The 461373-nt window shown below is 44.9% G+C and carries 443 protein-coding genes, 22 tRNA genes, 3 rRNA genes, 1 other RNA gene, 4 pseudogenes, 6 riboswitches and 2 other annotated features (1 of these 481 running past the window's edge); of the genes and pseudogenes, 343 read left to right on the forward strand and 130 right to left on the reverse strand.

Annotation, left to right across the window (positions count from 1 at the left end; genetic code table 11):
* Positions 1-12: 12 nt before the first annotated feature.
* Positions 13-468: a DUF3237 domain-containing protein gene (locus H7F27_RS03740; protein WP_185848586.1), complete on the forward strand. Its 456-nt coding sequence runs from the start codon at positions 13-15 to the stop codon at positions 466-468.
* A gap of 22 nt (positions 469-490) precedes the next feature.
* Positions 491-976, forward strand: a complete 486-nt coding sequence (padC, locus tag H7F27_RS03745; RefSeq protein WP_003235304.1) for a phenolic acid decarboxylase — start codon at positions 491-493, stop codon at positions 974-976.
* 28 nt (positions 977-1004) lie between these two features.
* Here the strand turns inward: padC and H7F27_RS03750 are convergent.
* The 3 genes and pseudogenes from H7F27_RS03750 to slrR form a co-directional block, all read right to left on the reverse strand.
* Positions 1005-1191: pseudogene (locus H7F27_RS03750) on the reverse strand (hypothetical protein); the annotation flags it as partial.
* Between the two features lie 10 nt (positions 1192-1201).
* The gene (locus H7F27_RS03755; RefSeq protein WP_101859907.1) at positions 1202-2662 is read right to left on the reverse strand and encodes a para-nitrobenzyl esterase; all 1461 of its coding nucleotides are present in this window, start codon (positions 2660-2662) and stop codon (positions 1202-1204) included.
* 74 nt (positions 2663-2736) lie between these two features.
* Positions 2737-3195 carry an HTH-type transcriptional regulator SlrR gene (slrR, locus tag H7F27_RS03760; RefSeq protein ID WP_101859908.1) on the reverse strand — a complete coding sequence of 153 codons (459 nt, stop codon included), beginning with the start codon at positions 3193-3195 and terminating at the stop codon, positions 2737-2739.
* Between the two features lie 245 nt (positions 3196-3440).
* On the opposite strand from slrR, the gene H7F27_RS03765 reads away from it, so the two are divergent.
* From H7F27_RS03765 to H7F27_RS03835, 15 genes are all read left to right on the forward strand, one after another.
* Entirely contained in the window at positions 3441-4133 is a 693-nt protein-coding gene (locus H7F27_RS03765; protein WP_024122937.1) for a YveK family protein, read from the forward strand.
* A gap of 22 nt (positions 4134-4155) precedes the next feature.
* Entirely contained in the window at positions 4156-4839 is a 684-nt protein-coding gene (gene epsB, locus H7F27_RS03770) for a protein tyrosine kinase EpsB (RefSeq protein WP_024122936.1), read from the forward strand.
* Positions 4840-5073: 234 nt separating this feature from the next.
* Positions 5074-6894 (forward strand): polysaccharide biosynthesis protein, encoded by a 1821-nt coding sequence (locus tag H7F27_RS03775; protein ID WP_174754434.1) that lies wholly within the window; start codon positions 5074-5076, stop codon positions 6892-6894.
* Positions 6895-6905: 11 nt separating this feature from the next.
* Complete coding sequence (locus tag H7F27_RS03780; RefSeq protein WP_185848587.1) at positions 6906-8051, forward strand: glycosyltransferase family 4 protein; 1146 nt, start codon at positions 6906-6908, stop codon at positions 8049-8051.
* Entirely contained in the window at positions 8048-8884 is an 837-nt protein-coding gene (gene epsE / locus H7F27_RS03785) for a glycosyltransferase EpsE (protein WP_024122933.1), read from the forward strand. The genes H7F27_RS03780 and epsE overlap by 4 nt, the downstream gene beginning before the upstream one ends.
* Entirely contained in the window at positions 8877-10025 is a 1149-nt protein-coding gene (locus H7F27_RS03790; protein WP_185848588.1) for a glycosyltransferase family 1 protein, read from the forward strand. The genes epsE and H7F27_RS03790 overlap by 8 nt, the downstream gene beginning before the upstream one ends.
* 2 nt (positions 10026-10027) lie before the next feature.
* The gene (epsG, locus tag H7F27_RS03795) at positions 10028-11131 is read left to right on the forward strand and encodes a biofilm exopolysaccharide biosynthesis protein EpsG (RefSeq protein ID WP_024122931.1); all 1104 of its coding nucleotides are present in this window, start codon (positions 10028-10030) and stop codon (positions 11129-11131) included.
* A gap of 24 nt (positions 11132-11155) precedes the next feature.
* Complete coding sequence (locus tag H7F27_RS03800; protein WP_185848589.1) at positions 11156-12190, forward strand: glycosyltransferase family 2 protein; 1035 nt, start codon at positions 11156-11158, stop codon at positions 12188-12190.
* 4 nt (positions 12191-12194) lie between these two features.
* Complete coding sequence (locus H7F27_RS03805; protein WP_185848590.1) at positions 12195-13271, forward strand: polysaccharide pyruvyl transferase family protein; 1077 nt, start codon at positions 12195-12197, stop codon at positions 13269-13271.
* On the forward strand, positions 13268-14302 hold the full coding sequence (locus H7F27_RS03810) for a glycosyltransferase (protein ID WP_185848591.1): 1035 nt from the start codon (positions 13268-13270) through the stop codon (positions 14300-14302). The genes H7F27_RS03805 and H7F27_RS03810 overlap by 4 nt, the downstream gene beginning before the upstream one ends.
* Entirely contained in the window at positions 14299-15816 is a 1518-nt protein-coding gene (locus tag H7F27_RS03815) for an MATE family efflux transporter (RefSeq protein WP_185848592.1), read from the forward strand. The genes H7F27_RS03810 and H7F27_RS03815 overlap by 4 nt, the downstream gene beginning before the upstream one ends.
* A complete protein-coding gene (locus tag H7F27_RS03820) occupies positions 15813-16421 on the forward strand; it encodes a sugar transferase (protein WP_059353581.1) in 609 nt (202 codons plus the stop codon). The genes H7F27_RS03815 and H7F27_RS03820 overlap by 4 nt, the downstream gene beginning before the upstream one ends.
* The gene (locus H7F27_RS03825) at positions 16418-17056 is read left to right on the forward strand and encodes an acetyltransferase (RefSeq protein ID WP_185848593.1); all 639 of its coding nucleotides are present in this window, start codon (positions 16418-16420) and stop codon (positions 17054-17056) included. Before H7F27_RS03820 ends, H7F27_RS03825 begins: the two co-directional genes overlap by 4 nt.
* 16 nt (positions 17057-17072) lie before the next feature.
* On the forward strand, positions 17073-18239 hold the full coding sequence (locus H7F27_RS03830) for a DegT/DnrJ/EryC1/StrS family aminotransferase (protein ID WP_185848594.1): 1167 nt from the start codon (positions 17073-17075) through the stop codon (positions 18237-18239).
* Positions 18218-19186, forward strand: coding sequence for a polysaccharide pyruvyl transferase family protein (locus H7F27_RS03835; RefSeq protein ID WP_185848595.1), 969 nt, complete (start codon positions 18218-18220; stop codon positions 19184-19186). Before H7F27_RS03830 ends, H7F27_RS03835 begins: the two co-directional genes overlap by 22 nt.
* 9 nt (positions 19187-19195) lie before the next feature.
* On the opposite strand, the gene yvfG is transcribed toward H7F27_RS03835, so the two are convergent.
* Positions 19196-19414, reverse strand: coding sequence for a protein YvfG (gene yvfG, locus H7F27_RS03840; protein ID WP_185848596.1), 219 nt, complete (start codon positions 19412-19414; stop codon positions 19196-19198).
* 78 nt (positions 19415-19492) lie between these two features.
* Between yvfG and rpoN the strand changes: the two genes are divergently transcribed.
* Positions 19493-20803 (forward strand): RNA polymerase factor sigma-54, encoded by a 1311-nt coding sequence (gene rpoN, locus H7F27_RS03845; RefSeq protein ID WP_185848597.1) that lies wholly within the window; start codon positions 19493-19495, stop codon positions 20801-20803.
* A gap of 26 nt (positions 20804-20829) precedes the next feature.
* On the opposite strand, the gene lutP is transcribed toward rpoN, so the two are convergent.
* Positions 20830-22521: an L-lactate permease LutP gene (lutP, locus tag H7F27_RS03850; RefSeq protein WP_105990948.1), complete on the reverse strand. Its 1692-nt coding sequence runs from the start codon at positions 22519-22521 to the stop codon at positions 20830-20832.
* Between the two features lie 224 nt (positions 22522-22745).
* On the opposite strand from lutP, the gene lutR reads away from it, so the two are divergent.
* From lutR to H7F27_RS03885, 7 genes are all read left to right on the forward strand, one after another.
* The gene (lutR, locus tag H7F27_RS03855) at positions 22746-23468 is read left to right on the forward strand and encodes an L-lactate utilization/bacilysin biosynthesis transcriptional regulator LutR (protein WP_024122919.1); all 723 of its coding nucleotides are present in this window, start codon (positions 22746-22748) and stop codon (positions 23466-23468) included.
* A gap of 172 nt (positions 23469-23640) precedes the next feature.
* Positions 23641-24633, forward strand: coding sequence for a galactan degradation operon transcriptional regulator GanR (locus H7F27_RS03860; protein WP_185848598.1), 993 nt, complete (start codon positions 23641-23643; stop codon positions 24631-24633).
* Between the two features lie 150 nt (positions 24634-24783).
* Positions 24784-26049, forward strand: a complete 1266-nt coding sequence (locus H7F27_RS03865; RefSeq protein ID WP_185848599.1) for an arabinogalactan oligomer ABC transporter substrate-binding protein GanS — start codon at positions 24784-24786, stop codon at positions 26047-26049.
* A gap of 39 nt (positions 26050-26088) precedes the next feature.
* Positions 26089-27345: a galactooligosaccharide ABC transporter permease GanP gene (gene ganP, locus H7F27_RS03870; protein WP_185848600.1), complete on the forward strand. Its 1257-nt coding sequence runs from the start codon at positions 26089-26091 to the stop codon at positions 27343-27345.
* 3 nt (positions 27346-27348) lie between these two features.
* Positions 27349-28200, forward strand: coding sequence for a galactooligosaccharide ABC transporter permease GanQ (ganQ, locus tag H7F27_RS03875; RefSeq protein WP_185848601.1), 852 nt, complete (start codon positions 27349-27351; stop codon positions 28198-28200).
* Between the two features lie 18 nt (positions 28201-28218).
* Positions 28219-30282, forward strand: a complete 2064-nt coding sequence (locus H7F27_RS03880; RefSeq protein ID WP_185848923.1) for a beta-galactosidase GanA — start codon at positions 28219-28221, stop codon at positions 30280-30282.
* A 64-nt stretch (positions 30283-30346) separates the two neighbouring features.
* The gene (locus H7F27_RS03885) at positions 30347-31633 is read left to right on the forward strand and encodes an arabinogalactan endo-beta-1,4-galactanase (protein ID WP_185848602.1); all 1287 of its coding nucleotides are present in this window, start codon (positions 30347-30349) and stop codon (positions 31631-31633) included.
* Positions 31634-31682: 49 nt separating this feature from the next.
* Here the strand turns inward: H7F27_RS03885 and H7F27_RS03890 are convergent, their stop codons facing one another.
* Together H7F27_RS03890 and H7F27_RS03895 are read right to left on the reverse strand one after the other, a co-directional pair.
* The gene (locus tag H7F27_RS03890) at positions 31683-32882 is read right to left on the reverse strand and encodes a phosphoserine phosphatase RsbP (RefSeq protein ID WP_024122912.1); all 1200 of its coding nucleotides are present in this window, start codon (positions 32880-32882) and stop codon (positions 31683-31685) included.
* A 29-nt stretch (positions 32883-32911) separates the two neighbouring features.
* The gene (locus H7F27_RS03895) at positions 32912-33724 is read right to left on the reverse strand and encodes an alpha/beta fold hydrolase (protein WP_185848603.1); all 813 of its coding nucleotides are present in this window, start codon (positions 33722-33724) and stop codon (positions 32912-32914) included.
* A 307-nt stretch (positions 33725-34031) separates the two neighbouring features.
* Between H7F27_RS03895 and H7F27_RS03900 the strand changes: the two genes are divergently transcribed.
* The 9 genes from H7F27_RS03900 (at position 34032) to H7F27_RS03940 (ending at position 43643) form a co-directional block, all read left to right on the forward strand.
* The gene (locus H7F27_RS03900; protein WP_185848604.1) at positions 34032-34934 is read left to right on the forward strand and encodes an ABC transporter ATP-binding protein; all 903 of its coding nucleotides are present in this window, start codon (positions 34032-34034) and stop codon (positions 34932-34934) included.
* A 1-nt stretch (position 34935) separates the two neighbouring features.
* On the forward strand, positions 34936-35673 hold the full coding sequence (locus H7F27_RS03905; protein WP_185848605.1) for an ABC transporter permease: 738 nt from the start codon (positions 34936-34938) through the stop codon (positions 35671-35673).
* 3 nt (positions 35674-35676) lie between these two features.
* Positions 35677-36792: a sensor histidine kinase gene (locus tag H7F27_RS03910; RefSeq protein WP_142389202.1), complete on the forward strand. Its 1116-nt coding sequence runs from the start codon at positions 35677-35679 to the stop codon at positions 36790-36792.
* Positions 36793-36808: 16 nt separating this feature from the next.
* On the forward strand, positions 36809-37411 hold the full coding sequence (gene yvfU, locus H7F27_RS03915) for a two-component system response regulator YvfU (protein WP_024122907.1): 603 nt from the start codon (positions 36809-36811) through the stop codon (positions 37409-37411).
* A 436-nt stretch (positions 37412-37847) separates the two neighbouring features.
* On the forward strand, positions 37848-38564 hold the full coding sequence (gene lutA, locus H7F27_RS03920) for a lactate utilization iron-sulfur protein LutA (RefSeq protein WP_185848606.1): 717 nt from the start codon (positions 37848-37850) through the stop codon (positions 38562-38564).
* 27 nt (positions 38565-38591) lie between these two features.
* On the forward strand, positions 38592-40031 hold the full coding sequence (lutB, locus tag H7F27_RS03925) for a lactate utilization iron-sulfur protein LutB (RefSeq protein WP_095712986.1): 1440 nt from the start codon (positions 38592-38594) through the stop codon (positions 40029-40031).
* On the forward strand, positions 40031-40753 hold the full coding sequence (gene lutC, locus H7F27_RS03930; RefSeq protein ID WP_101859923.1) for a lactate utilization protein LutC: 723 nt from the start codon (positions 40031-40033) through the stop codon (positions 40751-40753). The genes lutB and lutC overlap by 1 nt, the downstream gene beginning before the upstream one ends.
* A gap of 106 nt (positions 40754-40859) precedes the next feature.
* Positions 40860-41894, forward strand: a complete 1035-nt coding sequence (locus H7F27_RS03935; RefSeq protein ID WP_101859924.1) for a glycosyl hydrolase family 18 protein — start codon at positions 40860-40862, stop codon at positions 41892-41894.
* 97 nt (positions 41895-41991) lie between these two features.
* Positions 41992-42230: a binding site (T-box leader), on the forward strand.
* A 69-nt stretch (positions 42231-42299) separates the two neighbouring features.
* Positions 42300-43643, forward strand: coding sequence for an amino acid permease (locus H7F27_RS03940; protein ID WP_101859925.1), 1344 nt, complete (start codon positions 42300-42302; stop codon positions 43641-43643).
* 42 nt (positions 43644-43685) lie between these two features.
* Here the strand turns inward: H7F27_RS03940 and H7F27_RS03945 are convergent, their stop codons facing one another.
* Positions 43686-44603, reverse strand: a complete 918-nt coding sequence (locus H7F27_RS03945) for a DMT family transporter (protein ID WP_103671302.1) — start codon at positions 44601-44603, stop codon at positions 43686-43688.
* A 98-nt stretch (positions 44604-44701) separates the two neighbouring features.
* Between H7F27_RS03945 and H7F27_RS03950 the strand changes: the two genes are divergently transcribed.
* Positions 44702-45583 carry a LysR family transcriptional regulator gene (locus H7F27_RS03950; RefSeq protein WP_103671303.1) on the forward strand — a complete coding sequence of 294 codons (882 nt, stop codon included), beginning with the start codon at positions 44702-44704 and terminating at the stop codon, positions 45581-45583.
* 63 nt (positions 45584-45646) lie between these two features.
* On the opposite strand, the gene H7F27_RS03955 is transcribed toward H7F27_RS03950, so the two are convergent.
* Positions 45647-46060: a hypothetical protein gene (locus H7F27_RS03955; protein WP_103671304.1), complete on the reverse strand. Its 414-nt coding sequence runs from the start codon at positions 46058-46060 to the stop codon at positions 45647-45649.
* A gap of 227 nt (positions 46061-46287) precedes the next feature.
* On the opposite strand from H7F27_RS03955, the gene H7F27_RS03960 reads away from it, so the two are divergent.
* Positions 46288-47298: an LLM class flavin-dependent oxidoreductase gene (locus tag H7F27_RS03960; protein WP_185848607.1), complete on the forward strand. Its 1011-nt coding sequence runs from the start codon at positions 46288-46290 to the stop codon at positions 47296-47298.
* Between the two features lie 46 nt (positions 47299-47344).
* On the opposite strand, the gene araR is transcribed toward H7F27_RS03960, so the two are convergent.
* Complete coding sequence (araR, locus tag H7F27_RS03965; RefSeq protein WP_024122897.1) at positions 47345-48433, reverse strand: arabinose utilization transcriptional regulator AraR; 1089 nt, start codon at positions 48431-48433, stop codon at positions 47345-47347.
* Positions 48434-48636: 203 nt separating this feature from the next.
* Here araR and araE point away from each other — a divergent pair, with 203 nt between their 5' ends.
* The 3 genes from araE (at position 48637) to gap (ending at position 52406) form a co-directional block, all read left to right on the forward strand.
* Entirely contained in the window at positions 48637-50031 is a 1395-nt protein-coding gene (gene araE / locus H7F27_RS03970; protein ID WP_024122896.1) for an arabinose-proton symporter AraE, read from the forward strand.
* 298 nt (positions 50032-50329) lie between these two features.
* Positions 50330-51352 (forward strand): gapA transcriptional regulator CggR, encoded by a 1023-nt coding sequence (cggR, locus tag H7F27_RS03975; protein ID WP_185848608.1) that lies wholly within the window; start codon positions 50330-50332, stop codon positions 51350-51352.
* Between the two features lie 46 nt (positions 51353-51398).
* Complete coding sequence (gene gap / locus H7F27_RS03980) at positions 51399-52406, forward strand: type I glyceraldehyde-3-phosphate dehydrogenase (RefSeq protein ID WP_010331916.1); 1008 nt, start codon at positions 51399-51401, stop codon at positions 52404-52406.
* A 112-nt stretch (positions 52407-52518) separates the two neighbouring features.
* Here gap and H7F27_RS03985 read toward each other — a convergent pair whose 3' ends face one another.
* Positions 52519-52671, reverse strand: a complete 153-nt coding sequence (locus H7F27_RS03985; RefSeq protein ID WP_024122894.1) for a hypothetical protein — start codon at positions 52669-52671, stop codon at positions 52519-52521.
* Between the two features lie 48 nt (positions 52672-52719).
* On the opposite strand from H7F27_RS03985, the gene H7F27_RS03990 reads away from it, so the two are divergent.
* From H7F27_RS03990 to H7F27_RS04055, 14 genes are all read left to right on the forward strand, one after another.
* Complete coding sequence (locus tag H7F27_RS03990; protein WP_095712992.1) at positions 52720-53904, forward strand: phosphoglycerate kinase; 1185 nt, start codon at positions 52720-52722, stop codon at positions 53902-53904.
* Positions 53905-53934: 30 nt separating this feature from the next.
* Positions 53935-54696: a triose-phosphate isomerase gene (gene tpiA / locus H7F27_RS03995; protein WP_010331914.1), complete on the forward strand. Its 762-nt coding sequence runs from the start codon at positions 53935-53937 to the stop codon at positions 54694-54696.
* Entirely contained in the window at positions 54689-56224 is a 1536-nt protein-coding gene (gene gpmI, locus H7F27_RS04000) for a 2,3-bisphosphoglycerate-independent phosphoglycerate mutase (protein WP_024122892.1), read from the forward strand. Before tpiA ends, gpmI begins: the two co-directional genes overlap by 8 nt.
* Positions 56225-56251: 27 nt before the next feature.
* The gene (eno, locus tag H7F27_RS04005) at positions 56252-57544 is read left to right on the forward strand and encodes a phosphopyruvate hydratase (protein ID WP_007409956.1); all 1293 of its coding nucleotides are present in this window, start codon (positions 56252-56254) and stop codon (positions 57542-57544) included.
* Positions 57545-57726: 182 nt separating this feature from the next.
* Entirely contained in the window at positions 57727-59004 is a 1278-nt protein-coding gene (locus tag H7F27_RS04010; protein ID WP_101859932.1) for a M20/M25/M40 family metallo-hydrolase, read from the forward strand.
* Positions 59005-59265: 261 nt separating this feature from the next.
* Entirely contained in the window at positions 59266-60600 is a 1335-nt protein-coding gene (locus tag H7F27_RS04015) for a nucleotide sugar dehydrogenase (protein WP_185848609.1), read from the forward strand.
* Between the two features lie 63 nt (positions 60601-60663).
* Entirely contained in the window at positions 60664-61779 is a 1116-nt protein-coding gene (locus H7F27_RS04020; protein ID WP_251191702.1) for a DegT/DnrJ/EryC1/StrS family aminotransferase, read from the forward strand.
* Entirely contained in the window at positions 61776-62705 is a 930-nt protein-coding gene (locus H7F27_RS04025; protein ID WP_095713000.1) for an NAD-dependent epimerase/dehydratase family protein, read from the forward strand. The genes H7F27_RS04020 and H7F27_RS04025 overlap by 4 nt, the downstream gene beginning before the upstream one ends.
* Positions 62671-63915, forward strand: coding sequence for an aminotransferase class V-fold PLP-dependent enzyme (locus H7F27_RS04030; RefSeq protein ID WP_095713001.1), 1245 nt, complete (start codon positions 62671-62673; stop codon positions 63913-63915). The genes H7F27_RS04025 and H7F27_RS04030 overlap by 35 nt, the downstream gene beginning before the upstream one ends.
* Before the next feature lie 16 nt (positions 63916-63931).
* Complete coding sequence (locus H7F27_RS04035) at positions 63932-64813, forward strand: GNAT family N-acetyltransferase (protein ID WP_185848610.1); 882 nt, start codon at positions 63932-63934, stop codon at positions 64811-64813.
* Entirely contained in the window at positions 64786-65544 is a 759-nt protein-coding gene (locus H7F27_RS04040) for a WbqC family protein (RefSeq protein WP_101859935.1), read from the forward strand. The genes H7F27_RS04035 and H7F27_RS04040 overlap by 28 nt, the downstream gene beginning before the upstream one ends.
* On the forward strand, positions 65507-66184 hold the full coding sequence (locus H7F27_RS04045) for a PIG-L deacetylase family protein (RefSeq protein ID WP_024122884.1): 678 nt from the start codon (positions 65507-65509) through the stop codon (positions 66182-66184). Before H7F27_RS04040 ends, H7F27_RS04045 begins: the two co-directional genes overlap by 38 nt.
* Before the next feature lie 3 nt (positions 66185-66187).
* Positions 66188-67105: a TIM barrel protein gene (locus H7F27_RS04050; protein WP_185848611.1), complete on the forward strand. Its 918-nt coding sequence runs from the start codon at positions 66188-66190 to the stop codon at positions 67103-67105.
* Positions 67083-68315: an MFS transporter gene (locus tag H7F27_RS04055; RefSeq protein ID WP_103671312.1), complete on the forward strand. Its 1233-nt coding sequence runs from the start codon at positions 67083-67085 to the stop codon at positions 68313-68315. The genes H7F27_RS04050 and H7F27_RS04055 overlap by 23 nt, the downstream gene beginning before the upstream one ends.
* A 45-nt stretch (positions 68316-68360) precedes the next feature.
* On the opposite strand, the gene H7F27_RS04060 is transcribed toward H7F27_RS04055, so the two are convergent.
* Complete coding sequence (locus H7F27_RS04060) at positions 68361-68828, reverse strand: GNAT family N-acetyltransferase (RefSeq protein WP_081638366.1); 468 nt, start codon at positions 68826-68828, stop codon at positions 68361-68363.
* A gap of 126 nt (positions 68829-68954) precedes the next feature.
* Here H7F27_RS04060 and H7F27_RS04065 point away from each other — a divergent pair, with 126 nt between their 5' ends.
* Entirely contained in the window at positions 68955-70772 is a 1818-nt protein-coding gene (locus H7F27_RS04065) for a zinc ribbon domain-containing protein (RefSeq protein WP_185848612.1), read from the forward strand.
* 39 nt (positions 70773-70811) lie between these two features.
* Here the strand turns inward: H7F27_RS04065 and H7F27_RS04070 are convergent, their stop codons facing one another.
* The 3 genes from H7F27_RS04070 to opcR form a co-directional block, all read right to left on the reverse strand.
* A complete protein-coding gene (locus H7F27_RS04070) occupies positions 70812-71513 on the reverse strand; it encodes a zinc ribbon domain-containing protein (RefSeq protein WP_185848613.1) in 702 nt (233 codons plus the stop codon).
* A gap of 161 nt (positions 71514-71674) precedes the next feature.
* Positions 71675-72289: a PH domain-containing protein gene (locus tag H7F27_RS04075; protein WP_024122878.1), complete on the reverse strand. Its 615-nt coding sequence runs from the start codon at positions 72287-72289 to the stop codon at positions 71675-71677.
* Positions 72290-72470: 181 nt separating this feature from the next.
* On the reverse strand, positions 72471-73028 hold the full coding sequence (gene opcR / locus H7F27_RS04080; RefSeq protein ID WP_103671315.1) for an opuC operon transcriptional regulator OpcR: 558 nt from the start codon (positions 73026-73028) through the stop codon (positions 72471-72473).
* 263 nt (positions 73029-73291) lie between these two features.
* On the opposite strand from opcR, the gene opuCA reads away from it, so the two are divergent.
* The 6 genes from opuCA to H7F27_RS04110 all read left to right on the forward strand — a co-directional run bounded on the left by opuCA (position 73292) and on the right by H7F27_RS04110 (position 77850).
* Positions 73292-74431, forward strand: a complete 1140-nt coding sequence (gene opuCA / locus H7F27_RS04085; protein ID WP_101859940.1) for an osmoprotectant ABC transporter ATP-binding protein OpuCA — start codon at positions 73292-73294, stop codon at positions 74429-74431.
* A gap of 21 nt (positions 74432-74452) precedes the next feature.
* Positions 74453-75106: a glycine betaine/carnitine/choline/choline sulfate ABC transporter permease OpuCB gene (gene opuCB / locus H7F27_RS04090; protein ID WP_024122875.1), complete on the forward strand. Its 654-nt coding sequence runs from the start codon at positions 74453-74455 to the stop codon at positions 75104-75106.
* 64 nt (positions 75107-75170) lie between these two features.
* Complete coding sequence (gene opuCC, locus H7F27_RS04095) at positions 75171-76037, forward strand: osmoprotectant ABC transporter substrate-binding lipoprotein OpuCC (RefSeq protein WP_185848924.1); 867 nt, start codon at positions 75171-75173, stop codon at positions 76035-76037.
* Positions 76038-76054: 17 nt separating this feature from the next.
* On the forward strand, positions 76055-76744 hold the full coding sequence (opuCD, locus tag H7F27_RS04100) for a glycine betaine/carnitine/choline/choline sulfate ABC transporter permease OpuCD (protein ID WP_024122873.1): 690 nt from the start codon (positions 76055-76057) through the stop codon (positions 76742-76744).
* A 219-nt stretch (positions 76745-76963) separates the two neighbouring features.
* The gene (gene sdpR / locus H7F27_RS04105) at positions 76964-77236 is read left to right on the forward strand and encodes a sporulation delaying system autorepressor SdpR (protein WP_024122872.1); all 273 of its coding nucleotides are present in this window, start codon (positions 76964-76966) and stop codon (positions 77234-77236) included.
* Positions 77233-77850 carry an SdpI family protein gene (locus H7F27_RS04110; protein ID WP_024122871.1) on the forward strand — a complete coding sequence of 206 codons (618 nt, stop codon included), beginning with the start codon at positions 77233-77235 and terminating at the stop codon, positions 77848-77850. Before sdpR ends, H7F27_RS04110 begins: the two co-directional genes overlap by 4 nt.
* 52 nt (positions 77851-77902) lie before the next feature.
* On the opposite strand, the gene sdpC is transcribed toward H7F27_RS04110, so the two are convergent.
* The 4 genes from sdpC to H7F27_RS04130 all read right to left on the reverse strand — a co-directional run bounded on the left by sdpC (position 77903) and on the right by H7F27_RS04130 (position 80755).
* Positions 77903-78517, reverse strand: coding sequence for a sporulation delaying protein SdpC (gene sdpC / locus H7F27_RS04115; RefSeq protein WP_024122870.1), 615 nt, complete (start codon positions 78515-78517; stop codon positions 77903-77905).
* A gap of 42 nt (positions 78518-78559) precedes the next feature.
* Positions 78560-79531: a sporulation-delaying protein SdpB gene (locus H7F27_RS04120; RefSeq protein ID WP_185848614.1), complete on the reverse strand. Its 972-nt coding sequence runs from the start codon at positions 79529-79531 to the stop codon at positions 78560-78562.
* Entirely contained in the window at positions 79528-80007 is a 480-nt protein-coding gene (sdpA, locus tag H7F27_RS04125; RefSeq protein ID WP_049809963.1) for a sporulation-delaying system protein SdpA, read from the reverse strand. The genes H7F27_RS04120 and sdpA overlap by 4 nt, the downstream gene beginning before the upstream one ends.
* 214 nt (positions 80008-80221) lie before the next feature.
* Positions 80222-80755, reverse strand: a complete 534-nt coding sequence (locus H7F27_RS04130) for a GbsR/MarR family transcriptional regulator (RefSeq protein ID WP_024122867.1) — start codon at positions 80753-80755, stop codon at positions 80222-80224.
* A gap of 284 nt (positions 80756-81039) precedes the next feature.
* Here H7F27_RS04130 and opuBA point away from each other — a divergent pair, with 284 nt between their 5' ends.
* The 4 genes from opuBA to opuBD are packed head-to-tail and all read left to right on the forward strand — an operon-like array spanning position 81040 to position 84481.
* Complete coding sequence (gene opuBA, locus H7F27_RS04135; protein WP_101864778.1) at positions 81040-82185, forward strand: choline ABC transporter ATP-binding protein OpuBA; 1146 nt, start codon at positions 81040-81042, stop codon at positions 82183-82185.
* Between the two features lie 14 nt (positions 82186-82199).
* Positions 82200-82853, forward strand: a complete 654-nt coding sequence (locus H7F27_RS04140; RefSeq protein WP_185848615.1) for an ABC transporter permease — start codon at positions 82200-82202, stop codon at positions 82851-82853.
* An 11-nt stretch (positions 82854-82864) separates the two neighbouring features.
* Positions 82865-83785: a choline ABC transporter substrate-binding lipoprotein OpuBC gene (gene opuBC / locus H7F27_RS04145; RefSeq protein ID WP_185848616.1), complete on the forward strand. Its 921-nt coding sequence runs from the start codon at positions 82865-82867 to the stop codon at positions 83783-83785.
* A 15-nt stretch (positions 83786-83800) separates the two neighbouring features.
* Positions 83801-84481, forward strand: coding sequence for a choline ABC transporter permease OpuBD (gene opuBD / locus H7F27_RS04150; protein ID WP_024122863.1), 681 nt, complete (start codon positions 83801-83803; stop codon positions 84479-84481).
* A 45-nt stretch (positions 84482-84526) separates the two neighbouring features.
* Here the strand turns inward: opuBD and H7F27_RS04155 are convergent, their stop codons facing one another.
* The 4 genes from H7F27_RS04155 to rghR form a co-directional block, all read right to left on the reverse strand.
* Positions 84527-86227, reverse strand: a complete 1701-nt coding sequence (locus H7F27_RS04155) for a HAMP domain-containing methyl-accepting chemotaxis protein (RefSeq protein WP_185848617.1) — start codon at positions 86225-86227, stop codon at positions 84527-84529.
* Positions 86228-86353: 126 nt separating this feature from the next.
* Positions 86354-86680, reverse strand: coding sequence for a catDE operon transcriptional regulator CatR (gene catR / locus H7F27_RS04160; RefSeq protein ID WP_010331897.1), 327 nt, complete (start codon positions 86678-86680; stop codon positions 86354-86356).
* 91 nt (positions 86681-86771) lie between these two features.
* The gene (locus H7F27_RS04165; RefSeq protein ID WP_024122861.1) at positions 86772-87191 is read right to left on the reverse strand and encodes a helix-turn-helix domain-containing protein; all 420 of its coding nucleotides are present in this window, start codon (positions 87189-87191) and stop codon (positions 86772-86774) included.
* A gap of 28 nt (positions 87192-87219) precedes the next feature.
* The gene (gene rghR, locus H7F27_RS04170) at positions 87220-87627 is read right to left on the reverse strand and encodes a transcriptional repressor RghR (RefSeq protein WP_024122860.1); all 408 of its coding nucleotides are present in this window, start codon (positions 87625-87627) and stop codon (positions 87220-87222) included.
* A gap of 151 nt (positions 87628-87778) precedes the next feature.
* Between rghR and H7F27_RS04175 the strand changes: the two genes are divergently transcribed.
* Positions 87779-88012 carry a helix-turn-helix domain-containing protein gene (locus H7F27_RS04175; protein ID WP_010331894.1) on the forward strand — a complete coding sequence of 78 codons (234 nt, stop codon included), beginning with the start codon at positions 87779-87781 and terminating at the stop codon, positions 88010-88012.
* A gap of 43 nt (positions 88013-88055) precedes the next feature.
* On the opposite strand, the gene H7F27_RS04180 is transcribed toward H7F27_RS04175, so the two are convergent.
* A complete protein-coding gene (locus H7F27_RS04180; RefSeq protein WP_095713013.1) occupies positions 88056-88820 on the reverse strand; it encodes an alpha/beta fold hydrolase in 765 nt (254 codons plus the stop codon).
* 152 nt (positions 88821-88972) lie between these two features.
* Here H7F27_RS04180 and secG point away from each other — a divergent pair, with 152 nt between their 5' ends.
* The 5 genes from secG to ssrA all read left to right on the forward strand — a co-directional run bounded on the left by secG (position 88973) and on the right by ssrA (position 93582).
* Entirely contained in the window at positions 88973-89203 is a 231-nt protein-coding gene (gene secG / locus H7F27_RS04185) for a preprotein translocase subunit SecG (RefSeq protein ID WP_003220028.1), read from the forward strand.
* 131 nt (positions 89204-89334) lie between these two features.
* Positions 89335-90075 (forward strand): alpha/beta hydrolase, encoded by a 741-nt coding sequence (locus H7F27_RS04190; RefSeq protein WP_141243761.1) that lies wholly within the window; start codon positions 89335-89337, stop codon positions 90073-90075.
* Positions 90076-90093: 18 nt separating this feature from the next.
* Complete coding sequence (rnr, locus tag H7F27_RS04195) at positions 90094-92430, forward strand: ribonuclease R (RefSeq protein WP_095713015.1); 2337 nt, start codon at positions 90094-90096, stop codon at positions 92428-92430.
* Positions 92431-92573: 143 nt separating this feature from the next.
* Positions 92574-93044 (forward strand): SsrA-binding protein, encoded by a 471-nt coding sequence (gene smpB, locus H7F27_RS04200; protein ID WP_010331890.1) that lies wholly within the window; start codon positions 92574-92576, stop codon positions 93042-93044.
* 175 nt (positions 93045-93219) lie between these two features.
* Positions 93220-93582, forward strand: a transfer-messenger RNA (tmRNA) gene (gene ssrA, locus H7F27_RS04205).
* Positions 93583-94395: 813 nt separating this feature from the next.
* Here the strand turns inward: ssrA and H7F27_RS20795 are convergent.
* Positions 94396-94596, reverse strand: coding sequence for a hypothetical protein (locus H7F27_RS20795; RefSeq protein ID WP_024122855.1), 201 nt, complete (start codon positions 94594-94596; stop codon positions 94396-94398).
* 459 nt (positions 94597-95055) lie between these two features.
* Between H7F27_RS20795 and H7F27_RS04210 the strand changes: the two genes are divergently transcribed.
* From H7F27_RS04210 to azoRB, 8 genes are all read left to right on the forward strand, one after another.
* Entirely contained in the window at positions 95056-95850 is a 795-nt protein-coding gene (locus H7F27_RS04210) for an SDR family NAD(P)-dependent oxidoreductase (protein ID WP_185848618.1), read from the forward strand.
* Between the two features lie 113 nt (positions 95851-95963).
* The gene (locus H7F27_RS04215) at positions 95964-96518 is read left to right on the forward strand and encodes a TetR/AcrR family transcriptional regulator (protein WP_044159119.1); all 555 of its coding nucleotides are present in this window, start codon (positions 95964-95966) and stop codon (positions 96516-96518) included.
* A gap of 15 nt (positions 96519-96533) precedes the next feature.
* On the forward strand, positions 96534-96887 hold the full coding sequence (locus tag H7F27_RS04220) for a DMT family transporter (RefSeq protein ID WP_185848619.1): 354 nt from the start codon (positions 96534-96536) through the stop codon (positions 96885-96887).
* A gap of 1 nt (position 96888) precedes the next feature.
* Positions 96889-97278: a YvaD family protein gene (locus tag H7F27_RS04225; RefSeq protein ID WP_185848620.1), complete on the forward strand. Its 390-nt coding sequence runs from the start codon at positions 96889-96891 to the stop codon at positions 97276-97278.
* Positions 97279-97372: 94 nt separating this feature from the next.
* Positions 97373-98320, forward strand: coding sequence for an EamA family transporter (locus H7F27_RS04230; RefSeq protein WP_185848621.1), 948 nt, complete (start codon positions 97373-97375; stop codon positions 98318-98320).
* 6 nt (positions 98321-98326) lie between these two features.
* A complete protein-coding gene (locus tag H7F27_RS04235; RefSeq protein ID WP_185848622.1) occupies positions 98327-98983 on the forward strand; it encodes a GntR family transcriptional regulator in 657 nt (218 codons plus the stop codon).
* Positions 98984-99118: 135 nt separating this feature from the next.
* Positions 99119-101017, forward strand: coding sequence for an FUSC family protein (locus H7F27_RS04240; protein ID WP_185848623.1), 1899 nt, complete (start codon positions 99119-99121; stop codon positions 101015-101017).
* Between the two features lie 161 nt (positions 101018-101178).
* On the forward strand, positions 101179-101805 hold the full coding sequence (gene azoRB / locus H7F27_RS04245; protein WP_024122847.1) for an FMN-dependent NADH-azoreductase AzoRB: 627 nt from the start codon (positions 101179-101181) through the stop codon (positions 101803-101805).
* A gap of 34 nt (positions 101806-101839) precedes the next feature.
* Here azoRB and H7F27_RS04250 read toward each other — a convergent pair whose 3' ends face one another.
* Positions 101840-102886: an oxidoreductase gene (locus H7F27_RS04250; RefSeq protein ID WP_185848624.1), complete on the reverse strand. Its 1047-nt coding sequence runs from the start codon at positions 102884-102886 to the stop codon at positions 101840-101842.
* Positions 102887-103043: 157 nt separating this feature from the next.
* Here H7F27_RS04250 and csoR point away from each other — a divergent pair, with 157 nt between their 5' ends.
* The 8 genes from csoR to H7F27_RS04290 all read left to right on the forward strand — a co-directional run bounded on the left by csoR (position 103044) and on the right by H7F27_RS04290 (position 111724).
* Positions 103044-103346, forward strand: coding sequence for a copper-sensing transcriptional repressor CsoR (gene csoR, locus H7F27_RS04255; protein WP_024122845.1), 303 nt, complete (start codon positions 103044-103046; stop codon positions 103344-103346).
* 75 nt (positions 103347-103421) lie between these two features.
* A complete protein-coding gene (gene copZ / locus H7F27_RS04260; protein ID WP_185848625.1) occupies positions 103422-103631 on the forward strand; it encodes a copper chaperone CopZ in 210 nt (69 codons plus the stop codon).
* Positions 103632-103714: 83 nt separating this feature from the next.
* Entirely contained in the window at positions 103715-106126 is a 2412-nt protein-coding gene (copA, locus tag H7F27_RS04265; protein ID WP_185848626.1) for a copper-exporting P-type ATPase CopA, read from the forward strand.
* 168 nt (positions 106127-106294) lie between these two features.
* On the forward strand, positions 106295-108406 hold the full coding sequence (locus H7F27_RS04270; protein WP_185848627.1) for a heavy metal translocating P-type ATPase: 2112 nt from the start codon (positions 106295-106297) through the stop codon (positions 108404-108406).
* A 118-nt stretch (positions 108407-108524) separates the two neighbouring features.
* Positions 108525-109193, forward strand: coding sequence for a disulfide bond formation protein BdbD (locus H7F27_RS04275; RefSeq protein WP_024122841.1), 669 nt, complete (start codon positions 108525-108527; stop codon positions 109191-109193).
* 4 nt (positions 109194-109197) lie between these two features.
* Positions 109198-109614 carry a disulfide oxidoreductase gene (locus tag H7F27_RS04280; protein WP_024122840.1) on the forward strand — a complete coding sequence of 139 codons (417 nt, stop codon included), beginning with the start codon at positions 109198-109200 and terminating at the stop codon, positions 109612-109614.
* Between the two features lie 114 nt (positions 109615-109728).
* Positions 109729-110879 (forward strand): IS3 family transposase gene (locus H7F27_RS04285; RefSeq protein ID WP_127695692.1). Its coding sequence is split into 2 segments (ribosomal slippage): positions 109729-110002 and positions 110002-110879, totalling 1152 coding nucleotides; the frame shifts between segments, so codons are not numbered across the junction.
* 233 nt (positions 110880-111112) lie between these two features.
* Entirely contained in the window at positions 111113-111724 is a 612-nt protein-coding gene (locus tag H7F27_RS04290) for a trimeric intracellular cation channel family protein (protein WP_024122838.1), read from the forward strand.
* 100 nt (positions 111725-111824) lie between these two features.
* Here H7F27_RS04290 and H7F27_RS04295 read toward each other — a convergent pair whose 3' ends face one another.
* A complete protein-coding gene (locus H7F27_RS04295) occupies positions 111825-112241 on the reverse strand; it encodes a hypothetical protein (protein ID WP_185848628.1) in 417 nt (138 codons plus the stop codon).
* Between the two features lie 598 nt (positions 112242-112839).
* Here H7F27_RS04295 and helD point away from each other — a divergent pair.
* The 4 genes from helD (at position 112840) to H7F27_RS04315 (ending at position 121160) form a co-directional block, all read left to right on the forward strand.
* The gene (helD, locus tag H7F27_RS04300) at positions 112840-115164 is read left to right on the forward strand and encodes an RNA polymerase recycling motor HelD (RefSeq protein WP_185848629.1); all 2325 of its coding nucleotides are present in this window, start codon (positions 112840-112842) and stop codon (positions 115162-115164) included.
* Between the two features lie 173 nt (positions 115165-115337).
* Positions 115338-117152, forward strand: a complete 1815-nt coding sequence (locus H7F27_RS04305) for an assimilatory sulfite reductase (NADPH) flavoprotein subunit (RefSeq protein WP_185848630.1) — start codon at positions 115338-115340, stop codon at positions 117150-117152.
* A gap of 25 nt (positions 117153-117177) precedes the next feature.
* Positions 117178-118896, forward strand: a complete 1719-nt coding sequence (gene cysI / locus H7F27_RS04310; RefSeq protein WP_024122835.1) for an assimilatory sulfite reductase (NADPH) hemoprotein subunit — start codon at positions 117178-117180, stop codon at positions 118894-118896.
* A 251-nt stretch (positions 118897-119147) separates the two neighbouring features.
* Positions 119148-121160 (forward strand): Na+/H+ antiporter, encoded by a 2013-nt coding sequence (locus H7F27_RS04315; protein ID WP_101859956.1) that lies wholly within the window; start codon positions 119148-119150, stop codon positions 121158-121160.
* A 67-nt stretch (positions 121161-121227) separates the two neighbouring features.
* On the opposite strand, the gene H7F27_RS04320 is transcribed toward H7F27_RS04315, so the two are convergent.
* Positions 121228-122378, reverse strand: a protein-coding gene (locus H7F27_RS04320; RefSeq protein WP_127695692.1) for an IS3 family transposase whose coding sequence is annotated in 2 segments (ribosomal slippage) — positions 121228-122105 and positions 122105-122378 — 1152 coding nt in all. Because the reading frame shifts where the segments join, the coding sequence is not laid out codon by codon here.
* 122 nt (positions 122379-122500) lie between these two features.
* Entirely contained in the window at positions 122501-122986 is a 486-nt protein-coding gene (gene yvgO, locus H7F27_RS04325; protein WP_024122833.1) for a stress response protein YvgO, read from the reverse strand.
* A gap of 243 nt (positions 122987-123229) precedes the next feature.
* Between yvgO and pgoN the strand changes: the two genes are divergently transcribed.
* On the forward strand, positions 123230-124060 hold the full coding sequence (gene pgoN / locus H7F27_RS04330) for a glyoxal/methylglyoxal reductase (RefSeq protein ID WP_095714057.1): 831 nt from the start codon (positions 123230-123232) through the stop codon (positions 124058-124060).
* A 33-nt stretch (positions 124061-124093) separates the two neighbouring features.
* On the opposite strand, the gene modB is transcribed toward pgoN, so the two are convergent.
* Positions 124094-124786 carry a molybdate ABC transporter permease subunit gene (gene modB, locus H7F27_RS04335; RefSeq protein ID WP_185848631.1) on the reverse strand — a complete coding sequence of 231 codons (693 nt, stop codon included), beginning with the start codon at positions 124784-124786 and terminating at the stop codon, positions 124094-124096.
* On the reverse strand, positions 124758-125540 hold the full coding sequence (gene modA / locus H7F27_RS04340; RefSeq protein ID WP_185848632.1) for a molybdate ABC transporter substrate-binding protein: 783 nt from the start codon (positions 125538-125540) through the stop codon (positions 124758-124760). Before modA ends, modB begins: the two co-directional genes overlap by 29 nt.
* A 110-nt stretch (positions 125541-125650) precedes the next feature.
* On the opposite strand from modA, the gene H7F27_RS04345 reads away from it, so the two are divergent.
* Entirely contained in the window at positions 125651-126577 is a 927-nt protein-coding gene (locus H7F27_RS04345) for a substrate-binding domain-containing protein (protein WP_059292701.1), read from the forward strand.
* A 26-nt stretch (positions 126578-126603) separates the two neighbouring features.
* Here the strand turns inward: H7F27_RS04345 and H7F27_RS04350 are convergent, their stop codons facing one another.
* Both H7F27_RS04350 and H7F27_RS04355 read right to left on the reverse strand, forming a co-directional pair.
* The gene (locus H7F27_RS04350) at positions 126604-128460 is read right to left on the reverse strand and encodes an LTA synthase family protein (protein WP_185848633.1); all 1857 of its coding nucleotides are present in this window, start codon (positions 128458-128460) and stop codon (positions 126604-126606) included.
* A gap of 103 nt (positions 128461-128563) precedes the next feature.
* Positions 128564-129046, reverse strand: coding sequence for a metal-dependent hydrolase (locus H7F27_RS04355; RefSeq protein ID WP_024122827.1), 483 nt, complete (start codon positions 129044-129046; stop codon positions 128564-128566).
* Positions 129047-129212: 166 nt separating this feature from the next.
* Between H7F27_RS04355 and sspJ the strand changes: the two genes are divergently transcribed.
* Together sspJ and H7F27_RS04365 are read left to right on the forward strand one after the other, a co-directional pair.
* Positions 129213-129353 (forward strand): small acid-soluble spore protein SspJ, encoded by a 141-nt coding sequence (gene sspJ, locus H7F27_RS04360; RefSeq protein ID WP_010331863.1) that lies wholly within the window; start codon positions 129213-129215, stop codon positions 129351-129353.
* A gap of 116 nt (positions 129354-129469) precedes the next feature.
* Positions 129470-129649, forward strand: a riboswitch (Lysine riboswitch).
* 104 nt (positions 129650-129753) lie between these two features.
* On the forward strand, positions 129754-131163 hold the full coding sequence (locus tag H7F27_RS04365) for an amino acid permease (RefSeq protein WP_103671332.1): 1410 nt from the start codon (positions 129754-129756) through the stop codon (positions 131161-131163).
* 363 nt (positions 131164-131526) lie between these two features.
* Here H7F27_RS04365 and H7F27_RS04370 read toward each other — a convergent pair whose 3' ends face one another.
* Positions 131527-132474 carry an iron-hydroxamate ABC transporter substrate-binding protein gene (locus H7F27_RS04370; RefSeq protein WP_185848634.1) on the reverse strand — a complete coding sequence of 316 codons (948 nt, stop codon included), beginning with the start codon at positions 132472-132474 and terminating at the stop codon, positions 131527-131529.
* A gap of 213 nt (positions 132475-132687) precedes the next feature.
* Here H7F27_RS04370 and H7F27_RS04375 point away from each other — a divergent pair, with 213 nt between their 5' ends.
* The 6 genes from H7F27_RS04375 (at position 132688) to H7F27_RS04400 (ending at position 138814) form a co-directional block, all read left to right on the forward strand.
* Positions 132688-133728, forward strand: coding sequence for a FecCD family ABC transporter permease (locus H7F27_RS04375; protein ID WP_369810958.1), 1041 nt, complete (start codon positions 132688-132690; stop codon positions 133726-133728).
* Entirely contained in the window at positions 133728-134732 is a 1005-nt protein-coding gene (locus tag H7F27_RS04380) for a FecCD family ABC transporter permease (protein WP_024122822.1), read from the forward strand. Before H7F27_RS04375 ends, H7F27_RS04380 begins: the two co-directional genes overlap by 1 nt.
* Before the next feature lie 14 nt (positions 134733-134746).
* Positions 134747-135556: an ABC transporter ATP-binding protein gene (locus H7F27_RS04385; RefSeq protein ID WP_024122821.1), complete on the forward strand. Its 810-nt coding sequence runs from the start codon at positions 134747-134749 to the stop codon at positions 135554-135556.
* Between the two features lie 172 nt (positions 135557-135728).
* On the forward strand, positions 135729-136922 hold the full coding sequence (locus tag H7F27_RS04390; protein WP_185848635.1) for an efflux RND transporter periplasmic adaptor subunit: 1194 nt from the start codon (positions 135729-135731) through the stop codon (positions 136920-136922).
* The gene (locus H7F27_RS04395) at positions 136906-137592 is read left to right on the forward strand and encodes an ABC transporter ATP-binding protein (RefSeq protein WP_024122819.1); all 687 of its coding nucleotides are present in this window, start codon (positions 136906-136908) and stop codon (positions 137590-137592) included. The genes H7F27_RS04390 and H7F27_RS04395 overlap by 17 nt, the downstream gene beginning before the upstream one ends.
* Positions 137585-138814 carry an ABC transporter permease gene (locus H7F27_RS04400; protein ID WP_185848636.1) on the forward strand — a complete coding sequence of 410 codons (1230 nt, stop codon included), beginning with the start codon at positions 137585-137587 and terminating at the stop codon, positions 138812-138814. The genes H7F27_RS04395 and H7F27_RS04400 overlap by 8 nt, the downstream gene beginning before the upstream one ends.
* Positions 138815-138847: 33 nt before the next feature.
* On the opposite strand, the gene H7F27_RS04405 is transcribed toward H7F27_RS04400, so the two are convergent.
* The 3 genes from H7F27_RS04405 to H7F27_RS04415 all read right to left on the reverse strand — a co-directional run bounded on the left by H7F27_RS04405 (position 138848) and on the right by H7F27_RS04415 (position 140746).
* Positions 138848-139249: a YrvL family regulatory protein gene (locus tag H7F27_RS04405; protein ID WP_105953877.1), complete on the reverse strand. Its 402-nt coding sequence runs from the start codon at positions 139247-139249 to the stop codon at positions 138848-138850.
* A 64-nt stretch (positions 139250-139313) separates the two neighbouring features.
* Entirely contained in the window at positions 139314-140471 is a 1158-nt protein-coding gene (gene oxdC, locus H7F27_RS04410; protein WP_024122816.1) for an oxalate decarboxylase, read from the reverse strand.
* Between the two features lie 119 nt (positions 140472-140590).
* Positions 140591-140746 carry a YvrJ family protein gene (locus tag H7F27_RS04415; RefSeq protein WP_103671337.1) on the reverse strand — a complete coding sequence of 52 codons (156 nt, stop codon included), beginning with the start codon at positions 140744-140746 and terminating at the stop codon, positions 140591-140593.
* Positions 140747-140951: 205 nt separating this feature from the next.
* Here H7F27_RS04415 and sigO point away from each other — a divergent pair, with 205 nt between their 5' ends.
* The 5 genes from sigO to H7F27_RS04440 all read left to right on the forward strand — a co-directional run bounded on the left by sigO (position 140952) and on the right by H7F27_RS04440 (position 145280).
* Complete coding sequence (gene sigO / locus H7F27_RS04420; RefSeq protein ID WP_081638364.1) at positions 140952-141482, forward strand: RNA polymerase sigma factor SigO; 531 nt, start codon at positions 140952-140954, stop codon at positions 141480-141482.
* A gap of 3 nt (positions 141483-141485) precedes the next feature.
* Positions 141486-141722: a sigma-O factor regulator RsoA gene (gene rsoA / locus H7F27_RS04425; protein WP_024122813.1), complete on the forward strand. Its 237-nt coding sequence runs from the start codon at positions 141486-141488 to the stop codon at positions 141720-141722.
* A gap of 151 nt (positions 141723-141873) precedes the next feature.
* Complete coding sequence (gene yvrH / locus H7F27_RS04430; RefSeq protein WP_024122812.1) at positions 141874-142593, forward strand: two-component system response regulator YvrH; 720 nt, start codon at positions 141874-141876, stop codon at positions 142591-142593.
* Positions 142590-144332 (forward strand): two-component system sensor histidine kinase YvrG, encoded by a 1743-nt coding sequence (locus H7F27_RS04435; protein ID WP_185848637.1) that lies wholly within the window; start codon positions 142590-142592, stop codon positions 144330-144332. The genes yvrH and H7F27_RS04435 overlap by 4 nt, the downstream gene beginning before the upstream one ends.
* A gap of 69 nt (positions 144333-144401) precedes the next feature.
* A complete protein-coding gene (locus H7F27_RS04440) occupies positions 144402-145280 on the forward strand; it encodes an SMP-30/gluconolactonase/LRE family protein (protein ID WP_185848638.1) in 879 nt (292 codons plus the stop codon).
* 35 nt (positions 145281-145315) lie between these two features.
* On the opposite strand, the gene H7F27_RS04445 is transcribed toward H7F27_RS04440, so the two are convergent.
* The gene (locus tag H7F27_RS04445) at positions 145316-146107 is read right to left on the reverse strand and encodes an SDR family NAD(P)-dependent oxidoreductase (RefSeq protein WP_024122809.1); all 792 of its coding nucleotides are present in this window, start codon (positions 146105-146107) and stop codon (positions 145316-145318) included.
* A gap of 154 nt (positions 146108-146261) precedes the next feature.
* A riboswitch (cobalamin riboswitch) is annotated at positions 146262-146401 on the forward strand.
* A gap of 101 nt (positions 146402-146502) precedes the next feature.
* Between H7F27_RS04445 and H7F27_RS04450 the strand changes: the two genes are divergently transcribed.
* The 11 genes from H7F27_RS04450 to liaR all read left to right on the forward strand — a co-directional run bounded on the left by H7F27_RS04450 (position 146503) and on the right by liaR (position 156541).
* Positions 146503-147456, forward strand: coding sequence for an ABC transporter substrate-binding protein (locus tag H7F27_RS04450; protein WP_185848639.1), 954 nt, complete (start codon positions 146503-146505; stop codon positions 147454-147456).
* Positions 147419-148480 carry a FecCD family ABC transporter permease gene (locus H7F27_RS04455; RefSeq protein ID WP_185848640.1) on the forward strand — a complete coding sequence of 354 codons (1062 nt, stop codon included), beginning with the start codon at positions 147419-147421 and terminating at the stop codon, positions 148478-148480. Before H7F27_RS04450 ends, H7F27_RS04455 begins: the two co-directional genes overlap by 38 nt.
* Positions 148477-149817 (forward strand): ABC transporter ATP-binding protein, encoded by a 1341-nt coding sequence (locus H7F27_RS04460; RefSeq protein WP_185848641.1) that lies wholly within the window; start codon positions 148477-148479, stop codon positions 149815-149817. The genes H7F27_RS04455 and H7F27_RS04460 overlap by 4 nt, the downstream gene beginning before the upstream one ends.
* A 22-nt stretch (positions 149818-149839) precedes the next feature.
* A complete protein-coding gene (locus H7F27_RS04465; RefSeq protein ID WP_185848642.1) occupies positions 149840-150421 on the forward strand; it encodes a cob(I)yrinic acid a,c-diamide adenosyltransferase in 582 nt (193 codons plus the stop codon).
* A 175-nt stretch (positions 150422-150596) separates the two neighbouring features.
* Positions 150597-151865, forward strand: a complete 1269-nt coding sequence (locus H7F27_RS04470; RefSeq protein WP_024122804.1) for an MFS transporter — start codon at positions 150597-150599, stop codon at positions 151863-151865.
* A 161-nt stretch (positions 151866-152026) separates the two neighbouring features.
* Positions 152027-152407, forward strand: a complete 381-nt coding sequence (liaI, locus tag H7F27_RS04475) for a cell envelope stress-induced membrane anchor protein LiaI (RefSeq protein ID WP_024122803.1) — start codon at positions 152027-152029, stop codon at positions 152405-152407.
* 26 nt (positions 152408-152433) lie between these two features.
* Positions 152434-153114, forward strand: coding sequence for a stress responsive protein LiaH (liaH, locus tag H7F27_RS04480; RefSeq protein WP_024122802.1), 681 nt, complete (start codon positions 152434-152436; stop codon positions 153112-153114).
* A 99-nt stretch (positions 153115-153213) separates the two neighbouring features.
* On the forward strand, positions 153214-154086 hold the full coding sequence (locus tag H7F27_RS04485; protein ID WP_185848643.1) for a LiaG family protein: 873 nt from the start codon (positions 153214-153216) through the stop codon (positions 154084-154086).
* A gap of 34 nt (positions 154087-154120) precedes the next feature.
* Positions 154121-154849 (forward strand): cell wall-active antibiotics response protein LiaF, encoded by a 729-nt coding sequence (gene liaF / locus H7F27_RS04490; RefSeq protein ID WP_024122800.1) that lies wholly within the window; start codon positions 154121-154123, stop codon positions 154847-154849.
* Positions 154846-155928, forward strand: a complete 1083-nt coding sequence (gene liaS, locus H7F27_RS04495; RefSeq protein WP_024122799.1) for a two-component system sensor histidine kinase LiaS — start codon at positions 154846-154848, stop codon at positions 155926-155928. The genes liaF and liaS overlap by 4 nt, the downstream gene beginning before the upstream one ends.
* Positions 155906-156541 carry a two-component system response regulator LiaR gene (gene liaR / locus H7F27_RS04500; protein WP_024122798.1) on the forward strand — a complete coding sequence of 212 codons (636 nt, stop codon included), beginning with the start codon at positions 155906-155908 and terminating at the stop codon, positions 156539-156541. Before liaS ends, liaR begins: the two co-directional genes overlap by 23 nt.
* A gap of 7 nt (positions 156542-156548) precedes the next feature.
* On the opposite strand, the gene H7F27_RS04505 is transcribed toward liaR, so the two are convergent.
* From H7F27_RS04505 to H7F27_RS04515, 3 genes are read right to left on the reverse strand one after another with little or no spacing between them, the layout of a single operon-like run.
* The gene (locus H7F27_RS04505) at positions 156549-157664 is read right to left on the reverse strand and encodes a spore germination receptor protein GerAC (RefSeq protein ID WP_101859970.1); all 1116 of its coding nucleotides are present in this window, start codon (positions 157662-157664) and stop codon (positions 156549-156551) included.
* Positions 157661-158758 (reverse strand): spore germination receptor protein GerAB, encoded by a 1098-nt coding sequence (locus H7F27_RS04510; RefSeq protein ID WP_101859971.1) that lies wholly within the window; start codon positions 158756-158758, stop codon positions 157661-157663. The genes H7F27_RS04505 and H7F27_RS04510 overlap by 4 nt, the downstream gene beginning before the upstream one ends.
* The gene (locus H7F27_RS04515; RefSeq protein ID WP_101859972.1) at positions 158727-160175 is read right to left on the reverse strand and encodes a spore germination receptor protein GerAA; all 1449 of its coding nucleotides are present in this window, start codon (positions 160173-160175) and stop codon (positions 158727-158729) included. The genes H7F27_RS04510 and H7F27_RS04515 overlap by 32 nt, the downstream gene beginning before the upstream one ends.
* Positions 160176-160291: 116 nt before the next feature.
* On the opposite strand from H7F27_RS04515, the gene H7F27_RS04520 reads away from it, so the two are divergent.
* Positions 160292-160477: a YvzF family protein gene (locus H7F27_RS04520; protein WP_010331829.1), complete on the forward strand. Its 186-nt coding sequence runs from the start codon at positions 160292-160294 to the stop codon at positions 160475-160477.
* Positions 160478-160543: 66 nt separating this feature from the next.
* Positions 160544-161932, forward strand: a complete 1389-nt coding sequence (gene fumC, locus H7F27_RS04525; RefSeq protein WP_010331827.1) for a class II fumarate hydratase — start codon at positions 160544-160546, stop codon at positions 161930-161932.
* 37 nt (positions 161933-161969) lie between these two features.
* On the opposite strand, the gene H7F27_RS04530 is transcribed toward fumC, so the two are convergent.
* Entirely contained in the window at positions 161970-162845 is an 876-nt protein-coding gene (locus H7F27_RS04530; RefSeq protein ID WP_103671341.1) for a TetR/AcrR family transcriptional regulator, read from the reverse strand.
* A 168-nt stretch (positions 162846-163013) separates the two neighbouring features.
* Between H7F27_RS04530 and spxO the strand changes: the two genes are divergently transcribed.
* Positions 163014-163178 (forward strand): anti-adapter protein SpxO, encoded by a 165-nt coding sequence (spxO, locus tag H7F27_RS04535; RefSeq protein ID WP_003221681.1) that lies wholly within the window; start codon positions 163014-163016, stop codon positions 163176-163178.
* A gap of 27 nt (positions 163179-163205) precedes the next feature.
* Here the strand turns inward: spxO and cssS are convergent, their stop codons facing one another.
* Both cssS and cssR read right to left on the reverse strand, forming a co-directional pair.
* A complete protein-coding gene (gene cssS / locus H7F27_RS04540) occupies positions 163206-164561 on the reverse strand; it encodes a two-component system sensor histidine kinase CssS (RefSeq protein WP_024122793.1) in 1356 nt (451 codons plus the stop codon).
* Positions 164558-165235: a two-component system response regulator CssR gene (cssR, locus tag H7F27_RS04545; RefSeq protein ID WP_185848644.1), complete on the reverse strand. Its 678-nt coding sequence runs from the start codon at positions 165233-165235 to the stop codon at positions 164558-164560. The genes cssS and cssR overlap by 4 nt, the downstream gene beginning before the upstream one ends.
* A 275-nt stretch (positions 165236-165510) precedes the next feature.
* On the opposite strand from cssR, the gene H7F27_RS04550 reads away from it, so the two are divergent.
* Positions 165511-166887: a S1C family serine protease gene (locus H7F27_RS04550; protein WP_185848645.1), complete on the forward strand. Its 1377-nt coding sequence runs from the start codon at positions 165511-165513 to the stop codon at positions 166885-166887.
* A 40-nt stretch (positions 166888-166927) separates the two neighbouring features.
* Here H7F27_RS04550 and mrgA read toward each other — a convergent pair whose 3' ends face one another.
* Both mrgA and H7F27_RS04560 read right to left on the reverse strand, forming a co-directional pair.
* A complete protein-coding gene (gene mrgA / locus H7F27_RS04555) occupies positions 166928-167389 on the reverse strand; it encodes a Dps family protein (RefSeq protein WP_024122790.1) in 462 nt (153 codons plus the stop codon).
* A gap of 77 nt (positions 167390-167466) precedes the next feature.
* A complete protein-coding gene (locus H7F27_RS04560; RefSeq protein WP_024122789.1) occupies positions 167467-168321 on the reverse strand; it encodes an oxidoreductase in 855 nt (284 codons plus the stop codon).
* 134 nt (positions 168322-168455) lie between these two features.
* Here H7F27_RS04560 and H7F27_RS04565 point away from each other — a divergent pair, with 134 nt between their 5' ends.
* The 4 genes and pseudogenes from H7F27_RS04565 to H7F27_RS04580 all read left to right on the forward strand — a co-directional run bounded on the left by H7F27_RS04565 (position 168456) and on the right by H7F27_RS04580 (position 172144).
* Complete coding sequence (locus H7F27_RS04565; RefSeq protein ID WP_185848646.1) at positions 168456-170240, forward strand: M3 family oligoendopeptidase; 1785 nt, start codon at positions 168456-168458, stop codon at positions 170238-170240.
* Positions 170241-170348: 108 nt separating this feature from the next.
* Positions 170349-170786, forward strand: a complete 438-nt coding sequence (locus H7F27_RS04570) for a YusW family protein (RefSeq protein WP_095714038.1) — start codon at positions 170349-170351, stop codon at positions 170784-170786.
* A gap of 214 nt (positions 170787-171000) precedes the next feature.
* Entirely contained in the window at positions 171001-171828 is an 828-nt protein-coding gene (locus H7F27_RS04575; protein ID WP_095714037.1) for an ABC transporter ATP-binding protein, read from the forward strand.
* A 27-nt stretch (positions 171829-171855) separates the two neighbouring features.
* Positions 171856-172144, forward strand: a pseudogene (locus tag H7F27_RS04580) (YusU family protein).
* Positions 172145-172189: 45 nt separating this feature from the next.
* Here the strand turns inward: H7F27_RS04580 and H7F27_RS04585 are convergent.
* Entirely contained in the window at positions 172190-173056 is an 867-nt protein-coding gene (locus tag H7F27_RS04585; RefSeq protein WP_185848647.1) for a LysR family transcriptional regulator, read from the reverse strand.
* A gap of 142 nt (positions 173057-173198) precedes the next feature.
* Here H7F27_RS04585 and H7F27_RS04590 point away from each other — a divergent pair, with 142 nt between their 5' ends.
* A complete protein-coding gene (locus tag H7F27_RS04590) occupies positions 173199-173939 on the forward strand; it encodes an SDR family NAD(P)-dependent oxidoreductase (protein ID WP_185848648.1) in 741 nt (246 codons plus the stop codon).
* 19 nt (positions 173940-173958) lie between these two features.
* Positions 173959-174342 carry a tautomerase family protein gene (locus tag H7F27_RS04595; protein WP_024122782.1) on the forward strand — a complete coding sequence of 128 codons (384 nt, stop codon included), beginning with the start codon at positions 173959-173961 and terminating at the stop codon, positions 174340-174342.
* 34 nt (positions 174343-174376) lie between these two features.
* Here H7F27_RS04595 and mdtP read toward each other — a convergent pair whose 3' ends face one another.
* The 4 genes from mdtP to H7F27_RS04615 form a co-directional block, all read right to left on the reverse strand.
* A complete protein-coding gene (gene mdtP, locus H7F27_RS04600) occupies positions 174377-175990 on the reverse strand; it encodes a multidrug efflux MFS transporter MdtP (protein ID WP_103671374.1) in 1614 nt (537 codons plus the stop codon).
* Between the two features lie 25 nt (positions 175991-176015).
* Positions 176016-176462, reverse strand: a complete 447-nt coding sequence (locus tag H7F27_RS04605) for a MarR family transcriptional regulator (protein ID WP_024122780.1) — start codon at positions 176460-176462, stop codon at positions 176016-176018.
* A 173-nt stretch (positions 176463-176635) separates the two neighbouring features.
* Entirely contained in the window at positions 176636-176968 is a 333-nt protein-coding gene (locus H7F27_RS04610; protein WP_024122779.1) for a spore coat protein, read from the reverse strand.
* 12 nt (positions 176969-176980) lie between these two features.
* The gene (locus tag H7F27_RS04615; RefSeq protein ID WP_010331808.1) at positions 176981-177226 is read right to left on the reverse strand and encodes a hypothetical protein; all 246 of its coding nucleotides are present in this window, start codon (positions 177224-177226) and stop codon (positions 176981-176983) included.
* A 99-nt stretch (positions 177227-177325) separates the two neighbouring features.
* Between H7F27_RS04615 and H7F27_RS04620 the strand changes: the two genes are divergently transcribed.
* Positions 177326-178234, forward strand: a complete 909-nt coding sequence (locus tag H7F27_RS04620; RefSeq protein ID WP_101859979.1) for a proline dehydrogenase family protein — start codon at positions 177326-177328, stop codon at positions 178232-178234.
* Between the two features lie 27 nt (positions 178235-178261).
* On the opposite strand, the gene H7F27_RS04625 is transcribed toward H7F27_RS04620, so the two are convergent.
* Positions 178262-178405, reverse strand: a complete 144-nt coding sequence (locus H7F27_RS04625) for a YuzL family protein (protein ID WP_185848649.1) — start codon at positions 178403-178405, stop codon at positions 178262-178264.
* 175 nt (positions 178406-178580) lie between these two features.
* Between H7F27_RS04625 and H7F27_RS04630 the strand changes: the two genes are divergently transcribed.
* The 19 genes from H7F27_RS04630 to sufB all read left to right on the forward strand — a co-directional run bounded on the left by H7F27_RS04630 (position 178581) and on the right by sufB (position 195375).
* On the forward strand, positions 178581-180950 hold the full coding sequence (locus H7F27_RS04630) for a 3-hydroxyacyl-CoA dehydrogenase/enoyl-CoA hydratase family protein (RefSeq protein ID WP_185848650.1): 2370 nt from the start codon (positions 178581-178583) through the stop codon (positions 180948-180950).
* A gap of 10 nt (positions 180951-180960) precedes the next feature.
* Positions 180961-182136: an acetyl-CoA C-acetyltransferase gene (locus tag H7F27_RS04635; RefSeq protein ID WP_103671345.1), complete on the forward strand. Its 1176-nt coding sequence runs from the start codon at positions 180961-180963 to the stop codon at positions 182134-182136.
* A gap of 14 nt (positions 182137-182150) precedes the next feature.
* A complete protein-coding gene (gene fadE, locus H7F27_RS04640) occupies positions 182151-183935 on the forward strand; it encodes an acyl-CoA dehydrogenase FadE (protein ID WP_103671346.1) in 1785 nt (594 codons plus the stop codon).
* Between the two features lie 111 nt (positions 183936-184046).
* On the forward strand, positions 184047-184403 hold the full coding sequence (locus H7F27_RS04645; RefSeq protein ID WP_024122775.1) for an arsenate reductase family protein: 357 nt from the start codon (positions 184047-184049) through the stop codon (positions 184401-184403).
* Positions 184404-184469: 66 nt separating this feature from the next.
* Positions 184470-184853: a glycine cleavage system protein GcvH gene (gene gcvH, locus H7F27_RS04650; protein ID WP_010331800.1), complete on the forward strand. Its 384-nt coding sequence runs from the start codon at positions 184470-184472 to the stop codon at positions 184851-184853.
* Between the two features lie 55 nt (positions 184854-184908).
* Entirely contained in the window at positions 184909-185145 is a 237-nt protein-coding gene (locus H7F27_RS04655) for a YusG family protein (protein ID WP_010331799.1), read from the forward strand.
* A 75-nt stretch (positions 185146-185220) separates the two neighbouring features.
* Entirely contained in the window at positions 185221-185574 is a 354-nt protein-coding gene (locus H7F27_RS04660) for a toprim domain-containing protein (RefSeq protein ID WP_024122774.1), read from the forward strand.
* Between the two features lie 11 nt (positions 185575-185585).
* Positions 185586-185906, forward strand: a complete 321-nt coding sequence (locus tag H7F27_RS04665; RefSeq protein WP_024122773.1) for a thioredoxin family protein — start codon at positions 185586-185588, stop codon at positions 185904-185906.
* A 107-nt stretch (positions 185907-186013) separates the two neighbouring features.
* A complete protein-coding gene (locus H7F27_RS04670) occupies positions 186014-186358 on the forward strand; it encodes an SCP2 sterol-binding domain-containing protein (protein WP_024122772.1) in 345 nt (114 codons plus the stop codon).
* Between the two features lie 114 nt (positions 186359-186472).
* Positions 186473-186579: riboswitch (SAM riboswitch) on the forward strand.
* Positions 186580-186684: 105 nt separating this feature from the next.
* Positions 186685-187710, forward strand: a complete 1026-nt coding sequence (metN, locus tag H7F27_RS04675; RefSeq protein WP_024122771.1) for a methionine ABC transporter ATP-binding protein MetN — start codon at positions 186685-186687, stop codon at positions 187708-187710.
* Positions 187703-188371 carry a methionine ABC transporter permease MetP gene (metP, locus tag H7F27_RS04680; RefSeq protein ID WP_010331792.1) on the forward strand — a complete coding sequence of 223 codons (669 nt, stop codon included), beginning with the start codon at positions 187703-187705 and terminating at the stop codon, positions 188369-188371. The genes metN and metP overlap by 8 nt, the downstream gene beginning before the upstream one ends.
* 13 nt (positions 188372-188384) lie before the next feature.
* Positions 188385-189206, forward strand: a complete 822-nt coding sequence (gene metQ, locus H7F27_RS04685; RefSeq protein WP_095714027.1) for a methionine ABC transporter substrate-binding lipoprotein MetQ — start codon at positions 188385-188387, stop codon at positions 189204-189206.
* Between the two features lie 82 nt (positions 189207-189288).
* A complete protein-coding gene (locus H7F27_RS04690; RefSeq protein WP_038954281.1) occupies positions 189289-189666 on the forward strand; it encodes a carboxymuconolactone decarboxylase family protein in 378 nt (125 codons plus the stop codon).
* A 192-nt stretch (positions 189667-189858) separates the two neighbouring features.
* Complete coding sequence (locus H7F27_RS04695) at positions 189859-190011, forward strand: YuzK family famiily protein (protein ID WP_010331789.1); 153 nt, start codon at positions 189859-189861, stop codon at positions 190009-190011.
* 176 nt (positions 190012-190187) lie between these two features.
* Positions 190188-190973 (forward strand): Fe-S cluster assembly ATPase SufC, encoded by a 786-nt coding sequence (sufC, locus tag H7F27_RS04700; protein ID WP_010331788.1) that lies wholly within the window; start codon positions 190188-190190, stop codon positions 190971-190973.
* Between the two features lie 17 nt (positions 190974-190990).
* On the forward strand, positions 190991-192304 hold the full coding sequence (gene sufD, locus H7F27_RS04705; protein WP_095714026.1) for a Fe-S cluster assembly protein SufD: 1314 nt from the start codon (positions 190991-190993) through the stop codon (positions 192302-192304).
* Entirely contained in the window at positions 192304-193524 is a 1221-nt protein-coding gene (sufS, locus tag H7F27_RS04710; RefSeq protein ID WP_024122766.1) for a cysteine desulfurase SufS, read from the forward strand. Before sufD ends, sufS begins: the two co-directional genes overlap by 1 nt.
* Positions 193514-193957 (forward strand): Fe-S cluster assembly sulfur transfer protein SufU, encoded by a 444-nt coding sequence (gene sufU, locus H7F27_RS04715; protein ID WP_003222809.1) that lies wholly within the window; start codon positions 193514-193516, stop codon positions 193955-193957. Before sufS ends, sufU begins: the two co-directional genes overlap by 11 nt.
* Before the next feature lie 20 nt (positions 193958-193977).
* Positions 193978-195375 carry a Fe-S cluster assembly protein SufB gene (gene sufB / locus H7F27_RS04720; RefSeq protein ID WP_003228608.1) on the forward strand — a complete coding sequence of 466 codons (1398 nt, stop codon included), beginning with the start codon at positions 193978-193980 and terminating at the stop codon, positions 195373-195375.
* A gap of 1292 nt (positions 195376-196667) precedes the next feature.
* Here sufB and H7F27_RS04725 read toward each other — a convergent pair.
* A complete protein-coding gene (locus tag H7F27_RS04725; RefSeq protein WP_024122765.1) occupies positions 196668-196940 on the reverse strand; it encodes a hypothetical protein in 273 nt (90 codons plus the stop codon).
* Positions 196940-197089 (reverse strand): hypothetical protein, encoded by a 150-nt coding sequence (locus tag H7F27_RS04730; RefSeq protein WP_003240873.1) that lies wholly within the window; start codon positions 197087-197089, stop codon positions 196940-196942. The genes H7F27_RS04725 and H7F27_RS04730 overlap by 1 nt, the downstream gene beginning before the upstream one ends.
* A gap of 158 nt (positions 197090-197247) precedes the next feature.
* On the opposite strand from H7F27_RS04730, the gene H7F27_RS04735 reads away from it, so the two are divergent.
* From H7F27_RS04735 to H7F27_RS04765, 7 genes are all read left to right on the forward strand, one after another.
* Positions 197248-198366, forward strand: a complete 1119-nt coding sequence (locus tag H7F27_RS04735; RefSeq protein WP_185848651.1) for an NAD(P)/FAD-dependent oxidoreductase — start codon at positions 197248-197250, stop codon at positions 198364-198366.
* Positions 198367-198468: 102 nt separating this feature from the next.
* The gene (locus H7F27_RS04740; protein ID WP_101859984.1) at positions 198469-198843 is read left to right on the forward strand and encodes a nucleotide excision repair endonuclease; all 375 of its coding nucleotides are present in this window, start codon (positions 198469-198471) and stop codon (positions 198841-198843) included.
* A 215-nt stretch (positions 198844-199058) separates the two neighbouring features.
* Positions 199059-200045: a fructosamine deglycase FrlB gene (frlB, locus tag H7F27_RS04745; protein WP_185848652.1), complete on the forward strand. Its 987-nt coding sequence runs from the start codon at positions 199059-199061 to the stop codon at positions 200043-200045.
* An 80-nt stretch (positions 200046-200125) separates the two neighbouring features.
* Entirely contained in the window at positions 200126-201394 is a 1269-nt protein-coding gene (locus H7F27_RS04750; protein ID WP_185848653.1) for an ABC transporter substrate-binding protein, read from the forward strand.
* Between the two features lie 57 nt (positions 201395-201451).
* Complete coding sequence (locus H7F27_RS04755) at positions 201452-202330, forward strand: carbohydrate ABC transporter permease (RefSeq protein WP_185848654.1); 879 nt, start codon at positions 201452-201454, stop codon at positions 202328-202330.
* A gap of 3 nt (positions 202331-202333) precedes the next feature.
* Positions 202334-203236, forward strand: coding sequence for a carbohydrate ABC transporter permease (locus H7F27_RS04760; protein ID WP_059334818.1), 903 nt, complete (start codon positions 202334-202336; stop codon positions 203234-203236).
* Between the two features lie 13 nt (positions 203237-203249).
* Complete coding sequence (locus H7F27_RS04765) at positions 203250-204104, forward strand: fructoselysine 6-kinase (RefSeq protein WP_185848655.1); 855 nt, start codon at positions 203250-203252, stop codon at positions 204102-204104.
* A gap of 24 nt (positions 204105-204128) precedes the next feature.
* On the opposite strand, the gene frlR is transcribed toward H7F27_RS04765, so the two are convergent.
* On the reverse strand, positions 204129-204857 hold the full coding sequence (gene frlR / locus H7F27_RS04770) for a transcriptional regulator FrlR (RefSeq protein ID WP_024122756.1): 729 nt from the start codon (positions 204855-204857) through the stop codon (positions 204129-204131).
* Between the two features lie 183 nt (positions 204858-205040).
* Here frlR and H7F27_RS04775 point away from each other — a divergent pair, with 183 nt between their 5' ends.
* Positions 205041-206144, forward strand: coding sequence for an ABC transporter ATP-binding protein (locus H7F27_RS04775; protein WP_185848656.1), 1104 nt, complete (start codon positions 205041-205043; stop codon positions 206142-206144).
* Between the two features lie 33 nt (positions 206145-206177).
* Here the strand turns inward: H7F27_RS04775 and H7F27_RS04780 are convergent, their stop codons facing one another.
* On the reverse strand, positions 206178-207044 hold the full coding sequence (locus tag H7F27_RS04780) for an endonuclease I family protein (RefSeq protein WP_185848657.1): 867 nt from the start codon (positions 207042-207044) through the stop codon (positions 206178-206180).
* Between the two features lie 456 nt (positions 207045-207500).
* Here H7F27_RS04780 and allC point away from each other — a divergent pair.
* From allC to pucE, 7 genes and pseudogenes are all read left to right on the forward strand, one after another.
* Positions 207501-208740, forward strand: a pseudogene (gene allC / locus H7F27_RS04785) (allantoate deiminase).
* A 16-nt stretch (positions 208741-208756) separates the two neighbouring features.
* The gene (locus H7F27_RS04790) at positions 208757-210007 is read left to right on the forward strand and encodes a pyridoxal-phosphate-dependent aminotransferase family protein (RefSeq protein ID WP_105991617.1); all 1251 of its coding nucleotides are present in this window, start codon (positions 208757-208759) and stop codon (positions 210005-210007) included.
* Positions 210008-210223: 216 nt separating this feature from the next.
* Positions 210224-211219 carry an XdhC family protein gene (locus H7F27_RS04795; RefSeq protein ID WP_185848658.1) on the forward strand — a complete coding sequence of 332 codons (996 nt, stop codon included), beginning with the start codon at positions 210224-210226 and terminating at the stop codon, positions 211217-211219.
* The gene (gene pucB / locus H7F27_RS04800; RefSeq protein WP_185848659.1) at positions 211216-211881 is read left to right on the forward strand and encodes a xanthine dehydrogenase accessory protein PucB; all 666 of its coding nucleotides are present in this window, start codon (positions 211216-211218) and stop codon (positions 211879-211881) included. The genes H7F27_RS04795 and pucB overlap by 4 nt, the downstream gene beginning before the upstream one ends.
* Complete coding sequence (pucC, locus tag H7F27_RS04805; RefSeq protein WP_185848660.1) at positions 211820-212653, forward strand: xanthine dehydrogenase subunit C; 834 nt, start codon at positions 211820-211822, stop codon at positions 212651-212653. Before pucB ends, pucC begins: the two co-directional genes overlap by 62 nt.
* A complete protein-coding gene (pucD, locus tag H7F27_RS04810) occupies positions 212654-214891 on the forward strand; it encodes a xanthine dehydrogenase subunit D (protein WP_185848661.1) in 2238 nt (745 codons plus the stop codon).
* Entirely contained in the window at positions 214882-215442 is a 561-nt protein-coding gene (gene pucE / locus H7F27_RS04815; RefSeq protein WP_185848662.1) for a xanthine dehydrogenase subunit E, read from the forward strand. Before pucD ends, pucE begins: the two co-directional genes overlap by 10 nt.
* Positions 215443-216018: 576 nt before the next feature.
* Here pucE and H7F27_RS04820 read toward each other — a convergent pair.
* The 6 genes from H7F27_RS04820 to pucR form a co-directional block, all read right to left on the reverse strand.
* On the reverse strand, positions 216019-216096 hold the full coding sequence (locus H7F27_RS04820; RefSeq protein WP_072175780.1) for a YjcZ family sporulation protein: 78 nt from the start codon (positions 216094-216096) through the stop codon (positions 216019-216021).
* A 282-nt stretch (positions 216097-216378) separates the two neighbouring features.
* Positions 216379-216732: a hydroxyisourate hydrolase gene (gene uraH / locus H7F27_RS04825; protein WP_106019509.1), complete on the reverse strand. Its 354-nt coding sequence runs from the start codon at positions 216730-216732 to the stop codon at positions 216379-216381.
* Positions 216732-218216 (reverse strand): factor-independent urate hydroxylase, encoded by a 1485-nt coding sequence (pucL, locus tag H7F27_RS04830; protein WP_185848663.1) that lies wholly within the window; start codon positions 218214-218216, stop codon positions 216732-216734. The genes uraH and pucL overlap by 1 nt, the downstream gene beginning before the upstream one ends.
* A 14-nt stretch (positions 218217-218230) precedes the next feature.
* Entirely contained in the window at positions 218231-219523 is a 1293-nt protein-coding gene (locus H7F27_RS04835; protein ID WP_185848664.1) for a nucleobase:cation symporter-2 family protein, read from the reverse strand.
* A 6-nt stretch (positions 219524-219529) separates the two neighbouring features.
* Entirely contained in the window at positions 219530-220825 is a 1296-nt protein-coding gene (locus tag H7F27_RS04840) for a nucleobase:cation symporter-2 family protein (protein ID WP_395958020.1), read from the reverse strand.
* Between the two features lie 200 nt (positions 220826-221025).
* A complete protein-coding gene (gene pucR / locus H7F27_RS04845; protein WP_101859998.1) occupies positions 221026-222621 on the reverse strand; it encodes a purine catabolism transcriptional regulator PucR in 1596 nt (531 codons plus the stop codon).
* Between the two features lie 180 nt (positions 222622-222801).
* Between pucR and H7F27_RS04850 the strand changes: the two genes are divergently transcribed.
* From H7F27_RS04850 to yunB, 7 genes are all read left to right on the forward strand, one after another.
* Complete coding sequence (locus H7F27_RS04850) at positions 222802-224145, forward strand: allantoinase (RefSeq protein ID WP_024122740.1); 1344 nt, start codon at positions 222802-222804, stop codon at positions 224143-224145.
* A 31-nt stretch (positions 224146-224176) separates the two neighbouring features.
* Positions 224177-224524, forward strand: coding sequence for a YunG family protein (locus H7F27_RS04855; RefSeq protein ID WP_185848925.1), 348 nt, complete (start codon positions 224177-224179; stop codon positions 224522-224524).
* Positions 224525-224561: 37 nt separating this feature from the next.
* The gene (locus H7F27_RS04860) at positions 224562-225410 is read left to right on the forward strand and encodes a DUF72 domain-containing protein (protein WP_024122738.1); all 849 of its coding nucleotides are present in this window, start codon (positions 224562-224564) and stop codon (positions 225408-225410) included.
* Between the two features lie 17 nt (positions 225411-225427).
* The gene (locus H7F27_RS04865; RefSeq protein WP_101860000.1) at positions 225428-226249 is read left to right on the forward strand and encodes a sulfite exporter TauE/SafE family protein; all 822 of its coding nucleotides are present in this window, start codon (positions 225428-225430) and stop codon (positions 226247-226249) included.
* Between the two features lie 20 nt (positions 226250-226269).
* Positions 226270-227658, forward strand: coding sequence for a bifunctional metallophosphatase/5'-nucleotidase (locus tag H7F27_RS04870; RefSeq protein ID WP_101860001.1), 1389 nt, complete (start codon positions 226270-226272; stop codon positions 227656-227658).
* A 64-nt stretch (positions 227659-227722) separates the two neighbouring features.
* Positions 227723-228028, forward strand: a complete 306-nt coding sequence (locus H7F27_RS04875; RefSeq protein WP_010331750.1) for a YunC family protein — start codon at positions 227723-227725, stop codon at positions 228026-228028.
* Positions 228029-228099: 71 nt separating this feature from the next.
* A complete protein-coding gene (gene yunB / locus H7F27_RS04880; RefSeq protein WP_059292623.1) occupies positions 228100-228867 on the forward strand; it encodes a sporulation protein YunB in 768 nt (255 codons plus the stop codon).
* A gap of 27 nt (positions 228868-228894) precedes the next feature.
* Here yunB and lytH read toward each other — a convergent pair whose 3' ends face one another.
* Positions 228895-229875 (reverse strand): L-Ala--D-Glu endopeptidase, encoded by a 981-nt coding sequence (lytH, locus tag H7F27_RS04885; RefSeq protein WP_024122734.1) that lies wholly within the window; start codon positions 229873-229875, stop codon positions 228895-228897.
* Positions 229876-230112: 237 nt separating this feature from the next.
* Here lytH and lipA point away from each other — a divergent pair, with 237 nt between their 5' ends.
* Complete coding sequence (gene lipA, locus H7F27_RS04890; protein WP_010331747.1) at positions 230113-231009, forward strand: lipoyl synthase; 897 nt, start codon at positions 230113-230115, stop codon at positions 231007-231009.
* 15 nt (positions 231010-231024) lie between these two features.
* Here lipA and H7F27_RS04895 read toward each other — a convergent pair whose 3' ends face one another.
* Positions 231025-231654 (reverse strand): YhcN/YlaJ family sporulation lipoprotein, encoded by a 630-nt coding sequence (locus H7F27_RS04895; protein WP_024122733.1) that lies wholly within the window; start codon positions 231652-231654, stop codon positions 231025-231027.
* Between the two features lie 112 nt (positions 231655-231766).
* Here H7F27_RS04895 and H7F27_RS04900 point away from each other — a divergent pair, with 112 nt between their 5' ends.
* The 3 genes from H7F27_RS04900 to nucF are packed head-to-tail and all read left to right on the forward strand — an operon-like array spanning position 231767 to position 233301.
* A complete protein-coding gene (locus H7F27_RS04900) occupies positions 231767-232042 on the forward strand; it encodes a YutD family protein (RefSeq protein ID WP_003228682.1) in 276 nt (91 codons plus the stop codon).
* A gap of 24 nt (positions 232043-232066) precedes the next feature.
* Positions 232067-232501, forward strand: a complete 435-nt coding sequence (locus tag H7F27_RS04905) for a DUF86 domain-containing protein (protein ID WP_024122732.1) — start codon at positions 232067-232069, stop codon at positions 232499-232501.
* Positions 232502-232530: 29 nt separating this feature from the next.
* Positions 232531-233301 carry a 5' nucleotidase NucF gene (gene nucF, locus H7F27_RS04910; protein ID WP_024122731.1) on the forward strand — a complete coding sequence of 257 codons (771 nt, stop codon included), beginning with the start codon at positions 232531-232533 and terminating at the stop codon, positions 233299-233301.
* 26 nt (positions 233302-233327) lie between these two features.
* Here the strand turns inward: nucF and H7F27_RS04915 are convergent, their stop codons facing one another.
* Complete coding sequence (locus H7F27_RS04915; protein WP_024122730.1) at positions 233328-233828, reverse strand: phosphatidylglycerophosphatase A family protein; 501 nt, start codon at positions 233826-233828, stop codon at positions 233328-233330.
* Between the two features lie 153 nt (positions 233829-233981).
* Between H7F27_RS04915 and yutH the strand changes: the two genes are divergently transcribed.
* The 5 genes from yutH to H7F27_RS04940 all read left to right on the forward strand — a co-directional run bounded on the left by yutH (position 233982) and on the right by H7F27_RS04940 (position 240570).
* Positions 233982-234995 (forward strand): spore coat-associated protein CotNH, encoded by a 1014-nt coding sequence (gene yutH, locus H7F27_RS04920; protein ID WP_185848926.1) that lies wholly within the window; start codon positions 233982-233984, stop codon positions 234993-234995.
* A gap of 204 nt (positions 234996-235199) precedes the next feature.
* Positions 235200-236501: a homoserine dehydrogenase gene (locus tag H7F27_RS04925; RefSeq protein WP_106019499.1), complete on the forward strand. Its 1302-nt coding sequence runs from the start codon at positions 235200-235202 to the stop codon at positions 236499-236501.
* Complete coding sequence (gene thrC / locus H7F27_RS04930) at positions 236501-237559, forward strand: threonine synthase (protein ID WP_024122727.1); 1059 nt, start codon at positions 236501-236503, stop codon at positions 237557-237559. The genes H7F27_RS04925 and thrC overlap by 1 nt, the downstream gene beginning before the upstream one ends.
* The gene (gene thrB, locus H7F27_RS04935; RefSeq protein WP_101860004.1) at positions 237556-238485 is read left to right on the forward strand and encodes a homoserine kinase; all 930 of its coding nucleotides are present in this window, start codon (positions 237556-237558) and stop codon (positions 238483-238485) included. The genes thrC and thrB overlap by 4 nt, the downstream gene beginning before the upstream one ends.
* A gap of 108 nt (positions 238486-238593) precedes the next feature.
* On the forward strand, positions 238594-240570 hold the full coding sequence (locus H7F27_RS04940; RefSeq protein ID WP_185848666.1) for a S9 family peptidase: 1977 nt from the start codon (positions 238594-238596) through the stop codon (positions 240568-240570).
* Between the two features lie 39 nt (positions 240571-240609).
* On the opposite strand, the gene H7F27_RS04945 is transcribed toward H7F27_RS04940, so the two are convergent.
* Entirely contained in the window at positions 240610-240945 is a 336-nt protein-coding gene (locus H7F27_RS04945; protein ID WP_174754433.1) for a NifU family protein, read from the reverse strand.
* Positions 240946-241046: 101 nt separating this feature from the next.
* Here H7F27_RS04945 and H7F27_RS04950 point away from each other — a divergent pair, with 101 nt between their 5' ends.
* Complete coding sequence (locus H7F27_RS04950; protein WP_024122724.1) at positions 241047-241373, forward strand: YuzD family protein; 327 nt, start codon at positions 241047-241049, stop codon at positions 241371-241373.
* 20 nt (positions 241374-241393) lie between these two features.
* On the opposite strand, the gene H7F27_RS04955 is transcribed toward H7F27_RS04950, so the two are convergent.
* Positions 241394-242461, reverse strand: coding sequence for an NAD(P)/FAD-dependent oxidoreductase (locus H7F27_RS04955; protein ID WP_024122723.1), 1068 nt, complete (start codon positions 242459-242461; stop codon positions 241394-241396).
* 263 nt (positions 242462-242724) lie between these two features.
* On the opposite strand from H7F27_RS04955, the gene H7F27_RS04960 reads away from it, so the two are divergent.
* The 4 genes from H7F27_RS04960 (at position 242725) to H7F27_RS04975 (ending at position 245730) form a co-directional block, all read left to right on the forward strand.
* Positions 242725-242961 (forward strand): YuzB family protein, encoded by a 237-nt coding sequence (locus tag H7F27_RS04960; protein WP_010331736.1) that lies wholly within the window; start codon positions 242725-242727, stop codon positions 242959-242961.
* A gap of 136 nt (positions 242962-243097) precedes the next feature.
* Complete coding sequence (locus H7F27_RS04965; RefSeq protein WP_185848667.1) at positions 243098-244312, forward strand: NupC/NupG family nucleoside CNT transporter; 1215 nt, start codon at positions 243098-243100, stop codon at positions 244310-244312.
* Between the two features lie 122 nt (positions 244313-244434).
* On the forward strand, positions 244435-245289 hold the full coding sequence (gene dapF, locus H7F27_RS04970) for a diaminopimelate epimerase (protein ID WP_095713996.1): 855 nt from the start codon (positions 244435-244437) through the stop codon (positions 245287-245289).
* Positions 245290-245367: 78 nt separating this feature from the next.
* Complete coding sequence (locus tag H7F27_RS04975; protein WP_095713995.1) at positions 245368-245730, forward strand: HesB/IscA family protein; 363 nt, start codon at positions 245368-245370, stop codon at positions 245728-245730.
* Between the two features lie 53 nt (positions 245731-245783).
* Here H7F27_RS04975 and guaC read toward each other — a convergent pair whose 3' ends face one another.
* Positions 245784-246764, reverse strand: coding sequence for a GMP reductase (gene guaC / locus H7F27_RS04980; protein WP_106019496.1), 981 nt, complete (start codon positions 246762-246764; stop codon positions 245784-245786).
* 279 nt (positions 246765-247043) lie between these two features.
* On the opposite strand from guaC, the gene H7F27_RS04985 reads away from it, so the two are divergent.
* Positions 247044-247184, forward strand: a complete 141-nt coding sequence (locus H7F27_RS04985; protein WP_044158982.1) for a hypothetical protein — start codon at positions 247044-247046, stop codon at positions 247182-247184.
* 40 nt (positions 247185-247224) lie between these two features.
* Here the strand turns inward: H7F27_RS04985 and yumC are convergent, their stop codons facing one another.
* Positions 247225-248223, reverse strand: coding sequence for a ferredoxin--NADP reductase 2 (gene yumC, locus H7F27_RS04990; protein ID WP_024122718.1), 999 nt, complete (start codon positions 248221-248223; stop codon positions 247225-247227).
* A gap of 330 nt (positions 248224-248553) precedes the next feature.
* On the opposite strand from yumC, the gene H7F27_RS04995 reads away from it, so the two are divergent.
* The 4 genes from H7F27_RS04995 (at position 248554) to H7F27_RS05010 (ending at position 251226) form a co-directional block, all read left to right on the forward strand.
* Positions 248554-249774 (forward strand): NAD(P)/FAD-dependent oxidoreductase, encoded by a 1221-nt coding sequence (locus H7F27_RS04995; protein ID WP_049809958.1) that lies wholly within the window; start codon positions 248554-248556, stop codon positions 249772-249774.
* Positions 249775-249948: 174 nt separating this feature from the next.
* Positions 249949-250092 carry a YuiA family protein gene (locus H7F27_RS05000; RefSeq protein WP_024122716.1) on the forward strand — a complete coding sequence of 48 codons (144 nt, stop codon included), beginning with the start codon at positions 249949-249951 and terminating at the stop codon, positions 250090-250092.
* Positions 250093-250142: 50 nt separating this feature from the next.
* Positions 250143-250463, forward strand: a complete 321-nt coding sequence (locus tag H7F27_RS05005; RefSeq protein WP_024122715.1) for a YuiB family protein — start codon at positions 250143-250145, stop codon at positions 250461-250463.
* A gap of 103 nt (positions 250464-250566) precedes the next feature.
* Entirely contained in the window at positions 250567-251226 is a 660-nt protein-coding gene (locus H7F27_RS05010) for a 3D domain-containing protein (RefSeq protein ID WP_185848927.1), read from the forward strand.
* A gap of 32 nt (positions 251227-251258) precedes the next feature.
* Here the strand turns inward: H7F27_RS05010 and H7F27_RS05015 are convergent, their stop codons facing one another.
* Positions 251259-251735, reverse strand: a complete 477-nt coding sequence (locus H7F27_RS05015) for a divergent PAP2 family protein (RefSeq protein WP_044158979.1) — start codon at positions 251733-251735, stop codon at positions 251259-251261.
* A 155-nt stretch (positions 251736-251890) separates the two neighbouring features.
* Here H7F27_RS05015 and H7F27_RS05020 point away from each other — a divergent pair, with 155 nt between their 5' ends.
* Positions 251891-253393: a leucyl aminopeptidase gene (locus tag H7F27_RS05020; RefSeq protein ID WP_095713992.1), complete on the forward strand. Its 1503-nt coding sequence runs from the start codon at positions 251891-251893 to the stop codon at positions 253391-253393.
* A 144-nt stretch (positions 253394-253537) separates the two neighbouring features.
* On the forward strand, positions 253538-254866 hold the full coding sequence (locus H7F27_RS05025) for a Na+/H+ antiporter family protein (protein WP_101860009.1): 1329 nt from the start codon (positions 253538-253540) through the stop codon (positions 254864-254866).
* Positions 254867-254937: 71 nt separating this feature from the next.
* Here H7F27_RS05025 and H7F27_RS05030 read toward each other — a convergent pair whose 3' ends face one another.
* On the reverse strand, positions 254938-255540 hold the full coding sequence (locus H7F27_RS05030; protein ID WP_024122710.1) for a biotin transporter BioY: 603 nt from the start codon (positions 255538-255540) through the stop codon (positions 254938-254940).
* A 100-nt stretch (positions 255541-255640) separates the two neighbouring features.
* On the opposite strand from H7F27_RS05030, the gene H7F27_RS05035 reads away from it, so the two are divergent.
* From H7F27_RS05035 to H7F27_RS05070, 8 genes are all read left to right on the forward strand, one after another.
* Entirely contained in the window at positions 255641-256237 is a 597-nt protein-coding gene (locus H7F27_RS05035) for a sulfite oxidase-like oxidoreductase (protein WP_095713990.1), read from the forward strand.
* Positions 256238-256449: 212 nt separating this feature from the next.
* The gene (gene besA / locus H7F27_RS05040; protein WP_185848668.1) at positions 256450-257319 is read left to right on the forward strand and encodes a ferri-bacillibactin esterase BesA; all 870 of its coding nucleotides are present in this window, start codon (positions 256450-256452) and stop codon (positions 257317-257319) included.
* Between the two features lie 187 nt (positions 257320-257506).
* Entirely contained in the window at positions 257507-258292 is a 786-nt protein-coding gene (locus H7F27_RS05045; RefSeq protein ID WP_185848669.1) for a 2,3-dihydro-2,3-dihydroxybenzoate dehydrogenase, read from the forward strand.
* 25 nt (positions 258293-258317) lie between these two features.
* On the forward strand, positions 258318-259514 hold the full coding sequence (gene dhbC / locus H7F27_RS05050) for an isochorismate synthase DhbC (protein ID WP_185848670.1): 1197 nt from the start codon (positions 258318-258320) through the stop codon (positions 259512-259514).
* Positions 259515-259542: 28 nt separating this feature from the next.
* The gene (locus tag H7F27_RS05055) at positions 259543-261162 is read left to right on the forward strand and encodes a (2,3-dihydroxybenzoyl)adenylate synthase (protein WP_101860012.1); all 1620 of its coding nucleotides are present in this window, start codon (positions 259543-259545) and stop codon (positions 261160-261162) included.
* 25 nt (positions 261163-261187) lie between these two features.
* Complete coding sequence (locus H7F27_RS05060) at positions 261188-262123, forward strand: isochorismatase (RefSeq protein WP_024122704.1); 936 nt, start codon at positions 261188-261190, stop codon at positions 262121-262123.
* An 18-nt stretch (positions 262124-262141) separates the two neighbouring features.
* Positions 262142-269281, forward strand: coding sequence for an amino acid adenylation domain-containing protein (locus H7F27_RS05065; protein WP_185848671.1), 7140 nt, complete (start codon positions 262142-262144; stop codon positions 269279-269281).
* 13 nt (positions 269282-269294) lie between these two features.
* Positions 269295-269504 (forward strand): MbtH family protein, encoded by a 210-nt coding sequence (locus H7F27_RS05070; protein ID WP_044158967.1) that lies wholly within the window; start codon positions 269295-269297, stop codon positions 269502-269504.
* Positions 269505-269556: 52 nt separating this feature from the next.
* Here H7F27_RS05070 and H7F27_RS05075 read toward each other — a convergent pair whose 3' ends face one another.
* The 3 genes from H7F27_RS05075 to H7F27_RS05085 all read right to left on the reverse strand — a co-directional run bounded on the left by H7F27_RS05075 (position 269557) and on the right by H7F27_RS05085 (position 272809).
* Positions 269557-270234 carry a YukJ family protein gene (locus H7F27_RS05075; protein WP_101860014.1) on the reverse strand — a complete coding sequence of 226 codons (678 nt, stop codon included), beginning with the start codon at positions 270232-270234 and terminating at the stop codon, positions 269557-269559.
* Positions 270235-270347: 113 nt separating this feature from the next.
* Complete coding sequence (gene ald / locus H7F27_RS05080) at positions 270348-271484, reverse strand: alanine dehydrogenase (protein ID WP_101860015.1); 1137 nt, start codon at positions 271482-271484, stop codon at positions 270348-270350.
* A 101-nt stretch (positions 271485-271585) separates the two neighbouring features.
* On the reverse strand, positions 271586-272809 hold the full coding sequence (locus tag H7F27_RS05085; RefSeq protein ID WP_185848928.1) for a sporulation transcriptional activator AdeR: 1224 nt from the start codon (positions 272807-272809) through the stop codon (positions 271586-271588).
* A gap of 506 nt (positions 272810-273315) precedes the next feature.
* On the opposite strand from H7F27_RS05085, the gene H7F27_RS05090 reads away from it, so the two are divergent.
* From H7F27_RS05090 to H7F27_RS05165, 16 genes and pseudogenes are all read left to right on the forward strand, one after another.
* Positions 273316-273609, forward strand: a complete 294-nt coding sequence (locus tag H7F27_RS05090) for a WXG100 family type VII secretion target (RefSeq protein ID WP_003220661.1) — start codon at positions 273316-273318, stop codon at positions 273607-273609.
* Positions 273610-273678: 69 nt separating this feature from the next.
* A complete protein-coding gene (yukD, locus tag H7F27_RS05095) occupies positions 273679-273918 on the forward strand; it encodes an ESX secretion system protein YukD (protein WP_010331710.1) in 240 nt (79 codons plus the stop codon).
* Between the two features lie 14 nt (positions 273919-273932).
* Positions 273933-275288 (forward strand): type VII secretion protein EssB, encoded by a 1356-nt coding sequence (essB, locus tag H7F27_RS05100; RefSeq protein WP_185848672.1) that lies wholly within the window; start codon positions 273933-273935, stop codon positions 275286-275288.
* A gap of 60 nt (positions 275289-275348) precedes the next feature.
* On the forward strand, positions 275349-279836 hold the full coding sequence (essC, locus tag H7F27_RS05105; protein ID WP_024122697.1) for a type VII secretion protein EssC: 4488 nt from the start codon (positions 275349-275351) through the stop codon (positions 279834-279836).
* On the forward strand, positions 279833-283039 hold the full coding sequence (esaA, locus tag H7F27_RS05110) for a type VII secretion protein EsaA (protein WP_024122696.1): 3207 nt from the start codon (positions 279833-279835) through the stop codon (positions 283037-283039). The genes essC and esaA overlap by 4 nt, the downstream gene beginning before the upstream one ends.
* 31 nt (positions 283040-283070) lie before the next feature.
* The gene (gene essA / locus H7F27_RS05115) at positions 283071-283523 is read left to right on the forward strand and encodes a type VII secretion protein EssA (protein WP_081638360.1); all 453 of its coding nucleotides are present in this window, start codon (positions 283071-283073) and stop codon (positions 283521-283523) included.
* A gap of 63 nt (positions 283524-283586) precedes the next feature.
* Positions 283587-284318 carry a (S)-benzoin forming benzil reductase gene (locus tag H7F27_RS05120; RefSeq protein ID WP_024122694.1) on the forward strand — a complete coding sequence of 244 codons (732 nt, stop codon included), beginning with the start codon at positions 283587-283589 and terminating at the stop codon, positions 284316-284318.
* Between the two features lie 197 nt (positions 284319-284515).
* Positions 284516-285046, forward strand: coding sequence for an HD domain-containing protein (locus tag H7F27_RS05125; protein WP_024122693.1), 531 nt, complete (start codon positions 284516-284518; stop codon positions 285044-285046).
* 185 nt (positions 285047-285231) lie between these two features.
* On the forward strand, positions 285232-285468 hold the full coding sequence (locus tag H7F27_RS05130; RefSeq protein ID WP_024122692.1) for a YuzF family protein: 237 nt from the start codon (positions 285232-285234) through the stop codon (positions 285466-285468).
* 436 nt (positions 285469-285904) lie between these two features.
* Positions 285905-287014: an AI-2E family transporter gene (locus H7F27_RS05135; protein ID WP_024122690.1), complete on the forward strand. Its 1110-nt coding sequence runs from the start codon at positions 285905-285907 to the stop codon at positions 287012-287014.
* A gap of 59 nt (positions 287015-287073) precedes the next feature.
* Positions 287074-287295, forward strand: a complete 222-nt coding sequence (locus H7F27_RS05140; RefSeq protein ID WP_044158952.1) for a spore germination protein — start codon at positions 287074-287076, stop codon at positions 287293-287295.
* Positions 287296-287368: 73 nt separating this feature from the next.
* The gene (locus H7F27_RS05145) at positions 287369-287617 is read left to right on the forward strand and encodes a YueH family protein (protein ID WP_024122689.1); all 249 of its coding nucleotides are present in this window, start codon (positions 287369-287371) and stop codon (positions 287615-287617) included.
* A gap of 109 nt (positions 287618-287726) precedes the next feature.
* Positions 287727-288086, forward strand: a complete 360-nt coding sequence (locus H7F27_RS05150) for a YueI family protein (protein WP_395958026.1) — start codon at positions 287727-287729, stop codon at positions 288084-288086.
* 96 nt (positions 288087-288182) lie between these two features.
* Positions 288183-288735: pseudogene (locus tag H7F27_RS05155) on the forward strand (cysteine hydrolase family protein).
* Positions 288736-288750: 15 nt separating this feature from the next.
* On the forward strand, positions 288751-290220 hold the full coding sequence (locus H7F27_RS05160; protein WP_024122686.1) for a nicotinate phosphoribosyltransferase: 1470 nt from the start codon (positions 288751-288753) through the stop codon (positions 290218-290220).
* 135 nt (positions 290221-290355) lie between these two features.
* The gene (locus tag H7F27_RS05165) at positions 290356-291585 is read left to right on the forward strand and encodes an EAL and HDOD domain-containing protein (protein ID WP_024122685.1); all 1230 of its coding nucleotides are present in this window, start codon (positions 290356-290358) and stop codon (positions 291583-291585) included.
* On the opposite strand, the gene H7F27_RS05170 is transcribed toward H7F27_RS05165, so the two are convergent.
* Entirely contained in the window at positions 291561-291929 is a 369-nt protein-coding gene (locus H7F27_RS05170; RefSeq protein ID WP_024122684.1) for a YuzC family spore coat inner layer protein, read from the reverse strand. The genes H7F27_RS05165 and H7F27_RS05170 overlap by 25 nt on opposite strands.
* A 460-nt stretch (positions 291930-292389) precedes the next feature.
* On the opposite strand from H7F27_RS05170, the gene degQ reads away from it, so the two are divergent.
* The 6 genes from degQ to H7F27_RS05200 all read left to right on the forward strand — a co-directional run bounded on the left by degQ (position 292390) and on the right by H7F27_RS05200 (position 297247).
* Positions 292390-292530 carry a degradation enzyme regulation protein DegQ gene (degQ, locus tag H7F27_RS05175; RefSeq protein ID WP_024122683.1) on the forward strand — a complete coding sequence of 47 codons (141 nt, stop codon included), beginning with the start codon at positions 292390-292392 and terminating at the stop codon, positions 292528-292530.
* A gap of 184 nt (positions 292531-292714) precedes the next feature.
* Positions 292715-293584, forward strand: coding sequence for a polyprenyl synthetase family protein (locus H7F27_RS05180; RefSeq protein ID WP_101864136.1), 870 nt, complete (start codon positions 292715-292717; stop codon positions 293582-293584).
* Complete coding sequence (comX, locus tag H7F27_RS05185; protein WP_059292642.1) at positions 293581-293802, forward strand: competence pheromone ComX; 222 nt, start codon at positions 293581-293583, stop codon at positions 293800-293802. The genes H7F27_RS05180 and comX overlap by 4 nt, the downstream gene beginning before the upstream one ends.
* Positions 293803-293817: 15 nt before the next feature.
* Positions 293818-296124: a histidine kinase gene (locus H7F27_RS05190; RefSeq protein ID WP_185848673.1), complete on the forward strand. Its 2307-nt coding sequence runs from the start codon at positions 293818-293820 to the stop codon at positions 296122-296124.
* Positions 296125-296204: 80 nt separating this feature from the next.
* The gene (comA, locus tag H7F27_RS05195; RefSeq protein ID WP_101864137.1) at positions 296205-296849 is read left to right on the forward strand and encodes a two-component system response regulator ComA; all 645 of its coding nucleotides are present in this window, start codon (positions 296205-296207) and stop codon (positions 296847-296849) included.
* A 17-nt stretch (positions 296850-296866) separates the two neighbouring features.
* Entirely contained in the window at positions 296867-297247 is a 381-nt protein-coding gene (locus H7F27_RS05200) for a hotdog fold thioesterase (RefSeq protein WP_024122679.1), read from the forward strand.
* 38 nt (positions 297248-297285) lie between these two features.
* Here H7F27_RS05200 and mnhG read toward each other — a convergent pair whose 3' ends face one another.
* The 7 genes from mnhG to H7F27_RS05235 are packed head-to-tail and all read right to left on the reverse strand — an operon-like array spanning position 297286 to position 303054.
* On the reverse strand, positions 297286-297660 hold the full coding sequence (gene mnhG, locus H7F27_RS05205) for a monovalent cation/H(+) antiporter subunit G (RefSeq protein WP_185848674.1): 375 nt from the start codon (positions 297658-297660) through the stop codon (positions 297286-297288).
* Entirely contained in the window at positions 297644-297928 is a 285-nt protein-coding gene (locus tag H7F27_RS05210) for a Na(+)/H(+) antiporter subunit F1 (protein ID WP_024122677.1), read from the reverse strand. The genes mnhG and H7F27_RS05210 overlap by 17 nt, the downstream gene beginning before the upstream one ends.
* A complete protein-coding gene (locus H7F27_RS05215; RefSeq protein ID WP_185848675.1) occupies positions 297928-298404 on the reverse strand; it encodes a Na+/H+ antiporter subunit E in 477 nt (158 codons plus the stop codon). The genes H7F27_RS05210 and H7F27_RS05215 overlap by 1 nt, the downstream gene beginning before the upstream one ends.
* A 5-nt stretch (positions 298405-298409) precedes the next feature.
* Positions 298410-299891: a Na+/H+ antiporter subunit D gene (locus tag H7F27_RS05220; RefSeq protein WP_103671366.1), complete on the reverse strand. Its 1482-nt coding sequence runs from the start codon at positions 299889-299891 to the stop codon at positions 298410-298412.
* Complete coding sequence (locus H7F27_RS05225; protein WP_095713974.1) at positions 299884-300225, reverse strand: Na(+)/H(+) antiporter subunit C; 342 nt, start codon at positions 300223-300225, stop codon at positions 299884-299886. Before H7F27_RS05225 ends, H7F27_RS05220 begins: the two co-directional genes overlap by 8 nt.
* Entirely contained in the window at positions 300225-300656 is a 432-nt protein-coding gene (locus tag H7F27_RS05230) for a Na(+)/H(+) antiporter subunit B (protein WP_024122673.1), read from the reverse strand. Before H7F27_RS05230 ends, H7F27_RS05225 begins: the two co-directional genes overlap by 1 nt.
* The gene (locus tag H7F27_RS05235) at positions 300649-303054 is read right to left on the reverse strand and encodes a Na+/H+ antiporter subunit A (protein ID WP_095713973.1); all 2406 of its coding nucleotides are present in this window, start codon (positions 303052-303054) and stop codon (positions 300649-300651) included. The genes H7F27_RS05230 and H7F27_RS05235 overlap by 8 nt, the downstream gene beginning before the upstream one ends.
* Positions 303055-303288: 234 nt before the next feature.
* Here H7F27_RS05235 and H7F27_RS05240 point away from each other — a divergent pair, with 234 nt between their 5' ends.
* On the forward strand, positions 303289-303504 hold the full coding sequence (locus H7F27_RS05240; protein WP_103671367.1) for a hypothetical protein: 216 nt from the start codon (positions 303289-303291) through the stop codon (positions 303502-303504).
* Positions 303505-303540: 36 nt separating this feature from the next.
* Here the strand turns inward: H7F27_RS05240 and maeN are convergent, their stop codons facing one another.
* The 7 genes from maeN to maeL form a co-directional block, all read right to left on the reverse strand.
* Positions 303541-304887, reverse strand: coding sequence for a sodium/malate symporter MaeN (gene maeN / locus H7F27_RS05245; protein ID WP_185848676.1), 1347 nt, complete (start codon positions 304885-304887; stop codon positions 303541-303543).
* A 153-nt stretch (positions 304888-305040) separates the two neighbouring features.
* Positions 305041-306000: a guanosine ABC transporter permease NupQ gene (gene nupQ, locus H7F27_RS05250; RefSeq protein WP_185848677.1), complete on the reverse strand. Its 960-nt coding sequence runs from the start codon at positions 305998-306000 to the stop codon at positions 305041-305043.
* Entirely contained in the window at positions 306001-307047 is a 1047-nt protein-coding gene (locus tag H7F27_RS05255; protein WP_185848678.1) for an ABC transporter permease, read from the reverse strand.
* Positions 307040-308572, reverse strand: a complete 1533-nt coding sequence (nupO, locus tag H7F27_RS05260) for a guanosine ABC transporter ATP-binding protein NupO (RefSeq protein ID WP_185848679.1) — start codon at positions 308570-308572, stop codon at positions 307040-307042. The genes H7F27_RS05255 and nupO overlap by 8 nt, the downstream gene beginning before the upstream one ends.
* 132 nt (positions 308573-308704) lie before the next feature.
* On the reverse strand, positions 308705-309784 hold the full coding sequence (gene nupN / locus H7F27_RS05265; protein WP_024122666.1) for a guanosine ABC transporter substrate-binding protein NupN: 1080 nt from the start codon (positions 309782-309784) through the stop codon (positions 308705-308707).
* A 471-nt stretch (positions 309785-310255) separates the two neighbouring features.
* Positions 310256-310963, reverse strand: a complete 708-nt coding sequence (gene maeM / locus H7F27_RS05270; protein ID WP_024122665.1) for a two-component system response regulator MaeM — start codon at positions 310961-310963, stop codon at positions 310256-310258.
* The gene (gene maeL, locus H7F27_RS05275; RefSeq protein WP_024122664.1) at positions 310956-312557 is read right to left on the reverse strand and encodes a two-component system sensor histidine kinase MaeL; all 1602 of its coding nucleotides are present in this window, start codon (positions 312555-312557) and stop codon (positions 310956-310958) included. The genes maeM and maeL overlap by 8 nt, the downstream gene beginning before the upstream one ends.
* A 177-nt stretch (positions 312558-312734) precedes the next feature.
* Here maeL and H7F27_RS05280 point away from each other — a divergent pair, with 177 nt between their 5' ends.
* On the forward strand, positions 312735-313292 hold the full coding sequence (locus H7F27_RS05280; RefSeq protein WP_095713969.1) for a YufK family protein: 558 nt from the start codon (positions 312735-312737) through the stop codon (positions 313290-313292).
* Between the two features lie 17 nt (positions 313293-313309).
* On the opposite strand, the gene H7F27_RS05285 is transcribed toward H7F27_RS05280, so the two are convergent.
* From H7F27_RS05285 to H7F27_RS05295, 3 genes are all read right to left on the reverse strand, one after another.
* Positions 313310-313723 carry a thiol-disulfide oxidoreductase DCC family protein gene (locus H7F27_RS05285; RefSeq protein ID WP_024122662.1) on the reverse strand — a complete coding sequence of 138 codons (414 nt, stop codon included), beginning with the start codon at positions 313721-313723 and terminating at the stop codon, positions 313310-313312.
* A 20-nt stretch (positions 313724-313743) separates the two neighbouring features.
* Positions 313744-315618, reverse strand: coding sequence for a transglycosylase domain-containing protein (locus H7F27_RS05290; protein WP_024122661.1), 1875 nt, complete (start codon positions 315616-315618; stop codon positions 313744-313746).
* Positions 315619-315710: 92 nt separating this feature from the next.
* On the reverse strand, positions 315711-316919 hold the full coding sequence (locus H7F27_RS05295; RefSeq protein ID WP_221899242.1) for a multidrug efflux MFS transporter: 1209 nt from the start codon (positions 316917-316919) through the stop codon (positions 315711-315713).
* Between H7F27_RS05295 and H7F27_RS20800 the strand changes: the two genes are divergently transcribed.
* Together H7F27_RS20800 and kapD are read left to right on the forward strand one after the other, a co-directional pair.
* Complete coding sequence (locus tag H7F27_RS20800; protein WP_044160312.1) at positions 316822-317025, forward strand: hypothetical protein; 204 nt, start codon at positions 316822-316824, stop codon at positions 317023-317025. The two genes, H7F27_RS05295 and H7F27_RS20800, sit on opposite strands and share 98 nt — an antisense overlap.
* A 119-nt stretch (positions 317026-317144) precedes the next feature.
* Positions 317145-317720: a 3'-5' exonuclease KapD gene (kapD, locus tag H7F27_RS05300; protein WP_233403574.1), complete on the forward strand. Its 576-nt coding sequence runs from the start codon at positions 317145-317147 to the stop codon at positions 317718-317720.
* Positions 317721-317746: 26 nt separating this feature from the next.
* Here kapD and H7F27_RS05305 read toward each other — a convergent pair whose 3' ends face one another.
* The 3 genes from H7F27_RS05305 to H7F27_RS05315 all read right to left on the reverse strand — a co-directional run bounded on the left by H7F27_RS05305 (position 317747) and on the right by H7F27_RS05315 (position 320754).
* Positions 317747-318133 carry a kinase-associated lipoprotein KapB gene (locus H7F27_RS05305; RefSeq protein ID WP_185848680.1) on the reverse strand — a complete coding sequence of 129 codons (387 nt, stop codon included), beginning with the start codon at positions 318131-318133 and terminating at the stop codon, positions 317747-317749.
* Between the two features lie 45 nt (positions 318134-318178).
* Positions 318179-319465, reverse strand: coding sequence for a sensor histidine kinase (locus H7F27_RS05310; protein ID WP_185848681.1), 1287 nt, complete (start codon positions 319463-319465; stop codon positions 318179-318181).
* A 125-nt stretch (positions 319466-319590) separates the two neighbouring features.
* Positions 319591-320754, reverse strand: a complete 1164-nt coding sequence (locus H7F27_RS05315; protein WP_185848682.1) for a MalY/PatB family protein — start codon at positions 320752-320754, stop codon at positions 319591-319593.
* A gap of 87 nt (positions 320755-320841) precedes the next feature.
* Between H7F27_RS05315 and H7F27_RS05320 the strand changes: the two genes are divergently transcribed.
* The gene (locus tag H7F27_RS05320; RefSeq protein ID WP_024122655.1) at positions 320842-321102 is read left to right on the forward strand and encodes a YugE family protein; all 261 of its coding nucleotides are present in this window, start codon (positions 320842-320844) and stop codon (positions 321100-321102) included.
* 26 nt (positions 321103-321128) lie between these two features.
* Here H7F27_RS05320 and H7F27_RS05325 read toward each other — a convergent pair whose 3' ends face one another.
* Positions 321129-321953: an alpha/beta fold hydrolase gene (locus H7F27_RS05325; protein WP_101860034.1), complete on the reverse strand. Its 825-nt coding sequence runs from the start codon at positions 321951-321953 to the stop codon at positions 321129-321131.
* 149 nt (positions 321954-322102) lie between these two features.
* Here H7F27_RS05325 and H7F27_RS05330 point away from each other — a divergent pair, with 149 nt between their 5' ends.
* The 3 genes from H7F27_RS05330 to yugI all read left to right on the forward strand — a co-directional run bounded on the left by H7F27_RS05330 (position 322103) and on the right by yugI (position 324359).
* Positions 322103-322603: an Lrp/AsnC family transcriptional regulator gene (locus H7F27_RS05330; protein ID WP_024122653.1), complete on the forward strand. Its 501-nt coding sequence runs from the start codon at positions 322103-322105 to the stop codon at positions 322601-322603.
* A complete protein-coding gene (locus H7F27_RS05335; protein WP_024122652.1) occupies positions 322604-323764 on the forward strand; it encodes an aminotransferase in 1161 nt (386 codons plus the stop codon). It begins immediately after the preceding gene.
* Positions 323765-323966: 202 nt separating this feature from the next.
* Positions 323967-324359 carry a S1 domain-containing post-transcriptional regulator GSP13 gene (gene yugI, locus H7F27_RS05340; protein ID WP_019259312.1) on the forward strand — a complete coding sequence of 131 codons (393 nt, stop codon included), beginning with the start codon at positions 323967-323969 and terminating at the stop codon, positions 324357-324359.
* Between the two features lie 46 nt (positions 324360-324405).
* On the opposite strand, the gene H7F27_RS05345 is transcribed toward yugI, so the two are convergent.
* The gene (locus tag H7F27_RS05345) at positions 324406-324642 is read right to left on the reverse strand and encodes a DUF378 domain-containing protein (RefSeq protein WP_003220771.1); all 237 of its coding nucleotides are present in this window, start codon (positions 324640-324642) and stop codon (positions 324406-324408) included.
* A 242-nt stretch (positions 324643-324884) separates the two neighbouring features.
* Between H7F27_RS05345 and H7F27_RS05350 the strand changes: the two genes are divergently transcribed.
* The 5 genes from H7F27_RS05350 to H7F27_RS05370 all read left to right on the forward strand — a co-directional run bounded on the left by H7F27_RS05350 (position 324885) and on the right by H7F27_RS05370 (position 329683).
* A complete protein-coding gene (locus H7F27_RS05350; RefSeq protein WP_101864148.1) occupies positions 324885-326048 on the forward strand; it encodes an iron-containing alcohol dehydrogenase in 1164 nt (387 codons plus the stop codon).
* A 102-nt stretch (positions 326049-326150) separates the two neighbouring features.
* The gene (locus H7F27_RS05355; protein WP_185848683.1) at positions 326151-327323 is read left to right on the forward strand and encodes an iron-containing alcohol dehydrogenase; all 1173 of its coding nucleotides are present in this window, start codon (positions 326151-326153) and stop codon (positions 327321-327323) included.
* Between the two features lie 111 nt (positions 327324-327434).
* Positions 327435-328787, forward strand: coding sequence for a glucose-6-phosphate isomerase (locus H7F27_RS05360; protein ID WP_024122649.1), 1353 nt, complete (start codon positions 327435-327437; stop codon positions 328785-328787).
* Positions 328788-328845: 58 nt separating this feature from the next.
* Positions 328846-329229 carry a hypothetical protein gene (locus H7F27_RS05365; protein WP_185848929.1) on the forward strand — a complete coding sequence of 128 codons (384 nt, stop codon included), beginning with the start codon at positions 328846-328848 and terminating at the stop codon, positions 329227-329229.
* 49 nt (positions 329230-329278) lie between these two features.
* The gene (locus H7F27_RS05370; RefSeq protein ID WP_024122647.1) at positions 329279-329683 is read left to right on the forward strand and encodes a YugN-like family protein; all 405 of its coding nucleotides are present in this window, start codon (positions 329279-329281) and stop codon (positions 329681-329683) included.
* Here H7F27_RS05370 and H7F27_RS05375 read toward each other — a convergent pair.
* Together H7F27_RS05375 and H7F27_RS05380 are read right to left on the reverse strand one after the other, a co-directional pair.
* Positions 329680-330666, reverse strand: coding sequence for a potassium channel family protein (locus H7F27_RS05375; RefSeq protein WP_024122646.1), 987 nt, complete (start codon positions 330664-330666; stop codon positions 329680-329682). The genes H7F27_RS05370 and H7F27_RS05375 overlap by 4 nt on opposite strands.
* Positions 330663-330917, reverse strand: coding sequence for a protein mistic (locus H7F27_RS05380; protein ID WP_185848684.1), 255 nt, complete (start codon positions 330915-330917; stop codon positions 330663-330665). Before H7F27_RS05380 ends, H7F27_RS05375 begins: the two co-directional genes overlap by 4 nt.
* Positions 330918-331049: 132 nt before the next feature.
* Between H7F27_RS05380 and H7F27_RS05385 the strand changes: the two genes are divergently transcribed.
* The 8 genes from H7F27_RS05385 to H7F27_RS05415 all read left to right on the forward strand — a co-directional run bounded on the left by H7F27_RS05385 (position 331050) and on the right by H7F27_RS05415 (position 337060).
* Entirely contained in the window at positions 331050-331313 is a 264-nt protein-coding gene (locus H7F27_RS05385; protein WP_059335356.1) for a YuzI family membrane protein, read from the forward strand.
* A 44-nt stretch (positions 331314-331357) separates the two neighbouring features.
* The gene (locus H7F27_RS05390) at positions 331358-332035 is read left to right on the forward strand and encodes a zinc metallopeptidase (protein WP_024122643.1); all 678 of its coding nucleotides are present in this window, start codon (positions 331358-331360) and stop codon (positions 332033-332035) included.
* A 43-nt stretch (positions 332036-332078) separates the two neighbouring features.
* On the forward strand, positions 332079-333368 hold the full coding sequence (locus H7F27_RS05395) for a hemolysin family protein (protein ID WP_024122642.1): 1290 nt from the start codon (positions 332079-332081) through the stop codon (positions 333366-333368).
* Between the two features lie 186 nt (positions 333369-333554).
* Positions 333555-335219 (forward strand): glycoside hydrolase family 13 protein, encoded by a 1665-nt coding sequence (locus H7F27_RS05400; RefSeq protein WP_185848685.1) that lies wholly within the window; start codon positions 333555-333557, stop codon positions 335217-335219.
* Positions 335210-335371: a hypothetical protein gene (locus H7F27_RS20720; RefSeq protein WP_180948914.1), complete on the forward strand. Its 162-nt coding sequence runs from the start codon at positions 335210-335212 to the stop codon at positions 335369-335371. Before H7F27_RS05400 ends, H7F27_RS20720 begins: the two co-directional genes overlap by 10 nt.
* The gene (locus H7F27_RS05405) at positions 335337-335735 is read left to right on the forward strand and encodes a secondary thiamine-phosphate synthase enzyme YjbQ (RefSeq protein ID WP_103672547.1); all 399 of its coding nucleotides are present in this window, start codon (positions 335337-335339) and stop codon (positions 335733-335735) included. Before H7F27_RS20720 ends, H7F27_RS05405 begins: the two co-directional genes overlap by 35 nt.
* Before the next feature lie 14 nt (positions 335736-335749).
* On the forward strand, positions 335750-336781 hold the full coding sequence (locus H7F27_RS05410; RefSeq protein WP_103672548.1) for a nitronate monooxygenase: 1032 nt from the start codon (positions 335750-335752) through the stop codon (positions 336779-336781).
* 24 nt (positions 336782-336805) lie between these two features.
* Positions 336806-337060 (forward strand): hypothetical protein, encoded by a 255-nt coding sequence (locus tag H7F27_RS05415; protein ID WP_024122638.1) that lies wholly within the window; start codon positions 336806-336808, stop codon positions 337058-337060.
* A 12-nt stretch (positions 337061-337072) separates the two neighbouring features.
* On the opposite strand, the gene H7F27_RS05420 is transcribed toward H7F27_RS05415, so the two are convergent.
* Positions 337073-337810, reverse strand: coding sequence for a protein-glutamine gamma-glutamyltransferase (locus H7F27_RS05420; RefSeq protein ID WP_024122637.1), 738 nt, complete (start codon positions 337808-337810; stop codon positions 337073-337075).
* 160 nt (positions 337811-337970) lie between these two features.
* Here H7F27_RS05420 and H7F27_RS05425 point away from each other — a divergent pair, with 160 nt between their 5' ends.
* The 9 genes from H7F27_RS05425 to rhaA all read left to right on the forward strand — a co-directional run bounded on the left by H7F27_RS05425 (position 337971) and on the right by rhaA (position 352465).
* On the forward strand, positions 337971-339959 hold the full coding sequence (locus tag H7F27_RS05425) for a HAMP domain-containing methyl-accepting chemotaxis protein (RefSeq protein WP_103672549.1): 1989 nt from the start codon (positions 337971-337973) through the stop codon (positions 339957-339959).
* A 174-nt stretch (positions 339960-340133) separates the two neighbouring features.
* Positions 340134-342122: a methyl-accepting chemotaxis protein gene (locus tag H7F27_RS05430; RefSeq protein WP_185848686.1), complete on the forward strand. Its 1989-nt coding sequence runs from the start codon at positions 340134-340136 to the stop codon at positions 342120-342122.
* A gap of 126 nt (positions 342123-342248) precedes the next feature.
* Positions 342249-344234 carry a HAMP domain-containing methyl-accepting chemotaxis protein gene (locus H7F27_RS05435; RefSeq protein ID WP_101860042.1) on the forward strand — a complete coding sequence of 662 codons (1986 nt, stop codon included), beginning with the start codon at positions 342249-342251 and terminating at the stop codon, positions 344232-344234.
* A 112-nt stretch (positions 344235-344346) separates the two neighbouring features.
* A complete protein-coding gene (tlpB, locus tag H7F27_RS05440) occupies positions 344347-346335 on the forward strand; it encodes a methyl-accepting chemotaxis protein (protein WP_101860043.1) in 1989 nt (662 codons plus the stop codon).
* Between the two features lie 143 nt (positions 346336-346478).
* On the forward strand, positions 346479-348548 hold the full coding sequence (locus tag H7F27_RS05445) for a bifunctional aldolase/short-chain dehydrogenase (RefSeq protein ID WP_101860044.1): 2070 nt from the start codon (positions 346479-346481) through the stop codon (positions 348546-348548).
* A gap of 57 nt (positions 348549-348605) precedes the next feature.
* Positions 348606-349391: a DeoR/GlpR family DNA-binding transcription regulator gene (locus H7F27_RS05450; protein ID WP_101860045.1), complete on the forward strand. Its 786-nt coding sequence runs from the start codon at positions 348606-348608 to the stop codon at positions 349389-349391.
* Positions 349388-350845, forward strand: a complete 1458-nt coding sequence (gene rhaB, locus H7F27_RS05455; RefSeq protein ID WP_101860046.1) for a rhamnulokinase — start codon at positions 349388-349390, stop codon at positions 350843-350845. Before H7F27_RS05450 ends, rhaB begins: the two co-directional genes overlap by 4 nt.
* 15 nt (positions 350846-350860) lie before the next feature.
* Positions 350861-351175 carry an L-rhamnose mutarotase gene (gene rhaM / locus H7F27_RS05460; protein ID WP_101860047.1) on the forward strand — a complete coding sequence of 105 codons (315 nt, stop codon included), beginning with the start codon at positions 350861-350863 and terminating at the stop codon, positions 351173-351175.
* A gap of 15 nt (positions 351176-351190) precedes the next feature.
* Positions 351191-352465, forward strand: coding sequence for an L-rhamnose isomerase (rhaA, locus tag H7F27_RS05465; protein WP_024122627.1), 1275 nt, complete (start codon positions 351191-351193; stop codon positions 352463-352465).
* A gap of 39 nt (positions 352466-352504) precedes the next feature.
* Here the strand turns inward: rhaA and H7F27_RS05470 are convergent, their stop codons facing one another.
* Complete coding sequence (locus H7F27_RS05470; protein ID WP_024122626.1) at positions 352505-353491, reverse strand: Gfo/Idh/MocA family protein; 987 nt, start codon at positions 353489-353491, stop codon at positions 352505-352507.
* 180 nt (positions 353492-353671) lie between these two features.
* On the opposite strand from H7F27_RS05470, the gene H7F27_RS05475 reads away from it, so the two are divergent.
* From H7F27_RS05475 to H7F27_RS05485, 3 genes are all read left to right on the forward strand, one after another.
* Positions 353672-354838 (forward strand): AI-2E family transporter, encoded by a 1167-nt coding sequence (locus H7F27_RS05475; protein WP_024122625.1) that lies wholly within the window; start codon positions 353672-353674, stop codon positions 354836-354838.
* Positions 354839-354929: 91 nt separating this feature from the next.
* A complete protein-coding gene (locus tag H7F27_RS05480; RefSeq protein WP_010331630.1) occupies positions 354930-355760 on the forward strand; it encodes an undecaprenyl-diphosphate phosphatase in 831 nt (276 codons plus the stop codon).
* Positions 355761-355866: 106 nt separating this feature from the next.
* A tRNA-Ala gene (locus H7F27_RS05485) sits at positions 355867-355939 on the forward strand.
* 204 nt (positions 355940-356143) lie between these two features.
* On the opposite strand, the gene H7F27_RS05490 is transcribed toward H7F27_RS05485, so the two are convergent.
* Positions 356144-356629: a cysteine dioxygenase gene (locus tag H7F27_RS05490; protein WP_103672556.1), complete on the reverse strand. Its 486-nt coding sequence runs from the start codon at positions 356627-356629 to the stop codon at positions 356144-356146.
* A 540-nt stretch (positions 356630-357169) separates the two neighbouring features.
* Here H7F27_RS05490 and H7F27_RS05495 point away from each other — a divergent pair.
* From H7F27_RS05495 to H7F27_RS05505, 3 genes are all read left to right on the forward strand, one after another.
* Positions 357170-358732, forward strand: a complete 1563-nt coding sequence (locus tag H7F27_RS05495) for an MFS transporter (protein WP_185848687.1) — start codon at positions 357170-357172, stop codon at positions 358730-358732.
* A 150-nt stretch (positions 358733-358882) separates the two neighbouring features.
* A complete protein-coding gene (locus H7F27_RS05500) occupies positions 358883-359731 on the forward strand; it encodes a glucosaminidase domain-containing protein (protein ID WP_095713949.1) in 849 nt (282 codons plus the stop codon).
* Positions 359732-359838: 107 nt separating this feature from the next.
* Positions 359839-360102, forward strand: coding sequence for a YiaA/YiaB family inner membrane protein (locus tag H7F27_RS05505; RefSeq protein WP_024122620.1), 264 nt, complete (start codon positions 359839-359841; stop codon positions 360100-360102).
* Positions 360103-360136: 34 nt separating this feature from the next.
* Here the strand turns inward: H7F27_RS05505 and H7F27_RS05510 are convergent, their stop codons facing one another.
* The 4 genes from H7F27_RS05510 to cudC all read right to left on the reverse strand — a co-directional run bounded on the left by H7F27_RS05510 (position 360137) and on the right by cudC (position 363824).
* Positions 360137-361474, reverse strand: coding sequence for a Ktr system potassium transporter KtrB (locus H7F27_RS05510; protein WP_185848688.1), 1338 nt, complete (start codon positions 361472-361474; stop codon positions 360137-360139).
* Between the two features lie 6 nt (positions 361475-361480).
* The gene (locus H7F27_RS05515; RefSeq protein WP_024122619.1) at positions 361481-362149 is read right to left on the reverse strand and encodes a potassium uptake protein KtrA; all 669 of its coding nucleotides are present in this window, start codon (positions 362147-362149) and stop codon (positions 361481-361483) included.
* 71 nt (positions 362150-362220) lie between these two features.
* Positions 362221-362370: riboswitch (cyclic di-AMP (ydaO/yuaA leader) on the reverse strand.
* Between the two features lie 158 nt (positions 362371-362528).
* A complete protein-coding gene (gene bslA / locus H7F27_RS05520) occupies positions 362529-363074 on the reverse strand; it encodes a biofilm surface layer hydrophobin BslA (RefSeq protein WP_103672559.1) in 546 nt (181 codons plus the stop codon).
* A 207-nt stretch (positions 363075-363281) separates the two neighbouring features.
* Complete coding sequence (gene cudC, locus H7F27_RS05525; protein ID WP_106019451.1) at positions 363282-363824, reverse strand: transcriptional regulator GbsR; 543 nt, start codon at positions 363822-363824, stop codon at positions 363282-363284.
* Positions 363825-364023: 199 nt separating this feature from the next.
* Between cudC and betB the strand changes: the two genes are divergently transcribed.
* The 3 genes from betB (at position 364024) to H7F27_RS05540 (ending at position 367389) form a co-directional block, all read left to right on the forward strand.
* Positions 364024-365496: a betaine-aldehyde dehydrogenase gene (betB, locus tag H7F27_RS05530; protein ID WP_095713946.1), complete on the forward strand. Its 1473-nt coding sequence runs from the start codon at positions 364024-364026 to the stop codon at positions 365494-365496.
* A gap of 16 nt (positions 365497-365512) precedes the next feature.
* Positions 365513-366721 carry a choline dehydrogenase gene (gene gbsB / locus H7F27_RS05535; RefSeq protein WP_095713945.1) on the forward strand — a complete coding sequence of 403 codons (1209 nt, stop codon included), beginning with the start codon at positions 365513-365515 and terminating at the stop codon, positions 366719-366721.
* 89 nt (positions 366722-366810) lie between these two features.
* Entirely contained in the window at positions 366811-367389 is a 579-nt protein-coding gene (locus tag H7F27_RS05540) for an MOSC domain-containing protein (RefSeq protein WP_103672561.1), read from the forward strand.
* A 5-nt stretch (positions 367390-367394) separates the two neighbouring features.
* Here H7F27_RS05540 and H7F27_RS05545 read toward each other — a convergent pair whose 3' ends face one another.
* On the reverse strand, positions 367395-367883 hold the full coding sequence (locus H7F27_RS05545) for a DinB family protein (RefSeq protein WP_101860055.1): 489 nt from the start codon (positions 367881-367883) through the stop codon (positions 367395-367397).
* 168 nt (positions 367884-368051) lie between these two features.
* On the opposite strand from H7F27_RS05545, the gene H7F27_RS05550 reads away from it, so the two are divergent.
* From H7F27_RS05550 to H7F27_RS05560, 3 genes are read left to right on the forward strand one after another with little or no spacing between them, the layout of a single operon-like run.
* Positions 368052-368576, forward strand: coding sequence for an NfeD family membrane protein (locus H7F27_RS05550; protein ID WP_101860056.1), 525 nt, complete (start codon positions 368052-368054; stop codon positions 368574-368576).
* An 18-nt stretch (positions 368577-368594) separates the two neighbouring features.
* A complete protein-coding gene (gene floT / locus H7F27_RS05555; protein WP_059292679.1) occupies positions 368595-370124 on the forward strand; it encodes a flotillin lipid rafts scaffold protein FloT in 1530 nt (509 codons plus the stop codon).
* A gap of 26 nt (positions 370125-370150) precedes the next feature.
* Positions 370151-370675, forward strand: coding sequence for a GNAT family N-acetyltransferase (locus H7F27_RS05560; protein ID WP_103672562.1), 525 nt, complete (start codon positions 370151-370153; stop codon positions 370673-370675).
* 40 nt (positions 370676-370715) lie between these two features.
* On the opposite strand, the gene thiT is transcribed toward H7F27_RS05560, so the two are convergent.
* The gene (gene thiT / locus H7F27_RS05565) at positions 370716-371294 is read right to left on the reverse strand and encodes an energy-coupled thiamine transporter ThiT (protein ID WP_024122611.1); all 579 of its coding nucleotides are present in this window, start codon (positions 371292-371294) and stop codon (positions 370716-370718) included.
* Positions 371295-371394: 100 nt separating this feature from the next.
* Positions 371395-371496: riboswitch (TPP riboswitch) on the reverse strand.
* 471 nt (positions 371497-371967) lie between these two features.
* On the opposite strand from thiT, the gene H7F27_RS05570 reads away from it, so the two are divergent.
* The 29 genes from H7F27_RS05570 to glgP all read left to right on the forward strand — a co-directional run bounded on the left by H7F27_RS05570 (position 371968) and on the right by glgP (position 386911).
* Positions 371968-373517 (forward strand): 16S ribosomal RNA (locus tag H7F27_RS05570).
* 169 nt (positions 373518-373686) lie between these two features.
* Positions 373687-376614, forward strand: a 23S ribosomal RNA gene (locus H7F27_RS05575).
* A 53-nt stretch (positions 376615-376667) separates the two neighbouring features.
* Positions 376668-376783: ribosomal RNA gene (gene rrf / locus H7F27_RS05580) — 5S ribosomal RNA — on the forward strand.
* The 16S, 23S and 5S rRNA genes sit together here with 21 tRNA genes alongside, the layout of an rRNA operon.
* Before the next feature lie 22 nt (positions 376784-376805).
* A tRNA-Val gene (locus tag H7F27_RS05585) sits at positions 376806-376881 on the forward strand.
* Between the two features lie 31 nt (positions 376882-376912).
* Positions 376913-376988 (forward strand) — tRNA-Thr (locus tag H7F27_RS05590).
* Positions 376989-377025: 37 nt separating this feature from the next.
* Positions 377026-377101: transfer RNA gene (locus H7F27_RS05595), tRNA-Lys, on the forward strand.
* A 10-nt stretch (positions 377102-377111) separates the two neighbouring features.
* Positions 377112-377198, forward strand: a tRNA-Leu gene (locus H7F27_RS05600).
* Between the two features lie 5 nt (positions 377199-377203).
* Positions 377204-377278: transfer RNA gene (locus H7F27_RS05605), tRNA-Gly, on the forward strand.
* 14 nt (positions 377279-377292) lie between these two features.
* Positions 377293-377378 (forward strand) — tRNA-Leu (locus H7F27_RS05610).
* Positions 377379-377387: 9 nt separating this feature from the next.
* Positions 377388-377464 (forward strand) — tRNA-Arg (locus H7F27_RS05615).
* A gap of 15 nt (positions 377465-377479) precedes the next feature.
* Positions 377480-377556 (forward strand) — tRNA-Pro (locus H7F27_RS05620).
* A 5-nt stretch (positions 377557-377561) separates the two neighbouring features.
* Positions 377562-377634 (forward strand) — tRNA-Ala (locus H7F27_RS05625).
* A 21-nt stretch (positions 377635-377655) separates the two neighbouring features.
* Positions 377656-377732: transfer RNA gene (locus H7F27_RS05630), tRNA-Met, on the forward strand.
* A gap of 2 nt (positions 377733-377734) precedes the next feature.
* Positions 377735-377811 (forward strand) — tRNA-Ile (locus H7F27_RS05635).
* A 6-nt stretch (positions 377812-377817) separates the two neighbouring features.
* Positions 377818-377910 (forward strand) — tRNA-Ser (locus tag H7F27_RS05640).
* Positions 377911-377933: 23 nt separating this feature from the next.
* A tRNA-Met gene (locus H7F27_RS05645) sits at positions 377934-378010 on the forward strand.
* A 54-nt stretch (positions 378011-378064) separates the two neighbouring features.
* A tRNA-Asp gene (locus H7F27_RS05650) sits at positions 378065-378141 on the forward strand.
* 12 nt (positions 378142-378153) lie between these two features.
* Positions 378154-378229 (forward strand) — tRNA-Phe (locus H7F27_RS05655).
* Positions 378230-378250: 21 nt separating this feature from the next.
* Positions 378251-378326: transfer RNA gene (locus H7F27_RS05660), tRNA-His, on the forward strand.
* Between the two features lie 7 nt (positions 378327-378333).
* Positions 378334-378407 (forward strand) — tRNA-Gly (locus tag H7F27_RS05665).
* A 15-nt stretch (positions 378408-378422) separates the two neighbouring features.
* Positions 378423-378499: transfer RNA gene (locus H7F27_RS05670), tRNA-Ile, on the forward strand.
* A 17-nt stretch (positions 378500-378516) separates the two neighbouring features.
* Positions 378517-378591, forward strand: a tRNA-Asn gene (locus tag H7F27_RS05675).
* Positions 378592-378594: 3 nt separating this feature from the next.
* Positions 378595-378685 (forward strand) — tRNA-Ser (locus tag H7F27_RS05680).
* Positions 378686-378689: 4 nt separating this feature from the next.
* Positions 378690-378761: transfer RNA gene (locus H7F27_RS05685), tRNA-Glu, on the forward strand.
* A gap of 237 nt (positions 378762-378998) precedes the next feature.
* Positions 378999-380879: a 1,4-alpha-glucan branching enzyme gene (glgB, locus tag H7F27_RS05690; protein WP_185848689.1), complete on the forward strand. Its 1881-nt coding sequence runs from the start codon at positions 378999-379001 to the stop codon at positions 380877-380879.
* On the forward strand, positions 380879-382021 hold the full coding sequence (locus tag H7F27_RS05695) for a glucose-1-phosphate adenylyltransferase (RefSeq protein ID WP_185848690.1): 1143 nt from the start codon (positions 380879-380881) through the stop codon (positions 382019-382021). Before glgB ends, H7F27_RS05695 begins: the two co-directional genes overlap by 1 nt.
* 24 nt (positions 382022-382045) lie before the next feature.
* The gene (gene glgD, locus H7F27_RS05700) at positions 382046-383077 is read left to right on the forward strand and encodes a glucose-1-phosphate adenylyltransferase subunit GlgD (RefSeq protein WP_105990148.1); all 1032 of its coding nucleotides are present in this window, start codon (positions 382046-382048) and stop codon (positions 383075-383077) included.
* Positions 383074-384528 carry a glycogen synthase GlgA gene (gene glgA, locus H7F27_RS05705; RefSeq protein ID WP_185848691.1) on the forward strand — a complete coding sequence of 485 codons (1455 nt, stop codon included), beginning with the start codon at positions 383074-383076 and terminating at the stop codon, positions 384526-384528. Before glgD ends, glgA begins: the two co-directional genes overlap by 4 nt.
* Positions 384515-386911 (forward strand): glycogen phosphorylase GlgP, encoded by a 2397-nt coding sequence (glgP, locus tag H7F27_RS05710; RefSeq protein WP_185848692.1) that lies wholly within the window; start codon positions 384515-384517, stop codon positions 386909-386911. Before glgA ends, glgP begins: the two co-directional genes overlap by 14 nt.
* A gap of 30 nt (positions 386912-386941) precedes the next feature.
* Here glgP and H7F27_RS05715 read toward each other — a convergent pair whose 3' ends face one another.
* Together H7F27_RS05715 and H7F27_RS05720 are read right to left on the reverse strand one after the other, a co-directional pair.
* Positions 386942-387409 carry a TspO/MBR family protein gene (locus H7F27_RS05715; RefSeq protein ID WP_106020319.1) on the reverse strand — a complete coding sequence of 156 codons (468 nt, stop codon included), beginning with the start codon at positions 387407-387409 and terminating at the stop codon, positions 386942-386944.
* A gap of 153 nt (positions 387410-387562) precedes the next feature.
* Positions 387563-388282, reverse strand: a complete 720-nt coding sequence (locus tag H7F27_RS05720; RefSeq protein ID WP_024122606.1) for a yteA family sporulation protein — start codon at positions 388280-388282, stop codon at positions 387563-387565.
* 291 nt (positions 388283-388573) lie between these two features.
* Between H7F27_RS05720 and H7F27_RS05725 the strand changes: the two genes are divergently transcribed.
* The 10 genes from H7F27_RS05725 (at position 388574) to H7F27_RS05770 (ending at position 400216) form a co-directional block, all read left to right on the forward strand.
* Positions 388574-389989, forward strand: coding sequence for an isochorismate synthase (locus H7F27_RS05725; RefSeq protein ID WP_185848693.1), 1416 nt, complete (start codon positions 388574-388576; stop codon positions 389987-389989).
* Positions 389986-391728: a 2-succinyl-5-enolpyruvyl-6-hydroxy-3-cyclohexene-1-carboxylic-acid synthase gene (menD, locus tag H7F27_RS05730; protein ID WP_185848694.1), complete on the forward strand. Its 1743-nt coding sequence runs from the start codon at positions 389986-389988 to the stop codon at positions 391726-391728. Before H7F27_RS05725 ends, menD begins: the two co-directional genes overlap by 4 nt.
* Positions 391716-392540, forward strand: coding sequence for a 2-succinyl-6-hydroxy-2,4-cyclohexadiene-1-carboxylate synthase (gene menH / locus H7F27_RS05735; protein ID WP_185848695.1), 825 nt, complete (start codon positions 391716-391718; stop codon positions 392538-392540). The genes menD and menH overlap by 13 nt, the downstream gene beginning before the upstream one ends.
* A gap of 34 nt (positions 392541-392574) precedes the next feature.
* Positions 392575-393393, forward strand: coding sequence for a 1,4-dihydroxy-2-naphthoyl-CoA synthase (menB, locus tag H7F27_RS05740; protein ID WP_010331603.1), 819 nt, complete (start codon positions 392575-392577; stop codon positions 393391-393393).
* 91 nt (positions 393394-393484) lie between these two features.
* A complete protein-coding gene (locus H7F27_RS05745; protein WP_024122602.1) occupies positions 393485-394945 on the forward strand; it encodes an o-succinylbenzoate--CoA ligase in 1461 nt (486 codons plus the stop codon).
* The gene (gene menC / locus H7F27_RS05750; RefSeq protein ID WP_024122601.1) at positions 394942-396057 is read left to right on the forward strand and encodes an o-succinylbenzoate synthase; all 1116 of its coding nucleotides are present in this window, start codon (positions 394942-394944) and stop codon (positions 396055-396057) included. Before H7F27_RS05745 ends, menC begins: the two co-directional genes overlap by 4 nt.
* A gap of 274 nt (positions 396058-396331) precedes the next feature.
* Positions 396332-397255, forward strand: a complete 924-nt coding sequence (locus H7F27_RS05755) for a metal ABC transporter solute-binding protein, Zn/Mn family (RefSeq protein WP_101863547.1) — start codon at positions 396332-396334, stop codon at positions 397253-397255.
* 18 nt (positions 397256-397273) lie between these two features.
* The gene (locus tag H7F27_RS05760; RefSeq protein WP_101863546.1) at positions 397274-398026 is read left to right on the forward strand and encodes a metal ABC transporter ATP-binding protein; all 753 of its coding nucleotides are present in this window, start codon (positions 397274-397276) and stop codon (positions 398024-398026) included.
* 5 nt (positions 398027-398031) lie between these two features.
* Positions 398032-399339 carry a metal ABC transporter permease gene (locus tag H7F27_RS05765; RefSeq protein ID WP_185848696.1) on the forward strand — a complete coding sequence of 436 codons (1308 nt, stop codon included), beginning with the start codon at positions 398032-398034 and terminating at the stop codon, positions 399337-399339.
* Positions 399329-400216, forward strand: coding sequence for a metal ABC transporter permease (locus tag H7F27_RS05770; RefSeq protein ID WP_101860077.1), 888 nt, complete (start codon positions 399329-399331; stop codon positions 400214-400216). The genes H7F27_RS05765 and H7F27_RS05770 overlap by 11 nt, the downstream gene beginning before the upstream one ends.
* Before the next feature lie 22 nt (positions 400217-400238).
* On the opposite strand, the gene H7F27_RS05775 is transcribed toward H7F27_RS05770, so the two are convergent.
* The 3 genes from H7F27_RS05775 to H7F27_RS05785 are packed head-to-tail and all read right to left on the reverse strand — an operon-like array spanning position 400239 to position 402868.
* On the reverse strand, positions 400239-400397 hold the full coding sequence (locus tag H7F27_RS05775) for a DUF1540 domain-containing protein (RefSeq protein ID WP_010331596.1): 159 nt from the start codon (positions 400395-400397) through the stop codon (positions 400239-400241).
* Positions 400398-400450: 53 nt separating this feature from the next.
* Positions 400451-401494 carry a cytochrome d ubiquinol oxidase subunit II gene (locus H7F27_RS05780; protein WP_024122596.1) on the reverse strand — a complete coding sequence of 348 codons (1044 nt, stop codon included), beginning with the start codon at positions 401492-401494 and terminating at the stop codon, positions 400451-400453.
* 42 nt (positions 401495-401536) lie between these two features.
* Complete coding sequence (locus H7F27_RS05785) at positions 401537-402868, reverse strand: cytochrome ubiquinol oxidase subunit I (protein WP_024122595.1); 1332 nt, start codon at positions 402866-402868, stop codon at positions 401537-401539.
* Between the two features lie 201 nt (positions 402869-403069).
* Here H7F27_RS05785 and H7F27_RS05790 point away from each other — a divergent pair, with 201 nt between their 5' ends.
* A complete protein-coding gene (locus tag H7F27_RS05790) occupies positions 403070-403318 on the forward strand; it encodes a type B 50S ribosomal protein L31 (RefSeq protein WP_010331593.1) in 249 nt (82 codons plus the stop codon).
* A 110-nt stretch (positions 403319-403428) separates the two neighbouring features.
* Positions 403429-403992: a beta-class carbonic anhydrase gene (locus tag H7F27_RS05795; protein WP_024122594.1), complete on the forward strand. Its 564-nt coding sequence runs from the start codon at positions 403429-403431 to the stop codon at positions 403990-403992.
* On the opposite strand, the gene yidD is transcribed toward H7F27_RS05795, so the two are convergent.
* On the reverse strand, positions 403989-404216 hold the full coding sequence (yidD, locus tag H7F27_RS05800) for a membrane protein insertion efficiency factor YidD (RefSeq protein ID WP_010331591.1): 228 nt from the start codon (positions 404214-404216) through the stop codon (positions 403989-403991). The two genes, H7F27_RS05795 and yidD, sit on opposite strands and share 4 nt — an antisense overlap.
* Before the next feature lie 127 nt (positions 404217-404343).
* Here yidD and H7F27_RS05805 point away from each other — a divergent pair, with 127 nt between their 5' ends.
* Both H7F27_RS05805 and H7F27_RS05810 read left to right on the forward strand, forming a co-directional pair.
* Complete coding sequence (locus H7F27_RS05805) at positions 404344-404817, forward strand: S-ribosylhomocysteine lyase (RefSeq protein WP_010331590.1); 474 nt, start codon at positions 404344-404346, stop codon at positions 404815-404817.
* A 121-nt stretch (positions 404818-404938) separates the two neighbouring features.
* Entirely contained in the window at positions 404939-405382 is a 444-nt protein-coding gene (locus H7F27_RS05810) for a FixH family protein (RefSeq protein ID WP_101860078.1), read from the forward strand.
* On the opposite strand, the gene ytzI is transcribed toward H7F27_RS05810, so the two are convergent.
* Entirely contained in the window at positions 405376-405525 is a 150-nt protein-coding gene (gene ytzI, locus H7F27_RS05815) for a YtzI protein (protein ID WP_044153683.1), read from the reverse strand. The genes H7F27_RS05810 and ytzI overlap by 7 nt on opposite strands.
* A gap of 124 nt (positions 405526-405649) precedes the next feature.
* On the opposite strand from ytzI, the gene H7F27_RS05820 reads away from it, so the two are divergent.
* The 3 genes from H7F27_RS05820 (at position 405650) to ytkD (ending at position 407339) form a co-directional block, all read left to right on the forward strand.
* Positions 405650-406087 carry a Dps family protein gene (locus H7F27_RS05820; RefSeq protein ID WP_010331587.1) on the forward strand — a complete coding sequence of 146 codons (438 nt, stop codon included), beginning with the start codon at positions 405650-405652 and terminating at the stop codon, positions 406085-406087.
* 158 nt (positions 406088-406245) lie between these two features.
* On the forward strand, positions 406246-406650 hold the full coding sequence (locus tag H7F27_RS05825; protein WP_024122591.1) for a phage holin family protein: 405 nt from the start codon (positions 406246-406248) through the stop codon (positions 406648-406650).
* Between the two features lie 212 nt (positions 406651-406862).
* Positions 406863-407339: an RNA deprotection pyrophosphohydrolase gene (gene ytkD / locus H7F27_RS05830; protein WP_024122590.1), complete on the forward strand. Its 477-nt coding sequence runs from the start codon at positions 406863-406865 to the stop codon at positions 407337-407339.
* 23 nt (positions 407340-407362) lie between these two features.
* Here ytkD and H7F27_RS05835 read toward each other — a convergent pair whose 3' ends face one another.
* From H7F27_RS05835 to H7F27_RS05845, 3 genes are read right to left on the reverse strand one after another with little or no spacing between them, the layout of a single operon-like run.
* The gene (locus H7F27_RS05835; RefSeq protein WP_024122589.1) at positions 407363-408175 is read right to left on the reverse strand and encodes an ABC transporter permease; all 813 of its coding nucleotides are present in this window, start codon (positions 408173-408175) and stop codon (positions 407363-407365) included.
* On the reverse strand, positions 408150-408932 hold the full coding sequence (locus H7F27_RS05840) for an ABC transporter ATP-binding protein (RefSeq protein WP_024122588.1): 783 nt from the start codon (positions 408930-408932) through the stop codon (positions 408150-408152). The genes H7F27_RS05835 and H7F27_RS05840 overlap by 26 nt, the downstream gene beginning before the upstream one ends.
* A 12-nt stretch (positions 408933-408944) precedes the next feature.
* The gene (locus H7F27_RS05845) at positions 408945-409949 is read right to left on the reverse strand and encodes an ABC transporter substrate-binding protein (RefSeq protein ID WP_101860079.1); all 1005 of its coding nucleotides are present in this window, start codon (positions 409947-409949) and stop codon (positions 408945-408947) included.
* A 149-nt stretch (positions 409950-410098) separates the two neighbouring features.
* Here H7F27_RS05845 and H7F27_RS05850 point away from each other — a divergent pair, with 149 nt between their 5' ends.
* Entirely contained in the window at positions 410099-410872 is a 774-nt protein-coding gene (locus H7F27_RS05850) for an alpha/beta hydrolase family protein (RefSeq protein WP_095714577.1), read from the forward strand.
* A 51-nt stretch (positions 410873-410923) separates the two neighbouring features.
* The gene (locus H7F27_RS05855; protein ID WP_024122585.1) at positions 410924-411166 is read left to right on the forward strand and encodes a DUF2584 domain-containing protein; all 243 of its coding nucleotides are present in this window, start codon (positions 410924-410926) and stop codon (positions 411164-411166) included.
* A gap of 39 nt (positions 411167-411205) precedes the next feature.
* On the opposite strand, the gene pckA is transcribed toward H7F27_RS05855, so the two are convergent.
* Positions 411206-412789 carry a phosphoenolpyruvate carboxykinase (ATP) gene (gene pckA, locus H7F27_RS05860; protein ID WP_095714576.1) on the reverse strand — a complete coding sequence of 528 codons (1584 nt, stop codon included), beginning with the start codon at positions 412787-412789 and terminating at the stop codon, positions 411206-411208.
* A gap of 197 nt (positions 412790-412986) precedes the next feature.
* A riboswitch (SAM riboswitch) is annotated at positions 412987-413126 on the forward strand.
* Positions 413127-413294: 168 nt separating this feature from the next.
* On the opposite strand from pckA, the gene metK reads away from it, so the two are divergent.
* From metK to alaP, 3 genes are all read left to right on the forward strand, one after another.
* Positions 413295-414497: a methionine adenosyltransferase gene (gene metK / locus H7F27_RS05865; protein WP_010331578.1), complete on the forward strand. Its 1203-nt coding sequence runs from the start codon at positions 413295-413297 to the stop codon at positions 414495-414497.
* A 149-nt stretch (positions 414498-414646) separates the two neighbouring features.
* Positions 414647-416545, forward strand: coding sequence for an asparagine synthase (glutamine-hydrolyzing) (gene asnB / locus H7F27_RS05870; protein WP_101860080.1), 1899 nt, complete (start codon positions 414647-414649; stop codon positions 416543-416545).
* 136 nt (positions 416546-416681) lie between these two features.
* On the forward strand, positions 416682-418073 hold the full coding sequence (gene alaP / locus H7F27_RS05875; RefSeq protein ID WP_024122582.1) for an alanine permease AlaP: 1392 nt from the start codon (positions 416682-416684) through the stop codon (positions 418071-418073).
* A 256-nt stretch (positions 418074-418329) separates the two neighbouring features.
* On the opposite strand, the gene H7F27_RS05880 is transcribed toward alaP, so the two are convergent.
* Complete coding sequence (locus tag H7F27_RS05880; protein ID WP_095714573.1) at positions 418330-418845, reverse strand: gamma carbonic anhydrase; 516 nt, start codon at positions 418843-418845, stop codon at positions 418330-418332.
* A 50-nt stretch (positions 418846-418895) separates the two neighbouring features.
* Between H7F27_RS05880 and H7F27_RS05885 the strand changes: the two genes are divergently transcribed.
* Together H7F27_RS05885 and tbcS are read left to right on the forward strand one after the other, a co-directional pair.
* Positions 418896-419675: an alpha/beta hydrolase gene (locus H7F27_RS05885; protein ID WP_101860081.1), complete on the forward strand. Its 780-nt coding sequence runs from the start codon at positions 418896-418898 to the stop codon at positions 419673-419675.
* Between the two features lie 17 nt (positions 419676-419692).
* Complete coding sequence (gene tbcS, locus H7F27_RS05890) at positions 419693-420796, forward strand: tetraprenyl-beta-curcumene synthase (RefSeq protein ID WP_044153705.1); 1104 nt, start codon at positions 419693-419695, stop codon at positions 420794-420796.
* Here tbcS and H7F27_RS05895 read toward each other — a convergent pair.
* Both H7F27_RS05895 and H7F27_RS05900 read right to left on the reverse strand, forming a co-directional pair.
* Positions 420786-421370, reverse strand: coding sequence for a tRNA 5-(aminomethyl)-2-thiouridylate-methyltransferase MnmM (locus H7F27_RS05895; protein ID WP_101860082.1), 585 nt, complete (start codon positions 421368-421370; stop codon positions 420786-420788). The two genes, tbcS and H7F27_RS05895, sit on opposite strands and share 11 nt — an antisense overlap.
* Positions 421367-422335: a tRNA modification radical SAM protein MnmL/YtqA gene (locus H7F27_RS05900; protein ID WP_044153711.1), complete on the reverse strand. Its 969-nt coding sequence runs from the start codon at positions 422333-422335 to the stop codon at positions 421367-421369. Before H7F27_RS05900 ends, H7F27_RS05895 begins: the two co-directional genes overlap by 4 nt.
* A 162-nt stretch (positions 422336-422497) precedes the next feature.
* Between H7F27_RS05900 and H7F27_RS05905 the strand changes: the two genes are divergently transcribed.
* The 12 genes from H7F27_RS05905 (at position 422498) to H7F27_RS05960 (ending at position 432941) form a co-directional block, all read left to right on the forward strand.
* Positions 422498-422770, forward strand: coding sequence for a YtzC family protein (locus H7F27_RS05905; RefSeq protein ID WP_010331570.1), 273 nt, complete (start codon positions 422498-422500; stop codon positions 422768-422770).
* 156 nt (positions 422771-422926) lie between these two features.
* The gene (locus tag H7F27_RS05910) at positions 422927-423064 is read left to right on the forward strand and encodes a hypothetical protein (RefSeq protein WP_063623039.1); all 138 of its coding nucleotides are present in this window, start codon (positions 422927-422929) and stop codon (positions 423062-423064) included.
* A gap of 33 nt (positions 423065-423097) precedes the next feature.
* Positions 423098-423490, forward strand: coding sequence for a GntR family transcriptional regulator YtrA (ytrA, locus tag H7F27_RS05915; RefSeq protein ID WP_024122575.1), 393 nt, complete (start codon positions 423098-423100; stop codon positions 423488-423490).
* Positions 423483-424361: an ABC transporter ATP-binding protein YtrB gene (gene ytrB / locus H7F27_RS05920; RefSeq protein WP_095714569.1), complete on the forward strand. Its 879-nt coding sequence runs from the start codon at positions 423483-423485 to the stop codon at positions 424359-424361. The genes ytrA and ytrB overlap by 8 nt, the downstream gene beginning before the upstream one ends.
* Positions 424355-425338, forward strand: a complete 984-nt coding sequence (ytrC, locus tag H7F27_RS05925) for an ABC transporter permease YtrC (RefSeq protein WP_101860083.1) — start codon at positions 424355-424357, stop codon at positions 425336-425338. Before ytrB ends, ytrC begins: the two co-directional genes overlap by 7 nt.
* A gap of 30 nt (positions 425339-425368) precedes the next feature.
* Positions 425369-426346, forward strand: coding sequence for an ABC transporter permease (locus H7F27_RS05930; RefSeq protein WP_101860084.1), 978 nt, complete (start codon positions 425369-425371; stop codon positions 426344-426346).
* Positions 426347-426360: 14 nt separating this feature from the next.
* On the forward strand, positions 426361-427056 hold the full coding sequence (ytrE, locus tag H7F27_RS05935) for an ABC transporter ATP-binding protein YtrE (RefSeq protein ID WP_095714566.1): 696 nt from the start codon (positions 426361-426363) through the stop codon (positions 427054-427056).
* Positions 427046-428356 (forward strand): ABC transporter permease YtrF, encoded by a 1311-nt coding sequence (gene ytrF, locus H7F27_RS05940; protein ID WP_185848697.1) that lies wholly within the window; start codon positions 427046-427048, stop codon positions 428354-428356. Before ytrE ends, ytrF begins: the two co-directional genes overlap by 11 nt.
* Positions 428357-428455: 99 nt before the next feature.
* Positions 428456-429151 (forward strand): two-component response regulator BceR, encoded by a 696-nt coding sequence (gene bceR, locus H7F27_RS05945; protein ID WP_095714597.1) that lies wholly within the window; start codon positions 428456-428458, stop codon positions 429149-429151.
* Positions 429144-430148 (forward strand): sensor histidine kinase, encoded by a 1005-nt coding sequence (locus tag H7F27_RS05950; protein ID WP_185848698.1) that lies wholly within the window; start codon positions 429144-429146, stop codon positions 430146-430148. Before bceR ends, H7F27_RS05950 begins: the two co-directional genes overlap by 8 nt.
* A gap of 101 nt (positions 430149-430249) precedes the next feature.
* A complete protein-coding gene (bceA, locus tag H7F27_RS05955) occupies positions 430250-431011 on the forward strand; it encodes a bacitracin ABC transporter ATP-binding protein BceA (RefSeq protein WP_185848699.1) in 762 nt (253 codons plus the stop codon).
* Positions 431001-432941 (forward strand): bacitracin ABC transporter permease BceB, encoded by a 1941-nt coding sequence (locus H7F27_RS05960; protein ID WP_095714562.1) that lies wholly within the window; start codon positions 431001-431003, stop codon positions 432939-432941. The genes bceA and H7F27_RS05960 overlap by 11 nt, the downstream gene beginning before the upstream one ends.
* Positions 432942-432977: 36 nt before the next feature.
* On the opposite strand, the gene H7F27_RS05965 is transcribed toward H7F27_RS05960, so the two are convergent.
* Positions 432978-433724 carry an LMBR1 domain-containing protein gene (locus tag H7F27_RS05965; protein WP_185848700.1) on the reverse strand — a complete coding sequence of 249 codons (747 nt, stop codon included), beginning with the start codon at positions 433722-433724 and terminating at the stop codon, positions 432978-432980.
* A gap of 189 nt (positions 433725-433913) precedes the next feature.
* Between H7F27_RS05965 and H7F27_RS05970 the strand changes: the two genes are divergently transcribed.
* Positions 433914-435107 carry an MDR family MFS transporter gene (locus tag H7F27_RS05970; protein ID WP_044153739.1) on the forward strand — a complete coding sequence of 398 codons (1194 nt, stop codon included), beginning with the start codon at positions 433914-433916 and terminating at the stop codon, positions 435105-435107.
* Between the two features lie 30 nt (positions 435108-435137).
* Here the strand turns inward: H7F27_RS05970 and H7F27_RS05975 are convergent, their stop codons facing one another.
* Positions 435138-435923 (reverse strand): YtvA family blue-light photoreceptor, encoded by a 786-nt coding sequence (locus tag H7F27_RS05975; RefSeq protein WP_095714559.1) that lies wholly within the window; start codon positions 435921-435923, stop codon positions 435138-435140.
* A gap of 402 nt (positions 435924-436325) precedes the next feature.
* On the opposite strand from H7F27_RS05975, the gene H7F27_RS05980 reads away from it, so the two are divergent.
* The 3 genes from H7F27_RS05980 to H7F27_RS05990 all read left to right on the forward strand — a co-directional run bounded on the left by H7F27_RS05980 (position 436326) and on the right by H7F27_RS05990 (position 439932).
* Positions 436326-436661: a DUF4257 domain-containing protein gene (locus H7F27_RS05980; RefSeq protein WP_003223352.1), complete on the forward strand. Its 336-nt coding sequence runs from the start codon at positions 436326-436328 to the stop codon at positions 436659-436661.
* A gap of 103 nt (positions 436662-436764) precedes the next feature.
* Positions 436765-436979, forward strand: a binding site (T-box leader).
* 110 nt (positions 436980-437089) lie between these two features.
* Positions 437090-439504, forward strand: a complete 2415-nt coding sequence (leuS, locus tag H7F27_RS05985) for a leucine--tRNA ligase (RefSeq protein WP_185848701.1) — start codon at positions 437090-437092, stop codon at positions 439502-439504.
* A 116-nt stretch (positions 439505-439620) separates the two neighbouring features.
* A complete protein-coding gene (locus H7F27_RS05990) occupies positions 439621-439932 on the forward strand; it encodes a rhodanese-like domain-containing protein (protein ID WP_024122561.1) in 312 nt (103 codons plus the stop codon).
* Positions 439933-439956: 24 nt separating this feature from the next.
* Here H7F27_RS05990 and melA read toward each other — a convergent pair whose 3' ends face one another.
* Genes melA through H7F27_RS06015 form a run of 5 tightly spaced genes read right to left on the reverse strand, consistent with a single transcriptional unit; the run spans position 439957 to position 445354 of the window.
* Entirely contained in the window at positions 439957-441255 is a 1299-nt protein-coding gene (gene melA, locus H7F27_RS05995) for an alpha-galactosidase MelA (protein WP_024122560.1), read from the reverse strand.
* Between the two features lie 21 nt (positions 441256-441276).
* Positions 441277-442107, reverse strand: a complete 831-nt coding sequence (locus H7F27_RS06000; protein ID WP_024122559.1) for a carbohydrate ABC transporter permease — start codon at positions 442105-442107, stop codon at positions 441277-441279.
* Entirely contained in the window at positions 442104-443015 is a 912-nt protein-coding gene (locus tag H7F27_RS06005; RefSeq protein WP_024122558.1) for a carbohydrate ABC transporter permease, read from the reverse strand. The genes H7F27_RS06000 and H7F27_RS06005 overlap by 4 nt, the downstream gene beginning before the upstream one ends.
* Positions 443008-444285, reverse strand: a complete 1278-nt coding sequence (locus tag H7F27_RS06010; RefSeq protein WP_185848702.1) for an ABC transporter substrate-binding protein — start codon at positions 444283-444285, stop codon at positions 443008-443010. Before H7F27_RS06010 ends, H7F27_RS06005 begins: the two co-directional genes overlap by 8 nt.
* A 10-nt stretch (positions 444286-444295) precedes the next feature.
* A complete protein-coding gene (locus tag H7F27_RS06015; RefSeq protein ID WP_185848703.1) occupies positions 444296-445354 on the reverse strand; it encodes a LacI family DNA-binding transcriptional regulator in 1059 nt (352 codons plus the stop codon).
* 246 nt (positions 445355-445600) lie between these two features.
* On the opposite strand from H7F27_RS06015, the gene H7F27_RS06020 reads away from it, so the two are divergent.
* The 10 genes from H7F27_RS06020 (at position 445601) to H7F27_RS06065 (ending at position 456456) form a co-directional block, all read left to right on the forward strand.
* Positions 445601-446500 (forward strand): dienelactone hydrolase family protein, encoded by a 900-nt coding sequence (locus H7F27_RS06020; protein ID WP_095714554.1) that lies wholly within the window; start codon positions 445601-445603, stop codon positions 446498-446500.
* Between the two features lie 268 nt (positions 446501-446768).
* On the forward strand, positions 446769-447563 hold the full coding sequence (bioW, locus tag H7F27_RS06025) for a 6-carboxyhexanoate--CoA ligase (protein WP_185848704.1): 795 nt from the start codon (positions 446769-446771) through the stop codon (positions 447561-447563).
* Positions 447535-448881, forward strand: coding sequence for an adenosylmethionine--8-amino-7-oxononanoate transaminase (bioA, locus tag H7F27_RS06030; RefSeq protein WP_185848705.1), 1347 nt, complete (start codon positions 447535-447537; stop codon positions 448879-448881). The genes bioW and bioA overlap by 29 nt, the downstream gene beginning before the upstream one ends.
* Complete coding sequence (gene bioF / locus H7F27_RS06035; protein WP_024122552.1) at positions 448871-450043, forward strand: 8-amino-7-oxononanoate synthase; 1173 nt, start codon at positions 448871-448873, stop codon at positions 450041-450043. Before bioA ends, bioF begins: the two co-directional genes overlap by 11 nt.
* Complete coding sequence (gene bioD, locus H7F27_RS06040) at positions 450040-450735, forward strand: dethiobiotin synthase (RefSeq protein WP_038954263.1); 696 nt, start codon at positions 450040-450042, stop codon at positions 450733-450735. The genes bioF and bioD overlap by 4 nt, the downstream gene beginning before the upstream one ends.
* 2 nt (positions 450736-450737) lie before the next feature.
* Positions 450738-451745, forward strand: a complete 1008-nt coding sequence (gene bioB / locus H7F27_RS06045) for a biotin synthase BioB (RefSeq protein WP_185848706.1) — start codon at positions 450738-450740, stop codon at positions 451743-451745.
* 89 nt (positions 451746-451834) lie between these two features.
* Positions 451835-453019: a biotin biosynthesis cytochrome P450 gene (locus H7F27_RS06050; RefSeq protein WP_185848707.1), complete on the forward strand. Its 1185-nt coding sequence runs from the start codon at positions 451835-451837 to the stop codon at positions 453017-453019.
* Between the two features lie 86 nt (positions 453020-453105).
* Complete coding sequence (locus H7F27_RS06055; RefSeq protein WP_101863524.1) at positions 453106-453876, forward strand: NAD-dependent epimerase/dehydratase family protein; 771 nt, start codon at positions 453106-453108, stop codon at positions 453874-453876.
* A gap of 205 nt (positions 453877-454081) precedes the next feature.
* Positions 454082-454942: a carbohydrate ABC transporter permease gene (locus H7F27_RS06060; protein WP_081638357.1), complete on the forward strand. Its 861-nt coding sequence runs from the start codon at positions 454082-454084 to the stop codon at positions 454940-454942.
* Between the two features lie 23 nt (positions 454943-454965).
* On the forward strand, positions 454966-456456 hold the full coding sequence (locus H7F27_RS06065) for an extracellular solute-binding protein (RefSeq protein WP_024122547.1): 1491 nt from the start codon (positions 454966-454968) through the stop codon (positions 456454-456456).
* A 39-nt stretch (positions 456457-456495) separates the two neighbouring features.
* Here the strand turns inward: H7F27_RS06065 and H7F27_RS06070 are convergent, their stop codons facing one another.
* Entirely contained in the window at positions 456496-458811 is a 2316-nt protein-coding gene (locus H7F27_RS06070) for a helix-turn-helix domain-containing protein (RefSeq protein ID WP_106020285.1), read from the reverse strand.
* Between the two features lie 207 nt (positions 458812-459018).
* Between H7F27_RS06070 and rmgP the strand changes: the two genes are divergently transcribed.
* The 3 genes in view from rmgP to H7F27_RS06085 are tightly spaced (at most 7 nt apart) and all read left to right on the forward strand, a layout consistent with a single transcriptional unit that may run on beyond the window.
* Complete coding sequence (gene rmgP / locus H7F27_RS06075) at positions 459019-459984, forward strand: polygalacturonan/rhamnogalacturonan ABC transporter permease (protein ID WP_024122546.1); 966 nt, start codon at positions 459019-459021, stop codon at positions 459982-459984.
* A 7-nt stretch (positions 459985-459991) separates the two neighbouring features.
* Entirely contained in the window at positions 459992-461113 is a 1122-nt protein-coding gene (locus tag H7F27_RS06080) for a glycoside hydrolase family 88/105 protein (protein WP_185848930.1), read from the forward strand.
* Positions 461110-461373: the 5' portion of a lipoprotein YteS gene (locus tag H7F27_RS06085; protein WP_095714544.1), read on the forward strand. It continues 240 nt past the right edge of the window; 264 of the gene's 504 nt are visible here — the first part of the coding sequence; its start codon is at positions 461110-461112; the stop codon falls past the right edge of the window. The genes H7F27_RS06080 and H7F27_RS06085 overlap by 4 nt, the downstream gene beginning before the upstream one ends.

Raw genomic sequence — 461373 nt, forward strand, 5'->3', positions numbered from 1 at the left:
CAGGTGGTGCTTATGAAGAAGCCAGTTTTAAAGAAATTCGTCTCTCTAGACATGAAGGTTGATCCTCCGATCACCATTGGTGAGACAGGCTTAGGGCTGAGACGTTGGATTCCGATTCGATCGGGAACAATAACCGGGGAAGTGGAAGGACGTATTTTGCCGGGCGGAGCTGATTTGCAAATCATTCGCGCTGACGGCAGAACAGATTTATCTGCCAGATATGTCATAGAAACAGCAGATCATGAACTGATTTACATTGAAAACAATGGAATACGGCAAGTCAGCGAGCCGTTCCGAACACAAGCAGCTGCCGGTGAAATGATTGACACCGAGCATGTTTATTTCCGCACGTTGCCGACTTTTGAGACAGGCAGTGAAACCTATCAATGGCTGCATGACCGCTTGTTTATCGGTTCCGCAGAAAGAACCCCTGATTACGTTCGATTAGATATTTATGAAGTAGAGTAAAAGACTAAGGAGAGTGTGAAATATGGAAAACTTTATCGGAAGCCACATGATTTATACTTATGAAAACGGTTGGGAATACGAGATTTATATTAAAAATGACCATACAATTGATTATAGAATTCATAGCGGAATGGTTGCCGGACGCTGGGTTCGGGATCAGGAAGTGAACATTGTCAAACTGACAGAGGGCGTATATAAAGTGTCTTGGACAGAGCCGACAGGCACAGATGTTTCGTTAAACTTTATGCCGAATGAAAAACGCATGCACGGCATTATTTTCTTCCCAAAATGGGTGCATGAACATCCTGAAATTACGGTCTGCTACCAAAATGACCACATTGACCTGATGAAAGAATCACGCGAAAAATATGAAACCTATCCAAAATACGTAGTGCCTGAATTTGCGGAAATTACATTTCTGAAAAATGAGGGAGCCGATAATGAGGAAGTCATTTCTAAAGCGCCTTATGAAGGAATGACAGACGATATTCGCGCAGGAAAACTGTAAAAAAACAAAAACCCGGTAAAGAGAATGACTTCTCTTTACCGGGTTCTTTTTGCTGAGTATGTGGGCACCATCACAATTCCTGGGAAAAACAGTATGATTCCAATCCAGCGAATGGGCTGGTAATAAGCTGTGTCTCGCAAAAAAACGACTGCTGATAAAATAAAGATACACGCTGCCACAACGATGACGGCACCCATACAGCTTGATTTCCCCATGTGATTCTCCTTATGAGTGTAATAGTTGTTTCCGCTTCTCACCATCAGGATCATGCTCAATAGAAAGTTCGGAATTCAAAATCAAGGTTTCTCGTTTGTCTTCAGTATAAGCCGGCCATTGTACATCCTCGCAGCTTGGATTTCCTGTTTTTGCGAAGGCAAGCCATGCTGATTGTATCGTGTGTGAGAGCTGTTTGACCTCATCCGTAATGTCTGCTTGTACCATTCGTTTCAGTCCGTTTAGATTGCCGAACACAAACGGCAGTTCCAGGGCGTGAAACGCTTTATTGTACGGCGGCTTGTCCGGATGCCAGTCGAATCGGTACATCCAGACAGGTGCGTAACGGGACTGGGCGGAGGCGCAGGCGACGGCCGGGCGCCAAAACAGCAAATCGGTCATGATATGAATTTGGCTTTCGAGAGAGCGCGGATACAGATCGGCCGCTTTCTTTGCCAGCGGCTGACCCAATAGATACTCAAGCGCTTCATCAATCGTTTCCTGAGAGTGAACTTCTGAATCCGGCGTGAAAAATAAATATCCTTCATCACGATTTGTTCCGACTAACAGCGGAATGCCGTCAGCGGCCCCTTCAGCAATGGCTTTCTCCGGCTCAGCAGGCAGTGTTTTCGGATCAAGTGCAGGCTGGAAGAACAGCTGAAAGATATTTTCATTTTCGGTTTTTCGCAGCTGGTCGGCGGCTTTAAGCAAATCTTCCGCAGACACAGTATGCAGCCTGTCCAATTGGTAACGGTCAATTCCAAGGATTCGTAAAAAAGAATGCGCGGTGCTTGCCGCTTTTTCTTCTGTCATGGTTCGGGAAGAGCCGCTTTCCAAGATTGCTTTCTGGAACAGGCCTTTTGCAGCAGGCATGGCAAGCAGTGCGGCAATGCTCATACCGCCTGCTGATTCTCCAAACACCGTTACATTTTCCGGATCGCCGCCAAACGCAGAGATATTGTCCTTGACCCATTTCAGAGCCGCGGTTTGGTCAAGCAGTCCAAGGTTGTCGGAATACGCTTCATCAATTGAAGACAAATGCAAAAAGCCGAATGGCCCCAGCCGATAGTTCAGTGTGACGACAATGACATCCCCCTGAGCCGCCAGGTTTGATCCGTCGTATAAAGGCTCACTGCCCGCGCCGAGATAAAATGTGCCGCCATGAATCCACACCATGACAGGACGATTTTTGCCCGGAGTGTCAGGTGCAAATACATTTACATACAGGCAATCCTCAGACTGGCGGGGGAGTTCAGGGTATGAATATGAAAGTAAATCAGGCGGCTGCGGGCAAACCGGGCCGTATGCAGTTGCGTCCAGTACGCCTTCCCAGGCCGCCGGCGGATCAGGTGCTTTAAAGCGCAATTGTCCGACGGGCGGCTTTGCGTAGGGGATGCCTTTCCATGTTTGGACACCGTTTTTTGAAATGCCTTTCACTGTGCCGTATTGCGTTTTGACCACTGATTCAGACATAGCGTTCTCTCCCTTTTTCCCCCATTATAAACAGATTTGTCCTGATGGTGCGAACCTCAGCCCTTATCTGATATTCATTTTCCCATCGTTTTTAAAAAGGATTTGACTTCCTGAACCGTCAGGCCGATTTCTCTCGCTTCCGCCATCAGCGCTTTCCACTCTTCTATATTCGATTCTGTCAGCTTTCGGTTTCGGTAGGAGGCGGTTTCAGGCTCCTCTTTCTTTAGCTTGTTCGTAAAAGTGAACAATTCTTCTTTTTCCATTCCGGCTTGAACAGCTTGTACAAGATGCACACGCCATTCTTCCTCTCCGCCGCTGATTTTTTGATACATCATCGTTTCAGCGTCGAATAATTCTGTTAATTCGACATCCAGGGTTGCTGATACTTTTTTCAAAAATTGAACGGACGGATTCGTATGAACGCCTCTTTCAATCTTGCTTAAATAGGATTTAGAAACGCCTGACTCGATAGCCAGCTGATTAATAGAATAGCCTTTTCTTTTGCGGTACAAACGGATAATTCTTCCAATCATAATATGAAATTCTCCTCTATTCCTGTCGTTATTTCGTTCATTATAAGGAATTATTCGTTCTTTATAAAATTTAAAATAATAAGGGAAGCGCAGTAAATAAGAGGAAAATCATGATATTGTTCTCTAAAGAGAACTTATTGGCTTATTTTGCAATTTTTAAATAATAAAGTTTTCTTTTATAATCCAATCATTAACAGAAAGGGGCTTGGGAAGCCAGCCGTGAGAAGGCTGAAGGCTATGAATATATGAATGAGAATATGAGTTTTAAAGAATTATACGCGATTGTCAGACATAGATTCGTGCTGATTCTGCTCATCACAATAGGCGTCACCTTTATTACAGGTTTTGTGCAATTTAAGGTTATTTCACCGACTTATCAGGCGTCGACTCAAGTGCTGATTCATGAATCAGACGGTGAAGAAAACTCGAATCTCAGTGACATCCAGCGAAATCTTCAGTACAGCAGCACGTTCCAATCCATTATAAAAAGCACGGCTTTGATGGAAGAGGTCAAGGCGGAATTGCATCTTTCTGAATCGGCTTCCTCGCTGAAAGGAAAAGTGATGACAAGCAGTGAAAATGAATCAGAAATTATCACCGTTGCCGTTCAGGATCACAACCCGGAGCGAGCGGCTAAGATTGCGAACACGTTAGTCAGCAAGTTTGAAAAAGAAGTAGATGAAAGAATGAATGTCCAAGGCGTACATATTCTATCAGAGGCGAAGGCTTCTGAAAGCTCGATGATCAAGCCGTCCCGAATGAGAAATATGGTCATGGCTTTTGGGGCGGCCGTGATGGGCGGCATTACACTGGCATTTTTTCTGCATTTTCTCGATGATACGTGCAAAAGCGCACGGCAGCTCAGCGAGAAAACCGGATTGCCCTGCTTAGGCTCCGTCCCTGATGTCAAAAAGAAACGGAATCGCAGGGTTGGATAAAACATTTCGAGGAGTGAAGTGAGTGGTCTTTAGAAAAAAGAAAGCAAGGCGAGGTTTGGCTCAAATATCCGTTTTACATCATAAATCAATTGTTGCGGAACAATATCGCACCATTCGGACAAACATTGAGTTTTCATCCGTACAGACCAACTTGCGGTCCATTCTCGTCACCTCCTCTGTGCCTGGTGAAGGAAAATCGTTCAGTGCAGCGAATCTTGCGGCAGTCTTTGCGCAGCAGCAGGAAAAGAAAGTGCTGCTGGTGGACGCCGATTTAAGAAAACCGACAATTAACCAGACGTTTCAGGTTGAAAATCTGACCGGGCTGACAAATGTGCTGGTCGGCAATGCTTCTCTAAATGAAACGGTGCAAAAGACCCCGATCGATAACTTATATGTGCTGACAAGCGGACCGACGCCGCCGAATCCGGCAGAACTGTTATCCTCGAAGGCAATGGGAGATTTGATATCAGATATCTATGACCAATTCAGTCTGGTGATCTTTGATTCTCCTCCGCTTTTAGCTGTCGCGGACGCTCAAATTTTAGCGAACCAGACAGATGGAAGCGTGCTCGTTGTCTTAAGCGGAAAAACAAAAACCGATACCGTCCTGAAAGCGAAGGACGCACTGGAGCAATCCAATGCAAAGCTTTTAGGCGCTCTCTTAAATAAAAAGAAAATGAAAAAATCTGAACACTATTCCTATTAATTTGTGCTTTTAGGTGATGTCTCCTTACCTGTATCAATGGAGGCACTCGGCTCCGCTGTGGGCAAGCTTGAACAGGCTGCCTTAGATGCTGGTCGTCGCTGGCGGGGCGTGAGGACGGGTTAAATGCCCACTTATTTGATATACATAGGAAATGTTATCGGTTTAGCTGCTGTCGTTTTTTAGATGACGAAAACCGCCGCAGCTAAACCGATAAAAGTATTAGGGGGGAAAAGGTTGAGTTACCGGAGAAGACTGTCAATGATTATCGCGCTGGATACTTATCTCGTTTTGAATTCAGTTATTGCAGGATATCAATTTTTAAAAGATTCTTATCAATTTTATGACTCCGGAGCATTATTGCTTACCGCTGTCAGCTTGCTCCTCAGCTATCATGTATGTGCTATCCTGTTCCGTCAGTATAAACAGGTCTGGACATACACCGGGCTCGGCGAACTGATCGCTCTGCTTAAGGTCATTACGATTTCAGCCGCTGTGACCGGCATCATTCAGTACGCTGTGTATCATACGATGTTTTTCCGGCTGTTAACGGCGTGCTGGGTGCTTCAGCTTCTGTTCATCGGGGGGACCCGCGTTTTATCGAGAATATTAAAAGAAAGCATCAGAAAAAAACGCAGCACGTCGGCCCGCGCACTGATTATCGGAGCGGGATCAGGCGGAACCCTGATGGTCAGGCAGCTGCTGCAGAAAGACGATCCCGACATTACACCTGTCGCTTTTATTGATGACGATCAAACGAAACATAAGCTGGAAATGATGGGGCTGCCCGTCATCGGCGGAAAAGAAAGTATCATGCCTGCGGTGCAAAAGCTCAAAATTAACTATATTATTATTGCGATTCCTTCTCTTCGTACCCATGAACTGCAGGTGCTATACAAAGAATGCGTGCGGACCGGGGTGAACATCAAAATCATGCCTCATTTTGATGAAATGCTGCTTGGAACGCGCACTGCCGGGCAAATCAGAGATGTAAAGGCTGAGGATTTACTCGGCAGAAAGCCGATAACCCTCGACACAAGCGAAATTTCAAACCGCATCAAAGAAAAAACAGTTCTCGTCACAGGAGCGGGCGGTTCAATCGGCTCGGAAATCTGCCGGCAAATCAGCGCGTTCCAGCCTAAGGAAATCGTTCTTCTCGGTCATGGGGAAAACAGCATTCATTCTATTTATTCTGAACTGAATGGACGATTCGGAAAACACATCGTGTTCCACACAGAAATTGCGGATGTGCAGGACCGCGACAAAATGTTTACCTTAATGAAAAAATACGAACCGCACGTCGTCTATCATGCGGCTGCCCATAAGCATGTGCCTTTAATGGAGCACAACCCCGAAGAGGCAGTCAAAAACAACATCATCGGAACAAAAAATGTGGCGGAAGCGGCAGATATGTGCGGGACAGAGACATTTGTGCTCATTTCATCTGATAAAGCGGTGAACCCGGCCAATGTAATGGGGGCAACAAAACGCTTTGCTGAAATGATTATTATGAATCTGGGGAAATTCAGCAGAACAAAATTCGTCGCTGTCCGCTTTGGCAATGTGCTCGGCAGCCGAGGCAGCGTCATTCCGGTTTTTAAGAAACAAATTGAAAAAGGCGGTCCCGTTACGGTGACACATCCGGCGATGACCCGCTATTTCATGACCATTCCCGAAGCGTCACGGCTTGTCATCCAAGCTGGAGCGCTGGCGAAAGGACGCCAAATTTTTGTTCTTGATATGGGCGAGCCCGTGAAGATTGTCGATCTCGCCAAAAATCTCATTCATTTATCGGGCTACACGACAGAGCAGATTCCGATTGAGTTCACAGGCATTCGCCCGGGTGAAAAAATGTATGAGGAGCTGCTGAACAAAAATGAAGTTCACGCCGAACAAGTTTTTCCGAAAATCCATATCGGCAAAGCGGTGGACGGCGACTGGCCATTGCTGATGCGCTTTATAGAAGATTTCAATCAGCTGCCGGAAGCCGAGCTCAGAGAGCGGCTGTTTGCGGCAATAGACACATCAAACGAAATGACGGCTGCCGGCGTTCGTTAGGGGGAGTGGAGATGACGAAAAAAATACTATTTTGTGCCACTGTCGATTATCACTTTAAAGCCTTTCATCTTCCTTACTTTAAATGGTTTAAACAATTGGGCTGGGAGGTTCATGTCGCTGCGAGCGGACAGACGCGGCTGCCGTATGTCGATGAGAAATTCTCCATTCCGATTCGAAGGTCACCCTTTCATCCTCAGAACCTTGCCGTTTACAGACAGCTGAAGAAAGTGATCGAAACCAACGAGTACGACATCGTTCATTGCCATACGCCGGTCGGCGGTGTTCTTGCCCGGCTTGCGTCACGGCATGCGAGACGAAACGGAACAAAGGTGCTCTACACCGCTCACGGATTTCATTTTTGCAGCGGAGCGCCGATGAAAAACTGGGTCCTTTATTATCCGGTTGAAAAATGGCTTTCTGCCTATACAGACTGCCTGATCACCATAAATGAAGAAGATTACACACGAGCGAAAGGGCTTCAAAGACCGGGCGGAATGACAGAAAAAATTCACGGCATCGGCGTTAATACAGACAGGTTCCGGCCAGTCAGCCTTGAAGAGCAGCATAGGTTGAGAGAAAAGCACGGCTTCCAAAAAGACGACTTTATATTGATCTATCCGGCTGAACTGAATCTCAACAAAAATCAGAAGCTGTTAATTGAAGCTGCCGCACTGCTGAAAGATAAGATTCCTGAGCTTCGTCTTGTTTTTGCCGGAGAAGGAGCGATGGAACAAACGTATCGGGCCTTAGCTGAAAAGCTTGGAGCTTCCCGCAATGTTTGCTTTTACGGCTTTTGCCGCGATATTCACGAGCTGATTCAGCTTGCGGATGTATCTGTCGCCTCCAGCATCAGAGAAGGCCTCGGCATGAATGTGCTTGAGGGCATGGCGGCGGAGAAGCCGGCGATTGCTACTGAGAACCGCGGACACCGGGAAATCATCCGGGACAGAAAAAACGGGTTTCTCATCAAAATTGGCGACAGCGCCGCTTTTGCCGATCGGATTGAACAGCTCTACCTTGAGCCGGAACTGCGGAGAACACTCGGGCAGGAAGGCCGCCAAACAGCCTTGCGCTTTTCGGAAGCGCGAACGGTAGAAGAAATGGCAGATATTTATTCCGTGTACATGGATATGGATAAAAAGGAGAAAAGCGTATGAATTCAGGACCGAAAGTTTCTGTCATTATGGGCATTTATAATTGTGAACGCACTTTGGCGGAAAGCATTGAATCCATTCTCAGCCAATCCTATAAAAATTGGGAGCTGATTATGTGCGATGATGCGTCAACAGACGGCACGCTCCGTATTGCGAAGCAGTATGCCGCTCATTACAGCGACCGCATCAAGCTGATTCACAATCAAACAAACAAGCGGCTGGCCGCTTCGTTAAATCACTGTCTTTCTTATGCGACAGGCGAGTATATCGCCCGTCAGGACGGAGATGATCTGTCCTTTCCGCGCCGTCTGGAGAAGCAGGTTGCCTTTTTAGAAAAGCATCGGCACTACCAGGTGGTCGGCACCGGCATGCTAGTGTTTGATGAATTTGGCGTAAGGGGCACACGGATGCTGCCTTCTGTTCCGGAGCCGGCCATCATGGCGAAAGGGACGCCGTTTTGTCATGGGACAATCATGATGAGAGCCAGCGCTTACCGTACGCTGAAAGGCTATCGTTCGGTGCGGCGGACAAGACGAATGGAGGATATCGATTTGTGGCTCCGCTTTTTTGGAGAGGGCTTCCGAGGCTATAACCTCCAAGAAGCGCTGTATAAAGTAAGGGAAGACAGCGACGCATTCAAGAGGCGGTCTTTTACCTATTCAATCGACAACGCTATTCTTGTGTACCAGGCATGCAGACGCCTGAAGCTTCCTTTTTCCGCTTACATCTATATCGCAAAACCGCTCATTCGCGCGTTTATGCCTCCTGCTGTGATGAATCGTTACCATAAAAAAAGAGTGATGAATCAGAAGGAAGGGCTTGTGAAGCATGAATAACAGCCAGCAGCGCGTGCTCCATGTTTTCAGCGGCATGAACAGGGGCGGCGCGGAAACCATGGTCATGAATTTATATCGGAAAATGGATAGAAGCAAGGTGCAATTTGATTTTTTAACCTATCGAAATGATCCGTGCGCTTATGATGAAGAAATTTTATCGCTAGGCGGGCGGCTTTTTTATGTCCCGAGTATCGGACAAAGCAATCCCCTCATATTTGTGAAGAATGTAAGAAACACAATAAAAGAAAACGGGCCGTTCAGCGCGGTTCATGCGCACACAGATTTTCAAACCGGCTTTATCGCGCTTGCGGCAAGGCTAGCCGGGGTGCAGGTCAGAGTATGCCATTCCCATAACACCTCGTGGAAGACCGGCTTCAATTGGAAGGACCGCCTGCAGCTGATGGTGTTCAGACGCCTCATTTTGGCTTATGCGACTGAATTGTGCGCTTGCGGAGAGGATGCGGGCCGGTTTTTGTTCGGGCGATCAAATATGGAGCGGAAGCGTGTTCATCTGCTGCCGAACGGAATCGACCTTGATTTGTTCTCTCCCGCCGGGCAGGCGGCCGATGACGAAAAAAAAGCACGCGGCATAGCGTCTGACCGTCTGATCATTGGTCATGTGGCCCGATTTCATGAAGTGAAAAATCACGCGTTTTTGCTGAAGCTTGCCGTTCACCTGAAAAAACGGGGAGTTCGTTTTCAGATGGTTCTCGCAGGAGACGGACCGCTGCGGGAGCAGATGGAGGAGGAAGCGCGGCGGCTGAATCTGCTTTCAGATGTCCTCTTTTTAGGAACTGAAGAACACATTCATGAGCTCATGCGTACCTTTGATGTATTTGTCATGCCGTCGCTGTACGAAGGCTTGCCTGTTGTGCTTGTGGAAGCGCAGGCTTCGGGTCTTCCGTGCATTATTTCCGACACGATCACAGAAAAAGTCGACACGGGGCTCGGACTTGTGAAAAGGGTGAGTCTCTCTAAGCCGATGGATATTTGGGCTGAAACAATTGTAAGAGCGGCCGCCGCAGGCAGGCCGAAGCGGGAGCTCGTGAAAGATACCCTTGCGAAACTTGGCTATGATGCGCGGCGAAATGTGGGTGCATTGATGAATTTATATCAGATTAGCACTGAAAAAGGACAATAAAAATGATTGTGTATGTCGTCAATATGGGAATTGTATATATTTGGTCTTGGTTTGCTAAAATGTGCGGCGGCCGGGATGAGTCACTTGCTACCGGCTATCGTCCGAACAAGCTTCTTATTTGGATTCCGCTTGCCTCACTTGTGCTTGTTTCGGGCCTGCGTTACAGGGTCGGTACAGATTTTCAGACGTATACGCTGCTGTATCAAATGGCAGGAGACTATCAAAATATTTGGCAGATATTCGGTTTCGGCACCGCGAAAACGGCAACAGATCCGGGCTTTACCGCACTGCTATGGCTGATGAATTTCATCACGAAGGACCCGCAAATCATGTATGTGACCGTTGCGGCCGTGACCTATATCTTTATTATCAAGACGCTGGCAGACTACGGAAGACCGTTTGAGCTGAGCGTCTTTTTATTTTTAGGAACCTTTCATTATTACGCATCCTTTAACGGAATCAGACAATACATGGTGGCAGCCGCTTTGTTTTGGGCGATTCGCTATATCATCAATGGAAACTGGAAGCGTTATTTTCTGATTGTGCTGGTCAGTTCGCTCTTTCACTCCTCGGCGCTGGTGATGATTCCGGTCTATTTTATTGTCAGAAGAAAAGCCTGGTCACCGGCAATATTCGGTCTCTCAGCCTTATTTCTCGGCATGACCTTTTTATATCAGAAATTTATTTCGGTATTTGTCGTTGTCCTTGAAAACAGCTCATACAGCCATTATGAAAAGTGGCTGATGACAAATACAAACGGAATGAATGTGGTCAAAATCGCTGTTTTGGTCCTGCCGCTGTTTTTGGCCTTTTGTTACAGGGAGCGCCTTCGAAAGCTGTGGCCGCAAATCGATATTGTCGTCAATTTGTGCCTTCTCGGATTTTTATTCGGGCTCTTGGCCACAAAGGACGTGATCTTTGCCAGGTTTAATATTTACTTCGGACTGTATCAAATGATCCTAGTCCCTTATTTTGTCAGGATATTTGATGAGAAATCGAATGCGTTGATCTATATCGCCATTGTGGTTTGTTATTTTTTATACAGTTATTTGCTTATGCCGGTTGATTCTTCCGTTCTGCCGTACAGAACGATTTTTTCCCGGTAATTTATGCAAGAGGAGCCGGTCATTATGGAAACACCTGCGGTTAGTCTGTTAGTCGCTGTTTATAATACAGAAACCTATATCAGAAACTGCCTTGAATCTTTAAAGAACCAGACATTAGACAATATTGAAATCATCATCGTCAATGACGGTTCGGCAGACGCCAGCCCGGACATCGCGGAGGAATATGCAGAAAAGGATAAACGATTCAGAGTCATTCACCAGGAAAACCAAGGGCTCGGTGCGGTCCGGAACAAAGGGATCGAGGCGGCCCGAGGCGAATTTGTGGCTTTTATTGATTCAGACGACTGGATCGAGCCTGATTATTGCTTGCAAATGGTTCAGGCAGCAGCGGAGGAAACCGATCTGGTCATTTGCAACTATGCCGCGGAGTTTGAGGATACTGAAAAAACCGTTGTCTCAGACATTGCGGAAACCTATCAGGATCAGCCGAAGGAGTCCTATATCAAGGCGTTATTCGAAGGGAAGGTCAGGGGATTTTCATGGAATAAACTGTACCGAAGAAGCATGATTGACGCACACTGGCTTTCGTTCCCGCTCAGAGGTGAGCTGGAGCATGTCGAGGATCAGTTTTTCAGCTTCAGGGCACATTTTTTCGCCCGCTCGGTTTCCTATGTAGAAGCGCCTCTCTACCATTACCGAATTCACCATTCCTCCATCGTGCAGGGTTATCAGAAAAAACTGTTTGAATCAGGACTGGCGCTGTATCAGGCAAACGCAGCGTTTTTACAGGAGAACAACAAGCTGGAGGAGTACCGTAAAGAGCTTGATTTCTTTATCGTTCTCCATGGGACCATCTGTCTCTTGAACGAATGGAAAACAAGCGGCAGCCGGCGTCTTTTGGAAAGGCTCAAAACGGTCGGCGTGATTTGCGCTGATCCGGTGTTTCAAGGCAGTCTGTCGAAAACGGGGACAGCGCCTTTTGACGCAAAACGGTCATGCCTGCTGCTGATGGCGAAATACAGAATGATACCGTTCGTTGCTATGGCGTCCGCCGCGTATCAGCGAGTGATCGAGTACAAAATGAAAATCAGAGGGTGAAGACATGTCGTTACATTCATTGAAAATCAACCTTGCAGAATGGCTGCTGCTAAAGGTCAAGTACCCGTCCCAATTTTGGCTGGGTGCGGCCGATCAGCCGGTAAAGGCTGCCGCACATAAGAAGAAAATCATACTGACCCTGCTGCCTTCCCATGACAATTTGGGGGATCATGCCATTGCTTATGCCAGCAAAGCGTTTCTTGAGCAGGAATACTCCGATTTTGATATCGTTGAGGTCGATATGAAGGACATATACAAATCAGCAAAAGCGCTGATCCGCTCCCGCCACCCGGAGGATATGGTCTTTATCATCGGCGGCGGAAACATGGGGGATTTATACCGGTATGAAGAGTGGACGCGCCGCTTTATCATTAAAACGTTTCATGATTATCAAATCGTCCAGCTACCGGCAACCGTTCATTTTTCTGATACGAAAAAGGGACGCAGAGAGCTGAAACGGGCGCAGAAAATTTATAACGCGCACCCCGGTTTATTGCTGATGGCCCGGGATGAAACTACGTATCAATTTATGAAGCGGCATTTTAAAGAAAAAAAGATCCTGAAGCAGCCCGATATGGTGCTGTATTTAGATAGAAGCAGCACCCCTGCGGATCGCGAAGGGGTTTATATGTGTTTGCGCGAGGATCAGGAAAGCGTGCTTCAGGAGGATCAGAGAAACCGCGTGAAGGCCGCTCTTTTTGATGAATTTGGTGATATCAAAGCTTTTACGACAACGATCGGTCGCCGGGTCAGCCGCGGCACACGGGAACAGGAGCTGGAAGCGCTTTGGTCTAAGCTGCAAAGTGCTGAAGCCGTTGTCACTGACAGGCTGCACGGCATGATTTTTTGTGCGCTGACAGGAACGCCGTGTGTAGTGATTCGGTCTTTTGATCACAAAGTCATGGAAGGCTACCAATGGCTGAAAGATATTCCAACCATGAAGCTGATTGAACAGCCGGAGCCGGAAATTGTGACAGCCGCAGTGAAAGAGCTGCTGACAAAAGAAACAAACCGTGCCGGCTTTCCGCGGGATATGTATTTTAAAGGGCTGCGGGATAAAATCAGCGGTGAAGCACAATGAGACCGCTCGTCAGCATTATTGTCCCGATGTATAACGTTGAACCATTCATTGAAGAATGCTTCAATTCACTGCTTGCCCAAACGCTTACTGATATAGAAATCATCCTTGTTAATGATGGAACACCCGATCGATCTGGTGAGATGGCAGCGGCATACGCGAAACGGGATGAAAGAGTTCAAGTCATTCATAAAAAAAATGGCGGCTTGAGTTCGGCTCGAAACGCGGGAATCAAAGCGGCGCGCGGCACGTATATCGGGTTTGTAGACGGAGACGATTATGTCTCTCCCGCCATGTTTCAAAGGCTTGCAGAAGAAGCGGAGCAGCACCGGCTCGATATCGCTGGCTGCGGATTTTATAAACAGTTTGAAGACAAACGGGTATACGTACCGCCGCAGCTCGAAACAGGCCGTATGCTGACAAAAGCGGATATAGCTGTACAGCTCCAACGTGCCCACGAAACGAGATTTATCTGGTATGTATGGCGATATGTGTATCGCCGTGAGCTTTTGGAAAGGGCGAACCTGCGGTTTGATGAAGACATCCGTTTTGCTGAAGATTCACCCTTTAATTTATCTGCTTTTTATGAAGCCGAGCGGGTAAAAATGCTGGATGAAGGCTTGTACATATACCGTGAAAATCCGAACAGCCTGACGGAACTCCCTTATAAGCCTGCGATGGATGAAAATATCCAAAAACAATATCAAGCCAAACTCGCATTTTACAATCAGTGCGGCTTATCGGCTGTGTGCAAAGAAGATTTGGATGTGTACATTTGCAAGCACCAGCTTCCGATGCTTCTGGCAAACGCCTGTGCCTCACCGCAGTCGCCGAAAGACATCAAAAAACAGATCAGACAGATTTTATCCTATGACATGGTGCGGCAGGCTGTCAGACACACACCGCTCCAGCATGAGAAATTAGGCAGAGGCGAGCGATTGGTCTTAGGGCTGTGCAAATGGCGGCTGATCTTTCTCATCAAACTGTTTTTTGAGACACGGGGAACCATGAAAGGCAGTGCAAAGCAGGCATGAAATTCACCATTAACTTCAGCGCCAATCTCACAGCTTTTCTTCTGTCCGTATTCCTGTCTGTCTGGATGACGCCTTTTATTGTCAAAACGCTCGGTGTCGAGGCTTTCGGCTTTGTGAATTTAACGCAAAATGTGATTAATTATTTTTCCATTATCACGGTGGCGCTCAGCTCCGTGGTTGTGCGTTTTTTTTCTGTCGCAGCCCACAGGGGAGAGCAGGAAAAAGCAAATGCGTATATCAGCAATTATTTGGCTGCATCTGTTTTGATTTCATTGCTGCTTCTGCTGCCTCTTGTGAGTGCGGCTTTTTTTATTGACCGCGTTATGAATGTCCCTCAGGATCTATTGGCTGATGTTCGGCTGTCGATTTTGATTGGGAGTCTGCTGTTTCTTTTAACATTTTTGATGGCGGGGTTTGGGGCGGCGCCGTTTTATGCCAACCGGCTGTATATCACCAGTTCGATTCAGGCGGTGCAAATGCTCATCCGCGTACTGTGTGTGCTGGCGCTGTTTGCCTGCTTTACGCCAAAAATCTGGCAGATTCAGCTTGCCGCTTTAGCCGGTGCCGTCATAGCGTCTATTCTGTCTTTCTGCTTTTTCAGAAAACTGATTCCATGGTTTTCATTTAGGCTGAAAGACTTGTCATTCCGCATAAGCAAGGAACTGTTTCAGGCAGGAACCTGGAACTCAGTCAATCAGATCGGCGTGCTGCTTTTTTTGCAGATCGACCTATTAACCGCCAACTTGGTGCTGGGTGCATCTGAAGCGGGAAAATACGCGGCGATTATCCAGTTTCCGCTGCTGCTGCGCAGTTTGGCAGGAACAGTTGCATCTCTATTTGCGCCTGTCATTACTTCTTATTATTCAAAAGGCGATATGGACGGCTTGGTCAAGTACGCCAATCAGGCAGTGAGACTGAACGGGCTTTTGCTTGCGCTTCCGGCTGCATTATTGGGAGGTTTGGCCGGGCCTTTTCTGACGATCTGGCTTGGACCGTCCTTTTCCTCTGTAGCGCCGCTTTTATATATTCACGCCGGATATTTGGCGGTCAGTCTTGCCTTTATGCCGCTGTTTTATATATGGACCGCCTTTAATCAACAAAAAACACCGGCGCTCGTCACCCTGCTGTTAGGCGCAGTGAATGTTGTGCTGGCGGTCACATTAAGCGGGCCAGCGCATCTAGGGCTTTACGGCATTACGCTGGCCGGGGCGATTTCGCTTGTGCTGAAAAATGTCATCTTTACGCCGCTATATGTATCACGCATTACCGGCTACAAAAAGCATGTGTTCTTTACAGGCATGTTCGGTCCGGTCTTTGCCGCTTTATTTGCCTGGGCGGTTTGTGAGGCCATTCAGTTATGTATCACCATTGAAAGCTGGACATCACTGATTGCCGCAGGTGCCGCTGTCAGCTGCTGCTACGCCGTTTTCGCTTTTATGTTTGTTTGTACGAAAGAGGAACGACAGCTGGTGCTAAGACGGTTTAGAAAAACGAAAGGAGCTGTAAATATTTGATCCTGAAACGTCTTTTTGATCTGACGGCCGCTATTCTTTTATTGTGCTGCACGGGTGTCATTATTCTATTCACTATCGCCGTTGTCAGGCTGAAAATAGGATCGCCTGTCTTTTTTAAACAAGTACGGCCCGGCCTGCATGGGAAGCCGTTCACCCTTTATAAATTCAGAACGATGACGGACGAACGGGACAGTGAGGGAAATCTGCTGCCGGATGCAGTCAGGCTTACGAAAACAGGCAGGCTGATCAGAAAGCTGAGCATTGATGAGCTGCCGCAGCTTCTGAACGTTTTGAAAGGAGACCTCAGCCTCGTCGGTCCCCGGCCGCTGCTGATGGACTATCTGCCGCTTTATACGAAACAGCAGGCACGGCGCCATGAGGTAAAACCCGGGATTACAGGCTGGGCACAGGTCAACGGCAGAAACGCGATTTCCTGGGAAAAGAAATTTGAACTGGATGTTTGGTACGTTGACAACCGTTCATTCTTGCTCGATTTGAAAATTTTATGTCTGACGGTACGCAAAGTTCTTGTGTCAGAAGGTATACAGCAAACCAATCATGTGACCGCAGAACGCTTCACAGGAAGCGGAGATGTGTCCTCATGAGAAACGTGGCCATTGTGGGAGACGGCGGTCACGGGAAGGTGATCAGAGAACTCATAAGCGCCCGTTCAGGCACGCGCTTAGCTGCGGTGCTGGACGATAAATTCAGCACATTTGATGCCGGGAAAGAGCTGTACACAGGCCCCTCGGCAGCAATTCCTGAATTGCGCAAGCTGATCCCTGACGTCATGTTTGTGATTGCAATTGGAAACAACAGCGTCAGAAAAAAGCTGGCGGAGCGGCTGGGGTTATACAAAGAAGATTTCATCACATTAATCCACCCGTCAGCCATCATCAGCAAATCGGCTGTCATCGGGGAAGGAACGGTTATTATGGCCGGTGCGATTATTCAGGCGGATGTTCAGATCGGCGCCCATTGTATCATCAATACGGGCGCGATTGCAGAGCACGACAATCAGATCGGCGATTTTGTACATCTCTCTCCGCGCGCCACGCTTTCTGGTGGTATTGCGGTTCAAGAAGGGGCTCATGTTGGCACCGGGGCCTCCGTCATTCCGCAGGTTACTATTGGCTCTTGGAGCATTGTCGGCGCAGGCTCCGCGGTGATCCGCTCTATCCCTGCCGGGGTAACGGCAGCCGGCACCCCGGCGCGCGTGATTTCCTCTATTCAAACCTAAAGCAAAGGATGGTTACATGCATAAAAAAATCTACTTATCCGCCCCTCATATGAGCGGCAGGGAGCAGCACTATATTTCAGAAGCCTTTCGCTCAAACTGGATTGCGCCGCTTGGGCCGCTTGTGAATACATTTGAAGAAAAATTGGCTGAACGAGTCGGCGCCAAAGGGGCGGCTGCGGTCAGCTCAGGCACCGCCGCGATTCATTTGGCGCTACGTTTGCTGGATGTAAAAGCGGGAGACACCGTGTTTTGTCCGTCCTTTACATTTGTGGCAACGGCAAACCCGATTTTATATGAAAAAGCGGTGCCTGTTTTTATAGATTCTGAGCCGGATACGTGGAATATGTCTCCGAAAGCACTTGAAAGAGCACTGGAGGAAGCAAAACGAAAGGGAAATCCGCCCAAAGCGGTCATTGCCGTCAACCTGTACGGACAAAGCGCGAAAATGGATGAGATTGTAAGCCTGTGCGGCTTATACGGAGTGCCGGTCATTGAGGATGCGGCTGAATCCCTCGGTTCGGTCTATAAAGGGAAGCAGAGCGGGACATTCGGCCGTTTCGGCGTTTATTCATTTAATGGAAACAAAATCATTACCACTTCAGGAGGCGGGATGCTTGTGTCAGACGATGAAGCCGCCATTGAAAAAGCAAGATTTCTTGCTTCACAGGCCCGCGATCCTGCAGTTCATTATCAGCACAGTGAAATCGGGCACAACTACAGATTGAGCAATATCCTTGCCGGAGTCGGCATTGCCCAGCTTGAGGTGCTGGATGAGCGGGTGGAGAAAAGACGGGAGATTTTTACGAGGTACGAAAAAGCGCTTGGCAGCATAGATGGCGTTTGCTTTATGCCGGAATACTCAGAAGGCGTGTCCAACCGCTGGCTTACTGCTCTTACGCTCGATAACGGACTGATTCCTTATGACGTGGTTCAGCATCTAGCTGAAGAACAGATCGAAGCGAGACCGCTTTGGAAGCCGCTGCATACCCAGCCTCTGTTTACATCATCTGCATTTTATTCCCATACAGATTCTGAAAGTGTGTGCGAGAACTTATTCAGGCGAGGGATCTGCCTCCCATCCGGAACAAATATGACCGAAGAAGATCAAGACCGAGTAATCGATGCGTTGTTACACTTATTCCAAACAACAGAGGTGAAGAGATGGACAGCAAGCATTCAATGATCAGCCTGAAGAAAAAACTGGCCGGGCTGCTCGAAATGATTCCGAAGCAATCCGAAATCATTTACGCCGACTATCCTCTATACGGAAATGTAGGGGATCTATTTATTATGAAAGGAACGGAAGCCTTTTTTGACGAAAATGACATTCGGGTCAGAAACCGCTGGAATCCAGACAATTTCCCAATCGGGCGTAAGCTTGATCCGAATCTGATCATCGTCTGTCAGGGAGGCGGCAACTTCGGGGATTTATATCCGTACTATCAAGGATTTAGAGAGAAAATCGTTCAAACCTATCCAAACCACAAAATCGTCATTCTGCCGCAATCCATCTATTTTCAACATGAAGACAACTTAAAACGGACGGCTGACATTTTCTCTGCCCATTCAAATCTGCATATCATCACAAGGGAAAAAGCCTCCTATGCAACGGCACAGGCGTACTTTCAAAACAATCATATCAAGCTATTGCCTGATATGGCCCACCAGCTGTTTCCCATCATTCCGACACAGCAGCCGACCGGCCAAAAGCTGAGATTTATCAGAACAGATCATGAAGCAAATGATGAGCTTCAAAGACATGCGCAAGCGGAAAGCTATGACTGGCGTACAGTGCTGTCAGCTTCAGACCGCCGGACAATCGCTTTTCTCCAAACGCTGAACGTCCTGAACAAAAAAGCGGGCAATCCTCTGCCCATCGCATTTATATGGAGAAAATACTCGGATTACATCGTCACCAAAGCCATTCGCTTTTTCAGCCGTTACCAATCGGTGGAAACGTCAAGACTGCACGGCCATATTTTGTCCTCTCTTCTTCAAAAAGAAAACACGGTCATTGATAATTCCTACGGTAAAAACGCCAATTACTATCATACTTGGATGGAGGGAGTGCCAAACACTCAAATCATTCGGGACGCCTCAAAGAAGGAAAACCTTCCTGCTCACATGTGAGCGGAAGGTTTATTTTGCTTCTCCGCGTTTTACTTTGTTGTAGGCTTCATCTAAATGCTGAATCCGCTTCAGGACAACGGCGTTTTTTGTCAGCTGATCCTGCACAAGTGTGGAAACGACAGAACGGTAGTAGCTGTTCATTGCGTGGATCTTATCCTCAGACGGGTTCATTTCAATATGCTGCTTTAAGTTTTCAATAAAATACGGTACAGAAAAAAGTTCAGACATTTCTTTGGCAGCTCCTTTTTCATAAATGTATACGGTGTCATCCCAATCATGTACAATGAAGAAAGGGGAGTGAGCAAGATGGATATGAAACTTCAGCAAGTACAAGTACTAAAGCCTCAACTGACACAGGAGCTCAGGCAGGCCATTACGCTGCTTGGCTATCATTCGGCGGAACTGGCCGAATACATTGATGAGCTCTCACTGGAAAACCCTCTTATTGAACGAAAGGAAACAGACACACCGCCACTATCTTACCATAAAACAAGCAAAAACAGGATCAGCAGGCAGGAGGCGGGCCTTCAATTAAGCAATCCGCAAAAAACTCTGCAGGATGTCCTCAAACAGCAGTCGCTGGATATGAATCTGTCAAACACTGAAAAAAAGATTTTTAATTATCTGATACATTCGCTTGATTCAAACGGATATCTGGAGGAAGATGTGGAGGAGGCAGCCCGGCGCCTGTCTGTTTCGGCAGAGGAAGCGGAAGCGGTTCTGAGAAAACTACAGTCGCTTGAACCAGCGGGAATCGGAGCAAGATCTCTTCAAGAGTGTATTCTGCTGCAATTACAGCGTCTCCCGAACAGAAATGAACAGGCAGAACTGCTTGTTTCAGAACACTTTGATGTATTTGCACAAAAAAACTGGAAAGCGCTTTCAAAAGAAACTGGAATCCCGCTTCACGCGATTCAGGATATTTCTGATAAAATTGCTGCGCTTCACCCAAGACCCGGCCTTCTGTTTGCCAGTCCGGAGCAGGATATGTATATTGAACCTGACATTTTCATCATCGTTAAAAACGGCCAGATCACAGCGGAACTGAACAGCCGCTCGTTCCCGGAGATTGAGCTGCATCCGCAGTACAGGCCGCTTCTATCGTCGGGCGCCTGTCAGGATACGGTTTCCTATTTATCTACGAAATATCAGGAGTGGCGCTGGCTGAGCCGCGCGCTGAGGCAGCGGAAGCAGACGATCACCAGAATTGTAAATGAGCTGACCGCACGTCAAAAAGATTTTTTCCTAAAAGGGCGGAGCGCTATGAAGCCGCTGACACTGAGAGAGGTGGCGGATTGTCTGGGCCTGCATGAATCAACCATCAGCCGGGCCATTAAAGGGAAAACGATACAAACGCCTTACGGATTGGTTGAGATGAAGATGTTCTTCTCAGGAAAAGCAGAGGCCTCTGGAGATGGCGATACATCCAACTATGCGGTCAAAACGCATCTTCAAGCATTGATTCAGCAAGAGGATAAAACAAAACCCCTCTCAGATCAAAAGCTTGCTGACCTGTTATATGAACAGCACCGCATCCAAATCTCCAGACGCACAGTGGCGAAATACCGCGATCAATTGAACATTCCGTCATCGGCAGCCAGAAAACGGTACAAATAAAATCCTCCCTGTAAGGGAGGATTTTTTTACGGAATCATCCAGCTGAAAAACTGGTGCTGCAAAAAGGTGATGATACAGACGAGCAGCAGCAAAAACAAGCTGTGCTTGATCGTAAAGCGGAAAAGATCCGACTCCTTCCCGGCGAGTCCGACTGCCGCACACGCGACCGCGATTGACTGCGGGGAAATCATTTTGCCGGTGACGCCGCCTGATGAATTGGCCGCGACCGATAGGACAGGGTCCATTCCGACCGATAAGGCCGTTACTTTCTGAAGGTTTCCAAACAGCAGGTTAGCCGACGTATCCGAGCCGGTAATAAAGACGCCGAGCCAGCCGAGAACCGGCGAAAAGAAGGTAAACATCGAGCCTGTCAGCGCCAGCGTCATGCCGAGCGTTGTGCTCATTCCCGAGGAGTTGGTGACATATGCAAAACCAACGACCGAGGCGATCGTTAAAATCGGAAACTTCAATTCCTGCAGTGTTTCGCTAAAAACAGCCCCCCATTCTTTCCACGAAATGGACGTGATGAATTTTGACAGCACTGCGGCAATTAAAATCGCGGTGCCTGCCGAACCAAGCAACTCAAGCTTATAAACCGCTTCAATCGGAGTGCCGTCAGCATTGACGATCTGATTGTTCAAAAAAGGCACCCCAGGAGCAAAAGTCAGCTTTTCTCCAATCACATTCAGCCATTTTAAGACAATGGCTGTGCCTTCGTAATGCCCTGTCAGCGCGGATTTGACCGAAGGAATGCCCCAAACAGAAATCATCACCGTCAGCAGCAGAAACGGCGACCAGGCCTTAAAAATCTGCCCGCCGGTGTAAGCCGGTGCATCAGGGTGCAGTTTTGCCGTTTCAATTGCGGCTGCCGATTCCCGCTCCCCCGCAAACCGGAATGTCTTCTTCGGCTTCCACCATTTCAAAAACACAGCTAGCGCAGCCATCGACACTAGCGCCGACAAAACATCCGGCAGCTCCGGTCCCAGAAAGTTGGAACTGAGATACTGAACAGCGGCAAAGGAAACACCGGAAACAAGAATCGCCGGCCATACCTCAAAGGCTTTCTTGAATCCGCTCATAATGATAATTAAATAAAGAGGAATAAATACAGATAAAAACGGCAGCTGCCGTCCGACCATTTGAGAAATCTCCATCGCCGGAATCCCTGTCGGCCCTTCTACAGCTGTAATCGGAATCCCAATCGCCCCGAAGGCTACTGGCGCCGTATTGGCAATCAAACAGATCCCCGCCGCATAAAGAGGGTTAAAACCGAGGCCGACAAGCAGTGCGGCTGAAATCGCGACCGGCGCCCCGAAGCCCGCCGCTCCTTCTAAAAAAGCCCCGAATGAGAAAGCGATCAGCAGCGCCTGAAGCCGGCGGTCATCGGTAATGGAGAGAACAGAGCTGCGAATAATATCAAACTGTCCCGTTTTTACAGTGATTTTATACAAAAAAACAGACGTCACAATGATCCAGCCGATTGGCAGAATGCCGTATACGGCTCCTTGTGTAGCGGACATCAGCGCTTTTTCCGCCGGCATCCCGTAAATCAATACAGCAATCAGCAGCGCGATTCCCAAGGTGGACAATCCCGCCGTATACCCCTTCATTCGTTTAATGGCGAGTGCCCAGAAAAAGAAAATAATCGGTACAAGTGCGGCAAGCGCAGATAAAAGCAAATTTCCCCCTATAGGCGTATATGCCTGTGTCCATTGCATCCCAAACCCCTCCTTCAAACATAACTGGCTATGTGTAAGCGGTTTCTAAAGATGATATGATCATCTGATGACTAGATAATAAGACCAGTTACCTAGCATTATATTTTGAAAAAAATCAAAGTACAAGACTTTTTGACGAAATTGTCTAAATCTTTTGGCGGCGCCCAAAAGGGAGTATAATAGATCGTAAACAGCCAGACCTACAAGTTGCGGGGTGAATTGCATTGAAATATAAACAGATTAAAACAAAGAAGATATATGAAGAAGTCGCGGATGCATTATTAGATATGATCAAAACCGGCCAACTGAAGCCGGGGGATAAACTTGACTCCGTTCAGGCGCTTTCCGAAAGCTTTCAAGTCAGCCGTTCAGCGGTGCGCGAAGCGCTTTCCGCATTAAAAGCGATGGGGCTTGTCGAAATGAAACAGGGAGAAGGCACCTACCTAAAGGAGTTTGAACCTGATCAAATTTCTCAGCCTCTGTCAGCCGCACTTTTAATGAAAAAAGAAGATGTCAAACAGCTGCTCGAGGTCAGAAAGCTGCTTGAAATCGGCGTGGCTTCATTAGCTGCCGAAAAACGGACAGAAGAGAATCTCCAAAGCATTCATGCGGCGTTAAAGGAAATGGGGGAGATTGAAGCAGACGGGGAGCTAGGCGAAAAAGCAGACTTCGCCTTTCATTTGGCACTCGCTGACGCTTCACAAAACGATCTGCTTAAACATCTGATGAATCACGTATCATCATTGCTGCTGGAAACGATGAGAGAAACGCGGAAAATCTGGCTGTTTTCCAAGAAGACCTCGGTACAGCGGCTTTATGAGGAGCATGAACGGATTTATAATGCCGTGGCTGCCCAAGACGGAGCACAGGCGGAAGAAGCGATGCTGGCACACTTGACGAATGTGGAAGATGTCCTTTCGGGATATTTTGAGGAAAACGTGCAATAACCGACTCATTTCCCGGGCAATTCTGCTGGTGCATACAAACAACCAAGACTGAGCTGTAATGGTTCAGTCTTATTTACATTGTGCGGCTGACACAGCTTGACATTTACGAAAAAGGAAGTAAAATATTTTACTAAAACGACCACTGGCATGTTTGAAAATGGAGGCAGATATAATGGCGACAATAAAAGATATCGCACAAGCCGCGGGATTTTCGATTTCAACCGTTTCCCGTGTTTTAAATAACGATGAGAGCCTTTCTGTACCGGACGAGACGCGTGAAAAGATATATGAAGCCGCGGAGAAACTTAATTATCGCAAGAAAACTGTAAGGCCTCTGGTGAAACACATTGCTTTTTTATATTGGCTGACAGATCAAGAGGAGCTGGAAGATGTCTATTTCAAAACAATGAGATTAGAAGTAGAGAAATTGGCGAAAACCTTCAATGTCGACATGACGACCTATAAAATAACGGACGGTATTGAATGCATTCCAGCTCATACAGAAGGTTTTATTGCCGTGGGCACCTTTTCTGATAAAGAATTAGCGTTTCTCAGAAATCTGACGGAGAACGGCGTTTTTATTGACTCTTCCCCTGATCCCGACCATTTTGATTCGGTAAGGCCGGACTTAGCGCAAATGACGAAGAGAACGGTAAACATCCTAGTTGAAAAAGGGCATAAGAATATCGGATTTATTGGCGGCACGTACAAAAATCCGAACACGAATCAAGATGAAATGGATATTCGTGAAAAAACGTTCCGATCCTATATGCAGGAAAAAGGGATGCTGGACGAGCGCTATATATTATGCCGCCGCGGCTTCTCCGTCGAAAATGGCTACCGCCTGATGACTAAAGCGATTGAAGCATTGGGTGATCAGCTTCCGACCGCCTTTTTTATCGCGGCAGACCCGATTGCGGTCGGCTGTCTGCAAGCCCTGAATGAAAAAGGAATCGCGATACCAAACAGAGTGAGCGTCGTGAGCATCAATAACATCAGCTTTGCCAAGTACGTCTCTCCGCCGCTGACGACCTTTCATATTGATATCAAGGAACTATGTAAAAACGCTGTGGAATTATTGCTTGAGCAAGTGCTGGAAAAGCGGAAAACGGTTAAAACGTTATATATGGGAGCTGAATTAATCGTCAGAAAGAGCATGAATTAAATCGTATTTCAAAATGGCTTAGTATTCTAAGTCATTTTTTGTTTGGTAAAAAAATTTACTTATAGGAGTAAATAGTTTGTTTACACATTTGCTCAGTCATGCTATATTATTTTTAAAGCGCTTTCATCTAATACGGAAGGGTGACAATTGATGAAAATGGTAAAAAAGTACGCCGGTGTCATGCTCTGCGCGGCTGTCAGTTTATCTTTAGCCGCCTGCGGACCGCAGGAAAGCAGCAGCGAAAAAACAAGTTCAAAGGGCTCGGAGCTTGTCGTGTGGGAGGATAAAGAAAAAAGCATCGGCATTAAAGACGCTGTTGCCGAATTTGAAAAAGAGCATGATGTGAAGGTCAAAGTTGTTGAAAAACCTTATGCCCAGCAGATTGAAGATTTGCGTATGGACGGCCCGGCCGGCACAGGGCCTGACGTGTTAACCATGCCCGGTGACCAGATCGGAACGGCTGTCACAGAGGGATTAATCAAAGAATTAAACGTTGAAAAGGATGTTCAATCGCTCTACACAGACGCATCCATTCAGTCTCAAAAGGTGGACCAGAAGCTTTATGGCCTGCCTAAAGCCGTCGAAACAACAGTGCTTTTTTATAACAAAGATCTCATCTCAGAGGACGAATTGCCGCAAACGCTGGAAGAGTGGTACGACTACTCTAAAAAAACAGCTGATGGCAGCAAGTTTGGATTTTTAGCCTTATTTGATCAAATTTATTACGCGCAAAGTGTCATGGGCGGGTACGGCGGATATATCTTTGGAAAGGATAAGGACGGAAACGATGATCCGTCTGATCTTGGAATCAATAATGAAGGCGCTGTCAAAGGTGCTAAGCTGATTCAGAAGTTTTATCAAGATGGCTTATTCCCGGCTGGCATTGTCGGAGAGCAGGGAATCAATGTACTCGAATCACTGTTTACAGAAGGAAAGGCTGCTGCGATTATTTCAGGCCCATGGAATGTAGAAGCCTTTTCGAAAGCGGGAATTGATTATGGCATCACCAAGCTTCCGAAGCTGGAAAACGGCAAAAACATGAGCTCTTTTATCGGCGTCAAAAGCTACAATGTCAGCGCATTTTCAAAACATGCAGAGCTGGCGCAAGAGTTAGCCGTTTTTCTGGCTAATGAAAAGAATTCTAAAAAACGATATGAACAAACGAAAGAAGTTCCGGCCATTCAATCATTAGCGAGTGACAAGGCGATCATGAAAAGCGAAGCGGCACGGGCGGTCACCGAACAATCCCGCTTCTCAGAGCAGACGCCGAATATACCGGAAATGAACGAAATATGGACCCCGGCTGATTCGGCATTACAAACGATTGCAACAGGAAAAGCGGACCCGAAAAAAGCCTTAGATCAGGCTGCCGAAACGGCCAAAGGGCAGATGAAGGCAAAGCATAGCGGAACATAAAGAGAAAAGTAGATTTGTATTGTAAGAGAGGTGAAGACGGTGCAGCATCGTAAAGTCGCTTTGTTATTGTCAATCATTCCGGGCCTTGGTCAATTCTACAACAAACAATGGATCAAAGGCCTCCTGTTTCTCCTCTTGGGCGCATCGTTTTTTGCGGTATTTGGAGATTTGCTGAATATGGGGCTTTGGGGAATCTTTACGCTGGGAACAGAGGTGCCGCGGGATAACTCGGTGTTTCTGCTGGCGGAAGGCATTATCGCTGTCATTGTGACATGCTTTGGACTTGCGGTATATTATGTGAATTTGCGAGACGCTTATCAAAGCGGAAAACGCCGTGATGAAAAGAGGCCCTTGAGCTCTCTCAAGGAACAATATCAAAATATCATCGCTCAGGGCTATCCATATGTCGTCAGCGGACCATCTCTGTTTATTTTAGTTTTCGCGGTGATCTTTCCCATCTTATTCAGCTTTGCCTTAGCTTTTACAAACTATGATTTATATCATTCTCCTCCTGCTAAATTAGTAGATTGGGTTGGTTTTCAAACCTTCACTGATATTTTTACTGTCGATATTTGGCGCTCGACCTTTTTTGATGTGCTGGCTTGGACGGTGGTGTGGACGCTTTGTGCTTCCACTCTGCAAGTCAGTCTGGGGATATGGCTGGCGATCATTGTGAATCAGAAAGACATCCGGTTTAAACGGTTTTTCCGGACTATTTTGATTTTGCCATGGGCTGTTCCAGGATTTGTCACAATTTTAATTTTTGCCGGTTTGTTTAACGATAGTTTCGGCGCAATGAATCAAGACATTTTGGCTTTCTTTGGCATTGATCCGCTTCCGTGGATGACAGATGCGAATTGGTCGAGGCTGGCGCTGATCCTCATGCAAGGCTGGCTTGGTTTTCCGTATATCTTCCTTGTTTCAACGGGTGTTTTGCAATCGATTCCTGAGGATCTTTATGAAGCGGCGACAATTGATGGTGCTTCCATCTTCTCAAAGCTGAGATACATCACGCTCCCGATGGTGTTCATTGCGATGGCTCCGATTATCATTACGCAGTTCACATTTAATTTTAATAACTTCAATATTATTTATCTTTTCAATGGAGGCGGTCCGGCTGTTTCCGGATCAACAGCCGGCGGAACAGATATTCTCGTATCGTGGATTTATAAATTGACGATGCAGTCCAGCCAATATTCCCTTGCGGCTGCTTTAACCATTTTATTGTCTGTGTTTGTGATTGCCATTGCATTGTGGCAATTCAGACAGACGAAGTCTTTTAAAGAGGAGGGCTGAGACATGCTGGCAGATATGAAGGTCAGAAAATTTATGCGGCTCCTTTTCTCTTACTTGTTTTTAGCCTGCATGGCGGCCATCATTGTGTATCCTCTCCTTTGGACGGCAGGCGCCAGCTTTAATCCCGGCAACAGTTTAATCAGTACATCCCTCATTCCGAAGAATCCGACGTTCGACCACTACAAAGAATTATTTGCGGGCAAAGAAAGCCTTCAATATGTGCAGTGGTATATCAACTCGATAAAAATCAGCCTGTTTACGATGGCTGGCTCACTGATCTGTGTGACGTTTACGGCCTATGCGTTTTCCCGCTTTCGGTTTAAAGGGAGGAAATACGCATTAACGCTCTTTTTATTGCTGCAAATGATTCCTCAGTTTTCTGCATTGATCGCCTTGTTTGTGCTGGCTCAAATGTTAGGGATGATCAACAGCCATTGGCTGCTGATCCTGCTTTATATCGGCGGCCTGATCCCGATGAATACGTACTTGATGAAAGGATATATGGATTCCATCCCGATTGATTTAGACGAAAGCGCAAAGATTGACGGGGCAAGCAGCACGAGGATCTTTTTGCAGATCATCCTGCCTTTATCAAAACCGTTGGCGGCAGTGGTTGCGATGAATGGCTTTACCGGCCCGCTCGGAGATTTTGTTTTGTCATCAACGATATTGAGAACACCTGATTCATATACATTGCCCGTAGGCTTATTCAATTTAGTTAATGATGTCATGGGAGCAAGCTATACGACATTTGCGGCGGGTGCCTTGCTCATCAGCATACCGGTTGCCGTCATCTTTATCATGCTGCAAAAGAATTTTGTGTCCGGATTAACCGCAGGCGGAACGAAAGGATAAGAGAATAAGGGGGAGAAAATCATGTCAAAGCTTGAAAAAAAGCACGTTACAAAAGCGAAATTTATGCTCCACGGAGGAGACTACAACCCTGATCAATGGCTGAATCGGCCGGATATTTTAGCCGACGATATAAAGCTGATGAAGCTTTCCCATACTAATACGTTTTCTGTTGGCATTTTTGCATGGAGTGCGCTTGAGCCGGAGGAAGGTGTATATCAATTTGAATGGCTTGATGATGTTTTTGACCGTATCCACAGTATCGGCGGCCGTGTCATTTTAGCAACGCCGAGCGGAGCGCGTCCTGCCTGGCTGTCGCAAACCTACCCTGAGGTGCTGCGGGTCAATGCCTCCAGAGTGAAACAGCTGCACGGAGGACGGCATAACCACTGCCTGACGTCCAAGGTCTATCGTGAAAAAACTCGGCACATCAACCGTTTATTAGCAGAAAGATACCGCGGACATCCGGCGCTTTTCATGTGGCATATTTCCAACGAATATGGAGGCGAATGCCACTGTGACCAATGTCAGCATGCTTTCAGAGAGTGGCTGAAAACGAAATATGACAATAGTCTCAAGGTATTGAATAACGCGTGGTGGACGCCGTTTTGGAGTCATACATTTAATGACTGGTCACAAATTGAAAGCCCTTCCCCGATTGGAGAAAATGGCTTGCACGGCCTGAACTTAGACTGGCGCCGGTTTGTCACGGATCAAACCATTTCCTTTTATGAAAATGAAATCGTACCGCTGAAAGAGCTGACGCCGGACATTCCGATAACAACGAATTTTATGGGTGATACACCAGATTTAATTCCTTATCAGGGTCTCGACTACAGCAAATTTGCAAAGCATGTGGATGTCATCAGCTGGGACGCTTATCCTGTGTGGCACAATGATTGGGAAAGCACAGCAGATTTGGCGATGAAGGTCGGCTTTATCAATGATCTGTACAGAAGCCTGAAGCAGCAGCCCTTTCTATTAATGGAGTGTACGCCTAGCGCTGTCAATTGGCATAACGTAAACAAAGCAAAACGCCCGGGCATGAACCTGCTTTCATCTATGCAAATGATTGCCCACGGATCAGACAGCGTCCTCTATTTCCAATTTCGAAAATCACGAGGATCATCGGAAAAACTGCATGGGGCGATTGTGGATCATGACAACAGCACAAAGAACCGCGTCTTTCAAGAAGTGGCAAAAGTCGGGGAGACATTGGAGCAGCTGTCTGAAGTCGTTGGAACGAAGAGACCGTCTGAAGCTGCTATTTTGTATGATTGGGAAAATAATTGGGCGCTTGAGGACGCTCAGGGATTTGCAAAAGCGACAAAGCGTTATCCGCAAACACTGCAGCAGCATTACCGCACATTCTGGGAACAGGATATCCCGGTCGACGTCATTACAAAAGAACAAGATTTTTCAGCGTATAAGCTGCTGATCGTCCCCATGCTGTATGTAATCAGTGAAGAAACCATTTCGCGATTAAAGAAGTTTACGGCTAACGGCGGAACCTTGGTGATGACCTATATCAGCGGAATCGTCAACGAGCATGACTTAACGTATACAGGCGGCTGGCACCCAGACTTGCAAACGATATTTGGAATTGAGCCGCTCGAAACAGATACGCTGTATCCGAAAGATCGAAATGCCGTCAGCTACCGCAATCAAACGTATGAAATGAAAGATTATGCAACGGTGATCGAATTGAAAGCCGCAACGGCAGAGGGTGTGTATCAGGATGACTTTTATGCGCATACCCCTGCGGTTACAAGCCATCGATATGAACAAGGAAAAGCGTATTTTATCGGCGCGCGTTTAGAGGATCAATTTCACCGGGATTTTTATCAAAGTTTGATAAAAGAACTGTCTTTGTCTCCGGTTTTTCCGGTTAAGCATGGTAAAGGCGTCTCCGTACAGGCGAGACAGGATCAGCACAATGACTATATCTTCATCATGAATTTTACGGAACAACAGCAGCTGGTTTCGTTTGATAAGCGTGTGAAGGATATCGTTACTGGTGAAATGCTTTCAGGAGACCTGATCTTGGAAAAATATGAAGTGAGAATTGTCGTGAACTCACATTGAGGTGTGCCTCCGCTCTATATGGGCGGGGTCTTTTTTGAAATCGCTTACGTGAGAGGGTGGAAATATGAAAAGCAGAATCATCGTGCTGTTAGCCGCTGTCATCGTCTGGAGCGGGATCGGAAGTTCGACGGGATATGCCGCCGCAGAGGGGGAGAAATATGTGTCAGAGCTTCAGGCAAATAACCTTTTTGTTAAAAAGGTAGCGGGCATGAACAAGGACTTTATCAAAGGAGTTGACGTGTCGAGCATTATTGCTTTAGAAAACAGCGGTGTAACCTTTTACAATGCAAGCGGAAAACGTCAGGACATCTTTACAACCTTAAAGCAAGCAGGCGTCAACTATGTCCGCGTCCGCATTTGGAATGATCCGTATAACGCTTATGGCAATGGTTATGGGGGAGGCAATAATGATGTTCAAAAAGCCATCCAAATCGGAAAAAGAGCAACCGCGAACGGGATGAAGCTGCTGGCAGACTTTCATTATTCCGATTTCTGGGCAGATCCTGCAAAACAGAAGGTGCCAAAGGCTTGGGCGAACTTAAGCTTCGAAGCTAAGAAAGCAAAGCTCTATGAATTTACAAAACAAAGTCTGCAAGCCATGGTCAAGGAAGGCATTGATATCGGTATGGTACAGGTCGGAAACGAAACAACAGGAGCATTTGCCGGGGAAACGGATTGGAAGAAGATGAGTCAATTATTCAATGAAGGAAGCCGGGCAGTCAGGGAAACAAATCGTGACATATTGGTCGCGCTGCATTTCACCAACCCAGAAACGTCGGGACGATATTCATATATTGCTGAAACCCTCAACAAAAACAAAGTCGATTATGATGTATTTGCCAGCTCATATTATCCATTCTGGCACGGTACGTTACACAATTTGTCCTCCGTGCTGAAAGCTGTTGCGGATACGTACGGCAAAAAAGTCATGGTGGCGGAAACGTCATACACCTATACGGCTGAAGACGGAGACGGACATGAAAACACAGCGCCTAAAAGCGGTCAGACGCTGCCATACCCGATTTCAGTGCAAGGCCAGGCAAATGCCGTAAGAGATGTGATGGACGCAGTGGCAAAGACAGGAACAGCCGGATTGGGCGTTTTTTATTGGGAGCCTGCGTGGATTCCGGTCGGCCCGAAGACGCAATTGGAGAAAAATAAAACGATATGGGAAACATATGGTTCCGGATGGGCCTCCAGCTATGCAGCCGAATACGATCCTGAAGACGCAGGTAAGTGGTATGGAGGAAGTGCAGTGGATAATCAAGCTTTGTTTGATTTCAACGGACATCCGCTGCCATCATTACAGGTATTCAAATACGCGGAAACAGGCCATATCCCGAAAAAATAATGAAAATCCATGAGGTGTAACAACGCATTGTTATCTCTCATGGATTCTTTTATTTTACATCTACTAAAATAAAACACTCATCATCGTTTTTGGGCTCAGCTTGAAGAGATGAGAGGATTTTGTTTTTCAGCTCAGCTATAGGCAAATCAGGATGATTCTTTATTAAACGGTGTAAATAACATGATGCCGTCGGGTCCATCACACCGTCTGTATACAGAAGCAGCCTTCCGCCGCGTGTATAGTGAAGGCTGCTTGACTGAAACACCGCTTCTTCAAACATCCCAATCGGCGGTGCGGTTGCGTCCAGCGTTGATTGGGTTCCCTCGGCATCCTGCCATAATGCGGGCGGATGGCCCGCGTTGACATAATCAATTCTTTGCCGGTCTGTATCAATGATGAGGCAAATAGCGGTACAGTAATGCCTTGCTTCCTCGTCGTTTTGAAACAAACTGTGAAGATGGTAGTCTAGTTCCTTCATGACTTTGTCGGGACTGATCCCTTGTGTCATTAATCGCTGGAATAAAGGATGGAGGGACATCGTAACTAATGCAGAAGAAATGCCGTGTCCCATCACATCAAGGAGGATCAAGCCGTAGCGGTGCTCATCGATTTGATAAAATCCATATAAGTCGCCTGATAAGTCACTGGATGCTTTATAATACGAATCAATCTGAATTTGATCATTCAAGATCGGCTCGGTCAATGAATTTTCTTGAATCTTTCTGGCGAGTTCAAGCTCTCTTTTTGTATTCGATCTGAATTGCTGATTTTGCTTATTGATCGCAAGAAGCTCTTCTTGTTTCACCTTCAGCGTCTGCAAAGCAATTTCCAGCTCCGCATTTGCTTTCTGTTTGGCGAGCAGTGCTTCCTCAGCTGCGTTTCTGGCAATCAGCAGCTCATTTTCATATTCGTTTCGCTTCCGCATCGGAATGACAACGCATTCTGTTACAGCGGCTTCCTGATCCGCTCTCCGAACTGCGTTTACAAGGACGGGGACTTCTTCCCCATTGTTTGTTTCCAGGGAGATGTACATTTCTTCAATGTGTTGTTCAAGCTGCAAAAGCGGAACAAAATAAAGCTGATAAAAAAGCTTTGCAGGAACGGTTAAAAGAGCATTGATATGCTGACCGATCACCTGTTCCGATTCGTAATCAAGAATCTTAAGCAAGGTGTGATTGACAGCTAAAATTGTACCCTCTTCAGATAAAGTAAGGAAACCGCATGGTGCATAATTCAATTGTTGATCCATTCAGAGGGTCACCTCTATCCCTTTCGTTCCTAAATCACGTATGCGTTCAAATAATCGCTGATCAGCTGTATTGTCTCTTCGGGATGGCTCATATGCGGGCAGTGCCCGTTGGCTTTCATCTGTATGAGTGTGCTGTAAGGGAGATGCTTTTGCATATACTCACCTACTAATGACGGTGCAATGACATCATTCGAACATTGCAGGATAAGCGAAGGCACGGTCACCTTTGGAAGATCTTTTCGATGATCTGAAAAAAACGCCGCCTTCGCGAATTGCCGTGCGATGATAGGATCAGTAGAACAAAAACGGCTTTCCAGCTCTTCCTTAATTTCTGGCCGATCCGGCTGATTCACTACGGTCGCCGCAAAAACGGTTGCCCAGCCTATGTAGTTTTTCTCCATCATCTCTATTAACCCAAGGAGCTGCTCTTCCTCAAAACCCCCGTAATACTCAGGCGGATCATTTAAATAGCAAGGAGAAGGCCCCACCATAATCAGTTGTGAAAAAAGCTCGGGACGTCGTAATGATGCAAGCGTGCCAATCACAGCCCCCACAGAATGCCCCACAAAAACGGCTTTTGACAGATCTAACGCTTCACAAACATCCAGAACATCCTGGGCATAGCCGTCAAGTGTGCGGTAACGAACCATATCATATGCGTGCAAATCAGAATTTCCCGCACCTACATAATCAAATAGAATCAGCTGGTATTCGTCTTCAAAGGCAGGAGCCACGGCATCCCACACGCTTTGATCACACCCGAATCCAGGTGCAAATACAATTGGTGTTGTGCCGTTCCCCCTCACCTTCACATGATTCCTAGTCAAAATAGCTTGATCCATAGTCGGCTCCTTTCAGCTAAAACGACATGAAGATTAATATGTATATCATACCACTTCAAGGCCTGAATTGCGGGCTTTCTATGAAAGTAAATAGGCGTCTTGCAGAAAGAGGACATGCGGCATGGAGAGCTGGATTGATTGGAAGATGTAGCGGAAGGATTGCCTAGGTGCCGGATATAATATAAAGCGGTAATATCATCTGAATGACACAAATGACATTTGTCATCTCAAATCATGACACCCCTTACTAAAATCATCTGATCCGGTATTTTACAATCAATGTAAGCAATCAGGAGGTGCTCATAAAATGAATGAGGTTGTGTCAGTAAGAAATGTCACAAAACATTTTCAGCAAAAAACAGCAGTGAAGAACATTCATTTCAGCATAGGAAAAGGAGAAATCGTGGCCATCCTTGGCCCGAATGGCGCAGGGAAGACAACAGCGATCTCTATGATGCTGGGATTGCTGAAGCCAAGTGAGGGTGAAATCAAATTATTTAACCGTCAGCCTGATGAAAAACAGGTGCGTGAAAAAATCGGTACCATGCTGCAGGAAGTAAGTGTCATGCCGGGATTAAAGGTCTGCGAAACCCTCGAGCTTATCCGCAGTTATTATCCCCATCCATTATCCATGAAAGAGCTTGTCTCGCTGACAGCACTCACAAAAGAAGATTTGAAAACACCGGCAGAGAAATTATCCGGCGGACAAAAACGCCGTCTGAGCTTTGCTTTGGCACTTGCCGGCAATCCGGAGTTACTTGTATTTGATGAACCGACTGTCGGAATGGACACGACATCAAGACACCAGTTTTGGAAGACAGTGAACAGCTTGGCGGATCAAGGAAAGACCATTATTTTTTCAACTCATTATTTACAGGAAGCAGATGATGCCGCGCAGCGCATTTTGTTTTTTGCTGAAGGACGGCTTGCCGCAGACGAAACGCCGAAGCAAATCAGAGCAAGGATTCAGAAGCAGTCTGTTTCCTTTAAGGTTTCATCGGATGAATCATTGGAAAAGCTTTATCGGCATCCGGAAGTAGAACGAGTGACTCAAAAGCATCAGCGAATCAGCATTCAAACGTCAAATACCGATAAAGTGTTAGCGCTCATCTTTCAAGAAAACATCAATGCACGTGATATTCGAATCGAACAAGGAACGCTCGATGAGGCATTTCGACAGCTTGCTGACGGGAACAGGGAGGCGATGTGAGATGAACATGCTGCGGAAACAGTGCATAGCTGAAATGAAAAGGGTGCTCAGGAATAAATACTTTGTGTTTTGGTCGCTCGTTATGCCGATTGCCTTTTACTATCTCTTTACAAACGTAGTGAATACCAATGTTTCTGACAAGGGCGCCTGGAATGCCCATTATTTAATGTCTATGACAACCTTCAGCGTAATGGGTTCTTCTATGATGACGCTTGGAATCCGTTTGGTACAAGAACGGGCACAAGGCTGGTCAGTTTTTATCCGCATCACGCCTCTGCCGGATCATATTTATTTGGCGGCTCAGATGATCGGGCAAAGTGTCATTCATCTTTTATCTATTACTGTCATTTTTCTTGCCGGCGCCATCATAAACGGCATTGACTTGTCACCGTTTGAATGGGTCATGAGCGGGCTTTGGATTTTAATTGGGGCATTTCCGTTTTTAGCGTTAGGGACATTAATCGGTCTCATGAGAAAAGTAGAAACGGCAGCCGGGGTCAGTAATGTGCTTTACATGCTGCTGGCGATAAGCGGGGGCATGTGGATGCCGATCGAGGTCATGCCGGACATATTGAAAAACATAGGTCAATGGCTCCCGTCTTATCATTTTGGGAGCGGAGCGTGGGCTCTTGTTCAAGGCGAGCTTCCAACCTGGAAAAATATTCTGATGTTAATCGCTTATTTAGTGATCTTCATGCTACTATTTAAGTATATAAGAAGAAAACAAGAAGCGGTGTAATACATGAAACTCATAAATTCCATATTTCCAAAGCATTTCGGTTTTTTCCCTTATATCTTTTTGGTGTATACCATTATGCCGTTTCTTTCTTTATTGAGAGAATCAGGCAGCAAACAAGTGCTGGGATATGGCATGCTGCTCCTATTTGTTGTGACATATCGTCAATTGTTCGTCAGTGCGGACAGACCTTCATTTACGTATTGGTTATGCGCGCAAATGGCCATTATTTTTATTTATAGTTTGTTTTATCATATCAGCTATATTTATTTAGGCTTTTTCCCGGCAAACTTTGTGGGCTATTACCGTGAGAAAACGAAGTTCAACCGTGCTTTCTTTGGGCTTGTCTTCATGCTGATATTTCCTTGCCTGTATCATTTTCTGGCGGATTCGACCTCGATCAGGGAGCTGTTTTCTGTTCTTCCGTTTCTGGTCATTATGCTGATTTCTCCCTTCGGAATTCGTTCCATGTTTCGAAGAATAGAGCTTGAAAAAAAGCTTGACCAAGCCAACGAACATATAAAGGAACTCACCAAAAGAGAGGAACGTGTTCGGATAGCCCGCGATCTTCATGATACACTCGGCCATACCCTCTCGCTCCTCACGTTAAAAAGCCAGCTGATTCAGCGGCTGGCGGCAGCAGATGCAGAACGGACCAAGCTTGAAGCGAAAGAAATGGAAACAAGCTCGCGTGCGGCACTCAAACAAGTTCGTGAGCTTGTAGCGGATATGAGAACGGTCACCATGACGGAGGAGCTAGCCAACATTCGGCACATTTTAAGAGCGGGTAATATTACTTTTCAATACGAAGGGACCGAAGATTTTACAGACATATCTCCCGTCACTCAAAATATTGTCAGTATGTGTATGCGGGAGGCAGTGACAAATATCATCAAGCACAGCAAAGCGACCCATTGTGCAGTCACCATTTCTCAATATGCTGACAAAATGACCGTTCTCATAAGGGATGACGGAACAGGAGCGGTGAAGGAGAAGATGTTTGGGAATGGATTGCGGGGAATGGAAGAGCGGCTGATGTTTATTGACGGAGAGATGACTCTTTCAGACCATAACGGAACGGTGTTGACACTGACGATTCCGCTCATTAGAAAAGCAGAATGATAGGAGGACGAAATAGATGATTCGTCTGTTTATTGCTGAGGATCAGCGAATGCTTTTAGGCGCTCTGGGATCCTTGCTTGACCTGGAAGAGGATATGAAGGTCATCGGACAAGCGTTAAATGGAGAAGAGGCGCTGAAAGCCATTCTCAGGCTGGAGCCGGATGTCTGCATCATGGACATTGAAATGCCGGTTCACAGCGGGCTGGAGGTTGCAGAGGAGCTAATGAAAAAAGGCTGTAAAAGCAAGGTCATTATTCTGACAACCTTTGCCCGCCCAGGATATTTTGAACGCGCCGTCAAAGCCGGCGTACACGGATATCTTTTGAAGGATGGGGAAATTGACGATCTGGCAGATGCCATACGAAAGTGTGTAAAGGGAAAACGGATGTTCAGCCCGGAATTAACCTTCAACATGATTCGTGATGAAAATCCGCTGACTGTAAGAGAACAAGAAATACTGCGGCTGGCTGCTTTAGGCAAGACAACAAAAGACATCACACTTGAACTCTATTTATCTCAAGGCACAGTCCGAAACTATATTTCAGAAATCATCCAAAAACTGAATGCGAAAAATCGGACAGAAGCGGCTAGTATTGCTGAGGAGAAAGGATGGATTTAATGAGGAACCTGGTTAATCATACATAACCAGGTTCCTTTTTATTTACATGGTTATTTTCGGTTATCTATTTGTCCGTCCGCAAAGCTGGTACTATACACCAGGGTTATGGGATATGTCAGGTTCAGCGTTCATCGGTGCTTTTTTGTTTGAAACCCTTTTGCGATAATGAGGGGAGGCGCGGGTTGGATCGTCCTTCTCAGTGCTCTTTCGTTCCTTTATCTCTTTGCGAAAACATATAAGAAATACGCAGGAACATTAAAAAGCAATATCAGCCCTTTTGAATGCTCTGTCCTATGTGCAAGCGTTTTTTTATTGCTGAAATCATTAGAAAATGCTTTCAATTTTGTGTCCAAATAGTGTACGATATTGGTAAAAGCTTTAACTTCAGGTCATCAGATGACCAGATCATATATTGGGGATGAGAGAGGGGTTCATCATGAAAGTCTCACTTTTTGTCACTTGTCTTGTTGATATGTTTCAAACAAACGTAGGAAAAGCAACGGTAGAGCTGCTTGAGCGGCTCGGATGTGAGGTTGATTTTCCGGAGGGGCAGATCTGCTGCGGGCAGCCGGCTTACAACAGCGGTTACGTAAATGACGCCAAAAAAGCAATGAAACGAATGATTGAAACGTTTCAGGAGTCAGATTATGTCGTCAGTCCATCCGGTTCCTGCACCACAATGTTCAGGGAGTATCCACACCTGTTTAAAAATGATCCGAAATGGGCGGATAAAGCGCAGAAGCTGGCGGATAAAACGTATGAATTAACAGATTTTATCGTCAACGTCCTTGGGGTAGAGGATGTCGGCGCGACCCTTCATAAAAAAGCGACCTTACATACGTCATGCCATATGACAAGGCTGCTCGGCGTATCTGAGGAGCCGATGAAACTGCTGAGCCATGTGAAGGGGCTTGAATTCACGTCACTTCCGGGGAAACACAACTGCTGCGGATTCGGAGGAACGTTCTCTGTTAAAATGGCGCAGATTTCTGAGCAGATGGTTGATGAGAAAGTCGCATGTGTGGAGGAAACGGGAGCAGAGGTGCTCATCGGCGCTGACTGCGGCTGTTTGATGAATATCGGGGGACGGCTCGGCCGAAAAGACAAGAATGTCAAAGTGATGCACATCGCCGAAGTGCTCAACAGCAGATAACACTGGATACAGAGGGGGAAAAGGATCATGGCGATGAAAATCGGTACTGACGCTTTTAAAGAGCGGGTATCACAGGGGATCGATAATGAATTTATGAGAGGCGCTGTTTCGGGTGCGCAGGAGCGTCTGCGGACGAGACGGCTGGAAGCAGCCGAAGAGCTGGGAAACTGGGAAGAATGGCGTTCGTTATCTGAGGAGATCAGACAGCATGTCCTTGAAAATCTTGATTTTTATTTGGAGCAGCTTGCATCCAATGTATCAAGCAGAGGGGGACACGTTTATTTTGCTGAGACAGCTGAAGAAGCTTCCTCTTATATCCGCAGCGTGATTCAAAAGAAAAACGGCAAAAAAATCGTAAAGTCTAAATCTATGGTGACAGAAGAAATCAATCTGAATGAAGTGCTGGAGAAGGAAGGCTGCGAAGTCGTCGAAACTGACCTCGGCGAATATATTTTGCAGATTGATGATCACGACCCGCCGTCACATATTGTGGCACCGGCTCTTCATAAAAATAAAGAGCAGATTCGCGATGTGTTTAAAGAAAGACTGGACTATAAACACACAGAAAAACCGGAAGAGCTCGTCATGCATGCGCGCGGCATCCTCCGGAAAAAATTTCTGGAAGCCGATATCGGCATTACCGGCTGCAACTTTGCCATTGCCGACACGGGTTCAGTCAGCCTTGTAACCAATGAAGGAAACGGGCGGCTTGTCACGACATTGCCGAAAACACAAATTACTGTTATGGGAATGGAGCGCATTGTCCCGTCATTTTCCGAATTTGAAGTGCTTGTCGGCATGCTGACAAGAAGTGCTGTCGGACAGCGGCTGACGAGTTATATCACGGCCTTAACCGGCCCCAAACTGGAAGACGAAATCGACGGCCCGGAGGAATTCCATCTTGTCATTGTTGACAATGGCCGGTCCAACATTCTCGGCACCGAATTTCAGTCTGTGCTGCAATGTATCCGCTGTGCTGCCTGTATCAATGTCTGCCCTGTGTACCGCCATGTCGGCGGACACTCATACGGCTCGATCTATTCGGGGCCGATCGGGGCCGTTTTATCGCCGCTACTCGGCGGTTATGACGATTATAAGGAGCTGCCGTACGCGTCTACACTGTGCGCGGCTTGTTCAGAAGCCTGCCCGGTCAAAATCCCGCTTCATGAGCTGCTTCTCAAGCATCGTCAGAACATCGTCGAAAAAGAAGGCAGAGCGCCGATCAGTGAAAAGCTTGCGATGAAAGCATTCGGTCTTGGGTCTTCCTCTTTGTCGCTTTATAAAATGGGCTCAAAATGGGCGCCGGCCGCCATGACGCCTTTTACAGAGGATGACAAAATTTCGAAAGGGCCCGGCCCGCTAAAAGGCTGGACGCAAATCCGCGACTTCCCGGCACCGCATAAATCAAGATTCAGAGACTGGTTTACAGACAGAGAAACAAGTGAACGCACGAAGGAGGAGCAGTGATGACGAAGGGAACCATTCAGAATCAAGAGAGCTTTTTAAACCGGATCGCGTCACGCCTTGGCCGAGACAGAAGAACGGGTGGCGTGGCCGTCCCTGAGTGGGCGCATCAGCCGCAATATAAAACATTTGAAGGGTATTCGGCCGATGACTTAGTCACGGTGCTCAAAAACCATTGTGTCAAAATCCATACTGAGCTGATTGAGACGGATTCAATCGGTTTGTACGATGCCTTGCGCGAACAAGTCAGCCGGTTTTCCGGAGGGCCTGTCATCATTCCGAAGGACCCCCGGTTTGAGGCTTACGGTTTAAATAGCCTGCTCACCAAAGACTGGCCTGGTGAAGGAACGCAAGTCTGGGAATGGGATGCTGACCAAGGTGAAGAAAATATCAAAAAAGCGGAGCAAGCCAATGTGGGGATTACATTCAGTGAAATCACACTGGCCGAGTCGGGTACGGTTGTCCTTTATTCTTCAAAAGACATCGGCCGCTCTGTCAGTCTTCTGCCGACAACCTATATTGCCATTGTGCCGAAATCAAGCATAGTGCCGAGAATGACACAAGCCAGTGATATCATCCGGCAAAATATGGCTGACGGCATCACGGTTCCCTCATGCATTAACTACATTACAGGACCGAGCAACTCCGCCGACATCGAAATGGATTTGGTGGTCGGTGTTCACGGTCCGGTTAAAGCGGCTTATATTCTCGTATCTGACCGCTGATCTGAAAAAGCCCGGCAACTTATGCCGGGCTTTCTGCTTGAAAAAACTTCATTTTCCAAAAATTTGGCCGATGAGAAGAATATGACGTCAAAAAGGAGGGAACGAAATGAAAAAGTGGCTGATCATAGCTGTTTCACTAGCGATTGCGATCGTTCTGTTTATGTATACAAAAACAGAAGCAAAGGCGGCCGGTATGACATTAGGCTATACAACTGGGGATACGGCATCATACAATTCTCTTACGAAGTACCATAAATATATCAGCTCCATTGCCACTGATACGTTTGCGTTTGATAAAAACGGACGTGTGATTGGCGATGTCCCGAGCAAGCAGCTTACATACGCGAAGAAAAATAAAATCAAAACGTGGGCCGTCATTTCCAATTATAATGACGCTATTTATGATTTTGACGGAAACTTAGCGAATCGGGTCATGACTGACAAAACAGCGAGAAAACGATTCACAGACCAGCTCATTTCTTTGGCAAAAAAGCACCACTATTACGGAGTCAATATTGATTTTGAGGCAGTTAATCCGAAAGACCGTTCTGCATACTCAAGCTTCATTCAATATGTCTCACAAGCTTTGAAAAAGAAACATATCAAAACAATGGTTTCCGTTCCGGCCAAAAGCGCCGATGATAAAAACGATGACTGGAGCTGGCCGTATGATTATGCGAAAATCGGGAAATATGCCGACTATGTGCAAGTCATGACTTACGACGAACACGGCATTTGGGGCGAACCGGGCTCAGTGGCAAGCACAGGCTGGATCAAGCGCTCGCTGCAGTTTTCTGTCAAAAAAATCAAAGCAAACAAAGTGATCATGGGGGTCCCTGCGTACGGCTATGATTGGGATCTGAAAGACGGAAGCAGCAGCTCAGCGAAGGAATGGAATGACATCAAGTCCCTCATTAAGAAGCAGAAAGCAAAGCCGGCATTCAATAAAAAAACAGGTTCTATGACGTTTTCTTACACTGACAAAAAGAAACATAAACATGTCGTTTGGTATGAAAATGAAAAAACAATCGAAACAAAAAGCCGTCTGGCGAAACAATATAAAATAGCCGGTGTCTCTGTCTATGCTTTAGGACACGAATCGGAATCCTTCTGGAGGGCCATTCAGAAAGGGACAAAATAACAATTTCTTTTTTCTCGCAAGTTATTGACAGAGAAAAGAGAAGCACGTATATTATGTTAATATATTCAGATCATAAAATTTAAGTTTTTCAGAAAACTAAAACACATAGATTGGGAGCAGTAAAAGAAAGGTATCAGAACAGAGAGCTGCGGGATGGTGCGACGCAGCCTGATTCTTCTTTGAACTCGCCCGGGAGTGGTAGGACGAAACGGAATAGATTGAATATTCCCCATGTTTTAACGGCTAACCTTCGTTACAGGGTCAAAAAGCTGGATTCTTCTAGGAAGGATCAACAAGAGTGGTACCGCGGTCAGCCGAAGGCTCGTCGTCTCTTTATCTATTCGTATAGATAAGAGACGGCGGGCTTTTTTTGTTTTTGAAGACGAGAAGGAGAGGAAAAAGAGGATGAAAAAGGACAATCAGACGTTAAAACGCACGATGACGTCCCGCCATATTATGATGATGGCGCTGGGCGGTGCAATCGGAGCAGGTTTATTTAAAGGAAGCAGTTCGGCAATCGATGTGGCAGGGCCATCGGTCATTATCGCATACCTGCTCGGCGGCATTATTTTGCTGTTTATAATGCAGGGGCTCGCAGAAATGGCTGTGCGCAACCGAAACGCGAGAACCTTCCGTGATCTTGTGCAGCAGGTGTTAGGAAATTACGCTGCATATTTCTTGGACTGGATCTACTGGAAAATGTGGGTGCTTAACATTGCGGCTGAGGCTGTTGTAGCTGCGATCTTTATTCAATATTGGCTGCCGGGCTGCCCGATCTGGGTGCTGGCATTAGCAATTTCTCTTGTTGTTACGATTGTGAACTTGCTTTCTGTAAAAATCTTCGCCGAAACTGAGTATTGGCTGGCTATGATCAAGATTACCGTTATTGTTATCTTTATTTTATTAGGATTGCTGCTCTTATTTGTATCATTCGGTGATCATACAGCTGCCGGGTTTTCGAATCTGACAGAGCACGGCGGATTTTTCCCGCACGGAGGCACCGGGCTGATCACAGCCATGCTTGTCGTCATCTATTCCTATGGCGGTACAGAAATTATCGGTGTGACGCTGGCTGAGACAAAAAATCCGGAACAGGTTGTCCCGAAAGCAGTCCGCAGCACATTAACACGGATTGTCGCATTCTACCTGCTTCCGTTTTTCATCATTGTCAGTCTGATCCCGTGGAATCAAGTGAATTCCGTTCCGGAAAGTCCTTTCGTGATGGTCTTTAAAATGGTTGGCATTCCGGGCGCGGATCATATCATGAACGCAGTCATCCTTTTGGCGATCATTTCTTCAATGAACTCAGGTTTATACGGATCATCACGCATTTTATATACACAGGCAACTGACGGAAGACTTCCGAAAATCTTTTCGAAGCTTTCATCGAAAAACGTCCCGATGTTTGCGATTCTGATGTGCACTTCTTCTCTATATATTGGCGTATTGATTTCTCTGTTCGCAGGAAGCCAAACGTTTAATTACTTAATGGGTTCATTGGGATATACCGTTTTATTCATTTGGCTGATCATCGGATTCGCCCATTTGAAATCGAGAAAAGAGCAAACTGAAACACCTGCTTATTATGTCAAATGGTTCCCGTACACGACATGGTTTGCGGTTCTGGCATTACTCGCCATTCTGATCGGGGTCATCATGACAACGTCAATTGTCATTACGCTCATCACTGCGGCGATCTACCTTTTGATTACAGTTGCATATTTGGTCAAAGGACGCAAGTATCAGTAAATAAGAAAAACCCTCTTGCCACATCCGGCAAGAGGGTTTTTTTTATTGTGCGGCCTTCTCCTTTACACCAATCGACGCGGTTTTCTGTGCTTTGGATTTCGAATTCACGAGGCAGATGCTCGTGACAATCAGCAGCAGACCCGCCAAGAGGCTTAAGGTGAGCGGTTCATGCAGGAAAATGGAGCTGGCCACGATTGATATGAGCGGGATCAAAAAAGTATATGATGCGACCTTGCTTGCTTCTCCTGAACCGACAAGGGTAAAAAAGACAAGCCAGCCGAGCGCGATGACGAATACAGAGATGAACAGCAGGCTCGTGATAAAAGGAGCTGTCCATTGGATCGCGGAAAAGCTTTCTGTCCCAAAGCCGGATATCAACAGAAACACGCTTCCGATCGTCAGCTGCAAGGCGACCATCCAAATGGAATCGACGCGGCTCCCTGTTTTTTTCATATATACCGTCCCGAACGCCCAGCTGATTGCGGAACCGAGAGCGAGCAGAACCCCAATGACAGAAATATGCCCGCCAAAGCCCGCGGCACTAATGACCGCTACACCCGCAAAACCGAGGATCAGCCCGATCACTTTCATCGCAAACATCGATTCGCCAAGCCACAGCCAAGAAAACACACCCATCAGCACCGGCTGAAAGAAGACGATAGCGGAAAACAAGCCGGCTGGAAGATAATTCAGCCCGATCGTTTGCAGACCATAGAATAACGTAATATTTAAAAGAGCAGAAACAAGATAAATCGGCCACGTCTCTTTAAAACGCAGTTTATGAATACGCGGAAATGCGACAATCACTAATAAAAGCCCGCCGATCAGCGTCCGGATGCCCGCAAACAATAAAGGCGGCGAATAGGCAAGCGCGGCTTTCGACAGCGGCCAATTGACCCCCCACATGATAACGAGAAAGGCGAGAAGGAGCGCTGTCCGCGTTTTTGATAGCTGCTTCACTTTTGATCACTCCTTGTAGAACATTTCCATCATATGATACGGTAGAACATAAGATAAATAAAATGAATCTTTTTTATGAGGAGCATAAGTAAATTGTTATGACCATTACACAATTAAGAGTTTTCGTCAAAGTAGCTGAAACGGGGAGTTTTACAAAAGCGGGACAGGCGCTGAACATGACACAGCCGGCTGTCAGCCATGCCATTTCCGCGATTGAAGCCGAGCTTGATGTGAAATTGATCATCCGTGACCGCAGAAACGGCCTGATGCTTACGGACACGGGAAAAAAGATCTTAGTCCATATCAGAGAAGTGTTAAAAGGAATAGAAAAAGTTGAGCAGGTCGCAGCGGCAGAAAAAGGGCTTGAGCTGGGAACAATTCATATTGGCACATTTCCTACCGCTTCCGCTTATTTTATGCCGAAGCTGATCAGCGAGTTTAAACAAAGGTATCCGAAATTGGAGCTTGTTTTGCATGAAGGAACCGTAGATGAAGTCAAGGAGTGGCTTCACACGCGGATGATCGATGCCGGCATTCTTCTGTATCCGGCAGACGAGATGGAGTACATTCGGCTGAAAAAAGACAAAATGGTCGTCGTGCTGCGTGATGATCACCCGCTGTGCAATCGCCCGGCCATCACGCTGAAAGATCTTGATTGTGAGCCGATGGTTGTCTGCGACGGCGGCTATGAATCACCTTTTATCGATAAGTTCAAGCAAGCTGGTTCAACGCTGCACACTGCTTTCACTGTCTATAACATTAACACCTCGATCAGCATGATCAAAGAAGGCTTGGGGCTGGCGATTTTATCAGAAATGTCCATGTCGGGAATGCCGCTGCCGGAGCATGTGGTGACGCGGGATCTCGATCCGCAGGTGTATCGGGATGTGCAGCTTGCCGTTCCTTCATTACATGAGGCTTCTTTGGCGGCTAAGCTTTTCATTGAGATGGCACAGGAACTGTTTATTGTGGGAAAATAAGAATGTTAATAAAGGAGCTCATTTTTTTTGAGCTCCTTTGCTAATAGATATATATCTTAATTATTATCGATTTATCTTAAAAGTATTGGTAGTATTTGTTGCTTTAGAACCCTGAAAGGTAGCTTTAACACGATAATAGCCTGTTTTACAACCTTTTAGAGAGAATGATTTAGTTACAGATACTTTAAAAGAAAAAGTTGTTTTCTTGCATGTAGTCCATTTACTACCGGACTTTCGTTGTAAGTACAGATTTCCTTTAAATGTATGACCACCTGGATACGGTGATCCAAGAGTAAAATCAACTGTTGTTGCTTTCTTAGTGTAGTAAGAGGCATCAGTAAATCCATTTACATTTAAGTTTTGTTGATTACCAGACCAGATCCAATCAGCAGCTAAGGCTTTATTAGTGTTACCACTTGAAATTAATGTTGCTAATAAGATTACGGTGAACCCCATCAATAAAAATTTTTTAAACATATAAACTTCCTTTCATTTTATTATATTACTTATATTAACATTAGTAACATTTGGTAGCAAGAATGATTAAGAATTTTGTAATTTCTATAGAGAATTGTTCGAATTTCATCGAATCAAATTCTTTTAATCCTAAACGCAGTTGTGTTATGGTGTGATAGAAGTCCTTTCGATAAAGACATAACAGCATGAGGCTGTTTACTTATATCACAACTGCAAAGGAGAACAATATGTCTAACAACCAACGCAAAGATACCTTGCTTTCTGTCTTGAATTTATCTCCTGTTGTTCAAGGAGGAACGATAGCAGAGTCATTCCGAAACAGCATGGACTTGGCGCGCCGTGCTGAGGAATGGGGCTATCATCGCTACTGGCTCGCTGAGCATCATAATATCGAAGGTGTCGCAAGCTCTGCCACATCGGTTCTGATTGGCCATATTGCCGGCGGTACAAAGAAAATCCGCGTCGGTTCCGGCGGTATTATGCTTCCGAACCACTCTTCACTTGTAATCGCTGAACAATTCGGCACACTGGAAACACTGTATCCCGGACGGATTGATCTGGGGCTCGGACGTGCACCGGGAACAGACCAATTGACTGCAAGGGCGCTCCGCAGAAACATCAGCAGCGGTGAAGATTTCCCAGAACAATTAGAGGAACTGCGCAATTACTTTAAACCGTCAGGAAACGTGCGCAATCAAGTCCGCGCCATTCCGGGAGAGGGCATAGATGTGCCGATTTGGCTGCTGGGCTCAAGCGATTTTAGTGCCCGTCTTGCAGGTGAGCTGGGCCTTCCGTTTGCATTCGCTGCTCATTTCTCACCGGCGAATACGGTTCCCGCTTTGGAGCTGTACCGCAATTCCTTTACACCATCAGAAGTGCTCGATGAACCGTATGCGATGGTCGGCGTAACGATTATCGCCGCAGATACAAACGAGAAAGCACAGCACCTGGCTACATCCCATTACCAGCGATTCCTTGATCTTGTCCGCGGTACGCCGAACCAGCTGAAGCCGCCAGTAGAAGACATGGATCAAATCTGGAGCCCATATGAAAAAGCAATGGTTCATCAACAGCTCAGTTCAACCATCGTCGGCGGTCCTGAAGAAGTGAAGGAAAAGCTTGAAGACTTTGTCAAAACAACTCAGGCCGATGAAATTATGGTCAACTCAGAAACCTTTGATCACGCTGACAGAATGCGTTCATTTGAAATCGTGGCTGACATTTGGAAAAACAGATAAAGGCCATAAAAAAGCAATGTAAAGGGGAAACCCATACATTGCTTTTTTATTCATTCAGCTTTCTTGCGGACTGGCGGATGATCAGCTCAGGCTCAAAAATGACATCTTCCTGCTTAGGCTTTTTATGCTCCAAACAGTCAATAACATATTTTGCAGCCGCTTTTCCCAGCACAGACTTCGGGTGCTTCACAGAGGTTAATTTCACCTCGGAGATTTGCGCGAAATGGGAATCATCATACCCAACGATGGACATATCCTCAGGCACCTTGATATCCATCTCCCGAAGCATATCAATCACCTTCAGTGCAATTTCATCATTATAGCAAAGAATAGCAGTCGGCATGTTTTTGCTGTTTTTCTCCAGTGTCTCTTTTACTTTCTCCAGCAGCTTTGATTCCTTTTCTTCCGTCGTAAACGTCACAATCATATCCGGAGAAGGAAATAACTCACGCTCGCGATGCGACTGTATAAATCCGTTCATCCGTTTGACACCCTGCGTGTCATCAGCTTTAAAAATACCCATCATGTGCGTATGGCCGAGAGAGAGCAGGTGCTCGGCCGCCATCATGCCGCCTTTCACATCATCCAGAGTAAAACTTGGTGCGGCAAGCTCGGCGTATGACGCATTAATCATCGCAAAAGGAATGCCGTTTTTTTCTAAATTGAGATAGTAGCCAATATTCGGCGTTTGCAGAGCGCTTTTTGTCGGTTCTACAATCAATCCGTCAATATGCTGTGACAGCAGGTTTTCTAATCCTCTGCGTTCATTATCCGGATTGTTGTTTGTGCTTGTCAGAAGCATAGAATATCCCTGCTCGCTTAAATAAGACTCGATTCCCCTAATGATGCTCGGAAAAATATAGTCTGATATGTAGGTCGTCAGAACGCCGATCGTTTTATTGGAATGCAGCGCTGATTTAGCAGAGCGTGAAGCGACAAAGGTGCCCCCGCCTTGCACGCTGTAAAGCAGGCCTTGCGATACGAGGTCTCCGATGGCTTTACGAATGGTATGCCGGCTGACGCCAAATTGCTGCATTAACTCGTTTTCGGTAGGGATCTTTTGATCGGGCAGAATTTTGCCTTGATTAATCCATGAACTGATTTCTTCTTTTACTTGAGCATATTTTGGTAACATATCCATTCCTCCAAAATGTATACGGACAAATTTCAGTATATCACAGTGATCTATACAAGAAAACATTGACAGAAAATGCAAACGGGATTATTCTATATTTGTACGTACTAATAAACAATAATTTTCGTTAAATTTTTAAATAAGTACGTACAATTGGAACGGAAAATGTAAACGCTTTACTCAACTTTCGGGAGGGCAGAGAAATGAAGAATACTCCAACTCAATTAGAACCAAATGCTCCTGTAACAAGAAGCCATTCAATGGGATTTGTGATTTTGATATCATGCGCGGCGGGGCTTGGCGGTTTATTGTACGGCTATGACACTGCAGTTATTTCCGGTGCTATTGGTTTTCTAAAGGATTTATACAGCCTGAGTCCGTTCATGGAGGGGCTGGTGATTTCAAGCATTATGATTGGAGGAGTTGCGGGAGTCGGGGTATCCGGGTTTTTAAGCGACAGGTTCGGACGCAGAAAAATCTTAATGACAGCGGCCCTGTTATTTGCGGTATCAGCAGTTGTTTCTGCTGTTTCACAAGACGTGTCGACCTTAATCATCGCGAGGATTATCGGAGGTTTAGGGATCGGAATGGGTTCGTCATTATCCGTGACTTATATTACGGAAGCGGCGCCGCCCGCCATACGCGGAAGTTTATCTTCCTTATATCAGCTCTTTACGATACTGGGTATTTCCGCAACGTACTTTATTAATCTCGCTGTCCAGCGTTCCGGAACATATGAATGGGGCGTGCAAACCGGATGGAGATGGATGCTCGCTTACGGAATGGTGCCATCCGTTATTTTTTTCCTAGTCCTGCTGGTCGTGCCGGAAAGTCCAAGATGGCTGGCGAAAGCAGGCAGAACAAAAGAAGCGTTATCGATTCTGACACGCATTAATGGAGAAACTGTCGCAAAAGAAGAATTGAAGAACATTGAAAACTCTTTAAAAATAGAACAAATGGGGTCACTATCACAGCTCTTCAAACCAGGTCTCAGAAAAGCGCTTATCATTGGAATCCTGCTGGCGCTCTTTAATCAAGTGATCGGCATGAACGCCATCACCTACTACGGACCGGAAATCTTTAAAATGATGGGATTCGGACAAAATGCCGGATTTGTGACAACCTGTATTGTCGGTGTCGTGGAAGTCATTTTTACCGTCATCGCAGTTTTATTGATTGATAAAGTCGGGCGCAAAAAACTGATGTCCATCGGTTCTGCTTTCATGGCTATTTTTATGATCTTAATCGGGACTTCGTTTTATTTTCAGTTAACAAGCGGATTTATGCTGATCTTCTTTATATTAGGGTTTGTCGCCGCGTTCTGTGTATCGGTCGGGCCGATCACATGGATTATGATTTCTGAAATTTTCCCGAACCATCTGCGGGCGAGAGCCGCAGGGATCGCCACCATCTTTTTATGGGGAGCAAACTGGGCGATCGGGCAGTTTGTGCCGATGATGATCAGCTCGTTCGGACTGGCCTACACGTTCTGGATCTTTGCCGTCATTAACATTCTCTGCTTCCTGTTTGTCGTCACAATCTGTCCGGAAACGAAGAATAAATCGCTCGAAGAGATTGAAAAGCTATGGATAAAATGAAAACGCTTTAAAATATGTAGCCCTTTCGATTGAGAGGGCTCTTTTATTTTGTGCGCACCATTAACGGTCTGCTGTATAAGATAGAGATATAAAGGAAAAAATAATGAATAAGAAACGCAGCTGCATGAAAACTGCGCGAATATTGTCGATGAATTGGCTCTTAACAGTTGAATAAACATTTCCACCCTGTTAAAATAATTAAAGAAAGCAGAAATAATTTTTTTTGGCTATGATGGGACGTTTTTTGTCATAGCGGGACGTTTGATGTCCAGCAAAAAAAGGAAGGAACGTTTGAGTCATGAACCAGTTAATACAAGCTCAAAAAAAATTATTGCCTGATCTTCTGCTCGTTATGCAAAAGAGGTTCGAAATCTTGCAGTATATCAGGCTGACAGAACCCATCGGCCGCAGAAGCCTCTCTGCCAGTCTCGGAATCAGCGAGCGTGTGCTGAGAAGCGAGGTTCAGTTTTTAAAGGAACAGAATCTGGTCGATATTAAAACAAACGGCATGACGCTGACAGAAGAGGGTTATGAACTGCTTTCCGTTTTAGAAGATACGATGAAAGATGTTTTAGGTTTGACGCTTTTGGAAAAGACATTAAAAGAACGTTTAAATCTAAAGGATGTCATTATTGTATCCGGAGACAGCGATCAATCCCCATGGGTCAAAAAAGAAATGGGAAGAGCGGCTGTCGCATGTATGAAAAAAAGATTTTCAGGCAAAAATATCGTCGCTGTGACCGGCGGTACGACAATTGAAGCTGTCGCCGAGATGATGACGCCGGATTCTAAAAACCGCGAGCTTTTGTTTGTGCCTGCAAGAGGCGGGTTAGGCGAAGACGTAAAAAACCAGGCGAACACCATATGCGCGCATATGGCGGAAAAGGCTTCAGGCACTTACCGGCTTTTGTTTGTTCCGGGTCAGCTGTCACAAGGCGCCTATTCATCTATTATTGAAGAACCTTCTGTCAAAGAGGTGCTGAACACGATTAAATCAGCGAGTATGCTGGTTCACGGAATCGGCGAAGCTAAAACTATGGCTGAGCGGAGAAACACACCTTTAGAAGACTTAAAGAAAATAGATGATAACAACGCGGTGACAGAAGCGTTCGGCTACTATTTTAACGCGGACGGCGAAGTGGTCCACAAAGTGCATTCTGTCGGAATGCAGCTGGATGACATAGACGCCATTCCCGATATCATAGCGGTAGCGGGCGGATCATCAAAAGCCGAGGCGATCGAGGCTTACTTTAAAAAGCCGCGCAACACGGTTCTCGTCACTGACGAAGGAGCCGCAAAGAAGTTATTAAGGGATGAATAATCCCTCAATATAAATATCTCTCACTTATTTAAAGGAGGAAACAATCATGGCAGTAAAAGTCGGTATTAACGGTTTTGGTCGTATTGGACGTAACGTATTCCGCGCAGCATTAAACAATCCTGAAGTTGAGGTAGTAGCGGTTAACGATTTAACAGATGCTAACATGCTCGCTCACCTTTTACAATATGATTCTGTACACGGAAAATTAGACGCTGAGGTTTCAGTTGACGGTAACAACCTTGTTGTTAACGGTAAAACAATTGAAGTTTCTGCAGAACGCGATCCTGCTAAACTTAGCTGGGGTAAACAAGGCGTTGAAATCGTAGTTGAATCTACTGGTTTCTTCACAAAACGCGCAGACGCTGCGAAGCACTTAGAAGCTGGCGCGAAAAAAGTAATCATCTCTGCTCCTGCTAACGAAGAAGATATCACAATCGTTATGGGTGTTAACGAAGATAAATACGATGCGGCTAACCACGACGTTATCTCTAACGCATCTTGCACAACAAACTGCCTTGCGCCGTTTGCAAAAGTACTTAACGACAAATTCGGCATCAAACGCGGTATGATGACAACAGTTCACTCTTACACAAACGATCAGCAAATTCTTGATCTTCCGCACAAAGACTACCGTCGTGCGCGTGCAGCAGCTGAAAACATCATCCCAACTTCAACTGGTGCTGCTAAAGCAGTTTCTCTAGTTCTTCCTGAACTAAAAGGCAAACTGAACGGCGGAGCAATGCGTGTTCCAACTCCAAACGTTTCTTTAGTTGACTTGGTAGCTGAACTGAACCAAGAAGTAACAGCTGAAGATGTAAATGCAGCTCTTAAAGAAGCAGCTGAAGGAGATCTTAAAGGAATCCTTGGCTACAGCGAAGAGCCATTAGTTTCTGGCGACTACAACGGAAACAAAAATTCTTCTACAATCGATGCTCTTTCTACAATGGTTATGGAAGGCAGCATGGTAAAAGTAATCTCTTGGTACGATAACGAAAGCGGCTACTCTAACCGCGTTGTTGACCTTGCAGCTTACATCGCTAAAAAAGGTCTTTAATTCATAGCTGAAAAAAGGACCTGACTTGGTTCTTTTGAATAGAAGCGCTATAATGAAAGCGGACAAGGGAAGGGGACGGACTCCCTTTCCCTTTTTCCATGAAGACCGGCTTTCAGAAAACGTTCTGTGAAAGAGAAGCATCTGCGTTTTGCAGCTTTCCGGCGCCTTCGCCTGCGGCCACTGCCCTGGCTTCAGACGATCTGCCCTGTGCCGAAAAGTATGCGATCTGCCCTCGCGGAGTAATCGCTTGATCAGACGGTTTCACGTTTTTCGTGCTGCATGCAAACCATTTTGAAGGAGGATCTCCTAAAGCATGAATAAGAAAACTCTCAAAGACATCGACGTAAAAGGCAAAGTTGTATTCTGCCGCGTTGACTTTAACGTTCCAATGAAAGACGGGGAAGTAACAGACGATACACGTATCCGTGCTGCACTTCCGACAATCAAACACCTTGCAGACCAAGGCGCGAAAGTCCTTCTTGCGAGCCACTTAGGCCGCCCGAAAGGCGAAGTCGTTGAGGAGCTTCGTTTAACTCCTGTTGCTGCACGCCTCGGCGAACTGCTTGGCAAAGAAGTGAAAAAAGCGGATGAAGCATACGGTGATGCTGTAAAATCACAAATTTCCGACATGAAGGACGGAGACGTTCTTGTATTGGAAAACGTACGTTTCTATCCTGGTGAAGAGAAAAATGATCCTGAGCTTGCAAAAGCATTTGCTGAGCTTGCAGATGTATATGTGAATGACGCATTCGGTGCTGCCCACCGTGCTCATGCATCTACAGCTGGAATTGCCGAGCATCTGCCAGCGGTTGCAGGTTTCTTAATGGAAAAAGAGCTTGACGTACTCGGAAAAGCAATTTCCAACCCTGATCGTCCGTTCACTGCCATTATCGGCGGAGCGAAAGTAAAAGATAAAATCGGCGTCATCGAAAGTCTTCTTGATAAAGTAGACAACCTGATCATCGGCGGCGGTCTTGCTTACACATTCGTTAAAGCGCTTGGTTATGAGGTTGGTAAATCTCTGCTTGAAGAAGATAAAATCGAGCTTGCGAAAACATTTATGGATCGCGCGAAAGAAAAAGGCGTTAACTTCTACATGCCTGAAGATGTACTCGTTGCAGATGATTTCTCTAACGATGCAAACGTAAAAATTGTGCCGATCTCTGAAATCCCTAGTGATTTAGAAGCGATTGACATTGGTACAAAAACACGCGAAACGTATGCTGATGTAATCAAAAACAGCAAACTTGTCGTGTGGAACGGACCGATGGGCGTATTCGAAATCGACTTGTTCGCTCAAGGAACAAAAGCGGTTGCGGAAGCATTGGCAGAGGCAAAAGATACATACTCTGTCATCGGCGGAGGAGACTCTGCAGCAGCGGTTGAAAAATTCGGCCTAGCTGACAAAATGAGCCACATCTCAACAGGAGGCGGCGCATCCCTTGAGTTCATGGAAGGCAAAGAGCTTCCAGGGGTAGCTGCACTGAACGATAAATAATTTTAAAACTGCTATAAGGAAGTGGAACAGATGAGAAAACCAATTATAGCCGGTAACTGGAAAATGAACAAAACACTCGGCGAGGCTGTCAGCTTCGTTGAAGAAGTGAAATCTTCCATTCCAGCAGCAGACAAAGCGGAAGCTGTTGTTTGCGCGCCAGCGCTTTTCCTAGAAAAGCTGACTTCTGCTGTTAAAGGCACTGACCTTAAAGTCGGCGCCCAAAACATGCACTTCGAAGAAAGCGGCGCGTTCACAGGCGAAATCAGCCCGGTTGCTCTGAAAGACCTTGGCGTTGACTACTGCGTCATCGGCCACTCTGAGCGCCGTGAAATGTTCGCTGAAACTGATGAAACAGTTAACAAAAAAGCACATGCTGCTTTCAAACACGGCATTGTGCCGATCATCTGTGTTGGAGAAACGCTTGAAGAGCGCGAAGCCGGCAAAACAAATGATCTTGTGGCTGACCAAGTGAAAAAAGGCCTTGCTGGTCTTTCTGAAGAACAAGTTGCAGCTTCTGTTATTGCTTATGAGCCAATCTGGGCAATCGGAACAGGCAAATCTTCTACATCTAAAGATGCGAACGACGTGTGTGCGCATATCCGTAAAACCGTCGCTGAAAGCTTCGGCCAAGAAGCGGCAGACAAGCTTCGCATTCAATATGGCGGAAGCGTAAAGCCTGCAAACATTAAAGAATATATGGCAGAATCCGATATTGACGGTGCTTTGGTCGGCGGCGCGAGCCTTGAGCCACAGTCATTCGTTCAATTATTGGAGGAAGGTCAATATGAGTAAAAAACCAGCTGCACTCATCATTCTTGATGGGTTCGGATTACGAAACGAAACAGTAGGGAACGCAGTCGCTTTGGCGAAAAAACCGAATTTTGACCGCTATTGGAATCAGTATCCTCATCAGACACTGACTGCTTCAGGCGAGGCTGTAGGTCTTCCTGACGGACAGATGGGGAACTCCGAAGTAGGCCACTTAAATATCGGTGCGGGCCGTATTGTGTACCAAAGCTTAACACGCGTAAATGTTGCCATTCGCGAGGGAGAGTTCGAACGCAATCAAACATTCCTTGACGCGATCAGCAACGCGAAAGAAAACGACAAAGCCCTGCATCTGTTCGGTCTATTATCAGACGGCGGCGTGCACAGCCATATCAATCATTTATTCGCGCTGTTAAAGCTTGCGAAAAAAGAAGGGCTGACAAAGGTATATATCCATGGCTTCCTTGACGGCCGTGATGTAGGTCCGCAAACAGCGAAAACGTACATCAACCAGCTGAACGAACAAATCGAGGAAATCGGTGTCGGAGAAATCGCCAGCATTTCCGGACGCTACTACTCAATGGACCGCGACAAACGATGGGACCGTGTAGAAAAAGCGTACCGTGCAATGGCATATGGCGAAGGCCCGACATACCGCAGCGCACTGGATGTTGTTGATGATTCATATGCGAATGGAATCCACGATGAATTCGTTATTCCATCTGTCATCACAAAAGAAAACGGTGAGCCTGTTGCGAAAATCGAAGACGGCGATTCTGTGATTTTCTATAATTTCAGACCGGACCGCGCCATCCAGATTTCCAACACGTTCACGAACAAAGACTTCCGCGATTTCGACCGCGGTGAGAATTATCCGAAAAACCTGCATTTCGTCTGCCTGACTCACTTCAGTGAAACAGTTGACGGCTATGTGGCGTTTAAACCGATAAATCTTGATAATACAGTCGGAGAAGTATTATCTCAGCAAGGATTAAAACAGCTTCGAATTGCAGAAACTGAAAAGTATCCGCACGTCACGTTCTTTATGAGTGGCGGCCGTGAAGCTGAATTCCCGGGTGAGGAGCGTATTCTTATCAACTCGCCGAAAGTCGCAACATACGACTTGAAGCCTGAAATGAGTGCGTATGAAGTGAAGGACGCGCTTGTCAAAGAAATCGAAGCTGACAAGCATGACGCGATTATCCTTAACTTCGCAAACCCAGACATGGTCGGCCACTCCGGAATGGTTGAACCTACAATTAAAGCGATTGAAGCAGTGGACGAATGCTTAGGCGAAGTCGTTGACGCGATTCTCGCTAAAGGCGGACACGCTATCATTACCGCTGATCACGGTAATGCTGATATTCTGATCACAGAATCAGGCGAACCGCACACTGCACATACGACAAATCCAGTCCCTGTAATTGTTACGAAAGAAGGCATCACGCTGCGTGAAGGCGGAATCCTAGGCGACCTTGCACCAACGTTATTAGACCTTCTCGGTGTTGAAAAACCGAAAGAAATGACTGGAACATCTTTAATTCAAAAATAAGCTGAAAATCAAAGGAGAGACAAACTCATGCCATACATTGTTGATGTTTATGCACGCGAAGTATTAGACTCCCGCGGCAACCCAACAGTTGAAGTTGAAGTATATACAGAAACAGGAGCATTCGGCCGCGCATTAGTGCCAAGCGGAGCTTCTACAGGTGAATACGAAGCAGTTGAGCTTCGTGACGGCGACAAAGACCGTTACCTTGGAAAAGGCGTGTTAACAGCTGTTAACAACGTAAACGAAATCATTTCTCCAGAGCTTCTTGGCTTTGATGTAACTGAACAAAATGCAATCGACCAGCTTTTAATCGAGCTTGACGGTACTGAAAACAAAGGCAAACTTGGTGCGAACGCAATCCTTGGCGTATCTATGGCTTGTGCACGTGCTGCTGCTGATTTCTTACAGATTCCTCTTTACCAATACCTTGGAGGATTTAACTCAAAAACGCTTCCTGTACCGATGATGAACATCGTCAACGGCGGAGAGCATGCTGACAACAACGTAGATATTCAAGAATTCATGATCATGCCAGTAGGTGCTCCTAACTTCCGTGAAGCACTTCGCATGGGCGCTCAAATCTTCCACAGCCTGAAGTCAGTTCTTTCTGCTAAAGGAATGAACACAGCTGTAGGTGATGAAGGCGGATTCGCTCCAAACCTTGGTTCTAACGAAGAAGCGCTTCAAACAATCGTTGAAGCAATCGAAAAAGCCGGCTTCAAACCTGGCGAAGAAGTAAAACTTGCAATGGATGCTGCATCTTCTGAGTTCTACAACAAAGAAGACGGCAAATACCATCTGTCTGGCGAAGGCGTTGTGAAAACATCTGCTGAAATGGTTGACTGGTACGAAGAAATGGTTTCTAAATACCCAATCATCTCTATCGAAGACGGACTTGACGAAAACGACTGGGAAGGCCACAAGCTTCTTACTGAGCGTCTTGGCAAAAAAGTTCAGCTTGTTGGTGATGACCTCTTCGTTACAAACACGAAAAAACTTGCTGAAGGTATCAAAAACGGCGTAGGCAACTCTATCCTGATCAAAGTAAACCAAATCGGTACATTGACTGAAACATTCGATGCGATCGAAATGGCGAAACGCGCAGGCTACACTGCTGTTATCTCTCACCGTTCTGGTGAAACTGAAGACAGCACAATCGCTGACATCGCTGTGGCAACAAACGCAGGACAAATCAAAACAGGTGCTCCGTCACGTACGGACCGTGTAGCGAAATACAACCAGCTTCTTCGCATCGAAGATCAGTTGGCTGAAACTGCTCAATACCACGGTATTAACTCTTTCTACAACTTGAATAAGTAATAAAAAGACCGCCGAGATATGTCTCGGCGGCTTTTTTTATGCAAACTTTCCTAGCTGTCATTCTTATTCTCCTTCTATATGATTACCTTGATTTGGTAATTAGTATTCATTTTATTGCTTTTTAAAGGAATCAACACAGCAGAACCGAAAAGAAAGGAGTGAATAAGAGGAGGAATGTAAGAATGAAACTGATATTAATGGCCGCAGCACTGGCCGGAAGCGTCATATGGGGAGCTTCGGCTGAACAGCTGAATGAGAAGCAGCCTCTTTCTGTGTCTGAAATGGCCCCGTTGTTTGATGAAGAGCATGCGTATGAAACCATTCATGAGCTTAGTGAAGTCATAGGTCCGAGAGAAACAGGGACAGAGAAAGAAAAAGAAGCGGCATCATACATATCGAAACGGCTTCAAGATGAGGGGTTAACTGTTCGGATTCAGCCATTTCATGTGAAAACATATTTTACTGGTTCAGTAATGGCAGGCGATCATGAATATCCAATACGCTCAGCAGATAAGAACTTTGTGGAAGATGAAGAAAAAATAGAGGCTGCCGTCTTTGACGGAGGCTATGGGTTAAACCTTGAAGTAAAAGAAGCAAAAGGAAAAATAGCCGTTATTAGAGAGGGGAAAATATCAGTATCTCAAAAAATAAAAAACGCCCAAGATGCTGGTGCGAAAGCTGTCATTATTTATAACCGCAAGACAAAATCTCTCGCGATCCGTCCGGTAAAACCAAAACACACCACAATACCGACAGCGGGAATGAAAAAAGAAGACGGAGAAGCTTTGCTGAAAGAAAAGCAGGCTGTCATTCAATTTAAGAACTATCAAAACCGCACTTCACAGAATATAATAGCGACACGCAAAGCGCAGCACACAAAACACCCGGATATTCTTTATGTAACTGCCCATTATGACACAGTTAAAGGTGCACCTGGGGCTGATGATAATGCATCAGGCACATCTGCTGTGCTGGAGATGAGTAAGCAAAGCAAGGATCTTCCTAAAAACAAAGAAATCCGTTTTATCTTATTCGGAGCTGAAGAGCTGTGGTCAGCGGGTTCCTCATATTATGTCAGTACGCTTACATCAGATGAAATCAAACACAGCCGGGCAAACTTTAACGCTGATATGATTGCGACTGACTGGAAAGAAGCCAGCCAAATGTATATAACCACTCCGGATGGCAAAAAAAATGCAAGTGTCAATTATGCAGTAAACGCTGCCCGGAAAGCACAGCTTGAAGCACCCCGCCTCACACAACTGGGATACTCGGATCATGTGTCTTTTTATGAAGCGGGCATACCTTCAGCTAATTGGATTTGGCTCAGCCCGGATACACAAGAGCCTGGTTCATGGTATCACACTGAAAATGATAATATAACACATATCAGCAAAGATAGATTGAAGGAAGCGGGGCAGCTCTTGCTATCTGCTGTAAAAGAGGCGAATATAGAATAAAAAACAGGCTTCGGCCTGTTTTTTAATTTTTCACTAAATTCTTTCAATTGAGGGAGATTCTCTCACCATTCTCCTAATAAATACCTTATCATAGGTACGTAAAATACCAATTACTAGTAAATTACAACATAATGTCCTACGAAATAAAAGGATACAAAACTCATTTACCGTTTTTTTACTTTTGTTATAATTGCAGTATCGATCGATAATTGTTTAATTTTGTAAAAATATATCCTTTTCTATCTTATAGGGGGTCCAAAAATGAATCCTGTCACACAAGAAGCTCGAAACCTAGGTCATAAGCGGCTTTTAGAATTGATTGAAACAAAACAGGCTGTTGTAGGTGTATTAGGGATGGGATATGTGGGGTTTCCTCTTGCATTGGAATGTGTCAATAAAGGATACAGCGTCATCGGCTTCGATAGGAACAGCGAAAAAGTTTCTTTGCTGAAAGACGGGCACAGCCATATTCGGGATATAGACGATAACCAATTAAAAGCGGTATTACAAACAGAGCGTTTTCAAGTGAGTGAGAATATGTCTCTCATTGAACACTGCGACATTATTGTGATATGTGTTCCGACACCTTTGAACAAAAAAGATAAAATTCCCGATCTAAGCTACATAGACAGTGCAGTTGACAGTATGTTGGCTTACGGAAGAACAAATCAGCTCTTAATTTTAGAAAGTACAACCTATCCGGGTACAACCAAACAAAAAATCGCCGATAGAATGGCAACAGGGCGGCAGGTAAACATAGGCTCAGATTTTTTTATAGCTTATTCTCCTGAACGAATTGATCCTGGGAACAGCCAATATGAAGTTGCCGATATCCCTAAAGTGGTCGGCGGAATGACCCGGAATTGTACAAAACTTGCCTCAGCGTTTTACAACACCATCGTTGCAAGCATTCATCCAGTAACCTCACCTGAAGTAGCAGAAACAGCTAAACTCCTAGAGAATACCTACCGTTATGTAAATATAGCTCTCATCAATGAAATGGCACTTAATTGCCGAGAACTCGATATTGATATATGGGAAGTGATCAATGCAGCAGACACAAAGCCGTTCGGGTTTCAAAAATTCAGCCCCGGCCCTGGCGTAGGCGGCCATTGTATACCGATTGATCCTTTTTATTTTAAATGGATAGCCAATCAAAAGGGATTGCAGACAAAGCTGATTGATTTAGCTGATGAAATTAATTCTGAAATGCCGTTTTCAGTGTCCGACTATGCCATGAAGCTGGTTGATAAAGAACCGTGCAGCATTTTATTAATAGGTGCTGCTTATAAAAAAAATACCAATGATTCTCGTGAGTCTTCTGCATTTGCAATTATCGATGATCTGATGAAAAAGGGATGCACGATAGATTACTATGATCCTTTTATCAGTGAAATTCGACTGGAAGACGGCAGCATCAAGCGCTCCGTCCCTTTCACTAAGGAGAAGATCAACCAATATGATGTCGTCATTATTCATACTGATCATGATGATATAAATTACAGCATATTGCGGGATACAGCCCCTATTATTTTCGATACCAGAAATATTTGCAGAGAAAAAATGGCTGACAATGCAAAGCTTGTCACACTATAGGAGGGAACTACCATTAGTAAACGATTTATCTCTTTTCACAGACCTGATATCACAAACGAAGAACTGGAAACTGTAGCCGAAACAATCAAGTCAGGATGGATTTCAAAAGGTCCGAAAGTGATTGAATTTGAAAAAAAGCTGGGCGAATATCTAGGCGCGGAACACGTAATCAGCTGTAATTCAGGAACAGCTGCCTTACACATGGCATTGCTTGCACTCGGTGTAGGAGAAGGCGATGAAGTTATTGTTCCAAGCTTCACGTTTTGTTCAAGTGTAAACGTCATTTTGCATGTCGGAGCAACCCCGGTTTTTGCGGACATCTGCGAGGATGATTTATGTATAGATCCGGAAGATGTTAGGCAAAAACTTTCACCGCGCACAAAAGCAGTCATTGCGGTCCATTTTGCAGGTCATCCGGCAAATTTGGATGAGCTTAGCAGCATATGCAAGGAAAATGGACTGTACTTGATTGAAGATGCCGCTCACGCGCTTGGGACAAGATATAACGGGAAGATGATCGGCACACACGGAGATGCAGTATGCTTCAGCTTTTATGCAACCAAAAATATTACGACGGGAGAAGGAGGAGCTCTTATTCTTAAGGATGAAGAGGCAGCCGAGAGAGCGAGACTGTATGGGTGGCATGGCATTACAAAAAATGCTTGGAATCGATACGGTGAAAAGGGCAGCTGGCGATATGATGTTTTACTTCCCGGCTTTAAGTACAACATGACAGATATCCAGGCTGCGCTCGGGCTCATTCAATTGAAACGTGCTGCTGAGATCCAAGAAAAACGGACAAGAATCGCAAAGTATTATGCGTCTGAGCTTACAAATCAATCAGAAAGAGCAGAACTTCCTTTGACAGACATCCCCAGCCATATCACCCACTCTTGGCATTTGTTTATTCTGCGGGTGAAAAAACGCGGGGAAATGGAGCGAGACCAGTTTATTGAAAATATGAAAGCGAAAAATATTGGCTTGAGTGTCCACTTTATCCCTGTGCATATGCATCCCTACTATAGTGAGCATTTTCCCGCAAAGCTGCCGGTAACTGAACGCATCTTTCCTGAAATTGTATCACTGCCTCTTTATAGCCAGCTATCGAAGGAAGATTGTCAATATATCGTTCAATCAATTAAAGATGTTTTATCTTTAAGCCAGGAGGTCGGACAATGAAACACATTGCTATCTTAGGTGGAGCAGGCTTTATAGGAAGTGAATTAGCCGGGTTATTACAGAATAAAGGCTATCATGCGATCATCGCTGATCAAAAAAAGCCGGATTTTCAGGCGGAGTTCCGACAAACGAATATTTTAGATCGGCAATCGCTTAAGGAATCATTAAAAGGAGCAGATGCTATTGTTCATTTAGCGGCAATGGTCGGAGTAGACAGCTGCCGTAGCAATGAAGAGGACGTCATCAAGGTAAATTTTGAGGGAACGAAAAACGTAACGGAGGTATGCAAGGAGCTAGGCATCAAAACCCTTCTTTTTTCCTCCAGCTCAGAGGTATTCGGGGACTCACCCGATTATCCGTATACGGAATCGAGTAAGAAGCTCCCTAAATCTGCTTATGGAAAAGCAAAATTGAAGTCAGAGGAATATTTGAGGGAGCAGGCATCAAACTCGTTGAATGTCAGAGTTGTCCGGTACTTTAATGTATACGGTCCGAAGCAGCGGGAGGACTTTGTCATTAACAAGTTCTTCAGTTTGGCTGAATCTGGTGCAGAGCTTCCTCTTTATGGAGACGGCGGCCAAATCAGATGCTTCAGCTACATTAGTGATATCGTTAACGGAACATATCTGGCACTTCTGCATAAAGGCAGTGTTTTTGAAGATTTCAACATAGGAAACAATATGCCCATCAGCATAAAAGGGCTGGCAGAGAAAATCAACGTAATGACAGGCAGGAAGAAAGAGAATTACACCTTTAAAAAGCTGGGTGAGGATGGTGTCCGAGGTAAGGATATTGAAATTTTCAAACGTGCTCCTTCCATCGAGAAGGCAAAGCGAATGCTTGGATATGCTCCTAAAGTTCACCTTGATGAAGGCCTGAGGATGATTAAAGTTGAAAGACAAAAACAAAAACTTCCATTATCCTGAGAATCCCAAACAGATCAAGTTTCCCATTTATGCGAGGCAGCTTTCAGGCAGAAGTCTTTTCCCGGCATTCACTCATTTCATCTCAGCTAAAAAAACCAGGTTGGCAGAAAAACTGGAAAAACGCTATGGAAAGGGTATCGAATTGACTTCGAGCGGAAGTGCGGCGTTGGTGCTTGCACTGAAACTTTCCGGAGCGGAGCCAGGAAAAGAAGTTATTTTTTCTTCTTTCAGCTGTCCGAATGTAATTGATGCTGTGCTTCAATCCGGGGCTTCTCCAGTTTTCGCTAATCTGGATGATGATTTATCCCTGTCTTTTGAAGATGTGAAAAACAAAGTGACCGAGAGGACATGCGCTGTCATTTTGACACACGTCTATGGTCGGAAGGAAAACATGAATCTTATTGAGTGGGCGAAAGAGAAGCGTATTCGTGTCATCGACGATGCTGCTCAGGCTATGTTTACAAAACAAGCCGGAACATTTGCAGGCGGTTTGGGGGATTTCGGTATCTTGAGCTTTGGAATGTCAAAGCCTCTCGGCAGTATAGGGGGCGGAGCATTAATCGCTCGGAAAGATGTGCTGGACAAAATCAGCAGGCTGCCGATGGAACAGCGAAAGCAAGTAGATGCTGATTATGATGCTTATAAGAGACAGCAGCGAATGCAGGCCTTGATGAGTTCTAAGGCTCTATCTTTCTTATTCAGAAAAGCAGGTGTTCGTACTTCTTTAAAAACGAGCAAACTTGAAGTCCTTCCGAAAAAACCTGCTACTGTCCCTTTATTGCGAATGCATCCGGTGAGACAAGCCATTATCGAATACCAGCTGTCCAAGATGGAGCGGTTGGTGAAAGACTCATCAAGAAATTTGGAGACGGCAAGATACATTTTTGCGGAGGCCGAAGAGTTATACGGGATCAAGATGATTCAGCCTCAGGCGGGAGAGAGCCTGAACTATTTGACAATCGTATTTCCTCATGAAGGCGAAAGGTACGATTGCTCCGTTTATTTAGCGGCAAAAGGCATTCAAACATGCTGGAACTACCTTCCTCTTCACCTGATTCCGCTATATCAGCCTTATTCACAACTTGAGGATGAAAATTCTCTTTGGAAAAGAGTTCTTTCACTGCCGTTCAAACCGCCTCTTGGCACAGAGCAGGTGAAGTATATTGCTGAAACTGTTTTAACGTATGCAAAGCAAAAGAATAAGAAATGAATGTTGGTGATATATCGTGGAAAAAACAGCATTTTCCGTAACTCCTCAAGCATGGGATCGGGCTGCTGACATATTTCAGGCTGGGTTGTTTCAAAGCTATGATTGGGGGAAGCTCATGGAAGAGCTCCCCAATACCTCGTTTCACCCCGTCAGGCTGACATCGGACGGCGGACAAGTGATATATGTTCCGGTGTTTGAGCAGAATGGCTCGCTCAGCGGTAATATGATAGGATACGGCGGCGTCATTTCAGACCGTCCAATTTCATTCGAATGGCTGCAAAGTGAAATCAAAGCATTATTTGGACAGAAACTATCGCGGCTCCTGCTTCCGCATGACCAAACTCCTTTTATCGAAGAATCGGGAGAACAATGGGAAGAGAAAACAACTCATATTTTATCGCTTCCCGATACATTTGAAGAGCTATGGACAAACTGTTCGGGAAAAGCACGGACTGCAGTCAGATATGCGGAAAAGAAAAATGTATCCGTCCGCTTAATCGGACAGGAGTCGATTCATGAGTTTTACGATTTGTATAAGGCGCATATAGCAGCTATCGGCTTAGCATATATGCTAAGCCAGGATTTTTTTCAGAGGCTGCATGAAAGCCTTGGCAGACAAGTCTTTTGGGTAGGGGCATTTCTTGAGAATGAAATGATCAGCAGCAGTATTTTTCTATATGACCATTCTCATTTCTATTATTGGCAGAATGTAAACAGCCCTGCCGGTAAAGAAACGCAGGCTTCTTATCTGTTAATGCGGAACGCTTTATCATTCGCCATCGACAAGAAGCTTCAATGGGTTGATTTTGGATATTCTCACAGTAAAGAAATTGCCAGACCGAAACGATATTGGGGAGCTGAAGAGAAACGATGTCGACATTTCACAGAAACGGAGTAAAAGTGGTAAGCGGCCATCAGTCCAGTTATCTCCCTTGGTATGGTTTTTTTGAAAAAATCCATAAATCAGATGTATTTGCGATTCACGATACAGCCCAGTTTGAGAAAAAAGGATTTCTCAATCGGAACAGGATAAAAACGTCTCAAGGCCCTACGTGGCTGACTGTTCCTCTGCAGATGAAAAATTATAAGGATATTGAGCTACGTGATATGAAAATTGATCAAGAACAAGACTGGCGAAAGAAACACTGGATGGCGATAAAAATGAATTATGCAAAGGCTCCCTATTTCGAGGAATATCAAATGTTTTTTAAAGATGTCTATCAGCAGGAATGGGAGTACCTTCACGATTTGAATATGTACATCATTGATTTTTTTCTGCGTGAACTTCGTATTTCAACGCCAATTTGCTATGTTTCGGAGCTCGAATGCCGGAATGAAAAAAAGAGTGATTTTGTGCTCGCACTTTGTAAGGAACTAGGGGCTGATCATTATTATTCAGGCAGCCAAGGATCAGACTATTTAATAGAAAGTGATTTTGATAGAAGCGGAATTACAATCGAATACCAGCAAATCAGGACAATACATTATCCGCAGTTATTCGGAGAGCACATTCCTCATCTCTCTATGCTTGATATGCTTATGAATTGCGGGGCGGATATTTCCGAAACGTTAATCAAAGGGGGACAATATAATGAAAGTAATGGTATTTGCGGCGCACCCGGACGATGAAATTATCGGCGTCGGCGGAGCTCTGGCGAAACATGTCCGTCAAGGAGACAGTGTGTCGGCTGTCATTATGGCTGAGGGAAAATCGTCCAGAAAAGAAGACTATGAAAAACCTTGTGATTCGCTCATGCAGCATTCCTATAGTGAAACGGAACAAGCGCTTAGCACGCTCGGCATAAGCGATTTTGTCAGATTAAATCTTCCTGATAACAGGCTTGATTCACTGGATTTGCTGGATGTCGTAAAAGAAGCAGAAAAACAAATTGAACGCTTTCAGCCGGATATTGTATATACACAATACGGCGGTGATATTAATATTGACCATACCGTAGTATTCAGAGCGGTGATGACGGCAACCCGCCCGCTTCCAGGTCATTCCGTAAAACAGGTCCTGGCATACGAAACATTATCCTCGACAGAGTGGAACTATTTGAATAAGGATCAATTCCACGCGAATTTCTTCATTAATATAGAAGAAGAGCTTGAACTGAAGCTGAAGGCTATGGCGTGCTACGATTCGGAGCTGAGGGATTTCCCGCATCCGCGGTCCTTGCAAGCGATTGAAAATAATGCATATGTTTGGGGAGCTAAATCCGGTTTTTCTGCAGCAGAAGCTTTTATGCTTGTGAGAGGGACGTGGTGACGGATGATTGCGCAAATACCGTTTTTCGGGTTAGACCCGAAGCAAATTGATAAAAAGTGGGTCGAAGCAGGATACGGCCTTGAAGCCAATATTTTTGACGGAAAATCGTTTGAAGCAACAGATTATGTGAAAACCTTCAAGCGGACACTTGATTACACAAAACAGCTTGAGCCGTCATTATTGACACTTCATTTTCCCACCGACAATGCGGATTATGTTCATGAAGCGCATATAAAGGACCGTCTGCTTCATTTTGCAGAGCTTGCGGATGTATATGGCGCCAAGGGGATAATTGTTCATGCCAATCAATTTATGTCCGTTGAAGAATTTCAAGGCTATGATTTAGAAGGAAACCGCAGAAAAGTCATTGAATTTTTTGCAGAGTTTGATGAAGAGCTAAAAGGAACAGATATATGGATTGGAGTCGAAAATCTGCCGATTATCGGGAATCTGGGCGAAGACTTTGACCCGATATTCATTTATCCTGAGGATTTTGAGGAACTGATTCAGCTCGGTTTAAAACATATCGGGATTACATGGGATCTGTGTCATTGGGCCATTACCTATCAGACACATTTATCATCATCACTTATGTTCAGGAATGAAAAGCTGAGATACCCTGACTTTTTTCAATTTATTTCCTTAAAGGACAGCATTAAACATTATCATTTCAGTTCGTTTTGCCAGCTAGCCTTCCCGCATGGAGGTGTCCGCTGTTTTGAAGGGCGTCATCCTGCAGAAGGAACGATAGATGAAACATTGCTCAGACAAGCAGCAGAGATGTTAAAAGAGATACACCGCGGTGATGGCACAGGTATCGTATTTGAAGTGATGGAAGAGGATTATACACAAAGAAAAGAATCATGGAGAACATTAGAATGGTTCGGCGGTGCTTCTGATGAAGATCAAAAACGGCCGTGATTCGGCATATCGAACACCAAATTATGCAAAACTTTGGTCTGCACAAGTATTTTCTTCCGCGGCGGATGGCGTCTGGCTCATCGCGCTTCCGCTTCTTGTACTCGATTTGACCGGAAGTAAAATATTGGTCGGGGTGATTTCTTTTATCGAGCTCGTTCCCCTGACCTTCGGAATGTTTACAGGCCCCTTAATTGATTCTTTACGAAAAAAAACCATATTGTATATGTGTAATACAGGAAGGGCAGTCATTATGATTCTCTTGGCAGTCCTTAGCGCAAATGGTTTTTTAACTGTATGGATCATCGGTGTATGCGCATTTTGTTTATCGCTGCAATCGATGCTCTTTTCCCCGGCGAAAGTCGCGCTTATCCCGATACTTGTCCCTCAGAAACATCTAGATCAAGCGACATCTTTAATGAATACAAGCGAACTTATTGGTCTGATCGTCGGAAAGCTGATCAGCGGCGTTTTGCTTGCGGCCATTCCGTTCGGGCTGCTGTTTTTCATTAATGGAACCGCCTTTTTTGTATCCGCTGCATTGATTGCAGTTATCCACATTTCAGAACCTGCCGGCCTAAAAAGCAAAGGGGCAGAAGCCCTTAAGACAGGATACAGAATGCTGAAAGGCAACTCATCTTGGATGACTTCTGTCGGTTATTTTTTTATCGTGAATCTTGTTATTGCCGGGTTTATTTCGGTTATGGGGCCGATTCTTGCAGTGGAACGTTTTCATGAAAACTATTCAGTATGGTTCGCCGTCATGTATGCAATGTTTCAGGGCGGAATGCTCTTAGGTAATCTTGCTGTATTTTTTAAGTGGAATACTAAGCGGCTTGAACGGCTCTACCCCAGAACTTTAACAGCTGTCGGATTGCTCATAATGTTTTTGTTTTTTCAGCTTAGCGGGCTTGAATGTGTCATTTTTTTGATACTAGGTGTTATTATCTCGTATATTGATGTGCAAACAGTTCTGTTTTTTCAAAAGACTGTTCCGACTGAATACTTCGGAAGAATTTTCGCGCTTATTTTTTCTATCGTAAAGATGGGAGAACCTCTTTCAGCAGCTGTTTATACAGTGCTTCTTGTGTTTATGGACGCTGATTATATTTTTCTGGCTGTCGGTCTGACCCTCGTGCTGACTTTTTTCATACTGTCAGTGAGGCAGGGAATGCAACGGGATGCCGGGAAAAAAGCGAATCAGTTTTTTTAATTTCTATATGAAAGAGCTGCCGATTATCATACGGCAGCTCTTTCATTAAAGATCCAAATAAAGTCTCACCATATCACGGCATTGTATGCCGTTTTCGAAAATGTCCTCATCATAATGTCGGGTAAAGAAATCATGGTCGATCGCCTGCAGGCGGAATCCGCATTTTTGATAGAGAGAAAGCTGATGAATGCTGGAATTTCCCGTGCCGATTTCAATCGTGTCCGCACCCAGCTCCTTTGCCTTTTCGATGGCGTCATGGACAAGCTGTTTGCCAAAACCCTTCTTTTGAAGAGACTCTTTTACGGCAATATTTACAATTTCAACTGTTTGCGGCCTTGTTTTTAGCAATACATAAACACCGGCAAGTTCATCACCGGCCCAAGCTGTGTAACATTCTCCTCTTTCAAGATATTCATCTACAATGTCTTTCGACGGATCGGCGAGCAGCAATAGATCGTATAATTCGTCATTTGCTTTTTCTCTTATTTGAATCCTGAGCTTTTGCACGTACATTCCACCTTTTCATATGTTTATAGAGATATTTTCATGATTTTCTCCAATTTCATACCATTCTATTATAAAATATGTAACATAGGAAATCTGTACAAAATAGTGGATAAAAAATAGGAGGAAAGTCACATGTTTTGTAAGGAATGCGGTCAAAAAAATAATGAAGGGGCCAAGTTTTGTAAAGAATGCGGCACCCCGATCGGAGGGAGCAGCAGACAGGCAAATCAAGAAACAGCAAGCACTGCTGAAACGAGGCAGGCTCCGCGGAAACCAATCCCTAAGAAAACCATCATGTTATGGAGCAGCATTGCCGCAGCGTGCGTCATATTATTCACTGCATATAAAACCGGAGCGTACCTTACTTCTAAGGACAGGTTAGTCGACAAATTTGAGCAGGCTGTAAATGATGAGGATAAAGACCAAATCGCTTCGCTGCTAACACCGGCAAATGACAGGCTCAAGCTTACTAAACAAAACGTAAAGCCGTTTCTTACATATTTAAAGGATCATCCTGACAAAAAAGATGAGCTTTTTTCATCGCTGCGTGCTGAAACAGTCCAAAAGGATATTGTTTACGCGGAGAAAGACGGGAAAACTTTGCTAGTATTTGACCATTATGATTTAAAGATAGCACCTGTTTATTTTGAAGTAACCAGCAATTATAAACATACGGATCTCTATGTGAATAAAGAGGAAGCCGGATCTGTAAAGAAAGCAGATCAAGCACAAACCCTTGGACCGTACATTCCCGGCGAATATACAGTCTCAGCCAAACTGAAAAACGATGTAGTGGATCTTGTGAAAAAGGAAGACATTCAGGCGGTTGGTGACAACAGCTTTCGTGTTGATCTCTCATTGGAAGCGGATAATGTAACATTCAGCTTAGCGGACGACATGAAGGATGGAAAGGGAGAATTGCTGATTAACGGAAAATCCATCCATAAGGATCCGTTCAAATCTGTCACATACGGCCCGCTTCTGACAGACGGATCAATGACAGCTGCGGTTGAAGCGGAGTTTCCATGGGGAAAAACAAAAACAGCGGGTGTGCCGATTGATAGCAAAGAAATGGAGTTAACATTAATTCCTGACCAAGACACACAAGAAACAATCATGAATACGATTGTCAAAACGACAAAGCAATATTCCAAAGCGCTTTCTGATGGAAATACAGCTCAGATGACAGAGGCAAGTGCCAGTTGGAAAGCCGAAGTAAAAGATAACGTGGATTCGATGAAAAACACGGATTCTTACTTAAAAGATAAATATCTGGAAACAGACTTTGATTTGGATACATTTGCTCTATCCCAGAAAAATGACGGTACATGGCAGGCGTCAGTAAAAGGAAAAGAACTTCACCAGTCGGCTAATTATAATGACTATACGAAACCTGAAATGTCGGATGAGAGCCCGAGCTATGAATATCTGCTTTCATATGATAAAAAACAGAAAAAGTGGATGTTCGAAGATGCAGAATCAACTTTTGATTCTGCCGGCACAAATATAAAGAAAATAAAAAATGATCATGCAGAGACGTACACGTCAGCCTGGGCAGACGCAAAAGGCAAGAAAGCAAGCGTAAGCCCATCGGCCGGCGATGTCACGGATGAACAAGTGACATCATTTATGGTTAGTTATCTGACAAATCAATCAACCGCAGTGAATTTAAATGAATTTGCGGTCATGGAAGGCAATCTGGAAAAAGGAAGTTCATTATATAATGATCAGCAGAAATTGGTTAAGAAGCTGTACAGCGAGGGGACGACTGAAGTATTTATTGATGTAGAGGTAAAAAGCTTTAATCAAAGCGGCTCGAATATCACAATTAAAACATATGAAGAATTTGATATTACAAAATCAGGCGGCAGTACAAAGCGCAGAACATACAACTGGACCTACACCGGCGTAGTGAAAGACGGAAGAATTTATTTAACATCTATTCAATAAAAACAAACCCCCATCACCAGCAGGCGATGGGGGTGTTTTTTAAAAAAAGATATAACGGAAAATCTCTTTAATATAATGTTCGATGATGAACCGAAACGCAACGCATGTGATGAGATAAATCACAGTGGTTGAGTAAATGATATCAGCTTTTCCTTTATACGAATGCTGGTAACTGCTCAGCATCGCAGGGGGAATAGCGAAGAATGCGCCGATTAAACCAATCGCTAACACGGTGAAACAAAGATCTGTATGTAATAAAAACAATAGAAGTGCAAGAATCAAAATAGCTGTAAATGGAATAAGAAACGCACCAAATCTGGAGAATGAATCTTTAAATGAGACTTGGTTTCCCGCAATTTTTAAGGAAAAAAAGATCAATGCATGCAACCCGAAAATAAAAAGGGCAAAGTAAATGGTTGGCTTTAAAAAGATTTCTGTAAAGCTCGCACTGCCGGGACCTTCTGAAAAAAGAATATAAAACATCAGCGGAGTTAGTAAACTGAAAAGCACCATTGTAATGATTCCGCTGATCAGCTGTTCGCCGCCTGTTGTTTTGCACTCCTGATAAGGGCGTTTCAGAACAGCCAGAACAAATGAACCGAACTGCTTTGCTGCTTGTTTTGCAGCTTCAGCTCCCGCCTGTGCTCCTTGATTTTCGCCGGCTTGGCGTGGAAGAGGCGATCCGCATTTCTCACAAAACTTTCCGCCATCTGCTTGATGGCCGCATTGAGGACAAAACATATGATGACTCCTTTTACATGTAATATAGGGAAAATAGACTAATAATGTCATTATAAAAGAAAAAAGTAGAAAAGTAACCAATATCCAGGTAAAAAATTTTCTCCAAGATTACGTATCAGAAACAAGACACGAGCTGCCAGATGCGAACCCGTGTCTTGTTTCTAGTTATTCATATATTTTTCAAATACGTCACCGAAATCTTTAATATGGTACTGCGAGCGGACGGAAGTGACCCATGTAAACCCGAATTCGGTCAGCTCTTTGTATTGTGTTTCAATATTGACGTGCTCAGGGCGGGTATGCTGAAGGATGGTGACTGCTCGTTCCAGACTTTGTTCAGCCTGATTGATCAAAATGTCATTTTCATAGATCGTTTCAGAGATACGGAGAAGGGCTTTATACAAATCTTTCAGCTTTTCAATTTGCTCTTTATGCACATCGATGTCAAATTGTTCAGAGCCCAGCTTGAACTTGATTTCAACATCCAAATCGACCTTCCCGGCGGTTTCCAGAAAAACATCAGAGATTTTATATTGGGAATAAGGGTAGCGTTTCAGCGTTCGTTTAGAGGAAGTGGCACGTTCGCCGTCAACATGGATCAGCGCCAGATTCGTGAAGCAATATTCATCGGCTTTTGTTTTAATCAGGAAATAAATTTTTTCGTTGTCTTCATGCATGACATAGTCATCAGCATCTGTTTTGTCATAATCCTGAGGTTCGATAATTTTTCCGATATCTGATAATCCGAGTGCATCTGCTGCAATTTTCTTGAACATATAGATACATCCTTCCTATTTACATAGTCACTTCATTGTAGCATGCGGTGTTTCCGAACGGCTATAAACGTTTGTGAAGAATCAGCCTCTTGGTAAGGCCAATGTCACATGGAGGAAGTATACGATGTTCTTATGTATGATGTTTCCAATATTAATCTCATCATGTAGAAAAGCAGTTCCCTTACTTCAGGGAGCTGCTTTCAGCTGTTTTCGGCACGTATTCAAATACTTCTTCACTCTCAAAAAACTCAATTAAGCGGCTCAGCCAATCATAGTAATGAAGCCATTCTCTTAATTCATTCAGCAGCTGATTGACTTTCTCTTCGGCTTCTCGGGGAAGATCGTCCCTTTGTGAAAGATCCGTCAGTTCCCGGTTTAATTTTTTGTACAGCACTTTGTTTTTGCTCACGACCTTTGTCCAGTTCGCCGCAAATAAAGATATGAAGGTTTGATAATAATCCTGCTCTACGTCGTAAAGATCTTTTCTTACGCCTTTTTCAAACACCTTTTCGGCAATGTTGGCATCAATCATTTCACGGACAACCTGGCTCATCCGTGTTTTGCTCATGCCTGTTGCTTCTGACAGCTCGCTTAACGTCATCGGTTTTCGATTCATATAAATAATCCCGAGCACACGCCCGACAGTAGAAGGCATTCCAAACGTATGCATGTTTTCGGCAATCTTCTCGATGAGATGCTCTTCAGCATGTTCAATGATGTCGAAAGCAGTTTTTTCCACAGCTGATCATCCCTTCAAATGGCAATTGATGGTGTCAATATATCATATTTCTGCCAGTTGTTGAAAACAGCTGTATGCGGAGGAAGCGAGAGGTATCCGGCGTAATTGTAAGAACACCCTCTCTGCCTGAGTCATAACAATAAATAATCTGTAAATAACATATAATTTCAACACATTGTAAACTTTTTATTTTACAAAGTTCAAATTATAATAAAGATTATACTTTTCAGAAAAATTAACGGAAATCTGCGGAGGTGCACGGATTGCTGAAATTAGAACAAGTGTCAAAAGTATATAAAGGCGGCAAAAAAGCTGTGAACAGCATTGATTTAGATATTGCTAAGGGCGAATTTATCTGTTTTATCGGCCCGAGCGGCTGCGGAAAAACGACGACGATGAAGATGATTAATCGACTGATTGAACCGTCGTCAGGAAAGATCTTTATCGACGGAGAAAACATAATGGAACAGGACCCGGTTGAACTGCGGAGAAAAATCGGCTATGTGATTCAGCAGATCGGTTTGTTTCCCCACATGACCATTCAGCAGAACATTTCACTCGTTCCGAAACTGCTGAAATGGCCTGAAGAAAAACGGAAAGAACGGGCGAGAGAGCTGTTAAAGCTTGTTGATATGGGCCCTGAATATTTAGACCGTTATCCCCACGAGCTCAGCGGCGGACAGCAGCAAAGAATCGGCGTGCTGCGCGCACTGGCTGCGGAACCCCCTCTCATTTTAATGGATGAACCGTTCGGAGCGCTTGACCCGATCACGCGGGATTCCCTTCAGGAAGAATTTAAAAAACTGCAGAGAACGTTAAACAAAACCATCGTGTTTGTGACCCACGACATGGACGAAGCCATTAAGCTAGCTGACCGGATTGTGATTTTAAAAGCGGGTGAAATCGTTCAGGTCGGCACACCTGATGAGATTCTCAGAAATCCGGCAAATGAATTTGTAGAAGAATTTATCGGGAAAGAGCGCCTGATCCAGACAAGGCCTGAAATTGAGCGGGTTGAGCAGATGATGAACAGAATGCCTGTCACGGTTACAGCGGACAAAACGCTTTCTCAGGCCATTCAGCTGATGAGAGAAAAACGCGTCGACTCGCTGCTTGTTGTAGATGAGCAAAATGTGCTGAAGGGATACGTAGATGTTGAAATCATTGATCAAAACCGCAAAAAAGCGAGCGTTGTTGGTGATGTGTACCGCTCGGATATGTATACCGTGCAAAAAGGAGCCCTTCTCCGCGATACCGTCCGGAAAATCTTGAAGCAAGGAATTAAGTATGTTCCCGTTGTTGATGAAGAGCACCATTTAGCAGGGATTGTGACAAGAGCAAGCCTTGTGGACATCGTATATGATTCCATATGGGGCGAGGAAAACCAGCTAATGACGATCTGATCAGGGGAGGAGCTCTTACACATGAATCAAATGATGACTTTTTTACAGACGAACGGCGGAGAGCTGCTGTATAAAACAGGTGAACATTTATATATTTCTCTTATTGCTGTTGTATTGGGTATTATCGTTGCGGTGCCGCTCGGCGTTCTGCTGACCAGAATGAAAAAAGGCGCAGGCGCGGTTATAGGTGCCGTCAACATTGTGCAAACCTTGCCGAGTCTGGCGATTCTGGCATTTTTTATCCCGCTTCTCGGTGTGGGAAAAGTGCCGGCGATCGTCGCTTTATTTTTCTATTCGGTGCTTCCGATTCTGCGCAATACGTATACAGGCATTAAAGGTGTAAACAAAAATCTGCTTGAGTCAGGAAAAGGGATTGGAATGACCGGCTGGGAGCAGATCCGGCTTGTCGAGATTCCGCTGGCGATTCCGATTATTATGGCAGGCATCCGCACATCCACGATCTATTTAATCGGCTGGGCGACCCTTGCCTCATTTATTGGCGGCGGCGGTCTTGGTGATTACATTTTTATCGGACTGAACCTGTATCAGCCTGAATACATCATTGGCGGTGCTGTGCCGGTTACAATCTTAGCCATTATCATTGATTATTTGCTAGCCGTGACGGAACGAAAAGTGACACCGAAGGGATTGCAAGGGATGAAGGAAGTTTCTTAAGGAGTTGGCTGTATTGAAAACGAAAAAAATCAGATGGATCGGCGCGCTCGCTTTCGCCTTTGTCATGCTGCTGAGCGGCTGTTCTCTGCCGGGACTTGGCGGCGCCTCACAAGATACGATCAAGGTCGGGGCGCAAAGTATAACAGAATCAGAAATTTTAGCGAATATGATTGCGCAGCTTATTGAACACGATACGGATTTAAATACGGCTTTAGTCAAAAATCTCGGATCAAACTATGTTCAGCACCAGGCGATGCTCGGCGGTGACATTGACATATCCGCCACACGCTATTCTGGCACGGATTTAACGAGCACCCTCGGAATGGAGGCGGAGAAGAATCCGGAAAAAGCGCTGAACTTTGTACAGAAAGAATTTGACAAACGTTTTAAATATAAATGGTTTGATTCTTACGGGTTTGATAACACATACGCCTTTACCGTAACAAAAAAGTTTGCGGAAAAGGAGCATGTAAACACCGTGTCTGATCTGAAGAAAAACGCTTCTGAATATAAGCTGGGGGTCGACAATGCCTGGCTGAAACGGAAGGGCGACGGATATAAAGGTTTTGTCAGCACGTATGGATTTGAGTTCGGAACAACCTATCCGATGCAGATCGGACTTGTTTATGACGCAGTCAAAAACGAGAAAATGGACGCCGTTCTTGCTTATTCCACAGACGGCCGGATTAAGGCGTATGATCTCAAAATCCTAGAAGACGATAAACAGTTTTTCCCGCCGTATGACTGTTCGCCGGTGATTCCGGAAAAGGTGCTTAAGGAACATCCGGAGCTTGAAGGCATTATTGATAAACTGATCGGGAAGATTGACACGGAAACCATGCAGGAGCTCAACTACGAAGTGGACGGCAAACTGAAGGAGCCATCTGTTGTGGCAAAGGAATTTTTAGAGAAACATCATTATTTTGACTAAGAAAAGAGGCAGACCAAATGGAAGTATTACAGCAGCTTGGCACTTACTATTCGCAAAACGGCAGTTATGTGCTGCAAGAGTTTTACCGCCATTTTCTGATGTCGGTGTACGGCGTTTTGTTTGCGGCCATCGTCGGCATTCCGCTTGGCATCCTGATTGCCAGATACAGAACATTAAGCGGCTGGGTTTTCGCCGTCACGAATGTGATCCAGACGGTGCCGGCGCTCGCCATGCTGGCCGTGCTGATGCTAGTGATGGGGCTTGGCGCGAATACGGTCATTTTATCGTTATTTCTTTATTCGCTGCTGCCGATCATCAGAAATACGTACACAGGCATTGTCAGTATTGAACATGCCTATCTTGAATCAGGAAAAGCGATGGGCATGACAAAGTTTCAAGTGCTGCGGATGGTCGAGCTTCCGCTGGCGCTTTCTGTCATTATGGCCGGCCTCCGCACCGCGCTCGTCATTGCTATCGGCATTACTGCCATCGGGACATTTGTCGGCGCCGGCGGTCTCGGAGACATCATCGTCAGGGGGTCAAACGCAACAAACGGGACCGCGATTATATTAGCTGGCGCGATCCCGACAGCCCTTATGGCGGTGATAGCTGATTTGGTCATGGGCTGGCTTGAACGCGCGTTAAGCCCGATTAAAAATAAAAAAAGAAACTATATTAAAGCTGAAAGAAAAACCACCTCTATTTAAATAAAACAGGGGTGGTTTTTTTAGTAAACAACCTGTGTTAGTCCCTTTAACCGATACTTTCCAGCGTTGAAGTTAGACAAGTATTTTAAAAAAATCTTCAAATATCAGATGGTTATTGCCAATTTTAAGGTTGTTTTGAGAAAAGTTTCAAGTTATAATAATAATACATTTATACAAACATCTAAATGTCTAAATGTTTTTCGAAAAGGAGAAAACGCTATGAATAATGTTTTCAAAGCTATATCAGATCCAACTAGGAGGAGAATTTTGGATTTGTTAAAAGGAGGGGATATGACTGCGGGAGATATTGCAGAACATTTTAATATCAGTAAACCGAGTATTTCTCACCATTTGAATATTTTAAAACAGGCGGAAGTCATAGCTGACCACCGTAAAGGGCAATTTATTTATTATTCTTTAAATACCACAGTACTTCAAGACTCAATAAATTGGATGCTTAACTTTATAAATAAAGGGGATAACGATTTATGAAGAAAAATATAATTTCCATAATTATTGTTTGTTTGAGTTTCTTGACTTCAATTATATTTTATCAGTACCTTCCGGAAGAAATACCGATACAATGGTCAGGAAATAAGCCGGCTGCCTTTATATCTAAACCTCTAACACTTTTTATTATACCTATTGTTATGCTTATTTATTATCTTACTTTTTATATGTTAACCATTAAGTCAACGCAAAAAAATAAAGCATTGCTTTTTCTAGCTTCTAATAATATGTTAATCCTTTTATATATTTTACAGCTCTCAACCCTTTTAGTAAGTTTAGGATACGAACTGGATATTGATTTAATAATTGGTCTTGCTGTTGGTATCTTTTTAATTATTGGTGGAAATTCCATGCAGTTAGCAGAGCAAAACCATCTTATCGGATTGAGGACACCTTGGACATTAAAAGATGAGACTGTTTGGAAATTGGGTAATCGCTTTGCCTCTAAAGTACTTGTAGCGTGTGGTTTTATCATAGCCATTCTTTCATTTTTTACAGGGGAATATATTATTATGATTATGATTGTGTTAGTGTTGCTAGCATTAGTTATTTCAACGACTGCTTCCTATCTTTATTACAAAAAGTTAAACGGTTAACGTTAAAAAAGTGTCTTGCGGAGTAACCCGCAAGACACTTTTTTTATAATGATTATTGATGAATCAATTTTAGGGTTTTTGCAGCAGCAGCTTCTAGATCAGAATTATTATTAGAAGCTGAAGAGGAATATTTGGCAACGTATTTCCAAACTGCAGTTGTTACGGCGGCAGCGGTTTGCAATGCTACCGCGTTAACGCCTACAACATATAAATATCCAGCTGCTACACAGACGGCATAAAGCCCGCAAGATGGAGTTGCTTTATTGGTAGAGTATTTTACGTTTTGATTTTTCTTGGCATATTTTTGGATAAGTTGATCTGCTTTATTCATATTATCAATGAGTTTTTTAGGGTCTTTACTGTCAATCGATTGTTTCAATTCATCCAGATATTGTGGTTGATCTTTTTTTATAAATTTGACTACATCATTCACTAATTTTTTACCTTCTGTACTATTCGCCTCTTTTACGAGTTTAGGGTCCAAATCGCTAGAAATTAATTTACCAACCTCTCCTTGGCCAAATAAAAGTCCTCTAAAGTAATCTTCTCCAGAAAATGTATTGTTTTCTTTAGCAGATGTACTTGACTCCTTAGAGAATCCTACTAATGAAAAAACCAATATCGTCACCATGGAAACAATCAATAGCCTAAGTAATTTACTTTTCAAATTATTATACCTCCATTAAGTTATTTCTCCATTATCTAAATATTAGTTATGAAACAATTTTGTAAGGAACTTGACTGATTCACCTCCTAATCTTTTGAAATTCCTTTTTCCTTTTACGGATATATATTTAAATAAAGGAGAACACCAATTCAAATTGATATTTTGTTGTATAGGATGTAGATATATAATTAATGCAGATATCATGATTAAGCCGAAACTTACAATACCGATGCTGATTATTATCCCTATGTGAAATATTATTCCTAATATTAATGCAATTTTTTTTATTCTGATATTAGAAACTATACTTGCTGCTAAGAACAGCTCAAAAATAGTTACTAACCAAGTGATGACAACAATATAGTTGCTTTCAAGCAGTGGATTCAATAAATTAAGTTGATAATCAGGCAATCCAAAAACAGGATCAGAAAAGAAATAATAAATTGCTGTCCCTTCAGCCCACTCTTTATTTTTCAAGCGCTCTAAAGCTGCATTTAAATAGATTACAAAAACTTGAATTTTAATTATTGTCACTAAATAAAATAATACTATCTTCTTTGTGAAAGATTCATAATTGATATCTATTATTTTCCAATGATTTTGCCTTGAATCTAATAATGTAACAGGAAATAAAAGAAATGAAAGAACAGTTGCAATTTGTTCACCGCCATCAATAGTTAAAGCTGAAGTTTGAATGCTATAGCAAATATACCAGTGGAAAAAACCGGTAAATCTAGGCCTCCATCCTATAACCACTAAAGCTAATATAAAAATCATTAAGTATCTTATAACCTCAAAACTGATGCTATATTTGTTAGCAAAACAAAAGGCAGTGGGAATATAGACATTTTCACACGTGACATTATTTGCACTATAACTAAATAAAATATCAGCACTATTAAATACTAAAACTAGTAATGTTGAGAAACCAAGTAAACTTCTAGAAAGTGCATATGTATTTTTCCATGGATTATAGGTGTCAATATAACTTTCGAAACTATTTAATATTTTCATATTATTTTTACTTTTAGCACCTTTCTTTCAAAAGAGGTAGTTTGTTTAAAATCTATCCAATACCATGAGAGTGGCTTTTGTCGGTATATAAGGTACTCTCCTTTGCTAAGATGTGTATAGTCCTTGCTTTTTTTTACTTCAATAGGCTTCATTTGTCTCTCTAAATTTGTGCAGGAAGTGTTGTTTTCACATGTTTTCCAATTCTTTGGTTCGATATTCTCAACAATTTTGCCTAATTCTATTGCCTGAACTCTTCCTTCTCTTTTTATCCCGAAAAAATTATTAGGAAGTGCATTAGGTAACTTTAAATTTTCTTTTGTGTGAAACGAAATGTTTTCTTCAGTAGGGCTTTTACTATAAAAGCCAAAGCCTTGGGGAGACAATTGTTGCAAAAAATTTTTTTTAAACAGTGGATTCTGAGGTGAGATATTACTAAAGTAATAGGAAGAAAATGAAAGGAAACATATAGTCGTTATAGTTATAATTGCTCTTTTTTTGATTTGGGTTACCTCCTTTAAGCCAATCTAATCATTTCAAAAAGATTATATAATAACTAGTAAGAATAATCAACAGAAAATGGATAATAAACAAAATATTGTAAATTATATTTGGTTTTGTTTTGTGGGAAAAATTTGATATTTAAAATTTGTATTGTACGTAAAGTTCCCAATATCAATTTTGGGAACTTCTTTACGGTTTCGGCACATATTTAAAAATCTCTTCACTCTCAAAAAACTCAATCAGACGGGCGAGCCAATTGTAATAGTCGAGCCATTCCTTTAATTCCTTCAACAGCTCATTCACCTTTTCTTCCGCTTCAGGAGAAAGCTCTTCATCCAAGATACTGAGCAGCTCCCGGTTGAGTTTTTTATGCATCATTTTATTTTTGCTGACGACTTTGCTCCAAGTGGCTGTAAACAGAGTGATAAAGGTTTGGTAGTAATCCTCTTCAACATCGTATAAGTCTTTTCGCACGCCCTTTTCGAACACCTTCTCGGCGATGTTGGCATCGAGCATGTCCCGCACGACCTGGCTCATTCGCGTTTTGCTCATGCCGGTCGCTTCTGATAATTCCGTCAGCGTCATCGGCTTGCGATTCATATAAATAATGCCCAGCACACGTCCAACGGTAGAGGGCATTCCAAATGCATGCATGTTTTCCGCGATTCTTTCTATGAGGTGGTCTTCAGTCTGTTCAATTATCGTTAACGGATCTTTCTCCAACAGTTTCAATCCTTTCAGCTAACAATTCCGATGTCAATATACCACATTTTTGATGCGGCGGAAATGCTGTAATCATAGAATTTGGCAGGAAATTGGAGCAATAAGGAGATCATTACCGGTCAATACGGGTAAATCAGGGTTTACACATACTTTATAAATAATATGAACAAATTGTAAACTTTTTATTTTATAAACTTTATTCTATAATGGGAAGCATTCAATTGTCTGAAAAATTAAATATGAACTGAACGAATTGAATGAATTTAATTTTGGAGGTGCGATGTTTGCTGACATTAAAAAATGTCTCGAAAACATATAAGGGCGGCAAAAAAGCTGTGAACAGCGTGAATCTGGAAATTGAAAAAGGTGAATTTATCTGTTTTATCGGTCCAAGCGGCTGCGGAAAAACGACAACGATGAAAATGATTAACCGATTAATTGAGCCGTCAGCCGGTCAGATTTTTATTGACGGCGAGAACATGATGGAACAGGACCCGGTAGAACTCAGGCGTAAGATCGGCTATGTCATTCAGCAGATCGGACTGTTCCCCCATATGACCATTCAGCAGAACATATCACTTGTGCCTAAGCTGCTGAAATGGCCGGAGCAGCAGCGGAAAGAACGTGCGCGTGAGCTTTTAAAATTGGTTGATATGGGACCTGAATATTTAGACCGTTATCCTCATGAATTAAGCGGGGGACAGCAGCAGCGAATAGGTGTATTACGGGCACTTGCCGCGGAACCGCCGCTTATCTTAATGGATGAACCGTTTGGGGCGCTTGACCCGATTACGAGGGATTCCCTTCAGGAAGAATTTAAAAAACTGCAAAAAACCTTACATAAAACCATCGTATTTGTTACCCATGATATGGATGAAGCGATTAAGCTAGCAGACCGGATCGTCATTTTAAAAGGCGGAGAGATTGTGCAGATCGGAACGCCTGATGATATTCTGAGAAATCCGGCAAACGAATTTGTTGAGGAGTTTATCGGCAAGGAGCGCCTGATTCAGTCATCAAGTCCTGATGTTGAGCGGGTTGATCAAATTATGAGTACACACCCGGTGACCATTACGGCGGATAAAACGCTCTCTGAAGCGATCCAGCTGATGAGGCAGGAGCGTGTCGACTCGCTCCTGGTTGTAGATGACAGCCATGTTCTTCTAGGCTATGTAGATGTGGAAATCATTGATCAATGCCGGAAGAAAGCCGAGCTCGTAGGCGAGGTCCTGCATCAAGACATCTACACCGTCTTGGGCGCAACACTGCTGCGGGATACAGTACACAAAATTTTAAAACGGGGTGTAAAGTACGTGCCGGTTGTAGATGAAGACAGCCGTTTAATAGGAATTGTGACGAGAGCGAGCCTGGTTGACATTGTGTATGAGTCCATCTGGGGAGAAGAAAAACAGCTCGCAGTATTGTCATAGGGAGGTTGTCAGACATGAATCATATCATTGAATTTTTGCAAACCAACGGAGGCGAGCTGCTTTACAAAACATATGAGCATATCACCATTTCTCTCATCGCCGTCATTTTAGGCGTGGCTGCCGCTGTGCCTCTTGGGATTGTGCTTACCAGAATGAAAAAAGGAGCCGGCTCCATTATCGGCATTGTGAATATCATTCAGACGCTGCCCAGTCTGGCAATCCTCGCTTTCTTTATCCCGCTCTTGGGAGTCGGAAAAGTTCCGGCTATTGTGGCCTTGTTTTTCTATTCCGTTTTGCCGATCCTGCGCAACACGTATACCGGGATTCGCGGCGTTAACAAAAATCTGCTTGAATCAGGAAAAGGCATCGGGATGACGGCAGCTGAACAAATCCGCCTCGTGGAACTGCCGCTTGCCGCGCCCGTCATCATGGCGGGGATCAGAACATCCACGATTTATTTAATCGGCTGGGCGACGCTTGCATCCTTTATCGGAGGCGGCGGATTGGGTGATTATATTTTCATCGGCCTGAATTTATATCAGCCGGAATATATCATCGGAGGAGCGGTTCCCGTCACGATATTGGCGATTGTCATTGATTATGTGCTTGCGTTGACGGAACGAAAAATCACGCCTGCCGGACTGCAGGGAATGAAGGAAGTTTCATAAGGAGGCTGCTCATGAAAAGAAAACATCTTAAATGGCTGAGCGGTTTTACGCTCGCAGTAATGCTGATGCTAAGCGGCTGTTCGCTTCCCGGGCTCAGCGCCGCTTCAGACCAGACCATCAAAATCGGCGCGCAAAGCATGAGTGAATCAGAAATCATCGCAAGCATGCTTGGCCAGCTGATCGAACACCATACGGATCTAAAAACAACAACCATTAAAAATCTTGGCTCCAACGCGGTGCAGCAGCAGGCCTTGATGAATGTAGAAATCGATATTGCGGCCACAAGATATACAGGTGACGCGCTGACAGGCACGCTGAGGATGAAACCTGAAAAAGATCCGGACAAAGCGCTGGCGCTGACACAGCAGGAGTTTAAAAAAAGATACGATTTAAAATGGTATGACTCCTACGGGTTTGATAATACGTATGCCTTTACCGTCAGCAAGAAGCTTGCGGACCAATATCATTTAGAAAACGTATCAGACATCAAAAAATGGGCGCCGCAATTAAAGTTGGGCGTCGACAATTATTGGATGAAGCTGAAAGGGAACGGCTATCAGGATTTTACGAAAACCTACGGCGTGACATTCGGCGGCACGTATCCGATGCAGATCGGGCTTGTGTATGACGCGGTGAAAAGCGGAAAAATGGACATTGTCCTCGCTTACTCCACGGACGGGAGAATCAAGTCCTATGATCTCAAAATGCTAAAGGATGATAAACAATTTTTCCCTCCGTACGACTGCTCTCCTGTTGTTCCGGAACAGGTGCTTAAAGAACATCCTGAACTGGAAGGCATCATTCAGAAAATGATCGGAAAAATCGATACAGCCACGATGCAGGAGCTTAACTATGAAGTCGACGGTAACCTAAAAGAACCGTCTGTCGTTGCCAAGGAATATTTGCAAAAGCATCACTACTTCGAATCGTGAAAGGGGGATTGACCAATGAATGTGCTTGAACAGTTAATGACGTATTATGCACAGAACGGCAGCTATGTAATGGAAGAATTCGGCCGCCATTTTCTCATGTCGGCTTACGGCGTCTTGTTTGCTGCTGTCGTCGGGGTTCCGGTCGGAATCCTCATTGCGCATTTCCGCCGCTTGTCAGGATGGGTATTCGCCGTAACAAATGTCATTCAGACGATTCCGGCGCTCGCCATGCTGGCAGTCCTGATGCTTGTCATGGGGCTCGGCGCAAACACAGTGATTTTATCATTATTTCTGTATTCCCTGCTACCGATTATCCGAAACACGTACACAGGCATTGTCAGCATTGAACACGCATACTTAGAATCAGGAAAAGCGATGGGGATGACGAAATTCCAAGTTCTTCGGATGGTTGAGCTCCCGCTCGCGCTTTCTGTCATTATGGCAGGCCTTCGAACGGCTCTCGTCATCGCTATCGGCATTACAGCAATCGGCACATTTGTCGGCGCCGGCGGCCTTGGGGATATGATCGTCCGCGGGTCAAACGCCACAAACGGAACGGCGATTATTCTAGCCGGCGCGATTCCGACTGCGGTGATGGCGGTTGCGGCTGATTTGCTCATGGCTTGGGTGGAGCGGGCGTTACATCCGGTCAAGAAAAAAAGAACCAGGGTGAGACGTATTCAAACAGCTGCATAAGAACAAAAAAAGAGGCTTGGATGATTCCAGCCTCTTTTTTCTTATTTAAATTGTAAACTGATCCATTTTCTCATTAAGTTCTTTCGCCAAACGCTCAAGCTCCTCAGCATTTTGAAGCACTTGATCCATTGAATGGGCGGATTGCTCGGTAATGGAAAATGTTTCTTCAATACCGGCGGCGGATTCTTCAGAAACGGAGGCGATATTTTCAATCGATTGGTTAATTGTGATCGATTGGTTTGTTAACTGCTTTAATCCGTCCGTTACTTCCTTAATACTGTCCGCTACATAGGTGACCGATTGCTTAATGTTCTGCATGGCCTGTCCGGTGTCAGTCAGGTTTTCAGTACCTTTTTCTACTTCGGTAAAGCTGCTTTCCAGGTACTGGATGACAGTGTTGATTTCCTGCTGTGTGCCGCCAACTATTTTAGTGATATCCTGAACGGAGTCAGATACGCCATCTGCGAGCTTTCGGACCTCCTCAGCCACAACGGCGAAGCCTTTGCCGCTTTCTCCTGCGCGGGCTGCCTCAATTGCGGCATTAAGTGACAATAAGTTCGTTTGCTCGGCAATGCCGTTGATGACCTGAACAAGCTTGTTGATGTCCTGAGAATGCTGTTCCAGCGATCTCACTTTATGAACGGCCTCCTGAACGATATGATGGATTGTTTTCATTTGCTGCACTGACGTATCCATATTTTCGTTTCCGTTTACGGCGAGTTCGAGAACGTTTTGAGACGTATCGCTGATCGTCATGCCGTGATTGTAGGCTTTATCAATGCTTTCTGTAAATTCATTCATTGATTCGGCGATTGTCACAGCGTCTTGCGCCTGCTGCTCGGAGCCTTCAGCCATTTCGTTCATCGTTTCGGTAATATGCCTGCTGCCGGTTCTTGTTTCATTCGTTGCAGTGGTCAGCACCTGTGATGAAGAAAGCACGCGGGTGGAGATTTCTTTTGAATATCCGACGATATCTCTTAAATTCCCTACCATTTTCTGAAGCGCTTCGTTCAGATCGCCGAGCTCGTCTTTTGAGGCCAGCGGCTCTATGTCATTTGACAGATTGCCTTCGGCGATCTCATTCGCAGATGACTTCATTCGAATAATCGGTTTTACAATGCTGCGATTGATATAAAGCCAAATACATATGCTGATGACGATGGAAGCTGCCAGAAGCAAAGCAGTGTAAATGAGGCCTTTATAATAAACGTCCTTGGTTTCTTTCACCGCCGTGTTGCTGCCTTCTTTATTAAAGTCAACCAGTTCAGTGATTGATTTTTTCATATCCTCAAAGCTTGCTTCAGTCTGTACCAATAAACCCCTTGCTTTATCTATATCATTCGTGCGTCCGCTCTCTAAAATCTGGTTATGAATATTCGTATATGAGTTGACTTCAGTCTTGAGCTGTTCGAAAATGCTGCGCTCTTTGTCGTTAGAGATTGTTTTTTCATAGTTATCAAGCTTTTCATTGATATCCTTAAGAATCTGGTTCATATCTTGTTCCAGCGTATCCATTTTATCTTTGTCTGTATAAATCAGGAAATCCTTTTCCTTAGAGGAAAGGTGCTCTGTCAAATAATTAATAGATGTAATTTCTTTAATGCCGTCTATCCATTTTGTATTGATTTCATCTGTCTTTTTGATGATGTGCTGCATATTGAAAGCGCCTATTCCGCCTATAAGCAGATTGATGAGGATCAGTGTCAAAAATACCAGGCTGAATTTGCGGGAAATCGTCAGTCGCATTTACGTGTTCTCCTTTTAAAAAAGTGATGTGATGTACTATATATCGGCTGAGAAATTGTTTTTTCACCTGGAAATAAAAAATAAAAAACGGCTCTTCTCTCCGTGGAGATAGAACCGTTTTAGCAATTACATATGAAAGGAAGGGTCAATCCATTCAGTCGCCCATTTGGAGATTTCACCCAGAATGGGCGCTAACGCCATTCCTTTGTCGGTTAATGAATATTCGATGCGAACCGGAGTTTCGGGGATGACGTCCCGCTTAACAACTCCTTCAAGCTCAAGTTCTTTCAGCCTTTCTGACAGAACTCTGCCGCTTAGATTTGGAAGTGCTGCTTCTATTTCGCTAAATCGCTGCTGACCGTTCAACAGTTGAAAAACGATTAAAGCAACCCAGCGTTTGCTCAAGATGTCGACTGCTTTTTCAAATCTAGGACACATTTCTGATTGGTTCATACTTTTCACCTCGTCTGTCATTATTATAACGCAAATAACGAGGGAACGTATGCATGCGTGATTGATAAAATGCGGAAAGAGATGCAGAAGATTACGTGGAAGAGGAGCGTTTTTTCGCTTCGGAAGCTAAAAAATCGAAGTATTTGCTGAGATTTTCAATATCCTGCTTGGAGAGATGCCGCCATTTTTCGCTGTTAAAAAGAGACAGGTTCTCTGTTCCTCGAGTGACAGCCGTCTGATAAATCGCATAAATAGACTGATAGCTTTCCGAAGCCTCTCGAATTTCTTCAGGAAAAGCCGTAATGTGCCCTGCGGCTGCCATCAGGTTTTCGTGCGGTATTTTCAGCACCGCTGCGAGCTTTTTTATGGTCGCGGGCTTTGGTGTGCCGCGCTTGCCGTTTTCTATTTTTGAAATGGTCGCTGAGCTGATGCCCGAGTACACCGCAAGCTGGTTTACTGTCAGTTTGCGGGCGCGGCGCAGCGCCCTTAATTCCTGTCCGAATGTTGACATGATGATCGCCTCGCATTTCTGGAAAGAGTTATTGATCAGCAGATCGTTTTTTGGCTTCGTCTGAAATAAAAGAGAAATAATGATCCAGCATGAGCAAATCCTCTTTGTTGAGATACTGCCATTTTTCACTCTCAAGAAGGGCAAGATTTTTCAGGTCATAAGCCTCCGCCTTTTCAAGCAGCTGGCACTTCGTTTCATAAGGCGCTCTGGCTTCATGAATCTCTTCGATATATCCCGCTTTATACATAAGCCCTTCATAAGGAATTTTTAAGGCCTCCGCCAGTTTTTTGATGGTGGCAGGTTTAGGAACGCCGCGTTTGCCGTTTTCAATTCTGGAGATGCCGGCCGCGCTTACACCGGAATAAGTCGCCAGCTGGTTGACTGTCAACTTTCTCTCCTCACGCAATGCCCGTAATTGTTCGCCGAAGCTTTCCATATGTCTCACCCCGTCCCTCACTGTTACTCATATTTTAGTATGTTTATTGACTAAAGGGAATAGGTAGGCTGGAAATGTATTGACAAAAGTTAACATACGCCGTAATGTAAATGTATAGAAAAAGTTTTTTCATGAACGGAAGGTGAGGAAAGTGCCAGTAGAAAAGATACAGATTAGACGTGATTATGTATTGCAGTATATGGTCAATAACGATTATTCCCTCAATCAGCTTGCGCTGGAAATCGGAGTCTCACCCGCCACACTGAGCCGTGTGCTGAATGGAGAAAGACGGCCGGGGCAGCTTGTGATCGGAAAAATGCTTCACTATTTTGACTTGAAGTTTGAGGATCTTTTTTACTATGATTTTATTGACAAAAGTCAATAACTTAAGAACGCCTGGGGAACCAAGCGTTTTCTAAGCCTTAACATCAATGTGTCAAAACAAAACCCGTCACAAGTTCATTGCATGTTTTCCATTGTTTTGTCGGCAGCTGATGGCCTTGGTATTCCAGCCTGAAAAATTCAGCGTGGCTGCATGCTTTCCGGTAATAGCCTGCATGTGTAAAGGTCCAGTCGCGCAGGCCGCCATACATAAACAGCATCGGCATGTTAAAACGGGGCAATTGTTCAAGGCAGCTGTAGTGGAGCGAATCCCGATAATATTGATACCAATGGCCGAGGTCAGCTTTTTTCATATGACTCGTTAATAGATTTCGGAGCTGTCTGTTTTTCGTATGGCTGCTGGCGATAATTTTCATCAGCATGCCGGGACTTTTTTCAAGAAGATACATTCCCATTTTGTGAAGCTGCTGACCGGCCATGGTATGAACAGCGGGGTACGCGCCGGACAACACCAAATGAGATACTTTGTCTGGCCGGGTGAAGCCAATGTGCTGTGCAATTAAGCTGCCGGCGGAATACCCGAATACTGCAGCCTGATCAATGTGCAAACGATCCATAAATTGCACGATCTCGTTTGCGTAATAGGAAATCGAGATTTGCTGGTCTGCATGATCGCTGTCGCCATGTCCGCTTAAATCGGGAAATATCACCCTGAAATGATCCGCCAGAAGGCGCTGATAATAAAAAACCTTGCGTCCCATGCCCGGCGGGTGAATAAAAATGATAGGGATTCCCTGTCCATATTCCTCATAATATAGATGTTTCTTATTGACTGTGCTGATGATCGGCATTGTTGTTCTCCCTTTTCGCTCAATTCATACGAATAGGCTAACCAAAACAAAATGTCTTATCCGGTCTTTTGGCGTCTGATACGGCGTGACATGCCAAACCTTTTCATGTAAAATAGAAGTAATGTAGGCCAGTGAGTCTGGAGGTGTAAGGGATGCACGCGGTTTTGATTACCTTATTGGTTATCGTCAGTATTGCACTTATTATTGTCGTTTTGCTTCAATCCAGTAAAAGCGCCGGATTATCTGGTGCGATTTCAGGCGGAGCGGAGCAGCTCTTCGGGAAACAAAAAGCAAGAGGTCTTGATTTGATTCTGCACCGCATTACGGTTGTGCTGGCAGTCTTGTTTTTCGTGTTGACGATTGCGCTTGCTTATATCCTATAGGGCAATGTTTGTATAAGGTCTGATGTAAAGTCAGGCCTTTTTCACGTTTCTGGCTGATATTCAGAGCGTTTTTTTCTTATCAAACTGTGGAAAACTAAAATGATCGTGCAGAAAGAAAGGGAGAAATGAGCATGAAAGTTGTGACACCAAAACCATTTACATTTAAGGGCGGAGACAAAGCGGTGCTTTTGCTGCACGGCTTTACAGGGAATACAGCAGATGTGAGAATGCTGGGACGTTATTTGAATGAACGGGGCTATACGTGCCACGCTCCTCAATATGAAGGACACGGCGTTCCGCCTGAAGAATTGGTACATACGGGGCCTGAAGACTGGTGGAAAAACGTCATGGATGGCTATGAATATTTAAAATCTGAAGGCTATGAGGACATTGCTGCCTGCGGACTGTCGCTTGGCGGGGTTTTTTCGCTGAAATTGGGTTACACTGTACCCATAAAGGGAATTGTCCCAATGTGCGCGCCAATGCATATTAAAAGCGAAGAGGTCATGTATCAGGGCGTCCTTTCCTACGCGCGCAATTACAAAAAATTCGAGGGGAAAAGCCCGGAGCAAATAGAAGAGGAAATGAAGGAATTTGAAAAAACGCCGATGAATACCCTTAAGGCGCTGCAAGACTTGATTGCCGATGTGCGAAAGAATGTCGATATGATCTATTCTCCGACATTTGTTGTGCAGGCCCGTCATGATCACATGATTAATACCGAAAGCGCAAATATTATTTACAACGAAGTGGAAACTGATGAGAAACAGCTGAAATGGTATGAGGAATCAGGCCATGTTATCACGCTGGACAAGGAACGGGACATCGTACATCAAGATGTGTATGAATTTTTAGAGAAGCTGGATTGGTAACCAACAGGAGGTCGGATTATGGAAAAAGAAGCATTTATGGATAAGCTTCTCTCGTTTATGAAGGAAGAGGCGTACAAGCCTCTGACTGTTCAGGAACTTGAGGAGATGTTACAGATTACGGATGCCGAGGAATTTAAAGAGCTCGTCAAAGCGCTGGTTGCGCTGGAGGAAAAAGGGCTTATCGTGCGGACGAGAAGCGACCGCTACGGCATTCCGGAAAAAATGAATTTAATTAAAGGAAAGCTTTCTGCGCATCCGAAGGGATTTGCCTTTTTGCTGCCTGAGGATACGTCGTTAAGCGATGTGTTTATTCCCCCTAATGAGCTGAATACAGCTATGAACGGCGATATCGTAATGGTACGCCTGAATTCGCAGTCAAGCGGCTCCAGACAAGAGGGCACCGTCATTCGTATTTTAGAAAGAGCGATTCAGCGGGTAGTCGGAACCTATACAGAAACAAAAAACTTTGGTTTTGTCATTCCGGATGACAAAAAAATCACAAGCGATATCTTCATTCCTAATAGCGGGAAAAATGGCGCGGCTGAAGGGCATAAGGTGGTTGTTAAGCTGACCAGCTATCCTGAAGGCCGAATGAATGCAGAGGGTGAGATTGAATCCATTCTCGGCCATAAAAATGATCCGGGCATTGATATTTTATCAGTCATCCATAAGCACGGACTGCCGGGTGAATTCCCTGCCGATGCAATGGAACAGGCGACAAGCACGCCTGATACGATTGATGAAAAAGACCTGAAAGACCGCCGTGATCTCCGTGACCAGGTCATTGTCACCATTGACGGAGCGGACGCGAAGGACTTGGATGACGCGGTTACAGTGACAAAGCTGGATGACGGCAGCTATAAGCTTGGCGTTCACATTGCCGACGTCAGCCATTACGTGACTGAAAACTCGCCGATTGACAAAGAAGCGATGGAAAGAGGAACGAGTGTGTATTTGGTTGACCGTGTGATTCCGATGATTCCGCACAGACTGTCAAACGGTATTTGTTCATTAAATCCGAAGGTTGACCGCCTGACACTTTCTTGTGAAATGACCATCAACAGTCGGGGAGAAGTCACAGAGCACGAAATCTTCCAAAGCGTCATCAAAACAACGGAAAGAATGACATATTCCGATGTGAATCAGATTCTTGTTGATGATGATGAAGAATTAAAGCAAAAGTACGAACCGCTCGTACCGATGTTCAAAGACATGGAGCGGCTGGCAGAAATTCTTCGCGAAAAGCGGATGAACCGCGGCGCCGTGGATTTTGACTTTAAAGAAGCAAAGGTGCTTGTTGATGAAGAAGGGGCGGTCAAAGACGTTGTGATCAGAGAACGCTCAGTCGCCGAAAAACTGATTGAAGAATTTATGCTTGTTGCGAACGAAACCGTTGCAGAGCATTTCCATTGGATGAACGTTCCGTTTATTTACCGGATACACGAAGAGCCTAATGCTGAAAAACTGCAAAAGTTTTTAGAGTTTGTGACAACATTTGGCTATGTTGTAAAAGGAACGGCGGGAAATATTCATCCGCGCGCGCTGCAAAGCATTCTTGACGCTGTTCGTGACAGACCAGAGGAAACAGTGATTTCTACTGTCATGCTACGTTCCATGAAGCAGGCGAAATACGACCCGCAAAGCTTAGGGCACTTCGGCCTGTCAACGGAATTCTATACCCATTTCACATCGCCGATCCGCCGTTATCCGGATTTAATCGTCCACAGATTGATCAGAACGTACTTAATCAACGGCAAGGTCGATGAAGCGACACAGGAGAAGTGGGCTGAACGGCTTCCGGATATCGCTGAACATACTTCATCAATGGAACGCCGTGCAGTTGACGCAGAGCGTGAAACAGATGATTTGAAAAAAGCGGAATATATGCTTGATAAAATCGGTGAAGAATTTGACGGCATGATCAGCTCTGTGACAAACTTCGGGATGTTTGTCGAGCTGCCGAATACAATTGAAGGACTCGTCCACGTCAGCTTTATGACGGATGACTATTATCGCTTTGACGAGCAGCATTTTGCGATGATCGGCGAGCGGACGGGGAATGTGTTCCGCATCGGAGATGAAATTACAGTTAAAGTCGTTGACGTCAATAAAGACGAGCGCAATATTGACTTCGAAATCGTCGGTATGAAAGGCACCCCGCGCCGTCCGAGAGAAATGGACAGCCGCAGCCGAAAACGCGGAAAACCTGCCAGAAAACGCGTGTTAAGCACAAATACGCCTGTATCTCCTGCTCCTTCCGAGGAAAAAGGAGAGTGGTTCACAAAGCCGAAGAAAAAAAAGAAAAAACGCGGCTTTCAAAACGCACCGAAGCAGAAACGGAAAAAGAAGAAATAGCAGCTCAACCAGCAAATAGGGCCGCAGCGCTCTATTTGCTTTCTTTCGGAAACAGCTTTTCATTGTAGCCATGCGTGACATTTGGTAAAATAGAGCGTATCGCAAAGGTGGACAGTTTTTCCTTAGTGAGAGGAGGTTCTGGCATGCCGAAAGGGTCAGGAAAAGTATTATCACAAAATAAAAAAGCCAATCACGATTATTTTATAGAAGAAACATATGAAACAGGCATTGTATTGCAAGGAACAGAAATCAAAGCGATTCGCGCCGGCCGCGTGAATCTAAAAGATTCCTTCGCCAAAATCGAACGGGGAGAAGTATTTCTCCACAATATGCACGTCAGCCCGTATGAGCAGGGAAACCGCTATAACCACGATCCGCTCCGGACGAGAAAGCTGTTAATGCACCGCAAGGAAATTAACAAGCTGATCGGCTTAACGAAGGAAAAAGGTTATTCTCTCGTTCCGCTCAAGCTGTATTTGAAAAACGGCTTTGCCAAAGTTCTTCTCGGTCTGGGTAAAGGGAAGAAAAACTATGACAAACGTGAAGATCTGAAGCGCAAGGATGCGAAGCGTGAAATTGAAAGAGCGTTCAGAGACAGTCAAAAAGGGTTCTAAAAAGCATAACGCTTGATACTGAAATCCAGCCTGTGCTATACTGATTTCACGATGAGATGACACGGTCTTTTCTTGAAGGATTTGTCAATTGAAATGAGCCGTGATCATGTTATAATAGGAATGTAGCCAGTTTGAGTGAGAGCTTGATATTTCTCCCGTATTTCCCTTATAACAAGGGGACGTTACGGATTCGACAGGGATGGATCGAGCTTGAGCTGCGAGCCGAGAGGCGATCTCGTAAACACGCACATAAATATAACTGGCAAAACTAACAGTTTTAACCAAAACGTAGCATTAGCTGCCTAATAAGCGCAGCGAGCTCTTCCTGACATTGCCTATGTGTCTGTGAAGAGCACATCCAAGTAGGCTACGCTTGCGTTCCCGTCTGAGAACGTAAGAAGAGACAAACAGACTAGCTCTCGGAAGGCCCGCCCGCAGGCAAGAAGATGAGTGAAAACACAAATATGCAGGCTACGCTCGTAGACGCTTAAGTAATCGATGTTTCTGGACGTGGGTTCGACTCCCACCGTCTCCATACATACTTTGAAACCGCAGTGCTATCAAGGCTTCTAAAGCTTTCGAGGGCACTGCGGTTACTTTTTGGTAACACTTTTAAAATTTTTCGTTTTCCATGAAGCCAATAACTTCATGTTGTGCAGACGGGTAAAGGTGACTATACCTGTTCAATGCGATGACCAATGGATTGCATTTTTTATTGATCAAGTATGATGCATGTGAAGTCTGAAGTCGTGGAGCACTATTTTTTTAACCCCTGATTTTCTAAGGTATTTTTCGTACCGTCTATCAATTGTGCTAGTCGCTATGCTATCGTAAAAAGAACCAAAAATCCTATAATCAATTTTACTGGCGCTGTGTTTTCAGCGCTATTTTTTATGTCTTTTAAAAGAGACAGTTACTCTATCGGCTCTCTCTGAATCTGCATGTGAATTTTATCCTTAATCTCAATTATTCGGGAGATGCAATTGAGATGCTATGGGAGGTTTGTGGCTTAGTTTGACCTGTAGTATAAGGAGACTTTTCAAGCCCATCCTCTTTGACTGTATACCCCGTCTCTTTGTCAAAAACTAAAATCTTAGTAAAGATGTACTCAACTTCTGTTAGAGCTTTTTTAATTTGTTCTTCAGTTAAGCCATCTAAACCGTCCTCCGTATTAAATTGGGTTGCTGAACTGCTGGTGCTATTGTCGCAATAGCAAGAAAGAAAACCGACGCTAGAAAAAACAATCTTTTCAACATGTGTGAACTCCCCCTTTTTTGAAATGGTAAAAGCAACATACATTTTTCAAAAGAAGGGTTTTAATCATAATAAGTCAAATATCGACAGAAGATTGTTACCACAAATGCAAAGCAAGAAACGAAAACGCCCATGCCAATATGCCGAACATTACAAAGAACCTAAGAAAAGTCTCATATTTTGTTAGTCTTCGTTCTCTTTTTGTTTTACCTAATCTCCAATACAGGGCGTAGCCGGAGAACAATAAAATGATTTGTCCAAATTGCGACACAGATTCTAAAAATTCTATACCATTCATTGATTTTCACCTCGTTTATTTATGAGAAAAAAATAAAGTAGACTTGCAGAGAGTCTACTTACCGCTTATCCAAAGTACCCATTTTCTTCGGTTTAAAAATCGCTTGAGGGTGAAATGGCTTGCGCGTCGGTTAATAAAGTAAGGCTTAATGCTATTGTTTTAAAATGCCATATCCTTATTCGCCCCATTTACCCATCACATATTAGTTTTATTATCGCAAATGGAAAGGTCATTTCCAACAGTTATGTGAAAATTAGTAATTTGTAATATGTCTAATGGTATAAGGAATGTCGTTTCCCTTATCCAGCAGTTCTGCTTCATTTTTTTCGTATAACAGGCACCAAAAAGTGCGTACTTCCATTTGAATCCCAGCTGTTTCATACTGGTTTTACAGCAGATATTTTACCAATCGCATTTCTGTTAATAAATAAGAGGAAACAAAAACGGAGGGATGAACGAATGAAGCTGAATTTACGTGGGAAAACCGCACTGGTGACCGGCTCAACGTCGGGGATCGGCAAAGCGATTGCCGCTTCGTTGGCGGAAGAAGGCGCGGCGGTTATCATTAACGGACGCCGGGAAGAAAAAGTGAATCAGACGATAGACGATTTGAAAACACAGCATGCAGAGGCTGTGTTTTATCCGGCCGCATTTGATCTTGGAACCGAAGAAGGCTGCAATGACCTGTTTCAGGCATATCCGCAGGTTGATATTTTGGTCAATAATTTAGGGATTTTTGAACCGGCGGCGTATTTTGATATTCCCGATGATGAGTGGTTCCGATTTTTTGAAGTGAATATTATGAGCGGTGTGAGGCTCACACGCAAGTATTTACACAAAATGATAGAGAAGAAAGAAGGCCGGGTGATTTTTATTGCCAGTGAAGCGGCAATCATGCCTTCTCAGGAAATGGCCCATTACAGCGCGACGAAAACGATGCAGCTTTCCATTTCCCGCAGCTTGGCGGAGCTGGCAACAGGCACAAATGTAACGGTAAATACAGTCATGCCGGGTTCAACCTTAACAGAGGGAGTGGAAACAATGCTGAACTCTCTTTATCCTGGTGAAAACCTGACTGTTCAAGAAGCCGAGACCCGTTTTATGAAGGAAAACCGTCCGACTTCAATTATCCAAAGGCTGATCCGGCCGGAAGAAATCGCCCACTTTGTTACATTCCTAAGCAGCCCGCTGTCTTCCGCGATTAATGGCGCGGCACTTCGGGCGGACGGCGGCTTGGTCCGCAGCGTTTTTTAGAAAACCTCTCCCTTTGGGAAGAGGTTTTTTTATTGTATTGATTTCCAGAACCTGCTGTCGTATAATTTTGGTACCAAAAAAGTTTTTCTAGTACCGAAAGCGAGGTGATTGATTTGGAAAAAAGAATATTGGCGGAAACCATTCGCCTGATCAGACAGAAAGGTTTTTCATTTACAATGAACGATCTGGCGGGAGCGCTTGGAACAAGCAAGCGGACGCTTTATGCGCATTACCCGTCGAAAGATCAGCTTGCGGAGGCCGTCGTGGCGCAGTTTATCGCAGAGATGAAGCAAATGGAAAAAAGCATCTATGAAGATGAGACCCTAGATGCGCTTGAAAAGGTGAAGCAAATGCTGATCGGTCTTCCAAAGGAAATGGAGCTGCTGAACATGGGGTTATTACAAGAGTTGAAGAAATCCCATTACGATGCGTGGCTCAAATTAGACACGTTTATGAAGGAAGAATGGTCAGTTGTTATTGGATTGTTAAACGAGTGCAGGGAGCAAAAGAAGATCAGAAACATCAACATTGATTTATTGGTTCAAATGTATATAGGAAGCATCAACCAAGTATATGATCCTGATTATCCGCTCAAACATCAGTACACGACAGGAGAAGTTCTTGAATCAATCGTAGATGTATTATGTAACGGGATAACAGAAAAATGAGGAGGCTGGTGGCGCGTGCAGTGGATGTTTTTATGTTTGGCCATTTTATTTGAAGTTGCCGGAACAGTCAGTATGAAGCTTTCATCGGGTTTTACGAGGCTTCTGCCGAGTGTGCTATTGCTGTTTTTTTATGGCGGGAGTCTTTTCTTTCTGACGCTTACGCTCAAATCTATCGATGTATCTGTTGCTTACGCTGTCTGGTCGGGGATGGGCATTGTCCTGATCACAGTTATCGGGTTTTTGTATTTTCAAGAGAATATAAGTGTCATGAAACTGATTTCAATCGGGCTGATTATTGTCGGTGTTGTGTCTTTAAACCTGATCGATCAAGGGGCGGAGTCTCAAACGGTACATAAAAGTGAGCAGTAACATGAGAGTGATGAAACTGTTCTTTCTCGTGACGGATATCGGTTTTATATTGTACTGGCTGTCTGCCGGCTTTTCATTAATGCCGGAAAGCTGGGCCTTTACACATTATCAAGATCCGTTTATGATCGCCTGGAATTGGTCCTTTTTTCCCTTGGATATCTTAATCTCCATTACTGGTTTGTACAGCTTGTATTTGCAGCGCGTCAAAAGAGCAATATGGAGGCAGATGGCGCTGATTTCTCTTGTGCTGACCTTCTGTTCAGGCCTTCAGGCTTTATCATTCTGGACATTTAGCGGGGATTTTGATCTTGCATGGTGGCTGTTTAATGGATACCTTTTGATTTATCCTTTATTTTTTATTCACAGACTTTTATCTAAGCAGTGCGAGTAACACTGTTTTTATTTTCAGAAAACATTTTGTTTTCTGAAAAGTAAAACGATATAATATGTAATATATTGCATATTACATGTCAGGAGGATATACGTTGGCGACTCAGAAACAACGGTTGTACGGCTTTTTAATGGTGATTGTCGGAGCTGCTTTTTGGGGATTATCGGGAACGGTTGCCCAGCATTTATTTGAAACGAGTGATGTATCGGTGGAGTGGCTTGTAACGGTGCGTTTACTGTTATCAGGCCTGTTGGTGCTGATTATTGTGTTCGCCGGTAAAAACAGGAGGGCAGTTTGGGGCATATGGAAAGATAAAAAAGCGGCTGTCCAGCTTATTGTTTTCGGGATTGCCGGCATGCTGGGTGTTCAGTATACATTTTTAGCTTCAATCGGAACCGGAAACGCAGCGGTGGCTACGCTGCTTCAATACTTAGCGCCTGTTCTGATTATGCTGTATTTGCTTCTGACCCGAAAGAATTCATTTCAGTTTTCCGATTTTTTGGGGCTATTATTGGCTTTAGCAGGCACTTTTTTGCTGCTGACGAATGGAAACATCAGTAATTTAACAGTTTCTCCTTTATCTGTCGTATGGGGTCTTCTTTCTGCTGGCGCGCTTGCCTTCTATACGTTGTATTCCAGTTCTCTTCTGAAAACATGGGGGTCGGCTCTCGTCATTGGCTGGGGGATGCTGATCGGGGGCGTCGGCATGAGCTTTATTCATCCGCCTTGGGCTGTACAGGCAGAAGGCTGGACGGTTTCTGGAATTGTATCGGTGGCTTTTATTGTTATTTTCGGAACGTTATTGGGATTCTGCATGTACCTAGAAAGTTTGAAATATTTATTCCCGCAAGAAGCGAGCATGCTGGGATGCACTGAGCCGGTTGCCGCAGTCGCGTCTTCTATTCTTTGGCTTGGCGTGTCCTTTGGGTTGTTTCAAGCAGCAGGAGCGGCATGCATTTTAGTCATGATTTTTGTCCTTTCACAGAAGAAAAGTGCCGGCAAAACGGCAGCATTAAAAAACCAAAATCATATTCAGAGGTGATGCTTTGTGCCGATACCGTCCAATGCCCCAAAGCCGAAACGGCAGACTGCCAAAAAGCTTGCTTTTGAGCAAATTCAAAAGTGGATCGTGGAAGGAGTGCTTGTGCCCGGAGAAAAATTGAATGACGATGCGTTGGCCAAAGCGCTTGGCGTCAGCAGAACACCGGTCAGAGAGGCTTTGCAATTATTAGAGATGCAGGGGTTTGTTGAAATGTCTCCGGGGAAAGAAACAAGAATTTCACAGATTGAAAAAAATGATGTCTTCAAAGTCTATCCGCCGATGGCGTCTCTCCAGTCCACCGCTGCCGAATTGGCAATTGAAAACATTCATTCGTCTCATATAGAGCAGCTGACAGCCATCAATCACGAAATGAAAGCGGCAATTGACCGAAACGAAATCTATGAAGTGCTTGGCATTGATAAAGCGTTTCATGATGTGATAATTGAGGCGGCTGATAATGAATATATCCGCAATTTTACCTCAGTTCTTCACATGCATATTCTTCGGCTTGAGTACCTTTTTTTCAAGTCTCCGCAGAATTCTATTGAAGAACATAACCAAATCATTCAGGCATATAAGGAGAAGAACCGGAAACAGGCGGCTGAGCTGACATACAGCAACTGGATCAAACCAATGCATGACATTGCGAAAAAACTTGTGTAATGAAGGCAGAGAAGATATGTCTCTGTCTTTTTTGATGAGAGCATATCCAATGAGAAGATGGGTCTGTTTCTGGGCATACTATGGCGAATAAACGGGAAGAGACCAACATCATGTCGTTAAAGAGGGTTATGTAATATGAACAAGTCTTCTGATCAAAATCGAAGAACAGTGCCAAGTGTCGTCAAGGATGCCTTTCGCATTCATGCAACCCCTTTCCCATGGAAAAAGGCAATCGGGTCAGGCGTCGCTTCAGGATTTCCTGTGTTTGTCGGCGCATTGTCGGGACACACGGATTTCGGTTTGACCGCTAGCATCGGCGGCTTTGTTTTTTTATATGCAGGCGGGGAATCGTATACGAAACGTATTCTGAAGCTGCTGTTAGTTTCATTGGGGATCGCCGCATCGTTTGGATTAGGGACGCTTTTGGCAGGGACTTTCTGGAGCATGGCGGCTGTTCTGGGGCTTATCGGGGCAGCTGCAATGTTTATTTTTGGCGCGCTTGGGATACAAGGGCCAGCACCGATGTTTTTTGTCCTTGCCTTTTTGGTGAGCTCGGGTTTGCCGGCAGATCCTTCAGAAGCTCCGTTCAGAGCGGGACTGACATTTGCCGGCGGGCTTTTCGCCACAGGAATCGCCTTGATTGGCTGGATCAATAACAGGCATGGACCGGAAAATACAGTGCTGAAAAGAACATACCGCCAGCTTGCATCCTGCCTTTCCGATGTCGGAACTCCTGATTTTCATAACGCGCAGCATCAGACCGTGCTGATGCTGAGAACAGCCCGTCAAACGGTGCTCGGCAAAGGGAATAGATGGAGAAAATCGCCTCATGATGAACGTTTTATCCGCTTGCTGGAAAAAGCGGATGATCTCTTCATCTCGATCATTCATTTTTCTGCCGAAACACCAAACGCAGATAAGGCGCAGATCGCAAAGGCACTTCGCCAAACTGCCGACATGCTGGGGCAATCTCGTGTTTCCGATGCGTTTCCTATTCAGGAGGATGAAGCGGAGCCAGCCCGGAAGCTGTATGAAGAAATCAACGAGGTGTTGAGTATCGCTTCAGGACAGAATGATGATCCATCGGACGCGGAGCCAAGCCGTCTGCCATCCTCCTATTACTTTCTGAGAAATGCCTTTGACTGGGAGTCACCTGTTTTGATTCGGGCATTAAAGTATGGGATTGTGCTGTTTGCGGCGGCTTTGTTTGCCAATGCTTTCGGTTTTCACCGTTCTTACTGGATTCCGCTCTCGGCAGCGGCGGTGATGCTGGGCACGACTGTTGTCTTTACGCTGCAAAGAGCCATTCAGCGTTCGGCAGGAACCGTAATTGGCGTGATGCTGGCAGGAGCGATCCTGTTCTTTAAGCCATCCGGCGTGTATATCGCTTTATGTATCACAATGCTTCAATTTCTTCTTGAAATGCTGATTGTCCGCAATTATGCTTTGGCTGTTCCTTTTCTGACCGCAAACGCGCTTGTTATCACAGAAAGCATGCATGGCGGCTTGGGGGCCGGTTATTTTATAGCGGCGAGGCTGACCGATGTGGCTGTCGGCAGCACAATTGGCCTATTGGGAACGATGCTTTTGTGGAGACGTTTTTCAGCAAAACGCCTGCCTGAATACATGAGGGAAGTGATCAGGCTGGAAGGGCAGTTTATGGAGAAACTGTTAGCCGGACAGCAAATAGACGGACATCAGCTTAGAGTGAGCTTAGTCAGGCTTCGGGATGCATATGATAAAGCACTTGGAGATTTTCCAAAAGCGAAAGCGGATACGCTGTGGCCGGCGATCTCTGGAGTACAGCACTTAGGTTATTATTTGCTCTCGGCTCAAGCCCATCACCGCCCGTCCTCTCCGGTTTCTGAAGAAGAAATAAACCAATTGAGAGCGTTTTTTGAACAGGCTGAGCAATCAGTACTGATGAAAATGCCGCCCGCTGTTGTAGAAGTGCCGCGTTTTCCGTATTATCCGCGAATCAGCGGGGAGCTCTACACATTGTATACAGGTTTGCGAACAGCTTATGAAAAGTAAGCTGTTCGTACGGGTTTGAAAAAAATCTTTAATTCGAGATATTTTACTTGAAAGCAATTTTTATTGCACCTATAATAAGGTTTAAGAGATAAAGAATAATCATGACGCGTCTGAATGATAATAACGGATGTGTAATTTTAAAATTGAAAGGGCTGGTAAAAATGGCAAAAGTATTGTATATCACTGCTCACCCGCATGATGAAGCGACTTCTTACAGCATGGCAACCGGTAAAGCGTTCATCGAATCATACAAAGAAGCAAATCCAAATGATGAAGTTGTACATATCGACTTGTACAAAGAAAACATTCCTCACATTGATGCTGATGTATTCAGCGGCTGGGGCAAGCTCCAGTCCGGCGATGCACTTTCTGAAAACGAAAAAGCGAAAGTGGGCCGTTTAGGAGAGCTTAGCGATCAATTTGCATCTGCTGATAAATATGTGTTCGTCACGCCATTATGGAACTTCTCATTCCCGCCGGTGATGAAAGCGTACCTTGATTCAGTTGCAGTAGCAGGAAAATCTTTTAAATATACTGAACAAGGTCCTATCGGCTTGTTAACTGATAAAAAAGCGATTCACATTCAAGCGCGCGGCGGCTATTATTCAGAAGGCCCTGCGGCTGAAATGGAAATGGGCCACCGTTACATTGGCATCATGATGAACTTCTTCGGCGTTCCATCCTTCGATGGCATTTTCGTAGAGGGTCATAATGCAGAGCCTGACAAAGCACAGCAAATCAAAGAAGATGCGATTGCCCGTGCAAAAGAAGCAGGAAAAACATTCTAATGAAAAAGCCTCCCCGTATAAAGGGAGGCTTTATTTATTGTTCTAACGAAATGGTCCGTTTCTCTTCACTGCTTTTCACAGCCGCTTCAATGATCCGGATGACATCAATTCCCTCTTCAGCTGTGACAGGCAGCGGCGCGCCTTCACGTATGCTGTCTGCTATTTTGCGGTAATAGGTAAGGTAAGAGCCGTTAACTGATGGAATGGTTTCTGTTTTTTTGTTCTCGCCATGAACAGTTGTCAGCTGACCGTAAGACTCGGGATCATCCGCACCCCAGCTGTCATCCTCCGGTTTTTTACCGGCTCTGAGGGCATCCTCCTGTCCGTCAATCCCGTATTTGATAAAGCTTGATTGCTGTCCGTGAATTTGATAACGCGGGCCGTTTGCCGGGGCGACTGATCCGGCGTATAGAATGGCTTGGAGCTTGCCGTAATCCATTGTCAGATGAAAATAATCAACGGTTTCAGCATGTTCTCTTTGAGCCATGACTTTTGCGGTTACAGCTTTAGGCATTCCGAATAAATGCAGGGCCTGGTCTATGATATGAGAGCCGAGATCATACAGCGTACCGGTGGCAGCCCCTTCTTTTTCCCGCCATCTTGCTTGAATCTCAGGTTTGTATCGGTCATAGGAGACCTGATATGTATTGATATCTTCTAGAGACCCGTCATCAATGAGTTTCTTAATTGTTAAAAAGTCATTATCCCATCGCCTGTTATGGTATACGCTTAACAAGACGCCTCGTTCGTCGGCCGCTTTTTTTAATTTCTCCCCTTCTTCAGCAGTGGCTGTCATCGGTTTTTCAATAACGACATGTTTTCCCGCCTGAATGCATGCCAATGCGTGCTCGTAATGCAGGCCGCTCGGAGTGGTGACGATGACAAGCTCAATTGCCGGATCATTTGTCATCTCCTCAAGCTCATGCACTACTTCGGCATCAGGGAAATCACGCTTCACCTCTTCCGTTCGCGATGTCATCACCTTGCTGATATGATACTCGTCCAGAACGGCAAGCAGCGGCGCGTGAAAGACCGAGCCTGACAGTCCGTACCCTAATATCCCTACCTGTATCGTATTCACTTTTCTTCTCCCCTTTTAAAAGTGCTTTGATAAAGGTATATACCCTTATCTTCAAATGGTAAAACCTGCATAGTGGATTTTTTTGCCGCCGCAAGCTTAGACAACGGTTTGGACAATCAGTATAATGGGAATTAATATATGAAACAGAGGTGTGCGCATGGAGAAGCATAATGAACATAAAGCATTAAACCATAAAAGCTCGAAAGAAAAGGATCAAATTACAAACCGATTGAAACGGATAGAAGGCCAGGTCAGAGGCATTCAAAATATGGTGGAAAACGATCGATATTGTGTTGACATTCTAGTGCAGATTTCAGCTGTTCAGGCGGCAATGCAAAAAGTGGCTCTCCACTTGCTTGAAGATCACGCCCATCATTGCGTAGCAGACGCCATCAAAAGCGGAGACGGGGACCAAGCCATTTCTGAGCTATTAGACGTATTTAAAAAATTAGCGAAATAATGATGTTTTATTATTGTAATACCCTACGGGGGTATGGTAGGATGAAAACAGATCGAATAAACAGGAGGAATTCATATGGAACAAAAAACATTGCAAGTTGAAGGCATGTCTTGTCAGCACTGCGTCAAAGCAGTTGAAACGAGTGTGGGAGAACTGGACGGGGTTAGTACTGTTCATGTCAATCTTGAAGCGGGGAAAGTTGATGTCACGTTTGATGCCGGCAAAGTGTCAGTCAAAGACATTGCGGATGCGATAGAAGACCAAGGCTATGATGTAGCCAACTGATTCACGGTATCGCGCCTTCATCAAGGCGCGATATTTCTTTCATTTTTATATACCCCCCGGGTGTATATAAAGGAGTGAGTGTATTGAGTGAGCAAAAGGAAATTGCAATGCAAGTATCTGGCATGACTTGTGCGGCGTGTGCCGCCAGAATTGAAAAAGGCCTGAAGCGGATGCCTGGTGTCACGGATGCCAATGTGAATCTGGCGACGGAAACGTCAAATGTCACCTATGACCCTGCTGAAACAGGAACAGAAGCAATCCAAGAAAAAATAGAAAAACTGGGTTATCACGTCGTAACGGAAAAAGCTGAGTTTGATATCGAGGGCATGACCTGTGCGGCATGCGCCAATCGGATTGAAAAGCGGCTTAGCAAATTAGAGGGCGTTACAAATGCTCCGGTGAACTTTGCTTTAGAAACTGTAACAGTTGAATACAACCCAAAAGAAGCGGCTGTCAGCGATTTTAAAGAAGTCGTTGATAAGCTCGGATATCAACTTAAGCTGAAAGGCGATGAGGATAGCGAAGCCGCTGCTTCCAAAAAGAAAGAAGAACGGCAGCAAACAGCGAGACTGATCTTTTCAGCTATTCTGTCATTTCCTTTGCTGTGGGCGATGGTGAGCCATTTTACATTTACTTCGTTCATTTGGGTGCCGGATTTATTCCTCAATCCGTGGATGCAATTTGCCCTTGCGACCCCGGTGCAGTTTTTGATCGGCTGGCCGTTTTACGTCGGCGCATATAAGGCGCTCAGAAATAAAAGCGCCAATATGGATGTATTGGTTGCACTCGGAACAACGGCTGCTTATGCTTACAGTCTTTATCTTACGATTCGAAGCCTCGGTTCCCATGGGCATACTGACGGCCTTTACTATGAAACAAGCGCGATTTTGCTGACGCTCATTTTGTTAGGAAAGCTGTTTGAAACGAAGGCGAAAGGGCGCTCATCAGATGCCATTAAAAAGCTCATGAAGCTGCAAGCCAAAACAGCGGCGGTCGTAAGAGACGGACAGGAGCAAATCATCCCGATAGATGAAGTGGCTGTTGGTGATATTGTTCATGTCAAACCAGGCGAACGAATTCCTGTCGATGGAGAGGTGCTGGAAGGCCGCTCGGCTGTAGATGAATCCATGATTACAGGAGAAAGTCTTCCCGTTGACAAATCTCCCGGTGACAGCGTGACAGGAGCGACTGTGAACTCAAACGGTTTCCTGAAAATCAAGGCTGTTAACGTCGGGAAAGAAACAGCGCTTTCTCATATCATCAAAATTGTGGAGGAAGCACAAGGATCAAAAGCGCCGATCCAGCGTCTCGCCGACCAGATATCAGGCATTTTTGTGCCGATTGTATTGGGGATCGCCGTCCTCACGTTCCTTATTTGGTATCTTTGGGCGTCTCCAGGTGATTTTGCTGAAGCGATCAGCAAGTTTATTGCGGTTCTCGTCATCGCCTGTCCATGTGCACTGGGTCTTGCCACCCCGACAAGCATTATGGCAGGATCCGGACGGGCGGCTGAATTCGGCATTCTTTTTAAAGGCGGAGAGCATTTAGAAAAAACACATCGCCTTGATACCATTGTTCTCGATAAAACCGGAACAGTGACAAATGGAAAGCCGAAGCTGACTGATGCCATTCCGGCCGATGGCTTTGAAGAAACAGAGCTGCTCCGGTTCGCAGCAGCAGCTGAGACGGGCTCGGAACACCCGCTGGGCGAAGCGATCGTTGCCGGTGTGAAAGATAAAGGGCTGGAGATACCGAAGCTCACCCATTTTGTAGCGAAAGTAGGCGCTGGTATTTCAGCCGAAGCCGGAGGCAAAACGATACTCGTCGGCACAAGACGGTTAATGGAGAGCGAACGGATTGAGCATGAGGCTCTTCTTCCTCGGATGGAGGAGCTTGAAGGAGAAGGAAAAACGGTGATGCTCGTGTCCATTGATGGAGCAGCAGCGGGACTTGTAGCGGTTGCCGACACGATAAAAGACACGTCGCGGGAGGCAGTCACCCGTCTGAAAGAGATGGGTCTGGATGTCATCATGATGACCGGGGACAATCGCAGAACGGCAGAAGCGATAGCAAAGGAAGCTGGAATTGACAGCGTCATTGCTGAGGTCCTTCCTGAGCAAAAGGCAGCGGAAATCTCCCGCCTGCAAAAAGAAGGACGCCAGACGGCAATGGTCGGTGATGGCATCAACGATGCACCCGCGCTTGCCACAGCGGATATCGGCATGGCCATTGGAACAGGCACCGACATCGCGATGGAAACAGCGGACATAACGCTCATTCGCGGCGATCTGAACAGTATTGCGGACGCCATCCGTATGAGCAGACTTACGATGAAAAACATTAAACAAAACTTATTCTGGGCACTTGGCTATAACAGTCTTGGCATACCAGTCGCGGCCCTTGGATTTTTAGCGCCATGGATAGCGGGAGCGGCAATGGCTTTTAGCTCTGTATCTGTTGTTCTGAATGCGCTGCGTCTGCAAAAAGTAAAATAAAAACCGGTGATTTGCCGGTTTTTATTTTTCATTGACACTTTCTTGGAAAACACCATATAATAGATGTAACTATTATATGAGTATATGCTCATATATGTAATTTTGATACTCACACTCATTCATATGCTTTGATGAGGGAACCCTAAATCGGAAGGTAAGGTGAGACAAATGAAACAAGTGACGCGGGAATATGTTCTGGACGGTTTGGATTGCAGCAACTGCGCACAAAAAATCGAAAATGGCGTCAAAGGCATCAAAGGCGTTGACGGATGCGCGGTTAGCTTTGCAGCAAGCACACTGACTGTCTCAGCCGATGGCAAAGAAGAACAATGGGTCACCAATAAGGTCGAGAAAAAAGTAAAATCAATTGATCCTCATGTAACAGTTCGTCCGAAACATAAAAAGAAATCAGCAGATGACGGTTATCGAAAAAGAATGATCAATATGCTGATCAGAATGGCAGCAGCGGTCCTTCTCGGAGCGGCGGCATATTTGATTCATGCCGGCCCAATGCTGGAATTTTTATTATTTTTCGCCGCCTACTTGATAATCGGAGGAGACATTGTCGTTCGAGCGGTCAAAAATATCAGCCGCGGACAAGTGTTTGATGAACATTTTTTAATGGCTCTTGCTACAATCGGCGCTTTTTTAATTCAGCAATACCCGGAAGGCGTTGCTGTGATGCTGTTTTATCAAATCGGCGAGCTGTTTCAAGGAGCCGCGGTCAGCCGTTCTAGAAAATCGATCAGTGCATTAATGGATATCAGGCCGGATTACGCCAATATGAAAATAGGAGACGGCATCAAGACCGTTTCTCCGGAGGGCGTGCAGACAGGAGATATCATTGTCGTCAACCCGGGAGAAAGCATACCGCTGGACGGAAAGGTTGTGCAGGGATCGGCGATGGTTGATACATCAGCGCTGACAGGAGAATCTGTACCAAGAAAAGCGGCAGAAGGACAAGAAGTCATGTCCGGCTTTATCAATCAAAACGGCGTTCTGCATATAGAAGTAACAAAAGGCTATCAGGATTCCGCGGTATCCAAAATATTAGATTTGGTTCAAAATGCGAGCAGCCGTAAAGCGCGGACCGAAAACTTTATCACGAAGTTTGCCAAGTATTATACACCGGCTGTCGTCATTATCGCCGCCCTGCTGGCATTTGTCCCGCCGCTGTTTATTCCTGGCGCTTTACTTTCTGATTGGGTGTACCGCGCGCTTATTTTCTTAGTCATTTCATGCCCATGCGCCCTTGTTGTCTCCATTCCGCTCGGTTTCTTCGGCGGAATCGGCGCAGCTTCGAAGGCCGGGGTGCTTGTGAAAGGAAGCAATTACTTAGAAGCCTTACATCAAGTCAAATACGCTGTGTTTGATAAAACAGGCACACTGACAAAAGGCAGCTTTGAAGTGACAGAGATCAAACCTGCGAAAGGTTTTTCGAAGGAGACTTTACTCAAAGCCGCGGCATACGCTGAGCTCCACTCTCAGCACCCGATTGCAGAATCTGTGCGGAAAGCCTATAGGAAGCCGCTTTCCCCGGACACAATCGAGTCATATGAGGAAATATCCGGGCACGGTATTTTCGCAAAGGTGAACGGAAAAGAAATCCTTGCGGGGAACAAGAAGCTGATGGAAAGAGAGCAGATTGAGAGCGTCCCGGATGAAAACGCCGGTACAATTGTTCACGTGGCTATTGATCAGCGCTATGCCGGGGCGATCATCATAGCAGATGAAGTAAAGGAAGACGCAAAACAAGCGATCGCAGATTTGAAATCGCTCGGTATCAAACAGACAGTCATGCTGACGGGCGATTCAAAACAGACAGGAGAAACAGTCGGAAAACAGCTCGGCCTCGACGAGGTTTATGCGGAGCTGCTGCCGGAGGAAAAAGTGGAGCGGGTAGAAGCATTGGAATCGAAGCTGCTCCCGAATGAAAAACTCATTTTTGTCGGTGACGGAATTAATGACACTCCGGTGCTTGCACGCGCGGACATTGGAGCGGCGATGGGCGGACTCGGGTCAGATGCAGCTGTAGAAGCCGCGGATGTTGTGCTGATGACAGATCAGCCGTCAAAAATAGCGGAAGCGATTCGGATTGCAAAACGGACTCGGCGAATCGTGTGGCAAAACATCGGATTTGCTTTAGGTGTTAAGGCCATTTTCCTCTTACTCGGAGCGTTTGGATTTGCGACCATGTGGGAGGCGGTTTTCTCAGATGTCGGTGTTACGCTTCTCGCTGTTGCAAACGCTATGCGCGTGATGCGCCTCAAAATAAGATAATTGTCGGAGAGAATTCACTATTTCGGGCTTTTCTTATAGACGGTTGTCTTGTTAAAATAAAGAAGTGGGTCAATTGAGATCCGCTTCTTTTTTAATTTTAAAACGATGAGGTGTCGGAGTGAAAAAGAAACAGCAGTCTTCTGCGAAATTCGCGGTCATCCTTACGGTTGTCGTTGTTGTCTTGTTAGCAGCAATTGTCATCATTAATAACAAAACGGAGCAAGGCAACGAAGCAGTGTCGGGACAGCCGTCTATCAAAGGCCAGCCTGTGCTTGGCAAAAATGATGCACCGGTAACGGTAGTGGAATTCGGAGATTATAAATGTCCGTCTTGCAAGATGTTTAACAGCGACATCTTCCCTAAAATCCAAAAAGACTTTATTGACAAGGGCGATGTGAAATTTTCTTTCGTGAACGTCATGTTCCATGGAAAAGGCTCAACGTTAGCGGCTCTTGCCTCAGAGGAAGTATGGAAAGAAGATCCTGATTCTTTCTGGGCATTTCATGAAAAGCTGTTTGACAAGCAGCCGGACACAGAACAGGAATGGGTAACGCCAGCGGTTCTCGGTGATATCGCAAAAAGCACGACAAAGGTAAATCCTGATACGCTGAAGGACAATCTTGATAAGGAAACATTTGCTTCTGCAGTGGAAAAGGATTCGGACCTTAATCATAAAATGAACATAAACGCAACGCCTACGATTTATGTTAATGATAAAGTGATCAGTAATTTTTCGAATTATGAAGAAATTAAAGAAACGATAGAAAAAGAGCTGAAAGGGAAGTAAGCGCATGAAAAATAGAATTGTTTTTTTATATGCTTCCTGGGTTGTTGCTCTTATCGCCATGCTGGGCAGCCTGTATTTCAGTGAAATCAGAAAGTTCATCCCGTGTGAACTGTGCTGGTATCAGCGTATTCTCATGTATCCGCTCGTTCTGATTTTAGGAATCGCCACCTTTCAGGGTGACACACGCGTGAAAAAGTATGTGCTGCCGATGGCAATTATCGGCGCATTTATTTCGATTATGCATTATCTGGAGCAAAAAGTGCCGGGCTTTAGCGGCATCAAGCCATGTGTAAGCGGTGTGCCTTGCTCGGGCCAATATATTAACTGGTTTGGTTTTGTGACCATTCCGTTTCTGGCCTTGATTGCTTTTATTCTGATCATCATTTTTATGTGCCTTTTAAAAGGTGAAAAATCTGAATAAGAAAAAAGCGCCCGCGAAGGGACTGACCCCATAAGATGAGACAAATAAAAAACACCTTCAAGTTTGAAAACGGATAGTTGTTATCCGAAATAAGACTTGGAGGTGTTTTTTTGTATGGGAACAAGAATGAGTTATCCGATTGAAGTCAAACAGAAGGCTGTAGAAATGAGATTGGCAGGCGTGCCTATGAAAGAGATCATGCAGGAATTGAATATCAGGAATAAGACGCAGGTTCAGACATGGGTTAGATGGCATAAAGCTGGGGATACACATCGATTCGAACAGCCTGTTGGTAAGCAATACACTTACGGAAAAGGTCCGGAGTATTCTTCCGAATTAGAGAAACTGCAGGCAGAGAACCGTTATCTGAGACAACAAAATGAAGTTTTAAAAAAGTACAACGAATTGGAAAGGAAGTTGATAGCCAAACGTCAGTCGAACTTGTAGAAGTATTGCACGGCACAATGACCGTACAGAATATCTGTGTTCATTTAGGTATCTCACGAGCGTCTTATTATCGTTGGAAGAAGAACCTGATGAAAGATCATCCCAAGCGCCATTTGGAAAAACAAATCGGCACGTTGTGCCGAGAGCACAAGTATCGATATGGATATCGAAAAATTACAGCTATATTAAAAAAGGAAATGCGTATTAACCATAAAACGGTTCAGCGTATCATGCAGAAAAATCAGTGGCAGTGCCGGGTTAAGGTGAAAAAGCGCAAGAAGAATGGGCAGCCATATGCCGTGGTTGATAATATATTAGATCGAAACTTTCAGTCCGATCATCCTCTTGAAAAACTAGTAACGGATATCACGTATTTGCCTTATGGACAGAAACAATTGTACCTTTCCAGTATATTGGATGTATACAATGGAGAAGTGATTGCTTTCACGATTGGAGATAAGCAGGACACAGACTTTGTCTTAAACACACTTGATCAACTGCCAACACTGCCTCAGAACTGCGTGTTACATAGTGACCAAGGATCTGTGTATACATCTTATGAGTATCAGAAAGCTGTTAAAACAAAAGGCATTACCATGAGCATGTCCCGCAAAGGGACGCCCGCTGATAATGCCTCCATCGAATCGTTTCATTCCTCACTAAAGTCTGAAACGTTCTATCTTAACAGCATTAATCGAACCACGACCGCCATCGTAGAACGCACTGTCAAAGAATACATTTATTATTATAACAACATTCGTATTCAAACGAAACTAAACAGCCAATCACCGATAAGCTATCGGCAATTGGCTGTTTAAAAGGTGTTTTGATCCCTGTCTCAAAAACGGGGGTCAGTCCCGAATGCAGGGCGCTTTTTTTACGGTACAAATGATAGGCACTGCCAGCGGCAGACTCATGCTGATCGGCGTTTACTGTTTTCCCTCTAAATTTATCTTTTTTTATCATAAAAATGTTATTGATTTTAAGCTGAAGCGGTTATAAAATCTAGAGGTCGTCAGAAAATTTAACAAATATAAAGGGAGTCATCAGAATGGCTTGGGAGCTGCTCAGTGTGATCGGCATCATTGCGTTTGCGGTCAGCGGCGCAATTGTTGCAATGGAAGAAGAATATGATATTTTAGGTGTTTATATATTAGGGATTGTCACAGCTTTTGGAGGAGGAGCGATCCGCAATTTGCTGATCGGTGTTCCGGTGTCAGCATTGTGGGAGCAGGGTGCGTACTTTCAAATCGCTCTGATATCCATCACGATCGTTTTCTTGTTTCCGAAGCTGCTGCTGAAGCATTGGAACAAATGGGGAAATTTATCGGATGCGATCGGTCTTGCAGCTTTCGCTATTCAAGGCGCCCTGTACGCCGTCAAAATGGGGCATCCGCTTAGTGCCGTTATCGTGGCTGCGGTGCTGACGGGAAGCGGCGGAGGAATCATTCGAGACCTGCTTGCCGGACGCAAGCCGCTCGTGCTGAAAGCGGAAATCTATGCGGTATGGGCGGCGCTCGGCGGTTTAATCGTCGGCTTGGGCTGGACCGGAAACTCGATCGGTTTATACGGGCTGTTTTTTGTGCTCGTCGTATGCCGCGTTTGTTCTTATATGTTTAATTGGAAGCTGCCAAACCGTTATTTTCGCTTAGATAGCCAGTAAATAAAAGAAACCTCATCCATGTCGGAGAGGTTTTTTTATTGCAGCCAGCTGGATCAAAGTCTTTTCAAATGCTGACCGCGCAGAGCAAAGTTGTTTGAAATTAATAAGTAGCCCAAAATGTATAGCTGATGGTCTTTTTAGTTCCTGTGTTAGTGAATTTGAATCTGTAATTTGTTTTGTAGCTTTTAGAAGCTTGTTTGTAACTTAAATTTGTAGAGCCTTTTTTCTTTGCATAAAAAGTTTTCACATTTTTCCAGCCTTTATTTGTCTTTTGTTGCAGAGTTGCTGTAATTTTCCCGCTGCCTGATCCGTTTGCCGTAATGTTGGCCCAAGTTCCTTGCCCTGGATAATAAATATGAAAAGTTGGCGAGTAAGTATAGTTTTTAAATGAGCCCGAATGGTAATGAGTACTCCATATTTGACCTTTTTTAACCCAATCTTTAGCTTCTGCTTTGTTGTTTACTAGGTCAATAGCCGTAAAACTTGTTACGGCTACGACGAAAGCCAGCAACATCATATATAGCTTTTTCTTAACTGAGTATTTCCTCCTAGCTTATTCTGGTTCTTTCTTCATGTTCATATCATAAACCGTGAGAAATAATGTAACATCGTCCTAATCTCCCAAATTAGAAACTTCATTTTGTTGAAATATGTCGAAATTGGATAAAAAATGACTATTTTACTGCGTCTATAGGTATGATAGCAAGGATGGAAGGCTATTGATTTTAGTTGCTATATGGATGATAATACAGCCAGTTTAGTCACTCTTCACGTGAGATGAACTGATAAACACGGCAAAGCTCTGTGTGTTTTTAAAATGAAAAAGATATATTTTCATATGGAAGATTGAATGTTATAGGAATCGATACTGATGAAAGAGAAGATTCGCAACCTTAAAAAGCACGTACAACAGTGAAATCTTAAAATAAAAAAACCGATTTCGAGTTGAAATCGGTTTTTTTATGCATATAAATAACCCAAACCTTGAACGATGTTGGGTGAATGTGCTATTATAAATTGTATTTGCCTGTTTTTATCATATATTAAATATATATCCAATTCTATTTTACATTATTTCTTCTTCGTTTGTCAACTATTTTCTGGAGGTGCCGTTCATGAATCAGCATGATAAGGAATGGAAAGAAGAGCAGTCAAGAATAGATGATGTACTGCAGGAGCTCGAGAATAAAGAGCGGCTTCTCGAAACGTCCGCGGGCGGGTTAAAGCATGATATTATCGGATTACGAAAAAACTTCTGGGAAGATGTCACGGTTAACTTTGATGACGCCCATGAAGCTGTTGAAACGATGGCAAGCATTAAGCAGCAAGCAGAGCTGCTGTCTGATCGGGAACGGAATCATCGGCATATGGATCAGCAGCTCAAGCGAATTCATCAATTAAAAGCAACGCCTTATTTCGGCCGGATTGATTTTATTGAAAACGGCGAGAAACAGGCGGAGCAGATCTATATCGGTTTAGCATCCTGTATGGATGAGCAGGAGGAACACTTTCTGATTTATGATTGGAGAGCACCGATATCAAGCCTTTACTATAATTATTCCCCAGGAAAAGCTGAATACGAGGTTCCCGGCGAAACGATAGAAGGGGAAATGGTGCTGAAGCGCCAGTTTATTATTAAAAACGGCGCTCTTAAAGCGATGTTTAATACTGATATGACGATCGGCGATGAAATGCTGCAAGAGGTATTAAGCCATCACTCTGATACACAAATGAAAAACATCGTGTCTACGATTCAGAGAGAACAAAATCAGATTATCCGAAATGAAAAAAGCAAATTTCTGATTGTGCAGGGTGCGGCAGGCAGCGGAAAAACGTCAGCAGCGCTCCAGCGTGTCGCTTATTTGTTATACAGGCACCGCGGTGTAATAGATGCTGGACAAATCGTTTTATTTTCCCCAAACTTTTTGTTTAACAGCTATGTCTCCTCTGTTTTGCCTGAATTAGGCGAAGAAAATATGGAACAGGCGACGTTTCAGGAATATATCGAGCATCGGCTTGGCCGCAAGTTTCAATGTGAAAGCCCCTTTGATCAGCTGGAATATTGCCTGACCAAAACAAAAGATGGCAGTTTTCAATCAAGGCTTGCCGGAATCACGTGGAAGGCAGGCTTATCTTTTCAGCAATTTATTGATGAATACGCCAGCAGGCTGTCTTCTGAAGGAATGATCTTTAAAAATATCGTTTTCCGCGGACAAAAACTGATCACAAAGGAACAAGTCCAAGCGTATTTTTACTCGCTTGATCAAAGCCTGTCCATTCCGAACCGGATGGAACAAACGGCAAATTGGCTGCTGAGTGAGCTTAACAAGCTGGAGAAAAAGGAACGGCGAAAGGATTGGGTCGTTCAGGAAGCCGAGCTTCTCGACAAAGAGGAATATTTGGAAGTGTACAAAAAGTTGCAGGCAAAGAAACGGTTTAGTGAGAGTACATTTAACGATCATCAGAGAGAACAGCAGCTGCTTGCCGCCATGATTGTAAAAAAGGCCTTCAGAGCAATTAAACAGGCGGTCAGGCAGCTGGCGTTTCTTGATGTCAAACAGCTGTATCTGCAATTGTTTTCTGACTGGGGAAGCAAAGCTCAAACAGAGGATACTGCGGCAATAGGGGAGCTGACAAGATCGGCATTTGGAGAAAATAAACTGCTCTATGAGGATGCGTCTCCATTTCTATATTTGCAGGATTTGCTAGAAGGCAGAAAGAAAAACACGCAGATCAAACATCTATTTATCGATGAAGCTCAAGATTATTCTCCATTCCAGATGGCGTATATAAGGAGTATTTTTCCGTCTGCCAGCATGACGGTGCTCGGTGATATCAATCAGTCTATTTACGCCCATGCGATAAACGGTGCAGCACGTATGGATGCCGGCTTTGAAAAAGAGCAGGCTGAGTGTGTCCGTTTAAAAAGAACGTACAGATCAACGAGACAAATTGTGGAATTGACAAAAGCGCTGCTGCAGGACGGAGCGGACATTGAGCCTTTTAACAGAGATGGGGAAATGCCCTGCGTGTTAAAAAGCGAGGGTCGCGAGGATCTTTGTCAAAAGCTTACGCGAGAAATTGGGCGACTTAGAAAGAGAGGGCATGAAACCATTGCTGTTATTTGCAAAACGGCGCAGCAGTCAAGACAGGCACACGCTCAAATAAGCGAATATACCGATATTCGGCTGATTCATAAAGAAAACCAAACGTTTCAAAAGGGAGTCTGTGTTATTCCGGTTTATTTAGCGAAGGGAATTGAGTTTGACGCAGTACTTGTCTATGATGCCTCAGAAGAACAATATAGAACAGAGCACGACCGGAGGCTGCTGTACACTGCCTGCACCCGGGCCATGCACGGGCTGACCGTTTCTTCTATCGGTGAACCAAGTCCGTTTGTGAGTGCTGTGCCCCCTCATTTATATAAGAGTGCTGATTGAAAGAGAAGGGTGCCTTCTCTTTTTTCTTCATTTACATGAGACAAAGGGGTTTTATCATTAATAATCTTAATCGTTATCATCATGTAAATATATTTTACTTGCGGTGTGTCTTCCGGTAAAGTTCAATTAGATACAATTTCGATCAGTTTATACAATTTTGTGAGGTGGATACGTTGCAACTTCAGGTAATGAACAGTCCGTTTAATCAGGAGCAGGCAGAGCTCCTTAACCGCCTTCTGCCAACCTTGACAGAATCTCAGAAAATCTGGCTGAGCGGCTATTTATCAGCGCAATCTGTTTCCGTCCTGGAAACATCGGGGGCGCCGGCTGCTGTGTCTGCGGGTGTAACGGCACCGGCCATTTCAAAAGAAGTCACCGTCCTTTACGGTTCACAGACGGGAAACGCACAAGGGCTTGCAGAGAACGCCGGCAAGCAGCTTGAGGAGCGAGGCTTTCAAGTCACCGTTTCATCCATGAGCGACTTTAAGCCGAACCAGCTCAAGAAAATTAACAATCTTCTGATTGTCGTCAGTACGCATGGCGAAGGTGAGCCGCCTGATAACGCGCTGTCGTTTCACGAATTTTTGCACGGAAGACGGGCGCCTAAGCTTGATGATCTTCGCTTTTCTGTTTTGGCGCTTGGTGACAGTTCATATGAATTCTTCTGTCAGACAGGAAAAGAATTTGATCAGCGCTTAGAAGAGCTTGGCGGGAAACGAATTTCTCCGCGCGTTGACTGTGATTTGGATTATGATGAGCCGGCTGCTGAATGGCTGGAAAGCGTATTTGAGGGCTTAAGTGAAGCCGAGGGCGGAAGCGCCGCGCCTGCGCCGGCCGCAGCGCCTCAAACTGGTGAATCTGCGTATTCAAGAACAAATCCGTTTCGGGCGGAAGTGTTAGAAAATTTAAATTTAAACGGCCGCGGATCAAATAAAGAAACACGCCATGTGGAATTGTCTCTTGAAGGATCAGGCCTTACGTATGAACCTGGTGACAGCCTCGGCGTCTATCCGGAAAATGATCCGGAGCTTGTCGATGCGCTGCTTCAGGAAATGAATTGGGACCCCGAAGAAATTGTGACGCTGAATAAGCAAGGCGATGTCCGCCCGCTGAAAGAAGCGCTGATTTCTCATTATGAAATTACTGTTCTCACAAAGCCGCTTCTTGAACAGGCTGCTCATTTGACGGGAAGCGAGGAGCTTAGAGAGCTTTTAGCACCGGGAAATGAGGGTAAAGTGAAAGCGTATATGGAAGGGCGCGATTTGCTTGATCTGATCCGGGATTATGGGCCGTTTAGTGTAACGGCGCAGGAGTTTGTATCCATTCTTCGAAAAATGCCGGCCCGCCTCTATTCAATTGCGAGCAGCTTATCTGCAAACCCGGATGAAGTGCATTTAACGATTGGTGCAGTTCGGTACGACGCGCATGGCCGCGAACGAAAAGGCGTCTGCTCAATTTTATGTGCGGAGCGTCTGCAGCCGGGAGACACACTGCCGGTTTATGTCCAGCATAATCAGAACTTCAAGCTTCCGAAGGATCCTGAAACACCGATTATCATGGTCGGCCCTGGGACAGGCGTTGCGCCGTTCCGTTCCTTTATGCAGGAGCGCGAGGAGACGGGAGCTGAAGGAAAAGCATGGATGTTCTTCGGTGATCAGCATTTTGTCACAGATTTCCTATATCAGACAGAGTGGCAGAATTGGCTGAAAGATGGCGTGCTGACAAAAATGGACGTAGCGTTCTCACGCGATACGGAAGAAAAAGTGTATGTGCAGCACCGCATGCTTGAACAGAGCGCAGAACTGTTTGAATGGCTTCAAGAAGGAGCGGCTGTTTACATTTGCGGAGATGAAAAGCACATGGCACACGATGTCCATAACACACTCTTAGAAATTATAGAAAAAGAAGGCAATATGACCCGTGAAGAAGCGGAAGTTTATCTTGCCGATATGCAACAGCAAAAACGTTATCAGCGTGATGTATACTGATTTGACCTGAAAGGAGTTTTTCAACATGGTGACCAAAATCTTAAAAGCACCGGACGGCTCTCCAAGTGACGTCGAGCGCATTAAAGAAGAAAGCGATTATTTGCGCGGCACACTAAAAGAAGTGATGCTGGATCGGATCAGTGCGGGAATTCCGGATGATGACAACCGCCTGATGAAACACCACGGCAGTTATTTGCAGGATGACCGCGATCTCCGCAATGAACGCCAAAAGCAAAAGCTTGAACCGGCCTATCAGTTCATGCTGCGCGTCCGTATGCCGGGCGGCGTATCGACGCCTGAGCAATGGCTCGTGATGGATGATCTTTCGCAGAAATACGGTAATGGCACCCTAAAGCTGACGACGCGTGAAACGTTCCAAATGCACGGGATTTTAAAATGGAACATGAAAAAAACCATTCAGACGATCCATTCGGCTCTTCTGGATACAATCGCGGCTTGCGGGGACGTAAACCGGAATGTGATGTGCGCATCGAATCCTTACCAGTCTGAAATCCATTCTGAAGTATACGAATGGTCCAAAAAATTAAGTGATGATCTCCTGCCCCGAACAAGAGCGTATCATGAAATTTGGCTTGATGAGGAAAGAGTGGCCGGCACGCCTGACGCAGAAGAAGTCGAGCCGATGTACGGGCCGCTTTACCTGCCGCGGAAATTCAAAATCGGTATTGCGGTTCCGCCGTCAAATGACATTGACGTCTTTTCGCAGGATCTCGGATTCATTGCAATTGTGGAAGATGGCAAGCTCATCGGTTTTAACGTGGCAATCGGCGGCGGTATGGGAATGACGCACGGCGACAAAGCGACATATCCGCAGTTAGCCAAGGTAATTGGATTCTGCCGCCCTGAACAAATGTATGACGTTGCTGAAAAAACAATTACGATTCAGCGTGACTACGGAAACCGTTCCGTCCGTAAAAATGCCCGTTTCAAATACACAGTTGACCGCCTCGGTTTGGAAACAGTGAAAGAGGAATTGGAAAACCGTCTCGGCTGGAGCCTGGAAGAAGCGAAGCCGTACCATTTTGATCATAACGGCGACCGCTACGGATGGGTGGAAGGCATTGAGGATAAATGGCATTTTACGCTGTTTGTCGAAGGCGGCCGTGTGACGGATTACGAAGATTATAAGCTGATGACAGGCTTGCGTGAAATTGCTAAAGTTCATACAGGCGATTTCCGTCTGACAGCCAATCAGAACTTGATTATCGGTAATGTTCCAAGCGAGAAAAAGGATGAAATCAACGCATTAATCGATCAATACGGGTTAACTGACGGAAAGCATTATACAGCGCTGCGCCGCAGCTCTATGGCGTGTGTTGCTCTTCCGACCTGCGGATTGGCGATGGCTGAAGCAGAACGTTATTTGCCGTCCCTTTTAGATAAAGTGGATGAGATTATTGACGAAAACGGTCTTCGTGATGAGGAAATTACCATTCGCATGACAGGCTGCCCGAACGGCTGCGCCCGCCATGCGCTCGGAGAGATCGGATTTATCGGAAAGGCGCCTGGCAAATATAATATGTATCTAGGCGCTGCGTTTGACGGCAGCCGCTTAAGCAAAATGTACCGCGAAAATATCGGAGAAGAAGACATTTTGAACGAGCTGCGCGTCCTGCTTTCCCGCTATGCGAAAGAACGCGAGGAAGGTGAGCACTTCGGTGATTTCGTCATTCGCGCCGGTATCATTAAAGCGACAACTGACGGGATGAATTTTCATAATTGAGATGAGAGACAGGGGGATTGCCCTGTCTCTTTTTGATTTTGCTTTGCGGCAAAAAAGTTCACCATGAGCATATCATGAGAAAAAATACCCTAAAAAGGGTACTATAAAAGAAGACTAGTGTGGAGGAGACTCCTGCGGAATCCAGTATTGGATGTAAGGCCATCCTTTATCTTTTGCAAGCCTCAGCCTCTTCGGACAAATATTGATCAACTCATCATGCAGATACGCAGCAGATTAAGGAGGTTATGCATTTGGACATATTTTTAGTCGTCCTTGTTTTACTGGCTATTATTGCGATTTCTAACATTGTCAATCGGTTTATCCCGTTTATTCCAGTGCCTCTGATTCAGGTGGCGCTTGGGATTATTGCCGCCTCATTTCCACAGGGGCTTCATTTTGAATTAAACACGGAATTGTTTTTCGTCTTGTTTATTGCGCCTCTTCTATTTAATGATGGAAAGAGGACGCCTCGGGCTGAGCTTTGGAATTTAAGAGCTCCCATTTTATTGCTTGCACTTGGCCTTGTATTTGCGACTGTGATTGTAGGAGGATACACGATCCACTGGATGATTCCTGATATTCCGCTGGCAGCGGCCTTTGGGCTGGCAGCCATTCTTTCACCGACTGATGTTGTCGCTGTCAGCGCATTATCAGGAAGGGTGAAGATGCCGAAAGGAATTCTGCGCCTGCTTGAAGGGGAAGGGCTGATGAATGATGCATCAGGTCTGGTCGCCTTTAAATTTGCGATTGCCGCAGCGGTTACCGGGGCATTTTCACTGGCGCAAGCAGCTGTCAGCTTTGTGTTTATTTCTGTTGGCGGCCTTTTGTGCGGGGTTGTCATTTCGTTCTTGATTATCCGCTTTCGTCTATTCCTGCGCCGCCTTGGCATGCAGGATGTCACGATGCACATGCTGATTCAAATTCTGACGCCTTTTGTGATTTATTTGGCAGCGGAGGAAATCGGTGTTTCCGGCATTTTAGCCGTTGTGGCGGGCGGTATTACGCATGCGGTTGAACAGGACCGTCTCGAATCGACGATGGTGAAGCTGCAAATCGTCTCATCGAGTACGTGGAACATTATTTTATTTATTTTGAACGGTCTTGTCTTTGTCATCCTTGGCACACAAATTCCGGATGTCATTTCGGTGATTTTTAACGATACAGCGATCAGCAACATGAAAGTGATCGGCTATATTCTGGTCATTACATTTACGTTAATGCTTCTTAGATTTCTGTGGGTGCTGTTCTTCTGGAACGGCAAGTGGTTCTTTAATAAAGATCAAACCATTTATAAGCCGGGACTTCGTTCTACATTGTTAATTTCCATTTCAGGTGTGCGGGGAGCGGTTACGCTTGCAGGTTCATTCTCCATCCCATATTTCCTGGAGGATGGCACACCGTTTCCGGAAAGAAATCTGATTCTCTTTTTAGCCGCAGGCGTCATTTTATGCACGCTTGTTATTGCCACCTTCGTGCTTCCGCTTCTGACTGAAAAAGAAGAAGAGGACGAAGAAAAAAATAAGAAGCTGCTGACGGCGAGACGCAAGCTGATTAAAACGGCTCTCAAAACGATTAAAGAAGACATGAATGATACAAACAAAACGGCGTCTCTTGCGGTCATTGCCGAATACAATGAGAAAATGAAAAACCTTCGTTTTCAGCAATATACAACGTCAACCCGCATAAAAAAGTATGAACGGAAAGTCCGCGCTCAAGGGATTAAAGCCGAGCAAGAAGAACTGATGAAACTGCTGGAGCGGGGAGACATCCCGGAAGAAACGGCAAATGCTCTGCAAGAACGGTTTAATGAATTGGAAATTTTGTATGCCAACCCGTTTAAAGTCGGTTTATCAAAAACAAGGCTGAAACGTCTGATGTATTGGATTTTCTTCGGAGAACATAAAAAGCCGGAGATGTCGATTTTAAACGAAGAGGGATTAATGAGAGCAACTAGGGTTAAAACGGCTAAAGCTGCGATAGGACATTTGGAAAAGCATATACCGGAAGAACATAAGGAAGTATTTTTCTCGGTCATCTCGTTTTATAAACAATTAATTTTCAGATTGGAGCACAGCCATCACGAACATAAATCGAACGCCCATTTTGAAAATCAGAAGCTGGAAGTGAAGCTGAAGGCTGTGCAGGCGATCAGAAATGAGATTCAGACGCTCTTTGAGGAGCGGGAAATTTCCCGGGACATCTCTCATGAGCTTCGCCAATATATTAATGATGTGGAAGCCGCAATGCTAGAAGGCGGCGAATAATTCCAAGAAAAAAAGCTGGCATCGGGGGGACTGACCCCCGTTTTTGAGACAGGGATCAAAACACCTTTTAAACAGCCAATTGCCGATAGCTTATCGGTGATTGGCTGTTTAGTTTCGTTTGAATACGAATGTTGTTATAATAATAAATGTATTCTTTGACAGTGCGTTCTACGATGGCGGTCGTGGTTCGATTAATGCTGTTAAGATAGAACGTTTCAGACTTTAGTGAGGAATGAAACGATTCGATGGAGGCATTATCAGCGGGCGTCCCTTTGCGGGACATGCTCATGGTAATGCCTTTTGTTTTAACAGCTTTCTGATACTCATAAGATGTATACACAGATCCTTGGTCACTATGTAACACGCAGTTCTGAGGCAGTGTTGGCAGTTGATCAAGTGTGTTTAAGACAAAGTCTGTGTCCTGCTTATCTCCAATCGTGAAAGCAATCACTTCTCCATTGTATACATCCAATATACTGGAAAGGTACAATTGTTTCTGTCCATAAGGCAAATACGTGATATCCGTTACTAGTTTTTCAAGAGGATGATCGGACTGAAAGTTTCGATCTAATATATTATCAACCACGGCATATGGCTGCCCATTCTTCTTGCGCTTTTTCACCTTAACCCGGCACTGCCACTGATTTTTCTGCATGATACGCTGAACCGTTTTATGGTTAATACGCATTTCCTTTTTTAATATAGCTGTAATTTTTCGATATCCATATCGATACTTGTGCTCTCGGCACAACGTGCCGATTTGTTTTTCCAAATGGCGCTTGGGATGATCTTTCATCAGGTTCTTCTTCCAACGATAATAAGACGCTCGTGAGATACCTAAATGAACACAGATATTCTGTACGGTCATTGTGCCGTGCAATACTTCTACAAGTTCGACTGACGTTTGGCTATCAACTTCCTTTCCAATTCGTTGTACTTTTTTAAAACTTCATTTTGTTGTCTCAGATAACGGTTCTCTGCCTGCAGTTTCTCTAATTCGGAAGAATACTCCGGACCTTTTCCGTAAGTGTATTGCTTACCAACAGGCTGTTCGAATCGATGTGTATCCCCAGCTTTATGCCATCTAACCCATGTCTGAACCTGCGTCTTATTCCTGATATTCAATTCCTGCATGATCTCTTTCATAGGCACGCCTGCCAATCTCATTTCTACAGCCTTCTGTTTGACTTCAATCGGATAACTCATTCTTGTTCCCATACAAAAAAACACCTCCAAGTCTTATTTCGGATAACAACTATCCGTTTTCAAACTTGAAGGTGTTTTTTATTTGTCTCATCTTATGGGGTCAGTCCCCGGGATGCCAGCTTTTTTCTTATGGGTTAAGGGCGATGGAATTCGACAGTGTTGTCGTTTCGGTCGAACCAGCCTCTGAAGGCCCAGTTGATCCAGCCGCCGTCTCCTTTGTTTGTGAAGCTTCCGTCCTCAAATACCCAAATGCCGTACGTAATGCCGTCATAAACGGCCGAGCCGTAAAACTGCACACCATTTAAGTGATCTTCATATTCCTGGCTTAAGTTAAAAACCATGACGTTATATTTTTGGCCGGATGCGTAGAAGGAAGACTCCATGAGATTTTTCACAAAACCGTCCCTGTTCTGGGCTGATTTAATGGCATCTGAGATTTGGTTGGCAATCCCAAGCAAATCAAGGTTGACGTTTAAACCGACTTCTGCGGCAGCTGTTCCGGCTGTTGTTTTCTGTGAGATCTTCGGTGCGGGATTTTCCTCAGCAGAGGCAAGGGACAAAGGGGCAATTGTCAAAGCGGCGCCAAGTGCAAGAGTCATTGGGATACGAATACGTTTCAATTTGTTTCCTCCTCTATGTTTTTGTGGGCTACAGTATTCGCTTACCCTGCTCACTGTCTAAATAATCTTATAATTGATAAAATAGGAAAAAAATAGTACAAATGCGCATTGTTTACTATGAAATAAAAACGTCCGTATGAAAAAAGAAGCAATAAGAGGCTCTTAAGCGTATTATTGGTATCTGCTGAGAGGAATGTGAGATAATATAGACGCTTACATTTCAATGAAAGGGTGGATGTTCTAGTGGCAACAAGTTTAAAAGATACTGTAAAGCTACATAACGGAGTTGAAATGCCTTGGTTCGGTCTTGGTGTTTTTAAAGTAGAAAACGGAAGTGAAGCGACTGAATCGGTTAAAGCTGCGATTAAAAATGGCTACCGCAGCATTGATACAGCGGCTGTCTATAAAAATGAAGAAGGTGTAGGCATCGGCATTAAAGAATCCGGTGTTGCAAGAGAAGAGCTCTTCATTACATCAAAAGTATGGAATGAAGATCAGGGCTACGATACAACGCTTGCTGCCTTTGAAAAAAGCCTGGAAAGACTTCAGCTTGATTATTTAGACTTATATTTAATCCACTGGCCTGGCAAGGATAAGTATAAAGATACATGGCGCGCGCTTGAAAAGCTGTACAAAGACGGCAAAATCCGCGCGATCGGCGTCAGCAACTTCCAAGTTCATCATTTAGAAGAGCTTTTGAAAGATGCTGAAATCAAACCAATGGTGAACCAAGTTGAATTTCACCCTCGTTTGACGCAAAAAGAATTAAGAGACTACTGCAAAAAACAAGGCATCCAGCTGGAAGCATGGTCTCCGCTTATGCAGGGCCAGCTGCTTGATAACGACGTGCTGACACAGATCGCTGAAAAATATAATAAATCTGTAGCACAAGTGATTTTGCGCTGGGATCTTCAGCATGAAGTTGTAACGATTCCAAAATCGATTAAAGAACACCGTATTATCGAAAACGCTGATATTTTTGATTTCGAATTGTCTCAAGAAGACATGGACAAGATTGATGCGTTAAATCAAGATGAACGTGTCGGTCCAAACCCCGATGAGCTTCTGTTTTAATCAAAAACTCCCCGTCTAAGTACGGGGAGTTTTTTAATGTGTTTTTTTCAGTTGAATCAAAAACAGCATCAGAAAGGAAATCACGATGATACAGACGACCCACGCCCATGCAAGTGCGTTGTTGCCGGAATCCAAAGCGACATAAATGGCTGTCGGCAGCGTTTGGGTAACACCCGGGATATTCCCGGCAAACATTAAGGTGGCGCCGAATTCACCGAGCGCCCGCGCCAGGCTGAGGATGCTTCCGGTCAGCAACGATGGATACGCCAGCGGAATGGAGATATGGATAAACACCCTCCATCTGCTTGCGCCGTCTACCATTGCCGCTCCCTCTATATCGGGGTCAATATCGGAAAATCCGGTTTTGGCCGATTGATACATAAGCGGAAAAGCCACGATAGCAGAAGCAATCACAGCGGCCCACCAGGTGAAAATGACGGGCTGATGAAAGATCCATTCGATCGCTTGTCCGATGAAGCTGTGCTTTCCAAACATGACGATCAAAATAAAACCGACAACGGTGGGCGGAAGAACGAGAGGAAGCATAAAAATCGTTTCGAGTGCGGTTTTTCCGAAAAATGATGCTCGTGACATCCATGCCCCTGCCAAAGTTCCGAGAATGATCACCGCGATTCCGGCGACCGCCGCCACTTGAAAAGAAAGCATAACCGGCGTGAAAAATTCTGAAGTGCTGATGTTATTCAGCAGTAAAACCATATTTCTCAAACACTTTCATCGCTTCGTCAGTTTGCAGGTAATCGTAAAATTGCTTCGCTTCCTTAGGGTGTTTCGTATCTTTTACAATTCCTAACGGGTAAACGATCGGGCTGTGTGTATCAGCTTTTGTCTCATCGACGATTTTGACTTTCTTAGAGATCAGCGCGTCTGTTTTATAAACGACACCTGCGTCTACATTGCCTGTTTCTACATATGAAAGAACCTGGCGAACGTCTTTTCCGTACACGATCTTATCTTTTACTTTGTCCCATAGAGACAGGTTTGTCAGTGATTCTTTTCCATAAGCTCCTGCCGGTACAGATTCTGGAGTCCCGAGAGCAATTTTTTCTGAATCAGTCAGATTGTCAAAGCCTGTGACTGGTGAATCTCCATCCTTAGGCACAACGAGCACAATTTCATTTCCGACTAAATGAGTGCTGTCTTTTTTAGCGATATCCCCATCATCTACAAGCTTTTGGAATTTGTCCTCAGCGGCTGAGAAGAACAGATCGGCCCCGGCTCCTTGAGAAATTTGCTTTTGCAAGGCACCTGATGAGCCAAAGTTATCTTGGATCGTAATATTGTGATGGGTTTTCTCGTAGTTCTTTTGAATTTCCTCGAGTGCATCCTGGGCACTGGCAGCTGCTGAGACAGTTAAGGTCACTTTCTTTTCATTGTCACTTGATGATTGGCTGGCAGAGCAGCCTGCTGCAAGCAGAAAAACAGTTAATGCTGCGGTCAGAATGGAATACTTCTTAAACATGATTGCACCCCTTATAATTAGTTATATCCAATTATAACTGATTATGTTTGGGTTATGTGGGTTTTTTTACATTCTCCGAAAAGGTATAATGAAATAGGAGAGTGATGATGATGAATGAAACCTCTTCCTATACGATAGAAGAAGTTGCTGGTCTGCTGAAGGTATCAAAGCTGACCGTTTATGATTTGATTAAAAAAGGCATGATCCCTGCTTACCGTGTCGGAAGGCAGATGCGTGTCGATGAAGCAGATTTAAAGCAATATAAGGCGAACATGAGAATGTCTCAGCCTGTGTCTTCACCCGAAGAGCCGAGAAAGGCACAAGAGCCGATGCCGGAGGGCAGGCGGAATGTCGTCATCAGCGGGCAGGATATATCGATGGATCTGCTCAGCAAGCATTTGGAAAATGCCATTCAAGAGACGCCGCTCCGCCAATACAAAGGCAGCTTAAACAGCCTCATTGACATGTACCAAGGCAAATGCGACATTGTCAGCCTGCATCTGTACGATGCGGAAACCGCTCAATATAATACGCCTTATGTGAAACGCATTCTGTCAGGCGAACCGTTTTGTCAGATGAATGTTGTCCTTCGCAAAGCCGGCTTATACGTTCAAAAAGGAAATCCGAAAAACATACAAGGCTGGGATGACCTGAAACGAACCGACATCCGCATCATCAACAGAGAAAAAGGATCGGGCGCAAGAGTGCTGCTTGACGAACAGCTTGGTCTGCTTGGTGTGACACCTTCAGACGTCAAGGGATACAGTGACATTGTGACTGATCATTATGCTGTTGCCTCCCAAGTCTCGAGCGGACAGGCAGACGCGGGAATCGGGGCGCAGCACGCGGCACATATGGGAAGCGTTGATTTTATCCCGCTCATCGAGGAACAATACGACATTGTCATTTTGAAAAAACACCAGCAGCTGCTTGAAGCTGTAAAGAGCATCTTGAAATCGGAAGAATATAAGGCCAACCTGTCTCATCTTAATGGCTATCAAACGAAGCTGACAGGTAAAGTGATATACGAAACATGAAAAAAATCCCTCTTAGAGGGATTTTTTTATTGACCATAAAAACGCAGAAGGTCTCCGTTTAACATTTTATCAGAAAGAGACAGCTCTTCATTTGCTTTTTCTTTATAGGGAGCGCACGCATCTTGATTTTCTAACACTTCTCCTGTTTTTTGGCTGTAGCATGTGTTTTTCGTATATACATAGTCGTTCGTGATAAAGCTGCCGTTTCTCAGCACGGCAAATGGCGTTCGGTTGTTTGACAGCAAATCATTGCCAAACTGAATATCACCTTTTGTATCAATTCCGAGCAGGTGCATCAGAGTCGGCCTGACGTCAACCTGTCCTCCGGCATCGGAGATTGTTTCCGGGTTTTGATCAGTGATTCCAGGAATATGAATGATAAACGGCACCCGCTGAAGCTGGACGGTGTCATATGGCGTAATTTCACTTTTTCCTAAAAACTCAGCCAGGGCTTTATTATGGGCTTCTGATATGCCGTAATGATCTCCCATAAAGACAATCATCGAGTTTTCGTATAAGCCTTCATCCTTGAGCTTTTTGATAAAATGCTTCAGTGCTTCATCCTCATAGCGAACCGTCGTCACATAGCGGTTTAACAGGTCGCTGCTCGAATCATATTCATCAATCAGCTGATCCTTTTCATCAATTTCAAACGGAAAATGGTTCGTCAATGTGATGAAATTGCTGTAGAACGGCTGCGGCAGGTTTTTCAGTTTAGCAGCTGACTGTTCCAGAAATTCTTTATCCTTTAATCCCCAGCTTGTTGAGGTTTCAGGAGTCACATGGAACTCATCGACATCAAAAAAGCGGTCAATCCCAAACGTTTCATACATCACATCTCTGTTCCAAAATGTTTTATGATTGGCGTGAAAGACGGCTGAATAATAATCATTCTGCTTGAGTGATTTGTACATCGTATGAAATTGATGGTCACTTTTCGTAAAAAAGACGGCGCCGCTTAGGGAAGGATATAGAGAGTTAGCGACGATAAATTCCGAATCAGACGTTTTGCCTTGCTCTGTTTGCTGGTAAAAATGATCAAAGGAATAGCTTTTTTTCATCAGATCATTCATAAACGGGGTAATTTCTTTTCCGTTTACCTTTTCATTCAGAACAAAGCTTTGAGTCGATTCAAGTGTCACAAAAATCACATTCCGTCCCTTTGCCAGTCCGAACTTGCTTTGATCAGGCTTGCTGTAGTCAGCCTCAGTGTAGTTTTTGATTGTAGAGAGGCTGTCTTCATCGGCAAATGCCTTCGCACTCATATTGACAGTCTGAGAAATGGTATCGTAGATGTGGAACTGAAACAGGCCAATGCTTTTGACGAGCACTTCCCGGTCGAAGGAATGTGCCAATAGCTTCGGCTGTTCAATTTCTGCAAGCCCCAGCGTACATATAAGAATCCCGCAGGAAGCGGCATAGTACCGCTTGACCGTACGGGGGTTCGCTTTCAACTCGGGACTCTTCTCTTTTCTGGAGAGCAGCAGAAGAAAAGCCAAATCCGCAAACAGAGCGATGAACAAAGGATTGAACAGCTCTTTTACACTGCTGCCCATATCGCTCATGTTGCTGGCCTGAAACAAAACCGGGATGGTAATAAAATCGATATAAAAGCCGTAAAAAATCGTGTTGGAGATCAAAATGGCAGTCAGAACCAAATTGGCAATCAGCAAAAAGATGCGCTGCTTGCTGCCTTTTAAAAGCAGTCCAATCCCAAATAGAGGGAGTATGAAGCTAAGCGGATTGATCAGCAGAATCAGCTCCTGCAATAGAGAGTCGATCTGCAAATCAAAACCCAGTTTATAGATCACATAAGTTTTGATCCACATGAATAAGATGGATAAACTTAAAAAACGCTGATTGTGAAAAAAGGTTCCTTTCATCAATTTATAACTCCTCACGTTTTCTTGAACATCTGCCATGAAGATGCTTCTTATGTAAAACCTACTAAAAACAGTCTTCTTAGACAAGCTTCAGCACTCGTGTTTAAAACATACGCCCATGGAACAGCATATAAAAATAATAGCATGATGCTATTGTCAGACCGGCCAACACAAGCTGTTCGGAAAAACTGCCTGTCTTCATATACAACGGCAGCCGTATGCGAATGGTTGAAGGGAATAACAATTTGATGCCATTCACTGTCCAGGCATCCAGAACCAAGTGGCTTGCCATTCCGATCATCAGCCCTGCTGATATGTTTTTATCTGGTATATATGTGGCTGTGATAAAAAACATGATGAGCAGAAACAGCAGGCTGTGTGTAAAGGTGCGGTGGCCAAATACGGAACTGACAATTTTCGATAAGATAGGAAATCTTCTTCCGATTTTACTTTGCGTGTGGCAGATGTCGGGAATTAATGCGCCAACCGCGCCGGACGCCGCCATGAGTACTGGGTCAAATCCATAATAATAAGCCGCTGCGGTACAAGAAGCGATGCCTCCCATGATGTGTGTTTTTCCTGTCATTTCCCCGCTTCTCCTTTATCTTTTGCAAAAATCTCTGAATTACAAATATATCAAGAGAATGTATGTTTGAGCAACAGAACTTTGGCCGATAAAAAAATGAGCCGCATAATTTCCTGAGAAAAAGGCATCTTAAAGATGTACCTATTTTCTAAAAGAGGTGATACGAATGGCTTTCTTTAATAAAGATAAAGGTAAACGTTCTGAAAAAGAAAAAAACGTAATCCAAGGAGCTCTTGAAGATGCCGGTTCAGCTCTTAAAGATGATCCGCTTCAAGAAGCTGTACAAAAAAAGAAAAATAATCGCTAACCGCATGCGGATAGGGCTTGGCTCTATCCGCATTTTCCATCTGTTCCCTTTGACAGATCATTCTTTCTTTGATAACCTTCTGGGAGTAACTGAATAAATAAATCCTCACTCTTTCTCAGTGAGGTAGAGGTTGCGCGGATGATGAGTCACACATGCCAGGCTGACAGGAGCTGTTAAACATGTGTAAAAGGCATCAGCGCCGAAGTGTGGAGAAAGCCGATCCTTCTCTATGCTGGGACTGTATCTGAATAAGTGCAGGACTGCCGCGTGCTTTTTCGCGGAGGGCTATCCGGAGATCAAGGGTGTGTGTTTCTTTAAGCATGGACTTTTGTTCAGGCTTTTTTTGTGTTTACATGATCTCGGGTTCTGGTCCGTACAAAGAATCATTGGAGGTACTGGAATGGAACAGACAAAAAAATGGGGTTTTTGGTTATTAACGGCGTTTGTCGTTGGAAATATGGTTGGATCGGGGATTTTCTCCCTGCCAAGTTCGCTTGCTTCGATTGCAAGTCCGCTTGGCGCTACGTCCGCCTGGCTTTTGACAGGTGCGGGCGTGCTGATGATTGCGCTTGTCTTCGGGCACTTGTCTATTCGCAAGCCTGAGCTGACAGCGGGGCCGCAAAGTTATGCGAGAGCGCTGTTTTCTGATCCGAAGAAAGGGAACGCTGCCGGATTCACAATGGTGTGGGGCTACTGGGTGGCGAGCTGGATCAGTAACGTGGCGATTATCACAAGTCTAGCCGGTTACTTGACTTCGTTTTTCCCGATTTTAGTTGATAAACGTGTACTGTTTGCTGTCGGCAGCCAAGAGGTAACACTCGGCCAATTGCTGACGTTTGCTGTATGTACGATTTTGCTCTGGGGAACGCACACGATTCTTGTTGCAAGCATTAACGGTGCTAGTAAATTAAACTTTATCACAACGTTTTCAAAAGTATTAGGTTTTGTTTTCTTTATCATTGCCGGATTGTTTGTGTTTCAAACGACATTATTCGATCATTTTTATTTTCCGATTCAAGGTGAGAACGGCACAAGCATTGGCATCGGCGGACAGGTTCACAACGCCGCCATTTCTACTCTATGGGCGTTTGTGGGAATTGAATCAGCAGTGATCTTGTCTGGACGCGCGCGTACTCAGCGTGATGTGAAACGTGCGACCATCACAGGTTTGTTGATCGCGTTAAGCATTTACATTATTGTCACATTGATCACAATGGGGGTTCTGCCGCACGATAAGCTTGTCGGATCTGAAAAACCGTTCGTTGATGTGCTGTATGCGATTGTTGGAAACGCAGGAAGCGTGATTATGGCGCTACTGGCGATTCTTTGCTTATTCGGAACGATGCTCGGCTGGATTTTGCTTGGCTCTGAGGTTCCGTACCAAGCTGCTAAAGCAGGAGATTTTCCGGCGGTCTTTGCGAAAACAAATAAAAAAGGAAGCCCGGTTATTTCTTTGATCATTACAAATGTGATGTCACAGGTCTTCATATTCTCTGTTATTTCCCGGACAATAAGTGACGCATTTACGTTTTTAACGACAGCGGCAACCCTTGCGTATTTAATTCCGTATTTAGTGTCTGCGATTTACAGCCTGAAGCTTGTTATAAAAGGCGAAACGTATGATCAGCTGAAAGGTTCCCGGGTAAAAGACGGATTGATCGCGATTTTAGCGTGTGTATACTCATTGTTTGTTATCGTAACAGGCACAGCGGATTTAACGACATTTATTCTCGGCATCGGTTTGTTCTTTGTCGGTCTGGTGATTTATCCGTTTGTGATTAAGAAATTCTCGAAAGAAAAACAAGCATAAAAAAAGACACCTGACAATGCAGTCAGGTGTCTTTTTTATAAAAACGTTATTTCTCCTGTTATAAGTCCCATACACAAAATAGCGGACAGGAACGCTGTCAGTGATAGAGACATTCGAATATGCAAAAAACGCTTTTTCCGTTTCATCAGAAAATGAAACAAAGCCAGCACTAGGATAAAAACGAGAAGCACATGAGAAAAAGGTTTTCCGATATAAAGACCGTTGAAAAAACTAATGGCAATGATGATGCAGCTTAATATGAATTGAGAAAGAAAATATGCGATGCGGTTCAATATGAGTTGCTCCGTCCTGTCGGATTATTTGCAATATAGAAAAGAGCCGCAGATCAGTGCGGCTCTTTGTTTATTTTGTTAAGCTTTTCGTGATAAACTTCAGCTGTCCTTCTAGTGAAATCGGGTCTGAGAAATAGAAGCCGATCGGGTCAATTTTATAGACATGATCATTTTTGACAGCATCGAGGTTTTTCCAGATGGAACTGTCAAATACGCCGCCATCGTCTCCGCCTGATTGCCATGGACCCGCGAAAATGTAATCTCCGGCGAAGTCAGGGAGCTTTTCTAAAGAAATGCTGGTATACCCTGGGCCTTGGTCAATCGCTTTTTCCTTTGTCAGCTTTGTGGCCTGTAAACCAAGATCTTTGTAGACGATGCTTCCGCCTCTTCCGAAATCTTTACCGAATACATAAATGTCTTTGCCGTTTGTTTGCATAATAGAAACTGTTTTGTCACCAATGACTTTTTGAATTTTTGTTTTGGCTGCCGCGACTTTTTTGTCCCACTCGGCAAGCCACTTCTCCGCTTTATCTTCCGTTCCTGTCATTTTTGCGAATTCTTTAAACTGTTCGATGTTATCGAGTTTATCGTATTTCACCGCAACAGTCGGCGCGATTTTTTCGAGCTTTTTAATATCGGCGCCTTGTGTAGTCCAAACGATGATCAGGTCAGGCTTTAAATCAATCACTTTTTCAACAGAAGTGCCGTCTCCGATATTTGTGACACCGTCGGTTTTACCTTCGTAGTAAGGGTTTTTAAATACATTTTCAGGTGCACCGACGACGTTGATGCCCAGTGTTTTGAAGTCTCCGTAGTAGCCGTCAGCCATGACAACCACCCGTTTAGGATGTTTGGGAATTTTTACATTTCCGTTTTCAGCCTTGTATGTAACGGTTTCTTCGTCTTTTGAATCAGAGGAAGAGCCTTTGCTTTCTGAGTGATTTCCGCAGGCTGCCAGCGCTGCAATCAATAAAAGAGCAAAAAAAGCGGCACCAAGCTTCTTGTATGTATGGGTCATATCTCATACCTTCTTTCCAAATAAATAGATGATAAAGAGAATCATTATCACCTGTGATTATACCATCACAAGTGCCAGTTGACACGATATTTTTGCATTCATATTCTCATTTTTATCAAAACGCTCTATTAAATCAGCAGAAAAAAGTGATATACTGAAACAGCAATTGATAATCATTATCATTATCGAAAGGAAGTACGGCTGTTGAGTCACATGAAAAATAAACAGATGATATCAGATGAAGAAATTCAATGGACATCCCGGTCGTTTGGTGCGGTCATTGTGCTTGTTGCGGGGGTATGTTTATTATGCTTCGGCGCGATGCTGTCCATTTCTCTCGGTGCTGCGGATATCCATTTACGGACTGTGTGGGACGCCATCTTTCATTTCCAGCCAAATGAAACCTCACACCAAATTATACACGATCTTCGGCTGCCAAGAACGGCTGCTGCCGCGCTTGTCGGCGCATTGTTAGCCGTGTCTGGGGCGATCATGCAGGGCATGACGAGAAACCCATTGGCGGAGCCTTCTATTATGGGGATAACATCGGGCTCTGCTTTTGCTATTTCGATTGCGTTTGCTTTTTTTCCAGGACTTTCTGCCTTCGGGCTTGTGCTGTGGTCCTTTGCGGGCGCCGGACTGGGGGCATCGACGGTATTGGGCATCGGCATGTTTTCCAGGGGCGGTCTCACGCCTGTAAAGCTTGCTCTTGCCGGAACGGCCGTCAGTTATTTCTTTACGGGCATTTCAACCGCAATTGCGCTCCGTTTTGATGTAGCACAGGATGTCAGCTTTTGGTACGCAGGCGGGGTAGCGGGTGTGAAATGGTCAGGCGTTCAGCTGCTGGTTATTGCAGGAGCTGTCGGTTTGACGTTTGCGTTTATCATTGCCCGGTCTGTGACGGTGTTAAGCCTCGGTGACGATCTGGCGAAGGGGCTTGGGCAGTATACATCAGCGGTGAAACTGGTTGGCATGCTTGTCGTTGTGGTGTTGACGGGAGCTGCTGTTTCCATTGCCGGCACCATCGCGTTTATCGGACTGATCATTCCTCATATCACAAGGTTTTTGGTAGGGGTTGATTATCGGTGGATTATTCCTTGCTCGGCGGTGCTTGGCGCTGTTTTGCTTGTTTTTGCTGACATTGCGGCCAGACTCGTGAACGCGCCGTTTGAAACGCCTGTCGGCGCGCTGACCTCTCTCATCGGTGTTCCCTTTTTCTTTTATTTGGCACGTCGTGAAAGGAGAGGGCTGTAATGAAAACGAAAAAACCTCTTGTTGTGATAGCAGTAACTTTTCTGCTGATCATGTTTGTCTTTTTTATCAGTCTGAATCTGGGTGTCATTAAAATTGCCCCATTGCAAACGCTCAAGGTCTTTTTCGGCCAAGGAACGGCGCGGGATGAGCTTGTCTTATTTGAGTTCAGGCTGCCGCGAATAATGTTGTCGCTGCTTGTTGGGGCGGGTATTGCTGTTGCCGGAGCCATTTTGCAAAGCGTGTCTCAAAATGATTTGGCTGAACCGGGTATTCTCGGGATTAACGCCGGGGGTTCGCTTGCTGTTGTGCTCTTTATTTACTTTTTTCAAGGGTCAGCATCAGATCTCGGCTTTTTAGGGACGTTTATGCTGCCGTTCAGCGCTCTGGCAGGCGCGTTCCTCGCCGCGTTTCTCATTTATCTTCTGGCTTGGAAAAAAGGTGTGACTCCGATTCGGCTGATCCTAGTCGGAATCGGTGTAAATGCCGGATTTAATGCCCTTTTGCTTATTTTTCAGCTCAAAATGGACCCGCATGACTTTATGCAGGCTGCAGTTTGGATATCAGGCTCGATATGGGGGGCCAATTGGAACATGATCTGGGCGGTACTCCCCTGGATTGTGATTTTGCTTCCTTTTACTTTATATAAAGCACGCTATCTGAACATTTTACAGCTGGGAGACCAATTAGCGACCGGACTTGGCACTGCTGTTGAAAAGGAAAGACGGATTCTCCTTCTGGCAGCGGTCGCTCTTGCCGCATCCTGTGTGGCAGCTGCAGGAGGCATCGCGTTCCTCGGATTAATCGCGCCTCACGTGGCAAGAAGGCTTACCGGTCCCCGCCACCAGACGCTTATACCGGTTTCCGCCTTTATCGGCGCGTTTCTGTTTCTTCTGGCTGATACGCTGGCGAGAAATGTATTGGCACCGTCAGAAATTCCGGTCGGACTTGTCATCTCCGTTTTAGGTGCGCCTTACTTTATTTATTTATTGATGAAATCGAATTGAGGAGGGGACCGAACTTGAATTCATTATCAACGGAACAGCTTGGGATCGGTTATGGCGACAGGCTGATTGTAGAAGATTTAAATATATCCATTCCTAAAGGAAAAATAACAACCTTAATTGGGCCGAATGGCTGCGGAAAGTCAACGATATTAAAAACGATGTCCAGAATTATGCGCTCACATCAAGGTGCCGTTTACTTAAACGGCAATGCGATTCATAAAATGTCTACTAAGGACATTGCGAAGGATATGGCCATTCTGCCGCAGACGCCTGAGGCTCCGAGCGGTTTAACGGTGTACGAATTGGTGTCGTACGGCAGATTTCCGCATCAATCAGGCTTCGGCAGATTAAATGATGAAGACCGCCGCATCATCAAATGGGCACTCGAAGAAACCGGCATGGCGGAATACCATGAGCGTCCGATTGAGGCATTGTCAGGCGGACAGCGTCAGCGCGTGTGGATTGCGATGGCGCTTGCACAAGGGACAGAGCTGCTTTTGCTTGACGAGCCTACAACATATCTCGATCTCGCACATCAGCTCGAAATCCTGCAGCTGCTTGACAGACTGAACAAGGAGCAAGGACGGACGATTTTAATGGTGATTCATGATCTGAATCACGCGGCCCGATTTTCCCATTATATGATTGCGCTCAAAAAAGGCACGGTTATTAAGGAAGGGACCGCACTGGAGGTCATGACGCCGGATATTTTGAAGCGGGTATTCCAGATTGATGCCGAAATCGTCACTGATCCTCGTACAAATAAACCAGTATGCTTAACTTATGACCTGATTAAAACTGAAAAACAGCTTGTTTCTGTGTAAGAAAAATCCCGGTATGACGCCGGGATTTTTTTATTTTTAACCACAAAAATATAATTTTTCTTGCTAATTCCGGATTTTGAAGAAAAAGATTGAAAGTCTATTTGAATTAATAGATAATATTGGTTAGAATGTTTCGAAAATATTACGAAGATTACAGAAAGAGGAGATCATTGTGTCCAAGAAGAAAAAATGGCTTATTGCCGGTTCGATATGTGCCGGTGTGCTCGTACTGGCGGGGATCGGTGCCGGCGGTTTTTACTTTTTTACTCACATGAACCAAGTTGCCGTATCATCGGAGCCTTATGCTGAATCGGTCGCAGTGTATATGGGCGGTGAATCTGAATCTGCCCAATCGTTTTCGGGAAAAGTTGAGCCAGAGAAACAGCAAAAAGTATACATAGATTCAGAGAAAGGAAGCATTAAAAAAACGTACGTCAAAGAAGGCGATAAGGTTAAAAAAGGCGATAAGCTTTTCGAGTACGAGGGCGAGGATCATTCTGACGAAATTGAGCAAAGCAATTTACAAACCGAAATGACAAACCTTCAAATCAGCCGCTTGCAAAAATCAATAGCAGAAACTGAGAAGAAGCTAAAGACAGCCGGAAAAGACGAGAAAGCACAGCTTCAAGACGAGCTTGACCAGGCCAATTTTGATTTAAAAACAAGCCAGCTTGAACTGAAGCAGCACCAAAAAGAACTGGCTGCACTTACGAAAAACAAAGGTTCAAATGTGATCACAAGCAAGCATGACGGTATCGTTCAAAGCGTCAATCAGGATATTGCGGACGGCGCAACGGGTGATCAGGCAGCAGGCCCGTATATCCAAATCGTTTCAACGGGCAAATACCTTGTGAAAAGCCAAATCAACGAGCTGTTAATGGACACGATTAAAAAAGGCAGCAAAGTCAGAGTTACGCTGAAAACAGGCGGTGAAGGCGAGTGGAAAGGCAAGATTACTTCAATCGGCAAGCTTCCTGCTGGAACAGGCGAGGAGGAAGAGTCAGAAAGTTATGCTGAAGAGGAAATGAATCCCCAATCCTCTAACTATCCTTTCACTGTTTTATTGGACAGCCATAAGGGCCTTGAAGTCGGCTATCATGTCAATATTGAAGTCATGAGTGACGAAGCAGATGCGAATACCATTAAGCTGCCGTCCGACATGATTATCCAGGATGATGGCGAACCATACGTTTGGAAGACGGATGAGGAGCAGAAAGCGGTTAAACAGCCTGTTGAAATCGGGGAGACAGATGAAAGTGACATGGTCGAAATCAAAAGCGGCCTGACGCCGGAAGATTATGTGATCTATCCTGATCCCGCGGTCAAGGAAGGAAAGCAGGTTACAGTCAATGCTGACACTGAATAATATTTCTAAATCGTACAAGCTGGGCAAAGAAGAGGTGCCGATCTTAAAGCATATTAATCTCACCGTCAAAGCTGGTGAATTTCTGGCCATTATGGGGCCGTCCGGTTCAGGGAAGTCTACGTTAATGAATATTATAGGCTGTTTGGACAGGCCGACCTCCGGAACCTATATGCTGGACCAGATGGATGTATTAAAAGGGAAAGACGGTGCTTTGGCTGACATTCGCAACGAATCGATCGGGTTTGTGTTTCAAACCTTTCATTTGCTGCCGCGCCTTACCGCACTTCAAAATGTCGAGCTGCCGATGATTTACAATAAGGTAAAGAAAAAAGAAAGAAGGCAAAGAGCCTATGAAGCTCTTGAAAAGGTTGGTTTGAAAGATAGGATCTCTTACAAGCCGCCAAAGCTGTCCGGCGGACAAAAGCAGCGGGTGGCGATTGCCAGAGCCCTTGTCAATCAGCCTCGGTTTATTCTGGCAGATGAACCGACCGGGGCGCTTGATACAAAATCAAGTGAACAAATTTTGTCGCTGTTTTCACAATTGCATCAGGAAGGCACAACGATCATTATGATTACCCATGACCCGGACGTCGCCAGAAAAGCCGACAGAACCGTGTTTATCAGAGACGGAGAATTAGTGTTAGACGAGAGAGGGATTAGCCATGCTTGAACATATTCGGATCTCCTTTCAATCTATTTTTTCACATAAGCTGAGATCGATTCTTACGATGCTTGGTGTCATTATCGGTATAGCGGCGATCATTGCGATCGTCTCTATGCTGAAAGGCCAAAGCGAGCAATTAAAGCAAAGCATGATCGGCATGGGAAATAACGCGATTAATGTTGTGTACCAGCCAACAGGCGGGGAGGAGGAAGGCGGTTATCAGGAGGTTTCTTACACGTCCGCACCCCCTGTATCTGAAGAGACCATTAAGGCAATAAAATCAGACCCGGTTGTAAAAGGATTATCTTTATATTACTTGTCCGAAGGCGCCACCGTTTTTCACTTAACGAACGTTTCTTATCCTCAAGTGTACGGAGTGGATGCTGATTATTTCAATATGTTCCCGATCAGCATCACTGAGGGGAGAAAGCTGGCGGAAAAAGAATTAAACAGCACACACCAAGTGGTTATGATCAATGAGGCCGCAAGAGATGAGCTGTTTCCTGACGGTGACGCTCTGCACAAAAACATTGAGATGAACGGTGTGCCGTTCCGGGTTGCCGGTGTTTTTCATGAAAAGAAACAGGAAGAAAGCATGTTTGATGGCGACTATGCGAATCCGGTTTTATATGTGCCGAAAAAAGTGTGGCCGCTTATTGAAGGATTCGACGCGCCGACACAGATTGCGGTGCAGGCAGGCTCTTCTGAGCATATCCAAGAAGCCGGTGTAATGGCCGCGGACCTTCTAAATCAAGGACTGTCAGATGCTGATTTGGAAAAAGCGGAGTACAGCGTGATGGATCTTCAGGAGGTCGCTCAGGAAGTGGAGTCCTTTAACCAGTCATTTGCTCTGCTGCTTGGCGGAATTGCAAGCATCTCACTTTTGGTCGGAGGCATCGGTGTCATGAACATTATGCTTGTTTCAGTGACGGAGCGAACGCGGGAAATCGGAATTAAGAAGGCGCTCGGTGCCAAGCGGCGCGTGATTTTATTTCAATTTTTAACAGAGGCCGTCGTGCTGACAAGTATTGGCGGAATTCTCGGTGTGCTGGCGGGCTTTGGCATCGCTAAACTTATCACGGTGATCTTTCCGATGCCTTTTATCATCTCCGTTCCGGCAGTTATCGGAGCACTCATTTTCTCAATGGCAGTCGGCATTATTTTCGGCTTGCTGCCGTCCATTAAGGCATCGAAGCTTCAGCCTGTTGACGCGCTTCGATATGAATAAAAAGAACGCATCCAATCGGATGGCGTTCTTTTTTTATTTGGGCAGTGCTGAATTGCATTTATCCAAAATAAGAAAAACGGCTGCGAGGATCATTTCTTCTGTGGTTGACAGCCAAATGTTATGAATCATTTGATCTGCCGTATAAGCGGTCATCCATAAAAACAGCAGCTGGACGGTGCCGGCCATAAGGATAAAAGCTCGTTTTCCAGTCTTAAAAAACGTAAAACTATGTATCATCAGCCGTTCAAAAGGTTCAAAGCATAGTCCGAGCACAAGAAATAACACAGCAAAAAGCAGGACATGAGCAGCTGATCGGTAGCTCGTTCCCGCCAAAGAAAAGACACAGAGAATGATTGTAAAATAGCAAAATAACACAGCCGCCGCTGCCAGCACATACTGTACGGCCTGCCGTAATAAATACTTTTGATGTATCACTGGTTCAGCTCCTTATCAGCGCTTGCAGAGAGAGAACGAGCGCTCTCTGCAAGCTGCCAGTTTTTTATTTACTGCTTTTCTTTTTCACAACCGGATGCTTTTCTTTTGAAAGGACATCCGTAAACTCTTTGCCTAAGTCAAGGTGTTCTTGGACGAAGGTTTCAGGAAGCATTGCGAGCCATTGGTTTAAAGACACATCGGCATAATGGTCATCTTTAAAGATTTCTAAAAAGACGAGCGGTTCATCGCCGAGGTTTTCTACGTAGTGGCCCATCGCAAATGGAACATAACCGACATCACCGGCTTGATAGTTAAAGGTTCTCGCATGGCCGTCAGCAGCAAAAACAGTCATTCTCGCTTTACCGGAGATGTAATATTGCCATTCATGCGTATTCGGATGCCAGTGAAGCTCTCTCATGGCGCCTGGTTCCACGGTTACAAGCGCAGATGCAATGGTTTTAGACACTGTAAAGTTTGTCGAATCCGCAATGTACACCTTTCCCCCTTCTGATGCAATCGGCTCCTGTTCAAGAAGGCGGTACGTAAACGGATAAGGCACTTCGCCGTACGGCCCTTCCACAATGTCATCTTTTAAACAGCCGGGCACAGGTTTTTCAAATATATATTTTTCTTTGCCTGGCAAATTGGCGATTTCTTCTTCTGTTACGCCAAAATTAGCGGCAATCACTTCTTTAGGGGTGTGGGCAAGCCAGTCTGTCAGCTGGAACGTGCTGTTTTCAGAGAATGACCCGTCGTCAAACACGAGCAGGAACTCTGCCCCTTCTTCAAGCGCTTGAATCGAGTGCGGCAGGCCTGACGGGAAGTACCATAAATCTCCTTCGCCTACATCATCAATAAAGCTGCGGCCCTTTTCATCCACAATCGTGACGCGTGCTTTCCCGTAGATCATATAAGCCCACTCTGCTTCCTTATGCCAATGAAGCTCTCGAATGGCGCCTGGCTTCAGCCGCATATTAACAGAAGCGAGGTTTTCTGAAATCGGCAGCTCACGTACGGTAACTTCACGGGCGTACCCGCCTTTTTCCAAACGGTTATGAGTATCTGAGAAAGAAAACTTCATATTTTCAACGGTGCCATGATCGGTTTCCGGCGGTACGAGCATATCGGGATTCTGCCGGTCCCTTTCAATATTACGCGGGATTTTCACTGTCGCTCCCTTATCTCCTCTGATTGGCTGCGGAATATCGTTGTGTTTTTTCATTTTCCTGTCTCCTCCTTAAAAATAATTGTGGCGCAGAAAGAGAATGTGAAAGGCCTTTCGTTTTCCCTTCTGTCTTGTTAAGTGAAAAAAACCGATGAAAAGTCAACTTCGATACAAAATTAATGTTTCGCTTTCTGATCTTTCAGCTCTGTCATCAGTTCAATGAGCTGATCGAATTTTTTCTCGAAACGGGTCAGCAGGTACATCGCGATCAGTGCCGGGAACCCGAGATTGCTGATCTGCTTGACGACTTCCTCTACAAAAACCTGATCCATGAAAAACACCTCCCTCCTTTTTGTGCAGTCATGTAAGTAAGTGAAGGGAATCCAAGAAATCGTAAACCATGACTGGAAGGTTTGCTTCAGCAAACGCTAGTCTGAAAGTAGTAGTTTACTTTTTTTTGCTTTCCTTCATTTAATTTAGTAGGGAGGCGGTTTGATGGACTATCAAGGTCTGTTGCGATCGAAATGTAAGGAGATTATGAAGCATCCCATCGTGAAGCATTTTTTGAGCAACCCTCAGCATTACCGTTTGTTCAAAAATGTAATGGAAAACCCGAATGAAAAGGATGCAAAATCGTTGGACGAGCAATTCAAGCAATTTTATAAGGAGATTCGCATCGTCAAGTATATGAATTCAATGATTCGGATTTTTTCCATCGATTTTGATAAGCGGGTTCGCAAAAATCAAAAACGGTATCCGCTGACGGTTGATCATCCGGAAGCAGGAGAACGACTTCCTGCCGAAGCGGGAAGTGACGCGTTTGAGGAATTTTTAGACCTGCAGGATGATTTGAGCCAGCATGTCCAGGATTATCAGCTTTATCAAGCGATCCAGAAGCTGACTGACAAACAAAAAAGCGTGCTGACAAAAGTCTATCTTCACGGTGCCACGATGCAGGAAATCGCTGATTCATTAGGTGAGTCCCGGCAAAATATCTCTAATATTCATAAAAAGGGGTTAGAAAATATCAGAAAGCAGCTAGAGGCGCAAAAAAAGGGGGAAAAGTAAACTGTGAGCGGCCAGTTTGAACATAATAGGAATAAAGATGAAATGTACGACATTGAGCATCTGATTGCATGCTTTTCACCGATGATCAGAAAAAAACTCAGCAATACGTCTTATCAAGAAAGAGAAGATTTGGAGCAGGAGCTGAAAATCAAAATGTTTGAAAAGGCTGATATGCTTCTGTGTCAGGATGTTCCGGGATTTTGGGAGTTTATTCTTTATATGGTAGACGAGAACTCATAACGATACCTCATTCTAAGAAAAACGGGAACATTTTGCAGGTTCCCGTTTCCTGCTGTTCACCCCCGTCAAGAGCCCTCCTATTCAAAAATGTACCAAAAAGAAACGATATAATGATAAGATGAAAAAAACAGTGACAGAAAGGAACATAAAAGTGGAAAATGCGTCAATTTTAATCGTAGACGATGAGAAAGCGATTGTGGATATGATCAAACGCGTTCTCGAAAAAGAAGGTTATCGACATATACTGGATGCGGCAAGTGCAGAGGAAGCCATTCCGGTTGTCAAGACAAATAAGGTTGATTTAATCGTATTGGATGTCATGATGGGCGGAATGACCGGTTTTGAGGCCTGCACATTAATCAGGGAGTATTCAGACGCCCCGATTTTTTTCCTGACGGCGAGATCATCGGACGCTGACAAATTATCGGGTTTTGCGGTCGGAGCTGATGATTATATTACAAAACCATTTAATCCGCTGGAATTAGCCGCGCGGATCAGAGCGCATTTAAAGCGTACGTATCAGTCGAATGCAGCCGAATCAAACAAAACCTATACATATGATTACTTTACATTTTCTCCGCAAAATGCCGAGCTGATTGTGGGCGGGGAAACTGTAGCCTGTTCGGCTCAGCTTTTGCAGCTGCTTCAGTATTTTTGCGAACATCCCAATGTGGTGCTTTCTAAAGATCAAATTTATGAAAAAGTATGGGGCTATCCTTCGTACGGAGATAACAATACCGTCATGGTTCATATCCGTAAGCTCCGGGAAAAAATTGAGCGTGACCCGAGCAATCCGGAATATATCGTAACCGTTCGCGGTCTCGGATACCGTTTTATCCCGAGTCCAGAAGGAAACGGAAAGCGCCCATGAGGTTAAGGTGGAAGTTTCTGTTTCACTTTTTCGGGCAGATGCTGATTGTTATCCTTCTTCTTTCGATCATGCTTGTGGCTTCCTTTTTCTATTTAGACTCGCGATTCAGCGATGCGGAATCAAATTCAGGGCTGACAAAGGCAACGACTGACACGCTTGAGGCGTATCTCGATGTAAACGAAGACGGGTCATGGGAAGTGGACGATTTTCTGAAGAAATCTGTTGATAAACAGCACGGCTGGATGCAAATCATTGATTCTAATGGAAAAACGGATTATTCCTACAGCGTGCCGAAAGACGTGCCCGGCACCTACACCAAGAAGGAGCTTTTGTCTATTTATAAAAGCAAGAAGCTTGATAACTATAAGCTGAATTATTGGGCAATCAATATTGAAGACAAGTCGTACCTCCTCTTGTTCGGCTGGAAATCAAAGAGCGAACAGCTGCTGACTTCCATTGAAAGCCGTGAACCCTCCATCGACTCTTTGTCACAATATAAGTCCAGTACAATTGACTATATTAAGCGTGAAAAAGGAGCCGTGTATCTGTTAGACAGAAACGGGAACATACTCGACAGCATTAACAGCAAGAAAAGCGAAAGAAAAACGATGAACCAGCTGGAGCTTCTCAAATACAGCTCTAAACCATGGAACTATAAACGGGAGATTTCTGTTAAATTCCTCGATCAAAACAGGTGGATGGTCGCTTCGGTGCCAAACCCTGTCTATATTACTGACCAGGAGTTTAATAAATCGTTTCTGAGGGTTGTCCTGAAAGCGATGTTTCTGATTATGGGCGTTTTGATTCTTTATATATTCTGGATGACTGCCTGGTATATGTTCAGATTCGGTTTGCCGATTTTTCATACAATCAAATGGCTTGTCAATCTATCAAAAGGGAAGCTTGAAGAACCGAAAAACCGTAAAGGGCGCCCTGTCAGTAAAAACAAAAAGGGAAAAATCAAACAGCCTTACCGCTTCTTCGGTGAGATATTTGAATCTATGGATCAGCTGACTGAAACGCTGAGACGGGATAAGACAAACAGAGAAAAAATCCAGGCGACACGGGAAGAATGGATCGCCGGTTTGTCTCATGATTTAAAAACACCCCTCAGCAGCATTTACGGCTACAGCATGATGCTTGAATCGAAGCAATACGAATGGTCTCCTGATGAAGTGAAAGAAATGGGACAGGTTGTCAGAGAGAAATCGGAATACATGTCAAAGCTGATCGAGGACTTAAATTTAACGTATCGTCTGAAAAATGACGCTCTGCCGATGGAGAGAAAGCTCACGAACCTCATTCCGTTTTTTAAAAATGTCATTGAGGACTTCAAGAAAAATCCGTTTTCTGAAGGATATGATATTTCATTTGTATCAAGAGAAGAGCATATTGAATTTGCGCTGGATGAAGCCTGGTTCAGACGCATTCTGGAAAATCTGCTCGGAAATGCTGTGAAGCACAACGATAAAGGAACAGCGATCCAGGTGGTTCTTGAACAGACAAAAAATCATATTTCATTGAAGGTCAAAGACAATGGAAAAGGAATGGACGAGGAAACGATTACCCATTTATTTAACCGTTATTACAGAGGAACCAATACGAAAGATCCGGCTGCCGGGACGGGGCTTGGACTGGCGATTGCCAAAGAGCTGGTGCATTTGCATAACGGAACGATTCACGTCAACAGCAGGATCAATATTGGCTCCGTCATTACCATCCTTTTCAAAAAAGAATAAGGCGTGTGGTTTGGACACCTCTTTGCCGGGAATAACAATATATAGACTGAAGCTAAAGAGGTGTTACACATGGATGCAATATTAGAAGCAGACACTAGGGCAGTAATCGGTGAAGGTCCGTTATGGGATGAAGAAAACGGCCGTCTATACTGGGTTGATATTTTAGGAAGCGAGCTCCATATTTTCGATCCTAAAGAAAAAATCAATCGTTCGGTCAAATTTACATCCTTTGTGACGGCGCTTGCGAAATATTCAAAGGATGAGCTGATCATGACGATGAAAGACGGTTTTTACCTGTATCATCTTCTTGATGATAGTCTTGAAAAAATCAAACAGCCGAAGGATATGCATGAGAGCCTTCGGTTTAACGACGCCAAATGTGATCCGTACGGAAGGCTTTGGGCAGGAACGACGAGCATGGAAGGCGAACAAAAACAAGCCTCGCTTTACCGTTTGGACACAGATGGCAGCCTTGTCAAAATGAAAGATCAAGTTTCAACCTCGAACGGTTTGGATTGGGATCGCGAACGCAGCCTGATGTACTACATTGACACGCCGACGCAGGAGATTGTGTGCTATCAATACGATCCCGAAAGCGGAAACGTCTCAAACCGAGAAACCGTCTACCGTTTTGAAAAATCGGATGGACTGCCGGATGGCATGACAATTGATCAAAACGGCATGCTGTGGGTGGCGCTGTTTGGCGGGAGCCGTGTGGTTCACATTGATCCTTTTCAGAAAAAAGAAATTGGTTCAATAAGTGTTCCGGCCAAATATGTCACGTGCTGTGCGTTCGGCGGCCAGGACATGAAAACCCTTTACATCACAACAGCTACTGAACAAATGACTGAAACAGAAAGATATGAACAGCCTCATGCGGGCGGATTGTTTTCAGCCAAACTTGAAACGGGCGGATACCAGCCGGTTCCATTCGCTGGGGAGTTATAAAAAAAACGCATCCGAAAACGGATGCGTTTTTGTATTTAAAGTGAACGGATAATGCCGCCTTCCACACGCTGTGCCGTGCCGTTAATGGCAGATGCGGCATCAGATGCAAGGAATACAATTGTGCTCGCGACTTCTTCGGCTGTTGCGTATCTTTGAATGAGTGAAGTCGGCTCATTCACTTTGAAATAGTCTTTCACAAATGTATCTGTATCCTGGCCGGCTGCCTTTGCGGCGCCCTCCATATAGGAAGCAACGCCTTCTGTCCAAGTAGGTCCCGGGAGCACTGAATTAACCGTAACCTTTGTGCCCTTCGTCATTTCAGCCATTCCTCTGGACAGGCTGATCAGCGCTGTTTTGGTCATTGAATAAGGAATCATAGTCGGAAGCGGTTTGACGCCTGCTTCACTTGCGATATTCAAAATGCGGCCGCTGTTTTTGGCAAGCATCTTTGGAAGGAAGTGACGGCTTGTCCGAACAGCGCTCATCACGTTTACTTCAAAATATTGATTCCATTCTTCATCCGTTACCTCGGCGAAATCCTTCACTTCAAAGAAACCGAGATTGTTGACAAGAACATCTATATCACCGATCTGCTTCACTTTTTCAAGAAAAGCTGCTGCTTCATCCGGTTTTGATAAGTCAGCGGCTGCTCCATGCACCGTTCCATATGAAGAAAGCTCTTCAACCGTGCGATCGACTGTCTCTTGTTTTCGGCCATTGACTATAACGGCTGCCCCTTCTTGCAAAAAGCTTTTCGCTGCGGCTTTCCCGATGCCGGAAGTTGAGCCTGTGATTAAGACAAGCTTGTCTTTTAGCTGTAAGTCCATAAGAATCATTCCTTTTTTATTGATCATGCTACTTAGTATACAAGCTGAAATTTAGTGTTTACGAGAATTTTGCTTCCATACATGCAGCGGCGGAAAAGTCATTCATACTGCATATACAAGCCTGTCAGCCATATAGTATAATAACTCCGAAAAAGGATACGAATGTCAAACAGGTGCCGGTACGTGAAAATAGCCGGCTTAATAGGGAAACCGGTAAAAGCCGGTGCGGTCCCGCCACTGTAATTGGCCTTTGCGCCAAGAGCCAGGATACCTGCCTGTTTGATAAACACGAAGTCTGCGAGGACAGATGATGTGTAAACAATAGGCTTTTTTGTTGTTTACAGCGTCTTTACCATCGTAGAGATGCTTTTTTAGTTCATTTAGGAGGAAAGGGTATGAAAAAATTAGCCGGAATATGGGCGGTGCTTCTGCTGACCGCCATTATGATTTCAGGCTGCGGCAATGCGGCAGATGAGAAGGATTCCAATGCGAAGCAAAAGACAGCCGCGTCTGAAGCGTTCCCTGTCACAATTGATGATGCGTCGAACCAGGATGTTACCATCAAAAAGGAGCCGAAAAAAATTGTTTCGTTAATGCCGAGCAACACGGAAATTACATATGCTCTCGGACTCGGTGACAAAGTGGTCGGCGTCACCACAAACGATACATATCCAAAGGAAGTCAAACAGGTTGAGAAGGTTGGGGATATGAATGTAAACGTCGAGAAAGTCATTTCTCTTAAACCTGATCTCGTTCTCGCTCATGAATCTTCCATGTCAGCTTCAGCAGATGCTATCAAGCAGCTGAAGGACGCTGGCATTGCTGTGCTGACTGTCAATGATGCACAATCATTCGCAGAGGTATACAAATCAATCGAAATGATCGGTGAAGCTGCCGGAGCTGAGAAAAAAGCGGGCCAACTGGTCAACAGCATGAAATCAGACCTGCAGGAGATTAAAGAAAAAGCGAAATCCATTTCAAAAGACGAGGAAAAAAGCGTCTTTATTGAGGTTTCGCCTGATCCTGACATTTACACAACCGGAAAAGACACGTTTATGAATGAAATGCTGAATGTCATCCATGCTAAAAACGCTGCAGCGGATCAAAAAGGCTGGGTGCAAATGACAGACGAGGTCATCGTAAAGCTGAATCCAGACGCCATTGTCACAACGGACGGTGTAAAAGCGGATGCGGTGGAAAAACGCGATGGCTGGAGCGGAATCAATGCTGTGAAACATCATCGCGTTTATGATGTTGATCCTGATCTCGTCACACGTTCAGGTCCGCGTCTGATCGAAGGGGTCGAAGAACTTGCGGAAAGCATCTACCCGGATACGTTTAAAGAATAATCGTTTTGCTGCTTATAGCATCAGTTTCTTATTTTTAGCTGCCAGTATCATATTGGGCATTTCCTGCGGCAGTCTGCCAATTCCGATATCCGCCATCTTTCATATCTTTTGGCATGAAGGTTTTGGCGGCTCTGCCGGCTCCTATGATCCAATGTATACAAATATTATGATGAATATCAGACTGCCGAGAGTCGTGCTGGCCGCCCTTGTGGGGGCGGCTCTTTCTATCGCAGGGGCTGCTTTTCAGGGGCTTTTGAAAAATCCGCTCGCTGATCCGTATACGCTCGGTGTTTCGTCCGGTGCTTCCGTCGGGGCGGTTTCAACCTTATTTTTTGGACTGCAATTACCCGTCATCGGAGGCTTTACACTGCCGGTTGTAAGTGTAGCAGCAGCGCTTGTCACGATTGTGGCTGTTCTTTCGTTCAGCCGCCTCGTTCACGCTTCGATGTCTGTCTCTACGCTTATTCTGACCGGTGTCATCATCAATTCATTTTTGGGCGCATTTATTTCTCTCATCATTGCTCTGACAGGTGATAATTTGCTGCCGATTGTGCATTGGCTGCTTGGCAGCGTCTCGATGAGAGGCTGGAGCTACGTTGCCCTGTTTCTCCCGTTTTTTCTTTTAGGAACCGTGATCCTGATCATAAACGGAAGAGAACTCAACGTGATGACCTATGGAGAGGAGAAAGCAAGGCTTCTCGGGGTCAGCGTCCAGCACAGAAAAATGCTGATTTTAATTGCAGGGTCACTGCTGACAGGCAGCGCTGTGGCTGTATCCGGCACCATTGGCTTTGTCGGGCTTGTGATTCCGCATATCACAAGATTGCTGTGGGGAACGGATCACCGGCATTTATTGCCGCTGTCTGCCTTGCTTGGCGCGGGATTTCTCGTTTTGGCCGATCTGCTTTCGAGAACAATGATTGAACCGGTTGAACTGCCGATCGGCATTATTACAGCCTTAGCGGGAGCTCCTGTTTTCGCTCTGATTTTAATTCGGCAGCATCGCGGGGGGAGAAGCTTATGATCAAGGCAGAGGGGCTGTCGGGAGGTTACGGAGACAGCCGGCTGATTAAAAATATCAGTTTAACAGTGAAGAAGGGAGAATTTCTTGGCATTCTCGGACCGAACGGGAGCGGAAAAACAACACTGCTTCACTTGCTGACAGGAACACTTCCGGCAATAGAAGGCTCCGTTTGTCTGGCTGGCAAACCACTCACTGAATATAAACCGAAGAAACTGGCGCAAATGATGGCGGTTCTGCCGCAAAAAACAGAGCAAGCCTTTAGCTTCACTGTCAAAGAAACCGTATCCTTCGGCAGATATCCATTTCAAAAAGGGCTGTTCAGCCAGCAGACTGAAGAGGATGAAGCCATTATTCGGAATGCGATGGAACAAACAGGGGTACTCGCTTTCGCTGAGAAATCGATTCGTGATCTAAGCGGGGGCGAACAGCAGCGGGTTTATTTGGCTCAAGCACTGGCGCAGCAGCCGCGCATTTTATTTTTAGACGAACCGACTAATTTTCTGGATTTGGCCTATCAAAAAGAACTGCTCGATCTTATCAAGCGCCTGACGAGAGAAAATGGGCTGACTGCTGTCAGTGTTTTTCACGATCTGAACACCGCTAGCCTGTACTGTGATGAAATCGTCTTTATAAAAAACGGAACAGCCGGGCCTAAGCAAAAACCGGAAACCGCCATCACAGAAGAGCACATTAAGGCGTTGTATAACACGAAAGTCAGCACTTTCATCCATCATCAATTGCCTAAACCGCTTATTGCAATTCAGCCTGAAAACAGCGACCTAAAGCAGCAGGCGATTCCGTTTGAAACTTTGCTGCAAGTGCGGCGCGACGAGATCCTCTTGCAAACGGAAATCCCGCTCCGCACGCTGGCTTCTGCTCCTGTCGGTTCAGGCTTTTCTTGGAACCGGACGTTTCTCCATAAACGGCTGCCTGCCCAGTCTGATCAAAAAGAGGAGCTTTCAGCCTATTTATCTGAAAACGGCTTTTATCCGCAGGAAACCTGTGCGATGGCCTCCTCCGGCAGACTTGACCGGCTTGTGTGCCGTACGTTTGAAGACGAAGAGCTGTCCGTTTGTATTTGTGTCATGTCCGGCTTTTCGATATGGATTTTGATCAACGGCTTTGCGAAAGACCAATTCTTTGTCAGGGCTGTCATGGGGGCGGAAGCCGAGCGGATGAAAGTGCTGGGCGGTGAACAGGATGAACATGGAGAAATCCTCGTTGCAGCGACACAAACTGAAGAGACATCTTCAGAAACCATAGAAAAACGGCTGAATCAATTGATTCGGTTTGGGACAGCTGAATGTGTGCGGGAGGCTGCGGACCTGCTTGAATAAGTCTGTAAAGGAGACAGATATGATGAAACTATATACAAAAACAGGCGATAACGGGCAAACGAGTTTAATCGGAGGCAGAACAGACAAGGACAGCCTCCGAGTAGAAAGCTACGGCACGATTGATGAGCTGAACAGTTTTGTCGGACTGGCTTTGGCTGAGCTTTCCGGGAAGCGCGGCTTTGAGGATCTAACGGCCGAGCTGCTCAACATTCAGCACGAGCTCTTTGACTGCGGGGGCGATCTGGCAATCATCACAGAAAAAAGAGACTATAAGTTGAAGGAAGAATCCGTCTCCTTTTTAGAAATGCGCATCGACGCCTATACAGAAGAGGCACCCGACCTAAAGAGATTTATTCTTCCGGGCGGATCAAAGGCCGCTTCGCTTCTCCATGTGGCGCGCACCATTACAAGGCGGGCGGAACGCCAAGTGGTGGCGCTGATGAAAACGGAAGAGGTCCATGAAATGGTGCTCCGTTATCTCAATCGATTGTCCGACTATTTCTTTGCCGCAGCACGGGCTGTCAATGTGAGAAGCGGTATTGACGATGTGGAGTATGAAAGAAGCGCTATTGTGTTTCGCGATCGAAACAGCAGCGGATCATAAAAAACATTATTGAAAGCTGGCATTTTCAGTACATGCCGGCTTTTTATTTTTTTCATTTTGTCAATTTCCCTTTTTACGACAAAAAATGAACCTTATGAATTATTGACTGAAAAATGGAAAAATGAGATATTGTAACAAATTGATGTAAAAAATAGGCAGTGGGGGGCTCTGATAGATGGTGAGACTCATTGAAAGTGATAGCGTCTGGAAGAGAAATTTTAACTTTCTTTTTTTCTCAAGAATAGTCAAGATTTCCGGCGATATGTTCGCATTTAATTCGATATTATGGTTTTTGATTTTTGACGGTGAAGGTGCGATCGGAACTGCTTTATTGATTGCTGTCACCTTTTTGCCGGAAGCCGTTTTAGCACCTGTGACGGGTCCTTTCATGAAGCAGAATACATTGAAATTCTGGATGTACTTTTCAGACCTGACAAGAGCCGCGGTTGTTTTAATCATTCCGATCTGCCATTTCGGCGGATTCTCTCCGCTGTGGTTTGTTATGACTCTTATGATTGTGCATTCAGCTACTGGCGCTGCCTACAATCCTGCTTCCATTGCTTTAATCCCTCAAATTGTAGATGAAAAGGGCATTCAAAAAGCAAATGCTGTGCTGCAGTCGTCCGCCCAAATTGTCCGGCTTGGAGCTGTGACACTATGCGGCGCTCTCCTTACGTTTATCAGTCCCTCATATACAATGCTTATGGCTCTCGTACTTTATCTTATTTCTGGTTTTCTTGTTCTCTTTATCAAATACACTGCTGTTGAAACAAAATCGGAATCAGCAGCCGTTGCACAGAGAGGTACATATTTTGGCAGACTGAAACGCGGTTTTGTCCTTGTCAGAAAACACCAAATCTTATATCCGCTCGCTATCTATTGTATTTTTATGAATTTCGCGGCAGCCCCTTGGGAAGCGCTCTCCGCTGTGTATGTTGCGGAGGATTTAAACGGACAGCCGATTGTATATTCGCTATTAAAAGCCACCACCGCAATAGGCGCGTTTTTATTGGGATTTGTACTGACAAAAGTAAAAGTAAACAAGTACGGACTGCTTTTCGTAACGGCAGGCATTATTGAAGGGTTCGCATTCTTTATTACCGGAATGAATACCTTTTTGCCGCTCGTCTTTTTCGCCGCCTTTACTTTTGGCGCTGCAGTCAGTGCGATCAATGTTCCCGAGTATACGATTATACAGACATCTGTCGATAGCGAGGACCAGCCGCAAGTTTATGCCGTCATACATATGATCTCAAATATTTCGATTCCGGCCGGCGCTGTCATTTGCGGATATGCCGCAAATGCTTTTGGTTCAGGAAATGTGATCGCTGCCGGGGGAGTTGTGGAAATTATCGCGGGTATCGGAATCCTTCTGTTTACAAAGCTGGCCAAAGCAGAACAATCCGATTTGGTAAAAGAAAGGGAAGCAAGTGTTCATCTGTAAAGGTTTTTGAAGAAGCCATGCCTCGTGCATGGCTTTTTTTATGCCGCTGGGTCCGGTGCTGTCTACGACTCTGGTCTTATCCAAAAATCAATCTCTGATTCGTTTTGCTCATCTTCTGTTTTGTATAAGATGAAGACAAGGAAAACGAAAGGAGGATCTGCATGAAGATCAACAAGAAAACGATAGGCGGATTCTTATTAATTGTATTTGGAATCTCCGTCTTTTTTGGGGGAGGCAGCTTCGGATTTATGATTCCGCTTGCGATCGGAGGCTTGCTGACATACGCGGGAATCAAAAGATTCGCAGCGGGCAAAACCATCACAGGCATCATCTTGGGCGGAATCGGGGCGATGATGCTCATTTGCTCACTGCCGTTTCTCGTCGGAATTGCACTCGCAGCCGCTATGGTGTATTACGGCTGGAAACTGATGAAAAACGGATCCGCGGAAAGCGATGTGTCAGGCTTTGACCCTGAGCCAGCTTCTGCCGGCTACCAGTCTCATTTTGATGACGAATGGGAAAATTTCTTAAAGAAAAAATAACACATGATATGAGGAGGAATAACGGTATGGTATTAAAAAGAATGAGAGATATGTTTGTTGCGTCAGTTCATGAAGGTTTGGATAAACTGGAGAACCCTAAGGTGATGCTGAATCAATACGTTCGTGATATGGAAAGCGATATTGCAAAAGCAAAACAAACGATCGTCAAACAGCATACGATTGCCTTTCAATTTAAGAAAAAATATGAAGAAGCAAATGAAGTGGCTGGAAAGCGTAAGAATCAAGCTCAGCTCGCTTTTGATGCCGGTGAAGAAGAGCTTGCGAAAAAAGCGCTGACAGAAATGAAGTATTTAGAGGGAAAGGCAGCAGAGCACAAAGCTTCCTACGAACAGGCAAGCAGCCAGCTGGCTGAGCTGAAAGAACAGCTGGCCACACTTGAAACAAGGCTTCAGGACGTAAAGGATAAAAAACAGGCGCTGATTGCCCGGGCAAACGCCGCAAAAGCAAAAGAGCATATGAACGCGACATTCGACAAAATTGACAGTGAAAGCGCGTATCGTGAATTTCTGCGGATTGAAAACCGAATTGAGGAAATGGAAATCCGTGCTGATTATTCGAAATCAGCGGAAGCCGGCACAGAATCGAGCCGAAGTGAATTTGCAGGTGAAGTAGAAGCTGAAATCGAAAAGATGCGGGAACTCTCATTGAAAAAATCAGATCAAACATCACATGCAGCAAATGAATAAGCGGGACAGGGAAGGGTTTTCGTCAAGTCCTTCCCTTCCGCACGTATCAATTCACAGGCTTTTCCTTTATAATAGAATGAATGAGAAGGATGAAAACAAATGAAAAAAATGCTGGGCAAACTGCTGATCATTGCCGGTATTCTTGTTTTTTCCGCAGTTGTTATCAAAGACGTGCTTGCTGAAGGTCTTTCATTCATAAACGGCACTGAAGCTGATTCAGCCAGTGCTTCACCGTATGAGATCGAAAGCGTAATCATTGAATCGGATCACAAGAATGTGAAGATCATAGCGGAAGAGCGTAATGACATATCAGCAACCATCTCAGGTGACTCTGGGAAATTGTTTGTGGCTGAAAAGAGAAGAAAGCTGGAGCTGACGGCAAAGGAAAAAGAATTTCAATTTTTGAATGGATTTCATCGCGCTTCCCTTGTCGTCCGCATTCCATACACGTACAAAGGCGGTTTGGTTGTGAGAACCTCAAGCGGCGACGTGTCTGTAGCCGGTAACAAACATCTCACGCTTTCCGAGCTGAACGCAGCGTCTGCAAGCGGAAATATGGACGTAACGGGTATCCGCCTTCAAGAGCTGAAGATGAAGGGCTCTTCCGGGGATGTGTCGATATCAAATACAGACGCTAAAACAGCCGGCATCCGTTTAACTTCAGGCGACGCAAACTTGGACGGTGTTTCAGGCTCACTTGATGTACGGATGACATCAGGAAACTTTCGTGCGGATTTAGAAAAGGTAGCAGGCTCTTCAGCTGTCACATTAACGAGCGGTGATGTGTATCTGGAGCTTCCCGAAAACGGCAGTTTCAAAGTCAATGCGGCTTCAGAGAGCGGAAGCGTCAGCTCGGCGTATCCATTTGCTGATACAGCACATAAAGATCATCATCAAATCACAGGCTCACATGGAAGCGGCCAGCATCTAGTCGATATTAAAACAGACAGCGGGGATGTAGCGATACAGTAGCATCTGGCAGAAGAAAGGAGGCGGAACAACCAGAATGACAAAAAAACAGCTTCTCGGACTTATGATTGCTTTATTTGGCATCAGTATGTTTTTGCAAATTATCGGAATAGGCGATCTGCTGTTTTGGCCGCTCTTTTTTCTGATTGCCGGCTATTTTTTAAAAAAGTACTCCCGTGACTGGCTTGGGTCCGTCATGTATATCTTTGCCGCTTTCTTATTTTTGAAAAATCTGTTCAGCATCACCTTTAACTTATTTGGCTACGCGTTTGCCGCATTTTTAATCTACGCCGGCTACCGGCTTGTGAAAGGAAAGCCAATTTTTGAACCGAGTGAGAAGCCTATCGACTTAACGAAAAAAGAAAAACAGTCCGAGCCTCCTAAAGATGTGAAACACCCTGACATGCGAAGCTTTTTTATCGGCGAGCTTCTGATGATGAAGCAGCCGTTTGATCTGAATGATTTAAATGTATCGGGTTTTATCGGCGATGTGAAAATCGACTTGTCAAAAGCGATGATTCCGGAGGGAGAGAGCACGATTGTCATCAGCGGAGTGATCGGAAACGTTGATATTTATGTTCCATCAGACCTTGAAGTGGCTGTCAGCTCGTCCGTTTTTATCGGCGACATTAATCTGATCGGCTCGAAGAAAAGCGGATTAGGCACAAAGGTATACGCTGCGTCTTCTGATTTCAGCGAGTCCAAACGCCGGGTAAAGGTATCCGTCTCCCTATTTATCGGTGATGTGGATGTGAAATACGTATGAGAAAAAAACTGCTTGCCAGTCTCCAGTGGCGCGCCATTCGCATGACAACGGGAATCAGTCTGCTCCTTTTTGTCTGCTTGATTTCTTTTATGATGGTTTACTATCGGCTCGATCCGTTTGTGCTGCTGTCGTCAAGCTGGTTCGGGATTCCGTTTATCCTGATTTTGGTGCTGATCAGCCTTACGATCGGTTTTGCGTCAGGCTACATGTACGGCAACCGGCTGAAAACAAGGGTCGATACATTGATCGAATCGATTTTAACATTTGAAAACGGTAACTTCGCTTATCGTATACCGCCGCTCGGGGACGATGAAATCGGGCTTGCAGCCGATCAGCTGAATGAAATGGCGAAGCGGGTTGAACTTCAAGTCGCTTCCCTGCAAAAGCTTTCAAATGAACGGGCTGAATGGCAGGTGCAAATGAAGAAATCAGTCATTACAGAAGAACGCCAGCGATTGGCAAGAGACCTGCACGATGCTGTCAGCCAGCAGCTCTTTGCGATATCCATGATGACCTCCGCCGTATTAGAACACGTAAAAGATACGGATGATAAAACTGTGAAACGGATCAAGATGGTAGAGCACATGGCGGGAGAAGCCCAAAATGAAATGAGGGCGCTGCTGCTCCATTTAAGGCCAGTGACGCTCGAAGGGAAAGGGCTGAAGGAGGGTCTTACGGAGCTTTTGGACGAGTTCCGGAAAAAACAGCCGCTTGATATCGAGTGGGACATACAGGATACACCGATTTCCAAAGGAGTAGAGGATCATTTATTCAGGATCGTACAGGAGGCCCTTTCGAATGTATTCAGGCATTCAAAAGCCTCAAAAGTATCCGTAATCCTCGGTGCAAAGAACAATCAGCTGCGGCTGAAGGTCATTGATAACGGAAAAGGATTTAAGATGGACCAGGTAAAAGCGTCATCCTATGGCTTGAATTCGATGAAAGAACGTGCAAGCGAAATCGGCGGAGTTGCCGAGGTAATTTCGGTTGAAGGAAAAGGCACACAAATCGAAGTAAAGGTCCCGATTTTCCCGGAAGAAAAAGGAGAGAACGAACGTGATTCGAGTATTGTTGATTGATGATCATGAAATGGTCAGAATGGGGCTCGCCGCTTTTTTGGAAGCACAGCCCGATATTGATGTCATCGGCGAAGCATCTGATGGCAGCGAGGGTGTACAGCTTGCTGTTGAATTAAAGCCTGATGTGATTTTAATGGATCTTGTCATGGAAGGCATGGACGGCATTGAAGCGACAAAGCAAATTTGCCAGAAGCTTTCCGATCCGAAAATTATTGTGCTCACAAGCTTCATTGATGATGACAAAGTGTACCCGGTCATTGAAGCGGGAGCGCTCAGCTACTTATTAAAAACGTCAAAAGCGGCCGAAATCGCTGATGCGATCCGTGCCGCAAGCAAGGGAGAGCCAAAGCTTGAATCAAAAGTGGCGGGGAAAGTATTATCCCGGCTGCGCCACTCAGGCGAAAACGCGCTCCCGCATGAATCCCTCACGAAACGGGAGCTTGAGATTCTCTGTCTGATTGCAGAAGGAAAAACAAATAAAGAAATTGGGGAGGAGCTGTTTATCACGATCAAAACAGTCAAAACCCACATCACCAATATTTTATCAAAGCTGGATGTCAGCGACCGGACACAGGCAGCCGTCTACGCACACCGCAATCACCTCGTAAAATAGGCGTCCGTTATTTGGACGCGCCCTTCGTTCCGAAGTCTCTGACGACCACATTGACATGATATTCTATTTCCGCATTGCTGAAATAATCATCCCATTTGTTTGAGATCTTTTTCCATTTCTGAGGATAATGGATTCTGACTTCGTTTCCCAGTCCGGTCACGTCTGTTTTGATCTCTTTCTGCAGCGTGCCCTTAATAAATGCTGTGACTGTGTCTTTTAATCGTTTTTCGACTGTTCTTTCAATATCTTTGATATATGAATCCTTAAACGAATCTTCATCAGGATTCCAGTCCTCGGATAAACGCCCTTCAATATTGCGTGTGACGGTGAATGTAAACTTTCCGTCCTTGTAGGATGTCTTGACCTTTCGATTGCTGGAATACACTTCGTAAGAAAAAAGATAGCCATTACGTCTCAAATCAATGACGCCGCCTTTGACCGCGCCGGTAAATAAGTTAATATTTTGAACTTCACCCGGTGTTAAATTTCTGCTCCATAACTTATCTTTTATGATAGCAGCTCCGTTTATTGCGAGTTTGCCGTTTTCCACACCGACATGGGGAATGAGGAACGAATCGTCAGAGGTCAAGTGTTCTGAAATCTCCCCCAATGTAACAGGCTCCATCATTCTGATGGTGACCTTGTCATTCTCTGTCAGATCATAAATCACATTGGATGCGGGCTCGCCTTGATCATTCATTTTAAATATGTCCTTCGGGCGTCCATCGGTGACAAACACATACGAACTCCGCCTTGTCCCGTTGTCTCTGACAAATTGATTAATGATCGAGTCCATTCCAATATCAGCAAGCACGTCCTTGGAAAATAAAATGAGACGTAAATGCTGGGAAAATGTAGGATTGTGCTTTAATGCCGACGTTCTCATCATTTGATGAACCGTTTCACCCTTTGTGACAGCAATCTGTGTCGGATCAGATGAAGAGCCTTCCTTTGAACTGATTTTTTTCGGCACAAGAATCTGCTGGGTCAGTTCTAAATTATGATCATCCGGCTTGTCTAAGCCTACTCCGATCACCAAGCTTAATTCTTCGATATTCTTGCTGTCCCAGCATCCGGACAGCAAAAGGGTGCATATGAAAATACATAAAATCCGGATTTTCATTTTGCTGTAATCCTCCTTTTGACAGCTACAATGAAAAAGAGAATGAAGGGAAGTAAAAACACGCAGACGAAAATGTATCCGAGATAATCGCTATACATCATGACCTGATTGGCGTCATCCGGCCACAAAGAAAAATAATAGACAGCCGCGCCAATGAGAACCATGCTTTTTTTAGTCGATAATCCAAACGTCTTCTTCAGCCCGTTAGCGGCAAAATACCCGTAAATGACAAACGTTGTGAAAAATTGAATAATCCAAACGACTAGCAAAAACGATTCAAACCGTTCAATGAATATGCCTTTCAGCTCAAAAGACTGAAAGAGAGAAATGGTCGGCCAGATCAGCGTTTTCACCTCAGGAGCTGTCAAAGCCCCGACAACGATGATATACGTCAGGATATATAAAATAATCGGAATCAGAAATCCGATAGCCGCGTATCTGAATGTGTATTTCTTTTTCTTCATATGTTCAGGAAGAAACAGCATCACTTCCATTCCTAAAAAAGAGATGGAAACGACAGTTAGGGAGTTCGCAATGGGTCCCAAGCCCTCACCTAAAACAGGGCGCAAGTTATTGATGTCAAAAATTTTAAAACTGATCCCAAACACTATCAGCAAAATAATAATCGTAATCGTTAAATAAAAGGGAAACAGCCGCGAAACATCACTTAGCCCCCCAATGATTAAATAGATGCCGCAGCAGATAAACGTTAAAATAATGACCTGAATCGGCGTTCTCTCCAGCAGGAAAAACTTCACCATTTCAGCCATCGCCCTGGTTTCAAAACTGGCCACTCCGATAAAATAGCAGGAGATCAAAAGCCCCATGATGCTGCCAATCCATTTCCCAAGCCCTTCCCGCAAATACTCAAACAGTGAGGGATATTGATGTTTTTTCTGAATGAGCGTGTTTAAATAAATGAAAAAAATAAAAATGACACCTTCTAATATCAGCGAGATCCAGCCGTCAGGAGTATTACCCTTAGTGGTCAGCGCTCGGGGCAATGTTAAAAGACCAGCACCGAGCATTGTATTTGCAACAACAGAAATACCTTGAAAGGTATTAAGTTTGAGTGGAGTCTGTTTTTGGCTCATTTGGATTATTCGCCTCTTTTGGTTTGTTTTTAATTGGGAGACGGATAATGGAATCCTCTGTATTTTTCAGGCTGAAAAATCCATTTGGCGAAAAATACGGAGATCCAAAGCTCGTTTGTCTCGTAAGGTGCGTATAAATGACCAGCATAAATAAAATAATCCCGTACAGCCCGAGTATTGCGGCGGAAAACATCGAAATAAAACGCAGCACCCGGAAAGACAGACCCATTCCGTATTGGGGAACGGTAAAGGATGCAAGGGCAATGACACTGACGACAATCACCATAATCGAACTGACGAGATTCGCTTCTACCGCCGCTTGTCCGATGACGACACCCCCGACGAGGCCGATCGTCTGGCCAAGTGGGTTGGGAAGACGCAGCCCGGCTTCTCTTAGCAGCTCGATCGTCACTTCCATCAGCAAGGCTTCAAATATCGGAGGAAACGGCACGTTTTCCCTGTTTGCTGAAATTGTGACGGCGAGCGCGGTGGGCAAGAGCCCTTGATGGAATGACACGAGTGCGATATAAATCGATGACAAAAACAAGGTGATGAATATAGAAGCAAAACGCAGCGACCGGATGAGGGATGCCGAGATCCAGCGTTCGTAGTAATCATCCGGAGATTGCATCAGTACACCGAGTGAAACCGGCACCAAAAGCACAAATGGGGAACTGTCCACCAAAATCGCAACCCGGCCGTTGAACAGGGCGGACGACACCTTATCGGGCCTTTCCGTATTTTGAATTTGCGGAAACGGCGAGTATTTATTATCTTCAATAAGTTCTTCAAGCGTTCCGCTGTCCTGGATATCCTCCAGTTTGATATTGTTAAGCCGCGCTTTTACTTCTTTCACAACGGACTTTTTTGCTTTGCCTTCAATGTACATCATCGCCGCCGGCTTCAGTTTGTTATCGCCAATCATGATTTTTTTGGTAATGAGTTTCGGATGAGAGGTCCTTTGCCTGATCAGAGCAAGATTTGTATCGATATCCTCCACAAACGCAACCTTTGGTCCGCGAACCACTTTTTCAGTTGTCGGCTCTGTCAGGCTTCTTGTTTGTTTCTTTCCTGTGGACAGGATATAGGCTTTGTTGAGGCCATTAACAAACACCGCGCAATTGCCGCTGAGAATTTCCTTAACCGTTTTTTCGGACGTTTCTACTGGCCTTGCGTCAATTTGGTCGAGGCGTTTTTTGACCTGGTCAATCGTGAGTGTCTCCTCATCCTTGATTAAGGTTTTGATCGATTCCAAAACCTTCTGCTGGTCATTCAATTCACTAAAGTAGAGATAGTAAAAAACAAGTCCGTTCGCCAGCATTTTTTTATTTTTCACCAGATCATCGTTTTCTTTTAATTTTGGAAGCACCAATGCTAAATTATCGTGTATATATTCCTTAAATTCTGTTTGTTCCAACGAGGTCACCTCTTGTCCAAAACCTTAGTAGAGGTTATCTTTTCCTGTTAAAAAAATGATATACTGTGTTACAGTATTTTATGGCAGAAGTTTTTTATGAAAGCGGAGGATATGAAGTGGCACAGGTAAGACTTGCAGGAAAACAAGAAGAAATAGAACAGCTCATTAAATCATTTGAAAAGCATTACGATGTCTCTTATACATCGAGGGAGTACGGGCGAACGAATCCGAAGTACAAATATTCAAAGGACTCCCGCGTATATCTTGAATTAAAATTAAAATCTGCCAAGATCGAAAAATAAAAAGGATTTTTTATATCACTGGCGAATTTGATCTATTGAAGCAACCGTTATGGAGGGATACATAAAATGGACTACAGAATTGAAAGAGACACCATGGGAGAAGTAAAAGTTCCTGCTGATAAATTTTGGGGCGCCCAAACACAGCGAAGCAAGGAGAACTTCAAGATTGGTTCTGAAAAAATGCCGATGCGTGTTGTGAAGGCGTTTGCAATATTGAAACGCAGCACGGCGATCGCTAATAAACGCCTGGGCAATCTAGATGCGGAAAAAGCGGAAGCCATTGCAGCAGTTTGTGATGATGTGCTCAAAGGCAAATACGATGATAACTTCCCGCTTGTTGTATGGCAGACCGGAAGCGGCACACAAAGCAACATGAACATGAACGAAGTGGTGGCCAATCGTGCGACTGCGTTATTAAAAGAAAAGAACTCTGATCAAACGATTCATCCAAACGATGACGTTAACCGCAGCCAAAGCTCAAACGATACGTTCCCGACAGCGATGCACGTTGCTGCCGTTTTATCTGTCTATGAACAGCTTGTGCCTGCGCTTGATCAGCTTCGCAATACGTTAGACGAAAAAGCGAAAGCATACAATGATATTGTGAAAATCGGACGTACGCATCTTCAGGATGCCACACCTCTGACTCTTGGACAGGAAATCAGCGGATGGGTGCACATGCTCGATCGTTCGAAGGAAATGATTTTAGAAGCGACAGACAAAATGCGCGCGCTTGCAATCGGAGGTACAGCTGTCGGAACAGGAATCAATGCTCACCCGGAATTTGGAGAGCTTGTTTCAGAGGAGATCACGAAACTGACAGGTCAAACGTTTAACAGCTCGTCGAATAAATTCCATGCGCTGACAAGCCATGACGAAATCACATATGCACACGGCGCTTTAAAAGCTCTTGCCGCTGATTTAATGAAAATCGCAAACGATGTCAGATGGCTTGCGAGCGGGCCTCGCTGCGGCATCGGGGAGATTGTCATTCCTGAAAATGAGCCTGGCAGCTCCATTATGCCTGGAAAAGTGAACCCGACACAAAGTGAAGCACTGACGATGATCGCAGCGCAAATTATGGGGAACGATGCGACAATTGGCTTTGCCGCAAGTCAGGGGAACTTTGAACTAAACGTATTTAAACCTGTGATCATTTACAACTTCCTGCAATCCGTGCAGCTGCTGAGTGACGGAATGAACTCCTTCCATGATAAGTGTGCTGTCGGTATCGAGCCAAATAAAGAAACGATTCAGGAAAACCTGTCGAATTCTTTAATGCTGGTTACGGCGCTGAATCCGCATATCGGATATGAAAACGCCGCAAAAATTGCCAAGCTTGCCCATAAAGAGGGATTGACGCTGAAAGAAGCGGCTTTGAAGCTTGAATTGCTGACAGAGGAACAATTTAACGAAATGGTGAAACCGGAAGATATGGTAAAACCAAAGGCGTAATAGAGAAAAAACGGCTGCTTGTAAAGCAGCCGTTCTTCTAAATATATTGCTGTTTCAAGAGATATGTAAGCTGCTCGGCATCCTCTGCGAGAGCTTCCGACTCCATCAGATTATGGATCATTCCTTTTATGATCACCAGCTTCGGTGTTTTTTTCTTCATTTCTGCTTCAAGTATGTCCAAGCTCTCCGATAATTCAAAAGAGGAGTTTGTGTTCAAGTTTTTTATTTTTTCACGAAGGCTTTTCACAATCGATTCAGTCAGCGGGTCAGGCCGTCCGTGAGACAGGGGCCCGAATAAAGAGCTTGCTTCTTCTAATGTAATGAAAGGCTCATCGTTTCGTTCAGACATGCCTTTGACCATATCATCAATTCGGTTAATAACGATATCTGCTAATTGATCCGGCTTCACAGTATACCCGAGCAAAATCATGCATTCCAGGTAAATCTGGCTGATTCCTTCTATTAGAAAACAAAGCTCCGCTGTATAAGGTTCAGCTTTCTCTCCATATATGTTTAACAGACTGTCAATGTGAAATTGAAGGGAAGTCTGTCGGATTTTTTTCGCGTATTGCTCTACTTCATCCGTATAAGGCAGAGAACCTTCCTTCATCTGCATTGTAATAAAGTCTTTGTGTTCAAGGATGTTTTCATAGAACACGGTAAGCTGCTTGCGGTAAGCTGTTCTGGGGCTGTCGCCTTTCGTTTTAATATTTAAAATACGGGTAAACGTTTTATCATAATAGTAATTCAGCATAGACAAAAGCAGCGCTTCTTTAGAAGGAAAATAAATATAAAAAGCGCCTTTAGAAATTTTGCATGCTTTGGCAATTTCCTGAACCGATGTTGAGTTATATCCTTTTTGGGCAAACAGTTTAATGGCTGTTTCAATAATCAGCTTTTCTTTTTCCTTCAAATGGTTCCACCCTTTCGGAGCCTGAGGCCTACATAGGATATGACCATATAGTCATACCGTACGTTATAAATTTAACCTTATTGTAACTTGTTTTTTTATCATGTATTATTTATATTATAAATTGAGATGACCGAACGGTCAAAGCTCAAGCGAAAGGGTGAATCTGAAATGAGAGAATTGGACGAAATGATCAGCCGCTTGCGAAACAGAGGAATTAAAGTGGAAAAAGTCAAATATCCGAAGCAGACGTTGTCAGAGAAAAAATGGGTTCATCAATGCAAACAGCCGCTCAAAACAAATTACAGAGATTTTAACGGCTATTCTTTCACATAAAAAATAGACTGCAAAAACATCTACAGTCTATTTTGGCACTGCTATGCGGTATGTTACACCCGTTTTGTCATTTTCAATTGAGATAGACGCCTTATGAAGAGTTAAAATGCGTTTTACGATGCTGAGCCCAATGCCGAATTCGCCTTTCTTCCCTTTATTAAAAGGCTCATAAAGGCTGGAAAGCATCTCATCTTCAATATGCGGTCCGTCATTTTTAATGGTGATAAAGATATTCCGATCATCTTGTTTCATGATGATTTCAATCTTTGTTGCGGCATAGCGGATTTGATTTTCCAGTATGTTCTCCAGAAGCTTGTTCCATTGCTCGGGATCACCCGGCATGAGAATGTCTTCTTCTACATCAATTCCCCATGATATTTCTTTTCGCGCCCATTTCAGTCTTTCAATGACTTCTTCTGTCACTTCCATAATACTGAATGTTTCATGTTGTACTTTTTGCTTAGATAAGTAATCGAGCTTTGTTAAATATAATAAATCTTTTATTTTTTTCTCCAGCTTAAGGGCTTCGCCTTCAATGACATCTACTGTATTTTCAAGATCTCCTTTAGGAAAAATCCCATCTTTAATGGATTGGGTATATCCCCTGATCACCATAACCGGCGTTTTTAAATCGTGAGAAATATTTTGTAAAAGGGTTCTTTCTGTTTCATCCTTTTGCACGAGCTTTTGGCGCATCTCTTCGATGGTATGGCCCAATTTGCCGATTTCATCTTTCCGATCCACTATGACAGGATCATCCCAATCCTGTTCTGAAATCCGTTTGACGTGCTTTTCAAACGAAACGAGAGGCCTTGATAAATATTTCGCAAGCCAAATCGCCGGAATCCAGCTTAATAAAATGACAACCGCTATAATAAACAGCAGCTGTTTGAACAGGGTGAAGGCCAGATCGTCCCGATAAGAATCAAGTGCATAGGACAGCATCATGGCGGATTGCCCGTTGACGGAAAGTCCCTTCTTAATGACAAAAAACACTTTTTCGCCATTAATTTCAGCGCTGTATCGTTTCTTTTTGGCTTCCTGTTTATCAGCTAGCTGGTATACCTTATGAATAAAATCAGACGAGAGGATTCGTAAATCCTTGTCTGACGAAGCCGCTTCATTTTCTGGCAGAAGCACGTGCTGTACAGAGCGCACGGTCGTCGGCGCCGTGGCTTCCTCACTGTAATAGCGCCTTTCGATTGAACCAGGCAGGCGGTACTCAGTCAGAACATGCTGTTCATTTTCAATGGTGGTGTACGTTTCATTGGTGAAAAAATCACGCAGCGTGTTTGAAAATAAAACAAGCAATAAAATCGATATGGCTAACAGGATGCCGGAGATAACAACCCATATTTGAAACGAGAGCGGCTTGTTTTTCATGATGTCATCATCCTGTAGCCAAACCCGTAAATGGTCTCCACTTTGAGTTCAGGCATCTTTTTACGCAGCCTCCGGACAAGATCATCAACAACGCGGTCAGTTCCAAAGTAATCATGTCCCCATACCTTGACGAGAATATCCTCACGGGAATATGGATGCCCTTTATGATGGATAAATAAGAGGAGGAGATCAAATTCCTTCGACGTTAAATTAATCAAATTGCCGTTTTGATCATAGACCTCACGGGCGTCTTCCGCGACCCGATAGGAGGAGACGACGGTTTCGTTTTTTTGTGCGGCCGGCGCTTCCTTATAGACAAGCTGCAATAGTTTTTGCACACGTATAATCAGTTCCCGCGGGAGAAATGGTTTTGAAATATAGTCATTGCTTCCAAGCTCTAACCCAAGCACTCTGTCAATATCGGCGTCTCGTGCGGAAATAAAAATGACCGGCACGTCAGGGTCTTTCTCTTTGATTTCTTTTATTAATGTATAGCCGTCAGTATCCGGCAGCATGATATCGAGAATCCACAGGTGGGGAGACGGCGTCATTTTTTTTCTGGCGTCTTCGCCTTTCGTAAAAGATGTAATGTTCCAGCCCTCATTCTCTAAATACTTCGTCAGCAATTCATTCAGATTATCCTCATCCTCAACTAGATAAATGGTATATGACAAGGCTCTTCACATCCTTTCAACGTCATTATAAACTAGTTTTAACATACGGCAGGCAATTTTCATAATTTCACATATTCTTTTCATTTTTATCCCACAATGTTTGTTTATGATGTGTATAAGGGAAGAAAGGAAAAGAAAAGAGCGGGGAAGATGTAGGATGATCAAACATATTCTATTTTGGTGCTTTGCTTTTCTCCTCATTATTGGGACAATTGAACTTGTACATGCGATGAATATGTAACGATAAACGAAAACCGAATAAGGAGTGTATGCATATGGATTACAGACGTGATGACCAGAACGGAGAACAACACACAGAACCTTCACATACAGAAAAAATGAATACAGAAAACCGGAAGCTGATTGAGCATCCTGAACAAGAATTGCTTGATCCGCTTCATTCTGATGAAGCGGGACGAAAAGAAACGGCTTCCGCTTTAGAAATGGAGAAGAAAGAAACAGCTGTAAAAAAAGACAAGAAGCGGAGAGCCGCATGGCTGAGCCCGATTTTAGGCGGGATCATCGGCGGCGGACTGATGCTCGGCATCGCGCCTTATTTGCCGTCTGACCATAATCAGACGACCGAGACGGCTTCCGCAAATAAACAGGTGCAATCAGACAACTTTACAACGACACCTGTGACAAACGCGACCAACGTGGCTGATATGGTAGAGGACTTAGAGCCGACAATTGTCGGAATCTCAAATATCCAAACCTCTCAAAATAACACATTCGGCACAGAAGGCAGCTCCGGCTCTGAAAGTGAAAGCGGAACGGGGTCAGGGGTCATTTTCAAAAAAGACAATAACAAAGCATATATCATTACAAACAACCACGTGGTGGAAGGAGCGAATAAGCTGACTGTTACTCTGTACAATGGTAAAACGGAGACAGCCAAGCTTGTGGGAAGCGATACAATTACAGATTTGGCTGTTTTGGAAATCAGCGGCAAGAACGTCAAAAAAGTGGCGAGTTTCGGTGATTCTTCGCAGCTGCGCACAGGTGAAAAAGTCATCGCCATCGGTAATCCGCTCGGCCAGCAGTTCTCCGGAACAGTGACACAAGGGATCATCAGCGGACTTAACCGGACGATTGATGTCGATACGACTCAAGGTACGGTTGAGATGAATGTGCTGCAAACAGACGCGGCAATCAATCCGGGGAACAGCGGCGGCCCGTTAATCAATTCAAACGGCCAAGTGATCGGTATCAACAGTTTGAAAGTAAGTGAAAACGGGGTTGAGTCACTCGGTTTTGCGATTCCAAGCAACGATGTAGAGCCAATTGTTGACCAGCTTCTTGAAAACGGAAAAGTGGAACGTCCATTCTTAGGCGTGCAAATGATTGATATGTCACAAGTTCCTGAAACGTACCAGGAAAACACACTCGGCCTGTTTGGCGATCAATTGAGCAAAGGTGTCTACGTCAAAGAAGTTCAATCCAATTCACCGGCGGCTAAAGCAGGAATGAAATCTGAGGATGTGATTGTCAAATTAAACGGCAAAGATATCCAAAGCAGTGCGGATATCCGTCAAATCCTATATAAAGATTTAAAAGTCGGAGATAAAACAACAATTCAAGTGATACGAAACGGAAAAACGAAAAACCTGAACGTGACACTGACCAAGCAGACAGAAAGCCTCAGCAGCTAAATAGCAAAAAAGCTGAACCCGAAGAGGGTTCAGCTTTTTTTTAGCCTAAATAAGAGGAAAGCATCCACACTTGTTTTTCGACTTCATCGATTAATCCGACAAACAAGTCTGCTGTCGCATTGTCTTGATTTTCTTCCGCAAGGCCGATGACGAATTTAGACTCGCTGCTGATTTGTTTGTAGTCGTTCACCAAAGCTTGGACCATTTCTGAAGCTGACGTTTCGTTTCCGCCGTCTGTGATAGATGCTTGCTCAGTGTATTCTTTCAAAGTGGCAACAGGCTGTCCTCCGATAGCCAGCAGGCGCTCAGCAATCGTATCCACAGTTTCCGCCGCGTGGTCATACAGTTCTTCAAATTTTTCATGCAATGTAAAGAAGTGAGGTCCTTTTACATACCAATGAAAACGGTGCAGCTTGGAGTATAGAAGAAACCAGTTTGATAATTGGGTGTTCATTGAATTCTCAACTAATGTCAGGTTTGTTTTTGCGTTTTCGGTTTTCATAATCTTACGTCCTCCTTGTGATCTGTTAATTTAATTATACCACGTATTAATTAAAAATCAATACTAAATTATAATAATTATAATTTAGATCGACTGAATAGTTTTTTCTTCAGGATAGACTCCCATGCGGACCAAGGAAAAAGCGCTCGGAATAACAGGGTGAGCTTGACGCCTTTTCCGATCGGATAACGCAATTTCTTTAAACGCTGTTTCATCGCTAATTGATAAATGAGGTCGGCAACCTCTTGGGGATCTCCGCTTTCATCGGCATTTTTTTCAACATAAGAAAGGATCTTTTTATAGTATTGATGATAAGCTGAATCGTCAGCCGGCACAGTCATGTGATTCGATAACGATGTTGACCAGATCGATGTTTTGTATGAGCCTGGCTCGATCAGAGCGGTTTCAATGCCGAAAGGAAGCAGCTCCAGACGCAGGCTTTCTGAAAACCCCTCCAATGCATACTTGGAAGAGGCGTAAGGCGACAATGCGGGAAATCCGGTTAAACCGCTGATACTGCTTACGTTTATAATCTTTGCCCCGCTATGCTTTCGTATGTAAGGAAGGACGGTTTTTGTGACATTGATTAATCCGAAAACGTTCGTTTCAAATTGCTTTCTGAAATGCTCCATCGGCACATCCTCGATAAATCCTCCGTAAGCTGTCCCCGCATTGTTGACGAGTAAATCAATTGGGGCATACGCACTTATGGTTTTTCCAAAGGCTTCGATCGAGTGTTCATCAGTGACATCGAGAGCGGTGATGTGAATGGAGTCAGCTACATGATGTTTTGCTGCTAAACCGCGCAGCTGTTCCGCTTTCTCGGGCTGCCTTGCTGTGGCAATGACGAAAAATGACTGAGCCAGTTTGACTGCTGCCAGCAGACCGAAACCGCTAGACGCTCCTGTTACGATAGCTATTTTTTTATTCATTTTCCATATCCTCCTGTTCGGCGCTACAGCTATTGTACAATGATGCACAGAGAATGACGCTATAAAAGAAAATTTTATACAATAATTCAGAATTGTTCTATAATAAAATCAAATAAGGAAAGGGGTTTTGAGTCATGGGATTGCAAGGGGTAAACAAAACATGGGATCTGGACTCGTTTTTTAAAGGCGGGAGCCAGTCAGAAGAATTCAAGGGATATATTGAAAAGCTGTCACAAAGCCTGCGTGTATTTCAAGACATGGCAGATGCATTTGAGGCGCCAGAAACATCTGATGATGCTGGAAGGCTGACCGCATTGCTTGATGCATTTGAACAAAATTCGGTAAAGCTGCAGCAGGCCGGTGCTTTTGTCTCTTGTCTTCAGGCACAGAACATTAGCGATCAGAAAGCGAATGAACATAAATCATTCATGCATCAGCTAGTCGCAGATTTTCAATCCTCCCTTGTCACATTGGATCATAAACTTGTGGAAATTGATCAAGGCGTGTGGGAAGAATTGCTCAAAACACCTGGACTGCGAGAGGTATCATACATATTAAATGAAAGAAGAGAACGGGTTGCGGAAAAGCTCAGCCCAGACAAAGAAAAACTGATTGGAAGCCTTGCGGTTGACGGTTATCATGCCTGGGATGATTTATATCATATCGTTGTCGGAAAAATGACCATTCCGTTTGAGGAAAAACAATTATCTGTCGGACAGGCGGAAAACATGATGTCTTCTCAGGACCGTGATGTCAGAAAAACCGTTTTTGAACGCACCAATCAAGCTTGGGAGCGGGAACAGGATATTTTCAGCAGCACGCTGAATCATTTGGCGGGGTTCCGGCTGGAAACCTACAAAGCGAGAGGATGGGAGGACGTTCTGAAGGAGCCGCTGCAAATCAACCGGATGAAAAAAGAAACGCTGGATACGATGTGGCAGGTCATTACTGAAAATAAGCAGCCGTTCGTTCAGTTTCTCAACCGGAAAGCATCCATGCTTGGACTCGAAAAGCTCAATTGGTATGACGTTGAGGCACCGATTGGGTCTGCCGGGAAGGAATATTCATACGATGAAGCCGCAAACTTAATTGTCAGCCAATTTTCCACGTTCGGCCGAAAGTTGTCCGCTTTTACAGAAAAGGCGTTCCGTGACCGCTGGATTGAAGCCGAGGACAGAAGCGGAAAAAGAGTCGGCGGCTTTTGCACGAGCTTTCCGGACAGCGGGGAATCCCGTATCTTCATGACGTTTTCCGGCAGTGCCTCGAACGTTTCAACGCTTGCCCATGAACTCGGGCATGCCTTTCATCAGGAATCGATGCTCAATGTAAGGCCGTTAAATCGATCCTACGCCATGAACGTAGCGGAAACTGCCTCAACTTTTGCGGAAATGATTGTGGCAGACGCGACTGTCAATCAGGCGGAAACAAAGGAAGAAAAGCTTGTGCTTCTGGAGGATAAAGTGCAAAGAAGCGTTGCTTTCTTTATGAATATCCATGCGAGGTTTTTATTTGAAACGAGATTTTACGAGGAACGAAAGCGGGGAATTGTGCCGGCGGACCGTTTAAACGAGATGATGGAAGAAGCGCAAAAAGAAGCGTTCTGTGGCGCTTTAGGCGAGTATCATCCGCTATTCTGGGCGTCAAAGCTCCACTTTCATATTACGAGAGTGCCGTTTTATAATTACCCTTATACGTTCGGCTATCTGTTTTCTCTCGGTATTTACGCTCTGGCGCTTGAAGAAAAAAACACGTTTGAAGAGAAATATATAGCGCTATTGCGTGATACGGCATCCATGACCGTAGAAGATTTAGCGATGAAGCATTTAGGCGCAGACATCACGAAGAGAGACTTTTGGGAAAATGCCATCAAGCTGGCAGTGCAGGACGCCGAAGCCTTTTTGCAAATGACTGAATCATAAAGGAAAGCCGGGCGCTGAAGCCCGGCTTTTTCTGCTCTTTTCTCTGAATGAGGATTCCATCCCTTGGACATACCTAAAAGAAATGGAATTCTACAGGGGGGAACCATTATGCATTTGATCAGAGCGGCGGGGGCCGTTTGTCTCGCAGTTGTTCTGATTGCGGGCTGCCGTCTCAATGAAGAACAGCAGCAAGCAGAAGGAGAAAATACGGCAGTTACTCATATGAAATCTGTTCCTTACAGCAATTTCTCGCTTCGCGTCAGCTATGGTGACGGTGAGCATAATCGCTATGAAGGGATATACGAAAAAAACGGAACTCATGAAACAGCAGAAATACAAGATAAGCTCTCAGGCATCAATCAAGAGGGAGAAGAAGCGCTGGATGAGATGAAAATGATTCTGAGCGAGCTATCCGTGACAGATCAAATGGCTGAAAAGGAAGTGATTCACAGTGTGCTGGCGGCTTTTAACCTTGACAGCCACTATGATCATATCGACTTAAAACTGAAGCTTAAGAACGGCGCTGTCAGAGAAATTAAAAAATAATCATGTGCTGAAAAACCCATAACCGCCATTTTTGACCAGAAAACTAATTGAAAATGATTTTCAAAGTCACTGTTTTCTGCTACAATGAGGGTATATGACCATATCAGAGACTGAATATTGTATCACTTGCATTGATGACAATTTACTTACATGCATGTCTATATAAAACGTGCGATACATAGAGCTGCTAAAAAGCCAGCAAAAAGGAGCGGTTATGGGTATGAGTGCAATTTCTACAGAAACGCTGAGCTTAGGGTACGGGGATGCCGTTATTATTGATGAACTGAATTTAACGATTCCAAAAGGTGAAATTACCGTATTTATCGGCAGCAACGGCTGCGGAAAATCGACACTTTTACGTTCGTTGGCGCGGCTGATGAAGCCGAGAGGCGGTTCTGTGCTATTGGAAGGAAGAGCGATCGCCAAGCTTCCGACAAAGGAAGTCGCAAAGGAGCTTGCCATCTTGCCGCAGGGGCCTTCTGCTCCGGAGGGACTGACGGTGCATCAGCTTGTAAAGCAGGGAAGATATCCTTATCAAAACTGGCTGAAACAGTGGTCAAAAGAGGATGAGGCAGCTGTTGAGAGAGCGCTTAAAGCCACAAAGCTGGAAGAGATGGCTGACCGCGCCGTCGATTCCTTATCAGGCGGACAGCGCCAGCGGGCTTGGATTGCGATGACGCTTGCCCAGGAAACGGATATTATACTTCTGGATGAACCGACAACGTATTTGGATATGACGCATCAAATAGAAATTCTTGATTTGCTGTTTGAGCTGAATGAGAAGGAACAGCGGACGATCGTCATGGTGCTCCATGATTTGAATTTAGCGTGCCGCTACGCACATCACCTTGTGGCTATTAAAGATAAACAGATTTACGCTGAAGGCCGTCCGGAAGAGGTCATTACTTGTGATCTGGTGCAAAATGTGTTTTCTATGAACTGTCAGGTCACACAGGACCCGCTGTTCGGAACGCCTCTTTGCATTCCTCATGGCCGGGGCAGATGCATTGTCCGGGAAGCGGCTTTCACATCACATGGATAAATAACACGGCTAAAGGAGCTTTCATCAATGAGAAAGCTCCTTGCTGTTTTTTTGAAAGGAAGATGTATAAATGGAACAAAAACTGCAAGAACAGCTGGATGGATTGCTTGAAAAATATACCGAGCTGCTCCTTGGGGAGTCAAATCATGAATTAAAAGAAGAAGTGAAGCAGTGGATCTTGTACACGCATATCGCCAAAAGCATGCCTCCGCTCGCTAAGCATTGGAATACTACATATCCTGACGCAAAGCAGGGCATGAAAGACATCATACAGCATATCAAACAGTTAAACGAAGAGCATCGAAACAAAGAATAGGCTAAAAAAGCAGTCTGCCGCTCATGAACGGCAGACTGCTTTTTGTTATGTGGCTGTTTCATTTGGTGCGAAGGAATCCATAAAGGTGCGCAGCGCGCTGCTGATAAACGAATCCTTCCGGAAAATAAACTCCGTTTTCATCTGTCTGAGAGGTTCAGGGAGCGTGTACAATCGGATCGAACCTTCAGACTCGTGTTTTTGTACAACAGTCCGCGGCAGCAATGAGATGCCAAGACCCGCTGTTACCCCGCCTATAATCGCTTCAAGTGTGCCGAACTCCATAATAACCGGCTGTGTGACGCCGACGGAGCGCAGCCATTTTTCAAGTGTCTCTCGATACGAACAGCCTGTGCTGTAAACGAGAATCGGCTTTGTGATGGCTTCTTCTGCACAGGATACAGATGCAGCGGACACGACTACGGGCTCCTCCTCAAATGCGGGGAAGGACTGAAGCTCAGGATGATTGCATTCACAGCCGATAAACGCTCCATCGAGTTCATACCGAAGAACTTTATCGATTAAAAATTGTGTATGCCCTGTTGTTAAAGACAGCTGTACGTTTGGATACTCTTCATAATACGAAGCAAGCAGTTTTGGTAGCCTGACTGCGGCGGCTGTCTGAGTGGAACCGATCATCAGCTGTCCGCTCGGCTCAGTTGAGGAAGAGAGCGCTTTGGACGCCTCATCCAGCAGCCCGATAATTTTATCCGTATAATCCAGCAGAAGCTTTCCGCTAGAAGAGAGTGTCATGCCTCGGTTATGGCGCAAAAAAAGGGTGGTGCCGAGCTCAGCTTCCAATTGCTGAATTCTGGCCGTCACATTTGACTGCACGTAACCAAGCAGCAGTGCGGCTTTCGTAATTGTGCCTTCACGGGCTACCATTTGAAACACACGCAGATCTCCGCTTTCCATGTTGAATCCCCCGTTCTTTTGATATCAATCTAAATGATATCGAGTATCTTTAACAATCATTATACGTAACACCAAACCTCCATTACAATAAAATCAGCAGTTTAGATTTCAAAATATATACAAACAACAAGGAGTAGCGGCAATGGATCTTAAAAACAAAACAGCTCTCGTCACTGGGGGCGGCACGGGAATAGGAAGAGCAGCATGCATTGAATTAGCGAAACGCGGAGCGATTGTTGCGGTGAATTATTCACGCTCGCAAGCTCAGGCGGAGGAAACAGCAGAAATCATCAAAAGCGAGGGCGGGCAGGCCGTTGCTATCCAAGCCGATGTGTCCAAAAACAGTGAAGTGAAGGACATGGTTCAAGCGATAGTAAAGCAATACGGCACGATTGACGTTTTAATCAACAACGCAAGTATTACACGGCATATTCCAATGGATGATCTCGACGCTTCGACAGAGGACGTATGGGACGAGTTGTATGCAGTCAATGTCAAAGGAATGTTTTTTTGCGCGAGAGCAGCGGCTCCTTTCATGAAAAAAAGCAAGGCTGGGGCGATCGTTAATATCGGCAGTATCGCGGGGTCAACCGGGGCGGGCTCTTCTATGCCTTACGCTGTGTCAAAAGCAGCGGTGCACGGCCTGACAAAATCATTGGCACACGCTTTGGCGCCAGAAATCAGAGTGTGCGGTGTCGCACCCGGAGCTGTCGCGACAAGATGGTGGGCGGGGCGTGAAGAAAAAATGAAAAATATGAGCGGCACTTTGCTGTTGCAGCGAATTGCTGAAGCGAGTGATGTGGCACGGCTGATTTGTTCCGTGCTTGAACAGGAATCCCTGACAGGACAAATCATCACGATTGACAGCGGCCAGACGATGTAAAGAAAGGAGCGCCTGAGAGATGCCATTTGTACAGATTCATTTACGAGCGGGGAGAAGCAAAGAATGGCTTCAAAAACTGAGCAGTGCCATTCACCAGTCTATGATCGAAGAAATCAATGTACCGGCTGATGATTACTTTCAAGTGATCCGGCAATACCAAAAAAGCGAATTTTTTTATGATCCATCTTATTTACAGGTAGAGCGTACAGATGAACTGATTTACATCCATTTTACATTGAAAGATTCAAGAACAACAGAACAGAAAAAATCGTTTTACCATTCAGTGGCAAGCCGGATTCATTCGGAGCTCGGTGTAAGAAAAGAAGATGTGTTTATCATACTGGCCGGAAATCAGGATGAGGATTGGTCCTTCGGAAACGGAAGGGCCCAGATGATCGAATAAAAAAGCCCCGCGGTTATGTCCGCGGGGCGCTCTATTAATGAGAAGGGGATTCAACGGCTTGTGCCGATTTTTCCTTTTGTTCATCCGTTTTCTTATTCGAAAGCTTAATAGGCTTTAAGAATAAGGTAAATACAGCTCCGACTGCGATAAAGATCAGGCCTGTATAAAATACGCTGTGGAGCGAATCCATCAACGATGTTTTTAATATCGGCATAATATGGGATGAGAAAGCCGCAGGGATTTGTTTAATTGCGTCCGGGCTGAACAGTGATTGCAGCAGCCCTTGCGGATTTGTGTCAATCATGCCCTTTAATTGAGATGCAAAGGCGTTTGCCTGTGCCGGGAGCGAGTCTAAATATGGAACCAGTTTATCAGTCAGCAAGCTTCCGGATCTGGCATTCATTACAGCGCCCAGCATGGTAATGCCGAATGTGCCCCCGATAGAACGGAAGAATTGGCTGGAAGAGGTGACGACCCCAAGCTCCTCTTTCGAAAAGCTTTCCTGTAAAGCCAGCGTCAGAATCGGCATAACAAGACCCATTCCTAGACCGATAATGGCCATATAGGATGTTGCGACAAGTTTGCTCGTGTCTAAATCCAAGGTGGTTAACAGAAGGAATCCGCCAGCCATAATCAGCATGCCTGTTATGATTTGCGGTTTAATTCCTATTTTGTAAACAAGCTGGCCGCCGATAATGCTTGTGATGATCATTGAGATCATCATCGGTGTCATAATGGTGCCTGATTCAGATGCGCTTACACCGACAATTCCTTGCATAAAGAAAGGAACAAACGTAATCGCGCCAAACATTCCGATACTCATAAAAAAGCCGATCAGGTTCAAAAACGTAAATGTTCTATTTTTAAATAGATACATTGGAAGGATCGGTTCTTTCGCTTTCGATTCAACAATAATAAAGCTCACAATTCCGATCAGTGCGAGCGCGAACAAGCCGAGAATCTGCCATGAACCCCATGCGTAATCTTTCCCGCCAAAGCTTAGGGCAAGAAGAAGGCTGACAACCCCGACAATCATTGTAAAAATACCGGCGATATCAAAGTTGATCGGACCGGTCTGCTTACGGCCCTGCAATCCTCTGGCAATAAAAATAACTGCGATAATTCCAACAGGAAGGTTAATGTAAAAAACCCATTTCCAGTTTAATGAATCAACGATCCAGCCGCCGATTTGCGGCCCGATAACAGAGGCAAGCCCGTAAATGGCTCCAAAGACCCCTTGGAATTTGGCACGCTGTTTCCCTGTAAATAAGTCACCAATGACAATCATGGCCATCGGCATCATAATACCTCCGCCAATTCCCTGCAAACCGCGGAAAATAATCAATTCTGTCATATTGTTGGCCATTCCGCACAGAGCTGAAGCAGCCATAAAAATAAGCAACCCTGATACATAGACGATCCGGCGCCCCAATAAGTCCGCTAATTTACCGGCAATCGGCACGACCGTTGTTGATGTTAACAAATACGCCGTAGTCAGCCAGGTCATCATGCTCAAACCGCCAAGATCTCCGACGATTTTCGGCATGGCAGTTCCGACAATGGTACCGTCAAGGGCTGAGAAAAACATGGCAATGATTAAGCCTGTTATTAATAAAGTCCGTTTTGATTGTTTTCCTTCATTACTCATTTCATCCGTTTCCTCTTTTCCTATTTTACTTTTCATTGGTTTCGGCAGCAGCTTGTGCCAGCTTTTTCGTCATATGCGCTGCCTGCAACAGTTCCTCTTCCGTCAGGTAGGAAAGGTATCGTGCCATTATGGCTTTTCTGCCCGCCAGAACGTCCTCGAACTTTCTGTCTCCTTCATCGGTAAGGCTGATATTAATGACTCGCCTGTCTTGGGTATTGTGTTTTCTGACGATCAGATTTTTTTGTTCAAGGCGGTCTGCCATTAACGTTACCGCGCTTGGCTTGACCTCCATCCGTTCGGCAATTTCAGAAATTTTAAGGCTGCCATTCTTTTTTAAGCTTGCGAGCACAAACAGCTGCGCGGGGGTAATCCCCTGTTTCTCCATACTATCCAGCATTTCAGGCTGTATCTTTTGAAAGAGCGCCTGAAGCGATAATTGAATATCAGACATTAACTGATCCGCACTCTTCATCTTCATTTCTCCTCTTTAATATAATCCATGTTTATATTTAATGTATTGAAATAGTTAATGCTTATTAAATATAAATAAGCGTTAATAAAAAGTCAACTGATTTTACACACAAAAAAAGGATAGATGCCAGTAAAGCACATCATACCCTTTTTGCGGATCTGATTGACAGAGCTTTATTGCTGATAAGGAGACTGCTGCTGAATGGTTTGCTGGAACTTTTGATAGGATTGCTGCAGCTTTTGGGCGTCTTCTGCTTCAACAGTATACCATCCGTATTGGAACATGAGATCATACAGTTTTCTTTGCGCTTTTTGTGACTCATCAAAAATGGATTGAATATCCTGATAGAGAGATTCATGGCTGAACTCATGCAGAGCAGTGCAATACGCAGTGGTCATGTATTTTTCCGTTGTCAAAAGTTCATTGACGACATCTCTGTCATTCATTTCTGATGTAGTCGGCACAGGTGTTTGCGGGTTGCTGATTTTCTGATTTTGCTGATTCATTTTGGCGCCTCCTTATTGGATATAGCCGGACTGCTGCTGGCCTGGCTGCAGGTGCTTTAATATTCTTTGATAGTGATCGTGATGCATATGTCCGACGCGGTCTAGTTCTTGTTTTAATGTTTGATCCTGGCACTGCTGCGCCATAAAATGCGCTTTTTTCATCGCGAGCAGATTCCAGTTCAGCATGTCATTCAGATACAAATGATCCTTTGTCGAAATAACAGAGGGCGGCATTTGAGATTGCTGCTGATTGTTCATTGTAATCCTCCTTTGCGTTCTATTCGTTTTATGTTTCCTTCAGTATGGGAGTTATATACAGGTGTTTTGAAGAAGGCTGTATCGTCAGGAGGGAATTGGATGTTGAGACATATGTTTTTATTCTTATCTCAAAATAAAACGCTCACCAAGCTTGCCAAAGCATACGGATCACGGCTGGGGGCGCGGAGATTTGTCGCGGGGGACACGATTGAATCGGCTGTTCGGACCATTAAAAAGCTGAATCGATCCGGTTTGTGCACAACCATTGATTATTTAGGCGAGTATGCGGCTACACAAAAAGAAGCGAGTCGAGTCGCAGAGGAATGCAAGAAGGCGATTCAAGCGATTGCCGAACACCGGTTAGATTCCGAGTTTTCCCTTAAGCTGACGTCACTGGGGCTCGATATTTCAGAAGAGCTGACCGTTTCACATTTGCGTGACATTTTATCTGCTGCGAAGGAAAATGACGTGGCTGTGACGATTGATATGGAGGACTACTCACATTATGAACAGACGCTTGCCATCTACAGGCAGTGCAAGCAGGAATTTGACATGCTGGGTACGGTGATACAGGCGTATCTTTACCGGGCTGCAGAAGATATCCGAAAGCTGCACGATCTGAAGCCGAATCTCAGACTTGTCAAAGGCGCTTACAAGGAATCTGCGGCCGTTGCATTCCCTGATAAAAAAGGAACAGACCTTCACTTTCAGAGCTTGATTAAACTTCATCTGCTGAGCGGGAACTATACTGCCGTCGCTACACATGATGATGACATCATTGCGTTTACGAAGAAACTCGTTGCCGAGCATCAAATCCCGCTGTCACAATTCGAGTTTCAAATGCTTTACGGGATTAGGCCGGAGCGGCAGAAGGAACTCGTGAAGGAAGGGTACAAGATGCGTGTATATGTCCCGTATGGAACCGACTGGTTTAGCTACTTTATGAGAAGAATCGCCGAAAGACCCGCAAATGCGGCTTTTGTGTTAAAAGGGATTTTCAAAAAGTGAAAGCAGCCGCGAACCGCAGCTGCATTGTTATTGTTCCATGTTGTGTTTCTTATACTGCTGATTTTGGCTTGTCTGTTTTCCGCCGCCGTAATGCTGTGTCGGACCGGCATCCCCTTTCACGCTCGCCGCGCTTACTGCTGCTGAAGACGGGTTCTTTTTCTCTCGCACCATTCCCTTCACCTCCGGGTTTAAGTTTCCCGTCTTCTATTTGCTTCATACAAAAAAATAACAAATTAGCTATTGAAGTCGAAACAAAAATCTTTTATGATGAAAGAAGAAACGGGTTTCCATTTTTTTTGACCAAAAAATGAATGATTATTCATTCAACGTTCAAGGGGGATGTCTCATGCACAAACACATTCAAAAAGCAGCCGTTTTAGGATCGGGGGTTATGGGTTCCGGTATTGCTGCGCATTTGGCTAACATCGGAATTCCGGTCCTGCTGCTTGATATTGTGCCGAACGATTTAACAAAGGAAGAGGAGAAAAAGGGGCTGACGAAGGAAAGTCCGGAGGTGCGCAGCAGGCTGAGCAGATCTGCGGTGAAAAAGCTGCTGAAACAAAAGCCCGCCCCTCTTACGTCAGCACAAAATACCGCTTATATTACTCCCGGCAATCTAGAAGATGATGTTGAGAAGCTGAAGGAAGCTGATTGGATTATTGAAGTCGTTGTCGAAAATCTTGAGGTCAAAAAGAAGATTTTCTCTCTCGTGGATGAGCATCGGAAACCGGGCAGCATTGTCTCGAGCAACACGTCCGGCATTTCAGTGCAGGCAATGGCTGAAGGCAGGTCTGATGATTTTAAAGCTCATTTTCTTGGAACACACTTTTTTAACCCGGCGCGATATTTAAAGCTGCTGGAGATCATTCCGATTAAGGAAACGGATCCTGACATTCTGGCGTTTATGACATCCTTCGGTGAAAATGTCCTCGGCAAAGGTGTGGTCACAGCAAAGGACACACCAAATTTTATCGCAAATCGAATCGGGACGTACGGACTTCTCATTACGGTTCAAGAAATGCTGAAAGGCGGCTATCAGGTCGGAGAAGTCGACTCCATCACAGGCCCGCTGATCGGAAGACCGAAAAGCGCAACCTTCAGAACGCTGGATGTTGTCGGCCTTGATACGTTTGCCCACGTCGCCCGAAACGTATATGACAAAGCAGAGGGAGACGAAAAAGAAGTGTTTCGCCTGCCTGACTTCATGAATGACATGCTGCAAAAAGGCTGGATCGGAAGCAAATCCGGTCAAGGCTTTTATAAAAAAGAAGGAAAAACGATTTATGAGCTTGATCCGATGACGCTTACTTACGGAGAACGGTCAAAGATGAAAACGCCGGCTCTTGAAGCGGCAAAGCAAGCTAAAGGGATAAAAGCTAAAATGAAAGCGCTTATTTATTCAGAAGACAGGGCTGGCCAGCTGCTGTGGAATGTCACGTCGCAAACGCTGCTTTACTCAGCCCAGCTGCTCGGAGAAATTGCCGACGATATTCATGCAATTGACCAAGCTATGAAATGGGGATTCGGCTGGGAACTGGGGCCATTCGAAATCTGGGACGCAATCGGTCTCAGACAGTCGGCGGAAAAGCTTGAACAGCTTGGAGCGGAGATTCCCGGCTGGATAAAAGATATGCTGGACAAAGGGAATGAGACCTTCTACATCAGAGAAAACGGAACAGTGCTTTATTACGAAAGCGGCGAATACAGAGCTGTAAAAGAAAACAAGAAACGAATCCATTTACAGTCAGTTAAAGAAACAAACGGCGTCATTGCGAAAAACAGCGGAGCGAGCTTGATCGATCTTGGTGACGATGTAGCGCTTCTGGAATTTCACTCGAAAAGCAATGCCATCGGGCTCGACATCATTCAAATGATCAACAAAGCATTGGAAGAAACAGAGCGGAATTACAAAGGGCTTGTCATCGGCAATCAAGGAAAAAATTTCTGCGTGGGCGCCAATCTTGCCATGATCTTAATGGAAGTACAAGATGAAAACTTTATGGAAGTTGATTTGGTGATACGGCGTTTTCAAGAGACAATGATGAACATCAAATACAGCACGAAACCTGTTGTTGCAGCTCCATTTGGCATGACGCTCGGCGGAGGGACGGAAGTGTGTCTCCCTGCTGCACGAATACAAGCGGCAAGCGAAGCCTATATGGGACTTGTAGAATCAGGAGTCGGCCTTATCCCTGGCGGAGGGGGCAATAAAGAGCTGTACATCAATCATCTTCGCCGCGGTCTTGATCCGATGAATGCGGCCATGAAAACATTTGAAACGATCGCAATGGCTAAGGTGTCAACTTCCGCCCAAGAGGCTCGGGAACTGAACATTTTAAAAGAGGCTGACCGTATCAGCACTAACCAGAATCACCTCCTGTACGATGCAAAGCAGTTAGCCGCCTCTTTATACGATACCGGCTGGCGGCCGCCTGTAAAAGAAAAGGTCAAGGTGGCGGGGGAAACAGGTTATGCCGCGCTTCTGCTCGGTGCAGAGCAAATGAAGCTGTCCGGCTACCTATCTGAGCATGATATGAAAATCGCTAAAAAGCTCGCTTTTGTGATTGCCGGCGGAAAAGTGCCGTTCGGAACAGAGGTGGATGAAGAGTATTTATTGGAAATTGAGAGAGAAGCGTTTTTAAGTCTGGCAGGCGAGGCGAAATCTCAAGCGAGAATGCAGCATATGCTGGTGAAAGGCAAACCTTTACGGAACTAGGAGGGAGTTTATGAAAGAGGCAGTTATTGTGGCAGGAGCAAGAACACCGGTAGGGAAAGCGAAAAAAGGTTCATTGGCCACCGTTCGCCCGGATGATTTGGGAGCCATTTGCGTGAAAGAAACGCTGAAACGAGCAGGCGGCTATGAGGGCAATATTGACGATTTAATTATTGGCTGTGCAACACCTGAAGCAGAACAGGGGCTCAATATGGCGAGAAATATCGGCGCGCTTGCGGGTCTGCCATATACGGTGCCGGCGATTACGGTCAACCGCTACTGTTCCTCAGGTCTTCAGTCCATCGCATATGCGGCAGAAAAAATTATGCTTGGCGCCTACGATACGGCCATTGCAGGCGGAGCGGAATCTATGTCACAGGTTCCGATGATGGGGCATGTGACCCGTCCGAACCTCGCATTAGCCGAGAAAGCGCCGGAGTATTACATGAGCATGGGACACACGGCAGAACAGGTTGCGAAAAAATACGGCGTTTCCCGTGAAGATCAGGATGCTTTTGCCGTGCGCAGCCACCAGAAAGCTGCCAAAGCCCTTGCAGAGGGGAAATTTAAAGATGAAATTGTCCCAGTTGAAGTCAAGGTGACAGAAATCGGCGAAAACCATAAGCCGCAGGAAAAACATACTGTTTTTTCTCAGGATGAAGGTGTCCGCCCGCAAACGACCACAGACATTTTAAGCACATTACGCCCGGCCTTTTCCGTTGACGGGACAGTCACTGCCGGAAATTCCTCGCAAACAAGTGACGGGGCGGCGGCTGTCATGCTGATGGATCGCGAAAAAGCGGATGCGCTTGGTTTGGCGCCGCTTGTCAAATTCCGTTCCTTTGCAGTTGGCGGGGTGCCGCCGGAAGTCATGGGCATCGGGCCCGTGGAAGCCATTCCGCGCGCACTGAAGCTTGCCGGGCTTCAACTGCAGGACATCGGGCTGTTCGAACTGAACGAAGCGTTTGCATCACAAGCCATCCAAGTCATCAGGGAGCTGGGGATTGATGAGGAGAAAGTGAATGTCAACGGGGGCGCTATCGCACTCGGACACCCGCTTGGCTGTACGGGCACAAAGCTAACTCTCTCGCTGATTCACGAAATGAAACGAAGAAACGAGCAATTTGGTGTCGTCACAATGTGTATCGGCGGCGGAATGGGAGCAGCCGGTGTATTTGAATTATGCTAAAGGGGGAAAAACAAATGACGAAAAAAACGGCTGAAGTACTAAAAGGCGGCGGCTTCTTAATCGAGGATGTCACATATGATCAGATGTATACACCGGAGGATTTCACCGACGAGCATAAAATGATTGCGAAAACAACGGAGGATTACATTGAGCAGGACGTTCTGCCGCATATAGATGAAATTGAGAACCATCAATTTGAACATTCCGTCCGGCTTTTGAAGAAAGCGGGAGAACTGGGGCTTCTCGGAGCCGATGTGCCCGAGGAATACGGCGGGCTGGGCCTTGATAAGATCAGCTCGGCGCTGATCACTGAAAAATTTTCGCGTGCGGGAAGCTTTTCACTTTCTTACGGTGCGCATGTCGGCATCGGTTCCTTGCCGATCGTCTTCTTTGGAACGGAAGAGCAAAAGAAAAAATATCTCCCTGATCTGGCTTCTGGGGGAAAGATCGCTGCGTACGCACTGACTGAGCCGGGTTCCGGATCTGATGCGTTAGGCGCAAAAACGACAGCGGTGCTGAATGAAGCTGGAACGCATTACGTATTAACCGGAGAAAAACAGTGGATTACCAACTCAGCTTTTGCCGATGTCTTTGTCGTTTACGCCAAAGTGGACGGCGAAAAGTTTTCCGCTTTTATTGTAGAAAAAGATTTTCCGGGCGTATCAACCGGACCTGAAGAAAAGAAAATGGGAATTAAAGGGTCATCGACGAGAACCCTTATTTTAGATCAGGCTGAGGTGCCGAAGGAAAACCTTCTTGGAGAAATCGGCAAAGGGCATGTCATCGCTTTTAATATTTTAAATATCGGCCGCTACAAGCTGGCAGTAGGAACGATCGGCGCGTCCAAACGGGTGATCGAGCTGTCTGCAGCTTACGCAAATCAGCGCCGCCAATTTAAAACGCCGATCGCAGGATTTTCGCTGACCCAGGAAAAAATCGCGACGATGGCATCAAGACTGTATGCGATGGAAAGCTCTGTGTACAGAACTGTCGGACTGTTTGAAGACAATATGAGCCAGTTTACAGCTGAAGACCTAAAGGACGGAAGACAAATTGCGAAGTCCATTGCCGAATACGCCATTGAATGCTCTCTCAACAAGGTGTTTGGCTCTGAAACGCTTGATTATATTGTCGATGAAGGCGTGCAAATCCACGGCGGCTACGGATTTATGCAGGAGTATGAGGTGGAAAGAGCCTATCGCGATTCCAGGATCAACCGGATTTTCGAAGGAACAAATGAAATTAACCGGTTAATCGTGCCAAGCACGTTTCTGAAGAAAGCGATGAAAGGCGAGCTGCCTCTTTTTGAAAAGGCACAGGCGCTTCAAGAAGAACTCATGATGCTTATGCCTGAGGATCCGGGCACCGGCGTATTAGAGCAAGAGAAATATATCGTCAAGCAAGCCAAAAAAATCGCCCTGTTCGCCGCGGGCCTTGCCGCGCAAAAATACGGAAAAGCGATCGACCGCGAACAAGAAATCCTCGTAAACGTTGCTGATATTGTCAGCAATGTATATGCAATGGAATCAGCGGTGCTCAGAACGGAAAAGGCAATTGCCGCGCAAGGAAGCGATAAAGCAGCGCAAAAGCTGCTGTACACAGAAATTTTCGTTCAAGAAGCCTTTAACGAAATTGAAGCCCATGCGAAAGAATCTTTACTAGCAATGGAAGAAGGGGATTCTCTCCGTATGATGCTCTCGGCTCTCCGCAAGCTGACACGCGTGACGCCTAAAAATGTCATTCGGAAAAAACGTGAAGCGGCAGCGGGTGTGTTCGAGGCAGAAAAATATATTGTCTGAGTCCCAAGGAGCTCCGCTCATCCGGAGCTCTTTTTTTATGAAGCACTGTTTTAGGTTTTTAAAACAAACTGTGTTAAAATAACCTCGATTATTTTATTGAGGGGGAAGAAGATGTCGTTAACTTTTTACTGGTACCCTAAATGCGGAACGTGCCGCAAAGCGAAAAAATGGCTTGAAGAACACGGAAAAGAAATCAACGAAATACATATTGCAGAACAGCCTCCAAGCAAAGAGGAGCTAAAATCGCTTTATGAAAAAAGCGGGCTGGATTTAAAGAAATTCTTCAACACAAGCGGCATGAAATACCGTGAACTGAATCTGAAGGAAAAACTGTATCATATGTCAGAAGACGAACAGCTTGAACTGCTGGCTTCAGACGGAATGCTGATCAAGCGCCCGCTCACAACAGACGGCGAAAAAGTGACAGTCGGCTTTAAAGAAGATCAATTTGAAGAAAACTGGTCATGATGTAAATTTTTTTCGAAAAGTGTGGTATCTTCTTATTGTAGTGCTGTAAAAAATGGAGGGATTCAATTGAGCATACCTAAAGATTTGCGTTACTCAGAAGAACACGAGTGGGTAAAAGTTGAAGGAGAAAAAGCCAAAATCGGCATTACCCATTTTGCCCAATCCGAGCTCGGAGATATCGTGTTTGTTGAGCTTCCTGAAGTCGGCGCTGAAATTAAAGCGGACGAGCCTTTCGGAAGTGTAGAATCCGTAAAAACGGTATCTGAGCTTTACGCACCGATTAACGGAACTGTAGTGGAAGTAAACGAAGATCTTGATGACAGCCCGGAGTTCGTCAACGAATCTCCGTATGAAAAAGCATGGATGATCGTCGTTGAACCGTCTGATGCGTCTGAAATTGAAAAACTAATGACAGCAGAGCAATACGAAGAGATGACACAGCAAGACTAAAACCGGATAGCTGAGCAGGCAATTGGATACGCTAACGCTATGGGAGGTGTCCAATATGGCTTTCAGCAAACAAAAGCTCGATGTCACCAATGATGTGACAGGCCGCTTTCAAAATGGCCGGCTCTCGTTATATCATGAAGATGAGATGATCGGCCAAATGACAGGCATGAATGAATATGAGCTTAAGTCCGGTTTTACCTATGAAAATGAAAAGTTTTATAAGACAGCCGACGTGGTTTCAGGAGACGATCAGAAATATGTGGATTGTGACTACGAAAGCGGCTGGTGTTAATGTTGGCGGTGAATTTCACTGCCTTCTTTTACAATCTGAACGTTTCAAATTTGGCGGCAGGTGAAGCAGATGAACATGGACGAGCTGGAAAAAGTCTTGATTGTTGAAGGGAAATCAGATAAAGAAAAGATTGAAAGCGTCCTGAATGAGCCAGTGCGCATTCTCTGCACAAACGGAACAATCAGCCAGCTGAAGCTGGAGGAATTGGCTGACGAGCTTTATGAGAAGGACGTCTATATTTTGGTTGATGCCGATGAATCGGGCGAGAAATTGAGAAAACAGCTGAAAAGGGAATTTAATGAAGCCTTCCATATACATATCGACAAAGCCTATAAGGAAGTCGCGGCGGCGCCCAGACACCATATAGCATCTGTATTGCTGAGCGCAAATCTGAATGTCCATACGATTTTTCTTGAAAGAAAGACCTGAGGTGTTATAGCATGAAAGAACTCCAAGAACAAGAACTTGAACACATTACTGATGATGTGTATCTCCTATATTTATATACTCCGTTTTGCGGGACCTGCCAGCTGGCAAGCAAAATGCTGACAGTCGTCGAAGAAATGCTTCCGTCTGTCGCCTTCTATAAAAATAATCTCAACTATTCACCGGCGTTTGCTAAAGCATATCAAATTGAAAGCGTCCCTTGTTTTCTGCTGTTTAAGGGCGGGAAAGTAATTGAAAGAGGGTATGCGTTTCATTCCGTTTCTTACTTATATGAGCTGATCAAACAAAAATCATCTTCTGCATCTCATTTATGACATTTTTCTCGGCGCATTCCAATGAAATTGTCGTTCGTTTTATAAAGGGGTTCTTGCGCTGAGGAGAGAAATGTGTATGTATGACCAACAAATAGGAGGTTGTACAAATGGAGAAAGCGGAAGTTTTAGAAGATGATTACCAGCATCTGTTTTTAAAACCCCTTTTGAACACTTCAACATTGCTCATTACCTTCCAAGGAGAAACAGAAGCCTTAACCGTCTCAATAAACGAACAAGGGGAAATGAAAAAGATTTCTCCGCCCCACACGTCCAACCTGACCTTTTATGGAAACCAAACAGAAATCATTGATCTTTTGCATGGAGACATTTCCCTTCAGCACCTGATCCAGAGCGGAAGCCTAAAGGTAAAGGGTTCATTCAGAGCGCTGTTAAAGCTGGAAGCCATTCTGTGGCTGACTAATGGTTTTTTTCAGAGGATTCTAAAGAATTGAAAAATAGTAAATTATTATAATAGTAAAAGTTGACATCATTTATTTTATTGACATTTTATCATTCGCCATGCTATTCTACATTAAGAATTTCCGGACGAAAAAGACTATATATTTCTCTTATCAAGAGAGGTGGAGGGAAGTGCCCTATGAAGCCCGGCAACCATCAACACTGTTGAAATGGTGCCAATTCACACGAAGCGTTCAGCTTTGAAAGATGAGAGAAAGGCGTTTTATATAAGCCTTTCTGCTCAAGTATGCAGAAAGGCTTTTCTTTTGCAGAAAAAACCGGAAGATTTCTTAGAATAGTGTTAAGGCAGGTGATCGCTTTGATCAATCTTCAGGATGTTTCAAAAGTGTATAAGTCGAAACATGGAGATGTCAATGCTGTCCAAAATGTCTCGCTTTCCATAAAAAAAGGTGAGATTTTTGGAATTATAGGATATAGCGGAGCTGGTAAAAGTTCCTTAATCCGTCTGCTGAACGGACTTGAGAAACCGAGCTCAGGAATCGTGGAAGTGGCGGGAACAAAGATTAATGAAGTAAACGGACGCAATTTAAGAAAAGCACGCCATGAAATCAGTATGATTTTCCAGCATTTCAATTTGCTCTGGTCGCGAACTGTCAGAGATAACATCATGTTTCCTTTAGAAATTGCCGGGGTGAAAAAAAGCGAGCGGATCAAGCGTGCCAATGAACTGATTAAACTGGTAGGTTTAGAAGGAAAAGAAAAATCTTACCCATCCCAGCTGAGCGGAGGACAAAAGCAGCGGGTCGGAATCGCCAGAGCGCTCGCAAACAATCCGAAGGTTCTCCTTTGCGATGAAGCGACATCAGCTTTAGATCCGCAAACAACTGATTCAATCTTGGATCTTTTGTCCGATATTAATGAAAGACTCGGTTTGACGATTGTGCTGATCACACACGAAATGCATGTCATCCGAAAAATCTGCAACAGAGTCGCTGTCATGGAAAACGGAAAGGTTGTTGAAGAAGGAGAAGTTCTCGATGTCTTCAAGAATCCGAAGGAAGAAATGACAAAACGATTTGTCCAGCAGGTGACTGAGCCTGAAGAAACAAAAGAAACGCTTCAGCATCTTCTTGACGAAAAAGCGTCAGGAACAACGGTTCAGCTCACATTTGTCGGCGAAGCGGCTGAACAGCCTCTGATTACAGAGATGATCAGAAACTTCAATGTCAGTGTCAATATTCTGCAAGGGAAAATCTCGCAGACGAAGGACGGAGCATACGGTTCATTGTTCATCCATATTGACGGTGACGAGGAAGAAGTGCAAAACGTGATCCGGTTTATTAATGACAAACAGGTGAAAGCAGAGGTGATCACGAATGTTTGAAAAATACTTCCCGAACGTTGATGTAACTGAATTATGGAACGCGACATACGAGACGCTTTATATGACGCTGATCTCTTTGGTTTTTGCCTTTGTCATCGGGGTGATCCTCGGTCTGCTGCTCTTTCTCACAAGCAAAGGGAGCCTCTGGCAGAACAAAGCGGTCAACACTGTGATTGCGGCCATTGTCAATGTATTCAGGTCTATTCCGTTCCTCATTTTAATTATTTTATTACTAGGTTTTACGAAGTTTTTAGTCGGCACCATCTTAGGGCCGAACGCGGCACTTCCGGCGTTAGTCATCGGCTCAGCCCCGTTTTACGCGCGGCTTGCTGAAATTGCGCTGCGCGAGGTGGATAAAGGCGTCATCGAAGCTGCGAAATCAATGGGAGCCAAAACATCAACGATTATTTTCAAAGTGTTGCTTCCGGAATCCATGCCGGCCCTTATTTCTGGGATCACGGTTACGGCCATCGCTTTGATCGGCTCAACGGCAATTGCGGGCGCCATCGGTTCAGGAGGCCTTGGAAACCTTGCATATGTAGAAGGATATCAGTCTAATAATACTGATGTGACCTTCGTTGCTACTGTATTTATTTTAATCATCGTTTTCATTATTCAAATGATCGGTGATGTCATAACAAATATAATAGACAAACGATAAGGGAGGATTTACATTGAAAAAGCTATTTTTAGGTGCATTACTGCTTGTATTTGCAGGAGTTATGGCTGCCTGCGGTTCTAATAACGCTGAATCCGGCAAGAAAGAAATTGTTGTTGCAGCTACAAAAACACCGCATGCAGAAATTTTAAAAGAAGCTGAACCATTGTTAAAAGAAAAAGGCTACACACTGAAAGTGAAAGTGCTTAGTGATTACAAAATGTACAACAAAGCCTTAGCTGATAAAGAAGTGGATGCGAACTTCTTCCAGCACATTCCTTACCTTGAGCAAGAAATGAAAGAAAACAAAGATTATAAACTTGTGAATGCCGGCGCGATTCACTTAGAGCCATTCGGTATTTATTCTAAAAAATACAAATCATTAAAAGATCTTCCCGACGGTGCGACAATTATCCTGACAAATAACGTGGCTGAACAAGGCCGTATGCTTGCAATGCTTGAGAATGCAGGATTAATTACACTTGATTCCAAAGTGGAGACAGTCGATGCAACACTGAAAGACATTAAGAAAAACCCGAAAAACCTTCAGTTCAAAAAAGTAGCGCCTGAATTAACGGCAAAAGCATATGAAAACAAAGAAGGAGACGCGGCCTTCATCAATGTGAACTACGCGATCCAAAATAAATTAAATCCTAAAAAAGACGCGATTGAAGTGGAATCAACAAAAGATAACCCTTACGCCAATATCATTGCAGTGAGAGATGGCGAAGAGGATTCTGCAAAAATCAAAGCGCTGATGGAAGTTCTTCACTCTAAAAAGATCAAAGACTTCATCGATAAAAAATATGACGGAGCTGTGCTTCCTGTATCTGAATAAGACTGAAACCCCGGATGAGAAATCCGGGGTTTTTTGGGTATTTTCCTTAAAGCTGTTCATAATAAAAAGGAATGTTAAACAGATGGAGGGATTTTCTTTGAATCAAGATAGAGGAAGCATGCAGGACGCGCTAAAACAATATAAACAAAGTTTAGGCACATTTGAACAGAAGATGCCGATGATGGGAAGAAAGTTTAACGAATTTACCGAACAATGCTTTGCAGCTAATTCGCTAACAGAAAGAGAAAAACAGCTGATTGCACTGGGGATCGCCATCAATGCTCAGGACGAATATTGCATGATCTATCACACAAAAGGCTGTCTTGACCAAGGAGCGACGGAAGAAAACATTCTTGAAGCTGTCAGTGTGGCGGCTGCATTCGGAGGCGGAGCTGCTCTAAGCCAAGGTGTGACAGTTGTCCAGCAGTGCATAGAGGAATTTGGAAACACTACGCATTAGAAGAAGGAATATTCCGAAAAACGATTCTCATTTCAACTCAAAGGGTCCTTTCGTCTCATCCGTTGTTATATCAAGCCATATCCATTTTGCAGCGCCGGTCGCAGAGCTGATACAATAGCAGTAAATAAATGAAGGGATTGATTCATTATTTGCAGCAGCCAGGACAGACTGGACCTCGATTATACGTCAGAAATGGAAAAAGCGATGCAGCTGTCTCATGGAATCGGATACGAGGAATACGGACGCCGGCTGGATACAAGAATGGAAGTTGAGCGGCAGAGAGAGCTTGAATATAAAAAATGCAAGCGGTATTCTGCGGAGCTTAATGAGAAAATCGGTCTTTAAAAAAGGGTGGGAATCCACTCTTTTTCTTTTTCAATTGCTTTAATAAAGTGCTGAACTTTGTTAAACTTGAGAAATGTGCAAGGCACGATAAAAAGTTGTATTTACTTTTCATTTGTTATAAAATTAGAATGAGAATAAAATGAGAATAATGATTATATATTTTTGGAGGTATAGATATGGCTGCTTCAACATTAACGATCAAAGATCTTCACGTTGAAATCGAAGGGAAAGAGATCTTAAAAGGTGTAAACCTTGAAATAAAAGGCGGAGAGTTCCACGCCGTAATGGGACCGAACGGTACTGGTAAATCAACTCTGTCAGCTGCTATTATGGGGCATCCTAAATATGAAGTAACGAAGGGCAGCATCACGCTTGACGGCAAAGATGTACTGGAAATGGAAGTGGACGAGCGTGCGCAGGCAGGTTTGTTCCTTGCAATGCAGTACCCAAGTGAAATCAGCGGTGTGACAAATGCCGACTTCCTTCGTTCTGCGATCAACGCGCGCAGAGAAGAAGGCGATGAAATTTCTCTTATGAAATTCATCCGCAAAATGGACGAAAACATGGAATTCTTAGAAATGGACCCTGAAATGGCTCAGCGCTACCTCAACGAAGGCTTCTCAGGCGGGGAGAAAAAACGCAACGAAATCCTTCAGCTGATGATGATTGAACCGAAAATCGCCATCCTTGATGAAATCGACTCAGGTCTTGATATTGACGCTCTGAAAGTTGTATCAAAAGGGATCAACAAAATGCGCAGCGAAAGCTTCGGCTGCCTGATGATCACTCACTATCAGCGTCTGTTAAACTACATCACTCCTGATGTGGTTCACGTTATGATGCAAGGCCGCGTTGTAAAATCCGGCGGTGCAGAGCTTGCACAGCGTCTTGAAGCAGAAGGTTATGACTGGATCAAAAAAGAACTTGGCATTGAAGACGAAACTGTAGGCCAAGAAGCGTAAGCGTTAGGGGGATTAATATGACACTAGATACAAAACTATCCGTAGATCAGGAGTATCTCAAAAGCTTTTCCGAAAAGCATCAAGAACCTGCCTGGCTGAAAAACCTGCGCTTACAGGCTCTTGAACAAGCTGAGGATCTGCCGATGCCGAAGCCTGACAAAACAAAAATCACAAACTGGAACTTCACGAACTTCGCGAAGCATACAGTTGATAATGAGCCGCTTTCTTCATTAGAAGATTTGACTGATGAAGCAAAAGCGCTGATCGATGTCGAAAACGAAGATAAAACGTTATATGTACAGCGTGATCAGACGCCTGCATACCTTTCTCTTTCTCAGGAATTGAAAGACAAAGGCGTCATCTTTACTGATATTTTGACTGCTGCCCGCGAGCACAGCGACTTAGTGGAGAAATACTTTATGAAAGACGGCGTGAAGGTTGATGAGCATAAATTAACTGCACTTCACGCAGCTCTTGTTAACGGAGGGGCATTCCTCTATGTTCCGAAAAATGTTCAGGTGGAGACGCCGGTTCAGGCTGTTTATGTCCACGAAAGCAACGATACAGCTCTATTCAACCACGTATTGATTGTGGCGGAAGACCATAGCTCAGTAACGTATGTAGAAAACTACATCAGCACGGTCAACCCGAAAGATGCTGTATTCAATATTATCAGTGAGGTTATCACAGGTGATAATGCCAGTGTGACATACGGTGCGGTGGATACTCTGTCTTCCGGCGTGACAACTTATGTCAACCGCCGCGGTGCTGCGCGCGGACGCGACAGCAAAATCGAGTGGGCTCTCGGCCTCATGAACGATGGCGACACCATTTCCGAAAACACAACAAACCTTTACGGTGACGGCACTTATGGCGACACGAAAACGGTTGTTGTCGGAAGAGGAGAGCAAACAGAAAACTTCACGACACAAATCATTCATTTCGGTAAAGCTTCTGAAGGATATATCTTGAAGCACGGTGTGATGAAGGATTCCGCTTCTTCTATCTTTAACGGAATCGGCAAAATCGAACATGGCGCTTCTAAAGCGAATGCGGAACAGGAATCCCGTGTGCTGATGCTCAGCGAAAAAGCGCGCGGAGACGCAAACCCTATTCTTTTAATTGACGAAGACGATGTAACTGCAGGACATGCGGCATCTGTCGGCCGTGTGGACCCTATTCAGCTTTACTACCTGATGAGCCGCGGGATTGCGAAAGAAGAAGCAGAACGCTTAGTCATCTATGGATTCCTTGCGCCGGTAGTTAACGAACTTCCGATTGAAGGCGTTAAGAAACAATTGGTTTCTGTTATCGAAAGGAAAGTGAAGTAATGAATATCACAGATATTCGTGAACAGTTCCCGATCCTTCATCAGCAAGTGAACGGACATGATCTCGTTTATCTCGACAGCGCGGCGACTTCTCAGAAGCCGCGTGCTGTCATTGAAACACTGGATAAGTATTATAACCAATACAATTCCAATGTTCACCGGGGCGTCCATACGCTTGGAACCAGAGCGACAGACGGTTATGAAGGAGCGCGTGAAAAAGTCCGCAAGTTTATTAACGCGAAGTCAATGGCTGAGATTATTTTCACAAAAGGCACGACCACATCATTGAACATGGTGGCGCTAAGCTATGCACGCGCCAACCTCAAACCGGGTGATGAAGTGGTCATCACCTATATGGAGCATCATGCGAATATCATTCCGTGGCAGCAGGCTGTCAAAGCGACTGGCGCCACATTAAAATATATTCCGCTGCAGGAAGACGGCACGATTTCATTAGATGACGTCAGAGCAACGGTCACAAGCAATACAAAGATTGTTGCGGTATCTCATGTGTCTAATGTTCTCGGCACGATCAACCCGATAAAAGAAATGGCGAAAATTGCTCATGACAACGGGGCTGTCATTGTGGTGGACGGTGCACAAAGCACGCCTCACATGAAAATTGACGTGCAGGATCTCGATTGCGACTTCTTTGCGCTTTCTTCCCACAAAATGTGCGGCCCTACCGGAGTAGGTGTGCTGTACGGAAAGAAAGCCCTGCTGGAAAACATGGAGCCTGCCGAATTCGGCGGTGAAATGATTGACTTTGTGGGGCTTTATGAATCAACTTGGAAAGAGCTTCCGTGGAAATTCGAAGCGGGTACTCCGATTATTGCTGGAGCAATCGGTCTCGGTGCCGCAATTGATTTTCTCGAAGAAATCGGTCTTGATGAGATTTCCCGCCACGAGCACAAGCTTGCAGCTTATGCGCTTGAACGCTTCCGTCAGCTTGACGGCGTGACGGTTTACGGACCGGAAGAGCGTGCCGGGCTGATCACATTTAACCTTGATGATGTTCATCCGCACGATGTGGCAACCGTACTTGATGCGGAAGGGATCGCTGTCAGAGCGGGTCACCATTGCGCCCAGCCGCTGATGAAATGGCTGGATGTAACTGCTACTGCGAGAGCAAGCTTTTATCTGTATAATACAGAGGAAGAGATTGATAAGCTTGTGGAAGCTCTTCAAAAGACAAAGGAGTATTTTACAAATGTCTTTTAATGCAAACTTAGATACATTGTACAGACAAGTGATTATGGATCATTACAAAAACCCGCGCAACAAAGGGGTTTTGAATGACAGCATCGTCGTGGATATGAACAACCCGACATGCGGCGACCGAATCAGACTGACAATGAAGCTTGACGGAGACATCGTGGAAGATGCGAAATTTGAAGGGGAAGGCTGTTCCATTTCAATGGCATCCGCTTCGATGATGACTCAGGCGATTAAAGGGAAAGATATTGAAACAGCCCTTTCCATGTCTAAGATTTTCTCGGATATGATGCAAGGGAAAGAATATGATGATTCTATAGATCTGGGTGATATTGAAGCCCTTCAAGGCGTTTCAAAATTCCCGGCCCGTATTAAATGTGCAACCCTGTCATGGAAGGCACTTGAAAAAGGAGTCGCTAAAGAAGAGGGCGGCAATTAAAAGGATTGGAGTGAAAATGGATGGCTAAAAAAATGCCTGATATTGGTGAATACAAATATGGTTTTCACGACAAGGACGTTTCCATTTTCCGTTCAGAGCGCGGATTGACAAAAGAAATCGTAGAAGAAATTTCTCGCATGAAAGAAGAGCCTCAATGGATGCTTGATTTCCGCTTGAAATCACTTGAACATTTCTACAACATGCCAATGCCACAATGGGGCGGAGATCTAAACTCACTGAACTTTGACGAAATTACGTACTACGTAAAACCGTCTGAGCGTTCAGAGCGTTCTTGGGATGAAGTTCCTGAAGAAATTAAGCAAACATTCGACAAGCTCGGGATTCCTGAAGCTGAACAAAAATACCTTGCGGGTGTTTCTGCTCAGTACGAATCAGAGGTTGTATACCACAACATGAAAGAAGATCTTGAAGCGCAAGGCATCGTCTTTAAAGATACAGACAGCGCGCTGAAAGAAAATGAAGATATTTTCCGTGAGCACTGGGCAAAAGTGATTCCGCCGACTGATAACAAGTTTGCGGCGCTGAACTCAGCTGTTTGGTCCGGCGGATCTTTCATCTATGTGCCAAAAGGCGTGAAGGTTGAGACACCGCTTCAAGCTTACTTCCGTATCAACTCTGAAAACATGGGTCAGTTCGAACGTACACTGATCATCGTTGACGAAGAAGCAAGCGTGCATTACGTTGAGGGCTGTACGGCACCTGTTTACACAACAAACTCTCTTCACAGTGCGGTTGTTGAAATCATCGTGAAAAAAGGCGGCTACTGCCGTTATACGACGATCCAAAACTGGGCGAACAACGTTTACAACCTAGTAACGAAGCGTACAGTATGTGAAGAAAACGCAACGATGGAATGGATCGATGGCAACATCGGATCTAAACTGACAATGAAATATCCGGCTTGTATCCTAAAAGGCGAAGGCGCGCGCGGTATGACGCTTTCTATCGCTCTTGCGGGTAAAGGCCAGCATCAGGATGCGGGTGCAAAAATGATTCACCTTGCGCCAAACACATCTTCCACAATCGTATCAAAATCGATCTCTAAACAAGGCGGGAAAGTAACCTACCGCGGAATCGTCCACTTCGGACGTAAAGCGGAAGGCGCCCGTTCCAACATCGAGTGTGATACGCTCATTATGGATAACAAATCAACATCAGATACAATTCCTTACAATGAAATCTTAAATGATAACATTTCATTGGAGCACGAAGCGAAAGTGTCTAAAGTATCTGAAGAACAGCTCTTCTACTTGATGAGCCGCGGTATTTCCGAAGAAGAAGCGACTGAAATGATCGTAATGGGCTTCATCGAGCCATTCACAAAAGAGCTTCCAATGGAATACGCAGTTGAAATGAACCGTTTGATTAAGTTCGAAATGGAAGGTTCTATTGGATAACTAACGAAAAACCCTTGTTTATCAAGGGTTTTTCTTACTTTTGGCACGTGCCAAGTTTCTATTGTGCCAACTTTTATGCCAAGTTTTTTGTTATCTTGATGTGTAAGAAGCGTATTTTTCAAGCTCATCTTGTTCGATTTTTTCAGTTATGTGTGAATATTTTTCACTTGTTGTTTTAGTGTTCTTGTGTCCGAATCGTTTTGATAGATAGATATAGCAGACTTACACATGACTCAAGGGCGAAAACAGTGTGCGTGTGTCTGAAAGCATGTAAGCCTCTATATTCAACCCCTGAAGCTTGGTGATAGTCCGAATCGTTTCACGTATAGTGGAAGGTGTAAGATAGTGCTCATTGTAATTTTGGAAAATGATTCCATTTTTTTTGAACCTTGGATTTCCAAGAATCAATTCATTTTGCTATGTTTTGAACGTTTTTAATTCACAAATAACTTCTTCATATACGAAGATTAGGCGCAGTGTTTTAATATAGAGTTGGAGTCGGAGGAGAACAATAGAAGGAAACAATATCTCTTAAATCAACGGAATAATTATTCCATCTTCCACCGAAAAACCTATATCCATAAACTCTTGATTCCCCGATAGTCGTTAAGAAAAACCAGAAATTATCATCGTTTCTAAGCCACAAATACGTGAAACGATACAAACAATTTTGTAGATCCCAGGGATTCAGGGCATAGGGTGTCATTTGTCTTTGATATACCATAATTCGAGGTTCACTCCTTATTGCAATTAGACTTTTAACCAGTTTACGCTCAGGGTCAAAACTTGGATTGGATGTATGCCTAGTAGCCCAAAAAAATTTAAATATGAATAAAGAAGCTTATATGGAGTGGTTTATAGATTAGACACCTATTTTTATTGAGAACGGTATCTCTATTTCAAAAGGAAATTAGTACAGTTTAAATAAGCCGTGGACTTGTTCAACTAACGGGTGCATTACTTTGTAAGAACCTTCAAACGAAATGAAACGTACTCACGGCAGCACCCGTGAGTTATCACTGTAAAACTCTTATATCATGTGGCTTCAGCCCATGCCAACACCGTTCTAAGTTGAGATTATAATCTATTTTAAACCATTTGAAGAAATGGCTTTATATCAAGGGTTTGGGCGCCTTTTATAAATCATTTCGTACCATTTCGAGCAAAATTAATCAAGTTCGAAACGGAAGGTTCAATCGGTTAATTTTCTTTTGAAAAGGACGTGACTGGTTACCAGTTGCGTCCTTTTATGTATGCAGAAGAAAATCCGCAGGCCGAGGGGCCCGCGGTTTCTACACTTCATTCTCCTGATTGATGATTTGCTTTACAGATGTGCCATTGTGATATCCATTGTTCATCTCTCGTAATTGCGTATAAGCCGTGTCAAATTCCTCTTTTGACATCTGCTTTGCGGCTAATGCTGAGCATAAAATGGCAAAGGCGATCGGCATTGTATCAATGTGGATTTCAATATGGACTTCTGAGTTGCCGCTGTTTTCGATCATAGATCCATTGCTAGGCATATCTTGAGTATGTCTGTTGATAGGAATGATATTCTCGTTCATTACTCTTCTCCGTCTTGAGACTGTGCCTGTGCCTGATCCTGATCTGTATTCACGTTGACTACGACTTTTGCATTGCCGCTGTTTTCAACTTTAGCAACTGATACATTGCGCTTTTGGTTTTCTTCATTTTCATGACGATTTTCGCTCATGGTATCATCCTTTCTCTATTGATAGTGACAGGATATTCAATAGGAGAGTGAAGAGATTGGACGAACTTCGCGGTTTTTCCACATTGGGGCTAAAGGTCGAAGGAAAGCACTCTATTTGGTAAAATGAATAGATATTATAAAAGAAAAGGTGTTTGCATATGAAGTCTTACATCATCGTCGGCGCAGGCATACTAGGTGCATCGACGGTTTATCATCTCGCAAAATCAGGAGCCCGGGTTACGGTGATTGACCGGAAGGAACCGGGACAAGCTACGGATGCGGCGGCGGGAATCGTCTGTCCTTGGCTGTCGCAGCGCCGCAATCAGGATTGGTATCAGCTCGCTAAGGGCGGAGCGCGATATTATAATGATTTAATCAATCAATTGGAAGAGGACGGAGAAACAGACACCGGATACAAGCGTGTCGGTGCGATCAGCATTCACACTGATGCGGTGAAGCTCGATAAGATGGAGGAGCGGGCGTATAAGAGACGCGAGGATGCGCCGGAGATCGGTGACATCACCCGTTTGTCTGCGAGTGAAACGAAAAAGCTGTTTCCCATTTTAGCTGATGGCTATGAATCGGTTCATATCAGCGGCGCCGCCCGTGTGAACGGGAGGGCGCTATGCCGGTCGCTTTTAAACGCTGCCGAGAAACATGGTGCAGTCATTGTAAAAGGAAACGCGTCCTTGCTTTTTGGGAACGGAAGAGTCACCGGTGTCCAAACAGACAAGCAACAGTTTGAGGCTGATAATGTGATCGTGACTGGAGGGGCATGGGCCAATGAATTGATGAAGCCTCTGGGCATTCATTTTCAAGTGTCCTTTCAGAAGGCGCAAATTATGCATTTTGAAATCTCTGGCGCAGATACCGGATCGTGGCCGGTAGTGATGCCGCCGAATGACCAGTATATTCTGTCCTTTGATGACGGCAGAATTGTAGCAGGCGCCACCCATGAAAATGAGGCCGATCTTAAAGACCTGCGTGTGACAGCAGGGGGACAGCATGAAGTCTTGAGCAAAGCACTTGCCGCAGCCCCGGGGCTTGCTGACAGCACAGTCATTGAAACAAGAGTGGGCTTCAGACCGTTTACACCGGGGTTTCTGCCAGTGGTGGGTGCCGTGCCGAATGTTCAAGGACTTTACGCCGCTAACGGTTTAGGCGCGTCGGGATTAACGATGGGGCCGTTTCTCGGTTCAGAGCTCGCAAAGCTAGTTCTCGGAAAGCCGACAGAAATAGACCTTAGCCCTTATGATCTTGCCGGAGCGCTTGCATAATAATGAAAGGCATGACAAACAAATATAATAAAGCTGTTCTAGCTTTTCTTTCCTGTCTGTGTTAGCATTTATCTTTAATGAAAAAGAGGACGTGAACTGATTTTGATAAAAATTGATATACCCGCACCGAATGTGACGATCACCGAGCGACAGCAGTCAGCCAATCATAACGAACCGAAAGTAAAGGCGATTCATGGGTTCATTGACTTTCACCAGATACCAAGGGATAAAGGCGGCATCTTCATGTTTTACAACATTCATGATGAGCTGCTGTTTGTCGGTAAAGCCAGAAAGTTAAGACAGAGAATTAAAAAGCATTTTGAAGACACTGTCTCACCGATTAAAAATCACAGAGACGAAGTTTATAAAATTGAAGTATGTGTAGTTGAAGATCCAATGGAAAGAGAAATTTACGAAACCTATATCATCAATACACAGCACTCGAAGTATAATATAGACAAGGTATTTTTTAAATAAGAAGTCAGTCTGCGGATTGAACAGCGAGGCCAGAGCTTATATTAAGTTCTGGCTTTTTGATTTGGCATTTTTCTACACAAAGATCCTTTGTCTATCATCTAAGTAAATTAATGAGAAATTTCAGAAAATAATATTGACATTCCTATCTCTGGACTTTAATATAACAATATATAATGTTATATAACGTTATATAATAAAAATGAGGAGTGAAGGATTTGAGTCAGGTCACAGCAAAAGTTAATCGTGAGGTTCAAGCTTTCTTGCAGGATTTGAAAGGAAAAACCATCGACCATGTATTCTTTGTCGCATGCGGAGGGTCTTCGGCCATTATGTATCCGAGTAAATATGTGTTTGACAGGGAGTCAAAATCAATCAGCTCTGACCTTTACAGCTCTAATGAATTTATTCAGCGAAACCCTGTGCAGCTTGATGAAAAGTCTCTTGTCATTTTGTGCTCACACTCGGGAAATACCCCGGAAACGGTAAAAGCCGCTGCATTTGCGAGAAGCAAAGGCGCGCTTACGATTGCAATGACGTATAAGCCGGAGTCTCCTTTAGCACAGGAAGCGCAATATGTAGCCCAATATGACTGGGGTGATGAGGCGCAGGCGATCAATACGAACTATGGCGTTCTATATCAAATCGTTTTCGGCGCTTTGCAGGTATTAGAAAACAATACGACATTTGAACAAGCAATAGAAGGTTTAGATCAATTGCAGGCTGTGTATGATGAAGCCCTTAAGCAGGAAGCTGAAAACACACAGCAATTTGCAAAAGCACATGAAAAAGAAAGCATCATTTATACAATGGCAAGCGGTGCAAACTACGGTGTCGCTTACTCCTACAGCATCTGCATTCTCATGGAAATGCAATGGATTCATTCCCACGCCATTCATGCCGGAGAATATTTTCACGGACCGTTTGAAATTATTGATGAATCCGTGCCGTTTATCATCCTGCTCGGTTTAGATGAAACAAGGCCTCTTGAAGAGCGGGCGCTTACCTTCTCGAAAAAATATGGCAAAAAGCTGACTGTGCTCGATGCCGCATCTTACGACTTCACTGCAATTGACGATTCAGTAAAAGGCTACCTTGCTCCGCTTGTTCTTAACCGTGTGCTGAGAAGCTATGCGGACGCTTTGGCAGAAGCAAGAAATCATCCTTTATCTCATAGAAGATACATGTGGAAAGTTGAGTATTGATCTGAAAAAGAGGAACCATTATGCATTAGACTATAATGTTATATAACATTATAGTCTAATGTCCAGAGGAGGCCAACCCTTTGAAGAAAATGTTTTTATTTTTGATCATTGCAGCTGTCAGTATGCTCACCATTGCGGGCTGTTCGAGCCAGAGCAGTTCAGCGGATGGAAAGGTGACATTGAAATTTTTCCACAGATGGCCGAAGGAGCCGGAAAAAAAGTATTTTGAAGAGGTTGTAAAGGAATTTGAAAAAGAGCATCCGGATATCGACATTCAAACTGAAGCGGTTTTGAATGACTCCTATAAAGATAAAATTAAAGTTATGCTGGGAACCAGCAGCCCTCCTGATATTTACTTCTCATGGAGTGACGAGTTTGCTTTTAAATTTATCAGAGGAAATAAAGCACTTGATCTCTCGTCCTACTACAAAGATGATACAGATTGGTCATCGCAGCTCGTTCAATCGCAAGTTACACCATTTACGTATGAAAACAAACAATATGGCGTGCCGTGGCAAATGGACGCTAAATCATTTTTCTATAATAAAGATATTTTTAAAAAGCTCAATTTAGAGCCCCCGGCGACTTGGGATGAGCTCATCGATGTCTCCAAGAAGCTGAAAGAAAATGGCTATACGCCGATCAGTTTCGGAACAAAAGCGCCTTGGACAATCTCACATTATATTGGCACGCTGAATCAGCGGATGGTCGATGAAAAAACAAGAGAAAAGGATTATAACGCCAAAACGGGTGAATTTACCGATGAAGGCTATGTGAAAGCACTTGAAAAGCTGCAGGAACTGATGCCTTACTTCAATAAACATGTAAATTCCGTCGACCATGAATATGTGAGACAGCAATTTAAGAGCGGAAAGTCGGCGATGATATATGCGGAAACGGCTGAAATCAAACTGGTCGAGCCAGTGAATCTAGGGATGTTCTCATTCCCTGAAATCAGCGGGCAAAAAGGATCTTCAGAAGCGTTAACGGGGGCGCCTGAAGGATTTATGATTTCTTCGAAAACAAAACATCCGAAGGAAGCAGTGGAATTTTTGCAATTTCTGACGTCGAAAAAAATGGGTGAAAAGCTCGTTAAAGACGTTGGCAAATACAGTGCGGTGAAAGGGACGGCAACCGAAGAAAATTCTACAGCCATTCAGCGTGAAGCCGTTCAGCATATCGTAGATGCCAAATCAATGGTTCCGTGGTTCGATATGGATGTTGATGTTGAAATCGCAGATGTGTACTTAACAAGCGTCCAGCAAATGCTTGGCGGCGACATGACACCGGAGCAAGTCATGAAAGCCGTCCAAAAAGCAGCCAAGCAAGTGAAGGCGTCAGCTGAATAAATCAAAGAAAAGGTGAAGCGACGCACCTTTTCTTTTTATAAAGGAGATGAGTTATCCTTGGTCAACCAAAATAGAATAATCCCCTATTTGTTTTTACTGCCGGCTCTTGTTTTTCTACTTTTCGTTTATATCCCGATTTTTGAGAATGTCTTTCTCAGTCTGTTTCAATGGAGCTCTTTTTCTCCGGAAAAAACGTTTATCGGATTGAAGAACTATGTTGAATTATTTCGTGATCCTGTCTTTTATCAAGCCCTCACGAATAACGTGCTCTACGCAGTGATCTCAATTGTATGCCAGGTGTTTGGCGGTTTGATTTTGGCGGCGGTGCTTGAGGATAAGCTGGTCAGAAAATGGTCGCCTTTTTTTCGTACCGTTTTCTTTTTGCCGGTTGTCATCTCAATGACGGTTATCGCGCTTTTATTTGATTTTATTTACAACCCTGAGACGGGGCTTTTGAATCAGCTGCTTCAGGCAATCGGGCTGGATCAGCTGACGAGGGCATGGCTCGGGGAGGACAGCACAGCTATGCTTTCTGTCATCTTTGTATCGCAGTGGCAGTCTGTCGGTTATATTGCGATGCTGTATATTGTGTCGATTCAAAAAATACCGGATGAACTGTATGAAGCGGCGCGGCTTGACGGTGCGGGGAAAATTCAGCAGTTTTTTCACGTTACCATTCCCCAGACGAAAGAGATGTCTTTTGTTGCGGTGGTGATGACGCTGACAGGCGCTTTTACAGTGTTTAACGAGCCGTACATTTTGACAGGCGGCGGACCGGGAAACGCTTCTGAGGTATTAAGCACATTCTTATATAAAAGCGCCTTTACAAAGGATATGATGGGCTATGCTTCAGCGATTGCCACTATTGTGTTACTCATTACGCTTGCTTTGTCGCTCATGCAAATGAAGTTCTTTAAAACCGGAAAGGAGGACTAACAGATGCTGCCTCAAAAGAAGACAGATTCGTTTAGATTAGAGCCTGTGCCTGACCGGCACATCGAGGTGAAAAGAAAGCCGAGGCGAAAATGGTATATCGGAGAAACGTCTGTGTGGGTTTTTCTGTTTCTTTATCTAATCGCGATTGCTTATCCGCTTTTATGGATGGTCATGAGCGCCTTTAAAAGCTCGGATGATATTTTTGAGAACAGCTGGTCGCTGCCGTCTTCGTGGCATCCGGAGAACTTTGTGTCCGCCTGGAATCAGGGGATTTCTTCTTATTTTATGAACAGTGTGATCGTGACGGCGCTGACATGTGTGATTACTGTTTTTATCAGCGCATGGGCGGCGTACGGGCTTTCGAGGTTCGAGTTTAAAGGAAGAGGGTTTTTCTTGGTGCTTTGTCTTGGCGGTTTGATGCTGACGCCTCAGGTCAGTCTTGTGCCGCTTTATTCCATTATTCAGTCGCTGGGGCTTTACAATACGTATTGGGCTTTGATTTTGCCTTATGCGGCTTATCGGATTCCATTTACCATCATTTTAATCCGCTCTTATTTTCTTTCTATTTCTAAAGAATTGGAAGAGGCGGCTTATTTAGATGGGTGTACGAGTTTCGGAGTATTTTTCAGAATTTTCTTACCAATGAGTGTGCCGATTTTAGTGACGTCGGGTATTCTGACAGCTTACCATACGTGGAATGAGTTTATGTTTGCGATTATTTTCATAGATGACGAGAATTTGCGGACCATTCCAGCGGGGCTGATGCAGTTCCGAGATGCACTGCAGACGGATTGGGGCGTCTTGCTGGCGGGATTAACGATTTCTGCCGCGCCAATTATTATTCTATTTTTATTTATGCAGAAATATTTTGTCCGCGGGATTGCAAGCGGAAGTGTAAAAGGATAAAGGAGGAAGCATAATGAAATTAATTGCTGTTGGAGACAACGTTGTAGACTACTATCAGGATCAAGAAACATTCTACCCGGGAGGAAATGCCTTAAATGTCGCAGTGCTTGCAAAACGGCTCGGGCATGAGGCTTCTTATATCGGAATCGTCGGCAATGACGAAGCCGCGGCTCATCTGCTGAATGTGCTGAAATTGGAGAAGGTCAACGCTGATTTTATTCGCCAGGCGCATGGGGAAAACGGAATGGCAATCGTTACCCTTGATGAACAGGGGGACCGGATCTTTGTCCGATCGAATAAGGGCGGCATCCAGTCGCGTCTCCGTCTTGTGTTTCAGGAAAAGGACTTATCTTTTATCAGCGGGCATGATCTGCTGCATACCAGTGTGTACAGCAGGCTTGAGAACGATTTGCCGCAGCTGTGCGGGCTGATCCCGGTCTCTTTTGATTTTTCAACAAATCGAGAGGATGAGTATTTGAAAAAGGTCTGTCCTTATGTGACGTATGCGTTCTTTTCAGGAAGCGATTTGAGTGAGACGGAGTGCGGCCAGCTTGCCAAAAAGGCACATGAGTACGGAGCAAAAATCGTTTGCATGACCCGCGGCGGGCAAGGGGCGATCCTGTCTGCGGGAGACCGAATCTATCATCAGCCGATTGTGGAAGCTGATATAATAGACACACTCGGAGCGGGAGATTCATTTATCGCGGGATTTTTGACTGCGTTTTGTGAGAAGCAGGATATGATGAACGCTTTGCGCCAAGGAGCGGAAACAGCTGCGAAAACATGCGGAGTGTACGGGGCATTCGGCTATGGCTATCCCTATCGCCTGGAGGAAGGGGGAAGCAGTGAAAAAACGAGAATACTATAAGCAGTGTCTCGTTTTTTATGCCTGTCATGTGTAGGGACTGTTGATTGTAAATGTGACACGGTTTGTGTGCATCAAAAACAGTGAGCAGTAGATCGGCTGATCGTTTGAGGTAAATGCGGTTTTATCGATTTCAAACAGCGCATCCCCGATATCGCAATCTAAGTATTTGCTTTCCTCCTGCTGGGCATAGACAACATTTAATAGTTTTGTATTGTGAGTGGGAACAACTTGGTATTGCTGCTTTAAAATATCATGCATAGATACACCGTCAGCAATAAACGTATTGATGGCAGGAAACATGTCCAGCGGGTAATGCGTGATCTCAAAGGTGAGCGGCTGATCATCGTTATATAAAATCCGTTTTAATTCAACGACAGGGCTCTCGGGATTGATCTGAAGCTTTTCGGCGATCGGTTTCGATGCTGGAATGATTTCATGGGACAGAACCTGATGCTTCGGTTTTTTCCCGGTTGATTCCATAAATTCCGAGTAGCCGTTTACTGCGATCAGCTCTCTCTTCAATTTAGGGCTTTTAACGAACGTTCCTTTTCCCTGCTGCCTGATCAGATAGCCTTCTTCGACCAGATCGAGAATGGCTTTTCTGACGGTAATGCGGCTGACATTATACTTGCTGCAAAGCTCGTTTTCTGTGGGCAGCTTGGCAGCCGGGGAATACAAGCCCTTTTTAATGTCATCTGTTATGATTTGTTTTAGCTGAATGTATAAAGGTGTTGAACTTCCGTTGTTTAACAAGGGGTAGCCTCCTTTTAAGCTATTATTTATATTATAATGTATTATGACGTTATAATACAAATTTGCGTTTTTTGTTTTAGAAATATAGCAAATATGGGAATCGATTACTCTAAAAATAACAGAAAGACCGAGTTGTTTCCAGTGACGAAATAACGGAGAAAAAAAGACGGGGGGAGTTTTCTGATGGCTTCATTAACATTTGAACATGTCAAAAAATCATATCATTCACAATTAACGGTGAAGGACTTTGATTTAGATGTAAAAGATAAAGAGCTTTTGGTGCTGGTGGGGCCGTCAGGCTGCGGCAAATCGACAACCCTGCGGATGGTGGCTGGGCTGGAAAGCATTTCGGAAGGAAGCCTCTTCATCGATGGGGAACGGGTCAATGATCTTCCGCCGAAGGAGCGTGATATCGCGATGGTGTTCCAAAACTATGCGCTGTATCCGCATATGACTGTTTTCGATAACATGGCATTTGGACTGAAGCTCAGAAAAATGCCGAAACAAGAAATTGCCGAGCGGGTGCATGCAGCTGCAAACATTTTGGAGATTGAGCATTTGCTGAAGAGAAAACCGAAGGCACTTTCCGGCGGCCAGCGGCAAAGGGTGGCGCTTGGCAGATCAATTGTGCGGGAACCAAAGGTCTTTTTAATGGACGAGCCGCTTTCTAATCTTGATGCGAAGCTGAGAGTGACAATGCGGACAGAAATCAGCAAGCTTCACCAGCGGCTAGAAGCAACCATTATCTATGTCACCCATGATCAGACTGAAGCGATGACGATGGGCGATCGGATTGTCGTCATGAATGAAGGTAAAATTCAGCAAGTGGCCAAGCCTCATGATATCTATCATTATCCGGCAAACCTGTTCGTGGCCGGGTTTATTGGCTCTCCCGGAATGAACTTTTTCAAAGGCATGATTGAAGAGCACCATGGCGAGCTGTTTTTCACAAACCCTTCGATCCGGCTTCATATCCCTGAAGAAAAGGCAAAACGGCTGAAGAAAAAAGGCTATGCCGGAAAACAGATGACAGCCGGTGTACGGCCGGAGCACATCGCACAAATGACTGGAAATGACCGGCTGTTTGATTCTGTGTTTAAAGCGACGGTGGAAGTGAATGAAAATTTGGGATCTGAGCTGATTGTGCATGTCAGCGCCGGGAACGAGCGGCTTACGGTAAGGCTGGACGGCGGCAATCGAATCGCCGCGGGCGATACAATTCAGCTGGCGGTGAAAATGGATCACGCCGTCTTTTTCGATGCGGAAACGGAACAGGCTGTGTATTAGAAAAGGTGCTCCCTTCGGGGGAGCACCTTTTTCTTACGGCCAAATGTCGTCTGCCCATTCAGGGTGATCGATAAATGGATTTCGGTTGTGCTGATATTTTTCATAAATGATTTCATTTCTTTTTCTTTCGCGGGCATCAACAGGGTCCTGCCTATTCCATTCAAGCAAGGCGGATTGTTTTCCGTGATAAGGAGCAGAGCCGTTTCCTGTCCTATCATTGAGCTCAAGGTCAGGGTAGCCGTCATCTCCTTCGTAACGGACAGCCATGTAAAACAGCATGCGGGCGACATCGCCTTTCACATCATCGCGGGGCTCCCAAGAATCTCCGTCATAATAATTTCCGGGTGCTTTCGCATACTCGTTGCCGCCGTTGTCAAAGTCCATGTTGCCTCTGGCACTGTTTACTTGGACGTCTGCTGGACGCAAGTGATGAATATCAGTGCCGGGCCCTTTGCTTGTACCAAAATCGCCATGGGATTTCGCCCAGACATGCTCCCGGTTCCAGTCCCCGACATTGCCGCCGTTCAGGTTTTTCGAACGGGATTCATTCGTATAGAGAAGGATGACGTTATTCGGATTGGCCGGATCTGCATCTGTTTCTTTCATCGCGTTCCATACCTCGCTGTAAGACAGCATCGTATGTCCGCTAATGATGCGGTGCAGCGCGCTTTTTAACGCCTCTCCGCTTTTTCCTTCAGCACCTTCATAATAGGTGTCTGTGTCGGCGTATGGTGCCGCGGGAGAGACTAATGAGAGAATGCCCCCGGAGGCTGCGGAAGAAGTAGCTGCACGGTCATTCAGGTTCAATCCGGTTTGCGCGCTTGCTGAAGCAGAGGGCGCAAACCATCCGGAAATCAGTAATACACAGACGAGCGGCAGAAACCTTGCTTTTTTTGTCATCACTTGCCCTCCTTTAGATCAGATCATGTCTATTATCTAAAATTGAGATAAAGGTTAGAAGTGTCATTTTGTATATTTTTTATTAAATTTGTAAATTGGTAACTTTGGAGGAGGCGGAACTCTATTGTTCCGGGATCTTTAGTCCGCGTTATTGCTCCCGCTGAGTTTTGGCAAGCGCTGTTCCTTGATCGAGTGCTGCTTCACTGAAAGCATTGCCTTCCCGTGTTTTTCGCTAGTTCATACAATAAATCTTTAGAGCCACTTTTTCCTCTCGCTGTTTTTGTAATCCATCGCTGCCTATTGACTCTCCTCCTTACTGGCTGCTATTCCTAAAATGGAATGGCAGACTGGTTATTATGACCAAAAAATAAACGTTTTTTTGGTTTATGTGCTGATGAACTATACGTCTTCCTCCCTCTATAATGAAGTCACCATAACGGACAGAGGAGGAAGCACATGGAAAAGCAGAGGCTTTCAGCAGAAAGCGGCATCGCTGATTACATCGATTGGCTTGCCCAATTCGGTGCGTCTGCTGATGGCGGGGTGACGAGACTTTTGTACACCAAGGAGTGGATGGACGCGCAGCTCGCCGTGAAAGCGGAGATGTCGGCATTTGGGCTTGACGCCAGATTTGACGATGTCGGCAATGTCTTTGGAAGGCTTCAGGGCACCCAGTCCCCGGATGAAGTGATTTTAGCCGGCTCACATATCGATACTGTGATCAATGGGGGAAAGTATGACGGCTCATATGGCGTGCTTGCGGCAATGCTTGCTTTAAAGCAGCTCAAAGAAACATACGGAGCGCCGAAAAAAAACGCTTGAGGCCGTGTCTTTATGTGAGGAAGAGGGAAGCCGTTTTCCGATGACATACTGGGGATCAGGGAATATGATGGGTGCTTTGTCATTGAAGCATGCGGAAGTACCGAGAGACGGATCAGGTGTTTCATTACAAGAGGCGATGCATGACAGCGGTTTTGGCAGAGGCGTGTATCCGTCAGCGCACAGGACAGATATCAACGCTTTTATTGAAATTCACATTGAACAAGGACAGACGCTTGAAATGTCAGGACGAGATCTCGGTGTGGTGACAAGTATAGTCGGGCAGAGGAGATATCTGATTACGCTTGAGGGAGAATGCAACCACGCAGGGACCACCTCCATGAAGTGGCGCAAGGACCCGCTCGCAGCCAGCAGCCGAGTGATTCATGAATTGCTGTTTCGCGCTGAAGAACAGCCGGATGAGCTTCGTCTGACATGCGGAAAAATGACGGTGGAGCCCAATGTGGCCAATGTCATACCTGGACGGGTGCAGTTTTCAATCGATATTCGACATCAAAATCAGCATGTACTGGAGCATTTTCATAAAGAAATGACTGCTGTCATCAACGGCATTTGTGACGAAAAAGGGATTCACACTATGATTGATGAATATATGCGGATAGAGCCTGTGCCGATGGACGAAACGCTTTCTGCCAAGGCTCTTGAGACAGCGGCAGAAAACGGTATCAGCTGTGAAGAAATGGTGAGCGGGGCAGGGCATGATGCGCAAATGATCGGAAGGAGCTGCCCCGCTTGTATGCTGTTTGTGCCAAGCAGAGGCGGCATCAGCCATTCGCCGAAGGAATTTACTTCTGCACGTCAGCTTGAGATCGGCGTCCGCACATTGACTGATTTATTATACAAACTGGCTTACTGATGAAGGAGGAATGGCTGTGTCAGGCAGAAAAGAATTATGTACACCATTAAGAACGATTATGACACCGGGACCCGTAGAGGTCGATCCGCGTGTATTAAGAGTGATGAGCACGCCGGTTGTCGGCCAATTTGACCCGGCGTTTACCGATATCATGAATGAAACGATGGAGATGCTCCGAGAATTATTTCAAACGAAAAATCGCTGGGCGTATCCGATTGACGGAACATCCCGGGCGGGAATCGAAGCGGTGTTAGCGAGTGTCATTGAACCGGGAGATGACGTGCTTATTCCGATATACGGACGCTTCGGCTTTTTGCTGACTGAAATTGCCGAGCGGTACGGGGCGAATGTTCATACGATTGAGTGTGAGTGGGGAACGGTTTTTGACCCTGACGCTATTATACGGGAAATGGAAAAAGTGAAGCCGAGAATTGTAGCAATGGTACATGGGGAAACATCAACTGGCCGAATTCATCCGCTGAAAGCGATCGGAGAAGCGTGCCGTGCTTGGGATGCACTGTTTATAGTCGATGCTGTAGCGACAATTGGGGGCTGCCAGGTGAAAGTGGATGAATGGAACATTGACGCAGCTATCGGCGGCACGCAAAAGTGTTTGTCTGTTCCGTCGGGGATGGCGCCGATTACATATAATGAACGGGTGGCGGACATCATTGCGGCGCGCAAAAAGGTGGAACGCGGAATTGCGACTCAGGAAGACAAGGCGCCGCTTACCGGAAATCGTCCGATCACCAGCAATTATTTTGATTTGAGCCAGCTTGAGGATTATTGGAGCGAACGGCGGCTCAATCATCATACAGAAGCGACGACGATGCTTTATGCCTTGCGTGAGGGCGTGAGACTGGTGCTTGATGAAGGTCTTGAAGCACGTTTCGAGCGGCATCGATACCATGAGGCCGCATTAATAGCCGGGATTAAGGCGATGGGGCTGAAGCTGTTTGGGGATGAGAGCTGCAAAATGCCTGTTGTCACCTGTGTGCAAATCCCGGACGGCGTGGACGGAGAGTCGGTCCGCCATATGCTTTTGGCACAGTTCGGAATCGAAATCGCCAGCTCATTCGGCCCTTTAGCCGGGAAGATTTGGAGAATTGGTACGATGGGCTACAGCTGCAGAAGAGAAAACGTACTGTTTGTCCTTGCCGGATTAGAAGCTGTGCTTCTCAGACACGGCGCTGTGATCGAAGCGGGAAAAGCGCTTCAGGCCGCGCTTGATGTATATGAAAATGCTAAGAGCCAGGCAGCGATTTAAAGAAAAAGCTTGCGGAATTCCGCAAGCTTTTTTCATTTTCGCTCATTCTCCAATCTGATTTTCTCCGTTTGACTCTTTTTACAAATCCGTTTTCTCTGTGTTGCATTTTCTGACGGAGCATGAGTCACTTTTTCTTTTTTCATCTATTCTTTATACAAGGCACCTATAAAATGACGTTTTATTTCTTACAGCAATTTTTGAAAGGGGGATGCGGCATTGGAGTATTTTCACACGATATTAGATGCGCTTCTGGAAGATCAGGACGAGGCTGTGCTGGCGACTATTGTTCAAGTTGAAGGCTCTGCATATCGAAAAGCAGGCGCCACCATGCTCTTTAAGAAAAACGGAGAAAGAATCGGCTTGCTGAGCGGCGGGTGTCTGGAAGAGGATATATCCGAAAGAATCGGTGAACTCGGCGATCAGCTGACGACAGCGCTTATATCCTATGACATGCGGGCTGAAGACGATCTTTCGTGGGGCATGGGAGTCGGCTGCAATGGCGTTATTCATATCTATGCGGAACGAATCTCTCAGGAAAAAAAGCGGTACTATGAAAGAGTAAGAGACTGCCTTCATTCAGGAAAAGCCGTAACAGCCGTTACACAGATTGAATCCCCACAGGCAGGGCGTTATCTGTTTTTGTCAGAGAACGGGTATTTTGGGCACTGGCCGGATGTGCCGCTTCAAGATATTCAACGCACCGCTTCAAATGTACCGCATTTTGATCCATCATCAAACATTTTTATTCAGCGTATTGAGCCGAAGCCGCGTCTCATTCTGTTTGGGGCGGGCCCAGATATGATACCGCTCGCCAATTTGGCGGCTGAGACCGGATTTTCTGTCATTGTGACAGATTGGCGGCCTGCATATTGCACAGCCTCTCTTTTTCCAAAAGCAGATCAGCTGATCACTGCCTTTCCGGAGCAGATGCTGAGTGAATTTGAATTTTCGCCTCAGGATTTCGCTGTTGTGGCGACTCACCATTTTCAGCACGATCAAGTCATCGTTGAATCCTTATTTTCTCGAGACCTTCATTATATCGGGCTTCTAGGCTCTGAAAACCGCACGAAACGGCTGCTGAATGGAAAACAGCCGCCCGCGCATTTTTACAGTCCGGTCGGGTTGAAAATCGGCGCGGAAGGCCCAGAGGAAATTGCCGTCAGCATCGTTGCGGAAATCCTTCAAACACGAGAACGGCTGGAGGTTACATGAGCATTATCGGTGTATTTTTGGCGGCCGGAAAAAGCGAGAGAATGGGCACAAACAAGCTGGCATTGCCGCTAAAAGGAGAAACGATCGGATCGGCTTCATTAAAAACAGCTCTATTATCCCGTCTTGACCATGTGCTGATTGTCGAGAGGACAGAACATGCTTCACTTGAGTGGATCGGGGAGCAATATCAAGCACCGCCTTTTCTGGATCGCTGGAGTTTGCATGTCTGTAAAGAGGCGGAAAAGGGCCAAGGGCATTCCGTCAGCACCGGGGTGAGAATAGCGGAAAGCATGGGGGCAGACGGAGTCGTCATTTTGTTGGGTGACCAGCCGCAGCTTTCCGTCGACCATGTAAATGCCCTGATATCAAGGGCTCACGAATTGTTTGCCGTGTCAGCGTCTTTGCGTACGCTCAGTCCGCCTATTTATTTCTCATCCGCCTGTTTTCCATATGTAAAGGAGTTAAAGGGAGATGAGGGTGCCCGCAGGCTGCTGAAAAACGGACAGCTTGGCACTGGAGCGGTGCTGGCAGTGAAAGCGTGCGAGGAACTGGAAGATATTGATACGCCGGAGGAATATGACACTGTCAGGAGGCGAATACATGAACGGACAAGTGACACAAGCGCGAATGAACATTCAATTATGGAGGCCGGCAGCGCTTGATGAGGCATTTTCTCTTTTGGAGCAGCTTGCGCCAGATGTGTGTGCAGTATCGGGCAGCACGCTGCTCCAGCTCCAATGGGACAAAGGAATTCTTCCGAAAACGCATCTCATCAGCCTTGAAGGCATTGATGAGATGAAAGGCATTACCGCTGACGGCACCCATGTGTCGATCGGGGCGCTCACCACGCTGAATGAATGCAGAAAAAACAGCCTCATCAAGCGGGATCTGGCTTGCTTATGTGATGCAGTTTCTGCTGTTGCAGCGCCGGGAATCCGAAGCCGGGCCACAATTGGCGGCAACATAGCGAGTAAAATAGGGGATTTGATTCCGCTTCTGCTTGTGCTTGATGCGGAGCTTATCGTTTATCAGAAGGAGCTTGTCAGGCTGCCGCTTGCTGAATGGATCTCCAGTGAAAAGTACTCACATGGAATCGTGACGCGTGTGATCATCCCGCATCATGATGGAGATCGTGTGTTTTTCCGCAAGCTGGGAAGGCGGCAGGCATTTACCGGAGCGGTTGCTGTGGCGGCAGGACGTTTACTGAAAGACAGTGACATTCGCCTCGCAGCGGGTCATGCCGATATCAGGCCGAAAAGATTAATAGAAAGCGAGGCGAAATGGATGGATCCTGAATGGGAGGCGCACGAGCTGTACGAAACACTTATCAAGGAGCTGCCGTTTTCAGCCGATGCTTTCGTGTCAGCGGCATACAGAAAAAAAGCGGCTGCCAACGTCATCATGTCCGAGCTGATGTTTGAGGGAGGGGAATAAATGAGCGTAAGCAAACCATCAAGAATAAGGCCAGATGGAAGGGAAAAGGTCACGGGTGAATTGAAGTATATGACTGATCTCACTTTTCCGGGGATGCTGTATGGCAAAATCCTGAGAAGCGCTTATCCTCATGCGGAAATCGTGTCGATTTGCACAAAAAAGGCTGAAGAAATGGAAGGTGTGCGAGCGGTTGTCACCCATAAGGACGTTCCAGGTTTCAACCGTTTTGGAATTGTCATCCCTGACCAGCCGGTTCTATGCGAGGATAGAGTGCGTTATGTCGGAGATGCAGTGGCGGCCGTCGCAGCAGAAACAGAAGATATTGCCGAAGCCGCGCTGGAGCTGATTCATGTGGTGTACAGGGAGCTGGAGGTCATTGATTCTCCGGAAAAAGCGCTCCGACCAGATGCGCATATGCTGCACCCGGACGGGAACATCCTTCATCGCGCGTTTTTCTCGCACGGCGATGTGGAAGCGGGATTCCAATCGTGTCACACCATCCTTGAAGAAACCTACGAACTGCCGCGGCAGATGCATACGTATATGGAAACGGAAGGGGGCGTAGCTGTTCCGGAACGTGACGGGGGTTTTACGATGTACGCTGGCACTCAGTACGGCTACAAGGACCGTTTTCAGCTTGCCCGCATTTTTGGTATTCCTGAAGAGAAAATTCGGGTTGTGTCGAGTCCGATGGGCGGCTCATTTGGCGGAAAGGATGAGCTGAATATTCAGCCGTATGCCGCGCTTTTAGCCCGTAAAAGCGGATGCCCGGTCAAAATTCATCAGACGAGACAGGAATCTGTACGCTCAGGAATCAAGCGCCACCCGATGAAAATTTCGATCAAAACAGGGGCTGATCAAACAGGAAACCTTCTGGCTCATGATGTGAAAATCATTGCCGATACAGGCGCTTACGCCACGCTGGGACCGGCAGTCCTGGATTTTTCTGCCGAGCATGCCGCGGGTCCGTACCGCATTCCGAATATCCGCACTGAAGGGATCTCTGTGTTTACGAACAATGGGGTGGCGGGAGAATTCCGAGGCTTTGGCGGCAATCAAATTACATTTGCGCTTGAAACCCATCTTGATCGCCTCAGCAGCATGCTCCGCATCGACCCACTGGAACTGCGAAGAAAAAATATCAGAAAACCGCATGACCCGGGGCCGCTTGAGCATCGGATTGCGCCCACTGACGGAGCGGCGCAGGTGTTGAACGTCATTTCTGCATCTCCTATTCTCAAAAGAAAACATCAGACGTCTCGTTATAAACGAAGAGGTGTTGGAGCCGCGATTACCATGCACGGGGGCGGGCTTGGCTATGGCCGGATGGATGTCGCAGGAGGGCGCCTTTCCCTTTCAAGTGACGGCAAAATCACGGCTTCATTTGGATTTGAAGAGTGCGGGCAGGGCATACTCGCCGCGATTGAACATATTGTCACCGAAGAGCTGGGCTGTGCGGCGGAGGATATTTCCATTATCATCGGGGATACCGCAAAAGTGCCAAAGTCAGGCTCCTCCACAGCATCCCGCGGCACGAGCATGGTGTGGCACGCGATCCAGCGTTTGAAGAAACCGTTTCTATATCAGTTGAAAAAACGTGCCGCACAATTGGTCTCATGTTTGCCTGAACAACTCATTCTCAGCGCTGGGGGGCTGCGGATGCATAATACAAAGGATCTGGTGGTGACCTATAAGGAATTGGCAGAAAAAGGCCCTTTGACTGAGGAAACAGCATTCGATTTTCCGACAACGCCTGATCCTGTGATCGGCGGCCATTTTCTCTACTCATTTGGAGCGGCTGCAGTTGAGGTGGAGGTTGATCTATTAACAGGCGATGTCAGAGTGATAGATTGTGAGCACGCCATTGCGGCAGGTCCGGTTGTCAGTCCGCAGGGCTATCGTGGACAAATCGAAGGCGGCGCTGCTATGGCGCTCGGCTATACGCTGATGGAGGAAGCAAAAATGACGGACGGCCGTTACACGGCGGTGAATTTGGATCAGTATGTAATACCGGGAATCAAAGATGTTCCGGCAATGAAACTGACCGCGATAGAAGAGCTGATGGATGGTGACTCATATGGCCCGCGCGGTGTCGGAGAAATAGGAACGATCGCCATCACCCCGGCGATTGTAAAGGCGGTACATGATGCCGTGGGCTGCTGGGTGAACAAGCTGCCGATTTCGCGTGAAGAGCTGCTTGATGAAATAGACAGAAAGGGGATAAAGCAATGGACGTAAAAGAAGCAGGATCTTTCTCTGCAAGAAAGCAGCGATTCCGAATGAAAGTGAATGGAATAGAGCAGGAGGTTGATGCGGTTCCTACAGCTCGCTTGATTGACCTTCTCCGGACAGAATTCCAGCTGACCGGAACTAAGGTTTCCTGCGGAATCGGCCGTTGCGGAGCATGTTCTGTCCTGCTAGACGGCAAGCTCGCCAATGCGTGTATGACCATGGCATACCAAGCGGACGGCCATTCGATCACAACCATTGAGGGGCTTCAAAAAGAAGAACTGGATATCTGCCAAACCGCTTTCCTGGAGGAAGGAGGCTTCCAATGCGGATATTGCACACCAGGGATGACGATTGCGCTCAAAGCTCTGTTTCAGGAAAACCCGCAACCTACTGACGAAGATATTGAAGAAGGTCTGGCGGGCAATTTGTGCCGGTGTACCGGTTATGGAGGGATTATGCGGTCGGCTTGCAGGATTAGAAAAGAGGTAGCAAGTGGGAAAAGGGAGTCATTGGACTTTTCCCGCAGCTACGGCAAAGCACCGGATATAAAAAATTAAGCGAATCGATAAAGGATAAACTTCAATTACAGATCGTGAAGATGAAATACCTCTTCTCCCTTTACTTTTTGCCTAGTTGTGTTTGATACTAGAAATGGGTAATGTTACAAATTAAGGAAAGAGGGAGAAGAGATGATGAATAACTTAAATTGGTGGAAAATACTTTTACTAACCTTTCTTTGTTCCCTGATTTTTTCTGTCGTCTTTGTCACTGTTCAACGGATTGACTTAATACTCAATCCACCGGAAGTACCTGTTAAATCGATTGAAAAAATAAAATAATTCATTTTGGAGAAAAGGGAATGAAAAAAATTTTTTGTAGGTGCGGAAGAAATCGATCCGATAGAAACTAACAAATCCGTTAACAAGCGTTTCTAAATGGTGGGATTAATTGAAGAGCGTGATCAAGACGCGGCCGCGTTGTGGGAAAACATCTCGCTCTCATCTCATATTGTAATGGAGGACGAGGATTTGTAGCGAGTGTTATATTTCCCTGTCAAAACCTTGTCGCTATAGCAAAACAAACGCCATAAAGAATTCTTATGGCGTCTGACGGATATGGGGTAAGGTGAGTTCTTAATAGCCACCGAAGAAAGAAGTGCCAACGATGATTAATAGGATGAATAGCACCACGATCAAAGGGAATGACCTCATAACTTCACCTCCCTTAAAAGAGGATAGTACATGATATGCTGATGGAGATAACTTGATAGTGATACTAGTTTAATTGATTTTAAATTTTTTTTAGTCTAAGTAGAAATAGAGAACGATAAATTTAATATATAAAAAAGAAACTCGAACTCTCAAATACGAGGTCCTGATGTGGCATAATTCGCAGGAATCCTCTCACAATAGGGAGGGTCTTTTATTTATGCAGTGATCCAGCAACCCCTAAACATTTGCGGAGCCCGCCTCACCAGCGGGCGGGCTCTTTTCTTAACTCCCCCTATACACCTGATAACCAAACGGCGACAGCAAAAGCGGGATATGATAATCAGCTTCCGGATCAGAAAGATGGAAACGAACTGTTACAATCGTTAAGAACGGCTCAGCCGTGTTCGCTTTCTTTCCCGCAAAGTAATCCCCCGCATGGAACTCCATCACATACTCCCCTGATTTCAGCTCTTCTCCCGCAAGGAGCGGAGCATCGACTCGGCCGTCCTTATTCGTAAAAGCCCCTTTGATAAGAATAAGACTTTTGTCTTCGCACAGCCGCTTCAATTCGATTTTTACGTTTGCCGCGGGTTTGCCGCAGGTTAAATCCAAGATATGTGTTGTCAGCTTTCCCATCAGGCATTCAGGCTCCCTAATGCTTCCCCGGCTTTCCGTTTTTCTTTCTCGGCGTCTTCTCTCGTCACGGTGAACCGCTGGAAACCGAATGGCGGGCGCGGTTCTGTGTAGACTTTTCCTTTTGTGCCCGGAATCTCTTCGACGACTGTATCCCATGTGTGATTTTGAGATTGGAAGCTGACATCCGTGAGCTGCGGGAATCTCGTTAATATTCTGCATCCGATATGATAGATTAAGTTTTGAATGGAGGGCGTTTCGAGCTCGTGAAATACAGTGCTCGCTAAGTCACGGACCTGCTCAGCCGCCACGTAACGGGCTGGATCGGCGGCGTATGCATCTTCCGTATGTTCGTAACGCCAGCTGATGTTTAAATAGACAAAGAGCGGACGATTTCCATCTTCAGGGAGAGTCGTATATTCGTCTCTGATAAAGCCGACGAAGGAGTTTCCGCTTACTTTGACAAGCTGGAGATCCGTTATTTCGCTGTATTGCTCCTTCAGCGTTATCGTATCCCCCATTCGTTCTGCTTTCAGCACCGACCGAGCGCGTTCATTGCGCGATCTTCTGAAGACAAGCTGGCTTGTGCCGAGCTCTTGATCCTCGTATGCAGGCATCGCTTCAAACGGAATGTCTTCACCTGTCAGGGTGATCGTATCCATATGAGAATAGGTGTCTAAAAATCTGTGAGCCACATAATGCAAGAAGCCTTCGGTGGTTGTTCCCTCATAGGAAGCGAGGTGGCGCTGAATAAAGTTTTTCATCGAATCCGTAGCCACGATGAGCGTATTATCTCCGTCTGTAAATGAGGGCAAAAAGGCATCTCCGCCAATTTCGCATGTCACATCAATGCCGACAACTGTATTGGTTCTGCCCGTAAAAGAAGACTCTGGGATTTGATTTATGCCTGTGAGCGGTTTTAAAAACGTTCGGTATGCAAACACATTTCCTTTGCCGTAAGACATGGTTCTTTTCATTAGAATCTCTCCTTTTTCTGTAATGATGTCCTCTAAACGAAAGCGGGCGATGCGGTATATTTCCTCAAGAGCCTGCTGGAATTCTGTTTCTGGTTTGTTCTTCAGCCTTGTCAGCAGAGCTTGGCGGATCTCCTGTTTCGTTTTTTCCTTTACCGCTAAAATAAAAGGAAAACCGAAGTTATGATAGTAGTCTTCATTTCGTTTGAGAAATTCCTCGTATTCCTGCTGTTCAAGCTTACTGAGCCCTGCGTTTTGCTGCTCTTTTACAGAGGAAGCGCTCATTGGTTTCTTGGTGCCGAGGCGAGGGTGTTTGCAGATGAGCTCAAGCTGTGTCTTGCGATCCGCAGCTTTGACTAAGCGGGACATTTTTTGATGCAAATCAGAAAGGGAGGAAAATGGGCGGAGTGCCGCGGCCTCCTCCGCAATCCATGCAGAGTGCTCGAAAATAGATCCAAGTGTGTCAGCCAGTGTTTGTCTATCCATTTGATTCAGGTCGTCAATTGTGAACATGAGCCATCTCCCCTTTACGTATTGATTTCTGCGCCATGGGGCTGTTTGCATTGAAAAAAAGTGTTCAATGCGATCGCGGTTAAGCTGCCAATGACAATGCCGCTTCCGGTCAACACGGAAGCTGCTCCCGGGAGAGAGGAAAACAAGGCGGGCACCGTCGTGGCGCCAAGCCCTAAGCTGACAGAAGAAGCAATGATCAGCAGATTGCCTTGTGATTCAAAATCGACGCCGGAAAGCATTTTAATACCGTAAGAAATGACCATGCCGAACATGACAATCATCGCGCCGCCGAGCACTGCATTCGGGATCACGGTCGTCAATGCCGCGGCTTTTGGAATCAGACCGACTGCCATCAGCATAAACCCGGTGATGGCGATGACATTGACACTTTTCATTTTTGAAAGCTGAACGATACCGACATTTTGCGAGAAGGCTGTATAAGGAAACGCGTTCAATAAGCCGCCAAGCACAATCGCAAGCCCTTCCGCACGGTAGCCTTTCTCAAGATCTTTCTCTGTTAGTTTCCGGTTTGTCATATCGGATAGAGCAAAGTAAACACCCGTTGATTCAACAAGGCTGACAATCGCAACCAATAGCATGGTGAGAATGGCGGGCAGCTCAAAGGTTGGCGTGCCGAAATAAAATATAGAAGGAATATGAACCCAGGACGCCTCCGCGACCTCAGAAAAATCGACTTTTCCCATAAAGAAAGCGGCTGCCGTTCCAGCTGCAAGGCCGAGCAAAATCGCAATGGAGCGGATAAACCCTCTAAAGAAATAAAACAGCACTAAAATAAAGGCTGTAACGGCAAAGCCAAGGAGCACGTTGCCTAGTGAGCCGAAGTCTTTGCTGCCTTCGCCGCCGGCCAGGTTATTCATCGCCGTCGGAATCAGGCTGATGCCGATAATCATAACGACTGAGCCGGTTACGACCGGCGGGAAAAAACGGACAAGCTTCCCGAAGAAGCCCGCGGCTAAAACGACAATCAGCCCGGCTGCGATAATCGAACCGTAAATCGCTGAGACACCGTATGTGCTGCCAATAGAAATCATCGGGCCGACTGCAGTAAACGTACAGCCGAGCACAACAGGAAGGCCGATGCCGAAATAGCGGTTTTTCCAGAGCTGTAACAGAGTCGCAGCCCCGCACATAAACAAATCAATGGCAATTAAATACGTCAGCTGGCCCGCATTGAGCCCGATCGCAGCTCCGGCGATCAGAGGGACGAGAATGGCTCCCGCGTACATCGCCAGCATATGCTGAAGCCCAAGCATCAAAAGCTGAAAGGAATGATACTGTTCCTTCATCTCTATTTACACCTCTTTTTCTAAAACGAGTGTGTTTTCTAATACAGGCTGTTTTTCCTTCTGAACGGTTTTTTCCTTTCTGTCGCGCAAACTGAAGAATAGGTTTAAAAAGATCGCAGTCAGGCTTCCTGTGATCATGCCGTCACTGACCAGAATGCGGATCGGAGCGGGAAACTCTGCGAAAATCGCCGGTACTGTGCTGGCGCCGATACCGAGTGCGATTGAGCAGGCGATGGTCAGCAGATGATATTGGTTTTTCAGATCCACTGTACTGAGCATTTTTACTCCGGAGGCGATAACCATGCCGAACATGACAACGGTTGCGCCGCCGAGCACAGCCGCGGGAACGGAGGAAGCAAGAGCGGCAACCTTAGGAATCAGCCCAAGGAAAAGAAGGATACAGCCCGCGGTGACGACGACATTTCTCGTTTTCACCTTTGTCAGCTGCAATAATCCGGCGTTTTGTGCAAATGTATTATAGGGAAAGGCGTTGAACAGCCCGCCTATCATAATGGCGATTCCTTCCGCCCGATAGCCTTTGACCAGATCTTTTTCGGTTAGAGGCCGGCCGCATATCTTTCCGATGGCGTAAAAAACGCCGGTTGATTCAACAATAATGACAATTCCGACGATCAGCATCGTGATGATCGGACCGATTTCAAAAGATGGAGCGCCGAAGTAAAACGGCTTTGGGATTTGAAAGAATGGGGCTTCAGATACAGATGAAAAGCTGACCTTGCCCATGACGGCAGCCGCCGCAGTACCCGCAGCAATCCCGATCAGAACGGAAAGCGTTCGGGCAAACCCTTTGAGAAAGCGGTTGAGGACTAAGATCAGGATAAGGACGCTGACAGAAAGAAGAAGATTTTCGAGCGAACCGTACTCGGGATTGGCGCTGCCGTTTGCTTTTTCTCCGCCAGCCATATTTTTCACACCTGTCGGAACAAGAGAAAGACCAATCAAGGTGACAACAGTTCCTGTTACGACAGGAGGGAATAACACGGTCAGCTTGCCGAAGAAACGGGCACACAAGAAGATCAAGACACCGGCTGCGATGATTGAACCGTAAATCGCTGAAATGCCGTAATTTGCACCAATTGCAATCATCGGGGTGACGGCCACGAACGAGCTGCCGAGCATGACGGGAAGCCCAATGCCGATGTGCGTTCCTCGCCAGGTCTGCAAAAGCGTCGCGGCTCCGCACGTTAACAGGTCAATCGCCAATAGGTAAGACAGCTGTTCCGACGTTACATTCAGCGCTCTGCCGACAAGCAGAGGCACCAAAATCGCACCTGCGTACATGGCCAGCACATGCTGCAGGCCAAGAGTGAACACTGCAAACGGTTTTTGTTTCACTACAGTCCCTCCTTTTACATGTGAACTTTAGTAACATGATAGCGTGCCGTTTGCGGGATGTCATTGGATACAGTAGCTGAAAAATAGGAGCGTTATTGCTGAAAGTAACGAAAAGCCATTTCTTTTGTAACACCATGTGACAAATGCTAGCTAATCAGCCGCTGCATCCGCAAGGCAAGCCGCAACCGCATTGTCGTTTCGGGATCTTTTAAGCTTTTGCCCAGTAATTCTTCACATTTTTCGAGGCGGTAGATGACCGTATTGCGATGCACGTACAAACGTTTTGCCGTCTCGGAAATCTGGCAGTGTGTCTCTAGATAGACAGACAGTGTATGAAGCAGGCTTTGATCCTCCTGCTGCTTTTCAGCCAGGCTTTGAAGAGTGGAATTGTAAAATTTCTTCAAATCCTCAACCGGAAGCAGGCGGAGCAACTCAGGTACATCTTTCGCGTGATACACTTGGATAAACTCCGTGCTTCTTGATAAATGCCCTGATTGGAGAGCGTCAGACGCTTCTGTGAAAGCGTCCGGAACATCGATCAGCTTTTGGCAAATGTTGCTGATGCCAAAGGACAATGTCCGTTTAAATTGGTTTTTAACCTGTGCCTGAAACTGCTCTAAAAAGCTGATCACCGAAGCGTGCATTTCACTCCAGCTGTCTGTCGCCTCGATCAGCAGAATGCCGACATTTCCTTTAATAAAGAGGTGAGGCGGGAATGGGAAGGCAGACAATTCGCCTTCGAGAAATTCAAATACACTGTCAGAGGCCAGCTGATTTTCAGTAAAGCTGATCGATCTGTCATTCCGGTCGAGCTTTCCGGCGATGCACATATATTTTTGATCCCAGCTGAGCTTAAATTCTTTTGCCCGGTTTTTGATTTCGTCGTCTGAAGAGAACGACCGCTCGATAAAATTACTGAAAAACTCATTCCGCGCCCGCCGGCTGTATTGCTTCAGCGCGTTTTCCTTCAGCAGCTCAAAGGAAATCACGTTCGCAGCCTGTTCAATGGTGAGAATCAATCCTTTATCAGCGGCTTGGACCATTTCCGGTATAAGCAGGTAGCCGCAGCTTTTTTCATGATTATAGATAGGAAGGACAGAATATGTTTTCTGATTTGAGATCGAAGAAAAACAAGTGAAAAACGGCCCGGACACGGTGTGCAGCGTGCTTTTGAGCTTTTCGGTTTCAAATGAAATCTGATGAGATGCAGAAAGCATTTTGGCATGCTGGTCAAGGAGCAGCACGGGAAGATGAAGGAGGTCTGATACCTTTTTGAGCAGAGATTGCAATCCCTTGCCGCTCATAATGTGGTTTGTGAATTTCTTATGTGCGTAAATGGCTTGCTGAAGCTCGTTTGAACGCATATCAAGAATATGGCTCAGCGTGGCGTTGACAATGTCTCCGAGGCGTATATGCTCAGGGAGCTCAATGATAGGAAACGCGTGTGAATCGGCGAGGTCAATAATTTCTTTCGGGATATCCTCCAGGTAGCGTTTTGTTTTAATGCCGAGACCGGCACAGCCGCGTTTTGCCATTTGCCGAATCAGCTCTGATAACTGGTGAGGATTGTCCTTCAGGTGATACGCGGTGGTGACGAGCAGCTCGTCTTTATGCAGAAAATCCGCGATATCAGGAGCATCCATCATGTTGACATGCTGAACCTCTCTTTCTCCCCCTGCTTTGCCCGCAATTAAAACTGCATTTTCGTAAGCCGGTATTTTCATCACATCAAAAATATTCATAGCTCATTCTCCTTTTTTCACAAAAAGTAACCATTGGTTAAGATGAATAAATTTCATTATTAATTCTAGCTGTTTTGCTGATGTAATACGATCATAGTAACAGTAAAATGTTGAAAATAGACTGATTGTGTTACATAAACTGACATAAAAATTCATCATCCTTACAGGGGAGGGTTCAGTATGGCTTACGATTTAGTAATAAAAGGAGCAAAGGCAGTCACGCCGGATGGTGTTAAAGAAGCTGATATTGCAATGAAAAACGGGACAATTGCCAAGATCGGTTCTGCAATTGAAGCAGAGGGGGCACCAGTTGTGGAGGCTAGCGGGCAATATATTTTTCCGGGTTCGATCGATTGCCATGTTCATTTCAACGAACCGGGCAGAGAGGATTGGGAAGGGTTTGAAACAGGCTCACAGATGATGGCTGCAGGCGGCTGCACCACTTATTTTGATATGCCGCTGAACTGCATTCCATCCACGGTGACGGCTGAAAACATTCTCGCAAAAGCTGAAATCGGCAGGCAAAAATCGGCGGTGGATTTTGCGTTATGGGGCGGCCTTGTGCCCGGTCATATTGATGACATACATCCGATGGCTGAAGCGGGTGCGATAGGATTTAAAGCATTTTTATCAAAATCAGGCACAGAGGAGTTTCGCTCTGTTGATGAACGGACCTTGCTCAAAGGCATGAAAGAAATCGCGGCCGCAGGAAAAATCCTTGCTCTTCACGCAGAAAGCGATGCGATCACAAGCTTTTTGCAGATGGAATGGGCGAATAAAGGGAAAGTGAATGCAGATGCATACGCGGCCTCCCGCCCGGAGGAAGCCGAAGCTGAAGCGGTGTATCGCACGATTCAGTATGCGAAAGTGACGGGCTGTCCGGTTCATTTTGTCCATATCAGCACGGTGAAAGCGGTTCGGCTGATTAGAGAGGCGAAACGGGAAGGGCTTGATGTTTCGGTCGAAACATGCCCGCATTATGTTTTGTTCAGCCATGACGATTTACGCGAAAGGGGTTCTGTCGCAAAATGCGCCCCTCCGCTCAGATCGCAGCCATCAAAAGAGGCGTTAATTGATACGCTGATCGCGGGGGATATTGACATGGTGTCCTCGGACCACTCCCCCTGCCGTCCTTCTCTGAAGCGGGAGGATAATATGTTTTTGTCATGGGGCGGAATCAGCGGCGGGCAGTTTACTTTATTGGCCATGCTTGAATTGGCCCTTGAGCGGGATATTCCATTTGAAACCATTGCTGAATGGACAGCGGGGGCACCCGCGAAGCGATTCGGCCTTCAGCAAAAAGGGAGGCTTGAAGAGGGGCGAGACGCGGATCTCGTTCTCGTCAGCATGGAGCCGTACACAGTCACAACAGAAACGATGTTTGCAAAACATAAGCAGAGCATTTATGAAGGACATACTTTCCCCTGCCGCATCTCGGCCACCTACAGCAGAGGACGGAGCGTGTACAGTGATGGGGAGAAAGCAGACAGCGGAATTGAGGGAGCATTGGTCGTTCCTTCGTAAGCCCGGCAGATTGAATTCTGCCGGTTTTTTTATGTCAGTGACTTTGGTTTTTAAAAATCAATCATCGTCGCTGCATACGAGTTCCAAATGGACGAAAGAATGCCCGGCATGCGGCCAATGCGGCGTGACGGCATTGGTGATACAGGAGCAATTCGGGGGCGATATTTTCAAAACAAAGGTCGGTGGGAGCTGGCATTTTTATAACAGCATAAATGGGGCTGTGTATGACTTTACGAGTGAACAGTTTCAGGAGCCTATTGAGTACCAAAATATCCCTTCCTCAAGAGAGGAGGCGTTTTTGGATACCAATGAGGAACAATATCAGCATCTGCGCTCAGCGTTTTTCCGCAATATGAACAGCATTTCCGAGGAAACCTGAAAACGCGTGTGATAAACTGGAAGAGAGGTGAATGATTGTGATTTATATCGGACTGACGGGATGGGGGGATCATGACAGCATTTATCCGCCGAAAACGGCCAGCCAGAAAAAATTGCAGGCCTATTCCTCCCATTTTCCGATCGTGGAATTAGACGCGAGCTTTTACGCGATTCAGCCGGCGCGCAACAATGAAAAGTGGGTGAAGGAAACACCGGAAACCTTCCAATTTATCATTAAAGCGTATCAGGGCATGACGGGGCATCAGCGCGGCGACATTCCGTTTGACTCCAAAGAGGAGATGTTTGATGCTTTTAAGCTGTCCTTAACGCCATATTTACATAGCAATAAGCTCGCCATGGTGCTGTTTCAATTTCCGCCGTGGTTTGACTGCAAGAAAGAAAATGTCGCTTATTTAAGATGGTGCAAAAATCAAATGGGCGATATTCCTTGCGCGCTTGAGTTCAGAAACCGCTCCTGGTTTTCGCCGCCATTTTATGAGCAGACGCTTTCCTTTATGAAAGCGGAAGGCTGGATTCACAGCGTATGTGATGAACCGCAAATCGGCGATGGAAGTGTCCCGACTGTGTTGCGGGCGACCGATGAAAACAAAACGCTCGTCAGGTTTCACGGACGCAATAAGCAGGGCTGGATGAAGCCTGATGGCGGGAAAAACTGGCGTGAGGTCAGATATTTATACCGCTATAACAAACAGGAGCTGGAAGACTGGAAAAAGCATCTGAATGAATTGCAGCAGCAGTGTAAAGATGTATTTGTCCTGTTCAACAACAATTCCGGCGGAGACGCCGCGGATAACGGCAAGCAGATGCTTGAACTGCTTGATATCGAGTACTCCGGACTTTCTCCGAGACAGCTCGATTTATTTTAGAAAAGAGGTTTTGATTGATGTCGTTTGTGATTTTGATCGTACTGGGATTTATTGCGGGTACGGTAGGAAGTTTGATTGGACTCGGCGGCGGGATTGTCATCGTTCCGGCCATGATGTTTTTAAGCGCGGTGACGCCGTATTTTCAGGATGTGACGCCGCAGGTCGCCATCGGGACTTCGCTTCTGGTCATTATTTTTACGGGTCTTTCCTCAACTTTGGCTTATATTAAATATAAAACGGTTGATTATAAAAGCGGGCTCATTTTCTTTATCGGTTCAGGTCCCGGCAGCATTATTGGGGCTTACGTGTCAAAGCTTTTTAATTCAAACTCGTTTTCCATTTGGTTTGGCATATTTATGATTCTTATTTCATTATCCTTAATGCTGAAAGCGAAGGCGCGGCCGGTAAACAAAGAGCACAGAGGAATAATACGGACTTTTCAGGATGATGCCGGAGAGCCCTATACTTACTCGTATCAGGCGCCTGTCGGGATTGCCATCGCCTTTGTTGTCGGCTTTTTAGGCGGGCTCTTTGGAATAGGCGGCGGCTCGCTGATGGTTCCGGCCATGATGCTGTTATTTCTGTTCCCGCCAAAGGTTGCGGTGGCAACGTCCATGTTCATTATTTTCCTGTCCTCTATGACAGGATCTGTTTCACATATCATGTCCGGGCATGTGAATTGGCTGTATGCCCTCGCACTTGTGCCCGGCGCTTGGTTCGGCGGAAGGCTTGGCGCCGCCATCAACCGAAAAATGCAGACGAAAACGATCGTTATGATTATGAGGATCGTATTAATTTTGATCGGCTGCCAGCTCATTTATGAAGGCATTTTCAGCTGAACGATTAGGGAGAGAATGGTATGAAAGAGAAGCTCCGCTTATATCACACAAATGATTTGCACAGCCATTTTGAAAATTGGCCAAAAATAACAGATTATATTGAGCAAAAAAGAAAAGAACATCAGTTGCACAGCGAAGAGACGCTCGTTTTTGATATTGGTGATCATATTGATCGTTTTCATTTTGTGACAGAGGCGACATTCGGAAAAGCCAATGTAGACCTCTTAAACCGTCTTGAAATTGATGGAGCGGCTATCGGCAATAACGAGGGGATTACGCTTCCTCATGAAGAGCTTGCTTCTTTATATGATCATGCCGAGTTTCCCGTTATCGTCTCTAATCTGTATGACAAAAACGGAAACCGCCCGTCCTGGGCGGTTCCTTACCATATCAAAACATTGGGAAACGGCATGACCATCGCTTTGTTAGGCGTAACGGTGCCGTATTATCCCGTATATGACAAGCTGGAATGGACTGTTACTGATGCGCTCGAAAGTATAAAAGAAACCATACAGGAAGTGAAAGGACAGGCTGATATCATCGTTCTCCTGTCGCATTTGGGAATTCTTGACGATCAAGCGGTTGCTGAAGCGGTTCCGGAGATTGACGTTATCCTCGAGTCTCATACTCACCATCTGCTTGAAAATGGACAGATGGTCAACGGCGTATTGCTTGCCAGCGCTGAGAAATACGGAAACTATGTCGGCTGTGTAGACATCACGATGGACACTGAAAAGCGAAAAATCATCAGCAAAACAGCGTCTGTTCAAAACATGGCTGAATGGACAGGGGAATCGGCGGAAACCAAAGCATTTCTTGAGGAAAAAGAGCGTGAAGCCAAGGAAAAGCTGTCCGTTGCCGTTGCGGAGCTTGCGCAAGATGCTGAAGTCAAGTGGTTTGAAGAATCTGATCTGCCTTTACTTTTGGCATATGCGTTAAAGGAATGGTGCGGAGCCGACATCAGCATGGTGAATTCCGGCGTCATCCTCGGACCGCTTAAAGCCGGCCCGGTGACCAAGCTTGACCTGCACCGCATCTGCCCTCACCCCATCAACCCGGTTACTGTCCGCCTGACGGGAGAGGAACTGAAGGAAACGATTGTTCATGCCGCTTCGGAACAGATAGAGCAGCTCCGAATTAAAGGATTGGGCTTCCGGGGAGAAGTGATGGGAAAAATGGTGTACGCGGGTGTCGATGTCGAAACAAAACGGCTGGACGATGGGATGACCCACGTCACCCGGATTACGCTGAACGGAGCTGACATAGATAAAAATAAACAATACGCTGTGGCCGTGCTTGACATGTTTACGCTCGGCAGGCTGTTTCCAATCATCCGCGACGCCGAGGTAAAAGAATATTTTATGCCGGAATTTTTGCGGGATCTGCTTGCCTGGAAGCTTGCACAATAAGGAGGTCAGCCCACAACAAGCCGTGCCCTTCATCATAAAGTGATGAAGGAAGGGAGTGGTTGACGTGGTAAATCTGACACCGATTATGATCGAAGGACAGCCTTTTACAGCTGTGACAGTAAAGCTTCCAAAAACAAATTTCATGGCAGTTTCCAATGATCACGGATACATTATGTGCGGCGCGCTTGATGTGGCGCTGCTGAATGAAAAATTAAAGGAGCGTGGAATTGTGGCGGGACGGGCGGTTGGTGTGCGAACAATTGACCAGCTGTTAGACGCCCCTTTAGAATCCGTCACATATGCCGCAGAAGATCTTGGCATTCATGCCGGCATGAGCGGCAGAGAAGCGCTTTTAAAAATGGTGAAATAAAATAAATTGGCCCGGCTATTACTATGTCCCCCCTTACAAGCATACATTGTGATATGTAAGGGGGGATTTTCTTGCCAAGATATCGCGGCCCTCTTCGCAAGAGAGGACCTTTGCCTTTCCGGTACGTGCTGCTGCTGTCACTCGTATTTTTTATCATATCAACAACAGTCAGCCTTTGGATTATCAACGGCTCGATTAAACCGGTATTAATGAGCATCGGTGAAATGGAAACGAAGCGTGTGGCAACAGAGGTGATTCAGGATTCGATTGAGGATTATATGTCTGACAGCGAAAATATGAAAGATATGTTTCAAATGAATTCTGATGAAAACGGAAATTTAACGACAATCGATTTTAATACACAGATTATAAACAGTGTGAAAACAAAGGTGACAAAACAGCTTCAGTCTCATCTGAAAGAGATGGAAACCCACACCGGACACAGCGGCGCCAGTGAAAATATTATGATCAACATCCCATTGGGACAGGTGACAGGAAACAGCCTTCTTGGAAACCTCGGCCCGAAAATCCCGGTCCGGTTTAATTTGATCGGTGACGCCTTTACGGACGTCAAAACAAAAATAAAGCCATACGGCATTAATAACGCACTTATTGATATCAGCATCTTCGTAGAAATTAAAGTGAAGGTCATCATCCCGTTCGCAAGCAAAACGGCCGTGGTCACCAATAATGTTCCTGTATCAATTAAAGCAGTGCAGGGCGAAGTGCCGCAATTTTATAACGGAAGCGGCGGTTCAGGTGTTACGCCTTCTGTCCAGCTTCCAAGCAGCAAAGAAGAAGACAGCCATGATTCAAAAAATGAAAAAAACAGCAAATAAAGCCGCCTTTTCATGAGGCGGCTTTCGTCATTTCTTTTTCTTGTACTCATAGCGCTCCCACGCTCTCAAATGTGGATAAGGATCAAACGACCATTCAGTTTTTCCATTATCCTTATACATGCCATAGTGCAGGTGCGGCGGAAATTTTCCGGCCGTGCCAGGCGGGCCGTATCCTGAGCTGCCCACTGACCCGATCACTTGGCCGGGCTCAACGATCTGCCCTGTTTTAATGCCCTTTGCAAACCCATTGAGATGGGCGAAATAATGATACGTATTGTTAATATCTCTGATGCCGATTCTCCATCCTCCAAAGCGGTTCCAGCCTTTCATTTCAATGACGCCGTAACAGGTGGATTTAACAGGAAGGCCGTAGTGGGCAAAGAGATCTGTTCCTTCATGAATCCGCCTTCCCCCAAAGCCGCGGGCGTCTCCCCACGTGCTGCGGTAGCTGTAATCCGTTCTGATCGGAAGCGGAAATGCATGCTCGCCCAAATCAATATGACCGTAAGCCTTAAACAGCTTCATGAACTCTGATATGATTCCCACCGTTTGATCACGGCGGTAATAATTCCAGAGCCCGATGCGGATATTCTCCTCATCTGTGCCGTACGACAGCAGATATTGTGCGAATGTATACAGAATGTCTTCATCATTGCTGACCTCGGCTTTCCCGTCGCCGTCACCGTCCATTCCGATTCCGTCAAACACTTTTATGCTTAACGGCGCATCGTCTTTCAGATTCGGGTTTTCTGGTCCGCTCCAGATCTCATCCGGTACATAGATGCTGATGATTCCCGTTTTGTCAGGCAGATCCTTTCTGTTGCTCCGCACATTCTCCTCGTATTGATCAACAGCGGCAAGCGCATACCAAGGAATCTGCGTTACAGCCTCGACTTTATGATATAATTCCATCCGTTTGGAAAGCACCGGATCTGAAAGCTCTTTACCAGACGCATAAGGTTCAAATGCAAACAAAAGGAGAAGAAGGGCAGATAACACAACTTTCACAAAATAATCTCCTTTCAATATTGAATACACATAGTTTGCGGCAACCCGGCGAGAAAATGTCAGTAATCATCTTCCCTTGTCGAGAAATTTTTCCTATGTTAAAGTGTCTAAAGAAAAGACTTTCTTTAGTTAGAAAAACATTATTTTTGTTGCAGAAATGAAAAAACTGCACCTATCTCGTTTTCAGAATGTTTCGTGTCAGAAATTGAGTATATTGGATATTGGAGATGATGGGAATTGGCAAAGAAAGACGAACACCTCAGAAAGCCCGAATGGCTCAAAATCAAATTAAATACAAATGAAAATTATACAGGACTCAAAAAACTCATGCGGGAAAACAATCTGCACACCGTATGTGAAGAAGCAAAATGTCCGAATATTCATGAATGCTGGGCAGTGAGACGTACAGCGACATTTATGATCTTAGGATCCGTTTGTACGAGAGCGTGCCGTTTCTGCGCAGTCAAAACGGGCCTTCCGACTGAGCTTGACCTGCAAGAGCCGGAACGCGTAGCAGATTCCGTCGCTCTGATGAATCTGAAACACGCGGTTATCACAGCTGTTGCGCGTGATGACCAAAAAGACGGCGGTGCGGGTATTTTCGCGGAAACTGTCCGTGCAATCCGCAGAAAAAGCCCGTTCACAACGATTGAGGTGCTTCCGTCAGATATGGGCGGAAACTATGATAACTTAAAAACGTTAATGGATACGCGCCCTGACATCCTGAATCACAATATCGAAACGGTTCGCCGCCTGACGCCAAGAGTCCGCGCGCGTGCGACGTACGACCGTTCGTTGGAATTTTTGCGCCGCGCGAAAGAAATGCAGCCTGACATCCCGACAAAATCAAGCATCATGATCGGACTCGGTGAAACGAAAGAAGAAATTATCGAAGTGATGGACGACCTCTTGGCAAACAATGTTGATATTATGGCAATAGGCCAATATCTGCAGCCGTCGAAGAAGCACTTAAAAGTCCAAAAATATTATCACCCTGATGAATTTGCAGAATTGAAGGAAATCGCGATGCAAAAAGGCTTCAGCCACTGTGAAGCCGGTCCGCTTGTCCGTTCCTCCTACCATGCGGATGAACAGGTTAACGAAGCATCTAAAAAACGCCAAGCGCAAGCATAATGCCAAAACGCCAGATCATCTGGCGTTTTTGTCATTCCTATTCGTTTCCTTGTCCTGGCGTGTTTCTCCATTGGCATTTTCGTTTTCCGAGACAGGGCTTCCTTGCGGGGAGGTTTTCATTTCTTGTATCGTCCCCGACATGATGTCTCTGACATCTCTTGAACCGGAACCGAGATTGCTGTAATTTTTGATGGCCTGCATGTGATTTGGATTGTCGGAAATGTACACATGATAGTAACGCGGAATCACCGAAACCGCCGTTTTTTTCACTTGATCAGCTGTCAGCTCACGGTTATTCGAATCTGTTTTGTACACGACAAGCGCTTCTTGGTCAGTGACAAGCGCTGCGGCATCTTGAATATGAGGGAGCTGAACCGTTAAGCTTGATATGATGTGAGCGGTTTCTTCACGGTCTGGCGCCGGTGTCTCCTGCTGTTCGCCGTCAAATTGTTCTTTTTGATAGCGGACATAACCAAACTGTTCATTCTCATCATGCCTGTTAAAAGCTTCATTGCGGTCAGATACATGAATGGGCCTGGTTTCATTTTGATGCTGGGCATTCTGTTCAGCGTTATTGAGTCCTGCGCCTCCGCATCCGGATAAAAGCCCGGTCATCAGGCAGAGGCTGACAGCAGTTCGCTTCATTTGTAATCCCTCCTCATGTGTAGGGTAGCCAAATCACACGAATTATTCTTTAGCAATTGATGGGGACGGGGCAATGAATTATGATAGGAATGAGTGAAAAAGAGGTGAGATCATGATTCTTATTCAAAATGCCGAATTTGAGCTGGTGCACAATTTCAAAGACGGCTTCAACGAAGAGGCTTTTAAAGCCCGTTATTCCGATATTTTAAATAAATACGATTACATTGTGGGAGACTGGGGATACGGCCAGCTCAGGCTCAAGGGCTTCTTTGACGACCAGAATCAAAAGGCGACCTTTGAAACGAAAATCAGCACATTGGACGAATACATTTACGAATACTGTAATTTCGGCTGTGCGTATTTTGTCTTAAAACGGATCAGAAAATAACCATTACACAAAGGGGATGCTGTCATGTATTTTGTTGACAGAAACAAGATAGAGCATACACTCGGGTTCTTCGAGCGTCAGCTGGAGCTGTTTCATTCGCAAACAGACTGGAAATCCGAGATCGAGGGGCTCGCGCTTGAACGCATCGGCCACCTGTTAATCGAATGCATTCTCGATACAGGAAATGACATGATTGACGGTTTTATTATGCGGGACCCGGGCAGCTATGATGATATCATGGACATACTGGTTGATGAAAAAGTCGTAACGGAAGAAGAGGGGGCAGAGCTGAAGCAATTGATTGCGTACCGAAAAACATTGGTTCAGCAATACCAGCTCGCTGACAGTGCAGAGCTTTACAAGCTGATCACCGCGCATCTAGCGGTCCTTCAAGTCTTTCCGAAACGAATCAGAAGCTACTTGGAAACAGAGCTGGGCCCTGTTTCCGCGTTTAAATAACGACAGGAAAGCCACAGGAGTGTTTAAAAATGAAAACATATAAAGGATATCTAATTGATTTAGACGGAACGATGTACAACGGCACAGAAAAAATCGAGGAAGCTTGTGAATTTGTCAGAACGCTGAAAGACCGCGGCATTCCTTATCTTTTTGTGACAAACAACTCTTCCCGCACACCGAAGCAGGTGGCGGACAAGCTGGTCTCTTTTGACATTCCGGCAACAGAGGAGCAGGTTTTTACGACAAGCATGGCGACTGCCCAGCATATCGCCCAGCAGAAAAAAGACGCGTCTGTGTATGTGATCGGGGAAGAAGGAATTCGCCAGGCGATTGAAGAAAACGGCCTGACCTTTGCAGAGGAAGAGGCGGACTTTGTTGTTGTCGGAATTGACCGCGGGATTACATACGAAAAACTTGCCGTCGGCTGCCTCGCAATCAGAAATGGCGCCCGCTTTATTTCCACAAACGGTGACATTGCCATACCGACTGAAAGAGGCCTCCTGCCGGGCAACGGTTCACTGACCTCTGTGTTAACCGTATCCACAGGCGTGCAGCCGGTATTTATCGGCAAGCCGGAATCCATCATCATGGAGCAGGCGATGCGTGTTCTCGGCACTGATGTATCCGAAACACTTATGGTCGGCGACAACTACGCGACTGACATTATGGCAGGCATTAATGCAGGGATGGATACGCTGCTTGTCCACACAGGCGTAACGAAAAGAGAGCATATGACAGACGATATGGAAAAACCGACTCACGCTATTGATTCTCTGACTGAGTGGATTCAGCATATATAAAAAAGGGCGCCCCAAAAGGGTGCCCTTTATTCTGTATGCCGCGCGCGGTGTGCAAGCCTGCTGGAGGCCGCAGCGGAAATGGCGCCGACAATGTCATCAAGAAATGTATGGCATTCGCCGGTTGATTTATCATTTAAACGGCCGAGGATACCGGGTTTTTCTTTGTCGATGTAGCCATAGTTTGTAAACCCGATGGACCCGTAAATATTCACGATGGAAAATGCCAGAACTTCATCTACTCCATATAGGCTTTCATCTATCTCCAGCATCGTTTGCAGCGGTTCAGACAGTTTTTTCTGCTCAGCAAGAACGTCCAATTCAATGCCCGTTAAAATCGCGTTTTGCACCTCACGCTTTGCGAGGACCCGATTCACATTCAACGTGCATTCATCCATGGTTAAATCCGGATGATATTTTTTCTGCAGAAAAAAGACAAGCTCGGCAATATCGGATACCTCAACGCCGCGCTCCTTCATCCGTTCTCTTGCTTTGGCTTCCATCTGACTGATTTGTTCTTTATCTGACATCAACTTCACCCAATCTTTTTTTACTAGTTTATACAAAACGTACGAGATGTTTACGACTTTTTCTTGCTCCTTCGTCGGATTAAAATATGTATTCATAATTCCGCCTGTGTATGACTACGATGTGATGAGCCCTAATTCAACAGGCAGGTGATCATTGTGAAAGGCACAATAAAAGAAAAATACGGCATTCATATCAGGCAGCTTTCAATGTATCAGCATACGTATCAATGCTTTCAAACACCGAATTCCTTCTTTTTGATTGTTCCCGTTTCCCATTTTTCAGACGAGGAGCTGACGGAGCTTTATTACATGAGTCAGTATTTACAAGAACAAAGTGACCCATACGTTTCCGTTTTTATCTTTACAAAAGAGGGCGAGCTGACCTTTGAACATGAAGGAAAAACGTACGCCCTGCTGAAGGCGGCCCCTCCTTTTTCAAACCGGGCATTTTCCATAGGGACAGAACTGGCGGAGTTTCATCGAAAGGGCAGAGGATACCCGTACGAAGTGAAGGAGGCCGGAAGAATCGGACAGTGGAAAGACCTGTGGGGAAAACGCATTGATCAGCTTGAAGCGTTTTGGCAGCGAAAGGTTCATACCCCTCCGCACGAGCCCTTTGATAAAAAAATGATTGAATCGTTTCCATATTATTTAGGACTGTCAGAAAACGCGATTCAATATTTAGTCGATACTGAGCTCGATGACAAACCGCAAGCAGCTGATTCAGGAACAATATGCCATCAGAGGATGGAAAGAAATACGTGGTCTTCTGAATCCCTTATCAGGATTCCGGCTGACTGGGTATTTGACCACGCTGCACGCGATTTAGCCGAATATATGAGACACACATTTTTGCATCATCGTGATGATTTTAACCGGCAGGGCTTTCGCTTTTTGCAGGAATACGAGCAAATCACACCGCTGTCTTCATTTTCGAAACGTCTTTTGTACAGCCGTCTCCTTTTTCCGCTTCATTATTATGAAATCGTGGAAGGCTACTATATTTCTTCAGAATCGGAAAAGCACTATTATGAAGAGCAGCTCGACTACATTCTCAGCGATTCGGGCTATGAACAATTTCTGAATGCCGCCCAGGAGTTTATGAACATGAGAGCGCAGAACATTTTTGTCCCCCCTGTCAGCTGGCTCGGAAAGGGCGGCTTGTAAGGAAGGAGAAAATCTGACAAAAATAATTAGAAAATAAAGAATCTTGTCATATCAATTGGTTAAGCGTTTACATTCGCAAAATTCAGCAGATTGTTGTCTTGTCAAAACAGAAATGGGCTTATATAATATTTGTAACTTATATGTCTGTGTTGAGTTAACAATTGTCTCTCTTGAGAGGACAATCCGAAGAAGGGTGGAGTTTTTTTGAAAGCAATTCGTGTAGGGCTTTTAGGCTTAGGTACCGTCGGAAGCGGTGTCGTTAAAATTATTCAAGACCATCAGGATAAGCTGATGCATCAGGTTGGCTGTCCAATTACAATAAAAAAAGTGCTTGTGAAAGATTTAGAGAAAAAAAGAGAAGTAGATTTGCCGAAGGAAGTGCTCACGACAGAAGTATATGATGTGATCGACGATCCAGATGTTGATGTCATCATCGAGGTGATCGGCGGTGTTGAGCAGACAAAGCAATATTTGCTTGACGCTTTGAGATCGAAAAAACACGTTGTCACGGCAAACAAAGATTTAATGGCCGTGTACGGTTCTGAACTGCTAGCTGAAGCAAAGGAAAATGGCTGTGATATTTACTTCGAAGCCAGCGTTGCCGGCGGGATTCCAATTCTTCGCACATTAGAGGAAGGCCTCTCATCAGACAGGATTACTAAAATGATGGGAATCGTAAACGGAACAACGAACTTTATCTTAACCAAAATGATTAAAGAGAAAAGCCCTTACGAGGAAGTGCTTAAGGAAGCGCAGGATCTCGGGTTTGCCGAAGCTGACCCGACTTCAGATGTGGAAGGGCTCGACGCCGCACGGAAAATGGCAATATTGGCGCGTCTCGGCTTCTCAATGAACGTCGATCTGGAAGATGTCAAAGTGAAGGGGATCTCCCAGATTACAGACGAGGATATCAGCTTCAGCAAACGCCTCGGCTACACAATGAAGCTGATCGGAATTGCCCAGCGTGACGGCAGCAAAATTGAAGTCAGCGTTCAGCCGACGCTGCTTCCAGATCACCATCCGCTTTCTGCCGTGCATAATGAATATAACGCCGTCTACGTGTATGGCGAAGCTGTCGGAGAGACGATGTTCTATGGCCCGGGAGCGGGAAGCATGCCGACAGCCACATCAGTTGTGTCTGACCTGGTTGCTGTCATGAAAAACATGCGTCTCGGCGTAACCGGCAACAGCTTTGTTGCGCCGCAATATGAGAAAAACATGAAGTCGCCGTCCGATATTTATGCACAGCAATTTTTGAGAATTCACGTGAAGGATGAGGTAGGCTCATTCTCGAAAATCACGTCTGTGTTCTCAGAACGGGGCGTCAGCTTTGAGAAAATTCTTCAGCTGCCGATTAAGGGGCATGATGAGTTAGCAGAAATCGTCATCGTCACACACCACACATCAGAAGCTGATTTCAGTGATATCCTGCAAAACTTAAATGATTTGGAAGTCGTTCAAGAAGTCAAAAGCACATATCGTGTAGAAGGGAACGGTTGGAGCTAATGTGGAAAGGACTTATCCATCAATATAAAGAGTTTTTACCCGTAACGGATCAAACACCGGCGCTTACGTTACATGAAGGCAATACGCCGCTCATTCATTTGCCGAAGCTGTCTGAACAGCTCGGGATTGAGCTCCATGTCAAAACAGAAGGCGTAAACCCTACTGGATCTTTTAAAGACCGCGGGATGGTCATGGCGGTGGCAAAGGCGAAAGAAGAAGGCAACGACACGATTATGTGCGCGTCAACCGGAAATACATCAGCGGCTGCGGCTGCTTATGCAGCCCGCGCCGATATGAAATGTATTGTCATCATCCCGAACGGGAAAATCGCGTTTGGCAAGCTCGCTCAAGCAGTCATGTACGGAGCTGAAATCATTGCGATCGACGGCAACTTTGACGATGCCCTTAAAATTGTCCGTTCAATTTGTGAAAAATCACCGATCGCGCTTGTCAACTCGGTCAACCCTTACCGCATCGAAGGCCAAAAAACAGCTGCCTTTGAAGTATGCGAACAGCTGGGCGAAGCACCGGACGTTTTGGCGATTCCGGTCGGAAATGCGGGAAACATCACAGCGTACTGGAAGGGCTTCAAAGAATATCATGAGAAAAACGGCACTGGCCTTCCGAAAATGCGCGGTTTTGAAGCGGAAGGTGCGGCTGCGATCGTCCGCAACGAAGTCATTGAAAACCCGGAAACAGTGGCAACAGCGATTCGTATCGGAAACCCGGCAAGCTGGGATAAAGCTGTAAAAGCGGCTGAGGAGTCCAATGGGAAAATTGACGAAGTCACTGACGATGAAATTCTTCATGCGTATCAGCTGATTGCCCGTGAAGAAGGCGTGTTTGCAGAACCGGGCTCCTGCGCATCTATTGCAGGTGTGCTGAAACAAGTAAAATCCGGAGAAATTCCGAAAGGCAGCAAGGTTGTGGCTGTGTTAACAGGGAACGGGCTGAAAGACCCGAACACAGCGGTCGACATTTCTGAAATGAAGCCGGTCACCCTGCCGACTGATGAAGACAGCATCCTCGAATACTTAAAAGGAGCGGCCCGTGTATGAACGATGCCGACATGCTGTTCTCTGTCACTGTTCCAGGAAGCACGGCTAACCTAGGCCCCGGCTTTGATTCAGTCGGAATGGCGCTCAGCAGATATTTAAAGCTGACCGTCTTTGAAAGCGATCAATGGTCTTTTGAAGCTGAAACAGAAACAGTCGCCGGAATTCCGGCGGGTACAGATAATATGATCTATCAAGTGGCGAAACGGACGGCAGATATGTACGGAAAAGCAATGCCTCCTGCACATGTGAAAGTGTGGAGCGACATCCCGCTTGCACGCGGTCTTGGCAGCAGTGCTGCGGCCATAGTGGCGGCTATAGAACTGGCAGACGAATTATGCGGTTTACAGCTCTCCGAAGCGGACAAGCTGCATTTAGCCAGCCTTGAAGAAGGACATCCGGACAATGCAGGCGCTTCTCTCGTCGGCGGGCTTGTGATCGGACTGCATGAAGACGACGAGACGCAAATGATCCGCGTGCCGGATGCCGACATTGATGTTGTGGTTGTCATTCCTTTTTACGAGGTGCTGACAAGAGACGCGCGGGACGTGCTCCCGGCAGAGTTTCCATATGCGGACGCTGTAAAAGCCAGCGCCGTCAGCAACATTCTCATCGCGGCGATCATGTCAAAGGATTGGCCGCTCGTCGGAAAAATCATGAAAAAGGATATGTTCCATCAGCCGTATCGGGCGATGCTTGTCCCGGAATTGTCTAAAGTGGAGCATGTTGCCGAGATGAAAGGCGCTTATGGAACTGCCCTCAGCGGAGCGGGCCCGACGATTCTCGTCATGACCGAAAAAGGAAAAGGAGAAGCGCTGAAAGAGCAGCTCGCACTTCATTTCCCGCATTGTGAAGTCGACGCTTTGACCGTTCCGAAAGAGGGAAGTATAATAGAGCGAAATCCTTTCTATCAAGTGAAAAGTGTATAGTTCATTCCAAGCGTTCCTCAGCGTCAGCGGAGGACGCTTTTTTTCTTCATGATATAAAGGGATTTTTATTTAGAAAAACGAAATACATGTAAAAAGGAGGAGATTGGTATGAAAAAGCTGATGACCGCGGAAGATATGACAGCCATTGTCTCGGTGACAGACCCTCAATACGCCCCGGACGGCAAGCGTGCGGCTTATGTGAAGTCACAAGCAAACAAAGAGAAAGATTCATATACTTCAAATATATGGGTATATGATGCGGAAAGCGGCGCGTCCATTCCTTGGACACATGGAGAAAAGCGGAACACTGATCCTAGATGGTCTCCGGACGGACGCCAGATTGCGTTTGTTTCTGACCGTGATGGCGATGTGTCTCAGCTTTATATAATGAGCGCTGAAGGCGGGGAAGCAAAAAAACTGACTGATATTCCGTATGGCGTGTCTCAGCCGGTATGGTCTCCGGATGGAGAGTCAGTGCTTGTCACGGTCAGCCTGGGAGATGAAGAAAGTGTTTATGATCAAGAGAAAACGGAACCCGACAGCTTTGAACCGGTTGAAGTGCATGGTTTAGCCTATAAACGGGATGGAAAAGGGCTGACGAGAGGCGCGTATGCGCAGCTTGTGCTTGTCAGCGTGAAGTCTGGTGAGGTAAAACAGCTGACTAATGAAAAAGCTGACCACTTCGATCCGGCTTTTTCTCCTGACGGCAAATCTCTCGTTTTTTCGGCTAATTTGACTGAAACGGATGATGCCAGCAAGCCGCACGATGTCTGCATGGTGTCGCTGGAGGCTGAAGATCTCAAGCTGATTACCTCTCATCGCGGCTCATTCGGACCCAGCTCTTTTTCACCGGACGGAAGGTACCTTGCTTTGCTTGGGCATGAACAGGAATATCGGAATGCAACGCTAGAAAAAGCGTGGCTTTATGATATAGAGCAAGACCGCCTTACGTGTCTCACTGATATGTTGGACGTTCACTTAGCGGATGCGTTGATTGGAGACTCACTGATAGGAGGAGCTGAACAGCGCCCGGTTTGGACAAAAGACAGTCAAGGGTTTTATGTCATCGGCACAGAACAAGGCAGCACGGGAATCTATTATGTTTCTATAGAAGGACTCGTATATCCGATTCGGTTAGAAAAAGAATATATCAACAGCTTTTCCATTCATCCTGATGAACAAAGCTTTATTGCCAGTATGACAAAGCCCGACAGACCTAGTGAGCTATACAGCATTCCGCTTGGACAGGAAGAAAAACGGCTGACTGATGCGAATGACAAGTTTGTTGACGAGCACCTCATTTCGTTACCTGAAGACATTCAATATGTGACAGAAGACGGGATGACGGTGAACGGCTGGCTGATGAAACCTGCTCAGGCTGCAGAGGGCAAAAACTATCCGCTTATTCTCAATATACACGGCGGTCCGCATATGATGTACGGGCATACATATTTTCACGAATTTCAGGTGCTGGCGGCGAAAGGATATGCAGTGGTTTATGTAAATCCAAGAGGAAGCCATGGCTACGGACAGGAATTTGTGAACGCAGTCAGAGGGGATTACGGCGGAAAAGACTATCAGGACGTGATGCAGGCAGTGGATGAGGCGATCAAAAGAGACTCGCAGATTGATGCCGAGCGGATAGGCGTCACAGGCGGAAGCTACGGAGGCTTTATGACCAACTGGATCGTGGGGCAGACAAATCGTTTTAAAGCAGCTGTCACTCAGCGTTCGATTTCAAACTGGCTCAGCTTTCACGGCGTTAGTGATATCGGCTATTTTTTCACGGACTGGCAGCTTGAGCATGACATGTTTACCGATACAGAAAAACTGTGGGACCGTTCCCCTTTAAAATATGCGGCAAATGTGGAGACGCCCCTTTTAATTCTTCATGGCGAACGTGATGACCGGTGCCCGATTGAACAGGCTGAACAGCTTTTTATCGCCTTGAAAAAAATGGACAAGGAAACCGTGCTGGTCCGTTTTCCGAAAGCGACGCATAATTTGTCACGCAGCGGACACCCGGGACAGCGGATCAAGCGCCTGGCCTATATAAGCTCATGGTTTGACCAATATCTCTCATAAAAAAAGCCAGGCTGATCAAATATCAGCCTGGCTGCTTTATTAAAAGACTTGTTCTACTTCAATTACACCCGGCACTTCTTCAAGAAGAGCGCGTTCAATTCCGGCTTTCAGCGTAATTGTTGAACTTGGGCAGCTGCCGCATGCGCCTAGAAGACGAAGTTTAACAATACCTTCATCAACGTCTACAAGCTCACAGTCACCGCCGTCACGAAGTAAAAACGGACGAAGTTTGTCCAGTACTTCCTGCACCTGTTCTTTCATTTCAACTTCAGTCATGACATTCGCTCCTTTCGTCGTCATAAAACCATTATATTCAGTGTAACAATAAAAATCTATTGTTTGGTTTGCAGAATTGCTCCCATTATTATAGCACATTCAGACTTGAACACAAAAACGGTTTTTTTCTATAAAAACGTCTTTTGTCTCTGTATACTTAATAGAAAGAATGTAACGCAGAGAAATGGGGGCACTTATCAATGACCAAAACAGTCATGCTCAGCGTATATGGGGCAGAAACCGTTTGTGCAAGCTGTGTCAATATGCCGACGGCTAAAGATACATATGAATGGCTTGAGGCTGCGCTGAAAAGAAAATATCCGAATCAGCCTTTTGAAATCCAATACATCGACATTTACGAGCCGCCTGACGTCGAAAACGTAAAACAGCTTGCGGAAAAAATTAGAAATGACGAATATTTTTATCCGCTCGTCCTCGTAGAAAATAAAATTGTCGGAGAAGGCAATCCGAAATTGAAGGATGTATATGAGGAAATGGAGAGATACGGTTATACAGAAAACCGCTGACTTCATCAGCGGTTCTGCTATTATCCGTTATGGTGTTTGTACATCCACAGCAAGCCGGATTTCAGCAAACGCGGAACACGGCCGATCAGCGGCCGGTCAGCAACAAGTCCGAAGCCGGCTTTTTTTCCGAGTGAACCTAAAACGCCTTTCAGCTTAAACTGAGGCATTGATTCAGGAAGGGCTTCACCATTCCAGCGTTTTTGCAATATTTGGACAATCTGTTCAGCTTGAGCTTCTGCCAGCTGGGCACTCGGTGCGTGAGGAAGGCTGGCACAATCTCCGACAACGTACAGATGTTCATCACCCGGGACATTGTGATGAGGGGTTAACACGACACGGCCTTGTGCGTCCTTTTCCACATCCAAGTCTCTGACGACTTTATTCGGCTGTATGCCGGCTGTCCATACGATGGCGTCTGCGGAAATTGCGTCATCGTGGTTATACACAACGCCTTCTTCTACTCTTGTGATATTTGCCCTGTTAATAATGCGGACACCGTGCTCTTCGAACCATTTTTGCACATATTTGCTCAAACGCTCGGGAAAGCTTGATAAAATGAGATCTCCGCGGTCAAACAAAATAATGTTCAGATCGTCACGGCTTTCTCTTAATTCACTTGCAAGTTCAACGCCGCTAAGGCCTGCTCCGACAATGGCAACAGTCGCTTCGGCGCATAAGTTGTTCAGCTTTTGATAGGTTTCGCGGGACTGATCGATGGTTTGAATGCTGTAGGTGAATTCGGGCGCTCCCGGCACGTTATGATATTTATCCTCGCAGCCGAGCCCGATCACTGCGTCATCGTAAGAAATCGGTTCGCGGTCATGGAACAGCACTTGTTTTTGTGCAATATCAATTGATGAAATATCGCCGTACTCGACATCCAGGCGAGGGTGCTCTGGGAACGTCACTCTGATATGGTGGTCAGAAATTGTGCCTGCGGCAAGGGCATAATATTCTGTTTTTAAGCAGTGATAAGGATTTCTGTCAATTAACGTGATTGAAACATCATGAGGCAGCTGGTTGGGCAATAAGCGATGAAGAACACGCATGTTTCCGTAACCTCCGCCGATCAAGACCAATTTTTTCATTTGAATTCCCCTTTAACCCGAAGAGTATGATAGACACATTGATGAAAAATACGAACTTTGTAAAATAACATCTAGAATTATATCGAATTTGATCTAAAATCACAATATTAGTTTCAAAATAACCTACAAATTAGCCTTAAAACGCAAATTAGTAAAACGTTATTGCAGGAATGATATGTTACGATAATAAATTTTAATGCGTTCGTTGTCTTTGACGAATAGTGAAAAATTCGCGATAATGTTCATATGTGAGGTGAAACCGCATGAATCCAATGATTGAATTTTGTGTCAGCAATCTGGCTCACGGCTCTCAGGAAGCCCGAGCGATTTTAGAGAAAGATCCGAATCTGGATGTTCTTGAATACGGCTGTTTAAGCTATTGCGGGAAATGTATGGAATCACTATTCGCTCTAGTAAACGGAGAAGTCGTTACGGGTGAAACACCTGCTGAGCTTGTTGAGAATATATATACATTTATTGAAGAAAACCCAATGTTTTGAAGAAAAGGGCCTGTCTCAGGCCCTTTTTTATTTTGCGGTACAAAAGTACTGAAAAAATGTGTAGACATCAAAAAATATTATTGTTATCGTATAAAAGATTTGTTTTAAATAAATTTTAAGAGGTGTAGGTGTATTCATGAATGTTCTTTGGGGACTGCTCGGCGCAGTTGGGATAATCGCCATCGCGTTTTTATTTTCAGAAAAGAAAAGCAATATTAGAATAAGAACCGTCATCGTTGGTTTATGTATACAGGTGGCGTTTGGATACATCGTGTTGAAATGGGAAGCGGGACGCGCTGTTTTTTTATGGTTTTCAAGCCGTGTACAGCTTCTGATTGATTATGCGAATGAAGGCATCAGTTTCATATTTGGGCCGCTTTTAAAAGTCGGCGACAGCCCGGCGTTTGCATTAAGTGTACTGCCTGTTATCATTTTCTTCTCAGCACTGATCGCAGTTTTATATCATTTGAAAATCATGCAGCTCATTTTCCGTGTGATCGGCGGCGGATTGTCGAAACTTCTTGGGACAAGCAAAACGGAATCTCTTGCGGCTGCTGCTAATATTTTTGTAGGGCAATCGGAATCTCCGTTAGTGATCAGGCCCCTCATTGCAGGACTGACGCGCTCTGAACTGTTTACAATTATGACGAGCGGTCTATCGGCTGTTGCGGGTTCAACTTTGTTTGGCTACGCCCTTCTCGGTATTCCGATTGAATACTTGCTCGCGGCGAGCTTCATGGCTGCTCCTGCGGGTCTGGTATTCGGAAAATTACTCATTCCTGAAACGGAAACGCCGCAAACAGTAAAAGGCGATTTCAAAATGGATGAAGGCGAAGAAGCGGCCAATGTGATTGACGCGGCTGCAAAGGGTGCGTCAACAGGTCTGCAAATTGCGCTGAACGTTGGTGCGATGCTGCTTGCATTCGTCGCATTAATCGCCGTGGTCAATGGTATTCTCGGCGGTGTTTTCGGCTTGTTCGGTTTAAAAGATGTCACATTAGAATCTATCCTCGGCTATGTGTTTTCTCCAATCGCCTTTATGATTGGTGTGCCATGGCATGAAGCCTTGCATGCCGGAAGCTTTATCGGCCAGAAATTGGTGCTGAATGAGTTTGTCGCTTATTCTAACTTCGGTCCGCACATCGGCGAGTTTTCTAAAAAAACCGCTACGATTATCAGTTTTGCGTTATGCGGGTTCGCAAATTTCTCTTCGATTGCGATTATGCTCGGTACGCTTGGCGGTTTAGCGCCAAGCCGCCGCTCAGATATCGCACGCCTCGGGTTAAAGGCTGTTCTGGCGGGAACATTAGCCAATCTGCTGAGCGCGGCTATTGCCGGCATGTTCATATAAAAGATAAAAGCTCCTTGCGTCATTGCAAGGAGCTTTTATGTATGAAAAACGGGGGATAATTGTATTGTGTCCGTTTATAATAGCTTTTATACTAAGAAAAAGAGAAAAAGTTGGAGGCATCTATGAACTCATTTCGATTTACCAAAATGCACGGACTTGGAAACAGCTATATATACGTGAATCAATTTGAAGAACAACTGCCGGAAGAACAACTGTCTGAAATAGCGGTTCAAGTGTCTTCCGTTTATACAGGGATCGGCTCCGACGGTATGATCCTCATATGTCCTTCAGATCAAGCACCTGTCAAAATGCGGATTTTTAATAATGACGGGTCTGAAGGGAAAAACTGCGGCAACGGCCTGCGCTGCGTTGCAAAATACGCGTATGAGCATAAGCTGGTTGAGGAAACATCTTTTCTGATTGAAACCCTCTCCGGGCTTGTAAAAGCGGAAGTTCAAGCTGAAAACGGAAAAGTGAATGTTGTCACTGTCGATATGGGTGAACCGCGTCTGACAAAAGCCGAGCTTCCGATGCTTGGCGGCGGTGAGGAGCAAACCATTAATGAAACAATGACATTTGGCGAAGCTGAACTAAAAGGCACCGCGGTTTCCATGGGCAATCCGCATATCGTTTTTCCGATTGCCGATATTGAACAGGCACCGCTGACGACACTGGGACCGGTGATTGAAAAAGATCCAAGATTTCCGGAAGGTGTGAATGTCGAGTTTGTGGAAACCGTGAATGAGCATGAACTGCACTTCCGCGTGTGGGAACGGGGATCAGGCATCACACAGGCTTGCGGAACAGGCGCTTGTGCAGCGGCTGTCGCATCTGTTTTAAACGGCGTATCAAGACGAAATGAAGACATTACGGTTCATTTAGCGGGCGGAGATTTGGTCATTAATTGGAAAGAGAACGGCCATGTGATGATGACAGGTCCGGCAGAGACTGTTTGTGAGGGCGTCTATTTTTTATAAAACAGCTAGTTTGAGAAATGAGCCGATCAAGTTTATAATAAAAGACAACATCCGGTTTCTAAAAGGAGGTTCACATTAATGACCAACCCTGTAACAATTACAGAAGCAGCAGCTTTGCATATAAAAGATATGATGAAAGAGCATGAAGAAGAAAACGCGTTTCTGCGTGTCGGCGTTAAAGGCGGCGGCTGCAGCGGCCTTTCATACGGAATGGGCTTTGAGCATGAAAAAAGCGAAGCAGACAGTATGTTTGAGGAGCACGGCATTACTGTTCTCGTTGACAAAGAAAGCCTTGATATCATGAACGGCACTATTATAGACTTTAAGCAATCCATGCTTGGCGGCGGTTTTACCATCGATAATCCAAACGCCATCGCCTCATGCGGCTGCGGTTCTTCTTTCAGGACAGCGACGAATGCAGGTAAACCAGAAGAGTGCTAATAATAGAAAAAGCCAAGTCAAGCGGCGAGCCGCTGACTTGGCTTTTTTTATTTTTAATACTTATCTCCATTAAAAATCGAATTCTTCACGATGACATAATCCACATTGCGGATAGCCTCCAGCTTAGTTCCGCCAGCATAAGAAATAGAAGATTGAAGATCCTGTTCCATTTCAATCAGCGTATCCATGATTGCGCCTTTATGCTCTACGTGCATTTTTTTGCCTTCGACATTTTTCTTTTCGCCTTTTTGATATTCAGAGGCTGAGCCAAAGTATTCTTTGTAGAGCTTTCCGTCTTTTTCAATGGTTTGTCCCGGTGATTCCTCGTGTCCGGCAAATAGTGAACCGATCATGACCATGGTGGCGCCGAATCGAATTGATTTTGCGATGTCGCCATGGGTGCGGATTCCGCCATCCGCGATAATCGGTTTGCTGGCGGCTTTTGCGCACCAGCGCAGCGCGGCTAATTGCCATCCGCCTGTGCCGAAACCGGTTTTAATTTTCGTTATACATACTTTTCCCGGTCCGATGCCGACTTTTGTGGCATCCGCTCCGGCATTTTCGAGCTCTCTGACCGCTTCCGGTGTTCCGACATTTCCCGCGATGACAAAGCTGTCCGGAAGATGTTTTTTGAGGTGCTGAATCATCTCAATGACGGCATTGGAATGTCCGTGAGCGATGTCGATGGTCACGTATTCAGGGATCAGATTTTCTTCTGCCAAGTGACGGACAAATGCATACTCCTCATCTTTGACCCCAACGCTGATAGAAGAGAATAGGCCGCGTGCGTTCATGTCCTTTATAAAGTCAATCCGTTTTTCAGGTTCAAAGCGGTGCATCACATAAAAGTAGCCGTTTTCGGCTAATGAAACCGCAAGTTTCTCATCTATAATCGTCTGCATATTGGCAGGAACGACGGGCAATTTAAATGTACGTCCGCCTAAACGCACGGATGTATCGCATTCAGAACGGCTGTTCACAATGCATTTTGCAGGAATTAGCTGAATATCTTCGTAATCAAACACATTTTCCATAGAATCCACTCCTAAATACGAATATTTATAATAAATATATACCAAATGTTCGCCTTGTATAATGTACTCTGTTTTAGGGAGGATGTCAAACGATTTATCCGATGATGGATGTGATTCAGGTGCGGAAGCTTGTCATTCAGGATGAGTTTGGGTATCATAGTCTTAACGAATGATCTCATAGAGCGGATGATAAAACGCTAATATATAAGTTCAGCACAGCTTGGTCCTATAGCACCAGGCTTTCTTTATGACATGGACATGTGAAAGGAGCGAGTGGAGATGACTCAAAACGAAGAACAAACACCGAAGTCCCAAAAGATCCAAGACCGCATTATCATGACCACGATCTGGGTTGTAGCAGCCCTTGTGATTGCGCTGGTTATCGGAACTGCGATGAATTATATAAATATCTTCAAATAAAAAAGGAGCTGTGTCATCTTGACACAAACTCCTTTTTTTATTATTTATTTTCAAAAAGACTTGTAGAGTGCAGAGGCTGTACGCGAGCTTTCGGGTCCATGTAAGCTTTCGCGTTGTTAACAGCTGTCGGTGCTTCGCCGAAGCCGCTTGCGATCAGGTTGACTTTTCCTTCGTATGTGCAAATGTCACCTGCTGCGAAGAAGCCTTCGATATTTGTTTCCATCGTTGATTTGACGACAATGGAATTTTTCTCAATTTCAAGTCCCCAGTTTTTAATCGGTCCAAGAGATGAGACGAAGCCGTAGTTGACAATTAAGTCATCGATTTCTAAAATCTCTTTGCGCTCGCCTTTCACTTCCTCAAGCACAAGCTGCTCGATTTTGTCTTCTCCGATGAGCTCTGTCGGAACAAATGGAGTCAGGACATTCACTTTAGATGCGTGAAGGTTTTCCACACTGTGCTCATGCGCGCGGAATTTATCGCGGCGGTGAACGATGGAAACTTCTTTTGCGATTGGCTCAAGCATAAGCGCCCAGTCAACCGCTGAATCTCCTCCGCCCAGAATCGCAACGCGTCTGCCGGCGAATTTTTGTAAATCATCAACGAAGTAGTGAAGGTTTTTGCCTTCGTATTGTTCGGCTGTTTCAAGCTCGAGCTTTCGTGGTTTGAATGCGCCATTTCCTGCAGTGATGATGACTGTTTTAGAGTAATGGGTTTCTTCGTTTGTCACAAGCTTAAACACGCCGTCTGCTTGTTTTTCAACAGATTCAACTGCTTGCTCTAAACAAATCGTTTGGTCGAATTTCGCCATTTGCTCTTTTAAGTTGTTCACTAGCTCTTGGGCGCGGATTTTCGGGAATCCTGCTACGTCATATATATATTTCTCAGGGTACAGGGCACTAAGCTGTCCGCCAAGCTGAGGCAGGCTTTCGATAATTTTGACGCTTGCCTGTCTCATGCCTCCGTAAAAAGCGGTGAATAAGCCGACCGGTCCCCCGCCTATAATTGTAATATCATAAACCTTTGTATCCTCTCGCATACGAAAATTGCCTCCTAAATGAAAATTGTTATTAATTATACCATATTGCTCTTAAAATTGACGAGTCAGCAGAAAAATTTGCGAGTGCATTGTATGCGCATTCATTCTTGATCATATGCCCGCGGGCCGATACGATAAGAAAAAAATGAATTCATCTTTTTTCTGAATGTTTCATGAACCAGCCGGATACACATGATAGTAGTGCTATGGGTGTGGACTTCACAAAAAACTTTTCAATATATTTCATAAAATCCTGCCAATAAGCTGAAGATAACACAAATGATGATTTTTATATGCGTCTAACAGCAAAAAAAAGAGAAGGTGGATGTGATGGCATTGAATAAGCCCAAAATCGTGATTTTAGGTGCAGGTTATGGCGGATTGATGACAGTGACAAGGCTGACGAAGCATGTCGGTCCGAATGATGCTGATATTACGCTTGTGAATAAACACAATTATCATTACGAAACGACATGGATGCACGAAGCGAGCGCCGGTACGCTCCATCATGACCGCTGCCGTTATCAGATAAAAGATGTAATCAACCAGTCACGTGTCAATTTTGTACAGGATACCGTGAAGGCAATCAAAATAGACGAGAAGAAAGTTGTGCTTGCCAATGGAGAGCTGCAGTACGATTATTTAGTTATCGGCCTCGGAGCGGTACCTGAAACGTTCGGCATTAAAGGCTTAAAAGAATTTGCGTTTCCGATCGCCAATATCAATACATCTCGAGTGCTTCGGGAACATATTGAGCTGCAATTTGCGACTTACAACATCGAAGCTGAAAAAAGGCCGGACAGGTTAACAATCGTTGTCGGGGGAGCCGGGTTTACGGGTATTGAATTCCTTGGAGAACTGGCTGCCCGTGTGCCAGAGCTCTGCAAGGAGTATGACGTTGACAGAAGCCTTGTACGCATTATCTGCGTAGAAGCAGCGCCGACCGTATTGCCGGGCTTTGATCCCGAGCTTGTCGATTATGCTGTTCACTATCTTGAGGAGAATGGCGTTGAGTTTAAAATCGGCACGGCGGTTCAAGAGTGTACCTCAGAAGGAGTCACAGTCGGCAAAAAAGATGAGGAGCCCGAGCAAATCAAATCGCAAACGGTGGTGTGGGCGGCAGGTGTCCGCGGACATCCGATTGTGGAAGAAGCCGGCTTTGAAAATATGCGCGGCCGGGTGAAAGTCAATCCTGATCTTCGCGCGCCCGGACATGACAACGTGTTTATTCTCGGCGACAGCTCGCTGTTTATCAATGAAGACACTGACCGTCCTTATCCGCCGACCGCCCAAATCGCGATGCAGCAGGGAACTACGGTCGCTAAAAACATTGCAAAACTCATTAAGGGCGGCGAGCTTGAAGAATTCAAACCTGATATAAAAGGAACGGTGGCTTCTCTCGGCGAGCATAATGCGGTCGGAGTCGTGTACGGAAGAAAACTGAAAGGCACGCCGGCTTCTTTTATGAAAAAAGTCATCGATAACCGCTCGCTGTTTTTAATCGGCGGACTCGGACTCACACTGAAAAAAGGCAAATTTAAGTTTTTCTAAAAACCCGCTCTCCGCGGGTTTTGTTTTATTAAAAAACGTCAAAATAAAAAGAGAACAAGAGCAAAATAAAAATGTTTCCGCTTACATCAAAAGATTTGTCACATGATCTGACTTTATCATTGACAGCTCGGTATGGTATTATTATCTGAAAATTAAGAAAAAGGTGATGATAAGATGAAAACCGCAACGACAACCGCTTCACAGGCATGCCCGTTTTGCTCAGGGAAAGGGTATTTTCAATTAATCCTCGGCGGTTCAGAAACTTGTCCGTCATGTCAGGGGACAGGTAAAGACAGTCATTCATTTTCCAGCCGTTGACTTTTTAAAAGCCCCCGCGGTACACTAAAAGTAACGCAGGGGGTGGGGTTTTGATTAGTCTGCCAGTCGTTATCATCTCAATTGTTTTATTTTTTGTTTTGTTTTTTGGAATCGGTTTCTTGTTAAACATGCTGCTGAGAATGTCCTGGATTATGGCTGTGATTTATCCGATTGTATGCCTATTTATAATCAGCAAGGAAAAGCTGATCAGCTATATCCAATCGCCAGGCGAATCCTTTGCCAGCCTGTTTCAGAGAATCGTATCGTTAGCTGCTGCAGATGTATTGATTTTAGCCAGCGGTCTGGCCGGCGCCATTGTCTCAGGCATAGCGATCAACATGCTCAGAAAAAGAGGATATCAGATGTTTTAATGCCGCTTTCTTTCTTAAGAAAGCTTTTTTTGTGCCTTCAGCGCATTCACCGTTTTGAATATTGCTCCCGCTATTTGGGAACAATGATTCGGAGGAGAGGTGAATAATGTTGAAAATGATCAGACGTTTGCTGATGGCCTGTTTATTTCTGCTCGCGTTTGCCACGACATATTTAGCCATATCAGGAGTAGAGGCGAAGGACTTATCAAAATGGGTGCAAGAAAATAATGAGAAGCACTCGAAGAACACAGGGCTGACATTAAAAGCATTGCAGCAGAAAAACGAAAAAACGATGTCCGCTGCAGCCAAAGCAAAAGACAAACCATTGGAAGAAGCCTTTGACTGGAACCAGTATCCAGCGCGAAAAGTAACGGCTACAGGCTATACAGCGGGAGTCGAATCGACGGGTAAAAAGCCTGGTGATCCATTATACGGGCTTACATATTCAGGTGTTAAAGTGAAAAGAGATTTATACTCTACGGTTGCCGCCGATCCATCCGTTTTTCCGATCGGCACCATTTTATTCATCCCGAACTATGGTTTGGGCGTTGTTGCGGACACAGGATCTGCCATCAAGGGAAACCGCATTGATCTGTACTTTGAAACCGTTCATGATGTCTACAATGAATGGGGCAAAAAAAACCTGGACGTGTATGTGATTAAGAAGGGGACCGGAAAAGTTACTGAGGATGAACTGGTAAAGCTTAATGAAACAAAATCATTGCAGGTGTTCAGAAATCAATACAAAACCGTGAAAGAATAAAACGCTCCAGCTGCGGCTGAAGCGTTATTTTTTTACAGAAAAAAGTATGCCAGTGCCAGTGTTAATAAAATTCCTGTCAATCCGCCAAAAAAGACCTCGATTGGCTGATGGCCGAGAAGCTCTTTCAGCTTTTTTTGTTTTTCTTTCTCTTCGGCTTTCGGGAAATCTTTTGCTTCATTCACAAAACGGTTAAAATCAATCACAAGTTTATTAATGACTGTTGCCTGCTCGCCGGCATGACGTCTGACGCCGGTTGCGTCAAACATGGTAATGACGGCGAAAATGGCTGAAACCGCAAAGAGAGAGGAACCTAATCCATGCTCTAAAGCTACGCCGGTAGAGAGCGCCGTAACAGCTGCGGAGTGGGAACTCGGCATGCCGCCTGTGCTTGTCACCAGCGACCAGTCCAGTTTTCTGGATACGATAAATTGTATCGGCACTTTAATGACTTGTGCAAAGATGATGGCAGCAAGGCTTGATAATAAAGGAAAATTCATAAAAAGTTCCATAGGCGACATCCTTTCTATATGAAAATCTTTCGTGTTACAAAAGAAAAAAGCAGGTCTTTGTCTGTTGTTTGATAAAATAAATGTAAGGAAAGAATGTTTTTCCTATTATACCATTGTTCATTACAAATACCCATTACGTTAGGAGTGTAAGCCTTATGTTTTATGCGGTTCAACAATTAGAGCATACTGAAACCCTAGTGGTCGGACTTTTTCAAAAAAGCCAGCTGACAGGCAAAGCAAAGGAAATTGATGAAAAACTGGAAGGCCATCTGACTCAGCTTCTGAAAGACGGTGATGTCTCTGCCAAACGGAATCAAGTATCAAAAGTATTCCCTCCGTCCTCCGCTGGTATGAAACGTATTTATTTCGTCGGTTTGGGAAGAGAGGCGAATTATTCATTTGAAGAGGCGAAGGAAAGCTTTGCCCATGTTTTTCAAGCCATTCATAAAGACAGAAAACAAGAGGCTGCCGTACTGCTTGACACATTTATTTGTGAAGAAGTTCCCGCAGCGGATGCCGCTCACGCATTAGCTGAGAGCTGCCTGCTTGCTTCTTATGAGGTGCAGGATTATAAGCACAAATCAAATGAGCCGGATAAACAGCTTGAATCCATCTATGCCGTCACAGATGAAGATACACAAGAAGTGCAGGCCGGTCTTCTTGTCGGCCGGGCATACGGGCAGGGCACAAATTCGGCGAGAACGCTTGTTAATATGCCGGGAAATATGCTGACAGCAACTGACTTGGCTTCTTATGCGTCCGAGCTTGCGGCGAAGTATGATTTTGAGTGTGAAATATTGGAGAAATCGGATATGGAAGAGCTCGGTATGGGCGCAATCCTTGCGGTAAACCAAGGCTCTGCCGAACCGCCCAAAATGATTGTCTTGAAGTATCAGGGCAAAAAGGAATGGGAAAACGTTATCGGGCTTGTCGGAAAAGGAATTACCTTTGACACAGGCGGTTACTCTATTAAAACGAAAACAGGAATTGTCGGCATGAAATCCGATATGGGAGGAGCGGCAGCGGTCCTTGGCGCAATGGAAACGATCGGCGAGCTTCGTCCGGAGCAAAATGTGCTGGCTGTCATTCCGTCAACCGACAACATGGTTTCAGGCGGAGCGATGAAGCCTGACGATGTCATCGTGTCATTAAGCGGAAAAACAATTGAAATCCTTAACACGGATGCAGAAGGAAGGCTTGTGCTTGCAGACGGCCTTACATATGCAAAACAGCATGGCGCGTCTGTACTTGTTGATGTGGCAACGCTCACCGGCGGCGTTGTTGTGGCATTGGGCACAGAAACAACCGGCGCCATGACAAATAACGAGAGCTTTTATCAGCGGGTGGCTGAAGCTGCGGAAGAGTGCGGTGAGGCCATCTGGCAGCTGCCGATTACAGAAAAGGATAAAAAACGTGTGAAAAACAGCCAAATGGCGGATTTAAACAATTCACCGGGACGGGAAGGCCATGCCATTATGGCAGGAACGTTTCTAGGTGAGTTTGCTGAAACGACTCCTTGGGTCCATCTTGATATTGCAGGCACAGCAACTTCAAGTAAAGCAAGCTGCTTCGGTCCGTCCGGTGCAACCGGCGTCATGGCAAGAACACTGGCTACGCTGGCAGAAAGATTCACAGCGGAAGAAGACGCAAAAGCATAATAAATATAGCCCTGCTGCGATTTCGCGGCAGGGTTTTTTTCTCCGAAATCTTTAGTTGACTAAAGTATCATGAATATGATACGATACGTTCGTACTTTATTTATCTACTACATTAGCAAACTAAAGGATTTTTGGAGGGGTATCATGAATGCAGTCGTAATCGCAGTGCTGCTTATGCTTGTCTTAAGTCTTCTGCGTGTCAATATAGTTATTGCTTTAATCATAGGTGCTTTGGCCGGCGGCTTAACAGGAGGACTCGGCCTGGGTGAAACGGTTAAAGCCTTTACAGAAGGGCTCGGCGGAAATGCCACCGTTGCAGTCAGCTACGCTATGCTTGGTGCGTTTGCTGCGGCTTTAACGAAAACAGGTCTTCCGGATGCTATGGTGGAAGCTTCTGTGAAATTAATTGGAAACAAAGAAGATACTCGAAAAAAGGCACTGTCTAAAGTGCTTATCGTACTGATTATTTTAATCGTAGCTTGTTTTTCACAAAACGTGGTACCGGTTCACATCGCATTTATTCCTGTGCTGATACCGCCGCTTTTGAAAATCTTTAATGAGCTTGAAATGGACCGCAGGCTGATTGCGTGTGTGATTACGTTCGGCTTAACGGCTCCTTATATTGTACTGCCTGTTGGCTTCGGCCAGATATTCCAAGGCATGCTGAAGGACAACATGGCCGATGCGGGTTTAAACGTTCCGCTTGGCGATATCCCGTACGCGCTGATTATACCGGTTGCAGGCATGGTTGTCGGTTTGATTTTATCAGTAATCGTTTATCGAAAACCAAAAGTGTATGAAACAAAAGAAATCTCAGGTGTAAAAGCATCTCCATATACGAAAAAAAGCCTGGGAATCGCGGTTCTCGCCATTTTAGTGTCACTCGGCGTCCAGCTTTATTTATCGCAGACATTGGGAGTAGAAGGGATGATTATGGGGGCGCTGGCCGGCCTGATTATCCTGTTTGTCAGCGGTGTAATGAAACGTGACGAAGCGGATTCATTGATTACTGACGGTATGGTATTAATGGCCTTTATCGGATTTGTTATGCTTGTTGCAGCCGGATTCTCTAATGTACTGAATAAAACAGGTGACGTTGCTTCACTTGTAAAAGCGTCGGCAGGTTTTATTGGCCACAGCCAATCGCTTGGCGCGGTTTTGATGCTGCTGGTCGGCCTGTTGATTACAATGGGAATCGGCTCATCTTTTGCAACGATTCCGGTGATCACAACGATCTTTGTGCCTCTATGTATGCAGCTCGGATTCAGCCCGATGGCAACGATTGCGATTATCGGAGCGGCTGCCGCGCTTGGCGACGCCGGTTCACCTGCCAGCGACAGTACACTTGGCCCGACTTCAGGTCTGAGTGCGGACGGACAGCATCACCACATTTGGGACACTTGTGTGCCGACATTTATCTTTTATAACATTCCGCTTGTTATTTTTGGCTGGATTGCGGCGCTTGTCTTATAGAAAAAAGGCTCTCCTTAACGGGAGAGCCCTTTTTGTTTATCATTTCAAAAAACCGTCCATCGGAACGGTTTTTAAGTGGACGATATTTGATGTCTGTTAAAGCCGGTTGCTTTATGAATAGAGCGGTAGATCGCAGGTGCGATAAACGTCAGCAGCACAGCCAGTGCCGTGTCTTTTACCATAAACCAAGTCATAAAGCCCCAAGCCGTGCCGTAGCTCACCGGTGTATGAATCCACAGCTTCAGCGCAAGATACATATAGGTGGTGCCGATGATATACATAATGGCCGTTCCGATAAGAGAAGCAATCAGAAAACGGATTTTACTTGGCTGAATTTTGCGTTCTAATAACCATCCAGCTGCGAATGCTGCAGGAATATATGAGATAATGAAGCCGCCGCTTTTACCTGCAAATGGTGCGAAGCCCGCGGAAAACTGAGCGAACACCGGTGCCCCGGCCAATCCGACAAGCGCATATACAAGCATCGCGATAGCAGCGCGTTTGCTGCCGAGAAGCAAAGCCGCCAAGAGGCAGAAAAACGGCTGCATCGACAGCGGAATGCCGGCAACTTGCAAAAAGGGCGCGACTGATGTAATGTTGGCGCCGACAGCCATAAGTGCGGCGAACATGCCGATCAGCGCCATATCACCCGCACGAAGTTTAGGTTGTTTCATCGTTGTTCCCCCTTAGGTTTACATACACAATCATAGAGTAATAAAGATCTGAATGATTGTCAACATAAATATAATTTAGGTTAACAAAAGGAGGATTTGCATGTATTTCGGAAAAATAAAACAGGCAGATCAGTCAGGAAGAGTGCCGCCCAATCAAAATGTGACGACTTCGTTTCCTGTGCTTCATACGGGGAACGTTCCGTATTATGAGGATATGACGAAGTGGAATCTGCAAGTATACGGATTGGTTGATCACCCGATGCTTTTAAGCTTTGAAGATATAAAAGCCTTTCCTCAGTGCGAATCAGAAAATGACATTCATTGCGTGACAGGCTGGTCGCGGCTTGATAACGTTTGGCAGGGGGTGCGGACACGGGATATTGCGGAGAAAGCCGGGGTAAAAGAAGAGGCAGGCTATGTCATTTTACACGCGGAAGAGGGCTGGACGACAAATCTGCCGCTCGATGACTTTTTGGCTGAAACATCACTGCTCGCTTATGCGCATAACGGCGAACCTTTAACGCCTGAACACGGCTTCCCGCTGCGAGGGGTGTTTCCTCATTTGTATTTTTGGAAAAGCGCTAAGTGGCTGCGCGGCATCCAATTTACGAAAGAAAATCATCCCGGTTTTTGGGAGCAGAACGGCTATCATATGAGAGGCGACCCTTGGCAGAATCAGAGATTTACATGGGATTAAGGTTCTAGTAAACGTAGGATAATCAGCATCTTTTTCAGGATTTTATTTCCATATTGCTAGTCATCAGGTACCTTATTTAGAGAAGGTGCCTTTTTTATTAAGGAAAAAGTTGACTTTGTTTGCCAGAAAACCTATTATTTGAGTTGTCTAGTTGATAGTGAAAATCATTATCATAAATGCAGCCAGTTTTAAGGAGAGGAATGTCGTACTGCATGATTGAGAAAAAAACAGATGAGGCTAAAGGCGGGACCTACAACGCATTTACCATTCCGGGAACGGAAGTGCGTAAAATGTCTTCATGCAATGACAGCCGCGGCTATCAAATCTTTATCTCAAAACCGAGCACGGAGCCGCCGCCTTCTGGTTATCCGGTTATTTATCTGCTCGATGCCAATTCTATCTTCGGTACAATGTCGGAAGCTGTTCGAGTGCAGGGGCGCCGTCCTGAGAAAACAGGGGTGATTCCCGCTGTAATTGTCGGTATTGGCTATGACACAACAGAACCGTTTTCTTCTGCGCGCCACCGGGATTTTACAATGCCTACGTCTTACTCGGAGCTTCCGGTAAGGCCTGACGGCAAAGAATGGCCGGAGCATGGAGGAGCGGGGGACTTTTTAAGGTTTATTGAGGAGGACCTCAAACCGGAGATTGAACAAGATTATGAGATTGACAGAAACAGACAAACGATCTTTGGCCACTCTCTTGGCGGGCTCTTCGTTTTGCAGGTGCTCTTAACGAAACCGGATGCATTCCAAACGTATATCGCGGGCAGTCCGTCCATTCATTGGAATAAACCATTTATTGAAAAGGAAACTGAGCGTTTCGTTTCCTGTTTAAAGAAAAACGATCAGCCTGTCAATCTTCTGCTTGCGGCAGGAGAATTGGAAAAGCATCATAAATGCCGAATGAACGATAACGCGAAGGAGCTTTACGAGCGGCTGTCTACTTTGACTGACCAAGGCGTACGGACAGAATTTTGCGAGTTTTCAGGAGAAGGACATATTTCGGTTCTTCCTGTTTTGGTCAGCAGGGCATTGCGTTTCGCGCTTCACCCTGACGGCCCGCACATATCAATGAGCTGAGAATTGTCTCAGCTCCCATATTTGTCACAAAAATTATATTTGACTGTCGGATGACATAAGGATATGATTATTTTTATAATTGATAATGATAATCATTATCAATTGATTGTGATTAATGGTAAGGTGAAGCAGTCTTTTTCGCAAAATGTCATTTTTGGCGTTACAAGCGAAGAAAGGAAATGATGAAATGAATGTAAGAGGTATAGAAGGCAAGATCGCATTGATTACAGGGGCTGCCCAAGGAATAGGTGAAGCTGTTGCGCGGACGCTTGCCGGTCAGGGGGCGCACATTGCTGCGATTGATTACAATCCAGAAAAGCTTGAAAAAGTCGTGAACAGCCTCAAAGCCGAGGGATGTCATGCCGAAGCCTTTCCGGCGGATGTGAGAGACAGTGCGGCGATTGACGATATCACGGCTCGAATCGAACGTGACATGGGCCCGATTGACATATTGGTGAACGTAGCGGGTGTGCTTCGGCCAGGGCTGATTCATTCTCTCAGTGATGAGGAATGGGAGGCCACTTTCTCAGTGAATTCGACTGGTGTTTTTAACGCGTCGCGCTCAGTCAGCAAATATATGATGAACCGCAGATCCGGTTCGATTGTAACAGTAGGATCAAATGCAGCCGGTGTGCCAAGGACATCTATGGCGGCATATGCCTCATCAAAGGCAGCGGCCGTGATGTTTACAAAGTGCCTTGGCCTTGAGCTTGCAGAATACAACATTCGCTGCAATATTGTTTCTCCCGGATCAACGGAAACAGACATGCAGTGGTCCTTATGGGCTGATGAAAATGGAGCAGAGCAAGTCATCAAAGGATCGCTTGATACATTTAAAACGGGAATTCCGCTCAAAAAACTGGCCCAGCCTTCGGATATTGCGGATGCCGTGCTCTTTTTGGTTTCTGAGCAGGCAGGCCATATTACGATGCATAATTTATGTGTAGATGGCGGCGCGACCTTAGGCGTATAACTTAACTCAAAGGAGGTTTATGAAGATGTTGGAACAAAACGTTATATCTGAAACAAAGGCGGAGCATTTGCTTCGTGATTATCAGCCGGGCACTTTTTTCCTGGCTTCCCCTCACCGTGTGCTGCTTGGAAAAGGAATATGTGAAACCGTGCCGGATGCAGACGGCCAAAACCAATTAGAAACCTTACCCGGCCGCATTGCTGAGGCGCTTAACAAAGCAAAGCAATCGGGGCAAAGCCGTCCGGTTGTTGTGGGAGCTGTTCCATTTGATCATTTGAAATCGCCCCGGCTCGTCGTTCCGGAGGAGGTACGGTGGTCAGGACCGCTTCAATTCGATCATGCCAACATCGAACAGCAGCGGGAACATACATATCAAATACAGCCTGTTCCTGCACCGGAGGACTATAAAAAAGGTGTAGAACAAGGATTGGCAAGCATTGCTGACGGCACACTCAGCAAAATTGTCCTGTCCAGATCGCTGCATCTGACATCATCTGAAGCGATACAAACGGGAGAACTGCTTCACCATCTGGCGCGGCATAATACACACGGTTATACTTTTGCAGCCGATGTATCCGGCCGAGATGATTCATCTTCCCATCGGACATTACTCGGAGCAAGTCCGGAGCTTCTCGTTTCGAGAATGGGAACCCAGGTGGTATCCAATCCGTTAGCGGGCTCTAGACCTCGCAGTGATGATCCTGTTGAGGACCAGCGCCGGGCCGATGAATTGCTTTCCTCCGCAAAGGATCTTCATGAGCATGCTGTTGTGGCTGATGCGGTTGCCGCCGGGCTGCGGCCTTTTTGCCGGACGCTGGACGTTCCGGAAAAGCCTTCGCTGATCCAAACTGAGACGATGTGGCATTTGTCCAGTGTCATTAAAGGAGAGCTTTCTGATCCGACTGTAACCGCGCTGGAACTAGGCGCCGCGCTTCATCCTACGCCGGCAGTCTGCGGAACACCGACTGGCCTTGCAAGAGAAGCCATCCGGGAAATTGAACCTTTTGACCGAGGTTTCTTCACCGGCATGGTAGGCTGGTGTGACGATGCAGGCGATGGCGAATGGATCGTTACGATTCGCTGTGCAGAGGCTGAAGAACGTTCACTTCGTCTTTTTGCAGGTGCCGGTGTTGTAGCCGGATCAAAAGCAGAGGACGAGCTCCAGGAGACATCCGCAAAGTTTCGGACAATGCTTCGGGCAATGGGTGTCAATCACATATGATCAGAAATAAATGCAGGAGGGAAACAGCATGCTGAATGGATTTACGCCTTGGCCCAAGGAGTTTGCGGAAAAGTACCGGGAGAACGGGTGCTGGGCCGGTGAGACTTTTGGAGATATGTTAAGAGACAGGGCTGCCAAACATGGCGATCGTATCGCGATTACATGCGGGGACACCCATTGGAGCTATCAAGAGCTTGACACAAGGGCTGACCGTCTGGCAGGCGGATTGCAGAAGCTCGGTATTAAACAAATGGATCGTGTAGTGGTGCAGCTGCCGAATATCGCGGAGTTTTTCGAAGTCATCTTTGCGCTTTTTCGGCTGGGGGCGCTCCCGGTCTTTGCACTGCCCTCTCATCGAAGCAGTGAGATTACATATTTTTGCGAGTTTGCTGAAGCGGAGGCTTATATCATCCCCGATTCTCATTCGGGATTTGACTACCGCACACTTGCCAGACAGGTTCAAAGCAAGCTGCCGTCCTTGAAACACATCATTGTCGCAGGTGAGGCGGAGGAATTCCAGCCGCTTGAGGCATTGCATACAGAACCTGGCGAGCTGCCTGAAGTAAAATCTTCGGATGTGGCGTTTCTCCAGCTTTCTGGCGGAAGCACCGGCTTATCGAAACTGATACCGCGAACCCACGATGACTATATATACAGCCTGCGGATGAGTGCGGAGGTTTGCTGGCTTGATCACAGCACTGTGTACTTGGCCGCATTGCCGATGGCGCACAATTATCCGCTGAGCTCACCCGGGGTGCTAGGCGTATTATACGCTGGAGGAAAAGTGGTTTTATCTCCTTCTCCGAGTCCGGACGACTCGTTCCCTTTAATTGAACGGGAACAGGTGACAATAACAGCTCTTGTCCCGCCGCTTGCAATGGTATGGATGGACGCTGCTTCCTCACGAGATGACGATTTATCAAGCCTTCAAGTGCTACAGGTAGGCGGCGCGAAATTCAGCGCTGAAGCCGCGCGCAAAGTGAAATCTGTATTCGGCTGCACCTTGCAGCAGGTCTTCGGAATGGCAGAAGGGCTCGTTAATTATACAAGGCTTGATGACCCCGAGGAAGTTATTGTCAATACCCAAGGTAAGCCGATGTCTTCTTACGATGAAATACGTGTGTGGGATGATCAGGACCGTGACGTGAAACCTGGTGAAACGGGGCACCTGCTGACACGGGGACCGTATACGATCCGGGGATACTATAAGGCTGATGAGCACAATGCGGCTTCGTTTACCGAGGACGGCTTTTACCGCACTGGCGATCTAGTGAGACTGACACCCGACGGTTATGTTGTCGTGGAAGGACGGGCAAAGGATCAAATCAACCGCGGCGGAGAAAAAGTGGCGGCTGAAGAGGTTGAAAATCATCTTCTGGCACATCCGGCTGTGCATGATGCGGCAATGGTCTCAATGCCTGACCAATTTCTTGGTGAAAGATCATGTGTTTTCATTATTCCCCGGGATCAAGCGCCGAAAGCCGCAGAACTCAAAGCTTTTCTAAGAGAGCGCGGGCTTGCAGCATATAAAATTCCAGACCGGATCGAATTTGTTGAGTCCTTCCCGCAGACAGGGGTAGGAAAGGTAAGCAAAAAGGCGCTTCGCGAAGCGATCGCCGAAAAACTTCTTGCAGGTTCGAAAAAATAGAAACGATTTGAAAGGGAGTGTTCAAATGGCTATTCCTGCCATTCAGCCGTATCAAATGCCGACAGCGTCTGATATGCCAACAAACAAAGTATCATGGGTGCCTGATCCAAATCGGGCAGTCTTCTTAATACACGATATGCAAAACTATTTTGTCGACGCGTTTACAGCAGGAGCGTCTCCGGTAACAGAGCTTTCAGCAAATATACGCAAGCTGAAGGATCAATGTGTTCAGCTCGGAATACCTGTTGTCTACACAGCGCAGCCCGGCAGTCAAAATCCGGAGGACCGGGCGTTGCTGACTGATTTTTGGGGACCTGGATTAAGCAGCGGTCCTTACGAGGAAAAAATTGTGGCCGAGCTTGCACCGGAAGACGATGATCTCGTATTGACAAAATGGAGATACAGCGCATTTAAGAGAACGAATCTGCTTGAGATCATGCGTGAACAGGGGCGCGATCAGCTGATCATCTCCGGGATTTATGCTCATATTGGCTGTCTCGTTACAGCATGTGAAGCGTTTATGGAGGATATCGAAGCATTTTTTGTTGCTGATGCAGTTGCGGACTTTTCTCGGGACAAGCATAAAATGGCGCTTGACTATGCGGCTGGGCGCTGTGCGTTTACGCTGATGACCGACAGCTTGCTTGATCAGCTGAAACATACGCCTTCTGCGGCTCAAAAGCCATCAGAAAAAGCTGAAAAACATATATTTACCTGCGAGAGTATCCGAACACAAATTGCTGAGCTTCTTCAAGAATCGCCTGATGATATTGCAGATAATGAAGACTTACTGAATAGGGGACTTGATTCTGTAAGGATCATGACATTAGTTGAACAATGGCGCCGTGAAGGAGCCGAGGTGACATTCGTCGAACTGGCTGAACGGCCGACAATAGAAGAATGGCAGAAATTGCTTTCAAGCCGCATTGAGAGAGTGCTGCCAAACGCGGACTATTTATAAAAGGAGGTAAAAAAACGGATGCCTGATACAAAAGATCTTCAATATTCTTTAACCGGAGCGCAAACCGGTATTTGGTTTGCTCAGCAGCTTGATCCGGATAATCCAATCTACAATACAGCCGAATATATAGAAATCAACGGCCCAATCGACATTTCTCTTTTTGAAGAAGCTTTACGGCACGTGATAAAAGAAGCGGAATCACTTCATGTCCGCTTTGGTGAAGATATGGACGGGCCTTGGCAGATGATGAATCCATCACCGGATGTACAGCTCCAAGTCATTGACGTCAGCTCTGAGCCTGATCCGGAAAAGACAGCTTTACACTGGATGAAAGCTGATTTGGCAAAGCCGGTCGATTTACAGCATGACCCATTGTTCCGCGAAGCTTTGTTTAAAGCCGGGCCACAGCGTTTCTTTTGGTATCAGCGCATTCACCATATAGCGATCGACGGCTTTGGGTTTTCTCTGATCGCTCAGCGGGTTGCACATGCTTATACAGCACTTGCAGGAGGGCGGTCCGCTGATGATCGTTCCTTCGGCTCTTTGCAGGATATTTTGGAGGAGGACGCAGCGTACCGCTCGTCTGAAACATATGAAGAGGATCGGCAATTCTGGCTGAATCGTTTTGCGGACAAGCCTGAAGTTGTCAGTTTAGCAGAACGGGCGCCGAGAACCTCAAAAAGCTTTCTGCGCCAGACTGCTTATTTGCCGCCATCAGATGTAAACGCGCTGAAAGAGGCGGCGCGCTATTACGCCGGAAGCTGGCATGAAGTCGTGATTGCGGTATCAGCTGCTTATGTGCACCGTATGACCGGCTCTGAGGATGTTGTGCTCGGACTGCCTATGATGGGACGGATGGGATCGGCATCCCTGAATGTTCCGGCTATGGTGATGAATCTTCTCCCGCTGAGGCTGTCTGTGAGTCCTTCGATGAGCTTTTCTGAGCTTGTGCTGCAAATTTCCCGGGAAATCCGCAGTATCCGGCAGCATCATAAATACCGCCATGAGGAACTGCGGCGGGACCTGAAACTAATAGGAGAAAATCATAGATTATTTGGCCCGCAAATTAATCTTATGCCTTTCGATTACGGTCTCGACTTTGCCGGAGCCCGGGGAACGACGCACAATCTGTCAGCCGGTCCTGTTGATGATTTGTCGATAAATGTCTATGACAGAACAGACGGAAGCGGGCTGCGAATTGATGTGGATGCCAATCCTGAAGTATACAGTGAGTCAGAAATAAAGGTCCATCAGCAGCGGATCTTACAGCTTTTACAAACGGCGTCAGCCGGTGAGGACATGCTGATTGGGCAAATGGAATTTCTTTTGCCTGCAGAAAAAGCACGGGTCATAAGCGAATGGAATCAGACAGCAAAATCCGAGCAGCTGCTCAGCTTTCCGGATATGTTTCAGGAGCAGGCTGACCGTTCCCCTGAACGTATCGCCCTGATTTGCGATCACAGTCAATTAAGCTATCAAGAGCTGAATGAACAAGCAAACCGCCTCGCGCATCTTTTGATAGAAAAAGGGCTTGGGCCGGAGCAGTTTGTCGCCTTGGCCCTGCCGCGGTCTTCCGAAATGGTAGCTGCAATGCTGGCCGTACTAAAGACTGGTGCTGCTTATCTTCCGCTTGATCCGGAGTTTCCTGCCGACAGAATTTCATACATGCTGAAGGATGCAAAGCCATCATGCATTATAACGACTGAGGAAATTGCAGATACTCTGCCTGACGATCTAACGGCACCGCAGCTTGTGCTGGATCTGCCTGTGACAAAAGAGATTGTGAAGCGTTATTCTGCCGACAACCCAAATGTACATGTATCTCTTGCTCATCCGGCGTATATTATTTATACATCGGGATCAACAGGAAGGCCAAAGGGTGTTGTTGTCACGCTGAAAAGTTTAAGTAATTTTCTGCTGTCTATGCAGGAGACATTTTCTCTCAATGAACAAGACAGGCTGCTGGCTGTGACGACTGTCGCTTTTGATATTTCTGCTTTAGAATTATTCCTCCCGCTTATCAGCGGAGCGAGTATTGTTGTTGCTCAAAAAGAAACAACCCGTGAGCCGCAGGCATTAGCTAAAATGATTGAATATTTTGATATAACAATTATGCAGGCAACGCCGACCCTGTGGCATGCGTTGGTCACAAACGAACCTGAGAAACTTCGGGAGCTCAGGGTGCTTGTCGGGGGAGAGGCGCTTCCGAGCGGGCTTTTGGAGGCCCTGCAGGCGCTTGATTGTCCAGTGACTAATTTATACGGTCCTACTGAAACAACCATTTGGTCTGCGGCAGCTTTTCTCGAAAAAGGAGTACAGGGTGTGCCTCCGATCGGAAAGCCGATTTGGAATACGCAGGTATATGTGCTCGATAATAGTTTGCAGCCCGTCCCGCCAGGCATTGTTGGAGAGCTCTATATTGCGGGAACCGGATTGGCCCGCGGATATTTAGGGCGCCCTGATTTAACGGCGGAGCGCTTTGTTGCTGATCCGTACGGACCGCCGGGCACACGGATGTACCGGACCGGAGATCAGGCCCGCTGGCGTGCGGATGGGTCTCTGGATTACATCGGGCGTGCCGATCATCAAATCAAGATTCGCGGTTTCCGCATTGAGCTTGGAGAAATTGATGCCGTGCTTGCTAAACATCCTCAAATGAAACAGGCTGCGGTTGTCGTTCGAGAGGACCAGCCGGGAGATAAACGATTGGTGGCGTATCTGGTCGTTTCTTCAGCTCTAGATATTGCTGAGCTTCGCCGTTATGTCGGTGCCAGCCTGCCTGATTATATGGTGCCTGCGGCATTTGTGGAGATCGATGAACTGCCATTAACACCTAACGGCAAGCTTGACCGGAAAGCATTGCCGGCACCTGATTTTGGGGCGTCTGTCACTGATCGGGGACCGCGAACGCCTCAAGAAGAGATACTGTGTGATCTGTTTGCGGAGGTTCTAGGTCTTGCACGCGTAGGCATCGATGACAGTTTCTTCGAGCTGGGCGGCCATTCTCTCCTTGCTGCCCGTTTGATGAGCCGTATTCGTGAGACGATGGGAGCTGAGCTGGGCATCGCCAAGCTCTTTGACGAACCGACAGTTGCCGGACTTGCTGCACATCTTGATCAGGTGCAGAGTGTCCGTCCCGCTTTGCAAAGAGCTGAACGTCCTGAGAACATTCCGCTTTCTTTTGCACAGCGCCGGCTATGGTTCCTCCATTGTCTGGAAGGGCCAAGTCCTACATATAATATCCCGGTTGCCGTCCGTCTTTCAGGTGAACTGAACCAAGAAGCGCTGCAAGCGGCCCTATATGATCTCATCAGCCGCCATGAAAGCCTTCGGACCATTTTCCCTGAATCACAGGGGACATCTTATCAGCGCATTTTGGACGCCGATCAAGCCCGTCCTGATTTATATGTTACAGAAATGAAGAAAGAGGAGCTTTCTGAGAGGCTTGCCGATGCTGCTCGCTACAGCTTTGACCTTGCAGCTGAACCTGCTTTCCGGGCCGAGCTTTTTGTTATCGGTCCCGACGAGTACGTGCTGCTGCTGCTCGTGCACCATATTGTCGGAGACGGATGGTCATTGACTCCTCTGACTCGTGATCTGGCTGCTGCTTATACCGCCCGCTGTCACGGGAGAGCTCCCGAATGGACACCGCTTGCTGTGCAGTATGCGGATTATGCGCTCTGGCAGCAAAGTCTGCTCGGAAGCGAGCATGATCCAGACAGTTTGATTGCCGGTCAGCTTGCTTTCTGGAAAGATAGACTGAAAGATTTGCCCGATCAGCTCGAACTGCCAACCGATTATTCACGACCTGCTGAGCCGAGTCATCAAGGAGATACAATCCATTTCCATATAGACTCAGAGCTTCACAGCCGATTGCTGGAGCTGGCCCGTGCCAATAGAGTAAGTCTGTTTATGGTGCTTCAATCAGGACTTGCCGCCTTGCTGACAAGGCTCGGAGCTGGAACTGATATTCCGATTGGAAGCCCGATTGCGGGGCGGAATGACGATGCGCTTAGTGATCTTGTGGGACTGTTTATCAATACATTGGTGCTCAGAACAGACACCTCTGGTGATCCGAGTTTCCGTGAGCTTCTTGACAGAGTGCGGGAAGTGAATCTGGCAGCCTATGAAAATCAGGATCTGCCGTTTGAGAGACTTGTAGAGGTGCTCAATCCTGCTCGCTCCCGGGCGACGCATCCATTATTCCAAGTCATGCTCGCGTTCCAGAACACACCTGACGCAGAGCTGAGCCTGCCTGGTACAGAAAGCAGCCTGCGCATTCACAGCGTAGGATCTGCCAAATTTGATTTAACATTAGAAATCAGTGAAAGCCGTCTTGATGACGGGACACCAAATGGACTGGAAGGACTGCTTGAGTACAGCACCGATCTATTTAAACGGGAAACTATTCAAGCCCTTGCTGATCGCCTTCTGCGGCTGCTTGAGGCTGCCGAGGCTGATCCTGATCAGGAAATCGGAAGACTGGATATTCTTGCACCAGAGGAACGCAGTATCACGGTAACGGATTGGCAAAGTGTTTCTGAAAAGATTCCGCAAGCGTGTCTTCCGGAGCTGTTTGAGAAGCAAGCTGCGCTGAGCCCTGATTCCATTGCAGTCGTTTATGAAGATAAAGCAATGAGCTATATGGAGCTGAATGAAAGGGCGAACCGGCTTGCCAGGCTGCTGATCAGCAAAGGCGTCGGACCGGAGCAATTTGTGGCATTAGCTTTGCCTCGCTCATTGGATATGACTGTTAGCCTGTTAGCGGTACTAAAAGCGGGAGCTGCATACCTGCCGCTTGATCCGGACTATCCGGCTGACCGAATCGCTTTTATGCTGAGCGATGCGCGGCCTGCGTTTATCATCACGAGCTCACAGGCGGAAAATCAAATCCCGCCTGCAGAAAATGTGCAGAACATTGTGCTGGATGATCCGGAATTACGCGAGAAACTAAAAACATACAGCCCTTTGAATCCGGATAATACGGACAGGATTCGCCCGCTGTCACCTTACAGCACGGCTTATGTTATTTATACATCCGGATCAACAGGCGTTCCAAAAGGCGTCATGATTCCTCACCAAAATGTGACGAGGTTATTTGGAGCGACCGATCACTGGTTCCATTTCGGTTCAGACGACGTATGGACAATGTTCCATTCCTACGCGTTTGACTTTTCTGTTTGGGAGATTTGGGGACCTTTGCTGCACGGCGGCCGCCTTGTTATCGTGCCTCATGACATCAGCAGATCTCCGGAAGCGTTTCTGCGTCTGCTGGTAAAAGAGGGTGTGACTGTTTTGAACCAGACACCATCAGCGTTCTATCAGTTTATGCAGGCGGAAAGGGAGCAGCCTGACCTCGGACAGGCGCTCAGCCTTCGATATGTTGTTTTTGGCGGAGAAGCGCTTGAACTCAGCCGTTTAGAGGATTGGTATCATCGCCACCCTGAAAAGGCGCCGAAACTGATCAATATGTATGGTATTACTGAAACAACAGTGCACGTCAGCTATATCGAATTAGACCGGAATATTGCAGCTTTAAGAGCAAACAGCCTGATCGGCTGCGGAATTCCCGATCTTGGGGTGTATGTGCTGGACGAGCGTTTACAGCCGGTTCCGCCGGGTGTGGCTGGAGAACTGTATGTGTCAGGCGCCGGATTGGCCCGAGGCTATTTAGGACGGCCCGGTTTAACGGCGGAACGCTTCATCGCTGACCCGTTCGGGCCTCCGGGCACACGGATGTACCGCACGGGAGATGTAGCCCGCAGGCGTGCTGACGGTTCTCTCGATTATATCGGCCGTGCCGATCATCAAGTGAAAATCCGGGGCTTCCGGATTGAACTGGGAGAAATTGAAGCTGCGCTTGTTCAGCATTCACAGCTGGAAGACGCGGCAGTGATCGTTCGTGAGGACCAGCCGGGAGATAAACGTTTGGCAGCTTATGTCATACCTTCCTCGGAAGAAACATTTGATACGGCGGGACTGCGCAGGTATGCTGCTGAAAGACTGCCAGATTACATGGTGCCTTCAGCCTTTGTGACGATGAAAGAATTGCCGCTGACGCCGAATGGAAAGCTTGACCGTAAAGCGCTGCCTGCTCCAGATTTTGCTGCTGCGGTGACAGGTCGCGGGCCGAGAACCCCGCAAGAAGAAATCCTTTGTGACTTGTTTATGGAAGTGCTTCATTTGCCGCGTGTCGGTATTGATGACCGTTTCTTCGATTTGGGCGGACATTCCCTGCTCGCAGTTCAGCTGATGAGCCGCATACGTGAAGCGCTCGGGGTTGAACTCAGCATCGGCAATCTATTTGAAGCGCCGACTGTGGCAGGGCTTGCCGAAAGACTGGAGATGGGCTCAAGCCAAAGCGCTCTTGATGTTTTGCTGCCGCTCCGAACAAGCGGAGACCGGCTTCCGTTGTTTTGCGTACATCCGGCGGGCGGACTTAGCTGGTGTTATGCCGGACTGATGACATCTTTAGGAACAGATTATCCCATCTATGGACTGCAAGCACGGGGAATTGGACAGCAGGAGGTGCTTCCGAAAACACTCGATGACATGGCTGCCGACTATATAGAACAGATTCGGACGATCCAGCCGAAAGGGCCGTACCATTTGCTTGGCTGGTCCTTAGGCGGAAATGTCGTTCAAGCAATGGCAACACAGCTGCAAAAGCAAGGGGAAGACGTTTCTCTATTGGTTATGCTGGACGCCTACCCAAACCACTTTCTTCCTATAAAAGAGGCACCGGATGATGAGGAAGCGCTTATTGCCCTCCTCGCGTTAGGCGGGTACGACCCAGACAGCTTAGGAGATAAACCGCTTGATTTTGAAACAGCCATTGAGATTCTGCGGCGAGACGGAAGCGCACTTGCCAGTCTGGACGAATCGGTCATTTTGAATCTAAAGAATACGTACGTCAATTCTGTCGGCATTTTAGGTTCATATGCACCGAAAACCTTCCGTGGAAATGTTCTGTTTTTCAGATCAACTATCATTCCTGAATGGTTTGACCCGATTGAACCTGATTCGTGGAAGCCTTATATTGACGGACAAATTGAACAAATCGACATTGACTGCCGCCATAAAGATCTCTGTCAGCCGGAACCGCTCGCAGTCATCGGCCGGGTTCTGGCGGCTAAATTGGAAGAAATGAATCAATAAAGGAGGAAAAGCAATGGCAAATCCTTTTGAAAATGCGGATGGCATATACCTTGTTCTCATCAATGAAGAGGGCCAATATTCCTTGTGGCCCGGCTTTATCGATGTGCCGAGCGGCTGGACAGTCGTTCATGAACAAAAAGGGCGTGAGGCTTGTCTGGACTACATCCAATCACATTGGAGCGATATGAGGCCGAACAGCCTAAAGCCTGTCGAAAATGTCTAAATGCATTGACGGTAAAAAAAAGAGACTGCAGCAGGCAGTCTCTTTTTCTATCTTACGCAGACGTTTGGGTATGATCGCAATCTCTGACCGGGTTCCCGTTTTCATCCGTACACCATGACTGGGATAAGAACGCCAAAAACACAGCCGCCCACTGATCGGCAAATTGAATCAGAATACCTCCGTCATGCCAAGAGCCGTTGTCTTTTTTCCAGCGGGTATCCAGCGCATTGCCTTGATTCATGTGGATATTGTGCATACCGTTTGTCGGGGTAAAGCCGAATATTTTATCTGCCGCCTGTTCAGGTCCAAATTTTGATCCAAATATATAAACCGGCGCTTTTTCTTCTTTCGCTTTCTTCATATACGTTTCAATAAAGTCATTTAAATCATTATCAGGCCCCGTGATTTCATGAGGCAAAGGCTTCATTTCCCGCGGATCAAAAAGATTGCCCCGCACATAATCCAGGGCTACTTCACGGTTTTCGTCATTGATCTTCGTATATCCATACGGCATGTTCGGAAGAATGGTAATTGAGCTCGAATCAAACTGATCATCAGCTAAATACAATACTTCTGATTCCTCAGAACTGGACATGACATTGATGGCGCACCTGTAATACGTATTCTCTTCACCGAGCATCTTCACTTGGAAATGAGGACTGTCATCATCTGTTTCCCGCTTCATATCTAAGACAACGCCTTTTAACACGCCATATTGCTGAACAGCCATATGAATCCTCCTTTATGATCAAGTTCTTCGTTTTAATTCGAGACATCATTTCCATTTTCCTTTTTAAAAGATAAAAAAAGCCTGCAGAAATTTTTCTGCAAGCTCCATATGAATTAAGCGCCCGCCACAGATGATTCATCGTGTAAGGCTTTCTCGGCAGGGACATATTCGTATCCTAAATCTTTGGCAACCGCCTCATAGGTCACGTGGTTGTTTGCTGTGTTTAATCCCGCTCTTAGTGCCGCATTGTCCGCGAGAGCTTGTGCTGCCCCTTTGTTTGCGATTTGCAGCGCATATGGAACCGTGACGTTCGTTAAAGCAATTGTTGAAGTGCGAGGCACCGCGCCCGGCATGTTCGCAACAGCATAGTGAACGACGCCGTGTTTTTCATATGTCGGCTGATCGTGTGTCGTAATGTGGTCGACAGTTTCGACGATGCCGCCTTGGTCAATTGCAACGTCCACAATCACTGAACCAGGCTTCATTTGTTTCACCATTTCCTCTGTGACAAGCGTCGGAGCTTTAGCACCAGGGATTAACACGGCGCAAATGAGAAGGTCCGCTTCGGCTACCGAGTCGGCGATATTGACCGGGTTAGAAATTAACGTTTTAATTTGATGGCCGAATATATCATCAAGCTGACGCAGGCGATCCGCGTTTAAGTCGATGATTGTCACATCTGCACCCAGGCCGACAGCCATTTTCGCCGCGTTGGTTCCGACTACACCCCCACCGATAATGGTTACCTTTCCGCGGGCAACGCCAGGCACTCCGGCAAGGAGGATTCCTTTTCCGCCTTTAGGTTTCTCTAGGAACTGCGCTCCGATTTGCGCTGCCATTCTGCCTGCCACCTCGGACATCGGTGTAAGCAGAGGCAATGTCCGTCCCTCACTTACCGTTTCATACGCGATCGCTGTGACGCCATTATCCTTCAGTGCCTGTGCAAGCTCCGGTTCAGCCGCTAAGTGGAGGTAAGTAAACAGTACAAGCCCTTTCCGGAAGTATGCATATTCTTCCGGAAGCGGTTCTTTGACCTTCATGACCATTTCAGCGTCCCAGACCTGTTTCGGATCAGCAATGATTTCCGCTCCTGCTGACTCATAAGCTTCATTTTCAAAGCCGCTTCCAAGGCCTGCGCCTGATTCAACCAGCACGCGGTGACCGTTTGAAACGAGCTGTGAAACACCCCCAGGCGTCAATGCGACACGGTTTTCATTGTTTTTTATCTCTTTAGGAACCCCAATGATCATATCTATTTCCTCCCGTATATGTGATATGTTCAGTGTAGCTTGATTTTTTGGAAAATTCTTTGTTTGAAAAAGAAAATAAAAAAACAAGGGTTTGTGAAATTTCACAAACTCTTGTTTCGAAGTTTGATATCCAAATATATAGTAAACTTTTGATTCACATTTTTTAAATCGATCTCAGCGATCTGGCTGATTCGCTTCAGCCGGTAATTCAATGTATTAACGTGAATATTCAAGAGCTTAGAGGCGGTATTGACATTGCTGTCGGCTTCAATAAAACGTTCGAGCGTTTCGACCATATTGGACTGGTGATCCCGGTCGTACTGCTCGAGTTTTGAAAGGGAGTAGTTGAAATATCCCGTTTGCTTCCGTTTCTCATCTAACACGTCCAAGTATTGATAGATGCCTAATTCTGAAAAACTGAAAAGATGCTTGGTTTCTTCAGCAAACCGTTCCTTTGCTTTTAATACGGACAATGCTTCCTGGTATGAACGGCAGACAAACGAAATGGAGTTGTATATTCCGCCAATTGCAATAGAAGCATCCTCTATTTTATAACGTTCCCTCAGCTGCCTTTGCGTGCTGAAAGCAAACTGTTTTAAATCTTGAAAAGGACGATCTGTTTTTGGCGCGGTTAAAATGATAAGTTCATTGGAATCAACGGTTGTCAGCAGAGCATGAACCTGCTGGGTCGTTTCCTGCAGATAATGAAGCTGCTGTTCTGTTTTTTCGGTCAGCTCGCCGTTTACCCGGATGATCATCACGGAAAATTCAGAGGGAACGACCATTCCAAGCTTGTTAAACCCATCCGTCATGTCCTGTTCTTGATAGATGTGTCCGGTCAGCATTTTCCAGAAAAATTCTTGGCTGCGCTCCTCATTTTTCGTTTTTCGGATTTGGAGCTTAAGCAGCTTGTTTCTGACTGCATTAGCCGCCATTTTTAATGTCAGCAGATCATCATCCGACAGTGTTTTTTGAATTTCAAGCGCCCAAATAAACCCCAGCACCTGGTTGTTCTTCCAAATAGAAATCGCGACGCGGTTGCTTAGTCCGACTTCGTCAATTTCCTTCACTCTGATCGGCTGGTCCGTTTTTAGCAGCGCGGGAATCGTCCCGTCTTTCCACAATTTGTTAATAACCTTCTCCGGCACTCTTCTGCCAATGATCGTAGACGTCCGTGCAGGATCAGTACAATCGCTGTGGGTGCTGTAGGCTAGCAGTTTGTGGTTCACATCTTCAATGGTGATCGGACATTGCAGCACTTCACTGATATGGTCAGCCACATCTTCCAGTCTGTCAAAACTGTATTTAAACGGATCCTTTGGCATGGTCATCATTATCCCTACTTTTCCATCCTTTTATTCTTTGCTCTCTTTGACATCAAATCGTCTTGCTTTTATTATGATTGTTCTTGTTTGTGAAAATCAACAACAAAGAATGGCAGTATAATAGAAGTGAAAAACACTTTTTAAATATAATGAGATACATATTCTGTCTTGGGCGGTGAACAGACTGATGAATATTTCTGAAAACTGAACCTTTCAGAGATGGTGCTGTAGCATCAAATTTTCTGAAAGGTTTTTTTTGGGAGTTAGAGAATCATTTGGGTCTTTTGGATTATTTGGAGAAGGTGACATGGATTAAGAAAATAAACCTATTTGTTTAACAAAATATGTAATTTTTAAGAGGCGAGAGGTAAACCATTGGACTCATTTTGTAAAATTAAAACATATTTGTTTGACTGTACCGAAAAACTGTTTTTATAATAATTACGTTCTAAAAATAAGTGAATTAGCCCATATTTAGGCTGATGGCACAGGAGGTAATGAGGAATATGGCAGGATTAATTCGTGTCACACCCGAAGAGCTAAGAGCGATGGCGAAGCAATATGGCGTTGAAAGCCAAGAAGTATTAAATCAGGTTGATCGTTTAAACCGAATGATCTCTGATTTAAAAAGCATGTGGGAAGGTGCTTCTAGCGAAGCGTTCGCAGATCAATACGAGCAGCTCAAACCTTCATTTATCAAAATGTCAGATTTGCTTCAAGATGTAAACCAGCAGCTTGATCAAACAGCAAATACTCTTGAGTCTACTGACCAAGACATCGCAAATCAAATCCGCGGATAACAGTATGAAAGGGAAGGAGCGCCTGATTCACCAGAAGACGGCGCTCTTTCTATGTAAGGGTGAATGAACATGTATATTGATATTACGATAGATTTGAAACATTATAACGGAAGTGTCTTCGATCTCAGATTGTCAGATTACCACCCGGTGAAAAAAGTCATTGACATCGCTTGGCAGGCCCAAAGCGTTTCCATACCTCCGCGCGAAGGGCACTGGATCAGAGTGGTCAATAAGGATACGGTGTTTTCTGGAGAATGCAAGCTATCTGATTGCGGCATTACAAGCGGAGACCGGCTTGAAATATTATGAAAGGATCTGGTTGAATGTCAGGTGAACAAACATCATATTTAGAAAATCAATTAGAAGCTGCTTCTCAGAAAACGGAAGACGGCTATACATTTACCTTTCAACGGGAAAAAATAAAGCTTCTGGACGGTCTCGAAGCGAACGTGATCAAGGATATAAATCCATTTTTTCATAAAGAGATCGATGTGACGGAAGACGAAGTGATCATCACAATACAACCTCCTCCCTCCTATAAAGAATTTCGCTTGATAAAAGCTAAAGATAAAAAAAGCAAATGGCAGTTTGCCTATCAGCTTGTTCAGTCTGTACAGCAGCACAAGTTATCAAGGCTGCATTTGATTGTGGCCCCGGAAAACATTGTATTCGATAAAGGGCTGACCCCATATTTTCTTCATTACGGCGTAAAAGAAAGCATTCCGCCTTACGAGCATGATGAGGAAAGAGTCTGGCAGGAGCTGAAAGCCGCAGCGGCTTTGGCAGTCGACGGCGCTTTTGCATTTGAGGACTATTTGAAATTCAATGAAACGCTGACATTCTCTCCGGAGGCAAAAGCGATATTGGACGCGAAGTCCTATGATGAACTGCTCGAGCTGATTCAGACACATATCGATGAGCTCGAAGCCAAAGCAAAAACATACATACATATCCCGAAAAAGAAGTGGAACATCCAAAGATATATCGGCCTGGGACTCATTGTGTTGCTTGTGCCGGCTCTGATTTATTCGATGTATGCCTTATTTTTCGCGCAGCCGAAGCATCAGGCGATTGTGGAAAGCAACCGCGCTTTCTTGAACAAGCAGTACAGCGGGGTCATCAACACGCTGGCTAAATATGATGCGGAAAGCCTGCCTGAATCAGTGCAGTATCAGCTTGCAATGTCTTATGTTGAGGTTGAAAAATTAGGCGACACTCAAAAGAAACAAATTGAAAATAATCTGGTCACGCTGCAATCAGATCCACAGCACTTTCTTTATTGGATAGACATAGGGAGAGGCGAGAATAAAGAAGCCATTAGTATCGGAAGAAAGCTGGAGTATAACCCGTATATAGGGCTGGGGCTGATCCGATATAAGGCTGAGATATTAGCAGATGACAGTATGAAAGATGATGAAAAGCAAAAAGAATTGGATACGGTACAAAGCGAGATCGACCAAATTACCAAACAAATGAAAGAACAAAAAGAAGAAGCGATAACAGACACGGCAGAAACTGATACAGCCAGCCAAGCCGCTGAAGAACAATCAGATAAAGAAAAGCAGCAAGCTGAAGAGAAAGCGGCAGAAGAAAAAGCCGCAGCCGAGGAAAAAGCGAAAAAAGAAGAACAAGAGAAAAAAGAGAAAGAAAAGAAAGATGAGAAAAAAGATGACAAATAAAGTGAAACATGAAGTTCAGGTCATCGCACGCCGTATTTCGGCCGTTAGGGGGTTCGCCATTTGAGTCTATTATGGGTTTTCTATCAGCAAAACGTCCAAAAACTAAAACTGTCTGATCTCCCGGCGTCCCAGCCGGTGACCATAGGGCCTGATGTGAAGGATTCCATTACGATCGGTACCATTCCGTTTGAGAACGGAGTGATTTCTCTTCAAAGGAAGGAATCCGGCGGCCAGTACGATGTTTTCCTGGGAAATGATTGCCTGGGCAGTCTTGAAACTGATACATCATTTTCTCTTCAAACGGATCAGCAGGATATATGTCTGTTTTTAATTGCCGGCAAACCTGAAAAATCCGTTTATTTTACAGGAAACAGAGACGAAATGACATGTTCCTCAGAAAAGACAGATGCAGATATCTATCTGAACCCGAATGATTTTGCTTTTGCGGAGCAAAGCACATTTTCATTACTGCATATCGGCGAGAAATGGTCGATTCTCCCAAAAAGCGGAAATGTGTTCTTGAACGGAGAGAAGGTAATAGGTGCTGCACCGCTCAAGCCGGGGGATGAAATATTCTGGAACTTTACGCAAATGAGAGTAACTGAACAAGACCTCTTAGAAATCGTTCATTACACACCGCTTGAAACAGTGTTAACCAAAACCGTCAAACCAAGCACAGAAATGCAGAAGAAATATCCGCAGTACAGAAGAACGCCGCGGATGGTGTACGATTTGCCAGATGACCGTGTGTCCTTCAGTTTTCCCTCTCAGGAGAGCGATCAAACCAATAGAGGGCTGTGGCTCGTCATCCTGCCTCCGCTTGTGATGCTGATCGTGATGGGCGTTGTCGCTATCATCCAGCCGCGAGGCATATTTATACTCGTATCACTGGCAATGTTTATGATGACCCTTATTACCTCGACCGTTCAATATTTCCGGGATAAAAACCAGCGGAAAAAACGCGAGGAAAAGCGGGAGCGCGTGTATAAGCTTTACTTAGATAATAAGAGAAAAGAGCTTCAGGCGCTTGCTGAAAAGCAAAAGCAGGTTCTTGACTTTCATTTTCCTTCTTTTGAACAAATGAAATACTTAACAAGTGAAATCAGTGACCGAATTTGGGAAAAGTCGCTCGAAAGCAAGGATTATCTCCAGGTTCGGCTCGGGACCGGAACAGTTCCTGCAAGCTATGAAATCAATATGAGCGGCGGAGACTTGGCGAACCGTGATATTGATGACCTTATGGAGAAATCGCAGCACATGCAGCGTGTCTATAAGGACATTCGCAATGCGCCGGTTACGGTCGATTTGGCGGAGGGGCCGATGGGTCTTGTCGGAAAATCGCAGATTGTTAAGAATGAGATTCACCAGCTGATCGGCCAGCTTTCGTTTTTCAACAGCTATCACGATTTGCGCTTCGTCTTTATTTTTCATGAAGAGGAGTATAAAGACTGGGAGTGGATGAAGTGGCTTCCGCAATTTCAAATGCCCCATATTTATGCGAAAGGCTTTATTTATAATGAACAAACGCGTGACCAGCTCCTGTCCTCACTTTATGAATTGATCAGAGAGCGCGATCTCGAAGATGACAAAGAAAAACTGCAGTTTAAACCGCATTTTGTATTTGTCATAACGAATCAGCAGCTGATTTCAGAGCACGTCATTCTTGAATATTTAGAAGGGCAGCATGAGCAGCTGGGCATCTCTACAATTGTCGCCGCGGAAACAAAGGAAAGTTTATCAGAAAACATTACGACCCTTGTCCGCTATATCAACGAAAATGAAGGCGACATTTTAATACAAAAGAAAAAAGCAGTAAGAATTCCGTTCCGGCTCGATCATCATCAGCGCGAGGACAACGAACGGTTTTCACGCACGCTTCGCACGCTGAATCACCAGGTGGGCATTACGAACTCCATTCCGGAAATGGTCTCGTTCCTGGAGCTTTTCCATGCGAAGGAAGTAAAAGAAATCGGAATCCAGCAAAGGTGGCTGACGAGTGAATCGTCGAAGTCGCTGTCGGTGCCGATCGGCTATAAAGGGAAGGATGACATTGTGCATCTGAACCTTCACGAAAAAGCCCATGGTCCGCACGGTTTGCTTGCGGGGACGACAGGTTCGGGGAAAAGTGAATTTCTCCAGACCTACATCTTGTCACTTGCGGTGCATTTTCACCCGCATGAAGCGGCTTTCTTATTAATTGACTATAAAGGCGGAGGAATGGCGCAGCCGTTCCGCAATATTCCCCACCTGCTCGGCACGATCACCAATATTGAAGGCAGTCAAAACTTCAGTATGCGTGCGCTCGCTTCGATTAAAAGCGAGCTGAAAAAAAGGCAGCGTCTGTTTGATCAATATCAAGTCAATCACATCAATGACTATACAAAGCTGTACAAGCAGGGGAAAGCAGAAGTAGCAATGCCGCACTTATTCTTAATTTCTGATGAGTTTGCAGAGCTGAAAAGCGAAGAGCCTGATTTTATCAGAGAGCTTGTCAGTGCTGCACGTATCGGCCGAAGCCTTGGCGTACATTTGATTTTGGCGACACAGAAGCCGGGCGGTATCATCGACGACCAAATCTGGAGTAACTCGCGCTTTAAAGTAGCGCTTAAAGTTCAGGATGCCACCGATAGTAAAGAGATTTTGAAAAACAGCGATGCCGCGAACATCACGGTTACCGGACGCGGTTATTTGCAGGTCGGAAACAATGAAGTGTACGAGCTGTTCCAATCCGCCTGGAGCGGGGCCCCTTACTTAGAGGAAGTTTACGGAACAGAGGATGAAATCGCGATTGTCACGGATACCGGCCTGATACCGCTTTCTGAGGTCGACACGGAAGAAATGGCGAAAAAAGAGGTTCAGTCAGAAATCGAAGCAGTGGTTGACGAAATCGAACGCATTCAAGAGGAAATGGGAATCGAGAAGCTGCCGAGCCCTTGGCTGCCGCCGCTTGCGGAACGTATCCCGCGCACCCTTTTCCCATCAGAAGAAAAGGACCATTTCCACTTTGCTTATGTTGATGAACCTGATCTGCAAAGACAGGCGCCGATTGCTTATAAAATGATGGAAGACGGAAATATCGGCATTTTCGGCTCCTCAGGCTATGGGAAATCGATTGCAGCGGCAACATTCCTGATGAGTTTTGCAGACGTCTACACACCTGAAGAGCTTCATGTCTATATCTTTGATTTCGGGAACGGAACGCTCCTGCCATTAGCGAAGCTGCCGCACACGGCGGATTACTTCCTGATGGATCAGTCGAGAAAAATTGAAAAGTTCATGATCCGGATCAAAGAGGAAATCGACCGCCGAAAACGTCTGTTCCGTGAAAAAGAAATCAGCCATATCAAAATGTACAATGCGCTGAGCGAAGAAGAGCTTCCATTCATTTTCATCACAATCGACAACTTTGATATCGTCAAGGATGAGATGCATGAGCTTGAATCGGAATTTGTCCAGCTTTCCAGAGACGGACAAAGCTTGGGGATTTACTTTATGCTGACGGCAACGCGCGTAAATGCCGTCCGCCAGTCGCTCTTGAACAACCTGAAAACAAAGGTTGTCCATTATCTGATGGATCAATCTGAGGGATATTCCATTTACGGACGGCCGAAGTTCAGCCTTGAGCCGATCCCGGGGCGCGTGATCATTCAAAAAGAAGAGCTTTATTTCGCCCAAATGTTCCTGCCTGTTGAAGCAGAGGATGATATCGGCATGTTCAACGAGCTGAAAGCAGAAGTGCAGGTTCTTCAGGATCGCTATGCTTCACTTCAGCAGCCGGCTCCGATTCCGATGCTGCCGGAAAGCCTGTCGACGAGAGAGTTTTCTCTCCGCTTCAAGCTGGAACGCAAGCCTTTATCTGTGCCGATCGGGCTTCATGAAGAAACCGTCAGCCCGGTGTACTTTGACTTGGCTAAGCACAAGCATTGCCTGATATTAGGGCAGACACAGCGAGGAAAAACAAACGTCTTAAAAGTGATGCTTGAGCATCTGCTTGATGATGAAACGGAAATGATCGGTTTGTTTGACTCGATCGACCGCGGTTTATCCAAATATGCAAAAGAAACAGATGTCGCATATATGGAAACAAAAGATGATATTGAGCAGTGGATTGAAACAGCAGAAGACATTTTTAAAACAAGAGAAGCAATGTATGTAGAAGCCGTTCGCCAGGGAGACACACAAAGCCTGCGATTCTCTCAAGTGGTTCTGATGATTGACGGAATTACGAGATTCCAGCAGACGATCGATACGAGAATTCAAGACCGCTTGGCGAACTTTATGAAATCTTACGCGCATCTTGGCTTCAGCTTTATTCCGGCAGGCAATCACAGTGAGTTCTCCAAAGGCTATGATTCCCTGACGACTGAGATGAAGCAAATCAGACACGCTATCCTGCTGATGAAAAAATCTGAACAAAATGTCATTCCTCTTCCGTACCAAAGACAGGAGCCGGAGATTCAGCCGGGCTTCGGATATGTTGTGGAAAACGGGAAGGAGCAAAAAGTTCAAATTCCTTTATGTTCTGCTGAAAGGGAGAGTGCTAGATGACAGAACAACGAAAAAACTTGATCAAGTTAATATCAGCCGTCATCATTATTTTGCTGCTGCCGGTTTTGTTTTTCCGGTTCATCGGGGAAGATCCGGCGAAAAAAGCAGCCAATTCCACGCGGCAAATCGCAGTGGTGAATGAAGACACAGGCGTATTGAGTGATGAGGTGAAAGCGGACGATGAAGATGATCAATCCGCCCAGTTCGGTAAGGAAGTAGCTGCCGTTCTGGGGGAACGTCCTGATTATTCTTGGACGGTCGTGAACCGAAGTGCAGCCGAAACAGGCCTGAAATCGAAAAAATACGATGCGATCGTCTACATTCCCTCAGATTTCTCAAAAAACATTTTGAGCTATGACAAAGAGCGTCCTCAAAAAGCCACGCTTGAGTTCAGCATTCAAGATAACCTGAATGCGGTCAACAAAGAAAAAGTGCAGCGTGAGCTTGAAGATGCCCAGAAAACAATGAACAAAAAAATGTCGGCCTTATATTGGAACTTTGTCTCACAAAAAGTGGACAATATCAGAGGAGAGTTTGACAAGATCGTCAATAAAGAATCTGAATTCCAAAATGTCATGTACAATTTCTACAAACCAAGCTCTAACGATTTGGCAGGTGAAATCAAACGCCAGAAAGACCTAATCGATGAGCTGAAGAAATCAATGAATGAAGCCCAAGGCACGACAAAAGAAAAAGCATCGACAGCGGAGGAAGCAAAAAACACGCTGAAAGACTTCGTTGATACAGTTGAACGATACAAAGAATATCAAGAAAATCAAAAAAAGCTGCTATTGGCAGCCCAGGATTCAACTCAGCAGCAAATCCAGACAGGATTGGATGCCATTTCAGCACAGCAAAAGGCCAATCAGTTCAGCGAGCAGATGAGCGGCCTGTCAACAGGGATCAGCCAAGTGAAAACACAGCTTGGACAAACCAGCACAGTTCTGGCAGGCGCCCAGCAAATCAGGGAAGGCCAAGTGCCTCAGCAGGAACTTGGTATGGCGAAGATACAAAGCAATTTAATCGATCAGTATCAAGCCGTATCAAGACAGGCTGCATTAAACCAAGTATACGGACTGCTTGTTGAAGCGCGCGAGGCGCTCACTGTTGCGAAAGGTGACCCGCAGCCTGATGGAGATAATGGTTCAGATGATGAAGATAAAGACCCGAACGAAGAAAACCCTGAAGAACTGAAAATCGATCTTGAAAAACAGCGTGAAGAATTGAAAAGCATTGCCGCTGACATTCAGGACATTTCAGACAATTTAAAGGAGCCTGAAAAAGAGGAGCCGGCGCCAGAGAACCCGTCCCCTGAAAACCCGGATCATCCTGATGATGGAAGCAACCCAAATCCTGATGACGGAAGCAGCCCAAATCCTGATGATACACAGGGAGACACCGGAAACAATGATAACAGCAGTGATACCGGGAAAGACGGACAAACGGACGGCAATAATCAGGATCAAGACCAGCAGCAGGGAACAGACGGTCAGGAGCATAACGGAGATGCCTCCAATGGTGAGTCAGACAGCGGACAAACCGAAACGGGCACATCTGCCGAACAGACTGCTTCATCTGACTCTGCCCTTCAATTTATCCAGCTGGCAAACGAAGACGAAGGCACGACTCAGCCTGGAAATGAAGATCAACCAGGAAACGATGATATTTCTGATATCGCAAAAGCGAAAGAACAGCTCAGCAAAGCGTCAGAACGAATTAAGCAAATCGAAGAAGAGCTCAAAGAAAAAGAAACTGCCCATAATGATGAGCTGAATAAGAAATTAGAAGAACTTAAAGAGCAAATGGATGGGCTTAATGATGAAATTGATGACTTGAAAGACCAAGTGGAAAAACTCGAAACGAAACTTGAAAATCTCGAAGCGAAACGGCAGAAGGAGTTCGAAGGGATTTACAGAGCGATTCGCGAGCTGGAAAATAAAGATCAGCTTCAATTTCCAGGAGAAATCAATACAGAAAGCATCTCCGCTTTAATGAGATACTATAAATATTTATCTGTGTACGACTCTGTATTATCCGGAACGGTTGACAGCACTGCAAAAACCAATGTCATTGACGGCCAGCAGGGCAACGTCAAATCAGTCCTAGCCATCAAACCGGAAGAATCAGCAAGCTGGGAAGATCTCAAAAACAACATGATGCAAACCGATGAAGACATCGACAATTTCATCAATGGCATGACCGAGTTTGCAGACAACTACGGCAGCTATATCCGTGATTCTCAAGCCGGTGTTCTCGACGAACTGACGAAAATCTCTGAGAGTGCGTCTAAAGCGTCAGAACAGCTTGTAACCGGTGCAGCGCAGGAATCTGCAACGTTCAATAATGATGGTCTGTCAGGCACAATGGCACTGAGCGTGCAAGATACGGTCGGCCAGGAAGTGCTGCAAATGTCAGACATGATGGGTTCATTATCGGAACGCCAGTCAGGCATTATTGATTACACAACCAACATGCAGCAAAGCGTAAATGATGTACAGACGAAAGCTGACACATTAAACAACAACTGGGGTAAAAATGTTGCTTCCACGAAGCTTGTACGCAGTGACGTATACGGCATTCTGGGCAATACATTAGTAGACGGCCAAAACAACGGCTATGTATATGATTACTTGGCAAATCCGCTTAAAATCAGCGGTCAGGTTCCGGAAGAAAAAATTCAGACGGTGCCGCCGGTTGTCATCCTGGTTATTATTTTGATCAGCAGTCTGTTAATCGGATATTTCAGCTCGTATTATCAAAATGCGCCGCTGCTCGTCAAAGGAGCGCTTTTCGGAATTCTGAATATCCTTGTCGGCTTGATGATCAGCTTGTTCGGTTTGAATATTTATTCACTGCCGGACGATCAGACGATTAAGTGGTCTGTGTTTACGATTTTATTGCTGGTCGCAAGCTCTGCCTTTATCCGGGCGGCATTCCGGTTCGGGTCAATTCCTGGATGGGTTGCTTCAGCGGCAATGATTTTATTCTATGTTGCGCCGCTTATTGATTTAATTATGCCAAACTTCACATTTGAAGATCCGGTGTCGAAGGTATATATCGACATCCAGTACGGAACAGGGCATTTGTTTACAATGGGAATATCGGTTCTGCTGATCATTACGTTGATTGCAGCGGCTCTGCCGCTTGTCATTCGCTTGATAGCAGAAAAAACAGCGGAAAGCGATGAAACGTATGAAGCGTAATCGCAGCTTGGAAAAGGGGATCATGATGTGTATGCTCTCCTTTTCCCTTTTCATACCCTCTGCCGCTGCTGCCGAAACCGAAGAAAATACGGATGTCGCGCCAAACCAATATGAAAAGAAAGATATTGAAATCGATACGAATTATTTGCATGAAGATTCTTCCTATGAGGAGAAAACAGAACTGCCTGAGGAGCAAAAGGATATTACCTTTGATAAGCCGAAGGATCGGGACGCCGAGCTGATAAAGGATTTGTTTACATCAACAGATGCCGAGGGCTCCAACACCATCGCCGCTCAATCTAAACAGCTTGGGATTACATTTGCCGAGAAACCGATCACAAAAGCGTCATCAACGGAAATGAAAGAAAAAGATTCATCTTCACTCCTGCTTCCGATCATCTATAGCGTGCTGATTCTGCTTGGGATCGCAGGCATTGTTTTTCTCATACCAAAGGTTATCGTGCAGGAAAATAAAAAGGCGTAAGCGCCCGCGCTTGTTTTGCATAAAAGCGGTCCGTACAATAAGAACGGAAGGAGGAGGTTTCCAATGGAACTTTATATCATCACCGGAGCGTCAAAAGGACTGGGGAAAGCCATTGCATTACAGGCTCTGGAAAAAGGCCATGAAGTCCATGCTCTGTCCAGAACAACAACAGATGTTTCTCATGAGAAACTGACACAGCACCAGATCGACCTGATCAATCTCACAGAGGCTGAGCAGCAATTCAAAACATTGCTTTCATCCATCAATCCGGCTGATTATTCAGCCATCACACTGATCAATAATGCCGGAATGGTGACGCCGATCAAACGCGCCGGAGAAGCGTCTCTTGAAGAGCTGCAGCGCCATTATCAGCTTAATCTGACAGCGCCGGTGCTCTTGAGCCAGCTGTTTACCAAACAGTTTGCTGCTTTCAGCGGAAGAAAAACAATCGTAAATATTACCTCTGGCGCGGCCAAAAACCCATACAAGGGGTGGAGCGCGTATTGCAGCTCAAAAGCCGGACTTGATATGTTTACGAGAACGTTCGGATTTGAACAGGAGGATGAAGAACTGCCGGTGAACATGATTTCTTTCTCACCGGGTGTCATGGACACTGACATGCAGGCCGTCATCCGTTCATCATCGAAAAAGGATTTCCACGATATCGAGCGGTTTCGGAAATTGAATGAAACAGGAAGCCTTCGCAGTCCGGCCTTTATTGCTGGCACGCTGCTTTCTTTATTAGAGACAGGCGCGGAAAACGGGCGCATATATGATATTAAAGAGTTTTTGTAGAGCAGAGTGAATCTGCTCTTTTTTTATATAAAAAGGCGATAACTTAAGCATTCCGGAGTCCGGCTGCATATACTGACTGAAACTCTGCTTTTAGGGTATAACAAACATGAAAAGTAAACAAAAATGATATGACATAAGAATTGAGTTTCTCTGCAAATTATGTTAGGATTCTAAAAATATCTAAAGGAGGGGTTTCCATGAGAAAGGTTACATTAATGGATGTCTTCGCCCATCCAATTGCACAAAAATATTTACAGCGTTCCGGCGTGGCTCATGCGATTGCCTGCGCCTATCATGCATACAGGCTGTCTGTAAAGGCTGATATCAGCCCTGATTTAGCCGCAAAAGCGGCATTGCTGCATGACATCGGACATTATGAATGGTATACAGACGGAAAATGGGATTATGAGAAATACAGAAGGAATGACATCCATGCCATTAAAGGGGCGGAACGGGCGCATAAGCTCTTGATTCGTCTTGGTGAAGAACCGAAAGCGGCAAAAGAGATTGCTCTTGCCATATTGCTTCATACCGATTCCTATCTGCCTGAAGGTGAACTCGATAAAAATACGCTGCAGCAGATTGTCAAAAAAGCGGACGAACTTGATGAAGAACCTGGCGGCCACCATCATTACCGACAAATTGACGAAGCAACCGCACTGAAAAAAATAGAAAAACTGGACCGATTAATCGACCAAGCCCAGTCTTCTATAAAAAAGCCTGTATAGGTCCCGCCTGTATTCGGAACAGCGTCCGCTTTCTTCGCTGTCTCCGTTTCATCACCATTTCCTTACACCCGCGTGAATCACACTCCCCAATCGTCTCCGCATCCCCTGGTGTTATCCGGTAAGCCTGTGTCATTATCCTTAACCGTGGCATAAGCTGAGATAAAACATATAAAGGGGATTGAAGTATGGCCAACCAAGGTAGTCCGCAACTGGTCTCATTAGTCGATCCTTATGTCTATCAGACCATCAAAAAGCTCATCGGCTCAAAATTCATTATCCAGACAGTACGAGATACGGTCAGAGGCAGACTGATTGATGTAAAACCGGACCATATCATCATTGAAGCAGCCCGAAATTCTGTTTTTTTTATCAGTATCCAGCACATGGTTTCCGTCACGCCAGATTACAGTGAACGGGTGTAACAGTGCTTGCGCTTGAAAAATAGGCGTACACCGGGACGTCCTATTTTTCAGTTAAGCGCTATAAAAACGCTCCGTCATAAATTGTGCCGCCAAGATCAAAGCCGGAGCGGTCATCTGAAATAAAGCGTAAACAACAACCGAAGTGATACCCGCCCGCATCCTTTACATATAAACGGGGCTTCCCGGCAAACGGAGCACAGCGCCGCTGCCTCTCAGTCATTCTATCGTTTTGATTCACATCAAGCAGGATAAAATCTAAACGTTAAGCTAGTCCACAAGTACATAAATCAGTGCGGCGTCCCTGCCGTATGTCACAGCCTGCATAATCAACAGCCCATTCACTGATTAAGAGTTCTGATATCAGTTCATTTTTGTTACAATGATGGGGTGCAAGTTCTTTTATCTGATAGACAAAGAAAAACTAGGAGGAACAAGCTTGTTGAAATCAAAAGTCCATTTTTGGACATTGCAAATTTTATTTGTTTTGCTGATTATTTTCGTAGCAACAAAAGTTTCATTTGTGTTTCAGCCGTTTATCGTGTTTATCTCGACATTGTTTTTCCCGATGCTGATTGCCGGAATTCTGTATTTTATTTTTAATCCGGTTGTCCGACTGCTTGAGAAAAAAATGCCGCGGACATTATCGATTCTGCTCATCTATTTAGTATTTATCGGTTTGCTTGCCTTCGTTTCTGCGGCAGTCGGGCCTGTCATTACATCGCAGGTGACCGGGCTGTTTAACAATCTTCCTGAATATATAAAACAGATTCAGGCATTAACAAAAGATTTATCTCACTCTCAGTGGTTTACCTGGATGATGACACAGGATTATGTATCCATATCAAAAATTGAGCAGTCTCTGACAAGCTTTCTCCAAAACCTGCCGCAAAATATTACATCCAGTTTATCCGCGGTGTTTGGTGTCGTGACAAATATCACACTTGTCATTATCACTGTTCCGTTTATCCTCTTTTATATGCTGAAGGATGGACACCGCTTTCCGCACCTGGCAGTCAAAATTCTTCCGGCTTCTTACCGGACAGAAGGTCTAAAGATCTTTAAGGATTTATCCGACACACTCGCTGCGTATTTTCAGGGACAGCTGTTAATCTGTCTTTTTGTAGGGACAGCGTGCTTTATCGGATACTTGATTACCGGGCTGCCATATGCGCTGATTCTTGGAATTGTCATGGCCATTACAAATATCATTCCTTATGTCGGGCCTTTTCTCGGCGCTGCGCCGGCTGTCATTATCGGCTTTATGGATTCACCGGCCAAAGCGCTTTTTGCGATCATTGTGGTTGTGATCGTTCAGCAGCTCGACGGAAATCTGCTTTCTCCGCTCGTGATCGGAAAACGTTTGAATACGCACCCGCTTACCATCATTTTGCTGTTGATTGGAGCAGGAAGCTTCGGCGGCATTCTCGGCATGATTTTAGCTGTGCCGGTGTATGCGGTAGTCAAAGCGTTTTTCCTGAATATCGTGCGGCTGATCAAGCTGCGCCAGCGTTCACGCCTTGAAGAAAACGAACGTCCCGCTGAATAGGCGGGCACCATTGGCTCCTTTTCGCATATGATGCTGTAAATCAGTGCGGAGGTGGGGAAATGCCTGCGATTGTAGGGCCGATATATATTATGTCTATATCAGGTGATGCTGCGGCCAGCTTTGGAGATGTGTTTGCGATTGCGCCGAAAAGCGTCGATCACACAGGTGCTGGGTCTGGCACATTTCAGCTGGGGGATTTTGTGAAGATCAATAACGAATATAGTAAAACAATTTTAAACGATGCCGATATCATTGATGATACCGTTTCGTTTAACGGGTAACAGCCTTTTCTAGAGAGGCTGTTGCTTTTTTATTGTATAATATGGATAGTCTTTTAGTTAGCGAGGTCATGTTATGAAAATCAGAAAAGCAAATATCAGCACACAAACAGGAATGATCACTGATGTATATCTGCATGAAAACAGAAAAGAGCTGCATACGCTAGTAGCCGTTCCGCAGCTGGAGTGGAGCACGATTATTTCATACGAGGAAGAAAAATCATCGCTGCCTGAACGGCTGGAGGCTTCTTTGCGCCGGCATACAGAGGACGAGCCTGCTGGTGAGCTGGCAAAAAAAATCATTCACTGGGTAACGGAAATGTAACAGCCCTTGAAAGTTTAGCCCCCGCAGGATCAGGCGATAATGAAGACAAACAAGACGGGAGGACGAGCTTTTGAGTGATGAAACGCTGGATCTCTATTTACAGCAAGGAATGTACGGGCCGCTGGAAACAAAACCAGATGAGCGCCATTTGTTTTTAGGCTCATTGCGGGAAAGAGTGCTTTTGGCACTGACGAAAGGGCAGGTGCTCAGAAGCAAACCGTATCACGAAGCGGAGCAAGCGTTTAAACGCAATAAACATATATCTCTTCTTATCAATGGAGAGCTTCAGTATCAGTCTTATTCACCTTATGTAAAAATGGCGAACCGAAACGGAGTGCCTTTTAAAGTCGTATCTGATCTTCAGTTTCATACGCCTTTAGGCCTTATCATTGCGGCGGACAGTGCGGTAAATCATGAATCTATATATATTCAGGACGACATTTTTAACCGGTCGGTGCTGAAATCTTAAGAGACAAACGGACTGTTTGTCTTTTTATTCATGGCAATTCCCTTACAACGGGAGATAAGATATAATGTTCTCATACTGATGGCGGGGAGGCCGGCTATGAAAAAAGCACTTATTTGTATTGATTATACGAATGATTTTGTGGCGAGTGATGGAAAATTGACCTGCGGGGATCCCGGCAGAATGATTGAAGAGGCGATCGTCAATTTGTCAGAAAACTTTATCACAAACGGTGATTACGTCGTATTTGCAGTAGATTCTCACAATGAAGGGGATCAATATCACCCTGAAACCCGTCTGTTCCCGCCGCATAATATCAAGGGTACGGAAGGAAAAGACCTGTACGGAAAGCTTTTGCCTCTATATCAGAAACATGCACATGATCATAATGTATATTACATGGAAAAAAACGAGATATTCTGCTTTTGCGGGTACTGATTTAGAACTGAAACTCAGAGAGCGGCAGATTGACGAGCTGCATTTAGCCGGCGTCTGCACAGATATCTGTGTCTTGCATACAGCGGTTGATGCATACAACAAAGGTTTCCGGATTGTTGTGCATAAACAGGCTGTTGCCAGCTTTAATCAGGAGGGGCATACGTGGGCTCTTTCCCATTTTGCAAACAGCATCGGAGCGCAAGTGGCAGAGTAAGGAAGGGGAAAAACAGTGTTAGAGTACGGTTTTAAAGATGACAGCCTGTCATTACATACAGACCTTTATCAAATCAATATGGCGGAAACTTACTGGAGAGACGGCATTCATGAAAAGAAAGCGATTTTTGAGCTTTTTTTCAGAAAGCTTCCGTTTGAGAATGGCTATGCGGTTTTTGCGGGCTTGGAAAAAGCCATTGAATATCTGGAAAACTTCAAGTTTACCGATAGTGACCTGACTTATTTACGAGATGAGCTTGGCTACCATGAAGATTTTATTGATTATTTGAGCGGTTTATCTTTTACAGGTTCTCTTTATTCCATGAAAGAAGGAGAGCTGGTTTTTAACAATGAGCCGATTATGAGGGTGGAAGCTCCTCTTGTAGAAGCGCAGCTTATTGAAACAGCTTTGCTTAACATTGTGAATTACCAAACATTAATCGCGACAAAAGCAGCGCGCATCAAAGGCGTCATTGGCGACGAAATTGCACTTGAATTCGGAACAAGACGGGCGCATGAAATGGATGCGGCTATGTGGGGAGCGAGAGCAGCGTTAATCGGCGGCTTCAGCGCGACAAGCAATGTAAGAGCCGGAAAGCGCTTTAATATCCCGGTATCAGGCACACATGCCCATGCGCTAGTGCAGGCCTACCGCGATGAATATACAGCATTCAAAAAATACGCGGAAACGCATAAGGATTGCGTCTTCTTAGTCGACACGTATGATACGCTTCGTTCAGGCATGCCGAATGCGATTAAAGTGGCCAAGGAATTCGGAGACCGCATCAACTTCATTGGCATCCGACTGGATAGCGGCGATTTGGCTTACCTGTCAAAAAAAGCCCGGAAAATGCTTGATGAAGCAGGTTTTACAGACGCGAAAGTCATTGCGTCAAGCGACCTGGATGAGCATACAATTATGAATTTAAAGGCTCAGGGAGCCCGCATAGATGTCTGGGGTGTCGGCACGAAGTTGATTACAGCTTATGACCAGCCGGCTCTCGGCGCGGTTTATAAGCTCGTCTCCATCGAAGAAAACGGAGAAATGGTCGACACGATCAAAATTTCATCCAACCCTGACAAAGTGACGACACCTGGCAGAAAGAAAGTGTACCGGATTATTAATCAGTTAAATCATCATTCTGAAGGAGATTACATTGCGCTTTATGACGAGCAGGTGAATGACCAGAAGCGGCTGAGAATGTTCCACCCGGTTCATACCTTCATCAGCAAATTCGTCACGAATTTCTATGCGAAGGATCTTCACGAGCTGATTTTTGAAAAAGGCATCCTATGCTACCAGAACCCTGAGATTTCTGACATTCAGCAATATGTACAAGACAACCTCAGCCTTCTGTGGGAGGAATATAAGAGAATCAGCAAACCTGAAGAATACCCGGTTGATTTAAGCGAGGACTGCTGGAGCAACAAAATGCAGCGGATCCATGAAGTGAAAAGCAGACTTGAAGAAGAGCTCGAAGAATAAAGCAAACTGGCCTTTCGTTCGCGAAGAGGCCAGTTTTTTTGTGGGAATAATATTTTTCATGTTTAGACAAATTTCGTCAAATTATTTGATATACTTAGGGTGGAAAGCCGCGTGTTTTGTAAGGAGGATAAATCAATGAGGGTGTTTGTTGCAAGACAGCCTATATTTAATCGAAAAGAACAGGTTGTCGCTTATGAACTTTTATATAGAGAGAGCGAAGAGAATGTGTATTCCGCTGCAGACGGCGATCAGGCTACAACAGATTTGGTGATTAACAGCTTTTTAAACATCGGAATCGAGAAGCTGACGGAAGGAAAACGCTGTTTTGTCAATTTCACTGAAAGCCTGATGTTTTCGGATCTCCCCACCTCCTTCAATCCAAAACAGCTTGTGATTGAAATCCTTGAAGATATACCGATCACTCCGGCTCTCGTCTCAAGGTGCAGAGAGCTGAAAAAAATGGGGTATACGCTGGCACTCGATGATTTTTACGCGATAAACCCGAAAAATGAGGAATTATTGGAAAAGCTCATGAGCTATATTGATATATTGAAAGTTGATTTTCTTAAAACCACCCGAATGGAACGCCGAAATATTTTGCAAACCTACAGCTATTGCGGCCTGATTTTTTTAGCTGAGAAAGTAGAGACACGCAAAGAATATGAACAAGCGGCGCAAGATGGCTTTCAGTTATTCCAAGGCTACTTTTTCAGCGAACCGCGCATCATCAGCGGCCATGATCTGTCGACCCATTTTTATTCTTACTATGAATTGCTCAACGAATTAAGCAAAGAGCAGCCTAACATCCAGCGTGTAACTGAGTACATAGAACGTGATTTATCGCTGTCATATCAAATTTTAAAATTCTTAAACTCTTCCCATAGCCGTTTAACCCAAAAGATTGACAGCATTAAGCAGGCTATCATGCTTCTTGGGTTTAACGAAATCAAACGGTGGATATACATCCTTTCCTTTAAGGATTTAAGCAGAAAAGGGAATTCGAGCAAACACGAAATCATAAAAATTTCTTTAATGAGAGCAAAGCTATGTGAACTGTTGGCAAGAAAAACAGCGCGCCCGCAGCCGGCCTCGTATATGCTGATCGGGATGTTTTCTCTTATAGACACCCTTTTGCACAGAGAAATAGAAGAGATTATTCAAGAATTGCCTTTAATAGATGAAGTAGGTCAAGCGTTATTAGGTCATCAAAATGACTATTACCAAATGCTTGAGCTTGTGAAGTTAATCGAAACCAACAATTGGGACACTTGCGGAGAATTAGCAAAAGAATTGGACAAGGAAGAAGCGTACGACTGTTATTTGGAAGCCTTGGAGTGGTGTCATAAGCTCATGGGCGAAAAGTAATTGCGGTCTTCTGACCACCGCAATGCCACGATAATTCGGCTTTGCGTGCTGATCAGGCTGATGTATATGCCATCGGGATTAAAGACCGAATCCACATCATGCCGGACGCCTGTCTGTTTGATTAGACGTTTTACTGTCTGTTTATCTGACTGCTCCGCTGCGGTCATGATGCGGCGCGAAAGCTCCTGTGACCCCGCAATGCGCCTAAGTACAAGCTGAGCATCAGCGAGCAGCCCGGCGGCATCCTGTGCGGAACGGATAAAGGTTTCTGTATTGGCGGCAGGAGCGGGCGGACGGCGTATGTCGTACGGATAGACGTAAAACCAAGGATAAGGATATCTCATGGAAGCACCTCGCAAAAAGGGGATATGTCTATATGTATAGATCACTCAGGTGCTGGATATGACAAAGCGAAAAGGCCACAACTTTGCGTTGCGGTCTTTTCGGTGTTTGTCGGTCACGATACGCCAAGAATCGCATATTGAATTTTGAAAAAGCGGCGAGGGGGACTATAGTCTTACATTGTGAAACAGATAAACACAATAAAATCAAAGGAATTAAGAATCTTTCTCAATTCCATCCGAAATCACCGTTTTCACACGTAGAAAAATAGTCCTGTTCTCATTGTGATTCCTTTAAGCACAAAGACCTATTGATATTTGCGGTGTCACGCAGGATCTTTTTGTATACTTTTCGGTGAAAAATAACTCGAAACCAGATACACTATTAGTAACAGATCAAATACCTAGGACTCGTTCACCATACACAATTCATTGATCTTTCAAAAAAAGGAGTGTGGAAACGATGGAAAAGAAACTTGAAGAAGTAAAACAATTGTTATTCCGACTCGAACTTGATATTAAAGAAACGACAGATTCATTACGAAACATTAACAAAAGCATTGATCAGCTCGATAAATACACATATGCAATGAAAATTTCGTAAAAAAGACTTGGAAACAAGTCTTTTTTTTCGTTCTACCCATACAATAAATGGATAAAGTATTATATGATTGTTAAAAAACGAAAAACCTGCTGTCCTTTAAATGTCCCATTTAGTAAAATGGAATGGGAGGGGGGAAGTTGTTATTGAGCAGATATGTTTAGATTCTGTCCGGATCAAGGAGAAAATGAAGGAGATTGTACATGAAAATATTTCAAATGAAGACTTAAAAACAAAACTTATTTCTTTTATTGAAGAAAAAAAACAATTTTCATTCGCAGAATTAGCTTATCATCATTACATAGCATTTGACGGAAAAGATGTTACAGCAATTGAGTTGTTGGCTTCTGGTATAGAACTTTTAATTTTATCTGCTGACATTTTTGACGATATAGAGGATAAGGATAATCTTCAGGCTTCTTGGATGAAAATAGATCCTTCGATAGTGATTAACGCAGCTACCGCACTTTATACATTAAGTTTGCAAGTGATAAGTTTAGTTTCTAACAATCCACAACATTTAAGTCTGACTTTACAATATTCACTTCAATCTTTACAAGGGCAACATGCAGATTTAAATGTAACAAGCTCTTCAGAATCAGAGTTTATTGAAATGATTAAACTTAAGTCAGGTTCTCTTGTAACATTGCCTAATGTTCTTGGTGTATATTTGGCAACTGGTGAATTTAATGAAACAGTCGATGAGTATTCACATTATTTGGGCATAGTCGAGCAAATTGCGAATGATCACCATGGGTTATATTATCCTGACAATAATGATTTAAAAACTAGACACAATCTTGCCTTTTACTATCTTAAAAATAAATATAACCAATCATCGATTGACTTATTAAATTTTTATGCGCAAGAAAATAATCAGATAAATAATATGGACGAATTGAAAAAGAAGCTACGAGAATCAGGTGTAATACAATATTTGAATGTTATTAAAAATATAGCATTGGAAAACTTTAAAGAATCATTCAAAAAACTGAAATTAGATGAACAAAGAAAGAATAAACTATTTGTACAATTATTAAGGGGGAATTTAAATTGAAACATATCGATAAAATTATAAGCCATCTAGCAAACAACCCGGAAGCTTTTGATCAATTTAAGAATGGGAACTTAACCTTACTAAATATAAATGAAAAAGAAAAGAAAGCAATATTATATGCGTTTGAAGAAGGAGAGGCACCGAGAACAAGCAACTGGCCCCCAATAGAAGCTATCAGTAATTTTTTTGAGGATGATAAAAGAAAAAGTTTTATTTAATTATGGGATGATGAGATGCACATAAATAATAACGTCTATAAATATTTGTCTCTAGCTTTTATCATTTTAAGTTTTGTTTATGTGATCTACCTCTCTTATATTTCTGTTTTTAATATCTTTGTAGGTGCAGATGTGAAGATTAATGAACAGGGTAAGTTAGAGGTTACCAAAGTTGTGGATTATGAATATTATTCAGGTGTAAAAAAAGGTGACATCATTCTTGAAGTGAATGGGCAAAGAGGAAGCGAAATCCAGTTAGAGAGCGGAAGATTGGTCAATGTAGAAAGCTTAACTGTTGAGAGAGATAATAAATCATTTCATTTACAAAATGTAAGCCTAATCAGTGAAGAAAATTTATTTATGTATCTCATTCCACTCATATCTTATTCAATCTGTTTATTTTGTATATTTTTTGTTTACAGAATAAATAAAGTAAGAAAATCATCTTCTGCTTTTGTTTTAATCTTATTTTTGTTATTTGTATCAGTAGCATATGTAAGTGCCTGCGGGGCAAGAAGAGGTGAAGAGGTTAGCACTTACCTGCTTGTCCTTACTTTAGTAAGTTGTCCAATTTTATATATACATTTCATATATAAATACTTTGCGGAATTGGGCACTAAGTTATTCAAAAAGAAGATTTTAATCATAATGTATATACTTCCACTCGTAAACCTGTTACTAGAAGCTGTTTTGAGTAATAGATTAAATTCTTCGGCTTTTTTGTCTAACTTGAACTTGATTTCCTTTTTTGTCCTAGTCCTTACTGTATCTATCCTTATCCATCAAGGGATTAGAAAAATCAAACAAAATGAGCAAAAGTCAATTTTAAAAATCCTTGCTTATATAAATATCCTGTCTTTTAGTCCCTTTATTATCTTTTTTGTTATTCCCTATGTGTTGTTTGATAAGTATCTTTCACCCTTTAGTTTGGCAGCTTTTACACTTGTTATACCTTTTTCTTTAGTGTATCAATTTATGACAAATAGACTTTATAATATTGACTTTGTTGTAGGACGGCTTAAATACTATGGATTTTTAGCCATTACACCTACTGTTATTGTGGTCACCATATTTAATTACATTCAAAAACCAGATGATAACTTTTACTACGTTAAACTAACATTTGTAATATATTTGCTTATGTTTGCTGTCTTTTACTTTAAAGAAATCATTGATTTTCGTTTCAAGTTGAAAAGATTTACAGAGAAATTTAATTATCAAGATGGAATTTTTAAATTTACTCAGTTGATTAAGCAAGCATCATCAGTAGATCAAGTACTTAATTACTTTAAAAATACAATCCTAGAAGTATTAAACATAGATAATGCTTGCGTGTATGATAATTCTAAAGGGGAAATCACCCTTCTTAGTAAGAACAACTTTAAAGATTTGACTTATAAAAATCATGAGCAATATGTGAAAAATTTTTCTGGTGATATCGGTAAAATTAAAGAGTTTAAACAAGGTTTTATTATTAAAATAGGTGAACGAGGAGACAGATCATTTTTAGTACTCTGTTTCTCAAGTTATAATACTTTTAAATTAACAAGGGATGAAATTGCATGGCTTCAAACATTAGCGTTTTATACAAATGTCTCATTGGAAAACGTTATGAAAATCGAAGAATTGATGGTGCATCTTGAGGATTTAAAACAACAAGAATCCAACCCGGTATGGCTCAAAAAACTTATGTACACCATCGAAGAAAAACAACGTTCTGATCTCGCCCGCGATCTCCACGATTCCGTTCTTCAGGATTTGATTTCATTAAAACGGCAGTGTGAGCTGTTTTTGGCTGATTTTAAGAAGGATGATGATCCATGTCGTGAAGAGGTGCAGGACAAGCTCGTACAGATGAATGAGCAGATGTCTGATGTGATTTCGATGACGAGGGAGACGTGTCATGAATTGCGGCCGCAGCTTTTGTATGATTTGGGACTGGTGAAGGCGCTGTCTAAGCTGGTGGCGCAGCAGCAGGAGCGGGTTCCGTTTCATATCCGCTTAAATACCGGCAGATTTACGGCGTCGCTTGATTTGGATTCGCAGCTGAATTTGTACCGGATCATTCAAGAGTTTTTATCAAATGCAGTGAAACACTCTCAGGCGACGGAAGTGCTTATCATGCTGATCAGTATTCAGAACAAAATTGTTCTTCATTATGAGGACGATGGTGTCGGATTTGATCTAGAGAAAAATAACGAACATTCCATGAGTATGGGTCTTTCTGGCATTAAGGAGCGAGTCAGGGCTTTAGATGGACGCCTCCGAATCGAAACAAGTGAAGGAAAGGGCTTTAAGGCCGATATTGAAATGGAATTGTAATGGTTTTATAACGTAAACGACTTGGCAGAAGCCAAGTCTTTTTTATAAAATGGAAATGAGTGAGTAAAAGGGAGGAAAACATGAAAAAGATACTAGTGATTGATGACCATCCGGCTGTCATGGAAGGCACCAAGACAATTTTGGAAACGGATTCGAATTTGTCTGTTGATTGTCTCAGTCCTGAACCCAGCGAACAGTTCATACACCAGCATGATTTCTCATCATATGATCTCATCTTAATGGATTTGAACTTAGGCGGCGATGTCAATGGGATGGAGCTTTCTAAACAGATTTTACAAGAGAATCCTCATTGTAAAATTATCGTATATACCGGTTATGAGGTCGAGGATTATTTTGAGGAAGCGATTCGTGCGGGTCTGCACGGCGCCATCAGCAAAACCGAATCAAAGGAAAAGATCACCCAATACATATATCACGTGCTCAACGGAGAAATTTTAGTCGATTTCGCTTACTTTAAACAGCTGATGACTCAGCAAAAAACAAAGCCGGCCCCTTCCTCTCAAAAAGAACAAGATGTGCTCACACCAAGAGAATGCCTGATTCTTCAAGAAGTTGAAAAAGGTTTTACCAACCAAGAAATTGCAGATGCGCTTCATTTAAGCAAGCGGTCCATCGAATACAGCCTGACGTCGATTTTCAACAAGCTTAATGTCGGTTCCAGGACGGAAGCGGTGTTGATTGCAAAATCAGACGGTGTGCTTTAAATAAGGGAGTTAAAACTATGGATATGAAACATACATTGCTTGGCGCGCTGGGAATTGAAATTGTAGAAAGCACAGCGGAACGCTGCGTGGCAGTGATGCCGGTGGATCATCGGACCGTCCAGCCCTTTGGTTATTTGCATGGAGGCGCTTCAGTGGCTCTTGCGGAAACTGCGGCGAGCGTGGGTGCCCAGCATCTAATCGATTCTCGTACACAAGCTTGTGTCGGTTTGGAGATTAACGCCAATCATCTGAAATCTGTCAAGGAAGGAACGGTAAAGGCGGTAGCCGAGCCCGTTCATAAAGGCAGAACGACCATTGTGTATCAGATTCACATTTATGACGGGCAAGAGAGGCTGATCTGTATATCCAGATGCACGCTGGCTGTCATCACAAAATAAAAAAACAGCCGGAACTCTGCCTGTCCGGCTGCTCATTTTTATAGGTAAGAATCCTCTTTTCGTTTAATCACAAAGTTTCTGATTCCGTTATAGTCATCCTGTACACTTCTTTCATCCAGCTTGACGCCAGAGTTGTACGCAGCTCGGCAGATCAAGTGTCCCCCGACCGGCGTCGTAATAAAGATAAAGAAAATCCCGAGCAGAATTTTTGCTGATATCTCTCCTGTGATAAGCCACAAAAAGAAGAAGACACCGAGCAAAATCATATTTACCCCTAACGTTGAGCCTTTAGAAGCAGCGTGAGAGCGTGTGTACATATCGGGAAGGCGAAGCGTCCCGAAGGAAGCCGCAAGACAGATTAGCGCCCCCATTAGGATCAATATCGCTACTGCTATTTTAGCGATCACGATCATTTTCGATAATCTCTCCTTTCTCTAAGAACTTAGAAAACGCAATGGTTCCGATAAAAGACAAAATACCCAGCAATAATATGATATCAAGAAAAATACTCGTATTCAGCAGGATGGAGACAAGCGCTGTCATCGCTATCAGATTAATGCCGATTGCATCCAGAGCCACAACCCGGTCAGGAACAGTCGGCCCTTTGATGACACGAACGACATACAACAGGGTGGACACCGCCATAATGCCGAGCGCGATTTGAAGGATTAACGTAAACATCAGCGGCTCACCTCCTGTATGGCTTTTTCAAATGACTCACGAATATCAAAAATCGCTTTTTCCGCATCCTCAATATCCATCGCGTGAATATAGAGAATGGTCCGGTCATCGGAAATATCCATGACCAATGTTCCCGGCGTTAATGTAATAAGCAGTGAAAGCAGGGTGATTTCCCAATCCTTTGTCAGCTCTGTTTTAAATGCGAATATGCCTGGTTTGATATCCAGTTTTGGCGACAGGACTGTTTTCAGCACACTGACGTTGGCAAGGTATAATTCCCTTATAAAGATCAAAAAAAGTTTGATAATCGAAAACGTTTTCCATAGATAAAACGGATGAGCAAGGAAGCGCCGGAAGAAGAAGAGAGAGATCATTCCCAGGATAAAGCCTGTGATGAATCCGGCGGCGCTTGCGTCATTGCTCAGGAACATCCAGCAAAAAGCGAGAAACACATTTAATAAAATTTGAAATGCCATGCGATCTACTCCTTCAAAACAGCTTCAATATATTTTTCCGGATTCAGCAAAGTCTCGGCCGCTTGATCAACGTACGGTGACACCCATTCTGTACCCAATCCGAAGAGAAGAGACAGCAAGAGAAAAATAGCTGCCGGATATAGAAGCCCTTTAGCTGTTCTAAGATTTTGCTTCGGTGTTTCTTTTTCTTCGCCCCAAAACGCATGGATAAAGATTCTTAACACGGAATACAGGACGAGCAGGCTTGAAAGCAGGATCAGCATGGAAATCGTAAATTCACCTTCAGCGAAGCCGCCTTCTGCAATTTTAAATTTGCCAACAAATCCGCTGAGAGGCGGGATGCCGGCAAGAGATACAGCCGACATGAAGAACATCCATCCAAGAACGGGGTATCGTTTGATCAGCCCGCCCATTCGTTGCAGGCTTGCTGTTCCTGTCAAAGCAATCAGCGTGCCTGCCAGCATAAATAATGCGCCTTTAATCAGCATGTCGTGAATCAGGTAGTAAATCGCACCTTGAATGGATGCGGGCGTTTGAACTGCAACACCGAACAAAATAACGCCGACAGCGGTAATAATGTTATAGATCACGATTTTCATGACATTCTGATAGGCAAGTGAACCGATGACACCTAAGATGACAGTGAGAGCCGCGAGCCATATCATCAGCTGGTGGGTAAACGCTGTATCGTGAATGAAAATCAGTGTGAACACTCTTGTGATCGCATATAACCCGACCTTTGTCAGCAATGCGCCGAACAATGCAGAGATGGCTGCCGGCGGCGCGTAATAAGAGCCGGGAAGCCAAAAGTAGAGAGGGAAAATCCCGCCCTTCATACCAAACACGATAAGTAACAGGACACCGATTACAGTAATCAGCCCAGTTTGTCCGGATTCGCTGATTCTCACACTTAAATCCGCCATGTTTAATGTGCCGGTCACCGCGTATAAAAAGCCGACGCCGATGACAAACAATGCTGATGACACAATATTAAACACAATGTATTTAAGCGACTCCCGCAGCTGAATTTTTGTGCCGCCTAATACAATCAGCATATAAGAAGCAATAAGCAGAAGCTCGAAAAATACGTACATATTAAATAAATCGCCTGTTAAAAACGCTCCGCTTACACCAGCCAGCAAAAACTGCACGCCGGAATAATAAAAGGCACGTTCCCGTTTTTCACCGATAGAACGGAAGGAATAAAGCACAACCAATAATCCGATGACTGCCGTGGTGAGAACAAGCAGGCTGGCAAATTGATCTGCAACAAGCACAATTCCGTAGGGGGCTTTCCAGCCGCCCAAACTGAGTGTCTGGATGCCCTTAGTAAAGACAGTCTGTACGAGTATACCGCTGATCACAATCCCGATTGCCGACGCCGCAGTGCTGAAGATCCGCATGAGCATGATGTGTTTGTTCATGAAAATCAGCAGAATGGCGGACAGGAGCGGGATCAGAATTGGCAATATAACAAAATTATTCATGTTGATCATTTCCCCTCATTTGATCCAAATCGTCCGATTTCAATTCCTGATAGGCCCGAAACGCCATGACGAGGATGAAGGATGTAACTCCAAATGAAATGACAATAGCCGTCAAAATCAGGGCTTGCGGAAGCGGATCGACAAATGACTTGGCATGCTCGCTCAAAATCGGAGCGGCGCCTTTTTTTAATCCTCCCATAGTTAAAAGCATTAAATGAACGCCGTGGCTCAAAAGCGCTGTTCCGATAATGACCCGAAGCAGGCTTTTAGACAGCAGCAAATACGTAGCAGCCATAAAAATAATACCTGCTGTAACAGCCATTAAGATTTCCATTATTCTTCCTCTCCAATCGTTTGAATAATGGTCATCGTAATGCCTACGACAACAAGATAAACGCCTAAATCAAAAAGCGTCGCCGTGGCGAGCTCCGTTTTCCCTAAAATCGGCAGATGAAAGTAACCGAATGTGTGGGTTAAGAAGGGCGCTCCGAAGACAAAAGAGCCAACGCCTGTTAAGACAGCGAGCAGCAGACCGGCTCCCGCGACGTAAATGAAATTAACCGGCAAAATGGAACGCACGGTTTTTAAATCATAAGCCAAGAGCAATAGAACGATGGAAGAGGACGTGATCAGCCCGCCGACAAAGCCTCCTCCAGGGGCGTTATGCCCCGATAAAAATAAATAGAAAGAGAAAAGCAAAATGATAAAGGATACAAGCTTTGTCACGGTTTGAAGAATCAAGTCATTTGTTTTTTGTTCATTCACCGCTTTTCCCCTCCTCTTTTACTTTTGTTTTAATCATGCTGAAGATGCCGAGAGCGGCAATCGTTAATACTGTAATTTCAAACATTGTATCAAAGCCCCTGAAATCAACGAGAATGACATTGACGACATTATCTCCTCCGCCAAGATCGTGGCTGTGCTTTGTAAAGAAGGAGGCGATACTGTCTTTTGTCCGCTGGCTTGAGGATGCAATACCGAGCAGGGTGACAATAATGCCGACTCCTAAAGCAATGATAAAGTTTGTCATTCGGAACGTTCTCGTTTTCTTTTTCAGCCGCAGTTTCGGCAAATGATAGAAACAAAGCAGAAACAGGGCGACGGAAATCGTCTCAATGACCAGCTGGGTCAAAGCCAAATCGGGCGCTCTGAAAATAACAAAAAACAATGCAAGCGTATAACCGACAACACCAAGTGAAATAATCGCCGTCAGTCTGGATCGGGCGAATACAGTCGCCGCTGTCGCGCTGATCATGACAAGTGTCAGAATCATTTCGTATATGCCGATTTTCGCCATACCCTCAGTTGTAAAGGAAAATCCGCCTTTCAAAACGAGAGCCCCGCTCATCAGAATGATAAATCCAGCGAAGATATACAGAAGATAATCCCGCAAAAATCCGGTCATATATTGTTTTGTCACTCGATAAGAGCCTTTTTCCATGATGGTCAGGAGCTTCTCGTATAACCGATTGAGCGTGAGTTTCGATGGAAACAGCTTATAGATCCCTTTCCACTTGTTTATCGTCAAGTATCCGATCGTACCGACAGCGATAATGCCCAGTGTCATCAGAACTTCGGCTGTAAACCCGTGCCACTGCGAAATATGAACATGAAACTTCTCATGGCTGTCCAGCAGTGTCGGATAGATTGAATTCATCGCAGGCTCTATCAAGCTGTAGGACAATATATTCGGGAAAAAGAAGAGACTGACAGCGAGCGCAACAAGAATGACAGGTGATACGAGCATTCCAATCGGCGCTTCATGAGCCTGTTTTTCGAGTTTTTCAGGCTGGTAATTGCCTTTAAATGTTTTAAACAGCAGTTTCATGCTGTAGATAAATGTAAACACACTTCCTGCCCAAGCGAGGACAGGGAACAGCGCTCCCCACGTCTGGACGTTGAACAAATCGACATGTGTCACACGAAGCATGCTGGTGAAAAACATTTCTTTACTCAAAAATCCGTTAAACGGCGGGAGACCAGCCATTGAAAATGTGCCAATCAAGGAAATCGTAAATGTAATCGGCATGATCGCCATCAGTCCGCCGAGCTTTCTGACGTCCCGTGTGCCTGTTTCATGATCAATGATGCCGACTGCCATAAACAAGCTTCCTTTAAAGGTAGCATGATTGATGAGATGGAAAATGGCAGCCATGGCGGCAACTGTGTAATATTCTGTATGGCCGTAATGCAGGGCTGCAGCGCTGACACCAAGCATCGAGATGATCATGCCGAGCTGGCTGACGGTTGAAAACGCCAAAATGGATTTTAAGTCGGTTTGTTTGACGGCATGGAATGAACCCCAAACCATGGTGAAAATCCCGACGAGAGAAACAATCCAAAACCACTGAGCTGAAAAGGCGAAAATAGGACTGAATCTTGCAATCACATAAATTCCCGCTTTGACCATCGTTGCTGAATGGAGATACGCGCTGACAGGCGTCGGCGCTTCCATGGCGTCAGGCAGCCAAATGTAAAAAGGAAACTGGGCGGACTTTGTAAATGCGCCTAGTAAAATCAAAATCATCGCCGGAATAAATAGATCATGGCCGGCAATCAACTGAACCTGATTGATCATTTCTCTGATACTGAATGAATCTGTGATCAGATAAAGGAGAATGAATCCTCCCAGCATACACAGTCCGCCGCTTACCGTAATCAAGAGCGATTTTGCGGCGCCGTAGCGAGATTTTTCACGCTTGTACCAATATCCGATCAGCAAAAAGGACGAAAGGCTGGTAAGCTCCCAAAACATGTAGAGAACCATGACGTTGTCAACAAGAACAACACCGAGCATAGCGCCCATGAACATTAATAAATAGACATAAAAAGGCCCAAGCTGTTCTTTTTCTTTCGATAAATAAAAAATACTGTAAAGAGTGACCAACGAGCCGATCCCCGTTATCAGTAAGGCGAATAGCAGTCCGAGACCGTCTACATAAACGGTAAAGTTAATGCCTAATGAAGGAATCCACTCCAATACCGATCGTAATGTTTCTCCCGACTGAGTCATTCTGATCATTGGAAGAAAGTATATAAACAGCAAGACGGGCAGGATCAGAACAAACCAGCCCGTATGCACTCTTTTTGCGTATTTTGCCAGAAAGGGAATGATAAAAGCAAATACAAAAGGCGATAAAATAGCAAAATGTAAGAGCTGCAAAGACAAGACCTCCTTTTCTTTAATTGAAACCTGTTCTATGTATAAATAATTAGAATATACGGTCAAACGACCCAGTCCAAATTATATCGCACTTTTTTGGAAGCCGCCATGCTTCAACCTGCCGCGAATGAATTTTACAAGTTCTTTTGACCTTAAAATAAGTTTAACAAAAATCAGCTCATTTGTATATTTAAAATCGCTCCTGATCAAGCTTTATGTAAGGAGCTGATCATGATGAAGAGAAAGGTCCTTATGTGCTCAGGTTTATTCTGCTCGATATGTGCAGGGGCATTCATGCTGAATCAATATGACGGCCGTGCCCGTGTGGCAGACAATGATGATTGGGAACTGTATTTATTGGAGCACCACCTGTCAACTAAAATGAGTGAGGCGGAATCTCAGGATAGGCCGTTTGGGCCCAGGGAGTATATGCGGATTGTGAACAAATAAAAAAGAGTTCCGTCTTAGACGGAACTCTTTTTCTGATTATGAAGTGAAAAAACGAAGTAAAATCGTCGCGCAAATGACAGTTCCAGCTCCGCCAAGACGTGTAGAAATTTGGGCGAATGGCATAAGGCCCATTCTTCCTGAAGCGGACAAAATGGCGACATCTCCCGTTCCGCCGAGACCGCTGTGACAGCAGGTAACGATTGCGGATTCAACAGGGTACATGTTCATCAGCTTGCCTACAAAATATCCGGAAGAAATCATGGCAACGACAACTGAAATACAAATGATGACAAACGGAATAGAAATCACAGACGCCACGTCATCTAAAGGGATAAAGAGAATCCCGAGGCCTACCATAAGCGGCCATGTAAAGCTTGATGAAATAAACTTATAAAGCTGGTACGCGCCATCCTCCATTTTTTTCGGAAGGATATTTGCATATTTGATTGCAGCTGCTGAAATAATCATTAAAATAGCGCCCGGGACGAAGATAAATTTCTCCAGTAAACCGCCGAAAATAAAGAACGTACAAGCGAGCAGGACTCCGGCTCCCATCAGTTTAAAGTCAATTTTAGCTTCAGCCTCTTTTTGATTGAAAATATCGTTCGCTTTCTTAGATTTAACGAGACGCCCATTGCCGTTTAGGTCAGGACGTTTTTCGCCCAGTTTTTTCATTAAAGCAGCACAGATAATAGCAAAAACGTTTCCAATGATAGCGGCAGGAACCAGCTGCGACACATACACATCAGCGGAAGACCCCAATATTTGCGAATAAGCAATCGAGAGCGGCAAAATTCCTTCACCTATTCCCCCGGCAATAATCGGCACAACGACAAAGAAAAAGGAATCATAGGCACTGTAGCCGAAGATGAATCCGACGAGCACGCCGGCCGCAACCGCCGCAATTGTGCCCGCTACTAAAGGAACGAACATTCTGATGAATCCCTGTATTAAAACAGTTCTGTTCATTCCAAGAATGCTTCCTACAACAAGACAAGCGATATAGAAATAAAGAAAGTTAGATGTTTTCATTAAATTGGTTACAGCATCTAATGATGATGGATTCAACACATTATAAAAAACTAAAAAAGATGGCACAAACAAAGATAAAATAGCAGGACCGCCAATATCCTTTAAAATCGGAATCCGCTGGCCGATATCGCCAAGAAAGACACCTAAAATCATAATGATGGCAAACCCGCCCAGCATGTTTGCAGGCAGCTCGTTGTAATAGGCCGCAAGAATAATAATGACAGCTAATGCTGTATATAATGGGAGAGGAATCACGCCGATTTCCCAAGTCCATATTTTCTTAAACAGGCTTTTCTCCTGTGTGTCTTTGTGCTCAGGTAAAACTTCCTCTGTTTTGTGAATTGCTCCCATTGTCATACACCCCCATGTATTGTTTGTTACAGTCTACAAGAAAGCGCTAACAAAGGATATTTTTTTAAGTTAAATAATTAATAAACAACTAAATTAATTGGGTATTTTGGAGCAGAAAAAATCCCTGAGAAGCCGCTTCCCAGGGAGATGTGGTTACCGTTTTCCTTTGATATAAGGCACACCATTTGCTTTTGGCGCATCTGCGCGTCCGATAAAGCCGGTTAAGGCGAGAATGGTTAATACGTAAGGGGCAATCAGCATATATACATTCGGTATGTCCTTAAAAAGAGGGAGCAGTGAGCCGATAATGCTTAAGCTTTGCGCGAATCCGAAAAACAGGGCAGCGCCGAGTGCGCCGATCGGATGCCATTTTCCGAATACAAGGGCGGCGAGTGCGATAAAGCCTTGCCCGGAAATGGTAGAGTGCGTAAAGTCGAGGGCAATCGTTGACGCATATACGCCGCCCCCGAGGCCGCCGAACAATCCGCTGATCATCACGCCGATATAGCGCATTTTGTAAACATTGATCCCCATAGTATCGGCTGCCATCGGATGTTCTCCGACGGAACGAATACGGAGGCCGAACGGGGTTTTAAACAAGATAAACCACGAAATAAAGGCCAGGACAATTGCGAGAATAGACGTATAATAGACATCTGAAAAGAAGATTTTTCCCAATACGGGGATGTCGCTCAAGCCGGCAATACTTGTTTTATAAAAAGGCTCGGGAATTTTGTCAGTTTGCGCTTTTCCGTAAATCAGCTTTACGATAAATAAAGTAGCCCCAAGCGCCAGCATATTAATGGCGACGCCGCTGACTGTCTGATCAGCGCGAAACGATATCGCCGCTGCCGCATGAATCAGTGAAAACAGCGCGCCGGCTGCCATAGCGGCAATGAGCGAAAGCCAAGGTGCTGCGGCTCCCAATTCAGGGCCTAAAAATAAATTGAATAAAACACTGGTGAATGCTCCGATAATCATAAGGCCTTCAAGGCCGATATTGACGACGCCTGATCTCTCGGAAAATACGCCGCCGAGAGCGGTTAAAATAAGCGGGGCTGCGTATACGAGTGTGGCAGGGACAATGATTGATACAATCTGCAGAAAGTCCACTTAGTTCGCCCCCTTTTTCTTCAATTTATCCGCGACAAAACGAATGGCATAGCTTGAAGCAACAAACAGAATGATAATGGCAATCACAATATCGACAACCTCAGAAGGTACGCCTGATTCAATTGGCATATTTAATGCCCCGATTTTGAGGCCGCCAAGCAAAGCTGCCGCAAGCACAACACCGACCGCAGTGTTCCCGCCCAGAAGAGCGACGGCAATACCGTCAAAGCCGACGCCGGTAAATGCGCCTTTGACAGCTGCGTATTCAAACGTTCCCAGACCTTCCATGGCACCTGCAAGGCCTGCAAAAGCTCCTGAAATGAGCATGGAGGTCATAATATTCTTCCGCACGCTCATACCGGCGTACTGGGACGCATGCTGGTTGAATCCGACTGCCCGAAGCTCAAAGCCTTTTGTTGTTTTGTTAATCATAAACCACATAACAACAGCTGCGAGAAGGGCGATGACGATCCCCCAGTGAAGCCTTGAATAATCCGTAATCTGCTCAAGAAACGGCGAGCGCAGTGAGGCCGATTCGTGAATTTTTTCCGTCTTATCCTGATTGTCTGTCAGGACTTTTGAAATCAAATAATTGGTCATATGCAGCGCGATATAATTCATCATAATGGTGACAATGACCTCATGAACATAGAACCGTGCTTTTAAAAAGCCGGGAATAAATCCCCATAAACCGCCTGCTGCAGCCGCTATGATCAGTGCAAGCGGCATATGAATATATGCCGGTCCGTCAAACGCCGTTCCGACCCAAACGGCAGCTGTCCAGCCCACTAGCAGCTGTCCCTCTACCCCGATATTGAAAAGCCCGGTTCGGAACGCGAAAGCAACAGCTAATCCGGATAAAATATAAGGTGTAATCTGCCGGACGGTTTCCCCGATGTAATAGATTTCTCCAAATATCCCATTCCATAAAGCGGAATAGCCGCTGATCACACTGTATCCGCTCGCAAGCATAATAAGTGCGCCGGCCAGCAAGCCAAGCATGATTGCAATGAGCGGCACGAGTAAGTGAGAGAGTCGTTTAACCATTTGCTTTCCCCGCTTCCTTTTGCGTGCTTCCCGCCATCAAGAGGCCGAGCTCTTGCTCAGTCGTATCCTGCGGATTGACGCTGGATATGATGCAGCCTTCAAAAATGACAGCGATTCTGTCACTGAGATTCATGATTTCATCCAGCTCAAACGATAGAAGAAGAACGGCTTTTCCGGCATCACGCTGTTCAATGAGTTTTTTATGGACAAATTCAATCGCTCCGACATCAAGGCCGCGAGTCGGCTGGGCGGCGATTAACAAGTCAGGATTTCGGTCAATTTCCCTTCCGATTATTGCTTTTTGCTGGTTTCCGCCTGACAATGCCCGCGCGTGTGTATATTCATCGGGGGTTCTGACATCGTACTCGCTGATCAGGCTGCGTGCTTTCTTATACATTTCGCCTTTATGTAAAACACCGAATGCTGAATAAGGCTTTTTGTAATAGCTTTGGAGCACGATATTCTCACCGATCGGAAAATCCAAAACGAGGCCGTGTTTATGGCGGTCCTGTGGAATATGCCCGATTCCGGATTCCGTTACTTTTCTCGGCGTCAGGTTTTGTATCTGTTTTCCGTTTAAGGAAATGGTTCCAGACTCCGTTTTTCGGAGTCCTGTAATCGCTTCTATCAGCTCTGACTGTCCGTTTCCGTCAACGCCGGCTATGCCGACAATTTCTCCCGCATTGACAGAAAGCGATAAATTCCTTACAGCTTCTACTCCGCGAGTATCTTTTACAGTGATTCTGTCAATCGCCAGCACTTCAGATCCCGGCTGAGCCGCTTTTTTTTCTGTTTTGAACGATACCTCGCGGCCGACCATCAGACTGGCGAGCTCGTCTTGATTTGTATCCCGGACATCCAGTGATTTGATGCCTTTTCCTTTGCGGATAATGGTAACGCGGTCACAAACCTCCATGATTTCTTTCAGTTTATGGGTAATTAAAATAATTGATTTTCCCTCATTGACGAGGTTCTTCATGATTTGAATGAGCTCTTTGATTTCATGAGGCGTCAGCACAGCTGTCGGTTCATCAAAAATCAGAATGTCAGCCCCGCGGTAGAGGGTTTTTAAAATTTCTGCACGCTGCTGCATGCCGACGGATATGTCAGCTACTTTTGCCTCGGGATTAATTTGAAGTCCGTATCGGTCGGAAATGTCCTGAACCTCTCGGACAGCCCGTTTTCGGTCAATCCGCCCGAGCTTTTTCGGCTCCTTCCCGAGAATAATGTTTTCAGCAACTGTAAATGTATCGACAAGCATAAAATGCTGATGCACCATGCCGATTCCGAGATCATTCGCTTTGTTCGGGCTGTTGATGTGCACCTTCTCACCGCGGACCCGAATTTCCCCCTTTTCTGGCTGATACAGCCCGAAAAGGACGTTCATCAAAGTTGATTTGCCCGCTCCGTTTTCACCGAGCAGCGCGTGGATTTCGCCTTTTTTGACCTGAAGATTAATGTTGTCATTTGCGACGATACCGGGAAACTCCTTGCGTATATTGAGCATTTCAATGACATATTCCACAGAATTGACCGCTCCTTTTTTCAAGATGCTTTTAAATAAGAGACTGGCAATAGAAAAGCCGCAAGGACATGTGCAGCTTTGCTCTGAAAGAAAAACAAGGGATAAGGGCTCTTCTCCTTATCCCCGCGATTCTTATTCAGCTTTGAAATTTTTCAGCTCTTTCTCTGTTCCCGGAACTTCTAATCCGTCGATGATTTTTTTCTTCCAATCATCAACTGCTTTGATTACATCATCCGATAGGTTTTGTTTAGAGGAAGAAATGCCGACTCCGTCTTGATCAAGTCCGTATGTAAGCGTTTCTCCGCCGGGGAATTTGCCTTCGCTTGCTTTCTTCGTTAAATCTTCAACTGCTGTATCAACCTTTTTGACCATGGAAGTAAGGGTGACGTTATCGTCTGTTCCTTCTACTTGGCCTTCTGCGTATTGATCTTTATCGACTCCGATCACCCAAACATCACGCTTCGGGTCTTCTTTTTTCAAGTTCTTGGCTTCTGTAAAGACACCTGTGCCGGTGGCGCCTGCGGAGTGGTAAATCACATCAACGCCTGACTTATACATGCTCTCGGCGGTTGCTTTTCCAACGTCCGCTTTATCGAATCCGCCCGCATACTTCACCTGGACAGTTGCGTCAGGTTTTACGGCCTGAACCCCTGCACGGAAGCCGACTTCGAATTTTTTGATTAACTCGGATTCCATGCCGCCCACAAATCCGATTTTTCCTGATTTGCTTGTTAAAGCTGCGGCCACTCCGACGAGAAATGAGCCTTCCTGCTCTTTAAACGTAATGCTTGCGACGTTGTCTTTATCGACGACTGCGTCAATAATCGCAAAGTTTGTATTTTTGCGCTGATCGGCGATTTCACTGATTGAATCTTCCATCAAATAACCAACGCCATAGATCAAGTCGAAATTCTCACGCGCTAATTTATTTAAGTTTGTTGTATAATCTGCATCTGATTTAGATTGCAGGTAGTCGTATCCGTTTTTTCCTTTTTCCAGGCCATTATCTTTACCGAAGGCTTGGATGCCTTCCCATGCTGATTGGTTAAAAGATTTGTCATCAACCCCGCCAATGTCGGTGACCATCGCCACACTGAATTTGTTTTTGCCCTCACTGTTTCCGCTGCTTTTTTCGCTGTTTCCGCATGCGCCTAAAATGGTGCCCGCTGCGATTACAAGTGACATCGCCAATCCGATTTTGCGTTTATTCAAGATATAACCCCCCAGAAAAATTTGGCCTAAGCTGATCCGGTCAGTCATGAGATGGGATGCCTCACTCAATTCTTAGAATCGATAAAATTTTCAGATAATAACAATTAGAATGAGCTGAGACAGTTCTGATCTTCCCTTAGTAAGTGTGGCGTGAATGTTTCCTTCGAAAGGCGGGGAAGAGAAGGATGCGGAAGGTGTTCCGGGCGGAAAACCGTGACATCTCTTTCTGAAGTGTGACTTATGACTTAGTCTAGGGATCAACTAACCACTCATAATTTATCATTTTACTTACAAGAAATAAATAGAATTACGCATTATTTTTTAAAAAATAAGTATTTTTAGAATTATATACTCAAATATACAAAAAAGTCCTTTATTATTCTTGTATAGCTTATTGGCGAAAGGTTCAAGCACCTTGGCAAGAGATGTGACAGAAAAAAACGCACTGCTCGACATGAACAGTGCGTTTTTTTATAAATATTGCTTAATTCCGTTAAGGTTGCCTGTATTGACATTGTACTGAAACACTGGTCTTCCGATCGTTCCGTACGCCATTTCGACATTCAGAACCTGTATATCCTCAAGAAATTTTAAGTATTTTCGGATGGATACTTGAGATATTTCAGTATGATTTGCCAGGTCTTCTGTCGTAAAGGACTCGTTTTCAAAGGATTGAATGCTGGACCAAATCAGCTTCAGCGTGCTTTTTGTCAGCCCTTTTGGCAGGTGCACTTTTTCTGTCGCTTCCTTCTTATGAAACAGTTCCGCGTCCAATTCTTTTTGGCTCATGTTTCGATGGGTGGAATACACTTTTTGTTTTCGTCTGTAATCAGAAAGGGCAGTCTGAAAACGTTCAAATTCAAACGGTTTGATTAAGTAATCCACAGCTCCGTAACGAAGTGTTTTTTTGATGACGTCCAGCTCGCTTGCCGCAGAGATGACAATCACGTCAACCGCTTCATTTTGGGCTCTCAATTCCGTCAGCAGCTCAAGCCCGTTTTTGCCCGGCATATAAATATCAAGCAAAATGAGATCGATGTGATGCTCTCCTAAAATATGCAGAGCGCTTTGAAAGGAAGAGGCGATTCCTTTCAGCTGAAAGCCTTCTATTTGGCTTAAATATCGTTTATTTAATTCACCCACCATGGGGTCATCTTCAACTATTAGTACATTAATCATGGTTTTCCTCCTTCGGTTCGTACGGGATGCGAAGACTGAATGTGGTTCCTTCATTTTTTTCGCTGGTGATAATCATTTGGCCCTTTAAATTCTCCATGCTTTGCTGGGTGAAATAAAGGCCGAATCCCCGGTTTTTGCCCTTTGTTGAATAGCCTTGTTCGAATACCTTGACTTGGTCTTCTTCGGACATGCCGGCTCCTGTATCGGTAATTTCGATGTCCAATATCTTGTCATGAAAACGCATGGACATCGTGATTTGTTTTTTCGGCATATTGGCAACAGCGTCCAAGGCGTTGTTGATGAGATTCCCGATAATCGTAATCAGTTCATGAATGACTGAAGGATCTGCTGCGTTTGGAATAACCCCGCTGCATTCAATATCGAGATTTGCGCCCTGCTCTCGTATGTAGCTCTGTTTTCCCAACAGAAATCCGGCCAGCACGGAGCTTTTAACATCATTTATGATTTCACTCGTTTCTGATTTTTGCTGAATGGCAATATCTTTAATATAATCTCCAAGATCGTCATACTCTTTCAGCTGGACGAGACCTAGTATCACATGCAGTTTGTTCATAAATTCATGAGACTGCGCTCTCAGTGCGTTTGCATACATTTTAACACCGGAAAGCTGTTCAGCTAAATGTTTTACCTCGGTTTTGTCCCGGAATGTCGCAATCGCTCCGACGGTTTGTCCTTTTAGCTGGATGGGCACTTCATTAAATACAAGCTCTAATCCGTTAATGCGCACGTCTCTGTCTTGAAGAGGTTTTCGGGTCTCAATGACATTTTTCAGACGGCTCTTCGGCAGGATGTCATTGACATCCTGATCGACGGGATTTGTTTCTATGCCCATTTTAATGAAAAGGCGCTTTGCTTCGGCATTGGCAAGCTTGATTTTACCGTGTTCATCGACAGCGAGTATGCCTTCTTTCGTTGATTCAAGCATGGCGCTCCGTTCTTGAAGAAGTGTCGCGATTTCATACGGTTCAAGTCCGTACATGATATTTTTCACCGTGCGTGCGACGATAACAGCTCCGATGACGCCGACGAATATACTGACGCAAATAATAAAATAGAGCGGCCGTAAGCTGTGGCTGATGACTTCGTCAATTTCATTCACTGTGATGCCGACCGCAACGGCTCCGACTTGTTTTCCATTCTTGGCGTAGACAGGCACGAACGCTCTCTGCGATTTCCCAAGCGTGCCTGAGGCAGTGCTGATATGGACATGTCCTTTTAATACTTCGGCTTCATCCCCGCCCCTGAATTTTTTTCCGATTTTGCTGTGGTCCGGATGGGTTCTGCGAATGCCGTTCATATCCATGACAACGACAAATTCTGTGCCGGTAATTTTCTGGACGTCCAGCGTGTAGCTGAGCAGTTCCTTCTGGTTTTTTCCGCTCTCCAAAGCGGAGGCGGTAATCGGTGCGTCGGCAACCATTTCAGCCGTTTGCAGCGCTGTGTCTCTTTCCTGATCACGTATCCTTTTAGAGGTTTGGGCACCGACGGTAAAAAAGGTGATGAGCAGTGCGATTAACACGACGATACAGACAAATATGGTGAGTCTGGTTTGCAGTTTTAATGTTTTTTTCATATAAAACTTCCTTACGTTTTATGATTCCTGCGTACTACTTTACTCTCAAAATGCCGCTTTGTGAAGATTTGGGACCGTAATTCGTAAAAAGGAGAAAAAATGGAATAATTTATCTTGTCAATGTGTTTTAAGTCCTCCATAATAAATGAGGTAGATTACAGAAAGGGACTTTTTTATATGAAAAATACTTATTTGACAGGATACTTTCCGCTGATTGCGATCCTGCTTTTTAGTTCGTCTTTATCCATTTCAACTTCACTCTATGCATTGAAGATGCTGTCTTCATTTGGAATGTACGATGGGATGCTCGATTACTTCTCAGAGAAAGGAATCAGACTTGCGTTATTTGCGGCCTTTGCACTTTTATATTTTATGGTTCTGTCCGCTCTGAAATTAATTGCAAATACCGTGACTGAGCTGTCACTGCTGTTTTTCGCAAATGATCCGGAAGGAAAAAACCTGAAAACAGTCAGAATGGGCTCTATCATATATTTAGGCGGCGGGATCTTATCCTTTGTGCTATTGCAAAATGTCATCTGGATTGTGATCTGGTTTGCAGTTGTTACACTTGCTTACTTTGTGTTCGTTGTTTACCGGATTTATTCAACACTTTCTATCATGTCATTGGTCGGATTCATTCTGTTGGAACTGCTGTTTTGGTTTACATTTGTTATCGGTATTCTGTTCATATTTATCAAGCTTTATAATAGCATAATGGCTAGCTTACCTGTGTAAGCTAGCCATTTTTTCGTTTATGGTAAAAATCTATTTTTTATAGAAGGGGAGGGGAGCATACATTCATTTTTTTTGCCGAACCACTTATAGCGGTTTTTGGCAATAAAAGAATAGAGTATATCTCTGACAGGTTTCGGCACTGCAAAAAACAGGACGAAGAGCCGCCATGGGCCCCGCAGATGCCTGAAAACCTTTATGGCTGCAGTTGACTTAGTGTAAACCTGGCCGTCTTCAATAAAGACAAAGCTGTCAAAATGCTCAGTCGGAAGCCCGCTTTTTTTCAGCAGGCTCTGTCCTGTTTCCGATTGAAGCGATGCAAATGAAATCAAACCGTTTGGATCACGCTTTATGATAAATTGAACGGCACCGTTGCATAAGTTGCACACACCGTCAAACAGCAATACGCGATTTGGAATTTGTTTTGATGTCACTGCAGATCCCCTCCGATTCTTTAATAAGCTGCCTGCAGCGTTCCTTTCCAGATGGAAAGCTGAGGGCTGATACTGTGAAGGTATTCAACGCTGCTCGGTGTATCTTTTCCGACCCAGACACCCATTGTGTACGTATCTGTCAGGCCGACGAACCACATATCATGATAATCATTTGAGGTTCCCGTTTTACCGCCGATATAAGGCGCTTTGAAATATGCTTTTTTCCCTGTCCCGCTTTTGACAACGGAAGACATCAGTTTTTTCAGCTGCATGTTTGTGCGGACGCTGAATATCTGTGTCGCTTTGTCATTCCATTTATAAATCGTTTTTCCTTTTAAATCCGTCACTTTTGTAATCGCGTGGCTCGGCGAGTAGCTTCCGCTGTTGCCGAATGTTGTATACGCCTTTGTCATCTCAAGAGGCGTCATGCCGTGTGTAAATCCGCCAAGCGCCGCCGGCAGAAGATAGTCGCTGTTGACAAGCTTTGAAAAATGATACGGCTCAATATAGCTGAATGCTTTTTGGATGCCAACACGGTCCAGCATTCTGATGGCCGGTGTATTATACGAGTTTTTAAACGCTGTATCGAGCGTTACTGTGCCGTATGTGCGGTTATTGTAGTTTTGCGGACAGTAGTCCCTGCTGCAAAATTTGCCGGCATCAATTGTGCTGCTTGCCGTCGCACCTGTCTGTTCAATATAAGGTCCGTAATCGAGAAGCGGCTTAATGGATGATCCTGGCTGTCTGTATGCTTGGTAGGCACGGTTAAAATCATACTTATGATAGTTTTTGCCGCCGGATAGAGCGACAACTTGATGCGTCTGGTGATTAATCACAGCCGCTCCGCCCTGTACGCCCGCATACGGAAGCTTCGAATTCATTTGTGCCACGACTTGATTTTGCATGTACGGATCAAGTGCGGTATAAATTTTTACGCCGTCTTTCAGAAGTGTGCTGACTCTGGCGGACAGCTCGTTTTCTATCTTGTCTTTTTGTTTTCCTGACGCTTTTTGAAGACGCTTATCAAAGCCTTCAGATTCAGACACTAGTTGAGTGAATTCATCATTTACGTAGGAAACGTAGTCCGGATATTTGTCTTCTTTCTCTTCGACATCCAGTTTGATTTTTTGTTTTACGGCTTTTTTCAGCTCTTTGTCCGTAATGACTCCGGCATTTTTTAACCCTTTAAGCAAGCGTTCTTGACGGCTTTTCGTGTAGTCAAAATGCTTGAGAGGATCATATAATGTAGGGTTATTAGGTATAGCGCAAATAAAAGCCATTTCTCCCAGTGTGAGAGATTTCAGCGGTTTGCTGAAATAGAATTCAGCAGCTGATCCGACGCCATAAACGCCGTTATTAAAATAAATCGTATTTAGGTAGGCTTCAAGAATCTCATTTTTCGTATACTTTTTCTCAAGCTGATAGGAGTACGCGAGCTCAGTCAGTTTGCGGCTGAAGGAGCGCTCGTGGCTCAAATACAAGTTTCTTGTAAGCTGCTGTGTGATGGTGCTGGCCCCCTGGTCAATCTTTTTGTCCTTCACGTTGGAAGCGGCCGCCCGCACCATCCCCATAAAGTCAAAGCCTTTATGTTCGTAAAAATGGCGGTCCTCGGAAGTTAAAAATATCTGTTTGACTTCTTCGGGAATCTTCTTGAAGGGAACCAGCACACGGTTCTCATCATCGCTGACGATTTCCGAGACCAGAGATCCGTCCCTGTCGTACATGTAGCTGTTCTGAACAAGGCTGATCTCTTTCAAATCAATATTCTTATCAAGCACCTGATCCAGGGACTTCATTTGTTTTACTTCTTTTCCGGAAGCGATAACTGTAAATGCAAACAATGGGATTATGCAAAGGAGCAAAATCCATCCGATAATTTTTCGTAACATGGTCACTCTCTTTTCTCCTAAATTCTAGCCATATCGTACCATTCTTTTGAGTTTACGAGAAGGTTAAATTTAGAAGACTCCTCAATTTTTGCTGAGAATCAGCTTGCTTTGGCATACGATTCTTTTTGGAATTTCTTCATGATCCAAAGCAGGCAGGCACCTGCGAAAAAGAGAAATGCTGTGACATAAAAGGCTGCAGATATATTGAAGTGACTCGATATAATACCGCCGAGAAGAGGTCCGAGAACGTTTCCTAAAAAGCGAAAGCTGACATTGTAGCCGAGGACCTCTCCCTGGATGGAGCCGGGAGCATGAACGCGGATTGCCGCTGTGATGCATGGCAGAAGGCCGCCCATCGCCATCCCGAATAAAAACCTGAAAACAAGCAGCACACTGAATGAAGAAGCGAGTGCCTGCGGAATAAAAAATAAAGAGGCGGCGATTAAAAGCCCGATTAAGATGCGGCGGTGGCCGTAGCGGTCTCCTAAATCTCCCCATTTTCTTGCCAGCAGCAAACTGCCGAGTCCGGTTGCCGAAAATGCCATGCCGGAGAAAAAGGCCAGATTGTCAGATCCGTGCAGCTCGTTTACATATAAAGCGAGCAACGGCTGGATACTGAAATTTCCTGTTTGAATCAGCATGGTTAAAAGCATCATGACCCAAAGCGCGGGCTGGTGAAAAATATAGGAGAGCACTTCTTTTCTCGTATAAGACTGACGTTTATTTATCTTCTCTGTGAGCGGCTGTTCTTTGACCCCGAATAACACGAGAAGAACGGCTGAGAAAATCACAAAGGATGTGATAAAAAAGGTATACGTAAAGCCGAAGTGGTCAGCAAGAACGCCTCCCAAAAGCGGGCCGAACAAGCTTCCGGACACTTGCCCCATTTGGAGCGTGCCAAGCGTTTTGCCGGCTGAGCTTTTAGGCGTCTGCGCGGAAATCATTGCAAGGGATGTCGGGATAAATCCGGTTACAAGCCCCATTGCCATACGCAGAAAAAACAATTGATAAACCGACGTGACAAAGCCCATTAATAAAATGCTGACGGCAATGCCGGTTCCGGTTGTCAAAAGGATTTTCTTGTAACCGCGTTTGTCTCCGAACCGCCCCCAGAATGGGGATACCAAAAAAGCCATTAAAAATGTAATGCCGAACACATAACCGCTCCACCTTTGCACAAAGCCGTTGGAAAAGGTGCTGAGCGTCTCAATATACAAGGAGAGAAAAGGGACGATCATCGTTGTGCTGGCTGATACAAAGAAATTCGCCAGCCACACAATGACAAAGTTTTTCTTGCGGATAGAAATAACATCACCTTCTTATTATTTCGGGTTCCTTACTAATTATAAAGAAACAGTGCACCATTTAAAAGAAACAATGCGGCTGGGAAAATTCATTATTTTTAGAAAATGAAGAAATGAAGAGAAGGAGACTTGATATACTATAAAGATAGCATTCTTCTGATCGGAGGAAAGGCAGGTGTAAAAATAGTGGAGGCAGGCAACTTACTCATTATTGATTTCGAATTTACGATGCCCGAAGGAAAATACAGTCCGCAAAATTTTTTTCCGGAAATCATTGAAGCAGGAATTGTAAAGTCGGTTAATGGTGAAGTAGTTGAGACGTTTTCGAGTTATATCAGGCCGAAAAAATTCCCCAAGCTGACGAAACGCTGCAGATCATTTTTAAACATTACGCAAAACCAGGTAGATGAGGGGATGAGGTTCGAGGACTTTATCCGTAAATTAAATGAGCTTGATCCTGAAAAAAATTGCACGATCATCACATGGGGAAACATGGATATGAAAGTGCTGAAGCAAAATTGTATGTTTAACCATATTCCTTTCCCTTTTAAAGGGGAGATGAGAGATTTATCGCTTGAATATAAAAACTTTTTTGGAGACCGGACACTGACCGGCTTGTGGAAGGCCGCGGAAGAGTACGGAGATAAAGGAACCGGCACCCATCATAAGGCGCTTGACGATGCTCTTACAGCCTATAAGCTTTTTAAGCTTGTCGAGCAGGATAAGCAGTATCTTGAAAAACCAAAACCGCCGACAATCGGCGAGAGGATTGATTTATCTGAACTGTTCCGGCGCGCCACATAAAAAACCCAATCTTTTGTCAGACTGGGTTATGGCCGAGTGAAGTATTCTTTTTCTAAAACGTCCAGATTATTCAGGGAGCGCTTTGCCCATTCTGAATCATCTCCGTCCAGTTTGGCTCTCAGCTGTGCAACCGCTTCCCGCAAAGACTCGTTATAATCCGGCACTTCACTGTCATAGGGCTTCACCATATGATGAGGGATATTGGTCTGTTCGCCGAAAGCGAGCGCTCTTCTCTCATGGAAAAACGGCACATCTGCCTGTTTTGGATTGTGAAGGTCTCCTTGAGCGGGATGGGTAAGAACCGCCTTGATTTTGACTAAATAATGCTGCGGTCTGCAATCTGTTATTTCTCCTATGTATACACCTGTTTTGTAAAACCCTTTTACGATAGAGCCTTTCTCAAATGTACTCATCTGTTATCACCTCGCATTCATTCTATAAAAGTTCCAATTGATTTGCTAGTGAGGAAGGTCGGCAGGGAGCTTGATCGTCACAATGGTTCCTCTTTGAAAGCTGCTGCTGAACGAAATGGTTCCGTGATGGTGTTCAATGATGGAAAACGTCACAGTCAGTCCAAGTCCCGTTCCGTTCGTTTTTAAAGAGTAATAAGGTTCACCCAGCTTCTGCATTTGGTGATCCGTCATGCCGACACCGTTATCTGAGATTTTGATTACGATCATATGGCCGCTTCTTTTGGCTGAAACTTGGATGACCCCTTTACCCGGGGGAACGGCTTCAATGCTGTTTTTCATGAGGTTGATCACAGCCTGCTTCAGCTTTGTTGCATCCCCGTATACCAAAAGGTCCGGCTCGGCGTCCGCCTCTACTGTCACAGATTTGTAATTGGCATACGAAATCATGAGGGAGCTCGTCTCTCTGATAAGAGAAGATAAATCAAAAATCTCTTTTTCATATAATTGCTGTTTAGCGATATCAAGATAATTTGTAATAATGCCCTGAGCCCGGTCAAGCTCTGACAGCACAAGCTTTTTATAATCCGCACTGGATTTGTTTTGAAAGGATTCATCATTAAAAAGCAGCTGGACAAATCCCCGGACAACTGTCAGCGGATTTCTAACTTCATGAGCCACACTTGCCGCAAGTTCACTCACAATCTCCATTTTTTCCGAATGAATAAGCTGGGAACGCAGGGCGATATTTTCTGCGATGCTTTCTATAATATAAATGCTTAAAAGAAGAACGATGCAGCGGAACAAACCCGATACAGCTGCCTCATAATATAAGGATTCTGAATTTTGAAGATTTAAAATATTCACGGCGGAAAAAACCAAGATGGAGGCGAAAAATAAGAAGATCTCCAAGCAACCGATGAATAAAGACAGCAGCAGTTTTCTCGCTTTGGACATGAATGGCCACTTTTTTTGAAGCAAAATTGGGATGATGATATGAAAAGGCAGCAAAGTAAAAACAAAAATGGCGGAAGGCTCAAAAAACAGCAGTTCAAAACATAAGACGGATGCGGCGACTGTTAGCCCGGAAGCAGTGTTTATGTAAAATAAACAAATGATGACAGGAATGATTTGAAGACCGTATTGGATGTAGTCCATTTCCTGTATAGGGAAGATAATGCATAAAACGGAGGCGCCGCATGCAAATAACGTGACCAATCCGTTGTTGATTTTTGGTACAAGGATTGACGGTTTTCCAAGCCAAAACACTTGGTAAAGAAGAATGGGAAACAAAATAAAGCAAATATGCAGGAGATAGTCTTTTAGAATTTCCATTCGAGTGAAATCCTTTCGTATAAAATATGAATCTATTATAACACTTATCATTAGAAGTAAAATACAAAATTTCTTTATAAAGAACGCCTTTACGATTGATGCGTAAAGGCGTTTGTGACGAATATTTACTCCAACGCTGTTTTTATTCGGCGCAGTCCGTCCTGCAAGGTTGCCAGAGGGCATCCTGCATTCAAACGCATAAATCCTTCTCCGCCAGGGCCGTATTTCGTGCCGGGCTCCAAAATAATTTTCCCTTTGTGCAGCATCTTTTGCTGCAGCTCTGCATCGGACAGGCCGTATGCGCGGAAATCGAGCCAGATCAGGTAAGACGCATCAGGCTTCATCATCTTGACGTTCGGGAGCTCGCTGGTCAAAAAGACTGCCGCCTCATCCATATTTTTCTCAAGATATGAAATCAGTTCATCAAGCCACGGCCCGCCTTTTGAGTAAGCCGCTTCGATTGCGCTCACGGCAAACGCGTTTAATCCGCCTAAACCGTTTCGCTGCAGGCTTGCTGAAAATTTGGCGCGCTTCAGCCGGTCTGGAATAATGATTGCTGACGCCTGCAAACCCGCGATGTTAAACGTTTTGCTCGGTGCTGCGCAAGTCACAGAAATCTCAGCGAAATCGTCAGAAAGAGAGGCAAACGGTGTATGGGTATTTCCGTAGAGCATCAAATCGGAATGAATTTCATCTGAAACGACTGTAACGCCGTGTTCCAGGCATAATTCGCCGAGCTTCAGCAAATCTTCCCGGCCCCAGGCACGCCCTGAAGGGTTATGCGGATTGCATAAAATAAACATTTTGACGCTCGGATCACTGATTTTTGTCTCCAAATCTTCAAAATCCATTACATATGTTCCGCCTTTTTCTTTAAGCGGATTATGTAAAATACGCCGGCCGTTTTTCTCAATCATATGGTAAAAAGGCGTGTAAACAGGGGATTGGACAATCACTTGATCCTTTGGTTCTGTAAAAGCCTGAACCGCCATGCCTAAAGCTGTGACAACACCGGGACTGAATGTAATGCTTTCCGGGTTCACCTTCCAGCTGTGCCGGTTATGCATCCATGCACACACTGCATCTTTTGTTTTCTGATCTGGAGCTGTATATCCGAAAATCCCTTGTTCTAGGCGCTGTTTTAATGCTTCTGTTATGGCTTCCGGCGCACGAAAATCCATATCCGCCACCCACATCGGGAGTGCGTCTGTCACGCCGAACAATTCGCCTGCCTTGTCCCATTTGACGGATTGGGTGCCGAGGCGCTGTTCTTGTTTATCAAAATTCATTCTGTTCCACCTCTTATGTATGTTTATTTTTCTTAGCGTAACTATGATAAAATAGATCTGCAAATTTTATTATAAGCGGTGATGAAAATGGAAGAAAGTCAAGCGGTCAGGGAAATGATCAATGTCATTGCCAAATGGGACCCGTTTAAATATGGTGAAGATTTTTATGAAACGGAGGCTGTTGATGTCGTACAGGCCGTCTATGATGAAGACGATCCTGAAGTGTTAGCGAAAAGCATACAGCATATTTTCGAAGCTTCTTTTGAACAAACACTTCCGATCGACAGCTGCCGGAATGTGGCTGGCCAGCTGCTGTTCATTAAAGACAGCAGCTCTTGCACGCCTTGAAAAAACCGGTATACAAACCGGTTTTTTTATTCTGTGATAAATTCTGCAATTCGTTCGGAAACGAATTCAGGCCGTTCTTCCGGCACCAAATGCCCTGTTTCCCGCAATGAATACAGTTTGGAATCCGGCAGGTCACGGTGCAGGCGTTCGCCGATTTTCAACGGAACCACCTTGTCCTCCTCGCCCCAAATCAATAAAGCGGGTTTGTTGATTTTTTTCAATTCCTCAGACTGTAAATCTCCTTCTCTGTGCCGGATGAACCTTGTCATAGCTTTGAAAATCTGTTCATCTTGAAAAGGTTTGCCGTAGCCGTCAATCATCGCCTCGTCAATCAGCGATTTGTTGTGAACGACATTTAATAAGTTTTTCATCACGCCTTCTTTGGAAAGCCAGCGTTTGATATAAAGATGAAAATATGGGAGGTGAGTCCCGAAGATAATCGTCGGGTGCGAGCGTTTTAAATAACCTGAACTGCAAAGAAGCACAATCTTCGAGAAGAGCTCAGGCTTTAATAGAGCAGCCGACAGCGATATCTGTCCTCCCATCGAATGCCCGACAAGCGCCGCCTGTTTGACTTGCAAGTGCTCCAGGAGTCCGATGATAAGCATGGCGAGGTTTTGATAGGTATATATAAATGTCCTTGATTTTTCTGATTGGCCGAAAGGAGGCAAATCGAGCGCGATGATGTCATACTGGTCCCGAAGCAAGGGGATTAATTTTCTGAAGCTGAAAGCAGAAGATAAAAAACCGTGTACGCAGACAATTGTTTGTTTGCCTGGATTTTGATAGTGCTCATAATATACATTTACTCCTCCGACTTTAACACGCCTTATTGGTGTAACCGCCTCCATTTTGCCGTCACTCCCTTCATAGGATGTCCTGTATTATGCCCTGAAATTGTAAGTTCTAGCGGAAGTTTCTCCTCGTTTTTTCTTAGCATTCGTCAAAAAACGTGATATAATGTCATGAGATTTCTTGACATTGCAAAGGTGTGAATTGAATGAAATTGACCGAGAAAGAAACAGAAATATTAGAAATTTTAGACGAAAACAGCCGCGCTGATCTAGAAACAATCGCAAAGATGGCCGGTATCCCTGTAAATGAAGTAAAAGCGATCATTGACAAATTGGAAAAAGAAAAGGTTATCATCGATTATTCCGCTATGATCGACTGGCGGAAGGTGGACGGCCATGAAGGCGTGACAGCCATGATTGATGTGAAAGTCACTCCGAAGCGCGGAGTCGGTTTTGACGAAGTGGCGGAGCGGATTTACCGATTCCAGGAGGTAGAATCAGTCTACCTGATGTCAGGCGTATACGACCTGTCTGTCGTGATCCGCGGCAATTCAATGTCTGACGTTGCGCGTTTCGTATCTGATAAACTGTCAACTCTTGATTCAGTTGTGTCTACGACAACACATTTTATCCTGAAAAAATACAAGCATGACGGCAAAGTATTTGAAACGGGAGACGACGACAAAAGAATCGTGGTGTCACCGTAAATGACTTCTTATTTATCCGATTATGTACAACAAATAAAACCATCCGGCATCCGCAGATTCTTTGATTTGGCGGCAACGATGGAAGGGGTTATTTCTTTAGGAGTCGGAGAACCTGACTTTGTAACGGCTTGGAATGTCCGTGAAGCAAGCATTCTTTCCCTTGAACAAGGGTATACGTCATATACCGCTAATGCAGGTTTATACTCATTGCGGGAGGAAATCAGCCGTTATGTCAGCAGCCGGTTTGGTCTTACATACTCTCCTGACGATGAACTGATAGTGACGGTAGGGGCGAGTCAGGCTTTGGATATTGCGATCCGCGCCATTGTAAATCCCGGTGAGGAAGTGATTATTCCTGAGCCGTGTTTTGTGGCGTATGAATCGCTTGTGTCTTTGACAGGCGGCGTCCCTGTTCATGTCCATACGACGGCTGATAAAGGTTTTAAAGCAACTGCTGAGGATTTTGAAGCGGCAGTGACCGAAAAAACAAAGGCCATTCTCATTTGTTCGCCTTCGAATCCGACCGGCTCGGTTTACTCAAAGAAAGAGTTACATGAAATTGCTGAGTTTGCCAAAACACATGATTTGATCGTACTGAGCGACGAGATTTACGCGGAACTGACATACGATGAGGAATTTACAAGCATAGCAGCATTCCCGGGGATGAAAGAGCGGACGGTTGTCATTTCGGGATTTTCAAAGGCGTTTGCCATGACAGGCTGGAGACTCGGTTTTGCCGCGGCGCCTTCAGAAATTCGCAACGCGATGCTTAAAATCCACCAGTATGCGATGATGTGCGCGCCTGCAATGGCGCAATATGCAGCGCTTGAAGGATTAAAAAACGGAATAGAAGACGTAGAAAAGATGAAAAAGAGCTACCGAAGAAGACGTAATTTGTTTGTCGAAACGCTAAATGAAATCGGTCTCAGCTGCCACCATCCGAGCGGTGCTTTCTATGCTTTCCCATCCATCAAAAGCACTGGGATGAGCTCAGAACAGTTTGCCGAGGAGCTCCTGATGCAGGAAAAAGTAGCCGTTGTTCCCGGTAATGTGTTTGGGCCGAGCGGAGAAGGATATATCCGCTGTTCGTATGCGACATCAATTGAACAGCTGCAAGAAGCATTGGTCAGAATGAAGCGCTTCTTACACAAAACAACATAAAAAAAGATACGAACCTTTTGTTCGCATCCAATAAAAGGGGGAATACTAGAAAGCCTTTGGTATTTGCAGTATGCCCTCTTTTTGATATGCTTAAACCTGATATCATATTAAAAAAAGTTTCCTTTGCGGAAATGAGACATGTATGATATAATTTTAAATTGCGTATAAACAGATATTTAATTTAACTTAGGAGTTGTTATGAATGGCAGCAAAATTTGAAGTGGGCAGTGTTTACACTGGTAAAGTTACAGGATTACAAGCGTATGGTGCGTTTGTTGCATTAGATGAAGAAACTCAAGGTTTAGTACACATTTCTGAAGTGACTCACGGTTTCGTAAAAGACATCAACGAGCACCTTTCAGTTGGCGACGAAGTACAAGTAAAAGTACTTGCTGTTGATGAAGAAAAAGGAAAAATCAGCCTTTCTATTCGTGCGACACAAGCTGCGCCTGAGAAAAAAGAAAGCAAACCAAGAAAACCTAAAGCTGCGCAAGTAAGCGAAGAAGCTTCTGCACCACAAGGTTTCAACACATTAAAAGATAAGCTTGAAGAGTGGATTGAAATGTCCAACCGTAAAGACCTTATCAAAAAATAAGCATGAAAAAAGCACCGGACAGGAATGTTCGGTGCTTTTTTTTATCCTATCGCATTTCAGGATTTGCTGCCTCTTCACGTGATCTTTCCTCGTTTGGTTTAAACAGCAGACCGAGGTTGATTAAGCCGGCGATTCCGACAAGACCGTAAATAATACGGGAAAGAGCTGACCCTTGGCCGCCGAAGATGGCCGCTACTAAATCAAATTGGAAAAATCCGATCAGTCCCCAGTTAATAGCGCCAATGATCGTTAATACAAGGCAAATTCTCTGAATTGTACTCATGTTTTGCAACCTCCTCCATGAATTATTAAAACAGTTATAGATTGTGACAAATTGGAGAATCTATACATGCATTCTCCATATTGAGAGTAGCTGGACGAAACGGCCCAAACTCAGCTTGTATCTGTTCCTTTCCCAGCATCTTGCAAATGAAAACTGCCCGATACGCTGAAAACGGAAAGAGCTGATTGCTTTACATGGAGCGCAGGCATTCTGCATAATGAAAATCTAAGGAGGAGATGTCATTGCAAAACTTTACATATTGGAATCCGACGAAATTAATTTTCGGCCGCGGAGAAGTTGAAAAACTCCCGGAGGAACTGAAACCTTACGGAAAAAATGTATTGTTAGTCTACGGAGGCGGAAGCATTAAACGCAGCGGCCTTTATGATCAAGTGATGGAACAGCTGAATAAAGCCGGCGTCACGGTGCATGAACTAGCAGGCGTAGAGCCGAACCCGCGTGTGTCGACTGTTAATAAAGGTGTTGCGATCTGCAAAGAAAACAACATTGATTTCTTATTGGCTGTCGGAGGCGGAAGTGTTATTGACTGTACAAAGGCGATTGCTGCGGGGGCAAAGTATGATGGTGACGCGTGGGATATCGTAACGAAAAAACACCAGCCGAAGGAAGCTTTACCGTTCGGAACTGTTTTGACTCTCGCCGCAACTGGCTCTGAAATGAACGCAGGTTCAGTTATTACAAACTGGGAAACAAAAGAGAAATATGGCTGGGGAAGCCCGCTCGTGTTCCCTAAATTCTCTATTTTGGACCCAGTGAACACATTTACTGTTCCTAAAAACCACACGATCTACGGCATGGTTGATATGATGAGCCACGTGTTTGAGCAATACTTCCACCATGTATCAAACACACCTTACCAGGATCGCATGTGTGAATCTCTTTTACGCACAGTCATCGAAACAGCGCCTAAGCTGATCAATGATCTTGAAAATTACGAACTGCGTGAAACGATACTTTACACAGGGACAATCGCTTTAAACGGTATGCTGTCAATGGGTGCAAGAGGGGATTGGGCAACTCATAATATCGAACATGCCGTTTCAGCCGTTTACGATATTCCGCATGCCGGCGGACTTGCGATTCTCTTCCCGAACTGGATGAGACATACATTATCAGAAAACCCGGCCCGCATGAAGCAGCTTGCGGTGCGTGTGTTTGATGTAGAAGAATCTGGAAAATCAGATGAGGAAATCGCGCTGGAAGGCATCGACAAGCTGTCTGCTTTCTGGACAAGCCTAGGCGCTCCAAACCGTCTGGCTGACTACGATATAAATGACGAACAGCTCGACACAATTGCCGACAAGGCAATGGCCAACGGTACGTTCGGCCAGTTTAAATCACTTAACAAAGAAGATGTACTCGCTATTTTAAAAGCATCTCTATAACAAAAGGGGGAAATAGCCGATCCGGCTGCTTCCCTTTTTCTTTGGACTTATGTTACAATTGTTAATCTGTTTTTTGATACAGCAATATTTGGAGGTTTTACAATGGAAAATTTCACTTATTATAACCCGACGAAGCTGATCTTCGGAAAAGGCCAGCTTGAACAATTAAGAAAAGAATTAAAGCAATACGGTAAAAATGTTCTGCTTGTCTACGGAGGCGGAAGCATTAAACGTAATGGCCTTTATGACCAGGTAACAGGCATATTAAAAGAAGAAGGCGCCGCTGTCTATGAACTGCCAGGGGTAGAGCCGAACCCGCGTCTTGCAACTGTGGAAAAAGGCATTGACCTATGCAGACAGCATGATATTGATTTTCTGCTTGCTGTGGGCGGCGGAAGTGTCATTGACTGCACAAAAGCGATCGCTGCGGGAGTAAAATACGACGGAGACGCTTGGGACATTTTCAGCAAGAAAGTAACAGCCGAAGATGCACTGCCGTTCGGTACCATTCTAACCCTTGCTGCTACAGGTTCTGAAATGAACCCTGACTCTGTGATTACAAACTGGGAAACAAACGAGAAATTTGTATGGGGAAGCAATGTAACTCATCCGCGGTTCTCGATTTTAGACCCTGAAAATACGTTTACAGTGCCTGAAAATCAAACGGTTTACGGTATGGTTGACATGATGAGCCACGTGTTTGAACAATACTTCCATAATGTCGAAAACACACCGCTGCAAGACAGAATGTGCTTTGCCGTTCTGCAGACGGTAATCGAAACAGCTCCAAAACTATTGGAGGATCTGGAAAATTACAAACATCGTGAAACGATTTTATATGCTGGCACAATCGCTCTGAATGGCACGCTTCAAATGGGCTACTTCGGCGACTGGGCTTCTCACACTATGGAGCATGCCGTATCAGCTGTTTACGATATTCCGCATGCCGGCGGACTCGCGATCCTGTTCCCGAACTGGATGAGATACACGCTTGATACAAATGTCGGCCGCTTTAAAAACCTTATGCTCAATATGTTTGACATTGATACAGAAGGCAAAACGGATAAAGAAATCGTGCTTGAAGGAATCGACAAGCTGTCTGCGTTCTGGACAAGTCTGGGTGCGCCTTCCCGTTTATCCGACTATGATATCGGAGAGGAAAAACTGGAACTGATTGCTGATATCGCAGCCAAAGAAATGGAGCATGGCGGCTTCGGCAACTTCCAAAAACTGAACAAAGATGACGTGCTTGCCATCCTTCGCGCGTCACTCTGATTTCTAAGGACGGAATGCAGTCATTCCGTCCTTTCTTCTTGACTTGATTTCACAGATAAGTTCATATAAAGTGAAAGATGAAAACATTATACCGTTATGGAGGGACAAGCAATGACGCATGTACGCTTTGACTACTCAAAAGCGTTGACTTTCTTCAACGAACATGAACTTACATATTTGCGCGACTTTGTAAAAACAGCACACCATAATATTCATGAAAAAACAGGCGCGGGCAGCGATTTTCTAGGCTGGGTGGACCTCCCTGAACATTATGATAAAGAAGAATTTGCGCGCATTAAAAAAAGCGCGGAAAAAATCAAATCTGACTCTGATGTATTGCTTGTTGTCGGTATCGGAGGTTCTTACCTCGGCGCGCGGGCAGCGATTGAAGCGCTTAATCACGCGTTTTACAATACACTGCCAAAAGCAAAACGAGGCAATCCGCAAGTCATTTTCATCGGAAACAACATCAGTTCGTCTTATATGAGAGATGTCATGGATCTTCTCGAAGATGTTGACTTCTCCATTAACGTCATCTCTAAATCAGGTACAACAACTGAACCTGCAATCGCTTTCCGTATTTTCCGCAAGCTTCTTGAAGAGAAATACGGCAAGGAAGAAGCGAAAGCGCGGATTTACGCGACAACTGATAAAGAGCGCGGCGCGTTAAAAACACTTTCTAACGAAGAAGGCTTCGAATCATTTGTCATTCCTGATGATGTCGGCGGCCGTTATTCTGTCTTAACAGCCGTTGGTCTCCTGCCGATTGCTGTCAGCGGCGTCAACATTGACGACATGATGAAAGGCGCGTTTGATGCGAGCAAGGATTTTGCCACATCAGAATTGGAAGATAACCCTGCATACCAGTATGCGGTCGTTCGCAATGTGCTTTACAATAAAGGTAAAACGATTGAAATGCTTATCAACTATGAGCCGGCGCTTCAATATTTTGCGGAGTGGTGGAAGCAGCTGTTCGGCGAAAGTGAAGGCAAAGACGAGAAGGGCATTTATCCTTCTTCTGCCAACTATTCAACAGACCTTCACTCATTAGGACAGTACGTACAGGAAGGCCGCAGAGACTTGTTCGAAACGGTGCTGAATGTCGAAAAACCTAAACACGAGCTGACAATCGAAGAAGCCGATAACGATCTTGACGGCTTAAACTATTTAGCCGGAAAAACTGTAGACTTCGTTAACAAAAAAGCATTCCAAGGTACAATGCTGGCTCATACAGACGGAAATGTTCCGAACTTAATCGTCAACATTCCAGAGCTGAATGCATATACTTTTGGATATCTTGTTTATTTCTTTGAAAAAGCCTGCGCGATGAGCGGTTATCTCCTCGGCGTCAATCCTTTTGACCAGCCTGGAGTAGAAGCATATAAAGTCAATATGTTTGCATTGCTTGGCAAACCTGGCTTTGAAGAGAAAAAAGCTGAGCTTGAAAAACGTCTCGAAGATTAATGTACGAAAGCTGACTGGCATTTGCCGGTCGGCTTTTTATAAAATCAGAAAGGTGCTGATGTTCATGAAACAAGTGGTCAAACATCTCATCATTGCGGGTTTTTCTGCAGCTGTTTTAGTTATTCTCATATCCTTTGATGCCGTGAATACAGAGTTTTCTTCCAACCTTGGCGGCACACTCTCACACTTTTTTATCCACACCTTTCTTCTGATCGGGCTGCCGCTTGCCATTTTTACCGATACGGTGCACCATTTTCTGAAATTGAACCGCTCTCACACCCTTTTAACAAAGTTAGGACTCTATGCAGCGGTTGTATATGTTTCATGGGAATCTGCGGCGGGGATTGCTGCAGCGATGACTGTTTACTTCTTGATTGAATGCGCTTTCTTTACGGTTGGCCGTGCAAAGGAAAAAAACGGTTTCCGTGTAATCAGCCTTTGAATGAAGTCTTGTTCTGCAGGACAGGATAAATGAAAAAAGGGGCAGTTTGATGATTACGATACCTTCCGCGATAGATGGACAGCCTTTCTTGCTTCAAGAGCTGGAACAAGTCATGAAGCCGCTCGGTTATGTGATAAACGGCGGCTGGGAGTACGACCACGGCTATTTTGATTATAAAATTGATGATAGAGACGGATATTTATTTTTAAGAATTCCCGTCAATGCCATACAAGGCAGTCTGGATGAACGCGGGGCAGCTGTCCGTATCGGAACTCCGTTTATGCTGAGGCAGGTGTTCCAGGCAGGCCTTGATGATCATGCTGAAGGAGGGCCGTTTCAATCGCTGTTTAATCAATTTTCTGAGCCCGAGAGACGGGACGCAGAGATTGATCCGGCGTATTTGGATATCGGCGCCTCCCTTGTCAAAGAGCTGGAGGATGTTTTGTTGGGTTAAAGCGCAAGGAATTGATCCGTTTCAAGCACTTTATATGAAAGAGGAGGGGTAATCATAGGCCCTTCCTCTTTTTGTATGCCGATAATAGTGGTGTTGTGATCAAGAAAATAGAGGACGCATGTTTTATAAGCGGCACCATGCAGTTCAGAAGGAACCGAAATCAGCCTCACTTTTTTATCGAGTGTCAGCTCGATTAAGCTTTGCGGTTTAGACAGCTGCAATTTGACCCGATAATGTTCCAGCATCACGCGGCTTAAGAGCTGAGACGTCCCGATAATTTTATTAGCGCCCGCCCGTTCTGCATTGGTGACAAAGCGGTCTGTCAGAATTTCGACAATACAGTATGCCAGCGGATTCAATCCTTTGACTGATAACAGAATCAGCACCGACAGCATATCCGCTTCCGCTTCACTTTTATATTGGTCGGCAGTGACCATAACTGTGTCCGCCTCAGTAATATTGGCTCGTTTCAGCGTTTCATCATCAGCGGCGTGTCCGCGTATGAAATGGACATTTTCAATGAGCGGCCCTTCTTTTAACGATTCATCAATCAGAACGACTGTCTTGGAGGGCGCCGCCAGCTGAAGCTCTCTCAGAAGGCGATTTGATTTTTCATTCCAGCCGATAATAATCACATGGCCCCGTCCTTTGTAAGCGACCTTTCCCTCTATGTAGCGGTGCTGTTTACTGAAAGCGGCAGCGGATAAGGTGGCAAAGTAAGCAGTGACAAAGCTTGCGCCGATGAATATCAGCAGCATTCCGGCTGCTTGACCAAGCGGCGTGTGCGGCACATAGTCTCCGTAGCCCACTGTTGAGATGGTAACCACGGCCCACCAAATACCTTCGAAGACGGAAGTAAACTGCTCGGGCTCAAGTAAATAAATGATTTGTCCGAACAAAAGAATCAGAAAAAGAATGATCAGCCCGATTCGGATAAATAAAGGCCATCTCAGCCAAGAAATAAAGATCCGGTTTGACTTCATTCTTTTTCCCCTTCTTCAGATAATGAAATAGATAAAATCTGTTTAATAATCGTATTCAGCTTCTCATTTAGCTTTTCCTGACCGTACAGGTCGCGGGCCTGCTTCATGAGATCAGCTGTATCGTCTTCAAACTGAATGAGCGGTTCGTCGATTTCGGATTCATTATAAAACTGGATAAATACGTCCAGCCCTTCATTCATTCGGTCAATCGCTGTACTCAGCTGTTCCTTTTCCTCGCTCGTCACTTTCATGTTCATCACACCCGTGCTCTTTTTATAACAGTATGTCCCACTTCCGGCATTGTTTTTCAAAAAATGAACAAAACATATAAAACCGGATTTCTCCATAAACTAAAACAAATAGGCGAAAAAAGGATGGAACAGATGACGATCATTCAAAGAACCGTCGTGGTTTTGATCGGTACCCAGCTTGCGGCATCCGCAGTGATTTTGTTTATTTTCGACTTGAATTCGTATAATCACTTCTCCGATAGCTTCTCATGGCATCATTTTTTGAAAGAGCTGATTGGAGGCTTTTCTTTTTATTTGTTTTCGGCCGGCTTGTTCCTTTTGCTTATCGGAATGTGTGCGCCTAGACGGAAGAAGAAGCGCTTTTCTGTACACGAGAAAGAAAACTCATTAAAATAATCGTAATAAAGAAACATACGATCTTTAAAAAAGGATGATGAAACATGCTGTTTATATTTTTAACAATAGCCGCATTGGGATTGTCGTTTTGGGCACAATTTAAAGTAAAGAGCAACTTTGAAAAATATTCAAAAGTGGAAGCCTCAAGCGGTCGAACAGGGGCAGAAACGGCAAGACGGATTCTAGATATAAACGGTCTTTACGACGTGCCGGTCGAACCGGTAAGAGGCGCTTTAACAGACCATTACGACCCGACAAGACGGGTGGTGCGTTTATCTGAGCCGGTCTATTATGGCCGCTCAATTTCCGCCATCTCCGTAGCTTCCCATGAAGTCGGACATGCCTTGCAGCATCAGGAGTCATATGGTGCGCTTGTGCTTAGACATAAAATTTTCCCAGTCGTGAATTTTGCATCCGGTGTAGCTCCTTTGCTTTTCTTAGGAGGCATGCTTCTCGGCAGCCTGAATTTGATCGGGCTTGGCATCATTCTGTTTTCAGCCGCTGTCTTTTTCCAGCTGATCACACTGCCTGTCGAATTCAATGCAAGTTCACGCGCGAAGCAAATTATTGTGTCAGAAGGATTCATCCGGAACAATGAAGAGAATGGGGTAAATAAAGTGCTGAGCGCCGCCGCCTTAACGTATGTGGCCGCCGCCCTGGTTTCCCTGTTTGAACTTCTTCGCTTTGTGATGATCTTCTTAAACGGTCGTAATGAGAATTAACGTTAAGGAGGTGGCCCCTTACCATTTATGGTAAGGGCTTTTTTTGCTTATATTACAATTGATCGCCATTTTTGTTTTGATTGGCATTACGGCTGTTTTCGTTGCAGCCGAATTTGCAATCGTCAAAATCAGAGGTTCAAAAATCAATCAGCTCATCGAAAGCGGAGACAGCCGGGCGCTTGCCGCACATAAAATCATCTCCAATCTTGACGAGTATTTATCAGCCTGCCAGCTCGGGATTACAATTACAGCCCTCGGCCTTGGATGGCTTGGTGAACCGACATTTGAACGCATTCTTCATCCCTTATTTACAGCGGCAGGCATACCGGAACCGTTTAACCACATTGTCACATTTGTAATTGCATTTATCATCGTCACTTTTTTGCATGTGGTAATGGGTGAGCTTGCTCCGAAAACGGTTTCCATTCAAAAGGCTGAAGCTGTCAGTTTATGGATTGCAAAGCCGCTGATCTGGTTTTATAAAATCACATATCCGTTTATCAAAGCATTGAACGGCTCTGCAAGTTTTCTTGTGAAATTGTTTGGCTTTCATTCAGTCAAGGAGCATGAGGTTGTCATCAGCGAGGAGGAACTGAGGCTGATCCTGTCAGAAAGCTATGAAAAGGGAGAAATCAACCAGTCCGAATTTCGCTATGTGAATAAGATTTTTGAATTCGACAACCGCGTGGCGAGAGAAATTATGATTCCGCGTACAGAAATCGCTGTCATCTCTCTGGAGCAGTCGCTTGAAGAAGCGATTCATCTCATCATTAACGAACGGTATACACGGTATCCTGTCATCAAAGAAGATAAGGATCATATTTTAGGGATTATCAACAGCAAAGATATGTTTAAAGCGTATTTTCTCGGCCAGCCGATTAAGCTGAAGCAAATTATGAGACCTGTCATCAGGGTCATTGAAAGCATTCCTGTTCAGCAGCTTTTAATCCGCATGCAGAAGGAACGGATTCATATGGCGATTCTCGTAGATGAATACGGGGGAACGGCGGGGCTTGTCACTGTCGAGGATATTATCGAAGAAATTGTCGGGGAAATCCGTGATGAATATGATCAGGATGAAACGCCGCATATTTTGAAAAAAGGCGAGCACCATTATGTGATGGATGGCAAAGCGCTAATAGATGAAGTGAACGACCTGCTCGACATTGCCATTGAGAATGAAGAAATTGATACGATTGCAGGCTGGCTTCTGACGCAAAAAATGGAGCTGGAAGCAGGAGATGTGATACAGGCGGAGGGCTGCGAGTTTAAAATCCTCGACGCTGAAGACCATCACATTCGATTTGTCGAAATCAAAAAAACAGAGTTTTAATCAAAAACAGCCGGGCTGGATCGCGGCTGTTTTTTGAGCTCAAAGAAAATCAGGACCAAAGGCTTCTGAAAAATTGATCAGTCTCTTGTCATCGGCAAGAGGCTTTTTTTTCTGAAAAAATGAATGCTTCAAAGGCTTTTTTCTACATAAGATATAAAAACCGCACACGCAGGAAGGAGTGGCTGTATGAAAAAGGCTTGGTGGAAGGAAGCGGTGGTCTACCAAATTTATCCCCGCAGCTTCAAGGATTCAAACAGCGATGGAATCGGGGATATTCAAGGAATCAGGTCCAAGCTTCCGTACATAAAAGAACTTGGTGCCGATGTGATTTGGATTTGTCCTTTGTACGACTCACCCAATGCGGATAACGGCTATGATATAAGAGATTACAAAAACATATTGAGCGATTTCGGCACAATGGCAGATTTCGATCAGCTGCTTCATGATATTCATGAGCTTGGCATGAAGCTCATTATGGATCTTGTCGTGAATCATACAAGTGATGAACATCCATGGTTCATTGAATCACGTGCATCTTTACAATCCCAAAAACGCGACTGGTATATTTGGAAGGACGGGAAAGACGGAAAAGAGCCAAACAATTGGGAAAGCATTTTCGGAGGATCGGCTTGGCAGTATGATCAGCAGACAAGCCAGTATTATCTCCACCTTTTTGATAAAAAGCAGCCAGACCTGAACTGGGAAAATCAAGAGGTAAGAAACGCCGTTTATGACATGGTCAATTGGTGGCTCGATAAAGGCATAGACGGATTTCGGGTGGATGCCATTTCTCATATTAAGAAAAAAGAAGGGCTGCCTGATCTGCCGAATCCGAAAGGGCTGTCCTATGTTCCTTCTTTTCCTTATCATATGAATGCTGAGGGCATATTGGATTTTTTAACAGAGATGAAGGAAAACACATTTTCCCGCTATCCGATCATGACGGTCGGAGAGGCAAACGGTGTCGCGGCAAAGGAGGCGGCTGAGTGGGCGGGGGAGGAATCCGGCATTTTCAGCATGATTTTTCAATTTGAACATCTCGGCCTATGGGATATCGAGGTCAATGAAAGCATCGATATCGCTGCTTTCAAACGGATTTTAACAGAGTGGCAGAACAGTTTGGAAGGAATCGGCTGGAACGCTTTGTTTATGGAAAACCATGATCAGCCCCGTTCTGTTTCTGTATGGGGAAACGACGGGAATTCCTTAAAGGAAAGTGCAAAAGCACTCGCCGCTGTTTATTTTCTGATGAAAGGCACGCCGTTTATTTATCAGGGACAGGAAATCGGCATGACCAATGTGGCGTTTCCTTCGATTGAGGATTATGATGATGTCGCGATGAAGCGGCTGTATGACATAGAGACCGCAAAAGGCGCTTCTCACGAGGAAGTGATGAAGATTGTCTGGAAAAAGGGAAGAGACAATTCTCGAACACCAATGCAATGGAATGCATCTCCTCACGCTGGGTTTTCCGATGCCAAGCCATGGATTGGGGTTAATGACAATTACACATGGCTGAACGCCGAGGCGCAAATAAACGATAACACATCTGTCTATCACTTTTATAAAAGCTTGATCAAACTCCGCCAAACATATGATGTATTTATTTATGGCCAATACGAGCTGATTTTGCCGGAAGATCAGCAAATCTTTGCATACCTTCGCAAAAATGAGAGCCAAACTGCGCTCATTGCGGCAAATCTGACGGGTGCGCCAGCGTTCTGCAGATATCCCGCATTGCCGTTATCCACTGACAAACTCCTACTGTCAAATATGGAAACAGAACCGCACAAGCATACGACATCACTGCTGTTAAAACCTTATGAAGCCAGAGTATACCTATGGCAATAAAACTCCAGAAACAAGCTGGAGTTTTTTGTTTTCTTCAGGTTTATGAGGCTGATTTAACAGGAAAAAAAGAACACAGAACGAATATGCAAAGAGAAGGGGAATTGAAAGGAGAAACAAATGCTGAAAACTCTGCAAATCAAAACAAACAATAGAGATGAAATGGTTGAAATCACTCACGAGGTGGAAGCGTTTCTTCAAGAAACAGGAGTGGCAAGAGGGGCAGCGGTGATTTACTGTCCGCATACGACGGCGGGCATTACAATTAATGAAAATGCCGATCCCGATGTGAAAAGAGATATGCTCCGAAGATTTGATGAGATGTATCCATGGGACCATGAGCTGGACCGCCATATGGAAGGCAATACAGCTGCACATATGAAGTCCAGTACGGTAGGCGCTTCACAGCATGTCATCATTGAAAACGGGCGTCTCATTCTCGGGACGTGGCAAGGTATTTATTTCTGCGAATTTGATGGTCCGCGTCATCGAACTTGCCATATCAAAATCATGGAATAACAGGAGGTGCTTCTATGACTCAATGGATGAAAGCATTATCATTATCAAAGCCTGTCATTCAGGCGCCGATGGCAGGCGGCCTGGTCACACCCCGACTGGCAGCCGCTGTGTCGAATGAAGGCGCGCTCGGAAGTCTCGCTTCCGGATATCTCAGTCCAGCTACGCTTGAAAAACAAATCATCGAGATGCAGGAATTGACCGGCAGCGCTTTTCAGGTAAATGTGTTTGTGCCGGAAAAAAGGAAGACACCGGACGATAAAACGGTTCACACATGGAAACAGAACATTCCGTTTGCGGAACAGGAGGCTGCTTTTCCTTTAGAGGAGGAAGAGTGGGAGGATTTTCATCAAAAAATAAATCTGATTCTTACATACAATGTAAGAGCCTGTTCATTTACGTTCGGCATTCCGCCTGATGAAAGCATTCATTTATTAAAGAAAAATGGCTGCTGTCTTATCGGAACGGCTACTTCGCCGCAAGAAGCCGTCCTGCTGGAAGAGCGCGGAATGGATATCATCGTGCTGCAAGGCAGTGAAGCAGGCGGCCACCGCGGTTCTTTTCTGCCGGTCAGCGGAGAGTCTTCTATTGGCTTAATGTCACTGGTCCCCCAAGCTGCAGACGCTGTTTCAGTACCCGTAATTGCGGCAGGCGGAATTGCAGACCGCCGCGGCGTCCAAGCGGCTCACTGTCTCGGAGCGCAAGGTGTACAGGTCGGGACCCCATTTCTTATGTGTGAGGAAAGCAAAGCCTCTGAAACGTACAGACAGGAATTAAAAGAAGCGCATGGAACAGACACGCGCCTTACCGCATTGTTTTCGGGGAAGCCTGCAAGGGGTATAGTCAACCAATGGATGAAAGAGCAACAAGCTGAAGAGGCAAATACACTTCCTTATCCATTGCAAAACACGTTAACAAAACCAATGAGAAAACATGCCGCCGCAGCCAAAGATTCTGGTCACATGTCTCTGTGGGCGGGGCAATCAGTCGGATTGCTCAATGGGCCCTCTGACGTGAAAACGCTGATAGCTGAGCTTTGCCAATCGTAACGTAACTAACAGAGGTGACAGACGATGAACATTCTTCAATATTCTTATAAAAAGAAAGGGAAAATTGAGTTTGTATTTGAAGACTGGCCTCATTCAAAAGTTACAATGGCTCCCATCAAAGGGTATTATTTTGTCCGGTTTATCAAGTGGAGCAGCCAAGATCCCATCGTGACGAGAAATGACCTTGAAAAAATGGAATGGGCTGCGAACCAGTATGTCGGCACAGCTCCTTTCTATCGAAAACGAAAAGCATTTGAAACCCCATCGTCCCCAAAATAGACGGTGGGGTTTTTAGCGGGTGATGGGATAGAGTGACGGAATATCAAGCCTGGTCGCTTGTGAAAGGAGATAAGCTGACTGTACGGCTCCTTTTCGTCTGAAAGAATTCAGCTTATCAATAATTTGCTGAGCGTTTAAAATTCCCAGGCCGTGAGCAAAATATTTGTCCTTTTCTAATAAAATCACATTTTCGCCTCTCCACTGCGCTTTCTGCGGATCAAATTCAGGATTTTTAAAATACAAACAGTCTCCAAGGAAAAAGTGATGTCCCGTTTCCGTATATATCGGCAATTTCTCATAATGCCAGTCATATAAAATAATTCTGTCAAAGGCTGCGTCGAATTTTTCTTCTCCGATGGTTTTAAGCAATGCTAAGTAATAAATCACAACGATTGCCGTCGCGCATTCAAACGCGTAAAACGGGCCGTTTTCTGCAATATCCCGAATCGCCTTTGAAGGCGGCATTTTATACTTAAGCTCCAGAGCCCCTTCCGGTGAAACCCGCCAATACGCTGTATTCCCGTATGTTTTTACAAAGGTGGCGAACTTCGCTCCGCTTTTATGCAGCGCTTTTGCCGATTCAACGATATTCATGCGCAAATGAAGCTCAAACATCAGTTCAGCGATCGAATGATAATCAAACTGAACGGGTGTTTCAATCATTTCTTTTAGCAGCGGATTCAAGTTCTTGTCAATTTGCCAGTTTTCAATGTCTTGGGGACGGAGCCATTGTCCGGATACAATAATCATCTGAAGCCCCCCTTGTTTTTTATAAACTATGCACAAGGCTTGGGCAATGAAAGCTAAAAAGACAGAGAAAAAAGCTGAAAAGGAAATTTCTTGTTTTTGATTTTAAAAACTTTTTAAAGCAGCCGATATATAGTGTATCAACCTGAAGGAGAAGCTGGATATGAAGACTTTTATCAATTGGCTGACAAAACCGTCAATTTCTAGAAAACTAATGATTTCATTTGTTGTGATTTTAATTATTCCGATTCTTATATTGGAATTCAGTTCTTACCGCTCAGCAAGCGGAAAACTGGATCAGGAAATCATGGGAAATGCGAAAAATAGTGTCGATTCATTTAATACAACAGTTACAAATGATTTAGGAGCAAAAGCGAAAGGCATCAGCTTTTTCAGTGAATCACTGAAAAGCTCCGCGTTTAAAGGAAAATCCAAACAGGAAGAGCTTAAAGCCAAGTTTTCGCAATATGTTTCCATTAACCAAGACGTAGCCAGAATTTACGGAGGGGCAGAAAACGGCACATATGTACAGGCACCGAAAGAAAAATTGCCGGATGGCTACGATCCGAGAAAACGAGCTTGGTACCAGGGTGCAATGAAGGCCGGCGGTGACATCATAGTGACCGATCCTTATGTGGCAGCCAATGACGGAAGCATGGTCATAACGATTGCTCAGGAATTGAAGGATGGTTCAGGCGTCGTCGCCATGGATATCACAATTGATAAACTGTTAGAACAGATGAAACAAATTAAAGTCGGAAAAGAAGGCTATGTTTTCATCGCGACGAAAAACAAAACATATGTCGCCCATCAAAACCATAAGGCTGGTGAAAAGCTGTCTGGCGACTGGGTTGCCAAAATGTATGACAAGGACAGCGGCGAGCTGCAGTATACCCTGAATCATGAAGATAAAAAGATGACATATACGACAAATCAACTGACTGGCTGGAAAATTGCCGGCACCATGTATATGAGTGAAATCAAAGATGCCTCAAAATCTGTTCTCACAACAGGCATGATCGTGCTGATTGCTTCAATACTTATAGGCGGAATATTAATCCTCTTTATCGTTGGTTCAATCACAAAACCGTTAAAACGTCTGGTTCAATCATCAAAAATGATCAGCAGCGGGGATCTGACAGAAACCATCGAAATCCGGTCGAAAGATGAACTGGGAGAGCTTGGCGAAAGCTTCAACGAAATGGGACAATCCTTGCGTTCGCTTATCAGCGCCATTCAAGACTCGGTTAATAATGTTGCCGCATCATCCGAACAGCTGACTGCATCCGCCGGACAAACGAGCAAGGCGACGGAGCATATCACAATGGCAATTGAGCAGTTCTCAAACGGAAACGAAGAGCAAAGCGAAAAAGTGGAGTCCAGCTCTCATCAGCTGAACATGATGAATGAAGGGCTCCAGCAAGTCTCACAAACATCATCAGACATTACAAAGGCGTCTATCCAATCAACGGAAATCGCGGGTACAGGCGAGAAGTTTGTCCAGCAGACAGTCGGGCAGATGAATTCAATTAATGAGTCGGTTCAGCAGGCTGAAGCAGTGGTGAAAGGGTTAGAAGAAAAATCAAAAGATATCACGAGTATTTTACGAGTCATCAATGGGATTGCTGATCAAACAAACCTGCTGGCATTAAATGCAGCCATTGAAGCGGCGCGGGCCGGGGAATCTGGACGAGGCTTCTCTGTTGTAGCGGAGGAAGTGCGTAAGCTGGCCGTTCAATCTGCAGATTCATCTAAAGAAATCGAGAATCTGATCCAGGAAATCGTTGCAGAAATCGAAACTTCTCTTCACATGTTTAAAGCCGTTAATCAAGAAGTGCAATCAGGGCTAGTTGTCACAGACAATACAAAGGAAAGCTTCCAAAGTATTTTCAGCATGACAAATGAGATTGCAGACAAATTGCAGACGATGAATACAACCGTAGAACAGCTGTCAGGCCGTTCAGAGCATGTATCGGCAGCAGTGAGCGGAATTGCCGATGTTTCAAGAGAAAGCTCGGCAAGCATTCAAGACATTGCTGCATCGGCCGAGGAGCAGCTTGCTTCTATGGAAGAAATCAGTTCATCAGCCACGACCCTGGCGCAGATGGCAGAAGAGCTCCGTGATCTGACGAAGAAATTTAAAATTGAATAAGAGCAAAAAACAGCGCTTATGAAGCGCTGTTTTTCTGTATAAGAAATAATAAAAAAGACCTGTCTGCATCGGTGAGTTTTGAACTATTTTTCATTTTTTCCTTCATTTTCAATGTAAGATAAAGGAATATCAGCCGATATAATTTGTAAATTATTGAAAGAAGGTTCAAGAGGAATGAAAAAAACACTCACTACCATTCGCAGATCATCAATTGCCAGGAGACTCATTATTTCTTTCCTGCTGATCTTAATTGTCCCGATTACGGCACTATCGGTAAGCGCTTATCAATCAGCCGTTGCATCTCTTGACGTACAGATGACGCAAAGCGCAAAGGAAAACGTTCAAATATTAGATAACATTATTGATGGCAAAATCAAAACGACTGAAAAAAGCCTCGCGTTTTTCAGCGATTGGGCGACAGCAGACAAGTTGAAAGACAAGAAAAAAACGGAGCTCAAACAAGAATTTAAACAATTTATTCAAATGAATGACAATGTCGCTGCGGTGTTTTCAAGCAGCAAAGACGGGACATTCACACGCTATCCGCACGCAGACATGCCGAGTGACTTTAATGCTTTAGAACGTGACTGGTACACAGAAGCCATGGCTAATAAAGGAAAGACAATTGTGACCGAACCTTACGAATCCATTTCATCAGGAAAAATGGTTGTCACCATTGCACGCCAGACAAAGGACGGATCAGGCGTTGTCGCCATGGATATGAAAATCGATGACCTTGTGGCAACAGCAAAAGAAATCAGTATTGGCAAAGAAGGCTATGCCTTTATCCTCAGCCAAAATAAAGAAGTCATCGCCTACTCCGGTGAAAAAGCGGGTACGCAGTTAGAAGGGGAGTGGATAGACAAACTTTACAAAGACAAAAGCGGCGACTTTGAATATACGCACAAAGGAAAGAAGAAGAAAATGGCGTTCGCCACAAGCGAAACAACAGGCTGGAAAATCAGCGGCACGATGTATGCCGACGAGATTCATGATGCCGCAAGCAGGGTTCTTGTTATGGCATCAGTTGTTCTGGCCATTGCCATTGCAGCCGGAATAACGGCGATTTATTTTGTCATCCGGTCGATTACAAGGCCTTTGAAACGCATCGTTGCATCAGCAGAAAAAATCAGCAAAGGCGATTTAACAGAAACGATAGAAATCAAATCAAAAGACGAACTCGGGGTTTTGAGCCAAAGCTTCAACAATATGGCGCACTCTCTCCGCTCGCTGATATACGGCATTAAAGAATCTGTAGAACATGTCGCCTCATCGTCAGAAGAGCTGACAGCTTCCGCAGATCAGACAAGCAAGGCCACTGAACACATTACAATGGCGATCGAACAATTTTCAAACGGAAGCGAAAACCAGAGCGACCGAATCGAGACGACAGCAGAACAAATTAACGAAATGAACGACGGACTTGCTGAGCTGGCCCGGGCGGCGGCAGTCATTACAGAAACCTCTGCAGACTCCACCGAAGTGTCAAGCACAGGGGAAACACTTGTTCAGAGAACAGCCGGCCAAATGAATACAATTGATCATTCTGTGAAAGAAGCGGAGCAAGTGGTCAAAGGCCTGGAAATCAAATCAAAGGATATCACAAATATTTTACGTGTTATCAACGGCATCGCAGATCAAACCAATCTTTTAGCATTAAATGCCGCCATTGAAGCGGCAAGAGCAGGCGAGTACGGACGAGGCTTTTCTGTAGTCGCTGAAGAAGTGAGAAAACTTGCGGTACAGTCGGCAGATTCAGCTAAGGAAATTGAATCGCTGATCAGCGAAATCGTAAAAGAGATCCATACATCATTAAACGTTCTTCAATCCGTAAATAAAGAAGTGGAAACAGGTCTGGTCATGACAGACGAAACAAAACAAAGCTTTAAACATATATCAAAAATGACGAATCAAATTGCCGCAGAATTGCAAAACATGAATGCGACGGTTGAACAGCTGTCGGCAGGGTCTCAGGAAATTTCCGCTGCTTCTATAGATATCGCCGCTATTTCTAAAGAAAGTTCAGACGGCATTCAAGATATCGCAGCTTCAGCCGAGGAGCAGCTTGCCTCCATGGAAGAAATCAGCACATCAGCACAGACGCTTGAAAAAATGTCCGAAGAGCTGCGGGATTTGACAAAACGATTTAAATTGGATGATTAATAGGTCTAAATCACTAATTTTTAATAGGGATTTAGTTATTTTTCTTGAATTTCTTCTTTTTTAATGTATATATTTACCCATTTTCAGCCGATATGAAGGGTAGCATAAAAAAGGAGAAATGAACTGATGAAAAAAATACTCCAACTTATTAAACAGAGATCAATTACACGGAAGCTTCTGGTTTCCTTTCTATCGATTCTCATCATACCGGTTGCCATAGTAGCGGCGATTGCTTATGGATCTGCCAGCAGCTCGCTCGACAGACAGATGATGGGAAGCGCCTTAGAAAATGTACAGCAACTAAACGAAATCATTAACACCAGCATCGGAGAAAAAGAAAACAGCGCCGAATACTTCAGCGAATGGCTGACACAAAAGAAATATAAAGCAAAGAGCAATGCCAGCATTGAAGAGAAATTCTCACAATATATTAAAATCAATAAAGACGTGGAATCTATTTATACAAGTGACAAAGACGGGCGCTTTACCCGTTACCCGGATCTGCCGATGCCAAGCGATTATAATCCCGTTGAACGGGACTGGTACAAAAAAGCGGTTGCCAATAATGGCAAAGTCGTCGTAACAGATCCATACAAAACAGCATCTACGAACACAATGGTTGTGACAATTGCCCAGCAGACAAAAGACGGATCAGGCGTTATCGCAATCAACATGACGATCGATAACCTGCTGAAAACGACGAAACAAGTGAACATCGGCACAGAAGGCTATGCTTTTATTATGACGAACGACAAAAAGGTCGTTGCGCATCCTGACGAGGCTTCAGGGACCGAATTGAAAGGCGACTGGCTTGAACAGATGCTGTCTGCCGATAAAGGCGATTTTCAATACAGCATGAACGGCGATAAGAAAAAAATGGCCTTTGATACGAACAAGCTAACGGGATGGAAGATAGGCGGAACGATGTATCTGGACGAGATTCATGATGCGGCTAAGCCTGTGCTTCACCTTGCATCAATTGTCCTGATTGCAGCCATTCTCGTCGGTATCATCGTGATGACATTGGTTATTCGATCAATCACGACACCGCTGAAACAGCTTGTCGGTTCATCTAAGCGGATCAGTGAGGGAGATTTAACGGAAACGATTGATATCCGTTCAAAAGATGAACTGGGCGAACTGGGCAAAAGCTTTAACAATATGGCGTCTTCACTTCGCTCTCTCATACACGCCATTCAGGATTCGGTAGACAATGTTGCCGCTTCCTCCGAGGAATTGACGGCATCTGCCGCGCAAACAAGCAAGGCGACCGAGCATATCACATTGGCAATAGAACAATTTTCAAACGGCAATGAAAAACAAAATGAAAACATCGAAACAGCGGCGGAGCATATTTATCAGATGAATGACGGATTGACGAATATGGCTCAAGCTTCTGAAGTCATTACAGATTCATCTGTTCAATCGACAGAAATCGCGAGTGCGGGCGGACAGCTTGTTCATCAGACTGTCGGCCAAATGAACGTGATAGACAAGTCCGTGAAAGAAGCAGAACAAGTTGTTCGCGGATTGGAAACCAAATCAAAAGACATCACAAACATTCTGCGCGTGATTAACGGTATTGCTGACCAGACGAACCTGCTTGCACTAAACGCTGCCATTGAAGCGGCGCGCGCAGGTGAATACGGGCGCGGCTTCTCCGTCGTAGCAGAAGAAGTCAGAAAGCTGGCTGTACAGTCCGCTGATTCAGCTAAAGAGATTGAAGCACTCATCATTGAAATCGTGAAAGAAATCAACAAATCTCTCGGCATGTTCCAGTCTGTGAACCAAGAGGTGCAAACAGGCCTTGACATCACAGATCAAACTGAGACAAGCTTTAAACGAATCTCTGAAATGACAAACCAGATAGCCGGAGAACTGCAAAACATGAGTGCGACGGTTCAGCAGCTTTCTGCCAGCTCTGAAGAGGTATCGGGAGCGTCTGAGCATATTGCATCGATTTCAAAAGAAAGCTCAGCCCACATTCAAGATATCGCGGCATCAGCCGAAGAGCAGCTTGCTTCTATGGAAGAAATCAGCTCATCAGCAGAAACACTTTCAAGCATGGCTGAAGAGCTTCGCGATATGACAAAACGATTCAAAATCGAATAATGAGTCAAAACACCCAAGGTTCTGCGCTTGGGTGTTTTTTTTAGTTTTTTTATTAAAGCTTTTATCCTAGCTTGACGATATTATTTTTAGCTTAAAGGAGGAATTATCGAGAATGGGAAAATTCATACATTGGATCAAACAGCCATCAATCAGCAAACCGCTCATCGCTGCGTTTCTGACAGTGCTCATTTTGCCGATTGGGGTATTAGCATATTTCAGTTATCAATCAGCTTGGAACGCACTGGACAGGGAACTCACAAATAGTGCAATAGGAAACGTTGAAGAACTCAACAGCACACTTGAAAACAAATTGAATCATAAAGTAAAAGCAATTGATTATTACAGTGAGACGATTGATAAAGACATATTACAAGGCAAAAACAAAACCTTACTGAATGAAAAATTTAAACAGTACACGACACTAAATGCCGATGTAGGAGCAATCTATGCGGCTTCAGAAAATAAAAAGCTCTACAAATATCCGGAAAGCGGCGTTCCTAAAGGTTTCGATCCGACAGGACGTGACTGGTACAAACAGGCTGTTGCGAAAAAAGGACAGGCTGTATTCTCAGAGCCATATACTGACGAAGCGACAGGGGATATCGTTATTACAATTTCCAAACAATTAAAAGATGGCTCAGGGGTCATAGCGCTTGATTTAAATCTGGATGAAGTGCTGGCAGCTTCACAGAGAATAAAAATCGGTAAAAACGGCTTTGCATTTATTACAACAGGCAACAAAAAATATATCGCCCATCCGACGATTAAGCCTGGAACAACTGGATCCGGCGACTGGACAAAAGAGGTATATTCAAAAGCAGACGGTTCATTTCAATATACCTTCGAAGGCAAAGAAAAGAAAATGGCATTTACGACAAATAAATTGACAGGGTGGAAAATCGCGGGTACGTACTTTGTCAGTGAATTGCAAGACGCTTCAAGTCCGGTACTGAACACTGCCGTTATCATTCTATGTGTGTCAATTGTGATCGGCGGCATACTCATTCTCTTTATTATACGCGCCATCACCAAACCGTTAAGAAAACTGGTTTTAACATCTGCGAAAATCAGCAGCGGAGATTTAACGGAAGTGATTGATATTCAGTCGAAAAATGAGTTTGGCCAGCTAGGAGAAAGCTTTAACGAGATGTCTGAATCATTGCGTTCTGTCATCGGTGTTATTCAAACATCTGTAGAAAATGTGGCATCATCTTCTGAAGAACTGACGGCAAGTGCAGCCCAAACGAGTAAGGCGACTGAACACATTACGCTGGCAATCGAACAGTTTTCAAATGGCAACGAGGCGCAAAGCGAGAAATTGGAAACAAGCTCAGATCATCTTTCTCAAATGAACCACGGCATATTAAAAGTGGCTCAAGCTTCATCAACCATTACGAAGTCTTCAATCCAGTCCTCTGAGGCAGCCGGAAGCGGAGAAAAACTGGTAGAGCACACAGTCGGCCAAATGAAGACAATCGATGAATCCGTTCAAAAAGCTGAAGCCGTCGTCAAAGGCCTTGAAACAAAATCTCAGGACATTACCAGCATCTTAAATGTAATCAATGGCATTGCCGATCAAACGAACTTGTTGGCTTTAAATGCAGCAATTGAGGCAGCCAGAGCCGGAGAATACGGCAGAGGCTTCTCTGTTGTAGCGGAAGAGGTCAGAAAACTTGCTGTGCAATCTGCAAGTTCTGCGAAGGAAATTGAAGGATTAATTCAAGAGATTGTCAGAGAAATCAGCACGTCGCTCTCTATGTTCCAATCCGTGAATCATGAAGTAAAAGAAGGTTTGCAAATTACAGATCAAACAGCTGAAAGCTTTAAGCAAATCTATGAGATGACATCGCAAATATCCGGTGAATTACAAAATCTGAATGCAACGGTTGAACAGCTGTCAGTCGGATCACAGGAAGTATCAAGTGCGGTTGAGGAGATTTCCGCAGTAGCGAAAGAAAGCTCAGCGGGCATTCAAGATATCGCAGCTTCGGCGGAAGAGCAGCTTGCGTCTATGGAGGAAATCAGTTCTTCAGCTGAAACATTGGCGAACATGGCGGAAGAACTTCAAGACATTACGAAAAAATTTAAAATTGAATCTTAATAGAAAAAGAAAGCGGCATATCTTTGCTGCTTTCTTTTTTTGTTTCTTGATAAAAACAAAAATAAACAAAAGGTATTCAAAAACAAACAAACATCATATATAATGAAAGCGGATACAAATAAAAGGGACGGAGGAAGATGAAAATGGTGAAACATGTATGGGAATCAGAACATGCCGCCCAGCTGCCAAAGGGTGTTGAAGAATTGGTGTATCGGTCCAATTTAATCGGAGCAGACTGCACTGTATGCAACTGGGGCGGCGGCAATACGTCGATGAAAACAACGGAGAAGGATTTCAGAGGCCGCGAAACAGAAGTGATGTGGGTAAAAGGAAGCGGCTCAGACTTGGCAACAATGAAAGCGCATAACTTTACCGGCCTGAGATTAGATGACATCCGTCCGCTGATTGAAAGAGACCAGATGTCAGATGAAGAAATGGTAGATTACTTGTCTCATTGTATGATAGACAGCAAACATCCCCGCCCTTCCATTGAAACACTCTTACACGCATTTTTGCCATACAATCATGTTGACCATACCCATCCGGATGCAATTATCAGCATTTGCTGCGCTGATAATGGAAAACAAATTGCCGAAGATATTTATGGCAGCCGGTTTGTATGGGTACCATACGTTCGCCCGGGATTTACTCTGTCTAAAATGATCGCAGACGGCGTGGCAAACAATCCAAATGCCGAGCTTGTCTTAATGGAAAAACACGGCTTAGTCACTTGGGGAGATACGTCAGAGAAGTGTTATGAGAAAACGATCTCCATTATTCAAGAAGCTGAGCAGTACATTCATGAACGCATCAACCAAAAGCAGCGATTCGGCGGCAGGCGATACGAGTCACTGCCAGCAGATAAGCGGAAACAAATTCTGGCGGGCATCATGCCTGTTATCCGAGGAGCTGTAAGCGATGAAAAGAAAATGATCCTCTCCTATGACGATCATGAAGAGGTATTAGAATTTGTAAACAGCGTGCAAGCGCCGGAGCTTTCTCAAATTGGCGCTGCGTGTCCGGATCACCTCGTTCATACAAAGCGTGTCCCGCTGTACATTGAATGGAATCCGGAAACGCAAGATGCTCAGGAGCTGGAGGATCTTCTGAAGTCAGGGATCGAGCGCTTCAAAGCAGAGTATCAAGCTTACTTTGCACGCAATCAGCAGGAAGGGGATCAAATCTATGAATCAGCGCCGCGTGTCATATTGATTCCTGGCATTGGAATGGTCAATACGGGAAAAAGCCTTGCCATGTCAAAAGTTAGCGGTGCTTTATACCAGAGAGCTATTGCTGTAATGAAAGGCTCTGTCTCACTCGGACAATTTGTTTCATTAAACGAAAATGAATCCTATCATGTTGAATACTGGCCGCTGGAATTATATAAACTCACGCTGGCCCCGCCGGAAGCAGAATTTTCTCGAAAAGTAGCATTGATAACAGGTGGCGCCGGCGGAATCGGAAGTGCAGCCTGCCGGCACTTTGCAGCAGAAGGCGGACACGTGATCGCGGCTGACCTGAATGTAGAAGGCGCACAAAAAATTGCCGAGGAAATAAACGAAACGTACGGAGAAGGACGCGCAATGGCTGTCAAAATGGATGTGACAAATGAAGAGGAGGTACAGTCTGCCTTTGAACAAGCAGCGCTTACCTACGGCGGCATTGACATTGTCGTTAATAATGCCGGGCTGGCAACATCAAGCCCTTTTGACGAAACAAGTCTAAAAGAATGGAATCTCAATATCAATGTATTGGGAACCGGCTATTTTCTCGTGGCCCGCGAAGCGTTTAAGCAAATGAAACAGCAAAACATAGGCGGAAGCATGGTGTTTGTGGGATCGAAAAACGCTGTCTATGCGGGAAAAAACGCTTCAGCCTACAGTTCGGTAAAAGCACTTGAAACCCATTTGGCTCGATGTATTGCAGCAGAAGGAGGAGAATACGGCATTCGTGTAAACTCAGTTTTGCCTGACGCGGTTCTCCAAGGCTCAGCGATTTGGGGGTCAAGCTGGCGGGAGGAACGGGCTGCGGCATATGGAATAGAGCCGGATCAGCTAGAGGAACATTATCGGAAACGCACAACGCTTTTGGTTAATATTTACCCGCAGGATATTGCCGAATCAATCTCGTTTTTGGCTTCTTCTAAAGCTGAAAAGACGACAGGGTGTATGATTACAGTAGACGGCGGCGTCCCGGCAGCTTTTACGCGTTAGAAGTATGCTATGATTTGGGAAAAGCAAGACGGATATTAATGAGGAAGGACGTTACCGATGTTAGTAGCAGAACGGCAGAAAAAAATAGTCGAACTAGTGAATAAGCGTTTAAGCATCCGCGTATCCGAATTGAGTGACATATTTTCTGTCACAGAAGAAACGATTCGGCGGGACCTTGAGAAGCTTGAGAAAGAGCATAAGCTGAGCCGCAGCCACGGAGGTGCGGTCAGCATTCAGCAGCAGGAGTCGGAAATTCATTTTTCTGAACGTGAAATTACAAATGTAATAGAGAAAAAAGCCATTGCTCACGAAGCGGCCAAATATGTAAAAAGCGGTGACCGAATCATTCTCGATGCAAGCACCACTGCATGGTACATGGCGAAAATACTCCCTGATATTGAGCTCACCGTCATTACAAACTCAATGAAGGCAGCCATTGAACTGAGCAAAAAACAAAAGATATCAGTTATTTCAACCGGCGGTATCTTGCTGACAAAATCATTATCATTTGCGGGACCGTTAGCTGAGCGTTCACTTGAAACCTATCATGTAAATAAAACTTTTCTGTCCTGCCAAGGGTTTGATATGGTACATGGAATGAGCGACTCAAATGAGTGGCAGGCACTGCTTAAAATACGGATGATTGAAAGATCTGATCAGACCATTTTGATGGCCGATTCAAGCAAATGGGGGAACCGTGAGTTTTCACATATCGCCTCTTTGCAGGATGTCAGCTGCATCATTACCGATTCCAGACTTGATCCGGTATCAGTAAAAACCCTTGAAGAAAAGAATGTGAAAGTGACAGCCGTCCCCCTTCCTAAAGAAAGGGTGAAAGGATGATATATGCTGCTGTTGATATAGGGGCATCAAGCGGGAGAGTCATAATAGGCGAACTCCAGGAAGGAAAGCTTGCAGTACAAGAGATTCACCGATTCGCAAACGGCTTCATGCAAAGAGACGGACATGGCTATTGGGATATTGATCATTTGCTAGAGCAAATCCTGCAAGGGCTGCAAAAGGTGAAAGCCCTTGGCTATGACTGCTGCACCGTCGGCATTGATACATGGGCCGTTGATTATGTCTTGCTGGATGAGAAAGGCAGCCGCTTACGAGAAGTCATATCATACCGGGATAAAAGAACAGAGAACACAATGGAGAAGCTTGCGCAAACGATATCAAAAGAAACAATCTATCAAAAAACAGGCATTCAGTTTCAGCCTTTTAACACAATCTATCAATTATATGAAGAAGACCAGGAGCTGCTGAGAAAAACAGAGCAGATTTTAATGGTGCCGGATTATTTAGGCTATTGCTTAACCGGCAAAGCAGCAGCGGAAATCACAAATGCGTCCACGACACAGCTCTTAAACGCCTTAACAGGAAAGTTTGATCTCGAATTGCTCGAAGCCGTGTCTGTTAAGGAACAGCAATTTCCGCCGCTGACTGAACCGGGACAGGAACTTGGCATGCTAAGAAATGATTGGTTTCCAGGCTATGATCTGCCGGCTTGCAGGGTGATTACCGTCGCAACACATGATACTGCTTCAGCTGTCCTCGCCGCACCAGGCATAAACAATGATTGGGCGTATATCAGCAGCGGAACATGGTCGCTAATCGGAATTGAGAACGAAGCGCCGATTATAAATAAACTCGCATTGAAAAACAATTATACAAATGAACGCGGCGCAAACAACACCATTCGTTTCCTGAAAAACATCATTGGCATGTGGATGATACAAGAAGTCCGGAAACAATTACGAGAAGATTACAATTTTCAGCAACTGGCAGAAGAAGCTGGAAAAACAAAACCGTTTCAGCAGTTTATCAACTTAAATGATGATCGTTTTCTGTATCCGCATGACATGATAAAGGAAATACAACATTATTGCAGAGAAACCTTCCAACAGATTCCTCACACCGCAGGCGAACTTGCCTGCTGTATCTACAGCAATTTAGCCATCATCTATGCGATAGCCATCTCAGAACTAGAAACCATTACAGGGAAAAACATTCAACAGCTTCATATTATCGGAGGAGGCGCCCAAAACGACTTCTTAAATCAATTAACCGCTGATATAAGCGGAAAAACGGTATACGCCGGACCTGCTGAGGCGACAGCCATCGGAAATCTGCTGATGCAAATGATTGCTGCCAAAGAAATAAAGGACGTAAACCAGGCCCGCAAGACCGTCAGAAACTCCTTTCCCATTAAAGTGTTTATCCCTAAAGATACTGACAGAAGCGCCATCATTCAGTCCTATCATCAAACTGTTTTGAAAGCGCTATCTAAATAAAAAGAGGTGATCAGCTTGAAAAGAAAAGCGAGTATCATGTTCGTCCATAAAGATAAATTCAAGGAATACAAACAGAGGCATGATGACATTTGGCCAGAAATGGCGGAAGCGCTTAAAGCCCATGGGGTGCATCACTATTCTATTTTTTTAGACGAAGAGACAGGCCGGTTATTTGCTTATTTAGAGATAGAGGATGAGGAAAAGTGGAAGAAGATGGCAGACGCAGAGGTGTGCCGCAGATGGTGGAAATCAATGGCACCATTAATGAAAACAAACGCCGATGACAGTCCCGTTTCAATCGATCTGAAGGAAGTCTTTTATTTCGAATAAAAGGGAGAGAGCCGTATGACGATAAAAGCGAATTATGACAGCGCAAAACAAGAATATGAAAAATGGGGAATTGATGTTGAAGCTGTGTTCCGGCAATTGCAGCAAGTTCCGATCTCAATCCACTGCTGGCAGGGTGATGACATTGAAGGGTTTGAAGTGAATAAGGGCGAGCTTTCCGGCGGCATTGACGTCACAGGCAATTATCCCGGAAAAGCGCAAACCCCGGAAGAATTAAGAAGAGATTTGGAGAAAGCTCTGTCTCTCATCCCGGGAAAGCATCGGGTAAACCTGCACGCTATATACGCAGAAACAAACGGAGAAGTTGTTGAACGTGATCAGCTGAAGCCGCATCACTTTGAAAATTGGGTGAAGTGGGCAAAGGGCCTTGGTATCGGATTAGATTTCAATCCGACACTGTTTTCACATGAGAAAGCGGATGACGGGCTTACACTCGCACACCCTGATCCATCCATCCGGGAGTTTTGGATTCATCACTGCATCGCGTGCCGCCGCATCGGAGCGTATTTCGGCAAAGAATTAGGCACGCCTTGCTTGACGAATATTTGGATTCCGGACGGCTATAAGGATATTCCGAGTGACAGGCTGACGCCGCGCAAAAGATTAAAAGAATCATTGGATCGGATATTCCGCGAGGAAATCAGTGAAGATTACAATGTTGATTCGGTCGAGAGCAAGCTGTTCGGACTTGGATCAGAATCATATGTCGTCGGGTCTCATGAGTTTTATTTAGCCTATGCTTTAACGAACCATAAGGTATGCTTGCTCGATACGGGACATTTCCACCCGACAGAAACGGTATCAAACAAGATCTCGGCGATGCTGCTTTACACAGACAAACTCGCCTTGCACGTATCCCGGCCCGTTCGCTGGGACAGTGACCATGTCGTGATGTTAGACGATGAATTGAGAGAAATCGCCCTTGAGATCGTCCGTAATCAGGCATTAGAGAAAGTCGCCATCGGTCTGGATTTTTTCGATGCCAGCATTAACCGTGTCGCCGCTTGGACTATCGGAACGAGAAATATGATGAAAGCTTTAATGTACGCTTTGCTTCTTCCGAATGACCATTTAAAACAATTGCAGGATGAGGGGCGCTTTACAGAAAGGCTGGCGCTGTTGGAGGAATTTAAAACCTATCCTTTCGGTGCCATCTGGGATTATTACTGTGAGCAAATGGGAGTGCCGGTAAAAGAAGCTTGGCTTGATGATATCAAAGAATATGAACAAAACGTGCTTTTCAAAAGGCAGGCATCCTCACCGATCGTTTAAAAAAATCCGCCCGCGTGCAACATGCCGCGGGCGGATTTTTTAGGCTTGATCAGCAGGGTACACAATACCCATCTGTTTTCTTGCTTCCTCCATAATGTTAGCAGTGATCAAGGAGCGTTCATATGTATTTTCTTCAGATTCCTGTTTCTTCTCTTTCACGAGCGAAACAAATTCAGCCGCTTCGTAAAACATTGCCGGTTTAGGATCAGAGAGCGAAATGTTTTCCAGGCGGCCGTCACGATAGCGGATTTCCACTCGTTCAGGACGATGGATCGTATCCAATACTATTGTCCCGTCTTCTCCTTGGATTTCAGCAGGCGCGTAGGAAGTTGAGATTTTAGAATGCATCAGTACGGCCTCAAACCCGTCATATGAGAGAATGACGGTACCTTCTCCATCAACGCCGGAAGATAAAGTGTATCCGTTCGCTTTCACGGCTTTCGGCTCTCCAAACAGTACAACGGCAGGGTAAATACAATAGATGCCGATATCCATCAATGAGCCGTTAGACAGCTCAGGCTGAAACGCGTTCAAAACAGTTCCGTTTCTAAACGCATCATACCTTGAAGAGTACTGACAGTAGCTTGCGGTAAATCTGCGGATTGTGCCGATTTTGTGGAAGTGTTTTTTCAGCTCTTTAAAATTAGGCAGGAATGTGGTCTTCATTGCTTCCATGAGGACAACACCATTCGCTCTGGCGGCTGAAATCATCTCTTCTGTTTCTCTGGTATTTGAAGCAAGCGGTTTCTCGCATAGCACATGTTTGCCATGTTTCATAAAGAGGATCGCCTGCTCCTTGTGAAGAGCATTCGGGCTGGCGAGATATACAGCATCAAAGCCATCGCTTGCCGCCATTTCCTGAAGGTCGGAGAAGGTATGTGCAGCCCCATGCCGAGCGGCAAACTCAGCGGCGCGTTCAGGTGTTCTTGAATAAACGGCTGTGAGCTGGAAATCTTCAACTTCTGAAGCTGCTTCTAGAAAGCGGTCTGTAATCCAGTTGGTTCCTACTATTGCAAATCGTATCACGCATATCGCTCCTTTTGTATGATATAGCTAAATTATAGCTTAAAAAGATGAAAAGCACATGATAGATCAAATCACATTTTTTAGATAAGGAAGTTTTTCCAGCAATTAGCGGTTTTTATTTTTCATTATAGGTACGATAGTGTACAATTTACTTAAACTATGTATGACGGAGGAACGATAGTGGAGACGTTGCAAACATGGAGCGGCAGATTCAAGCGATTCTTCTTGGACAACAAGTTTGTTTTATTCCTGCTTGTTCTGCTGCTGATTGGTTTAAATATTCTCGTATTTACAAAAACATCATTTATTTTCACCCCGATCATTGTTCTGCTCAAAACGATATCGCTTCCGATTATTTTAACAGGCATTGTTTTTTATCTGTTAAACCCTGTCGTTGATTTCCTTGAGAGAAGAAGAATCAGAAGAATCTATTCCATTTTGCTGTTATATCTGTTGATTATCGGGCTGATCACGATCACAATCGTGTCGATTATCCCCTTTTTAAAAGAGCAAATTATGAGTTTGATTGACAACATCCCGAGATATGTGGATGTTGTTGAGAATCAGACAAAAGAACTGATCGGCAGTAACTTTGTCAATCAGGCGCAGCAAACGATGAACATTAATATATCTGATCTCGCGACAAAGGTGTCAGATCAGGCAGCGACGATTGTAAACAGCACCTTTACCGGCGTTGGGAATTTTATCGGCGCCTTAACTGAGATTATCATTTCGATCGTGACAGTTCCATTTATTCTTTTCTATCTGTTAAAGGACGGAAAGAAATTGCCGATCTACATACTGAAGTTTGTGCCGACACAATTAAAAGAGCAGACATACACAGTCTTAAGCGAAATGAATCATCGGCTAAGTTCTTATATCAGAGGACAGATCATTGTCAGCTTCTGCATTGGATTTTTGCTGTTTATCGGCTATTTGATCATCGGACTGGATTACGCTTCGCTACTTGCCGTTATTGCGGCTTGTACAAGCATCGTGCCGTATTTAGGTCCGACAATCGCCATTACGCCTGCGATCATTATCGCTATTGTGACATCGCCTCTGATGCTGCTCAAGCTTGTGATCGTCTGGACAATTGTTCAGCTTATTGAAGGGAAACTGATCTCCCCGCAAATTATGGGGAAAAACCTTCATATCCACCCAATCACCATTATTTTTCTGCTGTTAACCGCCGGCAAGCTGTTTGGTGTTATCGGAATTATTCTTGCGATTCCGGGCTATGCGGTTGCCAAAGTCATTACGACACATTTATTTGACTGGTTTAAAATGCAGTCGCATCTATACGATGAAGAAAAAAATGAAAATGCAAAGAGTCATAAAGCATAAATTTCATTTATAGTTATATAAGACGGGCTTTCCATTTATGGAAGGCTCCCGTTATGTAAAAAATAAATGTCTAATGGGGAGAATTAAAATCATGACTCTATGGGAATTGTTTGTAGCTGCTATTTTAGGAATCGTAGAAGGATTAACAGAGTACGCACCGGTTTCTTCGACAGGACATATGATTATAGTAGACGATATCTGGCTTAAATCAGGCAGTCTCATGTCTGAAGAAGCAGCCAACTCATTTAAAGTTGTCATTCAGCTTGGCTCTATTTTAGCGGTTGCGATTGTGTTTAAAGACAGGATTTTGAATTTGCTTGGCTTGAAAAAAAATATCACGAGTGACCAAGAGCATGGTCACAAATTAAGCATTGCCCAAATCGCAGTAGGGCTTGTGCCCGCCGCGGTTCTCGGCTTTTTGTTTGAGGATTATATTGATGAATATTTATTTTCAGTCCGCACCGTGGCCATTGGCTTAATTGCCGGGGCAGTTTTAATGCTTGCAGCCGATTGGATTAATAAACGGAAAGAAACGACAGACACCCTAGACCGTATTTCATATAAGCAGGCAATCGGCGTCGGTTTATTCCAATGTCTTGCCCTTTGGCCGGGTTTTTCACGCTCCGGCTCAACGATTTCCGGCGGCGTTATTCTCGGGTTGAATCACCGTGCGGCAGCCGATTTCACATTCATAATGGCAATGCCGATTATGATGGGAGCCAGCACCTTAAGCCTAGTGAAACACTGGGACAGCTTAAGCTCCGATTTAATGCCGTTTTTTATCGTCGGCTTTATCTGTGCCTTTGTTGTTGCGCTGTTTGTGGTCCGTTTCTTCCTAAGACTGATTAACAAAATCAAACTTGTTCCGTTTGCAATCTACCGAATCATTCTCGGCGTGATTTTACTTTTGTTTATGATGTAAATCGAAAAATAAGGCTCCGGAAAGGGCCTTATTTTTTCTGTCAATTAGAAAGGAACAGCTTGTTTTTCAAAAAAAAATCATCTATAATAAACATGACGTTACATACGGGGCCATAGCTCAGCTGGGAGAGCGCTACGCTGGCAGCGTAGAGGTCAGGGGTTCGAGCCCCCTTGGCTCCATACCTGTAAACCCTTATTCTATAAGGGTTTTTTTGTTTTTAATAGATAGGATTCATTCGCTGAACCCTTCTGTTGATCCGAAATCATATGTCCCCAGGAGCATTTCATAAACCAATGATAAAGTCAGATATTCCTTCGTTAGGCTCCTGCGTTTGAAAAATGACATATAACAAACTAATCAAGTAAAGTAGTTCAGGCTATAAATCATGAATTTTCCAATACACCACTTTGTTCTTCAAAGACCGTCATGTCTTCCAAAGGGGGTGAGTAAACATGAAGAGACACCATTCGTTCGGAAGTCGGATTGGACATTTTGTGAATTAAACTTTTGGTTGATATAAGACATTCTCCTTTGTGGACAAAATATGAATTGGAGAGTTCTGCATGATCGCCGGTTGAGCGATAAATAGAATTGAGAAGTTTTCCTTCTAACACCATTGCACAACCAATGGATTGACCATGATCGTGGACTGCTGTCTCCTTGTTTGGGGGAATGTTAATCACGATAATTTCTAATTCATTGTTTCTATAGATGGCATTTCGGCCGTAAGCGTACTGGTCTGGTTCCTTTATATATGGTTGACTCAATTCTGCCGCGTTTGGAATTTGTTTTAAAGAAGCTGCCAAATCTTTAACCGATGGATTTTTCAAGCCGCCAAAAATTTCTTCGATACACTTATACAGTTCCATTCGTTTTTACCTCCCGGATCATTTAAAATTGCCTAGCATTGGTATTTCGCAGATTAGTTCATGATATTTACCCATAGACAATTTAGAGGCGGCAAACGCCTAGTGAACACAAAAAAATGTGCGGTCAACATGTTGTTCTTATCACCAACTTATTCGGGTTGATTAGTTTGGATTTTGATGAAAACAGTGAATTGAAAGGTGCCGTCATTACCCAAGCGAAGACCGATAGGATTAATTTTAAAACGGCCTGCTTTAAATCGCTTGAGGGAGCAGGCAGGGACTCATAAGTCACGATATCGGGCAAAAGCCGTTTAGGTGTTTGATTTGTGCTTGAAATTTGCGCCATTGACAAAACACAATCGGTTTGGAATAATGTTTGAGTATATGCTCATTTTTTCACATATTATCATAAAATAATATCATTTCCCATGATGGGGAGAGAATCCGAATGAAAGCTAATGGCATGCAAAATCTATTAGCTTCTTTTGCTTTTAAAAAATGATGTGTTTCGTATGTATTCATATAGGAAGGAATGACAACATGAAGACAAAACACTATTGGGTGATTTCTTTGCTCGCTGTTTTAGCGGTCGGGCCGGGATTGATGTCTAACACGGCATTGTCGTCAGTTCAAGGCCTTGTTCAGAAGACGGTTGGAACAAGTGACTTCACATCAGTAAATCCAATATTGATCGGCAATATGGCCTTCGCTTTATTAGTTCCGGCAGGACCGCTGCTAAGGAAAAAATTCGGTGCCCGTCCGATCTATCTGGCTTCATTACCCGTTTTTATACTTGGCTCACTGCTCTTCGCATTTTCAAGCGATATTGCCTGGATGGCGGCAGGACGCTTTTTACAGGGAGCGGCTACAGGTGTCATGCTGATGATTATGATTCCGATGCTAGTCCTGTCATTTCCGATTGACCGGCGGAATTACGCACTACTGGTGCTTATCGGCGGGTTCTATGGCTCTGTTATTATCGGTTCGATTTTAGGAACGATCGCGTTGAGCTACGGCCACTGGAGATGGCTGTTTTTTACCTTTGGCACATTGTCTTTGATCGGCGTCGCAGTGAGTTATTTCTTTCTCAATGATGAGCATCATGGGGGATCAGAAAAGGAACAGTCATCACTCGACAGAGCAGGGATCATTTTATCTGTATGCGTGGCCGCAGCCTCAGCGTTTACATTCATTTTTCTGCAAAAATGGGGCTTTTCATCAGGTTATGTACGGGCTGGTTTTGGGGTTGCTTTATGTTTGCTCCTCATTCTGTTATTTGTAGAATATAAGGTGAAAAACCCTTTCATCTCTATTAAACAGATGCTGCTGCCTAAACCTGTGCTCGGTTTATTTATCATAGCGGCAGGAACGATTACGGTAGCTGTCAGTCTGGCAGCTTTTCAAGGCTTGCTTCGTCAAATGTATGATATATCCCGAGATCATCTCATTCTTTTAAACATGACTCTATTGATTGGAGTGGCCATCGCAGCTATTGCGAGTGCTCTGTTATATGATAAAGTCGGACCAGGGATGCTGGGGATTATAGGTTCTCTCATTCTCGTTTTTGTGAATTTTCAATGGCTTCATATGCAATATCAATCGTCTCTCTATGTGTTTGCGGCGCTGTTCATCATGCTGGCAGCAGGAACCGGCCTGACGGTCGCAGCAGGACTAATGGGAGCCGCTATGGGCGGCCCGCTTCCTGATCTGGTCAAAAGAATGACAGCTGTTCAGTTTTTAAGATTGTTTGTCTATATGGGTGTGCCTATCCTGATCGGCTATTTCACGAAAAAGGATGCTGCCAGACAAAACGGATCGATGCAGGATGCTATGATGACTGCCTATCATGATCTGTTTTTGATTTCTTTTATCCTGAGCGTGCTGCTCGTTTGTTTATCGTTTTGTATGAACGCCACCGGAATGGGGCACAAGCTGGCTCATAAGCCTCATGATAAAGGAAAATCCGCTCCGGAAAAACCGGCTGTTTCTGCACATGGACTGACAAAGGCTGCCGTAAAATCTCATAAAGTCATACATGATCAAGAATATCGTGATGCGCTCAGACATTTTAAACAGCACAGTCTTACAAAAATAGATACATGATCACTGCCTTTCCCTTGATGGGAAAGGCTTTTTGTGTGTTCTCTCTCAAACTTTATCCCTAAAGAATTGAAAAATATTAGAAGTACAAGTAAAATTCTTAAAGGTAGATTCTTTTACACTCGTAATCTTTTAAATCGAAGGAAGGTTTTCATGGCCCGTAAAAAACTGAAAAAACGTAGACTCTTCATCTCTCTATTTTTCGTTGTATCGATTCCGCTAGCCTTGTTTGTTTTAGCGACAACTCTTTCAAAGCCAATTGAAACATCCAAAGAACCTGAAGAAATTGATGAACAGCAAGTATTTATTGACAGCCTTTCCGGACATGCTCAAATTTTATATGAAAAATATCATGTCCTTCCCAGCATAACGATAGCTCAGGCCATACTCGAATCTGACTGGGGAAACAGCGAGCTTGCCTCTAAAGCCAACAACCTGTTTGGCGTAAAAGGAAATTATAAAGGACATCACGTCACCATGGATACAGATGAATTTGAAAAAGGAAAAAGAAAAACGATTCGCGCGAAATTCCGCAAATACAGCACGTTTTTTGAATCAATGGATGATCACGCCAAATTATTTGTCCAAGGCACATCGTGGAATAAAAAGAAGTATAAGCCGGTGCTTGAAGCTGAGGATTATAAAGAAGCAGCAGGCGCTCTTCAAACATCAGGCTATGCCACAGACCCGGAATATGCTGACAAAATCAGCGCCATTGTGGAAAAGTACGATTTAGATGAATACGATGAGGTGAATCCATCTCTGAAAGCTGTGGATTTAAAAGGCTCCATCAAAGACAGCGCCGTTCAAGATGTATGGTCTAAGCCTTCTACTGATGATCAATCCATTAAGCTGACCTCTGCGCAATCTTACGTTGGCAAGGATATAAAGGTTGTATCTAAAAAACAGAAAGGCCAGTCCGTATGGTACCAATTCCAAGTCAATAATAAACTGGTCGGCTGGATTGATGACTCAGCTGTTGAAATAAAGGAAGCAATCTGAGCCGTTTTTCCTGGTATTTTTATTTTTTTGTTCCATTCAGGGGAATTTGAGGTATAATATTCCACGGAAGTTATCACTTAATAACTATGCTTCAGGAGGGAACAAAGGTGCAGAAATATAGACGGAGAAACACGGTTGCCTTTACTGTATTAGCTTATTTCACTTTTTTTGCGGGAGTATTTTTGTTTTGTATCGGACTCTATAACGCTGATAATCTCGAACTCAATGAAAAAGGCTACTACATTGCAGTGATGATCCTTGTAGCGGTCGGCGCGATCCTTACACAAAAAGTGACGCGTGATAACGCAGAAGATAATGATATCATCGCGGAGCAGGAAAAAAGACAAAGTCAATCTCATATTGAATCATAAAAAATCCGGCATGTAATATGCCGGATTTTTTACATTACCCAGTAAACACCTCACCGTCAGGGTAACGAATATTTGATTTTTCTGTTTTAGCAAATGAAAAAACAAACGTCAACGGTCCGATTCTTCCGATGAACATAATCGCAATAATGATACATTTCCCCGCTGTTGTCAGTTCGGGTGTCAGCCCCATTGTCAGTCCGACCGTTCCGAAAGCTGAAAAAGTTTCAAAAACAACCTGTATAAACGGCGCTTCTTCTGTAATGGTCAAGGCGAAAATCCCTATAAAGACGATGAACAAACTGATAACACTGACTGCTAAGGCCTTAATAATGATCGGATATTTTATGGTCCGGCGGAAAATAACAGTTTCTTTATGCCCTCTTAAATAAGCGATAACAGACATCAAAATCACAAGAAAAGTAGTCAGCTTAATACCGCTCGCCGTTGAAGCGCTGCCCGCTCCGATAAACATCAACAGCAGGACAAATACAATGGTGCCTTCTCTCATGCTGCCAAAATCCACAGAGTTGAAGCCCGCGGTTCTCGGCGTCACTGCCTGAAAATACGAAGCCCACAGTTTATCTGGCAAATGCAAGGAACCAAGCGTGCCGGGGTTGCTGTACTCTAAAATAAAAATAATCAGTGTGGCAGCAATATTCAAAACGAACGTTCCCGCTAGCATCAGTTTTGTATGTAATGAAAAGGCTTTGAAACGCCGATTTTTCAGGATGTCAAATAGCACCGTAAACCCGATGCCCCCTGTGATAAATAAGATAGTAATGACAAGATTGACTGCAGGATCACCAACGTAGCTCATTAAATTATCCGGCCATAAAGAAAAACCGGCATTGTTAAAAGCCGATATTGCATGAAACACGCTGGCAAACAATCCGGATGCCCAGCCATACTGGGGCACAAGCCGGATGGATAAGATCAGGGCGGCGATCAATTCGATACTGATTGAAAATAGAAACAGGACTTTGACAAGGCCTATCACGCCGCCGATTGTCGGCTGGTTTAAGGCTTCCCGGATCAGCATTCGTTCTTTCAATCCGATTTTTTTTCCTAAAATCATGACGATCAGAACAGCAAATGTCATAAAGCCAAGCCCGCCGACTTGAATCAGACCCATGATGACAGTTTGCCCGAACACCGTAAATTCTGTCCCAGTGTCAACAACTGCAAGCCCGGTAACAGTTGTAGCAGAAGCCGCTGTAAAAAGGGCATCTATCCATGACAACGGCTTCGCAGTAGAAATCGGGAGCTTTAACAAAAGAGAGCCAATAATAATAGTAAGAAAAAAACCAATCGCAAGCACTTGCGGGGGAGAAAAACGAACCCACTTGATTACAGTTTCCTTATGAAGTCCCACCTTTGTCTACATCCCTTCGTTTTCGAAGCGTTTAATATCCTTTTTGTGACCCATCATCACCAGGCAGTCTTGTTCGTAAATCACCTCTTCCGGTGCAGGAGAAAGGCGAACATCTCCATTATGTTTAATTGCCAGGATGGTACATCCGTACTTCGCTCTAACATTCAGATCATGAATGGATTTGGAATTCAGCTTTCGTGTTGCCAGCAGCTCAACAATACTGTAATCATCAGATAAGTCGATATAATTCAAGACATTTTCATCAGAGAGACTTTGTGCGATTTTGACGCCCATATCCTTTTCCGGATGAATAATGCGGTCGGCGCCGATTTTTTCCAGCACCTTATGGTGATAATAATTTTGAGCTTTCACCCAAATATTTGGAATGTGAAGCTCTTTTAATAGCAAAGTGGTCAGTGTGCTCGCTTGAATATTCGCCCCTATAGCCACGACGACATATTCAAAATTACGAATTCCCAGTGAAAGCAATTCGTTTTCTTCAGTGGCATTGGCAATGACCGCATGGGTTGCGTAGGAAGCGAAGGCATTGACCTTTTCTTCGTTAATATCAATGGCAAGGACCTCATGGCCCATTCTGTGCAGCTCTTTGCAAATGCTTCCGCCGAACCGTCCAAGCCCGATGACTGCAAATTGCTTGTTTTTTATTCTTCCCAATGTTCAAGACTCCCTTAATAAAATTAGCGTTTTGAAGTAAAAAAGACCATTACAAAGAATGGTCAAAATAGACCTCCTCTCTGTATACGCCTACGAGGTTAGCTGTCGGATTAGGGATTCAGAGTACCCCTTCTTACTAAGTAAGATTCACCCCAAGGCCGTTTTGTGAAACAGCCAATCATTGGTTTCCCCGTTCGTGTTTGATTAAGCGGTAAAAGAGACTTTATGAAATTGAACACTCAAGAATTTACTCCTGTTTCTAGTGTTTGTCAATTTAAATTTAATACAAGTGAAAAGGTAACTGGAAATAGAGGGAAAAGGGAGAGGGAAAGGAATCAAAAAACGTAAAAAAGACCGGCGTTAAGCCGGCCCTCTGTGATTATTTACAGCCGCATGGCTGAGTCGGAGGTGTGCTGCGCTTAGCCACTTCGATGCTGGCTTCCGCGTAAAATTTATTTCCGATGCTCAGTGATTTGTTCTCTGCACGGAAAGTATATGTACCAGCGGCAGGAAGCGTTTTGTTATTCAGTTTTAACTTGAATTCACCAGCGCCTAATAAATCAAGAGCCAGAGGTACCCTTACTGTTTTACCGTTATTGAGGATCTGTGTTTCGCGCAATGCATTTCCGTTCATCGTATCTTTTGTATTTGCTGTAAATCCGCTTGGCAATGTAAATTCCATCACGCCAAGGCTGAGAAGCGTGTTTGGACGGTATGTCAATTCGATATCAGAGAAAGACCATTCTGTTTTGCTCGCTCCTGTAATTGTTGCAAACAATGAAGCTGTTGATTGGGCTCTCATCGTAGACTCAGTATGAGCAGAAGATGACTTAGATTCAGCTGCAAAAGAAGCTGAAGGTGCAGAAACGAGTAAACCGAGACTTAATACACTGATGGCCAAAGAAGATAATAACTTGCGTTTCATAACAAAAATTCCCCCTAATAAGTGATAAAGATTAAAGGCCTGCCTCTGCTTTCCACCTCCTCTTAAAGGCCAAATACAAATTTTACCTACATAAAATTACCATCAAATAAAATGGAAGTAAATGGGGTGTTTTTCCCGTATTTTTCAAATTTGTAGTAAATATAGTGAAAAAACAAAAAAACGTCCGGTTTTCCAGACGTTTTTTGATTATTTTGTTTCAATTGGTATAAATTTAAAAATCTCTCCGCTCTGCACCGATTCAGCGAGACGTTTCAGCCAATCGTAGTAGGCTTTAGAACTTTCCAGCTGCTCGTATAAACGCTGCGCTTCATTCTTCGTTTCCTCATTGAGTTCTTCCTTATGCAATATCTCTTGTAAATCAGCCTGAGCCTCCTCAATTGCTGATACATTCACCTGAACTTCACGTTCCCATTTTGGCGGAAAGAAATTTGTGAAAAATTTAAAGAAATCTTTTTCGGCTACAAATGTGTGCTTACGGATGCCTCGGTGAAATGTCTTTTTCACGACATTTAAATCCTGAAGCTTTTTGACACCCGTGCTCATGCTGGGCTTGCTCATTTGCAGCTCCTCCCGCATTTCGTCAAGCGTCATCTCGTCCCGCATGTACATCGTTCCATATAATATCCCGACACTTCGGGTAATTCCGTAAAGATCCATTGTTTCAGCAATGGAGTCAATAACAAGATCCCGTGCCTGTTCTATAGCTGCAAATTCTGGATTTTCATCCATACTGACCCTCTTTTCCTTTAGAAAATTAAATTTGTTAAGTCATTTCTTTATGTTCTTTATCTTAACGAAACCTAGAGAAAAGTCAAAATGAAAATCACAATTAGGGCTTTGACAGTTTAAAAACCATATGTTAGATTAAGGTTGTTAAAAACATTAAATTTTTATTTAACAAACTTTATTTTCGTCAAGGAGGACTTAGATGAGTCAAACATTATACATTGACGGTGAATGGATCAGTGCCGAAAAAGGGCAGGTCCGCAGTATTATTAATCCATTTAATCAAGAAGAAATTGCAACAGTTAGCGAGGGCGGACGTGAGGATGCCGTTAAAGCAATCGCTGCTGCACGAAGAGCTTTTGATGCAGGAGAGTGGCCTTCTCTTTCAGGGCTTGAACGCGGAAAAATAGTTCTGAAAATTGCGGAATTAATCAGACGCGATCTAGACGAGCTGGCCGAGCTCGAATCCCTTGATACGGGAAAAACACTTGAGGAAAGCAAAGCCGATATGGACGATATCGCCAATGTTTTTCAGTATTATGCTGGTCTGGCAGATAAAGATGGAGGAGAGATCATCTCATCTCCAATCCCTGACTCAGAAAGCAAAATCATCAGAGAGCCAATTGGCGTATGCGGACAAATCACGCCGTGGAATTATCCGCTTCTGCAAGCAAGCTGGAAAATCGCCCCGGCTTTAGCGGCAGGCAATACAATTGTCATGAAGCCGAGTGAAATCACACCGCTGACGACAATGAAAGTCTTTAAGCTGATGGAGGAAGCCGGGGTTCCAAAAGGTGTCGCAAACCTTGTGTTGGGACCGGGCGCCACAGTGGGTGACGAGCTTGCTGTAAACAAAGACGTTGACTTGATTTCGTTTACAGGCGGAATTGAAACAGGCAAAAAAATCATGCGGGCGGCAAGCGGCAACGTTAAAAAAATTGCGCTTGAGCTTGGAGGGAAAAATCCAAATATCGTCTTCAAAGACGCAGACCTGGAAGTCGCGGTTGATCAGGCGCTAAACGCCGTATTTTTCCACGCCGGCCAAGTATGCTCCGCCGGGTCCCGATTGCTTGTAGAAGAAGATATTCATGACCGATTTTTAGCAGAGCTTGTCAAGCGGGCGAAACGCATTAAACTCGGAAACGGTTTTCACGAAGAGACAGAAAGCGGTCCGCTTATCTCCGCGGAGCATAGAGCAAAGGTTGAAAAATATGTAGAGATCGGACTGGAAGAAGGTGCAAAACTGGAGACTGGCGGCAAACGTCCGGAAGATCCAGCACTTCAAAACGGTTTTTTCTATGAACCTACCATTTTCTCAAACTGTAAATCTGACATGAGAATTGTTCAGGAAGAAGTATTTGGGCCAGTATTAACAGTCGAAACATTCAGTTCTGAGGAAGAAGTAATCTCACTAGCGAATGATACGATTTACGGATTGGCCGGAGCTGTATGGTCGAAAGATATTGAAAAGTGTGAACGTGTAGCAGCCCGTTTGAGAATGGGAACGGTTTGGATTAACGATTTCCATCCGTACTTTGCGCAGGCGCCATGGGGCGGCTATAAGCAATCCGGGTTCGGACGGGAACTTGGAAAAATAGGGCTTGAAGAGTACACAGAAGTCAAACATGTCTATCGCAACACAAAACCGGCAGCGGTTAATTGGTTCAATTCATAAGAAGGGGAGATTGATTATGACATTAAATATGAAAGTAGAAAGCATGCATAAATTTCACACATTTGAAATTCCGACTGTGATTAAGCACGGAATTGGCGCCGTCAACCATGTAGGAAAAGAAGTAGCTGGACTGGGTGTTTCAAAAGCATTGCTTGTTACAGACCCTGGAATTTATAAAGCCGGCGTCGCAGATCCTGTCATCGAGTCATTAAAAGGGGCAGGCATTGAAGTGGTGCTCTTTAATAAAGTTGAGCCAAACCCTCCTGTACGGCTTGTAAATGAAGGTTCTGAGCTTTACAAAAAAGAGAACTGCAACGGCTTGGTGGCAGTCGGAGGCGGAAGCTCCATGGATACAGCGAAGGCCATCGGGGTAGAAGCGACTCACGAGGGAAGCGTACTTGATTATGAAGCAGCCGAAGGAAAGAAACCGCTGGAGAACCGCATTCCTCCGCTTACGACAATTCCGACAACGGCTGGAACAGGCTCAGAGGTGACGCAATGGGCGGTTATTACAGATGAAGAAAGAGAATTCAAATTTAACACAGGCGGTCCGCTGATTGCTGCGCATTTGACTGTGATTGACCCAGAGCTTCACGTCTCAATGCCGCCGCACGTAACAGCAATGACGGGGATTGATGCTCTCGCTCACGCCATTGAGTGCTACACAATGAAATTTGCGCAGCCGATTACAGACGCAGTGGCGTTGATGGCGATTGAATATGCCGCTCACTATATTAAGAGAGCATTTGCTGACGGAGAAGATCTCGAAGCCAGATACGGAATGGCGCAAGCTGCTATGCTTGCCGGTCTTTCTTACGGCAGTGAATCAGCGGGTGCTGCTCACGCCATGAGCCAAACACTCGGCGGTATCATCCCGGTTGCTCACGGTCAATGTGTAGCGGCAATGATGGGCCCTGTTATGGAATACAACTGGAAGGGCTATCCGGAGAAATTTGCCCGTATCGCAAAAGCGTTCGGCATTGATACAAGCAATATGACAACAGAAGAAGCTGCAAAAGCATCTGTCAACTGGATGTACGATCTTGTGAAAGAGTTAGAAGTACCGACTTTAGAAGAACAAGGGGTATCGCCGGACATGATCGAGCGCTTGTCAAAAGAAGCAATGAAAGATCCGCAAACCTTCGGAAATCCTAGAGATTTAAATGAGAAAGCATATAACTGGATCTACAAACGCTGCTTTAATCTTACGCCAAAAACTGTATAATGCGATGATCCCGCTCCTTTACAGAGCGGGATTTTTTTGGATAATTGAACATAAGTGACAATCCTAGAGATGAAGGACGGTGCAAGCTTATGTGGAAACGCATGACCGCAAAAACGGAAGGCTTATATGTTGCAGATACAGAAAGCTTTGTAACAAAACAAATGGACAAGCTCGATTTTGATTATGGCGGCATTCCCGGCGACTTACATTTCGGCCTGACAAAAAAAGCTGGGGCCCGAGAGCCAATGTTTTCAAGAGGAACAGAAATTTTTAACCGCAGACAAATTTCAATTGTTTCAACAGAAGAATGTGACGAAATTGCTTTGAAAATGGGAGTCCCGAGTATTTTTCCCGAATGGCTCGGTGCAAATGTTGCAATTAGCGGTATACCTGATTTCACAACATTAAAAGAAGGAAGCCGGCTTATATTTCCGAGCGGCGCCGCTTTACTGTGTGAGGGAGAAAATGATCCGTGTATCCAGCCGGGTGAAGTCATCCAGTCTTATTATCCGGACAAGCCAAAGCTTGCATCGGCTTTTGTCCGCCATGCATTGGGGATAAGGGGCATTGTATGTATTGTCGAGAGACCCGGTGCCGTGTATGCGAGTGACGAAATAATCGTTCATTCATACCAGCGGAACATCAAACAAAAAGCAGAAAGAGTCTGAATAAATCAGACTCTTTCTATTTTCTCTTTAATTTCTTTGATCTGGCTGAGGTGGCGTTTTTCGTGATGGCCGATAAATTCGATCCATTGTCTGACGGTCAGCTCTTGAAACAAGGGATGCGGCAATACTCTCTCAAAATCTTCTTCTTTAAGAGAGGCAATAACAGCTGTCAGCTGCTCCCTTACAACATCAAGCTCCCGTTTCATTTGGCTGCCTGAAATAAAATCATGATCCGGTTCAAGATGGGCCGGCGCTTTCCGTTTATTGCTTCTATCCTGGGCGGCCGTAAGCGGTTTTTCCTCAATCTCCTTAACAGGCGCTTCCTTTACTCGTTCTTTCAGCATGTTTTGGGCGGTCATATCAATTTTCTTCAAATGATCAAGAACTTCCCGTATACTCCATTCATCAGAAGAAGGCTTCTGATTCAGCTTTTCATCGGAAAGTCCTTTTACTTCATTCCATGTTTCTAATCTGGCTTCATTAAAGATACTCATCATATCTCCTCCTGAAAAAACATTACCATATATAAGAGCATTTATCATTTATAAAGTGCTTCGCGGGGAAGCATTTATCGAAAAATTTTGAAACCTTTTCCTCTGTATCTCGTATAAAAGGTAACGACGGCCGTCGGTTAAAGTAGCAGCTTAGAAAGGATGAGAAAATTGGAGTTATACGGTATTCCTGTCCAAACGATTTACCTTTACACCCTTATCATAGCCGGAAGCCTCACGCTGCTATTTTTATTTTTCGGAGATGTGTTTGAAGGGCTGTCCGAAGCTATTCCGTTTTTACACCCGACATTGGTGCTCTCATTTTTCACATTTTTCTCCGCATCTGGATATATAGGCGAAACAGTTTTCCCCCTCTCCAGCCTGATTATTGCTCTAATATCCTGTCTTCTTTCAGTGCTGCTGGTGATATTGCTCCATTTATTTGTGCTTGTCCCTTTATCATCGGCAGAAGAATCATTGACTTATCGAGAAGATGATCTTAGAGGCAGACTCGGAAAAGTCATAACCGCTGTTCCGGTTGATGGATTTGGAGAAGTACTGATTGAAGGGATAGGCGGTACGATTTCAAAATCAGCGATCAGCTTTGAAAATGAACAGATCAGTTACGGAACAGTCGTCTTAGTTGTGGATGTCAAAAACGGAGTTCTTTCAGTTACTCCGCATGAACCTTTATAAAACAAGGAGGAATGTCATATGACAATGCCGATTATCATCGTCATCGCAGTTGTATTCTTTTTACTCATCGCACTTATAGCGGTATTTATTACAAAATATCGTACGGCAGGGCCTGATGAAGCGTTAATTGTTACAGGAAGTTATCTTGGAAATAAAAATGTTCACGTTGATGAGGGAGGCAACCGCCTGAAGATTGTTCGCGGAGGGGGAACATTTGTTCTTCCGGTTTTTCAGCAGGCTGAGCCGCTAAGTCTGTTATCAAGCAAACTCGATGTATCGACACCTGAAGTGTATACCGAGCAAGGTGTGCCTGTAATGGCAGACGGAACTGCAATTATTAAAATCGGCGGCTCTATTGGAGAAATCGCCACAGCAGCCGAACAATTTTTAGGAAAGTCAAAAGAAGACCGTGAGCAGGAGGCCCGTGAGGTACTGGAAGGCCACCTCCGTTCCATTCTCGGGTCTATGACAGTAGAAGAAATTTATAAAAACCGCGAAAAATTCTCTCAAGAAGTGCAGCGTGTCGCTTCACAGGATCTTGCGAAGATGGGTCTTGTGATTGTCTCCTTTACCATTAAAGATGTCCGTGATAAAAACGGCTATCTTGAATCACTAGGTAAACCGAGAATTGCGCAGGTAAAACGTGATGCTGACATTGCAACCGCAGAGGCCGATAAAGAAACAAGAATTAAGAGGGCGGAAGCCGATAAAGAAGCCAAAAAATCAGAGCTTGAACGAGCGACGGAAATTGCCGAAGCTGAAAAAATCAATCAGCTTAAAATGGCTGAATACCGGCGAGATCAAGATACAGCAAAAGCCAACGCTGACCAGGCATACGATTTGGAAACAGCCAAAGCACGCCAGCAGGTGACTGAGCAGGAAATGCAGGTCAAGATTATAGAACGCCAAAAACAAATTGAATTAGAAGAAAAAGAAATTCTCCGCCGTGAACGCCAGTATGATTCTGAAGTGAAGAAAAAAGCCGATGCAGACCGCTATTCAGTTGAGCAATCTGCCGCTGCTGAAAAAGCCAAACAGCTAGCCCAAGCCGATGCCAAGAAATACAGCATAGAAGCGATGGCGAAGGCTGAAGCTGAAAGGGTCAGAATTGACGGCCTTGCAAAAGCAGAAGCTGAAAAAGCAAAAGGTGAGACAGAGGCCGAGGTTATTCGCTTAAAAGGTCTTGCTGAAGCGGAAGCGAAAGAAAAAATTGCCGCTGCCTTTGAGCAGTACGGTCAGGCTGCGATTTTCGATATGATTGTCAAAATGCTTCCGGAATACGCGAAACAGGTATCAGCACCGCTTTCAAATATTGATAAGATCACCGTTGTTGATACAGGAGGAAACGGTGATTCAAGCGGCGCCAACAAAGTCACAAGCTATGCGACAAATTTAATGTCCAGTCTGCAAGAAAGCTTAAAAGCGTCTTCGGGAATCGACGTAAAAGAAATGATTGAGAACTTTTCAGGAAAAGGCAACATCAAACAGAGCATCAACGAACTGACAAATGAATTAAAAGAAACAAAACCTGTTCAAAAATCTGAATAACCATTGCGGAAAGGATTAGAGAATGAATGGTGACTATAAGAGAAGCACGACTAGATGATATAAAGGCAATCGCAAAAGTGCATGTTGACAGCTGGGTGACAACATACAGCGGCATTGTCTCCGCTGAATACTTAAATGGTTTGAACTACAAGGATTTTGAATCCAAATGGAAAAGCCGTTCATTAAAGGGGGTCTTTGTAGCAGAAGATGAAGAAGGTTCAGTATTCGGCTTTGCATCTTTTGGTCCAATTCGTTCAGAGCAGAGCGGCTATGACGGAGAGTTGTATGCCATTTACCTTTTAGAAGAAAAACAGCGGCAAGGTGCAGGCAGAGCGCTTTTGACAAAGGGAACAGATTTTTTGCTTGATCAGGGCTTTACGAGCATGTTTGTTTGGGTCGTAGAGGAGAATCCTTCGATTACATTTTATCAGTCGTTTTCACCTGAAAGAGCAGCCGAGGATAGTTTTGAAATCGCAGGAGAAAGCATGAAAGAAGTAGGGTTCGGCTGGCCGAATCTTGCTTCATTAAAAAATCTGCTTAACGGAAGATAAAAAACAACCCCCAGCGGAACGGCCGCTGGGGGTTGTTAGATTAAGCTTTTTCAGTTTTCAGCAAGCGCGGAGCTGTCATGAACAATAAACAAAGGACAATCGCACAGATAATGAATGACGGAACCATATAAGTAGCATTATAAGTTAATGAGTAGATCCATACCGGCGTTCCTTTTGGTGCAAAGCTGCCGAAAAATACAGCCCCTGAAATCACGTGTGCAGCATAACGCAGAAAACTGCCGATAAAAACTGCGCAAATAATTGATACGATCAATTTCCCTTTTGCTCTTGATAAGGCGGATTTGCGGACAGCGGAAGCGAAAAAGCCGCTTATGCCGACAGCGGCGAACGCTGCAATGTAATCAAGCAACAGCTGAACAGGGTGCTGAAGAAATAGATTTCCGATCGCAATTTGAACGAGACCTGTCAATAGACCGGTGGTAAGCCCCGCTTTAACTCCCCAGCGAAAAGAAATCAAAAAAATCGGAATCATCATGATGGATACCGACCCTCCTTGAGGCATACGGAGGAACATTCCGGAAACGATGTCTAAAATGACAGCAGCAGCAGTCATGATTGCAATTTCAATAAGACGTACCAGTTGTCTTGATTGAGCCATAAAAATCCCCTTCCATCGATAGACAATCCAAAAGGACAACAAAAAAGCAGCACGCGGAAGGATGAGGAAAGTTCCACGCACTGCTTTACAATCTGCAATTCATTTGACTTTGCCACATCCCTACGCCAGCGTTAACTAACAGGTTCAAAGGGTCAGAACGAAACCGCTCACTCTCAGCTTTTATGCTCCCCTTGTGGTCATCGGATATTTAGTTCGTTTCTACTATACAAGAAAAAGGTTAAAACAACAAGATGACATTGCCTGTAGTAAATGTTCTTTAATAGATAAATGTTTTATAAAGCATTACAAGTTAGATAGAATAAAGATGATTACAGTTTTATTGTTTTATAGATTTTTTTAAAAAACTATTGCAATAAATAATTATAGGTGTTATATTATTAAACGTCGCTGATGAACAGCAGACAAAACAAGAAGCTTTAAACAACTTTTAAAAAAGTTGTTGACAATTAAGAAGTTGAGTGTTATATTAGTAAAGCTGCTTCATTGAGAGTGGTGATGATCTTTGAAAACTAAACAAGACAAAACGTACCTGTTAATTCAAGTTTTATTATAAATCGCACAGCAATGTGCGTAGTCAGTCAAACTGAGGTCTGCACGATGCAGATCACGCAGATGTTGCCACAGGATGTGGTGAACTTAATCTGCGATCCATTTATCGGAGAGTTTGATCCTGGCTCAGGACGAACGCTGGCGGCGTGCCTAATACATGCAAGTCGAGCGGACAGATGGGAGCTTGCTCCCTGATGTTAGCGGCGGACGGGTGAGTAACACGTGGGTAACCTGCCTGTAAGACTGGGATAACTCCGGGAAACCGGGGCTAATACCGGATGCTTGTTTGAACCGCATGGTTCAAACATAAAAGGTGGCTTCGGCTACCACTTACAGATGGACCCGCGGCGCATTAGCTAGTTGGTGAGGTAATGGCTCACCAAGGCAACGATGCGTAGCCGACCTGAGAGGGTGATCGGCCACACTGGGACTGAGACACGGCCCAGACTCCTACGGGAGGCAGCAGTAGGGAATCTTCCGCAATGGACGAAAGTCTGACGGAGCAACGCCGCGTGAGTGATGAAGGTTTTCGGATCGTAAAGCTCTGTTGTTAGGGAAGAACAAGTACCGTTCGAATAGGGCGGCACCTTGACGGTACCTAACCAGAAAGCCACGGCTAACTACGTGCCAGCAGCCGCGGTAATACGTAGGTGGCAAGCGTTGTCCGGAATTATTGGGCGTAAAGGGCTCGCAGGCGGTTCCTTAAGTCTGATGTGAAAGCCCCCGGCTCAACCGGGGAGGGTCATTGGAAACTGGGGAACTTGAGTGCAGAAGAGGAGAGTGGAATTCCACGTGTAGCGGTGAAATGCGTAGAGATGTGGAGGAACACCAGTGGCGAAGGCGACTCTCTGGTCTGTAACTGACGCTGAGGAGCGAAAGCGTGGGGAGCGAACAGGATTAGATACCCTGGTAGTCCACGCCGTAAACGATGAGTGCTAAGTGTTAGGGGGTTTCCGCCCCTTAGTGCTGCAGCTAACGCATTAAGCACTCCGCCTGGGGAGTACGGTCGCAAGACTGAAACTCAAAGGAATTGACGGGGGCCCGCACAAGCGGTGGAGCATGTGGTTTAATTCGAAGCAACGCGAAGAACCTTACCAGGTCTTGACATCCTCTGACAATCCTAGAGATAGGACGTCCCCTTCGGGGGCAGAGTGACAGGTGGTGCATGGTTGTCGTCAGCTCGTGTCGTGAGATGTTGGGTTAAGTCCCGCAACGAGCGCAACCCTTGATCTTAGTTGCCAGCATTCAGTTGGGCACTCTAAGGTGACTGCCGGTGACAAACCGGAGGAAGGTGGGGATGACGTCAAATCATCATGCCCCTTATGACCTGGGCTACACACGTGCTACAATGGACAGAACAAAGGGCAGCGAAACCGCGAGGTTAAGCCAATCCCACAAATCTGTTCTCAGTTCGGATCGCAGTCTGCAACTCGACTGCGTGAAGCTGGAATCGCTAGTAATCGCGGATCAGCATGCCGCGGTGAATACGTTCCCGGGCCTTGTACACACCGCCCGTCACACCACGAGAGTTTGTAACACCCGAAGTCGGTGAGGTAACCTTTATGGAGCCAGCCGCCGAAGGTGGGACAGATGATTGGGGTGAAGTCGTAACAAGGTAGCCGTATCGGAAGGTGCGGCTGGATCACCTCCTTTCTAAGGATATTTACGGAATATAAGACCTTGGGTCTTATAAACAGAACGTTCCCTGTCTTGTTTAGTTTTGAAGGATCATTCCTTCGAAACGTGTTCTTTGAAAACTAGATAACAGTAGACATCACATTCAATTAGTAACACAAGATATCACATAGTGATTCTTTTTAACGGTTAAGTTAGAAAGGGCGCACGGTGGATGCCTTGGCACTAGGAGCCGATGAAGGACGGGACGAACACCGATATGCTTCGGGGAGCTGTAAGCAAGCTTTGATCCGGAGATTTCCGAATGGGGAAACCCACCACTCGTAATGGAGTGGTATCCATATCTGAATTCATAGGATATGAGAAGGCAGACCCGGGGAACTGAAACATCTAAGTACCCGGAGGAAGAGAAAGCAAATGCGATTCCCTGAGTAGCGGCGAGCGAAACGGGATTAGCCCAAACCAAGAGGCTTGCCTCTTGGGGTTGTAGGACACTCTATACGGAGTTACAAAGGAACGAGGTAGATGAAGAGGTCTGGAAAGGCCCGCCATAGAAGGTAACAGCCCTGTAGTCAAAACTTCGTTCTCTCCAGAGTGGATCCTGAGTACGGCGGAACACGTGAAATTCCGTCGGAATCCGGGAGGACCATCTCCCAAGGCTAAATACTCCCTAGTGACCGATAGTGAACCAGTACCGTGAGGGAAAGGTGAAAAGCACCCCGGAAGGGGAGTGAAAGAGATCCTGAAACCGTGTGCCTACAAGTAGTCAGAGCCCGTTAACGGGTGATGGCGTGCCTTTTGTAGAATGAACCGGCGAGTTACGATCCCGTGCAAGGTTAAGCAGAAGATGCGGAGCCGCAGCGAAAGCGAGTCTGAATAGGGCGCATGAGTACGTGGTCGTAGACCCGAAACCAGGTGATCTACCCATGTCCAGGGTGAAGTTCAGGTAACACTGAATGGAGGCCCGAACCCACGCACGTTGAAAAGTGCGGGGATGAGGTGTGGGTAGGGGTGAAATGCCAATCGAACCTGGAGATAGCTGGTTCTCTCCGAAATAGCTTTAGGGCTAGCCTCAAGGTAAGAGTCTTGGAGGTAGAGCACTGATTGGACTAGGGGCCCCTACCGGGTTACCGAATTCAGTCAAACTCCGAATGCCAATGACTTATCCTTGGGAGTCAGACTGCGAGTGATAAGATCCGTAGTCGAAAGGGAAACAGCCCAGACCGCCAGCTAAGGTCCCAAAGTATACGTTAAGTGGAAAAGGATGTGGAGTTGCTTAGACAACCAGGATGTTGGCTTAGAAGCAGCCACCATTTAAAGAGTGCGTAATAGCTCACTGGTCGAGTGACTCTGCGCCGAAAATGTACCGGGGCTAAACGTATCACCGAAGCTGCGGACTGTTCTTCGAACAGTGGTAGGAGAGCGTTCTAAGGGCTGTGAAGCCAGACCGGAAGGACTGGTGGAGCGCTTAGAAGTGAGAATGCCGGTATGAGTAGCGAAAGAGGGGTGAGAATCCCCTCCACCGAATGCCTAAGGTTTCCTGAGGAAGGCTCGTCCGCTCAGGGTTAGTCGGGACCTAAGCCGAGGCCGAAAGGCGTAGGCGATGGACAACAGGTTGATATTCCTGTACCACCTCCTCACCATTTGAGCAATGGGGGGACGCAGGAGGATAGGGTAAGCGCGGTATTGGATATCCGCGTCCAAGCAGTTAGGCTGGGAAATAGGCAAATCCGTTTCCCATAAGGCTGAGCTGTGATGGCGAGCGAAATATAGTAGCGAAGTTCCTGATTCCACACTGCCAAGAAAAGCCTCTAGCGAGGTGAGAGGTGCCCGTACCGCAAACCGACACAGGTAGGCGAGGAGAGAATCCTAAGGTGATCGAGAGAACTCTCGTTAAGGAACTCGGCAAAATGACCCCGTAACTTCGGGAGAAGGGGTGCTCTGTTAGGGTGCAAGCCCGAGAGAGCCGCAGTGAATAGGCCCAGGCGACTGTTTAGCAAAAACACAGGTCTCTGCGAAGCCGTAAGGCGAAGTATAGGGGCTGACGCCTGCCCGGTGCTGGAAGGTTAAGAGGAGCGCTTAGCGTAAGCGAAGGTGCGAATTGAAGCCCCAGTAAACGGCGGCCGTAACTATAACGGTCCTAAGGTAGCGAAATTCCTTGTCGGGTAAGTTCCGACCCGCACGAAAGGCGCAACGATCTGGGCACTGTCTCAACGAGAGACTCGGTGAAATTATAGTACCTGTGAAGATGCAGGTTACCCGCGACAGGACGGAAAGACCCCGTGGAGCTTTACTGCAGCCTGATATTGAATGTTGGTACAGCTTGTACAGGATAGGTAGGAGCCTTGGAAACCGGAGCGCCAGCTTCGGTGGAGGCATCGGTGGGATACTACCCTGGCTGTATTGACCTTCTAACCCGCCGCCCTTATCGGGCGGGGAGACAGTGTCAGGTGGGCAGTTTGACTGGGGCGGTCGCCTCCTAAAAGGTAACGGAGGCGCCCAAAGGTTCCCTCAGAATGGTTGGAAATCATTCGCAGAGTGTAAAGGCACAAGGGAGCTTGACTGCGAGACCTACAAGTCGAGCAGGGACGAAAGTCGGGCTTAGTGATCCGGTGGTTCCGCATGGAAGGGCCATCGCTCAACGGATAAAAGCTACCCCGGGGATAACAGGCTTATCTCCCCCAAGAGTCCACATCGACGGGGAGGTTTGGCACCTCGATGTCGGCTCATCGCATCCTGGGGCTGTAGTCGGTCCCAAGGGTTGGGCTGTTCGCCCATTAAAGCGGTACGCGAGCTGGGTTCAGAACGTCGTGAGACAGTTCGGTCCCTATCCGTCGCGGGCGCAGGAAATTTGAGAGGAGCTGTCCTTAGTACGAGAGGACCGGGATGGACGCACCGCTGGTGTACCAGTTGTTCTGCCAAGGGCATCGCTGGGTAGCTATGTGCGGACGGGATAAGTGCTGAAAGCATCTAAGCATGAAGCCCCCCTCAAGATGAGATTTCCCATTCCGCAAGGAAGTAAGATCCCTGAAAGATGATCAGGTTGATAGGTCTGAGGTGGAAGTGTGGCGACACATGGAGCTGACAGATACTAATCGATCGAGGACTTAACCTAATTTCTAATGATGTCACATCTGTTATCTAGTTTTGAGAGAACACTCTCAATTGTTTGGTGGCGATAGCGAAGAGGTCACACCCGTTCCCATGCCGAACACGGAAGTTAAGCTCTTCAGCGCCGATGGTAGTCGGGGGTTTCCCCCTGTGAGAGTAGGACGCCGCCAAGCAATTGCACGTTAGTGCAATTATGGAGGATTAGCTCAGCTGGGAGAGCATCTGCCTTACAAGCAGAGGGTCGGCGGTTCGAGCCCGTCATCCTCCACCATTTTAACTATACATAATATGTTTACATATGAGCCGGTGTAGCTCAATTGGTAGAGCAACTGACTTGTAATCAGTAGGTTGGGGGTTCAAGTCCTCTTGCCGGCACCACTTTTATATGATATAATATTCAAGTCTCTTGTAAGAAGAGCCATTAGCTCAGTTGGTAGAGCATCTGACTTTTAATCAGAGGGTCGAAGGTTCGAGTCCTTCATGGCTCACCATTTATACGTTGCGGATGTGGCGGAATTGGCAGACGCGCTAGAATCAGGCTCTAGTGTCTTTACAGACGTGGGGGTTCAAGTCCCTTCATCCGCACCATTTCTGCGGAAGTAGTTCAGTGGTAGAACACCACCTTGCCAAGGTGGGGGTCGCGGGTTCGAATCCCGTCTTCCGCTCCAACTATACCATCCACGCCGGGGTGGTGGAATTGGCAGACACACAGGACTTAAAATCCTGCGGTAGGTGACTACCGTGCCGGTTCAAGTCCGGCCCTCGGCATTATAATTTGCGCCCGTAGCTCAATTGGATAGAGCGTTTGACTACGGATCAAAAGGTTAGGGGTTCGACTCCTCTCGGGCGCGCCATGATCTACATGAAATCGGGAAGTAGCTCAGCTTGGTAGAGCACATGGTTTGGGACCATGGGGTCGCAGGTTCGAATCCTGTCTTCCCGACCATTCTTGGGGCCTTAGCTCAGCTGGGAGAGCGCCTGCTTTGCACGCAGGAGGTCAGCGGTTCGATCCCGCTAGGCTCCACTTGATTTCAATATATGATTTGGCGGTGTAGCTCAGCTGGCTAGAGCGTACGGTTCATACCCGTGAGGTCGGGGGTTCGATCCCCTCCGCCGCTACCAAAGGACCTTTAGCTCAGTTGGTTAGAGCAGACGGCTCATAACCGTCCGGTCGTAGGTTCGAGTCCTACAAGGTCCACCACAATACGGAGGAATACCCAAGTCTGGCTGAAGGGATCGGTCTTGAAAACCGACAGGGGTGTCAAAGCCCGCGGGGGTTCGAATCCCTCTTCCTCCGCCATATATATTCTTGCATTTTATCATCGCGGGGTGGAGCAGTTCGGTAGCTCGTCGGGCTCATAACCCGAAGGTCGCAGGTTCAAATCCTGCCCCCGCAACCAAACAAATATATCCTTTTAAATAAGAAGCGCCCGATGGGTGCAACTAATTAAAATGGTCCGGTAGTTCAGTTGGTTAGAATGCCTGCCTGTCACGCAGGAGGTCGCGGGTTCGAGTCCCGTCCGGACCGCCATTTAAATAATAAGGCTCGGTAGCTCAGTTGGTAGAGCAACGGACTGAAAATCCGTGTGTCGGCGGTTCGATTCCGTCCCGAGCCACCATTTACAAATATATATATTTTGGCGGTTGTGGCGAAGTGGTTAACGCACCAGATTGTGGCTCTGGCATTCGTGGGTTCGATTCCCATCAATCGCCCCAAAAAATTGCGGGTGTAGTTTAGTGGTAAAACCTCAGCCTTCCAAGCTGATGTCGTGGGTTCGATTCCCATCACCCGCTCCATTTCTATATCGTCATGGGCCTGTAGCTCAGCTGGTTAGAGCGCACGCCTGATAAGCGTGAGGTCGATGGTTCGAGTCCATTCAGGCCCACCATACCATGACTTTTACGTTCCACAGTAGCTCAGTGGTAGAGCTATCGGCTGTTAACCGATCGGTCGCAGGTTCGAATCCTGCCTGTGGAGCCATATGGAGAAGTACTCAAGTGGCTGAAGAGGCGCCCCTGCTAAGGGTGTAGGTCGTGTAAGCGGCGCGAGGGTTCAAATCCCTCCTTCTCCGCCATGACGGCCCGTTGGTCAAGCGGTTAAGACACCGCCCTTTCACGGCGGTAACACGGGTTCGAATCCCGTACGGGTCATCCTGAAACCTTGCATATCCTGCAAGGTTTTTTTGTTTTTTAAAACTATATGATATGCGTCTGATTTTGTTTTTTATTCTATATCAAATTTACAACAAAAAACTCCATATCTTTTGTTTTTCTTCAGAAAATGAAGTTTTATGTCAATAAATATAAGCGCTTTCTAGAAAGGGCTTTTTTTTATTTCTACGAATAAATAATATAAATGAAAACTATGATGTCAGAAAGGATGATTACATGGCCGCTGCCAGCCCAACAGCACATGATGTTTATCTTTTTCACGAAGGCAGTCTGTTTAAAAGCTATCAGCTGTTTGGCTCGCATTATCGCGAGCTGAATGGCCAAAGCGGGTATGAATTTTGTGTGTGGGCGCCTCATGCGTCAGAAGTTCGAGTGGCTGGAGATTTTAACAGCTGGTCAGGTGAGCTTCATGTTATGCAGAAAGTTAATGATCATGGCATTTGGACGTTATTTGTTCCAGGTTTGAAAGAAAAGGAACGATATAAGTATGAAATCGTGACAAATAGCGGAAAGACCATGCTGAAGGCAGACCCGTATGCTTTTTATTCAGAAGTAAGACCGAATACGGCGTCTCTTACTTACGATCTTGCAGGGTACAGCTGGAATGATCAAAAGTGGCAGAAGAAGCAAAAAGCTAAAACGATATATGAAAAGCCGGTTTTTATTTATGAGCTTCATCTTGGTTCATGGAAGAAGCATCCCGATGGCACGCTTTACTCCTATGAAGAATTAGGCCAGTCTCTTATTCCTTATATCAAAGAGCAGGGATTTACCCATATCGAGCTGCTGCCCGTTTATGAACATCCTTATGATCGCTCTTGGGGTTATCAAGCAACGGGGTATTACAGCCCGACAAGCCGATTTGGCACGCCACATGATCTGATGAGATTTGTTGATGAATGCCATCAGGCTAACATCGGCGTCATACTTGATTGGGTCCCCGGACATTTTTGTAAAGATTCGCATGGACTTTATATGTTTGATGGAGCGCCTCTTTACGAATATCAAAAAGAGCGTGACAGGGAGAACTGTCTGTGGGGCACCGCTAACTTTGATTTAGGAAAACCGGAAGTTCATAGTTTTTTAATTTCTAATGCGTTGTACTGGGCGGAATTCTATCATATAGATGGTTTTAGGGTCGATGCCGTGGCTAATATGCTGTATTGGCCAAATCAGGATGAACGCCATACGAATCTCTATGCAGTTGAATTTTTAAAAAAGCTAAATCAAACAATGCGGGAGGCATATCCGCATGTCATGATGATAGCGGAAGATTCCACCGAATGGCCTCAAGTAACAGGTCCTGTTGAGGAAGGGGGACTCGGCTTTCATTTTAAATGGAATATGGGCTGGATGAATGATGTGCTGAAATATATGGAGACGCCTGCTGAACAAAGGCGGCACTGCCATCAGCTTGTGTCTTTTTCCTTGCTTTATGCGTTTAGTGAACATTTTGTATTGCCATTTTCTCATGATGAAGTCGTGTATGGAAAAAAATCACTTCTTCACAAAATGCCTGGCGACTATTGGCAGAAGTTTGCCCAATATCGGCTTTTACTCGGTTATATGACGGCTCATCCCGGAAAAAAACTCATTTTTATGGGATCGGAATTTGCCCAATTCGATGAATGGAAAGATACAGAACAGCTTGATTGGTTTTTGAACTCCTTCCCCATGCATCAAAAAGCAAGTGTTTTTACTCAAGATCTTCTCCGCTTTTATCAAAAAAGCAAAATCCTTTATGAAAATGACCATCGTGCTCAGTCATTTGAATGGATTGATGTCCACAATGAGGAGCAATCAATCTTTTCTTTTATTCGGTATGGCAGACGGCACGGTGAGGCGCTTATCATCTTATGTAATTTTACACCCTCGGTCTATCATCAATACGATGTTGGCGTTCCCTTTCTTACCCAATATATCGAAGTGTTGAACAGTGACAATGAAAAATATGGGGGCTCAGGTCAATTGAATAAAAAGCCATTGGCAGCTAAAGCTGGAGCTGTTCATCACAAACCGTGCTATATCACAATGACAATCCCCCCTTATGGCATTTCGATTATGCGGGCGGTGAAAAAAAGAGGAGAGATAAATTAATGAAAAAACAATGTGTGGCTATGCTCCTTGCCGGCGGGAAGGGCAGCCGTCTCAGCGGATTAACAAAAAATATGGCAAAACCGGCCGTATCTTTTGGGGGGAAATACAGGATTATTGATTTTACACTCAGCAACTGCTCGAATTCAGGCATAGACACAGTAGGCATATTAACGCAATATCAGCCGCTGGAGCTGAATTCCTATATTGGCATCGGCAGTGCATGGGACCTTGACAGGCACAATGGCGGCGTTACGGTATTGCCTCCTTATGCCGAGTCATCCGAAGTGAAATGGTATAAAGGGACGGCAAGCGCAATTTATGAGAATCTCAATTACCTGAACCAGTACGATCCTGAGTATGTGCTGATCTTATCAGGCGATCACATTTATAAAATGGACTACGGCAAAATGCTTGATTTTCATATTGAAAAGAAAGCGGATGTGACCATCTCCGTGATTGAAGTGGGATGGGAAGAAGCGAGCCGATTCGGCATCATGAAGACAAATGAAGACGGGATCATCACACATTTTGATGAAAAGCCTAAATTTCCAAAGAGCAATTTGGCATCCATGGGTATTTATATTTTCAATTGGCCGCTCTTGAAGCAATACCTTGAGATGGATGACCGGAATCCGTATTCAAGCCATGATTTCGGCAAAGACATTATTCCTTTGCTTTTGGAGGAGAAAAAGAAGCTTTCCGCTTATCCGTTTAAAGGATATTGGAAGGATGTCGGCACAGTGCAGAGCTTATGGGAAGCCAATATGGATTTGCTGAAAGACCAGTCTGAGCTGAGGCTGTTTGAACGCAATTGGAAGATTTACTCTGTCAATCCGAATCAGCCTCCGCAATTTATTTCGTCTGAGGCGCAGGTTCATGACTCACTTGTGAATGAGGGGTGTGTTGTTTATGGGAATGTGTCTCACTCCGTTCTATTTCAAGGTGTCACCGTCGGTAAGCACGCAACGGTCAAGCGTTCAGTGATTATGCCGGATGTGACAATTGGTGAGCATGTCGTGATTGAGAATGCTATCGTGCCCAAGGGCTTAATGCTTCCGGATGGCGCAGTGATTAAATCTGAAAAAGACATTCAGGAGGTGTTGCTTGTTTCGGAGGAATTTGTAGAGAAAGAATTGATTTAATGACTGAAGAGGAGGCAGAATCAGTTGATCAATAATCAAATGTTAGGTGTTATAGATGAAACCACATATAAGCATTCTCTTCAGGATTTAACCGCACAGCGGTCGCTTGGTGCGATTCCTTTTGCTGGAAGATATCGTTTGATAGATTTTATGCTGTCCAATATGGTGAATGCGGACATTAGGAGTGTGGCGATTTTTCCGAAATATCGCTACCGGTCTCTTATGGATCATCTTGGAGCAGGGAAGGAATGGGATTTGCACCGAAAAAAGGACGGCCTCTTTTTTTTTCCGTCACCGCATTTGCATGATGAGTATAATGAATTCGGTTCATTTCGCCAGTTTTCTGATCATCTTGATTACTTTCATAGAAGCACACAGCAATATGCCGTTATCACCAACAGCCATACTGTGTGCAACATTCAATTTCAATACGTGCTGAAAAGACATCAGGAGGCGGGCTGTGACATTACCGAGGTCTTTCAGGACGGTCAGTCGCTGCAAATCTATATCATGTCTTCTAAACTCTTGAAGGATCTGATCTACGGACATATTGAAAAAGGATACAGAACCATTCAGGAGGTTGTTGAAAAGGAAGCCTCCGTATTGACCATTTGCCCATATGAATATTCGGGGTATGCAGCTGTTATTGATTCTGTAGAAAAGTATTATACCCACAGTATGGAGCTTATTCAGCCGCGTTTTTGGCAGCAGGTGTTTTTGCCTCAGCAGCCGATTTATACAAAAGTGAAGGATGAGCCCCCAACGAAATACGGGAAGAACAGCACTGTCAGAAATTCTTTAGTGGCAAACGGCTGTGTGCTTGAGGGAGAGGTCGAAAACTGCATTTTGTTCAGGGCGGTGCATGTCGGGAAAGGCACGAAGCTGAAAAACTGCATTATTATGCAAAAAACGCAGATTGGCGAGGAGTGTTTGCTGGAGCAGGTGATTGCTGATAAAGATGTCAAAATCGGCAATACAACTGAAGCTGCGGGAACGGAGGAGCAGCCGCTCGTATTAAAAAAAGGTTTGGTGCAAGGAGAGCTGATGAATTCTTGAAGGTGTTATTTGCTGTCTCAGAATGTACCCCGTTTGTAAAATCAGGAGGCCTGGCCGATGTGGCCGGCGCGCTGCCCAAAGTGCTTTCTCATCTTGGGAACGACGTAGCGGTGATCATGCCGAAATACAGTCAAATTCCTGATCCTTGGAAAAAGCGTATGAAGAAAACAGCTGAATGTACGGTTGCTGTTGGCTGGCGTCAGCAATATTGCGGGATTGAGCATTTGGCTGAAGATGGTGTGGATTATTATTTTATCGACAATAAATATTATTTCTCAAGGGATTCCCTGTACGGGCATTTTGACGATGGGGAGCGGTTTGCTTATTTTTCAAGAGCTGTGCTGGAAGCGGCAGAAGCAGTGAATTTTCAAGCCGATATCATTCATACTCATGACTGGCATACAGCGATGGTCAATTATTTGTTGAAAGAGGAATACAGCAAGCGCCCTTTTTATGAGCAGATGAAAAGTGTGCTCACGATCCATAACTTGCAGTTTCAAGGTATATTCCCGCCTGAGGTGACACATGACTTGCTCGGTCTCGACATGAGTCATTTTCATTATGAGAGATTAGAATGCAATGGATTTGTTAATTTTATGAAAGCAGGGATTCTCGCTGCTGATCATGTAACAACGGTGAGCCCGACTTATAGAAATGAAATCTTAACGCCGTATTACGGCGAGCAGCTTGAGCCAGTTTTGCAGCATAGGGAAAAAGATTTAACAGGGATCTTAAACGGTATTGATGACTCTTTCTATCAGACAGAGAGCGATCCGTATATTGAGATGCATTACGATCCTGAACGTCTTGATTTAAAGGAAGAAAATAAAACGAAGCTCCAGCGGCGGATGGGCCTTCCGGAACGAAAAGATATTCCGCTGATCAGTATGGTAACAAGGCTGACCAACCAGAAGGGTCTTGATCTTGTTAAGAGAATGATGCACGAGCTGCTGGAGGAGAGAGACATACAGCTGATTGTGCTCGGTACGGGGGAACGGGAATTTGAGGACTACTTCCGGTACATTGAATTTGCATTTCACGATAAATGCAGGGCGTATATTGGGTTTGATGAGCCGCTTGCCCATCAGATTTATGCGGGCTCGGATTTGTTTCTGATGCCGTCGAAATTTGAGCCGTGCGGTCTGGGGCAGATGATCGCGCTTCAATATGGCGCTATTCCGATTGTCAGAGAAACAGGCGGGCTCTATGACACTGTCCGTTCCTACCGGGAGGAAGAGGGCACAGGCAACGGTTTTACGTTCTCAGCCTTTAATGCTCACGATCTGAAATTTACGATCGAGAGGGCGCTGTCGTTTTATCGCCAAAAGGATGTATGGAAGAGCATCATGAAGACCGCAATGAATGCAGATTACAGCTGGAAACAATCAGCCAAACAGTATCAGCGCATTTTCGAGCATGTGACAAGGAGTGGACGGGATGTTCTCGAGTAAAGAACGCTTTGCAGCCTTATTTTTAAAGCGTCTGGAAATGACGTGCGGGAAAAGCTTTAAGGACTCTTCCAGGCTTGATCAATATAAAACCTTAGGCAATATGATCAGAGAGTACATCAGCGCTGATTGGATCCAGACAAATGAAAGAAGCAGGTCCAATTCCGGAAAGCAGACATATTATTTGTCGATTGAATTTCTTCTGGGACAGCTCCTTGAACAGAATTTAATGAATCTCGGTATTCGGGATGTAGTGGAAGCGGGTCTGAAAGAGATCGGCATCAGTTTAGACGAGATCCTTTATATGGAGAGTGATGCAGGGCTTGGGAATGGCGGTCTGGGGCGATTGGCAGCTTGTTTCTTAGATTCTCTGGCTTCGTTAAACTTGCCTGGGCATGGGATGGGAATTCGCTATAAGCATGGCTTATTTGAACAAAAAATTGTTGACGGGCATCAGGTTGAGCTGCCTGAGCAATGGCTGAAAAACGGAAATGTGTGGGAAGTAAGAAATGCTGATCAAGCGGTTGACGTGCCGTTTTGGGGCGAGGTGCATATGACTGAAAAAAACGGCCGTCTGCATTTTCGTCATGAGCAAGCAACAATCATTACCGCTGTTCCTTATGATATCCCGATCATCGGATACGATACGGGCACAGTCAACACGTTAAGGCTTTGGAACGCCGAGCCTTATGCGCATTATCACGGCGGCAATATTTTGTCTTATAAACGGGAAACAGAAGCTGTATCTGAATTTTTATACCCTGATGACACGCATGACGAGGGTAAGATATTACGGCTGAAGCAGCAGTATTTTTTAGTATGTGCAAGTTTAAAAAGCATTGTGAACAATTACCGCAAAACGAATCAATCATTATATGGCTTGCATAAAAAAGTAAGCATTCATATTAATGACACCCATCCTGCACTTGCCGTGCCTGAACTGATGCGGATTTTGCTTGATGAAGAGAACATGAGCTGGGAAGATGCCTGGCATATCACGGTACATACAATTTCCTATACGAATCATACGACACTGTCAGAAGCGCTTGAAAAATGGCCGATTCATTTATTTAAGCCGTTGCTCCCGCGAATGTATATGATTATTGAAGAGATTAATGAGAGGTTTTGCAGAGCGGTTTGGGAGAAGTATCCCGGTGACTGGAAAAGGATAGAGGATATGGCGATTTCGGCGCACGGTGTTGTCAAAATGGCTCATCTCGCAATAGTAGGAAGCTACAGTGTAAACGGAGTTGCCAAAATTCATTCCGACATTTTAAAGGAACGGGAGATGCGTCATTTTCATTTGATGTTTCCGAATCGGTTTAACAATAAAACAAATGGAATTGCCCATAGGCGCTGGCTGTTAAAAGCCAATCCCGGCTTGTCCGCGATGATAACGGATGCGATAGGCAATGAATGGATAAAACATCCGGAATCCCTGATTCAGCTCGAACCGTACGCTACTGACCCCGCTTTTATTGAGCAGTTCCAAAATAACAAAAGCAGAAAAAAGCAAGAGCTTGCTGATCTGATTTTTTGCACGGCCGGAGTGGCTGTAAATCCGGACAGCATATTTGACGTACAGGTGAAACGGCTTCATGCGTATAAACGGCAGCTGCTGAATGTTCTTCATATTATGTATTTGTATAACCGCCTGAAGGAGGATTCGGGATTTTCAATTTATCCGCAAACCTTTATTTTCGGAGCAAAGGCTTCACCAAGCTATCATTACGCGAAGAAAATCATTAAACTGATTCATTCCGTTGCGGAGAAGGTAAATTATGATCCGGCGGTGAGGCAGCTGCTCAAGGTCGTTTTTTTAGAAAATTACAGGGTTTCTATGGCGGAGCAGATTTTTCCGGCATCAGATGTAAGTGAACAAATCTCGACTGCAAGCAAGGAAGCGTCCGGTACAGGAAATATGAAGTTTATGATGAATGGCGCGCTGACAATCGGCACGCATGACGGGGCGAATATTGAAATTCTGCAACGCGTCGGAGCTGATTGTGTTTACACTTTTGGTTTGAAAGCGGATGACGTTCTTTCCTACCAGGAAAACGGAGGCTACAGATCAAGGGAGTATTATCAGCATGACCGCAGAATCAGGCAGGTAGCGGATCAGCTGATCAACGGTTTTTTTGAAGGTGAAGCCGATGAATTTGAATCCATCTATGATTCGCTGCTGCCGCATAATGACGAGTATTTTGTATTGAAGGATTTCAGTTCATACGCGGATGCCCAGGAGCGTATTCAAGCCGATTATCAAGATCGGCGAAAGTGGTCAGAGCGTTCGATTTTAAACATTGCCCATTCAGGTTATTTTTCAAGCGACCGGACGATTCACGAATATGCGAAACACATTTGGAGAATTAAGCCGATGATGTAAAAAAGCCGCTGTTTGAGCGGCTTTTTTTGTTCAAAGATTCATTGAATAGATCGTAAAGGATAAGACAGTTGCAAAGGCACTCCATAAAAAATAAGGCACAAGAAGCCAGCTTGCGGCCCTGCTGTATACTTTTGCAATGATGATTACAACCAGCGCTGTTATGGCGACAAGCAGGCAGTCAATGGATGCGGCAAGGAGATTCTTTTGCGTAAACTGAAAATAACTGAATGCCTGATTAAGCACATAATTGATCAAAAACGCCAGCCAAAAGCTTTTGGCTTTTTTAAATGAACATTTGGCAAAAACAATGGCAGCTGAAAGAGAAATCAGTGCAAACAGGACGGCCCAGATGATGCCGATCGTTGACCCGCTTGGCGTCCAGTCTGGCTTTTTCAGTGAATGATACCAACTTTGGTCGATCGGAAATAGAAAGTCTGCGGCTGAAAACAGTGCGTATGTAATGATAAAAACTACAATTGCGCCGAACATCTTTTTCATATATTTCCCTCCGGTATGTATTTATTTTACATGTAGGTTTACCCTTTATCTTGGATAGATCAAACCCCTGATATGCGGGGAAGATGATGTAGAGAGCTGCTGTAATGCGGTCATTTATGAAAACACAAAAGAGAACCCCCTTTGCCTGGGGGTTCAATCTGCATGGAGATCGCCAAACGTCGTCATGATGCCTTCTTCATCCAGCTCTTCCTCATAACGTTCATGCGCCCTGCTTGGATACACTGTGATTTCTTTGCCTGTAATATCTGTGGCAATGAAATTCTCATATGATTCTGTATTGCCGATATTTTCTTCGGCATTCATCGTCATATCATCATAGCTGAGCGGCGGATTTTCCATGTCCTGCGGTGTTTCTGAGTTTCCGTATTTTTCAACGTCCTGGTAGGAATCTTCACTGTCGTAAGGCGCTCTGATTTCTTCATCATCGTCAAATTCAAATTGCCCGAAGGGTGTTTCTTCTTCGATCGGACGGTCTTTGGAAACAACATCCTGTGATGAATATTCCGCGAGCGTTGTAGCAGTCGGAAGCGCTTCTAGGCGTTCATAAGGAATTTCCTTTCCGCTGACCTCACAAATCCCGTACGTGCCGTTTTCTATCGCCTTCAATGAATGCTCAATGTCCCGGAGATGCTCCCGTTCATGCAAATCAAGAGCAATGTCTTTTTCGCGCTCATAAAGCTCTGTCGCCTGATCGCCTGGGTGATTGTCATAAGCAGAAAGCTCACCCCACGAATCATATGGAAAAGCGGAATTGAGCTGAAAATGGTCATTGTCTTTGAAGCGGTTCAATATATCTTCTTTCGTTTGTTCAAGTTCCTTTTTTAAATGCTGAAGCTGTTCGTTTGTAAGCAATATGATCGCCTCGTTTCTCTGTAATGCATACCTTTAGTATGGACAGATCGCCTGAGAACTTTCATAAATCCCTAGTGGAGGAATATAGGAGATTTTCCTTATGTGGTAAGCGGATACAAGCTTTGCTATCAGTGGAGAAAGAAATTTAAGGTTTGTTTCTTTTTCATTTCTGCAATTAGGTTTATAATAGGTAAGGCAGGCCATTTGGACTGCATGATCTGTGTATTTGACACAATGTAGACACAGGTGTATGGTATTAAAAGCATTTTAAGAATTATGGAGGAATGTCTCATGGTGACAACGGTGCAGCGTACGTTCCGAAAGGAAGTTCTACATGCATTACATAAAGCCAAAGAAGTCAACCATGCTGTCTTAATAAGCTATTCGAGACAAATTGAGTCTCTTGACCCTCTATCATTTTTCAATTACGGAGCAAAAAAATATACAGGCAATCGATTTTTTTGGTCAGAACCTGAAAGTGAATTGACAATAGTCGGTCTTGGCAAAGAAGCTGTTTTCCAGACGAATCAAAAAAACGACGAGCGGTATCGCGAGGTTTTTGAACAATGGGAGCGCTTTAAAAAGACGGCTTTTCATATTTATGAAGAAGAAAAGCTGCAGCATTCTGCAGTGGGACCTGTCTTATTCGGAGGCTTTTCCTTTGACCCTTACGAAGAAAGAGGTACTCAATGGGACCATTTCTCGGAAGGGGATTTCTTTGTGCCTTCGCTTATGCTGACAATGTCTGCTGACGGTTCGTTTTTAACAGTCAACAGATGGGTCAGCGGAGAAGATGATGCAGAAGCTGTTTTGGAAGGCTTAAAAGCTTTTGCAGCGGAATTTATGGTCCCCGATTTAAATCAAGAAGATCAGGCTGTGATGACAGCATCTCAGGAGCTGGATAAGTCTGATTGGCTAAAAGCAATCGAAACGGCAACAAGCCAAATTAAAGAGAATCAATATGATAAAGTGGTTCTTGCCAGAGAGCTGCTGCTCACGTTTGACGGTCCGGTCAAAATGGAACCGGTGCTTAAAACGCTTTTGACCGATCAGCAGACAAGCTATGTTTTTGCAATCGAACAAGAAGGCAAAACCTTTGTCGGCGCATCCCCGGAAAGACTGATCAAAAGAGACGGCAACACTGTCATGTCTACTTGTCTGGCAGGTTCCATAAAGCGCGGCTCCGATGAAGAAGAAGACCGCCGCATCGGCCTTGAATTATTAAACGATGAGAAAAATCTGCTGGAGCATGACATTGTTGTAGGCATGATTCATAACGCTTTTGTATCAAGCTGTTCTGACGTTGAAAAGCCTGACGAACCTGTATTGTACAAAACGAAAAGCGTCCAGCACTTATTTACGCCGATTGTCGGACAGCTTCACGCGTCTGCTTCGCTTTTTGACTTAATTGAGAAACTGCATCCCACACCGGCGCTTGGGGGAGCACCTCAGAAAAAAGCTGTAGAAGTGATCAGAGAGATCGAACCGATGTCCCGCGGCTGGTATGCGGCTCCTGTCGGCTGGATTGACAGTCAGGATAACGGAGAATTTGCTGTTGCCATCCGTTCAGGGCTGATTGAAGGCAGCACAGCACGCCTGTTTGCCGGGTGCGGCATTGTGGAAGACTCTGAACCGCAATCGGAATACGAAGAAACACAGATTAAGTTAAAGCCGATGATCTCTGCACTGGGAGGTGAGAGACGTTGACAGTGAACCCGATTACTCATTACATCGGAAGCTTTATTGATGAATTCGCCCTTTCCGGAATTACGGACGCTGTCGTTTGTCCGGGCTCAAGATCTACACCGCTGGCAATTCTTGCTGCCGCGCATCCGAATATCAACGTCCATATCCAAATTGATGAAAGATCTGCCGGATTTTTTGCATTAGGGCTGGCAAAAGCACAGCAGCGTCCCGTGCTTCTGATTTGCACATCAGGAACAGCCGCGGCCAACTTTTATCCGGCTGTGATTGAAGCCCATTATTCAAGAGTACCGATTATAGTGTTAACTGCTGATCGGCCGCACGAGCTGCGTGAAGTAGGCGCACCGCAGGCCATTAATCAGCACTTCTTATTCGGTAACTTTGTTAAGTTTTTCACAGACTCTGCTCTGCCCGAAGAGTCGCCGCATATGCTGAGATATATCCGAACGCTGGCAGGCCGTGCCGCCGGGGAAGCGCAAAAGCGTCCAATGGGGCCTGTGCACGTGAATGTACCTCTTCGTGAGCCGCTGATGCCTGACCTTTCTGATCAGCCGTTTGAAAGAATGAGAACTGGGCGTCACGTGTCAGTGAAAACGGGTACGCAATCCGTGGACCGGGACTCTCTGTCTGACGTGGCTATGATATTGAAAGAGGCCGAAAAAGGCATGATTGTCTGTGGGGAACTCCACAGTGATGCTGATCAGCAAAAAATTGTGGAGCTGTCAAAAGCGCTGCATTATCCAATTTTAGCTGACCCGCTGTCTAACCTGCGGAACGGCGTCCATGATAAAAGCACCGTTATAGATGCGTATGACTCATTTTTGAAAGATGATGAGCTGAAGTCAGCACTGCGGCCTGATGTCGTGATCCGTTTCGGACCGATGCCTGTTTCAAAGCCGGTTTTTTTGTGGCTGAAGGATGACCCGGCCATTCAGCAGATTGTGATTGATGAGGATGGCGGCTGGAGAGACCCGACACAGGCAAGCGCACATATGATTCACTGCAGCCCGTCTAGTTTTGCCGATGCGATCATGGCTGAACATACGGGAATGGATCGAACATCGGAATGGCTGGAAAAATGGCAGATCGTGAATCAGCGTTTCCGTGAATATCTGCAAACGGTCAGCAGTGAAGAGGTTTCATTTGAGGGCAACCTCTATCGAATCCTCCAGCATCTTGTGCCTGAAAATAGCTCGCTGTTTGTCGGAAACAGCATGCCAATCAGGGATGTCGATACGTTTTTCGAAAATCAGGACCGCAATTTCCGTATCTATTCAAACCGTGGCGCAAATGGGATTGATGGTGTTGTCTCTTCTGCCATGGGTGTTTGTGAAGGAACAAAAGCACCTGTGACACTCGTGATCGGGGATTTGTCTTTTTATCATGATTTAAACGGGCTGCTGGCGGCTAAAAAACTGGGCATTCCGCTTACTGTGATCCTCGTGAACAATGACGGCGGAGGGATTTTTTCATTTTTGCCGCAGGCATCTGAAAAGACACACTTTGAAGATTTGTTCGGCACGCCGACCGGGCTCGATTTCAAGCATGCGGCTGAGCTTTACGGGGGCACGTATTCATGCCCGGCTTCGTGGGATGAATTTAAAGCATCATACGCACCGCAGGCTGACAAGCCCGGCCTTCACATTATAGAAATCAAAACTGATCGCCAATCAAGAGTACAGCTTCATCGTGATATGCTGAATGAGGCTGTGCGGGAAGTGAAAAAACAATGGGAACTGTAAGCATAACTGTTGCAGACGGCGTCCGCTATGCTGTGACAGATGATCGGCCGAATGCTTCTGATGCCATAGTCTGTCTGCACGGGTTTACCGGCAGCAAACAATCCTGGGCCTTTCTGGACCAGTTGCTGCCTGATTCCCGTGTCATCAAAATTGATTGCTTAGGGCACGGAGAAAGTGATGCCCCGCTGAATGGAAAAAGGTATAGCACGAGCCGGCAAGTTTCAGACCTTGCCGAAATATTTGATCATTTAAAACTTCACAAAGTGAAACTTATTGGTTATTCTATGGGGGGAAGGCTTGCATATTCCTTTGCCATCACATACCCCGAACGGATATCAGCGCTTGTGCTCGAAAGCACGATACCCGGCCTTAAAACCCTCGGGGAACGGAAAGAACGAATCTTGCGGGATCGGAAGCTTGCCGATTTTATTTTGCGTGACGGGATCAAAGCCTTTGTGGACTATTGGGAAGGCATCCCTTTGTTTTCAACGCAGCAGCGGCTTGCTGAAGACGTTCGGCAAAGGATACGGTCGGGCCGTCTTAGAAACAATAACATTGGACTGGCCAACAGTTTAATCGGTATGGGCACCGGTTCACAGCCTTCCTGGTGGAGCCGGTTAAAAGATATTGCGGCGCCTGTGCTTCTCATCTGCGGAGAATGGGACGAAAAGTTTTGCGCCATTAATCAAGAGGTGCATAAGAAGCTTCCATCTAGTAGAATAGAGATTGTTCCTGAAGCAGGCCATACAGTGCATGTGGAACAGCCGCGTTTTTTTGGTAAAATAGTGAGTGGGTTTTTAACAAACTTATAACTCGTTCATATGGAAAAATAGAGGAGGTCATATCATGGCTGTAGAATGGAAAACTGAACGTACATACGATGAAATACTGTATGAAACGTATAATGGTATTGCAAAAATAACTATCAACCGCCCTGAGGTACATAATGCGTTTACCCCTAAGACGGTTGCTGAAATGATTGATGCATTTGCTCGCGCGAGAGATGATCAAAACATCGGCGTTATCGTGCTTGCCGGTGCCGGAGACAAAGCGTTTTGTTCTGGCGGAGACCAAAAAGTGCGAGGACACGGCGGTTATGTAGGCGACGACCAAATTCCGCGTTTAAACGTATTGGATCTTCAGCGTTTAATCCGCGTCATTCCGAAACCTGTTGTTGCGATGGTATCCGGATATGCGATCGGCGGAGGACACGTGCTTCACATCGTATGTGACTTGACAATCGCTGCCGACAATGCGATTTTTGGACAAACCGGCCCTAAAGTGGGAAGCTTTGACGCAGGTTACGGTTCAGGCTACCTGGCTCGAATCGTAGGACATAAAAAAGCCCGTGAAATCTGGTACCTGTGCCGTCAGTACAACGCGCAGGAAGCGCTGGATATGGGACTTGTCAACACAGTTGTTCCTTTGGAACAGCTTGAAGAAGAAACGATTAAATGGTGTGAAGAAATGCTTGAGAAAAGCCCGACCGCACTTCGTTTTCTTAAAGCTGCGTTTAACGCGGACACAGACGGACTTGCTGGAATTCAGCAGTTTGCAGGGGATGCAACCCTTCTTTACTACACAACTGATGAAGCAAAAGAAGGCCGTGATTCCTTTAAGGAAAAACGCAAACCGGATTTCGGTCAATTCCCGCGTTTTCCGTGATCAGCAGATACGTATGAAACGAACAGCTTGAGCCATTGCGGTCCAAGCTGTTTTCTTTTCAATAAAGTAATTTTACCTCGGAGATGATGACATGCTGACAGAACAGCCCAACTGGCTCCTGCAACGGGCACAGCTAACACCTGAGAGAATCGCTCTCATTTATGGAGATCAAACCGTGACATTTGCTGCATTATTTGCCGCATCCAAACGAATGGCGTCCCAGCTTTCCGCTCATTCTTTTCGAAAAGGGGACACTGCGGCTCTTCTGCTCGGAAACCGGGCGGAGATGGTATATGCCGTACACGCGTGCTTTTTGCTCGGCGTAAAAGCGGTGCTGCTCAATACAAAGCTGTCTAAACATGAAAGGCTGTTCCAGCTGGAGGATTCCGGCGCCCGCTTTTTACTGACGGATGAAAGTTTTGACATGCAGGATTATGAGCATATGGTTGAAACCGTTAATGTGGATGAACTGGTAAAAGAAGATGCACAGGATATTGAAATTGAGCTATACATGCAAATGGACGAAACGGCGACTCTCATGTATACCTCCGGGACAACCGGCAAGCCCAAGGGAGTTCAGCAAACGTTTGGAAATCATTATTTCAGTGCGGTGTCTTCTGCTCTTAATTTGGGTATAACAGAACAAGACCGCTGGCTTATCACGCTGCCGCTCTTTCATATCAGCGGACTGTCCGCATTATTTAAATCTGTGATTTACGGAATGACGGTCGTTCTTCACCAGCGTTTTTCCGTAAGTGATGTATTGGATTCAATCGACAGGCATCAAGTTACGATTATTTCTGCGGTGCAGACAATGCTGGCAAGTCTTTTAGCAGAAATAAGCTACTGCCCGTCATCCCTCAGATGCATCCTGCTCGGCGGAGGTCCTGCGCCGCTTCCTTTGCTGGAAGAATGCCGAGAGAAAGGCTTCCCCGTCTTTCAATCGTACGGAATGACGGAGACGTGCTCACAAATCGTTACTCTCTCGCCGGAATTCAGTATGGAAAAGCTCGGATCAGCAGGAAAACCGCTGTTTTCATGCGAAATCAAAATTGAGCGGGACGGAAAAGCGTGTGAGCCGTTTGAACACGGTGAAATTATGGTGAAAGGCCCGAATGTCATGAAAAGCTATTTCAACCGGGAAAGCGCAAATAAAGCATCCTTTCAAAATGGCTGGCTGAAAACAGGCGATCTCGGTTATTTGGACAGTGAAGGGTTTTTATATGTATTAGACAGGCGATCAGATCTTATCATTTCAGGCGGAGAAAATATTTATCCCGCTGAAGTGGAGTCTGTGCTGCTTTCTCATCCGGCTGTTGCAGAAGCCGGCGTTTCAGGCGCGGAGGACATAAAATGGGGAAAAGTGCCTCATGCTTATCTTGTGCTCCATCAGCCTGTCAGCGCTGAAGAACTGACCGTTTTTTGCAAAGAACGTTTGGCGAAATATAAAGTTCCGGCAAAATTCTTTGTATTAGACCGCCTGCCGCGCAATGCGTCGAATAAGCTATTGCGAAATCAGCTGAAGGATGCGCGTAAAGGAGAACTGTTATGATCGAAATAGAAAAAATTACGCTTTATCATTTGAGCATGAATCTAAAAAAACCGTTCAAAAACAGTATTGAGACGCTTCAGGAGCGCAAATTTTTGATTGTAGAAGCCATCGATATATCCGGAGTTACAGGATGGGGAGAAGTGTCTGCATTCTCCTCACCATGGTACACCGAGGAAACGATTGGTACTTGTCTGCATATGCTGAAGGATTTTTTTATTCCTAATGTCGTCGGACGTGAATTCAGCCACCCTTCTGAAGTGCCGGACAGCTTGGCGCGCTATAAAGGTAACAGGATGGCAAAAGCGGGGCTTGAATCGGCTGTTTGGGATATTTATGCAAAAAAGAAGGGGATTTCTCTTGCGGAGGCATTAGGAGGGACAAGAGACAAAGTCCCTGCCGGAGTCGTTGTCAGCTTAGCACCTCTTGAGGATATGCTGAAAGAAATTGAAGCTTATCAAAAAGAAGGCTATCAAAGAATAAAAATTAAAATTCAGCCAGGACAAGATGTGGAACTGGTAAAAGCCATCCGCAGCCGATTCCCTGGCATCCCGCTTATGGCTGATGCGAATTCCTCTTATGAACTCAAGGATATCAGCCGCTTAAAGGAGCTTGATGAATATCATTTAATGATGATTGAACAGCCGCTCCAAGCTGATGATATTGTTGATCACCGCCACTTGCAGAAGCATATGAAAACGGCGATTTGCCTTGACGAAAGCATTTGCTCAGCTGATGACGCGAGACGGGCGATTGAGCTGGGAAGCTGCAAAGTAATTAATATCAAGCCTTCTCGTGTCGGCGGATTGACGGAAGCTCTGAAAATCCATGATCTGTGCAAGGAGCACAATATGCCGGTTTGGTGCGGAGGAATGCTGGAGACTGGCATTTCAAGAGCGCAAAACGTGGCGCTGGCTTCCTTGCCCCAATTTACAATACCGGGCGATATTTCGTCATCTTCAAGGTATTGGGATGAGGATATTGTGACCCCTGATATCCGTATCGATAACGGATTTATTTCTGTGTCGAAACAGCCTGGTTTAGGGGTTGAAGTAAATCAGGAAATAATGCGAAAATATGTGACCAAAATGGATGTTTTCACACAGCATGGATGAGAAAAAGGCATTTTATCAATTTGAGAGAATGTGAGTGTGCTGTTAGAGTAAAAGCGTTGAATACATCCCTTCTCGTTTGACCGGCTGCTGAACCAGCCGGTTTTTTTATGTGAAAATATCTTGACAGAAATGGACAAACGCGATATTTTTGCACTAAGGAAACTTTTTGTCTCATATAAACAAAACATGCTTTTGTCTAATTAAATGTCGCATGTCTAAGAAAACACAACATAAGATAAAACAACAGGACATCGATGACAAAGAGGAGGAACAAATGAAAAAAAGAGGACTGATAGCGGCATTGATCCTTGCATGCCTTGCTTTAACTGGTTGTGGATCAGAGTCTTCCGGTAAAAGCTCTGATCAGCGGCTGCAAGTGACGGCAACGACTTCCCAAATTGCAGACGCGGCTGAAAAAGTCGGCGGAAAGCATGTTAAGATCACTTCTTTAATGGGACCGGGAGTAGACCCGCACCTTTACAAAGCGTCACAAGGTGATACAAGAAAATTGACATCAGCAGACGTTGTACTGTACAGCGGCTTGCATCTCGAAGGGAAGATGGAAGACATTCTCCGTAAAATCGGTGAACAAAAACAAGCGGCGGCGGTTGCCGAAGCGATTCCGAAAAGCAAGCTTATTTCTGCGGAAAAAGGGAAGATGTATGACCCTCACGTCTGGTTCAGCATCCCATTATGGATTTACGCAATTGATGAAATCGAAGAGCAATTCAGCAAAGCGATGCCTGAGCATGCGGATGATTTTAAGAAAAACGCAAAAGAGTACAAAGATAATTTGCAATATTTAGATAAATGGGCTCGTCAGGAGGTTGCGAACATTCCGGAGAAAAGCCGTGTGCTTGTAACCGCTCATGATGCGTTTGCGTATTTTGGGAAAGAGTATGGATTTAAAGTGGAAGGCCTGCAGGGGCTCAGCACAGATTCAGATTATGGTTTAAAGGATGTACAGGACCTGGTTGAGCTTTTGGCAGAAAAACAAATTAAGGCTGTTTTTGTAGAAAGCAGCGTGTCTGAAAAATCAATTAATGCCGTGGTGGAAGGGGCTAAAGAAAAAGGCCATTCGGTGTCAATCGGCGGTCAGCTCTATTCGGATGCAATGGGTGAAAAGGGGACAAAAGAAGGCACATACGAAGGCATGTTCCGCCATAATATCAACACGATTACCGAAGCGCTTAAATAAGGAATAGAGGTGAAAGAAATGTTTCCTGTTGAGCTGGAAAATGTAACAGTCGCTTATGATAAAAAGCCCGTTCTGCAAGAGATTTCGCTGCAGGTGCCGGAGGGGAAATTAATCGGTATTATCGGCCCGAACGGCGCTGGAAAGTCCACTTTGATCAAAACGATTCTCGGTCTTGTGCCCCGTGCCTCAGGAGACATCTCCATTTACGGCGAAACTTATAAACAACAGCGGACAAGAATCGGATATGTGCCGCAGCGAGGTTCGGTTGATTGGGATTTTCCTACCAGCGCTCTCGATGTCGTGCTGATGGGAAGGTATGGCCGAATCGGCTTGCTGAAAAGACCGAAAAAGGCAGACGCGGAAATGGCTGAAGCGGCTTTGGAAAAAGTCGGCATGCTCGATTATGCGAACAGGCAGATCAGCCAGCTGTCAGGGGGCCAGCAGCAACGGGTATTCCTTGCCCGGGCACTCTGCCAGGACGCCGACATTTACTTTATGGATGAACCGTTTGCCGGCGTGGATGCAGCGACGGAGCGGGCAATCATGACTCTTTTGGCGGAGCTTAAGGATAAGGGCAAAACCGTACTTGTCGTCCACCATGACCTGCAAACCGCCGAAGACTATTTCGATTGGATATTGCTGCTTCATTTAAGGAAAATCGCCTTCGGACCGGCGGAGGAAGTGTTTACGATTGAAAACCTTCAAAAAACGTATGGAGGAAGGCTGACATTTCTAAAAGATAAAGTGCTGGCAGAAGGTAATAAGGGGTGAGCGCATTGATAGAAAGTTTGTGGCTGCAGCTCCAGCATCCGAATACACAGTGGGTGTTGGCCGGGACGCTTTTGCTCGGCGCAGCAAGCGGCTTGTTGGGGAGCTTTGTGCTGCTTAGAAAACAAAGTTTAATCGGAGATGCGATGGCCCATTCTGCCCTGCCGGGTGTGTGTCTCGCTTTTCTGTTCACCGGAGAAAAATCGCTCCCTTTCTTTTTGCTCGGCGCAGCGCTTGCAGGGCTTCTCGGAACGTGGATGATTCAGCTGATACCGCGGCTGTCAAAAACAAAAGAGGACTCGGCAATTGGGATCGTTCTCTCTGTGTTCTTTGGCGTCGGTATTATACTGCTGACATATATTCAGCAGCTGGGGTCGGGAAGCCAAAGCGGACTTGATTCCTTTCTGTTCGGCCAGGCTGCTTCATTAGTCAGACAGGATATCATTCTTATTGCGGGAGTATCCGCCGTTTTATTGCTGCTTTGTACTGTCTTTTTTAAGGAATTTAAAATCATCACCTTTGATATCGCATTTGCAAAGGGATTGGGATTGCCGGTACGTTTTTTAAACGGACTTATGGCCTGTCTTATTGTCTGCGCTGTTGTGATAGGGCTTCAAACTGTAGGTGTCATCTTAATGGCAGCTATGCTCATTACACCCGCGATTGCCGCAAGATATTGGACCGAGCGTTTAACGGGCATGATCGTGATTGCCGGGATGACAGGCGGGATCAGCGGCGTGTCCGGAACATTGCTGAGTACAACAATGGAGGGCATGGCGACGGGGCCTTTGATGATTTTATCGGCAACGATCATTTTTCTTTTTTCGATGATTTGTGCACCTAAGCGGGGACTGGCTGCTAAAGGGATAAGATTAATAAGGCTGCGCAGAAAAACAAACCGGGAGCAGGTGCTTCTGACGATTTTTGAGCAGTATGAACATAAGGAAATATATGTAACGGAGGAAAGTATACGAAAGAAAAGGCGGCTTTCACCTTCATCATGTCATAAAGTTTTGAATGATTTGGAAAAAGAGAGGTGCGTTGTACGGATTGAAAACGGAGTTTGGAAAGTGACACAGGCTGGGATAGAAAAAGGTTATCTGACGGCTTTAAAATATCGGATGTATGAAATGTACCTCATGCATGAAATGGATATAGAAAAAGCAGGTGCGGATCAGGATGATTTTGTGCCGGACCGATTGCCGGAGGCTACAAGAGATAGGCTTCTTTCACTTTTGAAGCTGCATGGCAGGATGCCTGAGCTCCGCCAGCCATACCCTGAAATCAAGAAGGGGAAGATTGCCAATGAGCTTTGAAGCGTGGATTATAGTGACGGGCATACTAGTCGGTGTCAGCTGTGCGTTGATCGGAACATTTCTTGTATTAAGGAGAATGGCAATGCTGGCCGATGCCATCAGCCATACTGTTTTGCTTGGAATTGTGGGTGCTTTTCTTGTGACAAAAAGCCTTGACGGGATTCCTATGTTCATCGGTGCAGCCGTGTCGGGACTGTTAACGGCATTTTTGGTACAGCTTCTTCACAGCAAAGGGGTTCAATCAGATGCCGCCATAGGCGTTGTTTTTACCTCCTTATTTGCAGTTGGTGTCATTTTGTTATCAGTATATGGAGCGAATGTCCATCTCGATATTGAACATTCATTAATGGGAGAAATCGCTTTTGTGCCATGGAATACGATCACGGTATTCGGAGTGGACATCGGGCCAAAAGCGTTTTGGATGCTGGTTGTTGTGCTGATTTTCAATATAACGATGGTCAGTGTGTGTTATAAGGAGTTCAAAATTTCTTCGTTTGATCCGCAAATGGCTTTGGCCATCGGAATACCGGTCATGCTGATTCATTACCTCCAGATGGGGATGCTGTCGCTTACGACCGTTGCCTCCTTTGATTCGGTCGGCGCCATATTGGTTGTGGCGATGCTGATTGTTCCGCCTGCTGCCGCCCATCTATTAACGGACCGGCTGCTTTATATGCTGATTATCAGCGCGGTGATCGGAGGGCTGTCAGCTCTATTGGGCTATATCTGCGCAACATGGCTCAATGTTTCCATCTCCGGAGCGATGGCGGCAATGACAGGAGTTTTTTATGCAGGTGCCTTTTTATTTTCGCCGTCAAACGGAGTGATGACGAAAAAGATAAGAATGCTCAAAACAGAAAAAGAAAGAGCTGTCTGATGCCAGCTCTTTCTTTTGATTTTTACAAATCTTGCGGTTTAAACGTTTTGCAGTCTGTTTCCCGGCTGTTTTCGGCAGTCTCGCCAGTATGGCTGACAACATAAATGGCATCGGCTGTGCATCTGTTGCCTTTGTCCCAATAAGAACAGTTGTTGACCTCGCATAGGATTTTCTGGTCCATGCCATCCCCTCCTTATAAAGGTTCAAGCTTAGTATAGCCGGAGGGCTTGGGCCCTATTCTTCCTGCTGGCGGATATACCGTTTATCCTTCATAAACAGCTTCCAGAAGAAGTAGAAGCCTGGGAACAGGATAATGAATGCAACGATATATGTCATAAACAGCGCTCTGAACGTGGCGGGCTCGGTGAAACCGGACATGATCGTCACGTCCGGATAAATCATATAAGGGAGGTGGGCGCGGCCGTACGCGTAGCTTGCCAGGAAATACTGTATCGCAATCGCGACAAGCGCCAGTCTGGGTTTCCCAATCTTTTTGCCGAAGCTTTTGTTAGGCAGAAAAAGAGCTATGCCTGCGATGATGAATGTAATAAACGACGCAATAATCCAGGAAAAATCATTCATCATTCCAGTATAAAGCCAGTTTGCTTCATTCCGCATCGTCAGCATAATGCATACGGCAAATAGGAGCGAAATCGGGCCGGTGATTAAGGCGCTTTTTCTGTACGCCGTGTAGGCGTCCTGTTCCTCAGCCACATTCGAAACATCCGCCAGCAGCAGGGAGGATAAAAATAAAGTGCTTAAAATCGCAAACCCTATAAATGAATAGGCGTTTGGGCTTGTCAAAATGGTAGACATATTCAAGCTGTATACGCCGTCTGTGTTTTCGATAAATCCACCGTGTGTCACCGGGAGAACCAAAATCAGAACAGCGGGAATAATAAAACCGGAGATGCCGGAAATATATCTGAGCAATTTCCTTTCCTTCGCTGTGTTTGAAAAAACGAGAAATCCGCTTCGGATTGCTAAAAGCAATAAAATAATGCTGCCGGGAATTAATAAAACAGTTCCGAGCACAAACGTCGCACCTGGAAAAAAGCTGAAAAGCGCAACGACGATGGCCACGATAAAGACGTTAGTGACCTCCCAAGTCGGCGACAGAAAGCGGTTTGCGATATCAGTCGCCTTCATATGCTCTTTGTTTAAATAGATCATAGACCAAAATCCCGCTCCGAAATCCATTGTGGCCATGACGGCGTAAATAAACACAAAACCCCAAATAATTGAGATGGCGATCAGAGCGTCAGTTGAAATGTCCATTTGTCGATCTTCCTTCCATTTAGTTTCCTGCTTGCGAAGCTATTAAGACTCCGCCGTATTTAAATCTTCATCCACAGGGTGCTTTTTGAAATAGTAAAGCAGCACATAAACGACAGCTGCGCCCAACACGGCGTAAACAAATGTGAAAAACAGAAAGAGCACACCGATCGAGCCTGTCGTCGTGACGACATCTGATGTTTTCAGCAGATGATAGATGACCCACGGCTGTCTCCCCGTACAAGCAAAAATCCAGCCGAATTCAATTCCGATAATGCTGAGAGGACCGGCCGTCATGAAAATCAACAGCAGCCAGGTTGGAAAACGATCTTTCTTTAATACTTTTCTCCAGACGACACCGATAATGGAATAAAGAATGAGCAGCATTCCGACACCGACCATCGCATTAAATAACGTGTGGATAAAAAGCGGCGGCCATTCGTCTCTCGGAAACGCATTTAATCCTTTTACAACAGTGTCAAAACTGTTGGCTGCCAAAAAGCTTAATGCCCACGGAATCTCGATTGCCCATTTCACTTTTTCCTCTTCCGGATCGGTAAATCCGCCGATTGCAAGCGGGGCATGGGATCTTGTTTCAAACAGGCCCTCTGCTCCGGCGAGTTTTTCCGGCTGATATTCATGCAGCATCTGTGCTGATTCGTGGCCGTTTAAGGCTGTTATCAATGAAAAGATACCGCCGATCGTCAGCGCGAGCAGCAGGGCCTTCCGGTGAAAGCGATAGACGTTTTCTTGTTTTCTCGACCGGATCATTTTGTATGCGGCAACAGAAGCAACGATAAAGGCTCCTGTCATGAACGCAGACAGAACGACATGGCCGGCGGTTACAAAAAAGCTTGGGTTAAAAAACGCGGCCCACGGATCAACATCAGTTATCTTTCCGTTTATAATTTTAAATCCGGCCGGGGTTCCTTCAAAGGCATGGACATTCGTGATCAGAATGGCAGACGCCGCGGCCCCGATCAGCACAAAGACAACAGCGATAATCCTCATGACCGGCGATAAGCGGTCTGCGGCATATACATAAATCGACATAAACAGGGCTTCGATAAAAAAAGCGTAGATTTCAATTTGGAATGGCAGGGACATGACCCGGCCGATGACTTCCATAAAACCCGGCCATAAAAGCGCGAGCTGAGTACCGGCAATGGTTCCGGTCGGAATGGCGACCCCCAGCAAAACAGCCTGTGCTTTTGTCCATCTCTTCGCCATGATGGCATAATGGTCATCCTTCGTTTTTTGATAGATCAATTCAGCTATTAAAATCATGAGCGGCAGACCGACTCCCAAGGTTGCGAAAATGATATGAAAGCCCATTGTCGTACCAAAAAGACTCCTAGCCAAAACTAAATCATCCACAATAATAAACCACCTTTCTCAAAACGATCTGTATGTAATATGGGTTTATTATTTGCTTCCTCGGTTAGATTATTCTTCCTGTTCTTAAAAGCATGAGGTTTATGAAGCGAAAGATCGGGAAACCTGTAAGGAGATTGACAAAATGTTTGTTAGGATATAAAATAAAACGTAATTATTACGATTTAATAAGGAGAGATAGACATGAAGGAAGGAATTCATCCGAAGAATCACAAAGTAATATTTCAGGATGTAAACAGCGGATACCGCTTTTTGAGCAGGTCTACCAAAACATCGGAAGAAACAGCGGAGTGGGAAGATGGAAACACATATCCGGTTATTAAAGTAGAGGTAAGCTCAGATACTCATCCGTTTTATACAGGCCGCCAGAAATTCAATGAAAAAGGCGGAAGAGTCGAGCAGTTCAACAAAAGATATAACATGGGAAAATGAGGCAGCCGCGGGGCTTGCCTTTTTTTCTGGCCTCAACATCTTGCCGATAGGATGACGAAAGGCAGAGGCTGTGATATATTGAAGAAAAAAGACCGGAAAGGAATACCGCTATGAGTCTTCTAAATGATATTCTTGACTTTAATAAAACTTTTATTGAACAAAAAGATTATGAAAAATATCAGACATCAAAATTCCCGGATAAAAAAATGGCGATTCTTTCTTGCATGGACACTCGTTTGGTTGAATTGCTGCCGCATGCGATGAATATGCGAAACGGTGACATCAAAATTATAAAGAGTGCCGGTGCGCTTGTTACACACCCGTTCGGAAGCATTATGAGAAGTTTACTGGTTGCAGTGTACGAGCTGAACGCAGATGAAGTCTGTGTAATCGGACACCACGATTGCGGTATGAGCAAAATCAGCAGTGAAAGTATGCTTAATAGAATAAAGGAAAGAGGAATTCCGGAAGAACGCATCGAAACATTGAAGTACTCCGGAGTTGACTTTGACCAATGGTTTAAAAGCTTCGATTCAGTGGAAGCGAGCGTAAAAGACAGCGTGGACGTCATTAAACATCATCCGCTGTTCCCGGAAACTGTGCCTGTCCATGGTTTAGTCATTGATCCTGAGACAGGAAAACTGGATGTTGTCGTAAACGGCTATAACGCTTAATCTTTGCGCTTTTTTTCAGGGACGGGGTCGACTCCGCCCGGATGAAATGGATGGCATTTCAAAATCCGTATGAGAGTCAGCCATCCGCCTTTAAGGGCGCCGTGCGTTTTAATGGCTTCGATTCCATATTGTGAACAAGTCGGATAAAAGCGGCATGTTGGCGGCGTCAGCGGCGAGATGAATTTTTGGTACCCTCTGATCAGAGCAATAAATATGGTTTTCATGTGTCTTCAGCAACCTTTCTGATGCAAGTATAAAAAAAATAACGCGGTTTGAAAAGTTATTCGATAATTCTTATCGGAAAGGTATGTTATAATAAAAATACATTTTTAAAAAAGGGAGAGTGCCATTATGCCTTCAGTAGAAAGTTTTGAACTTGACCATAATGCGGTTGTTGCCCCATACGTAAGACATTGCGGTGTGCATAAAGTAGGAACAGACGGTGTTGTAAATAAATTTGATATTCGTTTTTGCCAGCCGAATAAACAGGCGATGAAGCCTGATACGATCCATACACTTGAGCATTTGCTCGCATTTACGATTCGCACTCATGCTGAGAAATATGATCATTTTGATATTATTGATATTTCGCCAATGGGCTGCCAAACCGGCTACTATCTTGTTGTCAGCGGAGAGCCGACTCCTGCGGAAATCGTTGACTTGCTTGAAGACACAATGAAGGAAGCTGTAGAAATTACCGAAATTCCGGCTGCCAATGAAAAGCAGTGCGGCCAGGCGAAGCTTCATGACCTGGAAGGCGCAAAACGTTTGATGCGTTTCTGGCTGTCACAGGATAAAGAAGAATTGCTAAAAGTATTTGGCTAAATAGAAAAAAGACCTTTTTGCCCGAAAGCAAAAAGGTCTTTTTTGTGACGTTACAGATTTTGTATACCATTTGCTGTAAGCGTTTGCTACTATTGAGGTAAACGACGAAAAGGGTGATGGAATGAAAAAGATGGTCGCTGCAGTACTTTTTTCTGCTGTTTTTTTACTGAACGGGTGCGGATCTGAGGCGAATAAAGCACATACAGCAGCTGAGACGCCTGAGGTATTAGATGTAAAACTCACCGGACCGGAAAAAGTGAAGCCGGGAGAGAATGCTGCTTATGAAGCGGCGGTTTCTTACGGAGATGAAGCGGTGACAGATGCTGATGAAGTGGAGTTTGAGATATGGAAAGACGGAGAAAAAAACGACAGCAAGATGTTTAAAGCCAAACAGGAAGATGGCGTATATCGATTTGAGACAGAGTTTAAGGAAGATGGCGTATACACTGTCCAATCTCATGTAACTGCAAAAAAACAGCACAGCATGCCGACCTTAAAAGTCCAAGTCGGAGACGCCAATGCTGCCACCAAGCAACCTGAAGAAGAGCAATCACACCATCATTGACCTTTTGGGTCTGAACCGGGAGCATTTCCTTCTTGAGGAGGATCAATCGTGTGTTTTACATTATAGGCTTTTACAGTCGTCCAAACACTTACGAGCAAAACAGCCAGCACAATCAAAATACTTATCGTGATGAGAAGCGTCATGATTCCACCTCCCGTTTTCAATAATTGTAACATAGTGGAAGACATTGTGACAGACGGGTAAAATAAAGGTTTTAGCGTACGATATGAAGGGTATACACCTAATATAAACAAGGAGGAAGATAATATGTCAGAACAATTGATTCAAGCCGTGAATAAACAAGTAGCCAACTGGACAGTCATGTATGTGAAACTACATAATTATCACTGGTATGTAAAAGGGAAAGATTTCTTTACACTGCATGAAAAATTTGAAGAGCTTTATAACGAGACAGCAACTTATATTGATGATTTGGCAGAGCGTCTTTTGGCTTTGAACGGAAAACCGATCGCGACAATGAAAGAATCTTTGGAAACAGCTTCTGTAAAAGAAGCGAACGGAAACGAAACAGCAGAACAAATGGTTCAGAGTGTGTATGATGATTTTACAGTTATCGCGGAAGAACTGAAAAGCGGCATGGACTTAGCTGATGAAGTCGGAGACGAAACAACAGGGGACATGCTTCTTGCCATTCACCAAAATATTGAAAAACATAACTGGATGCTAAAAGCTTACCTTGGATAATAGAAAAGAAAGACCGGATATCTTTGAAGATGTCCGGTTTTTGTTTTGTCTCGCAAAAATAGGCGACAACTAGTCCATTTTTCTGAAAAATCCAATCCGTTCGGCGTGCTTTCCATAGAATATGGTAAGGCCGTTTCTGTGAAAGGATGTTGGGATAAATGGATAGAGACTTTGGCATCTTTTCGTTTTTTGCAGTCAGCGTTTCAGCAGCGGGGTTTTTCTTCGGAGGTTTTCAGTACTCACTCCTCATTCTGCTGTCTCTTATGGCAATTGAATTTATCAGTACGACCTTGAAGGAAACGATTATTCACAAACTGGCGTTCAAGAAGGTTTTTGCCCGTTTCGTCAAAAAATTAGTTACGTTGGCTCTGATCTCTGTCTGCCACTTTTTTGACCAGCTGCTGAATACACAGGGATCAATACGTGACTTGGCCATTATGTTTTATATTCTTTATGAATCTGTGCAAATTGTCGTGACAGCCAGCTCTCTCGGTATACCTGTTCCGGAAATGCTTGTGGATCTATTAGAAACGTTAAAAAATAAATTCAGGCGCAAACCGTAACTTTTATCTGTTTGCGGGTCATAATAAAGCCCAGAGCGTCAGTCATTTACATTTTGACAAGAGCTGCGGCCAAAAGCTGTACGAGCTGGTCTATCGTTTCAGATCCGGATGGCGTGCTGGGTTTCCCTTATTTTTTGATAAAAAGCTTCCGAAGAAACGTAACTGTGGTATGATGTATGGAAGATAGCTAGGAACGGATTTGAGGGATAAACATGTACGAGTTTAAAGATTATTATCAGAATACTGTTCAGCTCTCCTTTGACAATCAGCCCTTTTCGGACAGCCCGAAGCATGTCTGGGTCATCTGCCGTTTTGGTGACAAATGGCTTTTGACAGAACATGAGGACAGAGGCTTTGAGTTTCCGGGCGGGAAAGTGGAACCGATGGAGTGCGCGGAAGAGGCGGCGCTTCGAGAAGTAAAGGAAGAAACAGGGGCGAGAGTGAAAAGCCTCAAGTATCTCGGACAGTATAAAGTTCTCGGAAAAGAAAAGGTTATTGTGAAGAATATATATTTTGCAGATATAGAGAAACTTGAAAAGCAAAGCGATTACTTTGAAACGAAAGGGCCGGTTCTGTTTCATGAACTTCCGGAAAACTTGCCCCGTAATAAAAAATTCAGCTTTATTATGAAGGATTCTGTGCTTCCCATCAGTTTGAAAAAACTGAAAGAAGCGGGATGGATCAACTAAAAACCCGGCTATCCGCCGGGTTTTTATGTTCTGCCCTTCGTCCATTTCTTTTCTAACAGTTCTACGCCCTGATACATCAGGGTGGCAAATACAGCAATAATCAACAGGCTTAAGAAGACGAGTGTAAAATTGAAGACTTGGAATCCGTAAATAATCATGTATCCTAATCCGACCTTTGAAACAAGAAATTCGCCTACGATAACACCGACCCACGATAAACCGACGTTTACCTTCAGGGTTGAAATAATAGCGGGCGAAGATGCGGGAAGAATCGCTTCTTTAAAAATAACCCACTTGTTTGCGCCGAATGTTTTCATTACTTTAATATAGTTTTCATCCACCTCTTGAAAGGCGGTATAAACGACGATGGTTGTGATGATGACACTGATGACCGCTCCCATCGCGATGATGCTGACAAAGCCGGGACCGAGCGCAACAATCAGAATAGGTCCGAGCGCCACTTTCGGCATCGCATTTAAAATGACCAGATATGGATCTAATATCCTGGCAAGCCGATTGGACCACCATAACAACGCGGCAAGACACGTGCCAAGGAAAGTCCCCAGCAAAAAGCCAAGCACGGTCTCAAATAAAGTAACGCCGATATGCGACAGCAATGAGCCGTCAGCAACCTTTTCAATCAGTAAACGCCATACGGCTGACGGCGAGCTGAAGATCAGAGGATCAATCCAGCTCTGTCTGCTTGCGATTTCCCATCCGGAGAAAAAGAGGATAAATATCGCAAGCTGAAAAGAATGCACATTCCATTTCTCTTTTTTCTGTTTAAATTGAAATTGCTCATGAAGCAGATCAATTGTTTCTTTGCTGTTTCTCAAGAGAATTCAGCTCCTTCCATATCGTTTGAAACAGCGTCTGGAAGGATGGCTCCTGACGGGCGTCAAAAGGCATCATCGCAGCCAATTCTCTAGGGATTGTGAAAATTTGATGAATGGTGCCCGGCTGATTAGAAAATAAAAAGATGGTATCACTCATCGCAATCGCTTCCCCTATATCATGAGTGACAAGCACCGCTGTTTTTTGATACTCCTTTAATGTGCGGAAAACGAGGTTTTCCAAAGACAGCTTCGTTTGAAAATCAAGCGCGGAAAATGGCTCATCCAGCAAAAGCAGACTTGGGTTTGGGGCAAGAGTTCTTGCAAGCGCGGCCCGCTGCCTCATCCCGCCTGACAGCTCCTTAGGATATTTCTTTTCAACATCAACGAGACCCAGATCCGGCAAAAGACCAAGTGCTGCGGCCTTGTTTTCTTCAGTAAGCGTGTCGGCAATTTTTAAACCGAGGAGCACATTTTCCTCAATGGATTTCCAGGGAAATAAGTAATCTTGCTGAAGCATGTAGCCAATGTTATGTTCTTTTTGATTCGGCTCGCGGCCTTCAATCAGAACTCTGCCTTCCGAAGGTTCAATTAAGCCTGCAATTATGGAAAGCAGTGTTGTTTTTCCGCAGCCGCTCGGACCGAGAAATGAGATGAAATCGCCTTTTTCGGCATCGAAATGAATGTCCTGTACGGCGGTTGTTTTTTCTTTAATAGAAAAATAAGTATGAGTTACATGGTCGACATGTAAAAAAGACATAGATGGCGCCTCCTATTTTTCCGAGGTGACTTTTTCGGCGATGTGTTTGTTCACAAGCTGACTGTATGGTATATGCTTTGGCAGTTCACCCGACTGATCCATAATCGTTTGGAGCAGTTCCCATTCTTTTTCGTTGAGGAGCGGGTCTGGAGAATACGAATTTTGTTTTTTGTAGCGTTCAATGGACGTTTCGATGACATCGGGATCTGTATCGTCAAATTCATTTTTAATCGCTTCTGTGATGTCCTTCGCTGAGTGGTTTTCCACCCACTGCTGCGCTTTATAAATAGCTCTCGTGAATTTGACGGCTGTATCCTCGTTTTTCTTTAAATAGCTTTGTTTTGCCATAAATGTTGTATAAGGAACCTGGCCTGATTCTTCTCCGAACGAAGCAACGATGTGGCCGATGCCTTCTTTCTCAAAGAGTGAAGCAGTCGGTTCAAAAAGCTGGACATACTCACCGGTTCCAGAAGCAAAGGCATTGGATATATTGGCGAAGTCTATGTTTTGGATGAGTTCAATATCCTTATGCGGATCAATGTGATGTTGGTTCAGCACATACTCGCCGACCATTTGCGGCATACCGCCTTTTCTCTGGCCGAGAAAAGTCTTTCCTTTCAGCTGATCCCAGCTGAAATTTTCGGCATCTTCTCTTGCGACAAGGAACGTTCCGTCTGTCTGAGTCAGCTGTGCGAAGTTAATGACAGGGTCTTTAGCCCCTTGCGATTCGACATAAATGGATGTTTCTGATCCGACAAGAGCAATGTCCGAGCCGTTTGAAAGAAGCGAAGTCATCGTTTTATCGCCGCCCCAGGTCGTATTGACGTCGACATCAAGGCCTTCATCCTTGAAAAAGCCTTTAGATTCTGCAACATATAAAGGTGCATAAAAAATGGAATGGGTCACTTCGGCTACTTTTACTTTCGTGAGTGTTGCTTCCTGCTTGCAAGCGCTCAGGGCAATGATGAGAAACACACTGCAAACGCAGAAACAGCCCAGCCTTAACCATTTGTTCACATGACAACCTCCTTATTTAGCATCAAGTTAATATCCTTTTTTGCTTTACATATCGTATGATGGGTATAAAAATGTGTGAATGCCTAATCCGGGTTACAGGATTTATTTTTAAAGGCAGGAAAGAATAAAGAAAAAAGGAGGCGGGAGCATTGATTGTTGAGAAAAGAAGATTTCCGTCGCCGAGCCGGCATGTGCGTTTGTTTACCATCTGCTACCTTTCAAATGGCTTAAAAGTGAAAGGGCTGCTGGCGGAGCCGGCGGCACCTGGGCAATATGACGGATTTTTATATTTGCGCGGCGGTATTAAAAGTGTTGGAATGGTGAGACCGGGCCGAATTATCCAGTTTGCGTCCCAAGGATTTGTTGTATTTGCCCCCTTTTACAGAGGGAATCAGGGAGGGGAGGGCAACGAGGATTTTGCAGGAGAAGACAGAGAGGATGCTTTTTCCGCTTTTCGCCTGCTCCAGCAGCATCCGCAAGTGAAAAAGAACAGAATTCATATTTTCGGTTTCTCCAGAGGCGGCATAATGGGAATGCTTACTGCGATTGAAATGGGACGGCATGCGGCTTCATTCGTTTCGTGGGGAGGCGTCAGTGATATGATTCTTACATATGAAGAGCGGCAGGATTTACGAAGAATGATGAAAAGAGTGATTGGGGGAACGCCGAAAAAGGTGCCTGACGAATACAAATGGCGAACGCCTTTTGACGAAGTGAACAAAATTGAGGCACCCGTTTTATTAATTCACGGAGAAAAAGATCAAAACGTTTCCATTCAGCATTCGTATTTATTTGAGGAGAAATTAAAACAGCTGCACAAGCCTGTAGAGACGTGGTACTACAGTACATTCACACATTATTTTCCGCCGAAGGAAAACCGGCGTATTGTGCGGCAGCTCACGCAGTGGATGAAAAACCGCTGACGGTGAAATATGTTATGATATAGAAAAAAGAGAACGAAAGGGGATTTCAATTTGGGAATGCCTGTTGAATTTAATACATTGATTGTGACAAAAGGAAAAGAAGTTCGCATAGATGAAAATATATTCAGATTAGAGAAAGACGGGTATCGCATTTATCCAATGGAGATTCCGATGGATGTCAGCAAAACAAAGTTTGGTGAAAAGTCAGGCACAGCCGAAGTGCAGAAGCTTGAATGGACAGACGGGCGGACAATCATTACGTACAAGCTGACTTCTTTGCATACAGTCAATTAAAACAAGCCAAGAGCTTAATTGCTCTTGGCTTTTGCTTTTTTAAACGAGAGGCCCGCCAGCTTGTGCGATGGCATCTGTATTTGTGAACTTTTTGAAGTTTTCTTTGAATTCGTTTGCCAGATACACAGCCTTTTCTCTGTATTCCTCTTTGTTATTCCACGTGTTTTCCGGCTGAAGGATATGATCGGGAACACCCGGAACATGAACCGGGATGTGCAGGCCGAAAATATCGTCAGTGGTCATTTGCACATTTTCTAATTTGCCTTCAATCGCTGCTTTTACCATCGCCCGTGTGTATGAAAGCTTCATGCGTTCGCCTGTGCCGTAGCCGCCGCCGGTCCAGCCGGTGTTGACCAAGTAAACGTCTGCACCGTGTTCGTCGATCTTTTTGCCGAGCATTTCCGCATATACATGGGCCGGGAGCGGAAGGAACGGTGAACCGAAGCATGTGGAGAATGTCGTCTCAGGAGACGTGACACCGCGTTCGGTGCCGGCTAGTTTACTCGTATAACCGCTTAAGAAGTGGTACATAGCCTGCTCCTTCGTCAGCTTGCTGATTGGCGGCAGAACACCGAATGCATCAGCCGTCAGAAATACAATCGCTGACGGGTGGCCCGCAATGCTCGGAGAGACAATGTTGTCGATCATATGAATCGGGTAAGCGGCACGTGTGTTTTCTGTATAGAAGGAATCATCGTAATTGGCTTCACGCGTATCTTCATCTACAACAACATTTTCGAGAACGGATCCAAACCGAATCGCTTTAAAAATCTGCGGTTCCTTTTCTTCGCTTAAATGAATGCACTTGGCATAGCATCCGCCTTCGATATTGAAGACACCAGTATCCGACCAGCCGTGTTCATCATCACCGATCAGTTTCCGGTCAGCATCCGCCGAAAGGGTGGTCTTTCCTGTTCCCGACAGGCCGAAGAAAAGCGCGACATCGCCTTTTTCACCGACATTGGCGGAGCAATGCATGGATAAAATATCTCGCTCAGGCAGCAGGAAATTCATGATGGAGAAAATCGATTTTTTCATTTCTCCGGCATACTCCGTTCCGCCGATTAAAATCGTGCGCTTTTCGAAAGAAACAATAATAAAGGTTTCTGAATGTGTGCCGTCTGTTTTTGGGTCCGCTTTGAAATGCGGAGCGGAAAGAATGGTAAACGGCTGTTCGACTGTTTTTTTATCATTGTCTTCAGGACGGATAAACAGCTGTCTGGCAAATAAATTGTGCCATGCAAATTCATTAACGACCGTGATCGGCAGTCTGTATTTTTCATCAGCACCGGCAAATCCTTCGAAAACAAACAGCTCATCTCGCTGTTTCAGATAGCTGACAACTTTCGTGTACAGCCGGTCAAATGCTTCCTCGGAAATAGGCTGATTCACCGGACCCCAATCAATCTTACTCTTTGTGCTTGCTTCTTCTACAATAAATTTATCCTTCGGCGAACGTCCCGTGTAAGCGCCTGTGGTCGCCCGGACGGCACCCGTGGATGTCAAAATGCCTTCGTTGCGGGAAAGTACTTTTTCTGTAAGCTGAGCTGCAGATAAATTATGCTGCACATTAGGACTTGTTAATAAGGCTTGCAAATCAGCGGTTAAATCAACTGAGTTCATAAGAAACCTTCCTTTATCATTTTATTTGTGTTTTGCTAATTGTGAATTAGTATAACATATATTTTCAAATAGTCTATACTATTTATCGTTTTTTGTGTGTGCATTTCCATTGTTTTCCGCAATAAAGGCGTCTATTTCTCCTGATTCATATTGACATTGCAAACCCTTTTACGATAAGATATTTCATTGAGCGGATACTCTTATCCCGAGCTGGCGGAGGGACAGGCCCTATGAAGCCCAGCAACCGGTTTCTCTATTATTCATTATGTTCAAATTGTGTGAGACAACCAAGGTGCTAACCTGATGCAAGGTTGAATGATTCCTTGAGCGATAAGAGTGAAAGGCACAAAGACCAAACCCTTTCCTCGAACGGAAAAGGTTTTTTTATTTCATAAATATGCCAATTAACATCTCTAATATAAACGTAACATTGTATAAGAGGGAGCGAGTTCCGTATCATATATATAAGGTCTTTCGGGAGGCCTTGTGCAGGAGGAAGCAAATCATGAGTAAAAATCGTCGTTTATTTACATCAGAATCTGTTACGGAGGGGCATCCGGATAAAATCTGTGACCAGATTTCTGACAGCATTTTAGATGAAATTTTAAAGAAAGACCCTAACGCGCGTGTTGCTTGTGAAACGTCTGTGACAACTGGTTTGGTTCTTGTCAGCGGAGAAATCACAACTTCTACGTATGTTGACATTCCAAAAACGGTTCGTGAAACGATTAAAGAAATCGGATACACACGTGCAAAATACGGATTTGATGCGGAAACTTGTGCGGTTTTAACATCAATTGACGAGCAGTCTGCTGATATTGCGATGGGTGTAGACCAAGCGCTTGAAGCCCGTGAAGGCACAATGAGCGACGAAGAAATTGAAGCAATCGGAGCGGGTGACCAAGGTTTAATGTTCGGTTATGCGTGCAACGAAACGAAAGAGCTCATGCCTCTTCCGATTTCACTTGCTCATAAATTAGCCCGCCGCTTGAGTGAAGTGCGTAAAGAAGATGTTCTTCCTTACCTTCGCCCTGACGGCAAAACACAGGTAACGGTTGAGTATGATGAAAATAACAAACCTGTCCGCATTGACGCGATTGTTATTTCAACTCAGCACCACCCTGAAATTACGCTTGAGCAAATTCAGCGCAACATTAAAGAACATGTCATCAATCCGGTTGTTCCTGAAGAATTAATTGATGAAGAAACAAAATACTTCATTAACCCTACAGGCCGTTTCGTCATCGGAGGACCTCAAGGGGATGCGGGGCTCACAGGACGTAAAATCATCGTTGATACGTACGGCGGCTACGCACGTCACGGCGGCGGCGCGTTCTCTGGTAAAGATGCGACGAAAGTAGACCGTTCAGCTGCTTATGCTGCAAGATACGTTGCGAAAAACATCGTTGCGGCTGAGCTTGCAGATTCTTGCGAAGTGCAGCTTGCTTACGCGATCGGTGTTGCACAGCCTGTGTCTATCTCAATCAACACATTCGGTTCCGGAAAAGCTTCGGAGGAAAAACTGATTGAAGTTGTGCGCAATAACTTTGATTTACGACCTGCCGGCATTATCAAAATGCTTGATTTACGCCGTCCGATCTACAAACAGACTGCTGCGTACGGCCACTTTGGACGCCACGATGTTGACCTTCCGTGGGAGCGTACAGACAAAGCGGAACAGCTGCGTAAAGAAGCGTTAGGAGAATAATTTTATAGCCGCTTACTGGTTAAGCGGCTTTCCCTTTTTTATCGATGTATCCATGTTTATTTTTTTACATAACTGTGAAACCAAACACTGTTCACAGCGTCTATAAATAGGGGTTCAATGATGACAATTTTAAATATGGAGGCAATACTATGTGTGGATTTGTCGGGGTTTTTAACAAGCATCCGTTAACTCAAACCGCTGATCAAGAAGAACTAATCAAACAAATGAACCAAATGATCGTTCACCGCGGTCCTGACAGTGATGGATATTACCATGATGAGCACGTTGGATTCGGATTCAGACGGCTCAGCATTATTGATGTGGAAAATGGCGGACAGCCTTTATCATATGAAGATGAAAAGTATTGGATTATTTTTAACGGGGAAATCTATAACTATATCGAACTGAGAGAAGAGCTTGAAGCAAAGGGATATACTTTCAACACAGATTCTGACACAGAGGTTCTTCTTGCGACTTACCGTCACTATAAAGAAGAAGCGGCTTCCAAGCTGCGCGGCATGTTTGCCTTTCTGATTTGGAATAAAAACGATCATGTTCTTTATGGAGCAAGAGATCCATTCGGCATTAAGCCGTTGTATTACACAACGATCAATGATCAGGTTTATTTTGCCTCAGAGAGAAAAAGTTTAATGGCAGCCCAAAATGATATTGAAATAGATAAAGAAGCATTACAGCAGTATATGTCTTTCCAATTCGTTCCTGAGCCAAGTACGCTTGATATTGATGTGAAAAAAGTAGAGCCGGGTTCTCAGTTTACAATCCGCCCTGATGGTGATATCACATTCAAAACGTATTTCAAGGCGCGCTTCCAGCCTGTTCAGACGGAAGAAGATAAACTTGTCAAAGAAGTCAGAGACGCTATCTATGACTCTGTAAACGTTCATATGAGAAGTGATGTGCCTGTCGGTTCATTCCTATCAGGCGGAATCGATTCTTCGTTTATTGTATCCGTTGCGAAAGAATTTCATCCAAACCTGAAAACATTTTCTGTCGGATTTGAACAGCAGGGCTTCAGTGAAGTTGATGTAGCGAAAGAAACTGCCGCTGCACTGGGCATTGAAAATATCAGCAAAGTCATTTCACCTGAAGAATACATGAACGAGCTTCCTAAAATCGTATGGCACTTTGATGATCCGCTTGCAGATCCGGCTGCGATTCCATTGTATTTCGTGGCGAAAGAAGCGAAAAAACACGTAACGGTTGCGTTATCTGGCGAAGGTGCGGACGAACTGTTCGGCGGATACAACATCTACCGTGAACCGCTTTCTCTTAAACCGTTTGAACGCATTCCGTCCGGCTTGAAAAAGATGCTTCTGCACGTAGCGGCCGTTATGCCTGAGGGAATGAGAGGAAAGAGCTTGCTTGAGCGCGGCTGCACTCCGCTTCCGGAGCGTTATATCGGCAACGCGAAGATCTTTGAAGAATCCGTGAAGAAACAGCTGCTGAAGCACTATGATTCGAGCCTTTCGTATCGCGATGTGACGAAGCCTTACTTTACAGAAAGCAGCTCATACAGCGATATTAACAAAATGCAGTATGTCGATATCCACACTTGGATGCGAGGCGACATTTTGCTAAAAGCGGATAAAATGACGATGGCGAATTCTTTGGAATTGCGTGTGCCGTTCCTTGATAAAGTTGTATTTGACGTTGCTTCTAAAATTCCTGATGAATTGAAAACAAAGAACGGTACGACTAAGTATCTCCTTCGCAAAGCTGCTGAAGGCATTGTGCCGGATCATGTATTAAACCGCAAAAAGCTCGGTTTCCCTGTACCGATCCGTCATTGGCTGAAAAACGAAATGAACGAATGGGTGCGCAGCATTATTCAGGAAAGCCAAACGGACGCTTATATCCATAAGGATTACGTTCTTCAGCTTCTTGAAGACCATTGTGCCGACAAGGCTGATAACAGCCGTAAAATTTGGACAGTGCTCATCTTTATGATCTGGCACAGCATCAATATCGAAAAACGGTATATGCCTGAAGAGCTGAGCCATCAGCCTAAAGAAGTCATCTTTGTCTAACAGATAAGGCTTTCGATTCGTCGAAAGCCTTGTTATTATACCAGTATTTCTCCATCATCATTGATTACCCTGCACATTCGTGTGAAATATTCAGAAAAATGATGTAATGATATTTTTTTCTAGGGGAGAAGGGAACATGCAAAAACAAAAACAAGAATTGCATCGCGGTCTGGAAGAAAGGCATATTTCTTTGATGTCTTTAGGGGCTGCCATAGGAGTGGGACTTTTCCTTGGCTCTGCATCAGCTATTCAGTTAGCAGGGCCGGGTATTTTGGTGGCATATGCCTGCAGCGGCCTGGTTATGTTTTTTATAATGAGGGCGCTTGGGGAAATGGCGATTCAAAAGCCGGTCGCGGGCTCCTTCAGCAGGTATGCGCGTGACTACTTAGGTCCGCTTGCAGGCTACTTAACCGGGTGGAATTACTGGTTCTTATGGGTTGTAACCTGTATGGCGGAAATCACCGCTGTCGGAATTTATATGGGATACTGGTTTCCGGATGTGCCCAATTGGATTTGGGCATTGTCGGCGCTGGTGATTATGACTGGTGTCAATTTCCTGGCCGTGAAGGCGTATGGAGAGCTGGAGTTTTGGTTCGCATTGATTAAAATTGTCGCGATCCTTTCTATGATTGCTGTCGGTTTATTAATGATCATTGCAGGAGTCGGCAATGGAGGCATTGCGACTGGCATCAGCAACTTGTGGAGCAACGGCGGATTTTTTCCTCATGGAATAAAAGGGGTTTTATTGTCACTTCAAATGGTGATGTTCGCGTATTTAGGCATTGAGATGATAGGGGTGACGGCCGGCGAAGTCAAAAATCCGCAAAAATCATTAGCGAAAGCAATTGATACGGTATTTTGGCGTATCCTGATTTTTTACGTCGGTGCTTTATTTGTTATCATGTCCATTTATCCGTGGCAGGAAATCGGATCGCAAGGAAGCCCTTTTGTACTCACGTTTGAAAAAGTGGGGATTCCATATGCGGCAGGCATCATTAACTTTGTCGTTCTGACGGCAGCGCTGTCTTCTTGCAACAGCGGCATATTCAGCACCGGACGTATGCTCTTTAACTTAGCGGAGCAGAGCGAGGCGCCAAAAGCATACGGTAAGCTGACCAAAGGCGGCATTCCGGGTAAAGCCGTACTGGCTTCTGCGGGTGCGTTATTAGTCGGTGTGCTGTTAAACTATGTCGTGCCTGCAAAGGTATTTACTTGGGTCACAAGCATTGCGACGTTCGGAGCGATTTGGACGTGGGCGATCATCTTGCTTTCTCAGATCAAATATCGTAAAGGCATGCAGCCAAAGGATCAAAAGCAATTAAAATACAAAATGCCTTTTTACCCGTTCACGTCATATTTATCTTTGGCCTTTTTAGCATTTGTCATTATCCTGATGGCTTATAGCCCGGAAACAAGAGTCGCCGTAATTGTCGGTCCGATTTGGTTTCTGATTTTGATAGCCGTCTATTATGGCAAAGGCTTTCATAAGAAAAACGCAGCTGTGTCAACTGAACAACAGATCAGCTGACAAAAAGAGCTCCCGGAGGGCTCTTTTTTGTTTAAGTAAAGCTGCTCATAGAGAGCAGAGAATAGGAATATGTTTTTTGCAGAGACTGCTTACAGTGGCGTCTTGTTTTTTTATGATAAGATAAAAGTCACATGTTCATTTTTACATGTGAACGTTTTATGGAAAATTAAAAACCCGAACTGCATTTGGTTCGGGTCAGCGATGGTTATCGCTTAAATAATATTTTGAAAAATGGTAAAGTAAAACGAAGCTGGTCTTACATTTGCTGAAGTGATTTATAATATTGACCCTTTGCTACATATTCAGACCGTATTCTCTGCATGTCTTTTCGGTCTTCATCCGTCAAAGGACGGATGACTTTTGCCGGGCGGCCGAAGGCTAGATGGCCTGGCGGAATGATTTTTCCCGGCGGAACAAGGCTGCCGGCACCGATAAATGCGCCTTCACCGATTTCGGCTCCGTCTAAAATGATTGAACCCATGCCGATTAAGGCGTTCTTGCGGATCACGGCGCTATGGAGTGTAACCTGGTGGCCTATCGTGGCGTCATCTTCAATGAGAAGCGTCCGATTCGGGCTTTGATGGAGGCAGCTTAAATCCTGGATATTGACTCTGTTACCGATTCTGGTCGGGGCTACATCGCCTCTTATGACAACCGAGAACCAAATGCTGGATTGTTCCCCGATGACCACATCACCGGTAATTGTTGCATTATCGGCTACAAAAGCCGTTGGGTGGATTTCCGGCGTGTATTCCTTATAAGGGTAAATCATATATCTTTCATCCTTCTTTCTCTATTTAATTTTTGTATGAGGTGAACCGCATGTGGACCTGGAAAGCAGACAGACCTGTGGCAGTGATTGTTATGATCCACGGGGCAAGTGAACATCATGGACGTTATAAATGGCTGAGTGAAATGTGGAGATCTTCGGGTTATCACGTTGTAATGGGTGATCTGCCGGGACAAGGGACAACCACCCGGGCCAGAGGTCATATTCGCTCATTTCAAGAATACATTGATGAAGTAGATACTTGGATAGATAAAGCGCGAACCTTTGAGCTGCCTGTTTTTCTTCTCGGCCACAGCATGGGCGGCCTGATTGCGATTGAATGGTTTAAACAGCAGAGAAACCCCCGCATTACGGGAATTATTTTATCATCACCGTGTCTCGGGCTGCAAATTAAAGTCAATAAAGTGCTTGATCTTGCATCAAAGGGGCTGAATGTCATTGCCCCGTCGCTTAAAGTTGATTCAGGATTATCAATTGATATGGCGACACGCAATGAAGATGTCATCGAAGCAGGCCAGAATGATCCCCTCTTTGTGACGAAGGTTTCTGTCAGATGGTACAGAGAGCTGTTAAAAACTCTCGAGTCTGCCATGGTGCCGACAGAGGCTTTTCTGAGGGTGCCGCTTTTGGTCATGCAGGCCGGAGATGACAAGCTGGTCGATAAAACGAAGGTCATCAAGTGGTTTTCAGGGGTTGCTTCCCACAATAAGTCATACAGGGAATGGGAAGGGCTTTATCATGAAATATTTAATGAACCGGAAAGAGAAGACGTTTTTAAAGCCGCAAGAGCATTTACTGATCAATATATATGAACTAGGGGGTGCATGTGTTGACAGTACCGGAACATCCTTTTGGACTGATGGCAAAAGTATATCGTGATATTTTTCCGCTCGTTCATCAAGAGCTGAACATATGGAAGCAAAAATCAGAAGCAATTAAAAACAGTGAATTAAAAGCACAGGCAACAGCAAGTATTCGAGATAAAACGTTTCACTGCGAAGGCGGCGGCATATTGGCCTTATTGTCAGGAAATCATAAGCAGAAATGTGTTGAGTTCATCATCGCATACCAAACGATCAGCGATTACCTGGACAATTTGTGCGACCGCAGCACATCCCTTGACCCGGAAGATTTTCGAATGCTTCATACCTCTATGCAGGACGCATTGACAGTGGGAGCTGAACCGCAACATTATTATCAATTCAGGGACGAGCAGGATGACAGCGGATATTTGCAGGAATTGGTGAAAACGTGCCAGCGAGTCCTCGGTTCTATTGAACACTACGAAATGATTAAACCTTATCTGCTTGAGCTTTGCGGCTATTATTGCGATTTGCAGGTGCATAAGCACGTTGTTGAGCATGAGCGTGTCCCGCGCCTTGAAAAGTGGTTTACCCAATATGAATCAGAGCTTCCCGAGATGGAATGGTATGAATTCTCAGCTTGTGCAGGCTCCACGCTAGGCATTTTCTGTCTTGTCGCATATTCGTTTCAGCCCGATTTTACTGAAAGCACCGCAAAAAAAATCCGCAACAGTTATTTTCCTTACATACAAGGTCTTCATATTCTGCTTGATTATTTGATTGACCAGGAGGAGGACTTGCTTGAAGGGGACTTGAATTTCTGCTCGTATTATCAGTCACATGAAGAAATGATGAATCGGCTGCAGCACTTTATTCAGAAAGCCGATGAACATCTGCACGGAATTCCGCACGAAAACTTCCACCGCTTAATCAACCGCGGCTTGCTGGGTGTCTATTTGTCTGATGATAAAGTGGCGGGCCAAAAGGAAATGGGCCGGCTCGCGAAAAAGCTGATCAAAGCAAGCGGAAAAACCTCCTTTTTCTTTTATATCAACGGCAGAGCCTACAGAAAGTTTCAAAAAATGGCCTGGATGAAAAACTCAAAGAAAAAAGCTCAAATCATTTGCTGATTTGAGCTTTTTTTTCGATAGCAATAATAAACGGCGGGTCATTTTGCTGATTGATAAATCCGTATGTCAAGACACGGGCTGTTTGCTGATCCAAGTCCCGGCAAAAGTCGAGCACGTCGTTTTTTTCAGCTTTACCTTCCGGATGGCCGTGATAGACGACCAAAACAATCAGGCCTTCATCTTTCATGATGCTGAGAAGCTGTTCAATTGCTTGAATCGTTGAATTGCCGTTTGTCGTAATCGATTTGTCCCCGCCTGGCAGATAGCCGAGGTTAAACACAGCGGCCGCCACTTTCCCGTGTGTTTCCTGCGGAAGTGATTCAGCAATTTTGTCATGGCTTTTATGAAATAAAGTTGTCCGGTTTTGATAGGTGTCACCGAGCCGCTCCTTCGTATTGGCCACTGCTGATTGTTGTATATCAAATGCGTATACATGACCGTTTTCACCGACAAGCTCAGCTAAAAACAGGGTGTCGTGCCCGTTCCCCATTGTGGCGTCAACAACGATGTCTCCGTCCCCTGCGGCCATTTTCAGCAGCTCTTTACTGTAGGGAAGAATTTTTTTCAGGATCATAAGGCTGATTCCTCCTGAAGACGCTGAAAGAACTTACCTTGGTAGCTGCCGCGGTTTTCAAGTTCTTTATTGATAGCGCCAAGCACTTCCCATTTGTTCACACTCCACATCGGCCCAATCATCAATTCAATCGGCCCGTCACCAGTGATACGGTGTACGATCATTTCTGGCGGGATGATTTCAAGCTGGTCACAGACGAGCTGCACATATTCGTCTTGAGAGAGAAATTCCAGCTTTCCTTTTTCGTATTGTTTCACCATCGGCGTGCCTTTTAGCAGGTGCAGCAAATGGATTTTAATACCCTGTACGTCCAAATCTGCCACTGCTTTTGCCGTCTCCATCATCATGTCCCGGTCTTCAAGAGGAAGTCCATTGATAATATGTGAGCAGACGCGTATGCCGTGTTTTCTTAGCTTATTCACACCTTCAACGTAGCAGTCAAAGTCATGTGCCCGGTTGATCAGAAGAGCTGTGCGTTCGTGAACTGTCTGAAGCCCGAGCTCTACCCAAAGATATGTGCGTTCATTCAGTTCTGCCAAATACTCAACAACGTCGTCCGGCAGGCAGTCCGGACGTGTGGCGATTGAAAGGCCGACCACATCATCGAGCGCGAGAACAGACTCGAATTTCTCTCGCAGCACGTCAACCGGAGCATGCGTATTGGTGAAAGCCTGGAAATAAGCGATATATTTCCCGTCCTTCCATTTTTCGTGCATGCGGTTTTTAATGTCGTGGAATTGCGTCATTAAATCATCGGCCCGGTTTCCTGCAAAATCACCGGATCCCGCAGCGCTGCAAAAGGTACAGCCGCCGTGAGCGACAGTGCCGTCCCGGTTCGGGCAGTCGAAGCCGCCGTCAAGCGCTACTTTAAATACCTTATGCCCGAAATGATCTCTGAGATGATAATTTAATGTATGATAGCGTTTTTCCGTATTTGAATAAGGAAAAGGATTGTTCTGAATCACGATTAATGTGCCTCCTTGCGTACAATTGCATCCTAAAATTGTAGCACGCATTTCACATGAGAACAAATGAATATCGACCATAAATTTCTTTATTGAATCGTGTCGGATGAGGCTACACTATGGATGAATGGATTGTTTCCATTACCAAGAGGAGGGGTTACTGTGGCAACAAGACAATCAGTAGATGAACATCTCCAACAATGTATGCAGGCGTATGATTATGCTGAAGAACAGCTGAAAATCGCTTCTAAACAAGAGCATTATAACGACCAAGAATACAGTGATGCGCAAATGCAGATTGAAAATGCGGTAAATGCCTTGAATAAATTATGGCTGTCATCAAATGATCAGCAGAGAGAACAGCTGTACAGAATGAGACTTCAGCTTCAAGCTTTGCAAAATAATATGATCTTGCAGCACCCTCTTGATGTGTAAGAAACGGACCCTTTTGATAAGGGTCCGTTTTTTTTGTAAAAAAAGGATTGACTTTGCACAGTAAAGTATTTATTGTATTAAGTGTACTAATTGGAGTAATACACTATAGACACTGATGAAAAAGTCATTTATATATTGAAATTAAGGGAGGCAGTTATGAAACACAAAAAACAAAACAAACGTAACGTGCCAATGCTGATCGCGGCATCTGTGATCGCTTGTTCTTTTTTTCTTGTTCTTGTAATGATCGGTTTTGAATGTCAAAAAAGTATAATTGATCAGTTTTATCTATAAAAGGTTCAGATCGTATAGAAAGTAGGGAAGTAAATGATTCAAATCGATCCAAGAAGCTCAACGCCCATTTACGAACAAATTATTCAGCAAATGAAAGAGCTTTGTTTGAAAGGGATCATGAAGCCTGGTGATAAGCTTCCTTCTGTCAGAGAATTGGCGACGATCATTATTGCGAATCCGAATACTGTCAGCAAAGCGTACAAAGAGCTTGAGCGAGAGGGTATTATTGAAACGCTGCGTGGCAGAGGGACCTATATATCGGAAAATGCAAAAACGACACTGGTTGAAGGGAAGATGACGATGATTAAAGAGCAACTCAAACAGCTCATCATCGATGCACATTATGCGGGGGTTGAGCTGGATAAACTGCAAGAATGGATAAAGGAAATCAGCGCTGATGTGAAAGGGGGCAAGAGCGATGATTGAATTAAGACAGCTGTCAAAAACGATTGACGGAAATCAAGTATTAAAAGATGTGTCATTAACAATTGAAAAAGGAGAAATCTTCGGGCTGCTCGGCCGCAATGGGTCAGGCAAAACGACAATGCTTCGCTTAATCCAGCAAATCATTTTCGCCGACAGCGGGACGATTTTATTTGATGGCGTAGAAATCAAAAAGCATCCGAAGGTCAAACAGAATATCATCTACATGCCTGTTCAAAATCCTTTTTATGATAAGTATACATACAAGCAGCTTGTTGACATCCTGAGAAGGATTTATCCGAAATTTGATGTCACGTACGCGAATGAGCTGATGAACAGATATGAAATTCCAGAAACGAAAAAATACCGCGAGCTGTCGACAGGTTTGAAAAAACAGCTGTCGCTCGTTCTGTCGTTTGCAGCGAGACCGGCACTGATTCTCCTTGATGAACCGACGGACGGTATTGACGCGGTAACAAGACATGATGTGCTGCAGCTGATGGTTGATGAAGTGGCTGAGCGTGATACGAGCATCCTGATCACCTCCCATCGCCTTGAGGACATTGAACGGATGTGCAACCGAATTGGTTTTCTCGAAGATAACAGACTGACAAATGTAATGGATCTTGATGAATTAAAAGAAGAATACATCAAAATTCAAATGGCGTTTGATGAAGATGTCAATCTGGCGATCAGAGAGCAAAACATTCCGATGCTCGATCAGGCCGGTGTGTTTTACACGGTGCTGATCCCGAAAAGCGATGAGAAGAACAAGAGCTTTTTGAGAGAGCTGAAGCCAAAAGTGTGGAATGAGCTTCCTGTCAACTTGGAAGAAGTATTCATTGCGAAGTTTGGAGGGAAGCGGAGATGGTAGACCGAGGTCTCCTCTATCGAGAGTGGAAGCAGAATCAAGTGGTGATTTTGTTAAGTATTGTGTTTTTGGTGCTGGCAAATCCGCTCTCTATTGTGAATTGGTATTTGTCTTATCAAGGATGTCTTGCTCAACAAGACCCGCAATATTGTGATTTTATAGTGAATTACACGAGCAACTTGATAGATATCAACTGGGTGCCGGGTGTCATTTTGGCGGTCTGCTTCCTGGGAATGGAACGTTCGAAAGGCACGATGGATTTTATATTAAGCCTCCCATATAACAGAAGCCAAATTTTCCAGACGAAATTTTGGTTAGGCGGTTTTGTGATTGTACTGTCACAACTGATTGGTTTTTTACTTGCATGGCTGCTGATTCTTGTTTATCAACCTGAGCATGTCTACTATTTTGAGCACAGCAGTGTTGGAGTAATCGTGATTAGCTTTATGGCTTACTCACTTGTGATGGCCGCCGGAGCGTTAACTGGAAATGCTTTTGCCCAGCTATTAACGGCATTTGCTGCTACGGTACTGCCGTATTTAATTGTTGTTTTGCCGATTCTAAACATAGAATATATTTTTGATGTAAATATATGGGATTATTTTCCTTCTGTTGAGGATTATTTTGCATTGGTTCGTAAGTTATACTATCTTGTGCCTATGGGATATGTTGCAAATGACTGGCTAACCGACAGTAAATATATTCTACTCATTCCGGCTGTCATGAGCATTCTGTTTTACTTGATTGGCTATATAAGCTTTAAAAAGCATCCAAGTGAACGAAACGGATACTTTTTCCTTTGGAACAGCTTAGATCGTCCGGTACAAATTTTGGTTATTGCTTTTGGCATTCTTGGGTTTGGCTTGTTTGGATATTCTGCCGGACATTCCATGATTGGTTATATTTTTGGAATGATCATTGGTGCGGTTGTCGGCTTTTTTGTAAGCTACTTTGCAATTTATAAGAAAACAAAACATTAAAGAAGTGCTTTCAGTTGGGAGGGAAGTGATGTGCCGGATTCCGGGCTGTTTTATAAAGAGTGGAAGCAAAATAAAGCTCTGTTAACCATGATTTTTTTGGTATTTATGCTTAGCAATCCTTTTACTGTATTAAATACGTACATCTCATACCAAGGCTGCGTGGCTAATCAGAACGAGTGGGTCGGAACCTGCGTATTTACGATTAACTATTTAAATGGCACATTTATCTCGCTGTTTTGGATTTGGGGTGTCGTTTTGGCTGTCAGCCAGCTTGGAATAGAACGAAGCAAGGGCCTTTTTGATTTTACATTAAGCCTTCCTTATACGAGAGGCCAGATATTTAATATGAAGTTCCTTACCGGCGGGCTGGTGATTGTGGCACCGCAAATTTTTGGATATATATTATCCGTTTTGCTTCTAGTGCTTTTGAAACCCGAACAAGCCGTTTATTTTCATCACTACAGCCTGGGAATGATCATCGTCAGTTTGCTGGCTTATTCTCTGGTCATGGCGGGGGGAGCTTTGACGGGCCATATTTTTGCACAGCTTTTGGTTTCAGCTACTGTTACGATTTTGCCTTTTTTGCTCATGACTCTTCCTGCTATCAACCTGGAAATCCTTCTTGGCGGAACAGTAGAATTTATACATGGTCCTGTGCCCGAATGGGTGAAGTATCTATTCCCGGTTACTTACGTTGTGCCGAACTGGGTTGAGGATTCTCCGTATTATTTAGTGATTCCGGCCATCATGACGATCATCTTTTACATCATCGGCCACATCAGTTTTGTCAAACTGTCTAATGAACGGAACGGATATTTCTTTTTGTGGAAAAAGCTTGACCGCCCGGTACAGGTCATTGTCATTATCATTGGAATCATGGGCTTCGGGTATTTTGGATTTGCCGCAACGGAAAGCTTCGCCGGCTACATATTTGGCATGGCTGCAGGCGCCGTGATTGGTTTCTTCATCAGCTATTTTGCGATTTATAAAAAAACAAAACATTTATAAGGGAGAGAGAAAAGATGATTGATGTTCAGCATATTAACCATTCTTTCACGATCGGAAAAAAGGGCCGTGAGAATGAAGTGCCTGTCTTAAAAGATGTCTCGTTGACTGTTGCGAAAGGAGAAATCGCCTGTATCGTCGGACGAAGCGGGTCGGGGAAGTCAACGCTTCTGAATTTGATTTCAGGCTACATCTCACCGACAAAAGGGCGTATTGTAATTAACGGAACTGATGTCACGGGCTTTAATGAAAAGGAATGGGCGCAGTTCCGCCTTGAACACTTTGGGTTTATTTTTCAAAGCTTTCAGCTCATCCCGGGCTTAACGACGTATGAAAATGTCGAAATGCCGCTGGCGCTAAAAGGGATCAAACCGTCTGAGCGCAAGAAAAAGGTACAGGATATGCTGAAACGCGTCGGTCTTGAAAACCATGCTGCTCACTATCCAAATGAACTGTCAGGCGGACAGCAGCAGCGTGTCAGCATTGCGAGAGCGCTGATTTTAAATCCATCAATTATTTTAGCGGATGAGCCGACGGGAAGTCTAGATTCAGAAACGGAGCAGGAAGTGCTTGAATTGATTCAGCAGCTGAACCGTGAGCGGGGCATTACATTTGTGATTATTACCCATGACGATGAAGTTGCTTCAATCGGACACTCAAAATTCCAGCTGCATGACGGTGTGTTAAAAGGAGGTATTACCGTTGAGATTTAAGGATCAGGTTCATTTTATCAGAAGAAATATGAAGAAAAACAGGCTCCGCGTCTTTATGACAATTCTTGCGACAACAATGGCGTGTGCGTTTTTGGTTGTGCTGTCGTCAGTTGGATTCGGGATTCAAAAGACAATCACAGATATGACGATGAGCCAGCAAATTGTGACTAAAGTCAGTGTAATGGGCAAGGAAGGGGATAAGCCTATTAAAAAAGCTGATTTAGAGAAGTATGATCATGTAAGGTCAGTTGTAGAAAGAACGCAAGTGTATGAGCCAAACAAAGCAACTTTAGGCAATCGCACAAATGAAAGCTCTAATCTTATCTTTACCAATATGAATGATGAATTAAAGGCCAATATGGAATTAGAAAAAGGAAGAGTCGCAAAGTCGGAAAATGAAATCGTAGTAGGATACGACTTTGCAAAGAGATTATTGACGAAAAAAGAATCTGAAGCATATAACAAAAAAATCGAAGAAGCAAAAGGAAACCCCGAAGATATAGAAGAACCAAAGGGTTATACGAAAGACATCCTGAACAAAACGATTGAATTAAGTGTATCAAAAACAGATCCTAAAACAGGGGATGTTACGAAAACAAAAACATATGACTTTAAAATTGTCGGTATTACAAAAAAACCATCTCAAGATTGGATGGAGGATTCAAACATCTTTATTAGTGATCAATTCAAGAAGGACTTTTCGGAATTTTTGGACTTCAAGGGCGGGAATGTTGAAAAAAATATTGGCGTTTTTGCTGATAAATTTGAGAATGTGGAACAGCTGACAAATGATCTGACAGATGACGGATACTATGTCACATCAGTTACTACCGAGCTTGAAGGAGCCAACACCTTCTTCATGGTCTTCAAAATCGGCCTGATCTTTGTCGGATGTATCGCGGTTATCATTTCAGCCATTGGGATATTTAACACGATGACGATGGCGGTTACAGAAAGAACGCAGGAGATCGGCATTATGAAAGCGATTGGGGCGAGTCCGTCAATCATTCGCCGAATGTTCTTGATGGAAAGCGCGTATATCGGAATTTTAGGCTGTGTGATTGGGATTATCATTTCTTACGGCGTGAGCTACCTTGTCAACCTTGCCGTTCCGATGATTCTCGCGGCGATAGGCGGAGGCGAAGCGGGCGATCTGAATTATACGTTTTCTTATATTCCGCTCAGCCTTGTCATTATTGCGGTTGTGATTTGCGGCGGTGTCGCTGTGATCTCGGGTATGAACCCGGCCCGAAAAGCAACAAAAACCAACGTGCTGACAGCATTAAGAAGAGAATTGTAATCAGAAAAAGCCGGCTGAACCAGCCGGCTTTTCTGTATAGCGCATCAACAAGATTTGCTATACACTTGACATAAAAAAGGAAAAAGTGCGGTGAGTCCATTGTTTAAACTTTTGCTGATAGAAGATGATAAATCGCTGTTTCATGAAATCAAGGAGCGCTTAACGGGATGGTCCTATGATGTATACGGCATACAGGATTTCAGCCAAGTAATGCAGGAATTTGCGTCAATCAAACCTGATTGCGTCATTATCGATGTTCAGCTCCCTAAATTTGACGGGTTTCATTGGTGCCGGCTGATCCGTTCCCGGTCAAATGTTCCGATTCTCTTTTTATCCTCTCGTGACCACCCTGCTGATATGGTCATGTCGATGCAGCTGGGAGCGGATGACTTTATTCAAAAGCCGTTTCATTTTGATGTGCTGATTGCGAAAATCCAAGCGATTTTCCGGCGCGTGCATCATTATAATACGGAGCCGAGCACGATCAAAACATGGTGCGGGGCTGCCATAGACGCAGAGCAGAACCTCGTCAGCAATGACGAAGGCTCTGTTGAACTGACTAAAAATGAAATGTTCATTCTAAAACAGCTAATAGAACAAAAAAACAAGATCGTCAGCCGGGAAGAGCTGATCAGAAGCTTGTGGAATGATGAGCGTTTTGTCAGCGATAATACACTGACCGTCAATGTCAACCGCCTGCGGAAAAAATTGGATGAACTGCAGCTTGGAACATATATCGAGACGAAGGTCGGCCAAGGCTACATGGCGAAGGAAGAGGATCATTTCTATGATTAAAGCATTCCTCATCGAAAGACGAAGCTGGATTGCCGCATTTTTGCTGCAGCAAATTCTGATTTTGCTGATAGCCTTTGTTGATCCGTCTATTCCATTTAAAAATGTTCTTTATATTGTTTATTTGTGTGTCTTGATCTTTGTTGTGTTTGTTATCATCCGTTTTCGGAAAGAAATCGCATTCTATAAAAGCCTCGAAGAATGGGAAAATAATCTTGATGTCACAGCCATAAGTGAACCGGAGACGCCGTTTGAAGAGATGATTGAAAAAAGCATCACCGGACAAACGGAACAATTGAAGCAATCTGCATTGCAGAATCGCTTGGCATTAGAAAATGAAAAAGATGAACTGATGGCGTGGATACATGAGGTCAAAACGCCATTAACAGCGCTGCATTTAATCATCGATCGGATGGAAGACCCATCATTAAAATCCCAGCTATCGTATGAGTGGCTGCGCATCCATCTGCTTCTTGATCAGCAGCTTCATCAAAAGCGCATGTCCTTTATCGAAAATGATCTGTCTTTAGAGATGATCAAGCTTAAGCCCTTGATTATCAAAGAGATCAGAGACTTGCAATCGTGGTGTATACAGAAAGGAATCGGTTTTGACATTCAGCTGGAGGCAGAGGAAGTCTTGAGCGATGCGAAATGGCTGGCCTTTATCATCAGGCAGCTGCTGACCAACGCCGTAAAATACAGTGAAGCCGCTGATATTGTGATCAACAGCTATGAAAAAGACGAACGGAAGGTTCTTGAGGTGAAAGATTTTGGACGGGGCATTGACAGGAAAGATGTCTCACGGATTTTTGATAAAGGGTTTACATCCACAACCGATCATCATAATCAGTCTTCTACGGGCATGGGGCTGTATCTGGCGAAGAGAGCCGCAGGACCGTTGCTGATCGATATCAATGTGCATTCAGAGCTTGGGGATGGAACAACCTTTACCTTAACCTTTCCGAAACGAAATCAATTCGAACGTGTCATTAGCGTGTGACGAAAATGTCACATGCTTTTCTTTTTTGTTCGCTTAATCGAAGGAAAAGCCCGTCAATCCTTTTTATAATAACATTATCCAATATAAAGGAGACTACGGAAATGATGATTTTAGAAGCGAATAAAATTCGAAAAAGCTATGGTAACAAGCTAAATAAACAGGAAGTGCTGAAGGGCATCGATATTCACATTGAAAAGGGCGAATTCGTCAGTATTATGGGTGCTTCAGGATCGGGCAAAACGACTTTGCTTAACGTTCTGTCCTCGATTGATAAGGTAAGCCACGGAACGATCAACATTAACGGAAACGAAATGACGTCCTTGAAGGAAAAGCAGCTGGCTGAATTTAGAAAACAGCACTTAGGCTTTATCTTTCAAGATTACAATTTGTTAGACACATTAACAGTGAAAGAAAATATCCTTCTGCCGTTATCGATCACGAAAATATCAAAAAAGGAAGCAAACCGCAAGTTTGAGGAAGTGGCGAAGGAATTGGGTATTTATGAATTGCGGGATAAGTACCCGAATGAAATTTCCGGCGGCCAGAAGCAGAGAACATCCGCCGGGAGAGCGTTTATTCATGACCCGAGCATTATTTTCGCTGATGAGCCGACCGGCGCGCTCGATTCAAAATCAGCCTCTGATCTATTAAACAAGCTGAGCCAGCTCAATCAAAAACGCAGCGCCACAATTATTATGGTTACCCATGATCCCGTTGCAGCGAGCTACTGCAGCAGAGTCATTTTTATTAAGGATGGCCTGATGTATACGCAGCTGAATAAAGGAGGCCAAGACAGGCAGACGTTTTTCCAGGATATCATGAAAACACAAGGCGTGTTAGGCGGGGTGCAGCATGAACATTAATCAGCTCATACTGCGAAATCTGAAAAAGAATATCAGAAATTATTACCTCTATGTGTTTGCTTTGATCTTTAGTGTGGCGCTTTATTTCGCATTTGTCACACTCCAATATGACCCGGCCATTAATGAAGTAAAAGCTTCCATAAAAGGCGCCGCGGCTATTAAAACCGCTTCAATTTTGCTTGTGGCTGTTGTATCAATCTTTATTTTGTACGCCAATACCATTTTTATTAAAAGGCGGAGTAAAGAGATCGGGCTGTTTCAATTAATCGGAATGACAAAGCACAAAATCTTTCGTATCTTAAGTGCAGAAAATATCATGCTGTATTTCGGCTCGTTAGCCATCGGGGTTTTTGCCGGATTTTCAATCTCAAAGCTTGTGCTCATGATCTTGTTCAAAATAGTCGATGTCAAAGCTGATGCGAAACTGCATTTTTCTGAGCAAGCCTTGGTTCAAACAATCATTGTGTTCTGCGGCATTTACCTTTTGATTATGATCATGAATTATACGTTTATCAAAAAACAAAGCATTTTATCTTTGTTTAAAGTAACGTCTTCCACTGAGGATAAAGTGAAGAGAATCTCTTTTTTCCAGATGCTGATCGGGGCGCTGGGCATCGTGTTGATTTTAACGGGATACTACGTGTCTTCCGAGCTATTTAGCGGAAAATTCAAGACCATAAACGAACTGTTTTTCGCAATGAGTCTTATCTTAGGTTCCGTCATTATCGGGACGTTTCTCTTTTATAAAGGATCGGTTACGTTTATCTCGAACATCATTCGGAAAAGCAAGGGCGGCTACTTGAATATCTCAGAGGTTCTGTCACTGTCATCGATTATGTTCAGAATGAAATCGAACGCTTTGCTTCTGACAATTATCACAACCGTTTCAGCGCTCGCCATCGGGCTGTTATCCCTTGCTTATATTTCGTATTACTCGGCAGAAAAGACTGCTGAACAAAATGTAGCGGCGGATTTTTCATTCATGAATGAGAAAGATGCCAAACGATTTGAAAGCAGTTTGAGTGAAAATGACATGTCGTACGTCAAAAAAGAAATGCCTGTCCTGCAATCGTCTTTTGATCTCACAAATATCATGGATGGAACTTCGAAAGAGATGCAGAGCGATCCCAGCAACACACAGCTCGCTGTTGTTAGCGATAAAGATGTAAAAGGAGTCGATGTGGCGGCTGGGGAAGCGGTTTTCTCAGGATATACTGACTTGCTGCAAAAGATAATGGTTTTAAAAGACTCCGGCAGCATTAAAGTCAAAAGCAAGAATGAGACAAAATCATTACACTATAAAGGATTAAGAGAAGAGTTTCTTGTATCCTACACGTTTACAAGCGGGGGAATGCCCGCAGTCATAGTGGATGACAACCTGTTTAAACAGCTGAATAAAGATAAAGACCCTCGCATTCAGCTGGCGCAATCTGAATTTATAGGCATCAATATGAAACATGGAGATCAGCTTGAAAAAGCAAATGAGCTCTTTCAAAAGGTCAACAAGAAAGATCTACATTTATCAAGGCTGGATACAAGTATTGCGCAAAAATCTCTTTTTGGTATGGTCATGTTCATCGTTGGTTTCTTAGGATTAACATTTCTCATCACATCGGGGTGTATCCTTTACTTTAAACAAATGGGTGAAAGTGAAGAAGAAAAACCGAATTATACCATCCTAAGAAAACTCGGTTTTACACAGGGCGACCTGCTGAAGGGGATACGCATCAAACAAATGTATAACTTCGGCATTCCATTGGTGATCGGCCTCTTTCACAGTTACTTTGCCGTACAATCCGGCTGGTTCTTATTCGGATCAGAGGTATGGTCGCCGATGATTATGGTGATGGTGTTATATACTGCACTCTATTCTATTTTCGGTATTCTGTCGGTTCTTTATTATAAAAAGGTGATTAAGTCGGCATTGTAAAACAGTAAAAGCTCCAGAGAACTGGAGCTTTTTTGTTTATCGTTTCGGCGCCCGATACCCGGCTGCCTCAGCCTCTTCAACTGAACAAAACATTTCAGCTGGGTCTGTCGTCCGGTCATAGTATGTACTGCCCGGCGTATGATAAATGCCGTTTTTGCTGCCTTTGATAAGACAGCCTTCTGCTGTATCAGCTGAGCTGGTTTCGTTGCTTTTATTTGTGCTGGTTGAAGAATGTTCGCTGTTTTCTTTTGTGCTGGCTGTTCGGTTTTGTGCCTCTTTTAATTGCTTTTCAAGTTTTGTTTTATCTTGTTGAAGGGCTTCATTTTCAGCCTTTGCTGTTTTGGTATCATCTTTGAGCTGTTTTTGTTTTTCTTGAAGTTCTTTATTTTCTGCTTTTAATGATTTCTGAGTCTTTTTTAGTTCACTATTTTCTTTCTCCAGCTGCTTGAGCTTGTTTTGATCTTTTGTGTCGTCTTTCAGTTTCTTTGCTTCAGAGCTGATGGCTTCATACTCTTTCTCAAGTGCTTCATGCTCTTGTTTAAGACTTTTATATTCAGTGTTTAGTGCTGAATATTTTTTATCAGCATTTGCTGCGGCAGCGTCAGGTTCTGTCAAAGCTGCTCCGGTGAAGAGCAGAATGAGGCCTCCAATGAAAAGCGGCCAAAAGAGTTTTTTAGAGAATCGTTTTTCTTTTTTCAGCACATATCTGACGAGATGGTACACTCCATAGCCAAGCGAAAAGAGAAATGCAAAAAAACCGAGGAATGCGAATGCCATTTCCATGAAATTTACCCCTTTTTCTATTTATTTTACAATTTTCGAGCAATATTTGTTAGATGTTTTCACACTCATCTGTTGAAAAAAATGAGATAGACAGATAGAATGAATGTGCTATGATAACTGGATTCGTACGGAGCCTGTTGAGGTTTCCGTTTTTTCATGAGCTTTTATAGATAAGAAAGGGGGATTAGTATGCCGCGCGCATTGAAAATTTTAGTGATAGGGATGTTTATTAATGTGACGGGTGCATCCTTTTTATGGCCGCTTAACACGATCTATATTCATAATCATTTAGGAAAGTCATTAACGGTCGCGGGGATTGTCCTTATGCTGAATTCCGGCGCCAGTGTGGCAGGGAATTTATGCGGCGGGTTTTTGTTTGATAAAATCGGCGGGTTCAAATCCATCATGCTCGGAATTGCGATTACGTTAGCAAGTCTGGTGGGTCTCGTCTTTTTTCATGATTGGCCGTTTTATATCGTGCTGCTTACGATTGTCGGGTTTGGTTCGGGTGTTGTTTTTCCGGCCAGTTACGCAATGGCTGGATCAGTGTGGCCTGAAGGGGGAAGAAGGGCATTTAATGCGATTTATGTCGCGCAAAACGCAGGTGTTGCCGTCGGTTCTGCGCTTGGCGGCGTGGTGGCGTCTTTCTCGTTTTCATACGTATTTTTGGCGAATGCCGCGCTGTATGTGGTCTTTTTCTTTATCGTATATTTCGGATTTCGAAATATTCAGACGAAGGATGTGTCTCAAACGTCTGTGCTTGATTATGACGCTGTAAGCAGCAAAGCAAAATTTACGGCTCTGGTTATTTTGAGCAGCGGGTATGTGCTCGGATGGCTGGCATATTCTCAATGGTCTACCACCATTGCATCGTACACGCAAAGCATCGGAATGTCTCTTTCTTTATATAGTGTGCTGTGGACGATTAACGGAATTTTAATTGTGGTTGGACAGCCGCTTGTCAGCTTTTTTGTGAAAAAATGGGCTGAGTCGCTGAAAGCGCAAATGATCATTGGTTTTGTCATTTTTATTGTGTCTTACAGCATGCTGCTGACTGCGAAGCAATTTCCAATGTTTCTGGCTGCCATGGTGATCTTGACCATCGGGGAAATGCTTGTTTGGCCTGCCGTGCCGACGATTGCCAACCAGCTTGCGCCTAAAGGGAAAGAAGGATTTTATCAAGGGTTTGTGAACAGCGCTGCGACAGGTGGCAGAATGATAGGGCCTTTGTTCGGAGGAGTGCTCGTCGATCATTCCGGCATTCACGCTCTTGTTTTATCACTTTTGGTTTTGCTTATGATCAGCATAGCCACGACGATTTTATACGACAAACGGTTAAAATCAGCTGATAAAGCGAATAAGCAGGCTTCAGTTTCTTCATAAGAAAGATCCCGCCGGATGAGCGGGATCTTTTTACATAATCGGAAGCACGTTCACGGCATCCTTTACATTAGAATATGTTTTCAGCGATGAGAAATTGGCATCCAGTTTATTCATTTTCATAGCCAATTCGGGCTTAATGCCGGTAATGATTAATTCGGTACCGGTCAATTTCAGCAAATGGCTCAGCTTGAAAATCTGGTCGGCGGTTTGTTCATTTACTTGGGCCAAACCTGATAGATCAATAATCAAATAATCATCTTTGGATGTTGATAAAATATTCGTCAATGTGCTGACGATGGAATTAAATCGCTCCTCTGTCAGGTTGCCGACTAGCGGAAGAGCCGAAATGCCGTTGCGAATCGGCACAATAGGAGTTGAAAGTGCAGTAATTTCTGTGAGGGAATCCTCGAGAAGCTGTTCATACTCTTTTTGCTTGGTAATGTCATTTTGAATTCCGACAAAATAGGTTTTGTCTTCTATTTCCAGCGGATCAATATATAACTCATTCCAGAACATCGTTCCGTCTTTTTTGTAGTTTTGAATCTGAACTGTAACCGGCTCTTTATTTTGTAAACCGGCTCTGATGTTGTCCACTTCACCAGCGTCTGTATCTTTCCCCTGTAAGAAGCGGCAGTTCTTTCCTAAAATTTCCTCGGCCTCATAGCCGGTCATTTGAACAAAGCCTTGGTTTACGTAGACAATCGGATTATCTTCAAGTGCAGGATCTGTAATCACTACACCGACTCGCGCGTGATCAAGCGCTTTTTTGATAACGTCCAGCTGTCCTTTTATTCCGAATGATTGAAAACTACCCATATAATTCCCCCTTAGGCCGCCAGCTTGCTGTGCGAAAGCCTGATATTCCCCTTTTTTTAATGAATTCTACAGTAACCGTAGCACAACACATGTTCTGATTCAAGCAAGCGCAGTTTGTTGTTTGTCATTCGGGCTTGTCCTCGTATACACTAAAAATAAGAACAGAGTTTGAACATATGAACGGAAAGGTTTCTACATGCTAAATAAGTGACTAGGTCAATGTCACTGGGTGAAAAATGAATCTAATGCATCAAGCTTACCGATCATGTGTTCACATATAATGGAAGAAACAAGCTTTTTTCAGATTTGCCAGTATGTAGATATCGAAAATCATCGGAATCGTTTAAGGGGGCTGGATGGCCTGAAGTCGCTTTACGAAATAAGGGCTTTAGGAAGGTGATGATGAAGATGCTGCATCAGGTATTAATTGCTTGTGTAATTGGAGGAATCATGGGGATTCTCGGTCATGTGAAAAAGAGAGGCAGACTGGAGAAACCCAGGATGACAAAGCGGTTTATCTATCTTGGATTTTTGGAAGATTGGTTTATCGGCATGACGGCTTCCATTTTACTTGTACTATCCGCTGACCCCGATTCAGGAATTCAACTTGTCATCTTATCCATTATCTCAGGCTACGGCGGTGAAGCTGTTCTCAGAAGCTTTGATTTTGTAAGAGAAATGAACAGCGGCGGCGAACCGGCCGAGTCGAAACGTCAAACCAAAACTCCACCAGAATAATTGTCCTCAATCTTCGCCCGTTCAGGGTACATTCCCATTGTATACAAACCTGCTTGCACTTATGAACAGAATTCTATAAAATACAGTTAAGATTACGGTTGCGATAAGAACAATGAAGAGGAGCAGTAAGAAGCAGATATTGTTTCAGAGAGTTGACGGCTGGTGAAAGTCAATCAAGTTTGTTTCCGAACTCACCTCAGAGTTGCAGCGGTGAAAAGCCGCTGACGCATAACTGCGTTAAAAGTATCAAGTGAGTGCGGCGTCTGCCGCGCTAACGAGGGTGGTACCGCGGGAAAACGAAAGTCTCTCGTCCCTTTTAGGGATGAGGGAGTTTTTTTTAGTTTGGGAATATTCTGAATATAATTGTCCCTTTCCCGTCAATACTTGAACCATAAAACGCCGTATTCAATCAGAAGGAGGTTTTTACTTTGAGTTTTCAGCACAAAGAGATAGAAAAGAAATGGCAAAATTATTGGCTGGAAAACAAAACATTTGCCACTCTTGATCATAATGAGAAACAAAAATTTTACGCGCTGGACATGTTTCCTTATCCGTCTGGAGCGGGTCTGCACGTCGGACACCCTGAAGGCTATACAGCAACGGATATCCTCTCCCGCATGAAGCGCATGCAGGGGTATGACGTTCTTCATCCGATGGGCTGGGACGCATTCGGTCTGCCGGCTGAGCAATACGCTCTCGACACCGGGAATGACCCGGCAGTGTTTACGAAGCAGAATATTGATAATTTCCGCCGCCAAATTCAGGCGCTCGGTTTTTCATATGATTGGGATCGCGAAATCAACACGACAGATCCTGAATACTATAAATGGACACAATGGATTTTCTTAAAGCTTTATGAAAAGGGCCTTGCTTACGTTGATGAGGTGCCGGTAAACTGGTGCCCTGCACTCGGTACGGTTCTTGCCAACGAAGAAGTCATCGACGGAAAGAGTGAACGCGGCGGCCATCCGGTCGAAAGACGCCCGATGAAGCAGTGGATGCTGAAAATCACAGCTTATGCGGACAGGCTTCTTGATGACTTGGAAGAGCTTGATTGGCCGGAAAGCATTAAAGACATGCAGCGCAACTGGATCGGCCGTTCTGAAGGTGCGCACGTTCATTTTGGCATAGACGGACATGATGAATCATTTACGGTGTTTACAACAAGACCTGATACATTGTTTGGCGCTACATACACTGTACTTGCTCCGGAGCATGCATTGGTAGAAAAAATCACAGCTGCTGAGCAAAAAGAAGCTGTCGAAGCTTATATCAAAGAAATTCAATCAAAGAGTGACCTTGAGCGCACGGATCTCGCGAAAACAAAGACAGGCGTCTTCACGGGAGCTTATGCGATCAATCCTGTAAACGGTGAAAAACTGCCGATCTGGATCGCAGATTACGTTCTTGCTTCATACGGAACAGGTGCAGTCATGGCTGTTCCCGGTCACGATGAGCGTGATTTTGAATTCGCCAACACATTCGGCCTTCCAGTCAAGGAAGTCGTGAAAGGCGGAAACGTGGAAGAAGAAGCGTACACAGGCGACGGAGAGCACGTAAACTCTGACTTCCTGAACGGGCTTAATAAACAGGAAGCGATTGAAAAAATGATCGCTTGGCTGGAAGAAACGAAAAACGGCGAAAAGAAAGTCACTTACCGTCTGCGCGACTGGCTCTTCAGCCGCCAGCGCTACTGGGGCGAGCCGATTCCGATCATTCATTGGGAGGACGGAACGTCAACAGCTGTGCCGGAGGAAGAACTGCCGTTGATTCTGCCGAAAACAAACGAAATCAAACCGAGCGGCACCGGCGAATCACCGCTTGCGAACATTAAAGAGTGGGTTGAAGTCACAGACCCTGAAACAGGGAAAAAAGGAAGAAGAGAAACGAATACAATGCCGCAATGGGCGGGAAGCTGCTGGTATTTCTTGCGCTACATTGATCCGCACAATCCGGATCAGCTGGCATCACCTGAGAAAATGGAAAAATGGCTTCCGGTTGATATGTATATCGGCGGCGCGGAGCATGCTGTGCTTCACCTTCTGTATGCCCGTTTCTGGCACAAGTTCCTTTATGATATCGGGGTAGTGCCGACGAAAGAACCGTTCCAAAAGCTGTATAACCAAGGAATGATTCTCGGTGAAAACAACGAGAAAATGAGTAAGTCAAAAGGGAACGTTGTCAACCCTGATGAAATCGTTGCCTCTCACGGCGCTGATACGCTGAGATTGTACGAAATGTTCATGGGACCGCTTGATGCTTCAATTGCCTGGTCTGAATCAGGCTTAGACGGCGCACGCCGCTTCCTTGACCGCGTATGGCGCTTGTTTGTTGAAGACAGCGGTGAGCTTAATGGCAAAATCGTTGAAGGCGCCGGTGAAACATTGGAGCGCGTCTATCATGAAACAGTCATGAAAGTGACAGACCACTATGAGGGCCTGCGTTTTAACACAGGTATTTCTCAGCTGATGGTCTTTATCAATGAAGCCTACAAAGCGTCAGAGCTGCCGAAGGAATATATGGAAGGTTTTGTGAAGCTTCTTTCTCCTATCGCGCCTCACCTCGCGGAAGAGCTGTGGGAAAAATTGGGCCATAGCGGTACGATTGCATATGAAGCTTGGCCTGCATATGATGAAGCAAAACTTGTTGACGACGAAGTTGAAATCGTTGTTCAGCTGAACGGAAAAGTGAAAGCGAAACTACAGGTTCCTGCAGATGCGACGAAGGAACAGCTCGAACAGCTTGCTCAAGCAGATGAAAAGGTCAAAGAGCAGCTTGAAGGCAAAACCATTCGTAAAATCATCGCGGTGCCTGGCAAGCTTGTCAATATTGTGGCAAACTAATCCTGGAAAAATCCCCTTTGTCAAAAAGGGGATTTTTTTCATCAGTCTCAAAATAGCAATCGTCCAGCTGACTTTGATATACTGAACATGATTATTGGTGAATAGGAGTGTTTTCTTTGGAAATAAAAGAAATCAGCACAGCTGCTTTGCAAGAAAAAATCGAGGCGGATGAAGAATTGTATTTGATTGATGTCAGAGAAGATGAAGAGGTTGCGGAAGGCATGATCCCGCAAGCGGTTCATATTCGCATGGGGGATATTCCTGAAAAAATGGACACCCTCGATAAAGACAAAGAGTACACTTTTATCTGCCGATCAGGGATGCGCAGCATGAATGTCTGCAGGTATTTGGATGAGCAAGGCTTTAAAACAGTCAACGTAGAAGGCGGCATGATGGCCTGGGAAGGCGAAACGAAACCGAAAAACTAGGGGAGAGATCACCCCTAGTTTTTTTTATTTGTATGCTGGAAGCCAATCGCCGTGCGCTTCAAATAAATCATCACACATAGAAATAATGTCATTGATGGACAGCTCCGCACTTGTATGCGGGTCAAGCATGGCTGCCTGGTAGACAGCTTCTTTTTTTCGTGTAACAGCAGCTTCAATGGTCATCAGCTGTGTGTTGATATTCGTTCTGTTTAACGCTGCGAGCTGCTCAGGAAGTTCTCCGGCAAAGCACGGGGTTATTTTTTTTCTGTCGGCGACGCATGTCACTTCAACTACCGCTTTGGAAGGAAGGTTTGTGATGAGTCCGGTATTTAAGACGTTTCCTCCGAAGGTGAACGGCTGATTCGTTTCCATTGCTTCTATTATTCTTGAGCCATATTCCTTTGAGCGTTTATGGGTGAGGTTTTTATTGTTAACAATGTCATCCCTCATTTTCTCCCAATCTTCTATCTGTTTCACGCATCTTCTTGGATATTCGTCCAGCGGGATCTGCAGCTCGTTGATCAATTCAGGATAATTCCGCTTAATAAAATAAGGATGGTATTCTGCGTTGTGCTCTGAAGATTCCGTGACGTAATAACCGAACTTATCCATCAATTCAAATCGCACCATGTCATGATGCTTTGTTTTTTGCTTTTCTCTCGCTCTCTTTTTGATTTCGGGATATAAATCAGCGCCGTCCTTTTTCACTTCCAACAGCCATGCCATATGATTGATGCCTGCGATTCGTTCTTCAATCCCGTCGTGCTCCATACCGAGAGATCTAAATAAATCTCTTGTGCACACTTGGACGCTGTGGCAGAGCCCGATCGTTTTCACATCCGTATAGCGAAGCATAGCGCCAGTCAGGGAGGCCATTGGGTTTGTATAGTTTAAAAACCAGGCGTCGGGACACATTTCCTCAATATCTCTTGCGATATCAAATAACACGGGGATTGTCCTGAGTGATCTGAATATCCCGCCGATGCCCACTGTGTCGGCAATCGTCTGCCGCAATCCGTATCGTTTAGGAATCTCAAAATCGATGACTGTGCTTGGTTTATAGCCTCCGACCTGAATGGCATTAATCACATAGCCCGCTTGCTGCAAAGCCAGTTTTCTGTCGTCATAGCTGTTGATAACCACGCTCGGATTATAGCGGTCTCTCAAATTTTCGAGCATAAGCTGAGATTCCTGCAAGCGTTTTGGGTCAATGTCGTAAAGCGCAAATTCAAATCCATTTAACGCCTCCGTTAACAAGCAGTCCCCTAAAACATTTTTTGCGAAAATTGTGCTCCCTGCACCGATAAATGTGATTTTTTTCATGTCGGTTCCTCCTTTATTTCATTATCCTTTTACCGCGCCTGATGACAGCCCGGCAATAAAGTATTTTTGCAGCGCCAGAAACAGAATGACCATCGGCAGCATTGCCATGATGGCAGCCGCGGCGACCAAATGCAGATTGTTGGCGTTTTCTCCGAAAAAACCGGCCATTGCGACAGTAAGTGTCTGCACCTTCTGATCCTGTAAAAAGAAAATCGCAAATTGATAGTCATTCCATATAAAGACACAGGAAATAATACAGATGGTGGCAGTGATCGGCTTCAGCAAAGGAAATACGATCGTAAAAAAGATTTTCAGCATTCCCGCTCCATCCATTCTTGCCGCTTCTTCAAGCTCTTTTGGAATGGTTGAACGGATAAAGCCGGAATACAAAAACACGGTTAACGGCATATACGCCGCTGTATTGATCAAAATGGCGACTGCGTGCGTATTGACCATGCCGGCGTCCACAACCATTCTGTACAAAGGCACCATGGACGTTAACGGAGGGATGATCATAATTGAAATCAGCAGCGCGAAAACGGCTTTATTCAGCTTGGTTTCCCGCCGGGCAAGAGGATAGGCGGCCAGTGAGCCGAATATGATTAATAACAATGCCGAAACACCTGTGATGATGATTGTGTTGATAAACGAGTTGCCAAGTGAAGCGCGCTCCCATGCCTCAGAAAAATTTTGAAAGGAAATATCAGCTGGAAACAGCCATTTGGAACTGTAATCTCCTTTTGCTTTCAATGAAGTGGTCAGCAGAATGTAAAAAGGAATGAAATGCGCACAGGCTACAATGGCAGCGAGAAGTGTAATAAACCGCAGTTTGTTTGAGCGGGCGGCTCTCATGACATTTCCGTCTCCTTTCTTTTAAAGTACGCAAGCGCGCAAAAGCTGATGATCAAAATGACAAATGCCATAAATATGCCTTGTGTCGCAGCATATCCGGCATCCTGCCGTTTAAAATACAGGTCATACATAAACGTTGACATGGATTGCGACGCGTTTCCGGGTCCGCCTGCAGTGAGCGCAATTATCACGTCAAACAGCTTTAAGCCTCCGATAATGTTGATGACCATATTGATCGTGATCGAGGGCATTAACAGCGGCAGGGTGATGCCGAAAAACTGCTGGCCCCGTGTCGCGCCATCCATTTCCGCTGCTTCATAGTAATCTTTCGGAATGCTTTGCAGGCCTGCCAAATAGACAATCATGGCGATGCCGACATATTGGTACGTGTTAATCATGACGATGATCCACGGGTTCGAAGACGGACTGGCGAGCGCGTTGATCGGGGTGATGCCGAAAACGCCAAGCAGGTCATTAAGCGCACCTCCGTCATATGAAAAGAAAAAGTACCAAATGTAGCCCATAATGAGCGGACTGATCATAACCGGCAAATACACAATGGTTCTTGTTATCGCTTTCATTTTTATGCTTTGATTTAGCAGCAGGGCGTACAGAAGACCAATAACGTTTTGAAAAAAGGTACTGCCGAGTCCGTATAGCAGCGTGTTTTTTAAGATATGCCATGTGTCCGGATCAGCAAACAGCCTTTCATACTGAGCGAAACCGACCCACTGATAAACCTGAGAAAATCCGTTCCAGTTTGTGAAGGTGATAAAAGCGCCTTTTACAAACGGATAAATCATGAAGATCAAAACGGAGAGCAGAGCCGGAATATACATCCACCAAAGTGAGGATTGTTTTTTCGGCTTGACCTGTTTCACATGAACATCTCTTGCGATCTCACTCATTGTTTTCAGCTCCCTGTGTTCCAGATTGCTCCCGGAGTCGTTTATATTCTCTTCCCAGCTTTTTAGAAATCTCGTTGGGTGTCAAAATGTCTGCCGCAAGCTCCTGGCCGACCGTTCCCATCACATCCCACATCCCGTTCGGCAGATACAATCGGTCGAAATAGGGCTCGACTTTCATATTCTGATAATGCTGATAGTCTTTGGCATAGAAAATATCAGCTTTTACATTGGTCAGCCCTGAAGGAAGCGATGTGGCTTCAGCCATTTCTTTCGCATGGGCGGGACGAGCCATAAATGCGATAAATTGCTTTGCTTCCTTTAAATGAGGCGAGTCTTTCCATGCTGCCAGTGTATAGCGCTCGCCGCCAATCCATATCGGGTCATCACCGGAGTGTATAGCTGGTGTCGGGATAATCCCAACCTTTACATTCGGGTTAATTTGGGCGACGTCTTGGCCGAGGGTGCCGCCCTGCATGGTAAAAGCAATTTTGTTTTGAGCCATTAACTCAATGAGCTGTGATTTTTTTGCTGTTACGGCATCGATATTGATGAGTTTTTCTTTCTGCATTTGTTTGAGGGTATCTGAAAGATAAGTAAATTTGCTCCAATTGAAGGTGCCGTCAATGAGCTGTTTCTTTTCATTATGGGCAGGATCTGTGATGAGAAGAGGTGTTGCGAATTGGTCATAATATTGGGCGAAAGAGCTTTTATCATATCCGGCGAACCAGAAAGGAACGATTTCTCCATTGCTTTTTTCTTTAATCGTTCTCAGTGCTTTTATAAAGTCATCCATCGTTTCCGGCGGGTCAATGCCGAAACGGTCTAACATATTGCGGTTGTACGCCAGGCCGTCCTTTGCTTGGTTGATCGGATATGCGTATACCTTTCCGCTTTTGTTTTTAAGGATGCTGTTTAAATTTGGATCAAGATTCTGAGTCCAGTCCATATCCCGGAGATCGGCTGTATACTCCCCGTACCTGATTTTCCCCCAGCCATGAGTATCAAAGAGATCAGGCAGATCATTGGCGGCCATTCTGACACGCATCATATTTTCATAGTCATTGCCTGGGAAATGAATGCTGACGCGAATGCCGCTTTCCTTTTCGAACGCTGAGGCTAGTTTTCTGAATGTGTTTCTTTCACTGTCCGTTGACATCGTAGAATAAATGGTTAACGTCTTTTTGCCTGTATCTGTAGCGCTTTCTTCAGATGAGCAGCCCGGCATAATCAGCAGAATAAGAGAGAGAAATAAAACAAATATGTGTTTCATCTTTTCCTCCTTATGATCTTGATGAACGTTTGTCTTGCGTCACCTCCTTAGCTGTATATCCGCAGCTTTGCCTGATGATCAGTGTTGTCGGCAGGGTGACTTGATGAGGAATTGTTCGGCCGTTAAAGCGGTCGAGAAGCTGTTTTACGCCTGTTCGGCCCATTTCCTCTGTATGCACTTTCACGGTGGTTAAAGGTGTGCTTGCAAACTCGGCCTCTTCAATGCCGTTAAAGCTGACAATGGCTGTATCCCGCGGCACATGCAGATCGGCTTCCCGAAGTGCTTTCAATGCGCCGATGGCCATAGAATCACTTGCGATAAAAAAGGCTTCAGGCAGCTTGCCTTGAGTGATGGCTTTTTTCATCAGACGATAGCCCTCGCGCATGCTGTAATCGCCGACCAGGACGTGTTCAGGCTGAGGATGGGCGGACTGCAAAAAGGCAGTCTGGCGTTTGTCCTCAATTGTTCTGCGAATGCTTTGGCCGTCCCTCAGTGTATGCTCCTTCTCCTGCCCGCCGATATAGCCTAATCGTTGGTAACCTAAATCGAAAAGGTGATCAATTGCCTGGCGTGCGGCGGCTTCAAAATCAATCTCAATCGAGTCGTATATCTGCGGATCGGGAGAATGATTGATAAATACGGCATGCTCCAATCGGCCGCTGATATGTTGAACGGCTTCGTCATGGACACGGCCGATAACAATGATACCGTCTAATTCCCGAAAAATATGCTCCTGGAAGGAACCGAGATGGATGGAGTTTGTAATGAAAATTTCCTGTTCAAAGCATTCTTTTTCAATTCCTTTGCGAATAGAAGAAAAATAAGGATCCTGCCGTTCTTCATCGGGAGATAAGCAGCTCAGCACCCCGATAAGCGGCTGGGCGCGCTGTTTTTGTCCGCGGGCTTTTCGGCGTTTAGCGACAGTTTGATAGCCTAGCTCTTCAGCGATACTGATCACTCTTTGTCTCGTTTCACCAGCCACAGAAAGCGAATGATCTTCATTTAAAATTCTCGAAACAGTAGCATTTGAAACGTTCGCTTTTAAGGCGATATCTTTTATACGAACCATGGTTACTCCCTTTCATTTGAATGAGATTTACTAAAACAAAAGAAATATTTTACTCATACGTTTTTGATAAATTGATACTATCATATGAAAGTAAGCGGTTACAATAATGAATTTCAGAATATTTTGTTATATTTAGTAAAAGTTTAGTAAACTACGATTTTTGTTTCTATATACTGTGTGAAAAATAAAGGGAATAACAAATCCGTCTCGTACATTGAAGATAAGCGAAAAAGGAAGGGTGATGGGATGAGTAACGAAAAAAGAGAGCTGCTGTTTCGATTGCTTGGTGATTTGCCTGATCGGAAGCATACGGGGGCGGAAACGCTGCGTATTGAGGAAAAAGAGGGATATATAATTGAAACGCTGCTGCTTGATATAAATGGGCTTGAAAAGGTGCCTGCATATTTTGTGAAGCCGAAAGCCGCAAAAGGACGGTGCCCGGTTATATTATTTCAGCATTCGCATGGCGGGCAGTATGAACGGGGAAAAAGTGAACTGCTTGAGGGAGCGGATTATTTGAAAGCGCCTTCTTTTGCTCGGGAGCTGACTTCTCTCGGATATGGCGTATTGGCAATCGACCATTGGGGATTTGGAGACAGACGGGGAAAATCAGAAAGCGAGATTTTTAAAGAGATGCTTCTGACGGGCAGGGTGATGTGGGGCATGATGATTTACGACAGTATAAGAGCCATTGATTATGTGCAGAGCCGCCCTGATATTCAGCCTGACAGAATCGGAACGATCGGCATGTCTATGGGGGGCTTGATGGCTTGGTGGACAGCGGCGCTTGATGAACGGATTAAGGCATGTGCGGATTTATGCAGTCAGGTTGACCATCATGTACTGATTGAAACACAGAATCTTGACCGGCATGGCTTTTATTATTACGTTCCGTCTCTTGCCAAGCACTTTTCTGCATCAGATATCCAAAGCCTGATCGCACCGCGACCGCATCTTAGTCTTGCCGGCATACATGATCGGCTAACACCCGCTGAGGGAGTGAACAAAATCGAAAAAGAATTAACAGCTTTGTATGCTGAAAAAGGGGCTTCTGATTGTTACCGTATGGTGCGCTCCGCTTCAGGGCATTTTGAAACAGCTATGATGAGGCATGAAGCTCTGCAGTTTTTGAAAAAGTGGCTGTGACATGAAAAAGGGCAGGCTTTACGTGTTTTTCTGAAATGGTTCTAAACAGGTAAGGAGGCGAGCATCTGCCCGTCTCTTCTTTTTCTAGTGGATCAATACAGTTATCAGGAATATACATGATAAATAGATTTTGTTTATGAGGAAATGGCGTTCTGATATTGACAGAATTGTGTATACATAATAATATTCTAATTGTTAACCTGAATTTATAAATGGTTAACAAATAGAATACTTTCTTCTGTAATCAAAGCTGAAAGGGCGAGAAGGTATGCAAGAAGAAACATTTTACAGTGTCAGAATGAGAGCTTCTATGAATGGGTCTCACGAAGATGGAGGAAAGCATATATCCGGCGGAGAACGGCTCATCACGTTCGATAATATGAAACGTACGGTGAATGCCTTATTAGAAAAAGGGTTATCTCACTCTAGAGGAAAACCGGATTTTATGCAAATTCAATTTGAAGAGGTTCATGAGCCGGTTAAGAAGATTCATCCATTACCAATGAAGACAAATGAAGTGGAATCCCCGGAAGAGGGACAAAGTCTTGCCCGTTTCTTATTGGAGAGAGCGGGTGTTCCAAGAAAAGTGATTGAAAAAGCATATCAACAAATGTCTGAATGGTCAGGTATCAGGGGAGCGGTGGTGTTTGATATTCACACTGGCAAACGAATTGATCAAACACACGATAAAGGTGTACGGGTGTCCAGAATGGATTGGCCGGACGCCAATTTTGAAAATTGGGCGTTCCGCAATAACATGCCGTCCAATTCAAGAATAAAAGAGGCCCTTGCACTTGCTTCGAAGGTGAGTGAGCATCCGGCAACCGTTGCAGAATTATGCTGGTCAGATGACCCTGATTACATAACAGGCTACGTCGCGGGTAAAAAATTGGGCTATCAGCGCATTACAGCAATGAAAGAATACGGGACTGAAGAGGGCTGCCGAATCTTTTTTGCTGACGGCTCTGTAAATGTAAACACATACATAAATGATCTCCAGAAGAAGCCTATTTTAATAGAGTGGGAGGAAGATGATGACTCAAGATTGGATAGAAAAAAGTAAAAAACATCTTTGGCTGCCTTTTACTCAAATGAAAGACTATGATGAACATCCCTTGATCATCGAAAGCGGCAACGGAATCAAAGTAAAAGACATTAACGGCAAGGAATATTATGACGGCTTTTCTTCCGTTTGGCTTAATGTGCACGGGCACCGCAAAAAGGAATTAGATGAGGCCATCATAAAACAGCTTGGCAAAATTGCTCACTCCACATTATTGGGCATGACCAACGTTCCGGCGACTGAACTTGCCGAGACATTAATCGAGATCAGTCCGGAGAAGCTGACGCGTGTTTTTTATTCGGACAGCGGTGCAGAAGCGATGGAAATTGCTCTTAAAATGGCGTTTCAATATTGGAAGAACATCGGGAAGCCTGAGAAACAAAAATTTATCGCAATGAAAAATGGGTATCACGGCGATACGATTGGTGCAGTCAGTGTCGGTTCAATTGAACTGTTCCACCACGTCTATGGCCCGTTAATGTTTGATAGTTATAAAGCTCCGATCCCTTATGTATACCGCTCTGAAAGCGGCGATCCTGTGCAGAGCCGTGAGGAGTGTCTCTATGTGCTTGAACAGCTGCTGAAGGAACACCATCACGAAATTGCAGCACTTTCGATTGAATCAATGGTTCAAGGAGCATCCGGCATGATTGTGATGCCGGCAGGATACTTGGCAGGTGTGCGCGAGCTTTGTACAGCTTACGATGTCTTAATGATTGTTGATGAAGTTGCCACTGGTTTTGGGCGTACGGGGAAAATGTTTGCATGTGAGCACGAAAATGTTCAGCCTGATCTAATGGCTGCCGGCAAAGGCATTACAGGAGGCTATTTGCCGATAGCTGTCACTTTTGCCACCGAAGACATCTACCATGCATTCTACGATGATTACAAAGAACAAAAAACCTTTTTCCACGGTCACTCCTATACAGGAAATCAGCTTGGCTGTGCGGTTGCTCTTGAAAACCTGAGATTATTTGAATCTGAAAACATCGTTGAACAAGTCGCGCAAAAAAGTAAAAAGCTCCATTTACTTCTTCAAGACCTGCATGCACTTCCTCACGTTGGGGATATTCGGCAGCTCGGCTTTATGTGCGGCGCAGAGCTTGTTCAGTCAAAGGAAACCAAACGGCCTTATCCTGCTGATCGGCGAGTGGGGTACAAAGTTTCTTTGAAAATGAGAGAGCTCGGGATGCTGACGAGACCGCTCGGCGATGTAATTGCATTTCTGCCTCCGCTTGCCAGCACAGCTGAAGAGCTCGAAGCAATGGTGTCTATTATGAAAGAAGCGATCCAAGAGGTAACCAGCCTTGAGCATTGACAGCTGGTTAAGCCGCCGGTTAGACAAAGCGAAGGGAGCCGGCGTATACCGTACACTGCGAACAATGAATGGGCCTCCAATTCCGGAGGTGACGATTGATGGCAAAAATCAAACGGTCTGGTCGTCAAACAATTATTTAGGTCTCGCAAACCATAACCGCTTGATCTCTGCAGCTCAAGAAGCACTGCAGCAATTTGGAGCAGGAAGCACCGGCTCGCGTTTAACGACGGGCAATTCGACCTGGCATGAAAAACTCGAAAAAAAGATTGCCGGCTTTAAACGGACAGAAGCGGCTTTACTGTTTTCAAGCGGCTATTTAGCCAATGTCGGTGTCCTTTCTTCGTTACCTGAAAAAGGGGACGTCATTTTAAGTGATCAATTAAATCATGCAAGTATCATCGATGGCTGCCGCCTGTCTAAGGCTGATACGGTCATTTATCGCCATATCGAAATGGCTGATCTTGAAGAAAAACTGAAAGAAACACAGCGGTACCAGCGCCGTTTTATCGTAACAGACGGGGTATTCAGCATGGATGGCACGATTGCCCCTCTTGATCAGATCATCTCTCTTGCTAAAAGCTGCAATGCTTACGTGATCGTTGATGATGCGCATGCAACAGGTGTTTTGGGAGAATCAGGAGGAGGGACGAGTGAACATTTCGGTGTTTGTCCTGACATTGTCATCGGCACGTTAAGCAAAGCTGCCGGAGCGGAAGGGGGGTTCGCTGCAGGTTCAGCGGTATTCATCGACTTTCTGCTGAACCATGCCAGAACGTTTATCTTTCAAACCGCTATTCCTCCGGCAAGCTGTGCAGCTGCCCATGAGGCGTTAGACATCATGGAGGCCAGCAAGGAAAAACGACAGCTTTTATATTCTTATATCCAGATGATCAAAACGAATCTGAAGCACATGGGCTATGTGGTGAAGGGGCATCATACACCGATTATTCCGGTGGTCATCGGCGATACCCGAAAAACCGTCACATTTGCTGAAAAACTGCAGGACAAGGGAATCTATGCCCCTGCTATTCGTCCGCCGACCGTTGCGCCAGGAGAAAGCCGTATCCGATTAACCATCACTGCTGGGCACAGTATGAGGGATATTGATCATTTGCTGGAAGCATTTCGTTCAATCGGAAAGGAGCTGAACATCATTCCATGAGAGGTTTTTTTGTAACCGGAACAGATACAGAAGTGGGGAAAACGGTGATATCCTGCGGTCTTGCAGCCTTATTGCGGGAAAATAAGATGGATGTCGGAGTATTTAAACCATTTCTAAGCGGGATCTCCCCTCATCATCCAGAGAGCGACACAAGCCTGCTGAAAGAGATGTCGCAAACGAGTCTTTCACATGAAGAGATTACGCCTTTTGCGTTCAAAGAGCCGCTAGCTCCATACGTTGCAGGAAAGCTGGAGGGAAAGGCTGTCAAAATGGAAGAGGTCGTACGCCATTGGGAGCGGATAAGAGAAAAACATGATTGCTTCATCGTAGAAGGTGCGGGCGGGATTTCTGTGCCATTGGGAGAGGATTTTTTAGTCAGTCATGTCATAAAAGCGTTACAGCTTCCAGTGATTATTGTGGCACGCCCTCATCTTGGAACGATTAATCACACCTTTTTAACTGTTCAATATGCCAAAAGCATGGGTCTTCCAATCGCCGGAATCGTCATCAATGGAATCAGTGATTCTCCTGATCATGATGAAAAAACCAATCCTGAAATGATTGAGAGCTTATGCGGTGTGCCGCTATTAGGAGTGACGCCAAAGCTGATAAACACAACAAAAGAAACGATTCAGGATATGGTGAAGGACCATATAGATTTATCATTACTGATCAATCGAGTGGGGGCATGAAAATGAATCAATGGATGGAACTTGCAGACCGGGTGCTGGACGGAGCAGAGGTGACCAACGAAGAGGCGCTTTCGATTTTAAACTGTCCAGATGAAGACATCTTGCTTTTGATGCATGGAGCTTTTCACATCAGAAAACGATTTTATGGAAAAAAAGTAAAGCTCAATATGATTATGAATGCAAAATCAGGGCTCTGTCCGGAGAATTGCGGCTATTGTTCCCAGTCTGCGATTTCGAAAGCGCCGATTGAGACTTACCGGATGGTGAAAAAGGAAACCCTTCTGGAAGGCGCAAAGCGGGCGCATGATTTGAACATAGGTACATACTGTATCGTGGCAAGCGGCAGGGGGCCGTCCAACAGAGAAGTGGATCAGGTCGCAGAAGCGGTACAGGAAATAAAAGATACGTATGGACTGAAAGTTTGTGCGTGTCTCGGATTGCTAAAGCCGGAGCAGGCGAAGCGGCTGAAAGAAGCCGGAGTAGACCGCTATAATCATAATGTCAATACATCACAGAGAAATCATTCAAATATTACCACGTCACATACGTACGAGGACAGGGTCAATACGGTTGAGATTGCAAAAACCTCCGGCATGTCTCCATGTTCAGGCGCCATTATCGGGATGAAGGAAACGAAACGGGATGTCATCGATATCGCACAAAGCTTGAAGGCCCTTGACGCTGATTCCATTCCGGTGAATTTTTTGCATGCGATTGACGGCACACCATTAGAAGGCGTAAATGAATTAAACCCGCTGTATTGCTTAAAAGTGCTGGCGCTGTTCCGTTATATCAATCCGTCAAAAGAAATCCGCATTTCTGGTGGAAGAGAGGTCAATCTCCGTTCATTGCAGCCATTGGGGCTGTACGCCGCCAACTCCATCTTTGTCGGAGATTATTTAACGACTTCAGGACAGGAGGAGACGGAGGATCATAAAATGCTGAGTGATTTAGGATTTGAAGTAGAATCGGTCGAAGAGATGAAAGCCAGTTTAAGTGCAAATAGCTGAAAGCAAGAATAAAAGCAATCGGTGTCATGTCGATTGCTTTTATTTTTATAGAGTCAAAATGATGATGTCAGAATCATGAGAGGGAGCATATGACAATTCCAATTTCACTTACACCTTCTGTGTTTTTTAAAAACCCTTATCCTTTTTACGATACATTACGTTCTGCACACCCTTTATATAAAGGGAATGTTTTGAAGTATCCAGGCTGGTATGTCACGGGATATGAGGAAGCGGCAGCAATTCTGAAAGATACCAGATTCAGAACACGTGTCCCGCTGCCTGAGACCTCCATAAAATATAAGGATTTGAATCATGTCCAGAAGCAGATGATGCTGTTTCAGAATCAGCCTGATCATAGGCGCCTGCGTATGCCGGTCAGCGGGGTATTTACTCCGAGAATGACAGAGGGCTATCGCCCATTTATAAATGAAACTGTCCATCAGTTGCTTGATCAAGTGCAAGGGGAAAAAAAGATGGAGCTGATTTCTGACCTTGCTTTTCCTTTGGCAAGCAGCATTATAGCTAAGATCATAGGTGTGCCGGCAGAAGGAAGGGATCAATTTAAAGAGTGGTCGTCAAGCCTTGTTCAAACGATTGATTTTACCCGATCAAGAAAGGTGTTAACAGACGGCGATCAGATCACTGTAGTGATGAGGGAGTATTTTAGAGAGCTCATTCAAAAACGGAAACAAAAACCGCAGCATGACGTGGTCAGCATGCTGCTGAAGGAAGGACAGGCTGGTAAGCTGACGGAGGAGGAAGTGGCATCAACGTGTATATTGCTGGCGATCGCCGGACATGAAACAACAGTGAATCTCATCAGCAACTCAATTCTTTGTCTGCTGCAGCATCAAGAACAGCTTTTGCAGCTCAAAGAAAACCCAGCTCTGATTCATACCGCAGTTGAGGAATGTTTACGTTATGAAAGCCCCACACAAATGACAGCTCGTGTTGCGTCAGAAGAGATTGAAATGAATGGCGTAACGATTCGACAAGGGGAGCATGTCTATATTCTGCTGGGGGCTGCCAATCGAGACCCAAAAGTATTCGCGCATGCCAATGAGTTCGATATCACCAGAAGCCCTAATCCCCATCTTTCATTCGGACAGGGCCACCATATTTGTATAGGTTCCTCACTGGCACGGCTAGAAGCACAAATTGCAATTAACACTCTTCTGCAGCGCATGCCCGGCCTGCAGCTCGCTGTTTCTGAAGTGCGATACCGGAAGCTAATTGGTTTTAGAGCGCTTATGGAGCTGCCGGTTATTTTTTAATGAAGGCTAAAGGAAGCCATGTGAATGCTGAAAACGTGTCATCCCCGGCGAAAATGGGCAATCTATAAAAAAAGGGGAGTGAACATATGAGAAAAGTGCTGATCGCCGGCGGAAATGGTGTGATTGGGAGGATATTGGCTAAAGGGCTTATGTCTGAGTACGAGGTGACGGTGCTGGATAAAGACCGCTACGAAGGCTTAGCACCCGCTATTCAGGCAGACGCGTCAAACTATGAGGATCTATTGAAAAAGATTCCGAGAGATACAGACGTGATCGTGAACTTACTCGCTGTCAAAATCAAATACGATGTCATGGACACAGCTGAATTTGAAAAAATGACGGATATTTTTTATAGAGCAAGCTACTATTTGTGCCGCGCGGCAGCAGAGCTCGGCATACCAAAGGTTGTTTTCGCCAGCAGCAATCATGTGACAGATGTGTACGAAAAAGACGGGCGTTCGCTCTTAGGGCGGGAAATCACAACCGACGATTATCCGCTGTCAAAAAATCTATATGGCGTCCTAAAGCTGACCTCGGAACATATCGGCCACCTGTTTTATCTGGAAAATAAGCTCTCTGTCATCAACCTTCGAATCGGAACGGTCGTCACAGATGAAATGGATACACTGCATGAGAACGACCGGACGAAAAAAACGCTTCTTTCCCACCCGGACTTGCTGTCGATTTTTAAAGCAGCCATTGAAACGAATATCCGTTACGGCACTTATTACGCCGTCTCTGACAATCCCGGCAAGCCGTGGTCGATAGAATCCGCGGTTCAGGAGCTTGGGTTTGCGCCTCAAATTAATACCGCTGAGCTTCTGAAAGAGGAAGAGAACGGCAATAACAGAGCATAATCATTTTCTAAGATTATGCTCTTTTTCTTTTATGATCGGTTTCAAGCCAGTTCCGATGCCGTCGGGCAAGGGACAGTGTTCAAATGATTATAGACATGGCAATCGCATATTTGCTACATTTTAGACACGATATCGTCACATGCTGCAGCTCGTTTATTAAAAATGATAACGCTTACAAAGGGAGGTGGGAACGATCGCACATTCACTGAAAAATCGCCTGTTTGATATTTTGATTTACGGATTTTTGCTGATGTTCGCTTTAATATGCGTACTTCCGTTTATTCATGTCATTGCGGCATCCTTTGCCACAGTAGAGGAAGTGGTTTCGAAAAAATTCATTTTAATACCGACCACTTTTTCGCTCGATGCCTATCGTTACATTTTTTCGACAGATATCATTTATAAAAGCTTGCTCGTTTCTGTGTTTGTGACAGTTGTAGGCACGGCGGTCAGCATGTTTCTTTCTTCATTGATGGCTTACGGTTTATCCCGCCGCGACTTAATTGGGCGGCAGCCGCTCATGTTTCTCGTCGTATTTACGATGCTCTTCAGCGGCGGAATGATTCCGACTTTCCTGGTGGTCAAATCGCTTGGATTGCTCGATTCTTACTGGGCCCTTATTTTGCCGACAGCGATTAATGCCTTTAACTTGATCATTCTGAAAAACTTCTTTCAAAACATCCCGGCGAGCCTGGAAGAGTCCGCAAAAATTGACGGCTGCAATGACTTGGGGATTTTCTTCAAAATTGTGCTGCCGCTGTCTCTTCCAGCGATCGCAACGATTTCACTGTTTTATGCGGTGACGTACTGGAATACGTATATGACGGCGATCTTGTACTTAAATGATTCAGCTAAGTGGCCGATTCAGGTGCTTTTGCGCCAAATCGTTATTGTATCAAGCGGGGTACAAGGGGATATGTCGGAAATGGGCTCGGGCAGCCCGCCGCCTGAGCAAACGATCAAAATGGCAGTAATAGTCGTAGCGACCATTCCGGTTCTGCTGGTCTATCCATTTATTCAAAAGCATTTTGCAAAAGGGGCTTTGCTGGGGTCTGTCAAAGGATAAAGAATATGAAACGGAGGGATATGATGGGAAACAAATGGAGAGTGCTTCTGATTGTGCTTGTATTTGCTCTCGGAGGAGTGCTGGCGGGCTGTAAAGGAGCTGATCAATCATCAGGCAAGGCGGACTCGGATTCAAAGGTAAAGCTGTCTATGATGGCGATTTTGTATCACCAGCAGCCGCCGAAAGACAGGGCGATCAAAGAAATTGAGAAGCTGACAAATACAGAATTGGACATCACGTGGGTTCCTGATGCGGTGAAAGAAGACAGACTGAATGCAGCGCTTGCAGCCGGCAATCTTCCGCAAATCGTGACGATTCAAGACATTAAAAATTCGTCTGTCATGAATGCCTTCAGATCGGGAATGTTCTGGGAAATCGGCGATTATATCAAAGATTATCCGAATTTAAACAAGATGAATAAACTCATTAATAAAAATGTCACAATCGATGGCAAGCTTTACGGGATATACAGAGAGCGTCCCCTCTCGAGACAAGGCATCGTCATTCGGAAGGACTGGCTGGACAATTTGAATTTGAAAACGCCGGAAACACTGGATGATCTTTATGAAGTTGCCAAAGCGTTTACAGAGAACGACCCGGACAAGGATGGAAAAGATGATACATTCGGATTGACTGACCGAAATGATCTGATTTACGGCGCTTTTAAGACGCTTGGCTCATATGAAGGCATGCCGACAGACTGGAAGGAATCAAATGGCACATTTACGCCTGATTTCATGACGAAAGAATACAAAGACACAATGGATTACATGAAAAAACTGCGTGATAACGGCTACATGAATAAAGACTTTCCGGTCACAAGCAAAACCCAGCAGCAGGAGCTGTTTTCTCAAGGAAAAGCCGGCATTTATATCGGGAATATGGTGGATGCTGTCAATTTGCGTGACAATGCTTCCGATAAATCAATGGAGCTGGAGATCATCAACCGCATAAAAGGTCCTGACGGAAAAGAGCGTGTATGGGCGTCAGGAGGGCATAACGGTGTATTTGCTTTTCCGAAAACGAGTGTGAAATCAGAAGCCGAGCTGAAACGGATCTTGGCGTTCTTTGACCGAATAGCCGAAGAGGACGTCTACAGCCTGATGACATACGGCATTGACGGGGTTCATTACAATAAAGGAAAAGGCAAAACATTCACAAGAAAAGAAAGCCAGGTAAAAGATTGGCAGACTGATATTCAGCCGCTGTCCGCCTTAATCGCCATTGATAAAGCCTACTTAAAAAACACCGGTGATCCGCTACGGACAGCGTACGAGGAGCTGACGGAAGACAATGAAAACATCATCGTCTCCAATCCGGCAGAGAGCTTGTATTCCGCCGCGGAGTCTGAGCGCGGAGATGAACTGAAAAAAATGATAGACGATGCCACCTATAAATATATGATCGGAGAAATTACAGAAAGCCAGTTTGATAAAGAAGTTGAAAAATGGGAAACAAGCGGAGGAAAGCAGATTATTCAGGAATACGAGGAAGCGTTTAAAAAAACAAAGTGATATTGAAAAAACCCAAAACGCACTAGCGGTTTTGGGTTTTTATATGCTTCTTTTTTGCTGGCGGTAGTTGCCCGGTGTGATGCCTTCCAGCTTTTTAAAGGATCTGATAAAGTTTTGCGAGTTTTTGTATTTGAGCTTTTCAGCTATGTCTTTCACCGCCATGTCGGATTCAGCCAGCCAGCTTTTTGCCATATGGTGGCGGTAATTCGAGACATACTCGCTGAATGAAATGCCCATTTCTTTTTTGAAAATACTGCTTAAGTAGTTCGGGTTGTAATGCAGCCTGCGGGCAATTTCGTCCAGCGTTAAATCGGATTCAAACTCATGGTGGATGATATGGATTATGTTGTCGGAAATATTCTTGTACTGTGCATCGGCCCGGGCATTTACTTTGTCTGTCATCGGATCAATGAATTCTTGCTTCAGCCAGTTTTCAGTATCCTCGAATGTCTTCAGCTCAAAAATTTGGTCATACAGCATTTTGTTTTCTTCAAGCTCAAATAGTTCAATTCCGAGTACATGCATCAGTTCAATGACATGATTCAGAAAACGGGCGATTGCGATCTGAAATTGGTACGGGTTGGTGTTGTGTGTAAAAATCGACTGTAAAATCGCGTGCAGGCATTTGTCTGCTTTCTCCTTGTCACCGGCTTTTACAGCATCGAACAGCTCATGCTGAAGCTGCTTCGGAAAATGGGTTTTGAACGTTTTTTTCTGATCCAGGTCTTCATAAAAGATTATCGATTTGTTTTCTGCTTTCAGCCGGTATTTTAACGCTTCTAAGCCTTCCGCATAAGCGTTTTTCGCCATTGCTAATGCATCAAACGGCTGGCTGACGCCGATGCTGACAGACAGGTGCAGCTCAGCTTCAACTGTATCCTGAATCATCCGGGCGATATCATTCAGCTCGGCCATAAATGCCTCTTTTGTCCCGCTTTCATTCATCAATATGGTTGCCTGCTGTTTATCGACTACCGCTGGTGCGAGGTGTTTTTCCGCGGGGATGTTCCGCTCAATCAGGCTGTTGACGGCAAACAACAGCAGATCCATATCTTTTTTCTCATACGGTGTCTGATTCAGCGTGTCAATTTGGAGCACCAGCAGGGCGAGGTGGCGCCAATTTTGTTTTAAGCCGAGGCTTTCAAAGCGGTTATTGACCTCCTCATCCGTCAGTTTTCCAAGCATAAGTCTGACCATAAAATATTGCTGAAGATGAGTGGCCTGCTGCCTCATTGTTTCTTCAAGATCGTCATTTCTGTTTTTGAGCTGCTTGAAGCTTTGCTCGATTAATTCAAACTCGTTTTGATGAGGCTGTTTTTCTGGAAAGGCTCCGTGCCGCGCAAACGATTCATAAAGCAGCCGGATCGGCTTATAAAAATGACGGGAGCCCAGCCAAGAGAATAACAATGAAAGCGCTAACAAAATGAAACATACCGTAAAGGTGATCCAGCCGATCGACTTGGCTTCTTTTTTTAGTTCGGGCAGGGAAACGAGAGAAAAATAAGTCCACGTGTTATAGTCTGATTTTTGATAGGTCACTTTATAATGAATGCGGTCAATGGCTGTTTCAAACTGGCCGCTTTTGGAGCTTTGCGCCAGCATTTTTTTGACAAAATCGTCGTTTTGAAGAGAATCGCCTATATCAGACATGTTGTTGTGAAGGATGATACGGCCTTTTTCATCAATGATAAACACGCTGTTTGCGCTTGAATAATCAGGCATATTTTTAACGAGTGAACAGCTTGGGATGCTTGCGGCTGCCAGTCCCTTCGTGTTTGTGCTGTTCAGCGGGAGCTGCTTAATCAAATTGATATTATACCGGCAGCTTTCTGAAGCGCCTTCCTTTGTGGAGATCAAACGGTTGTTTTTTTCCAGCGTCCAATAGGACCGGCTCGCTTTGTTTTTCGAATACGCCTCGGCTGCTTCATGAAGGGAGTCCGTATTCATGCGGTACAAACCGGAATTGTTCATGTACCAGTTTTTCATATAGCTGACAAGCGTCATGTTGGACAAATCGGTATCAAAGCTTTGCAAATAGTTGAGCTCTTGGTTCACTTGGTCATAGATTTGAAATTGGTCAGAGTGCAAAGGCTCGGACAGTGTGCGGAGGAGAGGCGGCGAACTCACATAGTGGGTTAAAGAATGATCGACGGTTTTTAGGATGTGCTCGATGCTTAGCTGGGTCTGCTGGAGTGTGTCGAGTTTTTCCTCCGAAACGTTGGAGATGGCCGTTTTCTGAGAGTGCTCGTACGAAAACAAACCGACCAAAATGACGGGAATGGTGCTGAGTAAACAAAAAAACGTGATGAGTTTGTAATAAAACTTGTATTGGCTTCTTTTCATAAAACCCCCCATTTCATAACACCTTAATACAATTAATCCAAAGATTGATAGATATTGTCAATAATCATTTTCTAATATCGGTGTCTTTTTTTCAGATAGAGAGGCAAAACCCTTGATGACAAAGGGCTCAGGCAGAATGTGATCATATGATTGTAGACGGACTTTTGCACGCTGCGCTACAGTGAAAACAAGAACCCGTGAAAGGAGGCTTTGAAAAAGATGAAAACAGCAGAAGCGCAAGCGCCGGCTGTAGACGCAGTCATGTTTAAAAAAGAAAAAAGAAAGCGCTTACTAAATAAGCTGCTGCAGCAAAAGTTTTTGTACTTTATGATTTTGCCGGGATGTATTTATTTTTTGCTTTTTAAATATGTTCCAATGTGGGGAATCGTGATTGCGTTTCAGGATTATCAGCCGTTTCTCGGCATTTGGGGCAGCGAGTGGGTCGGGCTGAAGCATTTTATCAGGCTGTTTACAGAGCCTACATTTTTTGTCCTGTTAAAAAATACGCTCGTGCTCTTTGCCTTGAATCTGGCCATTTTTTTTCCGGTGCCAATTTTATTAGCGCTTCTTCTAAACGAAGTGCGGATTGCACTCTTTAAAAAATTCGTTCAGACGCTGATTTATATTCCGCACTTTATGTCCTGGGTCATTGTTGTATCGCTGTCATTTGTGCTTTTGACAGTAGACGGGGGCCTGATTAATGAACTGATTACGTTTTTTGGCGGTGAAAAAATCAATTTTCTGCTGAATGAAGAATGGTTCCGTCCGCTGTATATTCTGCAGGTCATCTGGAGAGAAGCGGGCTGGTCAACGATCATCTACCTGGCCGCAATGACGGCGGTTGATCCTCAGCTTTATGAAGCGGCGAAAATGGACGGAGCGGGACGGCTGCGGCAAATGTGGCATATTACGCTGCCGGCTATCAAAAGCGTCATCGTCGTTTTGCTGATTTTAAAAATCGGGGACACGCTGGAGCTTGGCTTTGAGCATGTATATTTGCTGTTAAACGCCACAAACAGGGAAGTCGCGGAAATTTTTGATACGTACGTTTATACTGCGGGGCTGAAACAGGGCCAATTCAGCTACAGTACAGCGGTCGGCGTATTTAAAGCGGCGGTCGGGCTGATTTTGGTCATGCTTGCGAATCGTTTGGCGAAGAAATTTGGCGAGGAAGGAATCTATTAAGAAAGGGATGGTATCAATGGATCAATCAATCGCTGTAAAGTCGCCTCTTACGTATGCGGAGGCATTGGCAGAAACGATTATGAACACGTATACAGTTGAAGAGCTGCCGCCTGCAAACCGCTGGCACTATCATCAGGGCGTTTTCTTATGCGGGGTTTTGCGTCTTTGGGAAGCAACCGGACAGAAACGGTACTTTGATTATGCGAAATCTTATGCGGATCTCCTAATTGATGATTACGGCAATCTATTATTTAAAAGAGACGAACTCGACGCGATTCAGGCGGGCCTTATTCTTTTTCCTTTATACGAAAAGACGAAGGATGAACGCTATGTAAAAGCGGCAACAAGGCTGCGGGGCTTATACGGAACGCTGAACCGAACGTCAGAGCAGGGGTTCTGGCATAAGGACGGCTATCCATATCAAATGTGGCTTGACGGTTTATATATGGGCGGGCCGTTTGCACTGAAATATGCCAATTTGAAGCACGAGCCGGAGCTGTTTGACATGGTTGTGCTTCAGGAAGGCCTGATGAGAAAGCATACGAAGGATCCAAAGACCGGGCTCTTCTATCATGCGTGGGATGAAGCGAAAAAAATGCCTTGGGCCAGTCAAGAGACAGGCTGCTCTCCGGAGTTTTGGGCGCGTTCAATCGGCTGGTACGTCATGTCACTCGCAGACATGATTGAAGAGCTGCCTGAGAAGCACCCAACCCGTCATGTCTGGAAAAAAACACTGCAGGACATGCTCGAAAGCATCTGCCGCTGCCAAGACAAGGAAACAGGATTATGGTATCAGATCGTTGACAAGGGCGACAGATCTGACAACTGGCTGGAAAGCTCGGGATCGAGCCTGTATATGTATGCCATCGCTAAAGGAATCAATAAAGGATATCTCGACAGATCCTATAAAACGCCTTTGTTAAAAGCGTATCAAGGGCTGATTCAGCATAAAACTGAAACAACAAAAGACGGCGCGTTTCTCGTCAAAGACATATGTGTCGGAACGTCGGCAGGATTTTATGATTATTATGTCAGCCGGGAACGGAGCACAAACGACCTTCACGGGGCGGGAGCGTTTATTTTGGCGATGACAAAATTGGAAGCGCTTCTCGGGTCAGACGAAAAATGAAAAGATCTCTATGTGCGGCTGTATGTGTGATCGTCTCGTTGCTGTTTTTGGCTTCGTGCTCAAGCAGACCGGACGGCATTCATGTCATCCTGTTTTCAGATATGCAGGCAGGCGTACAGGATAACATAAAAGAGGCCGCTGAAAAGAAGGCAGGCAGGGCAGAAATTTTTCCCGCTTTGCCGGAAAAGCTGCTGACTGAAATTACGGCTCGCGAGGGTGACGTCTTTATCGTGCCTGAAGACTTGTTTGCAGCTTACGAT

Source organism: Bacillus sp. PAMC26543 (assembly GCF_014250375.1).
Lineage (GTDB): Bacteria > Bacillota > Bacilli > Bacillales > Bacillaceae > Bacillus > Bacillus halotolerans.

What these genes read in the sequence shown, in the direction of transcription:
- H7F27_RS03865 (WP_185848599.1), top strand. Translation starts at nt 24,784, where the DNA reads ATGAAAATGGTAAAAAAGTACGCCGGTGTCATGCTCTGCGCGGCTGTC.
- H7F27_RS06065 (WP_024122547.1), top strand. Translation starts at nt 454,966, where the DNA reads ATGGGAAACAAATGGAGAGTGCTTCTGATTGTGCTTGTATTTGCTCTC.
- H7F27_RS04270 (WP_185848627.1), top strand. Translation starts at nt 106,295, where the DNA reads ATGAAACAAGTGACGCGGGAATATGTTCTGGACGGTTTGGATTGCAGC.
- slrR (WP_101859908.1), bottom strand. Translation starts at nt 3,195, where the DNA reads ATGATTGGAAGAATTATCCGTTTGTACCGCAAAAGAAAAGGCTATTCT.
- H7F27_RS04630 (WP_185848650.1), top strand. Translation starts at nt 178,581, where the DNA reads ATGCACAAACACATTCAAAAAGCAGCCGTTTTAGGATCGGGGGTTATG.
- H7F27_RS05145 (WP_024122689.1), top strand. Translation starts at nt 287,369, where the DNA reads ATGAAAATCAGAAAAGCAAATATCAGCACACAAACAGGAATGATCACT.
- H7F27_RS04620 (WP_101859979.1), top strand. Translation starts at nt 177,326, where the DNA reads ATGTTGAGACATATGTTTTTATTCTTATCTCAAAATAAAACGCTCACC.
- menH (WP_185848695.1), top strand. Translation starts at nt 391,716, where the DNA reads ATGGGAACTGTAAGCATAACTGTTGCAGACGGCGTCCGCTATGCTGTG.
- H7F27_RS04240 (WP_185848623.1), top strand. Translation starts at nt 99,119, where the DNA reads ATGAACAAGTCTTCTGATCAAAATCGAAGAACAGTGCCAAGTGTCGTC.
- H7F27_RS04350 (WP_185848633.1), bottom strand. Translation starts at nt 128,460, where the DNA reads ATGAAAGGAACCTTTTTTCACAATCAGCGTTTTTTAAGTTTATCCATC.
- H7F27_RS04955 (WP_024122723.1), bottom strand. Translation starts at nt 242,461, where the DNA reads ATGAAAAAATTGGTCTTGATCGGCGGAGGTTACGGAAACATGCGTGTT.
- H7F27_RS06000 (WP_024122559.1), bottom strand. Translation starts at nt 442,107, where the DNA reads ATGAGAGCCGCCCGCTCAAACAAACTGCGGTTTATTACACTTCTCGCT.
- H7F27_RS05015 (WP_044158979.1), bottom strand. Translation starts at nt 251,735, where the DNA reads ATGGAACTTTTTATGAATTTTCCTTTATTATCAAGCCTTGCTGCCATC.
- pucB (WP_185848659.1), top strand. Translation starts at nt 211,216, where the DNA reads ATGAGCATTATCGGTGTATTTTTGGCGGCCGGAAAAAGCGAGAGAATG.
- H7F27_RS04565 (WP_185848646.1), top strand. Translation starts at nt 168,456, where the DNA reads ATGGGATTGCAAGGGGTAAACAAAACATGGGATCTGGACTCGTTTTTT.
- H7F27_RS04070 (WP_185848613.1), bottom strand. Translation starts at nt 71,513, where the DNA reads ATGTTTTGTCCTCAATGCGGCCATCAAGCAGATGGCGGAAAGTTTTGT.
- uraH (WP_106019509.1), bottom strand. Translation starts at nt 216,732, where the DNA reads ATGGGAAAGCTGACAACACATATCTTGGATTTAACCTGCGGCAAACCC.
- gbsB (WP_095713945.1), top strand. Translation starts at nt 365,513, where the DNA reads ATGACATTAAATATGAAAGTAGAAAGCATGCATAAATTTCACACATTT.
- glgP (WP_185848692.1), top strand. Translation starts at nt 384,515, where the DNA reads ATGTTCTCGAGTAAAGAACGCTTTGCAGCCTTATTTTTAAAGCGTCTG.
- H7F27_RS04760 (WP_059334818.1), top strand. Translation starts at nt 202,334, where the DNA reads ATGCTGCCTCAAAAGAAGACAGATTCGTTTAGATTAGAGCCTGTGCCT.
- H7F27_RS05000 (WP_024122716.1), top strand. Translation starts at nt 249,949, where the DNA reads ATGAAAACCGCAACGACAACCGCTTCACAGGCATGCCCGTTTTGCTCA.
- H7F27_RS05320 (WP_024122655.1), top strand. Translation starts at nt 320,842, where the DNA reads ATGGAAGAAAGTCAAGCGGTCAGGGAAATGATCAATGTCATTGCCAAA.
- H7F27_RS04075 (WP_024122878.1), bottom strand. Translation starts at nt 72,289, where the DNA reads ATGTTCAAGAAAATTGCAGCAGATGCACTCGGATTATCAGATATCGGA.
- comA (WP_101864137.1), top strand. Translation starts at nt 296,205, where the DNA reads ATGAAAAAGATACTAGTGATTGATGACCATCCGGCTGTCATGGAAGGC.
- H7F27_RS03955 (WP_103671304.1), bottom strand. Translation starts at nt 46,060, where the DNA reads ATGTTTAAAAAATTTTTATTGATGGGGTTCACCGTAATCTTATTAGCA.
- maeN (WP_185848676.1), bottom strand. Translation starts at nt 304,887, where the DNA reads ATGGGAGCAATTCACAAAACAGAGGAAGTTTTACCTGAGCACAAAGAC.
- H7F27_RS04735 (WP_185848651.1), top strand. Translation starts at nt 197,248, where the DNA reads ATGAAGTCTTACATCATCGTCGGCGCAGGCATACTAGGTGCATCGACG.
- H7F27_RS05170 (WP_024122684.1), bottom strand. Translation starts at nt 291,929, where the DNA reads ATGAGATATCCTTATCCTTGGTTTTACGTCTATCCGTACGACATACGC.
- H7F27_RS05795 (WP_024122594.1), top strand. Translation starts at nt 403,429, where the DNA reads ATGAGTCTTCTAAATGATATTCTTGACTTTAATAAAACTTTTATTGAA.
- H7F27_RS04550 (WP_185848645.1), top strand. Translation starts at nt 165,511, where the DNA reads ATGGATTACAGACGTGATGACCAGAACGGAGAACAACACACAGAACCT.
- H7F27_RS05280 (WP_095713969.1), top strand. Translation starts at nt 312,735, where the DNA reads ATGAAAAATACTTATTTGACAGGATACTTTCCGCTGATTGCGATCCTG.
- H7F27_RS04510 (WP_101859971.1), bottom strand. Translation starts at nt 158,758, where the DNA reads ATGAGCCAAAAACAGACTCCACTCAAACTTAATACCTTTCAAGGTATT.
- H7F27_RS05025 (WP_101860009.1), top strand. Translation starts at nt 253,538, where the DNA reads ATGAATGCAGTCGTAATCGCAGTGCTGCTTATGCTTGTCTTAAGTCTT.
- H7F27_RS04190 (WP_141243761.1), top strand. Translation starts at nt 89,335, where the DNA reads ATGAAAGTTGTGACACCAAAACCATTTACATTTAAGGGCGGAGACAAA.
- H7F27_RS06015 (WP_185848703.1), bottom strand. Translation starts at nt 445,354, where the DNA reads ATGGTTCGTATAAAAGATATCGCCTTAAAAGCGAACGTTTCAAATGCT.
- H7F27_RS05150 (WP_395958026.1), top strand. Translation starts at nt 287,727, where the DNA reads ATGTACGGGCCGCTGGAAACAAAACCAGATGAGCGCCATTTGTTTTTA.
- H7F27_RS04180 (WP_095713013.1), bottom strand. Translation starts at nt 88,820, where the DNA reads ATGCCGATCATCAGCACAGTCAATAAGAAACATCTATATTATGAGGAA.
- essA (WP_081638360.1), top strand. Translation starts at nt 283,071, where the DNA reads ATGCTCTCCTTTTCCCTTTTCATACCCTCTGCCGCTGCTGCCGAAACC.
- H7F27_RS03910 (WP_142389202.1), top strand. Translation starts at nt 35,677, where the DNA reads ATGAAACTCATAAATTCCATATTTCCAAAGCATTTCGGTTTTTTCCCT.
- fumC (WP_010331827.1), top strand. Translation starts at nt 160,544, where the DNA reads ATGGACTACAGAATTGAAAGAGACACCATGGGAGAAGTAAAAGTTCCT.
- lutA (WP_185848606.1), top strand. Translation starts at nt 37,848, where the DNA reads ATGAAAGTCTCACTTTTTGTCACTTGTCTTGTTGATATGTTTCAAACA.
- mnhG (WP_185848674.1), bottom strand. Translation starts at nt 297,660, where the DNA reads ATGATCGTGATCGCTAAAATAGCAGTAGCGATATTGATCCTAATGGGG.
- H7F27_RS04050 (WP_185848611.1), top strand. Translation starts at nt 66,188, where the DNA reads ATGATTGCGCAAATACCGTTTTTCGGGTTAGACCCGAAGCAAATTGAT.
- H7F27_RS04140 (WP_185848615.1), top strand. Translation starts at nt 82,200, where the DNA reads ATGAATCATATCATTGAATTTTTGCAAACCAACGGAGGCGAGCTGCTT.
- H7F27_RS04345 (WP_059292701.1), top strand. Translation starts at nt 125,651, where the DNA reads ATGAATGAAACCTCTTCCTATACGATAGAAGAAGTTGCTGGTCTGCTG.
- H7F27_RS04780 (WP_185848657.1), bottom strand. Translation starts at nt 207,044, where the DNA reads ATGACAAAAAAAGCAAGGTTTCTGCCGCTCGTCTGTGTATTACTGATT.
- H7F27_RS04835 (WP_185848664.1), bottom strand. Translation starts at nt 219,523, where the DNA reads ATGAAGGAACAGTATCATTCCTTTCAGCTTTTGATGCTTGGGCTTCAG.
- ytrA (WP_024122575.1), top strand. Translation starts at nt 423,098, where the DNA reads ATGATTCAAATCGATCCAAGAAGCTCAACGCCCATTTACGAACAAATT.
- H7F27_RS04015 (WP_185848609.1), top strand. Translation starts at nt 59,266, where the DNA reads ATGAATCCTGTCACACAAGAAGCTCGAAACCTAGGTCATAAGCGGCTT.
- H7F27_RS03935 (WP_101859924.1), top strand. Translation starts at nt 40,860, where the DNA reads ATGAAAAAGTGGCTGATCATAGCTGTTTCACTAGCGATTGCGATCGTT.
- H7F27_RS03950 (WP_103671303.1), top strand. Translation starts at nt 44,702, where the DNA reads ATGACCATTACACAATTAAGAGTTTTCGTCAAAGTAGCTGAAACGGGG.
- asnB (WP_101860080.1), top strand. Translation starts at nt 414,647, where the DNA reads ATGTGTGGATTTGTCGGGGTTTTTAACAAGCATCCGTTAACTCAAACC.
- H7F27_RS04665 (WP_024122773.1), top strand. Translation starts at nt 185,586, where the DNA reads ATGAAAGAACTCCAAGAACAAGAACTTGAACACATTACTGATGATGTG.
- H7F27_RS03765 (WP_024122937.1), top strand. Translation starts at nt 3,441, where the DNA reads ATGAATGAGAATATGAGTTTTAAAGAATTATACGCGATTGTCAGACAT.
- H7F27_RS05085 (WP_185848928.1), bottom strand. Translation starts at nt 272,809, where the DNA reads ATGCCAAAGGATCCGTTTAAATACAGTTTTGACAGACTGGAAGATGTG.
- gap (WP_010331916.1), top strand. Translation starts at nt 51,399, where the DNA reads ATGGCAGTAAAAGTCGGTATTAACGGTTTTGGTCGTATTGGACGTAAC.
- ytkD (WP_024122590.1), top strand. Translation starts at nt 406,863, where the DNA reads ATGTACGAGTTTAAAGATTATTATCAGAATACTGTTCAGCTCTCCTTT.
- H7F27_RS04900 (WP_003228682.1), top strand. Translation starts at nt 231,767, where the DNA reads ATGATTCTTATTCAAAATGCCGAATTTGAGCTGGTGCACAATTTCAAA.
- metK (WP_010331578.1), top strand. Translation starts at nt 413,295, where the DNA reads ATGAGTAAAAATCGTCGTTTATTTACATCAGAATCTGTTACGGAGGGG.
- sspJ (WP_010331863.1), top strand. Translation starts at nt 129,213, where the DNA reads ATGGCTTTCTTTAATAAAGATAAAGGTAAACGTTCTGAAAAAGAAAAA.
- H7F27_RS04045 (WP_024122884.1), top strand. Translation starts at nt 65,507, where the DNA reads ATGAAAGTAATGGTATTTGCGGCGCACCCGGACGATGAAATTATCGGC.
- H7F27_RS05305 (WP_185848680.1), bottom strand. Translation starts at nt 318,133, where the DNA reads ATGAGTACATTTGAGAAAGGCTCTATCGTAAAAGGGTTTTACAAAACA.
- H7F27_RS05130 (WP_024122692.1), top strand. Translation starts at nt 285,232, where the DNA reads ATGGCCAACCAAGGTAGTCCGCAACTGGTCTCATTAGTCGATCCTTAT.
- yugI (WP_019259312.1), top strand. Translation starts at nt 323,967, where the DNA reads ATGGCAGCAAAATTTGAAGTGGGCAGTGTTTACACTGGTAAAGTTACA.
- H7F27_RS06055 (WP_101863524.1), top strand. Translation starts at nt 453,106, where the DNA reads ATGAGAAAAGTGCTGATCGCCGGCGGAAATGGTGTGATTGGGAGGATA.
- H7F27_RS05225 (WP_095713974.1), bottom strand. Translation starts at nt 300,225, where the DNA reads ATGGAAATCTTAATGGCTGTTACAGCAGGTATTATTTTTATGGCTGCT.
- H7F27_RS04470 (WP_024122804.1), top strand. Translation starts at nt 150,597, where the DNA reads ATGGTGAGACTCATTGAAAGTGATAGCGTCTGGAAGAGAAATTTTAAC.
- H7F27_RS04660 (WP_024122774.1), top strand. Translation starts at nt 185,221, where the DNA reads ATGGACGAGCTGGAAAAAGTCTTGATTGTTGAAGGGAAATCAGATAAA.
- essB (WP_185848672.1), top strand. Translation starts at nt 273,933, where the DNA reads ATGTCAGGTGAACAAACATCATATTTAGAAAATCAATTAGAAGCTGCT.
- yukD (WP_010331710.1), top strand. Translation starts at nt 273,679, where the DNA reads ATGTATATTGATATTACGATAGATTTGAAACATTATAACGGAAGTGTC.
- epsE (WP_024122933.1), top strand. Translation starts at nt 8,048, where the DNA reads ATGAATTCAGGACCGAAAGTTTCTGTCATTATGGGCATTTATAATTGT.
- H7F27_RS05715 (WP_106020319.1), bottom strand. Translation starts at nt 387,409, where the DNA reads ATGAAAAAGATGTTCGGCGCAATTGTAGTTTTTATCATTACATACGCA.
- bceA (WP_185848699.1), top strand. Translation starts at nt 430,250, where the DNA reads ATGATGATTTTAGAAGCGAATAAAATTCGAAAAAGCTATGGTAACAAG.
- opuCD (WP_024122873.1), top strand. Translation starts at nt 76,055, where the DNA reads ATGGAAGTATTACAGCAGCTTGGCACTTACTATTCGCAAAACGGCAGT.
- csoR (WP_024122845.1), top strand. Translation starts at nt 103,044, where the DNA reads ATGGAGAAGCATAATGAACATAAAGCATTAAACCATAAAAGCTCGAAA.
- H7F27_RS04560 (WP_024122789.1), bottom strand. Translation starts at nt 168,321, where the DNA reads ATGAATAAAAAAATAGCTATCGTAACAGGAGCGTCTAGCGGTTTCGGT.
- H7F27_RS05490 (WP_103672556.1), bottom strand. Translation starts at nt 356,629, where the DNA reads ATGGAACTGTATAAGTGTATCGAAGAAATTTTTGGCGGCTTGAAAAAT.
- H7F27_RS03780 (WP_185848587.1), top strand. Translation starts at nt 6,906, where the DNA reads ATGACGAAAAAAATACTATTTTGTGCCACTGTCGATTATCACTTTAAA.
- H7F27_RS03755 (WP_101859907.1), bottom strand. Translation starts at nt 2,662, where the DNA reads ATGTCTGAATCAGTGGTCAAAACGCAATACGGCACAGTGAAAGGCATT.
- lutP (WP_105990948.1), bottom strand. Translation starts at nt 22,521, where the DNA reads ATGCAATGGACACAGGCATATACGCCTATAGGGGGAAATTTGCTTTTA.
- gpmI (WP_024122892.1), top strand. Translation starts at nt 54,689, where the DNA reads ATGAGTAAAAAACCAGCTGCACTCATCATTCTTGATGGGTTCGGATTA.
- H7F27_RS05960 (WP_095714562.1), top strand. Translation starts at nt 431,001, where the DNA reads ATGAACATTAATCAGCTCATACTGCGAAATCTGAAAAAGAATATCAGA.
- H7F27_RS05240 (WP_103671367.1), top strand. Translation starts at nt 303,289, where the DNA reads ATGAAGAGAAAGGTCCTTATGTGCTCAGGTTTATTCTGCTCGATATGT.
- H7F27_RS04460 (WP_185848641.1), top strand. Translation starts at nt 148,477, where the DNA reads ATGATCAAGGCAGAGGGGCTGTCGGGAGGTTACGGAGACAGCCGGCTG.
- bioB (WP_185848706.1), top strand. Translation starts at nt 450,738, where the DNA reads ATGAATCAATGGATGGAACTTGCAGACCGGGTGCTGGACGGAGCAGAG.
- menC (WP_024122601.1), top strand. Translation starts at nt 394,942, where the DNA reads ATGATCGAAATAGAAAAAATTACGCTTTATCATTTGAGCATGAATCTA.
- rpoN (WP_185848597.1), top strand. Translation starts at nt 19,493, where the DNA reads ATGGATATGAAACTTCAGCAAGTACAAGTACTAAAGCCTCAACTGACA.
- H7F27_RS05500 (WP_095713949.1), top strand. Translation starts at nt 358,883, where the DNA reads ATGGCCCGTAAAAAACTGAAAAAACGTAGACTCTTCATCTCTCTATTT.
- H7F27_RS05335 (WP_024122652.1), top strand. Translation starts at nt 322,604, where the DNA reads ATGACTTCTTATTTATCCGATTATGTACAACAAATAAAACCATCCGGC.
- H7F27_RS05825 (WP_024122591.1), top strand. Translation starts at nt 406,246, where the DNA reads ATGGATAGAGACTTTGGCATCTTTTCGTTTTTTGCAGTCAGCGTTTCA.
- rmgP (WP_024122546.1), top strand. Translation starts at nt 459,019, where the DNA reads ATGAAAACAGCAGAAGCGCAAGCGCCGGCTGTAGACGCAGTCATGTTT.
- H7F27_RS04605 (WP_024122780.1), bottom strand. Translation starts at nt 176,462, where the DNA reads ATGAAGAGTGCGGATCAGTTAATGTCTGATATTCAATTATCGCTTCAG.
- H7F27_RS05410 (WP_103672548.1), top strand. Translation starts at nt 335,750, where the DNA reads ATGACTCAATGGATGAAAGCATTATCATTATCAAAGCCTGTCATTCAG.
- sufU (WP_003222809.1), top strand. Translation starts at nt 193,514, where the DNA reads ATGTCTTTTAATGCAAACTTAGATACATTGTACAGACAAGTGATTATG.
- H7F27_RS04110 (WP_024122871.1), top strand. Translation starts at nt 77,233, where the DNA reads ATGAAGAAAAATATAATTTCCATAATTATTGTTTGTTTGAGTTTCTTG.
- H7F27_RS04610 (WP_024122779.1), bottom strand. Translation starts at nt 176,968, where the DNA reads ATGAATCAGCAAAATCAGAAAATCAGCAACCCGCAAACACCTGTGCCG.
- H7F27_RS05325 (WP_101860034.1), bottom strand. Translation starts at nt 321,953, where the DNA reads ATGGAGGCGGTTACACCAATAAGGCGTGTTAAAGTCGGAGGAGTAAAT.
- tpiA (WP_010331914.1), top strand. Translation starts at nt 53,935, where the DNA reads ATGAGAAAACCAATTATAGCCGGTAACTGGAAAATGAACAAAACACTC.
- H7F27_RS05390 (WP_024122643.1), top strand. Translation starts at nt 331,358, where the DNA reads ATGCTGTTTATATTTTTAACAATAGCCGCATTGGGATTGTCGTTTTGG.
- pucC (WP_185848660.1), top strand. Translation starts at nt 211,820, where the DNA reads ATGAACGGACAAGTGACACAAGCGCGAATGAACATTCAATTATGGAGG.
- H7F27_RS04025 (WP_095713000.1), top strand. Translation starts at nt 61,776, where the DNA reads ATGAAACACATTGCTATCTTAGGTGGAGCAGGCTTTATAGGAAGTGAA.
- opuBD (WP_024122863.1), top strand. Translation starts at nt 83,801, where the DNA reads ATGAATGTGCTTGAACAGTTAATGACGTATTATGCACAGAACGGCAGC.
- H7F27_RS05020 (WP_095713992.1), top strand. Translation starts at nt 251,891, where the DNA reads ATGTTTTATGCGGTTCAACAATTAGAGCATACTGAAACCCTAGTGGTC.
- H7F27_RS04765 (WP_185848655.1), top strand. Translation starts at nt 203,250, where the DNA reads ATGAAATTAATTGCTGTTGGAGACAACGTTGTAGACTACTATCAGGAT.
- H7F27_RS04375 (WP_369810958.1), top strand. Translation starts at nt 132,688, where the DNA reads ATGAAAAATAAACAGATGATATCAGATGAAGAAATTCAATGGACATCC.
- maeM (WP_024122665.1), bottom strand. Translation starts at nt 310,963, where the DNA reads ATGATTAATGTACTAATAGTTGAAGATGACCCCATGGTGGGTGAATTA.
- cggR (WP_185848608.1), top strand. Translation starts at nt 50,330, where the DNA reads ATGAACCAGTTAATACAAGCTCAAAAAAAATTATTGCCTGATCTTCTG.
- kapD (WP_233403574.1), top strand. Translation starts at nt 317,145, where the DNA reads ATGCCCGAAGGAAAATACAGTCCGCAAAATTTTTTTCCGGAAATCATT.
- H7F27_RS04995 (WP_049809958.1), top strand. Translation starts at nt 248,554, where the DNA reads ATGGCATTGAATAAGCCCAAAATCGTGATTTTAGGTGCAGGTTATGGC.
- nucF (WP_024122731.1), top strand. Translation starts at nt 232,531, where the DNA reads ATGAAAACATATAAAGGATATCTAATTGATTTAGACGGAACGATGTAC.
- thrC (WP_024122727.1), top strand. Translation starts at nt 236,501, where the DNA reads ATGTGGAAAGGACTTATCCATCAATATAAAGAGTTTTTACCCGTAACG.
- H7F27_RS03790 (WP_185848588.1), top strand. Translation starts at nt 8,877, where the DNA reads ATGAATAACAGCCAGCAGCGCGTGCTCCATGTTTTCAGCGGCATGAAC.
- H7F27_RS03805 (WP_185848590.1), top strand. Translation starts at nt 12,195, where the DNA reads ATGTCGTTACATTCATTGAAAATCAACCTTGCAGAATGGCTGCTGCTA.
- H7F27_RS04725 (WP_024122765.1), bottom strand. Translation starts at nt 196,940, where the DNA reads ATGAACGAGAATATCATTCCTATCAACAGACATACTCAAGATATGCCT.
- H7F27_RS05360 (WP_024122649.1), top strand. Translation starts at nt 327,435, where the DNA reads ATGACGCATGTACGCTTTGACTACTCAAAAGCGTTGACTTTCTTCAAC.
- H7F27_RS05880 (WP_095714573.1), bottom strand. Translation starts at nt 418,845, where the DNA reads ATGATTTACCCTTATAAGGAATACACGCCGGAAATCCACCCAACGGCT.
- H7F27_RS03815 (WP_185848592.1), top strand. Translation starts at nt 14,299, where the DNA reads ATGAAATTCACCATTAACTTCAGCGCCAATCTCACAGCTTTTCTTCTG.
- ytrC (WP_101860083.1), top strand. Translation starts at nt 424,355, where the DNA reads ATGGTAGACCGAGGTCTCCTCTATCGAGAGTGGAAGCAGAATCAAGTG.
- guaC (WP_106019496.1), bottom strand. Translation starts at nt 246,764, where the DNA reads ATGGAAAATGTGTTTGATTACGAAGATATTCAGCTAATTCCTGCAAAA.
- H7F27_RS03830 (WP_185848594.1), top strand. Translation starts at nt 17,073, where the DNA reads ATGCATAAAAAAATCTACTTATCCGCCCCTCATATGAGCGGCAGGGAG.
- H7F27_RS05820 (WP_010331587.1), top strand. Translation starts at nt 405,650, where the DNA reads ATGTCAGAACAATTGATTCAAGCCGTGAATAAACAAGTAGCCAACTGG.
- H7F27_RS05435 (WP_101860042.1), top strand. Translation starts at nt 342,249, where the DNA reads ATGAAAAAAATACTCCAACTTATTAAACAGAGATCAATTACACGGAAG.
- H7F27_RS05370 (WP_024122647.1), top strand. Translation starts at nt 329,279, where the DNA reads ATGATTACGATACCTTCCGCGATAGATGGACAGCCTTTCTTGCTTCAA.
- H7F27_RS05895 (WP_101860082.1), bottom strand. Translation starts at nt 421,370, where the DNA reads ATGATCCTGAAAAAAATTCTTCCCTACAGTAAAGAGCTGCTGAAAATG.
- rnr (WP_095713015.1), top strand. Translation starts at nt 90,094, where the DNA reads ATGGAAAAAGAAGCATTTATGGATAAGCTTCTCTCGTTTATGAAGGAA.
- H7F27_RS03860 (WP_185848598.1), top strand. Translation starts at nt 23,641, where the DNA reads ATGGCGACAATAAAAGATATCGCACAAGCCGCGGGATTTTCGATTTCA.
- H7F27_RS04870 (WP_101860001.1), top strand. Translation starts at nt 226,270, where the DNA reads ATGAAAGAGAAGCTCCGCTTATATCACACAAATGATTTGCACAGCCAT.
- H7F27_RS05495 (WP_185848687.1), top strand. Translation starts at nt 357,170, where the DNA reads ATGAAGACAAAACACTATTGGGTGATTTCTTTGCTCGCTGTTTTAGCG.
- H7F27_RS04625 (WP_185848649.1), bottom strand. Translation starts at nt 178,405, where the DNA reads ATGGTGCGAGAGAAAAAGAACCCGTCTTCAGCAGCAGTAAGCGCGGCG.
- H7F27_RS04570 (WP_095714038.1), top strand. Translation starts at nt 170,349, where the DNA reads ATGCATTTGATCAGAGCGGCGGGGGCCGTTTGTCTCGCAGTTGTTCTG.
- araR (WP_024122897.1), bottom strand. Translation starts at nt 48,433, where the DNA reads ATGTTACCAAAATATGCTCAAGTAAAAGAAGAAATCAGTTCATGGATT.
- bioW (WP_185848704.1), top strand. Translation starts at nt 446,769, where the DNA reads ATGCAAGAAGAAACATTTTACAGTGTCAGAATGAGAGCTTCTATGAAT.
- H7F27_RS05540 (WP_103672561.1), top strand. Translation starts at nt 366,811, where the DNA reads ATGTGGAAACGCATGACCGCAAAAACGGAAGGCTTATATGTTGCAGAT.
- smpB (WP_010331890.1), top strand. Translation starts at nt 92,574, where the DNA reads ATGCCGAAAGGGTCAGGAAAAGTATTATCACAAAATAAAAAAGCCAAT.
- H7F27_RS06070 (WP_106020285.1), bottom strand. Translation starts at nt 458,811, where the DNA reads ATGGGGGGTTTTATGAAAAGAAGCCAATACAAGTTTTATTACAAACTC.
- H7F27_RS04655 (WP_010331799.1), top strand. Translation starts at nt 184,909, where the DNA reads ATGGCTTTCAGCAAACAAAAGCTCGATGTCACCAATGATGTGACAGGC.
- H7F27_RS04595 (WP_024122782.1), top strand. Translation starts at nt 173,959, where the DNA reads ATGCCATTTGTACAGATTCATTTACGAGCGGGGAGAAGCAAAGAATGG.
- glgB (WP_185848689.1), top strand. Translation starts at nt 378,999, where the DNA reads ATGGCCGCTGCCAGCCCAACAGCACATGATGTTTATCTTTTTCACGAA.
- H7F27_RS06020 (WP_095714554.1), top strand. Translation starts at nt 445,601, where the DNA reads ATGAGTAACGAAAAAAGAGAGCTGCTGTTTCGATTGCTTGGTGATTTG.
- thiT (WP_024122611.1), bottom strand. Translation starts at nt 371,294, where the DNA reads ATGGCTCAATCAAGACAACTGGTACGTCTTATTGAAATTGCAATCATG.
- H7F27_RS04365 (WP_103671332.1), top strand. Translation starts at nt 129,754, where the DNA reads ATGGAACAGACAAAAAAATGGGGTTTTTGGTTATTAACGGCGTTTGTC.
- H7F27_RS05745 (WP_024122602.1), top strand. Translation starts at nt 393,485, where the DNA reads ATGCTGACAGAACAGCCCAACTGGCTCCTGCAACGGGCACAGCTAACA.
- H7F27_RS05810 (WP_101860078.1), top strand. Translation starts at nt 404,939, where the DNA reads ATGAAAAAGATGGTCGCTGCAGTACTTTTTTCTGCTGTTTTTTTACTG.
- H7F27_RS05980 (WP_003223352.1), top strand. Translation starts at nt 436,326, where the DNA reads ATGAAGATGCTGCATCAGGTATTAATTGCTTGTGTAATTGGAGGAATC.
- H7F27_RS05055 (WP_101860012.1), top strand. Translation starts at nt 259,543, where the DNA reads ATGCTGAATGGATTTACGCCTTGGCCCAAGGAGTTTGCGGAAAAGTAC.
- H7F27_RS04820 (WP_072175780.1), bottom strand. Translation starts at nt 216,096, where the DNA reads ATGAGGTCATTCCCTTTGATCGTGGTGCTATTCATCCTATTAATCATC.
- H7F27_RS05075 (WP_101860014.1), bottom strand. Translation starts at nt 270,234, where the DNA reads ATGGCTGTTCAGCAATATGGCGTGTTAAAAGGCGTTGTCTTAGATATG.
- H7F27_RS05255 (WP_185848678.1), bottom strand. Translation starts at nt 307,047, where the DNA reads ATGGTTAAACGACTCTCTCACTTACTCGTGCCGCTCATTGCAATCATG.
- H7F27_RS05480 (WP_010331630.1), top strand. Translation starts at nt 354,930, where the DNA reads ATGACTCTATGGGAATTGTTTGTAGCTGCTATTTTAGGAATCGTAGAA.
- cssS (WP_024122793.1), bottom strand. Translation starts at nt 164,561, where the DNA reads ATGAAAAACAAGCCGCTCTCGTTTCAAATATGGGTTGTTATCTCCGGC.
- H7F27_RS03810 (WP_185848591.1), top strand. Translation starts at nt 13,268, where the DNA reads ATGAGACCGCTCGTCAGCATTATTGTCCCGATGTATAACGTTGAACCA.
- H7F27_RS04575 (WP_095714037.1), top strand. Translation starts at nt 171,001, where the DNA reads ATGGGTATGAGTGCAATTTCTACAGAAACGCTGAGCTTAGGGTACGGG.
- H7F27_RS04440 (WP_185848638.1), top strand. Translation starts at nt 144,402, where the DNA reads ATGGATGCAATATTAGAAGCAGACACTAGGGCAGTAATCGGTGAAGGT.
- ytrE (WP_095714566.1), top strand. Translation starts at nt 426,361, where the DNA reads ATGATTGATGTTCAGCATATTAACCATTCTTTCACGATCGGAAAAAAG.
- H7F27_RS05560 (WP_103672562.1), top strand. Translation starts at nt 370,151, where the DNA reads ATGGTGACTATAAGAGAAGCACGACTAGATGATATAAAGGCAATCGCA.
- H7F27_RS04400 (WP_185848636.1), top strand. Translation starts at nt 137,585, where the DNA reads ATGCTTGAACATATTCGGATCTCCTTTCAATCTATTTTTTCACATAAG.
- pckA (WP_095714576.1), bottom strand. Translation starts at nt 412,789, where the DNA reads ATGAACTCAGTTGATTTAACCGCTGATTTGCAAGCCTTATTAACAAGT.
- H7F27_RS04450 (WP_185848639.1), top strand. Translation starts at nt 146,503, where the DNA reads ATGAAAAAATTAGCCGGAATATGGGCGGTGCTTCTGCTGACCGCCATT.
- H7F27_RS04645 (WP_024122775.1), top strand. Translation starts at nt 184,047, where the DNA reads ATGTCGTTAACTTTTTACTGGTACCCTAAATGCGGAACGTGCCGCAAA.
- opuCC (WP_185848924.1), top strand. Translation starts at nt 75,171, where the DNA reads ATGCTGCTGAGCGGCTGTTCTCTGCCGGGACTTGGCGGCGCCTCACAA.
- H7F27_RS05065 (WP_185848671.1), top strand. Translation starts at nt 262,142, where the DNA reads ATGCCTGATACAAAAGATCTTCAATATTCTTTAACCGGAGCGCAAACC.
- H7F27_RS05405 (WP_103672547.1), top strand. Translation starts at nt 335,337, where the DNA reads ATGCTGAAAACTCTGCAAATCAAAACAAACAATAGAGATGAAATGGTT.
- H7F27_RS05775 (WP_010331596.1), bottom strand. Translation starts at nt 400,397, where the DNA reads ATGGACCAGAAAATCCTATGCGAGGTCAACAACTGTTCTTATTGGGAC.
- H7F27_RS05805 (WP_010331590.1), top strand. Translation starts at nt 404,344, where the DNA reads ATGCCTTCAGTAGAAAGTTTTGAACTTGACCATAATGCGGTTGTTGCC.
- copZ (WP_185848625.1), top strand. Translation starts at nt 103,422, where the DNA reads ATGGAACAAAAAACATTGCAAGTTGAAGGCATGTCTTGTCAGCACTGC.
- H7F27_RS04165 (WP_024122861.1), bottom strand. Translation starts at nt 87,191, where the DNA reads ATGTCAACATTCGGACAGGAATTAAGGGCGCTGCGCCGCGCCCGCAAA.
- sdpR (WP_024122872.1), top strand. Translation starts at nt 76,964, where the DNA reads ATGAATAATGTTTTCAAAGCTATATCAGATCCAACTAGGAGGAGAATT.
- H7F27_RS05885 (WP_101860081.1), top strand. Translation starts at nt 418,896, where the DNA reads ATGTGGACCTGGAAAGCAGACAGACCTGTGGCAGTGATTGTTATGATC.
- ald (WP_101860015.1), bottom strand. Translation starts at nt 271,484, where the DNA reads ATGATCATTGGGGTTCCTAAAGAGATAAAAAACAATGAAAACCGTGTC.
- yvfG (WP_185848596.1), bottom strand. Translation starts at nt 19,414, where the DNA reads ATGTCTGAACTTTTTTCTGTACCGTATTTTATTGAAAACTTAAAGCAG.
- H7F27_RS05770 (WP_101860077.1), top strand. Translation starts at nt 399,329, where the DNA reads ATGAGCTTTGAAGCGTGGATTATAGTGACGGGCATACTAGTCGGTGTC.
- pucD (WP_185848661.1), top strand. Translation starts at nt 212,654, where the DNA reads ATGAGCGTAAGCAAACCATCAAGAATAAGGCCAGATGGAAGGGAAAAG.
- H7F27_RS05760 (WP_101863546.1), top strand. Translation starts at nt 397,274, where the DNA reads ATGTTTCCTGTTGAGCTGGAAAATGTAACAGTCGCTTATGATAAAAAG.
- H7F27_RS04690 (WP_038954281.1), top strand. Translation starts at nt 189,289, where the DNA reads ATGGAGGGATTTTCTTTGAATCAAGATAGAGGAAGCATGCAGGACGCG.
- H7F27_RS04295 (WP_185848628.1), bottom strand. Translation starts at nt 112,241, where the DNA reads ATGATGTTGCTGGCTTTCGTCGTAGCCGTAACAAGTTTTACGGCTATT.
- degQ (WP_024122683.1), top strand. Translation starts at nt 292,390, where the DNA reads ATGGAAAAGAAACTTGAAGAAGTAAAACAATTGTTATTCCGACTCGAA.
- catR (WP_010331897.1), bottom strand. Translation starts at nt 86,680, where the DNA reads ATGAACCAATCAGAAATGTGTCCTAGATTTGAAAAAGCAGTCGACATC.
- H7F27_RS06080 (WP_185848930.1), top strand. Translation starts at nt 459,992, where the DNA reads ATGGTATCAATGGATCAATCAATCGCTGTAAAGTCGCCTCTTACGTAT.
- H7F27_RS04485 (WP_185848643.1), top strand. Translation starts at nt 153,214, where the DNA reads ATGAAAAAAATGCTGGGCAAACTGCTGATCATTGCCGGTATTCTTGTT.
- H7F27_RS04775 (WP_185848656.1), top strand. Translation starts at nt 205,041, where the DNA reads ATGGCTTCATTAACATTTGAACATGTCAAAAAATCATATCATTCACAA.
- H7F27_RS04985 (WP_044158982.1), top strand. Translation starts at nt 247,044, where the DNA reads ATGACTCAAAACGAAGAACAAACACCGAAGTCCCAAAAGATCCAAGAC.
- helD (WP_185848629.1), top strand. Translation starts at nt 112,840, where the DNA reads ATGAATCAGCATGATAAGGAATGGAAAGAAGAGCAGTCAAGAATAGAT.
- azoRB (WP_024122847.1), top strand. Translation starts at nt 101,179, where the DNA reads ATGGCAAAAGTATTGTATATCACTGCTCACCCGCATGATGAAGCGACT.
- pucL (WP_185848663.1), bottom strand. Translation starts at nt 218,216, where the DNA reads ATGTTCACAATTGACGACCTGAATCAAATGGATAGACAAACACTGGCT.
- H7F27_RS05140 (WP_044158952.1), top strand. Translation starts at nt 287,074, where the DNA reads ATGCCTGCGATTGTAGGGCCGATATATATTATGTCTATATCAGGTGAT.
- H7F27_RS05120 (WP_024122694.1), top strand. Translation starts at nt 283,587, where the DNA reads ATGGAACTTTATATCATCACCGGAGCGTCAAAAGGACTGGGGAAAGCC.
- H7F27_RS05425 (WP_103672549.1), top strand. Translation starts at nt 337,971, where the DNA reads ATGAAGACTTTTATCAATTGGCTGACAAAACCGTCAATTTCTAGAAAA.
- sufS (WP_024122766.1), top strand. Translation starts at nt 192,304, where the DNA reads ATGAATATCACAGATATTCGTGAACAGTTCCCGATCCTTCATCAGCAA.
- liaS (WP_024122799.1), top strand. Translation starts at nt 154,846, where the DNA reads ATGAGAAAAAAACTGCTTGCCAGTCTCCAGTGGCGCGCCATTCGCATG.
- H7F27_RS04435 (WP_185848637.1), top strand. Translation starts at nt 142,590, where the DNA reads ATGAGGTTAAGGTGGAAGTTTCTGTTTCACTTTTTCGGGCAGATGCTG.
- H7F27_RS04370 (WP_185848634.1), bottom strand. Translation starts at nt 132,474, where the DNA reads ATGACCCATACATACAAGAAGCTTGGTGCCGCTTTTTTTGCTCTTTTA.
- H7F27_RS05400 (WP_185848685.1), top strand. Translation starts at nt 333,555, where the DNA reads ATGAAAAAGGCTTGGTGGAAGGAAGCGGTGGTCTACCAAATTTATCCC.
- H7F27_RS04945 (WP_174754433.1), bottom strand. Translation starts at nt 240,945, where the DNA reads ATGTGCTATAATAATGGGAGCAATTCTGCAAACCAAACAATAGATTTT.
- H7F27_RS04850 (WP_024122740.1), top strand. Translation starts at nt 222,802, where the DNA reads ATGGCTTACGATTTAGTAATAAAAGGAGCAAAGGCAGTCACGCCGGAT.
- menB (WP_010331603.1), top strand. Translation starts at nt 392,575, where the DNA reads ATGGCTGTAGAATGGAAAACTGAACGTACATACGATGAAATACTGTAT.
- H7F27_RS04445 (WP_024122809.1), bottom strand. Translation starts at nt 146,107, where the DNA reads ATGGACTTACAGCTAAAAGACAAGCTTGTCTTAATCACAGGCTCAACT.
- esaA (WP_024122696.1), top strand. Translation starts at nt 279,833, where the DNA reads ATGACAGAACAACGAAAAAACTTGATCAAGTTAATATCAGCCGTCATC.
- mdtP (WP_103671374.1), bottom strand. Translation starts at nt 175,990, where the DNA reads ATGAGTAATGAAGGAAAACAATCAAAACGGACTTTATTAATAACAGGC.
- H7F27_RS04635 (WP_103671345.1), top strand. Translation starts at nt 180,961, where the DNA reads ATGAAAGAGGCAGTTATTGTGGCAGGAGCAAGAACACCGGTAGGGAAA.
- cysI (WP_024122835.1), top strand. Translation starts at nt 117,178, where the DNA reads ATGGTGACCAAAATCTTAAAAGCACCGGACGGCTCTCCAAGTGACGTC.
- H7F27_RS05965 (WP_185848700.1), bottom strand. Translation starts at nt 433,724, where the DNA reads ATGGAAATGGCATTCGCATTCCTCGGTTTTTTTGCATTTCTCTTTTCG.
- bioD (WP_038954263.1), top strand. Translation starts at nt 450,040, where the DNA reads ATGAGAGGTTTTTTTGTAACCGGAACAGATACAGAAGTGGGGAAAACG.
- H7F27_RS04210 (WP_185848618.1), top strand. Translation starts at nt 95,056, where the DNA reads ATGAAGCTGAATTTACGTGGGAAAACCGCACTGGTGACCGGCTCAACG.
- H7F27_RS06050 (WP_185848707.1), top strand. Translation starts at nt 451,835, where the DNA reads ATGACAATTCCAATTTCACTTACACCTTCTGTGTTTTTTAAAAACCCT.
- H7F27_RS05045 (WP_185848669.1), top strand. Translation starts at nt 257,507, where the DNA reads ATGAATGTAAGAGGTATAGAAGGCAAGATCGCATTGATTACAGGGGCT.
- opuBC (WP_185848616.1), top strand. Translation starts at nt 82,865, where the DNA reads ATGAAAAGAAAACATCTTAAATGGCTGAGCGGTTTTACGCTCGCAGTA.
- H7F27_RS05755 (WP_101863547.1), top strand. Translation starts at nt 396,332, where the DNA reads ATGAAAAAAAGAGGACTGATAGCGGCATTGATCCTTGCATGCCTTGCT.
- H7F27_RS05210 (WP_024122677.1), bottom strand. Translation starts at nt 297,928, where the DNA reads ATGTTTACGTTAATCCTTCAAATCGCGCTCGGCATTATGGCGGTGTCC.
- dapF (WP_095713996.1), top strand. Translation starts at nt 244,435, where the DNA reads ATGAACTCATTTCGATTTACCAAAATGCACGGACTTGGAAACAGCTAT.
- liaF (WP_024122800.1), top strand. Translation starts at nt 154,121, where the DNA reads ATGACAAAAAAACAGCTTCTCGGACTTATGATTGCTTTATTTGGCATC.
- H7F27_RS05430 (WP_185848686.1), top strand. Translation starts at nt 340,134, where the DNA reads ATGAAAAAAACACTCACTACCATTCGCAGATCATCAATTGCCAGGAGA.
- H7F27_RS04615 (WP_010331808.1), bottom strand. Translation starts at nt 177,226, where the DNA reads ATGAACAATCAGCAGCAATCTCAAATGCCGCCCTCTGTTATTTCGACA.
- ytzI (WP_044153683.1), bottom strand. Translation starts at nt 405,525, where the DNA reads ATGACGCTTCTCATCACGATAAGTATTTTGATTGTGCTGGCTGTTTTG.
- H7F27_RS05220 (WP_103671366.1), bottom strand. Translation starts at nt 299,891, where the DNA reads ATGAATAATTTTGTTATATTGCCAATTCTGATCCCGCTCCTGTCCGCC.
- H7F27_RS05695 (WP_185848690.1), top strand. Translation starts at nt 380,879, where the DNA reads ATGAAAAAACAATGTGTGGCTATGCTCCTTGCCGGCGGGAAGGGCAGC.
- H7F27_RS05445 (WP_101860044.1), top strand. Translation starts at nt 346,479, where the DNA reads ATGGTGAAACATGTATGGGAATCAGAACATGCCGCCCAGCTGCCAAAG.
- H7F27_RS05975 (WP_095714559.1), bottom strand. Translation starts at nt 435,923, where the DNA reads ATGGGTAGTTTTCAATCATTCGGAATAAAAGGACAGCTGGACGTTATC.
- betB (WP_095713946.1), top strand. Translation starts at nt 364,024, where the DNA reads ATGAGTCAAACATTATACATTGACGGTGAATGGATCAGTGCCGAAAAA.
- H7F27_RS03960 (WP_185848607.1), top strand. Translation starts at nt 46,288, where the DNA reads ATGTCTAACAACCAACGCAAAGATACCTTGCTTTCTGTCTTGAATTTA.
- modA (WP_185848632.1), bottom strand. Translation starts at nt 125,540, where the DNA reads ATGTTTAAGAAGTATTCCATTCTGACCGCAGCATTAACTGTTTTTCTG.
- ganQ (WP_185848601.1), top strand. Translation starts at nt 27,349, where the DNA reads ATGCTGGCAGATATGAAGGTCAGAAAATTTATGCGGCTCCTTTTCTCT.
- H7F27_RS04055 (WP_103671312.1), top strand. Translation starts at nt 67,083, where the DNA reads ATGAAGATCAAAAACGGCCGTGATTCGGCATATCGAACACCAAATTAT.
- metP (WP_010331792.1), top strand. Translation starts at nt 187,703, where the DNA reads ATGTTTGAAAAATACTTCCCGAACGTTGATGTAACTGAATTATGGAAC.
- rghR (WP_024122860.1), bottom strand. Translation starts at nt 87,627, where the DNA reads ATGGAAAGCTTCGGCGAACAATTACGGGCATTGCGTGAGGAGAGAAAG.
- H7F27_RS04915 (WP_024122730.1), bottom strand. Translation starts at nt 233,828, where the DNA reads ATGTCAGATAAAGAACAAATCAGTCAGATGGAAGCCAAAGCAAGAGAA.
- H7F27_RS03895 (WP_185848603.1), bottom strand. Translation starts at nt 33,724, where the DNA reads ATGGATCAAGCTATTTTGACTAGGAATCATGTGAAGGTGAGGGGGAAC.
- mrgA (WP_024122790.1), bottom strand. Translation starts at nt 167,389, where the DNA reads ATGAAAACCGAAAACGCAAAAACAAACCTGACATTAGTTGAGAATTCA.
- H7F27_RS05725 (WP_185848693.1), top strand. Translation starts at nt 388,574, where the DNA reads ATGGTGACAACGGTGCAGCGTACGTTCCGAAAGGAAGTTCTACATGCA.
- H7F27_RS04905 (WP_024122732.1), top strand. Translation starts at nt 232,067, where the DNA reads ATGTATTTTGTTGACAGAAACAAGATAGAGCATACACTCGGGTTCTTC.
- H7F27_RS04585 (WP_185848647.1), bottom strand. Translation starts at nt 173,056, where the DNA reads ATGGAAAGCGGAGATCTGCGTGTGTTTCAAATGGTAGCCCGTGAAGGC.
- liaI (WP_024122803.1), top strand. Translation starts at nt 152,027, where the DNA reads ATGAAGATCAACAAGAAAACGATAGGCGGATTCTTATTAATTGTATTT.
- H7F27_RS03740 (WP_185848586.1), top strand. Translation starts at nt 13, where the DNA reads ATGAAGAAGCCAGTTTTAAAGAAATTCGTCTCTCTAGACATGAAGGTT.
- H7F27_RS05190 (WP_185848673.1), top strand. Translation starts at nt 293,818, where the DNA reads ATGCACATAAATAATAACGTCTATAAATATTTGTCTCTAGCTTTTATC.
- H7F27_RS04155 (WP_185848617.1), bottom strand. Translation starts at nt 86,227, where the DNA reads ATGCGACTGACGATTTCCCGCAAATTCAGCCTGGTATTTTTGACACTG.
- sufB (WP_003228608.1), top strand. Translation starts at nt 193,978, where the DNA reads ATGGCTAAAAAAATGCCTGATATTGGTGAATACAAATATGGTTTTCAC.
- cudC (WP_106019451.1), bottom strand. Translation starts at nt 363,824, where the DNA reads ATGGATGAAAATCCAGAATTTGCAGCTATAGAACAGGCACGGGATCTT.
- H7F27_RS05790 (WP_010331593.1), top strand. Translation starts at nt 403,070, where the DNA reads ATGAAGGAAGGAATTCATCCGAAGAATCACAAAGTAATATTTCAGGAT.
- H7F27_RS03835 (WP_185848595.1), top strand. Translation starts at nt 18,218, where the DNA reads ATGGACAGCAAGCATTCAATGATCAGCCTGAAGAAAAAACTGGCCGGG.
- H7F27_RS05165 (WP_024122685.1), top strand. Translation starts at nt 290,356, where the DNA reads ATGAGGGTGTTTGTTGCAAGACAGCCTATATTTAATCGAAAAGAACAG.
- pucE (WP_185848662.1), top strand. Translation starts at nt 214,882, where the DNA reads ATGGACGTAAAAGAAGCAGGATCTTTCTCTGCAAGAAAGCAGCGATTC.
- H7F27_RS04010 (WP_101859932.1), top strand. Translation starts at nt 57,727, where the DNA reads ATGAAACTGATATTAATGGCCGCAGCACTGGCCGGAAGCGTCATATGG.
- araE (WP_024122896.1), top strand. Translation starts at nt 48,637, where the DNA reads ATGAAGAATACTCCAACTCAATTAGAACCAAATGCTCCTGTAACAAGA.
- H7F27_RS04695 (WP_010331789.1), top strand. Translation starts at nt 189,859, where the DNA reads ATGGAAAAAGCGATGCAGCTGTCTCATGGAATCGGATACGAGGAATAC.
- H7F27_RS05385 (WP_059335356.1), top strand. Translation starts at nt 331,050, where the DNA reads ATGACGATCATTCAAAGAACCGTCGTGGTTTTGATCGGTACCCAGCTT.
- H7F27_RS05380 (WP_185848684.1), bottom strand. Translation starts at nt 330,917, where the DNA reads ATGAAAGTGACGAGCGAGGAAAAGGAACAGCTGAGTACAGCGATTGAC.
- H7F27_RS04120 (WP_185848614.1), bottom strand. Translation starts at nt 79,531, where the DNA reads ATGAAAATATTAAATAGTTTCGAAAGTTATATTGACACCTATAATCCA.
- H7F27_RS05070 (WP_044158967.1), top strand. Translation starts at nt 269,295, where the DNA reads ATGGCAAATCCTTTTGAAAATGCGGATGGCATATACCTTGTTCTCATC.
- H7F27_RS04855 (WP_185848925.1), top strand. Translation starts at nt 224,177, where the DNA reads ATGTCAGTGACTTTGGTTTTTAAAAATCAATCATCGTCGCTGCATACG.
- tlpB (WP_101860043.1), top strand. Translation starts at nt 344,347, where the DNA reads ATGGGAAAATTCATACATTGGATCAAACAGCCATCAATCAGCAAACCG.
- H7F27_RS04505 (WP_101859970.1), bottom strand. Translation starts at nt 157,664, where the DNA reads ATGAAAATCCGGATTTTATGTATTTTCATATGCACCCTTTTGCTGTCC.
- H7F27_RS04280 (WP_024122840.1), top strand. Translation starts at nt 109,198, where the DNA reads ATGAAAAATAGAATTGTTTTTTTATATGCTTCCTGGGTTGTTGCTCTT.
- spxO (WP_003221681.1), top strand. Translation starts at nt 163,014, where the DNA reads ATGAGAGAATTGGACGAAATGATCAGCCGCTTGCGAAACAGAGGAATT.
- lutC (WP_101859923.1), top strand. Translation starts at nt 40,031, where the DNA reads ATGACGAAGGGAACCATTCAGAATCAAGAGAGCTTTTTAAACCGGATC.
- floT (WP_059292679.1), top strand. Translation starts at nt 368,595, where the DNA reads ATGACAATGCCGATTATCATCGTCATCGCAGTTGTATTCTTTTTACTC.
- H7F27_RS04940 (WP_185848666.1), top strand. Translation starts at nt 238,594, where the DNA reads ATGAAAAAGCTGATGACCGCGGAAGATATGACAGCCATTGTCTCGGTG.
- H7F27_RS05200 (WP_024122679.1), top strand. Translation starts at nt 296,867, where the DNA reads ATGGATATGAAACATACATTGCTTGGCGCGCTGGGAATTGAAATTGTA.
- H7F27_RS05970 (WP_044153739.1), top strand. Translation starts at nt 433,914, where the DNA reads ATGCCGCGCGCATTGAAAATTTTAGTGATAGGGATGTTTATTAATGTG.
- epsG (WP_024122931.1), top strand. Translation starts at nt 10,028, where the DNA reads ATGATTGTGTATGTCGTCAATATGGGAATTGTATATATTTGGTCTTGG.
- H7F27_RS05840 (WP_024122588.1), bottom strand. Translation starts at nt 408,932, where the DNA reads ATGTCTTTTTTACATGTCGACCATGTAACTCATACTTATTTTTCTATT.
- H7F27_RS05030 (WP_024122710.1), bottom strand. Translation starts at nt 255,540, where the DNA reads ATGAAACAACCTAAACTTCGTGCGGGTGATATGGCGCTGATCGGCATG.
- H7F27_RS06005 (WP_024122558.1), bottom strand. Translation starts at nt 443,015, where the DNA reads ATGAGTGAGATCGCAAGAGATGTTCATGTGAAACAGGTCAAGCCGAAA.
- H7F27_RS04290 (WP_024122838.1), top strand. Translation starts at nt 111,113, where the DNA reads ATGGCTTGGGAGCTGCTCAGTGTGATCGGCATCATTGCGTTTGCGGTC.
- H7F27_RS05950 (WP_185848698.1), top strand. Translation starts at nt 429,144, where the DNA reads ATGATTAAAGCATTCCTCATCGAAAGACGAAGCTGGATTGCCGCATTT.
- H7F27_RS04355 (WP_024122827.1), bottom strand. Translation starts at nt 129,046, where the DNA reads ATGACAGGAAAAACACACATCATGGGAGGCATCGCTTCTTGTACCGCA.
- sufD (WP_095714026.1), top strand. Translation starts at nt 190,991, where the DNA reads ATGACACTAGATACAAAACTATCCGTAGATCAGGAGTATCTCAAAAGC.
- H7F27_RS05910 (WP_063623039.1), top strand. Translation starts at nt 422,927, where the DNA reads ATGAAACACAAAAAACAAAACAAACGTAACGTGCCAATGCTGATCGCG.
- pucR (WP_101859998.1), bottom strand. Translation starts at nt 222,621, where the DNA reads ATGAATATTTTTGATGTGATGAAAATACCGGCTTACGAAAATGCAGTT.
- H7F27_RS05420 (WP_024122637.1), bottom strand. Translation starts at nt 337,810, where the DNA reads ATGATTATTGTATCCGGACAATGGCTCCGTCCCCAAGACATTGAAAAC.
- H7F27_RS06010 (WP_185848702.1), bottom strand. Translation starts at nt 444,285, where the DNA reads ATGAAACACATATTTGTTTTATTTCTCTCTCTTATTCTGCTGATTATG.
- H7F27_RS04975 (WP_095713995.1), top strand. Translation starts at nt 245,368, where the DNA reads ATGACCAACCCTGTAACAATTACAGAAGCAGCAGCTTTGCATATAAAA.
- H7F27_RS05780 (WP_024122596.1), bottom strand. Translation starts at nt 401,494, where the DNA reads ATGGACATTTCAACTGACGCTCTGATCGCCATCTCAATTATTTGGGGT.
- H7F27_RS04415 (WP_103671337.1), bottom strand. Translation starts at nt 140,746, where the DNA reads ATGGATCAGGTTTTTGTAGAGGAAGTCGTCAAGCAGATCAGCAATCTC.
- H7F27_RS05125 (WP_024122693.1), top strand. Translation starts at nt 284,516, where the DNA reads ATGAGAAAGGTTACATTAATGGATGTCTTCGCCCATCCAATTGCACAA.
- H7F27_RS05415 (WP_024122638.1), top strand. Translation starts at nt 336,806, where the DNA reads ATGAACATTCTTCAATATTCTTATAAAAAGAAAGGGAAAATTGAGTTT.
- H7F27_RS04840 (WP_395958020.1), bottom strand. Translation starts at nt 220,825, where the DNA reads ATGTACGCAGGTGCGATTTTGGTGCCTCTGCTTGTCGGCAGAGCGCTG.
- H7F27_RS04465 (WP_185848642.1), top strand. Translation starts at nt 149,840, where the DNA reads ATGAAACTATATACAAAAACAGGCGATAACGGGCAAACGAGTTTAATC.
- opuCB (WP_024122875.1), top strand. Translation starts at nt 74,453, where the DNA reads ATGAATCAAATGATGACTTTTTTACAGACGAACGGCGGAGAGCTGCTG.
- H7F27_RS03800 (WP_185848589.1), top strand. Translation starts at nt 11,156, where the DNA reads ATGGAAACACCTGCGGTTAGTCTGTTAGTCGCTGTTTATAATACAGAA.
- H7F27_RS04965 (WP_185848667.1), top strand. Translation starts at nt 243,098, where the DNA reads ATGAATGTTCTTTGGGGACTGCTCGGCGCAGTTGGGATAATCGCCATC.
- H7F27_RS04040 (WP_101859935.1), top strand. Translation starts at nt 64,786, where the DNA reads ATGTCGACATTTCACAGAAACGGAGTAAAAGTGGTAAGCGGCCATCAG.
- yidD (WP_010331591.1), bottom strand. Translation starts at nt 404,216, where the DNA reads ATGAAAACCATATTTATTGCTCTGATCAGAGGGTACCAAAAATTCATC.
- H7F27_RS03825 (WP_185848593.1), top strand. Translation starts at nt 16,418, where the DNA reads ATGAGAAACGTGGCCATTGTGGGAGACGGCGGTCACGGGAAGGTGATC.
- H7F27_RS04380 (WP_024122822.1), top strand. Translation starts at nt 133,728, where the DNA reads ATGAAAACGAAAAAACCTCTTGTTGTGATAGCAGTAACTTTTCTGCTG.
- H7F27_RS05215 (WP_185848675.1), bottom strand. Translation starts at nt 298,404, where the DNA reads ATGGCATTTCAAATTTTATTAAATGTGTTTCTCGCTTTTTGCTGGATG.
- alaP (WP_024122582.1), top strand. Translation starts at nt 416,682, where the DNA reads ATGCAAAAACAAAAACAAGAATTGCATCGCGGTCTGGAAGAAAGGCAT.
- bioA (WP_185848705.1), top strand. Translation starts at nt 447,535, where the DNA reads ATGACTCAAGATTGGATAGAAAAAAGTAAAAAACATCTTTGGCTGCCT.
- H7F27_RS03940 (WP_101859925.1), top strand. Translation starts at nt 42,300, where the DNA reads ATGAAAAAGGACAATCAGACGTTAAAACGCACGATGACGTCCCGCCAT.
- thrB (WP_101860004.1), top strand. Translation starts at nt 237,556, where the DNA reads ATGAACGATGCCGACATGCTGTTCTCTGTCACTGTTCCAGGAAGCACG.
- H7F27_RS05345 (WP_003220771.1), bottom strand. Translation starts at nt 324,642, where the DNA reads ATGAGTACAATTCAGAGAATTTGCCTTGTATTAACGATCATTGGCGCT.
- bslA (WP_103672559.1), bottom strand. Translation starts at nt 363,074, where the DNA reads ATGAAACGCAAGTTATTATCTTCTTTGGCCATCAGTGTATTAAGTCTC.
- yvfU (WP_024122907.1), top strand. Translation starts at nt 36,809, where the DNA reads ATGATTCGTCTGTTTATTGCTGAGGATCAGCGAATGCTTTTAGGCGCT.
- H7F27_RS04670 (WP_024122772.1), top strand. Translation starts at nt 186,014, where the DNA reads ATGGAGAAAGCGGAAGTTTTAGAAGATGATTACCAGCATCTGTTTTTA.
- H7F27_RS03990 (WP_095712992.1), top strand. Translation starts at nt 52,720, where the DNA reads ATGAATAAGAAAACTCTCAAAGACATCGACGTAAAAGGCAAAGTTGTA.
- H7F27_RS04865 (WP_101860000.1), top strand. Translation starts at nt 225,428, where the DNA reads ATGTCGTTTGTGATTTTGATCGTACTGGGATTTATTGCGGGTACGGTA.
- H7F27_RS03905 (WP_185848605.1), top strand. Translation starts at nt 34,936, where the DNA reads ATGAACATGCTGCGGAAACAGTGCATAGCTGAAATGAAAAGGGTGCTC.
- padC (WP_003235304.1), top strand. Translation starts at nt 491, where the DNA reads ATGGAAAACTTTATCGGAAGCCACATGATTTATACTTATGAAAACGGT.
- fadE (WP_103671346.1), top strand. Translation starts at nt 182,151, where the DNA reads ATGACGAAAAAAACGGCTGAAGTACTAAAAGGCGGCGGCTTCTTAATC.
- H7F27_RS03900 (WP_185848604.1), top strand. Translation starts at nt 34,032, where the DNA reads ATGAATGAGGTTGTGTCAGTAAGAAATGTCACAAAACATTTTCAGCAA.
- eno (WP_007409956.1), top strand. Translation starts at nt 56,252, where the DNA reads ATGCCATACATTGTTGATGTTTATGCACGCGAAGTATTAGACTCCCGC.
- rhaA (WP_024122627.1), top strand. Translation starts at nt 351,191, where the DNA reads ATGACGATAAAAGCGAATTATGACAGCGCAAAACAAGAATATGAAAAA.
- oxdC (WP_024122816.1), bottom strand. Translation starts at nt 140,471, where the DNA reads ATGAAAAAACACAACGATATTCCGCAGCCAATCAGAGGAGATAAGGGA.
- rhaB (WP_101860046.1), top strand. Translation starts at nt 349,388, where the DNA reads ATGATATATGCTGCTGTTGATATAGGGGCATCAAGCGGGAGAGTCATA.
- H7F27_RS04065 (WP_185848612.1), top strand. Translation starts at nt 68,955, where the DNA reads ATGTTTTGTAAGGAATGCGGTCAAAAAAATAATGAAGGGGCCAAGTTT.
- H7F27_RS05180 (WP_101864136.1), top strand. Translation starts at nt 292,715, where the DNA reads ATGAAGGAGATTGTACATGAAAATATTTCAAATGAAGACTTAAAAACA.
- H7F27_RS05035 (WP_095713990.1), top strand. Translation starts at nt 255,641, where the DNA reads ATGTATTTCGGAAAAATAAAACAGGCAGATCAGTCAGGAAGAGTGCCG.
- H7F27_RS20795 (WP_024122855.1), bottom strand. Translation starts at nt 94,596, where the DNA reads ATGAATGGTATAGAATTTTTAGAATCTGTGTCGCAATTTGGACAAATC.
- H7F27_RS05545 (WP_101860055.1), bottom strand. Translation starts at nt 367,883, where the DNA reads ATGAGTATCTTTAATGAAGCCAGATTAGAAACATGGAATGAAGTAAAA.
- H7F27_RS05330 (WP_024122653.1), top strand. Translation starts at nt 322,103, where the DNA reads ATGAAATTGACCGAGAAAGAAACAGAAATATTAGAAATTTTAGACGAA.
- sigO (WP_081638364.1), top strand. Translation starts at nt 140,952, where the DNA reads ATGAAGCATCCCATCGTGAAGCATTTTTTGAGCAACCCTCAGCATTAC.
- H7F27_RS03890 (WP_024122912.1), bottom strand. Translation starts at nt 32,882, where the DNA reads ATGGATCAACAATTGAATTATGCACCATGCGGTTTCCTTACTTTATCT.
- H7F27_RS05310 (WP_185848681.1), bottom strand. Translation starts at nt 319,465, where the DNA reads ATGGAAATTCTAAAAGACTATCTCCTGCATATTTGCTTTATTTTGTTT.
- H7F27_RS05090 (WP_003220661.1), top strand. Translation starts at nt 273,316, where the DNA reads ATGGCAGGATTAATTCGTGTCACACCCGAAGAGCTAAGAGCGATGGCG.
- H7F27_RS05365 (WP_185848929.1), top strand. Translation starts at nt 328,846, where the DNA reads ATGTTCATGAAACAAGTGGTCAAACATCTCATCATTGCGGGTTTTTCT.
- besA (WP_185848668.1), top strand. Translation starts at nt 256,450, where the DNA reads ATGATTGAGAAAAAAACAGATGAGGCTAAAGGCGGGACCTACAACGCA.
- maeL (WP_024122664.1), bottom strand. Translation starts at nt 312,557, where the DNA reads ATGAAAAAAACATTAAAACTGCAAACCAGACTCACCATATTTGTCTGT.
- H7F27_RS05060 (WP_024122704.1), top strand. Translation starts at nt 261,188, where the DNA reads ATGGCTATTCCTGCCATTCAGCCGTATCAAATGCCGACAGCGTCTGAT.
- sufC (WP_010331788.1), top strand. Translation starts at nt 190,188, where the DNA reads ATGGCTGCTTCAACATTAACGATCAAAGATCTTCACGTTGAAATCGAA.
- H7F27_RS05375 (WP_024122646.1), bottom strand. Translation starts at nt 330,666, where the DNA reads ATGAAGTCAAACCGGATCTTTATTTCTTGGCTGAGATGGCCTTTATTT.
- liaH (WP_024122802.1), top strand. Translation starts at nt 152,434, where the DNA reads ATGGTATTAAAAAGAATGAGAGATATGTTTGTTGCGTCAGTTCATGAA.
- H7F27_RS04950 (WP_024122724.1), top strand. Translation starts at nt 241,047, where the DNA reads ATGACCAAAACAGTCATGCTCAGCGTATATGGGGCAGAAACCGTTTGT.
- H7F27_RS04895 (WP_024122733.1), bottom strand. Translation starts at nt 231,654, where the DNA reads ATGAAGCGAACTGCTGTCAGCCTCTGCCTGATGACCGGGCTTTTATCC.
- H7F27_RS05450 (WP_101860045.1), top strand. Translation starts at nt 348,606, where the DNA reads ATGTTAGTAGCAGAACGGCAGAAAAAAATAGTCGAACTAGTGAATAAG.
- H7F27_RS05315 (WP_185848682.1), bottom strand. Translation starts at nt 320,754, where the DNA reads ATGAATTTTGATAAACAAGAACAGCGCCTCGGCACCCAATCCGTCAAA.
- H7F27_RS04060 (WP_081638366.1), bottom strand. Translation starts at nt 68,828, where the DNA reads ATGTACGTGCAAAAGCTCAGGATTCAAATAAGAGAAAAAGCAAATGAC.
- H7F27_RS20720 (WP_180948914.1), top strand. Translation starts at nt 335,210, where the DNA reads ATGGCAATAAAACTCCAGAAACAAGCTGGAGTTTTTTGTTTTCTTCAG.
- yumC (WP_024122718.1), bottom strand. Translation starts at nt 248,223, where the DNA reads ATGCGAGAGGATACAAAGGTTTATGATATTACAATTATAGGCGGGGGA.
- H7F27_RS04960 (WP_010331736.1), top strand. Translation starts at nt 242,725, where the DNA reads ATGAATCCAATGATTGAATTTTGTGTCAGCAATCTGGCTCACGGCTCT.
- ytrB (WP_095714569.1), top strand. Translation starts at nt 423,483, where the DNA reads ATGATTGAATTAAGACAGCTGTCAAAAACGATTGACGGAAATCAAGTA.
- H7F27_RS04730 (WP_003240873.1), bottom strand. Translation starts at nt 197,089, where the DNA reads ATGAGCGAAAATCGTCATGAAAATGAAGAAAACCAAAAGCGCAATGTA.
- H7F27_RS03885 (WP_185848602.1), top strand. Translation starts at nt 30,347, where the DNA reads ATGAAAAGCAGAATCATCGTGCTGTTAGCCGCTGTCATCGTCTGGAGC.
- melA (WP_024122560.1), bottom strand. Translation starts at nt 441,255, where the DNA reads ATGAAAAAAATCACATTTATCGGTGCAGGGAGCACAATTTTCGCAAAA.
- H7F27_RS04225 (WP_185848620.1), top strand. Translation starts at nt 96,889, where the DNA reads ATGAGAGTGATGAAACTGTTCTTTCTCGTGACGGATATCGGTTTTATA.
- secG (WP_003220028.1), top strand. Translation starts at nt 88,973, where the DNA reads ATGCACGCGGTTTTGATTACCTTATTGGTTATCGTCAGTATTGCACTT.
- dhbC (WP_185848670.1), top strand. Translation starts at nt 258,318, where the DNA reads ATGTTGGAACAAAACGTTATATCTGAAACAAAGGCGGAGCATTTGCTT.
- H7F27_RS04590 (WP_185848648.1), top strand. Translation starts at nt 173,199, where the DNA reads ATGGATCTTAAAAACAAAACAGCTCTCGTCACTGGGGGCGGCACGGGA.
- H7F27_RS04395 (WP_024122819.1), top strand. Translation starts at nt 136,906, where the DNA reads ATGCTGACACTGAATAATATTTCTAAATCGTACAAGCTGGGCAAAGAA.
- H7F27_RS05355 (WP_185848683.1), top strand. Translation starts at nt 326,151, where the DNA reads ATGGAAAATTTCACTTATTATAACCCGACGAAGCTGATCTTCGGAAAA.
- lutB (WP_095712986.1), top strand. Translation starts at nt 38,592, where the DNA reads ATGGCGATGAAAATCGGTACTGACGCTTTTAAAGAGCGGGTATCACAG.